Annotated in this window: 402 protein-coding genes, 9 tRNA genes, 24 pseudogenes, 3 riboswitches and 1 other annotated feature (1 of these 439 running past the window's edge); of the genes and pseudogenes, 183 read left to right on the top strand and 252 right to left on the bottom strand. The window is 51.4% G+C overall.

The annotated features are described in order from the left end of the window. Both sdaA and ACLJZ5_RS02825 read left to right on the top strand, forming a co-directional pair. Window positions 1-402 carry the 3' end of an L-serine ammonia-lyase gene (gene sdaA, locus ACLJZ5_RS02820; protein ID WP_000624274.1) on the top strand. Its footprint begins 963 nt before the window's first position, so the window shows 402 of its 1,365 coding nt (coding positions 964-1,365); the start codon falls outside the window, past its left edge; the stop codon is at window positions 400-402. A gap of 137 nt (window positions 403-539) precedes the next feature. Beyond that, window positions 540-2,141: an EAL domain-containing protein gene (locus ACLJZ5_RS02825; protein WP_017441972.1), complete on the top strand. Its 1,602-nt coding sequence runs from the start codon at window positions 540-542 to the stop codon at window positions 2,139-2,141. 21 nt (window positions 2,142-2,162) lie between these two features. Here ACLJZ5_RS02825 and yoaE read toward each other — a convergent pair whose 3' ends face one another. Together yoaE and ACLJZ5_RS02835 are read right to left on the bottom strand one after the other, a co-directional pair. Next, window positions 2,163-3,722, bottom strand: coding sequence for a CNNM family cation transport protein YoaE (gene yoaE, locus ACLJZ5_RS02830; RefSeq protein ID WP_000421815.1), 1,560 nt, complete (start codon window positions 3,720-3,722; stop codon window positions 2,163-2,165). Next, window positions 3,710-4,042 carry a protein YoaL gene (locus tag ACLJZ5_RS02835; RefSeq protein ID WP_011233029.1) on the bottom strand — a complete coding sequence of 111 codons (333 nt, stop codon included), beginning with the start codon at window positions 4,040-4,042 and terminating at the stop codon, window positions 3,710-3,712. The genes yoaE and ACLJZ5_RS02835 overlap by 13 nt, the downstream gene beginning before the upstream one ends. A 152-nt stretch (window positions 4,043-4,194) precedes the next feature. Here ACLJZ5_RS02835 and manX point away from each other — a divergent pair, with 152 nt between their 5' ends. The 5 genes from manX to mntP all read left to right on the top strand — a co-directional run bounded on the left by manX (window position 4,195) and on the right by mntP (window position 8,373). Then, window positions 4,195-5,163, top strand: coding sequence for a PTS mannose transporter subunit IIAB (gene manX, locus ACLJZ5_RS02840; RefSeq protein ID WP_000150523.1), 969 nt, complete (start codon window positions 4,195-4,197; stop codon window positions 5,161-5,163). A gap of 52 nt (window positions 5,164-5,215) precedes the next feature. Then, window positions 5,216-6,016 carry a PTS mannose transporter subunit IIC gene (gene manY / locus ACLJZ5_RS02845; RefSeq protein WP_000406918.1) on the top strand — a complete coding sequence of 267 codons (801 nt, stop codon included), beginning with the start codon at window positions 5,216-5,218 and terminating at the stop codon, window positions 6,014-6,016. A 12-nt stretch (window positions 6,017-6,028) separates the two neighbouring features. Further along, on the top strand, window positions 6,029-6,880 hold the full coding sequence (locus tag ACLJZ5_RS02850; RefSeq protein ID WP_001518647.1) for a PTS mannose transporter subunit IID: 852 nt from the start codon (window positions 6,029-6,031) through the stop codon (window positions 6,878-6,880). A gap of 58 nt (window positions 6,881-6,938) precedes the next feature. Beyond that, window positions 6,939-7,397, top strand: a complete 459-nt coding sequence (locus ACLJZ5_RS02855; RefSeq protein WP_023185511.1) for a DUF986 family protein — start codon at window positions 6,939-6,941, stop codon at window positions 7,395-7,397. A 196-nt stretch (window positions 7,398-7,593) separates the two neighbouring features. Then, a riboswitch (yybP-ykoY riboswitch) is annotated at window positions 7,594-7,695 on the top strand. Between the two features lie 111 nt (window positions 7,696-7,806). Next, a complete protein-coding gene (gene mntP, locus ACLJZ5_RS02860) occupies window positions 7,807-8,373 on the top strand; it encodes a manganese efflux pump MntP (RefSeq protein WP_001518359.1) in 567 nt (188 codons plus the stop codon). Here the strand turns inward: mntP and rlmA are convergent. The 6 genes from rlmA to mgrB all read right to left on the bottom strand — a co-directional run bounded on the left by rlmA (window position 8,370) and on the right by mgrB (window position 12,725). Further along, entirely contained in the window at window positions 8,370-9,179 is an 810-nt protein-coding gene (gene rlmA, locus ACLJZ5_RS02865) for a 23S rRNA (guanine(745)-N(1))-methyltransferase (protein WP_000010925.1), read from the bottom strand. The two genes, mntP and rlmA, sit on opposite strands and share 4 nt — an antisense overlap. 65 nt (window positions 9,180-9,244) lie before the next feature. Then, window positions 9,245-10,990 carry a peptidoglycan glycosyltransferase FtsI gene (gene ftsI, locus ACLJZ5_RS02870; protein WP_000730322.1) on the bottom strand — a complete coding sequence of 582 codons (1,746 nt, stop codon included), beginning with the start codon at window positions 10,988-10,990 and terminating at the stop codon, window positions 9,245-9,247. A gap of 219 nt (window positions 10,991-11,209) precedes the next feature. Then, complete coding sequence (gene cspE, locus ACLJZ5_RS02875) at window positions 11,210-11,419, bottom strand: transcription antiterminator/RNA stability regulator CspE (RefSeq protein ID WP_001062678.1); 210 nt, start codon at window positions 11,417-11,419, stop codon at window positions 11,210-11,212. Window positions 11,420-11,431: 12 nt separating this feature from the next. Further along, the gene (locus tag ACLJZ5_RS02880; RefSeq protein WP_001537930.1) at window positions 11,432-11,575 is read right to left on the bottom strand and encodes a DUF2627 domain-containing protein; all 144 of its coding nucleotides are present in this window, start codon (window positions 11,573-11,575) and stop codon (window positions 11,432-11,434) included. A 648-nt stretch (window positions 11,576-12,223) separates the two neighbouring features. Further along, on the bottom strand, window positions 12,224-12,511 hold the full coding sequence (locus ACLJZ5_RS02885; protein WP_001000660.1) for a YebO family protein: 288 nt from the start codon (window positions 12,509-12,511) through the stop codon (window positions 12,224-12,226). Window positions 12,512-12,581: 70 nt separating this feature from the next. Beyond that, window positions 12,582-12,725 carry a PhoP/PhoQ regulator MgrB gene (gene mgrB, locus ACLJZ5_RS02890; protein WP_000714547.1) on the bottom strand — a complete coding sequence of 48 codons (144 nt, stop codon included), beginning with the start codon at window positions 12,723-12,725 and terminating at the stop codon, window positions 12,582-12,584. 157 nt (window positions 12,726-12,882) lie between these two features. Here mgrB and yobH point away from each other — a divergent pair, with 157 nt between their 5' ends. Then, window positions 12,883-13,122, top strand: coding sequence for an invasion protein YobH (yobH, locus tag ACLJZ5_RS02895; RefSeq protein WP_001236777.1), 240 nt, complete (start codon window positions 12,883-12,885; stop codon window positions 13,120-13,122). 211 nt (window positions 13,123-13,333) lie between these two features. Here yobH and kdgR read toward each other — a convergent pair whose 3' ends face one another. Further along, window positions 13,334-14,125: a DNA-binding transcriptional regulator KdgR gene (gene kdgR, locus ACLJZ5_RS02900; RefSeq protein ID WP_001262195.1), complete on the bottom strand. Its 792-nt coding sequence runs from the start codon at window positions 14,123-14,125 to the stop codon at window positions 13,334-13,336. A 175-nt stretch (window positions 14,126-14,300) separates the two neighbouring features. Here kdgR and ACLJZ5_RS02905 point away from each other — a divergent pair, with 175 nt between their 5' ends. Beyond that, window positions 14,301-15,674, top strand: a complete 1,374-nt coding sequence (locus ACLJZ5_RS02905) for an MFS transporter (protein ID WP_000416142.1) — start codon at window positions 14,301-14,303, stop codon at window positions 15,672-15,674. A gap of 47 nt (window positions 15,675-15,721) precedes the next feature. Here ACLJZ5_RS02905 and htpX read toward each other — a convergent pair whose 3' ends face one another. From htpX to ACLJZ5_RS02925, 4 genes are all read right to left on the bottom strand, one after another. Next, on the bottom strand, window positions 15,722-16,603 hold the full coding sequence (gene htpX, locus ACLJZ5_RS02910) for a protease HtpX (RefSeq protein WP_000984498.1): 882 nt from the start codon (window positions 16,601-16,603) through the stop codon (window positions 15,722-15,724). Window positions 16,604-16,796: 193 nt separating this feature from the next. Further along, window positions 16,797-18,845 (bottom strand): carboxy terminal-processing peptidase, encoded by a 2,049-nt coding sequence (gene prc, locus ACLJZ5_RS02915; RefSeq protein WP_001091237.1) that lies wholly within the window; start codon window positions 18,843-18,845, stop codon window positions 16,797-16,799. Between the two features lie 19 nt (window positions 18,846-18,864). Further along, a complete protein-coding gene (gene proQ / locus ACLJZ5_RS02920) occupies window positions 18,865-19,551 on the bottom strand; it encodes an RNA chaperone ProQ (protein ID WP_000431401.1) in 687 nt (228 codons plus the stop codon). 97 nt (window positions 19,552-19,648) lie between these two features. Next, window positions 19,649-20,146, bottom strand: coding sequence for a GAF domain-containing protein (locus tag ACLJZ5_RS02925; RefSeq protein ID WP_001518229.1), 498 nt, complete (start codon window positions 20,144-20,146; stop codon window positions 19,649-19,651). A 128-nt stretch (window positions 20,147-20,274) separates the two neighbouring features. Here ACLJZ5_RS02925 and yebS point away from each other — a divergent pair, with 128 nt between their 5' ends. The 5 genes from yebS (at window position 20,275) to ACLJZ5_RS02950 (ending at window position 26,333) form a co-directional block, all read left to right on the top strand. Beyond that, window positions 20,275-21,558, top strand: a complete 1,284-nt coding sequence (gene yebS, locus ACLJZ5_RS02930; RefSeq protein ID WP_024798208.1) for a membrane integrity lipid transport subunit YebS — start codon at window positions 20,275-20,277, stop codon at window positions 21,556-21,558. Beyond that, the gene (locus tag ACLJZ5_RS02935) at window positions 21,527-24,160 is read left to right on the top strand and encodes a PqiB family protein (RefSeq protein ID WP_023244121.1); all 2,634 of its coding nucleotides are present in this window, start codon (window positions 21,527-21,529) and stop codon (window positions 24,158-24,160) included. Before yebS ends, ACLJZ5_RS02935 begins: the two co-directional genes overlap by 32 nt. Before the next feature lie 77 nt (window positions 24,161-24,237). After that, window positions 24,238-25,677: a 16S rRNA (cytosine(1407)-C(5))-methyltransferase RsmF gene (rsmF, locus tag ACLJZ5_RS02940; protein ID WP_024798207.1), complete on the top strand. Its 1,440-nt coding sequence runs from the start codon at window positions 24,238-24,240 to the stop codon at window positions 25,675-25,677. A gap of 117 nt (window positions 25,678-25,794) precedes the next feature. Beyond that, on the top strand, window positions 25,795-26,031 hold the full coding sequence (locus tag ACLJZ5_RS02945; RefSeq protein ID WP_024131167.1) for a YebV family protein: 237 nt from the start codon (window positions 25,795-25,797) through the stop codon (window positions 26,029-26,031). Window positions 26,032-26,141: 110 nt separating this feature from the next. Continuing rightward, entirely contained in the window at window positions 26,142-26,333 is a 192-nt protein-coding gene (locus ACLJZ5_RS02950) for a YebW family protein (RefSeq protein WP_000457838.1), read from the top strand. Window positions 26,334-26,351: 18 nt separating this feature from the next. Here the strand turns inward: ACLJZ5_RS02950 and pphA are convergent, their stop codons facing one another. The 4 genes from pphA to sopE2 form a co-directional block, all read right to left on the bottom strand. Next, on the bottom strand, window positions 26,352-27,002 hold the full coding sequence (gene pphA / locus ACLJZ5_RS02955) for a protein-serine/threonine phosphatase (RefSeq protein WP_024798206.1): 651 nt from the start codon (window positions 27,000-27,002) through the stop codon (window positions 26,352-26,354). Window positions 27,003-27,019: 17 nt separating this feature from the next. Next, a complete protein-coding gene (locus ACLJZ5_RS02960) occupies window positions 27,020-27,235 on the bottom strand; it encodes a serine/threonine protein phosphatase (protein WP_313905068.1) in 216 nt (71 codons plus the stop codon). Then, a complete protein-coding gene (locus tag ACLJZ5_RS02965; protein WP_001134853.1) occupies window positions 27,226-27,390 on the bottom strand; it encodes a hypothetical protein in 165 nt (54 codons plus the stop codon). The genes ACLJZ5_RS02960 and ACLJZ5_RS02965 overlap by 10 nt, the downstream gene beginning before the upstream one ends. Window positions 27,391-27,674: 284 nt before the next feature. Further along, entirely contained in the window at window positions 27,675-28,397 is a 723-nt protein-coding gene (gene sopE2 / locus ACLJZ5_RS02970; protein ID WP_024798205.1) for an SPI-1 type III secretion system guanine nucleotide exchange factor SopE2, read from the bottom strand. 683 nt (window positions 28,398-29,080) lie between these two features. On the opposite strand from sopE2, the gene ACLJZ5_RS02975 reads away from it, so the two are divergent. Beyond that, a complete protein-coding gene (locus ACLJZ5_RS02975; RefSeq protein ID WP_000422884.1) occupies window positions 29,081-29,476 on the top strand; it encodes a DUF1398 domain-containing protein in 396 nt (131 codons plus the stop codon). A gap of 328 nt (window positions 29,477-29,804) precedes the next feature. Continuing rightward, window positions 29,805-30,281 carry a hypothetical protein gene (locus ACLJZ5_RS02980; protein ID WP_024798204.1) on the top strand — a complete coding sequence of 159 codons (477 nt, stop codon included), beginning with the start codon at window positions 29,805-29,807 and terminating at the stop codon, window positions 30,279-30,281. Between the two features lie 255 nt (window positions 30,282-30,536). On the opposite strand, the gene ACLJZ5_RS02985 is transcribed toward ACLJZ5_RS02980, so the two are convergent. Continuing rightward, window positions 30,537-30,710 (bottom strand): CZB domain-containing protein, encoded by a 174-nt coding sequence (locus ACLJZ5_RS02985; protein WP_079838199.1) that lies wholly within the window; start codon window positions 30,708-30,710, stop codon window positions 30,537-30,539. 1,617 nt (window positions 30,711-32,327) lie between these two features. On the opposite strand from ACLJZ5_RS02985, the gene ACLJZ5_RS02990 reads away from it, so the two are divergent. The 4 genes and pseudogenes from ACLJZ5_RS02990 to ACLJZ5_RS03005 all read left to right on the top strand — a co-directional run bounded on the left by ACLJZ5_RS02990 (window position 32,328) and on the right by ACLJZ5_RS03005 (window position 37,075). Next, a complete protein-coding gene (locus ACLJZ5_RS02990) occupies window positions 32,328-32,531 on the top strand; it encodes a FimD/PapC N-terminal domain-containing protein (RefSeq protein ID WP_024798203.1) in 204 nt (67 codons plus the stop codon). Between the two features lie 612 nt (window positions 32,532-33,143). Next, window positions 33,144-34,241, top strand: coding sequence for an acyltransferase family protein (locus ACLJZ5_RS02995; protein WP_223230491.1), 1,098 nt, complete (start codon window positions 33,144-33,146; stop codon window positions 34,239-34,241). Between the two features lie 118 nt (window positions 34,242-34,359). Further along, window positions 34,360-35,098: pseudogene (locus ACLJZ5_RS03000) on the top strand (tyrosine-type recombinase/integrase); the annotation flags it as partial. A gap of 829 nt (window positions 35,099-35,927) precedes the next feature. Continuing rightward, a protein-coding gene (locus ACLJZ5_RS03005; protein ID WP_094897190.1) for an IS3 family transposase occupies window positions 35,928-37,075 on the top strand; the annotation gives its coding sequence in 2 pieces (ribosomal slippage) (window positions 35,928-36,165 and window positions 36,165-37,075; 1,149 coding nt in all). Here ACLJZ5_RS03005 and ACLJZ5_RS03010 read toward each other — a convergent pair. Beyond that, window positions 37,072-37,242, bottom strand: a complete 171-nt coding sequence (locus tag ACLJZ5_RS03010; RefSeq protein ID WP_228373345.1) for a hypothetical protein — start codon at window positions 37,240-37,242, stop codon at window positions 37,072-37,074. The genes ACLJZ5_RS03005 and ACLJZ5_RS03010 overlap by 4 nt on opposite strands. A 59-nt stretch (window positions 37,243-37,301) precedes the next feature. On the opposite strand from ACLJZ5_RS03010, the gene ACLJZ5_RS03015 reads away from it, so the two are divergent. Beyond that, on the top strand, window positions 37,302-37,460 hold the full coding sequence (locus ACLJZ5_RS03015; protein ID WP_077914079.1) for a lipopolysaccharide 1,2-N-acetylglucosaminetransferase: 159 nt from the start codon (window positions 37,302-37,304) through the stop codon (window positions 37,458-37,460). A 235-nt stretch (window positions 37,461-37,695) separates the two neighbouring features. Here the strand turns inward: ACLJZ5_RS03015 and ACLJZ5_RS03020 are convergent, their stop codons facing one another. After that, entirely contained in the window at window positions 37,696-38,115 is a 420-nt protein-coding gene (locus ACLJZ5_RS03020; protein ID WP_000354405.1) for a GNAT family N-acetyltransferase, read from the bottom strand. 369 nt (window positions 38,116-38,484) lie between these two features. Here ACLJZ5_RS03020 and ACLJZ5_RS03025 point away from each other — a divergent pair, with 369 nt between their 5' ends. Next, window positions 38,485-38,754 (top strand): hypothetical protein, encoded by a 270-nt coding sequence (locus tag ACLJZ5_RS03025; RefSeq protein ID WP_077914078.1) that lies wholly within the window; start codon window positions 38,485-38,487, stop codon window positions 38,752-38,754. 165 nt (window positions 38,755-38,919) lie between these two features. Beyond that, a complete protein-coding gene (locus tag ACLJZ5_RS03030; protein ID WP_031615664.1) occupies window positions 38,920-39,060 on the top strand; it encodes a hypothetical protein in 141 nt (46 codons plus the stop codon). 142 nt (window positions 39,061-39,202) lie between these two features. Here ACLJZ5_RS03030 and ACLJZ5_RS03035 read toward each other — a convergent pair. Next, a pseudogene (locus ACLJZ5_RS03035) lies at window positions 39,203-40,399 on the bottom strand (IS256 family transposase). Window positions 40,400-40,468: 69 nt separating this feature from the next. Here ACLJZ5_RS03035 and ACLJZ5_RS03040 point away from each other — a divergent pair. From ACLJZ5_RS03040 to ACLJZ5_RS03055, 4 genes and pseudogenes are all read left to right on the top strand, one after another. Then, a pseudogene (locus ACLJZ5_RS03040) lies at window positions 40,469-40,935 on the top strand (tyrosine-type recombinase/integrase); the annotation flags it as partial. A 1,242-nt stretch (window positions 40,936-42,177) separates the two neighbouring features. Then, window positions 42,178-43,092 carry a DMT family transporter gene (locus ACLJZ5_RS03045; RefSeq protein WP_001233453.1) on the top strand — a complete coding sequence of 305 codons (915 nt, stop codon included), beginning with the start codon at window positions 42,178-42,180 and terminating at the stop codon, window positions 43,090-43,092. Between the two features lie 132 nt (window positions 43,093-43,224). Beyond that, window positions 43,225-43,383, top strand: coding sequence for a DUF5993 family protein (locus tag ACLJZ5_RS03050; RefSeq protein WP_000480735.1), 159 nt, complete (start codon window positions 43,225-43,227; stop codon window positions 43,381-43,383). 9 nt (window positions 43,384-43,392) lie between these two features. Continuing rightward, a complete protein-coding gene (locus ACLJZ5_RS03055; protein WP_023218581.1) occupies window positions 43,393-44,007 on the top strand; it encodes a disulfide bond formation protein B in 615 nt (204 codons plus the stop codon). A gap of 408 nt (window positions 44,008-44,415) precedes the next feature. Here ACLJZ5_RS03055 and ACLJZ5_RS03060 read toward each other — a convergent pair whose 3' ends face one another. Next, entirely contained in the window at window positions 44,416-46,395 is a 1,980-nt protein-coding gene (locus ACLJZ5_RS03060) for an alkyl/aryl-sulfatase (RefSeq protein ID WP_024798201.1), read from the bottom strand. 395 nt (window positions 46,396-46,790) lie between these two features. Here ACLJZ5_RS03060 and ACLJZ5_RS03065 point away from each other — a divergent pair, with 395 nt between their 5' ends. After that, window positions 46,791-47,921, top strand: a complete 1,131-nt coding sequence (locus ACLJZ5_RS03065; RefSeq protein ID WP_000529516.1) for a GGDEF domain-containing protein — start codon at window positions 46,791-46,793, stop codon at window positions 47,919-47,921. Between the two features lie 286 nt (window positions 47,922-48,207). Here the strand turns inward: ACLJZ5_RS03065 and ACLJZ5_RS03070 are convergent, their stop codons facing one another. Together ACLJZ5_RS03070 and ACLJZ5_RS03075 are read right to left on the bottom strand one after the other, a co-directional pair. Beyond that, on the bottom strand, window positions 48,208-48,603 hold the full coding sequence (locus ACLJZ5_RS03070; RefSeq protein WP_024798200.1) for a DUF977 family protein: 396 nt from the start codon (window positions 48,601-48,603) through the stop codon (window positions 48,208-48,210). Window positions 48,604-48,617: 14 nt separating this feature from the next. Beyond that, window positions 48,618-48,728: pseudogene (locus ACLJZ5_RS03075) on the bottom strand (replication protein); the annotation flags it as partial. Here ACLJZ5_RS03075 and ACLJZ5_RS03080 point away from each other — a divergent pair. From ACLJZ5_RS03080 to ACLJZ5_RS03090, 3 genes and pseudogenes are all read left to right on the top strand, one after another. Then, window positions 48,677-49,121 (top strand): annotated as a pseudogene (locus tag ACLJZ5_RS03080) (recombinase RecT). The pseudogenes ACLJZ5_RS03075 and ACLJZ5_RS03080 sit on opposite strands and share 52 nt — an antisense overlap. Then, window positions 49,087-49,395, top strand: a pseudogene (locus tag ACLJZ5_RS03085) (tyrosine-type recombinase/integrase); the annotation flags it as partial. The pseudogenes ACLJZ5_RS03080 and ACLJZ5_RS03085, both read left to right, overlap by 35 nt. A 934-nt stretch (window positions 49,396-50,329) precedes the next feature. After that, complete coding sequence (locus ACLJZ5_RS03090) at window positions 50,330-51,130, top strand: hypothetical protein (protein ID WP_410958872.1); 801 nt, start codon at window positions 50,330-50,332, stop codon at window positions 51,128-51,130. A 28-nt stretch (window positions 51,131-51,158) separates the two neighbouring features. On the opposite strand, the pseudogene ACLJZ5_RS03095 reads toward ACLJZ5_RS03090, so the two are convergent. After that, window positions 51,159-51,301: pseudogene (locus ACLJZ5_RS03095) on the bottom strand (helix-turn-helix domain-containing protein); the annotation flags it as partial. A 476-nt stretch (window positions 51,302-51,777) separates the two neighbouring features. Between ACLJZ5_RS03095 and ACLJZ5_RS03100 the strand changes: the two are divergent. The 3 genes and pseudogenes from ACLJZ5_RS03100 (at window position 51,778) to ACLJZ5_RS03110 (ending at window position 53,169) form a co-directional block, all read left to right on the top strand. After that, entirely contained in the window at window positions 51,778-52,548 is a 771-nt protein-coding gene (locus tag ACLJZ5_RS03100) for a transporter substrate-binding domain-containing protein (protein ID WP_024798197.1), read from the top strand. 16 nt (window positions 52,549-52,564) lie between these two features. Continuing rightward, window positions 52,565-52,741 (top strand): annotated as a pseudogene (locus ACLJZ5_RS03105) (phage tail protein); the annotation flags it as partial. 242 nt (window positions 52,742-52,983) lie between these two features. Beyond that, a complete protein-coding gene (locus ACLJZ5_RS03110; RefSeq protein WP_071585801.1) occupies window positions 52,984-53,169 on the top strand; it encodes a PagK family vesicle-borne virulence factor in 186 nt (61 codons plus the stop codon). Between the two features lie 90 nt (window positions 53,170-53,259). Here the strand turns inward: ACLJZ5_RS03110 and ACLJZ5_RS03115 are convergent. From ACLJZ5_RS03115 to ACLJZ5_RS03140, 6 genes and pseudogenes are all read right to left on the bottom strand, one after another. Beyond that, window positions 53,260-53,369, bottom strand: a pseudogene (locus tag ACLJZ5_RS03115) (tail fiber assembly protein); the annotation flags it as partial. Between the two features lie 48 nt (window positions 53,370-53,417). Next, window positions 53,418-53,750 (bottom strand): DUF1353 domain-containing protein, encoded by a 333-nt coding sequence (locus ACLJZ5_RS03120; protein ID WP_031617877.1) that lies wholly within the window; start codon window positions 53,748-53,750, stop codon window positions 53,418-53,420. A 105-nt stretch (window positions 53,751-53,855) separates the two neighbouring features. Further along, a pseudogene (locus ACLJZ5_RS03125) lies at window positions 53,856-53,927 on the bottom strand (hypothetical protein); the annotation flags it as partial. Further along, window positions 53,924-54,145 (bottom strand): DUF4376 domain-containing protein, encoded by a 222-nt coding sequence (locus ACLJZ5_RS03130; protein ID WP_371070370.1) that lies wholly within the window; start codon window positions 54,143-54,145, stop codon window positions 53,924-53,926. The gene ACLJZ5_RS03130 and the pseudogene ACLJZ5_RS03125, both read right to left, overlap by 4 nt. A 44-nt stretch (window positions 54,146-54,189) precedes the next feature. Beyond that, window positions 54,190-54,394 (bottom strand): annotated as a pseudogene (locus ACLJZ5_RS03135) (phage tail protein); the annotation flags it as partial. Continuing rightward, window positions 54,390-54,677 (bottom strand): annotated as a pseudogene (locus ACLJZ5_RS03140) (hypothetical protein); the annotation flags it as partial. The pseudogenes ACLJZ5_RS03135 and ACLJZ5_RS03140, both read right to left, overlap by 5 nt. Here ACLJZ5_RS03140 and ACLJZ5_RS03145 point away from each other — a divergent pair. Then, window positions 54,676-55,308: pseudogene (locus ACLJZ5_RS03145) on the top strand (tyrosine-type recombinase/integrase); the annotation flags it as partial. The pseudogenes ACLJZ5_RS03140 and ACLJZ5_RS03145 overlap by 2 nt on opposite strands. Window positions 55,309-55,690: 382 nt before the next feature. Here ACLJZ5_RS03145 and ACLJZ5_RS03150 read toward each other — a convergent pair. Genes ACLJZ5_RS03150 through yobA form a run of 3 tightly spaced genes read right to left on the bottom strand, consistent with a single transcriptional unit; the run spans window position 55,691 to window position 57,311 of the window. Continuing rightward, window positions 55,691-56,044 (bottom strand): YebY family protein, encoded by a 354-nt coding sequence (locus tag ACLJZ5_RS03150; protein WP_000722368.1) that lies wholly within the window; start codon window positions 56,042-56,044, stop codon window positions 55,691-55,693. Window positions 56,045-56,060: 16 nt separating this feature from the next. Beyond that, entirely contained in the window at window positions 56,061-56,936 is an 876-nt protein-coding gene (copD, locus tag ACLJZ5_RS03155; RefSeq protein WP_000979700.1) for a copper homeostasis membrane protein CopD, read from the bottom strand. Continuing rightward, window positions 56,937-57,311 carry a CopC domain-containing protein YobA gene (gene yobA, locus ACLJZ5_RS03160; protein WP_000168393.1) on the bottom strand — a complete coding sequence of 125 codons (375 nt, stop codon included), beginning with the start codon at window positions 57,309-57,311 and terminating at the stop codon, window positions 56,937-56,939. A 137-nt stretch (window positions 57,312-57,448) separates the two neighbouring features. Here yobA and ACLJZ5_RS03165 point away from each other — a divergent pair, with 137 nt between their 5' ends. The 3 genes and pseudogenes from ACLJZ5_RS03165 to exoX all read left to right on the top strand — a co-directional run bounded on the left by ACLJZ5_RS03165 (window position 57,449) and on the right by exoX (window position 59,164). After that, the gene (locus tag ACLJZ5_RS03165; protein WP_000856224.1) at window positions 57,449-57,679 is read left to right on the top strand and encodes a DNA polymerase III subunit theta; all 231 of its coding nucleotides are present in this window, start codon (window positions 57,449-57,451) and stop codon (window positions 57,677-57,679) included. 107 nt (window positions 57,680-57,786) lie between these two features. After that, a pseudogene (locus ACLJZ5_RS03170) lies at window positions 57,787-58,442 on the top strand (nitrilase-related carbon-nitrogen hydrolase). Between the two features lie 23 nt (window positions 58,443-58,465). Continuing rightward, the gene (gene exoX, locus ACLJZ5_RS03175) at window positions 58,466-59,164 is read left to right on the top strand and encodes an exodeoxyribonuclease X (protein WP_000944282.1); all 699 of its coding nucleotides are present in this window, start codon (window positions 58,466-58,468) and stop codon (window positions 59,162-59,164) included. Window positions 59,165-59,198: 34 nt separating this feature from the next. On the opposite strand, the gene ptrB is transcribed toward exoX, so the two are convergent. From ptrB to yebG, 4 genes are all read right to left on the bottom strand, one after another. Continuing rightward, window positions 59,199-61,250 (bottom strand): oligopeptidase B, encoded by a 2,052-nt coding sequence (ptrB, locus tag ACLJZ5_RS03180; RefSeq protein WP_000936999.1) that lies wholly within the window; start codon window positions 61,248-61,250, stop codon window positions 59,199-59,201. A gap of 212 nt (window positions 61,251-61,462) precedes the next feature. Then, window positions 61,463-62,122 carry a tellurite resistance TerB family protein gene (locus ACLJZ5_RS03185; protein ID WP_000024707.1) on the bottom strand — a complete coding sequence of 220 codons (660 nt, stop codon included), beginning with the start codon at window positions 62,120-62,122 and terminating at the stop codon, window positions 61,463-61,465. A 93-nt stretch (window positions 62,123-62,215) separates the two neighbouring features. Further along, complete coding sequence (gene yebF, locus ACLJZ5_RS03190; protein ID WP_001042123.1) at window positions 62,216-62,569, bottom strand: protein YebF; 354 nt, start codon at window positions 62,567-62,569, stop codon at window positions 62,216-62,218. Window positions 62,570-62,636: 67 nt separating this feature from the next. Beyond that, window positions 62,637-62,927 (bottom strand): DNA damage-inducible protein YebG, encoded by a 291-nt coding sequence (gene yebG, locus ACLJZ5_RS03195; RefSeq protein WP_000257723.1) that lies wholly within the window; start codon window positions 62,925-62,927, stop codon window positions 62,637-62,639. Between the two features lie 130 nt (window positions 62,928-63,057). Here yebG and purT point away from each other — a divergent pair, with 130 nt between their 5' ends. Beyond that, the gene (gene purT, locus ACLJZ5_RS03200; RefSeq protein WP_024798013.1) at window positions 63,058-64,236 is read left to right on the top strand and encodes a formate-dependent phosphoribosylglycinamide formyltransferase; all 1,179 of its coding nucleotides are present in this window, start codon (window positions 63,058-63,060) and stop codon (window positions 64,234-64,236) included. 99 nt (window positions 64,237-64,335) lie between these two features. On the opposite strand, the gene kdgA is transcribed toward purT, so the two are convergent. From kdgA to zwf, 3 genes are all read right to left on the bottom strand, one after another. Next, a complete protein-coding gene (gene kdgA / locus ACLJZ5_RS03205) occupies window positions 64,336-64,977 on the bottom strand; it encodes a bifunctional 4-hydroxy-2-oxoglutarate aldolase/2-dehydro-3-deoxy-phosphogluconate aldolase (RefSeq protein WP_000800494.1) in 642 nt (213 codons plus the stop codon). Between the two features lie 37 nt (window positions 64,978-65,014). Beyond that, window positions 65,015-66,826, bottom strand: coding sequence for a phosphogluconate dehydratase (gene edd / locus ACLJZ5_RS03210; protein WP_001069124.1), 1,812 nt, complete (start codon window positions 66,824-66,826; stop codon window positions 65,015-65,017). Between the two features lie 234 nt (window positions 66,827-67,060). Beyond that, window positions 67,061-68,536 carry a glucose-6-phosphate dehydrogenase gene (gene zwf / locus ACLJZ5_RS03215; RefSeq protein ID WP_000301711.1) on the bottom strand — a complete coding sequence of 492 codons (1,476 nt, stop codon included), beginning with the start codon at window positions 68,534-68,536 and terminating at the stop codon, window positions 67,061-67,063. A 341-nt stretch (window positions 68,537-68,877) separates the two neighbouring features. Here zwf and ACLJZ5_RS03220 point away from each other — a divergent pair, with 341 nt between their 5' ends. Beyond that, window positions 68,878-69,747, top strand: a complete 870-nt coding sequence (locus ACLJZ5_RS03220; RefSeq protein WP_001056719.1) for a MurR/RpiR family transcriptional regulator — start codon at window positions 68,878-68,880, stop codon at window positions 69,745-69,747. Between the two features lie 123 nt (window positions 69,748-69,870). Then, window positions 69,871-71,313 carry a pyruvate kinase gene (pyk, locus tag ACLJZ5_RS03225; protein ID WP_000091156.1) on the top strand — a complete coding sequence of 481 codons (1,443 nt, stop codon included), beginning with the start codon at window positions 69,871-69,873 and terminating at the stop codon, window positions 71,311-71,313. A gap of 72 nt (window positions 71,314-71,385) precedes the next feature. Here pyk and lpxM read toward each other — a convergent pair whose 3' ends face one another. The 3 genes from lpxM to znuA form a co-directional block, all read right to left on the bottom strand. After that, entirely contained in the window at window positions 71,386-72,357 is a 972-nt protein-coding gene (gene lpxM / locus ACLJZ5_RS03230; RefSeq protein ID WP_000448401.1) for a lauroyl-Kdo(2)-lipid IV(A) myristoyltransferase, read from the bottom strand. Window positions 72,358-72,473: 116 nt separating this feature from the next. After that, complete coding sequence (gene mepM, locus ACLJZ5_RS03235) at window positions 72,474-73,793, bottom strand: murein DD-endopeptidase MepM (protein ID WP_001184030.1); 1,320 nt, start codon at window positions 73,791-73,793, stop codon at window positions 72,474-72,476. A gap of 15 nt (window positions 73,794-73,808) precedes the next feature. Next, a complete protein-coding gene (gene znuA, locus ACLJZ5_RS03240) occupies window positions 73,809-74,753 on the bottom strand; it encodes a zinc ABC transporter substrate-binding protein ZnuA (protein WP_000939597.1) in 945 nt (314 codons plus the stop codon). A 78-nt stretch (window positions 74,754-74,831) separates the two neighbouring features. On the opposite strand from znuA, the gene znuC reads away from it, so the two are divergent. Both znuC and znuB read left to right on the top strand, forming a co-directional pair. Further along, a complete protein-coding gene (gene znuC / locus ACLJZ5_RS03245; RefSeq protein WP_000203023.1) occupies window positions 74,832-75,587 on the top strand; it encodes a zinc ABC transporter ATP-binding protein ZnuC in 756 nt (251 codons plus the stop codon). Beyond that, the gene (znuB, locus tag ACLJZ5_RS03250) at window positions 75,584-76,369 is read left to right on the top strand and encodes a zinc ABC transporter permease subunit ZnuB (RefSeq protein ID WP_000571507.1); all 786 of its coding nucleotides are present in this window, start codon (window positions 75,584-75,586) and stop codon (window positions 76,367-76,369) included. The genes znuC and znuB overlap by 4 nt, the downstream gene beginning before the upstream one ends. Window positions 76,370-76,447: 78 nt before the next feature. Here the strand turns inward: znuB and ruvB are convergent, their stop codons facing one another. From ruvB to ACLJZ5_RS03265, 3 genes are all read right to left on the bottom strand, one after another. Then, window positions 76,448-77,458, bottom strand: a complete 1,011-nt coding sequence (gene ruvB / locus ACLJZ5_RS03255; RefSeq protein ID WP_000568502.1) for a Holliday junction branch migration DNA helicase RuvB — start codon at window positions 77,456-77,458, stop codon at window positions 76,448-76,450. An 8-nt stretch (window positions 77,459-77,466) separates the two neighbouring features. Beyond that, complete coding sequence (gene ruvA, locus ACLJZ5_RS03260) at window positions 77,467-78,078, bottom strand: Holliday junction branch migration protein RuvA (protein WP_024798014.1); 612 nt, start codon at window positions 78,076-78,078, stop codon at window positions 77,467-77,469. A gap of 514 nt (window positions 78,079-78,592) precedes the next feature. Continuing rightward, window positions 78,593-79,285, bottom strand: a complete 693-nt coding sequence (locus ACLJZ5_RS03265; protein WP_024797681.1) for a hypothetical protein — start codon at window positions 79,283-79,285, stop codon at window positions 78,593-78,595. A gap of 209 nt (window positions 79,286-79,494) precedes the next feature. On the opposite strand from ACLJZ5_RS03265, the gene ACLJZ5_RS03270 reads away from it, so the two are divergent. Beyond that, a complete protein-coding gene (locus tag ACLJZ5_RS03270; protein ID WP_023262947.1) occupies window positions 79,495-80,094 on the top strand; it encodes a YebB family permuted papain-like enzyme in 600 nt (199 codons plus the stop codon). Between the two features lies 1 nt (window position 80,095). Here the strand turns inward: ACLJZ5_RS03270 and ruvC are convergent, their stop codons facing one another. From ruvC to aspS, 4 genes are all read right to left on the bottom strand, one after another. After that, a complete protein-coding gene (gene ruvC / locus ACLJZ5_RS03275; protein WP_000022509.1) occupies window positions 80,096-80,617 on the bottom strand; it encodes a crossover junction endodeoxyribonuclease RuvC in 522 nt (173 codons plus the stop codon). Between the two features lie 36 nt (window positions 80,618-80,653). Next, complete coding sequence (locus ACLJZ5_RS03280; RefSeq protein ID WP_000907242.1) at window positions 80,654-81,394, bottom strand: YebC/PmpR family DNA-binding transcriptional regulator; 741 nt, start codon at window positions 81,392-81,394, stop codon at window positions 80,654-80,656. A 29-nt stretch (window positions 81,395-81,423) separates the two neighbouring features. After that, window positions 81,424-81,876 carry a dihydroneopterin triphosphate diphosphatase gene (nudB, locus tag ACLJZ5_RS03285; protein WP_000653693.1) on the bottom strand — a complete coding sequence of 151 codons (453 nt, stop codon included), beginning with the start codon at window positions 81,874-81,876 and terminating at the stop codon, window positions 81,424-81,426. Window positions 81,877-81,969: 93 nt separating this feature from the next. Then, window positions 81,970-83,742 (bottom strand): aspartate--tRNA ligase, encoded by a 1,773-nt coding sequence (aspS, locus tag ACLJZ5_RS03290; RefSeq protein ID WP_024797680.1) that lies wholly within the window; start codon window positions 83,740-83,742, stop codon window positions 81,970-81,972. 324 nt (window positions 83,743-84,066) lie between these two features. Between aspS and ACLJZ5_RS03295 the strand changes: the two genes are divergently transcribed. From ACLJZ5_RS03295 to cmoB, 5 genes are read left to right on the top strand one after another with little or no spacing between them, the layout of a single operon-like run. Next, entirely contained in the window at window positions 84,067-84,633 is a 567-nt protein-coding gene (locus ACLJZ5_RS03295) for a hydrolase (RefSeq protein ID WP_024797679.1), read from the top strand. Next, the gene (locus ACLJZ5_RS03300; protein ID WP_024797678.1) at window positions 84,630-85,448 is read left to right on the top strand and encodes a DUF72 domain-containing protein; all 819 of its coding nucleotides are present in this window, start codon (window positions 84,630-84,632) and stop codon (window positions 85,446-85,448) included. Before ACLJZ5_RS03295 ends, ACLJZ5_RS03300 begins: the two co-directional genes overlap by 4 nt. Before the next feature lie 52 nt (window positions 85,449-85,500). Beyond that, window positions 85,501-85,896 (top strand): MAPEG family protein, encoded by a 396-nt coding sequence (locus tag ACLJZ5_RS03305; protein ID WP_000252975.1) that lies wholly within the window; start codon window positions 85,501-85,503, stop codon window positions 85,894-85,896. 40 nt (window positions 85,897-85,936) lie between these two features. Beyond that, window positions 85,937-86,680: a carboxy-S-adenosyl-L-methionine synthase CmoA gene (cmoA, locus tag ACLJZ5_RS03310; RefSeq protein ID WP_000019613.1), complete on the top strand. Its 744-nt coding sequence runs from the start codon at window positions 85,937-85,939 to the stop codon at window positions 86,678-86,680. Beyond that, window positions 86,677-87,648, top strand: coding sequence for a tRNA 5-methoxyuridine(34)/uridine 5-oxyacetic acid(34) synthase CmoB (cmoB, locus tag ACLJZ5_RS03315; protein WP_000569026.1), 972 nt, complete (start codon window positions 86,677-86,679; stop codon window positions 87,646-87,648). The genes cmoA and cmoB overlap by 4 nt, the downstream gene beginning before the upstream one ends. A 235-nt stretch (window positions 87,649-87,883) precedes the next feature. Here the strand turns inward: cmoB and cutC are convergent, their stop codons facing one another. Then, window positions 87,884-88,630, bottom strand: coding sequence for a copper homeostasis protein CutC (cutC, locus tag ACLJZ5_RS03320; RefSeq protein WP_001185781.1), 747 nt, complete (start codon window positions 88,628-88,630; stop codon window positions 87,884-87,886). Between the two features lie 19 nt (window positions 88,631-88,649). After that, the gene (locus ACLJZ5_RS03325) at window positions 88,650-89,219 is read right to left on the bottom strand and encodes a VOC family protein (RefSeq protein ID WP_000024796.1); all 570 of its coding nucleotides are present in this window, start codon (window positions 89,217-89,219) and stop codon (window positions 88,650-88,652) included. Window positions 89,220-89,455: 236 nt separating this feature from the next. Between ACLJZ5_RS03325 and argS the strand changes: the two genes are divergently transcribed. Both argS and mrdA read left to right on the top strand, forming a co-directional pair. After that, window positions 89,456-91,189 (top strand): arginine--tRNA ligase, encoded by a 1,734-nt coding sequence (gene argS / locus ACLJZ5_RS03330; RefSeq protein ID WP_001025363.1) that lies wholly within the window; start codon window positions 89,456-89,458, stop codon window positions 91,187-91,189. A 188-nt stretch (window positions 91,190-91,377) separates the two neighbouring features. Further along, window positions 91,378-93,249 (top strand): penicillin-binding protein 2, encoded by a 1,872-nt coding sequence (gene mrdA, locus ACLJZ5_RS03335; protein WP_024798341.1) that lies wholly within the window; start codon window positions 91,378-91,380, stop codon window positions 93,247-93,249. Window positions 93,250-93,302: 53 nt separating this feature from the next. Here the strand turns inward: mrdA and ACLJZ5_RS03340 are convergent, their stop codons facing one another. From ACLJZ5_RS03340 to flhD, 15 genes are all read right to left on the bottom strand, one after another. Continuing rightward, window positions 93,303-94,442: a glycoside hydrolase family 105 protein gene (locus ACLJZ5_RS03340; protein ID WP_024798340.1), complete on the bottom strand. Its 1,140-nt coding sequence runs from the start codon at window positions 94,440-94,442 to the stop codon at window positions 93,303-93,305. A gap of 236 nt (window positions 94,443-94,678) precedes the next feature. Next, window positions 94,679-95,071: a flagellar protein FlhE gene (gene flhe, locus ACLJZ5_RS03345; protein ID WP_001233619.1), complete on the bottom strand. Its 393-nt coding sequence runs from the start codon at window positions 95,069-95,071 to the stop codon at window positions 94,679-94,681. Then, the gene (flhA, locus tag ACLJZ5_RS03350) at window positions 95,071-97,149 is read right to left on the bottom strand and encodes a flagellar biosynthesis protein FlhA (RefSeq protein WP_000002392.1); all 2,079 of its coding nucleotides are present in this window, start codon (window positions 97,147-97,149) and stop codon (window positions 95,071-95,073) included. Before flhA ends, flhe begins: the two co-directional genes overlap by 1 nt. Beyond that, entirely contained in the window at window positions 97,142-98,293 is a 1,152-nt protein-coding gene (gene flhB, locus ACLJZ5_RS03355) for a flagellar biosynthesis protein FlhB (protein ID WP_000797081.1), read from the bottom strand. The genes flhA and flhB overlap by 8 nt, the downstream gene beginning before the upstream one ends. A 193-nt stretch (window positions 98,294-98,486) precedes the next feature. Further along, on the bottom strand, window positions 98,487-99,131 hold the full coding sequence (gene cheZ, locus ACLJZ5_RS03360) for a protein phosphatase CheZ (protein WP_000983586.1): 645 nt from the start codon (window positions 99,129-99,131) through the stop codon (window positions 98,487-98,489). A 10-nt stretch (window positions 99,132-99,141) separates the two neighbouring features. After that, the gene (gene cheY, locus ACLJZ5_RS03365; protein ID WP_000763861.1) at window positions 99,142-99,531 is read right to left on the bottom strand and encodes a chemotaxis response regulator CheY; all 390 of its coding nucleotides are present in this window, start codon (window positions 99,529-99,531) and stop codon (window positions 99,142-99,144) included. A gap of 16 nt (window positions 99,532-99,547) precedes the next feature. Next, a complete protein-coding gene (gene cheB, locus ACLJZ5_RS03370) occupies window positions 99,548-100,597 on the bottom strand; it encodes a protein-glutamate methylesterase/protein glutamine deamidase (RefSeq protein WP_000036389.1) in 1,050 nt (349 codons plus the stop codon). After that, a complete protein-coding gene (cheR, locus tag ACLJZ5_RS03375; protein WP_000204363.1) occupies window positions 100,594-101,460 on the bottom strand; it encodes a protein-glutamate O-methyltransferase CheR in 867 nt (288 codons plus the stop codon). Before cheR ends, cheB begins: the two co-directional genes overlap by 4 nt. Window positions 101,461-101,620: 160 nt before the next feature. Continuing rightward, window positions 101,621-103,282, bottom strand: coding sequence for a methyl-accepting chemotaxis protein II (gene tar, locus ACLJZ5_RS03380; protein ID WP_000483279.1), 1,662 nt, complete (start codon window positions 103,280-103,282; stop codon window positions 101,621-101,623). Between the two features lie 236 nt (window positions 103,283-103,518). Continuing rightward, window positions 103,519-104,022 (bottom strand): chemotaxis protein CheW, encoded by a 504-nt coding sequence (gene cheW / locus ACLJZ5_RS03385; RefSeq protein ID WP_000147295.1) that lies wholly within the window; start codon window positions 104,020-104,022, stop codon window positions 103,519-103,521. A 20-nt stretch (window positions 104,023-104,042) separates the two neighbouring features. Continuing rightward, window positions 104,043-106,058: a chemotaxis protein CheA gene (cheA, locus tag ACLJZ5_RS03390; RefSeq protein WP_000061302.1), complete on the bottom strand. Its 2,016-nt coding sequence runs from the start codon at window positions 106,056-106,058 to the stop codon at window positions 104,043-104,045. A 4-nt stretch (window positions 106,059-106,062) separates the two neighbouring features. Further along, window positions 106,063-106,992, bottom strand: a complete 930-nt coding sequence (gene motB / locus ACLJZ5_RS03395) for a flagellar motor protein MotB (protein ID WP_000795653.1) — start codon at window positions 106,990-106,992, stop codon at window positions 106,063-106,065. Continuing rightward, window positions 106,989-107,876: a flagellar motor stator protein MotA gene (gene motA / locus ACLJZ5_RS03400; protein ID WP_000906312.1), complete on the bottom strand. Its 888-nt coding sequence runs from the start codon at window positions 107,874-107,876 to the stop codon at window positions 106,989-106,991. The genes motB and motA overlap by 4 nt, the downstream gene beginning before the upstream one ends. Window positions 107,877-108,000: 124 nt before the next feature. Continuing rightward, a complete protein-coding gene (gene flhC, locus ACLJZ5_RS03405; RefSeq protein ID WP_000605987.1) occupies window positions 108,001-108,585 on the bottom strand; it encodes a flagellar transcriptional regulator FlhC in 585 nt (194 codons plus the stop codon). After that, window positions 108,582-108,923 carry a flagellar transcriptional regulator FlhD gene (flhD, locus tag ACLJZ5_RS03410; protein WP_001518146.1) on the bottom strand — a complete coding sequence of 114 codons (342 nt, stop codon included), beginning with the start codon at window positions 108,921-108,923 and terminating at the stop codon, window positions 108,582-108,584. The genes flhC and flhD overlap by 4 nt, the downstream gene beginning before the upstream one ends. A 682-nt stretch (window positions 108,924-109,605) precedes the next feature. On the opposite strand from flhD, the gene ACLJZ5_RS03415 reads away from it, so the two are divergent. Then, window positions 109,606-109,722, top strand: coding sequence for a hypothetical protein (locus tag ACLJZ5_RS03415; protein ID WP_001617301.1), 117 nt, complete (start codon window positions 109,606-109,608; stop codon window positions 109,720-109,722). Further along, complete coding sequence (uspC, locus tag ACLJZ5_RS03420) at window positions 109,719-110,147, top strand: universal stress protein UspC (RefSeq protein WP_000122606.1); 429 nt, start codon at window positions 109,719-109,721, stop codon at window positions 110,145-110,147. Before ACLJZ5_RS03415 ends, uspC begins: the two co-directional genes overlap by 4 nt. A 17-nt stretch (window positions 110,148-110,164) precedes the next feature. Here the strand turns inward: uspC and otsA are convergent, their stop codons facing one another. The 4 genes and pseudogenes from otsA to ACLJZ5_RS03440 form a co-directional block, all read right to left on the bottom strand. Further along, on the bottom strand, window positions 110,165-111,586 hold the full coding sequence (gene otsA / locus ACLJZ5_RS03425) for an alpha,alpha-trehalose-phosphate synthase (RefSeq protein WP_000089042.1): 1,422 nt from the start codon (window positions 111,584-111,586) through the stop codon (window positions 110,165-110,167). Then, window positions 111,561-112,364: a trehalose-phosphatase gene (gene otsB / locus ACLJZ5_RS03430; protein ID WP_000840114.1), complete on the bottom strand. Its 804-nt coding sequence runs from the start codon at window positions 112,362-112,364 to the stop codon at window positions 111,561-111,563. The genes otsA and otsB overlap by 26 nt, the downstream gene beginning before the upstream one ends. A gap of 222 nt (window positions 112,365-112,586) precedes the next feature. Beyond that, window positions 112,587-112,769 (bottom strand): annotated as a pseudogene (gene araH, locus ACLJZ5_RS03435) (L-arabinose ABC transporter permease AraH); the annotation flags it as partial. Between the two features lie 227 nt (window positions 112,770-112,996). After that, window positions 112,997-113,554, bottom strand: a complete 558-nt coding sequence (locus ACLJZ5_RS03440; protein WP_000754800.1) for a DJ-1/PfpI family protein — start codon at window positions 113,552-113,554, stop codon at window positions 112,997-112,999. 550 nt (window positions 113,555-114,104) lie between these two features. Between ACLJZ5_RS03440 and ACLJZ5_RS03445 the strand changes: the two genes are divergently transcribed. Continuing rightward, window positions 114,105-114,608 carry a non-heme ferritin-like protein gene (locus ACLJZ5_RS03445; protein ID WP_000741707.1) on the top strand — a complete coding sequence of 168 codons (504 nt, stop codon included), beginning with the start codon at window positions 114,105-114,107 and terminating at the stop codon, window positions 114,606-114,608. 178 nt (window positions 114,609-114,786) lie between these two features. Here the strand turns inward: ACLJZ5_RS03445 and ACLJZ5_RS03450 are convergent, their stop codons facing one another. Continuing rightward, window positions 114,787-115,425 (bottom strand): RpiB/LacA/LacB family sugar-phosphate isomerase, encoded by a 639-nt coding sequence (locus tag ACLJZ5_RS03450; RefSeq protein WP_000684804.1) that lies wholly within the window; start codon window positions 115,423-115,425, stop codon window positions 114,787-114,789. 255 nt (window positions 115,426-115,680) lie between these two features. On the opposite strand from ACLJZ5_RS03450, the gene ACLJZ5_RS03455 reads away from it, so the two are divergent. After that, window positions 115,681-116,016, top strand: coding sequence for a YecR-like lipofamily protein (locus ACLJZ5_RS03455; protein WP_000803229.1), 336 nt, complete (start codon window positions 115,681-115,683; stop codon window positions 116,014-116,016). 239 nt (window positions 116,017-116,255) lie between these two features. Further along, on the top strand, window positions 116,256-116,753 hold the full coding sequence (gene ftnA / locus ACLJZ5_RS03460; protein ID WP_000920618.1) for a non-heme ferritin: 498 nt from the start codon (window positions 116,256-116,258) through the stop codon (window positions 116,751-116,753). 45 nt (window positions 116,754-116,798) lie between these two features. On the opposite strand, the gene ACLJZ5_RS03465 is transcribed toward ftnA, so the two are convergent. After that, entirely contained in the window at window positions 116,799-117,038 is a 240-nt protein-coding gene (locus ACLJZ5_RS03465; RefSeq protein ID WP_000377238.1) for a YecH family metal-binding protein, read from the bottom strand. Between the two features lie 226 nt (window positions 117,039-117,264). Between ACLJZ5_RS03465 and tyrP the strand changes: the two genes are divergently transcribed. Next, window positions 117,265-118,476 carry a tyrosine transporter TyrP gene (gene tyrP, locus ACLJZ5_RS03470; RefSeq protein ID WP_001562965.1) on the top strand — a complete coding sequence of 404 codons (1,212 nt, stop codon included), beginning with the start codon at window positions 117,265-117,267 and terminating at the stop codon, window positions 118,474-118,476. Window positions 118,477-118,550: 74 nt separating this feature from the next. Here tyrP and ACLJZ5_RS03475 read toward each other — a convergent pair whose 3' ends face one another. From ACLJZ5_RS03475 to uvrY, 10 genes and pseudogenes are all read right to left on the bottom strand, one after another. Further along, window positions 118,551-119,216, bottom strand: coding sequence for a YecA family protein (locus ACLJZ5_RS03475; RefSeq protein WP_000781521.1), 666 nt, complete (start codon window positions 119,214-119,216; stop codon window positions 118,551-118,553). Window positions 119,217-119,454: 238 nt separating this feature from the next. After that, window positions 119,455-119,781 carry a glucose-6-phosphate dehydrogenase gene (locus ACLJZ5_RS03480; protein WP_000240837.1) on the bottom strand — a complete coding sequence of 109 codons (327 nt, stop codon included), beginning with the start codon at window positions 119,779-119,781 and terminating at the stop codon, window positions 119,455-119,457. A 212-nt stretch (window positions 119,782-119,993) separates the two neighbouring features. Further along, window positions 119,994-121,433: an SH3 domain-containing C40 family peptidase gene (locus ACLJZ5_RS03485; RefSeq protein ID WP_077914076.1), complete on the bottom strand. Its 1,440-nt coding sequence runs from the start codon at window positions 121,431-121,433 to the stop codon at window positions 119,994-119,996. Between the two features lie 214 nt (window positions 121,434-121,647). Further along, window positions 121,648-121,979 (bottom strand): annotated as a pseudogene (locus ACLJZ5_RS03490) (hypothetical protein). A 249-nt stretch (window positions 121,980-122,228) separates the two neighbouring features. Further along, window positions 122,229-122,315: transfer RNA gene (locus ACLJZ5_RS03495), tRNA-Leu, on the bottom strand. 11 nt (window positions 122,316-122,326) lie between these two features. Continuing rightward, window positions 122,327-122,400 (bottom strand) — tRNA-Cys (locus ACLJZ5_RS03500). A gap of 52 nt (window positions 122,401-122,452) precedes the next feature. Continuing rightward, a tRNA-Gly gene (locus ACLJZ5_RS03505) sits at window positions 122,453-122,528 on the bottom strand. A 151-nt stretch (window positions 122,529-122,679) separates the two neighbouring features. Beyond that, window positions 122,680-123,228: a CDP-diacylglycerol--glycerol-3-phosphate 3-phosphatidyltransferase gene (gene pgsA / locus ACLJZ5_RS03510; protein WP_001160192.1), complete on the bottom strand. Its 549-nt coding sequence runs from the start codon at window positions 123,226-123,228 to the stop codon at window positions 122,680-122,682. Window positions 123,229-123,284: 56 nt separating this feature from the next. Continuing rightward, window positions 123,285-125,117, bottom strand: a complete 1,833-nt coding sequence (gene uvrC / locus ACLJZ5_RS03515) for an excinuclease ABC subunit UvrC (protein ID WP_001289464.1) — start codon at window positions 125,115-125,117, stop codon at window positions 123,285-123,287. Further along, a complete protein-coding gene (uvrY, locus tag ACLJZ5_RS03520) occupies window positions 125,114-125,770 on the bottom strand; it encodes a UvrY/SirA/GacA family response regulator transcription factor (RefSeq protein ID WP_000611323.1) in 657 nt (218 codons plus the stop codon). Before uvrY ends, uvrC begins: the two co-directional genes overlap by 4 nt. A 311-nt stretch (window positions 125,771-126,081) precedes the next feature. On the opposite strand from uvrY, the gene ACLJZ5_RS03525 reads away from it, so the two are divergent. Together ACLJZ5_RS03525 and ACLJZ5_RS03530 are read left to right on the top strand one after the other, a co-directional pair. After that, on the top strand, window positions 126,082-126,237 hold the full coding sequence (locus ACLJZ5_RS03525; protein WP_000546186.1) for a hypothetical protein: 156 nt from the start codon (window positions 126,082-126,084) through the stop codon (window positions 126,235-126,237). Further along, window positions 126,234-126,458, top strand: a complete 225-nt coding sequence (locus ACLJZ5_RS03530; RefSeq protein WP_000106483.1) for a DUF2594 family protein — start codon at window positions 126,234-126,236, stop codon at window positions 126,456-126,458. Before ACLJZ5_RS03525 ends, ACLJZ5_RS03530 begins: the two co-directional genes overlap by 4 nt. A gap of 66 nt (window positions 126,459-126,524) precedes the next feature. On the opposite strand, the gene sdiA is transcribed toward ACLJZ5_RS03530, so the two are convergent. The 9 genes from sdiA to ACLJZ5_RS03575 all read right to left on the bottom strand — a co-directional run bounded on the left by sdiA (window position 126,525) and on the right by ACLJZ5_RS03575 (window position 135,295). Continuing rightward, complete coding sequence (sdiA, locus tag ACLJZ5_RS03535; RefSeq protein WP_001157167.1) at window positions 126,525-127,247, bottom strand: transcriptional regulator SdiA; 723 nt, start codon at window positions 127,245-127,247, stop codon at window positions 126,525-126,527. A 231-nt stretch (window positions 127,248-127,478) separates the two neighbouring features. Then, complete coding sequence (gene tcyN / locus ACLJZ5_RS03540; protein WP_001273033.1) at window positions 127,479-128,231, bottom strand: L-cystine ABC transporter ATP-binding protein TcyN; 753 nt, start codon at window positions 128,229-128,231, stop codon at window positions 127,479-127,481. Then, a complete protein-coding gene (gene tcyL / locus ACLJZ5_RS03545; RefSeq protein WP_024797588.1) occupies window positions 128,228-128,896 on the bottom strand; it encodes a cystine ABC transporter permease in 669 nt (222 codons plus the stop codon). Before tcyL ends, tcyN begins: the two co-directional genes overlap by 4 nt. Before the next feature lie 20 nt (window positions 128,897-128,916). Further along, window positions 128,917-129,903, bottom strand: a complete 987-nt coding sequence (gene dcyD / locus ACLJZ5_RS03550; protein WP_001128188.1) for a D-cysteine desulfhydrase — start codon at window positions 129,901-129,903, stop codon at window positions 128,917-128,919. Window positions 129,904-130,056: 153 nt separating this feature from the next. Continuing rightward, window positions 130,057-130,857: a cystine ABC transporter substrate-binding protein gene (gene tcyJ / locus ACLJZ5_RS03555; RefSeq protein ID WP_024797589.1), complete on the bottom strand. Its 801-nt coding sequence runs from the start codon at window positions 130,855-130,857 to the stop codon at window positions 130,057-130,059. A 146-nt stretch (window positions 130,858-131,003) separates the two neighbouring features. After that, complete coding sequence (gene fliZ / locus ACLJZ5_RS03560; RefSeq protein WP_000218080.1) at window positions 131,004-131,555, bottom strand: flagella biosynthesis regulatory protein FliZ; 552 nt, start codon at window positions 131,553-131,555, stop codon at window positions 131,004-131,006. Between the two features lie 58 nt (window positions 131,556-131,613). Next, entirely contained in the window at window positions 131,614-132,333 is a 720-nt protein-coding gene (locus ACLJZ5_RS03565; RefSeq protein WP_001087453.1) for an RNA polymerase sigma factor FliA, read from the bottom strand. Window positions 132,334-132,529: 196 nt separating this feature from the next. After that, window positions 132,530-133,735, bottom strand: a complete 1,206-nt coding sequence (fliB, locus tag ACLJZ5_RS03570; protein WP_024797590.1) for a flagellin lysine-N-methylase — start codon at window positions 133,733-133,735, stop codon at window positions 132,530-132,532. 78 nt (window positions 133,736-133,813) lie between these two features. Further along, on the bottom strand, window positions 133,814-135,295 hold the full coding sequence (locus ACLJZ5_RS03575) for a FliC/FljB family flagellin (RefSeq protein WP_000079808.1): 1,482 nt from the start codon (window positions 135,293-135,295) through the stop codon (window positions 133,814-133,816). Window positions 135,296-135,551: 256 nt separating this feature from the next. Here ACLJZ5_RS03575 and fliD point away from each other — a divergent pair, with 256 nt between their 5' ends. The 4 genes from fliD to amyA all read left to right on the top strand — a co-directional run bounded on the left by fliD (window position 135,552) and on the right by amyA (window position 139,301). After that, the gene (fliD, locus tag ACLJZ5_RS03580; RefSeq protein ID WP_000146802.1) at window positions 135,552-136,955 is read left to right on the top strand and encodes a flagellar filament capping protein FliD; all 1,404 of its coding nucleotides are present in this window, start codon (window positions 135,552-135,554) and stop codon (window positions 136,953-136,955) included. A gap of 14 nt (window positions 136,956-136,969) precedes the next feature. After that, window positions 136,970-137,377 carry a flagellar export chaperone FliS gene (gene fliS / locus ACLJZ5_RS03585; protein ID WP_000287764.1) on the top strand — a complete coding sequence of 136 codons (408 nt, stop codon included), beginning with the start codon at window positions 136,970-136,972 and terminating at the stop codon, window positions 137,375-137,377. Continuing rightward, window positions 137,377-137,745 carry a flagella biosynthesis regulatory protein FliT gene (gene fliT / locus ACLJZ5_RS03590; protein ID WP_000204899.1) on the top strand — a complete coding sequence of 123 codons (369 nt, stop codon included), beginning with the start codon at window positions 137,377-137,379 and terminating at the stop codon, window positions 137,743-137,745. The genes fliS and fliT overlap by 1 nt, the downstream gene beginning before the upstream one ends. Window positions 137,746-137,816: 71 nt before the next feature. Then, on the top strand, window positions 137,817-139,301 hold the full coding sequence (gene amyA / locus ACLJZ5_RS03595; RefSeq protein WP_024798553.1) for an alpha-amylase: 1,485 nt from the start codon (window positions 137,817-137,819) through the stop codon (window positions 139,299-139,301). A gap of 39 nt (window positions 139,302-139,340) precedes the next feature. Here amyA and yedD read toward each other — a convergent pair whose 3' ends face one another. Further along, on the bottom strand, window positions 139,341-139,754 hold the full coding sequence (yedD, locus tag ACLJZ5_RS03600) for a lipoprotein YedD (RefSeq protein ID WP_000754694.1): 414 nt from the start codon (window positions 139,752-139,754) through the stop codon (window positions 139,341-139,343). Window positions 139,755-139,939: 185 nt separating this feature from the next. Here yedD and yedE point away from each other — a divergent pair, with 185 nt between their 5' ends. The 3 genes from yedE to ACLJZ5_RS03615 all read left to right on the top strand — a co-directional run bounded on the left by yedE (window position 139,940) and on the right by ACLJZ5_RS03615 (window position 142,027). Beyond that, window positions 139,940-141,145, top strand: a complete 1,206-nt coding sequence (yedE, locus tag ACLJZ5_RS03605) for a selenium metabolism membrane protein YedE/FdhT (protein WP_001531105.1) — start codon at window positions 139,940-139,942, stop codon at window positions 141,143-141,145. Beyond that, entirely contained in the window at window positions 141,142-141,375 is a 234-nt protein-coding gene (gene yedF / locus ACLJZ5_RS03610; RefSeq protein ID WP_000790504.1) for a sulfurtransferase-like selenium metabolism protein YedF, read from the top strand. Before yedE ends, yedF begins: the two co-directional genes overlap by 4 nt. Before the next feature lie 265 nt (window positions 141,376-141,640). After that, window positions 141,641-142,027 carry a hypothetical protein gene (locus ACLJZ5_RS03615; protein ID WP_000639595.1) on the top strand — a complete coding sequence of 129 codons (387 nt, stop codon included), beginning with the start codon at window positions 141,641-141,643 and terminating at the stop codon, window positions 142,025-142,027. Between the two features lie 119 nt (window positions 142,028-142,146). Here ACLJZ5_RS03615 and fliE read toward each other — a convergent pair whose 3' ends face one another. Beyond that, complete coding sequence (gene fliE, locus ACLJZ5_RS03620) at window positions 142,147-142,461, bottom strand: flagellar hook-basal body complex protein FliE (protein WP_000719037.1); 315 nt, start codon at window positions 142,459-142,461, stop codon at window positions 142,147-142,149. Window positions 142,462-142,677: 216 nt separating this feature from the next. Here fliE and fliF point away from each other — a divergent pair, with 216 nt between their 5' ends. The 14 genes from fliF (at window position 142,678) to rcsA (ending at window position 154,195) form a co-directional block, all read left to right on the top strand. Next, window positions 142,678-144,360 carry a flagellar basal-body MS-ring/collar protein FliF gene (fliF, locus tag ACLJZ5_RS03625; RefSeq protein ID WP_001276832.1) on the top strand — a complete coding sequence of 561 codons (1,683 nt, stop codon included), beginning with the start codon at window positions 142,678-142,680 and terminating at the stop codon, window positions 144,358-144,360. Then, complete coding sequence (gene fliG, locus ACLJZ5_RS03630) at window positions 144,353-145,348, top strand: flagellar motor switch protein FliG (protein ID WP_000067735.1); 996 nt, start codon at window positions 144,353-144,355, stop codon at window positions 145,346-145,348. Before fliF ends, fliG begins: the two co-directional genes overlap by 8 nt. Then, the gene (gene fliH, locus ACLJZ5_RS03635) at window positions 145,341-146,048 is read left to right on the top strand and encodes a flagellar assembly protein FliH (protein ID WP_000064158.1); all 708 of its coding nucleotides are present in this window, start codon (window positions 145,341-145,343) and stop codon (window positions 146,046-146,048) included. Before fliG ends, fliH begins: the two co-directional genes overlap by 8 nt. Continuing rightward, on the top strand, window positions 146,048-147,418 hold the full coding sequence (fliI, locus tag ACLJZ5_RS03640) for a flagellar protein export ATPase FliI (protein WP_000213257.1): 1,371 nt from the start codon (window positions 146,048-146,050) through the stop codon (window positions 147,416-147,418). The genes fliH and fliI overlap by 1 nt, the downstream gene beginning before the upstream one ends. A 21-nt stretch (window positions 147,419-147,439) precedes the next feature. After that, window positions 147,440-147,883, top strand: a complete 444-nt coding sequence (gene fliJ / locus ACLJZ5_RS03645; RefSeq protein WP_000046981.1) for a flagellar export protein FliJ — start codon at window positions 147,440-147,442, stop codon at window positions 147,881-147,883. Beyond that, window positions 147,880-149,103 carry a flagellar hook length control protein FliK gene (gene fliK, locus ACLJZ5_RS03650; RefSeq protein WP_024797737.1) on the top strand — a complete coding sequence of 408 codons (1,224 nt, stop codon included), beginning with the start codon at window positions 147,880-147,882 and terminating at the stop codon, window positions 149,101-149,103. The genes fliJ and fliK overlap by 4 nt, the downstream gene beginning before the upstream one ends. Window positions 149,104-149,207: 104 nt before the next feature. Beyond that, a complete protein-coding gene (fliL, locus tag ACLJZ5_RS03655) occupies window positions 149,208-149,675 on the top strand; it encodes a flagellar basal body-associated protein FliL (protein ID WP_000132169.1) in 468 nt (155 codons plus the stop codon). Window positions 149,676-149,679: 4 nt separating this feature from the next. Beyond that, a complete protein-coding gene (gene fliM, locus ACLJZ5_RS03660; protein ID WP_000502811.1) occupies window positions 149,680-150,684 on the top strand; it encodes a flagellar motor switch protein FliM in 1,005 nt (334 codons plus the stop codon). Next, complete coding sequence (fliN, locus tag ACLJZ5_RS03665) at window positions 150,681-151,094, top strand: flagellar motor switch protein FliN (protein WP_001282111.1); 414 nt, start codon at window positions 150,681-150,683, stop codon at window positions 151,092-151,094. The genes fliM and fliN overlap by 4 nt, the downstream gene beginning before the upstream one ends. After that, entirely contained in the window at window positions 151,094-151,471 is a 378-nt protein-coding gene (gene fliO / locus ACLJZ5_RS03670) for a flagellar biosynthetic protein FliO (RefSeq protein WP_001648874.1), read from the top strand. Before fliN ends, fliO begins: the two co-directional genes overlap by 1 nt. Beyond that, a complete protein-coding gene (gene fliP, locus ACLJZ5_RS03675; protein WP_001253411.1) occupies window positions 151,471-152,208 on the top strand; it encodes a flagellar type III secretion system pore protein FliP in 738 nt (245 codons plus the stop codon). The genes fliO and fliP overlap by 1 nt, the downstream gene beginning before the upstream one ends. Window positions 152,209-152,217: 9 nt before the next feature. Then, complete coding sequence (fliQ, locus tag ACLJZ5_RS03680; protein WP_000187355.1) at window positions 152,218-152,487, top strand: flagellar biosynthesis protein FliQ; 270 nt, start codon at window positions 152,218-152,220, stop codon at window positions 152,485-152,487. 8 nt (window positions 152,488-152,495) lie between these two features. After that, complete coding sequence (gene fliR / locus ACLJZ5_RS03685; protein WP_000616953.1) at window positions 152,496-153,290, top strand: flagellar biosynthetic protein FliR; 795 nt, start codon at window positions 152,496-152,498, stop codon at window positions 153,288-153,290. A 281-nt stretch (window positions 153,291-153,571) separates the two neighbouring features. Further along, complete coding sequence (gene rcsA / locus ACLJZ5_RS03690) at window positions 153,572-154,195, top strand: transcriptional regulator RcsA (RefSeq protein ID WP_024797736.1); 624 nt, start codon at window positions 153,572-153,574, stop codon at window positions 154,193-154,195. A gap of 38 nt (window positions 154,196-154,233) precedes the next feature. Here rcsA and dsrB read toward each other — a convergent pair whose 3' ends face one another. Then, complete coding sequence (gene dsrB, locus ACLJZ5_RS03695) at window positions 154,234-154,428, bottom strand: protein DsrB (protein ID WP_000867218.1); 195 nt, start codon at window positions 154,426-154,428, stop codon at window positions 154,234-154,236. 128 nt (window positions 154,429-154,556) lie between these two features. Between dsrB and yodD the strand changes: the two genes are divergently transcribed. Continuing rightward, a complete protein-coding gene (gene yodD, locus ACLJZ5_RS03700; RefSeq protein ID WP_000844798.1) occupies window positions 154,557-154,784 on the top strand; it encodes a YodD family peroxide/acid resistance protein in 228 nt (75 codons plus the stop codon). Window positions 154,785-155,093: 309 nt separating this feature from the next. Then, window positions 155,094-155,909: a mannosyl-3-phosphoglycerate phosphatase-related protein gene (locus ACLJZ5_RS03705; RefSeq protein ID WP_024797735.1), complete on the top strand. Its 816-nt coding sequence runs from the start codon at window positions 155,094-155,096 to the stop codon at window positions 155,907-155,909. Here ACLJZ5_RS03705 and dgcQ read toward each other — a convergent pair. The 3 genes from dgcQ to ACLJZ5_RS03720 all read right to left on the bottom strand — a co-directional run bounded on the left by dgcQ (window position 155,888) and on the right by ACLJZ5_RS03720 (window position 158,944). After that, the gene (gene dgcQ / locus ACLJZ5_RS03710; protein ID WP_001119828.1) at window positions 155,888-157,600 is read right to left on the bottom strand and encodes a cellulose biosynthesis regulator diguanylate cyclase DgcQ; all 1,713 of its coding nucleotides are present in this window, start codon (window positions 157,598-157,600) and stop codon (window positions 155,888-155,890) included. The genes ACLJZ5_RS03705 and dgcQ overlap by 22 nt on opposite strands. A gap of 164 nt (window positions 157,601-157,764) precedes the next feature. Then, a complete protein-coding gene (locus tag ACLJZ5_RS03715) occupies window positions 157,765-157,950 on the bottom strand; it encodes a YodC family protein (protein WP_000232161.1) in 186 nt (61 codons plus the stop codon). A 76-nt stretch (window positions 157,951-158,026) separates the two neighbouring features. Then, the gene (locus ACLJZ5_RS03720; RefSeq protein WP_086013476.1) at window positions 158,027-158,944 is read right to left on the bottom strand and encodes a DUF808 domain-containing protein; all 918 of its coding nucleotides are present in this window, start codon (window positions 158,942-158,944) and stop codon (window positions 158,027-158,029) included. Between the two features lie 169 nt (window positions 158,945-159,113). On the opposite strand from ACLJZ5_RS03720, the gene yedA reads away from it, so the two are divergent. Further along, entirely contained in the window at window positions 159,114-160,034 is a 921-nt protein-coding gene (gene yedA / locus ACLJZ5_RS03725) for a drug/metabolite exporter YedA (protein ID WP_024798554.1), read from the top strand. Here the strand turns inward: yedA and ACLJZ5_RS03730 are convergent. The 4 genes from ACLJZ5_RS03730 to drpB all read right to left on the bottom strand — a co-directional run bounded on the left by ACLJZ5_RS03730 (window position 160,023) and on the right by drpB (window position 163,064). Further along, window positions 160,023-160,493, bottom strand: a complete 471-nt coding sequence (locus ACLJZ5_RS03730) for a very short patch repair endonuclease (RefSeq protein ID WP_000785978.1) — start codon at window positions 160,491-160,493, stop codon at window positions 160,023-160,025. The genes yedA and ACLJZ5_RS03730 overlap by 12 nt on opposite strands. Then, complete coding sequence (locus tag ACLJZ5_RS03735) at window positions 160,474-161,904, bottom strand: DNA cytosine methyltransferase (protein ID WP_410958873.1); 1,431 nt, start codon at window positions 161,902-161,904, stop codon at window positions 160,474-160,476. The genes ACLJZ5_RS03730 and ACLJZ5_RS03735 overlap by 20 nt, the downstream gene beginning before the upstream one ends. Before the next feature lie 73 nt (window positions 161,905-161,977). Further along, a complete protein-coding gene (locus ACLJZ5_RS03740; protein WP_024798292.1) occupies window positions 161,978-162,673 on the bottom strand; it encodes a phosphohydrolase in 696 nt (231 codons plus the stop codon). Between the two features lie 79 nt (window positions 162,674-162,752). Further along, window positions 162,753-163,064 carry a cell division protein DrpB gene (drpB, locus tag ACLJZ5_RS03745; RefSeq protein ID WP_077908708.1) on the bottom strand — a complete coding sequence of 104 codons (312 nt, stop codon included), beginning with the start codon at window positions 163,062-163,064 and terminating at the stop codon, window positions 162,753-162,755. Between the two features lie 649 nt (window positions 163,065-163,713). Here drpB and ompC point away from each other — a divergent pair. Beyond that, window positions 163,714-164,925 (top strand): porin OmpC, encoded by a 1,212-nt coding sequence (gene ompC, locus ACLJZ5_RS03750; protein ID WP_023220283.1) that lies wholly within the window; start codon window positions 163,714-163,716, stop codon window positions 164,923-164,925. 258 nt (window positions 164,926-165,183) lie between these two features. Here ompC and ACLJZ5_RS03755 read toward each other — a convergent pair whose 3' ends face one another. The 5 genes from ACLJZ5_RS03755 to ACLJZ5_RS03775 form a co-directional block, all read right to left on the bottom strand. Continuing rightward, window positions 165,184-165,372: a hypothetical protein gene (locus tag ACLJZ5_RS03755; protein WP_024131109.1), complete on the bottom strand. Its 189-nt coding sequence runs from the start codon at window positions 165,370-165,372 to the stop codon at window positions 165,184-165,186. A gap of 10 nt (window positions 165,373-165,382) precedes the next feature. Next, complete coding sequence (locus ACLJZ5_RS03760) at window positions 165,383-165,595, bottom strand: cold shock domain-containing protein (RefSeq protein WP_000208509.1); 213 nt, start codon at window positions 165,593-165,595, stop codon at window positions 165,383-165,385. A gap of 455 nt (window positions 165,596-166,050) precedes the next feature. After that, window positions 166,051-167,319: a Y-family DNA polymerase gene (locus tag ACLJZ5_RS03765; RefSeq protein ID WP_024798293.1), complete on the bottom strand. Its 1,269-nt coding sequence runs from the start codon at window positions 167,317-167,319 to the stop codon at window positions 166,051-166,053. A 2-nt stretch (window positions 167,320-167,321) separates the two neighbouring features. After that, window positions 167,322-167,741, bottom strand: coding sequence for a translesion error-prone DNA polymerase V autoproteolytic subunit (locus ACLJZ5_RS03770; RefSeq protein ID WP_000394197.1), 420 nt, complete (start codon window positions 167,739-167,741; stop codon window positions 167,322-167,324). A 590-nt stretch (window positions 167,742-168,331) separates the two neighbouring features. Next, window positions 168,332-168,421: transfer RNA gene (locus tag ACLJZ5_RS03775), tRNA-Ser, on the bottom strand. An 88-nt stretch (window positions 168,422-168,509) separates the two neighbouring features. Between ACLJZ5_RS03775 and mtfA the strand changes: the two genes are divergently transcribed. The 5 genes and pseudogenes from mtfA to ACLJZ5_RS03800 all read left to right on the top strand — a co-directional run bounded on the left by mtfA (window position 168,510) and on the right by ACLJZ5_RS03800 (window position 170,607). Further along, on the top strand, window positions 168,510-169,307 hold the full coding sequence (gene mtfA, locus ACLJZ5_RS03780) for a DgsA anti-repressor MtfA (protein WP_023214916.1): 798 nt from the start codon (window positions 168,510-168,512) through the stop codon (window positions 169,305-169,307). A 100-nt stretch (window positions 169,308-169,407) separates the two neighbouring features. Further along, window positions 169,408-169,483 (top strand) — tRNA-Asn (locus tag ACLJZ5_RS03785). A gap of 167 nt (window positions 169,484-169,650) precedes the next feature. Further along, window positions 169,651-169,916: pseudogene (locus ACLJZ5_RS03790) on the top strand (Arm DNA-binding domain-containing protein); the annotation flags it as partial. 168 nt (window positions 169,917-170,084) lie between these two features. Further along, window positions 170,085-170,160 (top strand) — tRNA-Asn (locus ACLJZ5_RS03795). A gap of 165 nt (window positions 170,161-170,325) precedes the next feature. Next, a complete protein-coding gene (locus tag ACLJZ5_RS03800; RefSeq protein WP_024798294.1) occupies window positions 170,326-170,607 on the top strand; it encodes an Arm DNA-binding domain-containing protein in 282 nt (93 codons plus the stop codon). 317 nt (window positions 170,608-170,924) lie between these two features. Here the strand turns inward: ACLJZ5_RS03800 and ACLJZ5_RS03805 are convergent, their stop codons facing one another. After that, window positions 170,925-171,266, bottom strand: a complete 342-nt coding sequence (locus ACLJZ5_RS03805) for a winged helix-turn-helix transcriptional regulator (RefSeq protein ID WP_023137514.1) — start codon at window positions 171,264-171,266, stop codon at window positions 170,925-170,927. Window positions 171,267-171,380: 114 nt separating this feature from the next. On the opposite strand from ACLJZ5_RS03805, the gene ACLJZ5_RS03810 reads away from it, so the two are divergent. Together ACLJZ5_RS03810 and ACLJZ5_RS03815 are read left to right on the top strand one after the other, a co-directional pair. Then, a complete protein-coding gene (locus ACLJZ5_RS03810; RefSeq protein WP_024798295.1) occupies window positions 171,381-171,938 on the top strand; it encodes an NAD(P)H-dependent oxidoreductase in 558 nt (185 codons plus the stop codon). A 577-nt stretch (window positions 171,939-172,515) separates the two neighbouring features. Then, on the top strand, window positions 172,516-172,743 hold the full coding sequence (locus ACLJZ5_RS03815) for an Arm DNA-binding domain-containing protein (RefSeq protein WP_049826052.1): 228 nt from the start codon (window positions 172,516-172,518) through the stop codon (window positions 172,741-172,743). Window positions 172,744-172,856: 113 nt separating this feature from the next. Here the strand turns inward: ACLJZ5_RS03815 and ACLJZ5_RS03820 are convergent, their stop codons facing one another. Next, entirely contained in the window at window positions 172,857-174,311 is a 1,455-nt protein-coding gene (locus ACLJZ5_RS03820; RefSeq protein ID WP_024798296.1) for an AMP nucleosidase, read from the bottom strand. Window positions 174,312-174,356: 45 nt separating this feature from the next. On the opposite strand from ACLJZ5_RS03820, the pseudogene ACLJZ5_RS03825 reads away from it, so the two are divergent. After that, a pseudogene (locus ACLJZ5_RS03825) lies at window positions 174,357-174,517 on the top strand (cytoplasmic protein). Here the strand turns inward: ACLJZ5_RS03825 and ACLJZ5_RS03830 are convergent. From ACLJZ5_RS03830 to ACLJZ5_RS03845, 4 genes are all read right to left on the bottom strand, one after another. Next, window positions 174,506-174,832, bottom strand: coding sequence for a DUF1493 family protein (locus ACLJZ5_RS03830; RefSeq protein ID WP_000228159.1), 327 nt, complete (start codon window positions 174,830-174,832; stop codon window positions 174,506-174,508). The pseudogene ACLJZ5_RS03825 and the gene ACLJZ5_RS03830 sit on opposite strands and share 12 nt — an antisense overlap. Then, complete coding sequence (locus ACLJZ5_RS03835; RefSeq protein ID WP_024798297.1) at window positions 174,826-175,290, bottom strand: STM2901 family protein; 465 nt, start codon at window positions 175,288-175,290, stop codon at window positions 174,826-174,828. The genes ACLJZ5_RS03830 and ACLJZ5_RS03835 overlap by 7 nt, the downstream gene beginning before the upstream one ends. A 420-nt stretch (window positions 175,291-175,710) precedes the next feature. Further along, window positions 175,711-175,786, bottom strand: a tRNA-Asn gene (locus ACLJZ5_RS03840). A 140-nt stretch (window positions 175,787-175,926) separates the two neighbouring features. Continuing rightward, window positions 175,927-177,384, bottom strand: coding sequence for an EmmdR/YeeO family multidrug/toxin efflux MATE transporter (locus tag ACLJZ5_RS03845; RefSeq protein WP_001538409.1), 1,458 nt, complete (start codon window positions 177,382-177,384; stop codon window positions 175,927-175,929). 159 nt (window positions 177,385-177,543) lie between these two features. Here ACLJZ5_RS03845 and ACLJZ5_RS03850 point away from each other — a divergent pair. Continuing rightward, window positions 177,544-177,619, top strand: a tRNA-Asn gene (locus tag ACLJZ5_RS03850). Window positions 177,620-177,846: 227 nt separating this feature from the next. On the opposite strand, the gene ldtA is transcribed toward ACLJZ5_RS03850, so the two are convergent. The 23 genes from ldtA to pduF form a co-directional block, all read right to left on the bottom strand. Then, window positions 177,847-178,776: a L,D-transpeptidase gene (gene ldtA / locus ACLJZ5_RS03855; RefSeq protein WP_001255048.1), complete on the bottom strand. Its 930-nt coding sequence runs from the start codon at window positions 178,774-178,776 to the stop codon at window positions 177,847-177,849. Between the two features lie 77 nt (window positions 178,777-178,853). After that, window positions 178,854-179,924 carry a nicotinate-nucleotide--dimethylbenzimidazole phosphoribosyltransferase gene (gene cobT, locus ACLJZ5_RS03860; protein ID WP_024798298.1) on the bottom strand — a complete coding sequence of 357 codons (1,071 nt, stop codon included), beginning with the start codon at window positions 179,922-179,924 and terminating at the stop codon, window positions 178,854-178,856. Between the two features lie 26 nt (window positions 179,925-179,950). Next, window positions 179,951-180,694, bottom strand: coding sequence for an adenosylcobinamide-GDP ribazoletransferase (gene cobS, locus ACLJZ5_RS03865; protein ID WP_023201846.1), 744 nt, complete (start codon window positions 180,692-180,694; stop codon window positions 179,951-179,953). Continuing rightward, window positions 180,691-181,236, bottom strand: coding sequence for a bifunctional adenosylcobinamide kinase/adenosylcobinamide-phosphate guanylyltransferase (gene cobU, locus ACLJZ5_RS03870; protein WP_024798299.1), 546 nt, complete (start codon window positions 181,234-181,236; stop codon window positions 180,691-180,693). The genes cobS and cobU overlap by 4 nt, the downstream gene beginning before the upstream one ends. Next, window positions 181,233-182,753, bottom strand: coding sequence for a cobyric acid synthase (locus tag ACLJZ5_RS03875; RefSeq protein WP_024798300.1), 1,521 nt, complete (start codon window positions 182,751-182,753; stop codon window positions 181,233-181,235). The genes cobU and ACLJZ5_RS03875 overlap by 4 nt, the downstream gene beginning before the upstream one ends. Further along, window positions 182,750-183,565 (bottom strand): energy-coupling factor ABC transporter ATP-binding protein, encoded by an 816-nt coding sequence (locus tag ACLJZ5_RS03880; protein ID WP_000881544.1) that lies wholly within the window; start codon window positions 183,563-183,565, stop codon window positions 182,750-182,752. Before ACLJZ5_RS03880 ends, ACLJZ5_RS03875 begins: the two co-directional genes overlap by 4 nt. A gap of 8 nt (window positions 183,566-183,573) precedes the next feature. Further along, on the bottom strand, window positions 183,574-184,251 hold the full coding sequence (locus tag ACLJZ5_RS03885) for an energy-coupling factor ABC transporter transmembrane protein (protein WP_000147138.1): 678 nt from the start codon (window positions 184,249-184,251) through the stop codon (window positions 183,574-183,576). Then, a complete protein-coding gene (locus ACLJZ5_RS03890; RefSeq protein WP_024798301.1) occupies window positions 184,238-184,519 on the bottom strand; it encodes an energy-coupling factor ABC transporter substrate-binding protein in 282 nt (93 codons plus the stop codon). Before ACLJZ5_RS03890 ends, ACLJZ5_RS03885 begins: the two co-directional genes overlap by 14 nt. 1 nt (window position 184,520) lies before the next feature. After that, window positions 184,521-185,258 (bottom strand): cobalt ECF transporter S component CbiM, encoded by a 738-nt coding sequence (gene cbiM, locus ACLJZ5_RS03895; RefSeq protein ID WP_000764336.1) that lies wholly within the window; start codon window positions 185,256-185,258, stop codon window positions 184,521-184,523. Then, window positions 185,255-185,968 (bottom strand): cobalt-factor II C(20)-methyltransferase, encoded by a 714-nt coding sequence (locus ACLJZ5_RS03900; protein WP_001013552.1) that lies wholly within the window; start codon window positions 185,966-185,968, stop codon window positions 185,255-185,257. The genes cbiM and ACLJZ5_RS03900 overlap by 4 nt, the downstream gene beginning before the upstream one ends. After that, complete coding sequence (cbiK, locus tag ACLJZ5_RS03905) at window positions 185,965-186,759, bottom strand: sirohydrochlorin cobaltochelatase (protein ID WP_000709784.1); 795 nt, start codon at window positions 186,757-186,759, stop codon at window positions 185,965-185,967. Before cbiK ends, ACLJZ5_RS03900 begins: the two co-directional genes overlap by 4 nt. Window positions 186,760-186,761: 2 nt before the next feature. Beyond that, window positions 186,762-187,553: a cobalt-precorrin-6A reductase gene (locus ACLJZ5_RS03910; protein WP_001001983.1), complete on the bottom strand. Its 792-nt coding sequence runs from the start codon at window positions 187,551-187,553 to the stop codon at window positions 186,762-186,764. Next, entirely contained in the window at window positions 187,550-188,275 is a 726-nt protein-coding gene (locus ACLJZ5_RS03915) for a precorrin-3B C(17)-methyltransferase (protein ID WP_024798302.1), read from the bottom strand. Before ACLJZ5_RS03915 ends, ACLJZ5_RS03910 begins: the two co-directional genes overlap by 4 nt. Then, the gene (gene cbiG, locus ACLJZ5_RS03920; RefSeq protein ID WP_001098923.1) at window positions 188,275-189,330 is read right to left on the bottom strand and encodes a cobalt-precorrin 5A hydrolase; all 1,056 of its coding nucleotides are present in this window, start codon (window positions 189,328-189,330) and stop codon (window positions 188,275-188,277) included. Before cbiG ends, ACLJZ5_RS03915 begins: the two co-directional genes overlap by 1 nt. Beyond that, on the bottom strand, window positions 189,311-190,084 hold the full coding sequence (locus tag ACLJZ5_RS03925) for a cobalt-precorrin-4 methyltransferase (protein ID WP_000004870.1): 774 nt from the start codon (window positions 190,082-190,084) through the stop codon (window positions 189,311-189,313). The genes cbiG and ACLJZ5_RS03925 overlap by 20 nt, the downstream gene beginning before the upstream one ends. Continuing rightward, window positions 190,068-190,646: a decarboxylating cobalt-precorrin-6B (C(15))-methyltransferase gene (locus ACLJZ5_RS03930; RefSeq protein ID WP_000650985.1), complete on the bottom strand. Its 579-nt coding sequence runs from the start codon at window positions 190,644-190,646 to the stop codon at window positions 190,068-190,070. Before ACLJZ5_RS03930 ends, ACLJZ5_RS03925 begins: the two co-directional genes overlap by 17 nt. Beyond that, a complete protein-coding gene (locus ACLJZ5_RS03935; RefSeq protein WP_000958833.1) occupies window positions 190,636-191,241 on the bottom strand; it encodes a cobalt-precorrin-7 (C(5))-methyltransferase in 606 nt (201 codons plus the stop codon). Before ACLJZ5_RS03935 ends, ACLJZ5_RS03930 begins: the two co-directional genes overlap by 11 nt. Beyond that, complete coding sequence (gene cbiD / locus ACLJZ5_RS03940; protein WP_024798303.1) at window positions 191,235-192,374, bottom strand: cobalt-precorrin-5B (C(1))-methyltransferase CbiD; 1,140 nt, start codon at window positions 192,372-192,374, stop codon at window positions 191,235-191,237. The genes ACLJZ5_RS03935 and cbiD overlap by 7 nt, the downstream gene beginning before the upstream one ends. Beyond that, window positions 192,374-193,006 carry a cobalt-precorrin-8 methylmutase gene (locus ACLJZ5_RS03945; RefSeq protein ID WP_000558988.1) on the bottom strand — a complete coding sequence of 211 codons (633 nt, stop codon included), beginning with the start codon at window positions 193,004-193,006 and terminating at the stop codon, window positions 192,374-192,376. The genes cbiD and ACLJZ5_RS03945 overlap by 1 nt, the downstream gene beginning before the upstream one ends. A 10-nt stretch (window positions 193,007-193,016) precedes the next feature. Continuing rightward, on the bottom strand, window positions 193,017-193,976 hold the full coding sequence (cbiB, locus tag ACLJZ5_RS03950; protein WP_000153644.1) for an adenosylcobinamide-phosphate synthase CbiB: 960 nt from the start codon (window positions 193,974-193,976) through the stop codon (window positions 193,017-193,019). Then, window positions 193,973-195,352 (bottom strand): cobyrinate a,c-diamide synthase, encoded by a 1,380-nt coding sequence (locus tag ACLJZ5_RS03955; protein WP_024798497.1) that lies wholly within the window; start codon window positions 195,350-195,352, stop codon window positions 193,973-193,975. The genes cbiB and ACLJZ5_RS03955 overlap by 4 nt, the downstream gene beginning before the upstream one ends. Window positions 195,353-195,448: 96 nt before the next feature. Then, a riboswitch (cobalamin riboswitch) is annotated at window positions 195,449-195,624 on the bottom strand. 325 nt (window positions 195,625-195,949) lie between these two features. Then, on the bottom strand, window positions 195,950-196,861 hold the full coding sequence (gene pocR, locus ACLJZ5_RS03960; protein WP_000622326.1) for a transcriptional regulator PocR: 912 nt from the start codon (window positions 196,859-196,861) through the stop codon (window positions 195,950-195,952). 216 nt (window positions 196,862-197,077) lie between these two features. After that, window positions 197,078-197,872 carry a propanediol diffusion facilitator PduF gene (gene pduF / locus ACLJZ5_RS03965; RefSeq protein WP_001000023.1) on the bottom strand — a complete coding sequence of 265 codons (795 nt, stop codon included), beginning with the start codon at window positions 197,870-197,872 and terminating at the stop codon, window positions 197,078-197,080. Between the two features lie 524 nt (window positions 197,873-198,396). Here pduF and pduA point away from each other — a divergent pair. The 21 genes from pduA to pduX all read left to right on the top strand — a co-directional run bounded on the left by pduA (window position 198,397) and on the right by pduX (window position 215,171). Beyond that, entirely contained in the window at window positions 198,397-198,681 is a 285-nt protein-coding gene (gene pduA / locus ACLJZ5_RS03970) for a propanediol utilization microcompartment protein PduA (RefSeq protein ID WP_001183618.1), read from the top strand. Further along, window positions 198,678-199,490, top strand: a complete 813-nt coding sequence (pduB, locus tag ACLJZ5_RS03975; protein WP_000097492.1) for a propanediol utilization microcompartment protein PduB — start codon at window positions 198,678-198,680, stop codon at window positions 199,488-199,490. The genes pduA and pduB overlap by 4 nt, the downstream gene beginning before the upstream one ends. 18 nt (window positions 199,491-199,508) lie before the next feature. Beyond that, a complete protein-coding gene (gene pduC, locus ACLJZ5_RS03980) occupies window positions 199,509-201,173 on the top strand; it encodes a propanediol dehydratase large subunit PduC (RefSeq protein ID WP_001256896.1) in 1,665 nt (554 codons plus the stop codon). Window positions 201,174-201,183: 10 nt separating this feature from the next. Beyond that, window positions 201,184-201,858, top strand: coding sequence for a propanediol dehydratase medium subunit PduD (gene pduD, locus ACLJZ5_RS03985; RefSeq protein ID WP_000405048.1), 675 nt, complete (start codon window positions 201,184-201,186; stop codon window positions 201,856-201,858). Between the two features lie 14 nt (window positions 201,859-201,872). Further along, on the top strand, window positions 201,873-202,394 hold the full coding sequence (gene pduE, locus ACLJZ5_RS03990) for a propanediol dehydratase small subunit PduE (protein ID WP_001090597.1): 522 nt from the start codon (window positions 201,873-201,875) through the stop codon (window positions 202,392-202,394). A 15-nt stretch (window positions 202,395-202,409) separates the two neighbouring features. Then, the gene (pduG, locus tag ACLJZ5_RS03995; protein WP_024798498.1) at window positions 202,410-204,242 is read left to right on the top strand and encodes a propanediol dehydratase reactivase alpha subunit PduG; all 1,833 of its coding nucleotides are present in this window, start codon (window positions 202,410-202,412) and stop codon (window positions 204,240-204,242) included. Beyond that, on the top strand, window positions 204,232-204,582 hold the full coding sequence (gene pduH, locus ACLJZ5_RS04000) for a propanediol dehydratase reactivase beta subunit PduH (protein WP_000377969.1): 351 nt from the start codon (window positions 204,232-204,234) through the stop codon (window positions 204,580-204,582). Before pduG ends, pduH begins: the two co-directional genes overlap by 11 nt. A gap of 18 nt (window positions 204,583-204,600) precedes the next feature. Then, complete coding sequence (gene pduJ, locus ACLJZ5_RS04005) at window positions 204,601-204,876, top strand: propanediol utilization microcompartment protein PduJ (protein WP_001057755.1); 276 nt, start codon at window positions 204,601-204,603, stop codon at window positions 204,874-204,876. Between the two features lie 3 nt (window positions 204,877-204,879). After that, window positions 204,880-205,362, top strand: coding sequence for a propanediol utilization microcompartment protein PduK (gene pduK, locus ACLJZ5_RS04010; protein ID WP_001284386.1), 483 nt, complete (start codon window positions 204,880-204,882; stop codon window positions 205,360-205,362). Further along, on the top strand, window positions 205,362-205,994 hold the full coding sequence (locus ACLJZ5_RS04015; protein ID WP_000356727.1) for a phosphate propanoyltransferase: 633 nt from the start codon (window positions 205,362-205,364) through the stop codon (window positions 205,992-205,994). The genes pduK and ACLJZ5_RS04015 overlap by 1 nt, the downstream gene beginning before the upstream one ends. Continuing rightward, window positions 205,991-206,482 (top strand): propanediol utilization microcompartment protein PduM, encoded by a 492-nt coding sequence (gene pduM, locus ACLJZ5_RS04020; protein WP_001012960.1) that lies wholly within the window; start codon window positions 205,991-205,993, stop codon window positions 206,480-206,482. Before ACLJZ5_RS04015 ends, pduM begins: the two co-directional genes overlap by 4 nt. Before the next feature lie 3 nt (window positions 206,483-206,485). Continuing rightward, a complete protein-coding gene (pduN, locus tag ACLJZ5_RS04025; protein ID WP_000549824.1) occupies window positions 206,486-206,761 on the top strand; it encodes a propanediol utilization microcompartment protein PduN in 276 nt (91 codons plus the stop codon). Between the two features lie 9 nt (window positions 206,762-206,770). After that, window positions 206,771-207,781 carry a two-domain cob(I)yrinic acid a,c-diamide adenosyltransferase PduO gene (pduO, locus tag ACLJZ5_RS04030; protein ID WP_001029486.1) on the top strand — a complete coding sequence of 337 codons (1,011 nt, stop codon included), beginning with the start codon at window positions 206,771-206,773 and terminating at the stop codon, window positions 207,779-207,781. After that, on the top strand, window positions 207,778-209,172 hold the full coding sequence (gene pduP / locus ACLJZ5_RS04035; protein WP_024797357.1) for a CoA-acylating propionaldehyde dehydrogenase PduP: 1,395 nt from the start codon (window positions 207,778-207,780) through the stop codon (window positions 209,170-209,172). The genes pduO and pduP overlap by 4 nt, the downstream gene beginning before the upstream one ends. Window positions 209,173-209,183: 11 nt before the next feature. Then, complete coding sequence (gene pduQ, locus ACLJZ5_RS04040) at window positions 209,184-210,296, top strand: 1-propanol dehydrogenase PduQ (RefSeq protein ID WP_001091455.1); 1,113 nt, start codon at window positions 209,184-209,186, stop codon at window positions 210,294-210,296. Further along, window positions 210,293-211,648 carry a cobalamin reductase PduS gene (gene pduS, locus ACLJZ5_RS04045; protein ID WP_024797356.1) on the top strand — a complete coding sequence of 452 codons (1,356 nt, stop codon included), beginning with the start codon at window positions 210,293-210,295 and terminating at the stop codon, window positions 211,646-211,648. The genes pduQ and pduS overlap by 4 nt, the downstream gene beginning before the upstream one ends. Window positions 211,649-211,650: 2 nt before the next feature. After that, window positions 211,651-212,205 (top strand): propanediol utilization microcompartment protein PduT, encoded by a 555-nt coding sequence (pduT, locus tag ACLJZ5_RS04050; protein WP_024797355.1) that lies wholly within the window; start codon window positions 211,651-211,653, stop codon window positions 212,203-212,205. Then, window positions 212,205-212,555 carry a propanediol utilization microcompartment protein PduU gene (pduU, locus tag ACLJZ5_RS04055; protein ID WP_000441100.1) on the top strand — a complete coding sequence of 117 codons (351 nt, stop codon included), beginning with the start codon at window positions 212,205-212,207 and terminating at the stop codon, window positions 212,553-212,555. Before pduT ends, pduU begins: the two co-directional genes overlap by 1 nt. 4 nt (window positions 212,556-212,559) lie before the next feature. Next, window positions 212,560-213,012 (top strand): propanediol utilization protein PduV, encoded by a 453-nt coding sequence (pduV, locus tag ACLJZ5_RS04060; protein ID WP_024797354.1) that lies wholly within the window; start codon window positions 212,560-212,562, stop codon window positions 213,010-213,012. Continuing rightward, the gene (gene pduW, locus ACLJZ5_RS04065) at window positions 212,997-214,211 is read left to right on the top strand and encodes a propanediol utilization propionate kinase PduW (RefSeq protein ID WP_000120647.1); all 1,215 of its coding nucleotides are present in this window, start codon (window positions 212,997-212,999) and stop codon (window positions 214,209-214,211) included. The genes pduV and pduW overlap by 16 nt, the downstream gene beginning before the upstream one ends. 93 nt (window positions 214,212-214,304) lie before the next feature. Then, window positions 214,305-215,171: an L-threonine kinase PduX gene (gene pduX / locus ACLJZ5_RS04070; RefSeq protein ID WP_031617815.1), complete on the top strand. Its 867-nt coding sequence runs from the start codon at window positions 214,305-214,307 to the stop codon at window positions 215,169-215,171. A 33-nt stretch (window positions 215,172-215,204) separates the two neighbouring features. On the opposite strand, the gene ACLJZ5_RS04075 is transcribed toward pduX, so the two are convergent. The 8 genes and pseudogenes from ACLJZ5_RS04075 to ACLJZ5_RS04110 form a co-directional block, all read right to left on the bottom strand. Beyond that, entirely contained in the window at window positions 215,205-215,540 is a 336-nt protein-coding gene (locus ACLJZ5_RS04075) for a DUF496 family protein (RefSeq protein WP_000450405.1), read from the bottom strand. A gap of 244 nt (window positions 215,541-215,784) precedes the next feature. After that, complete coding sequence (locus ACLJZ5_RS04080; protein WP_023137033.1) at window positions 215,785-216,843, bottom strand: FUSC family protein; 1,059 nt, start codon at window positions 216,841-216,843, stop codon at window positions 215,785-215,787. Window positions 216,844-216,961: 118 nt separating this feature from the next. Next, entirely contained in the window at window positions 216,962-217,429 is a 468-nt protein-coding gene (gene sbmC, locus ACLJZ5_RS04085; protein WP_000384326.1) for a DNA gyrase inhibitor SbmC, read from the bottom strand. A 150-nt stretch (window positions 217,430-217,579) separates the two neighbouring features. Continuing rightward, complete coding sequence (gene dacD, locus ACLJZ5_RS04090; protein ID WP_000925050.1) at window positions 217,580-218,752, bottom strand: serine-type D-Ala-D-Ala carboxypeptidase DacD; 1,173 nt, start codon at window positions 218,750-218,752, stop codon at window positions 217,580-217,582. Between the two features lie 123 nt (window positions 218,753-218,875). Then, on the bottom strand, window positions 218,876-219,640 hold the full coding sequence (gene phsC, locus ACLJZ5_RS04095) for a thiosulfate reductase cytochrome B subunit (protein ID WP_001092553.1): 765 nt from the start codon (window positions 219,638-219,640) through the stop codon (window positions 218,876-218,878). Beyond that, window positions 219,637-220,215, bottom strand: coding sequence for a thiosulfate reductase electron transport protein PhsB (gene phsB, locus ACLJZ5_RS04100; RefSeq protein WP_024797352.1), 579 nt, complete (start codon window positions 220,213-220,215; stop codon window positions 219,637-219,639). The genes phsC and phsB overlap by 4 nt, the downstream gene beginning before the upstream one ends. 14 nt (window positions 220,216-220,229) lie before the next feature. After that, on the bottom strand, window positions 220,230-222,506 hold the full coding sequence (phsA, locus tag ACLJZ5_RS04105; protein ID WP_024797351.1) for a thiosulfate reductase PhsA: 2,277 nt from the start codon (window positions 222,504-222,506) through the stop codon (window positions 220,230-220,232). Between the two features lie 257 nt (window positions 222,507-222,763). Next, window positions 222,764-222,856 (bottom strand): annotated as a pseudogene (locus ACLJZ5_RS04110) (heavy metal-binding domain-containing protein); the annotation flags it as partial. 266 nt (window positions 222,857-223,122) lie between these two features. Between ACLJZ5_RS04110 and sopA the strand changes: the two are divergent. Beyond that, complete coding sequence (gene sopA / locus ACLJZ5_RS04115; protein ID WP_024798624.1) at window positions 223,123-225,471, top strand: SPI-1 type III secretion system effector HECT-type E3 ubiquitin transferase SopA; 2,349 nt, start codon at window positions 223,123-223,125, stop codon at window positions 225,469-225,471. Window positions 225,472-225,599: 128 nt separating this feature from the next. Here sopA and ACLJZ5_RS04120 read toward each other — a convergent pair. Further along, a pseudogene (locus tag ACLJZ5_RS04120) lies at window positions 225,600-225,677 on the bottom strand (hypothetical protein); the annotation flags it as partial. Between the two features lie 159 nt (window positions 225,678-225,836). On the opposite strand from ACLJZ5_RS04120, the gene sbcB reads away from it, so the two are divergent. Then, window positions 225,837-227,267, top strand: coding sequence for an exodeoxyribonuclease I (sbcB, locus tag ACLJZ5_RS04125; RefSeq protein ID WP_024798499.1), 1,431 nt, complete (start codon window positions 225,837-225,839; stop codon window positions 227,265-227,267). A gap of 135 nt (window positions 227,268-227,402) precedes the next feature. Here the strand turns inward: sbcB and plaP are convergent, their stop codons facing one another. The 4 genes from plaP to ACLJZ5_RS04145 form a co-directional block, all read right to left on the bottom strand. After that, a complete protein-coding gene (gene plaP / locus ACLJZ5_RS04130) occupies window positions 227,403-228,761 on the bottom strand; it encodes a putrescine/proton symporter PlaP (RefSeq protein WP_001519005.1) in 1,359 nt (452 codons plus the stop codon). Beyond that, window positions 228,751-228,813 (bottom strand): membrane protein YoeI, encoded by a 63-nt coding sequence (gene yoeI / locus ACLJZ5_RS04135; RefSeq protein ID WP_096335044.1) that lies wholly within the window; start codon window positions 228,811-228,813, stop codon window positions 228,751-228,753. Before yoeI ends, plaP begins: the two co-directional genes overlap by 11 nt. Before the next feature lie 233 nt (window positions 228,814-229,046). After that, the gene (locus ACLJZ5_RS04140) at window positions 229,047-229,961 is read right to left on the bottom strand and encodes a LysR family transcriptional regulator (RefSeq protein WP_023212535.1); all 915 of its coding nucleotides are present in this window, start codon (window positions 229,959-229,961) and stop codon (window positions 229,047-229,049) included. A 45-nt stretch (window positions 229,962-230,006) separates the two neighbouring features. Beyond that, window positions 230,007-230,831 (bottom strand): SDR family oxidoreductase, encoded by an 825-nt coding sequence (locus ACLJZ5_RS04145; RefSeq protein ID WP_024797761.1) that lies wholly within the window; start codon window positions 230,829-230,831, stop codon window positions 230,007-230,009. A gap of 162 nt (window positions 230,832-230,993) precedes the next feature. On the opposite strand from ACLJZ5_RS04145, the gene hisL reads away from it, so the two are divergent. The 9 genes from hisL to hisIE all read left to right on the top strand — a co-directional run bounded on the left by hisL (window position 230,994) and on the right by hisIE (window position 238,326). Then, the gene (hisL, locus tag ACLJZ5_RS04150; RefSeq protein ID WP_001368802.1) at window positions 230,994-231,044 is read left to right on the top strand and encodes a his operon leader peptide; all 51 of its coding nucleotides are present in this window, start codon (window positions 230,994-230,996) and stop codon (window positions 231,042-231,044) included. Then, window positions 231,020-231,143 (top strand) — a sequence feature (His leader region). It overlaps the preceding gene by 25 nt. Window positions 231,144-231,189: 46 nt before the next feature. Further along, window positions 231,190-232,089, top strand: a complete 900-nt coding sequence (gene hisG, locus ACLJZ5_RS04155) for an ATP phosphoribosyltransferase (RefSeq protein ID WP_000886600.1) — start codon at window positions 231,190-231,192, stop codon at window positions 232,087-232,089. A gap of 102 nt (window positions 232,090-232,191) precedes the next feature. After that, on the top strand, window positions 232,192-233,496 hold the full coding sequence (gene hisD, locus ACLJZ5_RS04160; RefSeq protein WP_023197322.1) for a histidinol dehydrogenase: 1,305 nt from the start codon (window positions 232,192-232,194) through the stop codon (window positions 233,494-233,496). After that, complete coding sequence (gene hisC / locus ACLJZ5_RS04165; protein WP_000102715.1) at window positions 233,493-234,572, top strand: histidinol-phosphate transaminase; 1,080 nt, start codon at window positions 233,493-233,495, stop codon at window positions 234,570-234,572. Before hisD ends, hisC begins: the two co-directional genes overlap by 4 nt. Next, entirely contained in the window at window positions 234,569-235,636 is a 1,068-nt protein-coding gene (gene hisB / locus ACLJZ5_RS04170; RefSeq protein ID WP_020898967.1) for a bifunctional histidinol-phosphatase/imidazoleglycerol-phosphate dehydratase HisB, read from the top strand. The genes hisC and hisB overlap by 4 nt, the downstream gene beginning before the upstream one ends. Further along, window positions 235,636-236,226 carry an imidazole glycerol phosphate synthase subunit HisH gene (hisH, locus tag ACLJZ5_RS04175; RefSeq protein WP_001103591.1) on the top strand — a complete coding sequence of 197 codons (591 nt, stop codon included), beginning with the start codon at window positions 235,636-235,638 and terminating at the stop codon, window positions 236,224-236,226. Before hisB ends, hisH begins: the two co-directional genes overlap by 1 nt. Continuing rightward, the gene (gene hisA / locus ACLJZ5_RS04180) at window positions 236,226-236,963 is read left to right on the top strand and encodes a 1-(5-phosphoribosyl)-5-[(5-phosphoribosylamino)methylideneamino]imidazole-4-carboxamide isomerase (RefSeq protein ID WP_024797760.1); all 738 of its coding nucleotides are present in this window, start codon (window positions 236,226-236,228) and stop codon (window positions 236,961-236,963) included. Before hisH ends, hisA begins: the two co-directional genes overlap by 1 nt. Beyond that, window positions 236,945-237,721: an imidazole glycerol phosphate synthase subunit HisF gene (gene hisF / locus ACLJZ5_RS04185; RefSeq protein ID WP_000880125.1), complete on the top strand. Its 777-nt coding sequence runs from the start codon at window positions 236,945-236,947 to the stop codon at window positions 237,719-237,721. Before hisA ends, hisF begins: the two co-directional genes overlap by 19 nt. Further along, window positions 237,715-238,326 carry a bifunctional phosphoribosyl-AMP cyclohydrolase/phosphoribosyl-ATP diphosphatase HisIE gene (gene hisIE, locus ACLJZ5_RS04190; protein ID WP_000954846.1) on the top strand — a complete coding sequence of 204 codons (612 nt, stop codon included), beginning with the start codon at window positions 237,715-237,717 and terminating at the stop codon, window positions 238,324-238,326. Before hisF ends, hisIE begins: the two co-directional genes overlap by 7 nt. 80 nt (window positions 238,327-238,406) lie before the next feature. Here the strand turns inward: hisIE and wzzB are convergent, their stop codons facing one another. From wzzB to ACLJZ5_RS04405, 43 genes and pseudogenes are all read right to left on the bottom strand, one after another. Then, a complete protein-coding gene (gene wzzB, locus ACLJZ5_RS04195; RefSeq protein ID WP_024797759.1) occupies window positions 238,407-239,390 on the bottom strand; it encodes an LPS O-antigen chain length determinant protein WzzB in 984 nt (327 codons plus the stop codon). 142 nt (window positions 239,391-239,532) lie between these two features. After that, window positions 239,533-240,699 carry a UDP-glucose 6-dehydrogenase gene (ugd, locus tag ACLJZ5_RS04200; RefSeq protein ID WP_000704825.1) on the bottom strand — a complete coding sequence of 389 codons (1,167 nt, stop codon included), beginning with the start codon at window positions 240,697-240,699 and terminating at the stop codon, window positions 239,533-239,535. Window positions 240,700-240,935: 236 nt separating this feature from the next. Continuing rightward, complete coding sequence (gene gndA / locus ACLJZ5_RS04205) at window positions 240,936-242,342, bottom strand: NADP-dependent phosphogluconate dehydrogenase (protein ID WP_000043532.1); 1,407 nt, start codon at window positions 242,340-242,342, stop codon at window positions 240,936-240,938. A gap of 163 nt (window positions 242,343-242,505) precedes the next feature. Next, on the bottom strand, window positions 242,506-243,936 hold the full coding sequence (locus tag ACLJZ5_RS04210) for an undecaprenyl-phosphate galactose phosphotransferase (RefSeq protein ID WP_024797758.1): 1,431 nt from the start codon (window positions 243,934-243,936) through the stop codon (window positions 242,506-242,508). 78 nt (window positions 243,937-244,014) lie between these two features. After that, window positions 244,015-245,451, bottom strand: a complete 1,437-nt coding sequence (locus tag ACLJZ5_RS04215) for a phosphomannomutase (protein WP_024797757.1) — start codon at window positions 245,449-245,451, stop codon at window positions 244,015-244,017. Window positions 245,452-245,458: 7 nt separating this feature from the next. After that, on the bottom strand, window positions 245,459-246,880 hold the full coding sequence (locus tag ACLJZ5_RS04220) for a mannose-1-phosphate guanylyltransferase/mannose-6-phosphate isomerase (protein WP_024798623.1): 1,422 nt from the start codon (window positions 246,878-246,880) through the stop codon (window positions 245,459-245,461). A 14-nt stretch (window positions 246,881-246,894) separates the two neighbouring features. Next, window positions 246,895-248,052: a glycosyltransferase family 4 protein gene (locus ACLJZ5_RS04225; protein ID WP_000405025.1), complete on the bottom strand. Its 1,158-nt coding sequence runs from the start codon at window positions 248,050-248,052 to the stop codon at window positions 246,895-246,897. Continuing rightward, the gene (locus ACLJZ5_RS04230) at window positions 248,039-249,049 is read right to left on the bottom strand and encodes a glycosyltransferase family 4 protein (RefSeq protein WP_001060530.1); all 1,011 of its coding nucleotides are present in this window, start codon (window positions 249,047-249,049) and stop codon (window positions 248,039-248,041) included. Before ACLJZ5_RS04230 ends, ACLJZ5_RS04225 begins: the two co-directional genes overlap by 14 nt. Continuing rightward, complete coding sequence (locus ACLJZ5_RS04235; RefSeq protein ID WP_024797755.1) at window positions 249,049-250,248, bottom strand: O-antigen polymerase; 1,200 nt, start codon at window positions 250,246-250,248, stop codon at window positions 249,049-249,051. The genes ACLJZ5_RS04230 and ACLJZ5_RS04235 overlap by 1 nt, the downstream gene beginning before the upstream one ends. Window positions 250,249-250,341: 93 nt before the next feature. Then, window positions 250,342-251,385, bottom strand: coding sequence for a glycosyltransferase family 2 protein (locus ACLJZ5_RS04240; RefSeq protein WP_024797754.1), 1,044 nt, complete (start codon window positions 251,383-251,385; stop codon window positions 250,342-250,344). 1 nt (window position 251,386) lies between these two features. Continuing rightward, window positions 251,387-252,001 (bottom strand): acyltransferase, encoded by a 615-nt coding sequence (locus ACLJZ5_RS04245; protein ID WP_024797753.1) that lies wholly within the window; start codon window positions 251,999-252,001, stop codon window positions 251,387-251,389. Between the two features lie 46 nt (window positions 252,002-252,047). After that, window positions 252,048-253,010 carry a glycosyltransferase family 2 protein gene (locus ACLJZ5_RS04250; protein WP_000038916.1) on the bottom strand — a complete coding sequence of 321 codons (963 nt, stop codon included), beginning with the start codon at window positions 253,008-253,010 and terminating at the stop codon, window positions 252,048-252,050. Continuing rightward, complete coding sequence (locus ACLJZ5_RS04255; RefSeq protein ID WP_001079813.1) at window positions 253,003-254,343, bottom strand: hypothetical protein; 1,341 nt, start codon at window positions 254,341-254,343, stop codon at window positions 253,003-253,005. Before ACLJZ5_RS04255 ends, ACLJZ5_RS04250 begins: the two co-directional genes overlap by 8 nt. Continuing rightward, the gene (rfbJ, locus tag ACLJZ5_RS04260) at window positions 254,343-255,224 is read right to left on the bottom strand and encodes a CDP-abequose synthase (RefSeq protein WP_000887842.1); all 882 of its coding nucleotides are present in this window, start codon (window positions 255,222-255,224) and stop codon (window positions 254,343-254,345) included. Before rfbJ ends, ACLJZ5_RS04255 begins: the two co-directional genes overlap by 1 nt. 13 nt (window positions 255,225-255,237) lie before the next feature. Next, window positions 255,238-256,551, bottom strand: a complete 1,314-nt coding sequence (rfbH, locus tag ACLJZ5_RS04265; protein ID WP_000126351.1) for a lipopolysaccharide biosynthesis protein RfbH — start codon at window positions 256,549-256,551, stop codon at window positions 255,238-255,240. A gap of 26 nt (window positions 256,552-256,577) precedes the next feature. After that, on the bottom strand, window positions 256,578-257,657 hold the full coding sequence (gene rfbG / locus ACLJZ5_RS04270; RefSeq protein ID WP_024797752.1) for a CDP-glucose 4,6-dehydratase: 1,080 nt from the start codon (window positions 257,655-257,657) through the stop codon (window positions 256,578-256,580). A gap of 4 nt (window positions 257,658-257,661) precedes the next feature. Further along, the gene (gene rfbF, locus ACLJZ5_RS04275; RefSeq protein ID WP_000648783.1) at window positions 257,662-258,435 is read right to left on the bottom strand and encodes a glucose-1-phosphate cytidylyltransferase; all 774 of its coding nucleotides are present in this window, start codon (window positions 258,433-258,435) and stop codon (window positions 257,662-257,664) included. Continuing rightward, a pseudogene (locus tag ACLJZ5_RS04280) lies at window positions 258,432-259,425 on the bottom strand (CDP-6-deoxy-delta-3,4-glucoseen reductase). The gene rfbF and the pseudogene ACLJZ5_RS04280 overlap by 4 nt, the downstream one beginning before the upstream one ends. A 5-nt stretch (window positions 259,426-259,430) precedes the next feature. Further along, window positions 259,431-259,982, bottom strand: coding sequence for a dTDP-4-dehydrorhamnose 3,5-epimerase (gene rfbC / locus ACLJZ5_RS04285; protein ID WP_077914013.1), 552 nt, complete (start codon window positions 259,980-259,982; stop codon window positions 259,431-259,433). Then, window positions 259,983-260,861 (bottom strand): glucose-1-phosphate thymidylyltransferase RfbA, encoded by an 879-nt coding sequence (gene rfbA / locus ACLJZ5_RS04290; RefSeq protein WP_022630115.1) that lies wholly within the window; start codon window positions 260,859-260,861, stop codon window positions 259,983-259,985. 47 nt (window positions 260,862-260,908) lie between these two features. Beyond that, entirely contained in the window at window positions 260,909-261,808 is a 900-nt protein-coding gene (gene rfbD / locus ACLJZ5_RS04295) for a dTDP-4-dehydrorhamnose reductase (protein ID WP_024797749.1), read from the bottom strand. Next, complete coding sequence (gene rfbB, locus ACLJZ5_RS04300; RefSeq protein WP_000697846.1) at window positions 261,808-262,893, bottom strand: dTDP-glucose 4,6-dehydratase; 1,086 nt, start codon at window positions 262,891-262,893, stop codon at window positions 261,808-261,810. Before rfbB ends, rfbD begins: the two co-directional genes overlap by 1 nt. Window positions 262,894-263,269: 376 nt before the next feature. After that, window positions 263,270-264,163, bottom strand: a complete 894-nt coding sequence (gene galF / locus ACLJZ5_RS04305) for a GalU regulator GalF (RefSeq protein WP_000981469.1) — start codon at window positions 264,161-264,163, stop codon at window positions 263,270-263,272. A gap of 177 nt (window positions 264,164-264,340) precedes the next feature. Beyond that, complete coding sequence (wcaM, locus tag ACLJZ5_RS04310) at window positions 264,341-265,744, bottom strand: colanic acid biosynthesis protein WcaM (protein ID WP_024797748.1); 1,404 nt, start codon at window positions 265,742-265,744, stop codon at window positions 264,341-264,343. Between the two features lie 10 nt (window positions 265,745-265,754). Beyond that, on the bottom strand, window positions 265,755-266,975 hold the full coding sequence (wcaL, locus tag ACLJZ5_RS04315; protein ID WP_024797747.1) for a colanic acid biosynthesis glycosyltransferase WcaL: 1,221 nt from the start codon (window positions 266,973-266,975) through the stop codon (window positions 265,755-265,757). Beyond that, window positions 266,972-268,252 (bottom strand): colanic acid biosynthesis pyruvyl transferase WcaK, encoded by a 1,281-nt coding sequence (gene wcaK, locus ACLJZ5_RS04320; protein WP_024797746.1) that lies wholly within the window; start codon window positions 268,250-268,252, stop codon window positions 266,972-266,974. Before wcaK ends, wcaL begins: the two co-directional genes overlap by 4 nt. Window positions 268,253-268,273: 21 nt before the next feature. After that, window positions 268,274-269,752 (bottom strand): colanic acid undecaprenyl disphosphate flippase WzxC, encoded by a 1,479-nt coding sequence (wzxC, locus tag ACLJZ5_RS04325; RefSeq protein WP_000058681.1) that lies wholly within the window; start codon window positions 269,750-269,752, stop codon window positions 268,274-268,276. A 131-nt stretch (window positions 269,753-269,883) separates the two neighbouring features. Next, entirely contained in the window at window positions 269,884-271,278 is a 1,395-nt protein-coding gene (gene wcaJ, locus ACLJZ5_RS04330; RefSeq protein ID WP_000183163.1) for an undecaprenyl-phosphate glucose phosphotransferase, read from the bottom strand. A gap of 53 nt (window positions 271,279-271,331) precedes the next feature. Beyond that, complete coding sequence (gene cpsG, locus ACLJZ5_RS04335) at window positions 271,332-272,702, bottom strand: colanic acid biosynthesis phosphomannomutase CpsG (protein WP_024797745.1); 1,371 nt, start codon at window positions 272,700-272,702, stop codon at window positions 271,332-271,334. A 110-nt stretch (window positions 272,703-272,812) separates the two neighbouring features. Next, the gene (cpsB, locus tag ACLJZ5_RS04340) at window positions 272,813-274,255 is read right to left on the bottom strand and encodes a mannose-1-phosphate guanyltransferase (RefSeq protein ID WP_000605946.1); all 1,443 of its coding nucleotides are present in this window, start codon (window positions 274,253-274,255) and stop codon (window positions 272,813-272,815) included. Further along, a complete protein-coding gene (wcaI, locus tag ACLJZ5_RS04345; RefSeq protein WP_001523542.1) occupies window positions 274,252-275,475 on the bottom strand; it encodes a colanic acid biosynthesis fucosyltransferase WcaI in 1,224 nt (407 codons plus the stop codon). Before wcaI ends, cpsB begins: the two co-directional genes overlap by 4 nt. Next, on the bottom strand, window positions 275,472-275,945 hold the full coding sequence (locus tag ACLJZ5_RS04350; protein ID WP_001748574.1) for a GDP-mannose mannosyl hydrolase: 474 nt from the start codon (window positions 275,943-275,945) through the stop codon (window positions 275,472-275,474). The genes wcaI and ACLJZ5_RS04350 overlap by 4 nt, the downstream gene beginning before the upstream one ends. Before the next feature lie 2 nt (window positions 275,946-275,947). Then, window positions 275,948-276,913: a GDP-L-fucose synthase family protein gene (locus ACLJZ5_RS04355; RefSeq protein ID WP_001041701.1), complete on the bottom strand. Its 966-nt coding sequence runs from the start codon at window positions 276,911-276,913 to the stop codon at window positions 275,948-275,950. A 2-nt stretch (window positions 276,914-276,915) separates the two neighbouring features. Then, a complete protein-coding gene (gene gmd / locus ACLJZ5_RS04360; RefSeq protein ID WP_024797744.1) occupies window positions 276,916-278,037 on the bottom strand; it encodes a GDP-mannose 4,6-dehydratase in 1,122 nt (373 codons plus the stop codon). A 23-nt stretch (window positions 278,038-278,060) separates the two neighbouring features. Further along, a complete protein-coding gene (gene wcaF / locus ACLJZ5_RS04365) occupies window positions 278,061-278,615 on the bottom strand; it encodes a colanic acid biosynthesis acetyltransferase WcaF (RefSeq protein ID WP_001153603.1) in 555 nt (184 codons plus the stop codon). A gap of 15 nt (window positions 278,616-278,630) precedes the next feature. Beyond that, window positions 278,631-279,377, bottom strand: a complete 747-nt coding sequence (gene wcaE / locus ACLJZ5_RS04370) for a colanic acid biosynthesis glycosyltransferase WcaE (RefSeq protein ID WP_024797743.1) — start codon at window positions 279,375-279,377, stop codon at window positions 278,631-278,633. Window positions 279,378-279,389: 12 nt separating this feature from the next. Then, window positions 279,390-280,604: a colanic acid polymerase WcaD gene (gene wcaD / locus ACLJZ5_RS04375; RefSeq protein WP_000091392.1), complete on the bottom strand. Its 1,215-nt coding sequence runs from the start codon at window positions 280,602-280,604 to the stop codon at window positions 279,390-279,392. Continuing rightward, on the bottom strand, window positions 280,579-281,796 hold the full coding sequence (wcaC, locus tag ACLJZ5_RS04380) for a colanic acid biosynthesis glycosyltransferase WcaC (RefSeq protein ID WP_024797742.1): 1,218 nt from the start codon (window positions 281,794-281,796) through the stop codon (window positions 280,579-280,581). Before wcaC ends, wcaD begins: the two co-directional genes overlap by 26 nt. Then, on the bottom strand, window positions 281,793-282,281 hold the full coding sequence (gene wcaB, locus ACLJZ5_RS04385) for a colanic acid biosynthesis acetyltransferase WcaB (RefSeq protein WP_024797741.1): 489 nt from the start codon (window positions 282,279-282,281) through the stop codon (window positions 281,793-281,795). Before wcaB ends, wcaC begins: the two co-directional genes overlap by 4 nt. 2 nt (window positions 282,282-282,283) lie before the next feature. Then, entirely contained in the window at window positions 282,284-283,126 is an 843-nt protein-coding gene (gene wcaA / locus ACLJZ5_RS04390; RefSeq protein WP_000205695.1) for a colanic acid biosynthesis glycosyltransferase WcaA, read from the bottom strand. 86 nt (window positions 283,127-283,212) lie between these two features. After that, a complete protein-coding gene (wzc, locus tag ACLJZ5_RS04395; protein ID WP_000137227.1) occupies window positions 283,213-285,372 on the bottom strand; it encodes a tyrosine-protein kinase Wzc in 2,160 nt (719 codons plus the stop codon). Then, window positions 285,369-285,818, bottom strand: coding sequence for a low molecular weight protein-tyrosine-phosphatase Wzb (wzb, locus tag ACLJZ5_RS04400; RefSeq protein WP_000482224.1), 450 nt, complete (start codon window positions 285,816-285,818; stop codon window positions 285,369-285,371). Before wzb ends, wzc begins: the two co-directional genes overlap by 4 nt. Window positions 285,819-285,823: 5 nt before the next feature. Further along, the gene (locus ACLJZ5_RS04405) at window positions 285,824-286,963 is read right to left on the bottom strand and encodes a polysaccharide export protein (protein WP_000978077.1); all 1,140 of its coding nucleotides are present in this window, start codon (window positions 286,961-286,963) and stop codon (window positions 285,824-285,826) included. Between the two features lie 674 nt (window positions 286,964-287,637). Here ACLJZ5_RS04405 and ACLJZ5_RS04410 point away from each other — a divergent pair. Continuing rightward, complete coding sequence (locus tag ACLJZ5_RS04410; protein WP_024797740.1) at window positions 287,638-289,218, top strand: TerC family protein; 1,581 nt, start codon at window positions 287,638-287,640, stop codon at window positions 289,216-289,218. 85 nt (window positions 289,219-289,303) lie between these two features. Here the strand turns inward: ACLJZ5_RS04410 and asmA are convergent, their stop codons facing one another. The 3 genes from asmA to udk form a co-directional block, all read right to left on the bottom strand. Then, complete coding sequence (gene asmA / locus ACLJZ5_RS04415; protein WP_024798500.1) at window positions 289,304-291,160, bottom strand: outer membrane assembly protein AsmA; 1,857 nt, start codon at window positions 291,158-291,160, stop codon at window positions 289,304-289,306. A 38-nt stretch (window positions 291,161-291,198) separates the two neighbouring features. After that, a complete protein-coding gene (dcd, locus tag ACLJZ5_RS04420) occupies window positions 291,199-291,780 on the bottom strand; it encodes a dCTP deaminase (protein WP_001234783.1) in 582 nt (193 codons plus the stop codon). 90 nt (window positions 291,781-291,870) lie between these two features. Continuing rightward, a complete protein-coding gene (gene udk, locus ACLJZ5_RS04425) occupies window positions 291,871-292,512 on the bottom strand; it encodes a uridine kinase (protein WP_000132082.1) in 642 nt (213 codons plus the stop codon). A 330-nt stretch (window positions 292,513-292,842) separates the two neighbouring features. On the opposite strand from udk, the gene ACLJZ5_RS04430 reads away from it, so the two are divergent. Next, the gene (locus tag ACLJZ5_RS04430; protein ID WP_024797558.1) at window positions 292,843-295,833 is read left to right on the top strand and encodes an MASE1 domain-containing protein; all 2,991 of its coding nucleotides are present in this window, start codon (window positions 292,843-292,845) and stop codon (window positions 295,831-295,833) included. Here ACLJZ5_RS04430 and alkA read toward each other — a convergent pair. Then, window positions 295,801-296,670 carry a DNA-3-methyladenine glycosylase 2 gene (gene alkA, locus ACLJZ5_RS04435; protein ID WP_024797559.1) on the bottom strand — a complete coding sequence of 290 codons (870 nt, stop codon included), beginning with the start codon at window positions 296,668-296,670 and terminating at the stop codon, window positions 295,801-295,803. The two genes, ACLJZ5_RS04430 and alkA, sit on opposite strands and share 33 nt — an antisense overlap. A gap of 133 nt (window positions 296,671-296,803) precedes the next feature. Here alkA and yegD point away from each other — a divergent pair, with 133 nt between their 5' ends. Continuing rightward, the gene (gene yegD, locus ACLJZ5_RS04440) at window positions 296,804-298,156 is read left to right on the top strand and encodes a molecular chaperone (protein WP_024797560.1); all 1,353 of its coding nucleotides are present in this window, start codon (window positions 296,804-296,806) and stop codon (window positions 298,154-298,156) included. Window positions 298,157-298,254: 98 nt separating this feature from the next. Here yegD and ibsA read toward each other — a convergent pair whose 3' ends face one another. After that, window positions 298,255-298,314, bottom strand: a complete 60-nt coding sequence (gene ibsA, locus ACLJZ5_RS04445) for a type I toxin-antitoxin system Ibs family toxin (RefSeq protein WP_001805500.1) — start codon at window positions 298,312-298,314, stop codon at window positions 298,255-298,257. Window positions 298,315-298,596: 282 nt separating this feature from the next. Between ibsA and mdtA the strand changes: the two genes are divergently transcribed. From mdtA to ACLJZ5_RS04500, 11 genes and pseudogenes are all read left to right on the top strand, one after another. Further along, window positions 298,597-299,838 carry a multidrug efflux RND transporter subunit MdtA gene (gene mdtA, locus ACLJZ5_RS04450; RefSeq protein WP_023181959.1) on the top strand — a complete coding sequence of 414 codons (1,242 nt, stop codon included), beginning with the start codon at window positions 298,597-298,599 and terminating at the stop codon, window positions 299,836-299,838. Next, window positions 299,838-302,960 (top strand): multidrug efflux RND transporter permease subunit MdtB, encoded by a 3,123-nt coding sequence (gene mdtB / locus ACLJZ5_RS04455; RefSeq protein ID WP_024798501.1) that lies wholly within the window; start codon window positions 299,838-299,840, stop codon window positions 302,958-302,960. Before mdtA ends, mdtB begins: the two co-directional genes overlap by 1 nt. Next, window positions 302,961-306,041 (top strand): multidrug efflux RND transporter permease subunit MdtC, encoded by a 3,081-nt coding sequence (gene mdtC / locus ACLJZ5_RS04460; RefSeq protein WP_024798502.1) that lies wholly within the window; start codon window positions 302,961-302,963, stop codon window positions 306,039-306,041. Beyond that, on the top strand, window positions 306,038-307,450 hold the full coding sequence (locus ACLJZ5_RS04465) for an MFS transporter (protein ID WP_000137818.1): 1,413 nt from the start codon (window positions 306,038-306,040) through the stop codon (window positions 307,448-307,450). The genes mdtC and ACLJZ5_RS04465 overlap by 4 nt, the downstream gene beginning before the upstream one ends. Beyond that, window positions 307,450-308,853: a two-component system sensor histidine kinase BaeS gene (baeS, locus tag ACLJZ5_RS04470; RefSeq protein WP_024797564.1), complete on the top strand. Its 1,404-nt coding sequence runs from the start codon at window positions 307,450-307,452 to the stop codon at window positions 308,851-308,853. The genes ACLJZ5_RS04465 and baeS overlap by 1 nt, the downstream gene beginning before the upstream one ends. Then, window positions 308,850-309,572: a two-component system response regulator BaeR gene (gene baeR / locus ACLJZ5_RS04475; RefSeq protein ID WP_000137854.1), complete on the top strand. Its 723-nt coding sequence runs from the start codon at window positions 308,850-308,852 to the stop codon at window positions 309,570-309,572. Before baeS ends, baeR begins: the two co-directional genes overlap by 4 nt. Before the next feature lie 268 nt (window positions 309,573-309,840). Beyond that, window positions 309,841-311,043, top strand: a complete 1,203-nt coding sequence (locus ACLJZ5_RS04480; RefSeq protein ID WP_000141060.1) for a hypothetical protein — start codon at window positions 309,841-309,843, stop codon at window positions 311,041-311,043. Then, window positions 311,043-311,759: a DUF1266 domain-containing protein gene (locus ACLJZ5_RS04485; RefSeq protein ID WP_000498594.1), complete on the top strand. Its 717-nt coding sequence runs from the start codon at window positions 311,043-311,045 to the stop codon at window positions 311,757-311,759. Before ACLJZ5_RS04480 ends, ACLJZ5_RS04485 begins: the two co-directional genes overlap by 1 nt. 10 nt (window positions 311,760-311,769) lie before the next feature. Continuing rightward, window positions 311,770-313,881 (top strand): DUF4034 domain-containing protein, encoded by a 2,112-nt coding sequence (locus ACLJZ5_RS04490; RefSeq protein WP_024797563.1) that lies wholly within the window; start codon window positions 311,770-311,772, stop codon window positions 313,879-313,881. A gap of 115 nt (window positions 313,882-313,996) precedes the next feature. Then, entirely contained in the window at window positions 313,997-315,358 is a 1,362-nt protein-coding gene (yegQ, locus tag ACLJZ5_RS04495) for a tRNA 5-hydroxyuridine modification protein YegQ (RefSeq protein ID WP_024797562.1), read from the top strand. A gap of 450 nt (window positions 315,359-315,808) precedes the next feature. Beyond that, window positions 315,809-315,988 (top strand): annotated as a pseudogene (locus tag ACLJZ5_RS04500) (non-LEE encoded effector protein NleB); the annotation flags it as partial. Between the two features lie 9 nt (window positions 315,989-315,997). Here the strand turns inward: ACLJZ5_RS04500 and ACLJZ5_RS04505 are convergent. Continuing rightward, entirely contained in the window at window positions 315,998-316,414 is a 417-nt protein-coding gene (locus tag ACLJZ5_RS04505; RefSeq protein WP_024798435.1) for a CesT family type III secretion system chaperone, read from the bottom strand. A 121-nt stretch (window positions 316,415-316,535) separates the two neighbouring features. Then, a complete protein-coding gene (gene steD, locus ACLJZ5_RS04510; RefSeq protein WP_031617864.1) occupies window positions 316,536-316,871 on the bottom strand; it encodes a type III secretion system effector SteD in 336 nt (111 codons plus the stop codon). Window positions 316,872-317,431: 560 nt separating this feature from the next. Here steD and yegS point away from each other — a divergent pair. Then, window positions 317,432-318,331 carry a lipid kinase YegS gene (gene yegS / locus ACLJZ5_RS04515; RefSeq protein WP_001273393.1) on the top strand — a complete coding sequence of 300 codons (900 nt, stop codon included), beginning with the start codon at window positions 317,432-317,434 and terminating at the stop codon, window positions 318,329-318,331. 52 nt (window positions 318,332-318,383) lie between these two features. On the opposite strand, the gene fbaB is transcribed toward yegS, so the two are convergent. Next, window positions 318,384-319,436 carry a class I fructose-bisphosphate aldolase gene (gene fbaB, locus ACLJZ5_RS04520; protein WP_000129590.1) on the bottom strand — a complete coding sequence of 351 codons (1,053 nt, stop codon included), beginning with the start codon at window positions 319,434-319,436 and terminating at the stop codon, window positions 318,384-318,386. Window positions 319,437-319,689: 253 nt separating this feature from the next. Here fbaB and ACLJZ5_RS04525 point away from each other — a divergent pair, with 253 nt between their 5' ends. The 3 genes from ACLJZ5_RS04525 to ACLJZ5_RS04535 are packed head-to-tail and all read left to right on the top strand — an operon-like array spanning window position 319,690 to window position 322,924. Beyond that, entirely contained in the window at window positions 319,690-320,961 is a 1,272-nt protein-coding gene (locus ACLJZ5_RS04525; RefSeq protein WP_024798391.1) for a nucleoside permease, read from the top strand. Then, window positions 320,958-321,962, top strand: coding sequence for an ADP-ribosylglycohydrolase family protein (locus ACLJZ5_RS04530; protein WP_000642794.1), 1,005 nt, complete (start codon window positions 320,958-320,960; stop codon window positions 321,960-321,962). Before ACLJZ5_RS04525 ends, ACLJZ5_RS04530 begins: the two co-directional genes overlap by 4 nt. Next, window positions 321,959-322,924 carry a PfkB family carbohydrate kinase gene (locus tag ACLJZ5_RS04535; RefSeq protein WP_024798392.1) on the top strand — a complete coding sequence of 322 codons (966 nt, stop codon included), beginning with the start codon at window positions 321,959-321,961 and terminating at the stop codon, window positions 322,922-322,924. Before ACLJZ5_RS04530 ends, ACLJZ5_RS04535 begins: the two co-directional genes overlap by 4 nt. On the opposite strand, the gene ACLJZ5_RS04540 is transcribed toward ACLJZ5_RS04535, so the two are convergent. The 3 genes from ACLJZ5_RS04540 to thiM are packed head-to-tail and all read right to left on the bottom strand — an operon-like array spanning window position 322,898 to window position 325,264. Next, window positions 322,898-323,644, bottom strand: a complete 747-nt coding sequence (locus ACLJZ5_RS04540; protein WP_000434062.1) for a GntR family transcriptional regulator — start codon at window positions 323,642-323,644, stop codon at window positions 322,898-322,900. The genes ACLJZ5_RS04535 and ACLJZ5_RS04540 overlap by 27 nt on opposite strands. 35 nt (window positions 323,645-323,679) lie before the next feature. Next, window positions 323,680-324,480, bottom strand: coding sequence for a bifunctional hydroxymethylpyrimidine kinase/phosphomethylpyrimidine kinase (gene thiD / locus ACLJZ5_RS04545; protein ID WP_024798393.1), 801 nt, complete (start codon window positions 324,478-324,480; stop codon window positions 323,680-323,682). Beyond that, window positions 324,467-325,264, bottom strand: coding sequence for a hydroxyethylthiazole kinase (thiM, locus tag ACLJZ5_RS04550; protein ID WP_001182167.1), 798 nt, complete (start codon window positions 325,262-325,264; stop codon window positions 324,467-324,469). Before thiM ends, thiD begins: the two co-directional genes overlap by 14 nt. Before the next feature lie 31 nt (window positions 325,265-325,295). Then, a riboswitch (TPP riboswitch) is annotated at window positions 325,296-325,392 on the bottom strand. A gap of 281 nt (window positions 325,393-325,673) precedes the next feature. Here thiM and rcnB point away from each other — a divergent pair. Beyond that, window positions 325,674-325,988, top strand: a complete 315-nt coding sequence (rcnB, locus tag ACLJZ5_RS04555) for a Ni(II)/Co(II) efflux transporter accessory subunit RcnB (protein ID WP_000837534.1) — start codon at window positions 325,674-325,676, stop codon at window positions 325,986-325,988. 41 nt (window positions 325,989-326,029) lie between these two features. Here the strand turns inward: rcnB and ACLJZ5_RS04560 are convergent, their stop codons facing one another. From ACLJZ5_RS04560 to apbC, 6 genes are all read right to left on the bottom strand, one after another. After that, on the bottom strand, window positions 326,030-327,037 hold the full coding sequence (locus ACLJZ5_RS04560; protein ID WP_024798394.1) for a fimbrial protein: 1,008 nt from the start codon (window positions 327,035-327,037) through the stop codon (window positions 326,030-326,032). 8 nt (window positions 327,038-327,045) lie between these two features. Continuing rightward, entirely contained in the window at window positions 327,046-329,526 is a 2,481-nt protein-coding gene (locus tag ACLJZ5_RS04565; protein WP_024798395.1) for a fimbrial biogenesis outer membrane usher protein, read from the bottom strand. 12 nt (window positions 329,527-329,538) lie between these two features. Further along, complete coding sequence (locus ACLJZ5_RS04570) at window positions 329,539-330,222, bottom strand: fimbria/pilus periplasmic chaperone (protein WP_024798396.1); 684 nt, start codon at window positions 330,220-330,222, stop codon at window positions 329,539-329,541. 51 nt (window positions 330,223-330,273) lie between these two features. Continuing rightward, a complete protein-coding gene (yehD, locus tag ACLJZ5_RS04575; RefSeq protein WP_000830496.1) occupies window positions 330,274-330,816 on the bottom strand; it encodes a fimbrial protein YehD in 543 nt (180 codons plus the stop codon). Between the two features lie 278 nt (window positions 330,817-331,094). Continuing rightward, on the bottom strand, window positions 331,095-331,376 hold the full coding sequence (locus tag ACLJZ5_RS04580; protein WP_001543027.1) for a DUF2574 family protein: 282 nt from the start codon (window positions 331,374-331,376) through the stop codon (window positions 331,095-331,097). Window positions 331,377-331,642: 266 nt separating this feature from the next. Continuing rightward, entirely contained in the window at window positions 331,643-332,752 is a 1,110-nt protein-coding gene (gene apbC / locus ACLJZ5_RS04585) for an iron-sulfur cluster carrier protein ApbC (RefSeq protein ID WP_001005424.1), read from the bottom strand. Window positions 332,753-332,916: 164 nt separating this feature from the next. Here apbC and metG point away from each other — a divergent pair, with 164 nt between their 5' ends. The 3 genes from metG (at window position 332,917) to ACLJZ5_RS04600 (ending at window position 336,351) form a co-directional block, all read left to right on the top strand. Then, on the top strand, window positions 332,917-334,950 hold the full coding sequence (metG, locus tag ACLJZ5_RS04590; protein WP_024798397.1) for a methionine--tRNA ligase: 2,034 nt from the start codon (window positions 332,917-332,919) through the stop codon (window positions 334,948-334,950). A gap of 240 nt (window positions 334,951-335,190) precedes the next feature. Then, a complete protein-coding gene (locus ACLJZ5_RS04595; RefSeq protein ID WP_000703136.1) occupies window positions 335,191-335,649 on the top strand; it encodes a YehR family lipoprotein in 459 nt (152 codons plus the stop codon). Window positions 335,650-335,820: 171 nt separating this feature from the next. Further along, window positions 335,821-336,351, top strand: coding sequence for a YehR family lipoprotein (locus tag ACLJZ5_RS04600; protein WP_024798398.1), 531 nt, complete (start codon window positions 335,821-335,823; stop codon window positions 336,349-336,351). A 56-nt stretch (window positions 336,352-336,407) separates the two neighbouring features. Here ACLJZ5_RS04600 and ACLJZ5_RS04605 read toward each other — a convergent pair whose 3' ends face one another. From ACLJZ5_RS04605 to ACLJZ5_RS04615, 3 genes are read right to left on the bottom strand one after another with little or no spacing between them, the layout of a single operon-like run. Beyond that, entirely contained in the window at window positions 336,408-336,875 is a 468-nt protein-coding gene (locus ACLJZ5_RS04605; protein WP_000950412.1) for a DUF1456 family protein, read from the bottom strand. 46 nt (window positions 336,876-336,921) lie between these two features. After that, entirely contained in the window at window positions 336,922-337,641 is a 720-nt protein-coding gene (gene btsR / locus ACLJZ5_RS04610; protein ID WP_000598637.1) for a two-component system response regulator BtsR, read from the bottom strand. Further along, on the bottom strand, window positions 337,638-339,323 hold the full coding sequence (locus ACLJZ5_RS04615; RefSeq protein ID WP_000272850.1) for a sensor histidine kinase: 1,686 nt from the start codon (window positions 339,321-339,323) through the stop codon (window positions 337,638-337,640). Before ACLJZ5_RS04615 ends, btsR begins: the two co-directional genes overlap by 4 nt. Before the next feature lie 222 nt (window positions 339,324-339,545). Here ACLJZ5_RS04615 and mlrA point away from each other — a divergent pair, with 222 nt between their 5' ends. Then, complete coding sequence (gene mlrA, locus ACLJZ5_RS04620; protein WP_001240418.1) at window positions 339,546-340,277, top strand: HTH-type transcriptional regulator MlrA; 732 nt, start codon at window positions 339,546-339,548, stop codon at window positions 340,275-340,277. 59 nt (window positions 340,278-340,336) lie between these two features. Further along, a complete protein-coding gene (locus ACLJZ5_RS04625; RefSeq protein WP_001261696.1) occupies window positions 340,337-340,444 on the top strand; it encodes a protein YohO in 108 nt (35 codons plus the stop codon). Here ACLJZ5_RS04625 and ACLJZ5_RS04630 read toward each other — a convergent pair. The 5 genes from ACLJZ5_RS04630 to bglX form a co-directional block, all read right to left on the bottom strand. After that, complete coding sequence (locus tag ACLJZ5_RS04630) at window positions 340,425-341,156, bottom strand: ABC transporter permease (RefSeq protein WP_024798399.1); 732 nt, start codon at window positions 341,154-341,156, stop codon at window positions 340,425-340,427. The genes ACLJZ5_RS04625 and ACLJZ5_RS04630 overlap by 20 nt on opposite strands. Further along, window positions 341,140-342,087: an ABC transporter ATP-binding protein gene (locus tag ACLJZ5_RS04635; RefSeq protein WP_000569166.1), complete on the bottom strand. Its 948-nt coding sequence runs from the start codon at window positions 342,085-342,087 to the stop codon at window positions 341,140-341,142. The genes ACLJZ5_RS04630 and ACLJZ5_RS04635 overlap by 17 nt, the downstream gene beginning before the upstream one ends. After that, window positions 342,080-343,249 carry an ABC transporter permease gene (locus ACLJZ5_RS04640; protein WP_024798400.1) on the bottom strand — a complete coding sequence of 390 codons (1,170 nt, stop codon included), beginning with the start codon at window positions 343,247-343,249 and terminating at the stop codon, window positions 342,080-342,082. The genes ACLJZ5_RS04635 and ACLJZ5_RS04640 overlap by 8 nt, the downstream gene beginning before the upstream one ends. A gap of 3 nt (window positions 343,250-343,252) precedes the next feature. Beyond that, window positions 343,253-344,170, bottom strand: a complete 918-nt coding sequence (locus ACLJZ5_RS04645; RefSeq protein ID WP_000155876.1) for an ABC transporter substrate-binding protein — start codon at window positions 344,168-344,170, stop codon at window positions 343,253-343,255. 180 nt (window positions 344,171-344,350) lie between these two features. Further along, window positions 344,351-346,648, bottom strand: a complete 2,298-nt coding sequence (gene bglX / locus ACLJZ5_RS04650; protein ID WP_000871554.1) for a beta-glucosidase BglX — start codon at window positions 346,646-346,648, stop codon at window positions 344,351-344,353. A gap of 266 nt (window positions 346,649-346,914) precedes the next feature. Here bglX and dld point away from each other — a divergent pair, with 266 nt between their 5' ends. Next, on the top strand, window positions 346,915-348,645 hold the full coding sequence (gene dld / locus ACLJZ5_RS04655; protein ID WP_000095235.1) for a D-lactate dehydrogenase: 1,731 nt from the start codon (window positions 346,915-346,917) through the stop codon (window positions 348,643-348,645). A gap of 58 nt (window positions 348,646-348,703) precedes the next feature. Here dld and pbpG read toward each other — a convergent pair whose 3' ends face one another. Further along, the gene (gene pbpG, locus ACLJZ5_RS04660) at window positions 348,704-349,651 is read right to left on the bottom strand and encodes a D-alanyl-D-alanine endopeptidase (RefSeq protein WP_000911555.1); all 948 of its coding nucleotides are present in this window, start codon (window positions 349,649-349,651) and stop codon (window positions 348,704-348,706) included. 165 nt (window positions 349,652-349,816) lie between these two features. Further along, a complete protein-coding gene (locus tag ACLJZ5_RS04665) occupies window positions 349,817-350,404 on the bottom strand; it encodes a Yip1 family protein (protein ID WP_001017057.1) in 588 nt (195 codons plus the stop codon). A 158-nt stretch (window positions 350,405-350,562) separates the two neighbouring features. Here ACLJZ5_RS04665 and ACLJZ5_RS04670 point away from each other — a divergent pair, with 158 nt between their 5' ends. Continuing rightward, the gene (locus ACLJZ5_RS04670; protein ID WP_001523476.1) at window positions 350,563-351,132 is read left to right on the top strand and encodes a DedA family protein; all 570 of its coding nucleotides are present in this window, start codon (window positions 350,563-350,565) and stop codon (window positions 351,130-351,132) included. 48 nt (window positions 351,133-351,180) lie between these two features. Here the strand turns inward: ACLJZ5_RS04670 and ACLJZ5_RS04675 are convergent, their stop codons facing one another. Next, complete coding sequence (locus ACLJZ5_RS04675) at window positions 351,181-351,942, bottom strand: SDR family oxidoreductase (protein WP_000169608.1); 762 nt, start codon at window positions 351,940-351,942, stop codon at window positions 351,181-351,183. Between the two features lie 65 nt (window positions 351,943-352,007). After that, window positions 352,008-353,444 carry a multidrug resistance outer membrane protein MdtQ gene (gene mdtQ / locus ACLJZ5_RS04680; protein ID WP_001081457.1) on the bottom strand — a complete coding sequence of 479 codons (1,437 nt, stop codon included), beginning with the start codon at window positions 353,442-353,444 and terminating at the stop codon, window positions 352,008-352,010. A gap of 317 nt (window positions 353,445-353,761) precedes the next feature. Between mdtQ and yohP the strand changes: the two genes are divergently transcribed. Then, window positions 353,762-353,845: a small membrane protein YohP gene (gene yohP / locus ACLJZ5_RS04685; RefSeq protein WP_000698460.1), complete on the top strand. Its 84-nt coding sequence runs from the start codon at window positions 353,762-353,764 to the stop codon at window positions 353,843-353,845. Window positions 353,846-353,902: 57 nt separating this feature from the next. Here the strand turns inward: yohP and dusC are convergent, their stop codons facing one another. The 6 genes from dusC to ACLJZ5_RS04715 form a co-directional block, all read right to left on the bottom strand. Further along, window positions 353,903-354,841: a tRNA dihydrouridine(16) synthase DusC gene (dusC, locus tag ACLJZ5_RS04690; protein ID WP_023232026.1), complete on the bottom strand. Its 939-nt coding sequence runs from the start codon at window positions 354,839-354,841 to the stop codon at window positions 353,903-353,905. Between the two features lie 108 nt (window positions 354,842-354,949). After that, entirely contained in the window at window positions 354,950-356,143 is a 1,194-nt protein-coding gene (locus ACLJZ5_RS04695) for a 3-hydroxybenzoate 6-monooxygenase (protein WP_000150103.1), read from the bottom strand. Between the two features lie 14 nt (window positions 356,144-356,157). Next, complete coding sequence (gene maiA, locus ACLJZ5_RS04700; protein ID WP_000781183.1) at window positions 356,158-356,802, bottom strand: maleylacetoacetate isomerase; 645 nt, start codon at window positions 356,800-356,802, stop codon at window positions 356,158-356,160. 8 nt (window positions 356,803-356,810) lie between these two features. Beyond that, the gene (locus ACLJZ5_RS04705; protein WP_000170621.1) at window positions 356,811-357,512 is read right to left on the bottom strand and encodes a fumarylacetoacetate hydrolase family protein; all 702 of its coding nucleotides are present in this window, start codon (window positions 357,510-357,512) and stop codon (window positions 356,811-356,813) included. Window positions 357,513-357,527: 15 nt separating this feature from the next. Further along, window positions 357,528-358,565 (bottom strand): gentisate 1,2-dioxygenase, encoded by a 1,038-nt coding sequence (gene gtdA / locus ACLJZ5_RS04710; RefSeq protein WP_001289857.1) that lies wholly within the window; start codon window positions 358,563-358,565, stop codon window positions 357,528-357,530. A gap of 11 nt (window positions 358,566-358,576) precedes the next feature. Next, the gene (locus tag ACLJZ5_RS04715) at window positions 358,577-359,935 is read right to left on the bottom strand and encodes an MFS transporter (protein WP_000194222.1); all 1,359 of its coding nucleotides are present in this window, start codon (window positions 359,933-359,935) and stop codon (window positions 358,577-358,579) included. 125 nt (window positions 359,936-360,060) lie between these two features. On the opposite strand from ACLJZ5_RS04715, the gene ACLJZ5_RS04720 reads away from it, so the two are divergent. The 8 genes from ACLJZ5_RS04720 (at window position 360,061) to preA (ending at window position 367,042) form a co-directional block, all read left to right on the top strand. Next, window positions 360,061-360,969: a LysR substrate-binding domain-containing protein gene (locus ACLJZ5_RS04720; protein ID WP_000024658.1), complete on the top strand. Its 909-nt coding sequence runs from the start codon at window positions 360,061-360,063 to the stop codon at window positions 360,967-360,969. Between the two features lie 131 nt (window positions 360,970-361,100). Then, the gene (locus ACLJZ5_RS04725; protein ID WP_000045719.1) at window positions 361,101-361,499 is read left to right on the top strand and encodes a CidA/LrgA family protein; all 399 of its coding nucleotides are present in this window, start codon (window positions 361,101-361,103) and stop codon (window positions 361,497-361,499) included. Then, window positions 361,496-362,191, top strand: a complete 696-nt coding sequence (locus ACLJZ5_RS04730; protein WP_000989296.1) for a CidB/LrgB family autolysis modulator — start codon at window positions 361,496-361,498, stop codon at window positions 362,189-362,191. The genes ACLJZ5_RS04725 and ACLJZ5_RS04730 overlap by 4 nt, the downstream gene beginning before the upstream one ends. Before the next feature lie 153 nt (window positions 362,192-362,344). Next, the gene (gene cdd / locus ACLJZ5_RS04735; RefSeq protein WP_000553526.1) at window positions 362,345-363,229 is read left to right on the top strand and encodes a cytidine deaminase; all 885 of its coding nucleotides are present in this window, start codon (window positions 362,345-362,347) and stop codon (window positions 363,227-363,229) included. A gap of 176 nt (window positions 363,230-363,405) precedes the next feature. Beyond that, window positions 363,406-364,125, top strand: a complete 720-nt coding sequence (gene sanA, locus ACLJZ5_RS04740) for an outer membrane permeability protein SanA (RefSeq protein WP_000920081.1) — start codon at window positions 363,406-363,408, stop codon at window positions 364,123-364,125. After that, window positions 364,122-364,367, top strand: coding sequence for a DUF2542 family protein (locus tag ACLJZ5_RS04745; protein WP_000605187.1), 246 nt, complete (start codon window positions 364,122-364,124; stop codon window positions 364,365-364,367). Before sanA ends, ACLJZ5_RS04745 begins: the two co-directional genes overlap by 4 nt. 204 nt (window positions 364,368-364,571) lie before the next feature. Beyond that, window positions 364,572-365,813, top strand: coding sequence for an NAD(P)-dependent oxidoreductase (locus ACLJZ5_RS04750; protein ID WP_001136405.1), 1,242 nt, complete (start codon window positions 364,572-364,574; stop codon window positions 365,811-365,813). Beyond that, the gene (gene preA, locus ACLJZ5_RS04755; protein ID WP_000956095.1) at window positions 365,807-367,042 is read left to right on the top strand and encodes an NAD-dependent dihydropyrimidine dehydrogenase subunit PreA; all 1,236 of its coding nucleotides are present in this window, start codon (window positions 365,807-365,809) and stop codon (window positions 367,040-367,042) included. The genes ACLJZ5_RS04750 and preA overlap by 7 nt, the downstream gene beginning before the upstream one ends. A gap of 74 nt (window positions 367,043-367,116) precedes the next feature. On the opposite strand, the gene mglC is transcribed toward preA, so the two are convergent. The 6 genes from mglC to folE form a co-directional block, all read right to left on the bottom strand. Further along, window positions 367,117-368,127, bottom strand: coding sequence for a galactose/methyl galactoside ABC transporter permease MglC (gene mglC, locus ACLJZ5_RS04760; RefSeq protein WP_001275101.1), 1,011 nt, complete (start codon window positions 368,125-368,127; stop codon window positions 367,117-367,119). A 15-nt stretch (window positions 368,128-368,142) separates the two neighbouring features. Beyond that, complete coding sequence (mglA, locus tag ACLJZ5_RS04765; protein ID WP_024798154.1) at window positions 368,143-369,663, bottom strand: galactose/methyl galactoside ABC transporter ATP-binding protein MglA; 1,521 nt, start codon at window positions 369,661-369,663, stop codon at window positions 368,143-368,145. Window positions 369,664-369,796: 133 nt separating this feature from the next. Beyond that, window positions 369,797-370,795 (bottom strand): galactose/glucose ABC transporter substrate-binding protein MglB, encoded by a 999-nt coding sequence (gene mglB / locus ACLJZ5_RS04770; protein WP_001528421.1) that lies wholly within the window; start codon window positions 370,793-370,795, stop codon window positions 369,797-369,799. A 498-nt stretch (window positions 370,796-371,293) separates the two neighbouring features. Beyond that, complete coding sequence (gene galS / locus ACLJZ5_RS04775; RefSeq protein ID WP_000628634.1) at window positions 371,294-372,316, bottom strand: HTH-type transcriptional regulator GalS; 1,023 nt, start codon at window positions 372,314-372,316, stop codon at window positions 371,294-371,296. A 149-nt stretch (window positions 372,317-372,465) separates the two neighbouring features. Next, window positions 372,466-373,608 (bottom strand): DUF418 domain-containing protein YeiB, encoded by a 1,143-nt coding sequence (yeiB, locus tag ACLJZ5_RS04780; RefSeq protein ID WP_024798155.1) that lies wholly within the window; start codon window positions 373,606-373,608, stop codon window positions 372,466-372,468. Between the two features lie 14 nt (window positions 373,609-373,622). Continuing rightward, window positions 373,623-374,291, bottom strand: a complete 669-nt coding sequence (gene folE, locus ACLJZ5_RS04785) for a GTP cyclohydrolase I FolE (protein WP_001139611.1) — start codon at window positions 374,289-374,291, stop codon at window positions 373,623-373,625. A gap of 329 nt (window positions 374,292-374,620) precedes the next feature. Here folE and fghA point away from each other — a divergent pair, with 329 nt between their 5' ends. After that, a complete protein-coding gene (fghA, locus tag ACLJZ5_RS04790) occupies window positions 374,621-375,478 on the top strand; it encodes an S-formylglutathione hydrolase (protein WP_000425488.1) in 858 nt (285 codons plus the stop codon). Here fghA and ACLJZ5_RS04795 read toward each other — a convergent pair. Further along, window positions 375,467-375,856 carry a helix-turn-helix domain-containing protein gene (locus ACLJZ5_RS04795; protein ID WP_000876817.1) on the bottom strand — a complete coding sequence of 130 codons (390 nt, stop codon included), beginning with the start codon at window positions 375,854-375,856 and terminating at the stop codon, window positions 375,467-375,469. The two genes, fghA and ACLJZ5_RS04795, sit on opposite strands and share 12 nt — an antisense overlap. Before the next feature lie 4 nt (window positions 375,857-375,860). Beyond that, window positions 375,861-377,228, bottom strand: coding sequence for an L-serine ammonia-lyase (locus tag ACLJZ5_RS04800; RefSeq protein ID WP_024798156.1), 1,368 nt, complete (start codon window positions 377,226-377,228; stop codon window positions 375,861-375,863). Between the two features lie 216 nt (window positions 377,229-377,444). On the opposite strand from ACLJZ5_RS04800, the gene serB reads away from it, so the two are divergent. Together serB and ACLJZ5_RS04810 are read left to right on the top strand one after the other, a co-directional pair. Beyond that, window positions 377,445-378,332, top strand: a complete 888-nt coding sequence (gene serB / locus ACLJZ5_RS04805) for a phosphoserine phosphatase SerB (RefSeq protein ID WP_000022914.1) — start codon at window positions 377,445-377,447, stop codon at window positions 378,330-378,332. Between the two features lie 32 nt (window positions 378,333-378,364). Continuing rightward, entirely contained in the window at window positions 378,365-379,687 is a 1,323-nt protein-coding gene (locus ACLJZ5_RS04810; RefSeq protein WP_000023806.1) for an MFS transporter, read from the top strand. A 43-nt stretch (window positions 379,688-379,730) separates the two neighbouring features. Here ACLJZ5_RS04810 and cirA read toward each other — a convergent pair whose 3' ends face one another. The 3 genes from cirA to yieE all read right to left on the bottom strand — a co-directional run bounded on the left by cirA (window position 379,731) and on the right by yieE (window position 384,589). After that, window positions 379,731-381,722, bottom strand: a complete 1,992-nt coding sequence (gene cirA / locus ACLJZ5_RS04815; protein WP_000488249.1) for a catecholate siderophore receptor CirA — start codon at window positions 381,720-381,722, stop codon at window positions 379,731-379,733. A gap of 344 nt (window positions 381,723-382,066) precedes the next feature. Beyond that, the gene (lysP, locus tag ACLJZ5_RS04820; protein ID WP_000534999.1) at window positions 382,067-383,536 is read right to left on the bottom strand and encodes a lysine-specific permease; all 1,470 of its coding nucleotides are present in this window, start codon (window positions 383,534-383,536) and stop codon (window positions 382,067-382,069) included. 189 nt (window positions 383,537-383,725) lie between these two features. Continuing rightward, window positions 383,726-384,589, bottom strand: coding sequence for a DNA-binding transcriptional regulator YeiE (gene yieE / locus ACLJZ5_RS04825; protein WP_000548316.1), 864 nt, complete (start codon window positions 384,587-384,589; stop codon window positions 383,726-383,728). 120 nt (window positions 384,590-384,709) lie between these two features. On the opposite strand from yieE, the gene ACLJZ5_RS04830 reads away from it, so the two are divergent. Next, the gene (locus ACLJZ5_RS04830) at window positions 384,710-385,759 is read left to right on the top strand and encodes a YeiH family protein (RefSeq protein WP_000137966.1); all 1,050 of its coding nucleotides are present in this window, start codon (window positions 384,710-384,712) and stop codon (window positions 385,757-385,759) included. Window positions 385,760-385,837: 78 nt separating this feature from the next. After that, on the top strand, window positions 385,838-386,695 hold the full coding sequence (gene nfo / locus ACLJZ5_RS04835) for a deoxyribonuclease IV (protein ID WP_024798082.1): 858 nt from the start codon (window positions 385,838-385,840) through the stop codon (window positions 386,693-386,695). Window positions 386,696-386,759: 64 nt separating this feature from the next. Here nfo and fruA read toward each other — a convergent pair whose 3' ends face one another. Genes fruA through fruB form a run of 3 tightly spaced genes read right to left on the bottom strand, consistent with a single transcriptional unit; the run spans window position 386,760 to window position 390,527 of the window. Beyond that, window positions 386,760-388,442 carry a PTS fructose transporter subunit IIBC gene (gene fruA / locus ACLJZ5_RS04840; protein ID WP_001749130.1) on the bottom strand — a complete coding sequence of 561 codons (1,683 nt, stop codon included), beginning with the start codon at window positions 388,440-388,442 and terminating at the stop codon, window positions 386,760-386,762. Window positions 388,443-388,458: 16 nt separating this feature from the next. Continuing rightward, the gene (gene fruK / locus ACLJZ5_RS04845; RefSeq protein WP_000091249.1) at window positions 388,459-389,397 is read right to left on the bottom strand and encodes a 1-phosphofructokinase; all 939 of its coding nucleotides are present in this window, start codon (window positions 389,395-389,397) and stop codon (window positions 388,459-388,461) included. After that, on the bottom strand, window positions 389,397-390,527 hold the full coding sequence (gene fruB / locus ACLJZ5_RS04850; protein WP_000487287.1) for a fused PTS fructose transporter subunit IIA/HPr protein: 1,131 nt from the start codon (window positions 390,525-390,527) through the stop codon (window positions 389,397-389,399). The genes fruK and fruB overlap by 1 nt, the downstream gene beginning before the upstream one ends. A 367-nt stretch (window positions 390,528-390,894) precedes the next feature. Between fruB and setB the strand changes: the two genes are divergently transcribed. After that, window positions 390,895-392,076 (top strand): sugar efflux transporter SetB, encoded by a 1,182-nt coding sequence (setB, locus tag ACLJZ5_RS04855; protein ID WP_000551934.1) that lies wholly within the window; start codon window positions 390,895-390,897, stop codon window positions 392,074-392,076. Between the two features lie 64 nt (window positions 392,077-392,140). Here the strand turns inward: setB and ACLJZ5_RS04860 are convergent, their stop codons facing one another. From ACLJZ5_RS04860 to ACLJZ5_RS04870, 3 genes are all read right to left on the bottom strand, one after another. Beyond that, window positions 392,141-392,806 (bottom strand): GNVR domain-containing protein, encoded by a 666-nt coding sequence (locus ACLJZ5_RS04860; protein WP_024798081.1) that lies wholly within the window; start codon window positions 392,804-392,806, stop codon window positions 392,141-392,143. A gap of 1 nt (window position 392,807) precedes the next feature. Further along, window positions 392,808-392,930 (bottom strand): membrane protein, encoded by a 123-nt coding sequence (locus ACLJZ5_RS04865; RefSeq protein WP_024134661.1) that lies wholly within the window; start codon window positions 392,928-392,930, stop codon window positions 392,808-392,810. Window positions 392,931-393,317: 387 nt separating this feature from the next. Further along, window positions 393,318-393,572: a YkgJ family cysteine cluster protein gene (locus ACLJZ5_RS04870; protein WP_001523448.1), complete on the bottom strand. Its 255-nt coding sequence runs from the start codon at window positions 393,570-393,572 to the stop codon at window positions 393,318-393,320. Between the two features lie 323 nt (window positions 393,573-393,895). On the opposite strand from ACLJZ5_RS04870, the gene yeiP reads away from it, so the two are divergent. The 9 genes from yeiP (at window position 393,896) to yejF (ending at window position 404,915) form a co-directional block, all read left to right on the top strand. Further along, the gene (gene yeiP, locus ACLJZ5_RS04875; protein ID WP_001136822.1) at window positions 393,896-394,468 is read left to right on the top strand and encodes an elongation factor P-like protein YeiP; all 573 of its coding nucleotides are present in this window, start codon (window positions 393,896-393,898) and stop codon (window positions 394,466-394,468) included. Between the two features lie 211 nt (window positions 394,469-394,679). Then, window positions 394,680-395,666, top strand: a complete 987-nt coding sequence (locus tag ACLJZ5_RS04880) for a CobW family GTP-binding protein (protein ID WP_000169353.1) — start codon at window positions 394,680-394,682, stop codon at window positions 395,664-395,666. A 29-nt stretch (window positions 395,667-395,695) separates the two neighbouring features. Further along, window positions 395,696-396,415, top strand: a complete 720-nt coding sequence (locus tag ACLJZ5_RS04885; protein ID WP_024146776.1) for a phosphatase PAP2 family protein — start codon at window positions 395,696-395,698, stop codon at window positions 396,413-396,415. 413 nt (window positions 396,416-396,828) lie between these two features. Further along, a complete protein-coding gene (gene mepS / locus ACLJZ5_RS04890; protein ID WP_024798080.1) occupies window positions 396,829-397,401 on the top strand; it encodes a bifunctional murein DD-endopeptidase/murein LD-carboxypeptidase in 573 nt (190 codons plus the stop codon). A 325-nt stretch (window positions 397,402-397,726) separates the two neighbouring features. Then, window positions 397,727-399,283, top strand: coding sequence for a cyclic di-GMP phosphodiesterase (locus tag ACLJZ5_RS04895; RefSeq protein WP_023220024.1), 1,557 nt, complete (start codon window positions 397,727-397,729; stop codon window positions 399,281-399,283). A 106-nt stretch (window positions 399,284-399,389) separates the two neighbouring features. Beyond that, window positions 399,390-401,195 (top strand): extracellular solute-binding protein, encoded by a 1,806-nt coding sequence (locus ACLJZ5_RS04900; RefSeq protein WP_024798079.1) that lies wholly within the window; start codon window positions 399,390-399,392, stop codon window positions 401,193-401,195. 9 nt (window positions 401,196-401,204) lie between these two features. Continuing rightward, the gene (locus ACLJZ5_RS04905) at window positions 401,205-402,299 is read left to right on the top strand and encodes a microcin C ABC transporter permease YejB (RefSeq protein ID WP_000501623.1); all 1,095 of its coding nucleotides are present in this window, start codon (window positions 401,205-401,207) and stop codon (window positions 402,297-402,299) included. Beyond that, window positions 402,299-403,324: an ABC transporter permease gene (locus ACLJZ5_RS04910; RefSeq protein ID WP_001137761.1), complete on the top strand. Its 1,026-nt coding sequence runs from the start codon at window positions 402,299-402,301 to the stop codon at window positions 403,322-403,324. The genes ACLJZ5_RS04905 and ACLJZ5_RS04910 overlap by 1 nt, the downstream gene beginning before the upstream one ends. Window position 403,325: 1 nt before the next feature. Next, window positions 403,326-404,915, top strand: coding sequence for a microcin C ABC transporter ATP-binding protein YejF (yejF, locus tag ACLJZ5_RS04915; RefSeq protein WP_024797686.1), 1,590 nt, complete (start codon window positions 403,326-403,328; stop codon window positions 404,913-404,915). 3 nt (window positions 404,916-404,918) lie between these two features. Here yejF and ACLJZ5_RS04920 read toward each other — a convergent pair whose 3' ends face one another. From ACLJZ5_RS04920 to rsuA, 3 genes are all read right to left on the bottom strand, one after another. Beyond that, on the bottom strand, window positions 404,919-405,263 hold the full coding sequence (locus ACLJZ5_RS04920) for a YejG family protein (protein ID WP_001094639.1): 345 nt from the start codon (window positions 405,261-405,263) through the stop codon (window positions 404,919-404,921). 390 nt (window positions 405,264-405,653) lie between these two features. Next, a complete protein-coding gene (locus ACLJZ5_RS04925) occupies window positions 405,654-406,844 on the bottom strand; it encodes a Bcr/CflA family multidrug efflux MFS transporter (RefSeq protein ID WP_000213349.1) in 1,191 nt (396 codons plus the stop codon). Window positions 406,845-406,871: 27 nt separating this feature from the next. Continuing rightward, on the bottom strand, window positions 406,872-407,567 hold the full coding sequence (gene rsuA / locus ACLJZ5_RS04930; RefSeq protein ID WP_001234836.1) for a 16S rRNA pseudouridine(516) synthase RsuA: 696 nt from the start codon (window positions 407,565-407,567) through the stop codon (window positions 406,872-406,874). Between the two features lie 151 nt (window positions 407,568-407,718). On the opposite strand from rsuA, the gene ACLJZ5_RS04935 reads away from it, so the two are divergent. Both ACLJZ5_RS04935 and rplY read left to right on the top strand, forming a co-directional pair. Next, entirely contained in the window at window positions 407,719-409,479 is a 1,761-nt protein-coding gene (locus tag ACLJZ5_RS04935; RefSeq protein WP_024798512.1) for a DEAD/DEAH box helicase, read from the top strand. Between the two features lie 124 nt (window positions 409,480-409,603). Further along, complete coding sequence (gene rplY, locus ACLJZ5_RS04940; protein WP_000494192.1) at window positions 409,604-409,888, top strand: 50S ribosomal protein L25; 285 nt, start codon at window positions 409,604-409,606, stop codon at window positions 409,886-409,888. Between the two features lie 108 nt (window positions 409,889-409,996). Here the strand turns inward: rplY and ACLJZ5_RS04945 are convergent, their stop codons facing one another. After that, window positions 409,997-410,617 carry a hypothetical protein gene (locus ACLJZ5_RS04945; protein ID WP_024797764.1) on the bottom strand — a complete coding sequence of 207 codons (621 nt, stop codon included), beginning with the start codon at window positions 410,615-410,617 and terminating at the stop codon, window positions 409,997-409,999. Window positions 410,618-410,644: 27 nt separating this feature from the next. After that, window positions 410,645-411,652 carry a nucleoid-associated protein YejK gene (gene yejK, locus ACLJZ5_RS04950; RefSeq protein ID WP_000050804.1) on the bottom strand — a complete coding sequence of 336 codons (1,008 nt, stop codon included), beginning with the start codon at window positions 411,650-411,652 and terminating at the stop codon, window positions 410,645-410,647. Window positions 411,653-411,831: 179 nt separating this feature from the next. Between yejK and ACLJZ5_RS04955 the strand changes: the two genes are divergently transcribed. The 5 genes and pseudogenes from ACLJZ5_RS04955 to ACLJZ5_RS04975 all read left to right on the top strand — a co-directional run bounded on the left by ACLJZ5_RS04955 (window position 411,832) and on the right by ACLJZ5_RS04975 (window position 414,247). Beyond that, window positions 411,832-412,059, top strand: coding sequence for a YejL family protein (locus tag ACLJZ5_RS04955; protein ID WP_001135904.1), 228 nt, complete (start codon window positions 411,832-411,834; stop codon window positions 412,057-412,059). Window positions 412,060-412,091: 32 nt separating this feature from the next. Continuing rightward, complete coding sequence (gene yejM, locus ACLJZ5_RS04960) at window positions 412,092-413,852, top strand: LPS biosynthesis-modulating metalloenzyme YejM (protein WP_000256155.1); 1,761 nt, start codon at window positions 412,092-412,094, stop codon at window positions 413,850-413,852. A 73-nt stretch (window positions 413,853-413,925) separates the two neighbouring features. Continuing rightward, window positions 413,926-414,002 (top strand) — tRNA-Pro (locus tag ACLJZ5_RS04965). Next, window positions 413,958-414,050, top strand: a pseudogene (locus ACLJZ5_RS04970) (hypothetical protein); the annotation flags it as partial. The gene ACLJZ5_RS04965 and the pseudogene ACLJZ5_RS04970, both read left to right, overlap by 45 nt. Continuing rightward, window positions 414,044-414,247 (top strand): annotated as a pseudogene (locus tag ACLJZ5_RS04975) (DinI-like family protein). The pseudogenes ACLJZ5_RS04970 and ACLJZ5_RS04975, both read left to right, overlap by 7 nt. Before the next feature lie 192 nt (window positions 414,248-414,439). Here the strand turns inward: ACLJZ5_RS04975 and pagL are convergent. Beyond that, window positions 414,440-415,003: a lipid A 3-O-deacylase PagL gene (pagL, locus tag ACLJZ5_RS04980; RefSeq protein ID WP_000281867.1), complete on the bottom strand. Its 564-nt coding sequence runs from the start codon at window positions 415,001-415,003 to the stop codon at window positions 414,440-414,442. Between the two features lie 729 nt (window positions 415,004-415,732). Here pagL and narP point away from each other — a divergent pair. Further along, window positions 415,733-416,380 (top strand): nitrate/nitrite response regulator protein NarP, encoded by a 648-nt coding sequence (gene narP, locus ACLJZ5_RS04985; RefSeq protein ID WP_001115500.1) that lies wholly within the window; start codon window positions 415,733-415,735, stop codon window positions 416,378-416,380. A gap of 43 nt (window positions 416,381-416,423) precedes the next feature. Here the strand turns inward: narP and ACLJZ5_RS04990 are convergent. Beyond that, window positions 416,424-416,840 (bottom strand): tetratricopeptide repeat protein (locus tag ACLJZ5_RS04990; protein ID WP_410958878.1); only part of this gene is annotated, 417 nt, incomplete at its 5' end.

Consider the following 416,840-nt stretch of genomic DNA (forward strand, 5'->3'; position numbering starts at 1 on the left):
ATTGGCGCGCTGTATAAGATGAACGCGTCTATTTCCGGCGCGGAAGTCGGCTGTCAGGGTGAAGTCGGGGTCGCCTGTTCGATGGCGGCGGCAGGCCTTGCTGAACTGTTGGGCGCCAGCCCGGAACAGGTTTGCGTTGCCGCTGAAATCGGCATGGAGCATAACCTGGGGCTGACCTGCGACCCGGTTGCCGGTCAGGTGCAGGTGCCGTGTATTGAGCGTAACGCCATTGCTTCGGTTAAAGCGATCAACGCTGCGCGTATGGCCATGCGTCGAACCAGCGCGCCGCGCGTCTCGTTGGATAAAGTCATCGAAACGATGTACGAGACCGGAAAAGACATGAACGCAAAATACCGCGAAACGTCGCGCGGCGGGTTGGCCATTAAAGTCCAGTGTGATTAAACGCCGTTTCCCCTCCCTTCGCCCATCTGCTACGGATGGGCGAAATTTTTATCTCTTCCTCGTCGACTCCACGTTTCCCCACTACACTTGCTGTGTCGCGGTTGGCTTTTGTCGCCAACGCTTATTGGGCGGCCCGCATGCAAACAGCACAACGGATCATCAATCATTATCGCCGTAATCGTTTCATTGTTTGCACGATTTGTGCACTGGTCACGCTCATTCTTACGCTGAGCATCCGATTTATTTCGGAGCGGAACTTAAATCACCATCGCACGGTTGCATTCGCGAATCATGCCGTTGATGCGCTGGATAATGTGCTGCATCCTCTCCTGGTCGGACGAAACATACTGCTACCCTTACTTGAGCTTCCGTGCGCGACCGCGCATTTGCCGTTGCGTAAGCAAGCCGCCCGCCTGCAAACCATTCGTTCTATCGGGCTGGTAAAAGAGGGAATTCTCTACTGCTCAAGCATTTTTGGCGCCCGTAATACTCCCATACGCCAGCTTCAGCCCGATCTTCCCGCAGCTGGCGATCTGCTGCTACTTTCCACGGACCAATCGTTACTCAAGGGAAGCCCGATCCTCATTCAGTGGTATCCCGCCTCTGCCGATGGCCAGGATGGCGTGATGGAAATTGTGAATATTGACTTGCTGGCGACTATGCTACTTGAGCCGCAGCAGCCGCAAATTACCAGCGCCAGCCTGACGGTCGGCAAACGGCACCTGTTATATGGTCGGGGCGTGGTCGATACTCTTCCGGAATTAAAAAAAGATGAAGAGCGTTACCAGCTTTCATCGCGGCATTTCCCTTTTACTATCAGCGTCAGCGGGCCGTCGGCAGGCGTACTGGCGTTCAAACATCTCCCGACACAGTTACCGCTGGCCGTATTGCTTAGCCTGTTGATCGGTTATATCGCCTGGCTGGCAACGGCCAGCAGAATGAGCTTTTCCTGGGAGATTAATCTGGCCCTTGCCGAACGGGAGTTTGAGCTATTTTGTCAGCCGTTGCTTAATGCCCGCACGCAGCAGTGTACCGGCGTTGAGATCCTGTTACGCTGGAATAACCCGCGCCAGGGCTGGATCTCACCGGATGTTTTTATTCCTATCGCCGAGGAGCATAACCTGATAGCGCCGCTGACCCGCTATGTGATTGCGGAAACCATTCGGCAACGGCACTATTTCCCCGTCAACCATCAGTTTCATATCGGCATCAATGTGGCGGCAAGCCATTTCCGACACGGCGTGCTTCTCAAGGATCTTAATCAGTACTGGTTTAGTGCGGAACCTGTTCAGCAACTGGTGCTGGAGCTCACGGAACGCGACGCGTTGCTTGACGTTGATTACCGCCTGATGCGCGAGCTGCATCGTAAAGGCGTCAAGTTAGCCATCGATGATTTTGGCACAGGAAACAGCTCGCTCTCCTGGCTGGAAAAACTGCGGCCGGATATTTTGAAAATCGATAAATCCTTCACCGCGGCCATCGGTACCGATGCGGTCAATTCAACGGTGACCGATATTATTATCGCGCTAGGGCAGAGACTGAATATTGAACTGGTGGCGGAAGGGGTCGAAAACCAGACGCAGGCACAGCATTTGCGCCAGCATGGTGTGCAAATGTTACAGGGCTATCTCTATGCGAAGCCGATGCCCATTAGCGAATTTCCACAGTGGCTGGCGGGCAGCGCGCCGCCGCCCGCCCGGCATAACGGACAGATTATGTCCGCGATGCCGCATCTATAGACTTGATTCCTGCGTGTGACGTTATTCCTCTTCGTCGTGGGCAGGCTGTTCTTTAACAATCCGAACCAGATCGACACGGTAGTCGTTGGCCTCGACAATGGTGATCCGCAGTGGCGGAACATCAATGACATCGCCTACACGAGGAATATGGCCATTAGCGGCGATCACTAACCCCGCGACCGTCGCAATATCGCCCTCTTCGTTCACCAGATGGTCAACTTCCAGCGCCTGCTGTAGCGCATGAAGATCGGTGCCGCCCTTCACTATCCAGCCCTCGGCATCGGCAACGATTTCCGGCGTTTCATCGGCATCCGGGAACTCACCGGCAATCGCTTCCAGCACATCCAGCGGCGTAACCAGCCCCTGCACCACGCCGAACTCGTTAGTGACGATAACGAAACTGCCGCGCGCGCGACGCAAAACGCCTAACAGATTGATAGGATCAAGCGTTTCCGGCACCACTATCGCCGGAGAAGACGCGGCGATAGCCGCAACGTCCGCGCCCTCTTCCAGCGCCACCAGCAACTCTTTCGCCCGAACGATACCGATAATTTCATCCAGCTCGCCCCGACATACCGGGAACAGGCTATGCGGAGAAGAGAGTAACTGCTGACGGATTTCAGCTACGCTGAGATTCGCATCCACCCAACTAATTTCGCCTCGCGGCGTCATAATGCCGCGCAGGGAGCGCGACGCCAGAGTCAGTACGCCGTTAATCATGTAGCGTTCTTCTTCGGCGAAGGCGCCTTCCGACACCGATATCGCGGCCGGGCTATCCGTCTCATGTTGCGTACTTGCCTGACGTTTACCGCCCATCAGACGCAGGATAGCGTCCGCAGTACGCGCGCGCAGCGGCAACGTGGACTGATGACGAATAAAGTTGCGGCGCGCAATCTGGTTAAACACCTCGATAACGATCGAGAAACCAATTGCCGCGTACAGGTAGCCTTTCGGAATATGGAAACCGAACCCTTCCGCCACCAGACTCAAGCCGATCATCAGCAGGAAACTCAGACAGAGCACCACCACCGTCGGATGCTGGTTGACAAAACGGGTCAGCGGTTTTGACGCCAGTAGCATCACCGCCATCGCAATCACCACCGCCGCCATCATAACCGGCAGATGGTTTACCATACCTACCGCCGTAATCACGGCGTCCAGCGAGAAGACCGCATCCAGGATGACAATCTGCGTGACTACCACCCAGAAGCTCGCATAGCCTTTACCGTGTCCGGTGTCATGCTCGCGGTTTTCCAGACGTTCATGCAGCTCGGTGGTCGCTTTAAACAGCAGGAATATACCGCCCAGCAGCATAATTAAATCGCGGCCGGAGAAGGTAAAATCCCAGACGGTAAAGAGCGGCTTTGTTAAGGTCACCAGCCACGAAATAATGGACAGCAGCGCCAGACGCATAATCAGCGCCAGCGAGAGCCCGATAAGACGCGCTTTGTCACGCTGCTTTGGCGGCAATTTATCGGCGAGGATCGCGATAAAGACCAGGTTATCGATACCCAGGACAATTTCCAGGACGACGAGCGTGAGTAAACCCACCCAAATTGAGGGATCCATTAATAATTCCATGACAAGCTCCTGCTTAAGGAATGACTAAACGGCGCCCACAACATCTCAAAGGATGCAGGCGGTAACGCAATAAACAAAGTAAGGCTATGGCAAGATATGCCAGATTGACAGGCGCAAAACGGCCAAAGAGTGAAATGACGTCGGTGACGATCCATACAACGGGCTGCTGCCCTATACCCCATTCTAATTAAACGGAAGCTAAACATAACAGAGACAACTGGTTTTTGGCAAAGATTTACCTTCCTTTGCAAAGAGATGTAACCGGGATATTTTACACTTCGAAATTTCTCATTATCGAAAACAAAATTACGGATCTCCATCACACAAAATATTTTTTTCGATATCTAAAATAATTCACGAAAATCATGCGTTTTTCGTTGTAACCCTCATCTGAATCGATTCGCTTGCGGACGGCGATTCAAAAAATACATCTGTCAAGTTGATGTGTTGACAATAATAAAGGAGGTAGCAAGTGACCATTGCTATTGTTATAGGCACACATGGTTGGGCTGCAGAGCAGTTACTTAAAACAGCCGAAATGCTGTTAGGCGAGCAGGAAAACGTCGGCTGGATCGATTTCGTTCCAGGCGAAAATGCCGAAACGCTGATCGAAAAGTACAACGCTCAGTTGGCTAAACTCGATACCAGTAAAGGCGTGCTATTTCTCGTTGATACATGGGGAGGCAGTCCGTTTAATGCTGCCAGCCGCATTGTCGTCGATAAAGAGCGCTATGAAGTTATTGCCGGCGTCAACATCCCGATGCTGGTCGAAACGTTTATGGCCCGTGACGACGATCCGAGCTTTGACGAGCTGGTCGCACTGGCGGTAGAAACCGGTCGTGAAGGCGTAAAAGCGCTGAAAGCGAAACCGGTAGAAAAAGCCGCGCCAGCGCCAGTCGCCGCCGCGCCAAAAGCGGCCACGCCGGCAAAACCGATGGGCCCGAATGATTATATGGTTATCGGGCTTGCCCGTATTGATGACCGCCTCATTCACGGTCAGGTCGCTACCCGCTGGACCAAAGAGACCAATGTCAGCCGTATTATTGTTGTGAGCGATGAAGTCGCGGCGGATACCGTACGTAAAACGCTGCTGACGCAAGTTGCGCCGCCGGGCGTTACGGCGCATGTGGTTGACGTCGCGAAGATGATTCGCGTCTACAATAACCCGAAATACGCCGGCGAACGCGTGATGCTTCTGTTTACCAATCCTACCGACGTCGAGCGCATCGTTGAGGGCGGCGTGAAAGTCACCTCCGTGAACATTGGCGGTATGGCCTACCGTCAAGGTAAAACGCAGGTGAACAACGCCGTTTCCGTCGATGAAAAGGATATCGAAGCCTTTAAAAAGCTCAACGAGCGCGGCATCGAGCTTGAGGTGCGTAAAGTTTCCACCGATCCGAAACTGAAAATGATGGATTTAATTGCCAAAGTGGCGAAATAACCGCCGGCATTTAATTAGCTTTCACACTTAAGATAGCAATAGGAGAAGTACAATGGAGATTACCACTCTTCAGATTGTGCTGGTGTTCATCGTCGCATGTATCGCAGGTATGGAGTCGGTACTTGATGAATTTCAGTTCCACCGTCCGCTGATCGCCTGTACCTTAATCGGCGCCGTTTTGGGGGACATGAAAACCGGTATTATCATCGGCGGTACTCTGGAAATGATCGCTCTGGGCTGGATGAACATCGGTGCTGCCGTTGCGCCTGATGCCGCACTGGCGTCCATCATCTCTACCGTTCTGGTCATCGCCGGGCATCAAAGCATTGGCGCCGGTATCGCGCTGGCGATTCCGCTGGCGGCAGCAGGCCAGGTACTGACCATTATCGTACGTACCATCACCGTGGCATTCCAGCACGCGGCGGACAAGGCGGCTGAAAACGGCAACCTGACGGCGCTCTCCTGGCTGCACGTTTCTTCTCTGTTCCTGCAGGCAATGCGTATCGCTATCCCGGCGGTTATCGTTGCCATCTCCGTAGGCACCAGCGAAGTACAGGGAATGCTGAATGCGATTCCTGAAGTCGTCACAGGCGGTCTGAACATCGCCGGCGGCATGATCGTCGTGGTTGGTTATGCGATGGTTATCAACATGATGCGCGCAGGCTACCTGATGCCGTTCTTCTACCTCGGTTTCGTCACCGCGGCTTTCACAAACTTCAACCTGGTCGCACTGGGTGTCATCGGCGCAGTGATGGCTATTCTTTACATCCAGCTGAGCCCGAAATACAACCGTGTAGCGGGCGCGCCTGCAGCGGCTGCTGGCAATAACGATCTCGACAACGAACTGGACTAACAGGTGAGCGAAATGGTTGATATGACTAAAACTACCACCGAGAAAAAACTCACTCCGAGCGATATTCGCGGCGTATTTCTTCGTTCTAACCTGTTCCAGGGGTCATGGAACTTCGAACGTATGCAAGCGTTGGGCTTCTGCTTCTCTATGGTGCCGGCTATTCGTCGCCTGTATCCGGAGAATAATGACGCGCGTAAACAGGCGATTAAGCGTCACCTGGAGTTCTTTAACACTCATCCTTACGTTGCGGCGCCGGTACTGGGCGTGACCCTGGCAATGGAAGAAAAGCGTGCGAACGGCGCAGAGATTGACGATGGTGCTATCAACGGTATCAAAGTCGGTCTGATGGGACCGCTGGCAGGCGTCGGCGACCCTATCTTCTGGGGTACCGTCCGTCCGGTATTCGCGGCGCTGGGCGCAGGTATTGCGATGAGCGGCAGTCTGCTTGGTCCGCTGCTGTTTTTCATCCTGTTTAACCTGGTGCGTCTGGCGACCCGCTATTATGGCGTGGCTTATGGCTACCGCAAAGGCGTCGATATCGTTAAAGATATGGGCGGCGGCTTCCTGCAAAAACTGACTGAGGGGGCGTCAATCCTCGGCCTGTTTGTCATGGGGGCATTGGTTAACAAGTGGACGCATGTGAATATCCCGCTGGTGGTCTCCACCATCACCGGTCAGGATGGTCAGACACGCGTTACCACCGTGCAAACCATTCTCGACCAGCTGATGCCGGGTCTGGTTCCGCTACTGTTGACCTTTGCCTGTATGTGGCTGCTGCGTAAGAAAGTTAACCCGCTGTGGATTATCGTGGGCTTCTTCGTCATCGGTATCGCCGGCTACTCCGTAGGGCTGCTGGGCCAGTAAGGCTGTTGTACACTACCGGGGCCAAACGGCCCCGTTTTTTTATTTCTCTGGAGGATAAATGACTATCACGGACCTGGTGCTGATTCTCTTTATTGCCGCATTATTGGCTTACGCTCTCTACGATCAGTTCATCATGCCCCGTCGCAATGGCCCCACTCTGCTTTCTATAGCCCTGCTCCGCCGCGGTCGCGTAGACAGCGTTATCTTCGTTGGGCTGGTCGCCATCCTTATTTATAACAACATAACCAGCCACGGAGCGCAGATGACCACATGGTTATTAAGTGCGCTGGCGTTAATGGGGTTTTATATATTCTGGATCCGCACGCCACGGATCATCTTTAAACAACGTGGCTTTTTCTTCGCCAATGTCTGGATAGAATATAACCGTATTAAAGAGATGAATTTATCGGAAGACGGCGTACTGGTGATGCAATTAGAACAACGACGCTTGCTTATCCGTGTACGCAATATCGACGATCTGGAAAAAATATATAAACTTCTTATTGAAAATCAATAGGCTAAGATATAGCCTCAACTATGTTTTTCGAATTTTATTTCGAATCATAATATAGCTAAGGCTATATTTTCTATTGACCAATTGTTATTTAATTTAACGTTTTATTGATGAATAAATCTAAATGAAAATCGTTTTCAATTAGAAGGCGAATAATATTTTATCGCTGTTGTTTTATATTCTAAAAATATGTTAATGTTGCGCCGTCAATTGGGGAGTAGCCGATTTCCAGACTCCGGAAATGTACGCGTCAACATACTCGTTGCAAAACGTGGCGCGTACGGACCAGCCGCCGCTGGTCAGGCGAGACCATAGGCGCATCAACTGCTGTGTATTTCGTCACAGAATGGCGACATGCATGTTTGCTGGGGGCAGTGATGTGTTTAATGGATACCCCGGTCAGGACGCTGTCATGCACTTTACTGCTACTGTTCTTCTCGCTTTCGGCATGTCGATGGATGCTTTCGCGGCATCAATTGGCAAAGGCGCCACCCTACATAAACCCAAATTTTCAGAAGCGTTGCGTACCGGTCTTATCTTTGGCGCGGTTGAAACGCTGACCCCGTTAATCGGCTGGGGGCTGGGGATATTGGCGAGTAAATTCGTTCTGGAATGGAACCACTGGATAGCCTTTGTTCTGCTGATCTTTCTGGGCGGACGCATGATCATCGAAGGTATCCGCGGCGGTAGTGATGAAGATGAAACACCGTTACGTCGCCACAGCTTTTGGCTATTAGTCACGACGGCTATCGCGACCAGCCTCGATGCGATGGCGGTTGGCGTCGGTCTGGCGTTTTTGCAGGTAAACATCATCGCAACCGCATTGGCTATCGGTTGCGCCACGCTTATCATGTCCACCCTCGGAATGATGATCGGTCGCTTTATCGGCCCAATGCTGGGTAAGCGTGCTGAAATTCTCGGCGGGGTCGTACTGATAGGAATTGGCGTCCAGATCCTCTGGACGCATTTTCACGGTTAACGGTTACGCTGCCAGAGATGAAGGTTGAAATCCGTCTGGCAGCTAAGTCCGGTGCTGGCAGCCAGTTGTTCCCACACTTCTGGCCTGGCGCGCCAGGCAAATGGCGTCATTTGCAACAGTGCTACAGCCGCTTCGGCGGTGAGCTGCATGTGATAAGCAAGGCGGGTACTCTGCTGCAATGTGAATCCGTCGAGCTGCTCGGTATACGGCGCATGTAAACGCACCTCATCATAAATGAGCCCTTTTAGTTCCATCAGATGATGCGGCCCTGGCGTGGCGGTAACGACCCAACCACCAGGTTTCACCACACGCGCCAATTCCTGCGCCTTACACGGGGCGTAGATTCTGATCACCGCATCCATTGACGCATCGGCAAAGGGCAGTCGATGGCTTGACGCCACACAAAACTTCACCTGCGAATAGCGCTTCGCCGCCGCTTTGATCGCCGTTTTAGCAACGTCCAGTCCAAACGTGGTGACTCCCGGCAACGCCTCGGCAAAAGCATGAGTGTAATACCCCTCGCCGCAGCCGATATCCAGAATCGCCGTGGCCGACTGATCCAGCCGCTCGCGCAACAGGTTAATCACCGCATCGCGCAGCGGCTGATAATGGCCCGCATCAAGAAACGCTCTCCTCGCCTGCATCATTTCGGCGCTGTCGCCCGGATCGCGCGAACGTTTATGCTGTACCGGCAGCAGATTGATGTAGCCCTCTTTCGCCACATCAAACTGATGGCGCTGTGGACATATAACGCTGTTATTAATCTGCGTAAGCGGCTGATGGCAAAGCGGACAGGTAAACGACATGACAACTCCGGACTGGGGCGCTAAAGGGCGCAAGTGTAACGCGAATTGCGCCCCGGGAAAATCCTTTACGAGCCCGGAACCGCAACGTGGCTGCCATGCATCACCAGAAGGTGATCTGAATCGGCTGGCATACCGTCTGGCTCAACATTTTCCAGCCGCAGCACATCGCCCATGATCTGGCTGAATACGGGCGCAGATACCGCGCCGCCATAATAAGCCCCGTTTTGCGGATTATTAATCACCACCACCAGCGCAAATCTGGGGTTACTTGCCGGCGCGACGCCTGCGGTATATGCCACATACTTATCGACGTATTTACCATCATCGCCAATTTTTTTCGCCGTCCCGGTTTTGACCGCAATACGGTAGTCTCTTACTGCGGCTTTTGTTCCGCCGCCGCCAGGCAACGCGACGCTCTCCATCATATGTTCCACCTCGTGCACCAGTTCTTCCGGCATTACTCGCGTGCCGATCACGGGCGGATCAACTTTGGTGATCGATAACGGACGGTAGATACCAAAGCTGCCAATCGTGGCATAAACATGCGCCAGTTGCAGCGGCGTCACCATTAATCCATAGCCAAAAGCGAAGGTAGCGCGATCTAAATCACTCCAGTAACGGCGTTTCGGTAATAACCCGCTGCTCTCTCCGGTGAGACCCAGTCCGGTAGGCACGCCGAAACCAAAGCTTTTATAAGTATCCATTAATTTCTGCACCGGCATCGCCAGAGAAAGGTGAGAAACGCCAGTATCGCTGGATTTTTGCAAAATGCCGGTTAATGTCAGTTCCGGATAGTAACCGACGTCGCGGATACGGTGTCCATCGAGAGTAAAAGGATGGGTATCGATAACGCTGTCCGGTTGCACGATACCCTGCTGTAACGCAGTCATAATGACCAACGGCTTCACAGTAGAACCGGGTTCGAAAGTGTCGCTAATCGCGCGGTTACGAAAATCGTCCAACTGCGCGCCTTCACGGTTGTTCGGGTTGAAATCCGGGTAGCTCGCCATCGAGAGAATTTCACCCGTTGGGATGTTAATCAATACGGCAGCGCCGGATTCCGCTTTGTTCCAGATGACGGCGTTATCCAGCGCATCTTCGGTGACCGTTTGCAGACGTTCATCAATGCTAAGCTGAAGTTCATGGGCAGGAACCGGATTCACTTCCGTAATGTTCTCAATAACGTGACCAAATTTATCTTTACGCACCAGTCGGGAGCCCGGTTTTCCCGTCAGTTGCGCGTTAAAGCTCTTTTCAATACCTTCTATTCCCTGCCCGTCGATATTGGTAAAGCCGATCAAATTGGCCGCTACGTGTCCGGCAGGGTAAAAACGGCGCGACTCTTCCCGCAGGTTAATACCCGGTAGATTCAGTTTATCTATCCATTCGGCTTGCTGGGGTGAAACCTGGCGCGCGAGGTAGATAAAACGACCAGCCGGGTTACTGTTTACCCGTTCCGCAAGCGTACTGAGCGACAGATGTAAGGCGCTGGCCAGCGCCTGCCAGCGCTCATTGTAGCCAACGCCGCCTTTGCTTATGATAGTCTTCGGATCGGCCCAGACAGCATTAACCGGAACGCTCACCGCTAAGGGCCGCCCTTCTCTGTCGGTGATCATGCCGCGTGGAGAGGCCGTGGTCACTTCACGAAGCGAGCGCATATCTTCTTGTTTCACCAGTTTCGACGGCGTAACAATTTGCAACCATGCCACCCGCCCTAACAACAATGCCATACTGAGCAGAATGGCAGTGCAAAGTAGTGCAAAACGTATGGGCGTAAAATTACGGGTATCGCCGTCGCTTTTCTTTTTCACCTGATCTCCAGCCGAATCATTTTTCAGGTGATTGATTTAACGGGAAACGGACGGAAAAACCAGAAAAAACAATGCTAATAACCTCGCGCCTTTGCAACAAATCGCTAACGAGAGCGCATCCAGACACATTTTGAAGGATATTGAATTAAAAAGCCCCGCTTTTAGCGAGGCTTTATATCTGAGGCTGACGCGACAAACGCATCAAATCAGTGGTGTCGATCAGATAGCTGTTACGTTAACAGCAGCCGGACCTTTCTGGCCGTCCTGAATTTCGAACTCAACGTTCTGGCCTTCAGCCAGAGTTTTGAAACCATTGCCCTGGATAGCGGAGAAGTGTACGAACACATCTTTGCTGCCGTCAGCCGGAGTAATGAAGCCAAAACCTTTGGATTCGTTGAACCACTTAACTTGACCTTTAATCTTTGCCATTTGCAAAATTCCTTAGAGTGTTTTCTTTGCCCGTAGGCATAACATAGATAAAACTGAGACATTACTGCTTGAGGCACTAATATAAGGTTCGGCAGAGAAGCGGTATTCAACGTCAACGTGTTTACTCAGGACTTCTTTACTGAAAATGCCACACATAAACAGAACTGTACCTCGTTTAACCCAAAGCCTGTTATCACATACAACGTTAATTATGGCAAGCCATTTTTAAACGTGTCTCGATCCGTCGCACAAATTACGAGAACCTTCACAAATTGACAGCACGTTTATGCAACAAAATTGCGAAAGATATATCCTCACGCGCTGACGGACTCCTGACAACGTCACTGCTGAAAAGCCATTTTTCTACCATAGCTCAATAACTTCGCTTCTTCCAGTGCATCAAATCACATTTAAAAGCTGTATTTTTCATATCACTTTTTATGCTGAGTTATGCATAAATTGTCACAATGATAAAAAACACCTTTTAATCAAAATAATAGAAAAGAAAAGCGATTTTCGACACCGCTTTTTGTGATGTTCTGCGTCTTTACAGAATGCCTTAAAATAATGAACAAACAATGACAATCCATAAAGAGAGAGAAACGTTTCGCTTTTAATAGAGAATGAGCAGTATCACAAAAATGCCATATGTCCATTTGTTATACATATAAAACTATGTTGCATATAAAGCCATATATTATGTAAGGTGTTGATGCTGTAGTATCAGTTGCAAACGGCAACGCGGAGAGATCCGACGGGGAAATGGGGCGTATGGCACTGGCGCCATTTGCGCCCCGGTAAGCATTATCGTTCTGCAACCAGACGAATGATGTCCTCATCCTCTTTTGGTTCGCTTGCCGCTGTTGCGGGTTCCGCTTCTTTTTCTGGTTCGTTTGCTTCGCAAAGGCGACGTAACAACGCGTTTTGCCGCTTCTGTTGATCCAACAACGCTTCGAGCAGTTCTATCTGCTCGTTGGCACGGGAACTTGCCCGGTTGACAAAGAACCAGAGCGCCAGCCCCACCACCAGAACCACCATTGATACTATTAAAGATGCAAGAGAAAACGCACCAGAGTTTAAAACGTCGTTCATTTCACCACCTCAATGTAGAGACGTCATTCTACCACTGCTACACGGGAAGGAAATCTCTGGTGTAAAACGTTTACCAGGGAATAAATTTATTGATGGCGCAAATACCGCTGAAAAATTGTACATCCTGATCGCACATGATATTAAACACCTGCGCCCACAGCAACAGGCATACTACCACCACGATGCCGAGAACGACCCATCGAAATTTTTTCACTCCACTCTCCGATCTTACATCTTATGTCGCTAAATTATCATGAGTTACTTAAACCAGGAGTAACTGTAGCGGCATTATATGTTTTTAGGAATGATTCACTTGTTTCAATCAATGTACACGCTACTCTTATTCTAACTAAAAAAGAAAAGAGGTAGTAATGCGTTTGATCATTCGCGCAATTGTATTGTTTGCCCTGGTGTGGATAGGCCTGCTGATGAGCGGCTATGGCATCCTGGTGGGAAGTAAAGTGAACGCTGCGGGGCTGGGTTTACAGTGCCATTACCTGACCGCACGCGGCACCAGCACGGCGCAATATCTCCATACCAACAGCGGCATTATCGGCTTTTCCGACTGTCCCATTTTCAGAAAAATCGCCACCGTGGTGGATAATGGCTAAGCGGCAATAAATAATTTCACAGTGAAACTATCACCAATAATTCCCCTATATTGGCTGTTGTTCATAAGTACTGTTAAATAATATTTTAATAACCGTTAAATAAGCCGACAGATATTATCTACTTTTACGATTTCATCCCACCCGATGTTATAAAAAAAGCAGCTACATTTTTCGTAGCTGCTTTTTTTTAACGTCATGCTAATAACGTTGCTTAGAAGGGATAATCGTTGTAACCCATTTGTTCAGAAATTTTACGCGCGGCGGCGTGTAACATAGCCACATATTCCTGTAGGCGTTCTTCTGAAAAACGCAGCGTCGGGAACGAAATGCTTAACCCTGCGATGACTACGCCAAAACGGTCAAATACCGGTACGCCGATACAACGTAACCCTTCTTCCTGTTCTTCGTTATCTTCACCGTAGCCTTGCGCACGCACTTCATCCAACAGCGGCAGCAACGCTTCAGTGCTGGTAATCGTGCGTCCAGTGCTTTGCTTATACTCTACGCCGTCGAGAATCTGCTTAACCTCATCACGGTCGCGCCAGGCCAGAAGCACTTTACCGATGGCCGTACTGTACAGCGGATTACGACGCCCAATACGTGAGTACATCCGCAGATTGTACATAGAGTCAATTTTATGGATATAGACAATGCTGTCTTCATCCAGCGCGCCAAGATGGATAGTTTCTTTTGTCAGACGAGACAGTTCGCGCATCTGAATGTCCGCACTGCGGATGAGATCAACATTTTGCAAAGCTCGCGCGCCCAGCTCAAACAGCTTTAGCGTCAGAGAGTATTTTTCAGACTCCCCCTCCTGAGCCACGTAGCCCAGCGTTTTCATGGTTTGCAAAAAGCGATAAACAGTGCTTTTCGACATCATGACGCGCTGCGATAGCTCGGTAATCCCTATTTCACGCTCTTCACCCAGCGCCTGCAGAATGCCGAAAACTTTCAGCACAGAAGATACAGAATCAGGCTGCTTATCCAGATCTGCGTTTGCCATTTATCACCTCATTACGAGCGTTTTATAAAATTCAGAACGAGTTTTTATTATAATTTCACGCCAGGTCGCCCGCAATCCATCTTTGCTTACTTCGTTACAAATCTGCGACATAACAACTCAGTATTAATGCTAACATTATTATTCAGCTCATAATTCCCCTTATTACAAAATACTTATGGAAAAAACACGGGCCGATGGCCTGCCCCTCCCGCAGAGATACGGCGCTATCCTGACGATTATTATCGGTATTTCGATGGCGGTTCTGGATGGCGCAATCGCTAATGTCGCGCTGCCAACCATTGCGACTGATTTACATGCCTCCCCTGCCAGCTCTATCTGGATTGTCAATGCATACCAAATCGCCATTGTCGTCTCACTACTTTCCCTGTCTTTTTTAGGCGACATGTTTGGTTATCGCCGGATCTACAAATGTGGTTTAGTGGTATTTCTGCTTTCATCATTGTTTTGCGCGCTTTCAGACTCGCTGCAGATGCTGACGCTGGCGCGTATCGCGCAGGGATTTGGCGGCGCGGCGCTCATGAGCGTAAACACGGCGCTGATTCGTCTTATCTACCCCCAGCGTCATCTGGGACGAGGCATGGGAATTAACTCTTTTATCGTCGCAGTCTCTTCCGCCGCGGGTCCGACGATCGCCGCAGCGATTTTGTCCATCTCATCATGGAAATGGCTGTTTCTGATTAATGTCCCGTTAGGTATCATCGCGTTAATTCTGGCCATACGCTTTTTACCAGCAAACATCGCCCATGACACTAAGCCGCGCTTTGACTTACCGAGCGCGGTAATGAATGCGCTCACATTTGGCCTGCTGATTACCGCATTGAGCGGCTTTGCCCAGGGACAGTCGCTAACGTTGATTGGCGCAGAGCTGCTCGTTCTGGTCGTGGTCGGGTTTTTCTTCGTGCGCCGCCAGCTTTCTTTGCCCGTCCCTTTGTTACCCATCGACTTGTTACGCATTCCGCTTTTTTCACTCTCGATCGGCACGTCAATTTGCTCGTTCTGCGCGCAAATGTTAGCCATGGTCTCGCTACCTTTTTATCTGCAAACCGTGCTGGGCCGTAGCGAAGTAGAAACCGGCCTGTTATTGACGCCCTGGCCGCTGGCAACGATGGTGATGGCGCCGCTGGCGGGATACCTGATAGAACGTCTTCATGCCGGTTTGCTGGGGGCGCTGGGAATGGTGATAATGGCAGCCGGGTTGTTTGCGCTGGTCATGTTGCCAGGCTCCCCCTCCGATCTGAATATTATCTGGCCGATGATCCTTTGCGGCGCAGGGTTTGGCCTGTTCCAGTCGCCGAATAATCACACCATTATCACTTCCGCGCCGCGTGAGCGCAGCGGTGGCGCCAGCGGGATGCTGGGCACGGCGCGACTGTTAGGCCAAAGTACTGGCGCCGCGCTGGTAGCGCTGATGTTGAACCAGTTTGGCGATAGCGGTACGCATCTTTCTCTGCTCGCGGCAGCGATCCTGGCGACTCTCGCGGCGGTGGTGAGCGGTTTACGTATTACGCAACCACGCGTTCAGGCGTAAAAAAAGCGCGTCATTCGACGCGCTTTTCATACTTGCCAGTGGGCTTATTATTTCAGGTACTCGCCGCTACGCAGCGCTTCGATGCGTTTATCCAGCGGTGGGTGCGTCATAAACAGCTCGCTTAACGATTTCGATTTACCGTTAATACAAAACGCCATCATGCTGGTCGCTTCTTGCGGCTCGTAGCTGGTTTTCAGGCGCTGCAACGCGGCAATCATTTTTTCACGGCCTACCAGCTTCGCCGATCCCGCATCGGCATGAAACTCACGGTAACGGGAGAACCACATGGTGATGATGCTCGCCAGAATACCGAAGACCAGTTCCAGCACCGTCGCAACGGCGAAATAAATTAGCGGATTACCGTTACTTCCTTCGCCTTCATCGCGGTTGCCGCCCAGAAAACCAGCAGCAATTTGCGCGATAATGCGCGAAATAAAGATAACGAAGGTGTTAACCACCCCCTGAATCAACGTCATCGTCACCATATCGCCATTGGCAATATGGCTGATTTCATGCGCAATGACGGCTTCCGCTTCGTCAGGGCTCATGTTTTGCAACAAACCGGTGCTCACAGCGACCAATGAGGCGTCACGGCGTGCGCCCGTCGCAAACGCGTTAATGTCCGGCGCATGGTAGATAGCAACCTGCGGCATGGCGATACCGGCCTGGCGCGCTTGCGTTGCTACGGTGTTCATCAACCAGCGTTCTCTTTCATTGCGAGGCTGTTCAATAACTTCCCCTCCTACGGATTTTAACGCCATCCATTTGGACATCAGCAATGAAATAAAAGAACCGCCAAAACCAAACAGCAGCGCCATGATCAGCAAGCCTTGCACGCTGCTCGACTGTATCCCTGTCAGGCTCAGAACCAGCCCGAAAACGACCATCACGGCCAGGTTCGTCAGCAGGAAGAGCGCGATTCGCATCATAATTTTCTTTTAACCTCAATTTAACAAAGCGCACTATGCGATTACCCACATCGTATGGGTCTTATGGCTATTTTCAAGCATCACCAGGCGGTAAGTCACGAGAAAAACACAACTTTACATTTTGTAGCATTATCCTGACGACTTCTGCGCTTGTTAAAAAAAAACAGGCACAATTTTTTGTGCCTGTTTAGCGTTACTTATTGGCTGCCGCCTGCTCCGCTGGTTTTTCTTTTTCAAGATGCGCCAGGTCCAGAGCAATCTTCACCGTTTCATCAAGGTACGGGTCCGGCTCCTGGTAATCCTTTGGCAGATCGTCCAGTTTCTTCAGCAACGGTTTACCCTCACGTTTAAACCGATCGTTAATACGCGCCAGACGCAGAGCGTCTTCTTCATTGTTCTCTTTCTCACGCTGCGCATAATTCAGAGAGACGATGTTGCGCTTATCCTTCATGGCATTGAAACGTGCGATATCCTTCATGATGTACTGGAACTCAGGATCTTTGGCGATACGCGCGTTGTGTTCTTTCAATAATTCCGGGCCAAACGGGGCCAAATCATCCGATTTCACGTATTTCGCCGCATCAATGCTATCCCACGGCAAGGCGTTATCTTCAAATTTTTCTCCGGTTTCCGTCTCTTCATTGCCAGTCGGCATGATGATATCCGGCGTGACCCCTTTACGCTGCGTACTACCGCCGTTGACACGGTAAAACTTCTGAATGGTGTACTGCACCGAACCCAGCGCAGGCCATTCCGGGCGAAGCATCTGATCGTAAATTCGGTTTAGCGAGCGATATTGCTGTACCGTCCCTTTACCGAAGGTCGGCTCACCGACAATCAGCGCGCGACCATAATCCTGCATTGCGGCAGCGAAAATTTCCGATGCCGAGGCACTGAAACGATCGACCAGCACCACCAGCGGGCCTTTATAGTAGACCACGCCGTCGGTGTCGCTATCCTCACGCACTTTGCCGTTATTGTCGCGCACCTGAACTATCGGACCAGAAGGGATAAACAGACCGGAAAGCGAAACGGCTTCCGTCAGCGCCCCGCCGCCGTTTGAACGCAGATCGATAACGATGCTATTAACGTTCTGTTTTTCCAGCTTCTGAAGCTGAACTTTGACATCATCGGTCAAGCCGACATAGAAGCCTGGAATATCCAGTACGCCAACTTTTTCCTTGCCGACGGTTTTCACCGACATTTTAACCGCGCGATCTTCAAGACGAATCCGTTCACGCGTCAGCGTGATAATACGCGTTTTCGTCCCTTTGCCAGCCGGCAGTATTTCCAGTCGAACCTTGCTGCCTTTTGGCCCTTTGATCAGCGCCACCACATCGTCAAGACGCCAGCCAATGACGTCGACCATCGGCTTTCCGGCTTGCCCTACGCCGACGATACGATCGCCGACGCTAATCGACTTGCTCTTCGCTGCCGGGCCGCCGGCAACCAATGAGTTAATGACAGTATAATCGTCATCCATTTGCAGCACCGCGCCGATACCTTCCAGAGACAGACTCATTTCGGTATTAAACTGCTCGGTATTGCGGGGAGAAAGATAATTCGTATGTGGGTCGATTTCACGCGCAAAAGCGGTCATCGCCAGCGAGAACACATCTTCACTGTTGGTCTGCGCCAGGCGACGAATAGCGAATTTGTAGCGACGCGTCAGCGTTTCGCGAATTTCTTTGTCGCTCTTGCCGGTGAGTTTCAGACTGAGCTCATCGAATTTCACTTTACCATCCCACAGCGCATTTAGCTCAGCCTCATCTTTCGGCCAGGGCGCTTTACTGCGGTCCAGGTTAAACGTATCGTTTCCGGTGAAATCCATTGGCCGTTCCAGCACTTTTAGCGCGTACTGGTAACGTTCAAACCGGCGCTTTTGCGCCAGGTTATAAAGATCGTAAAAAACATCCAGCTTACCCGTGCGCAGCTCATCGCCCAACACGGTTTTCTTTTTCGCAAACTGCTCGACATCGCTCGCCAACAAAACGTTGTGGCTATAGTCGAGAAGATTCAGATAGCGATCAAAAATCTTTGCCGAAAATGCCTCATCCAGATCGAACTGGCGATAATGGGAGCGGGTAAAACGCGACGTTACGCGCTCGCTCACCGTCGCATGTTGCGTCTCTTCCTTTAGTACGGGAATTTGATCGGCACGCGTAATATCTTCCACGGCGAAGGACTGGCCTGCTAATGCAAGCAGGCCAGCTAACGCGGTAAGCCTAAAAAAAGTGTTCATGCCAGGCCTGGCCTCCGTTTCAGAACACCAGGTGTTCTGCGCGTACAATCAAAGACATACCCGAATTCAGCTGTACACGGACACCATCTTTGGTGATTTCTAATACGGTGGCATCCATCGCATTATTACCCGCTTTCACCTTGAGGGACTGCCCTACGGTCAATACTGAAATATCAGAAACCGGCGTGTGCTTCTCTTCGCGAGGCGCACGCGGCGCTTTCGTCGTCGGTTTATCAGCGCGAGGTTTACGTTCAGCGCCTTCTTTACGACGCGCTACCGGGCGAGGTTTACGCTCGCGTCGCGGCGCGTCTTCTTTTTCGCCAGCCGCCGCGGCAGCTTCGCGTTTTTTCGCTTGCTGCTCTGCGCGCTGCGCCTGAACACGGGCTTTGGCTTCTTCAAGCTGCTTACGCGCATGTTCGACATGCTGTTCTTCCAGCTCGCCGCACGGATTGCCATCAAGGTCGACGCGCGTTGCGCCCGGCTTAACGCCGTACAGGTAACGCCAGCTTGAAGTATAAAGACGTAAAGCGGAACGAAGTTGCGTTTTGCTGAGGTTCATTTCGCCCCCAACTCGCTCTACCAGATCCTGAAAAATACCAATTTTCAGCGGGCGAGCTTCGCCTTCCGCACTAAAACAGTGAGGAAAACGCTCGGCCAGAAACGCGATAACTTCTTTACTGCTATTCAACTTAGGTTGATTTTCCATGAAATTTCCTGATTACAACGGACGTAGCCAACAAGCAGCAGGCATGAACAGGCGTCATTATAATGACGCCATCAGTAATTGCTACGTTATCCGTTGATTATCCTGCGACGCTCGCAAAGAATTTTTTGTAATCCGTCGTTGCAAGCACGGTTTCAAGCTGTGCGACCAGCGTACGCAGGCCGTGTTCATCTTCTTCGGTAAAACGGCCAAACGCCGTGCTATCTATATCCAGCACGCCGATAATCCGTTCGCCAACCGTGACAGGCAGCACAATTTCGGCGTTGCTGGCGGCATCACAGGCAATATGGCCGTCAAACGCATGAACATCATCAATACGTTGAACCTTATTCTGCGCTACCGCTGCGCCGCACACGCCGCGACCAACCGGAATCCGCACACAGGCGATTCGCCCCTGAAACGGCCCCAACACCAGCGTATCGCCTTCGAGGAGATAAAATCCCGCCCAGTTCACCTCGGTAAGGCGTTCGAACAGTAACGCGCTGGTATTCGCCAGCGTGGCCAGAAAGCTGGTTTCACCTGCCATTAACGACTGAAAATCGCGGTTTAACGCCGCGTATAGTTCTGTTTTGCTCATTATATAATCACTTCGTGGTCTTACTCCTAAACACAGGCTATTAAAATAAGCATTAAATGCGTTCTTGCTCAAGATTATTCCTGTCATGAGTTAAGATTACATTATTCTAACACTTTGATTCACGATACATGGCTCTGAACACCTCACACGTCACGCCAACAAAAAAGCTAACGATCAGGTCAATTAGCGAAGCGCTGCCGCGCAGCCACTACCAGCGCTGCCCTGAATGCGACATGCTGTTCAGCTTGCCGGAGATGAGCGCTCATCAAAGCGCTTATTGTCCTCGTTGCCAGGCCAAAATTCGCGATGGGCGCGACTGGTCGCTAACGCGGCTGACCGCGATAGCGGTAACCATGCTGCTATTGATGCCGTTTGCCTGGAGTGAACCGCTACTCCATATCTACCTGTTGGGCGTACGCATTGATGCCAATGTGATGCACGGCATCTGGCAAATGACGCAACAGGGCGATCCGTTAACCGCCGCAATGGTGCTCTTTTGCGTGGTGGGCGCGCCGCTTATTCTGGTTTTTTCAATTGCTTACCTGTGGTTTGGCAGCCTTCTCGGCATGAATCTGCGTCCAGTCCTGCTGATGCTGGAAAAACTGAAAGAGTGGGTGATGCTGGACATCTATCTGGTCGGTATTGGCGTTGCCTCTATCAAAGTGCAGGACTATGCCTTTCTGCAGCCGGGCATCGGGCTTTTAGCGTTCGTCTCGTTGGTGGTTCTTAGCATTCTGACTATGATTCATCTGAATGTGGAGCAACTATGGGAACGATTTTATCCGCAGCGCCCTGCTCAACGTGCGGACGAAAGATTGCGCGTCTGTCTTGGCTGCCACTTTAGCGGCTATCCGGATGCGAAAGGACGCTGCCCGCGTTGTCATATTCCGCTACGGTTACGCAGAAAACAGAGCATACAGAAGTGTTGGGCGGCCTTGCTGGCGTCTATTGTCTTTTTGCTGCCGGCAAACCTGCTGCCTATTTCGGTAATCTACATTAATGGCGGGCGTCAGGAAGATACGATCCTGTCGGGCATTATGTCGCTTGCCAGCAGCAATATCGCCGTCGCCGCCGTCGTTTTTATCGCCAGTATTTTGGTGCCGTTTACCAAAGTCATCGTGATGTTTACGCTACTGTTGAGTATCCATTTTAAATGCCAACAGGGACTGCGGACGCGAATTCTGTTGCTGCGTCTGGTGACATGGATAGGCCGCTGGTCGATGCTGGATCTTTTCGTTATCTCGTTAACCATGTCTCTGATTAATCGCGATCAGATTCTGGCTTTTACTATGGGACCGGCTGCGTTTTATTTCGGCGCAGCGGTAATTTTGACTATTCTTGCAGTGGAATGGCTGGATAGCCGCTTACTTTGGGATGCACATGAGTCAGGAAACGCCCGCTTCGAAGACTGAAGCGCAAATTAAAACCAAACGCCGTATTTCACCTTTCTGGCTGCTACCGCTTATCGCGCTAATGATCGCAGGGTGGCTAGTATGGGATAGCTACCAGGATCGCGGTAATAGCGTGACTATCGATTTTATGTCGGCGGACGGTATCGTACCAGGCCGGACTCCCGTTCGTTATCAGGGAGTAGAAGTCGGCACCGTGGAAGATGTCAGCCTGAGCAAAGATCTGCGCAAAATTGAAGTTCGCGTCAGTATCAAATCAGATATGGAAGATGCGTTGCGCGAAGAGACGCAGTTCTGGCTGGTGACGCCCAAAGCCTCGCTGGCGGGCGTTTCCGGCCTGGATGCGTTGGTCGGCGGGAATTACATCGGTATGATGCCGGGTAAAGGCAAGCCCAGAGATCATTTCGTCGCCCTGGATACACAGCCCAAATACCGGCTTAGCAACGGCGATCTGATGATTCATCTCAATGCGCCGGATCTCGGTTCGCTTAATAGCGGTTCACTGGTCTATTTCCGTAAAATCCCTGTCGGACGGGTGTATGACTATTCGATTAACCCTAACAAACAGGGCGTTACGATTGACGTTCTGATTGAGCGACGGTTTACCGATCTGGTGAAAAAAGGCAGCCGTTTCTGGAATGTCTCCGGCATTGACGCCGATCTAAGCTTGAGCGGCGCGAAGGTGAAACTGGAGAGCCTCGCGGCCCTGGTCAATGGTGCGATTGCGTTTGATTCGCCGGACAATTCCAAACCCGCCGCCCAGGATGACACGTTCGGCTTATATAAAGATTTAGCCCACAGCCAACGAGGGGTAATCGTTAAACTTGAGCTGCCCAGCGGAGACGGTCTGAAGGCGGAATCTACGCCGCTCATGTACCAAGGACTGGAGGTGGGTGAGCTTTCTAAACTGACGCTCAACCCTGGCGGTAAAGTCACCGGAGAGATGACCGTCGATCCCAGCGTTGTTCCGCTAATGCGGGAAAATACGCGTATTGAGTTACGCAATCCCAAACTGTCGCTGAGCGACGCGAATATCAGTTCGTTGTTAACCGGAAAAACCTTCGAGCTGGTGCCGGGCGACGGCGAACCGCGCAGTGAATTTGTGGTGGTGCCGGGTGAAAAGGCCCTGCTGCATGAGGCGAATGCCTTAACCCTGACGCTGACAGCCCCGGAAAGTTACGGCATCGAACCGGGCCAGCCGTTAATTTTACATGGTGTAAAAATTGGCCAGGTCATTGAGCGCAACTTATCCAGTAAAGGCGTGTCATTCACCGTCGCGATTGAACCGCAGCACCGGGATTTGGTACAGGGCGACAGTAAATTCGTGGTCAACAGCCGGGTGGATGTCAAAGTCGGCCTTGACGGCGTAGAGTTCCTCGGCGCCAGTGCCAGCGAGTGGATTGACGGCGGAATTCGTATTTTACCCGGTACGAGCGGGAAGATGAAATCCACCTACCCGCTCTATGCTAACCTGGAAAAAGCGCTGGAAAATAGCCTCAGTGACTTACCGACTACCACCTTAACGCTGACGGCCGAAACGTTGCCGGATGTCCAGGCAGGTTCCGTCGTGCTGTATCGAAAATTTGAAGTAGGCGAAGTCATCACCGTTCGCCCACACGCCAATACCTTTGACATCGACCTGCATATTAAGCCGGAGTATCGCCACCTGTTAACCAGCAATAGCGTGTTCTGGGCGGAAGGCGGCGCGAAGGTGCAACTTAACGGCAGCGGCCTAACGGTACAGGCCTCGCCACTCTCCCGCGCGCTGAAAGGGGCCATTAGTTTTGATAACCTGAGCGGCGCCAGCGCCAGCCGGCGCAAAGGCGATAAACGCATTCTTTATGCTTCAGAAACCTCCGCCCGCGCGGTAGGCGGACAAATTACGCTGCACGCGTTCGACGCCGGAAAACTGGCGGAAGGGATGCCAATTCGTTACCTCGGTATTGATATCGGCCAGATCCAGACGCTGGAATTGATCACCGCACGTAATGAAGTGCAGGCAAAAGCCGTACTTTATCCGGAGTACGTACAGACATTTGCCCGCGCCGGGACACGTTTTTCCGTTATTACGCCACAAATTTCCGCGGCGGGCGTCGAGCATCTGGATACGATTCTCCAGCCCTATATTAACGTTGAGCCAGGACGCGGCGCGGCGCGGCGCGACTTTGAACTGCAGGAAGCCACGATTACCGACTCACGCTATCTGGATGGGTTAAGCATCGTCGTGGAGGCGCCAGAAGCAGGCTCGCTTAATATTGGCACCCCCGTCCTGTTCCGCGGTATCGAAGTGGGAACCGTCACCGGAATGTCCCTGGGGTCGCTCTCCGATCGCGTGATGATCACCTTGCGTATCAGTAAGCGTTACCAATATCTGGTGCGGAATAACTCCGTATTCTGGCTTGCCTCCGGCTATAGTCTCGACTTTGGTCTGACAGGCGGCGTGGTGAAAACGGGGACATTTAATCAGTTCATCCGTGGCGGTATCGCCTTCGCTACTCCACCAGGTACGCCGCTGGCGCCAAAAGCGCAAGCCGGTAAGCATTTCCTGTTACAAGAGAGCGAACCGAAAGAGTGGCGTGAATGGGGCACCGCTCTGCCACGTTAAACACCCGGCTCCGGCGTACTCGCGCCGGAGCGTTTTATGCTACACTGCGCGCCTGTTTTTTTGCCGGCGATACACCTGTGGCTCAACACGCTGTCTATTTTCCTGACGCTTTTCTGACGCAAATGCGTGAAGCAATGCCTTCCACGCTCTCTTTTGATGAATTTATTTCGGCCTGCCAACGCCCGTTGCGCCGCAGTATACGCATCAATACGCTTAAAATCTCCGTGGCTGATTTCCTTGCCCTAATCGCGCCCTACGGCTGGTCGCTCACGCCAATTCCGTGGTGTCATGAAGGATTCTGGATCGAGCGCGATGATGAAGAGGCATTGCCGCTTGGCAGTACCGCTGAGCATTTAAGCGGCCTGTTTTACATTCAGGAGGCCAGTTCGATGCTGCCGGTCGCGGCCCTGTTCGCCGATGATAATCATCCGCAGCGGGTCATGGATATGGCAGCGGCGCCTGGCTCCAAAACCACGCAGATCGCTGCCCGCATGGGGAACCGCGGCGCCATTCTGGCCAACGAATTTTCGGCCAGCCGCGTCAAAGTTCTGCACGCTAATATCAGCCGATGTGGAATCGCCAATACCGCACTGACGCATTTCGATGGCCGCGTATTTGGCGCTGCGTTACCGGAGATGTTTGACGCTATCCTGCTGGATGCGCCCTGCTCTGGCGAAGGCGTAGTACGTAAAGATCCTGATGCGCTAAAAAACTGGTCGCCAGAAAGCAATCTGGATATCGCGGCGACACAGCGGGAATTGCTCGACAGCGCTTTTCATGCTTTACGACCCGGCGGCACGCTGGTCTACTCCACCTGCACGTTAAATCGCCAGGAAAACGAAGCGGTCTGCCTCTGGCTGAAAGAGACCTACGCCGACGCCGTTGAATTTTTGCCGCTGGGTGATCTGTTTCCTGACGCTGACCGCGCCCTCACCCCGGAAGGCTTCCTGCACGTCTTCCCGCAAATTTACGACTGCGAAGGATTCTTTGTCGCACGTCTGCGTAAAATGTCATCCCTTCCAGCCATGCCCGCGCCGGGGTATAAAGTGGGGGCATTTCCTTTTACCCCCCTCAAAGGCCGCGAAGCATTACACGTTACCCAGGCGGCCAACGCCGTCGGACTGCTATGGGATGAAAATCTCCATCTTTGGCAGCGTGATAAAGAGGTCTGGCTGTTCCCGGCAGAGATTGAATCACTGATCGGAAAAGTCCGTTTTTCCCGGCTCGGCATTAAGCTGGCCGAAAGTCATAATAAAGGCTATCGCTGGCAACATGAGGCGACGATAGCCCTTGCCTGTCCGGCTCATGCTCACGCGTTCGAACTTTCTGCGCAAGAGGCGGAGGAGTGGTATCGCGGTCGGGATATTTATCCGCAAACACCCCCTGCCGCTGATGATGTCCTGGTGACGTTCCAGCATCAGCCGCTTGGTCTGGCAAAACGTATCGGCGCCAGAATAAAGAACAGTTACCCGCGTGAACTGGTACGTGATGGCAAACTCTTTACTGGTAACAGTTAAAAGGCGCACAAAAAAACCGCACTTTTTGACTGGCGCTTTTGCGTACGTTGACTACGCTGAAAAATGGACGGCTAAACTGGTCGTACCACAATTAGCGTATTAACGGAGAGCACGATGATGAAAACCAGTGTGCGCATTGGCGCTTTTGAAATCGACGATGCCGAATTACATGGCGAATCACCGGGGGAGCGAACGTTAACTATCCCCTGTAAATCCGATCCGGATTTATGTATGCAACTGGACGCCTGGGATGCCGAAACCAGCGTTCCCGCCATTCTCAACGGGGAACATTCCGTTTTGTTCCGTAATCATTACGATCCTAAATCTGATGCCTGGGTCATGCGTCTTGCCTGACTCAAAAAGAACCCGTCGCCAGGCGGGTTATTTATTCTTCCTTTTCTCATTTCCCCCCTGCGCTAACCTCTCCTACACTATCGTGTAAAGTAGTTAACATTGAGGATGTAATGTTCGCGCTGGTACTTTTTGTATGTTACCTGGATGGAGGATGCGAGGATATTGTCGTGGACATCTACGATACCGAGCAGCAATGTCTTTATTCGATGGACGATCAACGGATTCGCCATGGCGGCTGTTTTCCGGTAGAGGATTTTATCGACGGCTTCTGGCGACCTGCGCAGCAATATAGCGATTTTTAACCCTGGTCGCTGATACCGCTATTGTATCCGCGCTAACGTCAATTGCCCGCCAAATACCGCGCCTGTATCAATATAGTGTACGTTGGCAAAATCCATGCGCCGGCGCAACGGCGTATGGCCAAACCAAAAATGATCGGCTCCGCTAATCCCGCCACGCTTATTTATGAGCCGTTCGCGGCTCCAGAGAACCTGATGTAAGTCGACCTTTTTTTGCCATTGATAGGTTGACGCTGGATAATCTGCATGAGCGATCACATGCGTGCTATGGCGGCAGCGAACTTCCAGTATCCAGGGCAGCCGCTGACAAAGGATAAAAAGCGCTTCAGCTTGCGCAGCGTGTTCAGCCGTCAGGCGGGTAAACCAGTCGCCACCATTCATCAACCACAGCGTCGACTGCGATGAGGCCCGCGCATCCAGCGCCATTTGTTCATGATTGCCGCGAACCGCCATCATCCAGGACTCACGCAGTAAAGCCAGGCAACCCAGGCTGTCCGGGCCTCTATCAATGAGATCGCCCACAGAAACTAACAAGTCTTGTTGCGGATCAAATCGACACTCACGTAACCTTTTCATTAACATTGAAAAACAGCCGTGAATATCGCCAACCACCCAGACATGCCGCCAATTCTTTGCCTCTATTCGCTGATAAATCTCTTCAGGCCGCATCATGTTTTTCCTGTCGTTCATTACCCAGGACAGATATAAAAAGATAGCGTGTGCAGATTTTTTTGCTTAGTAAGCGTGCGCTGTTGTAAATAGCGAATTTCATCAGTAGCGAGTAAATACTTTGTTATTATCGCAATAAAATATAACTGGCTGCGCCAGGGGAGTGTTATCCCCTGGCGCAGCGAGCTACTCACTATCGCCTGTTCACGTTCAATATTCTCCCTCCTTAAAAGCATGCCAAAAACATAAACCACATATCGACACCACAGGCTTCAGCACACTCTTTAGCTGAGTGAGATGCAAGGCAAACCAGCGCCAATGCAGGTGTCGTTACCGTGGCGACCATCACCCCCACAAACAGGAGCAGCATAATTTTTTTTAAAGGCGGCATAACCTCTCCTGACAGTTAACAGACCATTAATCCTTATCGAGACATCATCCGTGCGCGGGTATCATAGACTTAACAACACGCAGCGTTACAAAAAAAGCTGTCTGGTTATACCGGTATTTAGAGTAATAACAATTATTTTAAGTTTTAAGGATATCCATTTGATTTTTATATTAAAATAAAGATGACGACGTTTTGTTAAAAGCGTCGCCATAAAAATGAATATATAGTTTCAGAAAATCTGCTATTAATTCATATGGTTAATAGCAGTATTGTGTTTGCTATCTTCAGGAGGCATTCTGAAGATACTTATTTGCAATATTTTCTATAGTTAACTGAAATTGTTGTGGCGTCGGCATCGTCCCCTTATTAAACAGCGGCGTAACCTCTTTCATAACGATTTTCTCAGCATACGCTTTAAAAGACACCTGCTGATTATGATTTATAAACATATGCGGATATTTAATACTCGCGGAAGCAATGAGGGGGACGACAAAAGGATTCGCCCCTGCCCCACCTGGAGTAAATACACCATTTTTTATCTCCCCAGGTAGCCCCGCATTCTGCGCAGCCTCTCCTATCTCTTTCAGAAAGGGGGTAATACTGACCCCTTTACTGATGAGTAATTTACAACAGTGATCTTTATTATTACTGTACACGGCTGATAATATGGCTTCGCATGTCTGACGAGCATAGGCCGGATCTTTACTCGCATTACCTTTGATATCCAGACTATTGAGCTTTTGCAGCATAAAATCTTTAACAGTTTTACTGGTTAATACTGCCCTACCCTCAGAGGCGCTCCCACGATGAAAATGGGTAGTCGGTATGTCTGTTTGTTGATGCAGGCTAAAACGATCTGACAGACTCGTCGACAGGCTGATAAAGCTATTTCTAACGGCAGTAATACTTTTTACAAAAATGTCCTTCTCCGTTGTTTTTTCTTTTACTGGTTCAACGTCACTTCTATGGATTCTGTAGTGCTGGGTGGATAGTGTTATGTTAGTCACGGTAGTTCTCCTTTTAGATAACTATGCATAGCTACACTTTATTTATATTTCTTGCTTTCAAAAAATAGCCACCTTCTCCACAACCATTTTTACTCATTGATCTTTATAAATTTTATTTTTCTAATGAATTTTGTTCTTCTGTCACTTAGCCTGTTTTTTTTCGGCGCAAGGTGATCGACTTTTATCGAGGAACATTTTTATCGGGACAATCCTGAACAGGCAAAACATCACTTCAATTCAACTGCTGCGTCACACTAAACATTCATGAATATTATTATTTATGCTGATGTTGTTACGATTTTGCCCCCATTCGCAGGCTGGCCACCAATTATCCTGCCAGCGAGTTAGCCGCTTTTTCAAAACCTATAAAGTCGCCACGCCAAACCTCTCCGCCACTGTAATCCTTATCTAAACATCAATTAATTAACTGATTTTTATATATTATGACTTTTCATGGCGTTCAGAAAAACTACAAATGAAATGGATTGACGCATCTATTAGTGGTCAAAAAAACGCGCTACGAGAAATAATCAGTAACAATTGCAACACTATTCCAATCATAACGTAAACTATATGATACCAGTCGATTATTATTGCTTTTAGGTAACATCTTTGTATAGCCGCTTTTAAGCAACAATACTCTAACACAACATATAACATTATAACTCACAATAGGTTAACAAATGGAATTACAGCTTATGCTTAACCACTTTTTCGAGCGCGTCAGAAAGGATGCAAATTTCAACGCATTTCTAATCGATCTGGAATATAATAATATCGCTTATTACATCTATTTTGTTGCTACCGGTAATGTGAAAATTATCACTCATGCAGGCCACTTCATTTCTATTAAAAGCAATAGAAAGCTGATTAAAGTCAATTCAACACCAAATACGCAATTAATAAAATTGACTTCAGCTAAACACTTTTCGGGCGAGCATTCCTATGAAAAATACTGTACCGATCTGGCAACGGCAGGCGTTTTTAAATGGATTGTGGAATTAAACAAAAAAACTCGACAATACTGGTCGAAAGACAACCAACTATTATATATAGAAAATGTGGTCATGCCGCTTTAACAAACCTGGGTAATAATAGCGTCAGTCGTGACATCCGGCGTGTTGCGACTGCGGGTTATCCATTTAGAGACCATAATGAGAGTCTGACTGCGAGAGTTATCCTGTGCAGTCCGACCGACGCAGCAACGTTTGACGCGATGCTCGACAACAGCATCACCTGGTGCAGGAGAAATGATATTCAAAGCGATATCGACTAAAAGCTCAAAATATTTGCCTACTATTTATATTCTATCTAATTAATACCCTCCAGGAAGTGTGGCATAATTGCAGAATCTGTCAGGATTCCGGGAGCATGCCGGAGCGTAATCGAAAAACCATCTGGAGATGTATGAGCAAGGATGAAATCAGTTATCAAATTCTTTACCGGTACTCTCTGGAAAAACTATACAGTACTCTTACCAGAAGAGTAGATAACGTGCTGTCATTCGCCCTCGTTTTTCTCGGGGTCGGCGTCACCATAAACGTCGGGAGTCCCTTTATTCTGGGGCCAGGCATTGTGGGTATCGCCATACTAAAAAGAGTACTCCGCTTCGGCACGCGCTCAACACAGGCCGACCGGCAGTCCCGCGCCTGGCTGAAACTTTTTAATACTCAGCACCGCTTTCCTTCAGATAAAACACTGTTCCTTGCCTTCACATCGCTTGAGCAAGACACGAGCGAAGTATGGTCCATGCTTATTGGTCCTGCTATCGTCATGACTGAGACCGCCCTCGGAAAAACGCCCATTGAGCCATTGACGGCGGGTGAAAAACTCTGCGCATTTTTGAGCGGCGCGACGAAATCCCAGCCAGCAGCTCGCAATTGACCTGTCTTCTAAACGTCTGTGCCATACCACAGAGATTTAGTACAAAATTAATTAATGGAGCACTAACGCTGTCAGCAGGTTTCTCTGAGTGAAAGATTCGTATTATACGCACAGCCCAGTTTACAGTTTATATAACAGCGCAATATGTTTTTGTATCCGCACCATGCCGCCTACAAGCGGCTGTCTGAGTACCTCTAGCAGTGCCAGGGGCGAAGGGCAATTAGTTAAACGCCATCCCAGCCCTCCCCTTAGCAATTATTTTTTTATCATTTCATGGTAGAGAGAATGTATTTCTCCAAGCGAATGGAATACCGGTAAATGTAAGTACGCTCTTTTACCTTGCCCATGATACCACAGTCCCAGCACACACTTTCCAGCACTCATCAATTTCAGTGACGCGCTATCATCTCCACCAAGAATAATCGCCATAAATACTTGCTCGCGCCATAAAAAATGCTTTATTGTGATAACCTACAAGTCGAGTATTTTAGCAGCATAACGCTGTTTGGCTAAAAAGATATAAATCCTTTCGGCAACTGAAGAGACCGTGATATGAAATTCTCTCAACTGCTGCAATAACAATTTTCGTCTAACCGGAGACAAAGGAATACTTCCAGAGTCGGCATATGTTGTATCTTTAACATTTCAGAGCTCAACACGACTGATAGCCAGACTACTCCAGTAGACAGTGTTAGCTGTAGTAGTTTCATACTATGTTCAGTGCTGCGAAGTACATGGCGACTATCGTAATGACCATCACAATTAAAGAAATATGCCGCTTCACCGATGAATCTTTATTGCATTTGAGCCAGGACAGTTTAAAACATTAGAATTAATAACCTTACATTTGATTTTGTAGCAGTATTTAATCCTGTTTTCGTTTCGGTCTGAACACAGACTTGAAATTATCATTCATGATATTGAGCTCTCCCGAAAAATAAAAGACACATTTCATCAATAATATTTCACAATCATGGTAAACACTTACAAACAAGACATTCGACATGTTAGTTTTTTAAAAGTGCTTCTTTCATGATTACTCTTAAATCACAATCATAAACGTTTATCGTATCGATCTATTTTTTGTTATTTTGATTCAAATTCACTATTATTATCAATGAATTATATTAAATGTCGGCGTCCCGGGAGGGGGCCAGACACTTTGGTGGTGTGGCTTTTATTATTGATACCCGCTTTACATGAACGTCTCTCATTAATATTTTCAGACCTATCTTCAGCCTGTGATCAATAATTCTCATTCGCTCAAATGACATTATCTATGCGTAATAAAATAATGCTTACCCTAGCGACTGTCGGTATGATATATGGCGCGTCGACTTTTACTGCTGGCGCTATTGCCACCACTGACGCTGGCGGGAGGGCGATGACCTTAGTGTCTCAGCCATTGATGCGTCGGGCAGCATTGTGCCGGACAGCGAGAGCATCAAAGTAGACCAGGGTCTCAGCAGCAGGCAAGTCCTCGAGTTCGGTTTCAGTTATTATCAATCTTACCGAGTATTTATTTGAGGGCCTCGGAAGTACTTCGGGCGCGGGTGCCGCCACTATTCAACAGTGGCCATGACATTCCCGAGTGTTCTGCCCCCACTGGACGGTCATTTGGCTAAAGGATAAATAGCAAATACTGCAAGCAATTCTGTTACCAATGTGGCTATTCAGCTTCTGACAGGTGATGGCGTTAATCCTGTGGACCTGAGCAAGGCACCTACAGCAGGTGATATTACGCTGGATACCTATTCGGCGACTAATAAGCTGAATTTCTTTGCACGTATGATAACCGCTGGAGGATCAATCTCCCAAGGCACTGTCGGCACCACAGTCATCTATAATCAGAAACACTTCTGATACGGCCCACAAGCCGATATTTATTTCAGATATTAATAAACAGTTTCGCTGTCCATTTATCTGGTATGTCCGGACGCCAGAATTGTTTATTTCTTCAGTGATGCGCTGTTATTTCACGGAACGGTTTAAATCAGCAGCGGCGGATTTTCATTTATTCAGGCAACACGGATAGCGGCTTATACCATGAAACTGAATCGGCCTACACTGCTAATTACTCTGAATATACTGTTGTTGCCAGTAGAGACGACGGAGTTCAGCGCCGATTCTCTTAAAAACAGTGACCACCTCAGTGTGGATTTATCCGCCTTCAGCCGGGATGGCTATATTGCGCCAGGGAATTACCTGCTTGATATTTACGTGAATGACAGACTCATTCACAATCAATAAAAAGTCAGTGTGGTGGAGATTAGCGACGAGCACTCACGGTTCTGCATCATCTCTGCACTGGCAGACATGCTCGGGTTAAAAGAGGAGAACCGCCGACTACTCGGGCCCGTCCGGCAGTGTCTGAAACTGAACACTACGCATGGTAAAGTAACATACAGCCCGGATAACCAATCTCTGTTAGTCACTCTGCCCCAAGTCTGGATAGAATACCAGAATCTGGCTTGAGTATCCTGGCCCGCTGGAGTGATGGTGTCACAGCCGCCCTGCTGAGCTATAACCTGATGACGAACCTGTGGTCTACATTCCACTGGTATTGGCATCTGAAGCTGCACGCGAAAGATCTGGCTGGAAAATGGCATAGCCATTCATAGTCTCAGCCAAGCATGTACTGCAATTGACCCTGCAGATCTCGTCAATTTTGAATCTCTGGCTGTCGCTTGCATATGCTGGGTTCTCCTTAGCCCCCTCGTTCCTAAGTTTGTAATGCAGAGACGGTTTTTATGTTTGTAAATTTTCTGGCGCGATGGTTTTGCTCACAAGTGGTAAGTTGTTTTTCTTTTCCAGTGTAATATGTTAAATTTCTCGCACTGATTAATTCACTTTTTGTACGACATGCACAATCTAACGCCAGAATTATTGCAAACTCCATCTGTAAGAAGCAACAGAGACAGAAGTCTTGATATAGCCAAGGGAATTATGATGCTGTCTGTTGTTGCTGGACACATTGCAAATTTCCCATTTGGGGAGGTATTCTATTACTATCAAGTTGCCGGATTTTTTCTGCTATCGGGTTATTTCTTTCATTACGACAAGTATGCTGACAGATTTAGTAAATTTTTAAAAAGTAGATCAAAGCTTATTTGTCAGTACCTTATTTATTCTGCGATAATTATATCGGCGCATAATTTACTTACTGAGTTTGGGTTACAACCTACAAATTACATTTATTACTCACCTACTGATTATGTCACAGCATTTATACGGTCTATAACAATACCATCTGAAGCACTGGCAGGTGCAATGTGGTTCATACCAGTATTGATTTTAATGCAGTTTGTTTTTTATTGGCTAAATAGAGTGGTTAAAGAAAATAAACTGCTAATTGGATCTTCAGTTTTAATTTTATTCTTCATTGGTTGGTGGATTGTAAAAAGCAATGCAATTGCTAATAATCCCTACATAAACACTCACATTCCAAACGCACAATACTTCGTCTATTTGCCGTTTTTCTACATAGGCTATGTATTTAAAAAATTTGGATTCAAATCCTTGAGCAGCATAAATGCTATGCTGCCAGCGCTAATCGTCATAGTCCTTAGTTACATTGTAATACGGCCAACTATGTATTTATACGGAAGCATTGATCCGTATTGCTTTATCTTTTTATCGCTTATTAGCATTTCTCTCGTAATTGGTATTTCTTACCACATAAAATCTAACATACTCGTTAGATTTTTCACAACAATAGGCGAGAATACAGTACACATCCTCGCTATGCACTTCTTCTTTTTCAAGATAGCAACTCTTCTATTAACCATTGTAGGGCTCAAGCAAATTGATGATCTTCATCGCATTGACGGCCCATCTAATGGGTCAATCATTGAAACAATAACATATCTTTCATTCGGTATAGTTTTCCCATTAGTTCTTGTATCATTAGTAAGGAAGATAAGAAGTAAGATTTTTGTAAATAAATATTCTCCGGCATAGCCGGAGGTTTTTCAGATGCGTCTGTAAGGCTATCTTACCCGCAGCCCCTAACAGGCGCATACGATCTAACATTTACATTAAGCTTCGTTACTTACGGCCCGTAAACGGACTGCCCGGATTAGGAGAAATGATTCTGGCAGAAGTAAGCACGCGTCATGTTGCAGAATTTCTTGAGCTATGGATCGCGGAAGGTAAAAACACGATGGCGGGGGCGACGAGGTCTGTACTATCTGACATGTTTTGTGAAGCTGTTGTAGAAGGAAGAATAACACTGAATCCGGTTGAAAAAGCCAAGGTACCAAAAATTGAAGTTGCAAGGGAGCGCTTGCGAATAGAGGTTTATAATGCTACACGAGCATATGCCCTCATGGCTCCCTCTCGCGATGGATTTAGCACTCGTTACAGGTCAACGTAGGGAGGATATCGTAAACATGAAATTTAATGATGTTTTTGACAACCGCTTATACGTAACTCAAATTAAAACCGGAATAAAAATAGCTATTCCCCTATCCCTGACCCTTGAGGTGCCAGGGTTACGTCCGGGAACGGTTATCGATCGCTGCCGGCTGGTAAGCAGAACCGATTTCATGATCAGTGCAGGAATCAGGAAAAATAGCCCGACCGGGAATATTCACCCGGATGGGCTCACAAAGAAATTTGTAAAAGCCAGAAAAATTTCAGGTGTTAAATTCAGTGATAACCCACCGACATTTCACGAGATCCGTAGCCTGGCTGGTCGGCTGTACAAAGACGAACGCGGCGAGGAATTCGCTCAAAAACTACTGGGCCACACCTCAGAGAACACCACGAAACCCTATCTCGATGAACGCAATAATAAAGCTTACGTGATGCTCTGATTTTACTGTAAAAGAAATGTTAACCCGGATTTGGATGTGATCTAACCAAAAAGACCGGAATACAGAAATTTGAGGAAATGTCGAGGGGAAACGCATAACCAATTGATTTACAATAGAAATAAAAAGGGACCGAATTCGATTCCTGTTCTCACTAAAAATAAAAATTCACTTTAAATTCATATATTTAAACAAAAAACCACTATTTTATCGTCTGAAATACGTTCCGTTGCGTTCTAATAGATTCAATTAGTTATCACTTTTTCCGTTTTAATTCGGGCAGATTACGGGCAAGTTTTCCTCTTATTATTAGCTCTCCTGACCGCATAAATAATAACGTTTTTTTAACGAATAACGATTTCGTTCTTAACTAGCTATGGAGTTTTATAAGTTCACCAGATGTCACATCCCACACTCGACATCTTTAGCTAGCACGCTAATCTATAATCTGAGAAAATGTTAAACACTTGCCGCTTGTGACAAAAAACAGATTTTAAGCGAAAAAGCGAGGGTCTGCTGTTAAATATACCAATGATTCAGGCAGCTATCATTATACCGGGACACTGCAAGAATCCACTTTATTGCTTGTATTCTATTGAGTTTTCCGCAACTTCTTCGAACTAACCACCGTCATCCTACCGCCAAGTAGTGAGGTACTGCAAACCAGCTAGTTCATTGAGCACATCGCTGCGGCCATCATCAGTGTAAAAGTCGAAAGGTTCGCATACCCCAATAAATACATAGCAAGAATATTAATAGCTAACGAAGTTGAATCGCCACAGGTTTAACAGACACCTCAGAGTCATTTAAGATGACTTAAAGAGAGGTGCCCATGAGCGGTAAGCGTTATCCCGAAGAGTTTAAAATTGAAGCGGTCAAACAGGTTGTTGATCGTGGTTATTCTGTTTCCAGCGTTGCAACACGTCTTGATATCACCCCCCACAGCCTTTACGCCTGGATAAAAAAGTACGGTCCGGATTCTTCCACTAATAAAGAACAGTCAGATGCTCAGGCTGAGATCCTCCGTCTCCAGAAGGAGCTGAAGCGGGTTACCGACGAACGGGACATATTAAAAAAAGCCGCGGCGTACTTCGCAAAGCTGTCCGACTGAGGTACGCCTTTATCCGTGACAACACCCATTGCTGGCCTGTTCGCCTGCTCTGTCGGGTACTGGATGTTCATCCCAGTGGCTTTTACGCCTGGCTTCAGCAGCCGCATTCACAGCGAGAGCAGGCGAACCAGATGCTGACCGGGCAGATCAAACAGTTCTGGCTTGAGTCAGGCTGCGTCTATGGTTATCGCAAGATCCACCTCGATCTGCGTGACACCGGGCAGCAGTGTGGGGTGAACCGTGTCTGGCGGCTGATGAAGCGGGCCGGCATAAAGGCTCAGGTCGGATACCGGAGCCCGCGGGCACGCAAAGGTGAAGACAGTATCGTGGCACCTGACCGACTCCAGCGGCAGTTTAATCCGGATGCTCCCGATGAACGTTGGGTAACGGACATAACCTACATCCGAACCCACGAAGGCTGGCTGTATCTGGCCGTGGTTGTTGATCTGTTCTCCCGGAAAGTTATCGGCTGGTCAATGCAGCCCCGGATGACCAAAGAGATCGTCCTGAATGCGCTTTTGATGGCCTTGTGGCGGCGTAATCCGCAAAAGGCGGTGCTAGTTCACTCTGACCAGGGCAGTCAATATACAAGCTATGAATGGCAGTCGTTTTTGAAATCACACGGCCTGGAAGGCAGTATGAGTCGTCGTGGTAACTGCCACGATAATGCGGTCGCAGAAAGCTTTTTTCAGCTACTAAAACGTGAACGGATAAAGAAAAAGATCTACGGAACGCGGGAAGAAGCCCGCAGCGATATTTTTGATTACATCGAAATGTTTTATAACAGTAAGCGTCGGCATGGTTCGAGCGATAAGATGCCACCGACAGAATATGAAAACCGATATTACCGACGACTCGAAAGTGTCTAGATTATCCGTGGCAACTCAGGAATAACAACCAGATCTGCTAACGAATAGTAGTTGTATATCTCTTCAGGCGTTACACCTCCAACCATATGACAGTGTGGTTTTAGCCGTTCTGCTAATTCCCGCACCTCACGCTGATAGGTTGCTTTTTCACCTTTACTTTTACTCATATAGTTACCAACGACAACTAACTCTATATCGTTGTGTACTGGTCAGTACACGCGGCGGGATGACTGAGTTCGTAAAAGAGGGGGATACCGGCTTCCATTTGCAGGAGCCAATAACCCCGGAGACCATTGCCAGGGACATTAATAAAGCGCTGACATCCCCTGATTTAAACAATATTACCTTACATGGACAACGTTGTGTGGAAGATAAATTCCCGTGAGAAAAAGTAACCCAGCGGTTTGAGGAAGTGGTTAATAACTGGTTTAGATAATTAATGTGTATTAGCTCAAATGTGAGCTGACATATCTATGGCACAGCGCCAAACCTAATCTGACTGTCCGCCCTGTGCCAGAAGCGGACGCTGATCATGGTGTGTACAGGCCACCAGTACGATATATTATAAAGCCACCAGATTGCAGCTTTCATAAAACTATGGGTATTCAAATGCAGCAAAGCTATAAACCAGGCTTAATTAAATAATGCCTTTGCGAACCTACTTTAGGAAAGTCCGGTAGCGACATTTGAAGTATATAACCCTGTTTTTCATAAAAAGGGAGAGCCTGGAAGCTAAAGGTATCTACAAGTCCATGAACACAGCCTTTCCGCAAACCTTCTTTTTCGGCCATCTCCATAAGTTGACTCCCCAGACCGCGGCTCCTTGCAGATTCACTTACCCAAAGATAGTCGATGCAAAGCCACGGACCTTTTCTGTCAGCAATTAATCCGCCTACCATTTCGCCGCTTTCGTTTCTGCAGTAGACCCCAAGCTGCCCATTTTTACTAAAATCGACGAACTGAGCATTGTAGCTTCTTAATCCGGCTAATAGTTCTTCTTTATCAAATTCAGTAACTTGATGTGTAATTTGAATGTCCATACATATCCAATTGAACAAGTTTGCATTTGAAATATAACGTTATAAATAAGTTAATTAAATGTATCAATAGAAAGTTTATTTTTACTCCTGGGGGCAGGCCACGTCCGCTACTCGCTTAAAGCAGACCGTCAGTTGGAGTCTGAGCTGGTACAATTAATGTGCCACTGGTTAGAAATCAGTAATACGATTTTATCAGGCTGATGCTCTGGCCTGTCAGGATTTGAGGTATCCACCCGGTTTACCAGCCCACTGTATTTGGCACCAGTGGAACCCACTTCCCGATCCAGGATATCCAGTATCCACCGCCGAACCTCTTTCCCCAAAAGATATGAGCAACCTCAAGCGCCTTGTCTGAATGATGACCACGGTATGAAGTTTGATAACGCGTGGAATCAGGGTGTTTGGTACGCTCTCCGTTCAGCAACTGGACGCCCTTCTCCCCAGCCTTTCAGCGTTGAAGATTTGCCAGCGCAGGGTGAAAAGTGTAGGCGAATTATGAAAATCACTTCTGCCGTTTATACTTCGAAAAAGACGTTATCAAAAAGGTGGTTCGCAAGCGCGGAGTTATTAAACATTTACTTAACGAAATACGGTTTAAGTTGCTTGAATTGCAGCAGAAAGAAAACGACGGCTTGCTGATGCTGGACAAATTAAGCAAGCATGGCATCAATGGACTGATACGCCGTCAATAAAAGGAAGGGTGCATGGACGATCCCGTCACATCACCAATCACAACGGAAGAGCACAAAACAACATTTCACAGCGTAAAGGATAAAACACGATGCCATTTTCAATCAAACACATATGTTCAGGCCCAAAAGGACACTACCCAGAAATCTCCGGACCTATACAGAACAAGCCAGTACCGAGGAATTGCACACTGACCTCAACAACATGCGATATACAGTGCTATACAGTATTCAGCAGATGGTCCTGCAGTTATGAAATGCGCCCACCCGGTGCAGAAGAAAGAACCCCACGACTAAAACTCTCAGCAACGGAGCTCTTATGGCTATCTAAAACAATAGAAACAGAGATGCGCAACACAAAAGAATGAGCCTATCAGTAATTCTGTGTAACTGCCCAGTTAGTAAAGGTGATCGCTCAGGCGGTCACCGAACTCGATAATAAAACGGCTCATCGCCAGCCACCAGTTCTGGATCGGCATACTCCATTTTTTTGACGCATCCTTGATTGCCAGATAAATAACTTTTCGTACTGAGTCATCCGTTGGGAACACCTTGCGTTTCTTAATCGCGGCACGGATCACGCAGTTCAGGGATTCGATTGCGTTTGTCGTATAGATGGCCTTGCGGATATCCGGCGGATAACTGAAGAGCGTATTGAGGTTTTCCCGGTGCGCACGCCAGCTTTTGCTGATTTGCGGATATTTATCGTCCCGGACTTTCGCGAACGCATCCATCGCCATCAGTGCCGCCTCTTCGGTCGGGCCTGAGGCCGCTGGTGACGGCTTTGTAGCCTTTCCAGGCTACGTATTTCAGGCTGTTACGCACCATATGAATGATGCACAGCTGAATATGGGGCTGCGGGAAGACGCTGTTTATCGCATCCGGGAAGCCCTTCAGACCATCCACACAGGCAATCAGGATGTCCTGAATGCCCCGGGTTTTCAGCTCCGTCAGCACGCTTAGCCAGAACTTTTCGCATTCATTTTCGGCCAGCCACATACCCAGTAACTCTTTCTGGCCTTCGGTGTTGATACCCAGTGCCAGGAAGACGGCTTTGTTGATTACGCTGCCATTCTGACGGACTTTGACGACAACGCAGTCCATATAAACAATGGGGTACAGCGCATCCAGTTGCCGGTTTTGCCTCTCAGTGACCTGTCTTTTACGGCGTCGATGACTTTAGATATCAGCATGGGCGACACATCGGCGTCGTACATCTCTTTGAAGGTGGCAACGATTTCGCGGGTAGTCATGCCTTTGGCGTAGAGGGATAAAATTTGGCTGTCCATCTGCGTAATGCGCGTCTGGTGCTTCTTAAGTAGCTGCGGTTCGAAGGTGTTTTCACGGTCACGCGGCGTGTTCAGTTCGATCTCGCCGTCATCGCATAACACCGTTTTTGACGAGTAGCCATTGCGGGTGTTTGAGCCTGTTTTGGGCGCATTTTTCTCATGCCCGGGGTGGTCAGCCAGCTCCGCATTGAGCGCCGTTTCGACGGTTAATTTCGTCAGCATACGGGAAAACGGATTGAGGTCGGCTTCGGTTTTAAGGCCTTTAGCCAGTTCAGCCGCAAGGAATTTGAGTTTCTTTTCGTCCATAATTGCCTGTCTCCGTTACTGGAGTGAACATATCAAAAACAGGCAATTACACAATTTTAATTACAGTCTCAGTTCAGTCACATTATTGATGAGCGACTGTACGTTAAGCCAATCAAGACCGAGATGAAAATCGCTCTGCCACTTTCGCTCACCCCTCCTTCCATGGGTTTACGCCTCAGTACGGTGATTGATCGTTGCCGCCTGGTAAGCCGTAGCGAATACCTTATCAGCGCTGGCATACGCAAAAACCGCCCGAACGGGAGTATTCATCCTGACAGCCTGACTAAAAAATTTGTTGCGACACGAAAATTTACCGGAATAAATTTAGTGATAACCCACCGACATTTCACGAGATCCGCAGCTTATCCGGACGACTGTATAAAGATGCTTACGGGGAAGGGTTTGCTCAGAAACTCCTGGGACATACTTCCGAGAACACCACGAAACTCTATCTCGATGAACGCGATAATGAAGCTTACGTGATGTTCTTATTTTGCTGTAAAAGAAATGTTAAACTGGATTTGGATCTGATATAACGAAAAAGCCCGGAATACAGAAATTCTGGAAAATTTCGGATTATTAACCATAAGAAACTGATTTATAAGAAAAAAAAGAGACCGAATACGATTCCCGCTTACGGCAACCATTGATCTTTCTCTTTAAATTCATAATGTTACATATTAATTAAGTGATTTTAACGATTAGAACACGTTATTTTTGATTCTAATAGATTCAATTAGTTATCACTTTTTACGTTTTAATTCGGACGTATTTCGGGCCACTTTGCGTATAAATCCCCCGACCAAACAAACTCACTGCCCAATACATCACTCCCCTCTTCCATTGGGGGACTCCCGATGCCAAATACCCATGTAGACGAAGGCTTAATAGTGATGCCAACAAAAGCGATCGCGAAAAGTTGAACAGGTGGCTAGTTTCAGATTAAACACATTGGTTAGTCATCCTGAACAAGTAAAATCCGCCGCAACTGGCAACCATTCAATACTCGCACTATCGAACGATCGCCAGCTTGCCGCAGCCCGTTCTTGCATACGATGTGGCTGCGGTTCCATCACATCAGGAATGTGAAAATCGGGATAAACCTGCCACTTAACCTGAAGCAGGTCTTCATAGCGGGTGGTATACCGAGGCGAAAGCATTTCTCTTAAGGTCGCCATATAAAAACATTCTATTACAACGAGTTATCTCCTCCTGCCTCCGCCCCGGCGCAAAGCTATAGTTTTTTCTATCTCCTTGTGAAACAAACAATTATTCTTGTTATGGCGCTGATTAACAATCGTTCGCGGGCAACGTACATTCAGCGAGTTTCAGAGCTTCCTGACGGAATTCCGCCGGTGCTGTTTCCGGGGCTTCTTACTGGTTGATACAGATCCTGCCTCTTACTTGAGAATTTACTCATTTAGCCGTATGTCCATTATGGGTGGATAAGATCATTTATCATCGTAAGGGTTGAAAGCGATAAGTTAAACTTGTCTTGGCTCAACAAGGGAACCCGACTAATGATGAGCTCTTCATCTTCAAGGCGTTTTATGCCTTCCAGCAAGAATAGATATTAAATCGACAACTGCTGCCAGGTCTTGCAGGCGCAGTGGACAATCGTGTGGTAACAGCCTGAGTCATTTCTTATTTTTCTCATTCAGCATAACTGCGTCTTCTGATAGAGAAATTTTTATCTAAACATATAAAAAACACAGTGAAGAAAACGCTACTTTTTTCTAGCTAAAAAGCTAAATTAATTTTTTTATGGAGAGGATCTTATGCGCAAGGTGTCGATATCTATATTATTCATGCTAGTTTCACTGACCTGGGGGACTACATGGTTGGCTATGCGAATTGCCGTTGAAACTATCCCTCCAGTGTTTGCAACCGGAATGAGGTTTATGTTTGCAGCACCTTTTTTAATCATCATTGCATGGTTAAGAAAAAAAACACTGTTGTTTCCTCCCGGACAACGATTATTCCAGTTTGTGATTTGCATCTTTTATTTTTCTATTCCTTTCTCACTAATGATTTATGGTGAAACCTATGTCAACTCTGGGCTTGCCGCCATTATCTTTGCGAATATGCCTGTGGCCGTTTTGATAGCATCGGTTTTGTTTCTAAATGAAAAAGCGAAACTAATGCAGATCGCGGGCTTAACTATCGCAATCACTGCATTGACGGGGATACTTCTTGAAGAAACGAATACAAGTACAGAGAGTCACTGGCAGGGTATCACTGCGCTTATTTCTGCTGTGTTAATCCATGCCATAATATATACACAATGTAAGAAAAGAAGTTGTACTGTCTCTGTTATCACATTTAATGCGCTCCCGTGCCTTTTAGCTGGGTTGATACTTTCTGCGACAGGATGGTTTTTTGAAAGACCACAAGTATCAACCTTCTCAGTACACTCAATATTAGCTACCCTGTATCTCGGGGCTTTTGCCGGAGTTTTTGGTATCCTGTGCTACTTTGCGCTTCAGCAAAAGGCTAACGCCTTCCAGGCTTCGCTTGTATTTCTTATCTTTCCGCTGATTGCGGTAAGTCTGGAAGACTATATTTATGGATATGCTATTTCAACACACTCAATGCTGCTTATTATACCATTAGCTATCGGGATATTTCTTACTCTTGTCGCCAGAAATATCCCTGTAACCAGCAGATGCCGGGATAATTCATCACAGAAATAATCGATTTATAATAACGCAAATAATTCCTGATGCCTTACTGAGCTCCAGCTAATGCGGGGTGGATAAGCTGGAATACAGACCCGGTAATACACAGCGATTATATTAACAAGCAATGTAATAAAGGAGTTTTTTATGTTCATGTTTCTGCCATTCTTGCTTGCACTGAGCGTGGCAATGGGAGCCATAAACAGAAAGGATAAAGTCAGCTACATTCTATGGGCCGTTTTACTCATCGTCACTATTTTATCATTCATCCATCATATGACCAATTCGCTAACTTTGTCATTTTAAGGAGTGTGTATGAAAACGCATCATCATCCAACAACATTTGTTCATCTGATTAATCAGATGGGACTCCTTGGGATATGCGTTGCTCTGGTTGTAGCCTTTTATTATCAACTCGTTAGGCATGAGCTGCCTTGTCCAATTTGCTTATTACAGCGGGCTGGCCTCATCATCACCGGTTTTGGCTTTTTATTTAACCTCTGCTTTGGTCTACGAGGTATACATTACGGGATGGTAATTATTGGCAGTATCCTGACCGGAGTTATGGCATCCCGGCAAATATGTTTGCATATCATGCCCGGTGACACAGGATATGGTTCTGCATTTTTTGGATTACACTTTTATACCTGGACTCTGATTACGTCAATTCTCATTATTATTGCTGTTGCGGTAGTTCTGGCAATCAGTAGCATGAATGTTGCATTTCGTTCATTGAATATTAATCCGAACCTGTTCAGTATTGTCGGTTGGGTATTTCTATTACTGATTACTGCCAACCTTATTTCAACTGTACTGGAATGTGGCGGAGGGGAATGTGCTGCTAACCCGGTCACATATAAGCTACTGTCGAAACAGGATATTGCCTTTCTGAAAACAGGCCTCCTGACGAGGACAGTTCTCCGGTTATGACGCACTTTTAAAATGACTGATTGGTAAATATATAGCAAGCACCTGTCTTGTAGAAACTGGAATGGTTATGGGCTAACACGGAAGTTTCAGTAACGTTGAAATGGTGCAATAATAGGAATCAAACTTATAACCTTCGCATTACGAATTAGTAGAATCACATTTAACTAACTAAAAGCATGTTGACCAGACTCGCAGACCATTGAATCACGCAACAACCAGTTACTGTCATCTGATGAAAAAGGCTGTGCATAACAGAATCAGGACTGACTGGCATCAGGGTCATGTGCTTCAGCAGCAAATACATAAAATGAAGCAAGATATAAAGAATGAAGGAAAAATCGAGTATGAAAAACGTACAGAATTGTCTGAAGTAACTTCCCTGCAGCATTGACGCCGCAGGGAATCTATTTATGGTGTAACTATATTGAACCAGAACTCAAACTTGTCCATATAGCCCAGCATCTCATCCAGTTTCGCAGCATTACCGGTAACGTTGACTTCTCCTTTATCTTGAGCCTGCTTCAGAGTTTCTTCCTTCAGGATAATTTTATTCAGCGTGTCACGGTTCAGAGTAATCGTGGCATCAGCGTCTTTCGCTTCAGCATTAGCCGTGTGGTTCAGCACGCCATTTTCCAGCTCAAGCTTGTACTTTCCGCCGTCGCTGCCAAGGTCAATATTAAACACCGCCCGGGCATTACCCGCTTTTTCACCGTTGATATGTACAGCCAGGAAATCGAAGAACATTTCAGGGGTCATTGCCCGAACGGTATCCGGACTTGCTGTATTTGGCGTCGGACCTTTAACCACACCGTTACGCAGCTCCTGCGCACCGGTCAGGTAGAAGTTACGCCATGGACCAGATTCAGCCTGATACCCCAATTGTTCCAGCGCATCGGCTTCAAGGTTACGTGCATTCTGGTTATTTGGATCGGCAAACACGACCTTACTCACCACCTGAGCAACCCAACGGTAGTTCCCCTGGTCAAAGTCTGCTTTGGCTTTCTGAAGAATCGCATCGGCACCGCCCATATATTCAACAAATTTCTTAGCCGCTTCTTCGGGTGGCAGCTCATCAAGGGTTGCCGGATTGCCATCGAACCAACCGAGATACAGCACATACGTTGCTTTTACGTCATGGCTGATGGAGCCGTAATAGCCGCGGTTGGCCCAGGTTTTTGCCAGGCTATCCGGTAGTTTGAAGTTGGCCGCTATTTCGTCGCGAGTCAGACCTTCATTGGCCATACGCAGAGTCTGGTCATTGATATAACGATACAGGTCTCGCTGGCTTTTCAGCAGACCAACAACATTCTCGTTACCCCAAGTCGGCCAGTGGTGCTGGGCCATAATAATTTCAGCTTTGTCACCCCAACGCACTATAGCTTCGTTGATATATTTCGACCAGGGCAACGGCTCACGAATTTTTGCGCCGCGTAGCGAGTAAGTGTTATGCAGGGTGTGAGTGACGTCCTCTGCGGCTTCGATGAGTTTCTTCTCTTCGATGAACCACAGCATTTCCGAAGGGGCTTCCGAACCAGGGGCCAGCATAAAGTCGTAAGTCAGGCCATCAATCACTTCTTTCTGGCCGTCTTTATCAATGATATTAGTGGGCGCAATCAGTGTCACCGTCCCCGCAGAGGTGGTCGTCCCCAGTCCGGCGCCAACCTGGCCGGAGGCATCTGGTTTCAGGAGGTTGCCATACATATAGCTGGCACGGCGGCTCATCACGTTGCCGGCCATAATATTCTCGGCTACTGCTGCCTCCATAAAGCCAGCAGGCGCATACACTTTCACCTTGCCGGATTTCACGTCCGCTTCATCGACAACGCCACGCACACCACCATAGTGGTCAACATGGCTATGAGTATAAATGATGGCGACAACAGGCTTATTGCCACGGTTTTTGAAATACAAATCCATACCGGCTTTGGCTGTTTCCGCAGAAACCAGCGGATCGACAACCGTAATCCCCTCTTTACCTTCGATAATCGTCATGTTGGATAAATCAAGGTTACGAATCTGGTAGACGCCGTCTGTTACTTCAAACAAGCCACTGATATTGATTAGTTGGGACTGACGCCACAGACTAGGGTTAACAGTGTCAGGAGATTTTTCCCCTTCTTTTATGAAAGCGTACTGCTGTGGATTCCAGATGACATTCCCTTGCTCTCCCTTAATCACCTCTTCAGGTAAATCAGCAATAAAGCCTTTATGGGCATTCGTGAAATCGGTGTTATCAGAGAAAGGAAGTTGGTTATAAAGCGCATTGTTAGCTTGCCTGGTTGAAGCAGTGGCACCTTTTGGGGCTTCCTGTGCAAATAAAGGTGTCAGAGCAGTGGAAGAGAGTAGCCCCGCCAGCGCAAAACTTTTAACGATCAACTTAAGTCTCATTTGCACCCCTCATGTAAAAATATTCTGTATCACTGAGTCTGGTCGATTAATTATCTTTTAATTCAAACAATTAAAGTTATTGCTGACCATTTTCTCTCTTTTAAATATAACCAAAACGTTACATTTCGCTATTTATGGATACAAATAAATCGTGTTTTACGTCTGCCAGTTACATCCTCTTTTAGTAAGTGGGGTAAGCTCGCTTCCAGTTTCCGGGAGACACTATAATTCTCCCCCCTACTACAGGAATTGTGACTATAAGTTCGTCACTGTGGAGCAAAAATCATCTCATCAGCCAAAAATGCAGCCTGGCCTGATAGCTTTTCCATTTTTCACCGTGAAGTATCTCCGCACTACACTGGATAGTAATTATTCATTATATGAGGCGATTAAGGATGGGGCAGGATTCGGACGACAGGCGCCGTACCTCCAGTGCTGGAAGGGTATGGCAGGATCATAAAGATATGGTCAGGCAAGCGCTACGTGTAAGTATTCCGTGGTTCACATTTGTGAATATCAGCTTTGCGCTTATCATTTTATTTCGCCACATACTCATCAGTGACTTTGACAAGTCGATCAGTGCACAGACTGGAATACTGCCTTTAATAGACGATATTATGGGCAGTATTATTGTTTTTTCGTTCCTGATACTCCTTTTCATTTACCGCCTTCCGACCAGATTTACTCCTCTTTGTCTGGTGATGCTGCTGATTCTCAGTCTGATGTGGAGCTATTGTAGCTACTGTTTTATTGTCTGGTGGCAGCTGCCTTTTGCCTGGCCTCTCAGTGTCATCCTTATGCTTACCGCGCTGGCTGCGCTTTATTATCATCTGCCAGCGTTGCTACTTTTCATCGTCCCGTTATGGCTGACCGCCCTACTGGCCAGTGTGCAGCTTAACCAGTATATGAATATCCGGTTTTTATTAGTCTGGCTTACTCTTACCGCCATACTCATTTATGGTCGCTTTATCCTGCAGCGCTGGTTTGATGAAGCCTGGTTGCGTTACCAGGAAAACCGGATGCTTATTGCGCGTCTCGACGTTATGGCTCACCAGGATGCACTGACCGGGACCGCTAATCGACGTTCAATGGAAAGTTTTCTTGGGGATGCTCTCCGCCAGACGGAGCCGTTTGCACTGATCATGCTCGATGTGGACTATTTCAAAAACTATAACGACCATTATGGTCACCAGGCTGGCGATGCCTGTCTGGCAAAGGTGGCCTGTGTAGTGAAGAGGTCGATTCGTACTCCGGCAGACCTGGTGGCACGTTACGGGGGCGAGGAGTTTGTCGTTGTGCTGCCTTCTTCGTCGCTGAATGAAGCAGCACTGGTTGCTCAACGTATTCAGACAAACCTGCGTGAAACCGCACTGCCGCATGCAGCATCTGCAGTTAGCGAAACGGTCACCGTCAGCATGGGCATCACCCTTTCCACAGCCGGTGACACTGTTACCGGCATTATTGCCAGAGCGGACGAGGCCCTTTATCGGGCTAAACAACAGGGACGTAATCGTTGGGTAAAGTAAAACCAGTTGCCCGGTGTTTGATACAGATGATCACCTTGCCATACTCAGATAATTAAAACTGAATATTTGGAAGCAAAAAAGACAGTCGGACTCACAGAACCTTTGCGCTGGTACAGCCTGAATATCAGATAAAATTATGTCCAGCCGCAGACAACCAGTTGACAGTGGAATATTCCTGGTGTTGTGAACAAGGCGACATTCACAACACGACTGTGCTCACGGAATTCAAATGCCGAACGGGTGATTACGATATTCACTACCTCTGCAAAGTTATATTATTCGATTTTCATGCAGATTTCGCCTCCCGGTAATATCCCGGATAAAATGCCAGTACCCTTTGCATCGTCACGCTGTTCCGGCACTCCGTACAGATAACGTTTCTGGTCCGGTCGTAGGAACTCACGACACCTTCCGGCGTTTTCAGAAAGCGGGTAATCCTGGCATCTTCACGTTTCTGCTTCCAAAGCAGGAAAGCCTGTTCCGAAGGAAAAATACCGCTTCTCCCGGCCTGATACAGATCCCCACAACTTTCCGCCTTTTCCAGGTAGTGGCGGGCTGTAAAAATGGTTAACCCTGTTATCTTCCGCAGCTCTCCAAACGTCATCCGACCGTGTGTTCGTATCAGTTCCGTCAGGCGCTTCTGTATTTCAGCTTTCTGCGCCGGTGTGTAATTTCTGCTCATAAGTCCCCCCCCTGTTAAAGCCTTCCCGCCGCCTTACGCCGTCTGAATTCTTCCATTATCAGTTGTGCCGGAGTTGGCCCTGCCGGATGGCGCGGCGCTGCAAGTTGACGGCGTACCGGCGGTAGCCACAACGGAAATCCGAAAAGTTCCGGCGCTGGGTGACTGTGACACCATGAGTTTTGTCAGCGCCATCGTTCAGTGTTCCCAGCTTGGGCTGGAACCCGGCGGCGCGCTCGGTCATGCCTATCTGCTGCCGTTCGGAAACAAAAACGAAAAGTCAGGCAAAAAACGTTCAGTTAATTATTGGCTACCGGGGAATGATCGACCTTGCCCGCCGTTCCGGACAGATTGCCAGCCTTTCCGCGCGCGTTGTCCGTGAAGGTGACGATTTCAGCTTCGAGTTTGGTCTGGAAGAGAAGCTGGTACACCGTCCGGGTGAGAACGAAGATGCACAGGTTACTCATGTCTATGCCGTTGCCCGCCTTAATCGATCGCTGCCGACTGGTAAGCCGAACTGATTTCATGATCAGTGCAGGAATCAGGAAAAATAGCCCGACCGGGAATATTCATCCAGATGGATTGACAAAGACATTTGTAAAAGCAAGAAAAGCCTCCGGCGTTAACTTCAGCAATAATCCACCGACATTTCACGAGATCCGAAGTCTGGCCGGGCGGTTGTACAAAAACGAGCACGGCGAGGTGTTCGCCCAAAAACTCCTGGGCCACACCTCAGAGAACACCACGAAACTCTATCTCGATGAACGCGATAATAAAGCTTACGTGATGCTCTGATTTTGCTGTAAAAGAAATGTTAAACTGGATTTGGATGTGATATAACCAAAAAGACCGGAATACAGAAATTCGAGGAAATTTCGAGGGGAAACACATAACCCGTTGATTTATAATCGAAATAAAAAGAGACCGAATACGATTTCTGTTTACGGCAACAATTAATCCTTCTCTTTAAATTCATAATGTTACATATTAATTAAGTGATTTTAACGGTTAGAATACGTTATTTTTGATTCTAATAGATTCAATTAGTTATCACTTTTTACGTTTTAATTCGGACATATTTCGAACCATTTTGCGTATAAATCCCCCGACCAATCAAACTCACTGCCCAATATATCACTCGACCTCTTCCACTGGTGGCCTCCCGATGCCAAATGCCCATGTAGACGAAGGCTTAATAGTGATGCCAACAAAAGCGATCACGAAAAGTTGAACAGATGCCTGGTTTCAGATTAAACACATTGATTAGCCATTCTTAACCAGTAGAATCCGCCGCGACTGGCAACCATTCAATATTCGCACTATCGAACGATCGCCAGTTTGCCGCAGTCCGTTCCTGCATACGACGTGGCTGCGGCACCGATCATACCGGGCAGTCGTCAAACCTCCAGGATCGCGCATCGTCAACGATGCAGGTGATCGTGAACAAGATATAGTTTTCCACAGTTCGTACAGGATAGGCCTCCTTATTGCTGCCTTCGCAGTGACAGTAACTGTCCCTGTGTTTTCACATCCTAACCTACCATGTCCCCGATAAGTTAAGTATATGAGCGTAGAGGAGCTTTTCGACCATGGGCACAACCTCTAAATCTGAAGGGAGTTCATCAATAGATACAATAATGAACGTTTCTTTAAAGATCTTTGTAGTCAGTCCCTGTTAGGTTGTCGTGACATAAGAATATCGCTTAATTTTGAATACAGGGAAATGTAATTGATTATAAATGTTGGACATGTAGCTACAGAAAAATTCGACACAACTGGAGTGAGCGCCTGTAACAACCAACAGAGTACTTCAGTTGATTTATCCTCCTGTATTATTAATGCTGCTTCAGAATGTACCGTTTTTGTCAGAACAATAATAAAGAAATCGGACAGTTATGATGCTATGCAAATTGACAGGCTTAAAATTGATACGCAGGAAAAATACGACGCTCTTAATTTACAAAGAGAACATCACAAGAAATTTCTGCAAGCTATAAAAGCAAACTCTTTTGACAGAGCTATGGCTGAAAGACCAGAAAACCCAATATCTCTGAGTCTAATATATTCTTCCATTGATTCAATAAAATATAACACAGGGAACTGTGCTGATATGTCGCTAATTTTAGGTGCGATTATTGCAAAATATATACCACAAAGACTAACCGGAATAGGATTTTCGAAAAATAATGTATTTGATGCCAGAATAAGCACATCACTTATGTATAATAGCGCGTCAGGAGGGAATCATGTGGTCGTTTTTTTGACTTTTACTGATTCAAAAGGAATATCGGAATATATACTTGACCCTTGGCTGGATGCGCGCATTTTCAAAAATGAAGAGTCATATGAAATTTATAAAAACAATAGCAGTAAATATATTAATGAAAATCATTGCTTCGAAGCATACGATAAATACACTGCTATAATGAATAGCGCTGAATATATAGACGCCATAACAAAGACAATAAATATTTTATATAGAGTTAATCTTGATGAAATTCAACTAACCAATCCATTTAAGTTTATATAATTAACTCTTATGGCTGATTAAAGGAGTGTTATTTTCCCATGAATGGCATCAAAGGCATGTTACTCGCCGGAAATTTTCTGTACAACGTCGAAACGCCAACATCATAAATAATCGCTACCTGCTGTCACGGTACTCCGGCCCTAATGAAGCGCCCGGCTGCGCCCATTGTTCCTGTGATTATTATTTAATAACGATTACGAAAACAAAAACTCAACTAACTGAATTAAATAGAATTAAACAAAAGTGACATATAAAAATGTACTTAATTATGTACTTTTGAAATCGTCAGCATACGATCTGCTGATCAACATACGACGTTACATCACAATAGTGAACTGTACGACCTATAAACACGATTACAGTCAGTTCTGACTAAACAGCAGGCAGCCTACCAAGGCACGCTCTTGCAAACAACGTGACTGCGGTAATCCATCACATCAGAAATGTGAAAAATCAGGGTGAAAATTTAATTGAAGCTGTCACTTAACCCGAAGCAGGTATTCATAGCGGATAGTATATCGTGGCGAGAGGATCTCCCGTTTAATATACCACTATTATTGGGTTCCCTGCCCAGTAAAGGTTGCCGGTGCAATGGAGAGAAGACAATCTCATCTGTAGTCTACTGATCAAACATTAGGGTAAGAGTAATGAAAAAAGTATATTTTATGTTTGTTATCTTGTTGTCACTTTCAGGTATTCATTCCGCGATGGCAAAACCCTGGCAGGCGATTAAAGAAAGCAAAGAGTTACGTGTGGGGGTGCCTGGTGACTATGCTCCCCTCGCATTTCACAACAAACAAAATAAATTAATCGGTTTTGATATTGATATGGCATATTCACTGGGCAAAGCTCTGCACCTGAATATCCTGTTTGTACCTAGCAGTTGGCCTACACTGTCAACTGACCTGGCAGCAGACAAATTTGATATTGCAATGGGAGGGATTACAGAAACTCCCGGCAGAAGAAAACAGTTCGCACTTTCTTCTCCGGTACTTAAAAATGGGAAAATAGCGCTGACGCAATGTAACAGGATTAATGACTTCAAATCTCTTGAAGATATTGACCGTAAGGGCGTGCGGATTGTTGTTAATCCAGGTGGTACAAATCTGGACTATGTTGACAAGCATATCAGGTATGCAGATGTTATTCGCGAAAAAGATAATGATGCCACTCTGCAGAGGATTCGTGAACGCAGCGCTGATGTCATGTTTACCGACTTGCTCGAAGGTACTTATTACCAGAACAAAGAGCCAGGCGTCTTCTGCGTATCAACCAGGAGTATCCTCCCCGACACTGCCGGTAATAAAGTCTATATGATGGCGAAGGATAATCAGTATCTTCTTGATGCTGTAAATAGCTGGTTATCTGATGAAAACAGAATCATACTTGCCAGAAAGTGGCAGATAAATCCAGAGTAGCCGCCACAAAATTTTGACAAGCACCATTGCCGACTGACGAACAGAACTGGCGCGGGGTGAAAGATGTGACGACGATAGAGCCAGCCAGGCTAAATGGATGGCTTATATCAGGAAGCTTAAAACGCTGGATTTAACAGGCGTTTCAGATGAGGCCACCTTCACAGTAATCAGATGGTCTGCATTACCACAGTAATACTACTAACTTGCAGTTTTTTAGGCGTTAATTTGGTTCTGGTATCTACACGAGTTCATTCAGATACAAGTAAATTTTCTGTAGAGAATGAAATTACTACACTTATTATTCCATTTCAAAGTAAATACTTGCTTAACAATCAGTAGACAGACAAGAAAAATTTTCGCCTCTGCTTTATCCTGGTAAAGGATTGCGGTAAAAGTTAAGAAGGCAGCATAACTCTCAACTATGTGGATAATATTATGAATAAATTTAACAGTGTATTGTTAGCGCTGGTTTTTGCTATATCAGCCATAACATTTTCTTCATCTGCAATGGCCACTGAAAGCGGTAATAAAGGATTCCCGGGCATTTCCTTTCCGTGGTGTAAAATCTGGCCGGCAGGTATATCAATCCCAGAACTACCAGAGGGTAAAATATGCTGGTAAACGAAACAACCTTTTATTAACCTGGGTGATTAATTAACGTGTAAACAAGTAATTTGTGATACATGGACAATTAAAGTACCACAGTAACGACTACAGACTGGCTGGTTTATCCGGCCAGGAGAGGCAGATGTATCCACCCTGTTTACCATTACGCTGTAGAGTTCCCATGCTTCCAGCCGTTTAATCTCGTCATCTGTGGCAAATCATTCACAGTATTTACGTTCTTTCCCATACATTCCCCTGCCAAATCACCTGACCGCCAGATACATCTCAATCCGTTTCCACTTCGGCGCGCCAGGCACGGTCATTCCGTCCAGGAATATCAAATTGGCTTCTTTTTTCGTGCGCAGCGCATTGTCGTAAAGGTAGTCGTGGATTATTGCCGCTTTAGCGTATTTGCCGTCTGGCGGCATGACTGACCAGAAGATGCATGGCACGGTGGCGAGATCAGTTACAAATCCGGCTGGTACGCTGATTACGTCGCTGTTGTCGTCGCTGAGGTAAAATTCAAAAGATTCATGTACACGCCAAAGGTAGTGGCCAGGCATTTCAAGAATGGCCGGGGTTGTGAAGCAGCTCATAATACATTCCTTAACGATTTTCCGGCCAGCCAACACGTAACCCAGTACAGCCTGTGCGTTGGTGAGACTGTTCACTTCGTCCTTCATCTGCCGCTGGCGTTCGTGGATTTTAAAACCCACCAGTACCATGTTTTGTTGCATAGCGGCTTCGAGTTTAATCAGTTCGTCTGCGCTCATTGGCACATCGATGTTATCTGCATCCGTCCAGAAGAATCCTGGTGGTAGCGTTCCCTGTTTGCCACCGCCGTTACTGGCGACAGTCGGTCCTGCGACGCTTTACCGCAGTCCCAGTGGTGATCATTCAGTGTGAACGGATAGTTACCGTTTTCCTGCGCATTACGCCACGCATTAATCTCAGCGTATTTCTGACCGAGTGCGGTCGCAAGGTCAGCCACCCACTGACCGTTTTCAAATTTATCTATTGGTGATGTGGGGGCCTGTGTGGTGGTGTTCTCCGGTAACGGGCCGGGTTTTGAAATATAAATCGGGTTGCTGGTTTGCGTGTCGTACACTGTTTCGCCGTGATGGTCTTCGTTTAGACCCCACGTTTCGGTTTCAGGGTCAAATACAGCAATATGACTGGCCGGAATATCAGGAGGGGCAATATCGGTACAGTTTGACGGTAATCCGGTATGTGGCGCTACCGTAGGCAATATCCAGTCCGGCAGTGCCTGTCACCATTACTGAAACATTACTGCCTTCACCGGCACTCCAGACCTGCGCGACGATACGGTAATGCTCCTGGATATTTTGTGTCTGCGGTAACAGTGAACAGTCCAGATACAACGAACTCAGTTCCGGATCATCTCCGGTACCGGTGATAATCCCTGTGGTCTGGTCGTTAACACTGGCTGTGATGGCCTTCTCCCTGAAATACCGCTCCACAGCATTTAGCAACTCATCCGGTTTACGGTTACCGATGAATGATTTTCGTGAGGCAATTGTGGAAGGAAGAATAACAACGAATCCGGTTGAGCCAACCCGAGCACCTGAAATTAAGGTTGCCAGGGAACGCCTGCAACTGGAAACATATAACGCCACGAGGACGGCGGCAGAACATCTGCCTGTGTGGTTTCCTCTTGCGATGGATCTCGCGCTGGTTACTGGTCAACGTAGGGAGGATATCGTAAATATGAAATTTAGTGATGTTTTTGACAACCGCTTATACGTAACTCAGATTAAAACCGGAATGAAAATAGCCATTCCCCTCTCCCTGACACTTCAGGCGCCAGGGTTACGTCCGGGAACGGTTATCGATCGCTGCCGGCTGGTAAGCAGAACCGATTTCATGATCAGTGCAGGAATCAGGAAAAATAGCCCGACCGGGAATATTCACCCGGATGGGCTGACAAAGAAATTTGTAAAAGCAAGAAAAGCCTCCGGTGTTAACTTCAGCAATAATCCACCGACATTTCACGAGATCCGAAGTCTGGCCGGGCGGCTGTACAAAAACGAGCACGGCGAGGTGTTCGCCCAAAAACTCCTGGGCCACACATCAGCGAACACCACGAAACTCTATCTCGATGAGCGTGATGATAAAGCTTATATGATGCTCTAATACTCCAATTTTCCTTGTGAAATAAATGTTAAATTTAATTTGATTGTGATATAACCAAAAAGACCGGAATACAGAAATTCGGAAAAATTTCGGAAAATTTCGGATCATTGATCATAACTGACTGTTTTATAATAAAAATAAAAAGAGACCGAATACGATTCCTGTATTCGGTCCAGGGAAATGGCTCTTGGGAGAGAGCCGTGCGCTAAAAGTTGGCATTAATGCAGGCTAAATCGCCTTGCCCTTTAAGAATAGATGACGACGCCAGGTTTTCCAGTTTGCGACGAAGGTGATTGAAAAAACCTGGCGTTTTGTCTGTCATCAGAGATAAAAAAACCGTAAGCCTTTTCGTGAAGGTTTACGGTTTTTTATTAAAAATCAGTCAGCTATTGGATGGATCACAAAGCTTTTGCGCACGTTCGATAAACGGCGCCAGACTCATTTTCTCACCGGGCTTCGCCGGGTTATCGATTTGAATGACGGCAATAGGCTGAGCGCGCGTTTTACCCTCCGCTACTTGCTGTTCGGCAATGGCATTCAAGGGATACTGCACCAGCGTACTGGGGTTGATCACATAGAGCGCCTGGCCAGGCCGACAGGTCAACATGACCTCTTCCCGATTAAACGCCCACTTGTCTTTTCCTACTTCAAAACGACTTACGGTAATCACCTGCGGCGCCGCCAACGCTACGCCCGAAGTGGCCAGCAGAAGCGCCGGAAGGAGTATTTTTTTCATTCGTTATGCCAGTCCATCAAAAAGGTTCGAGGGTTGCAAACAGGCTGACGATCGCCAGAACTATGCCTCCAACTCCCCATTCAATTTGCGTCATCCTGACAAACCATAGGTCAGTCCGGGGATTTTCCTGTCGCATACGTGGTACGAGAACATACCGATTCGTCAGCGCAATTGCTACCATAAGCACCACCAGCGCACATTTTAACAAAAGCAACTGTCCATAGGTGGTCTGCCAGATAGCGGTAAATCCCGTGATAAATAGCGTGTTGCCAATGCCTGTGAGCAATACGCCCGCCACAAAAAAGTGACCATAACGAGAAAAACGCATCATGGCGCTAATGGCATGTTGACGCCAGCGTCCCTGAGCCATGCGCATACAATAAACCACTGGCAACAGCCCGCCAAACCAGGCTGCGGCACAGAGTAAATGCAGAGCATGGTTAATTTGCTGTAATGTTCCCGCTACACCATCGCGCATCGTCGCATGTCCAACGCCTGCCAGCAGGATAAACTGAGCAACGGTTAGAATAAGAAGCCGTCGTTGCATTTTTACCGGCGCAATGACTACCACCACCAGCGTGACCAGCGCGAGGATAATTTGCCATATCCAGACCGCGCCAAAGCGGGTTTGCAGTACCGCGCCCCACACCGAGACGGAAAAAACATCGGGCCAGCCGCCGCCCATCAGTCCGCCCTGAATCGCCAGCATGAAAGCCGCGCTGATAACGCTCCAGGCGGCGGCATGTCGTTGCAGATGTAAAAATCGACGCGTCATTAAACGACGAATTGGTGCGGGTGACAGCCAGGCGCCGTAAAGCGCGCAGCCGTAGACCAGCATCAAACTAGCAAAATGAATAAATCGGAGAGTTATCCAGACGAATGTCAGCATCATTTATTTCACGCTGAAGGTGTATTTCCCTTTTGTTTTATGTCCATCCACCGACACAACGTGCCAGTCTACCGTGTAAGCGCCAGATTTTAACGGCTGCTCAAGCGGGATAATCAACTGCGTTTTATCCTGTTCATTTCGCTTTGCCGGGCGCGTTTTGATGAGCTCTTGCTGAGGGCCAGTAATGGTTGCGCCGCTGAATCCTGGCTCAATCCCTTCAGAAAAGTTCAGGGTCAGCGCCTGTGGCGAGGCCGTAACGGCAGCATTCGCCGCTGGATACTGATGCGTCAGGTGCGCATGTGCCCAGGCCGCTGGCGTCGCAAATGTCGATGCCAGCAGCAGTAAAGCTAAACGTCGCGATGGTGCAGAAGAAGCCATATTCACTATTCCTTTTTGTTATACCTACGTTACAAAGAATAACCTTCAACAATCAATGAGTCGAGGATCATCATTTCCATCTTGCCATTACCGCGGACTCTTAGTACCTTCTGGCGGCAACAAAAAAGGAGACGCGTATGAAAACGAATCTGGCTCAGCTTGAACAAGCGGAAATGGATAAAGTCAATGTGGACCTGGCGGCAGCCGGGGTGGCATTTAAAGAGCGCTACAATATGCCTGTTGTCGCGGAGGCGGTCGAACGTGAGCAGCCAGAGCATCTACGCGCCTGGTTTCGCGAGCGGCTGATTGCCCATCGTCTGGCTTCCGTATCACTATCCCGACTCCCTTACGAACCCAAAGTTAAATAAAAATTATATAACGTTACACTTCCTTACATGCAGACGACTACATTATAAGGCGATTCTTAACCTATGCTTTTTAGAATGGCTGTAGAGACTATGAAAAGGAAGTCATTATGTCCTCCTGGAAAATTGCTGCTGCGCAGTATGCGCCCCTGAACGCCTCGCCGGCGGAGCATGTCGCCCATCATCTGGAATATATTGAGCTTGCGGCTCGTCAACAGTGCGAACTGCTGGTCTTTCCGTCACTGTCGCTATAGGCTGCGACGAAAGGAATAAATCGTTGCCCGCCCCGCCTGACGAGGCGCTTTTACAGCCGCTCACTCATGCGGCCGATACCCACCATATGACTATCATTGTGGGTATGCCTGTTGAGCATAACTGCCGCTTCGTAAAAGGCATCGCTATTTTTGCCCCATGGCTAGCGTCGCCGCTCATGTTTCACAAAAGTCATGGCGCCTGTATTGCCAGGCAGCGAAGCGCTATCAACGTGGTGGATGAGCAGCCAGAAGGTGGTGATATAGATCCCTCATTTACGTTATTCACAACCAGTCAATGTCTTAACGAACCTGAACTACATGCTTCTACCTCACGCTTACAACGTTTTTCGCATAAATATGCGCTGGCCGTACTGATGGCCAATGCCTGTGGCAGTAGCGCGCTGTGGGATGAAAGCGGGCAACTTATTGTTCGTGCCGATTGCGGTTCGCTATTACTGACGGGCCTGCGCACAACGGAGGGTTGGCAAGGCGATATCATTCCATTACGCTAAGGTCTTTCGGTGAGGAATGAATCATGTTGCGGATTATAGACACGGAAACCTGCGGGCTGCAGGGCGGGATCGTAGAGATAGCCTCTGTAGATGTCATTGATGGCAACATTGTCAATCCCATGAGTCACCTGATACGCCCCGATCGCCCTATTACGCCGCAGGCGATGGCGATACACCGTATTACCGAAGCCATGGTCGCCGATAAGCCGTGGATTGAAGATGTCATACCGCTTTATTACGGTAGTGAGTGGTATGTCGCTCACAATGCCAGTTTCGACAGACGCGTATTACCTGAATTGCCGGGTGAGTGGATCTGTACCATGAAGTTGTCGCGACGCCTGTGGCCGGGAATAAAATACAGCAATATGGCGCTCTATAAATCGCGCAAACTAAGCGTACAAACGCCGCCGGGGCTGCATCATCACCGGGCGCTTTATGATTGCTATATCACCGCCGCCTTGCTGATTGATATTATGCGAACCACCGGCTGGACCGCGGAAGAAATGGTCAATATCACGGGCCGTCCGGCGCTGTTAACCACTTTCCCGTTCGGTAAATACCGCGGTAAGGCGGTATCTGAAGTCGCAAAACGCGATCCGGGCTATTTACGCTGGCTTTTTAATAACCTTGATAATATGAGCCCGGAGCTTCGCCTGACGCTTAAACACTACCTGGAAGATGTTCAGGCTGGCGAGCAACGCAGCAATGGAACACCACAATAACCCGCGACGCTCACAAGCCATTGCGGGCGCGCGTCTATGCGCTATGTAAGGTTCCCTGCGCCAGGCCAATTAAAAAGGCGAACTCCAGCGCGACGCCTTCGTAGGATTTAAACCGCCCCGACTTACCACCGTGCCCGGAGTCCATATCCGTACATAACAGCAGCAGACGTTGGTCCGTTTTTAGCTCGCGTAATTTTGCCACCCACTTCGCCGGTTCCCAGTATTGCACCTGGGAATCGTGCAATCCTGTCGTCACCAGCAGGTGCGGATAGTCCTGCGCTTTGACATTGTCATAAGGACTATAGCTTTTCATATAGTCATAATACTCAATATCCTGCGGGTTCCCCCACTCTTCAAACTCTCCTGTCGTTAGTGGGATCGACTCATCCAGCATCGTGGTTAATACATCAACAAAGGGTACCTGGGCAATAACGCCGTGGAAAAGCTCGGGGCGTTCGTTGATAGCGACGCCCATTAGCATTCCGCCCGCGCTCCCGCCCATCCCGTAACACAGCGACGGCGAACCGTAACCCAGTTTTAATAAGGCATCGCAGGCATCAAGATAATCATTAAAAGTATTCCGCTTTTTGAGGAACTTGCCATCTTCATACCACTGCTGCCCCAGCTCACCGCCGCCGCGAACGTGTACGATTGCGTAAACAAAACCACGATCCAGCAAGCTCAGTCGGCTGCTGCTGAAGTCGGCGTCAATACTGGAACCGTAAGATCCGTAGCCGTAAACCAGAAGCGGATTTTGCCCTTTACGAAAATACTTCTGATGATAAACCAGCGATACCGGCACTTCGACGCCGTCGCGTGCGGTGATCCACAGGTGTTCGCTCTGATAACAGCCAGAATCAAACCCAGGCACTTCCGTCTGTTTAAGTACCCGTCGTTCTCCGGTATCCATATCCAGTTCAAACAAGGTATCTGGCGTCGTCATTGAAGAATAGCCGTAACGCAGCCGGGAGGTCTCAGGTTCGGGATTATAGGCAAGCCACGTCACGTAAGCCGGATCGTCAAAGGCAATGCCTATCACCTCACGGGTTTTACGGTTAATTTGCCGCAGGCTGGTTAGCCCCCGTTGACGCTCTTCGACCACTAACCAGTCGGTAAACAGGGTAAACCCTTCCAGCATAATATGCTCGCGCGGAGGGATCAGCTCTTCCCAGGCGTTTTCATTGCGCACGCGGGTACGGTACAACCCAAAGTTTTTACCGTTCCGGTTAGAACGCAGGTAAAACTTATGTTGATAGTGATCGAGACTATATTCATGGTCTTTGCGGCGCGGTAAAAATGAAAACGGCTCGGCATCGGCCAGTTCCGCGTCAAGTAACAGCACTTCGCTAGTGGTGGCGCTGGCAAGATGAATCACCACATAATGCTGCGAAGTGGTTTTATGCAGGCTGACATAAAAGGTATCGTCTTTCTCTTCATATACCAGTTCATCTTGCGATGACGGAGTGCCAATCGTGTGCCGCCAAACCTGATAGGGCAGCAGCGTCTTCTTATGCTTACGCACATAGTAAAGGGTCAAGGAATCATTGGCCCAGACAAATTCAGGCGCAACGTTATCCAGCAGTTCCGGATACCAGTTACCGCTTTCGAGGTTACGAAAACGCAACCCATACTGACGACGGGATAAATAATCTTCTGCCAGCGCCATGATGGTATTATCCGGCGTAATGGCAAGTCCGCCGAGCGTATAAAATTCGCTGTGCGCGGCCCGCTGGTTCGCATCGAGCAAGGTTTCCCACACATCCCACTCTTCGCTTAACGCCGATTGTCGTTGATAGATGGCATATTCGCAGCCGGGTTCATAGATATAACGGTAGCGATAGCCGTTTTTCACATACGGAGCGGAAACTTCTCTGGGCGGGATACGATCGATAATTTCTTTTAGAATGCGGTCCTGTAACGCCTGCTGAGAGGTCATGACCTTCCGGCCATACTCATTTTCCTGATGCAGGTAATCAAGGACTTCCGGCTGCGAGCGAGTGTCATCTCGCAGCCAGTAATAATTATCAATGCGCGTATCGCCATGTACGGTCATGGCATAGGGAATTCGATTGGCTTTTGGCAACATGTCGTTTTTTCTTTTGCGTTAATATTTGTTATATATCACGCGGCAAACACAGCGGCGTAGCATGGTAGTCCCGGTCGCTCACCTCGGTAAGCGCCTGAGATGTCACTGCTTCGCCGCTATCCTGCAACATGAATGACGTAAACTATCCATCCTATAAGGGTGGCAAAAGACACGCATGATGCAAGCGAAACATGTTACTTAATGGCAGGTTATCAGCCTGGTAGCGCCTGTTTTTGCTGCTGCAAGTCCTGCTCGATACCGTCCCGAACCTCCTGAGGAATTTTTAGCGCGTCTCCTAACGCATTCAGATAGCTACGTTCCATAAAGTGGTCAATATCAATGGCGGCGCAGCTCAGGAAGTAGATTTCCAGGGCTTCTTCTTCATTACGAACGCCCTGTGCCAGACGTTGTGGATCAAGCGGTTGCTCAATAGCTTTCTCGATAAACACACGCCCTTGCTCTTCAACACCTGATTCTCGCAGTTGGTGCTCAATCGCCGCGCGTTCTTTGGCATCAATATGCCCATCGCTTTTTGCAGCAAAAACCAGCGCCAGGATCAGTCGCTCAGTGCGAACATCCAGCGGCGTACTTTGGCTGCCGAATTGCGGCTCCCCCTGATGCGCAGCGCGTACTTTATCTTTGTACTTATTCCACAATACGGAACCCGCCACCGCGCCGCCACCCACCAGCAAAGCGCCAGTACCGTATTTGGTTAATAATTTGCGCGAAGACTTATTGGCGACCAACAGTCCAGCCAGACCGCCCAGCGCGCCGGGAACCAGCAGTTTATTTAACCCCTGTTCACCGGAAGGCGATGCGGAAGCGCCTTTTTGCCCAAGAAGTGATTGTAATTGGTTCAACCAGTTAGCCATAGTACCCCTCAAATACAGACCAATAATGGTCAAGCGTACCCGAGGGGATGTCAGGAATTGTCTGTTCCGGCAAAAGAAGCGCAAATTACGCTGCTAGCGGGGCTTATATTCCGCCTTGCCGGCTTTGCAATCAACGATGACCTGATAATGAATGTCGGCACTTTTACCGCGAACAGTTAGCGGAACTGTCCATTTATCATTTTGACCCACAACGTCCTGCACATTAACCCACGCGACCGGGTCAGCCTGCCCGACCTTTTTTTGGTCGTCTGCCCACCGCACGATACGATTTTGCTGGTAGTCGCGCTTCACGCTTGCCGCAATCCCCGCGGCATCCAGCCCTTCGCACTGCGGAAACTTAACCGATTTACTCTCGGTGGATGCCGCAAATGCCGATACGCTGGCGGATAACAACAGCAGGCTCAACAACGCTCCTCTTTTATTCATACTTTTCTCCTTAGCACAATGATTCAGGAAAAGCATGGTACAAAACGCCGGGAGCGCAAGTACGGGTTCAGGCGGCTTGCTTTTTCGTTTTACTCGCGGCGTCCTTTTCAACCGCCTGCGGAGAAGGCAACTTACCGGTTTTGAGGATAGTGCTTAACACCTCTTTATGTTCCGCCAGCCACAGCGACAACGCCTCGCGCTGCCCATCTTCCAGCACGACTGGCGACTGCTCAAGCCAGGTATCAAGAAGATCGGCAGTATCGAGCATTTTGTCCCAGGCGTCGGCTTCCTTTTTACTGGTAAATGACATCTTCTCCTCACCCTCGCGAATGACTACGTATTTAACTTCAACCGCCATTTTGCAGCCCCTTATTTACCTGTGTTTATATACAGTATATTGCAAGGCAGCAAGAAAAGCAATCTATTCGAAAAGACATGCGCAAACGTTTTCGTATATACTGCGCGCAGGTAAATAAGGGGACAGAAATATGACGCTATTAGGCACTGCGCTGCGTCCGGCAGCAACGCGGGTGATGTTATTAGGGGCAGGAGAATTGGGAAAAGAGGTGGCGATTGAATGCCAACGCCTGGGGATCGAGGTTATCGCCGTCGATCGCTATCCTGATGCTCCCGCCATGCATGTGGCTCACCGTTCACACGTCATTAATATGCTGGACGGCGAGGCGCTACGTCATGTGATTACAGTGGAAAAACCGCATTATATCGTGCCGGAAATAGAAGCGATCGCCACCGATACGCTGCGTGAACTGGAGGGCGAAGGACTGAATGTCGTGCCTTGCGCTCGTGCAACGCAGCTCACGATGAACCGCGAAGGGATCCGTCGCCTGGCCGCAGAAGAATTAGGTCTGCCGACATCGACGTATCGCTTTGCCGACAGTGAGGCCAGTTTTCATGATGCGGTAGCCGCAGTGGGTTTTCCTTGCATCGCCAAACCGGTCATGAGCTCTTCCGGCAAAGGCCAGAGCTTTATCCGCTCGGCCGAACAGCTCGCGCAGGCATGGGAGTATGCTCAACAGGGCGGACGCGCTGGCGCGGGTCGCGTGATTGTGGAAGGCGTGGTTAAATTTGATTTTGAAATTACGTTGCTCACCGTTAGCGCCGTCGATGGCGTGCATTTCTGCGCGCCGGTCGGTCATCGTCAGCAAGATGGTGACTATCGCGAATCCTGGCAGCCACAGCAGATGAGCGAACTGGCGCTGAAGCGGGCGCAAGAGATTGCCCGTCATGTGGTACTGGCGTTAGGCGGTCATGGCCTGTTCGGCGTTGAACTCTTCGTCTGTGGCGATGAAGTCATTTTCAGCGAAGTATCCCCTCGCCCGCACGATACCGGAATGGTCACGTTGATTTCTCAGGATCTCTCTGAGTTTGCGCTGCATGTGCGCGCCTTTCTGGGAATGCCCGTAGGCGCTATTCGCCAGTATGGTCCCGCTGCCTCGGCCGTGATTCTGCCGCAGCTTACCAGTCGAAATGTGACGTTTGATAATGTACACGCGGCGGTAGGAGCCGGAGTGCAGGTACGGCTGTTTGGTAAGCCTGAGATCGACGGCAGCCGTCGTCTTGGTGTAACGTTAGCGACAGGTGAAAACGTTGAAGAAGCGGTGATAAGAGCGAAAAAGGCCGCCAGCCGCGTGACGGTAAAAGGCTAATGCGCCATCGCCTGATGGCGACGTTAGCGCATTTTTATCAGACCTGCCTGATCGCCACTCGTAAGCCCGATAAGCAAGCGCCATCGGGCATTTAACGGCTTACTGCTTTGCGCCTTCTACCGCTTCGCGCGCCAGTTTGGTGATGCGATCGTAATCACCCGCTTCCAGCGCGTCGGCCGGCACCAGCCAGGAACCGCCGATGCACAACACGCTTTTCAGCGCCAGATAGTCACGATAGTTTGCCGGAGAGATGCCGCCGGTTGGGCAGAAACGTACCTGAGAGAACGGGCCGGCAATCGCCTGCAACGCTTTAGTGCCGCCATTCGCTTCCGCCGGGAAGAATTTGAACTCTTTCAGACCATAGTCCATGCCCAACATCAGTTCAGAAACGGTGCTAATACCGGGAATCAATGGGATAGTGCCTGCCGTCGCGGCTTTCAGCAGTGGCTCAGTCAGTCCCGGGCTAATCGCAAACTGCGCGCCCGCTTCCGTCACCTCCGCCAACTGCTGCGGATTGAGAACGGTTCCGGCGCCGACAATCGCTTCCGGCACGTCTTTAGCGATAGCGCGAATAGCATCCATCGCGCAGGCCGTACGTAAAGTCACTTCCAGAACGCGAACGCCCCCGGCCACCAGCGCTTTAGCCATCGGCACCGCGTGCTCCAGTTTATTGACTACAATGACCGGGACAACCGGGCCGGTGGTCAGGATTGCTTCTGCACTTGTTTTCCAGTTTTTCATCGGAATTCTTCTCTCGCCTGATTACTAGTGTGTCATCTTAAAAAGTGATACAGGTTGCGCCCTGCTCCGCACCCGACAGCTTTTCGCGCAGCGCGCCAAACAACTCACGCCCCGTTCCGACGCGCGACGCGCTCAGGTCCGGAATATGAGGCTGACGAGCGGCAAGTTCCGCCTCGTCGACCAGCAGAGTTAACTCACCTGTCTGCCCATTCACGCGAATGATGTCGCCATCGCGCACTTTTGCCAGTAAGCCGCCATCGTAGGCTTCCGGCGTTACGTGGATAGCTGAAGGCACTTTACCCGAAGCGCCTGAAAGTCGTCCATCAGTAACTAACGCGATTTTGAAACGGCGGTCCAATAATACACCAAGTGGCGGCATGAGTTTATGTAATTCTGGCATTCCATTCGCTTTTGGTCCCTGATGACGCACGACAACGACACAATCCCGATCAAGCAGACCCGCGTCAAACGCAGGCAGCACATCATGCTGACTTTCAAATACCATGGCAGGCGCTTCAATGATCTGGTTTTCAACCGGTACCGCAGACGTCTTCATTACTGCGCGCCCCAGATTACCGCTTAGCACCTTAGTACCGCCGTGAGGAGAGAACGGCTTATCAAAAGAGGCAATGACATCGTTATCCAGTGACCTTTCCGCGCCTTCACGCCAGTCCAGCTCGCCGTTGTTGAGCCAGGGCTCCAGCGTATAGCGTTTCAGGCCGAAGCCTGCGACAGTATTAACGTCTTCGTGCAGCAATCCGGCATTGAGCAGCTCACGCATCAATACCGGTACGCCGCCCGCCGCCTGGAAGTGGTTAATGTCCGCCGGACCGTTCGGGTACAGACGCGCCATCAACGGAACCACTTCCGACAAATCCGAGAAGTCATCCCAGTTGATCAGAATGCCCGCCGCGCGCGCCATTGCAACCAGATGCATGGTGTGGTTGGTGGAACCGCCGGTAGCCAGCAGCGCGACAATGCCGTTCACCACGACTTTTTCGTCGATCATTTTACCGAGCGGCATCCACGTATTGCCGTTGCCGGTAAGACGTGTTACCTGACGTGCGGCAGCGGCAGTCAATGCCTCGCGCAGCGGCGCATCCGGATGCACAAACGAAGAACCCGGCAACTGCATTCCCATAAACTCCACCACCATCTGGTTGGTGTTGGCGGTGCCGTAAAATGTACAGGTGCCCGGCGCATGGTAAGAGGCGGCTTCCGACTCCAGCAGCGCCATTCTGTCTACTTTTCCTTCCGCATATAACTGACGAATACGGACTTTTTCTTTATTCGGCAGGCCGCTCGCCATCGGGCCTGACGGAACAAAAATCGCGGGTAAATGACCAAAAGAGAGCGCGGCCATCGCCAGCCCCGGAACGATTTTGTCGCATACGCCGAGGAATAACGCGCCGTCAAACATATTGTGAGAGAGGCCTACTGCTGCCGACATCGCTATCACTTCGCGGCTGAGTAATGACAACTCCATGCCATCCTGCCCTTGCGTAACGCCATCGCACATTGCCGGTACGCCGCCTGCGACCTGACCTACCGCATTAACGGAATGCAGGGCCTGACGAATAATCTGCGGATAATGTTCATACGGTTGATGCGCAGAGAGCATGTCATTGTAGGAGGTAATAATGGCGATATTATTGCGCAACATACTTTTCAGCGAGGCTTTGTCCTCTGGCTGACAGGCGGCGAAGCCATGCGCCAGGTTGCCGCAGGCCAGTTGAGATCGGTGGACCGTGGCGGTTTTCGCCTGCTCAATGCGGGCAAGATAGGCTTTTCGGGTCTGCTGCGAGCGTTCGACAATGCGCTGTGTTACGCGTAACAAATTAGGATTCATAGAGGCTCCTGAAATTTATCTGTCCGGCTACCGGGTTTACCATGCGTTTCATCAATGTGGAAAGACAGTGAAATACATGATGTCCGGGGATAATGGGGCAAAATCGTTTCAGGCAGTGTAATAAAAAAAGCCTCGCAGGTGAATCCACACGAGGCTTAAAAGTGCAAAAATGATTCTACAATCTGTGTTAGATCATGTTACCGGTAAAATACCACCTAAGAGTGAGTGGCAAATTTACTCAAACTCATTCCACGAACGACCGTCACGGGTAATCATCGCCACGGACGCTACCGGTCCCCAGGTGCCCGCCTGATACGGCTTCGGCGCGTCGTTGTCCATCGCCCATGCTTCGGTAATGGAGTCCACCCACTTCCAGGCTTCTTCCACTTCGTCACGGCGGACAAACAGCGCCTGAATGCCACGCATCGTTTCCAGCAGCAGGCGCTCATATGCATCCGCCAGGTGCGTCTGATTAAAGGTCTCGGAGTAGCTCAGATCAAGCTTCGTGATCTGCAGATTATGCTTATGATCCAGCCCCGGTACTTTGTTAAGCACCTGAATATCTACGCCTTCATCCGGCTGCAGGCGAATCGTCAATTTGTTCTGCGGCAGGTCTTGCCAGGACTCTTTAAAGAGATTCAGTTCAGGCGTCTTGAAATAAACCACGACTTCAGAGCACTTGGTTGGCAGACGCTTGCCGGTGCGCAGATAGAATGGCACGCCCGCCCAACGCCAGTTATCGATGTCGACGCGGATCGCGACGAAAGTTTCGGTGTTGCTGCTTTTATTCGCGCCCTCTTCTTCCAGATAGCCCGGCACCTTTTGACCCTGCGCAAAGCCCGCGGTGTATTGACCACGAACCGTTTTTTCACGCACGTTGGAGCGATCAATACGGCGCAACGATTTCAACACTTTGACTTTTTCATCGCGAATACTGTCGGCGCTCAGGTCAGACGGCGGTGACATGGCAATCATGCAGAGAATTTGCAGCAAGTGGTTCTGGATCATATCGCGCATCTGACCGGCCTGGTCAAAATATCCCCAGCGCCCTTCAATCCCCACCTCTTCCGCTACGGTAATCTCAACGTGATCGATAGTGCGGTTATCCCAGTTATTAACGAATAACGAGTTGGCAAAACGCAGCGCCAGCAGGTTGAGAACCGTTTCTTTACCCAGATAGTGGTCGATACGATATACCTGGCACTCTTCAAAGTATTCGCCGACCCGATCGTTAATCTCACGCGAGGTCGCCAGCGAAGTACCCAACGGTTTTTCCATCACGACGCGCGCCGGTTTGGCGTTGAGTTTAGCCTCCCCTAACCCTTTGCAAATAGCGCCAAACGTGCTGGGCGGCATCGCAAAATAGTTAATGGTGGTACGGTTTTTTTGATCCAGCATATCGCCCAGGCGACTGAACGCAGGCGTATCGTTAACGTCAAGATTACAAAAATCCAGACGGCCGCTCAGCGTATCCCACAAGCCTTCATCAATTTTTTCCTTCATGAAGGTTTCCAGCGCCTCACGCACGACGTGGGTATAAGCTTCTTTATCCCAGTCCGCGCGCCCCACCCCAATGATCCGGGTATCCGGATGGATCTGGCCGGCTTTCTCAAGCTGATACAGGGAAGGCAGCAGTTTCCGGCGCGCCAGGTCGCCTTTCGCGCCGAAAATGACCAGGTCACATGCCTGGGCTGTTTGCGTTACCGCCATGTCATTCTCCTCAGTTAATCTCCTGGTACTTTAGCCAGGATATCGTTGTAATTTTATTACACAGCACTGTACTGCTTTTACGAGATTACGGAAACCGTAAACGCCTTTTCATAGGTGAACCGGCGTTTGATTGGCAATATAATCGGCAAAACGCCTAATAAAATTGTCGCTTTTCCACACAAGCTGGAACTTAAAATCCGACGTCGGTCATGTAATGAAAAAAAACGACACCTTTTTTAGCCATTTTGCCCCCTTTGACAGCCGCCAGGAGTAATATCTAACAAAACGCGCTCGGTTTCGCGCATCATTGAAATCGCTAATACCCATGAGCCTTGCTAATCATGAATATGCTGGAAAAAGTCCAGTCTCAACTGGAACATTTAAGCAAATCTGAACGAAAAGTCGCCGATGTTATTCTGGCCGCCCCAGGCAGATCGATTCACTTAAGCATTGCCATGCTGGCCCAGGAAGCTAACGTTAGCGAGCCAACGGTGAACCGTTTCTGTCGCAGCATGAATACCCGCGGCTTTCCTGATTTTAAACTGCATCTGGCGCAAAGTCTGGCAAATGGCACCCCCTATGTTAATCGCAATGTGGATGAAGATGACAGCGTTGAGGCCTATACAGGAAAAATCTTCGAGTCCGCCATGGCCAGTCTCGACCATGTTCGTCAGTCGCTGGATAAATCGGCCGTCAACCGCGCCGTCGATTTACTGACCCAGGCAAAAAAAATCGCCTTTTTTGGTCTTGGTTCCTCCGCCGCGGTCGCGCATGACGCCATGAATAAGTTTTTTCGCTTCAATGTGCCGGTGATTTACTCCGACGATATCGTGCTGCAACGGATGAGCTGTATGAATTGTAACGATGATGACGTCGTCGTGCTCATTTCGCATACTGGCAGAACCAAGAGCCTGGTGGAACTGGCGCAGTTGGCGCGGGAAAACGATGCGATGGTGATCGCCCTGACCTCCGCTGGAACGCCGCTGGCGCGCGAAGCCACGCTGGCCATTACCCTCGACGTACCGGAAGATACAGACATTTATATGCCCATGGTCTCTCGACTTGCTCAGCTGACCGTGATAGATGTGCTGGCAACGGGATTTACTTTGCGTCGCGGGGCGAAATTCAGAGATAACTTGAAGCGTGTCAAGGAAGCGCTCAAGGAATCGCGTTTTGATAAAGAATTACTCATCAGGAGTGATGACCGCTAAAAGCAATAACAATGTTCTACCCTTTTCGTCATCCGGGGACGTTCATTTTATACCGTTAAGGTTTCAGAACGACCGGATCAATGTTCACGCAACACCAAGTTGTTTTAGTCAACGGAGTATTACATGTCCAGAAGGCTTCGCAGAACCAAAATCGTTACCACGTTAGGCCCGGCAACTGACCGCGATAACAACCTTGAGAAGGTTATCGCCGCGGGCGCAAACGTAGTACGTATGAACTTCTCTCACGGCTCGCCGGAAGATCATAAAATGCGTGCTGATAAAGTCCGTGAGATTGCCGCCAAATTGGGGCGTCATGTGGCTATTTTAGGCGACCTGCAAGGGCCAAAAATTCGCGTTTCCACTTTTAAAGAAGGCAAAGTGTTCCTCAATATCGGGGACAAATTTCTGTTAGACGCTAACCTGGGTAAAGGCGAAGGCGACAAAGAAAAAGTCGGCATTGATTACAAAGGGTTGCCGGCAGACGTCGTTCCTGGCGATATCCTGCTGCTTGACGATGGTCGAGTGCAGTTGAAAGTGCTTGAAGTCCAGGGCATGAAAGTCTTTACCGAGGTCACCGTCGGCGGCCCGCTGTCTAACAATAAAGGCATTAACAAGCTCGGCGGCGGGCTTTCTGCTGAAGCGCTGACCGAAAAAGACAAAGCCGATATTCAAACTGCTGCGCTGATAGGCGTTGACTATCTGGCTGTCTCCTTCCCGCGCTGCGGCGAAGATCTGAACTATGCACGCCGCCTGGCGCGCGACGCTGGCTGCGACGCGAAAATTGTGGCTAAAGTCGAACGCGCCGAAGCGGTATGCGACCAAAACGCCATGGATGATATCATTCTGGCCTCTGACGTTGTGATGGTCGCACGTGGCGACCTGGGCGTTGAAATCGGCGATCCGGAGCTGGTTGGTATCCAGAAGGCGCTGATTCGCCGTGCGCGTCAGCTAAACCGCGCAGTCATCACCGCAACGCAGATGATGGAGTCGATGATCACCAACCCGATGCCGACCCGTGCGGAAGTGATGGACGTGGCGAACGCCGTCCTGGATGGCACGGATGCAGTTATGCTGTCTGCCGAAACCGCAGCCGGTCAGTATCCTTCTGAAACCGTTGCCGCAATGGCGCGCGTCTGCCTGGGCGCAGAAAAAATCCCCAGCATCAATGTGTCTAAACACCGTCTCGACGTGCAGTTCGACAACGTTGAAGAAGCCATTGCCATGTCTGCGATGTATGCGGCAAACCATCTGAAAGGTGTTACCGCGATCATCACCATGACGGAATCCGGTCGTACCGCGCTAATGACTTCCCGTATCAGCTCCGGCCTGCCGATTTTCGCCATGTCGCGCCATGAACGCACGCTGAACCTGACCGCGCTCTACCGCGGAGTAACGCCGGTGCATTTTGATAGCGCGGCTGATGGCGTTGTCGCGGCGCATGAAGCTGTTAATCTGCTGCGCGATAAAGGGTATCTGGTTTCCGGCGACCTGGTTATCGTGACTCAGGGCGATGTCATGAGCACCGTCGGCTCAACCAATACCACGCGTATTTTGACCGTTGAGTAAAACTCCTCCAGGCCTGTTCATCAGGTAGTACAGGGTTTGTCAGCATAAAGCCTCTCTTACGAGAGGCTTTATTTATTTGATGGGATAAAGATCTTTACGCTTATACGGCTGAATCTCGCCTGGCTTGCGGGTTTTGAGCAGCTTCAGGATCCAGGTGTACTGTTCCGGATGCGGGCCGACAAAAATTTCGACCTCTTCGTTCATCCGTCTGGCGATTGTGTGATCGTCAGCCGTGAGCAGATCGTCCATTGGCGGGCGAATCTGGATAGTCAGGCGATGCGTTTTACCATTATACACCGGGAAAAGCGGTATCACGCGTGCGCGGCACACTTTCATCAGCCGACCAATCGCAGGCAGCGTCGCTTTGTATGTCGCAAAGAAATCAACGAATTCACTATGCTCCGGGCCATGATCCTGGTCCGGCAGGTAGTAACCCCAGTAGCCCTGACGAACAGACTGAATAAAGGGTTTAATCCCGTCATTACGCGCATGCAAACGTCCGCCGAAACGCCGACGCACTGTGTTCCAGATATAGTCAAAAACCGGATTACCCTGATTATGAAACATCGCCGCCATTTTTTGCCCCTGAGAGGCCATCAGCATGGCCGGAATGTCGACGCCCCAGCCATGCGGTACGAGAAAAATGACTTTTTCGTCGTTACGACGCATCTCCTCAATGATTTCCAGACCTTCCCAGTCAACACGCTGTTGGATTTTTTTCGGACCGCGCATCGCCAACTCAGCCATCATCGCCATTGCCTGCGGCGCGGTGGCGAACATCTCATCGACAATCGCTTCGCGCTCAGCTTCGCTACGCTGCGGAAAGCACAACGACAGATTAATTAGCGCCCGGCGACGAGAACTCTTCCCCAGCCGTCCGGCAAAACGCCCCAGCGTCGCCAGCAAAGGGTCGCGGAATGATGCCGGTGTTAATGCGATCCCCGCCATTGCCGCCGCGCCCAACCAGGCGCCCCAATACTGCGGATAGCGAAAGGATTTTTCGAACTCAGGGATATACTCACTATTATTTTTTTTGGTTTCCATGCTTTTCCAGGGTCTGCTGACGCGAAAAGGAATTGTGAATAGTGTAGCGACGTCTGCGTCTCACACAAAACAAAAAAGCCGGCACACATCGCGTACCGGCTCTGTCAGCGCATTTGTTAATCGAAGCGCAGTTGTGGCAGAACCTCTTTCACCTGTGCCAGGTATTCACGACGATCTGACCCCGTCAGACCTTCCGTGCGCGGCAATTTTGCTGTTAGAGGGTTAACGGCTTGCTGGTTGATCCATACCTCATAATGCAGATGCGGCCCTGTGGAGCGCCCGGTGTTACCAGAAAGCGCAATACGATCGCCACGTTTCACTTTTTGCCCCGGTTTCACCAGCAGCTTACGCAAGTGCATATAACGTGTGGTGTAGGTGCGTCCATGACGAATCGCAATGTAGTAACCGGCAGCGCCGCTACGTTTAGCGACCACGACCTCGCCATCCCCCACCGACAGCACCGGCGTACCCTGCGGCATCGCAAAGTCAACGCCACGATGCGGCGCAACGCGTCCGGTAACCGGGTTCAGACGGCGCGGATTGAAGTTGGAGGAGATGCGGAACTGTTTGGCAGTCGGGAAGCGTAAAAAGCCTTTCGCCAGGCCAACCCCGTTACGGTCATAGAATTTACCGTCAGCGGCGCGAATGGCGTAGTAATCTTTACCATCGGAACGCATCCGCACGCCCAACAACTGACTCTGTTCACGCTTGCCATCCAGCATCTCGCGCGACATCAGAACCGAAAATTCATCGCCCTTTTTCAGCTTGCGAAAATCCATCTGCCACTGCATGGCTTTTATCACTGCGCTGATTTCGCTGCTGGTTAAACCGGCCTCTTTCGCGCTGGCGACAAAGCTCCCCCCTACCGTGCCTTTCAGCAGACTGTTGACCCAGTCCCCCTGCTGCATTTCACTGCTCATTTTAAAACCGTTGGCAGTGCGATCGTAGGTACGCGTTTCACGGCGGGAGACTTCCCATGTCAGACGCTGTAAATCGCCATCGGCGGTCAGTGTCCAGGAAAGCTGTTGGCCAATTTTCAGATTGCGCAGCTCCTTATCAGAAGCGGCAAGTCGGCTAATATCGCTCATATCGATGCCGTACTGATTCAGAATGCTGCTTAACGTATCGCCTGTGGAGACGACGTATTCATGGACGCCGACTTCGCCTGCGGTTTTATCGTCCAGCTCATCCTGAGGAATAGCTTCATCTTCCTGCGCGGCCTGATCAATGGGTTCGCTGGCCTCCGGTAAGAGGGAACGAGTCTCGCTTTTCTCCAGTTCAATAGTTTTAACGATTGGCGCGGATTCTGGGTGGTAAACATAGGGCCGCCATACGGCGACGGCCAGTGTCAGAACGGTAAGTGACCCCAGCATAACGCGGTGGGGTCGGGGCAGATTATTAAATGCCAGGGCGACAGAGCGGGCTATCTGTTGCACGTATTCACTTCCTCGTTAATCTCCTTTCAGGCAGCTCGCATACTGGTTGGCTAATTGGCTTAAAAACGCTGAATAGCTTGTTTTACCCAGTTTAATGTTCGTCCCGAGGGGGTCCAGTGTTCCCATTCGAACGGATGTCCCTCTCGCCACGGCTTCCACGACCGCTGGCCTGAATTGTGGCTCAGCAAAAACGCAGGTTGCTTTTTGCTCAACCAACTGTGTTCTTATTTCATGTAAACGCTGCGCGCCAGGTTGTATCTCAGGGTTCACGGTAAAGTGACCGAGTGGGGTGAGTCCGTAGTGTTTTTCGTAGTAACCGTAGGCGTCATGAAAAACGAAATACCCTTTCCCCTTGAGCGGCGCGAGCTCGTTACCGACCTGTTTATCGGTTGCGGCTAATTGTGCCTCAAAATCCTTCAGGTTGGCGTCGAGTTTGGCTCGACTTTGCGGCATAAGTTCCACTAATTTTTCATGGATTGCAACCGCTGTAGCCCGCGCTATCTCTGGGGAGAGCCAAAGATGCATGTTATATTCGCCATGATGGTGATGTACGTCACCTTTTTCCTCATCGGCGCCCGTATGCGCATGTTCATCCTCATCATCATCCGCGCCCTTCATGAGTAACGGTTTTACATCGGCAAGTTGTGCAATGGTAACCTGCTTATTATCAGGAATATTCCTGACCGACTTCTCCATAAAGGCTTCCATTTCCGGGCCAACCCAGACGACTAAGTCCGCGCCCTGTAAGCGTTTTACGTCTGATGGACGCAATGAATAATCATGCTCGGATGCCCCATCCGGAAGTAATACTTGCGTATCCGTAACGCCATCAGCAATGGCGGAAGCGATAAACCCAAGCGGTTTAAGCGAAGCGACAACGGCGGCGTCGGCAGCCTGGGTTGCACTCCCCCAAAGCGCGGCGGATAATGCTGCGAAAAGAAGCGTATTTTTCTGTAACATAATGCGACTAATCATCGTAATGAATGTGTGAAATGTGATATTATAACATTCTATCACTTCTGCAAGCCTAAAATTAACATGACAAGTTTAGTTTCACTGGAAAACGTCTCGGTCTCATTTGGTCAACGCCGCGTCCTCTCTGACGTGTCGCTTGAATTGAGCCCCGGAAAAATTTTAACGCTTCTCGGCCCTAACGGCGCGGGGAAGTCAACGCTTGTACGCGTGGTTTTAGGACTGGTAGCCCCTGATGAAGGGGTGATCAAGCGCAACGGGCAACTCCGTATCGGCTATGTCCCGCAAAAGCTCTATCTCGATACCACGCTTCCGCTGACGGTAAACCGATTTTTACGTTTACGTCCCGGCACGCAAAAAACGGATATTCTCCCGGCGCTTAAACGCGTTCAGGCCGGACATTTGATTGACGCGCCCATGCAAAAACTCTCCGGCGGTGAGACACAGCGCGTACTGCTGGCGCGTGCTCTGCTTAACAGGCCGCAGTTGCTGGTACTTGATGAGCCGACGCAAGGCGTGGATGTCAACGGCCAGGTCGCGTTATACGACCTTATCGATCAGCTGCGCCGTGAACTCGATTGCGCCGTGCTGATGGTGTCGCATGACCTACATCTGGTCATGGCAAAGACGGATGAAGTGTTATGTCTGAACCATCATATTTGCTGTTCCGGCGCGCCGGAAGTGGTGTCTATGCATCCGGAATTTATCTCTATGTTTGGCCCGCGAGGCGCGGAGCAATTAGGGATTTATCGCCATCATCATAATCATCGCCACGATTTACAGGGTCGTATTGTACTGCGCCGGGGAAATGGTCACTCATGATTGAATTATTACTGCCCGGCTGGCTGGCCGGGATGATGCTGGCCTGCGCCGCTGGTCCTTTGGGCTCATTTGTGGTCTGGCGTCGGATGTCCTATTTTGGCGATACGCTGGCTCACGCGTCGCTTCTGGGCGTGGCTTTTGGCCTGTTGCTGGACGTTAATCCCTTTTATGCGGTAATCGCCGTTACGCTGCTGCTGGCCGCCGGTCTGGTATGGCTGGAGAAACGCCCTCACCTCGCGATTGATACCTTACTGGGCATTATGGCGCACAGCGCCTTATCTTTAGGACTGGTCGTGGTCAGCCTGATGTCCAACGTCCGCGTTGATTTAATGGCTTATCTGTTTGGCGATTTGCTGGCCGTCACGCCGGAAGATCTTATCTCGATCGCTATTGGGGTCGTTATTGTGCTGGCCATTCTCTTCTGGCAGTGGCGCAACTTGCTGTCAATGACTATCAGTCCGGATCTTGCCTTTGTCGATGGCGTGAAGTTACAGCGCGTGAAGCTGCTATTGATGCTGGTAACGGCGTTAACTATTGGCGTGGCGATGAAGTTTGTCGGAGCGCTGATCATTACGTCGCTGCTGATTATCCCCGCTGCAACCGCGCGTCGCTTTGCCCGTACGCCGGAGCAGATGGCGGGCGTCGCCGTTGGTGTAGGTATGATAGCGGTTACAGGTGGACTGACCTTCTCAGCCTTTTATGATACCCCGGCAGGGCCATCCGTAGTGCTGTGTGCCGCGCTGCTGTTTATCTTCAGTATGATGAAAAAGCAGGCAAACTAAGCGTGTGTTGCCCGGTGGCGCTGCGCTTACCGGGTCTACAAAATCGCCCAGGTCTGATGAGCGCAGCGACTTCAGGCGCTAAGGCATCTCTGGCGGCGTGATCCCGAAATGGTTCCAGGCGCGCACCGTTGCCATACGCCCACGCGGCGTGCGCTGCAAAAAGCCTTGCTGAATCAGATACGGCTCCAGCACATCCTCAATGGTTTCACGCTCTTCGCCAATCGCCGCCGCCAGGTTATCCAGGCCGACCGGTCCACCGAAGAATTTATCAATAACCGCCAGCAGCAGCTTGCGATCCATATAGTCAAACCCTTCCGCATCGACGTTCAGCATATCCAGCGCCTGCGCGGCAATTTCCGCTGAAATAGCCCCGTCATGCTTCACCTCGGCGAAATCACGCACACGTCTGAGCAGGCGGTTGGCTATACGCGGCGTACCGCGCGCCCGACGCGCCACTTCCAGCGCGCCGTCATCGCTCATCTCAAGCCCCATGTGCCTTGCGCTGCGCCCGACGATGTGCTGCAGATCGGGCACCTGGTAGAACTCCAGGCGCTGCACAATACCAAAACGGTCGCGTAGCGGGGACGTTAACGACCCGGCGCGCGTCGTCGCGCCAATGAGCGTAAACGGCGGCAGATCGATTTTAATTGAACGTGCAGCAGGCCCTTCGCCAATCATAATATCCAACTGGTAATCTTCCATCGCCGGATAGAGTACCTCTTCCACCACCGGTGAAAGCCGGTGAATCTCATCAATAAACAGCACATCATGCGGTTCAAGATTGGTGAGCATAGCCGCCAGATCGCCTGCTTTTTCCAGCACCGGGCCGGACGTGGTTCGGAGATTGACGCCCATTTCATTGGCAACGATATTCGCCAGAGTCGTTTTACCTAACCCTGGCGGGCCGAAAATCAGCAAGTGATCTAGTGCATCGCCACGCAGTTTTGCCGCCTGAATAAAGATCTCCATCTGGGAGCGCACCTGCGGTTGGCCGACATATTCCGCCAAAAACTTCGGGCGAATGGCGCGATCGGCGACGTCTTCTGCGATCGTGGCGCCTGCTGAAATCAGGCGATCTGCTTCTATCATCCTTTACCTCATAACGCGGCGCGTAACGCGTCGCGAATCAGTGTTTCACTGCTTGCATCCGGACGGGCGATCTTGCTTACCATCCGACTGGCTTCTTGCGGTTTATAACCCAGCGCCACCAGCGCAGCAACTGCTTCTTGTTCTGCATCTTCCGAGCCTGGGCTGGTCGGCGATGTCAATACCAGATCGACCGCTGGCGTAAAGAGATCGCCATGTAGCCCTTTAAAGCGGTCTTTCATTTCGACAATCAGCCTTTCGGCGGTTTTCTTGCCGATACCCGGCAGCTTCACCAGTGCGCCAAGCTCTTCGCGCTCAACCGCATTCACAAACTGCTGCGCCGACATGCCGGAGAGAATCGCCAGCGCCAGCTTAGGCCCGACGCCATTCGTTTTAATTAGCTCTTTAAACAGCGTGCGCTCTTGCTTATTGTTGAATCCGTACAACAACTGCGCATCTTCACGCACCACAAAGTGGGTGAAGACGATTGCCTCCTGCCCGGCCTCCGGCAGCTCGTAAAAGCAGGTCATAGGCATATGTACTTCATAGCCTACGCCCCCTGTCTCCAGCAGCACGATCGGGGGTTGTTTTTCGAGAATAATGCCTCTGAGTCTGCCTATCACATGACGCTCCTGCGTAAAGGGCTGAAAAGATAATGCACTATCATAAAAAAAGACTGGATGTTTATCCAGATGAAAAACACGTATCCCGATATTTCTCTACTCCGACAACCCGCGATAGCTAACGACGGGTACGCTCCCCGCTGCGTACAAAATAAGTCGTACACTCATTGACAATTTTTTGCGTCCTACGCGAATAACTTTTTGCCAACATGCCGTGGCACACGTTCGGTAGTCTTCAATAATGAGTATCCTGATAACACTAATACCGGAGCCAGACGCAACCCGATATGGCGAATACAATATCGCAGCCGGGCTTGCAAGCCCCCCGCAATGTAGCGCTTACCGCAACGCCGACTACGATAAAGAGACGATGGACGCCGTGACTATCAATATCAGCCAAACGAAATGTTGCCACTAATAATGTATCCAGTACGAATGCCAACAGCGGAACATCGGGGCCCCAAAAAAACAGACCCGAGCATAGATGTAATAATATTAACTACTAGCGCTGAATTTAATCGCATGTTGTTTTATCTTCGCGCACAACAGATTTTAATTCACCATGACACAATAAATATTGTGCAAACTCATTTTTCATGCCATCGAAATTCACGGCAGGTATCCCTTCTGAATAATTATAATAAATATTCACATACTCTTCGCTACTAAAAAGTGCCTGTCGTTTTGCTGCTAACCCACGGCCTTTTGCTGCAATATACTGGAAGCAGTGGCCGCTGGCGCCACAGCTCCGCCCATCATCAACAATATATATATCGGCAGCGTTAAACAGCTGTTCCAGCCAGCACTGGCGAATCGTTCCGGCCGCACAAACCAAAAATAATGATGCGCTAATCATCCACCCGGATTTTTTTACCGATGTCATAGCCAGGAAAGCCATAAAGCACGCTGCCTGCAGGCACAAAACCAGTTCTTTATTCCCGGCAACCAAATGCCACTGGTTAAATACTAAGGTAATAAAAACTGAACTCAATGTTGCCAACAGTCTGGTCCTGAACCGCCTGACAGGGAGAAGCAAAAATAATAATGAAATCGTCCCTGGCTTTAATAAAAAAACAACAGTATTAGCCTCTGCCATATCAATACTCAAACAATAACAAAAACTAATAAATAGATGAAAGATAATAGCAACAAAAATATAAGAAAAATAAAATACCCAACCTATTCTCATTGGTTTATCATCAACCACGTCATACTCCCTGTCAATATGAGAGATCAGATGATGAGAAATTTACCACCTTAATTCTCCCCCAAATATATTTGCGACATTAATTCCAATAAATGAAATATTCACCATACATATTTCGATGACACTAAGGCTTGTCATTTATCTGGTATAATGCTAACTACCCTATAGAATAAATAAAAGGAATTTATTTCAAATAATGGAATGCAGAGATGAAAAAACATTATTCTGTCCAATATGAAACCGGGGATATCGTCTTTACCTGTATAGGTGCCGCGCTTTTCGGCCAGATATCCACCGCTTCACAGTGCTGGAGCAACCATGTTGGGATTATTATTGGTCATAATGGTGATGACTATCTGGTGGCGGAAAGTCGCGTCCCCCTCTCAACCGTCACCACGCTGTCACTGTTTATACAACGTTCAGCCGGACAACGTTACGCCGTTCGTCGCCTGTGCGGCGGTCTGACGGTCGAACAGAAACTCGCCATCATGGAACAGGTTCCCGCCCGGCTGAATAAGTTTTATCACACGGGGTTTAAATATGAGTCATCGCGCCAGTTCTGCTCGAAATTTGTGTTTGATATCTATAAAGAAGCATTATGTATTCCGGTAGGCGATATTGAGACATTCGAAGAATTACTTCACAGCAATCCTGATGCGAAACTCACCTTCTGGAAGTTCTGGTTTTTAGGTTCAATCCCGTGGGATCGTAAGACGGTGACGCCCGCCAGCCTGTGGCAACATCCCAATTTAGAATTAATTAGCGCCTGTGGAATTGAAACCCCTCAACGCGAGGCTGAGGGAGAATGATTTAGCGCAACCTTCCCCGCGCCAGATTGAGTCGGCTCTCGCTCATTTGCATCGCGTTCTGGCTAACGTGGCAATGCGTAATGGCGATAGCCAGCGCATCCGCGGCATCGGCCTGCGGGTTAGCGGGGAGCTTCAGCAACGTGCGCACCATATGCTGAACCTGGCTTTTCTCCGCGCTACCAATACCGACGACGGTTTGCTTCACCTGACGCGCCGCGTATTCAAACACGGGCAGTTCCTGATTGACCGCGGCGACAATCGCGACGCCGCGCGCCTGTCCCAGCTTGAGGGCTGAATCGGCGTTCTTCGCCATAAACACCTGTTCGATAGCAAAATAGTCCGGCTGGAACTGCGTGATGATTTCCGTCACGCCTGCGTATATGAGCTTCAAACGAGACGGCAAATCATCGACTTTGGTACGAATACATCCGCTGCCCAGATAGGTCAGTTGTCTGCCTACCTGGCGAATAACGCCATAACCGGTAATGCGCGAGCCGGGGTCAATACCGAGAATAATCGACACGCTATACCCCCTGCCCGCCGGCGTTTAACAGCACCATTACAGGGTCGCCGCCACCTCATCAGAGATCTCACCGTTATGGTAGACTTCCTGAACATCGTCACAGTCTTCCAGCATATCGATCAGACGTAGCAGTTTCGGCGCGGTTTCCGCATCCATATCCGCTTTGGTTGACGGGATCATGGACACTTCGGCGCTATCCGCTTTCAGACCCGCCGCTTCCAGCGCGTCACGCACTTTGCCCATCTCTTCCCAGGCAGTGTAAACATCAATCGCGCCATCATCATAGGTCACAACATCTTCCGCACCGGCTTCCAGAGCGGCTTCCATGATGGTGTCTTCATCGCCTTTCTCAAAGGAGATGACCCCTTTCTTACTGAACAGGTACGCCACTGAGCCATCGGTACCCAGATTACCGCCGCACTTGCTAAAAGCATGACGCACTTCCGCTACGGTACGGTTACGGTTGTCACTCAGACACTCAATCATAATGGCCGTGCCGCCAGGACCATAACCTTCATAGATGATGGTTTCCATGTTCGAGTCTTCATCACCACCCACACCGCGAGCGATGGCACGGTTCAGAGTGTCGCGGGTCATGTTGTTGGCCAGCGCTTTATCTACAGCCGCGCGCAGACGCGGGTTGGCATCCGGATCGCCGCCGCCCAATTTAGCTGCCGTTACCAGTTCACGAATAATTTTAGTGAAGATTTTACCGCGCTTGGCATCTTGCGCAGCTTTACGATGTCTGGTGTTGGCCCATTTACTATGACCTGCCATAAATATTTCCTCAAAAAAAGCGCGCCTTTTCAGGCGACGTTAATGACAAACTCTTCAATCGCTTGCCGGTTACTCCAGGACTTGGTAAGCGCCGCCGCGTCAGGCGCATCAAGCCACTGGTACGTCAGATGTTCAGTGAATATCACCTGCCGCTCATGCGGTAACGCAAGGCAGAACCAGAATTCTGTATTGTGCATGACGCCCGGCGCATAGCGATGACGTAAATGTGAAAAAATTTCAAACTCCACCGTACGTTGGCAGTCGATTAAGGTCAGTTGCTCTGCCGCAACATCAATCGTGACCTCCTCTTTGACTTCACGTACGGCGGCCTGCAACGCGGTCTCCCCTTCTTCTATGCTGCCAGTCACTGACTGCCAAAAATCCGGGTCATCGCGTCGCTGCAACATTAGCACCCGTTTCGTATCCTGCGCGAAAATAACCACCAGGACCGAAACGGGGCGCTTGTACACTTTATCCTTCACGCAACCTCGTTGTTGGCTGTTGGGTGACGGATGAGACTCGCCCCTGCGGGCCGCCGCGATATCACGCGAATGATGTCGTGTACATTGTTCATATCAGTTATTCTCGGCTTTCTTTACAACCTGAATCCCCAACTCCGTCAACGCTGCCTGGTTGGCGAAACTCGGCGCTTCGGTCATCAGACACGCGGCGGCGGTCGTTTTCGGGAAGGCGATAACATCACGAATATTATCGGTGCCGGTCAACAGCATGGTCAGACGGTCCAGACCAAACGCCAGGCCCGCATGCGGCGGCGTACCGTATTTCAACGCATCCAACAGGAAGCCGAACTTCTCGCGCTGCTCCTGCTCATTGATACCGAGAATACCAAATACGGTTTGCTGCATTTCACCGTTGTGAATACGCACCGAACCGCCGCCCACTTCATAGCCGTTAATCACCATATCGTAAGCGTTAGCGACGGCTTCTTCCGGCGCAGTTTTCAGTTCAGACGCCGTCATGTCACGCGGGGCGGTGAACGGATGGTGCATCGCGGTCAGATCGCCTTCGCCGTCGTCTTCGAACATCGGGAAGTCAATCACCCACAGCGGCGCCCATTTGTCTTCGTCGGTCAGGCTCAGGTCTTTGCCCAGTTTCAGACGCAGCGCGCCCAGCGCATCGGCAACCACTTTTTTGTTATCTGCACCGAAGAAAATCATATCGCCGTCCTGGGCGCCGGTACGTTCAAGGATAGCCTCGACAATGTCGGCGGTCAGGAACTTGGCCACCGGACTGTTAATCCCGTCCAGACCTTTCGCGCGCTCGTTAACTTTGATATATGCCAGGCCTTTCGCGCCGTAGATCTTAACAAAGTTACCGTAATCGTCGATCTGCTTACGGCTAAGCTGTGCGCCGCCAGGCACACGCAGCGCTGCCACGCGGCCTTTCGGATCGTTAGCCGGGCCCGCGAAGACCGCGAACTCTACCGATTTCAGCAGGTCAGCGACATCTACCAGTTCCATCGGGTTACGCAGGTCTGGCTTGTCGGAACCGTAACGACGTTCCGCTTCGGCAAACGTCATGACCGGGAAATCCCCCAGATCCACGCCTTTCACTTCCAGCCACAAATGGCGCACCAGCGCTTCCATCACTTCGCGCACCTGTGGCGCGGTCATGAAGGAGGTCTCGACGTCGATCTGAGTAAACTCCGGCTGACGGTCAGCACGTAAGTCTTCATCACGGAAGCATTTGACTATCTGATAGTAACGATCGAAACCGGACATCATCAGGAGCTGTTTGAACAGCTGCGGCGACTGCGGCAACGCGTAGAATTTACCTTTGTGCACGCGCGAAGGCACCAGATAGTCGCGCGCGCCTTCCGGCGTGGCTTTGGTCAGCATCGGCGTTTCAATATCAAGGAAACCGTGATCGTCCATAAAACGACGCACCAGGCTGGTAATTTTGGCGCGAGTTTTCAGGCGCTGCGCCATTTCCGGACGACGCAAATCCAGATAGCGGTACTTGAGACGCGCCTCTTCGGTATTAACGTGGTTAGCGTCAAGCGGCAGTGAGTCTGCGCGGTTGATGATAGTGAGAGAGGACGCCAGCACTTCAATTTCGCCGGTCGCCATATCCGCATTGACGTTTTTCGCGTCACGCGCACGCACGGTGCCCGTAACCTGAATGCAGAACTCATTACGCAGTTCAGAGGCCAGCTTTAACGCGTCCGCACGGTCCGGATCGAAGAACACCTGCACAATACCTTCGCGGTCGCGCATATCGATAAAGATCAGGCTGCCAAGATCACGACGACGGTTGACCCAACCACACAGAGTCACCTGCTGCCCCACGTGGGACAGACGTAGCTGTCCGCAATATTCTGTACGCATGAGATATCCCTTAACTTAGCCGCAGGCGGATTGTTGCCTGCCATGCAGGCGACGAAGTCGCAGCTTTAGCTGTATGTCACAACTGGATGAAAAAAGGCGGCTATTATACTGGAAATTCTGCCGCACGATAAGAGTCAATCCAGCATGGGAGCGATAACTTGCCCGTTTCATGCGGGATCGACGCCTGGTTCATACTGACTGTACCCGGCTTTTTCACGCGGGTATTGCGTATGCTCACAAAAATTAACAATATTTGTCGCCGCTTTCCCCTTTAATCGCGCTTAAGGTGTAGTGAAATCCGCTATTTTTAGGAGAGTGATTATCATGCTGAAACTCAACGCGACCACAACCGCCCTGGTGGTTATTGATTTACAGGAAGGAATTCTTCCGTTTGCCGGCGGCCCGTATACGGCAAATGAGGTGGTCGCCCGCGCCGCGCGGCTGGCGGAAAAGTGTCGCGCCAACGGCTCGCCCGTGGTTATGGTACGCGTCGGATGGTCTGATGATTATGCCGAAGCGTTAAAACAGCCGGTGGATGCCGCAACGCCTGCGCACGCGTTGCCGGAAAACTGGTGGACCTGGCCTACGGCATTGGGTAAAAAGGACAGCGATCTGGTAGTGACTAAACGCCAGTGGGGCGCGTTTTACGGCACCGACCTGGAATTACAGCTTCGCCGCCGGAGTATCGACACCATCATATTGTGCGGGATCTCAACCAATATCGGCGTCGAATCCACAGCGCGTAACGCCTGGGAGTTGGGATTTAACCTTATTATTGCCGAAGATGCCTGTAGCGCCGCCAGCAGTGAGCAGCATCAGAGCAGTATGACGCATATTTTCCCGCGCATTGGCCGGGTACGCAGCGTAGAGGATATTTTAAACGCCTTATGATCTACATTGGCCTGCCGCAATGGTCGCACCCGAAATGGGCGCGGCTCGGCATCACCAGTCTGGAAGAGTATGCCCGCCACTTTAACTGCGTGGAGGGCAACACCACGCTTTACGCGCTGCCGAAAGCGGAAATTGTCGATCGTTGGTATGCGCAAACTACGGACGATTTCCGTTTTTGCTTTAAATTTCCCGCCACCATTTCTCACCAGGCCGCGCTGCGTCATTGCGACGATCTGGTACAGGCGTTTTTTACCCGCCTGGCGCCGCTGGAAACGCGTATTGGCCAATACTGGCTGCAGTTGCCCGCCGCCTTTGGACCGCGCGATCTCCCCGCCTTATGGCAGTTTCTTGATGCGCTCCCCGCCACGTTTACCTATGGCGTAGAAGTTCGTCATCCGTGTTTTTTTGACAAAGGTGAGGATGAACAGCGGCTCAATCGCGGGTTACACGCGCGCGGCGTAAACCGCGTGATCCTGGATAGTCGTCCGGTACATGCCGCCCATCCCCACAGCGAGGCCGTCCGCGACGCGCAGCGAAAAAAACCCAAAGTCCCGGTACATGCGGTCGTGACGGCCAGCCATCCGATGGTGCGTTTTATCGGTAGCGATAATATGGTGCAAAACCGTGAGTTTTTCGCCGCCTGGTTGCAGAAACTCCCACAGTGGCGGCAGACCACCACGCCTTTTCTGTTTTTACATACTCCGGATATCGCGCAGGCGCCGGAACTGGTGAATACGCTTTGGCATGATTTGCGTAGCGTCTTACCGGAAATCGGCACTGCTCCGTCCATTCCACAGCAATCTTCTCTTTTCTGAAAATGCCCCCTATCATAGACAGTGCCATCAGCCATTTTAAAAGGGAGTTTGTATGGTAAGCGCGCTGTATGCCGTTTTGGGTGCGTTATTATTAATGAAGTTCTCTTTTAATGTCGTTCGCTTGCGAATGCAGTACCGTGTCGCCTATGGCGACGGCGGTTTTAGCGAATTGCAAAGCGCCATCCGTATTCATGGCAACGCGGTGGAATATATTCCTGTCGCGCTGGTGCTGCTGCTGTTTATGGAAATGAACGGCGCCGAAACGTGGATGGTGCATATCTGCGGCATCATTTTAATCGCCGGTCGGCTGATGCATTATTACGGTTTTCACCACCGCCTGTTCCGCTGGCGGCGGGCGGGGATGAGCGCGACCTGGTGCGCATTGTTGCTGATGGTGCTGGCAAACCTGTGGTATATGCCCTGGGAGTTGGTTTTCTCCCTGTATTAGCGCACAATATGCGCCTTTATTTTTCCCGGATGTATACGTTATGTCTCACCGCGACACGCTTTTTTCTGCGCCTATCGCCCGTCTCGGCGACTGGACTTTTGATGAACGAGTAGCCGAAGTTTTCCCCGACATGATTCAGCGTTCGGTACCAGGCTACTCTAACATCATCTCCATGATCGGCATGTTAGCTGAACGCTTTGTGCAGCCGAACACGCAGGTCTACGATCTGGGCTGCTCGCTGGGCGCCGCGACGCTGTCTGTTCGGCGTAATATCCGCCATGAGCATTGTCGCATTATCGCCGTCGATAACTCCCCGGCCATGATAGAACGCTGCCGCCGCCATATTGATGCATATAAAGCGCCAACGCCGGTTGAAGTTGTTGAAGGCGATATCCGCGATATCACTATTGAAAACGCCTCGATGGTGGTGCTGAATTTTACCCTGCAATTCCTTGAACCTGCCGAACGCCAGGCATTGCTGGATAAGATTTACCAGGGGTTGAATCCCGGCGGCGCGCTGGTACTGTCGGAAAAATTTAGCTTTGAAGACGCGAAAGTGGGCGAGCTGTTATTCAACATGCACCACGATTTTAAACGCGCTAATGGGTACAGCGAACTGGAGATCAGCCAGAAGCGCAGTATGCTGGAAAACGTGATGCTCACCGACTCGGTGGAAACACATAAAGCGCGCCTGCGTCAGGCGGGTTTCGAACACAGTGAACTGTGGTTCCAGTGCTTTAATTTCGGGTCGCTTGTCGCGTTAAAAGCCGGAGTTGCCGCATGATCGAGTTTGGTAACTTTTATCAGCTCATTGCTAAAAATCATCTCTCCCACTGGCTGGAAACATTGCCCGCGCAGATTGCCGCCTGGCAACGCGAGCAGCAGCATGGCTTGTTTAAACAGTGGTCGAACGCGGTAGAATTTTTACCGGAAATTACGCCCTGGCGGCTGGATTTACTGCACAGTGTCACGGCGGAAAGCGAAACGCCGCTCAGCGAAGGTCAGCTAAAGCGTATTGATACATTGCTGCGTAATCTGATGCCGTGGCGTAAAGGCCCGTTCTCGCTTTATGGCGTAGATATTGATACCGAATGGCGCTCCGACTGGAAGTGGGATCGCGTACTGCCGCATCTGTCAGATTTAACCGGCCGGACGATCCTTGATGTCGGCTGCGGCAGCGGCTATCACCTGTGGCGGATGATTGGCGCGGGCGCACATCTGGCGGTCGGCATCGATCCTACGCAGCTTTTCCTCTGCCAGTTTGAGGCGGTGCGTAAACTGTTGGGTAACGATCAGCGCGCGCATCTGCTGCCGTTAGGCATTGAACAACTCCCGGCGCTGAAAGCATTTGATACCGTCTTCTCGATGGGGGTGCTTTATCACCGTCGCTCGCCGCTGGAGCATCTGTGGCAGTTAAAAGATCAGTTGGTCAACGAGGGTGAACTGGTACTGGAAACGCTGGTCGTCGACGGCGACGAAAATACCGTTTTGGTGCCGGGTGACCGCTACGCGCAGATGCGTAACGTCTATTTTATTCCTTCCGCGCCGGCATTAAAAAAATGGCTGGAAAAATGCGGCTTTATTGACGTGCGTATCGCCGATGTCTGCGTCACTACCACCGAAGAGCAACGCCGTACCGAATGGATGGTTACCGAGTCGCTGGCCGATTTCCTTGACCCGAACGATCGCAGCAAGACGGTGGAAGGCTATCCCGCCCCGCAGCGCGCGGTGCTGATTGCGCGTAAACCGTGATGGATTGCCGAATGACCGTTACGTATAGCACCGTTTCTCCAAAATAGTTCAAGTTGCAGCAAGGCGGCAACGCAGCAAATCCCCGGGAACGTAGGTAGCTACGTGACCGGGGTGCGCGAGGCGGCCAACGCTGCTGCGGCTTGAAATATGAAGGAGAAAAAAAGGCCCCTGTTGAATTGGCAGGGGCCTGGTACGAGCAAGCATCATATTGGGCGACATGATGCAACGGTAAAAATCATTTGGCCTGATGGCGAACAATGATTCCTTTCATTTCAGCGACCGCCGCACCCTCTACCCTATAGCGAGAATACTCGTCCGCCTGTATATCGGCAGACATCGATAACCCCTGATTGCGATAGCGCATCGGCGAAGGCAGTAAGACTCCGGCGGAACTGTGTACTTCCCGTACTCCGGCATCGAGGAAATTCTGCAGGTTATTTGCACGAACCCCCGCACCAGCCATAATGATTGGAGCATCCCCCTGGGCAATAAGTTCCATAATTATTGATAAACCTTGCGCCGCATCGGCTTTTTGCCCGGAAGTCAGTACTCTTGATACGCCTGCGTCAGCCAGATTCTTTAGCGCATTGAAGGGATTAGCGCACATATCGAAGGCGCGGTGGAATGTCACTGCCAGCGGTCCGGCCGCCGCCATTATTTTTTCCATTCGCGACATATCGACATCCCCATCAACGGTCAACACGCCAGTAACCAGCCCGGGAAACCCCAACTCTCTGACGAGGCGGATATCTTCCAGCATGGCGGCAAATTCGCCGTCAGTGTAGTAAAAATCCCCGCCACGAGGACGAATAATCGGATGTACGGGAATCGTAATATGCTCGCGCACGCTGCGTAAGACGCCCAGCGAAGGCGTAAGCCCGCCTTCTTTCGGCGCGGCGCACAGTTCGATACGATCCGCGCCGTTTCGCTGCGCGGTGAGCGCGCATTCCATGCTGTAACAACAGATCTCAAGTAACGCCATATTCACTCCGCTCGGCAGGTTAATGGGCCGCCTGTTCGCTGGCGACAATTGCTTCAATCGACCATGGATGAAATTTTACCGTGACGCGGCCATCGGTCACGGCCAGCGTAGGGTTTGGCAAACGTTCATGCTCGCCCTGTGGCGAACTGGTTTTAACCACGATCCCCGGCTGACTAAGCCCCTCATCCGACAACAACGCCAGCGCCCTCGCGTTCAAGGTCTCCGGCTCGCCGGGCAGCACGATTTCAATATGCTCCCACCCTTCGTGTGGATAGCGTTTTTCTCCCGGCCACGGTAATTCAATAACAGAAAACCGCCAGTGTTCCACACATACCGGTTCATGCAGTTTAAACAGACAAATCGGCCTGCCGTTGATGATATTTTCCGATAGTAGCTCGCCGCATTGTTCAAAACCGCGACGCCAACGCTCCGCCGTCGTATTCTGGTGACAGCGCAATGAAATGTGATCGGCCTCAAGGGCGCTAATCTGCAGACCAAGGCGAGTGGAAAGTTCTCTGAACGCCAGAGTGAATCGCGGTAAATCTGCGGAAATATCATGCAGTTCATCAATGTGTTGCCAGTTCGCCATATCAGGACGCTCTTCTTGCTGTGAAAACCGCTAATTTACGCTGTTGCGCCCCGGCAACCAACCTTTGATTTGATTGGGCGTTTATTGAATGCTTATGCAGATTATTGTTGCGTATATTTCAGGCGACGCGCCGCGCGCGCAATGCTGACGCCAACGGGCATTTGCAGTATACTCCCGCCCTAATTCTTAAACTGGCGCGGGCAATACAGTCCGCTTCATAAACGTAAGGTATTCCGGTGAATATTCAGGCTCTTCTCTCAGAAAAAGTTAGTCAGGCCATGATTGCTGCAGGCGCGCCTGCAGATTGCGAGCCCCAGGTTCGTCAGTCAGCCAAAGTTCAGTTCGGCGACTATCAGGCCAACGGCATGATGGCAGTTGCGAAAAAACTGGGTATGGCCCCCCGACAACTTGCAGAGCAGGTGCTGACTCATCTGGATCTCAGCGGCATCGCCAGCAAGGTTGAAATCGCCGGCCCTGGCTTTATCAATATTTTCCTCGAACCGGCTTTTCTCGCTGAACAGGTGCAACAGGCGCTGGCCTCCGAACGTCTGGGCGTTTCTCAGCCGACTCGTCAGACAATTGTCGTCGACTACTCCGCGCCCAACGTCGCGAAAGAGATGCACGTTGGTCATCTACGCTCCACGATTATCGGCGATGCGGCAGTACGCACGCTGGAGTTTCTGGGCCATCATGTTATTCGCGCTAACCACGTCGGCGACTGGGGCACCCAGTTCGGTATGCTTATCGCCTGGCTGGAAAAACAGCAGCAGGAAAACGCGGGCGACATGGCGCTGGCGGATCTCGAAGGATTCTACCGCGATGCGAAAAAGCATTATGACGAAGATGAAGCGTTTGCCGAGCGCGCGCGTAACTACGTCGTCAAATTGCAGAGCGGTGATGCCTATTTCCGTGAGATGTGGCGTAAGCTGGTTGATATCACGATGACGCAAAACCAGATCACCTATGATCGTCTGAACGTCACTCTGACGCGTGACGATGTGATGGGCGAAAGTCTGTATAATCCGATGCTGCCGGGCATCGTCGCCGATCTGAAAGCCAAAGGACTGGCGGTTGAAAGCGAAGGCGCAACGGTGGTTTTCCTTGATGAGTTTAAAAACAAGGAAGGCGACCCGATGGGCGTCATTATTCAGAAGAAAGATGGCGGTTATTTGTATACCACTACCGATATCGCCTGTGCCAAATACCGTTACGAAACGCTGCACGCCGACCGCGTGCTCTACTACATTGACTCCCGTCAGCACCAGCACCTGATGCAGGCCTGGACCATTGTGCGTAAAGCCGGTTATGTGCCGGATTCCGTTCCGCTGGAACATCACATGTTCGGCATGATGTTGGGTAAAGACGGTAAACCGTTTAAAACTCGCGCGGGCGGTACGGTGAAACTGGCGGATCTGTTGGATGAGGCGCTGGAGCGCGCGCGTCGTCTGGTGGCGGAGAAGAACCCGGATATGCCGGCTGACGAGCTGGAAAAACTGGCTAACGCCGTCGGTATTGGCGCGGTGAAATACGCCGATCTGTCAAAAAACCGCACCACTGACTATATCTTCGACTGGGATAATATGTTGGCTTTCGAAGGCAATACCGCTCCTTATATGCAGTATGCCTATACGCGTGTGCTGTCTGTTTTCCGTAAAGCGGACATCGACGAGCAGGCGCTGGCGAGCGCGCCGGTTATCATTAGCGAAGATCGCGAAGCGCAGCTCGCTGCCCGTCTGCTGCAGTTTGAAGAAACCCTGACGGTGGTCGCGCGTGAAGGTACGCCGCACGTCATGTGCGCATATCTGTATGACGTCGCCGGGCTGTTCTCCGGCTTCTACGAGCACTGCCCTATTCTCAGCGCCGAGAATGACGCGGTTCGCAATAGCCGCCTAAAACTGGCGCAACTGACGGCGAAGACGCTGAAACTGGGTCTGGATACGTTGGGTATCGAAACCGTAGAACGCATGTAAACGCGCCGTCGTTAACATCATCAGGCCTGACTCCGGGTAACGGACTCAGGCCTTTTTATTGCCACAGCGGTATATCTGTAACAAATCACAAGGAATGACACATTTCTATAGAGAGATGGAACATCTTTTACCTGTGCTGGCGCTGACCGCCCCGTATCATTAGGCGGCGGATTGTTCAGGTACAGGTAATGACTTTTAAAGACTTTGATGCGGAAGAGAAACTCTTCCTGAGACGTGTGATTGTGGCGTTTGGTGTAGTGGTTGTCTGCTTTGGTATCCTGATCTTCAACCTCTATAACTTGCAAATCCGCCAGCACCACTACTACACCACCCGTTCGAATGAGAACGATATCAAGATGCTACCCGTCGCGCCCACGCGCGGCATCATTTACGATCGCAACGGCATTCCGCTGGTGCGTAACGTAACCTGGTATGATATCGCGGTTACGCCCTATAAAATTGCCGATATGGATGCGCTGCTAAAACAGCTCACCCCTATTGTTGATCTCTCCTCCGACGATATCGCCGACTTTCGCCGCGCGCTAAAATCCAGTAGCCGCTATCGTCCGGTAGTGCTCAAAAACGCGCTAACGGATGTTGAAATCGCACGCTTTGCGGTCAATCAGTTTCATTTCAACGGCGTCACGATCAATAGCTATCAGGATCGGCAGTATCCTTACGGCGCGGAGCTGGCGCATGTTCTCGGTTACGTGTCAAAGATAAACGATAACGACCTTAAAGCGCTGGATAAAAAAGGGCTGGCAGAGAATTACGCGGCGGACCATAACATCGGTAAACAGGGGATTGAGCGTTACTACGAAAACGATCTTCATGGCAAAACCGGTTATCAGGAGGTCGAGGTGGATAATCACGGGCGTATTGTCCGCCTGCTGAAAGACGTTCCTCCCATCGCGGGTAAGAACATTCACCTGACGCTGGATCTCCATTTACAAGAGTACATTGAAAGTTTGCTGGCCGGGCAGCGTGCTGCCGTACTGGTTGAAGATCCGCACGATGGTTCAGTGCTGGCGATGGTATCTATGCCCAGCTACGACCCGAACCCCTTTGTAAAAGGCATTAGCTATCAGGATTACGGCAAACTGCTGCACGATAAAAATCTGCCGCTGATCAACCGCGTGACGCAAGGGCTTTATCCCCCGGCGTCAACGGTTAAACCCTATATGGCGATGTCCGCGCTGTTATGCGGGATTATTACGCCGCAAACCACCTTCTTTGGCGCGCCAACCTGGACGCTTCCCGGCACGCAGCGGCATTACCGGGACTGGAAAAAAACCGGACACGGTATGCTGGATGTCACTAAAGCGATTGAGGAATCTGCGGATACCTTTTTCTATCAGGTCGCTTATATGATGGGTATTGACCGTATCGACACGATGTTGTCTCAGTTCGGCTATGGCAAACCGACGGGTATCGACCTTAATGAAGAGTATGACGGGCTGCTTCCCAGCCGCGCATGGAAACAGCGGGTCCATAAAAAAGCCTGGTATCAGGGCGATACCATTTCTGTCGGCATCGGCCAGGGTTACTGGATTGCCACCCCCATCCAGATGGTTAAAGCGATGGTGGCGCTCATCAACAACGGTAAGGTGATTGCCCCTCACCTGTTACTCAATGAAGAGAGCGGCAAAACGGTGGTTCCGTATCGCCCTTCAGGAACACCGGCACAGATAGCCGATCCGGCGTCGCCATACTGGGGACTGGTGCGTCAGGCGATGTATGGCATGGCGAATGCACCCAACGGAACGGGCTATAAGTTCTTTCACACAGCGCCCTACGGCATTGCGGCCAAAAGCGGCACGTCGCAGGTGTTTAGCCTGAAAGAAAATCAGACCTACAACGCGAAAATGATCCCCATTCGCCTGCGCGATCATGTGTTTTATACCGCTTTTGCACCGTATAAAAACCCTAAGGTCGCTATTGCCTTGATTCTGGAAAACGGCGGAAGCGACGGCGTTACCGCCGCGCCCATCATGCGAAAAATCCTTGACCACCTGTTTGATCCACAGGCTGATACCACACAGTCGGGTCAGGCGCCATAGTCAAATAAGCAAAGCGCCATCAGACAAGGATACGACCGGAATATCCGCATACATCAGAAATAGTTACGCAGATATTCCGTCAAACACAGCATAGCCATCGCCTGCCCGTAAGGCATAGAGGTCAACGGAATATGACGGTAAAAATCGAGATCGTGGCCCATGCCAGTGCCAAATGATGTTTGCAGCAGTTCGCCTTCCGGCGAGATATGTTTCACTATCCCCCGAATAGCTTTTTCCGCCACCTGCGCATAGTGCCGTTCGACATAGCGTTTGCGCACCGCTTTAAGAATACCGTAGGCAAAACCCGCCGTCGCCGACGCCTCAAGATAAGAGTGCGGATCGTCAAGCAGCGTATGCCACAAACCACTTTCATCCTGACATTTCGCCAGCGCGGCGATCTGCGCATTCAGTACCTGGACCAGATAACGGCGCACGGCATTATTTTCCGGCAAGTCCAGCAGTTCAAGAAAATCCGGGATCACAATGGTCAGCCAGCTGTTGCCGCGCGCCCAGCGAGCGTTAGCGAAGTTATGATGACCGTCATAGCTCCAGCCGTGGAACCACAGCCCCGTCTCTTTATCCATCAAATTCTGCACGTGCAGCAGGAACTGATAGGTTGCCTCTTCCACATATTCCGGCCGGTTCAACAGTTTACCGATTTTCGCCAGCGGCAGCACCGTCATCATTAGCGTGTCGTCCCACATCTGCTGATGATTTTCCTCCGCCAGCGTGATGTGCTGCATTCCGCCGTGATCGGTACGGGGCATTTCATTCATCGCCCATTCGGCCCACGTTTCCAGCCACGGTAAATACGCTGGATTACGCGTCTCTTCATAGCGATACGCCAACGTTAAAAACGGCGCCATCGTATTAACGTTTTTCGTCGTCGCGCCTTCCGCAAAGCGATCGGCAAACCAGTCATCAATGATCTTACGCATCGTCTGGTCACCGGTCTGTTGGTAATAGTGATACATTCCGTACAGGCCCACGCCGTGCGTCCACTCCCATCCGGCCCAGCCTTTAGTATCGATCACGCGTCCGTCGTCCAGTCGCAATAAAAATTCGCCTGTCTCATCTTTAATATTGACCAGGTTATGCGTCACCTTTTGCACCAGGGCTTTTAGTTCATCTCTGGTGATAAAATGCTCAGGCTGACGCAATAGCGGACTGTGTTTGACTGGATAAACCATCATTTGCTTAACCTCTGTGTAATGTCGAATTCAGTGCTGCGTGCAGTTTTACCGCCGACGCAGTCGATTCGCTACAGTAAAAGCTAATCTGGGCGGAAACCTTTTTGTTTCTGCCATTGCCAGAGCGTAAATGGCAAAAACGCAAAGAGTCCGGCAACCTATCTCACCATTTTATAAAACGGCGTTTCTATTTATTCAAAAAGAGAGTCAGGTCTGCTACCTGGCAAAGAAAGGGGCGGTTAGCGGTAGTTCACAATCACCTGGTTGCTCCGCACTTTTAACGCCGGGATAAGCCGGCCGCCGCCGGGGACTTCCCAGACAAAGCGGAGCGGCTCGACTGCGGGAACATGGGCAAAACCGTGGGTCGTGCCACTCTGACCATCAAGTTCTACGCAACGGGACTGGGAACATAAACGTACCCGTAAGCCCGCGGGGGTCGGGCCATTCAGTTCATAACGCCAGGCGACCAGCGTCATCACACCGGAAACCGGCTGACGCGCCGACAATGGCGAAGACGATGCGGAAACGCCCCGGTAATTTAAGGTTACGCCCATACCGCTATCCTGCCACGCGCCTTCGCCTGCGGCCTGAACCGTCAGGGGAAAGAGCAACAACGCCAGCCATTTACGCATTATTTTCCTCCAATGGTCGCCGTCATGCGGATATGACGGTTATCGGAAAGCTCAAGGTTCGACAACACCACCAGCTGCGGTAAACTGCGCCGCAAAAAGCGGGACAATAATGGACGTAGCGCATGGTTAACCAGCAATACCGGCGGCGCGCCAAGCATTTCCTGGCGAGAAAGCGCCTCTTGCGTCTGCGCCAGCAGGCGATCCGCCAACCCAGGCTCAAGTCCACCGCCGCCCTGCAATGCCTGAAGCAGCAAACGCTCCAGCGCGGTATCCAGGCCAATCACCTGCACTTCTTCATTACCGGGGAACCACTGTTGCGTAATCGCTCGTCCTAATGCCACGCGTACCACGGCGGTTAATTCATGCGGATCGCTTTGTAACGGCGCATGTTCCGCCAGCGTTTCCAGAATGGTGCGCATATCGCGAATCGGGACTTTTTCCGCCAATAAGTTTTGCAGGACTTTGTGTAAAGTCGTGAGGGTCACGACGCCGGGGACCAGATCCTCCGTGAGTTTAGGCATCTCCTGAGAGACACGATCCAACAGTTGCTGCGCTTCCTGGCGGCCAAACAGTTCGGCGGAGAATTGGCCAATCAAGTGGTTAAGGTGCGTCGCCACAACGGTACTGGCTTCAACAACGGTAAAGCCCTGAATTTGCGCCTGCTCTTTCAGGGCGCTTTCAATCCAGATGGCATCAAGGCCAAAAGCTGGATCGACGGTTTTCTCGCCCGGTAGCGTTCCCGCCGCCGTGCCGGGGTTAATAGCCAGCCAGCGTCCCGGATAGGCGTCCCCGCTGCCGATCTCTACCCCTTTCATCAAAATACGGTAGCGCGCAGGCTGTAAATCCATATTGTCGCGAATATGGACCACCGGCGGCAGGAACCCCATATCCTGCGCGAATTTTTTACGAATGCTGCGAATACGTCCGAGCAATTCACCATCCTGTTGAAAATCCACCATCGGGATCAGGCGGTAGCCCACTTCCATTCCCAGTGAATCCTCAAGCTGTACGTCATTCCAGGTGGCTTCGACCACCGAGTTATTTTCCGGCATTTTTACCGGCTGCGGCTCCTCCGGCGCTTTTTCTTCACGCCCGCGCAGCCACCATGCCAGGCCGAGCAAAGCGGCGGTAAAGAGTAAAAATACCAGGTTAGGCATTCCAGGCACCATGCCAAGCAGCCCCAGCACCGCCGCCGCCAGCAGCATCACCCTTGGATTACTGAACAGTTGGCCAACCATCTGCTCGCCTACATCCTGATCGGTACTGACGCGGGTCACAATGACGCCCGCCGCCGTGGAGATAACCAGCGCCGGGATCTGGGCGACCAGGCCGTCGCCAATGGTCAGCAGGGTGTAGCTTTCCGCCGCACTGCCCATGCTCATTCCGTGCTGCAATACGCCGACCAGCAGCCCGCCGACCACGTTAATGACCATGATGAGAATACCGGCGATGGCGTCGCCGCGCACAAATTTACTTGCCCCGTCCATCGAGCCGTAGAAGTCGGCTTCCTGAGTGACTTCCGAACGCCGTTTTTTGGCCTCGTCTTCACCAATCAGACCGGCATTAAGATCGGCGTCAATCGCCATTTGCTTACCGGGCATACCGTCCAGCACAAAGCGCGCGCCGACTTCGGCAATACGTCCGGCGCCTTTGGTGATGACCATGAAGTTGATAATGACGAGGATGATAAAAACCACAATCCCGATCGCGAAGTTACCGCCGACCAGGAAATGACCGAACGCCTCCACCACCTTTCCCGCCGCCGCCGCGCCGGTATGCCCTTCCATCAAAATAATGCGCGTTGAGGCAACGTTAAGCGCCAGACGCAGTAGCGTGGTAAACAGCAGAATGGTTGGAAACGCGGCAAAATCCAGAGTGCGCTGGGTAAACATCGCCACCAGCAGCACCATGATCGATAGCGCAATATTAAAGGTAAACAATAAGTCGAGGATAAAAGCAGGCAGCGGCAGCACCATCATCGACAAAATCAGCAGAATGAGGATCGGCCCGGCAAGAATTTGCCATTGCGTCGATTTCAGGTTGCTGGGCAGGCGCAGCATCGCGACCAGATTAGCCATCAGTATTCTTCTCGTTCATAAAATCCAGCGCTTCTGGCACCGGAAGGTTCTCAGGTTGTGGAGGACGTTGCCCGCCCGCAAGCCGCCAGCGTTTAAGCTGCCAGACCCAGGCCAACACTTCCGCAACGGCAGCATATAACTGCCCGGGAATTTGCTGACCGATTTCGGCGTGGCGATATAATGCCCGCGCCAGCGGCGGCGCTTCTAAAGTGGGAACCCGATGTTCAGCGCCGATCTCGCGAATGCGCAGCGCTATTAATCCAGCCCCCTTCGCGACCACTTTCGGCGCGCTCATTTTGTTTTCGTCATACTGCAGCGCCACGGAATAGTGCGTCGGGTTAGTGACAATGACGTCCGCTTTCGGCACATCTTCCATCATGCGGCGCTGCGCGGCGGCGCGTTGCATCTGGCGAATTTTGCCCTTAACATGCGGATCGCCTTCGCTCTCTTTAAATTCGTCACGAATGTCCTGCCGCGACATGCGTAATTTTTTCAGGTGGCTAAAGATCTGGAAAAACACGTCAAATCCCACCATTGGAATCACGCCCAGTACCACCAGTAACGCGCAGAGTCCAACCAGATCCAGCGCATTCCCCATTGCGACGATCGGCGACTCCGCCATCAGGCGCATCATTTGTGGCCAGTGATGCCAGAGATAAAAGCCGGTAACGCAGCCGACCAGCGTGGATTTCAACACCGCTTTTAGCAGTTCCGCGCCGGTCTGCGCCGAAAACATGCGCTTAATTCCCGGCAGCGGGTTTAATTTAGAAAATTTTGGCTGTAGCGACTTACCGCTAAAAATCAGGCCGCCAAGCATAACCGGCGAGATAAGCGCCACCAGCACCACGCCCGCGATGAGCGGTAGCAGTGCCATCATCGCCGCTTTAATCAGCAAAATTATCTGCCCCAGGATCAGGTTAGGATCGTTCACCATACGGTGATCAAAGTGCAGGCCTGCTGAGAGCATTCCCGCCAGTTGCCGCGCTAACGACTCGCCGCCGAACCAAATAATACAAACGCCCACCAGCAATATCAGCAGTGAGGTCAGTTCTCTGGAACGGGGGATCTGCCCTTCTTCCCGCGCTTTTTCAAGTCGGTGGGGTGTGGGGGCTTCTGTTTTGTCGTCGTCGCTCTCTTCTGCCACGCAGCAAACCCTGGATAGATTGATAAGCGAGAATGATGCCAGAACCGCTTTACGCCAATGGGCAGAGTAAGCGGTAAAAAAGGCGGGGTTTATGGCGTTAATAGAGATAGCCGGATACGATAAGAAAGTCTCGTATCCGGCCTGGTTGACGGATTCGGACCCGATAAGCGCAGCGCCATCAGGTCAAAAAAGCTTAAAATCCAAGACTGTCCAGCAGGTCGTCCACCTGATCCTGACTGGCGACGACGCCAGCTTTCGAAGTATCCACCTGCGGGCCGTTGAGTAAGCTTTCGTTCTCGCGTTTTGGTCGCGCGCTCTGTTCCGGGATGTTTTCCAGCAGCACCATTAACAACTGGCGTTCAATCTCCTGAATCACGTCCATCATGCGTTTGATCACCTGCCCCGTCAGATCCTGGAAATCCTGCGCCATCATGATGTCCAGCAGTTGCGCGTTAGTAAAGCTGGTATGACCCGGGACATCCCTGAGAAACTGGCGCGTATCCGTCACCAGTTCACGGGCGTCGGAAAGCTCGATCGGATTGTCAAACCACTCGTCCCAACGTTGGGTTAGCGCTTTCGCCTCTTTTTCCATCGCATCCTGATGCGGCTGCGAGGCTTCGACACTGTTTAGCGCGCGCTCCGCCGCCTGCGCCGTCATCTGGACGACGTAATCCAGACGGTCGCGCGCATCAGGGATCGCCTCCGCCGCTTCGGCAATCGCCTGGTCCAGCCCCAGTTCACGCAGGCTGTCGCGCAGCATTCGGGTCAGACTACCGATGCGCGCAATGATGTCTCCTGCTGAGCCTTCATCAGCAGGCTTGATAGATGGTTGCATCATCATCGCATCCTCACATGCCCAGTTTCTCAAAGATTTTGTTGAGCTTCTCTTCCAGAGTCGCTGCGGTGAACGGTTTTACGACATAACCGCTGGCGCCAGCCTGTGCGGCGGCGATAATATTCTCTTTCTTGGCTTCCGCCGTGACCATCAACACGGGTAACGCCGACATGGCGCTATCGGCGCGAATGGTTTTCAGCAGCTCCAGGCCATCCATGTTCGGCATGTTCCAGTCGGAGATAATAAAACCAAAGCCGCCCGCCTGGAGCTTGTTCAGCGCATCGACGCCGTCTTCGGCCTCTTCCACATTGTTAAATCCAAGCTCTTTTAAGAGGTTGCGCACGATACGACGCATGGTCGAAAAGTCATCCACAACCAAAAATTTAAGCTCTTTATCCGCCATAAAAACTACTCCTGGTTCAAATACGTATCGCCTGTCCGGCACTGATTTTCGCCAGCATCTGCTGGCTTACCTGGCTAAGATCGACCACTTCGCTTACGCCACCCATATTGATGGCCTCGCGCGGCATGCCGAACACCACACAACTTGCTTCGTTTTGCGCAATGGTCCAGGCGCCAGCCTGGTACATCGCTAACATTCCAGCGGCGCCATCGTTGCCCATCCCCGTAAGAATGACGCCTACGGCGTTGCGCCCCGCGTGTTTCGCCACCGAATGAAACAGCACATCCACGGAAGGCCGATGCCGGTTTACCGGCGGGCCATCATGAATTTTGATTTGATAATTCGCCCCGCTACGCGCCAGCTCCATATGCTTGTCGCCGGGCGCAATGTAGGCATGACCTGGCAATACGCGTTCGCCGTCCTCGGCCTCCTTCACGCTGATTTGACAGAGTTTATTCAGGCGCTCGGCAAACGAGCGGGTAAAGCCAGGCGGCATATGCTGCGTAATAATCACTGCCGGACTGGAAAGCGGCAGCGGTTGCAGCACATGTCGGATAGCTTCAGTACCGCCCGTTGAAGCGCCGATAGCAATCAGTTTTTCCGAACTGAGCAGCGGACCGGCTTTTAAGGTTGCCGGGGCCGCCATCGGTTTATGTGCGGCGATGCGGGCCCGCGCGGCGGTACGCACTTTTTCGGCGATCATCTCGCTATACGCCAGCATACCTTCACGAATGCCAAGCTGCGGTTTAGTGACAAAATCGATGGCCCCCAACTCCAGCGCCCGTAGCGTCACTTCGGAACCTTTCCCGGTCAGCGAAGAGACCATCACCACCGGCATCGGTCGCAGGCGCATCAGTTTTTCCAGAAAATCGAGGCCGTCCATACGCGGCATCTCAACGTCCAGGGTCAATACGTCCGGATTAAATTTTTTGATGAGATCCCTGGCGACCAACGGGTCCGGCGCAGTCGCCACCATCTCCATATCGCTATGGCTATTAATAATTTCAGTCATGATTTGGCGCATTAGCGCGGAATCATCAACTGACAATACCCTGATTTTACTCATGCTTTATCCTTACTTAGCGCATACACCGTCTGTCCGCGCAGGCTAAACTCGCGCACGAGGTTGCTAAAGTTTTCTGAGTGACCGGCAAACAACAGTCCGTCAGGTTTAAGGAGTGGAACAAAACGGCGCAGAATGTCCTCCTGAGTCGTTTTATCAAAATAGATCATGACGTTACGGCAAAAAATCGCGTCAAAGGGACCGGGTACGTTGTACTGCTTTTCCAACAAATTAACGGAGGAAAATTCAACATAACTGGCCAGTTCCTGACGCACGCGCACCAGTCCTTCATGCGGCCCCGTACCGCGCATGAAGTAACGTTGTAGCTGCTGCGGCGATAACGTTTTCAGTTCGCTGAGGCGATAAATACCGCTTCTCGCTTTTTCCAGCACTTCAGTATCAATATCGCTGGCGAATACTTTCCAGCGACCGGGGGCCATCCCCAACGCATCCGCCAGCGTAATGGCGATACTGTAAGGTTCTTCTCCTGTCGATGCCGCCGCACTCCAGACGCGGTACTCGCCGTGGCGGCGACGCGCATGTTCCGCAAGGATGGGAAAATGGTGCGCCTCGCGAAAAAAAGCGGTCAGGTTGGTAGTCAGAGCGTTGATAAAAGCCTGCCACTCAGCGCTGTTTTGATTAGCCTCCAGCATACTGAGATAACGGCCAAAATCATCCAGTCCCAGGGCACGCAGCCGACGGACCAGGCGGTTATAAACCATATCCCGCTTATGGTCGGCCAGCACGATCCCTGCACGCTGGTAGATTAATTGACATATCCGACGAAAATGCGCGTCGGACAGCGCGAGGCGCTGTGTCATCTGTAACAATACTGACGTTTGCCCGGAGGGCAGAGATGATGTCATAGCGCCTTCTTAATCACATTCAAAGTACAACGGGCGCGCCCTGCGGCAGCGCCATGCTTCCCGTATTACACATTTTTTGCTTTTATCTATGCGAACCAGACGAAAGGGATCGGCGGGTTCGCAAATTAATCGATAACCGACAGCACACAGCGCACATCGATCAGAAGGTTTCCCAGTTCGCATCATCCCCGGCGGCTAAGGGCCGCGGCGTATTGCCGGACTGAGCGTCCACTGATAAACGCATCTCAGGTTTATTTACCGCCAGCGGTCGCGATGCCAGGCGGAAAGCCGATACCGCCTGGGTCAGACGGCTGGCCTGCTCTTCCAGCGCGGCGGCGGCCGCTGCGGATTCCTGAACCAGCGAGGCGTTCTGTTGCGTTACGCGATCCATTTCGGAAACGGCCAAAGCGACCTGATCGATACCCCGGCTTTGTTCATCCGAGGCGGAGGCGATTTCGCCCATGATATCCGTGACGCGCGTAACGGCATTGACGATGTCAGTCATGGTTTCCCCGGCGCTTTCCACCAGCACTGAACCGGTATCGACACGCGAGACGGAATCTTCAATCAACGCTTTTATTTCTTTCGCCGCCTGGGCACTGCGGCTGGCCAGATTACGCACCTCGCCTGCCACGACCGCAAAACCGCGCCCCTGCTCTCCCGCGCGCGCCGCTTCTACCGCCGCGTTCAGCGCCAGAATGTTAGTCTGGAAGGCAATACCGTCGATAACGCTGATAATGTCAGCGATTTTTTTCGAACTGTCGGCAATTTCGTGCATAGTGTTTACTACGCCGTCGACCACTTTGCCGCCATGACGCGCGGTCTCGGAGGCGCTTTGCGCCAGTTGCGAAGCCTGACGGGCGTTATCGGCGTTTTGCTTCACGGTGGCCGTCAGTTGTTCCATGCTGGCCGCCGTCTCTTCCAGAGCGGAGGCTTGTTGTTCGGTACGGGAAGAGAGGTCGGTATTACCGGCGGCAATTTCACTGGTGCCGGAATAAATCGCATCCGAACCTTCACGAACCTGCGTCACGGTGTCAATCAGCGAGCGTTGCATATGTTCAACCGTTCCCGCCAGTTCGCCAATTTCATTACGTCCTGAGACGGTGAGCGTTTTCGTCAGATCGCCGCTGGCAATTTCACGGATATGAGTAATCACTCGCGCTAATGGGTTAAGCAGGGCATGACGAATGCCGAACCAAACCACCATCAAAATCAGCACCAGCACGACCGCAAGAACCCCCAGTTGCCATTGCGCAAAACGGTAGTCATGAGCGCTTTGATCAAATGTCTGGCGGTACAGGTTTTCGCTCACCCGGGCGTAATTGCCCAGCGCCTCGCCCAACGCGTTTTGCATTCCCTGGGTTGGCTGGGCGAAGTAGGCATCCATATTGCCATTGTCCAGAAACTGAATAAGTTCGGTTAATGCGGCCTGATAGCGCTGATATTTTTCATCGACGTTCGCGCTGGCCTCCGCCATCGCTGGCAATGGCGTCATGTTTTTGAAATTGGCGTAGTGCGCCGCCGCCTGTGCGAGGGTCGTTTTTGCATTCTGGAGTAAATCCGTTTTGGCGCTGCTCTGCTGGTTAGAAGCGTCCATCATCATGCGTGCGGCGGAGCGGCTCAGGTTAATGCGCGTTTGCAGCATTAAGTCCCATGTCGACGTGAGTTCGCTTTGTTGCTGGCGTAATTCGTTAGAAATAACAAAACCTTGCTGGTTATGCTGTAATGAAGAAAACAGCAAACCACCGGAAACAAGCTGTAGCAGTGCGAAAACCCCCAGCACCATCATCAGCATTGTGACAACGCGGATACGGTTAAACATAAGGCACCTTCCTGATAACGAGTTATCAACGTTATCGGCACCTGCGGTGATAACTTTACTTTTGCAAAAAGGAAATACGCTGTTCCGGAAGACGATATTGACAATAACAGTGTCGCAGCGGCGATGCCGGCGCAAAATGCAGGGGCTGGGCGCGGGCGATGAAGAGGCACTCTCACCGCTGGTGGAAGCATAACGGTGAATATTGCCGGATGGCGCGACGCCATCCGGCAACGTTATTACGCGACGTGTGATGCTGCGATATCCAGCAGCGCCATCTCTTCGCTGTTAAGCAGTTTTTCGATATTCACCAGAATCAGCATACGCTCGCCGAGCGCGCCCAATCCCGTCAAATATTCTGTTGACAAGGTCACGGCAAATTCTGGCGCCGGACGGATCTGTTCCGCCGTTAACGACAGTACGTCAGACACGCCGTCTACCACTATCCCGACGACGCGTTGCCCCAGATTCAGTACGATCACTACCGTATTGTCATCATACTCAACGTCGCCTTCGCAGAATTTCACGCGCAGATCGACAATGGGTACAATCACGCCGCGCAGGTTAGTCACCCCTTTTATAAAGGCCGGTGTATTGGCGATGCGCGTCACTTGGTCATAGCCACGGATCTCCTGTACTTTCAGGATATCGATGCCGTACTCTTCATTTCCCAGTGTAAACACCAGGAATTCCTGACCTGACGGCTCGCCGGCCAGTTTGCTTACATTACTCATACCGGTCATATTATTCCCTTCTCACTCAATCAGGCGGCTGTGATCGCCATACGTTGTTCGCGGTTTAAACCCTGCAATGCGGAAACATCAACAATCAGCGCGACGCTGCCGTCGCCCAGGATCGTCGCGGCGGAAATCCCCGGTACCTTGCGATAATTGCTTTCCAGATTTTTGACCACCACCTGGTGCTGACCGATGAGCTGATCGACCAGTAGCGCGTAACGGCGTCCCGCGCTTTGCAGGATCACAACAATGCCCTGCGTGGCTTCGGTTTTCGCCCCGTCCACGTCAAACACTTTCCACAATTCGACCAGCGGCAAATACTCGCCGCGAACTTCCAGAACCCGTTCGCCGCCCGCCAGCGGATGAAGATCCTCTTCACGCGGTTGCAGCGACTCCATCACCGCATTTAACGGCAGGATAAAAACTTCCCCCGCCACGCGAACCGACATCCCATCGAGGATGGCCAGCGTCAACGGCAGCAGAATACGAATCGTGGTGCCGGAGCCTTGTTTTGACTGGATCTCAACGTGACCGCCCATCTCCTGAATGTTACGTTTCACCACATCCATGCCAACGCCGCGACCGGAGACATCCGTGACCTGTTCCGCAGTTGAGAATCCCGGCGCGAAGATCAACATGCCTACTTCATCGTCGGTCATGTTTTCATTCACCGCCATCCCCTGCGACATGGCCTTCGCCAGGATACGCTCACGGTTAAGCCCCGCGCCGTCATCGGTCACTTCAATACAAATATTCCCGCCCTGATGTTCTGCGGAAAGGATCAGATTGCCGACAACATTTTTCCCCGCCTCAAGGCGTTTTTCTGGCATTTCAATCCCGTGGTCGAGACTGTTGCGCACCAGGTGCGTTAGCGGGTCGATAATGCGTTCGATCAGGCTTTTATCAAGTTCAGTGGAACTCCCCACCAGCGTCAACTCTACCTGCTTGCCCAGTTTGCCCGCTAAATCGCGTACCAGACGCGGGAAACGGCTGAAGACATACTCCATAGGCATCATGCGAATCGACATCACCGACTCTTGTAAGTCGCGGGCGTTACGTTGTAACTGCCCCATACTGGTAATGAGATCGCCGTGGTTTACCGGGTCCAGCTCGTTAGAACGCTGGGCCAACATTGACTGGGTAATCACTAACTCGCCGACCAGGTTTATGAGCTGATCCACTTTCTCTACCGCCACGCGAATGCTGGTGGACTCGCGTTCACGCGCAGGTTTTTCACGCCCCGCATGATGTTCATGGGCCGCGCTTTTGGCGGCTGGCGCAACGACTGCCGGAGGCGCTACCGGTGCTACCTCGGTTTTCTCTTGCGCTTTTTCCACGGGCGCGGCGACCACTTTTTCAAAAGCGATCTGATCGGCCTCGATGACAAAACAGAGCACCGCGACAATGTCATCTTCCGCGACGCTGCCATCCAGAGTTGCCGACAGTGAATCCGCTCCCTTAACGACATCCGTCAGAGTAGCCAGATTGCCCAACTCTTCTTCAAGCAGATCGACCTCATTGGCTTTCAACCGTGAAAGTACAATGCGCAGTTTACTCTCGTCACGAGGCGATTCGGTTTCGGCTACGCTCTCTTCCTGGATCGCCGCGCTTAGTGCCGCGGTTTCTACGACCGCCGGCGTGGTTTCGCCTTTCGCCTCCAGCGCCAACTGGCGTAGCGCATTGCAGATATATTCGAAGCTTGCGGCATCCGGCTCTTCGGAGTTTTTATAGGCGTCGAGCTGTTCCTGCATAATATCTTTCGTTTCCAAAAACAGGTTGATAATGTCGGTATTGAGCTGCATTTCACCGCGTCGGGCTTCATCCAGCAGGTTTTCCATTAAATGTGTGGTTTCCTGCAGAATAGTGAAGCCGAATGTGCCCGCGCCGCCTTTAATGGAGTGCGCCGCGCGAAAAATGGCGTTCAGTTGTTCAGCGTCCGGGGATTCCGGCACCAAATCCAGCAGATGCTGCTCCATATCAGCCAACAGCTCGTCAGCTTCATCAAAAAATGTCTGATAAAAATCGCTAATATCCATGCTCACGCTATCACCTCGGTTCCGCTTTTGGCGATGTGGGTACGCTTGCCGGCGGGGCTGCCGCAGGCTGTTGTAATACACTTACCGGCTCATTCTGGCTTTCAGCGTTTTCATGCAAAATGGCCTGTTCCGCCTGTTTGTTTAACACCAGCAGGCTTATACGGCGGTTGATGGCGTCATCAGGACCGCGATCGCTCAGCCGCATCGTGGCGGCCATGCCAACCACCCGTAATACTTTTCCGTTATCCAGCCCGCCAGCGACCAGTTCGCGACGCGAGGCATTGGCGCGATCGGCGGATAACTCCCAGTTGCTATAGCCTTTTTCGCCGTTCGCGTAGGGAAAGTCATCGGTATGGCCGGCCAGGCTAATGCGATTAGGTATACCGTTTAACACTGGCGCAATCGCACGCAGGATATCGCGCATATACGGCTCAACTTCGGCGCTGCCGGTTTTAAACATCGGGCGGTTCTGGCTGTCGATAATCTGGATGCGCAACCCCTCCTGAACCAAATCAATTTTCAGATGCGGACGTAACGCGCGCAGTTTGGGATCGGATTCGATCAGCTGATCCAGATCGCCGCGCAGTTTGTTTAAGCGACTCTGCTCCATCCGTTTTTTCAGCTCGTCGATATTCGGCTGCTTTTCCACTTCACCCTGCTGTTGGGTGTAATCATCGCCGCCGCCTGGTATCGGGCTCTCGCTATTGGCAATCCGATTTCCCCCCGTTACCGCGGTGGCCAACGGCGTACGAAAATATTCGGCAATCTGAATTAATTCTTTAGGGCTGGAGATGGAAATCAGCCACATCACCAGAAAAAAAGCCATCATCGCCGTCATAAAATCGGCGTAGGCAATTTTCCAGGAACCGTGCGCCCCGCCGCCGTGCGGTTTGTGCCTGCGGCGTTTTACGACGACAATGGGATGAGCCTGATTTTTCATGCTTCCTCAGTCGTCTGCTGCTGGTTTGGGTTTCTCACTGCGCGAACGTGTTCTTCCAACTCAATAAACGATGGACGCTCACTGGAATAAAGCGTTTTACGACCAAATTCCACGGCAATCGGCGGCGCATAGCCGTTCAGATTAGACAGCAGTGTAATTTTTACGCACTGCATCATTTTGGTGGTTTCGGCGCTCTTCTGGCGCAAAACGGTCGCTAACGGTGAAATGAATCCATAAGCCAGTAAAATACCGAGGAACGTACCTACCATGGCATGGGCAATCAGCGCCCCCAACTCCGCTGCCGGACGATCGGCTGAAGCCAGAGCGTGAACCACCCCCATTACCGCCGCGACGATACCAAAGGCAGGCAGCGAATCCCCCACCATCGCCAGGCTGTTGGCCGGGACTTCCGCCTCGCTTTCATGGGTTTCAATCTCTTCATCCATCAACGCTTCAATTTCGAACGTATTCATGTTGCCGCTGATGATCAGGCGCAGATAATCGACAATAAAATCAAGCATTACCGCATCGGCCAGAATACGCGGATAACTGGCGAAGATTTCACTCTCTTTCGGATTTTCAATATCGCGTTCAAGGGAGAACATCCCCTGCTGGCGTGATTTGGCCATCAGGCGATAGAGCAACGCCAGCAAATCCATGTACATAGATTTCGTGTATTTCGAACGACGAAATAACAACGGGATCGCTTTCATCGTGCCTTTGATGGCCTTCCCGTTGTTGCCGACAATGAACGCCCCTATCCCCGCGCCGCCAATGATGACCAGTTCAGCAGGTTGATAGAGTGCCCCAAGGTGTCCGCCGGTCATGACATAACCGCCGAAAACTGTACCGATAACCACCAGGTAACCTAATAAGATAAGCACGACATCATCCTTCCGCTGTTGACTATGACAGGATGCGCAGTCGGGCGATTAACGCGAAGGCAAGGCAAAAAAAAGCAGCGGTAATGACTTACCGCTGCTGGAGTGTTTGTCCACACCGTTTCGGTTAAACAGCCTGTTCGATCTGTTCATCCAGCAGTTGTGGAATAATATCGGCAGCATCTCGGGAAAGTTTACGTCTTTTTACTGCGCGGGATGGCGGCTGGCATAAACTACACGCAAAGCTGCCCACGGGCTGATGCGCATGGGTAATAAAGTTCCCACCGCAGCAGTTACAGCTCGACAATTCAAGCAACCCACTTTCAACAAAACGCACCAGCGTCCATGCGCGAGTCAGCGCCAACAACGGCCCTTCAGGCGGTTGCGGACACTGCTCAAGATAAAGCCGATAAGCTTTAATCACCGCATCCACACCGCTGCATAAGCCGGTCTTCAGTAAAAATTGCCAGGCGTTGCAGAACATGGAGGCATGAATATTTTGCTCCCAGGTCATAAACCAGTCTGTCGAAAATGGCAGCATCCCTTTAGGCGGCGGGCTACCGCGTAATTCTTTGTACAGCCTGATGAGGCGACCACGGCTGAGCTGTGTTTCGCTTTCCAGCATTTGTAGACGAGCGCCAAGATTAATCAACTCCATCGCCAACTGGATATCGCGAGCTTCCTGAACAATGCTTTTTTCACTCATTATCATGCCCTTTTCTTACGCGCCGTATCGTCCACTTCATTGAGCAGACGCGTTGAAAGCATGATACCTGTGTGAATCTGCTGTAAATCATCGACGCGCGAATCCTGAGTCAAACGGGTGATCGTCTGATGATCGTCAAACCGGAAATGACAAACTAACTGGTTCGTCTCCGCCAGTTTGACCATCTGCGGCAGGGTCAACGCGCCCAGTGTGTTTGCCATCTCTTCGTTGATACCGAGGCGGAACATCGCAGATGCTTTGTCCTGGACGATCAAACGCTGTGCAAGGAGTAAATATGACAAATTGATGTCATAAATGTGTTTTAGCAACTCGGATGTATGCATTGTTCCCATCCAGAATAACCAACTTTATTTTTGTGCGACGTAGCCGCACCCCGTGATGTCGCCGGGAAGGCCCGGTAAAAGAAGCAAAAAGGTCAAATGCATAGCAGCGCTCAGACATTGTGGACATTGTGACGTATAACGCAGCCTCACACTGAGATTCGCCTTACACGTTTACATCAATTCTTACAAATGCCTAAGATTTTTCCTAATTCGACGCAACTCTACTCGTCAGCTTCGTGACATACAACGGAGCGGGACGGCGATTTTAGAAAATATGTGATGTAGATCACATAATTTAACAGAATACTTACTATAAAACCATCAGCATGGCTTTTACTTTGTTTAATTAATAACCTAATGTTCACTTTTTCTATTCCACACTGCTGAATAGGGGTACGTCAACACCAAATTCTTTTTTGTTTCTCTCTGTTAAAATAACGCCAGGATAATAGATAACAGGCTATTATTTCTATTTTAGAAACGATTCTATTTTACCTTTATTAAACAGTGGCTTAAATATTAAACGTTATTAATTAATCTCGTCACAGCATACGCCCTCCTCTGTTAAAAATAAGCTCATTTGATTTAACTTTTAGCTTTCCTTGTTCACCCGTTTAAATAAAGCATCCTGGTGGTGTGTAAAAAGTGTCTTATGCCACGATTCTTTACATAAGAATAATTAATGATTAATTATGATGTCCTTCACATTAATGTGGCATTAGCGCATTGCAGAAATGCGATAAACAGAGTAAAGCTAAAGCACAATCTCATATTCTTGCAATCAAGGAGCGAGTTATGAGCTACACCCATATTCTTGTCGCCGTTGCCGTCACCCCGGAAAGTCACCAGCTACTGGCTAAAGCGGTCTCTATCGCCCGCCCTGTTCAGGCGAAAGTAAGCCTGATTACTCTCGCTTCCGATCCCGAACTGTATAACCAGTTCGCCGCGCCCATGATGGAGGATTTACGCGCGGTTATGCATGAGGAGACCGAGAATTTTCTTAAGATGCTGGGGGAAAAGGCGGATTATCCGATTGAACAAACTTTCATCGCATCAGGTGAGTTAAGCCAGCATATTTTAGCTGTGTGCCGCAAACACCATGTTGATCTGGTCATTTGCGGCAACCATAACCACAGTTTCTTTTCGCGCGCGTCCTGCTCGGCAAAAAGTGTCGTCAGCGCCAGCCAGGTAGATGTGTTGCTGGTGCCGTTAGCGGGCGACTAGTCGCCGCTCGCAATATTTCAGGCCAGCTTAGGGAACGTCGCCACGTTGTTCTGCTGCTGACGCTCAGGGCTACGCGGCGTGACCTCCTTTAGGTCATGAATAAAACGCTCCTGCCAGCGGTTAATGTCATTTTTAACGATCACGTCCAGCATTTCCGCATGGCGCGAAATACGCTCAGCAAGGGGCATCGTTAACGCACGATTGAGCGCCGCCGCCACGTCATCCCGATCGTAAGGATTGACGATTAACGCCGACGTCAGTTCATTCGCCGCGCCGGCAAACTGTGACAGTACCAATACGCCAGGATTAGCGGGGTCCTGCGCGGCGACAAACTCTTTCGCCACCAGGTTCATCCCGTCACGCAACGGGGTGACGAGCCCGACGTCTGAATAACGGAATATCTTCATTAACAGTTTACGGTCAAAATGCTGATTCAGATAATAGAGCGGCGTCCAGCCCAATTGTCCATATTTCCCATTAATCCGGCCTGCTTCCGTCTCAAGCTGGTGGCGAATATCCTGATATGCCTGTACTTCGCCGCGTGACGTAGGCGCAATTTGGGTATAACGAATTTTTCCCCGATGCTGCGGATAGTTTTCCAGTAGCGCTTCATACGCCAGAAAGCGTTCCGGCAGCCCTTTCGAATAATCCAGCCGCTCAACGGAAAAAATATTCTTCACATTTTTCAGTTCCGCCTTGAGCTGCGCCAGTTTTGGCGGCAACGGCCCGGCAGCCTGTAGAGCAATCTCATCGGGCTCAATACCGATAGGATACACTTCTGTCTGGAAGTCTTTACCCCACGCGATATGCTGCTTGCCGCTGCGAGTCGTGACTCGCGTTTGACTCGAAAGGCTATCCAGAAAAGCCAGGCGATCATTTTCCGTCTGGAACCCTAGCAGATCAAAGTCACACAACTGCTCCAGCAGTTCATCATGCGGCGGTAAGGCGTTAAAAATCTCCGGGGTCGGGAATGGAATATGCAGGAAAAAACCAATTCGGTTGTTCACGCCGCGTTTACGCAGCTCGCTGGCGAACGGTAACAGGTGGTAGTCATGCACCCAAATGATGTCGTTCTCTTTAATGAGGGGCAATAACTTATCCGCTAATAACGCATTCACCCGCATATAGCCTTCCCATGCAGGACGCTGAAACTGTACCAGGTCCAGACGATAATGGAACGCAGGCCAGAGAACCGCATTGGAAAATTGACAGTAATAATCTTCGTAATCTTGTTCACTCAGGTTAAACGATGCCCAGGTAATATTACCTTTTGTCACCTTTTTTAATGGCTCATCCTCGTTACCTGTCTCGCCACTCCAGCCGAACCACAACCCGCCAGCCGCTTTTAGCGCGCCAAGCACGCCAACGGCGAGGCCGCCGGCGCCGCCTTTATTATCCGGGGGGGCAATTCGATTAGATACTACGACTAAACGACTCATAGCCATCTCTCCTGTTATTCATTACTTGTTGTTCTTGTTGTGGATAATTGATTTGCTCCAGCCAGCGCCAGACATCGGGTACGCTTTCCAGCCGCCATGCCGCCTGGGTTGCCCCGACGCCCACTTTTACGGAAATTCCGCCAGCGTGATTCACCACGCCAAAGCCAGCCTCATCGGTCAAATCGTCGCCCACAAAAACGGGAATCCGTCCCGCAAAGGGCGCCTCCTGCATAAAGGCGGCAATCGCTTCGCCTTTATTGGTTCCCTTAGGTTTGATTTCCACAACACATTTACCAGGCTGCAACGCCAGTTGCGGCCAGTGCTGCGTAACGTGTTGCGCAAGCGCCAATAGCGCCGCTTCATGTTCCGGAGCCTGACGGTAGTGCAGCGCAAACGCCATCCCCTTCGTCTCCAGCTCCGTTCCGGGCAGCGCTACAAGCGTCGAACGTAATAACGCCTCCACCTCACGGACTACCGCTTCAGGAAGGCGCACGATATGGGTTTTACCATTGATGTCACGACGCTCTGCCCCGTGAACGCCGGCGAGCGGAAAGCGAAAAGGCTTCGCCAAAGCATCCAGCTCAGTCATTGAACGCCCTGAAATCAATGCCAGTGCCCCTGCGTTGTGCGCCGCGAGACGGTCTAACAACTGAAGGATTTTATGCGGTACCACTACCTGATCGGGATGAGGCTTTATCTCTGCCAATGTGCCATCAAGGTCAAAAAAATACGCATAGTTCGCAGTGAGTTCGGGGGATACGGTTAACGGTTCTGCCACCCTGGTCTCCTCCTTATCATCATATTGAGACTCACAAACGGTCTCATTAGTCATGTAAGTATAGACAGTGTGACGCTGCTCGCCATTTAGAAAGACCATCGCCAGACGGGGTAGCGGTTGGCGATGACGTGAAGCTATACTGTTTAGTTGAGTGTTAATTCATCAAATCGTACGCTTCGCTTTTTGCTTATAATGGTCGAAAATAACTGCTGCCAGAAGGATTCAGCCGCGAACCACACACTGTGCAAAAGGTGAAATGTTGTACAGGTTCATCGCGTTCTCCACCGTTCCTGATATCAGTACGCTCGCCACCACATATGAGACTTTTCCGAGGCCGCCTTTCAGGAATACACCCCCTAAGACACACGCAGAAATAACGATTAACTCATAACCCAGGGAAGTCATTGACCAGCTTTAGCGTTTTTTATGTAGGGTAAAATCAAACGATTCTTGTTAGAGAAGGCGTAAAACGGTGCACTGTCTTTCATTCATTAGATAAATGCTGATGGCAGGAATAGTTTTAGCGGAAAATGACATAACCCAGAGCGAATTCATCAGCCAAAAGGCAGGAAAGCCAGCACATTAATCCATACATCAGCCAGCTAATCCTTACGGCCCTGGGTGAATAACGATTACCAGGGATAATAGATATGTTCAGCCTGTTCGCGAACCGGCGCATCGTCTCCCAGCAGTCTGGCGGAAAGGGTTAGCGCGAAATCAAAGACATGACCCAAGCCTTTGCCGCTAATTAAATTACCATCTTCAACAACGGGCGCATCCACATAGACACCTTCCGGAACCGCTTTCCACAGGTCGCCGGAACAGACATAACGACGCCCCTTCAGCAATCCGTGAGCACCCAGCACCCTTGCCGCCGCGGAACAGATAGGACAAATTAATTTGCCTGCCGCATCATGACGCGCAACGAAAGCGATCACGGCCGGATTAGCCGCCAGATTAGCGCTCCCCTGCGGACCGCCCGGCAGCACTACCGCATCGAAAAGAGCCTGCTGGCGTTCACTCAGCGTGCTGTCCGCAACCATAGGAATATCATGGTAACTCACCACCGCCCGTGATTCAGCACACGCCAGCGTTTCGACGTCGATATGCAAACGTCGCAGAATATCAAGAGTAACAATGGCCTCTGCTTCTTCAAATCCTGGTGCCAACAGCACCGCGACCTTTTTCATTGACTGCTCCTTGTTAACGAGTCACCCATCAAAACTGCGCTCAACCGAATAACGTACTCGTATGATTAATGACATTAAAAATGATCTACCGCAAAATCGGCTAGTTTATAAAAACAGGCATATTTGCTCTCAACCGTTTATGCGTGTGATATCCAGACTGACTAATGTTTATTTTATTGAAATTACCATACTTGAAAGTCTCACCTCATGATCTGAAACAATGTTTCATAAATCAGTGAAAAATAGAATACCCTTTATCTTTCAAAGCATTGAAATCATGTCATACCAAAAGCCATTACACCCGAAAAAATCACACCGCTGAAAATGTAAAAAAAGATAAACAATTGCATTTAAGGATTTTCTTATTTTTATTGACGCGCTATTCTCATTACCGATCGATAAACAGGAAATGAGATCGCATAAGGGACTGGCGGAACGGAGTTCTTCTGCTAAGAGTATTTATTGTGCATAGAGGTAAGAATGTGACAACGACCCGTTGCATTCTCGTCTGTCATGCACATCAACACTTTCTGGAAATAAGGATATTGTTATGGCAGCTGTAGGAATGGTTCAAAAGCTCAACACGCCAATGAACCTTGAGTTTTACGCATCAAATCTTTACCTCCATCTAAGCGAATGGTGTTCTGAACACAGTTTAACAGGCACCGCCACCTTTCTTCGTACCCAGGCGCAAGGCAACGTGACGCAGATGATGCGCATGTTTAATTTTATGAAAAACGCCGGCGCCACCCCTATCGTTAAAGCCATTGACGTTCCGGGTGAAGAGCTCTGCTCTCTGGAAGAATTGTTCCAGAAAACCCTGGAGGATTATCAGCAACGCGCCAGCACGCTGTCGCGTCTGGCAGATGAAGCGAAAGCGCTGAATGATGCCTCAACGCTTGATTTTCTCCATACCCTGGAAAAAGAGCAGCAGCAGGATGGCGTACTTTTACAAACTATTCTCGAAGAAGTTCGCAGCGCTAAACGAGCAGGGTTATGCCTGGCGCAAACCGATCAGCATCTCCTTAACGTCGTGACCTATCAGCATCACTGATAGCGGCACCCCGAGCGACAATATTGAGACGTTATTAGCCGGATAGCAACGCGAAGCAGCTTATCCGGCCTACACCGTTTCTGATCTGTTTGCCAGAGGTGGCGCCTGTCGCTACTGGCGTAGTATCGGCACATCATGCCAGCCGACAGGCGCGAAACGTCTCTGGCTTGTCCGGGCATTACCCCAGCATCTCACGTACAAACGCTTCTATTTCTTTATTCTGTCCGTTTTCAAACAAACATTGCTGGAAACGCGGCCCTGAAACCGCCGTTTTAACCAGTTCAGGATCGATAGCCCGCAGTGTATCCAGATAATTCTCTTTGACGACCGCGGCCTTAACCTGGTTCAAAATGCCCGCATTGCGTACCTGCGGCGCTTTGCGCTCAGGCGGATACCCCTCGCCTTTACGCCCGGTAAACGCTTTTTCAAAGATGAAACGCACGTTCAGCTCAGCGCCCCAGCCAAAGCCTTTTGCAAATGGCAGGGACAACGCATTGCCGTTGTTGATCTGCGCAAACAGAAAAGCATCTGCCGGATCGATGCAATAGCCACAAATGACACCTGGATGAATATTTAACGACATCAGCGCGCCCTGCCCGGTGCCACAGCCAGTAACCACAAAATCAACCGCGTTTGCATTAAGCAGAATACTTGCCATGATGCCTAAATGAATGTACGTCAGGTGATGGTCATTTTCGTCGCACATGCCGACGTTAAAAACGGGAAATCCCTTTTCATTGGCGACGGCGCTAAGTTCGTTATAAATGATGGCATTTTTGCTGGCCTGGCTATTTTCCATCATCAGTGCAATTTTCATCGTGTTCCTCCTGAATGCAGACGGTCGCGTCTGCGTAAATCATGACGTTTTGCCCACACTATACACTTAAGAACACGCATTCAAATTTAATGAAACCAAGTTTCATTAAATGAAGAGACGCTCACACATTTTCTGTTCCCGCTGTAAACCTCCTGCCGTTACCTTTAATCAAGGCGAATCCGTAAGTTATTCCAGCCATTGACGGTGCAAGACACGAGGTAGCATGGTCTGATACCGAATTGTCGGAGCGATTTTATGAAGCCTCTTATTTTTACTCTTTCACTGCTAGCCCTGACGGGATGCACCATTACTCGACAAGCGCAGGTCAGCGAAGCCAGCCCAATAAGCGGCATCGTGCGCCTGACGTATAACCAGCCGCTATTTTTTACTTCACGGACAGATGATTATGTATCTCACGGGACCGCAACACGCGAATGCCAGCAGATGGGCTATGCCGATGCCGTTTCGTTTGGTCAGCCGGTAGGAACCTGTAGCATTTATGCGGGCTCGTTGTGTCTGAACACCCGATTTACCCTCTCCTGGCAGTGCCGGGGCGTTGCCGTCCCGCAAATCATGCCGCTTTATTATTAAGGCGGCTGGCTTAACGCCGACACAATGTACAATGAAGGAGAGTGCAGGGTCGCTATTGCCAGCATGAAGGTGCTGGCTTTCCTTTATTTCTATACGCTATACACTGGCGCTAATGCGTTTTATTCCCATTCGTATTTTTAATAATTAAAAATAATATTTTACCTTTTGCAAATAATAAAATAACAAATTATAGTGGCGCCACATTACTGTATATCTTTTGCTATTTGTGGAGCGGAACCATGCTGAAAACAGAAATGATCGACAAGCTGAATGAGCAAATGAATCTGGAGTTGTATTCCTCCCTGCTCTATCAACAAATGAGCGCGTGGTGCAGCTATCACAGCTTTGAAGGCGCGGCCGCATTTCTTCGTCGCCATGCGCAAGAAGAGATGACGCATATGCAGCGCCTGTTTGACTACCTTACCGATACCGGAAGCCTGCCGCGCATTAATACCGTTTCTTCGCCCTTCGCTGAGTACACCTCACTGGATGAGCTGTTCCGCGCGACCTATGAGCATGAGCAGATTATTACGCAAAAAATTAATGAACTGGCTCATGCCGCAATGACCAGCCAGGATTATCCGACATTTAATTTCTTGCAGTGGTATGTGGCCGAGCAGCATGAAGAAGAAAAACTGTTCAAATCTATTATTGATAAATTAACGCTGGCGGGAAAAAGCGGCGAAGGGCTTTATTTCATTGATAAAGAACTCTCCACACTGGATACGCAAAATTAATCCAACACGTCCTTACACGGTGAGACGAGCTCTCACCGTGGCGTATTAGTGGCGGCAGATTTTACTCTCATGCGTTGAAAAACCGTCCTCCACGGCAATAAACTTTCCTTTCGCCGCCAGAAACGCGACCAGTTCCGCCGCCGTCATATCTGACGCTGAACAGGTGTGAAATCGTGCCCGCTCGCCAAAGCGCGCTTTTATTGCCGCCTCCAGCGAGGTATGCGTGTACTGCTCGCCAGACTCAATCATCATATTGAGTACTTCGTGACCGTGAATGGAATCCATAACCCCTCCTGAATAAAACTCGTAGCCTAATGTGTCCGTGTGCGAGCGTCTTTGCGCTAGCGCAGGTTTGCGGCGGTTGTCCGCGTCTCTTCCCATATTCGCTTTTATGCCCGGAACTGTAAATTTTACAGTACACCCATTGTAACGACCATTTGACGAAAATAGCGTAATGCCTTACCCTGCGCCGCGGATATCACCGTTCTTTGTTACCGGGGTAGTAGAAAGCGTGAAAAACAGAACTCTGGGCAGTATTTTTATCGTGGCAGGCACCACTATCGGCGCCGGGATGCTGGCAATGCCGCTGGCAGCGGCTGGCGTTGGTTTCAGCGTCACGCTGGGATTGTTGATTGGCCTGTGGGCGCTGATGTGTTATACCGCGCTACTATTACTGGAGGTATATCAACACGTTCCGGCAGATACCGGGCTGGGCTCGTTGGCAAAACGCTATCTTGGACGTTACGGACAGTGGCTTACGGGATTCAGTATGATGTTCTTAATGTATGCGCTCACCGCCGCCTACATTTCCGGAGCCGGAGAATTACTGGCATCCAGTATTAATAACTGGCTTGGCGCCACGCTCTCGCCCGCTGCCGGAGTACTGCTGTTCACCTTTGTTGCCGGTGGGGTGGTGTGTGTGGGCACCTCGCTGGTCGACCTTTTTAACCGCTTCCTGTTTAGCGCAAAGATCATTTTTCTGGTCATCATGCTTGCGTTGCTCACGCCACATATTCATAAAGTAAATCTTCTTACGCTTCCTTTACAGCAGGGGCTGGCGTTATCCGCCATACCGGTCATTTTCACCTCGTTTGGTTTTCACGGAAGCGTACCGAGTATTGTGAGTTATATGAACGGCAACATTCGCCGGCTGCGTTGGGTCTTTATGACGGGTAGCGCCATTCCGCTAGTGGCCTATATTTTTTGGCAGCTCGCCACGCTGGGAAGTATCGACTCGCCGACATTCAGAGGGCTACTGGCCAGCCATGCCGGGTTAAATGGCCTGCTGCAGGCGCTCAGAGAAGTGGTCGCTTCGCCACATGTCGAACTGGCGGTCCACCTGTTCGCCGATCTGGCGCTGGCGACCTCTTTTCTGGGCGTAGCGCTAGGATTATTTGATTACCTGGCCGATCTATTCCAGCGCCGCAGTACGGTGTCCGGACGCCTGCAAACCGGGCTGATTACCTTTCTGCCGCCGCTGGCGTTTGCGCTTTTCTACCCACGTGGATTTGTGATGGCATTAGGCTATGCCGGCGTAGCGCTGGCAGTACTGGCACTACTCATCCCTGCCATGCTGGTCTGGCAATGCCGTAAACAGAGCCCTCAGGCGGGATATCGTGTGGCAGGCGGCACGCCAGCGCTGGCGCTGGTGTTTATCTGCGGCATTGTCGTGATTGGCGTCCAGTTTTCGATCGCACTGGGGTTCCTGCCCGATCCAGGTTAATGCCAGGCAAAGATTACCGGGCCCGGACGCCGTCCAGGCTCGATAATCATCACGCTATGGCCGTTTACGAGCCATTAATGCAGGCAGCACTGCTTAAATTTTTTGCCACTCCCGCATGGACAAGGATCGTTACGCCCCACTTTCACCTCTGCTTTTATCGGCATCTGTAGCGGCGTCGTGTGCGGATGCGCCATCCACCAGGCATGAAGCTCAAGCGCCGCGATACGGATAGCGTCAACGCTTTTATCGAACGCTTCCGGGCTCATTTTATCCAACAGCGCAAAGTTTTCTTCAGTGCCGTGTAAGGCAATCGCTTCCAGCGCCGGTTTTAGCGTATCCGGCAAGTCAGACCAGTCGGACAGCGACACTCCGCGCATGTAACCAAAGCACCATTCTTCAACAATCGTTAATTCATGGCCATCAACTTCTCGCAGGCCAAACAGCGGCTCGAACTGTTCTGGATAGTCTTCAAGCCGGGCGGCTGTGTCCGCCATGTGCTGGAACACCAGATCCATAAATCGCGTCATTTCTTTTTCAGATGTCCAGCGCGGTACGTACGCGGGTCCCCCCCATATCGCGACCAGCCACTGTTCCGGCTCGATGGGACGCGGAGAACTTAGTACCGCAGTAATCAGACCGTCCAGCTCCGCGACATCCAAAATGGCCTGATCGGTATTGTATTTCGTCAGCACATCATCCAGCCATTCCAGCTCGTTCTCGTTTAATGGTTCCATTTTCATAACGCTTTTCCTCAGTGATGACTTCCGCCTGTAGGCCTCTTACATTGCAGCGGATAAAAATAATTTTTTTGCAGGCAGTTTGGATGGCAACCATCAGGGGCCAGATTAACACGAAATGAGGAGGATTCCGGAAGTTAACGCACAAAAGGAGGATCAGGGCGCAGATTTTCCGCCAGGAAGCGCTCGCCCCACACAAAAGCGAGAGATGGGTTTCTCGCTATATTATACTCATGCTAACTTATACCACCGCCGCGGACAGATAAAACCGCCCTCTCAAATAGAGCTTATTTTCAGTAAAAAAGTGTTTAATGAGTTCGTCTACCGCTTCTCTGTCAGCAGAAAAGGTTATTTCCATAAACAGCGTATCGTACCCTATTTTGATATTTTTTTTCTTACAGTAAACACGGATCTCATCCTGCACACTCAGCAACGGAAGGCTAAATGTGTATAGCGGTTGCGGTTCTTTTTTCGCCGCTTTCTCAAAAACTTTAGTGACCAGATCCCCAAGATCGCGCTCTGACCGGGCACCGTTATTAAAATGCAATAAATTACGTCTTTTTACCACCCAGCCTCCAGCCAGATACCGCCAACAATAACTCTCACTTCAATGTGTGAGACACATAATCACATCCAGAATCAGCTCCAGATAGTATTTCAAATAAACAGCCCGCACTATAGCTCATACTTTTTTCAGACACAGTTTACAGGGATACTCTCTTTATATCCACGCGCACGGTTGCCTTAATCATGTCTTCCGCGATAACACAGTTTGTCAACCTATTCTATATAACCAAGCTTAAACAGAACCTTACCAGCCAGCGATATCAGCTCAGGATTTTCAGGATAAAAACGCAGTAACGGCAAAAATACTGCCTCACCGATAATGCTCCGGCTATTAGCATGGTTTGGGCGCAATCCCCAGATATTCTGATAAGTCATCGGCACGACCTGCCCATTCATGGTTGTGTTACCGATATACAGCATAATATGCCCTGGAATATAGACCAGCGTAGTAAACGGCTTTCCGTATCTGGTGAGATAATCGATCCGCATTTGGGGATTTTTATGACTAAGATCGACCACCCGTCCAGCAGACTCTACCTGCGCGGATGAATGTCTGGGCAGGAATATGCCAAACGGCATTAACAGGCTGCGGACTTCGGCTGAACAATCATTATAAAAGTTAAAATTTCCCCAACCGTAGGGGGCGCCGTGCATTGCTTTCATTAGCACGGCGATATTTTCCGGCGTCATTTTCCACGGCATAGCCGTAAACTCGTTACCGCTTAGCCAGACCCAATGGATAAACGCGCGACCGTTGCTGCCGCGAACTGGCGCCGCAATCAGGAACTGGCCCGCCCGTTGATGTCGGAACGGTAAAATAGTGCCCGGTCGCCCGGTGAAATAATAGACGCCTGCGGCATGGACAGAAACCGGCGCGTTGATAAATGCCCCCAGTTGCTTATGAGCAAGCAAAACCCACTGTGTTATAAATTTCTGATCCGTACTGGCAATATCTTCACTATGAACCCAGCCAGTTACCGCTGGTGAAACGACATATTGCCAGCGTTGGTCTTTGCTCTTCGTCAGCGTATAGACCGGCGTACCGGGACGCAGCGAAGACATTTGTAAATTATCAAACGGGTACCCCTCGCCCGCCTGACGGGGATCGTTAAAGAGCGGGTCGTCCGTTGGCAGCGCTCTGACTAAACTTTCCCTGACCATAATGCCTCGCCGGGAGGCATGATAGATATTGTCAATCTGCGTATCCGTATTCCCTCTAACCTCCTCTTTCCAGCGAGAGGTATAAAGTCTGAAGTTTTCCCCCCAATAAGCACTGCCGTCGCTAAGAAACTGCTTAATACTGGCATCCCGGGCCTGTGCTGCGTTTTTTTTCAGCAATGCGGTAATATAAAAACCATTCCACGGCGAGTGCGCTTCACTGTCCATTCCGAAATAATGAGATTTTAGTGCGCTAAAGTAGCGTTGTTGGGTAGCACTATCAATAACCGGAATAGTGTAATCAGCCGAGTCCGGAGGTATCCATTTATCAACCGACTGTGAATAATCCGCTAACGGAAAGCGTGTTTTTGTCGGGTCAATATAGCTCCCTGTGAGAATTTCATCTTTGGCTGTTGATCGGTTGGTCGTCTGGTGGCAAGCGGTGAGGCACAATGGTATCAATAAAACGGCCCAGGTTTTCTTTTGCATCATCATCTCCGTAAAGCGGGGAAAGCATAATATAGAGACTGACCAAAACCGCCATTCACGAAAACCCGAAATTATCTGTAGTTGACCTGTTATTAAGACAATATTGCAAAACGTGATTAAAGCATGAAGCGGATCACATTACCTTGTGATGAATATTAGTTCGCTATCTACCTTTAATTAAATTGTGCAGAAAACACCCCCTGAACAGTTTTATACTCGTTTAATTTGCATAAATACTCCACTGGCCCGCCCCTGTTTTTTTCAGACAATACATACTGTAGCGCGTCAGTTCTACTTTTTTTATATACTCTGCAAAGTCATTTTCATCGACGTAGCCAATAAAATTACGCGCATCACATGTCGAAGAGGAAAGCTCACCGGGAAGAGAGTAGGTTACGATTGCACTCTCAGGCTCATACAAAATAAAAAAAAGTAGCAAAGCACAACCTACAATCCCAATATTAATGAAGCTAATAAATAATTTTGCATTATCGGTATATTTCACTGGCAGACCTACTCACTTTATAAAGCAGGCATAAAACATATCAGCATTTTTTATAGAGATTAATGGATTTTATCGGCTGATTTACCCGACGTTTAGTATTTACCGGGCATAAGTTCTTGCGGGTCGGTAGCACATAACTGCTGTACTGGCAGAAATGCCGCTACCGATGTTTTTTACTGTGTATCGCGCTTGAGAGTTCACGCTCGCGGTCGGCATACAAACTGAAGGCACAAAAAAACCACCCGTAGGTGGTTTCACGACACTGCTTATTGCTTTGATTATTCTTGTCTTTCCCATGGTACCCGGAGCGGGACTTGAACCCGCACAGCGCGAACGCCGAGGGATTTTAAATCCCTTGTGTCTACCGATTCCACCATCCGGGCTCGGGAAAAATTGGAGGCGCGTTCCGGAGTCGAACCGGACTAGACGGATTTGCAATCCGCTACATAACCGCTTTGTTAACGCGCCAAATTTTTTTGACTTTTCAGCCAGCATTCGCTTTACGCCAATGCTTTTAAACTGGAGCGGGAAACGAGACTCGAACTCGCGACCCCGACCTTGGCAAGGTCGTGCTCTACCAACTGAGCTATTCCCGCAGTATCAAGCAACTTTGTTAATCACTTGATTTTGTTATCGTCTGGCAATCAGTGCTGCCGTTCGATGCGTTGCATTCTACTTACCTGACGCACTGAGTCAACGATATTTTTCGTCACTCACGATCGTTTGCTGAAATTTGCGGCGAAACGATCACTGATCAAGCAAATCTCCGCGTGCAGCGCTCAAATATTGCAACATGGACCACAACGTTAGCACCGCTGCGACAAAGAAAAGCGCGATCCCGGCATACTCTACCCAGATATTCGGACGCCACAAGAGCCACGCCAGCGCCACCATCTGCGCGGTAGTTTTGACTTTACCGATCCAGGAGACCGCTACACTACTGCGTTTGCCCAGCTCCGCCATCCATTCACGCAGAGCAGAGATAATAATTTCGCGGGCGATCATCGTCGCCGCAGGTAACGTCACCCACCAGCTATGATAATGCTCGGTAACCAGCACCATGGCGATCGCCACCAGCACCTTGTCGGCGACGGGGTCGAGGAAAGCGCCGAAACGCGTACTCTGGTTCCAGCGTCGCGCCAGAAAGCCGTCAAACCAGTCGGTAATAGCAGCAATACAGAAAATCAGCGCGCTGACCATCGGCGCCCAGGCGAACGGCAAATAAAACACCACGACAAAGAATGGAATCAGGATGACGCGAAACAGCGTGAGCAACGTAGGGATATTAAATTGCATAGTGACGGGTAACTATCTGTTGTCAGTGAAATTACCCCTATGTTGCTACAGTGGCCTCAATGTTTCAACGACCAGAAGATCTTTTCTGCCAGACCTTGCGAAATACCCGGCACTTTTGCAATTTCTTCTACGCTGGCGTTACGTAGTCCTTGCAAACCGCCCATATATTTCAGCAGCATCTGGCGACGTTTAGGCCCAACGCCTTCAATAGTTTCCAGCGTACTGGTATTTTTAACCTTCGCGCGTTTTTTACGGTGCCCGCCGATCGCGTGATCGTGCGACTCATCGCGAATATGCTGAATAACATGCAGCGCCGGCGAGTCCGGCGGCAGGCTAAACCCCTCGCCTTCCGGTTCAAAAAAGAGTGTTTCCAGACCGGCCTTTCTGTCCGCGCCTTTGGCGACGCCGAGCAGCAAAGGGCGATGCTTATCCCAGGGGACATCCAGCTCAGCGAAAACGGCTTTCGCCTGGGCGAGCTGCCCTTTTCCGCCGTCGATCAGAATAACGTCCGGAATCTTACTTTCTTCTATGGCCTTGCCATAACGCCGACGTAGCACCTGATTCATCGCCGCGTAGTCATCACCCGGCGTGATGCCCGCGATATTATAACGACGATACTCGGCGCGTAACGGCCCGTTAGCGTCAAATACCACACAGGATGCGACCGTTTGCTCCCCCATGGTATGGCTGATGTCAAAACACTCCATCCGCTTGATCGCAGGAAGTTTTAATACCGCCGCCAGCGCAGTCAAACGCTGCGTGATGGTGGACTGCTGCGAGAGTTTAGTGATTAAGGCCGTTGCCGCGTTGGTCCGCGCCAGCTTGAGATAACGGGCGCGATCGCCGCGCGGTTTTGTCTGGACATGAATACGCCGTCCGGCAAGTTCCGACAACGAATCGGCCAGCAGCGTTTTATCACTCAGATTAAAATCGAGCAGTATCTCGCCCGGTAGCGTGCGCATCTGGCTACCCTGCAGGTAAAACTGCCCGACAAAGGTTTCCACCACTTCGCCCAGTTCCGTACCGCCAGGTACTTTTGGAAAATAGCTGCGGCTGCCCAGCACCTTACCCTGGCGAATAAACAGCACATGCACACAGGCCATACCCGCATCAAAAGCCACGCCGATAACGTCGAGATCGTCGCCCGCATTGGAGACAAACTGTTTTTCCGTGACCCGGCGTACCGCCTGGATCTGATCGCGAATACGCGCCGCCTCTTCAAATGCCAGATCCTGGCTGGCCTTTTCCATCCGGGCAATCAGCTGTGTTAAGACCTGGTCGTCCTTACCGGACAAAAACAACCGGACATACTCCACCTGTTGCGCATACTCCTCCTCGCTGACCAGTCCTGCAACGCAGGGGCCTAAACAGCGGCCAATCTGATATTGCAGGCAAGGACGCGAGCGGTTGCGATATACGCTGTTTTCGCACTGGCGGATAGGGAAAATTTTCTGTAACAGCGCCAGCGTTTCCCGCACGGCATAGCCATTAGGAAATGGGCCGAAGTACTCGCCTTTCGCATGTTTGGCGCCACGGTGCATCGCCAGACGCGGATGGGTATCGCCGCTCAGAAAAATAAAAGGATAGGATTTATCATCACGCAACAACACGTTGTAACGCGGTTGATACAACTTGATGTAATTATGCTCAAGCAGCAGCGCTTCCGTTTCGGTATGCGTTACCGTGACATCAATGTGTTGAATTTGCGCAACTAGCGCTTCGGTTTTACGCGAAGCCAGGTTGCTGCGAAAGTAGCTGGAAAGACGCTTTTTCAGGTCTTTTGCTTTACCGACATAAATAACCGTACCGCCGGCGTCATACATACGATAGACACCGGGTTGGCTGGTAACGGTTTTCAAAAACGCCTTTGCGTCAAATATTTCACTCACTGGCTTGTTAACGTCTCCGCATTACACAGGCCATGGCGGATTGCCAGGTGAGTCAGCTCAACATCACCATGAATGTTTAATTTACTGAACATACGATAGCGATAGCTGTTCACCGTTTTAGGACTGAGATTCAGCTGTTCTGAAATCTCATTGACCTTCTGACCCTTGGTGATCATCAGCATAATCTGCAACTCGCGTTCAGACAAACTGGCGAACGGCGTTTCCGTTTTTGCAGGCTCGATCTGACTGAGCGCCATCTGCTGAGCGATATCGGAGGCGATATAACGTTGTCCGGAATACACCGAACGAATAGCGCTCACCACCTCCTGAGGCGCAGCGCCTTTGCTGAGATAGCCAGCTGCGCCAGCCTGCATCACTTTGGCGGGCAACGGGTTCTCCGTATGGACGGTCAGCATGATCACTTTGATATCCGCTGTCGAGCGGGCAATTTTACGCGTCGCCTCAAGGCCGCCAATACCGGGCATGTTCATATCCATCAGCACGACGTCAACGGCGTTAGTACGGCACCATTTTACCGCATCCTCTCCGCAGCACGCTTCACCGACAACTTTAATGCCCTTTATATCTTCAAGAATGCGTCGTATCCCTGCGCGCACCAGTTCGTGGTCATCAACAAGAAGAACGTTGATCAAAGGAATATCTCCAGAATAGGGATAACGCTACTGATAGTTAATCGCCCTTATATTAGCTGGTTTTATCTCAACTTTGAAACGTAAAAAAACACCGGGTATTCGATTTTGCTCTCGTTTTTGGAAATTATGTTGTACGTCGTGTGGCAACTGCCAACGTTGTAGCCCCTTCTGACGGCGCTGTCCCGGGCTGCTATTTCATAATGGTGACAAAAATTTCACGTTCCGCTGTCTAAACACTAATTAGGGAATCAACTTTGTAACAATAATTAACGAGTAAAATACGCGTAATAAACAAAGAATGAAGAAAATATATGCATCACGCGGCAACGTTTATTTTGTGGGTAACCCCTCCGCTTTTTGATCAAAAAACAACCACTGCTATTTTTAGCGTAGCTTATGGTATACTCCGCCGCCTTAACATCTGCTATCGCACATTTTCACTGAAACATAACGAGGAAAATAAATGAGTACGCCTGATTTTTCCACCGCTGAGAATAATCAAGAACTGGCTACTGAAGTCAACTGCCTGAAAGCCATGTTAACGCTGATGCTGCAGGCGATGGGCCAGGCCGATGCAGGGCGCGTGATTCTTAAAATGGAAAAACAGATCGCGCAGATGGATGATGAAGCACAAGCGGCGGTATTTTCCAGTACGGTTAAGCAAATTAAACAGGCTTACCGCCAGTAGTAAAAAACCGGCTGTTAGCATCGCTTTCAGCCGGTTTCGCGTCTGGCGCGAAGCATCCTCAGCACGTCATATCAGACCTGTCGCCGCAGCGTAGCAGGCAATCTGTGTTTTATTTGGCGCATTGAATTTCTTCTGCATGTTTTTCTGATGGAAGTTAACGGTATTTTCAGAAATCGACAGAATAATGGCGATCTCCGATGAGGTCTTCCCTTCCGCCGTCCACTTCAGAATCTCTTTCTCACGTTTACTGAAACGCATCTCAGGCGCCATCACCATGTCGTCTTCAAATCTTGTCAGCGCCGAAAGACTCTCCCGCGCCAGCAGTTGCAACCTCAGCTCCACTTCATCGTAGGTAAACGAGGAGCAGCGTAAACTGCTACGAGAGAAAGATAAAAAGCCCAGCGCCCGGTTCGGCAACATCACACACTGGGTTACGCCTCTGCGTAATCCGAAACGCTGGGCGGCATCCCACATCGCCTGCGCTTCATGAAATAGCACGTCATCCCAATGTAAATGACCCTGTCTGAAATTTTCCGGCTTTAATACCGGATCGATCGCGAAATAGTTTTCGGACTGATAATGCGTTACCCACGCCGGAGGATAAGTGGTACGAAGCGATATTTTAGGCCGGGTAAAGGGAACGGGATGACGAACACACAGGGCATAATAATCAAATTCCAGCCGCTGTGTCTGATATTGCAATTCAGTATAAACATCCTCTGCTGCCGCCATCTCCTGAAAGCGTAACAACATTGCGCGTCGCCAGGTGAAGAAATCATTTTCCTGCATATTTTATGGTCACGCCTTTGATATTGATAATCATTATTATGAATGACTTAAATGAACACATAAATAGTGTTTATATATAAGAAATATCGGACGAAACGTAGAATACTTGAGCGGCATTACACTTTTTGGCTTCCGCCTGAGAGCGAGGTTAATAATCTGGCAGAATGACTTCATAATTATTCATTGCGCTCGCCCAAGGCGCGGCTAATTCGGGCGAGCGTTGAAAAGGCATTATTTCACTAAAAATTTCTCAAGGAACTGGCGGGTACGCGGATGCTGAGGATCGGCGAACAAGGTTTTCGCCGGCCCCTGCTCGACGATTTGCCCCTGATCCATAAATATTGCCCGGTCAGCCACGTCACGCGCAAAGCCCATTTCGTGAGTAACGATCACCATCGTGCGCTTTTCCTGCGCCAGCTGGCGAATCGTATTAAGCACCTCGCCGACTAATTCAGGATCAAGCGCCGACGTGGGCTCATCAAACAGTATCACTTCCGGGCGCATCGCCAGCGCACGCGCAATCGCCACGCGCTGCTGTTGCCCGCCCGACAGGCGGCGCGGATAACGGGTCTCTTTACCGGCCAACCCGACTTTGGCTAACAGTTCCCGCGCCAGCGCCGTCGCCTCGGCTTTCGGCTCTCCCTTTACAATCACCGGACCTTCAATGATATTTTCCAGCACGGTACGATGCGGGAACAGGTTAAAACTCTGAAAGACAAAGCCGACATGCTGACGTAGCTGGCGAATCAACCCTTTTTGCTGGCTGAATGGGCGGGCGGTATCGATGATAATATCGCCCACTTTAATGGTGCCCGCTTCCGGTTGTTCCAGCAGGTTAATGCAGCGTAATAACGTTGTTTTCCCTGAGCCGCTCGGGCCGATAATGGCGACGACTTCTCCGGGCTTCACCTCAAGGTCGATACCGTGCAGCACCGTTTGACCATGAAATTTTTTGACCAGGTTGGTGACTTCGATCGCACTCATTTTGGCTCTCTCTCCTGGCGGTTAAGCTGGTTTTCAAAATAGTTTTGCAGTGCCGATAAGACGGTCGCCATTACCCAGTAGATTAACGACGCGGCCAGATACATGGTAAACACCTCCAGCGTTCGCGAGGTAATTAACTGCGCCTGGCGGAACAACTCCGGCACCTGAATCGTCGCGGCGAGCGACGTATCTTTCACCAGGCTGATAAAGCTGTTGCTCAACGGCGGAAGCGCGACGCGAGCGGCCTGCGGCAAAATAGCGCGACGTAGCGTTTGCCACGGCGTCATGCCAATGCTCGCCGCCGCTTCCCATTGTCCCTTGTCGATAGCCGAGATCGCCGCGCGCAGCGTCTCGGATGTGTAAGCCGCGGTATTGAGCGATAAACCAATCATCGCCGCCGGGATAGGGTCCAGCTCAATACCAAATTGCGGCAGGCCGTAATAGATCATAAATAACTGGGCGATAAGCGGCGTACCGCGAAAAATCGAGATATAAAAGCGCGCCAGCCAGCGAACCGGCCATAGCTGAGACATCCGCATCAGCGCCAGCACAAATCCCAGCAGCAGACCAAAAAACATACCGCCAATACTCAGTTGCAGGGTAAAGACGGCGCCTTTAAGCAAATACGGCAGCGATTCAATAACCAGTTGGATACTTTCTTGCATTCGCGTTGATTACCTGGAGGTTATACATGAGGATGGTAGGCAAACAACGCAGGCGCCCCACCGGTGTGAATAAAGAGAATCGGCCCGTCATCGTTAAAGCGTTTCTGGCTGATGCCGTCTATCAGACCCGCCATCGCTTTACCGGTATATACCGGATCCAGCAGCACCCCCTCCAGGCTCGCCAGCAGTTTCACCGCCTCCATCCCCGCGTCATTTGGCACGCCGTAACCCGGGGCAAAATAGTCATCCCATAAATGGATATCCGCCGTCGCCGTCAGCGCCAGCTGACCGGCAATAGCCTGCTGCAAGGCAATCACTTTGGGTTTCTGCTCGGCGACAGAACGTGAAACGGTCACGCCAATCAGTTCGACATCCGGCATCAGATGTTCCAGCCCGACAGCTAACCCGGCGTGCGTTCCGGCGCTGCCGGAGGCCACCACCACCGAAGAGAGCCCGACGACCTCTTCACACTGCTGGGCGATTTCCAGGGCGCTCTCTACGTATCCCATTGCGCCCAGCGCGCTGGAGCCGCCGACCGGAATCACATAGGGCCTGAACCCTTGCGCTTCAATGCGCGTCGCCAGCGTTTGCAGCTGCGCATCCGGATCGGTTAGCGCATCGCACATCTCAATTTGCGTATTAAATAAATCCAGTAACAGGCGATTACCATTCGTCAGGTAATTTTCCGCGGTGGTACCGATTGGATTTTCCAGCAAGGCGACGCAATGTAGTCCCAATTTGGCCGCGACCGCCGCCGTCTGACGGACATGGTTCGACTGAATCGCCCCTGCGGTTATCAGCGTATCCGCCCCTTCTCGCAGCGCGTCGGCCACCAGAAACTCCAGCTTGCGCAGTTTATTGCCGCCCATTGCAATGGGCGTAACGTCATCGCGCTTAATGTAAATCTCACGGCCAAGATAATCAGACAATCGCGGCAGGTATTCGAGCGGGGTCGGCGCGCCGATAAGCTCCAGGCGAGGGAAGCGCGTTAAGTGATGTAGTGGCATTGAGCCTCCGGTAACGTTGTGGTGTGTTCTTTTTATTATGCACGTTGATCCAACGGAAATAAAAAAGGCGCCGATTCACGCGCCTCCGTTTGCTGACATAGTATGAGGTTGATATTGCCCGGCGGCGCTCTGCCTGCCGGGCAACGTAGAGCATTATTGGGTCACGTCAGCGCCAAACCATTTTTCAGAGAGCGCTTTTAAGGTGCCATCTTTTTGCATTTCCGCAATGGCGTTATCTACCGCCTTCAGCAAGTCTTCGTTGCCTTTACGTAACGCAACGCCGGACTCCTGACGCGAAAACGCATCACCGGTGACAGCCAGCGTACCTTTGGTTTTTTTCACCAGATCCAGCGCCGCCAGACGATCGACTAAAATCGCGTCAATACGGCCTACGCGCAGATCCTGGTATTTTGTAGGATCATCGTCATAGGTACGGATATCCACGCCCTGCACATGTTGACGTAGCCACTCTTCATAGTTAGTCCCCAGCCCAACGCCGACTGTTTTGCCCTGCAGATCGGCCGCCGTTTTGATCGTGCCTTCATTGCCTTTTTTCACCAGCGCCTGAACGCCGGAGACAGTATAAGGCGTAGAGAAATCATATTTTTTCTTGCGGACGTCTGAAATCGTGACCTGGTTTATCACTACATCAATGCGTTTAGCGTCCAGCGACGCCAGTATTCCGTCCCATTTGGTCGGCTTCAACGACGCTTTAACGCCCAGATGTTTTGCCAACGCCTCGGCGAAATCGACTTCAAAACCGGTTAATTTGCCGTCTTCGCCCTGAAAGCTAAACGGCGGATAGGTACCTTCCAGCCCTACCAGCAGCGTGCCGCGTTCTTTAACTTTGTTCAGCAAACCCTCATCGGCAAAGCTCTTCGCGCTCATTCCCGCCACCAGCGCTACAGCCATTACTCCCATCAGTGCCTGACGTCCCAGCAGTGCTAATTTCATAGTAACCCCGAATATTGCCGTTAATGACCATAGACTGTGTCCCGCCATGGCGCATCGTCACGTCTCGCGAACCTTTGGGGGACTCAGCCTAATGTAGAAGGTTTGCCACGTTTCACCAACACGACTCTGCTACATCTTATGCTTTTTTAATATATATCAGAACTGGCGGTAAAGGGGGATTTCTGTCTGGGCGCAATCTGCTGATGCGCTTTATATTGCTGGTATTTACGTAGTGCGATACGGTAATTATTGGTGCTGGTTTCCGGCAACCATGGCGCCAGGCTTTCATCGAGAAAACCGTCCTGCAGCAGATCGTGGGAAATGTTTTGCTCGCTGAGGTAATTGCCAAGACGTCGTAAACGCACGACATATTCCCGCACCGTGCCATGACTCATCTCGGTTTGTTCAAACAAATACTGTTTGAAACCGATAATATCGAAAAAATCACTCTGCTTTTTGCAGTGCAAATCGCCGCAAAAGCGACACAGCGCCACCCACTCCTTCTGCTCCCGCTGCCAGGCAGCGTCGTCAAGTAGCATATCCAGCTGTGAAATAGCGATTTTATTAACGATCTTGCCACGGCGAACCAGCGTAATGCGGTCGAGCAGTTTGTGACAATGCGCGCAATGCGTCTGGCTGTGTTTAAAGTCTTTAAGATAGCGGCTCAAGGGCCGCCTTTTAGGTTGCTGCACCGTCATGAGAACTCCTGGTAGTCTATACGTTGTGCGGCACTTTTCGGGTGCGACCATGCGCGACCTATAACTTACCCAGTTTGGTGCGTAATCGTTTGATGGCCTGACTATGCAACTGGCTGACCCGCGATTCGCCGACTTCCAGTACCGCGCCAATCTCTTTGAGGTTGAGCTCTTCCTGGTAATACAGCGTTAACACCAGTTGCTCGCGTTCCGGCAGCGATTCAATCGCGTCCATTACCCGCTGTCGCAGGTCGCCCTCCAGCAGTTGATGTAACGGGTTTTCCTGTTGATGTTCTTCAGTCACCAGTTCGATGCTATCGCCATGCTCTTCCCGCCACTCATCGTAAGAGAAAAGTTGGCTGTTGTTGGTATCGAGCAACATCTGACGATACTCCGCAACAGGGATGCCAAGACGTTCCGCCACTTCGGTTTCCGTCGCATTACGCCCCAGTTCCTGCTCCAGTTGTCCCATCGCCTGCGCCACTTCGCGGGCATTACGCCGGACGCTACGCGGCACCCAATCGCGGCTGCGTAATTCATCCAGCATCGCCCCACGAATACGCTGCACTGCGTAAGTGGTAAATGCCGTTCCTTGCAAAGCGTCATATCGGTCGACCGCATTTAATAACCCGATGCCGCCCGCTTGTAGCAGATCGTCCAGTTCCACGCTCGCCGGCAATCGCACCTGCAGGCGCAATGCTTCGTGACGCACCAGCGGTACATAACGCTGCCACAGCGAGTGTTTATCCATTACACCTTCAGCGGTATACAGTGAATTCACGATAAACAGCCCTGCGTTAAATGAGTTATCGGCATGATTATCCGTTTCTACAGAGGGTTCTATCGAAGGAATAAGGCTATAAAAGAAGGGTTATTTCACTTATGTAACCTGTAGCGCCTTTTTAGCGGCTCAAAGAGCAGAATAAAATCAGCCAGATAGGATAAACGGGATGCGCAAAAGCCCACCCCGAACAAAACTATGTCAGAAGATGAATCATCGACAGATCGTCGCCAGTACGCACCGTTTCTATATGGCGATGAAAATTCTTCGCCACCTCGCTGTTATGCTGGCTGCGGGAGTGAAAACTATACACAATATTAGTAACGTCATCCCACTCAAGCCGCCCGCGCTCATGCACGCAGGCTGCCGTTAATAGCTTAATAAAGGCATATTCCGCCACGATAATATACAGCGCGCGTAACGGGTCGACATTCGGCTGGTTGGGGAAATTATTTTCCCAAATTTTATAGAGAATTAAATTTCTGAAAGCCCAGTTCTTCTGCTGCTCATCCGCCTGTAGACAGCGCGCTAATGAGGACTCAATATCGCTCACCTTCTGCTCCATTGAAACGCCCTCTTCCGCCGTCAGCACCCGCAGAAGGCACTGGATGTAGTGATCGAGGATAACACTGCCACGACTAAGCGGGAGCGAGCGGAAATAGTCCTGCATCTGCAATACCAGCGAGGTTTTTACCTTGCTGTCCGGCGCGATATTCATCAATTCCTGCGCCAGCACGCCGGTCTGCAACTGCTCAAGTAACGCGGCATACACCTGTTCCAGTTCGCCCAGCGCGGCATCATCTATTTTGGCAAATTTCTGCGTATACATGACAAATTTTATTAACGCATAGAGCGCGGCTTCCGTACTGCTGTTGGCATGGTTGATCAGACTCAGGCAAAACAGATTGAGTAACTTTTGCTGCGCTGGGAATAACGGCGCAGTATTGAATGTCTGCTGAATGATTGTTTTTTCGCCGAGCGCCATCGCGTCAGGATCGTTTAAAATGCGGGACGTCACCTCCGGGCAGGCAAGACTCAGGGAGTTACGTACCTCATTTTTGTAGGTATGATGCGCCCGCGGGAAAGAGGAACAGGTATGACTTAATGCCTTTGCGCCTAACGTTTTTTGTACCCGGCACAGACGGTCCTCATCCAGATAAGGGCAATTCCCCAGCGCCGAAGGCAGCTTAATTTCGCCCCAGTGGCTGTTGTTCTTTTTCAGCAGGATAATATGGTCTTGCGCGATGGTACGAATCGTCGCGTCTTTACTGGCGAGATACTTTTTAACCGTCGTCTTATCCAGCGTGATTTTCCAGCCCTTACAACAGTGGTCGCGACAGGCCGAGCCAGAACAGGAAAAGCGGGTGACAAAGGCAGGTTCAGTGACGGTGATTTCTTTCATTACACAGGCTCCGGAATTAAAAAAGGCAGCTTTCGCTGCCTTGATTGTGTACCACGTGTCGGTGAATCAATCGCCGGATTAACGCAGTAAAGAGAGGACGTTTTGCGGAACCTGGTTAGCCTGCGCCAGAACGGAGGTACCGGCCTGCTGCAGAATCTGCGCGCGAGACATGTTGGAAACCTCGGTCGCGTAGTCGGAATCTTCGATACGGCTACGGGCAGAAGTCAGGTTGTTTACGGTGTTGCCCAGGTTGGTAATAGCGGAGTTGAAACGGTTCTGTACCGCACCCAGGTCAGAACGTAACGTGTCAACCTGTGCCAAAGCAGCATCAATTTTCTGCAGCGGGTTTTCGGTGGTTGTAGCAGCCGCTTCCGCCAGATCAGGCTGTGCTTTAAAGTTGTGACCTTCGGCTTTACTTGCAGCGTAAGTTTTACCACCAATAGAAACAACTTCGGTTTTGCCGTCTGCGCCACCCAGTTTGTTTAGTGCAGTTTTGGATGTACCGTCATCTGCAGTGTATTTCGTAGTATTAATACTTATGGAACCATCTTTATTTTGAGTTGCAGAATAGTAATCATCGCCTACCTTAACTGCTAAACCACCATCAATAGTTTTACCGTTATTATCAGTATAAGACATCTTAACAACAGATGCTGTGCCAGCCGCTGCAACACCCGCTGCTGTCAATGCGGCTTTGGCCTCTGTCAAATCAGCGTTTTCTTGCTGAGTTTGTTTAACATCTTTTGTTGCAGTTGAAGGGAAGCCAGCAGTAATTGGTCCTGTTGGTGTGCCAGTTAAAGTGACTTTTCCATCAGCTGCAACTGTTACTTCATAAACACCATCTTTAGCCGTAGTACCTGAAACATCAGCGTAATATTTTCCAGTAGTATCATCAAACTTCAGATCACCAGTAATAGCAGGAGTACCACCTAAGGTAGTTGCTGATGCAGCAAACGTAGATTTGTCAATAGCAGTAGCAGAATCTGTATAGCCAGTAACAGTTGCAGCCGTATCGCTGACCTTATATTTTTGTTGCACATTCAGCGTATCCAGACCCAGGGTCTGAGAGTTGATCTGCTTCAGATCGATATCGATAGTTTCACCGTCGTTGGCACCAACCTGGATGGTCAGGGTGTTGTCCTGCGCCAGGACTTTCACGCCGTTGAACTGAGTCTGGCCGGATACACGGTCGATTTCGTTCAGACGCTGGGTGATTTCAGCCTGGATGGAGTCGAGGTCAGACTGGGAGTTGGTGCTGTTAGCAGACTGAACCGCCAGTTCACGCACACGCTGCAGGTTGTTGTTGATTTCGTTCAGCGCGCCTTCAGTGGTCTGCGCAATGGAGATACCGTCGTTAGCGTTACGGGAAGCCTGAGTCAGACCTTTGATGTTCGCGGTGAAACGGTTAGCAATCGCCTGACCTGCCGCATCGTCTTTCGCGCTGTTGATACGCAGACCAGAAGACAGACGCTCGATAGCGGTGCCCAGAGCGGACTGGGATTTGTTCAGGTTATTCTGGGTCAACAGCGACAGGCTGTTTGTATTAATGACTTGTGCCATGATCTTTTCCTTATCAATTACAACTTGATGTTATTGGGCTGTTGCCCACGGTTTCTCACCGTAACCCTTGTATCGGCACCTGAATTTCGAACTTTAGAAAATTTTTCACTTCCCCCGATCTTTTTCTTAGGCGGCGAAATAGCCGCTTTATGCATCATTATTCCGCGCATTATTTTTGCAAAATTATCATTAAACTTTGCCTCCAGATTGCCGATAACGCGCTTAACTACTGTTTGCAATCAAAAAGGAAGAAGGCATGGCTTCAATTTCATCATTAGGTGTGGGATCAAACTTACCGTTAGACCAGTTGTTGACAGACCTGACAAAGAACGAAAAAGGACGCTTAACGCCAATTACCAAACAGCAGAGCGCGAATTCGGCAAAGCTAACCGCCTATGGCACATTGAAAAGCGCATTAGAAAAATTCCAGACGGCAAATACCGCGTTAAATAAAGCGGATTTATTTAAGTCTACCGTGGCGTCCAGCACCACTGAAGATCTCAAAGTCAGTACTACCGCTGGCGCTGCCGCAGGGACTTATAAGATTAACGTAACCCAGCTTGCCGCCGCACAGTCGCTGGCGACAAAAACCACCTTCGCGACCACCAAAGAGCAGTTGGGCGATACGTCGGTCACGTCCCGGACAATTAAAATTGAACAGCCGGGACGTAAAGAGCCGCTGGAAATTAAGCTGGATAAAGGCGACACCTCCATGGAGGCGATCCGTGACGCCATCAATGACGCCGACAGCGGTATCGCCGCCAGTATCGTTAAGGTCAAAGAGAACGAATTCCAGTTGGTGCTTACCGCCAATAGCGGTACCGACAATACGATGAAGATCACGGTGGAAGGCGATACAAAACTTAACGATTTACTCGCTTATGACAGCACCACCAATACCGGCAATATGCAAGAGCTGGTGAAAGCAGAAAACGCGAAGCTGAACGTAAACGGCATCGACATTGAGCGTCAGAGCAATACCGTAACCGACGCCCCTCAGGGAATTACGCTCACCCTGACGAAGAAAGTGACCGACGCGACCGTGACGGTAACGAAAGATGATACCAAGGCGAAAGAGGCGATTAAATCCTGGGTGGATGCCTATAACTCGCTGGTGGATACCTTTAGCTCGTTAACCAAATATACCGCCGTTGAGCCGGGCGAAGAAGCCAGCGATAAAAACGGCGCGCTGTTAGGCGATAGTGTGGTTCGTACTATCCAGACCGGGATTCGGGCACAATTTGCCAATAGCGGCAGTAATTCTGCGTTCAAAACAATGGCGGAAATTGGCATCACTCAGGATGGGACTTCCGGCAAACTGAAGATTGATGATGATAAGCTGACCAAAGTACTGAAAGATAACACAGCCGCAGCGCGTGAGCTGCTGGTGGGCGATGGTAAAGAAACGGGGATCACCACCAAAATTGCCACCGAAGTGAAAAGTTATTTGGCGGATGACGGCATTATTGATAATGCGCAGGACAACGTTAACGCCACGCTGAAAAGCCTGACGAAACAGTACCTGTCCGTTAGCAACAGCATCGATGAAACCGTTGCCCGTTACAAGGCCCAGTTTACCCAACTGGATACCATGATGAGTAAGCTGAATAACACCAGTAGTTATTTGACCCAGCAATTTACAGCTATGAACAAGTCCTGATAACAGAGGTCACCATGTACACCGCGAGCGGTATCAAAGCTTATGCGCAAGTCAGCGTGGAAAGCGCCGTGATGAGCGCCAGCCCGCATCAGTTGATTGAAATGTTGTTTGATGGCGCGAATAGCGCTCTGGTGCGCGCTCGCCTGTTTTTAGAACAAGGCGATGTTGTCGCGAAAGGTGAAGCGTTAAGCAAAGCCATTAATATTATCGATAACGGGCTGAAAGCCGGCCTCGATCAGGAAAAAGGCGGTGAGATTGCGACGAATCTTTCCGAGCTATACGACTATATGATTCGCCGTTTACTGCAGGCTAATTTGCGTAACGACGCTCAGGCCATCGAAGAAGTGGAAGGGTTACTCAGCAATATTGCAGAAGCCTGGAAACAGATTTCACCGAAAGCATCTTTCCAGGAGTCTCGTTAATGACCTCAACCGTGGAGTTTATCAACCGTTGGCAGCGTATTGCGCTGCTCAGTCAATCGCTGCTTGAACTTGCGCAGCGAGGTGAATGGGATCTCTTACTGCAACAAGAGGTCTCCTATCTGCAAAGTATTGAAACGGTGATGGAAAAGCAAACTCCACCGGGCATTACGCGAAGTATTCAGGATATGGTCGCCGGATACATCAAACAAACGCTGGATAATGAGCAGCTCCTGAAAGGGCTGCTGCAACAGCGACTGGATGAACTCAGTAGTTTGATCGGACAATCCACCCGCCAAAAATCACTCAACAACGCTTATGGCCGTCTCTCCGGTATGTTACTCGTGCCAGACGCGCCTGGCGCCTCATAATATTTTCCCGTCTCGTATGAAAATTCTTCCATACTCCAGAGGTCGGCTAAACGACTTCTGGAGCACGGAAGATGAAAAACCCCACGTTATTGCAGTACTTCCACTGGTATTATCCCGACGGCGGTAAACTCTGGTCTGAGCTGGCGGAACGTGCTGATGGGCTGAATGATATCGGTATCAATATGGTCTGGCTACCGCCCGCCTGTAAAGGCGCCTCCGGCGGCTTTTCCGTAGGCTATGATACCTACGACCTGTTTGACCTCGGCGAATTTGACCAAAAAGGAACTATCGCGACAAAGTACGGCGATAAACGCCAGTTACTGACGGCGATAGACGCGCTCAAAAAAAATAGTATTGCGGTGCTGCTCGACGTCGTCGTGAACCACAAAATGGGGGCAGACGAAAAAGAACGTATTCGCGTTCAGCGCGTGAATCAGGATGACCGCACGCAAATCGATGACAACATCATTGAATGCGAAGGCTGGACGCGCTACACCTTCCCTGCCCGCGCGGGCCAGTATTCCAACTTTATTTGGGACTATCACTGTTTCAGCGGCATTGATCACATCGAGAATCCCGACGAAGACGGCATTTTTAAGATCGTCAATGACTATACCGGCGATGGCTGGAACGATCAGGTTGATGATGAGATGGGTAATTTTGACTATCTGATGGGGGAAAATATCGATTTTCGCAATCACGCGGTTACGGAAGAGATTAAATATTGGGCTCGTTGGGTCATGGAACAAACCCACTGTGACGGCTTTCGCCTGGACGCGGTAAAACATATACCCGCCTGGTTTTATAAAGAATGGATTGAGCATGTACAGGCGGTTGCACCAAAACCGCTGTTTATTGTCGCAGAATACTGGTCGCATGAAGTGGATAAATTGCAAACGTACATCGATCAGGTCGACGGGAAAACCATGCTGTTCGACGCGCCGTTGCAGATGAAATTTCATGAAGCCTCGCGCCACGGCGCGGAGTATGACATGCGCCACATTTTCACCGGCACGCTGGTAGAAGCCGACCCTTTTCATGCGGTGACGCTGGTCGCTAACCACGATACACAACCGCTACAGGCGCTGGAGGCGCCGGTAGAACCCTGGTTCAAACCATTGGCCTATGCGCTGATCCTGCTGCGTGAAAACGGCGTACCGTCGGTATTCTATCCCGATTTATACGGCGCCAGCTATGAGGATAGCGGCGAAAATGGCGAGACCTGTCGGGTCGACATGCCGGTGATTAACCAACTGGATCGGCTGATCCTTGCTCGTCAGCGTTTTGCGCACGGTATACAAACTCTCTTTTTCGATCATCCTAACTGTATCGCCTTTAGTCGCAGCGGTACTGAAGAGAATCCGGGCTGTGTGGTTGTACTTTCCAATGGCGACGACGGTGAAAAAACCCTCCTGCTCGGCGACAATTACGCTAACAAGACCTGGCGTGATTTTCTGGGAAACCGCAGTGAGCATGTTGTAACTAATGATCAAGGCGAAGCGACGTTCTTCTGCAACGCAGGCAGCGTCAGCGTGTGGGTCATTGAGGACGTGTGATGAGCGTTCCCGGCGGCAGAGCGCTGCCGGGAAGCGAAATTACGGCAGCGGCGTCGGCAGCGGCGTTTTTTCTAACGCGGCGGCGCACTCCGGCGTCGGACGAGCGACCCGTTGCAGCGTCATGCCATCATATTCCAGAGTATTCCCGTCGCGCTCAATTTCATAGAGCTCACGCTTAACCGTAACATTGGTTAAGTCATCGGAGAGCATGGTCAGCTTGCCCGGCAGAGCAATAACGCGCTGCCACTGGCGGCAGTCCAGCGTATCGCCTTCTTTAGTCACTACCAGGCTGGCGATAGCTTCAGGGCTCACCAGCTTACGTTGTGGGCCTTTTGACTGCCAGTACCCTTCCAGACCGGCCGGCGCGGGCGTTTTCACCACATCATTATAGTTTTCCACCTCGGCGCATCCGGCCAGAACCAGCAATGCGCCAACGATCGCTACTTTTTTCATCATTCATCCTGCATCAGAAGAAAGAGGAATTGTGGCATTAAAGCCCTGACGCCGCCAGCCTTTCCAGGCGCTGACCGCAATTTGATCCAGTCGGTATTACCGCTTATTAGGTGTAGGCAAATTCTGTGATCGGTGTAGTATGCGCACTTCTTGTTTCACACCTTCTGAGTTCAGAGGCTAAACACATGTCATGGCAACACTTCAAGCAAACCTGGTTAATTAAATTCTGGGCGCCGGCCCCTGCGGTGATCGCAGCCGGTATTCTCTCTACCTACTATTTTGGCATCACCGGCACGTTCTGGGCCGTGACGGGCGAATTTACCCGCTGGGGCGGGCAAATTTTGCAGCTTTTTGGCGTTCATGCCGAACAGTGGGGCTACTACAAGCTGATTCATCTGGAAGGTACGCCGCTGACGCGTATCGACGGCATGATGATCCTCGGCATGTTCGGCGGCTGTTTCGCCGCGGCGCTGTGGGCCAACAACGTAAAACTGCGTATGCCGCGCAGCCGAATCCGTATCGTACAGGCGGTGGTCGGAGGCATGATCGCTGGCTTCGGCGCGCGTCTGGCGATGGGGTGTAACCTGGCCGCCTTTTTTACCGGGATCCCGCAGTTCTCCCTACACGCGTGGTTCTTTGCGCTGGCGACCGCTATCGGCTCCTGGTTCGGCGCCCGCTTTACGTTGCTGCCGATATTTCGCATACCGGTGAAAATGCAGAAGGTCTCCGCGGCTTCACCACTGACGCAGAAACCGGATCAGGCAAGACGGCGTTTCAGGCTCGGTATGCTGGTCTTTATCGGCATGATTGGCTGGGCGTTATTAACGGCAATGCATCAGCCGAAACTGGGGCTGGCGATGCTGTTCGGCGTCGGGTTTGGGCTACTGATCGAGCGCGCGCAAATCTGCTTTACCTCGGCCTTTCGCGATCTGTGGATCTCCGGACGCGCCCATATGGCGAAAGCGATTATTTTCGGCATGGCGGTCAGCGCCATTGGTATTTTCAGCTACGTGCAGTTGGGCGTTGCACCTAAAATTATGTGGGCTGGCCCGAATGCGGTCATTGGCGGACTGCTGTTCGGTTTTGGCATCGTGCTGGCGGGCGGCTGCGAAACCGGCTGGATGTACCGCGCCGTAGAAGGCCAGGTGCATTACTGGTGGGTGGGCCTCGGCAATGTCATCGGTTCGACCATCCTGGCTTACTACTGGGATGATTTCGCGCCCGCGCTGGCGACCAGTTGGGATAAAGTTAACCTGCTGAATACCTTTGGTCCGCTGGGCGGTCTGCTGGTCACCTACCTGTTATTATTTGCCGCGCTGATGTTAATTATCGGCTGGGAAAAACGTTTTTTCCGCCGTGCGGGGCTGACGCCTGCTAAGGAATCTGTATGAAAAATATCGTCCCTGATTACCGTCTGGATATGGTTGGCGAACCTTGTCCGTACCCGGCGGTCGCCACTCTGGAAGCGATGCCGCAGCTAAAAAAAGGGGAGATCCTGGAGGTGGTGAGCGACTGTCCGCAGTCCATTAATAATATTCCACTGGATGCGCGCAATCACGGCTATACGGTGCTGGATATCCAGCAGGATGGCCCGACAATTCGTTATCTGATTCAAAAATAAACGCATATTCCCGCTGTACGTTACGGCGGGAGACCTTTTTACGGCATAACCGGCAAAAATCTACAACGCATAAAAGAAATCAGACAAGGTCGTCTTGTGCGCCGTGGCATAAATCTATTATATAACGTATACCGTTTTAATTTTGTCTGAGCCGATGAAAAACCCAGGGTTATTTTAAGCAAAACATAAAACAATTATTATTTTCCCTCTACGTCATAAAAGACTATCAGGTATTTATATTTTTACTCACTGACATTATCAGGTGATGATTTATTTATGCACAGCAGAAGCCAAAAAAATGATAAAATTTATTTTCATCTCCATTATTGGAGTCGTCTGTCTTGCCGCTGCCCGTTACTCACCCGTCACAGTGGTCAATGCACATCCGAGCGCCATTGCCCGCTGTCTCGCTGATAATCTGTCCCCGTATGGGTATATACTGGATCTCCATGAAACAGATATTCCAGGCATTAATAAAGAATTTACCGTGTATTATCGCAACGGCGCATATATTGCAGGAACATTCTGGATTGCAAACTCAATGACAATAGCGTCAGAACGAATAGTAGGAATGAATGGCGTCAGTAAACAGGCGTACCCTATTTTTAATAAGTCCCTGCAACAATGTGCAACCCGCTTATCAATAAAATGAGCGCGCCTCGCAAAAACAAGCCCACATAATCACGCACTGGTTGCATGGGCGTCGCGTCCCCCGCCGCTGACGTAGGTAAGCGCCCGGGAGTTCGCTGCGGATGTGTTGTCAGCTCTGGCTTAAACCTGCATGGACATGACTTCCTGATACGCGGCGACCAGCTTGTTGCGCACCTGAATCCCCATTTGCATGGAGACGGACGCTTTTTGCATATCGGCCATTACGTCATTAAGCGCAATGCCCGGCTCACCCAGAGTGAATTTTTCTGCCTGAACGCGCGCCGCCGTTTGTCTGTCGCTAATACGATCCAGCGCAGCATGTAGCTGGCCGGCAAAACTCACCGTCGACTGCGAGTGCGTGTCTTGCCCGCGCGCGGCCATCGCCGTCGCCTGTAACTGGCTAATAACCCCTTCAATCCCCTGTATTGCTGCCATGCTATTCCCCTGGATGATTTTTTACGCAGCAGAGATTACCAGTTTGTCAATAAGATAAAGGCGTTAAATAACGATAAAAAACCTCGGTTTTTAGCGCATAGAAAAATTCGAAACCACAAATAATGAGACCGTCAATTTTTCGAGTTTGCTGACCCGGGAGTGAGTCTTGTTCCACTTTGCAAAAAACGCCGTCCACGATCAGTCACGAGGTGCGAGATGAGTGCGACTGCATCGACTGCAACCCAACCTAAACCTCTCGAGTGGCTTAATCGCCTACGCGCGAATCCCCGAATTCCGTTAATTGTAGCGGGTTCCGCTGCCGTGGCGATCGTCGTTGCGATGGTGCTGTGGGCCAAAACGCCCGATTACCGCACGCTATTTAGCAACCTTTCCGATCAGGACGGCGGCGCGATCGTCGCGCAGTTGACCCAGATGAATATCCCCTATCGCTTTGCCAATGGCAGCGGCGCGATTGAAGTGCCCGCCGACAAAGTGCATGAACTGCGTCTGCGTCTGGCGCAGCAGGGGCTGCCTAAAGGCGGCGCGGTAGGCTTTGAACTGCTTGATCAGGAAAAATTCGGTATCAGTCAGTTCAGCGAGCAGGTGAATTACCAGCGCGCGCTGGAAGGTGAACTGGCCCGGACGATCGAGACGCTGGGTCCGGTAAAAAGCGCCCGTGTTCACCTGGCGATGCCAAAGCCGTCACTATTTGTGCGGGAACAAAAATCCCCTTCCGCCTCCGTCACCGTCACACTGGAACCGGGACGGGCGCTGGATGAAGGACAAATTAGCGCCGTGGTACATCTGGTTTCCAGCGCTGTCGCCGGTTTGCCGCCAGGAAACGTCACTCTGGTCGATCAATCCGGTCATCTGCTCACGCAATCCAATACCAGCGGTCGCGACCTTAATGACGCGCAATTAAAATTTGCTAATGATGTGGAAAGCCGCATCCAACGCCGTATCGAAGCCATTCTGTCGCCTATCGTCGGGAACGGTAATGTTCACGCTCAGGTAACCGCCCAGTTGGATTTTGCCAATAAAGAACAGACGGAAGAGCACTACAGCCCGAACGGCGATGCGTCGAAGGCCACCCTGCGTTCACGTCAGTTGAATATTAGCGAACAGGTAGGCGCGGGCTATCCCGGCGGCGTGCCTGGCGCGCTGTCGAACCAACCAGCGCCGCCTAACGAGGCGCCGATCGCCACGCCGCCGACCAATCAACAAAACGCGCAGAATACGCCACAAACCAGCACCAGTACCAACAGTAACAGTGCTGGCCCGCGCAATACACAGCGTAATGAAACCAGTAACTACGAAGTGGACCGCACCATTCGTCACACCAAAATGAATGTGGGCGATATTGAGCGTCTCTCCGTGGCCGTCGTGGTGAATTACAAAACGCTGGCAGATGGCAAACCGCTGCCATTGACCGCCGATCAGATGAAACAGATCGAGGATTTAACCCGTGAAGCGATGGGTTTTTCTGATAAACGCGGCGATACGCTAAACGTGGTGAATTCACCGTTTAGCGCAGTGGATAACACCGGCGGCGAACTGCCCTTCTGGCAACAGCAGTCCTTTATCGATCAGTTGCTCGCGGCAGGTCGCTGGTTACTGGTGCTGGTGGTGGCCTGGATTCTGTGGCGCAAAGCGGTACGTCCGCAGTTGACGCGCCGTGTTGAAGAAGCGAAAGCGGCGCAGGAACAGGCGCAGGTTCGCCAGGAAACCGAAGAAGCCGTGGAAGTACGCCTTAGCAAAGACGAGCAGCTCCAGCAACGCCGGGCTAACCAGCGTCTGGGCGCTGAGGTGATGAGCCAGCGTATTCGCGAAATGTCAGACAACGATCCGCGCGTGGTGGCGCTGGTCATTCGCCAGTGGATGAGTAACGATCATGAGTAATCTTAGCGGTACCGATAAAAGCGTCATTTTGTTGATGACCATTGGCGAAGACCGGGCGGCAGAGGTGTTTAAGCACCTCTCCACCCGCGAAGTGCAGGCGCTAAGTACAGCGATGGCTAACGTGCGTCAGATCTCCAACAAACAACTGACGGACGTACTATCAGAGTTTGAGCAAGAAGCGGAGCAGTTCGCCGCGCTGAATATTAACGCCAACGAATACCTGCGCTCCGTACTGGTTAAAGCGCTGGGCGAAGAACGCGCCTCCAGCCTGCTGGAAGATATTCTGGAAACGCGCGATACCACCAGCGGTATCGAAACGCTCAACTTTATGGAACCGCAGAGCGCCGCCGACCTGATTCGCGATGAACACCCGCAGATTATCGCCACCATTCTGGTCCACCTCAAACGCAGTCAGGCCGCCGATATTCTGGCGCTGTTTGACGAACGTCTGCGTCATGATGTGATGCTGCGTATCGCGACATTTGGCGGCGTACAGCCGGCGGCGCTGGCGGAGTTGACCGAAGTGCTGAATGGCCTGCTCGACGGTCAGAACCTGAAACGCAGCAAAATGGGCGGCGTAAGAACCGCGGCGGAAATTATCAACCTGATGAAAACGCAGCAGGAAGAAGCGGTTATTACCGCTGTGCGCGAATTCGACGGCGAACTGGCGCAGAAAATCATCGACGAGATGTTCCTGTTCGAAAATCTGGTGGATGTGGACGATCGCAGTATCCAGCGTCTGTTGCAGGAAGTGGATTCCGAATCGCTGCTGATCGCTCTGAAAGGCGCCGAACCGCCATTACGCGAGAAGTTCCTGCGCAATATGTCCCAGCGCGCCGCCGATATCCTGCGCGACGACCTTGCCAACCGTGGCCCGGTTCGTCTGTCTCAGGTGGAAAACGAGCAGAAAGCAATTCTGCTTATTGTGCGTCGTCTGGCGGAAACCGGCGAAATGGTGATTGGCAGCGGCGAGGATACCTATGTCTAATGAATTGCCGTGGCAAGTCTGGACCCCCGACGATCTCGCCCCGCCGCCGGAGACGTTTGTGCCAGTTGAGGCTGATAACGTGACCTTGACAGACGATACGCCGGAGCCCGAACTCACTGCAGAACAGCAGCTGGAGCAGGAGCTGGCGCAGCTAAAAATACAGGCCCATGAACAAGGTTATAACGCCGGGCTGGCGGAGGGACGGCAAAAAGGACACGCGCAGGGATATCAGGAAGGGTTAGCGCAGGGGCTGGAGCAAGGACAAGCCCAGGCGCAGACGCAGCAGGCGCCGATTCATGCCCGTATGCAGCAGTTAGTGAGCGAGTTTCAGAACACGCTTGACGCGCTCGATAGCGTTATCGCCTCACGGCTGATGCAAATGGCCCTGGAGGCCGCACGTCAGGTCATCGGCCAAACGCCGGCGGTGGACAACTCGGCGCTGATTAAACAGATCCAACAACTGTTGCAGCAAGAGCCGCTCTTTAGCGGCAAGCCGCAATTGCGCGTGCATCCGGACGACTTACAGCGGGTGGAAGAGATGCTGGGCGCCACGCTCAGTCTTCACGGATGGCGGTTGCGCGGGGACCCAACGTTGCATCACGGCGGGTGTAAAGTCTCTGCCGATGAGGGCGATCTGGACGCCAGCGTCGCTACTCGCTGGCAAGAGTTGTGTCGCCTGGCGGCGCCGGGAGTGCTCTGATGACCACGCGTCTGACCCGCTGGCTTACCGCGCTCGACAACTTTGAAGCAAAAATGGCGTTATTGCCGGCGGTGCGTCGTTATGGACGTTTAACCCGCGCCACTGGCCTGGTACTGGAGGCCACCGGTCTCCAGCTTCCGCTGGGCGCCACCTGCATTATTGAGCGCCAGGACGGCCCTGAAACCAAAGAGGTGGAATCGGAAGTCGTCGGTTTTAACGGCCAGCGTCTGTTTTTAATGCCGCTGGAAGAGGTCGAAGGCATTCTGCCCGGTGCCCGCGTTTACGCCCGTAACGGGCATGGCGACGGTCTGCAAAGCGGCAAACAGCTACCGCTCGGCCCGGCCTTGCTTGGTCGGGTGCTGGATGGCGGCGGTAAACCGCTCGACGGACTGCCTGCGCCGGATACGCTGGAAACTGGCGCGTTAATCACGCCGCCGTTTAACCCGCTACAGCGAACGCCAATCGAACATGTGTTGGATACCGGCGTACGCGCTATCAACGCGTTGTTAACCGTAGGGCGCGGTCAGCGTATGGGACTCTTTGCTGGTTCCGGCGTCGGTAAGTCGGTTCTGCTTGGCATGATGGCGCGCTACACGCGGGCGGACGTGATTGTCGTGGGACTTATCGGCGAACGTGGCCGCGAAGTTAAAGATTTTATCGAAAATATTCTCGGCCCCGACGGTCGCGCGCGTTCGGTGGTGATTGCCGCCCCGGCGGATGTTTCGCCGCTGCTGCGAATGCAGGGCGCCGCCTATGCCACCCGCATCGCCGAAGACTTTCGCGATCGCGGACAGCATGTGTTGCTGATTATGGATTCGCTGACGCGCTATGCGATGGCACAGCGTGAAATTGCGCTGGCAATCGGCGAACCGCCAGCCACCAAAGGTTATCCGCCCTCGGTGTTCGCAAAGCTGCCGGCGCTGGTCGAACGTGCCGGTAATGGCATCCACGGCGGCGGCTCTATCACCGCGTTTTATACCGTGTTGACCGAGGGGGACGACCAACAAGATCCCATTGCCGACTCGGCACGCGCAATCCTCGACGGGCACATTGTCTTGTCCCGCCGTCTGGCGGAGGCCGGGCACTATCCGGCCATTGATATCGAGGCGTCAATCAGCCGGGCAATGACCGCGCTCATTACCGAGCAGCACTATGCGCGGGTACGGCTATTTAAACAGTTGCTTTCCAGTTTCCAGCGTAACCGCGATCTGGTCAGCGTCGGTGCCTATGCCAAAGGCAGCGATCCGATGCTCGATAAAGCCATTACCTTATGGCCGCAACTGGAAGCGTTTTTACAGCAAGGCATTTTTGAACGGGCCGACTGGGAGGACTCTCTGCAGGCGCTCGATTTAATTTTCCCGACGGTGTGATAAAGCAGGAGGGCGACGATCATGGCACAACATGGCGCTCTGGAAACACTCAAAGATCTGGCCGAAAAAGAGGTAGATGATGCGGCGCGTTTACTGGGCGAAATGCGTCGCGGCTGCCAACAGGCGGAAGAACAGCTCAAAATGCTGATCGATTATCAGAATGAGTATCGCAGTAATTTGAACACCGATATGGGCAACGGCATCGCCAGTAATCGCTGGATCAACTATCAGCAGTTTATTCAGACACTGGAAAAGGCGATAGAGCAGCATCGCCTCCAGCTTACGCAGTGGACGCAAAAAGTCGACCTGGCGCTGAAGAGCTGGCGTGAGAAAAAGCAGCGACTTCAGGCCTGGCAAACCTTACAGGACCGACAAACCGCGGCAGCGCTGTTAGCTGAAAACCGCATGGATCAGAAAAAGATGGATGAATTTGCTCAGCGTGCAGCAATGAGGAAACCCGAATGATCACCCTGCCCCAACTGATCACCACCGATACCGACATGACCGCGGGTCTGACGTCAGGAAAAACCACCGGTTCAGCCGAGGACTTTCTGGCGCTCCTGGCGGGCGCGTTAGGCGCAGACGGCGCACAGGGCAAAGACGCCCGCATCACGCTGGCCGATTTACAGGCGGCAGGCGGCAAATTATCGAAAGAGTTACTGACCCAACATGGCGAGCCGGGCCAGGCGGTGAAGCTTGCCAACCTGCTGGCGCAAAAAGCGAATGCGACGGATGAAACGCTTACCGATCTGACACAAGCGCAGCATCTACTGTCTACGCTAACGCCATCGTTGAAAACCAGCGCTCTGGCCGCACTGAGTAAGACGGCGCAGCATGACGAGAAAACGCCCGCGCTGAGCGATGAGGATCTTGCCAGTCTGAGCGCTTTATTCGCCATGCTGCCCGGACAACCTGTCGCGACGCCTGTCGCCGGAGAGACGCCGGCTGAAAATCACATCGCCTTGCCGTCACTGTTGCGCGGCGACATGCCATCGGCGCCGCAGGAAGAGACACATACGCTCTCTTTTAGCGAGCATGAAAAAGGGAAAACCGAGGCGTCGCTTGCGCGCGCCAGCGACGATCGCGCCACGGGGCCATCACTGACGCCGCTGGTGGTTGCTGCCGCCGCGACCAGCGCGAAAGTGGAGGTGGATAGCCCGCCCGCGCCAGTAACGCATGGCGCGGCAATGCCGACGCTCAGCAGCGCCACGGCGCAACCGCAACCGCTACCTGTCGCCTCAGCCCCGGTACTCAGCGCGCCGTTAGGCAGCCATGAATGGCAGCAAACGTTCAGTCAGCAGGTCATGTTATTTACGCGTCAGGGACAGCAAAGCGCGCAGCTTCGATTGCATCCGGAAGAGTTAGGTCAGGTGCATATTTCGCTCAAGCTGGATGACAATCAGGCGCAGCTCCAGATGGTATCGCCGCACAGCCATGTCCGCGCCGCGCTGGAAGCCGCCCTGCCCATGTTGCGCACTCAGTTGGCGGAAAGCGGCATTCAGTTGGGACAAAGCAGTATCAGTAGCGAAAGCTTTGCCGGACAGCAGCAGTCTTCATCGCAACAACAGTCTGCCCGCGCCCAACACCCGGACGCGTTTGGCGCTGAAGATGACATAGCGTTAGCGGCGCCGGCCTCGCTTCAGGCCGCCGCGCGCGGCAATGGCGCAGTGGATATCTTCGCCTAACGCCAGAGGTAGCATGATTATCCGCGTCTTTTCCACGCTTTGTCGTGGACAGGACACGGGATAATCAGCCAATAAGCAGTACCGAAACAGGAAGCCCGTATCAGATGACTGACTCCGCGATTAACAAAAAGAGCAAACGCTCGATTTGGATACCTTTGCTGGTGTTGATTACCCTCGCCGCCTGCGCGACCGCCGGTTATAGCTACTGGCGTATGCAGCAGCAACCGACCACGAACGCTAAAGCGGAACCGGCTCCGCCGCCCGCGCCGGTATTTTTTGCGCTGGATACGTTTACCGTCAATCTGGGCGATGCGGATCGCGTGTTGTATATCGGCGTGACCCTGCGTCTGAAAGACGAAGCGACGCGCGCGCGATTAAATGAATATCTGCCGGAAGTGCGCAGCCGTCTGCTGTTGTTGTTTTCCCGTCAGAATGCCGCCGAGCTCTCAACAGAAGCTGGCAAACAAAAACTGATTGCCGCCATTAAAGAGACGCTGGCCGCGCCGCTCGTTGCCGGACAACCAAAACAGGTCGTCACTGACGTGCTTTATACAGCTTTTATTCTGCGGTAACGATATGGGCGATAGTATTCTTTCTCAGGCTGAAATCGATGCGCTGTTGAACGGCGACAGCGACACCAAAGACGAACCCACTCCCGGTATCGCAAGCGATAGCGATATTCGCCCTTACGATCCCAATACCCAGCGTCGCGTCGTGCGTGAACGCTTGCAGGCGCTGGAGATTATTAACGAGCGTTTCGCACGCCAGTTCCGGATGGGATTATTTAACCTGCTGCGCCGCAGCCCGGATATTACCGTGGGCGCCATACGTATTCAGCCGTATCACGAATTTGCGCGTAACCTGCCGGTACCGACCAACCTGAACCTGATCCACCTGAAGCCGCTACGCGGCACCGGGCTGGTGGTGTTCTCGCCGAGTCTGGTGTTTATTGCCGTCGATAACCTGTTCGGCGGCGACGGCCGTTTTCCGACCAAAGTCGAGGGCCGCGAGTTTACCCATACGGAACAGCGGGTCATCAACCGTATGTTGAAACTGGCGCTGGAAGGCTATAGCGACGCATGGAAAGCCATTAATCCGCTGGAAGTGGAGTATGTGCGTTCCGAAATGCAGGTGAAATTTACCAATATCACCACCTCGCCGAACGATATCGTCGTCAATACGCCGTTTCATGTGGAGATCGGCAATCTGACCGGTGAATTTAACATCTGTCTGCCATTTAGCATGATCGAGCCGCTGCGTGAGCTGTTGGTGAATCCGCCGCTGGAAAACTCGCGCCATGAAGATCAGAACTGGCGTGATAACCTGGTACGCCAGGTTCAGCACTCTGAACTGGAGCTGGTAGCCAATTTTGCCGATATTCCGTTACGTCTTTCCCAGATTTTGAAGCTGAAACCCGGCGATGTACTGCCGATTGAAAAACCCGACCGCATTATTGCTCATGTGGACGGCGTTCCGGTACTCACCAGCCAATATGGCACCGTAAACGGACAGTATGCGCTACGCGTAGAACATTTGATCAACCCAATTTTGAATTCGCTGAATGAGGAACAGCCCAAATGAGTGACATGAATAATCCGTCCGATGAGAATACTGGCGCATTGGATGATCTGTGGGCTGACGCGTTAAACGAGCAAAAAGCGACCACCAATAAAAGCGCCGCCGACGCGGTTTTCCAACAGCTTGGCGGCGGCGATGTCAGCGGTGCTATGCAGGATATCGATCTGATTATGGATATCCCGGTCAAACTGACCGTAGAGCTGGGCCGCACGCGAATGACCATTAAAGAACTGCTGCGACTGACGCAGGGGTCGGTCGTCGCGCTGGACGGGCTGGCGGGCGAGCCGCTGGATATCCTGATTAATGGCTACCTGATTGCCCAGGGTGAAGTGGTCGTCGTGGCGGATAAATACGGCGTACGTATCACCGATATTATTACGCCATCCGAGCGTATGCGTCGTTTGAGTCGTTAATGATGAAGACAGAAGCCACGGTTTCTCAGCCCACCGCGCCAGCCGGATCGCCGCTCATGCAGGTGAGCGGCGCATTAATTGGCATTATTGCGCTTATTCTGGCGGCGGCCTGGGTGATTAAGCGTATGGGATTCGCGCCCAAAGGAAATAGCGTCCGGGGACTCAAGGTGTCAGCCAGCGCCTCGCTTGGCCCGCGCGAACGCGTGGTGATTGTCGAGGTCGAAAATGCTCGTCTGGTACTGGGCGTGACCGCCTCGCAGATCAACCTGCTGCACACCCTGCCGCCCGCAGAGAATGACACGGAAGCACCCGTTGCCCCACCGGCGGATTTCCAGAACATGATGAAGAACTTACTCAAGCGTTCCGGGAGATCCTGATGCGCCGTTTGTTATTCCTTTCTCTGGCGGGTCTGTGGCTTTTTAGTCCCGCCGCCGCTGCGCAACTGCCGGGGCTTATCAGCCAACCATTAGCGGGCGGAGGCCAAAGCTGGTCATTATCCGTCCAGACGCTGGTTTTCATCACCTCGCTGACGTTTCTGCCAGCGATTTTACTGATGATGACGAGCTTCACGCGTATCATCATTGTTTTTGGCCTGTTGCGTAACGCGCTGGGCACGCCCTCGGCACCGCCAAATCAGGTGTTACTCGGACTGGCGTTGTTTTTGACCTTTTTTATTATGTCGCCCGTCATTGACAAGATTTACGTGGACGCTTACCAGCCGTTTAGCGAGCAGAAAATTTCTATGCAGGAAGCGCTGGACAAAGGCGCGCAACCGTTACGCGCGTTCATGCTGCGCCAAACCCGCGAAGCCGATCTGGCGCTGTTTGCCCGTCTGGCCAATAGCGGTCCGTTACAGGGACCGGAAGCAGTACCGATGCGTATCCTCCTGCCCGCTTATGTCACCAGCGAATTAAAGACGGCGTTTCAGATCGGTTTTACGATTTTTATCCCTTTTTTGATTATCGACCTGGTGATCGCCAGCGTATTGATGGCGTTGGGGATGATGATGGTGCCGCCAGCGACAATCGCCCTACCGTTTAAGCTGATGCTGTTTGTGCTGGTCGATGGTTGGCAATTGCTTGTGGGGTCGCTGGCCCAAAGCTTTTACAGTTAGAGGCGCAAAATGACTCCTGAATCCGTCATGATGATGGGCACCGAGGCGATGAAAGTCGCTCTCGCCCTGGCTGCGCCGCTGTTACTCGTCGCGCTGATTACCGGCCTCATTATCAGCATCTTGCAGGCCGCGACTCAGATTAATGAAATGACGCTGTCGTTTATCCCTAAAATCGTCGCGGTATTCATCGCAATTATCGTTGCCGGCCCGTGGATGCTCAACCTGCTGCTGGATTACGTGCGCACTCTGTTCAGCAATTTACCTTATATCATCGGATAAACAGAACGATGATCCAGGTTACAAGCGAGCAATGGCTATACTGGCTGCATCTCTATTTCTGGCCTTTGCTGCGCGTACTGGCGCTGATTTCAACGGCGCCCATTCTCAGCGAGCGCGCTATTCCCAAGCGGGTAAAACTGGGGTTGGGAATAATGATTACCCTTGTTATCGCGCCGTCGCTACCGGCAAACGATACGCCGCTTTTTTCTATTGCCGCCTTATGGCTGGCGATGCAACAAATTCTGATCGGTATTGCGCTGGGATTTACCATGCAATTCGCCTTTGCGGCGGTGCGTACCGCAGGTGAGTTTATCGGTCTGCAAATGGGGCTTTCCTTTGCCACCTTCGTCGACCCGGGCAGCCACCTGAATATGCCGGTTCTGGCGCGTATTATGGATATGCTCGCCATGCTACTGTTTCTCACCTTTAATGGCCATTTGTGGCTTATTTCGCTGCTGGTCGATACCTTCCACACTCTGCCCATCGGGAGTAACCCGGTGAACAGTAATGCATTTATGGCGCTCGCCAGGGCCGGAGGGCTCATTTTCTTAAACGGACTGATGCTGGCATTGCCGGTCATTACCCTCCTGCTTACGCTCAACCTGGCGCTGGGGCTATTAAACCGCATGGCGCCGCAGCTCTCGATATTTGTTATCGGTTTCCCGCTTACCCTCACCGTCGGCATTATGCTGATGGCCGCGCTAATGCCATTAATTGCGCCGTTTTGCGAACATTTATTCAGCGAAATTTTCAATTTGCTTGCTGATATTGTTAGCGAGATGCCGATAAATAATAACCCATAATTTTTATCCTGTTTTACTAAGGTTTATCCGAAAATAAATTTTAAAAAACATTCACCAGGATATATCCGCTGCCCCTTATTTGTTTTTACTTCACTCACATAACGCAACATTCACTTTACTTTAAGATGATTCCTGGCAAATTATATGTAACTTTACGGGATAGTAAGTTCGCCTGAAAAACCGCGTAAGCGTTGTCTAAGGTGACTATTCGTGTTCCGTCTGATTATGGTGAGTTATTCAGGTAAGGGGAATTATCGTTACGCATTGAGTGAGGGTATGCCATGTCAACGATTATTATGGATTTATGCAGTTACACCCGGCTAGGGTTAAGCGGGTATCTGGTCAGCAGAGGGGTGAAAAAAAGGGAAATCAACGACATCGAAACCGTTGACGAACTCGCTATCGCTTGTGGCGCGCATCAGCCTTCGGTGGTGTTTATTAATGAGGACTGTTTCATTCATACGCCTTCAGACAGTCAACAAATAAAGCAAATCATTAATCAACATCCTGACACTTTATTTATTGTTTTTATGGCAATTGCTAATGTGCATTTTGATGAATATTTATTAGTAAGAAAAAACTTATTGATTAGCTCAAAATCGATTAAACCTGACTCGCTGGATATCATTCTTGGCGATATTCTGAAAAAAGAGTCGGGTATTTCAGGAACCATAAATTTACCAACATTGTCGTTAAGTCGAACTGAATCCAGCATGTTGCGAATGTGGATGGAAGGTCAGGGAACCATTCAGATTTCTGACAGAATGAATATTAAAGCAAAAACAGTATCCTCCCATAAGGGGAATATAAAAAGAAAGATAAAAACGCATAATAAACAAGTGATCTATCACGTAGTACGGCTGACAGATAACGTCACTAACGGCATTTTTGTTAACATGCGCTGAGACATCCGGACTGGCAATGTACCTCCAGTCCGGCTCAATTAGTCCTGCTCCGCCTTCTCGACAAAAATACCATCCTGGTGACCTGACTCATTGAAGAACCAGATGCCGAGCGGGTAATCCTCCAGCGAAACCAGGTACATTGTGCCTTCACTAAATTCTTCCACTGCCAGTACCACGCCCGGTCGGCGGGGACCGCCGTCCGTTTTAACGGTTACCCGATCATTCACCTTCATCATTTTCCTCCTGTCGCTTTGTGCCAGTGTAGAACAATTTTCTGCGTCTGACAGCGCCTTGCCGGCGTGTTTGCTGGTTTTCTCAACGGTCTATACTTAGGCTGTCAGGAACCCGTGAGGTAGTGAAGATGAAAACGGCAAAAGAGTACAGTGATACGGCCAAGCGCGAAGTGAGCGTCGATGTAGATGCGCTACTGGCGGCCATCAATGAAATCAGCGAAAGCGAGGTTCACCGTAGCCAGGAAGATCCTGAGCGGGTGAGCGTAGACGGACGGGAATATCATACATGGCATGAATTAGCTGAAGCATTCGAGCTGGATATTCATGATTTTAGTGTAACAGAAGTAAACCGTTAAAAATGGCCGAAAAAAATCCCGGCCCTACGGGTCGGGATCAAACTTGCTTATGCAAGAAGCACTTGAAAATTCGTTACACCAGGAAATCTGATGTGAGATTTACCTTATCTGCAATTTTTTTGCATGACAAGTAAATATTTTTTACATGAATGATTAAGCGCGCTAATAGTTCGGTAGCAAAAGTGTGACAACGCATGTGCTGCCTGGAAGCGACGGGATCGGTTCCAGTTAGCGTTCGACTTCTTTCGGGTGTGCTTTAGGACTTTTCCTGGAAATAAGCCCGCCGTTGCAACGGAAAATGAGGAAAAAATGCTCTCAATCCATGACCCCTTGCTGATTTTTACCGATCTGGACGGCACATTGCTGAACAGCCACACGTTTGAGTGGCAGCCCGCGGCCCCCTGGCTTACACGCCTGCATGAAAGCGGCGTGCCCGTGATCCTCTGTAGCAGTAAAACCGCGGCTGAAATGCTCCAGCTCCAGACGACGTTAAATCTACAGGGACTGCCGCTGATTGCGGAAAACGGCGCGGTGATCCAACTGGACGTTCATTGGGAAGACCATCCCAACTATCCCCGTCTGATAGCCGGTATTTCTCACAACGAAATCCGCCTCGTCCTGCATAAATTGCGTGAAAAGGAACAGTTTAAGTTCACCACGTTTGATGACGTTGACGATCAGGTGATAAGCGAATGGACGGGCCTAAACCGGGCACAGTCTGCCCTAACCCGTCTGCATGAAGCGTCGGTGTCGCTGATCTGGCGCGATAGCGATGAACGCATGGCGCAGTTTGTCGCCCATTTAAATGACCTGGGACTGCAATTTGTCCATGGCGCCCGTTTCTGGCATGTGCTGGACGCCTCCGCCGGTAAAGATCAGGCTGCTAACTGGCTGATAGAAGCATATCGTCGCCAGTGGCGCGCGCGTCCTCTAACGTTGGGGTTAGGAGACGGCCCCAATGATGCGCCCTTACTGGATATGATGGATTATGCGGTTGTCGTTAAAGGGCTAAACCGGGAGGGCGTACATTTGCGTAACGACGATCCTCAGCGCGTCTACCGTAGCCAGAACGAAGGGCCGGATGGCTGGCGCGAAGGAATGGACTATTTCTTTTCCCGCTCCTGAGTCGCGTCGCTGGCGCAAATACGGTTACGTCCGGACTGTTTGGCGTAATAAAGCCGTTTGTCGGCCAGCGACTGCAACTGCTCAAAATCATAGTCGCCGTATTCCTCCGCGCTACTGATCCCCATTGACGCGCTGATACGAAGCGTCGTGCTTTTCGTCACCAGAATCTCTTTGTCATTAATGCGCTGGCGTATGCGTTCGGCAATCTGCAGCGCCTGCGCTTTCGTCGCGCCGGGCAGCACGATACAAAACTCTTCGCCCCCTACCCGTCCGGCGATGTCGTGCGCTCGAATGGTGCTGCCAATGAGCCCAGCGGCATGGGACAACACGCGATCGCCTGCCTGATGACCAAAGCGATCGTTAACGCTTTTAAAATAATCTAAATCCAGCTGTATCACAGAAAATGGCTGGCGGGCTTCCCGGTAGCGCTTTGCCAGCCTGGACGCTTTTTCAAACAGCGCGCCACGGTTATATAGCCGGGTCAGCGGATCGTGCCATGCCTGCCATTGCAGCGAATTTTGCAGAACAAACATGTTTTTGACCATATGTCGAATAACGCCCCAAGAGATCAACAGCATCGCCGTAAAAAGCACCCATAACAGCGTCAGCGCGATACTAATACTGCCAAAATTCCCTTGGATGCCTTCACGTAGTGTATGCACGCGCAGCAGGACGCCATCAAAATGATCCAGCCGCTCCCAGCTTACATAATGCGTTCCTAAACGCAGCCCGCCCAGGGTATCTTTTTCTATTTCACGCGCCAGTAAGGCGCGCTCACGGTCATTTAACGTATTCGCGGTTTGTTGTTCCGGCGCGGAGTCCGTCAACAAACGGAGATGGTTATCGTATAGCTGATATTCCCCTTCAATATCCTTTTCGGCCGCATCGCGCAGGAACCGCTGTAATGACGCGACGGGAATATCCATTGCCAGTACGCCATACCAGTAATTATCGTGATCCAGCGGTAGACTGGCTGTCACTTTTTTCTGCTCGTCAGCAACATAGGGCTGTGCGGAGGTAAACCACCGCACGCCGCGCTGTGGGTTACGCCGTTGGCTTTGCTCGATAAACCAGGGCTGGGTCACGTACTGATAGTAACGGGAGACAATATCGCTACCGTACGCCGTAGGGAGAGTTGAGAGGTAAAACCCTGAGCGAGAAACATACATCGTCTCCAGCGTCAGCATGGCGGATGAGCGCGCCAGACGCGCCAGATACCCTAACTCCAGCGTGGCGGTCAATTCATTTGCCAGGTCACGACTCTCCCGCGAAAGAAGCGTCGTCCGGGCGACAAATTGATCGGAAACGCCATATAACGGCAATGTCCGCCGCTTATCCAGCTCCAGTTGCCAGAAATGTCTGACGCGTCGTTGCTCAAACTGCGTCACCGCGCTTTGCAATGCGGAAAAAGCCAGCGGCGCCACCAGCGCTTCATGCATACCGTTGCGTAAAAAGATCAACCTGTCCATGTTGAATTGCAGTTGGCGGTCAAGGACATTCGCGACGCTCCCCAGATGATTGCGCTGACTGGCGACATACGCGTCTTTCAGTATCATCACTTCCCGCCAGGTAAGTAGCGTCGAGAACAGCATCACGATCAGAAAACAGGTGTTGACGACATGACCGGGACCAAAACGCCGCGCCAGCTTTTTAAACCAGCCTTGATTATCTAACAGTGTTTCGTGCGGCACCCTGGTAACTCCTGGTTATTGATACAACGCCCCCTGATGGCTTACGGTAGCCAGACCTCATCAAGGGATACCACTCAATCCTGGCATAACCAGGTAGCAGCATGTCGCAGCGCGACGACTCTTTTTCTCCACAGCAAAACGCCCGGCATTAACCGGGCGTTTTGTCATCGGGCTTCGTCCCGCACGCGCCTTTCCTTGCCTGGCACGAGCTCATTCTCATGGAATGCCTCCCGCTTTACGCCAAAACCATCATACCAGCGACACTCTACCATTCCGCTGGAATAACCGGTGACGATCATCCGGGGCCCACCCTCTTTCACGGTAACTTCCTCACTGACAGAAAAGACCATACCTGCCTCCTGTATCAGATGAAACGTTTTCACCTTAGACGAGGATGGGCAATTTTGCATAATTCATTGTAGAAAATCAGTGCGAAACACCGCGAATTTTCGCCACACCTTTCACCAGCGCCACCACAATGGCGCCGATAATAAAGCCGAGCACCAGATTCAGCCCCGCAGGGATCGTATGCGCCATGAAAGCCCCCTGCTGCTGCGCAAAATGTTCAATGGCATGGTGTAGCGGCGCAATACCGTGTACGACAATCCCGCCGCCAACCAGAAACATCGCCAGCGTACCGACAATGGATAATGCTTTCATTAACCAGGGCGCGATAATCAGCAATCCTTTACCGACGCCCTGCGCCAGCACGCTACGCTTTTCCGCCAGCCAGTACCCCATATCATCCAGTTTGACAATAATACCCACCAGGCCATACACGCCAATGGTCACAATCAACGCAATCCCCGCCAGTACCAACACCTGATTAAGCAGCGGCGCCTGCGCGACAATCCCCAGGGTAATGGCCACAATTTCAGCGGAAAGAATGAAATCGGTACGGACCGCCCCTTTTACTTTATCTTTTTCAAAGGCCAAAGGATCTTGCGCAGCCAGCGCCTCAAGACGTTTTTGCCGCTCCGCCGGGTCTTCTTTGTGTTTTCGCGCCTCAAAGGTATGCAGGACTTTTTCTACCCCTTCAAAGCAGAGAAACGCGCCGCCTAACATTAATAAAGGCGTGATGGCCCACGGGATAAATGCGCTTATCAGCAGCGCCAACGGCACCAGAATAACCTTGTTGATTAATGATCCTTTCGCCACGCTCCATACCACTGGCAGCTCGCGATTAGCGCGAACGCCGGTCACCTGCTGCGCATTGAGCGACAGGTCGTCCCCCAGTACGCCCGCGGTTTTTTTCGCGGCCAATTTGCCCATTACCGAAATATCGTCCAGCAGCGTGGCGATATCGTCGAGTAATGTCAGTAAGCTACTTCCTGCCAAAATGATTTCCTCGGTCTTTTCTTCTAAGACGTTAAGTATGTAGCAAAACGCGCAATGCCGAAACCGGCGGCGCGGGTCAACGCCTTTTTATTCCAAAAGGACAATTATAATGCTCGCCAGCATAATAATTTTGACGTTTACTATATCCACCCTTTTTATTTCACCGTGAGTGATTATGCGTTTCCGGCAGTTATTACCTCTTTTTGGCGCGCTTTTTGCCTTGTACATCATTTGGGGGTCTACCTATTTTGTTATCCGCATAGGCGTTGAAAGCTGGCCGCCGCTGATGATGGCAGGCGTACGTTTTCTCTCGGCGGGGATGTTGCTCATGGCGTTTTTGCTGCTGCGCGGCGAAAAACTTCCGCCGCTGCGCCAGACCATCAACGCCGCGCTGATTGGTCTACTGCTGCTGGCGGTGGGTAACGGCCTGGTGACGGTGGCGGAGCATCAAAACGTGCCATCGGGCATTGCTGCCGTCGTGGTCGCCACTGTCCCGCTATTTACGCTGTGCTTTAGCTACTTTTTTGGTATTAAAACGCGCAAATTAGAATGGGTGGGGATTGCCATTGGACTTGCCGGGATTATTCTGCTGAACAGCGGCGGCAACTTAAGCGGCAATCCGTGGGGCGCGATTTTGATCCTGATAGGTTCGATGAGCTGGGCATTTGGTTCCGTTTACGGCTCGCGCATCGCCCTCCCTGTGGGCATGATGGCGGGTGCGATTGAAATGCTGGCGGCGGGCGTGGTATTGCTTTGCGCGGCATTTCTTTCCGGCGAAAAGCTCGCCACGCTGCCTGGCTTATCGGGGTTTATGGCCGTCGGCTACCTGGCGTTGTTCGGTTCTATTATCGCCATTAATGCCTATATGTACCTGATTCGCAACGTCAGTCCGGCGCTGGCGACCAGCTACGCCTATGTGAATCCGGTTGTCGCCGTGTTGCTTGGCACTGGCCTGGGCGGTGAGAGGTTATCGCCCGTTGAATGGGCCGCGCTGGGTGTGATTGTGTTTGCCGTAGTGCTGGTGACTCTGGGTAAGTACCTGTTTCCCGCCAGGGCGGTGGTCACGCCGTGTAAAACGGAAGATTCACGCAAGTAGATGAATCCCCTGGGTGTCGATCTGCGCGCTGGCGCCGCCGCCGCAGATCCACTCTTCCAGGCGCTCCGCCAACGCCGCGTCGCTCAATTTCGCTCGTCCGCGCAAGGCACACTCCCAGACGATCAGTACCCGCCAGCCAAGCGCCTGTAAACGCTGAATATCGCGCTCATCGCGCTCAACGTTCTTACCGATTTTTTCCAGCCAGAAAGCCGTTCGCGTGGCCGGTACTTTGAACAGATAACAGTGGTGATGATGCCAAAAGCAGCCGTGAGTAAAAATCACACAATCATAGTCATTCACCACAAAGTCCGGCTTGCCCGGTAATGTCGCGTCCTGAGTATGAAACGTAATCCCCTGCGCGCTTAACAGGCCAGCAAGACGTTTTTCAATAGCCGTATCGCGGGTCGCTATCGCGCGCATATTTTTACTGCGCGTGGCTTTATCGTGAACGTCCGCCATCTACCGTCTCTCTCTGACGCAGCGTCACCGCCTGGTGAATTTTGGGTTCCAGCAGCTTTGCTACCGCGGCAAATACCGGCACCACCACGGAGTTGCCAAACTGGCGATAGGCCTGCGTATCCGAGACAGGTATCCTGAACTGGTACGTTTGCGGCGCCTCAAATCCCATTAAACGCGCGCACTCTCTCGGCGTGAGTCGGCGGGGACGATGTTGTTGGTTGCCAGCATCGTCGAAATTCACTTCGCCTTTCGCCATATCCCAACCACGATCGATCAGAATTTCGGCGCCATCTTTGTAGTAGCGAGCAGATAACGTGCGCGCCACACTTTCCGGATTGTCAGGGTAAACCATGCCATAGCCAAAACCGTTTCCCCGCGCCTGGTGCTTTTTCGCGTAGCGATATAAATATTTCCACAGCACCGGCGTCAGGATATATTTGGCTTCGACGACGGGCTCCAGCAGTTCTGCCAGCGTCGGACGGCGCGGTGGATAACAGCGGGCGATATTGCGTAACGTAAAATCGGTTTTCAGGTTTAAATCGCGACGGAATCCCACCAACACAATACGTTCCCGATGCTGAGGAAGAAAGTGCTGCCCGTCGATAATTTTCGGATCGTCCGGGCCATTGTCAGCGGCATCCGCCACGTCATATCCCAGTTCATCGAGCGTTTGCATAATAATGCGGAAGGTGTTGCCCTGGTCGTGACTTTTAAGGTTTTTCACGTTTTCCAGCACAAACAGCGCGGGGCGGCGAGCGTCGATAATTCTTACGACATCAAAAAATAACGTCCCCTGAGTCTCGCAGGCAAAGCCGTGGGCGCGGCCCAGCGCATTTTTCTTGGAAACGCCCGCCAGAGAAAATGGCTGACAGGGAAAGCCCGCCAGCAGGACATCATGTTGCGGAATATGCTGGCGAATGTGTTCCGCCACCTCATCATCGCTGACCCCTTCCCGGTGGCTCAATGTGATATCGCGGATATCTTCATTAAAGCGATGTTGCAGCGGATCGCAAAAATAGTTCGCTTTATATGTCCGTACCGCGTGCTTATTCCATTCGCTGGTAAACACGCACTGTCCGCCTATCGCTTCAAATCCGCGGCGAATGCCGCCGATGCCCGCGAAGAGATCGATAAAACGAAAGGCGTAATGCGGATGATGCGCTGGCGGCGTCGGCAACCCTGTTTTAAGACAGGTGAGCTCATTGTCGCTCAAGCGATGCCATGCCGCGTTCATCATTACGCGCTTGAAGATGGCCGGGCTCCAGTGCTGCTCGCCCAGGCCGTTAAGGTGCGCCACCAGCGTTTTAACATCATAGATTTCCAGCAATTGACTCAGCATCGCCTGGATCTCGCTTCCGGCGTCGTCGGCGATGAGGTTCCGGGCGTGCGTTACTGAAATATTTTCCTGCATACATTTAACCGGCCAAAAATAATTGCCGACAGACTAACATAAAATGACGCGGTTTACGTTTCAGCGACAGGGGTTACTGATGCGTAGCAAACATCTGGATGACCGCCTCATCCCGTGTTTCATAGTCGCCTTTCAGCTCAGCGCTCAGTTTCGCCATGTACGACACCAGAAAATCCGCATTACGCTGCGCCAGGTACTTGCCCCGTTCGGTCTGCATCGTCAGCGGCAGTTTCAGCAGCTTGGTTTGAAAATGGTCGAGCGCGAATTGCTTATCGTTAAGAGGCCGTCTGTCGGCAAAGGGATCGTCGGCATCAAACAGCGCGACGCCCAGCGCGCCGGAGACCGCGAAGACCCGCGCCAGACCAATGGCGCCCAACGCCTCCAGCCTGTCTGCATCCTGCACGATTTTTGCCTCTGGCGTGGTAGGCGCAATTTTTGCGCTGAAGCTATGCGCTTCGATAGCATGACAAATGCCCGCCAGTTTTTCTGCCGGAAAGTCAGGAAAATCCCGCAGAAAAATACGTAGGGTTTCTGCCGCCGACAGAATGGAAGAGCGATGCCGCTGCGGATGATTTTTCGCCAGGCTGACAATGTCATGGAAATAACATGCCGATAGCACCACCAGCCAGTCGACAGGACTGTTTTCCCCCAGCGTTTGCGCGGTTGCCCAAACACGACGAAAATGGAAGATGTCATGCGCGGCATCCTGTTCCTGGTGGTGGTGACGTAGCCAGTCTTCAAACTGCAATTGCCAGTATCCTGAGTCCATACGCCCTCTCTTTATAGCAGACCATTTTTATTACATGCCTGAGCACAGGGTTCGCTATCCTGACATATCCGCCACCACTTTACATCCCTGCGTGCTTGCGCGTTTCTGGCTGAGTGTCGGCGGGATAAGCCCTGTTTTTGCGAGGCCGGGTATACCAGGCAATACTCCCCAGAATAAGCCAGACGACGCCCAGCGAAAGCGCGTTAAGCCATTTTTCCGTTGCGCTGCCAGGAGTGCTGATTGGGCCGAGAACCGGCTCGGTTTGTATGGCGGACATCAGCCACACGCAACGCGCCATCGCCCAGATGAAGTAGCCGCAAAAGGTATAAAAAACCCATAACGCTAATTTGCCACCCATGCTACGGGTGGCGTTGTCCTCCCTGGTACTCAAACTTTACTCCGCTTTTGTGATGTAAGTCATATGACATTAATTACATTATAATGTGACATTAGTCACATTTCGACCATAGAATACCTTATCCACCTGTTTTGGTTATTCATTCCACAAATAGTTTATTCTCAGTTAATGTTACGCCTGGCGCTGAACCTGCTGTTAAATAAGGGAATGGTGATTGAATCGCACTCTGATGCAGAATAACCCATAACCAGAACAACTTATTTTTACGCACCGCGATAGCGTTTTATTTTATTAGCATTAAGTGTCAGAATGATTCGGTTATTAGCCTTTTATCATTTATTTTATCATTACCCACATTACCGGCATTTATGCCGGTTTTTTTTATGTTTTTTCATAATCAAAGCATCAAATACATATAAAAAACAAATTATATTCACACCAACAACCATCAAATCAAAACACATAACCCATTGATAAAAAATGATAATTATAGAATATATATTCTTAGTTACTTATATAGTCTGTATTATAAAAAACCAAATAGAAACAAATTGAAATATTTTAAATATCTTTGTTACATGTTATTTTTTAAATTCCATGAACTTCATAGAATAGTATCAATTTGTAGTTTTGTTGAAGTGGCTACATATTCATATAAATTATTATCATAAGGGAATACATAATGAACAGAAAAGTTCTGGCACTGCTTGTCCCGGCGTTATTAGTGGCAGGCGCAGCAAATGCGGCTGAAGTTTATAATAAAAATGGCAACAAACTCGACCTGTACGGCAAAGTTGATGGTCTGCGTTACTTCTCTGACAATGCAGGCGACGACGGCGATAAGTCCTACGCCCGTATTGGCTTTAAGGGTGAGACGCAAATCAACGATATGCTGACCGGCTATGGTCAGTGGGAATACAACATGCAGGCGAGTGGCACTGAAGGTAACAGGGATACGTCCTGGACTCGTCTGGGCTTTGCCGGTCTGAAATTCGGCGAGTACGGCTCTTTCGATTATGGCCGTAACTATGGTGTTATCTACGACGTTGAAGCCTGGACCGATGTGCTGCCGGAATTCGGCGGCGACTCTTACACCCAGACAGATGTATATATGCTTCAGCGTGCTAACGGCCTGGCCACCTATCGTAACACCGACTTCTTCGGCCTGGTGGAAGGCTGGAACTTCGCGCTGCAATACCAGGGTAATAACGAAAGTGGCAATAACGGATTTGGCCAGGAAGGCTCCGGTAATGGAACTAACCGCGGTATAGATAAAGAAAACGGTGACGGTTTCGGCCTCTCTACCTCTTATGACTTTGACTTCGGGTTGAGCCTGGGGGCTGCTTATTCAAGTTCTGACCGTACCGATGCCCAAGTAGGTAATGGATATGGTGATGGTCATCGTTACTATGGCAACAATGATGCCGGCGGTGAAACTGCCGAAGCCTGGACCGTAGGTGTCAAATATGACGCCTATAACGTATACCTGGCGGCGATGTACTCTGAAACCCGCAATATGACCTCTTATGGAGACAGCGACTATCACTCTGCAGACGGTAAGTTGGGTGGCGGCGGTATCGCTAACAAAACCCAGAACTTTGAAGTGGTTGCGCAGTATCAGTTCGATTTCGGTCTGCGTCCGTCCATCGCCTACTTGCAGTCTAAGGGCAAAGATTTAGGCGGCCAGGATATGGATAGCCGTGGTAACTATCGTTACACCGACAAAGATCTGGTTAAATATGTTGACGTTGGTATGACTTACTACTTCAACAAAAATATGTCCACCTACGTTGATTATAAAATCAACCTGCTGGACGAAGATGATGACTTCTACGCAAACAACGGTATTGCAACCGATGATATCGTAGGTGTTGGTCTGGTCTACCAGTTCTAAGACGCTTTATATTATTCAAGCCCGTGCTTAGCGCGGGCTTGTTATTATAGGGCAAGAATTAAATAACGGATAACGGCGCAAAGACAGGTGACCTGGTTTCATCGGATAGATGAAGACAACGTCGCTCTTTTCAGGCGCTGTCTGCAAGAGAAATAACACCTTTGGGGAAAGGAAAATGCCACTATAGATGATGAATGCCAGCGTCTATAGATGATAATCATCGGGCATAAAAAAGCTCCGGTACGGAGCTAATATGAATTATTTTCTAAAATCTGGCGGAACCTGCCCTGAGCGAATGTATAATCCAACATTATCAAAAGTGATCATGGTTGACTTACAAAAAATACATTTCGCGCCAAATGGGTTTTGCTCAGTAACATCGAATGTCGATGTTCTGTATTGTGAACCATGGCAACATGGACACCGGAAGTGAATTTTATTAGTAATATCAGTTGCCTTAAAGCGCCACAACGTTGACCGCTGATGGACCTTTTGGTCCCTGCTCTACTGAAAACTCCACTTCCTGATTTTCATTCAGAGTGCGGAATTCATTACTTTGAATGGCGGAAAAATGCACAAACACATCTTTGCTGCCATCTTTAGGCGTAATGAAACCAAAGCCCTTTTCAGGGTTAAACCATTTTACTAAACCAGTGATTTTCGTCGTCATAATATTGTTACCTTTTGAATGAGCCCTTGGGCAAAATGGCCTGAAGAAAATTATCAGAGAGAAAAAAACCTAAAGGAGATCTCAAGAGGAACAAATGATGAGAAATATTACAATCACTACTTCAGATAAGTTTGTATCAAACCGCACAACCATTAACGCATGGTTAACTGCACATAGCAAGCTTTAGTTTTGTTAAAAAAATATTAATTGTTTTTTAGCATTATCACGCTGATTGCCATACTCTTTTTATCCATGCCCGTCGCTACGGCTGAAACCTGGCGTAAATAAGTGACGTCTCACAACGCCTACCTGGCAATAAACGCGCCACATTTCCTGATGTCGTAAACCAGGATACATGCGCCTCATCGTGAGAGGTTCCTGTGATCTTGTGCGACCAAAACCGGTTAGAGAACGGGGACGAGTTGGGGAACTATCTCAGGCATTGATCGCACAAGTTACTTAACACGCAGTAGATCAGAGTATCTTGTGGTGTACCGAGGCGAAAGCATTTCTCGCTTCATAGCCCACTGTTGCGACATCCCCTGCCCGGCGAAGTACAGCGTCCCCTTCCCGTCTTTTGCGTTAAGATGGTCCAGTACTTCCATCAACTTCGCACTACCGGCGCGCGGCGCATTATCGTCGAAAAGGTTGAGTTGCGCTACGCCCTGACTGAAGAAGTCACCCAGCATCACCCCCGCTTTCTGGTAGCGATGGCCGTCGCGCCAGATTTTATCCAGGCATTTCACAGCCGCATTGATAATGTCGCGTGAATCCTGCGTGGGGGTGAGAAGCGTCACTGCGGCGCTGTTACCGTAGTAGGGCTCGTTCAGGGCAAAGGGGGATGTTTTGACGAATGTTGAGATGAAACGGCAGTACTGGTGCTCGCCGCGGAGTTTTTCTGCCGCGCGCGCAGCGTAGCTGTAAACAGCCTGGCGCATTTCCTCATAGTCTGTGACCCGCTCGCCGAAAGAGCGGCTACAAACGATTTCCTGCTTTGCCGGCGCAAACTCCTCAAGCTCCAGACATGGCTCTCCGCGAAGCTCTCTCACGGTACGCTCCAGCACGACATTGAAGTGTTTCCTGATGATCCAGGTACTTTGTTCAGAGAGATCGAGAGCAGTCTTGATGCCCAGGGCATTGAGCTTCTTACTGATACGCCTGCCGACACCCCAGACATCCTCTACGGGTATCAGGGCTAGCAGCCGACGCTGGCGATCGATGTTCGATAGGTCAACCACCCCGCCGGTCTGGCGCTGCCACTTTTTCGCAGCATGATTAGCCAGCTTGGCAAGGGTTTTCGTCTGGGCAATGCCTACACCGACAGTCAGGTGCGTGCGCTTCAAGACCGTCGCTCTTATCTCGTGCCCGAAATCTGTCAGATCCCGGCAGTTTCGTACCCCCGTCAGATCACAAAAAGCCTCATCAATGCTGTAAATTTCTACCCGCGGCACCATCTCCTCGAGTGTGGTCATTACCCGGTTCGACATATCAGCGTAAAGCTCGTAATTACTGCTGAAGCAAACAACACCGGATCGCCGGAAGCGTTCTTTCTGTTTGAAGTATGGCTCACCTGGTGCGATACCGAGCTGTTTCGCCTCAGCGCTACACGCGATAACGCAGCCATCATTGTTTGATAACACCACCACCGGTCGGCCACATAAATCAGGACGAAAGACCGTTTCGCAGGAGGCGTAAAAGCTATTAACATCGCAGAGCGCGAACATAATCAACTGACCGCTTTAATGATAAAGGTCACCACCCCAAATATGTCGAGCGTGTCTTCACTGCCGACAGGTATAGGTCGATAGGCGCCGTTCATGGGGATTAACTGCACTGTCGGGCGCAACTGCAACCGTTTTACGGTGAACTCTCCTTCAATTGCCGCAATTACAATGTCACCGTGGTCAGCGTTCCGTGAGCTATCCACCACCAGCAGGTCGCCGTCGCTGATGCCTGCTTCAATCATTGAATCACCCGTGGCTTTGACAAAATATGTTGAGCTGGGATGAGAAACGAGCAACTCATTAAGATCGATACGCTGCTCAATGTAGTCCGCTGCGGGGCTGGGGAATCCACACGGCACTAAGTAACTGAAAAATGGGAGAGGAATAATTTCGCGCAACTCTGTAGGTCTGAAAAATTCCATAATCCATACCTCGAATACTGTTTTTATATACAGTAGTATTATTTAAACATGCGCGCAAGATACCGGAGTCGCTACGGCTGTTTAAATCTTCGTCGCTTCGTTTGTAAGTTTCTCTCTCAGTTCAAATTATGGGTTTTGTAAATTTTCCGGTTGTATTGTCATGTGTGCATATTTAAGCCAGTCTGGAGGCCACATTTTCTATACAGCGTCGACAGCCCCGCAGCGTAAGTTATCGCCACGCGCCAGCGCGTTTCCCTGACAGCAATTAATCTTTTGCCTGGCGACCATGTCTACAGGGGAACATTTCGGGCAACAGGCCGGGGGCGATGATTACCGAGGACGACGGCGTTAAGTCGCCGCGAGTGATATCACTGTGAATCCCGATGGGGTACAGCGAAAGACCGGGGCTGAAAACCAGGAGTTGACTTATAATCGAAAAGTAAAAATAACACTATCCTTGGCCCCCTCTTCTGGCAGAAAAAGCATAAGATGGCGATACGTTTTTCACGTAATATTCTAACAGAATATTCTAAGTGTATTCTAAGTGTGAGACTGATCGCTGAAAGAAGATGAGCTAAGTGTTTGAATTGTGGCGGAGAGAGGGGGATTTGAACCCCCGGTAGAGTTGCCCCTACTCCGGTTTTCGAGACCGGTCCGTTCAGCCGCTCCGGCATCTCTCCGTATGTTGCAATGATGCCAGGTAATTTGGCATTTTAACAGACCCTATTCGGGTAATTTTGTTCAAGTGACGAGTTTACGAGCAAAACGATGATTAAGTGGCCCTGGAAAGCACAAGAAATAACCCAGAACGAAGACTGGCCGTGGAATGATGCGCTGGCTATACCTCTTCTGGTAAACCTCACCGCGCAAGAACAGGCTCGGCTTATTGCGCTAGCCGAACGTTTTTTGCAGCAGAAAAGACTGGTAGCGCTACAGGGATTTGAGCTCGACTCGTTAAAAAGTGCACGTATTGCGTTAATTTTTTGCTTACCGATCCTGGAGCTCGGTATTGAGTGGCTTGATGGTTTTCATGAAGTGCTCATTTATCCCGCGCCCTTTGTGGTAGATGATGAATGGGAAGATGACATAGGTCTGGTGCACAGCCAGCGTGTCGTACAGTCGGGACAAAGCTGGCAACAAGGGCCCATCATTCTGAACTGGCTGGATATCCAGGACTCGTTCGATGCTTCGGGTTTCAACCTCATTATCCATGAAGTCGCGCACAAACTGGATATGCGTAATGGCGATCGCGCCAGCGGCATCCCTTTCATCCCGTTGCGCGATGTGGCTGGCTGGGAACACGATCTCCACGCGGCAATGAATAATATTCAGGATGAAATCGATCTTGTTGGCGAAAGCGCTGCCAGTATAGATGCCTATGCCGCCACCGACCCTGCAGAATGTTTTGCCGTGTTGTCAGAGTATTTTTTCAGCGCGCCAGAACTGTTTGCTCCGCGTTTCCCGGCGCTATGGCAGCGTTTTTGCCAGTTCTATCGCCAGGATCCTTCTCAGCGCTTACGGGTAAGCGCTGCCGAAGGCGACTACGGCGAGGAATCCGAACATTAATTCCTCACTTTGTGGGTTAATTAACCAATTGAATTGGCGCGTTAATTTTACTGTTGACACGTTATAGCGGGCCCAGTATTATGCGCCTCGTTGAAACAATTCCTCTGTAGTTCAGTCGGTAGAACGGCGGACTGTTAATCCGTATGTCACTGGTTCGAGTCCAGTCAGAGGAGCCAAATTTAGGGAAGCAGACGTTCACTGACGTCTGCTTTCTGCATTTATATCAACTGGTTATCTCCTTCTTCAGGTTCACCCTCGTTCACTAAAAATCATTCGAAGCTATACCCTTTTGCTGGTAAAGCTGGTTCGATTTGCGTTTTACCGGTACGCCGAGGGAACCGTCATGTCACTGACTGATACCAAAGTAAAAAATGCCAGACCAGCGGAAAAGGCCGTCAAGCTCACTGACGGGTTTGGCCTCTATCGGTTCGAAATACTGGCAGTTGGGCTACCGCTATTATGGCAATCAGGAGGTGTTTTCCATTGGGGTTTACCCTGCTGTATCGCTTGCCGATGCCAGATAATGCCGTGACGAGGCTAAAAGGTAGCTGGCTCAGGGGATTGACCCGAACGCAAAAAAAACAGGCTGATGAAAAAATCCTTCAGGAAAATTTGACTTGTGCAATTACAGACAAAGTTGCGCCATGCCGGGGCAAAGCAGGGATTAGATCAAAACTTCAACGCTTTGTTGTTTTTGTCAGCAAACAAACGCGCAATCTTATTTCCCCCTTTGACAAGCCGATCGCACATCGTTACTATGCGCCCCGTTCACACGATTCCTCTGTAGTTCAGTCGGTAGAACGGCGGACTGTTAATCCGTATGTCACTGGTTCGAGTCCAGTCAGAGGAGCCAAATTTCCGTTTCGGGACATCCTGGTAAGTCCGGAGACGTTTAAAAAACAAGAACTTATCTTTACCCGGTTGGCCTGCGAAGGCCTACCGGGTTTCTTGACATCCATAGTTTTTGGGGACTTAATCGGGGGCCTCACGGTTCGTTGAGAAAATGGAGCCCCCTCCTATGGCATTAACCGATACCGCTATCCGCAAGATCAAACTCACCGAGAAATCCTTCAAGATCACCGACGGTTCAGAACCCAACCTGCTGATCAAACCCAACGGCTCAAAACTCTGGTACATGAAGTACCGCATTGATGGCAAAGAGAAGAAGCTAGAAGCTAGCCTTCGTCACTATCTGGCGAAGGAGTTTAGCAGGAAAGAGGCGCTGGCGATGGTAGCGATGGATTTGGGGCATGGTGACGAGCGTGAGCGGTATGTGGCGCAGGTGTATAGCCAGTTCTGACAGTCGGCTAAGAACGGGATATAGCCATTCGCCCCCTAAGGATTACACTTTGAAGTGATTCAGAAAATATCTGCATTTATCTATCATGATATGCAGGCTATCAGCTAAGCTACGATAACGTGTTCCTAAATAGTGTGGAATAGCAGATCGCTTTGAGGGAACTCAGCCCGGATTGTGCGATCTGATCAATCGCTAAGCATCACCAGTCACCAGCCGGACTGAGCGATGCCAATCATTACACCGATCGCCGAAGTCTGCTATGAACAGTTGAGAATTACTCAGAGTTGTTCATCATCTGTATCCACACCACTAAATTATTAGTTGCGGTTTTTCCCACCCCAATCACACATTAAATCCAGAATTGGCATTAATGATTCCCCTCGTTTTGAAAGACTGTATTCAACTTTGGGCGGTATTTGAGGATACTCCACCCTATTGATTATTCCATCTTGTTCGAGTTCTTTCAGAGTATTACTCAGAGTTTTGAAAGAAATCGTACCGATGCGGCGTTTAAGCTCGTTGTATCGCATGACTGGTTTATTTTCATTTAACCAGTACATAACTATCATTTTATATTTCCCGCTAATTAAGGAAAGAGTATAACCAAAATCGGTTTCCTCCAGGTTGATACCAGTCTGTGAGCATGTCTCAGTCACCATTTACACTCTCCTTTTGGTAAGTATATAACCTAAATTTGCGTACTTCACAAACGACAGGGCCAATCATATACTCCTGAGTAACCCAATCGCAAGTCAGTCCTGAATGAGGAAATGATGAAAAAAACGCTTATAGTTGTCGCTCATCCAAATATTGAAAATTCAGTTGTTAATCAGTGTTGGATAAATGAGTTAAAAAAGTATCCTGATCAGTTTACTGTCCATGAGCTTTATAAAGCATACCCTGACGGCAGGATCAATATCGAAACTGAGCAAAGACTGGTTGAGCAACATGAGTCGCTGGTTTTGCAGTTCCCAGTTTACTGGTTCAACTGCCCTCCCATGTTGAAACAATGGCTGGATGAAGTGTTTCTTTATGGATGGGCATACGGCTCTACAGGCGATAAGCTGAAGAATAAAAAAATAGCTTTGGCTGTAACTGCCGGTATTGAACTTGCAGACTATATGGCGAATGGCCGTTATAAATTTACCATGCAAGAAGTACTTCGCCCATTTGAAATTACGATTAAATATGTTGGTGCTGAATATGTTCCACACTTTGCCTTTTATGGTGCAGAATATAACCCTTCCAAAGAAGTGATTAAAGAAAACGCAGTAGACTATGTTAAGTACTTAACTAAATTAACTTACAGTGAGTTAGTAACAAGTAATTAATGTTAATTTGATAGCCCATTCTCATATATTTTCGCTTATGATGCAGTAAATAATATGGTTCTGCTTGCTGCATCAATTAGTGTCTTGATTGCCTTACTTGTAATTAAGCCAAAAGAACACAGTGAAATTTAACCGAACCATTACAAACCAACTCACAAATTTCGTATTGAGTTGGTTATCGTACTGATATTTTGGCTTTGGCACTCAGGTAATTACATAACCGATGTCCACTTTGACACAAAGCTGTCTGTTATGCCCACTTACGGCCAAAGAGTAATCTAAAACATGACAAATATCACATTTCAGAATAGTTATTGCGTTTGGCGCCTTATTGAGGGCTTCACTCCAATTTTAAAAATAAAATCTTCATAAATTCAATATGATAAATCAATATCAGTATCCAGTCAGAGGAGCCAAATTCCTGTTTTCAGGCTTACTTATAAATTCTTATTACCTTAGATTTCAATAAGTTATCGTGAAAATCTTTCCCGATGTGTGTCTGGTTTTTCCTGCGTATCCGGCGAAATTGGTGGTCTGATTTGGGATCATTTCAGTTCGATAATGGAGTGACCACCATATGTCCCTGTCCGACGCGAAAATCCGCAGTATCAAGCCTTCTGATAACCCCTTTAAACTGACCGATTCTCAGGGTCTGTATCTGCTTGTCAATCCGGGCTTGTGGGTCAGGCGCTCAAGGAGCGTGAAGTGCGACGCAATGTTTTCGCCTTCCGGCGCGTTTCCTGACGTAGAGGCGATTATCGGTGACAGGTCTCCGGCGATGGTGATGAAGCTCGCGGCACAATAAGGCCTTAGCGGGATGCGGAATCGCCTCCCGCTAAGGCTTCATTCAACCAGTTTCCATATCACATAAATACGCCTCTTCCGCTCCTGTCCAACAGCAGGCGACAGCTCATTTCGTTAGCGAAACGGTGGCTCATTAAACGTGCGTAATTTACGTGAGTGCAAACGATCACCTTCTGCGCGTAGCAAATCAATAGCACGAATACCAATTTGCAAATGTTCTGAAATAGCCCCCTCATAAAACCGGTTTGCCTGCCCGGGCAGTTTAATTTCACCGTGTAAAGGTTTGTCAGAAACACAAAGCAACGTGCCGTAAGGCACACGAAAGCGATAGCCCTGGGCTGCAATCGTCGCGCTCTCCATATCAATCGCAACCGCGCGGCTAAGGTTGAATCGCAGCGCCGATGCAGAATAACGAAGCTCCCAGTTACGGTCATCCGTGGTGACGACCGTTCCCGTACGCAGTCGCTGTTTCACCTCTTCGCCGGGCATTCCGCTAACCACTTTGGTAGCGTCGTACAGTGCACGCTGTACTTCCGCAATGCTTGGAATAGGAATATCAGGCGGTAGAACGGCATCCAGCACATGATCATCGCGTAAGTAGGCATGGGCCAGCACATAATCGCCAATCGCCTGACTTTCTCGTAACCCTCCACAGTGCCCAATCATAAGCCAGACGTCAGGCCGCAACACGGCCAAATGGTCGCAAATCGTTTTAGCATTTGAAGGGCCGACACCGATATTTACCAGCGTAATCCCCTGCCCATCTGCCGTTACCAGGTGCCAGGCGGGCATCTGATGCTTCTTCCAGGCCAGATCGGAAATAGCCTCTTCCGGCGCTTCCGTTTCTGCCGTGATCCAAACTCCGCCGGCACAGGAAAGCGCGACATAGGGACTGTCAGGATCAAGAATTTGGCTGCATCCCCAGCGCACAAACTCATCGACATAGCGGGTGTAGTTGGTAAACAAAACGAAGGGCTGAAAATGTTCAACCGGCGTACCGGTATAGTGCCGTAACCGGGCCAACGAGAAGTCAACACGACGCGCGTCGAAGTGCGATAACGGATAGAATTCGCCGGGGTGGAACAGACCGTCTGCCGTCTCATCGCCAATCTGCGCCAGTTCTGTGGTAGGAAAATGGCGCGTTAGCCCGGCGCTCATAGAACGATCCAGCGTCAGAGCTGAGCCGTCGATCACGTAAGGATACGGGATCTCATGGTGCGAGGCCTCTACCGTAATATGCGCGCCATAATCATGGTAAACGAGGTTAAGCTGTTCCAGAAGATAAGCGCGAAATAGCGCAGGCCGCGTAACGGTAGTGGTATAACAGCCGGGATGAGTAAAGCGTCCAAAAGCGCGTGTTTTAGGTGGGTTCGGTGTCGCGCCATCCCAGCTTACAGACAGCGAAGGATAAACAAACAGTCCGTTAAGCCTGGCGTGGGGATCGGGCAGCGTACCGTTATCAACATAGTCAGCGATGGCTTCACGGAGCGCGTTAACCGACTGCTCGTACAGCTCCTCCAGGCGATCCAGCGCCTGCTCGGGCGTCAGGTTTGTGCCTTTATTTTCCATATTATTCTCCTTAGCGTTCACAGGTGAGGCACGTCATTCGATAGTATGACAGCAAAGGAGGAAACTAAAGGGGTTAGCGTAAGGGCGGCGGCAGTAAACATGAACCCTTTAAAAAGAAAAGAGAACTATCTTAGGCCACCATCATCGCTCAAAAAGAAGGGTACTGGTACAGCCATTTGTTAAGTTCATTACAATTAGTCATATAACCATTTCCCGGCTTTTGCTGACTCGATCAGCATGCTGATAGTGAAATCTGGGACGGGTACAGGCTCCGTTTTCTTGAACGGATGCCATGAAAAAGGGTGATTAGGAAAATAGGTTTCTATTCTGAAGTTACCTCGCTCGACATTGAGTTTCTCGAAAAATTTATTCATGAGATCTTCGGCTTCAAGTTCATCAATGCTCAGATCAGTATCAAGGTCAATCTCTGGTGTTAATTCCACTTGCTTAATGTTGAACAGATATGTGCCAGCATAAGGCCGTACAAGCTCGTAAACTTGCTGTTCAATATTGTCTACCATAACTTATCATTGCCCCGAGCAATGGTATTGTAGTCGCGTATAGTGCGATATGTTATTTGTGACACATCTGCGGCAAGGATAATTTCCCCGATCAAAGGAATGGACCGTCCAACAAACGGCGCAATGTTACGAACCATAACACGTCTGGCTGTCCACGGGGTGTAACCGCCTAACCATGTCGGAAGGGATATTCCAAAGGGAAATTTTGACTTTTTAAACACTGTACGTGCAGTCCTGGACGCGTATGATGTGCCTTTAGTCGCTCCAGCGGGTTTCGCCCTTGTCCAGAGATTATTACGACCTGATACCAGAGCAACAACGGCCCCGAAATCTGCAACACCAATCCCAAACTGGCTTGCGGTATTCTCACAAAAAATCATAAACAGAAGTTCGGCAGCAGTCAGATTGGATTTTCCTGCATAGAAGTATGTTCCATTTAGTTCTTCTACTGTATCCATTAGAAACTCTATAGCTGCTATTTTGGTTTACTTATTATACAGCCTTGTTTCGAATGAAAGAAATCAATCTTTTGGGAAAGAACGGATCAAGATCACGGGAAATATCTGAAATCAGATGAAAGAGACAGTCGCGATTCCCACCAGGGGCATCACCTGGCAAGCTTGTGTGATCGCTCCGTTTGAACCGAACACATCTATATGTCAGCATACTGATACGGGTTTGATCTTGCGGATAGCGGTATCGGTTAATGCCATCGGCGGGGGCTCCATTTTTCCAACGAACCGTGAAGCCTCCGATTAAGCCCTCAAGAAACTATGGATATCAAAAACCCGGTAAACCTTATCAGGTCAACCGGGTAAAGATAATTTCTTGTCTTTTAAACGTCTCCGGACTCGCTGGGATGTCCCGAAACTAAAATCTGGCTCCTCTGACTGGACTCGAACCAGTGACATACGGATTAACAGTCCGCCGTTCTACCGACTGAACTACAGAGGAATCGTGTGAACGGGGCGAATATTAACGAGGTGCCCCTGGCTTGTCAAAGCCTGTTTTCACAAAAAAAGTTCGTTTGCTGTTTTATTCCACACTTCGGTTAAAATTCACCGTTTCCTGATGATTTTCACAGCAAAAAGCGCTTACTCCCTCTTTACGCGCGGGTATCTCCACAGCCAGCGCCCGCTTACCAGACGCCAGTAAAACAGTGCGCCGCGCACGGCCCAGTCAAGAAACATCCCCAGCCAAACCCCTACAACCCCCATACCCAGCACAATACCAAGCGTATACCCTGCCACAACGCGACAGCCCCACATCCCCAGCATCGATACCCACATCGCAAATCGCACATCGCGCGCGCCTTTAAAACCCGACGGCAACACCCACGCGGCCGCCCAAATTGGCATAAAGGCAGCATTAAGCCAGAGCAGAACTTTCACTACCTCTTTTACGTCCTGCTCCTGGGTATAAAATGAGGCAAACAGACCCGCGAACGGCGCTGTCCCCCAGGCGATTGCCGTAAGTACGATAGTCGACATCCAGAATACATGGCGCAGTTGACGCTCTGCCTGACCAATTTGTCCGGTACCAAGACGCTTACCGGTGATAATAGTCGACGCCGAACCAAGGGCGTTACCCGGCAGGTTGATAAGCGCCGCCACGGAAAAGGCAATAAAGTTACCCGCAATAACGTTAGTGCCCATTCCGGCGACAAACATTTGTGTCAGTAGCTTGCCACCGTTGAACAGCACTGACTCAATGCTCGCCGGAATACCAATACCCATCACTTCCCAGATAATGCCGAAATTCAGCGGCTTCAGATAGCTTTTCAGCGGAATGCGCAGCGCCGGATTAAAACCAATCATCAGCACCCAAATAATCGCTACCGCGCCGATGTAGCGCGAAATGGTTAACCCCAGCCCCGCGCCGGCAAAACCCAGCCCTTGCCAGGAGAAAGCCCCGTAAATCAGGATGCTGCTGATGATAATATTGAGAATGTTCATCCCGCCGTTAATCATCAACGGGATTTTCGTATTACCAGCCCCACGCAGCGCGCCGCTACCGATTAGCGCAATTGCCGCAGCCGGATAACTCAGCACCGTCAGTTCAAGGTACGTTAACGCCAGCCCCTTTACTTCTGGCGTCGCCTCGCCTGCGACAATATTAATAATTTCACTGCCGAAATAATGAATGACCACTGCCAACACAACGGCAAATAGCGTCATAATCACCAGCGACTGGCGCGCCGCCGCCCTTGCCCGTCGCCTGTCGCGCTTGCCCAGGCTAAAGGCAACCACCACCGTAGTACCAAGATCGATAGCCGCAAAAAAAGCCATAATTACCATATTAAAACTGTCGGCAAGCCCCACGCCCGCCATTGCTTCCTTGCCCAGCCAACTGACGAGAAAAGTACTGAGCACGCCCATTAGCAAAACACAGGTATTTTCCAGAAAAATAGGGATAGCAAGTGGGGTGATTTCACGCCAGAACAACACTTTGTAGCTCTTGCGTTTGGCATACCAGGGCGTACGGACGACAGCCTGGCGTAAGGCAGTGGAGACGTTCAAAATGGACCTTAAAGAAGAGAGTTGAAACCACATTTCAATAATGAGCGAGAAATCGTAAGGCTGCAAAGCTTTTTGCAGAAAAAATGTCTGCAAATGCAACAAAGTGATGAGATAACCCGCAATCGAATCTGTAAGAGGTTAAATGGGGTTTGACAAAAATTTTTCCGCCGCTAATATACGACCCCACACGATTCCTCTGTAGTTCAGTCGGTAGAACGGCGGACTGTTAATCCGTATGTCACTGGTTCGAGTCCAGTCAGAGGAGCCAGATTTTAGTTTCGGGATCTCCCAGCGAGTCCGGAGATGTTTAAAAAAAACAAGAACTTATCTTTACCCGGTTGACCTGATAAGGTTTGCCGGGTTTTTTGACATCCATAGTTTTTGGGGACTTAATCGGGGGCCTCACGGTTCGCTGAGAAAATGAAGCCCCTGCCATGACACTCACTACTAATACAGATGCTCCAGCCCATGAAAACCAGCAATGTAGCAGGATATTTAAAGGCCAGACCTGCCCGCGCTAATGTTGACCGGCATTCCGGAACGGCGCTCCAGCACCTCATTAACCCGCGAAGTATCAACGTCATCCCCTTTGATAAACGTGCGCAGCACTGGCGTAACGGGCAATGGAACTTTTTTGTCTGACTCAAATTCAGCACGGTTACGAGAAAGCGGTTCGTGTACCTCCAGCCAACGACTGCCATCCGGCTCTACCGAAAATTTAACGGGCCTGTCGATAATCTGAACGCGGGTTCCTACAGGAACATGGTCGAATAAATATTTAATATCGTCATTGCGTAAACGGATACAGCCCTGACTGACGCGAAGGCCAATGCCAAAGTTAGCGTTAGTGCCATGGATGGCATATAACCTGCCGATATATATTGCGTATAGCCCCATAGGGTTATCCGGCCCCGCAGGCACCATCGCGGGCAGCGTTTTTCCCTCTTTAGCATATTCCCGACGCGTATTAGCCGTTGGCACCCAAACCGGGCCATCTTGTTTGCGTTCAACCGCAGTTACCCAGTTGCGCGGCGTTTCACGGCCAGCCTGACCAATACCAATGGGTAGCACCTCAACCGTATTCGTGCCTGCGGGATAATAATAAAGGCGCATCTCGGCGACGTTTACCACAATACCTTCACGAACGGTGTCAGGCAGAATCAACTGCTGCGGCACCACCAGTGTGGAACCAGACTGAGGTAAAAACACATCCACGCCGGGATTCGCTTCAAGCATATTACTCAGCCCCTGACCGTAGCGGGCGGCAAATGACTCTAAGGGCTGAGTATTGTTCTGTGGTACGGCGATTGTGACAGGCTGTCCTACCAGACGACTGCCTTCGGGCGGCAACGGATAGCTTATAGCCAGCGAGAAATGGCTTACCAACAAGACGAAAAACGGAAAAAAAGGTGTGGTACGACGCATTATATCCCTTCCTTTGTCGCGGCAGGTGTGCGTTAAGTATAGCTTTTTTCTCACATGGCTGGTGTTGTGCGCCCGGGTTATGTTGCGTTTGCGTTCCCCTCCGGCAGGACAATATTACTGGCCGCTAACTCCCCCATATTGTGGAACATGGCGCACGCGGCTTCCACGATCGGCATCGCCAGCGCCGCGCCGCTTCCTTCACCTAACCGCATCGCCATATGCAAATAGGGCTCCATAGACAAATGCGCGAGCGCGATGCGGGCACCCTTTTCCGCCGAAAAGTGCGACGGGATCAGATAAGGTCTCACCGCAGGCGCAATCTGACAGGCCGCCAGCGCTGCCGAGTAGGAAAGAAAGCCATCCAGCAATACGGGTAAGCCACACCTTGCCGCGCCAAGCATCACGCCGGTCATCCCGACCAGATCGAAACCCCCCACCTTCGACAACACATCAATGCCATCGCGCGGATTGGGCTGATTAATCGCAATCGCCCGCCGCACGACGTCCACTTTATTATCGATGCGGGAAGGCGGAAGATTCGCGCCAATCCCCACCACCTCTTTTGCATCACTTCCTGTAAAAACGCTGACCATCGCGGCGGCTGGCGTAGTGTTCGCCATTCCCAGCTCCCCTACGCCAAATAAGGTCACGCCGCGTTGCGCCAGGTCGCAGGTGTAGCGGGAAACCTCCAGCAAAAGCGCCTCAGCCTGCGAGCGACTCATCGCCGGGCCAACGGCAATATTTCCGCAGCCGCGCGCGACGCGCATATTAACTACGCCAGGAATAGGTTCAGCATCAATACCAACATCAATGACATGCACCTTCGCACCGGCCTGAGCGGCAAGCACGCATACGCCGGTTGTTCCCCGCGTCATATTCGCCGCCTGAATCGCCGTCACGATTTTGGGCGAAACCGCCACGCCTTCATCCCAGACGCCATGGTCGGCGCACATCACCAGCATCGCCTTTTCACCTACCTGCGGCATACCGTTAAGACCCGGCATTCCTGCGAGCTGAACGGCTAAGGCCTCCAGCCTGCCCAGGCTGCCCGGCGGTTTGAGTAGGCCGTCAATATGTTGCTGCGCACGCGCCATCGCCTCGGCGTCCGGCGCAGGAATGTCATGGAGTAAAGCGTGTAGTGTCTGCATAAGATGTCTCGTCCGTAATAATCGGCTCATAACAGAGCCAGCAGAAAGATCAGTTCGCCAAGTTCGATCGCCGCGCCCAGCGTATCGCCGGTTTGACCGCCAAGCGTACGTTTAAGCAACTGGCCAAGGATGAAAATCGCCGCGAGTGTGACCACCATTGCGGCCAGTCCTTGCATACCAGGCAGTAATACCGTGGCGACGATTACCGCCAATCCCAGAGTAATGCAGGTTTGCCGTCCGCTGACTTTACCGATAAATACATTGCCGAGCCCCTCGTCACGGGCGTAGCGATGACGGTACATCAATAAAACGGCGCTGCCACGCCCAGCCGCACAGGCCGCCGCCAGCGCCGCCAACATTGGCGTTCCACGTAACGCCAGTTCACTGACCACCAGAATTTTTGCCAGTAGCACGAAAATAAGCGCCAGCCCGCCATGGGTTCCCAGGCGACTATCACGCATAATCTCCAGCATTCGCTCACGGCGGCGCGCGGAAAAAATGCCATCGCAGGTATCGGCCAGCCCATCCAGGTGAAAACCACCGGTCAGCAGCGCCAGCGCCAGAATACAGAACAACGCCGCTAGCGGAATACCGCACCAGGGTTGCAGGAGGATGAAAATCAGGCCGCTTACGCCCCCCAGAATCAATCCGATAAAGGGAAACATCACGATCCCACGCGAATACTGCTCGAAATCCAGTCCCTGCGACCAGCGTGACGGCACGGGCAAGCGGCTAATAAAAGCGAGCATGGCCCAAAACAGCTTACTCATTTAATTTTGACTCCAATACCTGAGACTACCAGCCAGACCTCATCCGCCGCTGCCGCCAGTCGTTGGTTGACCCGACCGGCAATATCACGAAAATGGCGCGCCAGACGGTTTTCCGGGACGATCCCCATTCCCACCTCATTTGTCACCAGTACCACTTTCGCCGGGCAGCGCTGGCAGGCTGCAATTAAAATCTGAATTTCATCGTCAATGGCGCGCTCCATCGCCGCATAATCCCACTGCTCGGGATCGTTTTCGCCTCCCAGCGCAAACAGCAGATTCGTCACCATGGTGGTAATACATTCCAGCAAAATCGTGTCGTCAGGGGCAAGATCCGCGGTAATCAACGTATCAAGATGCCGCCAGCATTCTGCGGTCCGCCAGTGTGCCGGCCTGCCATCTTTATGATGCTGAATTCTCGCCGCCATCTCGTCATCAAGAATCTGCGAGGTGGCGATATACAGTACCTGCGGCGCATCGCCAATTAAGGCTTCAGCATGACGGCTTTTACCACTACGCGCCCCGCCCGTCACCAGAATCATCATACCGGCTCCTGATGTTGTTGCATGATGGTATAAATTTTATCAATATCAATATGTTGCCGCATCGCTTCCGCCAGCAGATCAAATTGCCGCGCTTTATGCTCCGCATAACAAAAAGTCGTTTCCCACGGCGCAAGTCCTTTTCGCGCCCGTAACCCATTGACCACCGCACGGGTAAACGCATCGCTGTCAAACAGGCCATGAAGGTAAGTGCCAAACGCCAGTCCATCGGCGGTGACCGCGCCATCCGCCACAGAGCATCCATTTTTCTGTAACGTCATGGCCGTACAGCATCCTTCCTGTAGCACCGTTTCCCCCATGTGAATTTCATAACCGCGTACCGGTAGCCCCGCCGCGGCAACCAGCCAGCCGGGCAGCTCGTCTGACATTGTCGCGTTAACCTGCGTCGTGGTTTTATCCTGTGCAAAGCGAGTGATCGTATTAAGCAGCCCCAGGCCCGGCTGCGTACCCAGCCCCGACTCCACCTCATCCACAATGGTGTCGCCCAGCATCTGGTAGCCGCCGCAAATTCCCATCACTGGCACGCCCTGCCGATGTGTCTGCAATACCGCATCCGCCATCCCGCTTTCGCGCAGCCAGGAGAGGTCGCTCAGCGTATTCTTACTGCCCGGCAGGATCACCAGATCAACGTCAGTCAACGCTTCCGGGCGGCGAATATAGCGTATGCGCACATCCGGCTGCGCCGCCAGAGCGTTAAAATCCGTAAAGTTAGAAATATGTGGCAGTTGCACAATGGCAATAGTGATATCACGGGGGGCGTTACCGCGATATTTATCGTTTTGCAGCGCGACGCCATCTTCATCTTCCAGATCCACATCCAGCCACGGCATCACCCCCAGGACCGGGACGCCGGTAAGCGATTCGATTTGTTCGATACCGGAATAGAGTAGCGCCACGTCGCCGCGGAATTTGTTGATAATGACGCCCTTTACTCTGTCACGCTCCTGTTTATGCAGCAGCGCCAGCGTGCCATAAATAGCGGCGAATACGCCGCCCCGGTCGATATCCGCCACCAGAATAACCGGACACTGGGCCATTTCCGCCATTCCCATATTGACGATATCGCGATCGCGCAGATTGATTTCCGCCGGGCTTCCGGCGCCTTCCAGCACAATAACGTCATATTCCTGCGCCAGGCTGTTATAGACCGCAAGAATTTGCTCACGCAAACGCGGTTTATAGTCATGGTAACTAACCGCATCCATATTGGTCGCCACTTTCCCCATCAGCACGACCTGCGCCTGGCGATCGCTGGTCGGTTTGAGCAGCACCGGATTCATACGCACATCTGGCGTGATCCCCGCGGCTTCCGCCTGAAAAATCTGCGCCCGCCCCATCTCTTTGCCATCCGGCGTAATACCAGAATTAAGCGCCATATTTTGCGATTTAAACGGCGCGGTACGCAGACCATCCTGATAAAAAATGCGGCATAAACCCGCCGCCAGCACACTTTTGCCGACGTCGGATGCCGTCCCCTGCAACATAACTGCCTGTGTCATGACGCCTCCCTGAATGCGCACTTTTGCATTCGATGAAAAAACTCCGTTTCTGTTTTACACAGCGGCAGTCCCAGTTGAGTATGAAGTTTGACCAGCCAGGGCTGGGTTAGCCCCGCTTGTTCCATCGCTTCCGTACACGCGAAAACCTCGCCAGGCGCGCCATGCGTCAGGACCTGGCCCTGACGTAACACGTATACGGCATCGCTAATTTCATAAATAAGATCGATATCATGGCTGGAGATAATGACATGATTGCCCTGCGCCACAATCCGCCTGATGATAGCAAGCATCTGAGTGCGCCCTGCGGGATCGAGACCGGCAGTGGGTTCATCCAGCAATAGATAGCGCGCCTGTAGCACCAGCGCTCCGGCGATAGCCACACGTTTTTTTTGCCCATGACTCAAACACTGAATGGGCTGATGGCGAAAATGTTGGGCGTCAACCAGCGTTAGCGCCTCGTCGACGCGGCGCGTGATTTCCGCTTCCGGCACCCCCAAATTACGTAAACTAAACGCAATATCGCTATCGATATCAGTATAAAAAATCTGCTGTTCAGGGTCCTGAAAAACCGTCGCAACTTGCTGGCGCAGCGCCAGTAGTCCGCGCTTGCTGTAATCCAGCGGTTTTCCCTGCCACAACACGGCCCCTTTTTGCGGACGCAACAGGCCGCTCAGGTTCATAAAAAGCGTAGACTTCCCACAGCCGTTCGCACCCACCAAACCGGTAACAGGCGAAAGCGAAAAATCCAGATTTAACCCTTTAAGTACCGGCTCATCCTGATAACGAAACCACAGGTCTGAAGTGGCAAGCATAATAGTCCTTACAGGTGAAAATCACCCTGATACAGTTTGATATCCAGCGTGGTAGTCATTTGCTGATAACGCATTAACACCCGCGTAAACAGGAGTCCAGTCAGCATTGCCAGAGATCGATAGCCGTTCGGCAGGCTGCAATAACCAAAACGCAGCGTTTGCGCGCGACGAATTGCCACCGCCTCATCCAGAAGAATAAAGAGAAAGCGCCACGTTAACAGGATTTGCTCGGTAAGCAGGCGTGGAATATGCGCGCGCTTAAGCAAGCTAATTAACTGCGGAAACGGTAGGTTCATCACCAGCCACAACGTCGCGGACAGCGCCGTCAGGCTACGCCAGAACGTTTCATTCGCCGTAACCACGCCCGCACGGGTAATCCCGATCCAGTACGGCCCGACAGAGATGCCAGCCAGCAGCATTTGCGGCTCGCGGCTGATGCTGAAGATAATCGTTATCACGCCGACCAACAAAAATCCAAAAGGTATCGCCATCCATCGACACCAGCGCCAGAGGGATATGCGCAATAGCCAACAGCTCAATCCGGCAATGATCAGCAGCTCAATGCCCTGCCCTACAGGCGGCAGAACAAACGCCAGTATCATCATCGCCAGCCACAGCAAAAACTTGCGCTGCGGCGCAACGTGTGCCCAGCGGCTTTGATAGCTGAGTCGATCAAGCCCGGTCATCACGGCGTTGTTTACCTTTGCAATACCCCAGGATATAAAAAATCACCGCCGCGCCAAGAGAGCCCTGAAGGGTAAACAGCAGGCTTTCAATTTCACCGCTGGCAGGTTCATATAACGGCTGAAACCAGGGTTTATACTGCGGCGCAATAGCCTGAATCTGGCTTTCCGCTTCGCCGTCTGAACCGCCATATTCACCGCCGTGGTTAATAAAAAACGGCAGAATCACCAGCGCCACCACCATCGCTAACAACATCAACATTTTTTTCATTTTAATGTCCTTGTACGGTAATCACTTGCCGTTTAGTCAACTGGTCATAAATCATGACGGTTAATAAACCTTCGGCAATGGCGACAGGAATCTGTGTGAGGCAGAAAATCCCCATAAACTTCACAACAGACCCTGTCGCTCCGGCATGGGGATCGGGAAACGCAACGCCAAGCTGGACTGAAGTCACAAAATAGGTCGCCAAATCCGCCAGCATCGCGCACAGAAAAACGGCGACATCGCGGCGCAGTCCGGCACGGCAGGCCATTTTCCACACCAGATAACCGACAACCGGGCCAATCACCGCCATCGACATTCCATTTGCGCCAAGCGTCGTCAGGCCGCCGTGCGCCAGCAATAGCGCCTGAAACAACAGCACAACCGCACCGAGAATCGCCACCACCCCGGGCCCGAACAAGATAACCGCCAGACCAACGCCGGTCGGATGTGAACAACTCCCCGTTACCGACGGAATTTTGAGCGCGGACAGGACAAAAATAAACGCGCCGCACAACGCCAGCAGTACCTTCTGATGATTATCCTCCTGCACAATACGCCGTAAGCGCACCAGCCCATACCACAAGCAGGGTAAAAACAGTAACCACCAGGCCAGCGCCCACACTGGCGGTAAAAAGCCCTCCATGATATGCATCGCAAACGCCTGTTGCGGGACAACCATCAGCAATAGCGCTGCAGCCAGTCCACTGAAAGACAACTGTCTAAGCTGCTGTTCAAGTTTCATTCTGCATACTCCCACTGTTTATTGACCAGAATGGTCGAAAAATAGGGCAACGGTCGATCATCGTTGACCTCGTGGAGATGGCGCCAGCACTGCTCGCCGGGCAGTGTGGCCTCGGACATCATTAAGGCGCATTCCAGCAGGCCAGCCTGCGCCAGCAACGCTTTAATACGGGCGAACCGGCCATACACTTTCATCAACACCAGGCTATCATGCTGTTGTAGCGCCTGGGCTATTTCCGCTTCCGGCGCGGTACAAGAAATAACCGCCAGCGATTGCCGTTCTATGGCGAGCGGCATTTTCGCGCGGGCGGCTATCGCGGCGAAGGACGTGACGCCGGGGACAATCTCCAGCCACTCCGGGCAGCCGATTCGCTGGAGTAAAAAAATCCAGGTACTGAATAGCATCGCATCGCCCAGGGTAATAAAACCGACCTGTTTACCCGCTTCCACCTCTGCGGTAAGCGCGGCGGCAACCTCGTTCCAGACCGCTTCTTTCTCGGCACCGTCAGCGCTCATAGGGAAATGGCAACAACGTACTTCCGTCTGCTCGCCGAGATAGTCGCGCACAATCGACAGCGCCAGACTATCGCCCCCCTTACGACCGGCGGGCGCATACAGAATGTCCAGCGAGCCAAGAATCCGCGCTGCGCGGACGGTTATCAGGTCGGGCGCGCCTGGCCCGGTACTTAATGCGTATAATTTACCGTTCATGCCGCCTCCTCTACCGCCATGTTCAGCGCCTGGTGCAAATGCGCGACAAACATCGCCCGGATAGCCGGGTTTTCTCCCAGCCCGCTCAGCCACGGCGTCGCCGGAATACCCGCCGCGTTAAAGCGCATTTTCCATGAGTCGCCGTCGTCTGAAGCCATATCATTAATGGCGTGATCGCCCGCCACCAGCATTAATGGCATCAAATGTACGCCGGTGACGCCTTCGTCACGCAGGCTGTCGATCAGGATGTCGACCTCCGGGTAGCTTTCTACGGCGCCGACGCGCGCCGGAAAGCGCTGCGCGGTCATCATATGATCGAGACAGGCATAAGCAGCGAATGCATGATGGCTGGCGCCGTGGCCCATAAAAACGACTTTCTCCGTTTGTCTGAGCGATGGCATCTGTTGTCGCAACGCCTGCATTAGCTGCACATAATCGTTATGGCTGCTCAGCAGCGGCACGCCCAGCGTCAGGCGAGTGAATAACGGACGCAAGAGTTGTACTTCACGGACAATTTTTTCATATTCGTCGCCGTTAATAATGTGCAACGACTGAATCGCCACGTCCTGATATCCCTGTGCGGCAAGCTTTTGCAAAGCCTGTAATGGCGTATCGATGTCGATACCGTCACGCTGGCGAAGCTTGCGAATGATCATTCCGGAAGTGAAGGCGCGAAACAGGTCGCGATCGGGACAGGACGCCGCCAGATCACGTTCGCACGCCACAATGTTTTTTTCACAGGTGTCGTGATAGCTGGTGCCAAAACTGACCACCAGAAGCGCTTTTTTCATTTTTACTCCTTAGCTGCGGCCAGCCAGCGCGATAAACGCTGCGCAAAGGCGGCCTGGCTTTCCAGTAACTCATCACCCGTCACAAGCGGCGTCGGGCGCGCAATAACGATGCAGGGAATGCCCGCATCCAGACAGGGCTGAACTTTTTCCTGATATCCCCCCTCCGCGCCGGACGCTTTGGTAATGACCACGTCGGCCCGGCACTGGTGGTAAAACGCGGCGTTAAAATCAGCGCTGAACGGCCCACACAGAGCGAAAATTTCTCCAACGCCGAACCCCAGTTCGCTGCAGCGTTGAATCACCTCCGCCACGGGCAGTACACGCGCCAGCAACGTTTTTTCCGCCAGTCCGGCACGCCAGACGGCCAGATCTTTACTGCCGGTCGTCAGTAACACGCGCGGACCAAAACGCCTCGCTATCTCGCAGGCATCGGCAATACTGCGCGCCGTATAGAGAAGCGGATGCGTCAGATTGCTAAGCTGCTCCGGACGCTGATAACGACTTAACAACACGCCTGCCGTTTCACAGGCGCGAAGGAGGTTATGGCTGACCATTTCTGCATAAGGATGCGATGCATCTATTACCCAGCGAGTACGGTTTTCTTTTAGCCAGGCGACCATCTGCCCGTACTCCAGACGACCACAGCGCACCTGTCCTTTAATGTCGCCAGCCAGCGCTTTTCCGGCTGGCGTCGCCACGGATAAGGTGTACGCGACGTTCGCCGCATCCAGTTGTCGGCATAACGCGCGCGCATCGCTGGTGCCGCCCACCACCAGCACTTCCCCCTCATTCACAGCGTGTAACCTCGCGGCGTTATCATCAGCCCATCCTGAACATAGGTCGTCTTATTACCAACGATGACCAGACTGGTCATATCTACCGGTTCAAAATCCATATCGCCGAGCGTAGTCAGCCATTTTTCCTCTTTCTTACGTCCGGCGGATTTCACCACGCCAACCGGCGTCTGCGCGCTTTTACTGGCGGTAAGCAGGTTAAACGCGCGCGCCAGATGCCCTTCGCGCCCGCGGCTGCGCGGGTTGTAAAAACAGATAACAAAGTCTGCCTCTCCGGCGGCAACGATACGCTTTTCAATTACCGGCCACGGGGTCAGCAGGTCGCTGAGGCTGATATGACAGAAGTCGTGCATCAGCGGCGCACCCAGCAGCGAGGCGGCTGCGATACTGGCGGTCATCCCCGGAATAAGGCGAACCTCTACATCCAGCTTCTGCTTGCTCACCAGCTCCAGCACCAGTCCCGCCATGCCGTAAATACCGGCGTCGCCGCTGCTAATCAGCGCCACGTTATGCCCGGCCTGCGCCAGCTCAATCGCCGCCTGGCAGCGTTCAATCTCTTTGCACATCCCGGTTTTGATCACCTGCTTATCGCCGGTAAAGGCTTTCACCAGGTGGGTGTAGGTTTTATAACCGACGACGATTTCCGCCGCCTGTAACGCCTCAATCGCTTCCATGGTCATCATTGACTGTGAGCCAGGGCCAATTCCGATTACGCTTAACATCAGTGTGCAACTCCCAAAGTAATAGTGACGCCCTGTTCTCGCAGGGTCTCGCCTAACAATTGTCCCTGGCTTAATAACCACGCAGCCGGGCCGGATACGCTGCCAACGCCCACCGTTTTTCTGACGAAGCCAGAACCGGGAAAATGGTGTTCGAATTCGCGCAACGCTTCGGCGGTAAAGGTTTTAAAAGGCACGCGGCAGCAGGAGGCGAGCTGAATAAGCCCCGGTTCCCCTTTTTTGAGCGTGACGCTGCCAATTGCTTTTAACGCCAGCGGATCGAGTTTTTGCGCTTCAAGCTGACGCGCCAGTAATGTCGCTAACAGGGGAAATGGCGTATCGCGGCGACAACCAATTCCCGCCACCACACGCTGGGGCACCAGTTTCCAGTGCGGTACGGGAAGCTCAGGGAGGTCATTACGCAAAGAGACGCAGATAAGCGCATCCAGTTCAGGCAGCCGCTGCAAATCATCAACAGGGATAAAACCGCGAATATCACACTGGCCGATCTCTTCCGTTAGTTCGGCATCCCACCATAACCCTACACGTTGATGACTGACCAACATCTGGTTAACGGTTTTTACCGCCGTGCGAAGATCGGTCATGCGGGCGTTAAGCTGGAAAGCTAAAGTGTCCAACGCGGACATCTCATTGACATCCGTTGCCGTGGTAATCACCGGATCGGCGCCTAACATTCCTGCCAGGTAGCGCGTCAAGGCATTGGCCCCGCCCGCATGACCGGAAAGCAGGCTAATGACATGCTGACCACGTTCATCAATGACGACCACCGCCGGATCGCTGAACTTATCGTTCACTAACGGCGCCAGGACACGAACGGCAATGCCGGTCGCGCCGATAAAAATAAGCGCGGTATAAGTGGTAAAAGCCTGCCGGGCGGTATTAGCGAATCCGCCATCGAAGGGAATAAATCCCTCTTCCCGCAGTTTTTCACTGGTAAAGCAGGTTAACGGCAGCATCGCGGCGAGTCTCTTTGCCAGCGCCACGCCGCCGGGCGTCAGGCAAAACAACGCAATGGATTCAGGCTTTACGGTATTCATGGCTAAAGTCCGCTGCATAAAGTCTTGAGTAGTGATACTCCTTACCCAGAAAATTCCCGACCAGGATTAGCGCCGTCTTACGGATGCCAGCATCACGTACTTTGTCGCTAATATCCGCTAATGTGCCGCGAACGGTCTGGCTTTCCGGCCAGGTAGCCTTATAGATGACCGCGACAGGCGTAGTTGCCGGATAACCGCCGGCAATGAGACGTTCCGCCACCCGATGAATACGCTGAACGGAGAGATAAATCGCCATCGACGTCTGGTGACTGGCGAACGCCTCCAGTTGTTCGCGCGCCGGTACTGGCGTACGCCCTTCCAGACGGGTAATAATGAGACTCTGCGATACCTCCGGTACGGTATATTCCACACCCAGCTCCGCCGCAGCGCCGAGAAACGCGCTGACGCCAGGCACTACCTGCCAGTCGATACCACGGCGGGTTAACTCTTCGCCTTGCTCACGCACGGAGCCGTACAGCGAGACATCGCCCGTTTGCAACCGCACCACCGTTTTTCCCGCTTTCACGCCCGCGGCCATCAGCTCGATAATCTGCTCAAGATGCAGTTCGGCGCTGTCGTAGCGTTCTGCCTGCGCGGGGCAGTAATCCAGCAGTTCGGTATTGATCAGCGAACCGGCATAGATAACTACCTGCGCCTGTTGCAGCAGGCGGTAGCCTTTAAGCGTGATCAGCTCGCGATCGCCCGGCCCGGCGCCGACGAACCATACACAGCGTGGATCAAATGTCTCTGACATGGTTTTCTTCCTTCTGACAGGCGATAACAAAAACAGGGTTGTTCGGTTTGAAATAGTGTCCCGCCCCCAGCGGCGTTAACGATGAAAGCTGAAGCTGTACACAGTCCATTCGACATGCGCCGATGTGCGCAAGATGCGCCAGCGCGCTATGGAGGTTTTCCTGCAAGATAAAGGTCATCACCAGACGGCCACCGGGATGCAGATGGCCCATCGCCCAGTCAATCAGCGCCGTCAGATGCCCGCCGCTGCCGCCCATAAACACCGCATCGGCTTTCCCGGTTATGGTCATTGGCGCTTCGCCGGGGAGAATATCGATATTGCCGCAGGCAAAGCGCTGACGATTCTCATCAAGCAGCCGTAGCGCGGCAGGATTACGCTCAATAGCCGTCACCTGCAACGAAGGAAATTGCAGCGCCGCTTCAATTGAGACGCTTCCCGTTCCCGCCCCGACGTCAATCAGGTGACTGGCGCGGTGGAGCTCAAGTTTCGACAGTGCCAGCGCCCGTACCGCCTCTTTGGTCATTGGCACGTTCTCGCCGCGCAGAAAAAGCTCATCTTTCATCCAGGATCACCACTGCATTCATTTCATAGTCGGCGTTGACCGCACTGACGGGTAGCCAGTGGATCCGCTCATTTTCCATCGCCAGATTTTCACCAATCACCATTAAGCGATGCCCTTTACCGCGCGCGACCAGCTCCCGCGCGATTTCCCGCGGCCCGCAGCGGGCATCCGTGACCATCGCCACTTTGCGATGGTTCGCCAGCTGCTCGAAGCTGACGCAACGACCGTGGCTACTGGTCAACCACATGTCATTCATATCAATTCCAGCCTGTGCGCACAGATACTGTACGGCGCTGATGCCAGGGATAATGCGAACCTGTTCGATACCAAAATGCGCCACCAGGCGTGTACCGATGCCATAAAACAGCGGATCGCCGGAGGCCAGCACCACGATCCCTTTATCCCGACGGGCGGCAATCCATGACAACAACGCGCCAATATCCGCGCCCAGCGTAAATCGTTCGCCGCCAAACGCCGGAAACTGCGCCAAATGCCGTTTACCGCCTGCCAGCGCATCGGCGTGGTCTATCGCTTCCAGCGCCGCAGGCGTCATCAAATGCCGTCCAGCGGGCCCCATTCCCACGACCGTTAGCATTGCAGCTCCTTAGCAATCTCGTCGACGGGACGATTACTGCCGAGAATATGGTTATCAAAAGAAAACAGGATGGCGTCGCAGACAGGCGGCGTTTTGGTAAAACGCAGCATCTGCATGACTCGCAAACAAATACGCCTGGCAAGATGGTTATAGATATGCCCGAAGCCATATGCTTCAATGTGCTCCATTGCCGCTTCGGTGGTATCGCAATCGCTGACCAGGGTGAGTAACTCCAGCGGCGCGCCCAGTAAAGCTAAATGCGCGACCAGCGTTTCCATGCGCGCATCGGCAATATGGCTATGGGTATGAAAGATCCCGGCGGCGATTTTGATCAGTTTTCCAGGATGCCCCACCAGCACTATCTGGCAAAATCCCAGCCGTACCGCCTCTTCAATCATGTAGCCGACAAAATTGCTCATGGTGACGACTGCCTGTGTGTCGACGCCCATTTGTTCGCGAACAAACCGTTCGCCGTGGTTGCCCGGCACGAGTATCACCCGCGTTAATCCTGACGCCCGTTTGATCTCCAGTTCCAGCGATAGCGAGCGTTTCCAGCTTTCTTCCGACATCGGCGTCACAATGCCGGTAGTGCCAATAATGGAAATGCCGCCAAGAATGCCAAGCCGCGAGTTATACGTTTTTTGCGCCCGCGCTTCGCCTTCCGGGGCAAAAATCTCCACATCGGCCCCACGCGCCGGGCCTATCGCTTCGCGCACTGCAGACTCAATGGTATGGCGCGGCGTACGATTGATGGCGGCGCTCCCGAGCGGTAGTCCAACCCCTTTACGCGTTACCCTACCAATACCTTCGCCGCCAGTGAGCGTAATCTCACCGCTGTCGTTGAGCGTAACGCGGGCAAAAATCAGCATTCCGTGCGTGGCATCCACATCATCGCCGCCATCTTTACGAATTGCGGCTATCGCCTGCTGGCCTTCAATGTGCGGCGACTCCACGTTCAGGCATAGCGTGACGCCCGACGGCGTGACGATGGAGACCTGATGAATCAGATGTTGACGCAATACCATCAGCGCGGCGACTTTTGCCGCCGCCGTCGCGCAGGAACCGGTGGTATATCCTTTACGTAACGCTTTACCGTGGTGCCAGACCGGCGTGTCAAAAGAAAGCTCGCTCATCAGGCCTCCCGGAGGTGATAGAGCAGCGCATTGACGATAGCGGCAGCCACGTTACTGCCGCCTTTACGCCCTAACGCGGCAACCGCGGGGAAATGGCTATGGGTGAGCGCCTCTTTGGACTCCGCCGCGCCGACAAAGCCTACCGGTACGCCCACCACGCCGCTCACCGTCACGTTATGTTCAAGCAAACGGAACAGGGCCGTCGGCGCATTACCGAAAACAAAGAGCTTGTTTTTCTCCTCCTCGGCGATAGCGATATCGACGGCGGCCATTGAACGGGTAATCCCCTGCGTTTGTGCGGCGCGCACCACGCGCGGATCGCTGATATAACAGCGACACTCGCCGCCAAACGTCGCCAGTAATCTTTTATTAATGCCGGACAGCGCCATCGTGGTATCGGTATAAATAATGCACGGATGGCGTAACGCATCACAAAGCTGCTCCAGCGCATCGGCAGAGAACCACAAAATGTCCAGCCAGTCGAAATCGGCGGTGGTATGAATAACCCGCTTGATAATGGCCTCATGGAGCGGGCTGGCGAAACGGTAATCAGGACGCGTTTCGCGAATAATGTCGCTAATAATGGTGAAACTGTTGGCCTCAATGGTTTGGGGCTGCTGGATATAATGCATACTGTCGTCCTCAGGCCACGCCAGATAACCCGCACCGCGCCGCAATAAACAGCGCCAGCGCCAGGGTTGAAGCGACCCACATCAATCGAATCGTTCGGGAAATATCGTCCACAGAAATATCGCGCTGCGCGTCGCCTATCCAGGGCTTGTCCACACGCTCGCCAAAGTAGTTATTTGGGCCGCCGAGCTGGATTCCTAAGGCGCCGGCCACACACGCTTCCGACCAGGCGCAATTTGGGCTACTGTGGTTATAACGGTCACGCCAGCCAATACGCAGCGCCCGCCAACCACTCAGGCGACACAGTCCTGCCGCAATGCCCAGCAACAGCCAGCTCAGTCGGGCAGGAAGATAGTTCGCTACGTCGTCCATACGGGCGCTGACCATACCAATCGCCCGGTATTTTTCATGTTTGTAGCCCACCATTGAATCCAGGGTATTGACGGCTTTGTAGGCCATCGCCAGCGGCGCGCCGCCGAGAAAGAGGAAAAAGAGCGGCGCGATAATGCCGTCAACGGTGTTTTCTGCAACCGTTTCCACCACGGCGCGATTGATCTGCGCTGGCTGAAGTTGCGACGTATCGCGCCCGACGATCCAGGAGAGTTTTATTCGGCTTTCCGCAAGGTCGTTCTCCCGCAACGGTCGTTCAACCTCCTGCGCGGCGCGGGCCAGAGAGCGTCCGGCCAGCGTGGTAAAGATCATCCAGACTTCAACGATCCAGCCAAACCAGGGGTGAATCCGCTGCGCCAGCGCCAGTACGCCCCATGCCACGCCCCAGGTCGCCCCGACAACCACAACCCACATTACGCCGCCGCCAATCCGCAGCGCTTTATCGCCGGGACAATAGCGACGCACAATACGCTGCACAAACGTGATTAAACGACCTATCCAGCGTACCGGATGGGGCCAGTGTTGAGGGTCGCCGATGATAAAATCCAGCACCCAGGCGATACACCAGGCAAGAATCGTCATAATACGCGCCTCGCCGCCGCCAGCCAGTGCTGCAACATTTCCGGACGCTGGGCGAAATGGACGTGCAGATAGCTGGCAAACGTGTTGCCTGTCTGCCAGCCGCCAGTCCATTCCTGTAACACGCGGCCATCGCGAACCTTACGACAGGCCATAACGGCGGGTGTTTCGGGAATAAAATCTGAGTAGTGAAATTCATGGCCGCGCACTATCTCGCCAAGCACCGCCAATAGCGTTGGCTGCATAGCCTGCGCCTCACAGTAACCAAAGCGGGTAAGTCGCTTACCCATTTTGCTGTGACCGGGGATAATATTCGCCATCTGATGAATTTCCCCGCCGCTATCCTCCAGAGTGCTCCCCAAATACATCAGACCGCCACACTCCGCGTAAATCGCCACGCCGCGCTGATGCGCCGCCCGCAAATGTTTTAACATCGCCGTATTTGCCGCCAGCTCTGCGGCGTATAATTCAGGATATCCACCGCCCAGCCAGATCATCTGGCAATCAGGCAATGCGCTGTCATGCAGTGGGCTAAAACGCACAATGTTAACGCCGGCACGCTCCAGCAAATCGATGTTATCGGGGTAATAAAAGTTAAAGGCCTCATCATCCGCCAGAGCAAGCGTCAGCCCTGCCCCCGCTGTGTTATCGGGGCGCTCAGGCCACATTCCCGCCGGAAGCGCTGATAACACGCTCAGCGAGAGTAGCGCATCCACATCCACTGTTTGTTCCAGCATGGCGGCAAAATCATGCCATGATTGCTGATTGACGAGGGATTCTCTGGCGGTAATCAACCCCAGGTGGCGTTCAGGTAATGCGACGCCGTCGCAAGGAGGGACATACCCCAGTACCGGCAGTGAGCAATAATGTTCAATGGCATTTTTGAGGAGCTGATAGTGGGCGTCGCTAGTGACGCGATTCACAATCACGCCCGCGAGGTTGAGGGTCGGGTCGAAGTGCTGAAATCCCATAACGGTAGCCGCAAGCGACGTTGAAACAGCCTTGCCGTCCACCAGTAGGATGACCGGGCAACCAAGCTGTTTGGCCATCGCGGCTGTGCTGCAGTAATTGGGGTCGACGCCATAGCCGTCATACAGCCCCATGACGCCTTCAATGACAGCGATATCCGCCTGCCGCATTTGTTCGCAAAATAAGGCGTTGAGAACAGGAGGAGGAAGCATGAAACTGTCAAGATTACGGGACGCCACGCCACAGATAGCGGTATGCCAGCCGGTATCAAGGTAATCTGGCCCAACTTTAAACGGCTGTACGCGCAGCGCGCGTTTTTGCAGCAGCCTCAACAAACCAAGCGTCACCGTGGTTTTGCCGCAACCGCTTCCTGTGCCTGCAAGAATAAATGCGTGATGCCTTGCCGCCATTACCCTGATCCTGTTCAGGGTGGTAGGGGTATACAGGTACGCGCATGTTCAGTCTTTCGACTGTACGCGTCTTCGCAACCCACTTCCCACCGAAGTTGTTGGTTATCACCGACAGGCAGGTCTTCTGGCTTAGCGTCCTCCTCGCCCGTCCTTCCCAATCTTGCGATCAGTGGTCTTTACGGGGTCGTCAGCATCACAGCAGCGGGGGCTGCGGGGGATTTTCACCCCCTTCCCTACCACAAATGTGGCAAACCTGTTGGTTTACGTTATGGCTGTACGGCACACCCATAACGGCAATTAATAATGTGCTACGTTTTACATTTCTGTGAGCAATAGCCTGAGCGGTTGCTCATCTGACGTTAATCTACTCATCCTTACCGGTATATTGACGATAAAACGTATCGACAAAGCGTAATAAAACTTATCTTTCCTGACACTGTACTTCATCACAAAAATAAAAACTGGTGCAGTTTATGCCCTAAATTTTATTATTTTGTTGCGCTATGACAATTTATTGTTACACCAGATAAATTTTCTTTCTGAAATGATTAAGATACAAAAGACTATCAAAAATCGGCAATAGCAAAATATTGCTATTCATAACGATGGAGGATGAGAATTCTCATTTATCTGCTGGCGATAAGCCTGCGGCGTAACCTGATAGGTCTGGCGGAAGACTTTGCAAAAATAGCTGGTTTGCGAAAAGCCTAAATTACGCGCAATACTGGCAATACTCCAGTCACTATGGCAAAGCAATTCTCTGGCGCTAACCATTCTCTGGCGGTTTACCCACGCATTAAATCCGATTCCCTGATATTTCTTGAATAGTTTACTGAAGTAATAGGGGCTGAGATAGACATGTGAGGCGACATCCTCAAGACGAAGATCGTCGGACAAATGCGCATCAATATAGCGAAGCGCTTTTTTCATTTTACTGTCATGCGGAGTGGGACCACGAGTGGTTTTATTTGCCTCCGATTGCTGCGGATTGTCTTTGATAACCACGAAATTGAGCTGTTTTTTCAGGCAATTCTCAACAATCAGTTTAAGAAGATCGGCGGAAGCGATAACGCGTGAATAGTCCATCTCTGGCACATTCCGAAATTCATTCAAGAGCTCAGGGTCAGCCTGCCAGCGATCGTCGACATTAAGAATGTTTACCAGCTCCACGTCATTACTTAAACGAACCTGCCCGCATAAAACAAAGCCAACTAAATGCCCTGCGATTACCAGCGGAATAGAAAAATCCGTTAGACCGGCATGACAACGATAAATACAGGGTTGATCGGACTTCGATGCCTCCAGTCCCCCGCAGCGATCGCTCATACGACAACGTGTACTATGCTGGGGATGCTGCCGCATCAACTGACAAAACGGCGTGAAATTGAATAGCTCAGATATTTCATCACCATGAATATTGACAACCACAACCGCCAGACCGGTGGCTTGTGCAAAATCCTGTGCGATTTTATTAATGAGTTCTGAGTTCAGAGCGCTCGCAGAAATCATGATAAAACCCCTCAGTTAATTTATTGTTATAAACAAAACACATTATTTACATTCACTTTTTATTAGCATTATCCTGGCCCTGATAAAAAGTACAATGACAATATCAAAAGTCTCCCATTGCTGGGAGACGTTTTGATCAGTTCGTGAAAGCAGATCACGAAATTATCTCACCTGTTTTTACGATACATCATTGCTGTGAATCTGGTTCGCATTTTCTTACAGTTCACAGCGGTTACAAGGTAAATTCTTACCAATAAAATAGCGATATATGGCTGCTCCGGCACAGGCGCCGATAACAGGCGCGACAATCGGCACGATAAAATAAGGGATCTCTCGCCCACCGCTCATCGCCATGTTCCCCCACCCCGCTAACCATGTGAACAGTTTGGGACCGAAATCACGCGCCGGGTTCATTGCAAAACCGGTAAGGGGTCCAGTAGACGCGCCGATAACGGCAACCAATATCCCAATAAGCAAAGGCGCAAGCGGCCCTTTAGGAATGCCATTGCCATCATCCGTCAATGCCATGATCATGCCCATCAGAATCGACGTAATGACCACTTCCACCAACGCAGCCTGCCATACATTTAGCGCTGCGGCCGGATAGGTACTGAAAATGCTGGCTAATTGCAAACTTTCGACGCTACCGCGCACCATATGATGCGCAGTCTCAAATTCAGTAAAAAGGCTACTATAAAGCACATACGCCAGCAGAGCGCCGCCAAAAGCGCCGGCAAACTGGGCAATAATATAAGGCAATACTTTCTGTTTGGGGAAGCAGGCAAACAGCCACAGCGCAATCGTCACCGCAGGGTTAAGATGTCCGCCGGAGATGCCGGCCGTAAGGTAAACGGCCAGTGAAATCCCAAGCCCCCAAATAATGCAAATCTCCCATAATCCGAGGCTGGCGCCTGCGACTTTGAGCGCGCTCAAACAACCGATACCAAAAAACAAAAAGAGTCCGGTGCCTAAAAATTCCGCACCACATTGCGCCTTTAGAGAATCATTCATGTGACACCTTCTGAGCAAAGTTCGTGTCCTGGCCAGCGCAAGTTTCGGCTGGCGGTAGAGTACAGCTAACCTCACTATAAAAAGTGCCGCCTGTAAATTGTTGGCAACCTGCGGGCCTGCCTTCCGGAAAAATCGTGTTGCGATAGCAAAATTTTGCTTTTCCGATATTTTTATCAGCCCATCACACGGGAAATTTGAGCTATAAAATACGCCTGTTGAAATAATAAAATATTGCACAAGCCAACTTATCAATTTCGAATAAACATCACATTTTGCGTCTTTCGCCATATCAAATAAAAATACTCTCGTCACTAACAAAAATGTAAAAATGAAATAATAAAAACAAAATAATCATATAGACAATAATAAATTAAATATTGATTATCAATGAGTTATAAAAATAAAAGGCAATTTAGTCATATTGCTTTCCCATTATTTTCTGATGCTCAACAGCAAGTCAGCCATTCTTTTTCCTCGCATCTTCTTATAGTCCCAACTATCGGAACACTCCATGCGAGGTCTTTATGCAACAAGAAGCACTAGGAATGGTAGAAACCAAAGGCTTAACCGCAGCCATAGAGGCCGCTGATGCAATGGTTAAGTCAGCCAATGTGATGTTAGTGGGCTATGAAAAGATTGGCTCCGGGCTGGTAACCGTCATCGTGCGCGGCGATGTTGGCGCGGTCAAAGCGGCCACCGATGCAGGTGCCGCAGCCGCACGCAACGTGGGTGAAGTGAAAGCCGTACACGTCATCCCACGCCCTCACACCGATGTAGAAAAAATCTTACCGAAGGGAATTAGCCAATGAGCAGCAATGAGCTGGTGGAACAGATCATGGCGCAGGTGATTGCCCGTGTGGCAACGCCGGAACAACAGGCCATCCCTGGTCAACCCCAACCTATACGAGAGACGGCTATGGCAGAAAAAAGCTGCAGTTTAACGGAATTTGTCGGGACCGCCATTGGCGATACCCTGGGCCTGGTTATCGCCAACGTCGATGCCGCCCTGCTGGACGCGATGAAGCTTGAGAAGCGCTATCGTTCCATCGGTATTCTCGGCGCTCGCACCGGCGCAGGCCCGCACATTATGGCGGCGGACGAAGCGGTGAAAGCCACCAACACCGAAGTGGTCAGCATTGAGCTGCCGCGCGATACCAAAGGCGGCGCGGGCCACGGTTCGCTGATTATTTTAGGCGGTAACGACGTGTCCGACGTCAAGCGCGGTATCGAAGTCGCGCTGAAAGAGCTGGACCGCACCTTCGGCGATGTTTACGGCAACGAAGCCGGGCATATCGAGCTGCAGTACACCGCTCGCGCCAGCTACGCCCTGGAAAAAGCGTTCGGCGCGCCGATTGGCCGTGCCTGCGGCGTCATCGTCGGCGCTCCGGCTTCCGTCGGCGTACTGATGGCCGATACCGCCCTGAAGTCAGCCAACGTTGAAGTCGTGGCGTACAGCTCGCCGGCGCACGGCACCAGCTTTAGTAACGAAGCCATTCTGGTGATTTCCGGCGACTCCGGCGCGGTTCGTCAGGCGGTGACCTCCGCCCGCGAAATTGGCAAAACCGTCCTTGCGACCCTCGGTTCTGAACCGAAAAACGATCGCCCGTCCTACATCTGATACCCACGAGGCTGATTCATGAGATCGAAAAGATTTGAAGCACTGGCGAAACGCCCTGTGAATCAGGACGGCTTTGTTAAGGAGTGGATCGAAGAAGGCTTTATCGCAATGGAAAGCCCGAACGACCCGAAACCGTCGATAAAAATCGTTAACGGCGCGGTAACCGAGCTGGACGGAAAACCGGTTAGCGAATTCGACCTGATCGACCACTTTATCGCCCGCTACGGCATCAACCTGAACCGCGCCGAAGAAGTGATGGCGATGGATTCGGTCAAGCTGGCTAACATGCTCTGCGATCCGAACGTCAAGCGCAGCGAAATCGTCCCGCTAACCACCGCGATGACCCCAGCGAAAATTGTTGAAGTGGTTTCGCATATGAACGTGGTTGAGATGATGATGGCGATGCAGAAAATGCGCGCCCGCCGCACGCCATCTCAGCAGGCGCACGTCACCAACGTTAAAGACAACCCGGTGCAAATCGCCGCCGACGCCGCCGAAGGCGCATGGCGCGGGTTTGACGAACAAGAAACCACGGTTGCGGTAGCACGCTACGCGCCGTTCAACGCCATCGCGCTGTTGGTCGGCTCTCAGGTTGGTCGTCCGGGCGTACTGACGCAGTGCTCACTGGAAGAAGCCACCGAGCTGAAGCTCGGCATGCTGGGCCACACCTGCTACGCCGAAACCATTTCCGTTTACGGCACCGAGCCGGTCTTCACCGACGGTGACGATACGCCATGGTCGAAAGGCTTCTTAGCCTCTTCCTACGCCTCTCGCGGCCTGAAAATGCGCTTCACCTCCGGCTCCGGCTCAGAAGTGCAGATGGGCTACGCCGAAGGCAAATCCATGCTGTATCTGGAAGCGCGCTGCATCTATATCACCAAAGCGGCTGGCGTTCAGGGGCTGCAAAACGGCTCCGTAAGCTGCATCGGCGTACCGTCTGCCGTGCCGTCAGGCATTCGTGCCGTGCTGGCGGAAAACCTGATCTGCTCTTCGCTGGATCTGGAATGCGCCTCCAGTAACGACCAGACCTTCACCCACTCCGATATGCGTCGTACCGCGCGCCTGCTGATGCAGTTCCTGCCGGGTACCGACTTTATCTCCTCTGGTTATTCCGCGGTGCCGAACTACGACAACATGTTCGCCGGTTCCAACGAAGATGCGGAAGACTTTGACGACTACAACGTTATCCAGCGCGACCTGAAAGTGGACGGCGGTCTGCGCCCGGTTCGTGAAGAGGACGTTATCGCCATCCGTAACAAAGCCGCCCGCGCGCTACAGGCCGTGTTTGCCGGAATGGGACTGCCGCCGATTACCGATGAAGAAGTTGAAGCCGCGACCTATGCCCACGGTTCGAAAGATATGCCGGAGCGCAACATCGTCGAAGACATCAAGTTCGCCCAGGAAATCATCAATAAAAACCGCAACGGTCTGGAAGTTGTGAAAGCGCTGGCGCAGGGCGGGTTTACCGACGTGGCCCAGGACATGCTCAACATCCAGAAAGCCAAGCTAACCGGCGACTATTTGCACACCTCCGCCATTATCGTCGGCGACGGACAAGTGCTCTCTGCGGTTAATGACGTCAATGACTATGCCGGTCCGGCAACAGGTTATCGCCTGCAGGGAGAACGCTGGGAAGAGATTAAAAACATCCCTGGCGCTCTTGATCCCAACGAGATTGATTAAGGGGTGAGAAATGGAAATTAATGAAAAATTGCTGCGCCAGATAATTGAAGACGTGCTCCGCGATATGAAGGGCAGCGATAAACCCGTCTCGTTTAATGCGCCTGCGGCATCCACAGCACCACAGACCGCTGCGCCTGCGGGCGACGGCTTTCTGACCGAAGTGGGCGAAGCGCGCCAGGGTACTCAGCAGGACGAAGTCATTATCGCCGTCGGCCCGGCATTTGGCCTGGCGCAAACCGTCAATATCGTGGGCTTACCGCATAAGAGCATTCTGCGCGAAGTCATTGCCGGTATTGAAGAAGAAGGCATCAAGGCGCGCGTGATTCGCTGCTTTAAATCTTCCGACGTGGCGTTCGTCGCCGTTGAAGGTAACCGCCTGAGCGGATCCGGCATCTCCATCGGCATCCAGTCGAAAGGTACTACGGTTATCCACCAGCAGGGGCTACCGCCGCTCTCCAACCTGGAGCTGTTCCCGCAGGCACCGCTGCTGACGCTGGAAACCTACCGTCAGATTGGTAAAAACGCCGCCCGTTATGCGAAACGCGAATCACCGCAGCCGGTCCCTACGCTCAATGACCAGATGGCACGCCCGAAGTACCAGGCAAAGTCGGCCATTTTGCACATTAAAGAGACCAAGTACGTCGTGACGGGCAAAAACCCGCAGGAACTGCGCGTGGCGCTTTGATAAAGGATAACTCCATGAATACCGACGCAATTGAATCGATGGTCCGGGACGTATTGAGCCGCATGAACAGCCTGCAGGGCGATGCGCCAGCAGCGGCTCCTGCGGCAGGCGGCACGTCCCGCAGCGCAAAGGTCAGCGACTACCCGCTGGCGAACAAGCACCCGGAATGGGTGAAAACCGCCACCAATAAAACGCTGGACGACTTTACGCTAGAAAACGTGCTGAGCAATAAAGTCACCGCTCAGGATATGCGTATTACCCCGGAAACCCTGCGCTTACAGGCGTCTATCGCCAAGGACGCGGGCCGCGACCGGCTGGCGATGAACTTCGAACGCGCCGCCGAACTGACCGCGGTACCGGACGATCGCATTCTTGAAATCTACAACGCCCTTCGTCCGTATCGTTCAACGAAAGAAGAGCTGCTCGCTATCGCCGATGATCTCGAAAATCGTTATCAGGCAAAGATTTGCGCAGCTTTCGTTCGTGAAGCGGCAGGGCTGTACGTTGAGCGTAAAAAACTCAAAGGCGACGATTAATTACAGGGGTATGTGATGCGATATATAGCTGGCATTGATATCGGCAACTCATCAACGGAAGTCGCCCTGGCGACTCTGAATGAGGCTGGCGCGCTGACAATCACCCACAGCGCGCTGGCGGAAACCACCGGGATCAAAGGCACGTTGCGTAACGTGTTCGGCATTCAGGAAGCGCTCGCCCTCGTCGCAAAGCGCGCGGGGATCAATGTCAGCGATATTTCGCTCATCCGCATTAACGAAGCCACGCCGGTGATTGGCGATGTGGCGATGGAAACCATTACCGAAACCATCATCACCGAATCGACAATGATTGGCCATAACCCAAAAACGCCGGGCGGAGTAGGCCTTGGTGTGGGTATCACGATTACGCCGGAGGAGCTGTTAACCCGCCCGGCGGACTCGTCCTATATTCTGGTGGTATCGTCAGCCTTTGATTTTGCCGATATCGCCAATGTTATCAACGCCTCAATGCGCGCCGGATACCAGATTACCGGCGTCATTTTGCAGCGCGACGATGGCGTACTGGTCAGCAACCGGCTGGAAAAATCGCTACCGATTGTCGATGAAGTTCTGTACATCGACCGCATTCCGCTGGGGATGCTGGCGGCGATTGAAGTCGCCGTGCCGGGAAAGGTTATCGAAACCCTCTCTAACCCTTACGGCATCGCCACCGTATTTAATCTCAACGCCGATGAGACGAAAAACATCGTCCCGATGGCGCGCGCGCTGATCGGCAACCGTTCCGCCGTGGTGGTTAAAACGCCATCCGGCGACGTCAAAGCGCGCGCAATACCCGCCGGTAACCTGGAACTGCAGGCGCAGGGCCGAACCGTGCGCGTGGATGTCGCCGCCGGTGCCGAAGCCATCATGAAAGCAGTGGACGGCAGCGGTAAGCTCGACAACGTCACCGGCGAGGCCGGGACCAATATCGGCGGCATGCTGGAGCACGTGCGCCAGACCATGGCCGAACTGACCAACAAGCCGAGCAGTGAGATTTTCATTCAGGATCTACTGGCCGTTGACACCTCGGTTCCGGTGAGCGTCACCGGCGGTCTGGCCGGGGAGTTCTCGCTGGAGCAGGCCGTCGGCATCGCCTCGATGGTGAAATCAGACCGCCTGCAGATGGCGATGATTGCCCGTGAAATTGAGCAGAAGCTTAATATCGACGTGCAGATCGGCGGCGCTGAGGCTGAAGCCGCCATTCTCGGCGCGCTGACCACGCCGGGTACCACCCGACCGTTGGCGATCCTTGACCTCGGCGCGGGCTCCACCGATGCCTCCATCATTAACCCTAAAGGCGAAATCATCGCCACCCATCTCGCCGGGGCAGGCGACATGGTGACGATGATCATTGCCCGCGAGCTGGGGCTGGAAGACCGCTATCTGGCGGAAGAGATCAAAAAATACCCGCTGGCTAAGGTCGAAAGCCTGTTCCACTTACGCCACGAGGACGGCAGCGTCCAGTTCTTCCCGACGCCGCTGCCTCCCGCCGTGTTCGCCCGCGTCTGCGTGGTGAAACCGGACGAACTGGTGCCGCTTCCCGGCGACTTAGCGCTGGAAAAAGTGCGTGCTATTCGCCGCAGCGCTAAAGAACGCGTCTTTGTCACCAACGCCCTGCGCGCGCTGCGTCAGGTCAGTCCAACCGGCAACATTCGCGATATTCCGTTCGTGGTGCTGGTCGGCGGCTCGTCGCTGGATTTCGAAGTTCCGCAGCTGGTCACCGATGCGCTGGCGCACTACCGCCTGGTCGCAGGGCGGGGAAATATTCGCGGCAGCGAAGGCCCAAGAAACGCGGTGGCCACCGGCCTGATTCTCTCCTGGCACAAGGAGTTTGCACATGGACAGTAATCACAGCGCCCCGGCTATCGTCATTACCGTTATCAACGACTGCGCCAGCCTCTGGCACGAAGTGCTGCTGGGTATCGAAGAGGAAGGCATCCCTTTCCTGCTTCAGCATCACCCGGCTGGAGATGTCGTTGACAGCGCCTGGCAGGCGGCGCGCAGCTCGCCGCTGCTGGTTGGCATTGCCTGCGATCGACACTCGCTGGTCGTGCATTACAAGAATTTACCCGCATCGGCGCCGCTTTTTACGCTGATGCATCATCAGGACAGTCAGGCCCAACGCAACACCGGTAATAACGCGGCACGGCTGGTCAAAGGGATCCCTTTTCGGGATCTCCATGCTTAATCACAGGAGAACGGCAGTATGAATAACGCACTGGGACTGGTTGAAACAAAAGGGCTGGTCGGCGCCATTGAAGCCGCCGATGCAATGGTTAAATCCGCCAACGTACAGCTGGTGGGCTACGAAAAAATTGGTTCTGGCCTGGTTACCGTCATGGTTCGCGGCGATGTCGGCGCGGTTAAAGCAGCCGTAGATGCAGGCAGCGCGGCGGCAAGCGTCGTGGGTGAAGTGAAATCCTGCCACGTTATCCCGCGTCCGCACAGCGATGTTGAGGCCATTTTACCGAAATCAGCCTAATCGATGGCAAATAAGGAGCACCGCGTGAAGCAATCACTGGGATTACTTGAAGTTTGTGGTCTGGCACTGGCTATCAGCTGCGCCGATATCATGGCGAAATCCGCTTCTATCACGCTGCTCGCCCTCGAAAAGACCAATGGTTCAGGCTGGATGGTGATTAAAATTACCGGTGATGTGGCCTCCGTTCAGGCGGCTATCACCACCGGTGCGCATTTCGCCGAACAGCGGAATGGCCTGGTGGCCCACAAGGTTATCGCCAGGCCCGGAGAAGGGATCCTGCTCGCAGAGACACCCCCACCCTCCGTCATTGAACCTGAGCCTGAAGAGTCAGAGATAGCTGATGTCGTTTCTGGAGCGCCAGCAGAAGAGGCCCCGCAGGAATCAGAACTGGTCAGTTGCAACCTGTGTCTGGATCCAAAATGTCCTCGCCAGAAGGGCGAACCTCGCACGCTTTGCATTCATCCCGGTAAGCGAGGTGAAGCGTAATGGATAAAGAGCTTCTGCAATCAACGGTCAGTAAAGTTCTTGATGAGATGCGCCTGCGGCCTATCCCGCTGGGCGTCTCAAACCGTCATATCCACCTGTCCGCACAGGATTATGAGCGGCTGTTTCCCGGCCATCCCATCAGCGAGAAAAAAGCGCTGCTGCAGCCGGGACAATACGCCGCGGAGCAAACCGTCACCCTGGTGGGACCGAAAGGGCAGCTCAAAAATGTGCGCCTGCTCGGTCCGCTGCGCTCGGTAAGCCAGGTGGAAATTTCGCGTACCGATGCGAGAACGCTGGGGATTGCCGCGCCGCTGAGAATGTCCGGCAACCTGAAGGGGACGCCGGGCATCCGCCTGGTCAGCCCCTTTGCCGAACTGGAGCTACCTTCCGGGGTTATCGTCGCGCAGCGGCATATCCATATGTCGCCGCTTGATGCGCTGATCCTGCGGGTTTCCCACGGCGATAGGGTTTCAGTGGCGATTGAAGGCGACGAGCGCGGGCTGATTTTCAACAACGTGGCGATTCGCGTTTCACCGGACATGCGCCTCGAAATGCACATTGATACCGATGAAGCCAACGCCGCTGGTGCCGATAACCCGCAGGCCTTTGCCCGGCTGGTAGGCCCGCGATGAACGGCGAAACCCTGCAGCGCATTGTCGAGGAGATTGTCTCCCGGCTGCATCGCCGTGCCCAGAGCACGGCGACGCTGAGCGTTACGCAACTTCGCGATGCCGACTGTCCAGCACTGTTCTGTCAGCACGCGTCGCTGCGCATCCTGCTCGTCGACCTGCCGCTGCTGAGTCAGCTTGCGGATGCAGAAACCGACGATGCCGCCGCCCGGAAAATTCACGACGCGCTGGCGTTTGGCATCCGCGTACAGCTCAGCCTGCACAGCCAGCTGCTGCCGGTTATCCCGGTAAAAAAACTGGCTCGTCTGCCGCTGGTATTCACCGACGAGCACGGACTGCCGCTGGTTCTGCATGCGGGTTCGGTGCTGAGCTATCGCGATGTCGCGCTGCTAAGCCGGGGGCGTGTGGTTGTCCACCGCAAATGCATCGTGACCGCCATGGCGCGTGACGCGGCCAATGCGCGGAATATTCAATTAATTAAGCAGGAGTAAATCATGCATCTGGCACGAGTCACGGGCGCGGTTGTCTCCACGCAAAAATCACCTTCTTTGATTGGGAAAAAGCTGCTGCTGGTGCGTCGGGTCAGCGCCGATGGCGAACTCCCCGCCTCGCCTACCTCCGGCGATGAAGTGGCCGTGGACTCCGTCGGCGCGGGCGTCGGCGAACTGGTTTTGCTCAGCGGCGGCTCCAGCGCCAGGCACGTTTTTTCCGGGCCAAATGAGGCCATCGACCTCGCCGTTGTCGGCATTGTAGATACGCTTTCGTGTTAAGGGGCGGTTATGGCGATTTATACCCGAACAGGTGACGCTGGCACCACATCACTGTTTACCGGCCAGCGGGTGAGCAAAACCCACCCGCGGGTTGAAGCCTACGGCACGCTGGATGAGCTGAACGCCGCGCTGAGCCTGTGCGCCTGCGCCGCTGCGGATGAAAATCACCGCACCTTACTTGAGGCCATCCAGCAGCAACTTTTTTGGTTTAGCGCAGAGCTGGCCAGCGACAGCGAGCAGCCGTCGCCCAAACAGCGCTACATCAGCAGCGAAGAGATTTCGGCCCTGGAAGCCGCTATCGATCGGGCGATGGCCCGCGTCGAACCGCTGCACAGCTTTATTTTACCCGGACGCTGCGAAGCCGCGAGCCGATTACATTTTGCCCGCACGCTGGCGCGCCGCGCCGAACGCCGTCTGGTTGAACTGGCAACTGAAGTCAACGTACGCCAGGTGCTGATGCGCTACATCAACCGCTTATCGGACTGCCTGTACGCCCTGGCCCGCGCGGAAGATAGCGATGCGCACCAGGCCAACATCATCCGTGAAGTTAGCAAGCGCTATCTGGCTGCCAGCCAGCCGACCCGCAGCAAGGAGACAACGCCCGTGGCCCTCTCATTCCACGATCTACACCAGCTCACCCGCGCCGCCGTTGAGCGCGCGCAGCAACTGCAGGTTCCGGTAGTCGTCAGCATCGTTGACGCGCACGGCACGGAAACTGTGACCTGGCGGATGCCGGACGCCCTGCTGGTCAGCAGCGAGCTGGCGCCGAAAAAGGCCTGGACCGCAGTGGCGATGAAAACGGCGACCCATGAGCTGAGCGATGTCGTTCAGCCAGGCGCGGCGCTTTATGGCCTGGAAAGTCATTTACAGGGAAAAGTGGTCACCTTTGGCGGCGGTTACGCCCTGTGGCGCGACGGCATATTAATTGGGGGTCTTGGCATCAGCGGCGGCAGCGTTGAGCAGGACATGGATATAGCACAGACCGCCATCGCGGCTATTAACGTGGGAACTCATCAATGAATACTTCTGAACTCGAAACCCTGATTCGCACCATTCTTAGCGAGCAATTAACCACGCCAGCGCAAACACCGGCCCAGCCTCAGGGCAAAGGGATTTTCCAGTCCGTGAGCGAGGCTATCGATGCCGCGCACCAGGCGTTCTTACGTTATCAGCAGTGCCCGCTAAAAACCCGCAGCGCCATTATCAGCGCGATGCGTCAGGAGCTGACGCCGCTGCTGGCGACCCTGGCGGAAGAGAGCGCCAATGAAACGGGGATGGGCAACAAAGAAGATAAATTCCTCAAAAACAAGGCTGCGCTGGACAACACGCCGGGCGTAGAAGACCTCACCACCACCGCGCTGACCGGTGACGGCGGCATGGTACTCTTTGAATACTCGCCGTTTGGCGTCATCGGTTCAGTCGCCCCAAGCACCAACCCGACGGAAACCATCATCAATAACAGCATCAGCATGTTAGCTGCGGGCAACAGCGTCTACTTTAGCCCGCATCCGGGCGCGAAAAAGGTCTCTCTGAAGCTGATTAGCCTGATTGAAGAGATTGCCTTCCGCTGCTGCGGCATCCGCAATCTGGTGGTGACTGTAGCTGAACCCACCTTCGAAGCGACCCAGCAGATGATGGCCCACCCGCGAATCGCAGTACTGGCCATTACCGGCGGCCCGGGCATTGTGGCAATGGGCATGAAGAGCGGTAAGAAGGTGATTGGCGCTGGCGCGGGTAACCCGCCCTGCATCGTCGATGAAACAGCGGACCTGGTGAAAGCGGCAGAAGATATCATCAACGGCGCGTCATTCGATTATAACCTGCCCTGCATTGCCGAGAAGAGCCTGATCGTAGTGGAGAGCGTCGCCGAGCGTCTGGTGCAGCAAATGCAAACCTTCGGCGCGCTGTTGCTAAGCCCTGCCGATACCGACAAACTCCGCGCCGCCTGCCTGCCTGAAGGCCAGGCGAATAAAAAACTGGTCGGCAAGAGCCCATCGGCCATGCTGGAAGCCGCCGGGATCGCTGTCCCTGCAAAAGCGCCGCGTCTGCTGATTGCCGTTGTCAACGCCGACGATACGTGGGTCACCAGTGAACAGTTGATGCCGATGCTGCCGGTGGTAAAAGTCAGCGATTTCGATAGCGCGCTAGCGCTGGCCCTGAAGGTTGAAGAGGGGCTACATCATACCGCCATTATGCACTCGCAGAACGTGTCGCGCCTGAACCTCGCGGCCCGCACGCTGCAAACCTCGATATTCGTCAAAAACGGCCCCTCTTATGCCGGGATCGGCGTCGGCGGCGAAGGCTTTACCACCTTCACTATCGCCACGCCAACCGGTGAAGGGACCACGTCAGCGCGTACTTTTGCCCGCTCCCGGCGCTGCGTACTGACCAACGGCTTTTCTATTCGCTAACCGAGGTCGCGATGAATACCTTCTCACTACAAACGCGGTTGTACAGCGGTCAGGGCAGCCTGGCGGTGCTCAAGCGCTTTACCAATAAGCACATCTGGATAATCTGCGATGGTTTTCTGGCGCGCTCTCCGCTGCTGGATACGCTGCGTAACGCGCTGCCCGCAGATAACCGCATCAGCGTCTTTAGCGAGATAACGCCGGACCCCACCATCCATACCGTGGTGCAGGGCATTGCGCAAATGCAGGCCCTGCAACCGCAGGTGGTGATCGGTTTTGGCGGCGGCTCGGCAATGGACGCGGCAAAAGCGATTGTCTGGTTTAGCCAGCAAAGCGGCATCAATATCGAAACCTGCGTGGCGATCCCGACCACCAGCGGCACCGGCTCGGAAGTGACCAGCGCCTGCGTAATTAGCGACCCGGATAAAGGCATCAAGTACCCGCTGTTCAACAATGCGCTGTATCCGGATATGGCGATCCTTGACCCGGAATTGGTGGTCAGCGTACCGCCGCAGATTACCGCCAACACCGGTATGGACGTGCTGACCCACGCCCTGGAGGCCTGGGTGTCACCGCACGCCAGCGACTTTACCGACGCGCTGGCGGAAAAAGCCGCCAAACTGGTGTTCCAGTATCTGCCCACGGCGGTGGAAAAAGGCGACTGCGTAGCGACGCGCGGGAAAATGCACAATGCTTCAACGCTGGCGGGGATGGCATTCAGCCAGGCGGGACTGGGTCTTAACCACGCGATAGCTCACCAGCTCGGCGGACAGTTCCATCTGCCGCACGGGCTGGCCAATGCGCTGCTGCTCACGACGGTGATCCGCTTTAACGCGGGTGACCCGCGCGCCGCCAAACGCTACGCGCGGATGGCCAAAGCCTGCGGTTTTTGCCCGGCAGAAGCCAATGACGTTGCGGCGATCAATGCGCTGATTCAGCAAATCGAACTGCTTAAGCAACGCTGTGCCCTTCCCTCACTGGCCGTTGCGCTTAAAGAAGGAAGATCCGACTTTTCCGCACGCATTCCGGCGATGGTGCAGGCTGCGCTGGCGGACGTTACGCTGCGCACTAACCCGCGCCCGGCCAATGCCGAAGCCATTCGGGAACTGCTGGAGGAACTGCTATGAGTACCGCCGTCAACGTCGTTGAAATGTCTCATAGCGCTGATGAAATTCGCGAGCGCGTCCGCGCAGCGGGCGTTGTCGGCGCGGGCGGCGCAGGTTTTCCCGCTCACGTCAAACTACAGGCGCAGGTAGAGATTTTTCTGGTGAACGCCGCCGAGTGTGAACCGATGCTCAAAGTTGACCAGCAACTGATGTGGCAGCAAGCTGCGCGCCTTGTGCGCGGCGTACAGTATGCCATGACGGCGACCGGCGCGCGCGAAGGGGTGATTGCCCTGAAAGAAAAATACCGCCGGGCCATCGACGCCCTTACCCCGCTACTGCCCGCCGGTATCCGCCTGCATATTCTGCCGGATGTTTATCCAGCGGGCGATGAGGTGCTGACTATCTGGATGGCAACCGGCCGCCGGGTCGCCCCGGCTGCGCTACCGGCCAGCGTCGGCGTGGTCGTCAATAACGTGCAAACGGTGCTGAATATTGCCCGGGCGGTCGAGCAGCAGTTTCCGGTCACTCGTCGCACGTTGACCGTAAACGGCGCGGTCGCCAGACCGTTGACCGTTACCGTTCCTATCGGCATGTCACTGCATGAAGTGCTGGCGCTGGCGGGCGGCGCAACGGTCGACGACCCTGGTTTTATTAACGGCGGCCCGATGATGGGTGGCCTGATTACCTCTCTTGATAACCCGGTGACGAAAACTACCGGCGGCCTGCTGGTGCTCCCCAAAAGCCATCTGCTTATCCAGCGGAGAATGCAGGACGAGCGCACGGTGCTTTCCGTCGCGCGCACCGTCTGCGAACAGTGCCGACTGTGTACCGATCTCTGTCCGCGACACCTGATCGGCCACGAACTCTCTCCGCACCTGCTGGTGCGGGCGTTGAACTTTCACCAGGCCGCCACGCCGCAGTTGCTGCTGAGCGCCCTTACCTGCTCGGAATGCAACATTTGTGAAAGCGTGGCCTGCCCGGTGGGGATCTCGCCGATGCGCATCAATCGCATGTTAAAACGCGAGCTGCGGGCGCAAAACCAGCGCTACGTAGGGCCGCTGAATCCGACCGACGAAATGGCGAAATATCGCCTGGTGCCGGTGAAGCGGCTGATCGCCAAACTGGGACTAAGCCCCTGGTACCAGGAAGCTCCGCTGGTTGAAGAAGAGCCGTCAGTAGAAAAAGTCACTTTGCAGCTGCGCCAGCATATTGGTGCCAGCGCAGTACCGACTGTTGCCGTCGGCGAGCGCGTGACGCGCGGGCAATGCGTTGCCGATATCCCGCCTGGCGCGCTCGGCGCCCCCGTTCACGCCAGCATCGACGGCGTTGTATCGGCCATCAGCGAACAGGCCATCACGGTTGTAAGAGGTTAACCATGTCTCAGGCTATAGGAATTTTAGAACTCACCAGCATCGCCAAAGGCATGGAGCTTGGTGATGCCATGCTGAAAAGCGCCAACGTCGATCTGCTGGTCAGCAAGACCATCTGTCCGGGGAAGTTTTTACTGATGCTCGGCGGAGATATCGGCGCTGTCCAGCAGGCCATTGAAACCGGTACGTCGCAGGCCGGCGAGATGCTCGTCGACAGCCTGGTGCTGGCAAATATTCATCCCAGCGTACTTCCGGCCATCAGCGGCCTGAATAGCGTCGAGAAACTCCAGGCGGTCGGTATCGTCGAAACCTGGAGCGTGGCGGCCTGCATCAGCGCCGCAGACCGGGCGGTGAAAGGCTCAAACGTCACCCTGGTGCGGGTGCATATGGCCTTCGGCATCGGCGGTAAATGCTACATGGTGGTGGCGGGCGACGTTTCAGACGTCAATAACGCCGTGACGGTTGCCAGCGAAAGCGCGGGCGAGAAAGGGTTGCTGGTTTACCGTTCGGTGATCCCGCGCCCGCATGAAGCCATGTGGCGACAGATGGTGGAGGGATAATGGAAAGACAACCGACAACGGATCGCATGATTCAGGAATACGTGCCGGGGAAACAGGTCACTCTCGCGCACCTGATTGCTAATCCAGGGAAAGATCTCTTTAAGAAACTGGGCCTGCCGGATGCGGTCTCCGCCATTGGCATCCTTACCATCACGCCGAGCGAAGCATCGATTATCGCCTGCGATATCGCCACCAAATCCGGCGCGGTGGAAATTGGTTTTCTCGATCGCTTTACCGGTGCCGTGGTGCTGACCGGCGACGTTTCTGCTGTGGAATATGCCCTCAAGCAGGTGACGCGCACGCTGGGCGAGATGATGCAATTCACCACCTGTTCGATTACCCGGACGTAAGCCAATGAAGCGTTTGATGTTTATCGGCCCCAGCCAGTGCGGGAAAACCTCGCTGACCCAAAGCCTGCGCGGCGAAGCGCTCCATTATAAGAAAACCCAGGCCATTGAATGGTCGCCGATGGCCATCGACACGCCGGGCGAGTACCTGGAGAACCGCTGCCTGTATAGCGCCCTGCTGACCAGCGCCTGCGAGGCCGACGTTATCGCCCTGGTGTTAAATGCCGACGCCCAGTGGTCGCCCTTTTCTCCGGGGCTTACCGCCCCGATGAACCGACCGACGATTGGCCTGGTCACTAAGGCCGATCTGGCCGAGCCGCAGCGTATTTCGCTGGTTGCGGAATGGCTTACGCAGGCTGGCGCACAGCAGATTTTTATTACCAGCGCGCTGAATAACTCGGGTCTCGACGCCGTGCTGGATTTTCTGAATTCGAAGGAACCTTTATGTCTTACAAAATAATGGCCATTAACGCCGGCAGCTCATCGTTAAAATTCCAGCTGCTGGAGATGCCGCAGGGCGACATGCTCTGTCAGGGGCTGATTGAACGTATCGGTATGGCGGATGCGCAGGTGACAATTAAGACGCACAGCCAAAAATGGCAGGAAACCGTCCCCGTTGCCGATCATCGCGATGCGGTAACGCTGCTTCTGGAAAAGCTGCTGGGTTATCAAATCATTAACAGTCTGCGGGACATTGACGGGGTGGGCCATCGTGTGGCGCACGGCGGTGAGTTTTTTAAAGACTCGACGCTGGTCACGGATGAAACGTTAGCGCAAATCGAACGTCTTGCTGAACTGGCCCCGCTTCACAACCCGGTAAACGCGTTGGGTATTCACGTTTTTCGTCAACTGTTGCCTGATGCCCCTTCCGTAGCCGTGTTTGATACGGCATTTCACCAGACGCTGGATGAACCCGCCTATATTTACCCGCTTCCCTGGCATTATTATGCTGAACTGGGGATTCGCCGTTATGGCTTTCATGGCACCAGCCATAAGTATGTCAGCGGCGTTCTGGCGGAAAAGCTGGGCGTACCACTCAGCGCATTACGGGTGATTTGTTGTCATCTTGGAAACGGTAGCAGCATCTGCGCCATCAAGAACGGGCGTTCGGTCAATACGTCGATGGGCTTTACGCCGCAGTCAGGCGTGATGATGGGCACCCGTAGCGGAGATATTGATCCCTCTATTCTGCCGTGGATAGCCCAGCGCGAAAGCAAAACGCCGCAACAGTTGAATCAGTTATTAAATAATGAGTCAGGCTTGCTGGGCGTTTCTGGCGTGTCGTCTGATTACCGCGATGTCGAACAGGCAGCCAATACCGGTAACCGGCAGGCTAAACTCGCTCTCACTCTGTTTGCCGAACGCATTCGCGCCACCATTGGCAGCTATATTATGCAAATGGGAGGACTGGATGCGCTGGTATTCACTGGGGGCATTGGCGAGAACTCAGCGCGCGCCAGATCGGCGGTGTGCCATAATTTGCAATTTTTGGGCTTAGCCGTTGATGAAGAGAAAAATCAACGTAATGCGACATTTATCCAGACGGAGAACGCCCTGGTGAAAGTCGCCGTCATCAACACCAACGAAGAGTTAATGATCGCACAAGACGTTATGCGCATTGCGCTACCTGCCACGGAAGGGCTTTGTGTACCAGCCTGAGAGGGTCATACGACGCATTGCGGCAAGTCATGGTAATAACGCTTTTACCATGACACTATGCGCGCACACTATTCGTACCTGAAAGGTGATAACGTGGCTGTTGCGCAATGCCCCGCCTCATGCGGGGAACTTATCCAGGGATGGATTCTGGGCAGTGAGAAACTGGTCTCCTGCCCCGTTGACTGGTACAGCACCGTAGTAGTCACGGCTGCGCCGCCGCTGGTAAACGAGCGTCCATTGTCGCGGGCGATGGTGGAGCGCGTTCTGGCGCACTGGCAGTATCCTGCGCACTGGAGTAACGAGATTCGCGTCGATGTGCGTTCGTCAATTCCTGTTGCCAAAGGCATGGCCAGCAGCACCGCAGATATCGCCGCTACGGCGGTGGCAACGGCGCATCATCTTGGCCATTCGCTGGATGAAACCACCCTTGCACAGCTTTGCGTCTCAATCGAACCCACTGATAGCACCGTTTTTCATCAGTTAACGCTGTTTGATCATAATAATGCGGCCACGCAAATCGCCTGCGAGCCACCGCCGCCAATCGATTTGCTGGTACTGGAAAGCCCGGTCACACTGCGCACGCAAGATTACCACCGTCTCCCTCGCCAGCAGAAATTAATAGCAAGTTCAGCAACCTTGCAGCAGGCCTGGAATCTGGTGCAGGAAGCCTGTATAACGCAAAATCCGCTCCGACTGGGTGAGGCGGCTACGCTTAGCGCTATCGCCAGCCAGACGCTGTTACCTAAGCCGGGCTTTACCGCCCTGCTGTCGCTGGTCGAAGAGTGTGATTTATACGGATTGAACGTGGCGCATAGCGGTAGCGTGGTGGGTCTGATGCTGGACCGGAAACGTCATGATATTGCGCGCCTGAAAGGTAAGCTGGCAGAGAAAAAACTTACCCGACACTGGCCAAAACAACATTTACTCAAGATGGTCACAGGCGGGGTCAAACTGCAGTGAGAGCCTGATATACGCTCCCACTGCCGTAGCGCATTATTCGGCTTTTACATCGGCGTGTTTCATTTCGCCCATCGCTTTCAGCTTTTTGGAAATGTCGCGACGCTCTTTGGAGATTTCGGCATTTTTAATGATGTAGTCATCAACGCGATCTTCATAGTCGCTTTTCATGCTGGCGATGATACCCTGAATCGCCTCAACGCTCATACCTGGCTTGATGTAGTCGCTCAGGTTGTCCAGCAGCAGCACACGCTTCTGGTTGTCACGGATCTTCTTCTCAATGTCCTGAATTTCACGTTGCAGTTTATTTTTGCGACGGAACAGACGAACAAACTCCAGCACGTCCTGGAAAGAAGGCTTGGTTGTTTCCATTTTTACACCCCTGATAATGTGAGATTCGGATTCGTTAAGCAACTGCTAGTGGATAAACATTACGTTTATCCCCGTCATACTTCAAGCCGCCAGAGGAAACACCGTTACGTCGCCGTCTGGGGAAACCTGAAGGTTCGGAGATAAAATCGTTGCCAGTAGCACTCATTTTATCCTTATATTAGTATCATACTCTTAATCTTTGCTGAATCGAAGCAGCAACAAATTCATTCGCCCCATCTGCTTTTTATTTGCGCAAAGCCCGGCAGATCAAATGCGAAAGCAGTTCCAACTGTCGGGCCGTTTCCATACTTAGCCAAACATAGCCGTGGATGGGGGTTTCAGCCACCGCGTCGCCCTGCTGCTCGTTCATTAGCTGCCGCAACTCGGCAGCAATATCATTCAGTTTACCGGTATTTGCCAGTACCGGCTGCGGGTTGCCTTCATACAACGCGTGGGCGATCGTTAACAAGGTTTGCTGCGTCATCTGCTGGGTTTCACGCAATGTGTGCGCGTTAAGCATCACAAAATGGCTGGCGCGCGTCGCCCAGTGGGCATTGATTTGTAATTCAAGCATACAAACCAGATTGCGGTTGATGGTCTGAATGGCCTCGAAAATAGATTTTTGTATCCGGGTTTCTTTACTGGCGGGCGTTATCAGCCCGCGCATTTTGACGACATCGTTCAGCAATCGTTGCAAATGTTTATCCAACCGGGGGCGCTCCAGCAAATTCGGCGACAGCGCTGCCTGATACACCCGATTATACGCCGTGACGCAATGCGCCAGTTGGATGCGCCAGTGCAAAAAGGCGCGCTGGGGCCAGATGCCGGTAAACAACATTGCCAGTAGCGACCCCAAAATCACATCCCCGCCACGCCATAATGCCGTATTCATATCACCAGCAGGAGCGCCGACAACAACGGCGAGCGTTATGCCTATCAGTAGCGCCTGATACGGTTTTTTCCCTAATGCCAGCCAGCCGCACAAAAACATCGCTATCGCACACCACACCAGCATCAGCGGTAAGGAAAAGAGCTCCAGGCGTAGCGCCACCAGCCCTAACGCCGCGCCCAAAATCGTACCGCCTATGCGCTCAAAAGCACGAGGCACTACATTTCCCCAGAATGAGATGGGCCCCATAATCACCACTAACGTGATTAGCGGCCATGTGCCCTCGGGAATAGAAAACAGACGAACCAGCAGAAAGGTAAGAATGAACGCCAGGGCGATACGTATGCCATGCACGATGCGATAATGACGGTACAACCGTATTTCAAAAGGGCTTAATGACTTATCGGCACGCACGCTTGCGCTCCTTACGGGAATAGCAAAAAATGCATTGTACCTGCTTTATAGCAAAAATAGCGCACTGGCGGACGGAACACATTATCCGTCCGCTCTTTTCAGCCAGGAAACCAGTCGATCACTTCCGCTGTACCGGAATATACATTTCAATATCCCAGTATCCATCTTCCATACCGTTATTCAGATAGGTTTCAAAACAGGGCGCAGAGGCTATCTGATAAGCGCTATCCTGCTCCAGGACGTCAAAAAACCGTTCCCACGGCTTCGCAAAGTCACGGTCTTCCACTCGCGCGACAGCAGTGGCATATTCGCCGCCTTCAATGGCGGTCACGATTACGCCTTCGCTATTGTCCGGCAGGATGAAATTCTCTGCCACGGACACCACGGTATCGCAGCGGAGTTTTTCCGCAGGTACGACATCTGGATTGTCGTAATAGACGGCTATCCATTCAACTGGCACGATCCGCTGTCGATCCACCCATGTCATCAGTTGTTCAAAACCCTGCTTCACGGTGTGTTCCCATGGACCGACCATGTGGAAACCGGCTATCTTGCGTTTTTGTTCCTGCCTGATTTCGTAATCCATGCTGCCTCCGTCACTTTACTATACTGTATGAATGTACAGTATAATTACAGCCTTTTACGGTCACAAGGACTGCGTGATCATTTTGTGAGCAACCTCGCAATCCCGCCCTTTTGACACCTCAGATGGCGGTGAACGATGTGTGACAACGGCTTACGCTTTATGCTGAAAATAGTCGCTCAGACGAGAGAACATACCGCCTTTACCCACCGATTCCAGAGTAACCAGCGGCCACTGAGCGATCAGTTTATCCCGATCGTAGAGCTCTATTTCACCTACCTGTTGATGAGCGGCGATTGGCGCCTCCAGCTCTTTTCTATCCAGCACATATTTTGCTTTGATATGCGGAATTTCCGCTTTAGGCAGCGCCATCCAGAAATCCTGTTCCGTACCCAGCGCAATCTTTTCTTTGTCTCCATACCAGATTCGCTCGCTGCCCACTTTTTTACCGCTGTGCAAAATCTGCACCGTCGCAAAGTTTTGCAGGCCCCACTGCAACAGTTTTCGAGCCTGTTCTTCACGGCCTTTCGAACTTTTCGCTCCCATCACAACAGCGATAAGTCGACGCTGCCCGTCCACCGCCGATGCGATAAGATTATATCCCGCCCCCGATGTGTGTCCGGTTTTAAGCCCATCAATATGCATGGTCTTATCCCACAACAAGCCGTTGCGGTTCTGCTGCGTGATGCCGTTCCAGGTCAGGCTTTTCTCGCTGTACATGTGATAAAATTCAGGTTCGCCGTGAATAATCGCCCGGGAGAGTACGGCCAGATCATACGCGGAGCTATGTTGTCCCGGCGCATCCAGACCGTGGACGGTTTCAAAATGGGTATCCTGCAAATTGAGTTTTTTCACATAGCTGTTCATCATCGCCACAAACTGCGGCTGCCCGCCCGCGATATAATCCGCCAGCGCCACACAGGCATCGTTACCGGAATCCACGATTAAGCCACGGCTTAAATCACGCACCGACACGCGATCCCCTTCTTTTAAAAACATCAACGAGGAGCCGACAAACACCGGATTATCCTTCGCCCAGGCGTCGCGCCCAACGGTGACGATATCGTCAGGGCTGATACGATGACTATCGATGGCGCGATCGACGACGTAGCCCGTCATTAGCTTGGTAAGGCTGGCGGGATTACGTTGCTGGTGTTCATTACCGGCGGTAAGAACCTGTCCCGTAGTGTAATCCATCAACACCCAGGCGCCTGCATCAATGGCTGGCGGTTGGGGAGCAAAACTTACGGCATCGGCCGCAAGCGCAGGAGAAAGGTGCATCGCGAATAAAGAAGCGGCAATAAACAAACGGCGTTTCAACAGCATGTCCTCAGGATGGTCTCTATTTGCCGTTCTTTTTACGGAAGTTCAGTTAAACAAACATGGATAAATTGCAAGAAAATGTGACACAAGGCACATTTTCTTGCTGACTTTATTTTATGGATACGCTCAGACGGCGGACTTATCCCCGCGCGGCGCGGTACGATGACGATGATAGCCGTCAACCATGCTACGGAAAATTTGTCCCGGCGTGTCGCCAAGAGTACACAGATAGAGATGCGCGCAAATAAACAGTAAGCCGATGATAGCAAGCGCCATATGCAGCACCAGCATCACAGGGCCCAGACCCGCAACCTGCGGATAGAGACACAGCAAACCGGTGATGATTAACAGCGGTACCAGCGCGTACATAATCGCCAGATATGCCAGTTGTTGCAGTGGATTGAACTTATTCTGCTCTGTTGCCGCGAACGGATGCGCTTCCCCTTTCATGATGCCAAAAAGGTAAAAACGCGTCTGGCGTATGCAGCGCGTCACCAGTCCGGAAAAATTTACCCGATAGTGACGCCCGTTACCTGTGGTGAGGTTGATCAGCACAAACCCGACCCAGAAAGCCAGTAAGGCAAAACCACACCAGGTATGTACTTGTACCATTAGCGCTACAGGGCCGAGAGAAAAATGACCAAATAAACCGCTTAACAGTAATAAAACAAACAGTAACGCATTTCCCCAATGCCAACGGCGAATCGCCAGCGAGTAGAGATAGTCACGATGCTCTTCGCCGCCCGCCGTTTTTGGCGCCAGCATCCGGCGCAATAACGCATGGATAACCAGCCCAACAAGCATGAGCAGCACCACGACGCCTGCGTAAATTAACCACAGCGGCCAATAATCTGGCGCATAGTGTAGTTCCGCTCCCCAGATAGTATTCATGCTTTACCCTCCTGATGGACTTCTTTACGACGGTACAGACTGACCGCGCCGCTACGCGCTTCCTGCTGGCGATAGACCTCTTTCTGACCGACCCAGCGCTGGATCTCGCTCTCATCCAGTCTGCCGAATTTCAGCGCGTCCGTTGGGCAAACGGATACGCACGCCGGAGACTGGCCAGCCGCCAACCGCGTGTCGGCACAGAAGTTACACTTGTCGGCGACGCCGGTTTGCGGATTCAAATAGCGCACATGGAAAGGACATGCGGCAACACAATAATCGCAGCCAATACAGCGCGATTTATCCACCTGCACGATCCCGTTTTCATCACGATATGACGCTCCGGTAGGACAAACGCTGACACATGGCGCATTTTCACAGTGCTGACAGGAGACGCGGACAAATTGAAAATGGGTTTGTGCGTTGGATGCCTGTTTAGGGGCGCGAATTTGTACCTGTACGCGGCTAAATCCCTCCGGTACGTCATTAAGCACTTTGCAGGCAACGGTACACGCCTGGCAGCCGATACAACGCTTTTCATCATGCAGCATGACGTACTGATTCGTTAAATGATTCATGGTTCCCTCCTCCCTCATGCCCGGCTCAGCGTCACGCCTGCGGTATGCACTACCGTACCGGATACCGGACTCGTCACGTGCGGCAGTAAATTTCCGCAGTGGATACCGTGTGTCGTCGCCGCCGTTTTGGCCCCAGCTTTAGCGCCAAATCCCATATAGACAAAAAGCGTGTCCGGGCGGATTCCGGGCGTCACCAGCGCCTTACCTTTCTCTTTACCCGTAGCATTTTCCAGCCAGATCTCATCGCCGGTCTTAATGCCTTTTTCTTGCGCCGTTTGCGGATGGACCCAGACCGCGTTATCCCACATTAGCTCGCTGAGTAAAGGTACGTACTGCGTCGCGCCATTGGTATGCACGGCCACTTTGCCCTGAATGAAGTAAAGCTCATTCTCTTTTTTAAGCGCAAAGTCACGAACGCGCGGAACGCCGTAGCCTGGGAGCAATTCCTCCAGGGTTGCGGAATAAAGTTCGATTTTGCCGGAGGGCGATTTGAAGCGAAGCTGTTCGCCATAGGTGTTGTCGCTGTCCGTCGCGATAGCGCCGGGGTAACGTGCCGTAAACTGACGAACGGATTCTGGTTCGCGTAATAGCAGCGGAACGCCCCATTCGAGATACCCTTTCTGTCGCAGTTCCTTCGCTAAGGCATGGTCGCCGTTCAACTGATAGAGTTGGCGCGTCTGCATATCCTGCCACGGATAGTACTGCCCTAATCCCAACTGCTCGCCAAGTTCTTTCCAGATTTGCCAACTCGGACGCGCCTCGCCAATCGGCTCTACGACCTGTTGGCGCAGAGCGTAAGCCGGGTGCAGTCCCGACATATCCGATACCTCTTCGTCCCGTTCGAGATAGGTGCATTCCGGCAGCAGATAGTCGGCATACGCCGCGCTCTCGCTCAAATAGACATCGCAGCTAACCACCAGATCCAGTTGCTCAACGGTTTTTACCAGGTCCGAACGACAGGTGACGGTCTGGAAAGGATTATGCCGCGACATAATCCACGCCTTTACCGGGTAAGGCTTCTGAGTTAACGCCGCGTCAATAATGCTTTGCACCACGCCGCCGCCAGCAGCGATATATTTAAACTGCGGTGCGACCAAATCGATTCGTTGCGCCGTCGGTTTCGGCATATTTTTAATGTTGAGTTTCGCCAGCGTTGGCGCGACCTTTTCTCCGGCCAGTTTGTTGTAAACCGACGCGTTTTTTTTCTGATATAGCCCGCCTTCGCGCTCAATATTACCGAGCAGCACATTAAGCGTAAAAATCATACGCCGCATATCGATCTCTTCCTGCGAGAACGTCGCGCGATGACCAGGACTGACAATAGCGTGAGGCGCGCAGGCGGCCAGTTCGCGTGTCACCCGGACAATGACGTCGGCCGGGACATCAGCCTGCGCGGCGGCCCATTCCGGCGTCGTCTCTTTTACCGCCTGTGCTAACTGTTCAAATCCGCTGGTATAACGCTCAACAAAAGACGCATCGTAGAGTTGTTCATCAATCATGACGTGGCACATCGCCAGCAGAACCGCTAAATCTCCCCCGGGACGAATAGCGTGCCACTCATCCGCCTTGCTGGAAAATATCGACAGACGCGGATCGAAGCTCACCATTTTGGCCCCCTTCTCCTGCGCGGTCATTAACTCATGGGTATCGGCAACTTCAATCCCTTCATACAAATTGTGGCCAAACGAAACCAGATAGCGCGTGTTAGCGATATCCATCGCCAGATCGCCGCCCATCATCACTTTTGCCGCAATGGCTTTCCCGGCAGGGCACGTTGAGGCGTGAGTAAAGGTATTAGGCGAACCAAAGGCCGTAGCCAGATGGAAAAGATGGCTGGAGAGCGAGCCCGATTTGGAAGAGAAAGCCACGGTCTCGGGGCCATGCTGCGCTTTGATGGCATTCATTTTCGCCGCGATTTCCTGGTAAGCCTGTTGCCAGCTAATCACCTGCCATTCACCGTCGCCGCGTGGCCCGGTGCGTTTCATAGGTTTTACAATCCGTTGCGGGTCATTGACCAGGCTGACGCCGCTCCCGCCCCTGGCGCATATGCGCGTCCCCTGCTGCGGCGCAGAAGGATTGCCCTGGATAAAAACGGTCTTGTTATTGACTACCTGCGCCTGAATAGGGCAACGAAAGGAACACATTTCGCACAAACTTGGCGTTAGCGTGGTTTTACCGTTAATGCCGGCAATCGGGTTGCGCGCCAGCGCCCCGGGCGGAAAAGCGCCCAGCGCGCAGGCAGAGCAGCCGATGCCTACCCCCTGCAAAAAAGAACGACGACTAATGCTCATATAACCTCCTGTTATTAGATATAGCTGAAGATTATATTTAATTTGTATTATGAAATGTCGGCTTCAATCACAATTTGAAATAGTTGTTAAAATGAACACGCCAACACGATAAAACCTTTTATTTTATAAATATTTTACATTTCCTGAACACGCACATGGCTGTCATTGAATAATCAGCAGAATTACCAAACAACCCGCTGTTAATTATAAAAATGATACAATTCCAATAACACGTAATAATATTTAAAAGAAACGATTATTTCCTGAAAAGCGATTTCACGCGCTTTACGCAGTTCTTTCTCATACGCGCCGGAACGTCCGCCGACGATATCCCGAATGCCGGCGAAAAACGTTGGTTGCGCATCGAAGCGGGTTTACTTTTGCGCGCACACGGGCTCCGTTACCCGACCCGCTCTCTTATGCCTGTATTTTTCCGCAGATACGTCAGCGTCCCACAATACGGTGACATGATGACAGGATGGACACTTTCTGAAAGAAACCTGCCAGATAACATGGTGAATTGTGATCTCCATCGCCATACCGACATATGAAGCTTACTTTTAAGGCGTTAAAAATCCAGACCGTTTTTCCATAATGATGTTGATAAGGAATTCTAATGAAGATATCATCAGGCGCAATTAATTTTTCTACTATTCCTAACCAGGTTAAAAAATTAATTACCTCTATTCGTGAACATACGAAAAACGGGCTCGCCTCAAAAATAACCAGCGTTAAAAACACGCATACATCTTTAAATGAAAAACTTAAAACAGGAAAGAGCTCATCGATTGAGTTCGCGTTACCACAAAAAATAAAAGACTTCTTTCAGCCGAAAGATAAAAACACCTTAAACAAAACATTGATTACTGTTAAAAATATTAAAGATACAAATAATGCAGGTAAGAAAAATATTTCAGCAGAAGATGTCTCAAAAATGAATGCAGCATTCATGCGTAAGCATATTGCAAATCAATCATGTGATTATAATTACCGAGTGACAGGTGCGGCCCCGCTCCCCGGTGGAGTCTCTGTATCAGCCAATAACAGGCCCACGGTTTCTGAAGGTAGAACACCACCAGTATCACCCTCCCTCTCACTTCAGGCTACGTCTTCCCCGTCATCACCTGCCGACTGGGCTAAGAAACTCGCGGATGCAGTTTTACGGCAGAAAGCCGGAGAAACCCTTACGGCCGCAGATCGCGATTTTTCAAACGCAGATTTCCGTAATATTACATTCAGCAAAATATTGCCCACCAGCTTCATGGAGCGAGACGGCGATATTATTAAGGGGTTCAACTTTTCAAATTCAAAATTTACTTATTCTGATATATCTCATTTACATTTTGACGAATGCCGATTCACTTATTCGACACTGAGTGATGTAGTCTGCAGTAATACAAAATTTAGTAATTCAGACATGAATGAACTGACTTTACAGTATTCAATTACTACACGACAACAGCCCTCTTTTATTAATACAACCTTAAAAAATACGTTTATACGTCACAAAGCCAACCTCTCTGGCGTTATTTTAAATGAACCGGATAATTCATCACCTCCGTCAGTGTCAGGGGGCGGAAATTTTATTCGTCTAGGTGATATCTGGCTGCAAATGCCAATCCTTTGGACTGAGAGCGCTGTGGATGGATTTTTAAATCATGAACATAATAATGGTAAAAGTATTCTGATGACCATTGACAGCCTGCCCGATAAATACAGTCAGGAAAAAATCCGGGCAATAGAAGACCTGGTTAAGTCATTGCGGGGTAGCCACTTATCAGAGGCACATATCCGGCCAGTTGAAAGTTCGCTGGTGAGCGTACTGGCCCACCCTCCCTATACGCAAAGTGCACTTATCAGCGAGTGGCTCAGACCTGTTCAGGAACGTTTTTTTACCCACCAGTGCCAGACCTATAATGACGTTCCCCTGCCGGCTCCTGTCACATATTATCAGCAGCGCATACTGCCTGTGTTGCTGGATTCGTTTGACAGGAACAGCGCCGCCATGACCACTCACAGCGGACTCTTTAATCAGGTGATTTTACACTGTATGACAGGCGTGGATTGCACTGATGGCACCCGCCAGAAAGCTGCAGCGCTTTATGAACAGTATCTTGCTCACCCGGCGGTGTCTCCCCACATCCATAACGGGCTCTTTGGTAATTATGACGGCAGCCCGGACTGGACAACCCGCGCTGCAGATAATTTCTTGCTGCTTTCCTCCCAAGATTCAGACACGGCGATGATGCTCTCCACTGACACGCTGTTAACAATGCTAAACCCTACTCCTGACACCACATGGGACAACTTTTACCTGCTGCGAGCCGGAGAGAACGTTTCCACCGCGCAAATCTCTCCGGTAGAGTTATTCCGTCATGACTTTCCGGTGTTTCTCGCCGCATTTAATCAGCAGGCCACGCAGCGACGCTTTGGGGAGCTGATTGATATCATCCTCAGCACTGAAGATAACGGGGAGCTGAACCAGCAGTTTATTGCCGCCACGAACCAGAAACATTCCACCGTGAAGTTGATTGATGATGCCTCAGTGTCGCGTCTGGCCACCATTTTTGACCCCTTGCTTCCTGAAGGCAAACTCAGCCCGGCACACTACCAGCACATCCTCAGTGCTTATCACCTGACGGACGCCACCCCACAGAAGCAGGCGGAAATCCTGTTCTGTCTCAGTACCGCATTCGCACGCTATTCCTCCAGCGCCATTTTCGGCACTGAGCATGACTCTCCGCCGGCCCTGAGAGGCTATGCGGAGGCGCTGATGCAGAAAGCCTGGGAGCTGTCTCCGGCGATATTCCCATCCAGCGAACAGTTTACCGAGTGGTCCGACCGTTTTCACGGCCTCCATGGCGCCTTTACCTGTACCAGCGTTGTGGCGGATAGTATGCAACGTCATGCCAGAAAATATTTCCCGAGTGTTCTGTCATCCATCCTGCCACTGGCCTGGGCGTAGTCCAGCCTCAACCCGCATGGAATTAAGGGACACAGCGTTGTGTCCCTCTGTAAATAGACCCGTTTTAGTCCATGCATTTTTGAGATCCCGGCCAGATTGACCCTGGCCTAAATTCCATACAGTACTAAATCAGAATCAGTAATTTCAGATGGGCCGGAATATGGTTTACCATAGAGGGAGCGTAGCTTAGTGTCGCTGATGGTCATTTTAGTATTTTGTACTCAATGATTTTAATGTTTATGTACTCACCATCGCATGTACGAACATTAGCAACGATATCAATTGGTGTACAAATACAATCAATCAACGACAAAATAAAAGAATAAAATATTTCATATACAGATAACATCAGGCGTGTACATCAAGTGACAGTTAAAAACGACAGCATACAGAGCACATTCCTCTTCCACGATTACGAAACCTTCGGTACGCATCCGGCCCTCGACAGACCTGCGCAATTTGCCGCGCTCCGTACGGATAACGACTTCAACGTTATTGGCGAGCCGGAGGTGTTTTATTGCAAACCCGCCGATGATTATCTACCGCAGCCCGGCGCGGTGCTGATTACCGGCATCACGCCGCAGGAAGCGCGTGAGAAAGGAGAAAACGAAGCCGCTTTCGCCAGACGCATTCATGCGCTGTTTACCGTTCCTAAAACCTGCGTTGTGGGCTACAACAATGTGCGCTTTGATGATGAAGTCACGCGCAATATTTTTTATCGCAACTTTTACGATCCCTATGCCTGGAGCTGGCAGCATGATAATTCACGTTGGGATCTATTGGATGTCATGCGCGCCTGTTATGCGCTGCGCCCGGAGGGAATTAACTGGCCGGAAAACGACGACGGCCTGCCCAGCTTTCGTCTGGAACATTTAACCCAGGCGAACGGGATCGAACACAGCAACGCGCATGATGCGATGGCGGATGTTTACGCCACTATTGCGATGGCGCAACTGGTGAAAACACGCCAGCCGCGGCTGTTTGATTATCTTTATAGCCACCGCAGTAAACATAAACTGGCGGCGCTGATTGACGTTCCGCAAATGAAGCCGCTGGTGCATGTCTCCGGCATGTTTGGCGCGTGGCGCGGTAATACAAGCTGGGTCGCGCCGCTGGCGTGGCATCCTGAAAACCGTAACGCGGTGATCATGGTCGATTTAGCAGGCGATATTTCTCCTCTTCTTGAGCTGGACAACGACACCCTTCGCGAGCGGCTTTATACGGCCAAAGCCGATCTTGGCGATCACGTCGCAGTGCCGGTAAAGCTGGTGCATATCAATAAATGTCCGGTGCTGGCGCAGGCGAATACCTTGCGCCCGGAGGATGCCGACCGGCTGGGAATTAACCGCCAGCACTGCCTGGATAACCTGAAAGTGTTGCGTGAAAACCCGCAGGTCCGCGACAAAGTGGTGGCGATTTTTGCCGAAGCCGAACCTTTTGCCGCCTCGGATAACGTTGATGCCCAGCTCTATGATGGTTTTTTCAGCGATGCCGATCGCGCAGCCATGAAAATCGTACTCGAAACCGAGCCGCGTAACCTGCCCGCGCTGGATATTACCTTTGTCGATAAGCGCATTGAGAAGCTGCTGTTTAATTACCGCGCACGCAATTTTCCCGGTACGCTGGATGACGCAGAGCAGCAGCGCTGGCTGGAGCATCGCCGTCAGGTACTGACGCCAGAGTTTTTACAACAGTATGCCAATGAATTGCAGATGCTTTCTCAGCAGTATGCGGAAGATAAAACGAAGCTGGGGTTGCTGAAATCACTGTGGCAGTACGCAACTGAGATTGTGTAATTGACTAATGCCTGACGGGCAGTGTTAATCCAGAGCGGATAAAGAGTGACGCCGCCATCCGGTAAACATGCTGGATGACAAACAAAAAACCGGAGGCACTGCCTCCGGTTTTACTATTGCCGAGAATACGCGCGATTACGCGACGTCTTCGTACTGTGGAACCGGGTTGCGGAAGCTTTTAGTTACGCACGCCAGATAAATCAGCCCGATACCCGCCCAGATCAGGCCCAGTACCATTGAGCTCTCTTCCAGGTTAACCCACAACGCACCAACCGTGAGCGCGCCGCACATGGGCAGGAACAGATACTGGAAGTGATCTTTCAACGTTTTATTACGCTTCTCACGGATCCAGAACTGCGAAATCACCGACAGGTTAACAAAGGTAAACGCGACCAGCGCACCAAAGTTAATCAGCGCCGTCGCCATCACCAGGTCAAAATTAATCGCCAGCAGCGCGATCGCCCCGACCAGGATGATGTTCATCGCTGGCGTACGCCATTTCGGATGAACGTAACCGAAGAAGCTTTTCGGGAATACGCCGTCGCGCCCCATTACGTACATCAGGCGCGCTACGCCTGCATGCGCAGCCATACCGGAAGCCAGCACGGTGATAGTAGAGAAGATCAGCGCGCCCACCTGGAAGGTTTTACCCGCCACGTACAGCATGATTTCCGGCTGAGACGCATCCGGATCTTTAAAGCGAGAGATATCCGGGAAGTACAATTGCAGGAAATAGGTTGCAAAGATGAAGATCAGGCCGCCAATCAGCGCGGTCAGGAAAATCGCACGCGGGATCACGCGCTCAGCATCTTTGGTCTCTTCCGACAGGTTACTGATGCCGTCAAAGCCGGTAAAGGAGAAGCACAGGATCGTCGCTCCCGTAATCATCGGGATAACGTGCGCATCGCCGGACCAGAACGGACGGGTGCTCGCCAGCGTACCGGCGCCTTCGCCTTCAAATACGCCATAAACCACCATGCCCAGAATGACCGCAATCAGCACCACCTGTAGCACTACAATCACGGTGTTGAAGTTAGCGACCGATTTGAGGCTGCGCAGGTTAAAGGCCGTCATAAAGGCCACCAGCGCCACGACAAACACCCATGACGGAATGGAGGGCACCAGCGCTTCAAAATAAATTTTCGCCAACAGAATGTTGATCATCGGCGCGAACAGATAATCGAGCAGAGAAGACCAACCCACCATAAAGCCAACGGTCGGGCTGATGGATTTCTGGGCATAGGTGTACGCCGAACCCGCGGAAGGATAGCGACGCACCAGTTTCCCGTAGCTCAACGCCGTAAACAGAATCGCGATTAACGCGAATGCATACGCCGTCGGTACGTGACCGTCAGTGAGGCCTGAAACGATACCAAATGTATCGAACAGCGTCATCGGCTGCATATAGGCAAGACCCATCATTACAACCGGAACTAACGTAAGCGTTTTACGTAATTCCACGCGAGAGGTGTTTGGAGTAACGTTATGCGACATGGTCATTCTCCTTTACGGCGAATGCCGTCGCGTAAGCAAAAAATTGCCCCATTTTCTGGATTCCTCAGCGACAACAACTGTCGATTTTTAAGTAAGTATCTATCCGGTACGAAGCCCGGCCTCTTGGTATTGAATGATGTGTTTGAAGCAAAAAAATAACCGACGCGTATTAAAACGTCGGTTAGTGTCATTTTTTGCAAGCGGCGTATTCTGCCCTAAATTGAAGTGAAATGACAAGAGAATGCGAGCGCGTTCAAAAAATTATTTTTCATAAACGATTGATTTTTAAACCGGCGATTTTGCATACACCCCAGCAATAGCATTATTTGCTAAAATTTCATCCCGCCACCAGCCGCTGGCCAGCCCGGCGGTCTGTTCATTCCAGCCAACCCACACCGGTTCATAGACGGTTTGCGCCACCACTTTCTTCTCTATAAGCGCGCCGCTTTCCAAAAATCGCTGCGCCAGATAACGCGGTAAATAGCCGCATCCCAGGCCGCTAATTTGCAGCTCCAGCTTGGTTTTAAAATCAAACACGGTAATCGCTTCCTGAGCGTCGAGCAGTTCAGACCCTATTGATCGCGAGGAATGGACGCTATCGCCAACCACAATCGCGCGAAAACGTTTGATCGTCTGGCGGCTAAGCGGTTCCTCTTCATGAACCAGCGGATGATGCGGAGCGACAGCAAACACCAGTTCAAGATCGCCCAGTCTTGCAAAGCCAAAGCCGGTGTCAGGCGGCGGCGCGCGCATGGCGCCAACGATGATATCCGCCCTTCCCTGCGTCAGCGTCTCCCATGAACCGCCGAGAACGCCATTAACAAATTTAAGGCGCGTCACGCTGTGGCGTTGATAAAAAGCGTCGATAAGCGGGGCCAGAAGAGAAAAGGGAAAGGTATCATCCACACCGATGACCAGTTCGTTCTCCCAGCCTTCATGCAGTTTAATCGCCTGCTTTTCCAGCTCGCGAACGGTGTGCAGCACTTCACGGCCTTTTTCCAGTAGCATCTTACCGGTTCGCGTAAATCGCGCGCGATGCCCGCTACGGTCGAGCAGTTGGATATTAAGATCGTTTTCCAGCTTATGAACGGTATAACTGAGGGCGGACGGCGTTTTAAATAATTTTGCCGACGCCGCCGCGAAGCTGCCTTCTTTTTCTAACGCATCAAGAATAATCAGAACGTCCAGCAGTGGTTTCATACTCGTCCCCTTGCGCTATATGGCGACCACCTGCTGGACAGCGACTCACTCCATCGGCATCACCAGCGGATCGGGATATTGATATTCAAATCCCAGCTCATTACAAATCTGGCTACCGTCGATAATCTTCCCTTTGCCGTTGTCCGGTGCGTCACGAAAATGCGGCGGCGCCATTCCCAGCAAGCGCGTCATTTGCGGATAAAACACGTTGCGGGCTGGATGCGCCGGCGCACATATATTATAGATGTGCCCCCCTTTTGGCGCCTGTAGCAAGAGGGTAATTGCGCCAACCACGTCTTCAAGATGCACCAGATTGACCCCGTGTTGACCATCCGGCGCGGTTTTTCCGGCAAAGAAACGTCCGGGATGGCGCCCAGGCCCGACCAACCCCGCCAGCCGCAGAATATCCACTGACGTGCCCGGCAGATTATGCAGCCAATCTTCCAGTTCCTTCAGGGTACGCCCGCTGGCCGTGACCGGATTACGCGGCGTATTCTCTTTCACCACGCCTTGCGCATCGCCGTAAACAGACGTCGAACTGGTAAAAATAATACGCGGGATACGATAAGCCAGCGCGCTGTCGACCAGCTCCTGCATCGCCTGCAGATAAAAATCCTCTCCCGGACCGCTACGGCGCGCGGGCAGTGTTATCACCAGCGCATCGACATCCAGCAGAGCGTCAAGATCGTCCGCCTCACAGACCAGCTCCGGCTCCAGACGCAGCGGATAGCTTTCAATTCCACTCATACGGGCCGCTTCCACCCCGTCAAGGGTGGTTTTGCTGCCGGTAACCTGCCAGCCTCTCGCTGCCAGCGACATTGCCAGCGGCATGCCTAACCAACCTAAACCGACAATTGCGACCTTTTTCATCCATTTTCTCCTGACTTTAACGCCTTATACATAAGGCTACGCCAGCCCGCCGTGACTGACAATTCATACTATAAATGCGAAATGAAAAAAGCGCTTGCTTTAAGGCGTAAAAGTGGTTTAGGTTAAAAGGTATCAAATGAATAAGCATTCATCGGAATTTTTATGATACGCGTTCAATTTAAACACCACCATCATCACCATCACCCTGACTAGTCTTTCAGGCGATGTGTGCTGGAAGACATTCAGATCTTCCAGTGGTGCATGAACGCATGAGAAAGCCCCCGGAAGATCATCTTCCGGGGGCTTTTTTTTGGCGCGCGATACAGACCGGTTCAGACAGGATAAAGAGGAACGCAGAATGTTAGACAACACCCGCTTACGCATAGCTATTCAGAAATCAGGCCGTTTAAGCGATGATTCACGAGAATTGCTGGCCCGCTGCGGCATAAAAATTAATTTACACACTCAGCGCCTGATTGCGATGGCGGAAAACATGCCGATTGATATCCTGCGCGTGCGTGATGATGACATTCCGGGTCTGGTGATGGATGGCGTGGTCGATCTCGGCATTATCGGCGAGAACGTGCTGGAAGAAGAGCTACTCAATCGCCGCGCGCAGGGCGAAGATCCGCGCTATTTTACCCTGCGCCGTCTTGACTTCGGCGGCTGCCGTTTATCGCTGGCAACGCCGGTTGACGAAGCCTGGGACGGCCCGGCGGCGCTGGACGGTAAACGTATCGCTACCTCTTATCCGCACCTCCTCAAACGCTACCTCGACCAGAAAGGCGTCTCTTTTAAATCGTGTCTGCTAAATGGTTCTGTCGAAGTCGCGCCGCGCGCGGGGCTGGCCGACGCTATCTGCGATTTGGTCTCTACCGGCGCGACGCTTGAAGCTAACGGCCTGCGTGAAGTCGAAGTTATCTACCGCTCTAAAGCCTGTCTGATTCAGCGCGACGGTGAGATGGCACAGAGCAAGCAACAGCTGATCGATAAATTGCTGACCCGTATTCAGGGCGTGATTCAGGCGCGCGAATCGAAATACATCATGATGCACGCGCCAAGCGAACGCCTGGAAGAGGTTATCGCCCTGCTGCCAGGCGCCGAAAGGCCGACAATTCTGCCGCTGGCGGGCGAGCAACAGCGCGTGGCGATGCACATGGTCAGCAGCGAAACGTTGTTCTGGGAAACCATGGAGAAACTGAAAGCGCTTGGCGCCAGCTCGATTCTGGTACTGCCGATCGAGAAGATGATGGAGTGATCTGACGCCTGATAGCGCTGCGCTTATCAGGCCTACGTAATGCGTTGATATTTTGGGTTCTGTAGGCCGGATAAGGCGGAACCCTGTGATGGAGTAAAGACCATGAGCTTCAATACCCTGATTGACTGGAACAGCTGTAGCCCTGAGCAGCAGCGTGCGCTGCTGACGCGTCCGGCGATTTCCGCCTCTGACAGTATTACCCGGACGGTCAGCGATATTCTGGATAATGTAAAAACACGCGGTGACGATGCCCTGCGTGAATACAGCGCTAAATTTGATAAAACAGAAGTGACAGCGCTACGCATTACCCCTGAAGAGATCGCCGCCGCCGGCGCGCGTCTGAGCGACGAACTAAAACAGGCGATGGCCGCGGCCGTCAAAAATATTGAAACGTTCCATTCCGCGCAGACGCTACCGCCAGTAGATATAGAAACCCAGCCAGGCGTGCGTTGCCAGCAGGTTACGCGTCCCGTCGCGTCTGTCGGTCTGTATATTCCCGGCGGCTCGGCTCCGCTCTTCTCAACGGTGCTGATGCTGGCGACGCCGGCGCGCATTGCGGGATGTCAGAACGTGGTTCTGTGCTCGCCGCCGCCCATCGCTGATGAAATCCTCTATGCGGCACAACTGTGTGGCGTGCAGGAAATCTTTAACGTCGGCGGCGCGCAGGCGATTGCCGCTCTGGCCTTCGGCAGCGAGTCCGTACCGAAAGTGGATAAAATTTTTGGCCCCGGCAACGCCTTTGTAACCGAAGCCAAGCGTCAGGTCAGCCAGCGCCTCGACGGCGCGGCTATCGATATGCCTGCCGGGCCGTCTGAAGTGCTGGTGATCGCCGACAGCGGCGCAACACCGGATTTCGTCGCTTCTGACCTGCTCTCCCAGGCTGAGCACGGTCCGGATTCGCAGGTGATTCTGCTGACGCCTGATGCTGACATTGCCCGCAAGGTGGCGGAGGCGGTAGAACGTCAACTGGCGGAACTGCCGCGCGCGGACACCGCCCGGCAGGCCCTGAGCGCCAGTCGTCTGATTGTGACCAAAGATTTAGCGCAGTGCGTCGCCATCTCTAATCAGTATGGGCCGGAACACTTAATCATCCAGACGCGCAATGCGCGCGATTTGGTGGATGCGATTACCAGCGCAGGCTCGGTATTTCTCGGCGACTGGTCGCCGGAATCCGCCGGTGATTACGCTTCCGGAACCAACCATGTCTTACCGACCTATGGCTATACTGCTACCTGTTCCAGCCTTGGGTTAGCGGATTTCCAGAAACGGATGACCGTTCAGGAACTGTCGAAAGCGGGCTTTTCCGCTCTGGCATCAACCATTGAAACATTGGCGGCGGCAGAACGTCTGACCGCCCATAAAAATGCCGTGACCCTGCGCGTAAACGCCCTCAAGGAGCAAGCATGAGCACTGAAAACACTCTCAGCGTCGCTGACTTAGCCCGTGAAAATGTCCGCAACCTGGTACCGTATCAGTCCGCCCGCCGTCTGGGCGGTAACGGCGATGTCTGGCTGAACGCGAATGAATTCCCGACAGCGGTGGAGTTTCAGCTCACCCAACAAACGCTTAACCGCTACCCGGAATGCCAGCCAAAGGCCGTGATTGAAAACTACGCGCAATATGCTGGCGTAAAGCCGGAGCAGGTGCTGGTCAGCCGCGGCGCGGATGAAGGGATCGAACTGGTGATCCGCGCCTTCTGCGAACCGGGGAAAGACGCCATTCTCTACTGTCCGCCCACTTACGGTATGTACAGCGTCAGCGCCGAAACCATTGGCGTAGAGCGCCGGACGGTTCCCGCGCTTGAAAACTGGCAGCTGGATCTACAGGGGATTTCCGACAACCTTGACGGCACAAAAGTGGTATTCGTTTGTAGCCCCAATAACCCCACCGGGCAACTTATCAACCCGCAGGATCTGCGCACGCTGCTGGAGTTGACACGCGGTAAAGCGATAGTCGTCGCCGACGAAGCTTATATTGAGTTTTGCCCACAGGCCACGCTGACAGGCTGGCTGGTTGAATATCCTCATCTGGTTATCCTGCGCACATTGTCGAAAGCTTTTGCGCTGGCGGGTCTGCGCTGCGGCTTTACGCTGGCTAATGAAGAGGTGATCAACCTGCTGTTAAAAGTGATCGCCCCTTATCCGCTTTCTACGCCAGTGGCGGATATCGCCGCCCAGGCGCTGAGTCCGCAGGGAATAAACGCAATGCGCGATCGCGTGGCGCAGACAGTGCAGGAACGTCAGTATCTGGTGAATGCCCTGCAACAGACCGCCTGCGTAGAACACGTCTTTGACTCTGAAACCAACTATATTCTGGCGCGGTTTACCGCCTCCAGCAGCGTGTTTAAATCCTTATGGGATCAGGGCATTATCTTACGCGATCAGAATAAACAACCTTCTTTAAGCGGCTGCCTGCGGATTACGGTCGGCACCCGCCAGGAAAACCAGCGCGTCATTGACGCCTTACGTGCGGAGCCAGTATGAGTCAGAAGTATCTTTTCATCGACCGGGACGGAACCTTGATTTCCGAACCGCCAAGCGATTTTCAGGTAGACCGCTTTGATAAACTGGCCTTTGAGCCAGAAGTGATACCCGTATTGCTGAAGCTGCAAAAAGCCGGTTTTAAGCTGGTGATGATCACTAACCAGGATGGGCTTGGCACGCAAAGCTTCCCGCAGACGGACTTCGACGGACCGCACAACCTGATGATGCAGATTTTCACCTCTCAGGGCGTATGCTTCGATGAGGTGCTGATCTGCCCTCACCTGCCCGCAGACGACTGCGACTGCCGCAAGCCCAAAGTGAAGCTGGTGGAGCGTTATCTTGCGGAACAAGCGATGGATAGCGCCAACAGCTATGTGATTGGCGATCGTGCGACCGATATCCAGCTCGCTGATAACATGGGCATTACTGGTTTACGCTATCACCGTGAAACGCTGAACTGGACGATGATTGGCGAACAGCTAACGAAACGCGATCGCTATGCGCATGTGGTCCGCAACACCAAAGAGACACAGATTGATGTCAGCGTCTGGCTGGATCGCGAAGGCAACAGCAAGATTAATACCGGCGTCGGCTTCTTTGACCATATGCTCGATCAAATCGCCACCCACGGCGGCTTTCGCATGGAGATTACCGTTAAGGGCGATCTCTATATCGACGATCACCACACGGTAGAAGATACCGGACTGGCGCTCGGTGAGGCATTAAAACTGGCACTCGGCGACAAACGCGGTATCTGCCGTTTTGGCTTTGTACTGCCGATGGATGAATGTCTGGCGCGCTGCGCGCTGGATATTTCCGGTCGTCCGCATCTGGAATATAAAGCTGAATTTACCTACCAGCGTGTGGGCGATTTGAGCACAGAGATGATTGAACACTTTTTCCGCTCACTCTCTTACACGATGGGCGTCACTCTGCATCTCAAGACTAAGGGTAAGAACGATCACCACCGTGTCGAAAGTTTGTTTAAAGCCTTTGGTCGGACGCTACGCCAGGCTATTCGCGTGGAGGGCGATACATTACCGTCCTCGAAAGGAGTGCTGTGATGAACGTCGTCATCCTTGACACCGGCTGCGCCAATTTAAGCTCGGTAAAATCCGCCGTGGCGCGCCACGGTTACACCCCAGTGGTCAGCCGCGAAGCGGAAATCGTATTACGCGCTGACAAACTCTTTCTACCCGGCGTCGGCACGGCGCAGGCCGCTATGGATCAACTGCGCGAACGTGAACTGATCGACTTAATTAAAGCGTGTACTCAGCCGGTACTGGGTATCTGCTTAGGGATGCAACTGCTGGGTCGTCGCAGCGAAGAGACGCGCGGCGTGGATCTGCTGAACATTATCGAACAAGACGTGCCGAAAATGACCGACTTTGGTCTGCCGCTGCCGCACATGGGCTGGAATCGCGTGTATCCACAGGCGGGCAACCGGCTGTTTCAGGGCATTGAAGATGGCGCCTATTTTTACTTTGTTCACAGCTACGCGATGCCGGTCAACCCGTGGACTATCGCCCAGTGCAATTACGGCGAGCCGTTTACCGCGGCGGTACAGAAAGATAATTTCTTCGGCGTACAGTTCCACCCGGAACGTTCGGGCGCGGCGGGCGCACAGTTGCTGAAAAACTTCCTGGAGATGTAATGATTATTCCGGCATTAGATTTAATTGACGGCACCGTGGTGCGTCTCCACCAGGGCGACTACGCTCGGCAGCGGGATTACGGTAACGATCCCCTGCCCCGTTTGCAGGATTACGCCGCCCAGGGCGCCGGGGTGCTGCATCTGGTAGATCTGACCGGCGCTAAAGATCCGGCTAAGCGACAGATACCGCTGATTAAAACCCTGGTCGCGGGCGTGAACGTGCCTGTTCAGGTCGGCGGCGGCGTGCGTACCGAAGAAGACGTTGCGGCATTACTGAAAGCTGGCGTTGCCCGTGTGGTCATCGGTTCAACGGCGGTGAAATCCCCTGACGTGGTGAAAGGCTGGTTTGAACGTTTTGGCGCGCAGGCGCTGGTACTGGCGCTGGACGTTCGCATAGACGAACACGGCACCAAGCAGGTGGCGGTTAGCGGCTGGCAGGAAAATTCCGGTGTCTCGCTGGAACAACTGGTGGAGACCTATCTCCCCGTCGGCCTGAAACATGTACTGTGTACCGATATTTCTCGCGACGGCACGCTGGCGGGCTCTAACGTTTCGCTGTACGAAGAGGTATGCACCAGATATCCGCAGATCGCCTTTCAATCCTCCGGCGGTATTGGCGATATCGATGATATTGCCGCCCTGCGCGGCACCGGCGTGCGCGGCGTGATTGTCGGACGCGCTCTGCTGGAAGGGAAATTTACCGTTAAGGAGGCCATCCAATGCTGGCAAAACGTATAATTCCGTGTCTGGATGTTCGTGATGGTCAGGTGGTGAAAGGCGTACAGTTTCGCAACCATGAGATCATCGGCGATATCGTTCCGCTGGCCAAACGCTATGCCGACGAAGGCGCGGACGAACTGGTGTTCTATGACATTACCGCCTCCAGCGATGGTCGCGTAGTCGATAAAAGCTGGGTGGCGCGCGTTGCCGAGGTGATCGACATTCCGTTTTGTGTAGCGGGCGGTATCCGGTCAATTGACGACGCCGCCAAAATTCTTTCTTTCGGGGCGGATAAGATCTCTATCAACTCCCCGGCGCTGGCTGACCCAACGCTGATTACCCGTCTGGCTGACCGTTTTGGCGTACAGTGCATTGTCGTCGGGATTGATACCTGGTTTGACGACGCCACGGGGAAATATCATGTTAACCAGTATACCGGCGATGAAAACCGTACCCGCGTGACGCAGTGGGAGACGCTGGATTGGGTGCAAGAGGTACAACAGCGCGGCGCAGGGGAAATCGTCCTGAATATGATGAACCAGGACGGCGTGCGTAACGGTTACGATCTGACGCAGTTGAAAAAAGTCCGTGACGTTTGCCGCGTGCCGCTGATCGCCTCCGGCGGCGCGGGCACGATGGAACACTTTCTTGAGGCATTCCGTGATGCCGATGTCGACGGCGCGCTTGCCGCCTCCGTTTTTCACAAGCAAATCATCAATATTGGCGAATTAAAAGCGTACCTGGCAGGCCAGGGCGTGGAGATCAGGATATGTTAACAGAGCAACAACGCCGCGAGCTGGACTGGGAAAAAACCGATGGCCTGATGCCAGCCATCGTGCAACATGCGGTATCCGGCGAAGTATTGATGCTGGGCTATATGAACCCACAAGCGCTGGACAAAACCATTGAATCCGGCCATGTCACGTTCTTCTCACGCACGAAACAGCGTTTATGGACCAAAGGCGAAACCTCAGGCCATGTGCTGAATGTCGTCAGCATTGCGCCAGATTGCGACAACGATACACTGCTGGTGCTGGCAAACCCTGTCGGGCCGACCTGCCACAAAGGTACCAGCAGCTGCTTTGGCGACGCCAGCCATCAGTGGTTATTCCTGTATCAACTGGAGCAGCTACTGGCAGAGCGCAAAACCGCCGATCCGGCCAGCTCTTACACGGCGAAACTGTACGCCAGCGGTACTAAACGTATTGCGCAAAAAGTTGGCGAAGAAGGTGTAGAAACCGCGCTGGCGGCCACCGTCAATGATCGTTTTGAATTAACCAATGAAGCGTCTGATTTGATGTACCACCTGCTGGTGCTGTTGCAGGATCAGGATCTCAACCTCACCACCGTGATCGACAATCTTCGTAAGCGTCATCAATAAGCGTAAAAAAACCGGGCAATGCCCGGTTTTTTAATGAGAAATTTTACCTGTCGTAGCCGACCACCATCCGGCAAAGAAGCTTACAAGGCTTTTGGCTTATAGCTACGTAGCGCATTGCGTCCCAGCACAATCCCGGCACCGATCATCCCACCCAGCAATACAGCCAGCACAAGGGTAATGGCTTTTTTCGGGCTATCGCGACGGACCGGCAGCGTCGGCTTCATCACATAACGATAGACGTGCACCGTATCGGCAGTCACTTTCAGATTTTTAATGTCCAGCAGTGTCTGCTTCGTCTGGTAATAGGCCGGAGAAAAGACCAGTGGACGCGTCGCTTCGTTCTGTATCATCGATTTTAGCGCATCGCTCCCCAACAGGAACATCGTGTCCTGGGTAACATCCTGGGTTTGCTGAATCTGCGGCTGCGTGATTTTGGCCTCATCCGCATAGCGCAACGCTTCTTCGATTTGCTTAATACGCAGATCTTTTTGTTCCTGCGCCACAACTTCCTGCGTCTCAAGGGACTCCTGCAACGTTTTGGTTTGCAGCGTGATGTTATCTTTCAGGTCAACTTCCAGTTCCTTAGCGACCTCTTCATCCACCTGTTGGATATATTCCGCCAGCCGACGCTGCGCTCCTTCAGCGGTAGTACTCACATAAGAAACCGAGAGCGGCAGCGGCTGCCCCTTTACCGACTGTTCAATGGTGAGCTTTTCCGGCTCTTTCTGATTATCCAGCGCTTCCGATAATGCAGAAAACGCAGAGCTAAAGCGGCTTATAAAATTCGCCTGCACTTCAGAGATTTTGGGGGCATTCCCGCCATACAAAACGTTGAGCGCGTTGGTATAGGTGGCAACCTGCGCGGCATCAGGTTGGGTAATAATCGCCGTGGATGTCCATTTTTCTTTGGCTATCATCAGGTAGCCTACGGCCAGCAAAATGGCGATAATAACGGCTACAATAATGGTCATCTTCCCACGCCATAGCTGTAGCAATAACTCAATCAAATCAATCTGTTCCGGATCGCTCCCACGCCCGGAAGACATATTACTATCCACTGTCATAGATACCCTAACTAAAAAAAGGATGAAGCTGGAGACAGTGTAGTCATAAAGCAAATATATGCCATAGGATTAATGATAAAAATCAGACATTATTTCCATATGGTCAATAAATCATCGGGACTCATCAGCCCCGATTGCCTTATTAATCACTACCGAAAAGATCGCGGGTATACACTTTTTCAGCGACATCCAAAAGCTCTGCCGCCATCCTGTTGGAAATAATGACATCCGCCTGCTGTTTAAAGCAGTGCAAATCACGTTCAAGACGTGAGTTAAAGAAAGTATCTTCTTCCATTACCGGCTCATAGATGATGACCTCTACGCCTTTCGCTTTAATGCGCTTCATAATCCCCTGAATCGATGAGGCGCGGAAGTTATCGGAGCCACTCTTCATAATCAGGCGATAAATGCCCACCACTTTAGGCTTTCTGGCGAGGATAGCGTCGGCAATAAAATCTTTACGCGTACGGTTTGCTTCAACGATAGCGGAGATAATATTATTAGGCACCGACTGATAATTAGCCAGCAACTGTTTGGTATCTTTTGGCAAACAATATCCGCCATAACCAAAAGAGGGATTATTATAATGATTGCCAATACGCGGGTCGAGGCACACCCCTTCAATAATTTGTCGGGTATTTAATCCTAACGTTTCAGCATAGCTGTCTAATTCATTAAAATAAGCGACTCGCATAGCGAGATAAGTATTGGCGAAAAGTTTAATGGCTTCCGCTTCAGTGGAGTCCGTAAACAGCGTCGGAATCTCCTGTTTAATAGCGCCTTCCTGGAGTAATGCGGCAAATTCTCTGGCGCGCTCAGACTGTTCCCCAATCACGATACGGGAGGGATAAAGGTTATCGTAAAGGGCTTTACCTTCACGTAAAAACTCCGGAGAGAAAATGATATTTTCTGTCGCAAACTTCTGACGCATTGCCGCCGTGAAGCCAACCGGCACCGTAGACTTAATAATCATCACGGCTGCGGGGTTGATGCTGATCACATCCTGAATGACCGATTCCACACTGGACGTATTAAAATAGTTGGTTTTGGGATCGTAATCCGTAGGCGTAGCAATGATGACGTAATCTGCATTCTGGTACGCATCAAACTTATCCAGCGTTGCCCTGAATCTGATGTTATCTTCCTTTAAAAATTGCTGAATTTCTTTATCAACAATCGGAGATATCCGATCATTTAACAGTTCAACACGGGAAGGAACAATGTCTAACGCCACCACATCATGATGTTGTGCAATAAGCAAACCATTAGACAAGCCAACATAACCCGTCCCGGATATCGTGATTTTCATTATTCGCTCTCAGAATTAACTTAATTATGAATCATGATGTATTTCGCATCCTGATAAGATATTAAAGTTTTAACGCCTGAGTATATAAAGTGCAACGCAGACGAAAACAATTCAGATTATCTTCATTACGATAAACACAGATTATTAAGTTAATATTAAGCAAAAGCGATAAATCAATAAGAATAGAGATAAAAAAAAGCCCGGTATTAAACCGGGCTTAAACATTTTTGCAGAAATTATTCCAACCATTCGGTATGGAAAATGCCTTCTTTATCAGTACGTTTATAGGTGTGCGCACCAAAGTAGTCACGCTGCGCCTGAATTAAGTTAGCTGGCAGTACTGCGGCGCGATAGCTGTCATAGTAGGCCACTGCCGCAGAGAATGTCGGCACCGGAATGCCGTTCTGCACCGCGTAAGCCACGACATCACGCAGCGCCTGCTGGTACTCATCAGCAATTTTCTTGAAGTAAGGCGCTAACAGCAAATTGGCAATACCAGCGTTTTCTGCGTAAGCATCGGTGATTTTCTGCAGGAACTGAGCGCGAATGATACAACCCGCACGGAAAATCTTAGCAATCTCGCCGTAGTTGAGATCCCAGTGATATTCATCAGACGCGGCGCGTAGCTGCGAGAAGCCCTGCGCATAGGAGACGATCTTGCCAAGATACAGCGCGCGACGCACTTTCTCGATAAATTCCGCTTTGTCGCCCGCCGGCTGCGCTTTCGGCCCGGAGAGCACTTTAGATGCGGCAACACGTTGCGCTTTCAGCGAAGAGATGTAACGCGCAAAGACGGATTCAGTAATCAGCGACAGCGGTTCGCCCAGATCCAGCGCGCTCTGGCTGGTCCATTTACCGGTCCCTTTGTTGGCGGCTTCATCAAGAATGACATCCACCAGGTAGTTTCCGTCTTCATCTTTTTTAGTGAAGATGTCTTTAGTGATGTCGATCAGATAGCTGCTCAGCTCGCCGTTATTCCACTCAGTAAAAGTGTTCGCCAACTCTTCATTGCTGAGATTCAGGCCGCCTTTCAGCAGGGAGTAAGCTTCAGCGATAAGCTGCATATCGCCATATTCAATACCATTGTGGACCATCTTGACGTAGTGACCAGCACCATCGGCACCGATATAGGTCACGCACGGTTCGCCATCTTCTGCCACAGCAGCAATCTTCGTCAGGATCGGCGCCACCAGTTCATAGGCATCTTTCTGACCGCCAGGCATGATAGATGGCCCTTTCAGCGCGCCCTCTTCACCACCGGAAACACCGGTACCGATAAAGTTAAAACCTTCCGCAGACAGCTCGCGATTGCGACGGATTGTGTCCTGGAAGAAGGTGTTACCGCCATCAATAATGATATCGCCTTTTTCCAGATACGGTTTCAGCGAATCAATAGCTGCATCAGTACCTGCGCCCGCTTTCACCATTAACAGGATACGACGAGGCGTTTCGAGGGATTCAACAAACTCTTTCACCGTGTAATAAGGCACCAGCTTTTTGCCGGGATTCTCGGCAATCACTTCTTCGGTCTTTTCACGGGAGCGGTTGAAAACGGAGACGGTATAACCACGGCTTTCGATGTTGAGCGCGAGGTTGCGCCCCATCACTGCCATACCGACGACGCCGATCTGTTGCTTGGACATTACATACTCCTGTCAGGTGTGGAAACCCTGCCACAAACGGTCATGGCAGGTTAAAGGTGAATAGTATGTTAACTCAAAGGTATGATATTAAGGTAGCGATTGATGCGTTCAGATTTTACGCAGACTATTTTATACAATTATTATTCAGTACTTCTCGGTAAGCTTAATACGCACCATCTCGCCGCAAAACAACTTTCGCTGTTTTAAACAGAATGGCAATATCATTCCAAAGCGTCCAGTTTTTAACATACCAGGAATCAAAATAAACACGAGTGTCATAATCAACATCATTACGCCCACTCACTTGCCATAGACCTGTCATGCCCGGCTTTGCCATCAAATAATAATCAACATCATCACAATAACGCTCCAGTTCATCCGAAACGATAGGTCGTGGTCCAACCAGGCTCATATCACCTTTTAGTACATTAAAAAGTTGTGGCAACTCATCAAGGCTAGTTTTACGTATAAATCGACCTACAGCTGTGATTCGAGGATCATTTTTCAGTTTAAAATCTTTTTCCCATTCAGCCCTGGCAATAGGATCGTTAGCCAAAAGTTCTTTTAGTACCTCTTGAGAATTCATAACCATAGAACGAAATTTATAGCATGGAAAAAGTTTTCCATGCCGACCTACTCGCTGGTGACCATAAATAGCCGGACCACCATCTCGAGTAACTTTATACCACAGATAAATCATAAGTGGTGATGCAATTATAAGAATTATTATTGAACAAACAATATCAAATGTCCGTTTGAGAAAACGGGACGACCTTTTAGCCAAGTTATTTTGTATCCTTAATAACATAACTTCATGGCTAAAGATAAAAGACATATCAGTATTATATAATGGCAATCCTCTAAACGAGGGGACTACAGTAACAGAACGACAATGATGTTTTGAAAGTTCACGTAGCCAAAAATGTGTTTTCTCCAACTCGGTGTATTCATAAGCAAGGATATAATGGACATCACCTGTACGATTTAAATCCCAAATAGTCTCAGTGTCCTTTATCACCGGCAACATATTTATTTCAGCATCTGACGCATCCGTATCAAAAAAAGCGATAACATCAAACCCCATCATCTCCTCACTTTGCAGCGCAGAATATGCACCACGAGCATTCTGTCCGCTCCCCAGGATGATAGTTTTTTTCTTCCAGATACCTAGCTTGTTCAATAAATGCTTTGTAAGTGCGCGAAAAAAAGGCACCAGGATTATGGCAAAAGTCCAACAAAACACCCAGACATAGCGTGAAAACTGCCATTTTGTAAAAGCAATTAAAGCCAAATCAAACACAGCAAAAATAACGATAGTACGAATAACCTCTTTCAACTCATACCAGAATGGCTTTCGATATGTATAGTGACGCAGCCGAACCCAAAACCATCCAACGCATACTATAGATAGAATAAAATGTGATATAAATCGATTATCCAATTGCTCTTGTGGTACAAATCGCTGAACTTCATCAAAGATTAAATATACAACACCTAGCGATGCCCATAAGGCTACATTAAAAAACAATAAATCTGATATAGCCAATAATATTTTGCATAAATTTGGGTTATACTTATTATCAAAACGATCCATTTAATTCTCACCCTCAACCTGGGTACCAGATAACCAGACAAAGTATTACTGGAAAGAAACGCTCTATATCAACAGCCATTAAGCTCTACCCAGTTTGCTTTTGATATTAGAGAGAACAGTTTCAACAATATTACATGCATCCTCTTGCGAGTCAGCCTCCGCATAGCAACGCAACTCAGGGGCATTGCCTGAAGGTCGTAAATGAATAATATTATTGTTATCGATAGTGATTCTAAAGCCATCAGTAACATCAGAATGTAATATATGATGTTTATTAAAACCAATATACTGCAAAAAATCCTCTTGATCTGTCAGACCAAGATTTATTAGAGACATACTTGTTTTAACACTTATATCCTGTAATCTGTTTGAATAGGTATAGCGAGCAGGAAGTTTTTTAACAAGCTCACTAATACTTTTGTCCTTGCTACCAAACAGAAGCATAATGGCAGGTAATAAAGCATCACGTGTTGGTAATGCCTTAAGTAAACGCTGATTAATATAAACATCGCTACCTAGCAGAAAGCCTCCATTCGCTTCAAAACCAGCTATACAATTATAGTTTGCAGATAATTTAGCAAATGCTGCAATCACATAGGGTGAACCAATCTTTGTTCGTTCCACATGTTTAAAAAAGTTACCAGATGAGATTGTACTGTTGCAGCTTACAGGAATAGCGACTGCATCAGCAGCTAATTCGAGAGAGCACAGAAGGCCTAATATATCTCCTCTTAACCAATTTCCATATTCGTCAGCTATCAGAGGGCGATCTCCATCACCATCAGTTGAAAATATAGCATCTAACTGATATTTTTTTGCCCATGTGATTGCTTTATTTCTATCATCTTCACTTACAGCTTCAGTATCAATAGGAACAAATTCGTCGCTCCTTGCTAAACTAACAACTGTAGCACCCAACATTTTGAATAACGTCTTATAGAGATCACGACCCGCACTAGAATGCTCATAAATTCCAATGCGCTTATTTTTTAAGAATGGCATTGGGAATAATGAGGTATATCGTAGAATATAATTGCTAGCAGCGATTGTGGAAATTGTCAATTGTTCAAGCTTAGGCTGCATAAATGAGGCTTCAACATGAATAATAGCATTCTCATCATCTTTAGTAATTTCACCATCTGGCCTATAAAATTTCAGGCCATTACGGTCAAAAGGGATATGACTGCCAGTAACCATGATTGCAGGTACTTTATCGGAAATTGATTGATGAGCTAAAGCAGGTGTTGGAATTACGCCATAGTAAACGGTTTTAATTCCTTTTTCTTGCAAAGCAGCGGCACAAGCTTGAGCCATCGCGTAACTGCTTGGACGATTATCAATTGCGAGCGCAACCGTTGTAAATGAGAATCTTTGCTGCATTACTGTCAAAAAGGAAATGGTAAATGCTGCGCAAACTTCGGGTGTAAAATCGGTAACAAGGCCGCGGGCACCACTGGTTCCAAAATTAATTCCAGATTTGTTGATAACATCGTAAGTATTATATATATTTTTCATCAATTCATTACTCCAGATATCCAGAATGTTTCTCCAGGCGAATAATATCATCCTCCGCAAGATAGGTGCCAGATTGAATTTCTATTAGTTCTAATGGAATAGTCGCGGGGTTTTTTAACGTATGAACTGTATTAGCAGGTATAAATGTTGATTCATTCTCCGAAATTGTAAAAATTTCTTCCCCCTTAGTAATACAAGCAGTACCAGATACCACTATCCAATGCTCAGCACGATGGAGATGCATCTGAGCAGCAAACTTCGCGCCTGGTTTAACAGTTATTCTTTTAACTAAATAATTATCGCCACTATGAATTACGCTAAATTTTCCCCACGGTCGGAAAACCTCTAAATGTTTTTTATGTTCGTTTCTATTATTAGCTTTTAAATAATCAACAACTTTTTTAACATCCTGGACTGAATCTTTATCAGATACTAATAAGGCATCTGCTGTCTGCACGATAACTAAATTACTTACTCCGATTGTACTAATAAACGATTTTTCAGAATAGATATAATTATCTTTACTATTATATGCAAAAATATCGCCATGTAATACATTACGTTGTGGATCTTTCTTAGAAATATCCCACAGTGAAGACCATGACCCCACATCTGACCAGCCGGCATTCATCGGTACGACAACTGCATGCCTAGTATGTTCCATTACCGCATAATCGATAGAATCACTAGGGCACATTGCGAATGCTTCTTTATCAATACGGATAAAATCAAGATCAGGATTAATACTCCCTACCGCATTTTCACATGCTTGGTAAATATCGGGGGACAGATCCTTTAATTCTTGTAAGTAACTACTTGCACGAAATAGGAACATACCGCTGTTCCAATAATATTTCTCTGATTCTACATAATGACGCGCTGTATCGAAATCAGGCTTCTCTACAAATTCGGCTACAGAAAAAGCATCTTCCCCGATTGCTTCACCTCTACAAATATAACCGTAGCCAGTTTCGGCCTGTGTGGGTACAATACCAAACGTTACTAGCTTACCTTGTGTTGCAAAAAATTCAGCGTGATTGATAGCTTTAAGAAACACTTTCTCATCGCGGATGACATGATCCGCAGCAAGGACAAGCAAAAGCGGGTCTTCATCGACGACATTCTGAAGTGAACAAAAAGCGGCCAGCGCTATAGCTGGGGCTGTATTACGCCCCACTGGCTCTAATATGATGTTATTTGCTAGTTTATTTATAGCTCGAAGTTGTTCAGCGACAAGGAAGCGGTGACTATCATTACAAATGACTAAAGGTTCTCCAGCCAAAAGAGGAGTCAATCTTTTAATGGTGTTTTGCAGCATAGATAATTCACCATCTACGCTTAAAAACTGTTTCGGATGCTCTTCACGTGAAAGTGGCCACAAACGGCTACCAATCCCACCGGCCATTATTACTGGTATTAATTTAGACATTCAATAAACCATAATTAACGTTTAATAATCTGTTCTGTTTTGAAAAGATTCCACTTTTCATTAACAAAGTTCTTAAATTCTTGTTCAAATCTTGATCGAGAAAATTTTTCTGCATTTTTTCTACAAGCCTGAGATGTAAAAAATGATGCATTTTTTTCAAATTCACTAACAGCTTCATGCAAAGAAGCAATATTCTGTTCCTTGAAGAAAATGCCAGTCGGTTCCTCTACACCTAGTGGGCGAACGGTTTCTAAGGCCCCACCCTTCCCAAAGGCGATAACAGGGGTACCGCAAGCTTGAGCTTCGACAGGTATTATTCCAAAGTCCTCTTCCGCTGCAAAAACAAACGCCCTGGCGCTCTGCATATACTCTTTTAAAACAGGAAAAGATTGATAACCGAGCAATTTTATATTGTCTGTAGCCTTGCTCTTTATTTTTTTCATCTCCGGTCCATCACCAATAACTACTAATTTCTTTTCCGGCATTTTACTAAAGGCTTCGACAATAAGATCAATACGTTTGTAGGGTACCATACGGGATGCTGTGAAATAATAGTCTTGCTTTTCATTTTTTACTTCAAAATTATCCACATCTACAGGCGGATATATAACTGAAGCCTCACGTCTGTATACTTTTTTAATTCTACGCGCGATATATTGAGAATTAGCTATAAAATGATCAACCCCATTTGCGGTTCGAGAATCCCAAATTCGTATTTTGTGAAGAAGCCATTTTGCTAACCAACCTTTAATTCCTTTATTCAGGTTAGACTCATTAAGGTACTGATGCTGTAAATCCCACGCATATCGAATAGGAGAATGAACATAGCTAATGTGAAGCTGATCTGGTCCGGAAATAACACCTTTTGCAACGGAATGGGCGCTACTAATGATGATATTAGCATCTGATAAATCAAGTTGTTCAATAGCCAGTGGCATTAGTGGTAAATATTTCTGGTAAAATTTTTTAGCTTTAGGTAAATTTTGAATAAATGTGGTAGTCGCATATTTCCCCAGAAAATGTCTTCTTTGTTCATCCGTTAGAAAATCAACCACCGAATATAACTTCGCTTCAGGAAAAACATGCAGGATGGCAGATGATACCTGTTCGGAGCCTGCATAACTTAATAACCACTCATGAACGAGAGATATTTTTATTTCATTTATTTCCATCACATGCCTCTGTCAGTACCATTTCAATCTCACTAACCACGTTTTGCCAATTGAACCTCTTTGCCCGCAAAAGCCCCTTTTGGATTAAATGCTTACGAAGTTCAGAATCATTAATTAACCTCGAAATTCCTTTAGTAATAGCATCTTCCGAAAGAGGGTCGACAAGAATCGCTGCATCTCCAGCCACCTCTGGCAATGATGAAGTTAGAGAAGTTAATACAGGAATACCACAGGCCATGCCCTCCACTACAGGTAATCCAAAACCTTCATATAAAGAAGGGAAAACTAATCCTAACGAGCCCTTATATAACGATGGTAAATCTTTTTCAGACACGAACCCAAAGAACTTTACACGTTCACTTAAACCATGTTGTATTATTAGTTTTTCTAAATCATTACAAGGATTACCAGTAAAAACGAGTTTTATTGATGGATCAATATCTGCTTTGGCAAAGGCAGATATAACACACTTCTCATTCTTATGAGTTTTTCTGTTTCCTACACATAGCAAATATTTATAGCCTAAATTCAATGGTTTTACATCGGCATTAAATAGACTAGATACCCCATTATATACCGTGACTATTTTATTAGGGTTTACACCTGACCATGCTACTATTCTTTCTTTTGAAAAATTCGAAACTGTAAATATTTTATATGCTTTTCTACAACCGCGCTTTATTATAAAATTATAAAATAACCTCTTAAAAAGAGATGAATTATCATTTAAATCCAGATGATTTAGATCATGTATTGTTATTATGAACTTTTTCGAACAAAAAAGTGGTGGAATATAGCCAGGAAGAAAAACCACATCAGTTTTCTTTCGCAGAAAAATATTGACTGCTAAACCTAATGGGGCCAGCGGAGAAGCACATTTTCTATATAGTTCCTCCTTAGATATATCACATAGTAGTTTAGAAATTTCATCAGTAAAACGTCCAATCCCCCCTTTATTAGACCAACTGATATCCATCAAAACCTTTTTATTATTCATTATCGCGTGCACCGTCTATTTGTTAATTTTAAAAATGGAATCAAAGCTAAAACTGTCCAATAATATATAGAAAAAGTTGATGACGAAGGTGCTGAACTTAACGCTGCACTTATAAAATATATACTTCCAAAGAGAAAATATAATCTATAGTGCATATTGCTACAATGACTGCCATATATTCTATTTAGTAAAGTTGAAGAATAAAATTGACTTGCCAGATAAATAATATTTATGATTAAGCCAATAATACCAGTCTCAAGGGCGATCCAGAAAAAATAATTATCCGTATTTAACCTATTATCTTTTACCGAAAGCATGTTTCCTGAACCTTGAGTACCCAGACCTATACCTGATGGATGTTCTGACAGGAAGTTTAATGAATTAATTGCCATATCTATCCGTCCCTGTGTAGATCCACGCGATGCCTGAGACGAATCTGTAAACCTGCCGATCAAAATTTCTGTATAGTTGTCAAAAATATTAGTAGAAATTGCTAAAACGGGTATAATTATTACAAATAAAGTTATTCCACAAAGAAGCATCTTCCGATTTGAAATTATATAAAGTGCGTAAATAAGCACAGCAACAAGTATTGCTCCTCTAGTAAGACTCATGCAGATCGCTATAAATAGCACAAAACTAATAATAAGCATCAATAATCTTTTATATCCTTGGGAAAAACACTCCATACATAACAAAACACCTAATGTGAGCATATATCCAAAATTGAGAGCATCACTAAAACCGCCTGTAGCCCGGACCATCCCATCATAGCTATTAATTAAGTTTAATTGTTCTCCTGCATAATGCTCATCATATCCGAGCAATTTAATGAACTCTCCATTCATTAGTACATCAATAATAGATATTGTCGCAACCATAAACATTAGAAAAATTATGTAGCAAACTATTTTTTCAATATTTAAGGATTGCGGGTATGATACTTTTAAAATCACTAATGCTATGAAAACTGCCGGGAATAAAATATAACTCCGCCCCCCCATAATTGCTTGAATTTTATCCGGTGAGAATATAGTTAACGCTATTACCCATAGTATTACCGCCGACCATGAAAAAATAGTAAAAACCAACGGGAAATAAGTTTTTTTCCTATCAATGACAAATCGAACTAGCACTAACGCCACAAAAAATACATTGAGTACATCCCTTAGGATTGCTCCTGGTGGAAATGGCAGCATACCCACCATCCACGAACTAATATATGGAGAAAATAAGTTAACGCCTAATATCGCAGCAAGAAGTATATTCATAACATTTTTTGAAAGTGGAGGTTAAATACCAAGACGCGGAGTACCGCCTTTTTTGCTACGAATGTATTTAATTAAAGCATCATAGCCCCTCCGTTTTAGTACATACCCTAAAAAGGCATGCACATAGAAAAGCTTTTCATTTGAAAATCCCATTTTCCGAAATTTATTTATCATTTTAATATAAGTATAAAGAGGCAAGTCGAGTTGATCTCGAATATAAGGATAAAAATAGTTCGCTAAGTCTTTTCTAATTCCAGCATAAACACCATCAATTTTTGTTGTATCTTCTATATATTTTGCAATTAGCAACAAGCCTTCAACCATATGTATACGGCCCTCTGGTTTATACCCCCCCGGGGTGAAAACTCCTTTTTCAGTTCCAGCGTTACCAAAGTCAGGAGCCTCTGTATCCCTCGACAATGTCATCACGTCGCTAAAATAGTATCCCTGACCTTCAGCCATTAGCATACCAGCAAGGTACATTTGATAATATAAACGCCCATCAAATAAATCACTCGATAGTTTTTTTGCTTTTTCAGCATTGACAATAAAGCCTGAAATAACTCCAACTCTACGGAAGAAAAATTTAATGGCATCAGCCCCCGGCTGAAATAAAGTATCGTCTGTTAAATGACGAACAGTATCACATAACTCATTCGGATTTTCCTTAAACCAACCATACGCTCGCGTAGCCAATACAATTTCAGGATTAGCCTTCAAAACTTTCACTATTTTTGATAACGCTCCATCTGCTAATAGATCATCGTTGCCCATGATCATGCAATATTTACCTGTCGTCAAACTAATGCATTTTTTTAAATTTTTATCATAGCCTAAATTATCTTCATTGAAATTAACATAAATATTATGTTTATTATTTTTTGCTTTATAGTTTTCGATAATAGAGTTTATCTCATCTCTTTGTGGAGATTTATCTTCACAAACAATGACCTCAAAATCATTATTCTTTAAACAATAATCTTGATTATATATGCTATCCAGTAGTGGCTCTAAAAACTCAGCTCTATTATAAGACGGTATACAAATACTGATAAAAACATTCATTTTAAAATACCTTTATTACTTTAGCAGGAACCCCACCAATTAAACATGGCTTATCGACTTTTAAATCCTTGACGACTGAATTAGCTGCGATTACACAGCCATCACAAATTTCACTACCAGCCAGAATTACTGCATTATCTCCAATCCAGCAGCAATTACCTATTTTAATAGGAGCAATATCACCTAATGGCTTATTTGCTGGCGGTTCTATTTTCGGACTGCATACTTTATAACTGCCATGGCTATGATCGCCTATATAAACTTTGCTACCAATTAATATATCGTTTCCTAAAATTAAACATGATACGCAAGAAATATGAACATTATCACTTAAACATATACGATCACCTATGTACAAATAAGGTTCAAATTTTTCATCACCATAATTATATACAGCTTCAATCCAGCAGTTATCACCAACCCGCATACTACCCCATTTGGAAGAGGTGTTATTTTTTGCAGAGTAAGGTTTGACATTCAATTTAAAATTCTTCCCAACCATTTTAAAATCATATCCGCTAAGCAGAACAAGAAACTTCGCTTTTAATTTCCGCCTAACTTTACTCAATAATGATATGATAAGATTTAGTTTTAATCTTAAAATATAGACAAGCATTAGATAGTCCTATAAGTCGTTTTCAGCAAACCACCTTGAATAATTTTTATTTATGCATTAAAACCGTCTTTATAATATATTTTATTTTTCTAAATAAAGGCACAGTTTTAGGGTATAGATAGAAAAACCTAAGCCCATATTTATATATAATTAAATCTATAAATGCACTATCGCAATCTCTTAAATAATTATTTGTAGCAAAATTTTTGGTTTTATCTTCATCGCCTATGAAGTTAAGTAAGAATAAACATGCTGATGCGCGAACTCTCTTACTTACACGGTGCTCTCTGGGATAAAAAACATCAAAGATTGTCGCAAGATTATTAGAAAAAACCTTATATAAATGATATCCACCTGAATTATCTGGCTCAGCCTCAATTATATTATTATGGATAACTGCGAACTCTCCACCCTGTTTAAGTAATGGCAATTGCCATGTTAAATGCATAAGATATTTTCCAGTAGTTTGCGGACTGAAAATACCAACGGCTTTGACAATTGCATCAGTTTTCTTACATATCATTCCAGAAATAAACGTGAACATAACTTTCACGTCTGAAATAAAATCTACATCATTTGTGTAGAATGACGTCCTAACATCAGCATTATAATTTAACTCAGTCTTTGCTGCTGAGTTTACATACACCATATCTAATGCAGGCCGGGACTTTAATATCGAAAAAACCTTCGAAATACCATTTTTGACTATTAGATCATCATCGCCAATCATCCAAAGATATTTTCCATTTGATAACTCAAAACATTTCTGGAAGTTACCATCCATTCCTAAGTTTTCTTCATTTAGATGATAAGTACTATTTCTTATTTTATCTAAGCCACTCTTGGCTATTCTTGCTGTTTCATCTGTTGAAGCATTATCACAAACAATAACCTCGAGTTCATCATGACAATAGTTCTCCTGTTGAATTATACTATCAAGTAAACGAGCCAAACATGAAGAGCGGTTATATGTCGGAATAGCAATAGTAAGAAGAGGTTTTTTACTCATAAGAACTCTTGAATTTTTTAAAGATTATATAAGTTTGAGGAACAAAATATAACCACGTTAGTGCTGCATACATTAACATGTAGAACCTCGAGTACTCTAAATATGCAACAAACAACATTGTAGTTATAGTCAAGAGAGCCATTATACATGATGCCAATGTCATTTTTTCAGTTTTATGCGCTCTTATATAGGTTGCAAAGCAAGCTACAATGTGATTACCAATAATTGCTAAAGATAAAAAGAAAAAATCCTGCAATCCCAAAAACCGCTCGCCAATGTTTGAACCAGATAATTTCAATAACCATAATGAAATGTATACACCAGTTAACCCTGTCAAGACAAAAAAGGATGATTGCATTACTGCACTTTTGAACGATTTACTCAGTTCCGCAAGTTGTTTGTTGGAAACCATTACTCCCCATTTTGGATATTTAGTGGATATCCAAGCCAGGCCCGTAGCCATTACCATATTGCATAATGTTAAAGACATCCCTAACTGCCCTGCATATATAGCCCCGAAATATTTGAATGCAATGGGGGTCATAACAAAATAAATAAAATACCCTGACATCCAACTTAGAGCAATTCGCCATTGCATAGGAAATATTTCATTAACCCATGAAATACCACCTTCAGTATATTTATTTTTATACCTTAAAGATTGCAGGAAAATTTTTTTAAAATACTTATATGAAAATATGGAGAAGATGATAGTCCCTGAAATAGCTATTGCAGACGTAGCATATAGTCCAAAGCCACTAATAAGTAAGCTTACTGCCAATATACCAGCTAACAGCGACTGATACATTCTCATTTTATTCACATCAGTAATTAACCCACTCCCTTCAGCGACAGAAAGTACAGAAACAAGAAAAATATTAAAAGCTGTAACTATTGTTAATAATAACCATGCCCCTTGCCAAGGTACACCTAAGCCTTCTTTTTGCGTAAAAAAAACATACCCGATGGGACCGACTATTAATATTATTAGCAAAGCTATTACTGCATACCATTTTATTGCCAACCGAAATAACGATAGGTAACGTTGCTTATTTTTACTTTCACCTATAATATCTCGTTCAGAATAATCATATTTTAACGCTGACATTTCGTGGCTAGCGAATTGAATGATTACCGTTGATAGCCCCAATTCAAATATTATCTGTAGTGCCACTACTGAATTAAATGTATAATAATAGCCCTGTGCGTCTTTAGATAAATGGTGTGATATTAACATTATTAACAGCAAACCCGTTAATACAGATATTATCTTACCAAAAATAACATAACGAATTGCTTTATCTACACCTAACATTCTAATAATACGATTCATTAATCTTTCATACTCAACATTTTTTTCACACCCTTCTCAATAGAAAACTCGGCACTCCAACCTAATTGAGTCAAGAAAGAGGTATTTGCATGTGACTCCATAATCTCATCATCACGCATCGCAACTGCACCATAATTTATCTTACTACTACTATGCGTTTCTTTTTTTATTATCTCAAACACTTCTTTTAGTTCTATCGATTTTCCAGTCCCCACCTCGACATCATAGTGTCCAGCGTTAAAACCCTCCTTTAAAATTTTCAAATAGGCCGAAACAACATCGTCTATATAAATAAAATCTCTTTTCTGCCTGGCGATCGTACAATCAATATCTTCATTGTTTTTCATTTTTTTGATAATATACGGGATTATTTTACCTGCTTTATCCCTCTCACCGTAAACATGTTCTAAACGTAAATTTATAAAACAAACGTCTGGATGTTCCTCTACGTATATTTTTGATAGTTCTACAAAATGTCTTTTAGATGCCATGTAAGAACGCATATATCCATAGTGCTTCTCATATTTCCCAAAAAAAGAGTCAGTAGAAATAAAGAATTTAGTTTTAAGCGCTGGCATTAACTCAAGCAGTCTTGTTGGTAATAGGACATTACATTTATATTGTTCAGATATAGGGGTTCTGTTTCGACCATAGTCTGTTGCAATATGGACAATCGCATGAATATTCATAGATGATTGACATATTTTTTCTATATCTTGTATATTCAACCATTCAATCAAGGTATTGATAATCGTTGGCTCGGTTATAGGACGCTTTAATGCAATAATACTATAACCTTCCTTTATGAGACTATGTAGTAGATGGGTACCTACAAAGCTAGTAGCGCCAGTCATTAGGATTTTCTTATTCACATCAAGCATCCTATTCTAAAAATTAGAAATTTAAACCAAAAAATTCTTCAAACTTACTTACGACATAATCTAAATGCTCTGTAGTCAAGCCTGGATAAATACCAATCCAGAACGTTTGATTCATTATACGGTCGGTATTTGTCAACTCACCCACTACACGATATTTCACATTAGCAAAATACGGTTGGCGAATCAGATTTCCAGCAAACAGTAAACGTGTACCGATTTTTGCTTCATCAAGGAATTTCACCAGTTCGACACGGTTAACACCGCTAGTTTCTTTCAGGGTGATAGGGAAGCCAAACCAGGATGGGTCTGATTTCTCTGTTGCTTCTGGTAATTCGAGGAATTCAGTGCAAGATTGCAAACCCTGTTTCAAATAGGAAAAGTTAGCTTTACGCTGCTCTACAAACTCTTCCACGCGTTCTAACTGAGCCAGACCACATGCTGCCTGCATGTCCGTGATTTTGAGATTATATCCGAGGTGGGAATAAGTATATTTGTGATCATAGCCTTGAGGAAGTGACCCCAATTGCTGACCAAAACGTTTACCGCAGGTGTTATCGCATCCTGGCGCACAATAACAATCCCGGCCCCAGTCACGGAACGACTCAATAATTTTCTTCAGTTCACCTGACCTGGTGAATACAGCACCACCTTCACCCATTGTGATATGGTGAGCCGGATAAAAACTAACGGTTCCGATGTCACCAAAGGTACCTACCATCTGGCCTTCATAAGTCGTCCCAAGGGCATCACAGCAGTCTTCAATCAACCATAAGTTATATTTATCGGCAATCCGACGAACTTCACTCAGGTTAAATGCATTACCGAGTGTATGAGCGATCATTATCGCTTTTGATTTCTCAGTAACTGCAGCTTCAATGAGAGAGGCATCGATATTATATGTCGGGATATCAACATCCACGAATACCGGTATTAAACCATTCTGGATCGCCGGGTTTACTGTAGTCGGGAAGCCAGCAGCGACAGTAATAACCTCATCACCAGGTTTGAGAGCACGCTCGCCTAATTTTGGGGAAGTCAGCGCAGTCAGTGCCAGCAAGTTTGCCGAAGAGCCAGATGTAGTCGTTAAAACATGAGGAACCCCAATAAATTCCCCAAGTTTTTTCTCAAAGGCATCATTGAAACGACCAGTAGTTAGCCATCCATCAAGAGACGCCTCAACCATCAATTGTAACTCTTTGGCACCAATAACCTTCCCGGAAGGAGGCACAACGCTTGTACCTGCAACAAAAGGTTTCGGGCTCAATGCCTCATTCGCATACTGAGCGACAAGCTGAGAAATTTGCTCACGCAGGTTATTTGCTGTCATTACTTTGATTCCTTAAACTTATTTTCTTAACGAGTAGTTGCAGACATATAGTCGCTGATTTCACGCTTTGAACAAATCAACATATCTTCGCCGCGAATCCATGCTTTATGCCATTTTACGATGCGACCAAGTGTTTCATTCAATCCCCAACGCGGATGCCATCCTAATTGCATATTTGCTTTAGAGCAATCCAGTTTCAGATAATGTGCCTCATGAGGATGATTCTCACCATCCAGTAACCAGCTTGCATCATCACCCCAAAGCGTGACCATCTTGTCAACAATAAATTCGACCGTCTTCGCATCTTCATCACGCGGGCCGAAATTCCATCCTTCAGAAAACTTAGCACCTTCTGTATATAAGCGTTGCGCCACCACAATGTAACCAGAAAGAGGCTCCAGTACATGCTGCCATGGACGGATAGAATATGGGTTTCGAATAATAACCTGCTGGTTATTTTCAAATGAGCGCAGAATATCGGGAATTAAACGGTCTTTAGCCCAATCGCCTCCGCCTATGACATTACCAGCCCTCACAGACGCCAAACCAACGCCATGTTGCTCATAATTTGCAGGATTGAAGAATGAGTTCCGGAATGCAGACGCGACTAATTCTGCACAACCTTTACTATTAGAGTATGGATCGTACCCTCCCATGGGTTCGTTCTCACGATAGCCCCACACCCACTCACGATTGTCGTAGCACTTATCACTGGTGATATTTACGACTGCCTTTATGTTACCTACTTGCTTAACTGCTTCAAGCAAATGGACAGTACCCATAACATTTGTTGAGTATGTTTCGATTGGCTGTTCATAAGATAGGCGCACTAAAGGCTGGGCTGCCATATGGAAAACAATTTCTGGCTTAAATTCTGCAATAGAATTGCGCAGCTTTTCAAAATCACGAATATCGCCAATATGAGATTCCATAAGATCATTAAGATGCACTATCTCAAATAAACTTGGAACAGTTGGCGCATCAAGTGCATAGCCTTTTACAATTGCACCCATTTCAGTCAGCCATAGCGAAAGCCAGCTTCCTTTAAAGCCAGTATGTCCGGTAACGAATACACGTTTACCTTGCCAAAAATTCTTATCAATCATCTACTTACTCCCAGGTTTTCCACGGAGCTTTACCTTTTTCCCACAGCCCTTCAAGGTAAACTTTATCACGTAGGGTATCCATCGGCTGCCAGAAACCTGGGTGTTCAAAAGCCATTAACTCCCCCTGTTGTGCCAATGTCATTAATGGCTCTTGTTCCCAGGTTGTTGCATCGTTATCAATGAGATCGATAACCGATGGATTCAACACAAAGAAACCACCATTGATCATTGCCCCATCGCCTTTCGGTTTTTCCTGGAATGACCGGACCTGACCAGCTTGGATATCTAATGCGCCAAAGCGTCCAGGTGGAAAAGTAGCTGTTAAAGTCGCTTTCTTACCGTGAGCCTTATGGAAATCGATAGTCGCTTTGATATCAAGGTCGGCAACGCCATCTCCATAAGTAAACAGGAAAGCCTCGTCATCTTTTACGTATTCAGCAACACGTTTCAGACGACCACCAGTCATTGAAGAATCACCCGTATCAACCAATGTGACATTCCATGGTTCAACACGTTTGTGGTGAACTTCCATACGGTTTTCAGCCATATGGAATGTTACATCTGACATGTGAAGGAAGTAGTTCGCAAAATATTCTTTAATCACATATCCTTTATAACCACAGCAGATAATAAAATCCTTGATACCATGCACAGAATACATTTTCATAATGTGCCAAAGAATAGGCTTGCCACCAATTTCTACCATCGGTTTTGGTTTTACAATTGTTTCTTCACTTAGTCTGGTACCAAGTCCACCAGCCAGGATGACCGCTTTCATAAATTACCCTCAATATTATTTAGATGCAGTAAATGCATCAGAATAGAAATGTTCTACAGAGAGATTTTTCATCATAAAGTCCTTTTTACTGGCATCGATCATCACAGGTGAACCACATGCATATATATCGAAGAACTCTAGAGAATCAAAATCATCCATCACGGCATGATGGACAAATCCCTTTCTCCCCCCCCATTCGGCGTCATCACCAGAAACAACAGGGATATAGTGAACGTTGTCGTACTGTTCACTCCACTGTTGCGGTAATGCAGAGTAAAAATCTTTACTATCTTGCATTCCCCAGTAAATGTAGATCTCACGACGACATTTCCCCTGAATGAGATGCTCAACCATTGATTTAACTGGAGCGAATCCAGTACCGCCTGCAAGGAAGATTATAGGTCTGTCACTTTCACGAATAAAAAATGTTCCGCAAGGCCCTTCAATGCGCATAAGAGTATTTTCGTGTAACTCCCCAAAAATGAGCGAGCTCATCTGACCATTGGGAACATTCCTTACATGCAACTCAATACCATTCGACTCATCACTATTAGCGATAGAATAACTGCGAGTTACACCTTTATAATGTAAATTGATATACTGCCCTGGAAGGAAGCCAATTTTTGCTGTTGGTGGTGTGCGTAACTTCAAAGTCATAACATCGCCTGAAACCAGTACAGCACTATTTACCTTGCATGGGACAATTTTTTTTGTCTGTCCAGCTAGTTCAGGAAAAAAATGCGCATTTAGCTCAAGGGCGGTTTTAGGTTTACAGCAGCAGGTTAGTATTTTATCACCCTGTCCAAAAATATTACCTTTGGAGTCAACAACTTCTCCCGCCAACAAATCGGACTCACAGATACCACAATCACCCGCTTTGCAGCTATGTTCAAGATGGATGCCAGCCGATAGCGCAGCATCGAGGATTGATTCATCCTCTCTACCGGAAAATTCAATATTTGATGGAAAAATCTTAATAATATGAGACACGATGCTTACTCTGTTAACAAGGCTTGATGCAGTAAAGGTGCTGCAGCATCTTTTGCTGAAAGCTCAGGCAGCTGAGAAAAAGGCCATTCAATACCTATTGTCTCATCATTCCATAGAATGCTACCTTCCGATGAAGGTGAATAATAATTAGTTGCTTTGTACAAAAACTCTGCATAATCACTGAGAGTAACAAAACCATGAGCAAAACCTTCTGGAATCCAAAGCTGTCGCTTATTCTCAGCAGACAGATTTACGCCAACCCACTGACCAAAAGTAGGCGACTCTTTTCGGATATCGACCGCAACATCAAAAACCTCACCGACAGCACAACGAACTAACTTACCCTGTGCATTTGCTCCTCTCTGAAAATGCAGCCCTCTGAGTACGTTCTTTTTGGATTTTGAATGATTATCTTGAACAAATGTAATTTTACGTCCAATCAACTTTTCAAAGGTCTGCTGGTTATAACTTTCAAAAAAGAATCCCCTCTCATCACCAAAAACTTTAGGCTCTAAGATCAAGACATCTGGTATTGCTGTTTTAATCACAATCATCACTTATAAACCTTTCACCATCGTCAGCAAATATTTGCCATAATCATTTTTTAATAATGGCCCAGCCAGTTCTATAACCTGTTGTGCATTTATAAAATTTTTACGAAATGCGATCTCTTCCGGGCAGGACACTTTTAGCCCCTGGCGTTCTTCGATGGTTGCAATAAAATTACTGGCCTCTATCAAACTCTGATGCGTCCCTGTATCCAGCCAGGCATAACCGCGCCCCATCATGGCGACAGACAATCTTCCCTGATCCATATAGATACGGTTAATATCCGTGATTTCTAACTCACCGCGAGCGGAAGGCTTAAGATTTTTCGCCATCTCCACCACGCTATTATCATAAAAATACAGCCCCGTTACCGCGTAATTACTCTTCGGTTGTAACGGTTTTTCCTCCAGACTAACGGCTGTGCCACTTTGGTCAAACTCAACCACACCGTAGCGCTCCGGATCGTTTACATGATAAGCAAAGACGGTAGCACCACTTTCTTTATTAACGGCAGCTTCCATTAACTTTGGTAAATCATGACCATAGAAGATATTGTCACCCAGCACTAATGCACAATCATCATGACCAATGAACTCTTCACCAATAATAAACGCCTGTGCTAAGCCATCCGGGCTTGGCTGTACTTTATATTGAAGATTCAGCCCCCACTGGCTGCCGTCTCCCAGCAGTTGTTGAAAACGCGGCGTGTCCTGTGGCGTACTGATGATCAGGATATCCCGAATGCCTGCCAGCATAAGCGTGGAAAGGGGATAGTAAATCATCGGTTTATCATAAATTGGTAGCAATTGCTTACTTACCGCCATGGTCACCGGATAAAGACGGGTGCCGGAGCCCCCCGCTAAAATAATGCCCTTACGCGTTTTCATTTCCATTTCTCATTCATAGAAAATGCCCTGATGGGCATTTAAATTTATCAGATGGTTGTCGTCGTAAACATTTCAGTCAGCATGCGCTTAACTCCTAATTCCCATTGCGGCAGAATAAGGCCAAAATTACGCTGAAACTTTTCAGTATTGAGACGCGAATTGCCTGGTCTGCTCGCCGGTGTCGGGTAGGCGCTGGTCGGCACAGCATTAAGCTCAGTCAGCGCAAGCGTTATCCCTGCTTTGCGCGCCTCGTCAAAGACTAAGGCCGCGTAGTCATGCCAGGTTGTGGTTCCCCCGGCAACCAGATGGTAAAGACCTGCGACTTCTGCTTTATTTAACGCCACACGGATCGCATGGGCCGTGCAGTCAGCCAGTAATTCCGCACCGGTTGGCGCACCGTACTGATCGTTAATGACTGAAAGTGTCTGACGCTCTTTCGCCAGACGAAGCATTGTCTTTGCGAAATTATTGCCCTTACCTGCATAAACCCAACTGGTGCGGAAGATAAGATGCTTAGGGCAGTTATCCTGCAGGGCCTTTTCTCCCGCCAGTTTGGTCTTGCCATAGACATTCAGCGGCGACGTAGCGTCCGTTTCCTGCCATGGGATATCGCCGGTACCAGGAAATACATAATCGGTTGAATAATGCACTACCCATGCGCCAGTTTCGTTGGCCGCTTTAGCGATGGCTTCCACACTGGTGGCGTTAAGTAACTGCGCCAGTTCTGGTTCAGACTCTGCTTTATCTACTGCAGTATGTGCGGCTGCGTTAACAATCACATCGGGACGAAGCTTACGAACGGTTTCGGCAACGCCTTTCGGATTACTAAAATCACCGCAAAACTCTTTTGAATGGACATCCAGGGCAATCAGATTCCCTACTGGTGCCAGAGAACGTTGCAACTCCCAGCCTACTTGCCCTGTCTTACCAAAAAGTAAGATATTCATTACTGGCGTCCTTCATAGTTCTGTTCTATCCAACTCTGATACGCCCCACTTTTAACATTGTTTACCCATTGAGTATTTGCAAGGTACCATTCCACTGTTTTACGAATACCGCTTTCAAAGGTCTCCAGCGGTTTCCAGCCTAATTCGCGGCTAATTTTACCTGCATCAATGGCATAACGACGATCATGGCCCGGACGATCGGCGACATAAGTGATTTGTTCACGATAAGAAGTCGCTTTGGGTACAATTTCATCCAGCAGATCACAGATGGTAAATACCACATCGAGATTTTTCTTCTCATTGTGGCCACCAATGTTATAAGTCTCCCCTGCCTTGCCTTCAGTCACTACCATATGAAGCGCGCGAGCATGATCTTCTACATATAGCCAATCGCGAATCTGATCCCCTTTGCCATAAATTGGCAAAGGCTTTCCTTCCAGTGCGTTCAAAATGACCAACGGAATCAGTTTTTCAGGGAAGTGATAAGGACCATAGTTATTAGAACAATTGGTAACGATCGTTGGTAGACCATAGGTGCGCCGCCAGGCACGGACTAAATGATCGCTGGATGCTTTTGACGCAGAATAGGGGCTACTTGGCGCATATGCCGTCGTTTCAGTAAATAACGGCAGCGTAACGCTGTTTTCAACTTCATCAGGATGCGGTAAATCGCCGTAAACTTCATCAGTGGAAATATGATGAAAACGAAAATTATTTTTTTTATCTTCGCCAAGCGCAGACCAGTATTTACGCGCAACTTCAAGAAGTACATAGGTGCCGACGATATTGGTTTCAATAAATGCTGCCGGCCCGGTAATCGAACGGTCCACATGACTTTCCGCAGCCAAATGCATCACCGCGTCCGGCTGGTACTGCTCAAAAATGCGCGTTATTTCAGCGGAATCACAAATATCCGCGTGTTCAAAATTGTAGCGATTACTTTCAGAAATATCAGAAAGGGATTCAAGATTACCGGCGTAGGTTAATTTATCAATATTAACTACAGTGTCCTGTGTATTCTTAATAATATGGCGGACAACAGCTGATCCAATAAAACCTGCCCCACCAGTAATAAGTATCTTCACTTTTCTATTCCATAAGGCGTATTTAATGTGGTATTTAATTTGCCAATAAAAATTAATTGCTCAAGTCGTTACACACGCTACCGCCCCTGGCTCATCAGCTACCAGTGCACTGCGTACATATCGACTTGTTACAAACCTCGCCCAGCAGGGCAAAGCTCACTAAAACTTAAACGCTAATTGTCTTATTAATTGCATCCGGAAACAAGGATTAATCTTATAAAATCAGCATTAAAATGCTCCAGATAACCCCTTGTTACTTAAGCCCTTTATACAAAACTAAAACGGCAGTCAACACTCGTTTCAGCCAACTTGCCGCTTCGAATGTTCACTGCCGTTATTATGTTTATCACCAACCATTTATCACGGTTGTTAATACTTATTCATGCAGAAGCTGCTCTATGCTCTTACGGAACTTCGCTCCTTCTTTCAGGTTGCGCAGCCCGTACTTCACAAATGCCTGCATGTAGCCCATTTTTTTACCGCAGTCATAGCTGTCACCCGTCATTAGCATCGCGTCAACCGACTGTTTTTTCGCCAGCTCAGCAATGGCATCGGTGAGCTGGATGCGGCCCCAGGCGCCCGGTTCGGTTCTTTCCAGTTCCGCCCAGATGTCGGCTGAAAGCACATAACGGCCTACCGCCATCAAATCGGAATCCAGCGTCTGCGGCTGATCCGGTTTTTCGATAAACTCCACAATCCGGCTGACTTTGCCTTCATTATCCAGAGGTTCTTTCGTCTGGATAACGGAATACTCCGATAAATCACCTTTCATGCGCTTCGCCAGCACCTGGCTGCGACCCGTTTCATTGAAACGCGCCACCATCGCCGCAAGGTTATAGCGCAGCGGATCGGCGGTAGCATCATCAATAATAATATCCGGGAGTACCACAATGAAAGGGTTATCGCCCACGACCGGACGCGCGCACAGAATAGAGTGCCCCAGCCCTAACGGCTGTGCCTGGCGAACGTTCATAATCGTCACGCCCGGTGGGCAGATAGATTGCACTTCCGCCAAGAGCTGACGCTTAACGCGCTGTTCAAGAAGTGATTCAAGTTCATAAGAGGTGTCGAAGTGGTTCTCAACGGCGTTTTTGGACGCGTGAGTCACCAGTACGATTTCTTTGATCCCTGCAGCCACAATCTCATCGACAATGTACTGAATCATTGGCTTGTCGACGATCGGTAGCATCTCTTTTGGGATTGCCTTGGTGGCAGGCAACATATGCATACCCAAACCCGCTACCGGTATAACTGCTTTCAAATTCATCATTGTTTCTTCCACCTGTAAAATGGTTGCTGAATTATAGCTCTTTAGCTTGTTTTCGCCAGCATGAATTACTCTGCTGCCAGGGATAATGATGGCACGCTCTACATTACGTCTTAGTCGGCACCATAACATTAAGTATGAACAACTTTTTCCCAGGAATTTTCGTAAAAATAGCGGTACTTACCCTCCCCGCTTCGGCAGCGAAAAATTCACTGCTTCGACATTCACGGTTTGGTGATTAATCCTGTCGATATCCACGGAACTCTGCCCGTTTTCATTGATGGCATGAACATTAGCGAGGGAAAGCAGCGTGTCCTGGCGGGCCATAAATTGACCACGGACATCTTTACGCAAATCGAAATGCATTTTTAACGCTGGGCCAATCGCTGAAGTTTGCATCACGTTGATATTGCGCAGAAAGAGGTGCTGCGGTTGATTATGCAGTTCCAGCGTAGCACGCGTCATCCGTACATTGGTGATGGCGACAAAAGAGGGGGTGTTGCCGGAGGAAATTTGAATGCCGCGTAATTTATAAGCAACCTGGCGATTATCCAACCGAATAGCGTTTAATTTAAAGTTTTGCGGAATTGACAGGTATTTTCCTTTAACGACGCCATAGCCGATGAGCATCCCGGCACTATTCGTCATATCAATATTATCAATGACGAAATTATCACAGCCATAAATGGCGATCGTTGCGTTATCAATACCCGCATTTTTACTGAAATCGGGCGTGATGTTTTTGGCTTTGACATTGCGAATGACGAAATGTTTGCCATTTTCTACGTGTACCAGTTGTCGGCAATCAGATCCGGCAATATTGGCCACCACAAAGTTTTTTACTGCCTGATCTTCAGGATAACTGTTGTCATAGGTGCTACCCGCCAGCCCGATGCCGATCCCCCAGTTGATTTTGCCATTGGTACAATCAATGCGTTCGATGACATGATCGGAAATCAGGATGTCGCGGTCGTGAATCGCGACATTCCACTCAATGGCGTCCCCCTGTAAATCGCTAAAGCGGCTATGCGTAATCCTCGCGCCGTCCATTTGGTTATGAAATCCCTGGCGGAGAATGGCGTAGTTGGCGTGGGTAACGGTGATGTCATCGATAATGAGATTACGCATCACCTGCGGTTCCTTACCACCGATGAAAATTTGCGCGACGGGGCCAAAGCCGCTCATCGCCACGCCTTTAATCACACAGTCCGACCCGCGAACATCCAGCGTCACATTGTGCAGACTGCCGCCCTGCTCCCCCACCACCTGACACCCGTCCTGCAAAATAAACCGTCCCCGGCCATTCCCACGCACCGCGCCCTGTACCCGCAGCGTTTTTCCCGCCGGAATCGTTATCGCCGCATTGATATTTTCACACACCCATCCTGGCGGTACGACCACGGTCTGTCCGTCGGCGAAGGCCTGTTTGAACGAGGCGATACCGTCATCCGCCGGATAATCCTTAATATCGACGGTCTCGCGAGGTTCACGCGCCTGTACCGGCAAGGCGCGCAGAAAAGGAAGAACAGCAAGCGCAGAACCTGCCGTCAGGAGGGTACGTCGGGAGAATTTAGTCGCGGGCATACCACCTCGTTTATATCGTTTGTAGCAGGCTGGCTAACTGGCGATTAATCGCCTGCTGATTAAAATCTTGCGCCACTTTTTCACGGGCGCGCGTGATCACCGACTCCAGCGTGTCGTGGTCAATCCGGCTGAACTCAGCGAGTCGGGCCGCCAGCGCCTGCGCATCGTTTTCCGGCACCAGCCAGCCGGATTTGCCGGCCTCCACCAGTTCCGGAATACCGCTATGCACGGTAGACACCACGGGAATCCCTACCGCCATCGCCTCCATCAGCGCTACCGGAATACCTTCCATATCGCCATCCGTACCGGTAATCGACGGCAGCAAAAAAACATCGGCGTCATCCAGCATCGCCTTCACTTCATGGCTCGGTTTAAACCCCGGCATCTCAATGACATCCTCTAGCTGATACTGCTCGATGAGCGTGCGCAGCCGACGTTCCCACGGGCCAATCCCCAGAATGCGGTAGCGAAACGCCACGCCCTGTGCTTTCAGTTGCCGACAGGCTTCAATCGCCACATGCAGGCCTTTTTTCTCGGTCAGGCGCGCGACGGAAATCATCTCCAGCGGCATCCCTGGCGCTTTCACCGAACGATGGGAAAAACGCGTCATGTCGACGCCCATGCGCGAAACGGCAATCTTTTCCGGCGGACAGCCCATACTTTTCAGGCGACCGGCCCACAGATCGCTGATGGGCAGCATCAGATCGCCACGACGAAACAACTGCTGATACTCCGGCGTGTAATGACTGAGCACTTCGCGGCTGGAGATATCAATCCCGTGGAAAATAGTCGCGATTTTGCCGCGAAGCACGCCCAGTTCGCGTAGTTTGGCCGCCGTCACGCCCGCCGGACCAAAGTGCGCGATGAACACATCCGCCACAAAAGCCTGGCTCACCTGCGCGCAAATCGCGGAAAGGATCAAATTGCGTGATTCATCGCCATAGCGGGTAAAATTGAGCGCTTTCCAGGTCGCCGCCCGATGCAGCCCCGGCAGCGTTTTACATGCCCGGTAGCGCAGTTTCGCCAGCCGTCCCTGGGGCTCATCCTGTAACCAGCGGGTTTTCGCCGCCAGGCCATACTTCTCCCAGGCGGCGTGAGTATGTTGGGTATCGCCTTTTTGTAACGCGACAATCTCCACCTCATGGCCCATATCAATAAACGCAGTAATCTGATTCAGCACAAAGGTTTCCGATGAGAGTGGAAATTTCAACAGAAAAAAGCTGACTTTCATTGCGCCTCCCGAATTCTGTCGAGAACAGATTTGATCATCGTGAACCCTTTCGCCCGCTCCTCGGTGACGGCGTTAGCCACTTTTGCCTTTAGCGCAGGCAATTGATTGAGCGTATCGGCCACCACGCTTTGTAATGAACCGTTCAGCAAGTGACGGATATCGATGGCCAATTCCACCAGGCCTAGCTGCTGCATAATCCCGGCGGATTTATGTTCATAATTAATGGCGATAGCGGGCGTGCCAAAATTCATGGAGATAATGGCGGAATGCAGGCGCGTCCCGATGGTCAGTACGCAGGAGGCGAGGATCTTTCCGATTTCCACGTCATTGAGTTCGTCCATCGCGATATGGAAATGCTCTGAGTCGTTTACATACTTCGCCATCCGTAACGCAACCATCCGGTCATCGCGGTTATAGCGATCGATACTGGTGCAGGTTGACAGCGCCAGTACCTGATAACCGTCCGCAATCAGGCGATTCACGACCTGGGCAAATGCCTGCTCATAGGCCTGCTGAGTGGTGCCCAGGCGTTTATCAAACGGCTCCAGATCGCGCAACGTAATCGCGACGGTTTTGTGGCGCGCGGTGACGTCCAGCCAGTGCTGGACAGCATAACTGGCAACAAACTCGTCGTGACGGCGTTCGACTAACCAGGCGGTATCCACCCCCTGCTCCACTTTCCGGGTATCGATCTGCGCGGCGGTCATCAGATCGCGGCTGACGGTTTCACGCAGGATCAGCGCACTGGTGCGCCCAAAAACATAATTGGCGAGCTGGTTAAAGTCAGGGTTCTGGAAAGGGCCGACGCTATGTCCCACCATATAAATTGGTTTGTTCGCCATAAACGCGCACAGCGGATATTCAAAGTGAGTCAAACCGTATAAGTCGACATAGTTTGAACCGCCCACCTGAATGACGGCGTCATACTGCGCAATAAATTGTGCGAATTCGGCAAATTCCGGCGCGATAGCAAAATTACGCAGCGATCCTTCCTGGGCGACTTTAGACAATAAAATTTTATGCTGAAAACGACGGCGTAATACTTTTTTCACCCGACCGTTAAGCCCTGCCGCCGCCTGCTGTTTCTGGCTTAACTGATACAGCGGGTCGGCAATAATCGGGCGCCCCTGCAACCAGGCGGAACTCACCGGGAAACGGCTCATCACATCCATCTCCGCCTCTGGCGCCTGTTGACGGATGGCATCAAGCAAACCGCGCATAATGGCGCTATCACCACGGTTGCCGCATGTGTGGTTGCCTAAAATTAATAATTTCATAAATAGCCTCTTATATCCCCGTCATCCGACACGTAATAACTTTTTCAGTTTTGCACTGCCAACAAGCTGATTTTTAATTTCCATCACCAGCGCATTGCGTGAAAAAATAATCATTAAAATAAAACTCAAAATACCGACCATAACCTGTAGTGCGAATACCCCCGACAACGGTAAATAACCGTCGACCAGCTTTCCTGCGCCGTAGCTGGTAATAAATGTTGGCAATGAGAGATAAAACGGTAGCCACAGGCTGAGAATATACTGACGATAGCTGGAGCCGAGTACCGGCTTAATCATCACGAAATAGCTCAGAATGGTGTTGATGATTTGCACCACCAGGAACCCCAGCGTCACGCCAATCGCCCCCGCCAGATGGCCGCCAATGAGAATTGCCGGGATAAACAGAAACGTTTTAAAGACGTTGAATTTAAAGCTGATATCCACGCGCGCTTTCGCCATCAGCAGCGAACCAATCGGGTTGCCGACCGAGCGCAACAGCCCCACCACGCACAGCAATTGCAGGATCGGGATAATGCTGTTCCACTTCTCGCCAAACACTAACGGCACAAAATTGTTCGCCACTACCATCAGGCCCAACAGCGCGGGAAAATTGATAATTCCCACCACGGAAAGCAACTTATAGAAGTTGACGCGCAGCTTCTCGGTATCGTCCTGGATTTTGGCGAATGCCGGAAATAGCACGCGAGTAATGATGGGATTAAGCTTCGCCGGCGGCACAACCGCCACGTTGTACGCGAGGTTATATCCCCCGGCGACGCTTGCGCCGAGAATTCTCGCCAGTACCAGCGTCGATAAATTCGTGTTGATGTAATTGACGATACTGTCCGCCGTCAGCCACGCGCCAAAACGCAGGTTCGTGGACACCGATGCCAGCGAAAAATGCAGCCCCGGACGGTAAATCTTGCGGCCAAAGTAACCAAACAGCAGCGTTCGCACCGCGCTGTTCACCAGATAGCCGAGAATCGCGGTTAACGCCAGCGGCCAGTAATGGGCGCTAATCACCGTAAAGGTGAACCCCGCCAGCACGGAGGTCGTTTCGATCATGCCGATCTTATTGAACTCCAACTCTTTTTGCATCAGCGCGCGGAACTGCTGCCCGTGAGGGATCACGATAAACGCCAGCGACAACGTTTTGATTAACGGCGCGAGATCCGGGTTATGCAAAACATGGGCAATCGCATCGCTCAGCCAAAAGACCACCGCAAATACCACAATCCCAAGCCCAACGTTTAGCCAGTAAAGCGTGGTCAGCTCCAGATGCCCAATCGTTTTACGCTGGATAATCGAGTTCGCGATGCCAAAGTCCGAGATCGTGTCGGCCAGCGCGATAATCACCAGCGAGACGGTCAACAGGCCAAACTGGTGGTTGTCGATGATCCGCGCCAGCACCGTCATCTGAATTAACCCCAGACCGATAATCACTATCGTGGCGATAGCCGACCATTTAGCGCCGCTGATCGTTTTTTGTCGTAAACTCATTCTTTTCTCCAGAACCTGTTCACAAGGCGTCATTGGCGCAGCCAGATTGAACACGGACAGCGCGGAAAAACCGGAGCGTACACGCTGCCCTGGTTCGATATGGCAAGTAAATAGCCTTGTGGATCAGGTTCTTAATACGCCGCTTTATTAACAAACCCTTTAAAAATCGTCAGAAAAACGATTTTGATATCGAACCAAATACTCCATTCGCGGATGTATTCCAGGTCGAACTCCACGCGTTTTTCCATTTTCTCCAGCGTATCGGTCTCACCGCGCCAGCCATTAATTTGCGCCCAGCCGGTAATGCCCGGCTTCATCTTGTGGCGTAGCATGTAACCTTCAATCAACTGACGATACTGTTCGTTATGCGCCACCGCGTGAGGGCGAGGACCAACGATGGACATCCCGCCAGTTAATACGTTGATAAACTGCGGCAATTCATCCAGCGAGGTACGACGCAAAAAGTTACCTACCCGGGTGACGCGCGGATCGTTTTGCGTCGCCTGGGTAACGACCTTATCGTTCTCCATCACCTTCATTGAGCGGAACTTCCAGACTTTGATCGGCTTGCCGTCCATCCCGTAGCGCGTCTGACGGAAAATCACCGGCCCGGGCGAGCTCAATTTGACCGCCAGCGCAATGCAGCACAGTACCGGTGAGATGAGCAGCAGAATCAGCGACGCCAGCACGATATCTTCTGCCCGTTTAAGCAGACGGTTAATCCCTGATAGCGGCGTGTCATAAAGCGGAACGACCGGAACGCCGCTCATTTCCTCCACGCGCGAGTGGAGAATATTAAAGGTGAACACATCGGGAATAAGGATCACCGAGCAGGTGGTGTCGGCCAGCTCGCGCACCAGTTTTTTCACCATGGCGCCGTCGCTCATTGACATGGCGATATAAACATTGTGAATTCGCGAGGCTTTCGCATCGTCAATTAACTGCTCAAAGTTCCCGGCCCAGTCAGCAGAGACGCCGCCCGGTTTGGGATCGTGATAGACGCCCACCACCTCAAAACCCAGCCACGGCTCATTACGGAAGCTATCCAGCAACGCCTGGCCCGCAGGCAAATCTCCGGCGACGGCGACCCGGCGAGTGTTATAACCACGATTGCGTAGCCAGCCCGCGCCGAAACGAATAAATGAACGGCATAACACTAAGCCCAGGCTGGACAGCGCATACCAGGCCAGCCAGGTGGCGAGGCGGTTGTCAAAGTCGTCATTAAACGCCACCAGACCGGCGCTGAAGATCAGGCTCAGCGTCCAGTTTTGCAGTAACAGCGTTAACTCTGTCGACATTTTGACGCCGCGCCAGGAGCGATAAAAATCGGTCATCCCGCCCAGCATTTGAAAAACAACCAGCGTAATCAGCGCCACCAACAGGTGCATGTACAGGAATGGCAGTCCACTGACTTCACAGATGAACCACAGCCCGCCAAACATGATGGTGATATCTGAAAAGCGTTGCACCATAGAGATTAACGATGCATTGGTTTTGGCTCGTTCGCGCTTTTTTAGATTTGTCATCGTTGTTCCTGTGATTGGCCCCTTACCCGCAGGCGGTAAGGGGAGATCTGACGTTACTGATTCAGCAGCGCCAGCAGAGTGCGTGTTCGCGCTTCCATCAGCGGAATATCGCCGCGTGATTCCACATTCAGGCGCACCACCGGTTCGGTGTTTGACGAGCGCAGGTTGAAACGCCAGTTGGCGAACGACATGCTGAGACCGTCCGTGCGGTCCACTGCCTGCGCCTCTTCCGCAAAGTGCGCTTCCACCCGCGTAATGGCCGCCGCCGGCTCCGCCAGCCTGCTGTTGATTTCCCCGCTCGCCGGGAACGCCGCCATCCGGTCGCGGACCAGTTCACCCAGCGACTGCCCCTTCAGGCACACCAGCTCCGCCACCAGCAGCCACGGGATCATCCCGCTGTCGCAGTAGGCAAAATCACGAAAATAGTGATGCGCGCTCATTTCCCCGCCATAAATGGCATCCTCCGTACGCATCCGCTCCTTGATAAAGGCGTGCCCGGTTTTTGACATCACCGGCGTCCCGCCCGCCGCCGTCACCACTGCCTCCGTGTTCCAGGTCAGGCGCGGGTCGTGGATAATCTTCGCCCCCGGGTGTTTTTCCAGAAACGCTTCCGCCAGCAGCCCGACGATGTAGTACCCCTCGATAAACTGCCCTTTCTCATCGAACAGGAAGCAGCGGTCGAAGTCGCCGTCAAAGGCGATGCCCATGTCCGCCCCGTGTTCAATAACGGCCTTGCGGGTGTCGTCGCGACACTCCGGCAGCAACGGGTTGGGAATGCCGTTCGGGAAGGTGCCGTCCGGGGTGTTGTGGATTTTGATGAACTCCACCGGCGCGCCCAGCGCCTCCAGACGCGCTTCGATGGCGTCAATGACCGGCCCCGCCGCCCCATTGCCGGAATTCACCACCAGCTTCAGCGGGGTGAGATTGTTAACACTGATATAGCCGAGCAGGTGGTCGATGTAGGCGTCGCGCAGGCTGATTTGTCTGTAGCTGCCGCGCGCGGCCTCGTTCACCGGCGGGAAATCGCCCGCTTCCGCCAGACGCTGAACGTCGCGCAGACCGGTGTCGCCGCTTATCGGGCGGGCGCCCTCGCGTACCAGCTTCATGCCGTTGTAGTCCATCGGGTTATGGCTGGCGGTCACCTCAATACCGCCGTCCACGCCGAGGTGGAAGGTGGCGAAGTAAATCTCTTCGGTGCCGGACATGCCGATATCCAGCACGTCGACGCCCGCGTCCTGTAACCCTTTTGCCAGCGCCAGCTTCAGCGCCTCGCTGGTCAGACGCACGTCGCCGCCCAGCACGATGGTTTTCGGTTTTAAATATTCGCCGTAGGCGCGGCCAATCCGCCACGCGATATCTTCATTGAGCTCTTCGCCCAGCCTGCCGCGAATGTCGTAGGCCTTGAAACAGGTTAATTTTGTCATGTTCTTACCCTTCTTCAGGCAACAGTTAGCCCTGACCGTAAATGGCCAACATCGTTATTGTTATTCATTGCCGGATGGCGCGTTGCGCTTACCGGGCACCGTTGCAGGCGTCAGACCCGCCCGTAACGATCCTCGAACCGCACCACGTCGTCCTCTTCGAGATACGAGCCGGAACGCACTTCAATTAAATCGAGCGGTATTTTTCCCGGATTTTCCAGGCAGTGGGTCGCCCCCAGCGGAATATAGATGGACTCGTTTTCACCGAGCAGCTTAACCTCGCCGTTGATGGTGACTCTGGCGGTCCCCGCCACCACCACCCAGTGCTCGGCGCGGTGATGGTGCATCTGCACCGACAGTCCTTCCCCCGGCTTGACGGTAATGCGCTTCACCTGATAGCGCTCGCCCGCGTCGATGGAGTCGTATTTGCCCCACGGACGGTAAACCTCGCGGTGCATGTGGTGCTCATGGCGTCCGTCGGCCTTGATCTTCTCCACCACCTTTTTCACGTCCTGCACCGCGTGGCGATCGGCAATCAGCACGGCGTCTTTGGTCTGCACCACCACCAGATCCTTCACGCCGACGGTGGTCACTAGGCCGGATTCGGCGTAAACGTAGCTGTTTTCCGTTTTATGGCTGATGACGTCGCCGTGGTGGACGTTTCCCTCCGGGGTGTGGGCGCTGATTTCCCACAGCGAGGACCACGAGCCGACATCGCTCCAGCCCGCGTCCATTGGCATCACCACCGCGTCCGCCGTCCGCTCCATCACCGCGTAGTCAATGGACTCTTCCGGACAGGCGAGGAAGGCCTCTTCATCCACGCGAATGAAGTCAAGATCCGGATCGACGCCGCGCATCGCCTGTTCACAGGCGGCCAGAATATCGGGGCGGAACTTTTTCAGCTCTTCCAGATAGCGTCCGGCGCGGAACAGAAACATGCCGCTGTTCCAGTAGTAATCGCCGCTGGCGACGTAGGCCTGGGCGGTTTCCAGCCCCGGCTTCTCAACGAACTGCGCCACCTCAAAAGCCACCGCATCCGTCGCGCCCGGCACGACATCACCGCGCCGGATATAGCCATAGCCGGTTTCCGGCAGATCCGGCACGATACCGAAGGTCACCAGTTTGCCCGCGTCGGCATAGGGCATAGCGCCGCGCACCGCGTCGCGGAAGGCCTCTTCATTGGCGATCGCATGATCCGCCGCCAGTACCAGCATCAGCGGATCGCAGTCCGTATGCTGGCGCGTCGCCGCCAGCGCCGCCAACGCAATCGCCGGCGCGGTATTGCGCCCGGCGGGCTCAAGAATAATGTTCTCCGTCAGCTTATTGAGCTGGCGGAGCTGTTCGGCAACGATAAAACGGTGCTGTTCGTTGCAGATAACCACCGGGCTTTCGCACTCCACACCGTTCAGACGGCAAATGGTGGTTTGCAGCATGGTGAGATCGCCTTTCAGGCACAGAAACTGTTTTGGATAAAGCACGCGAGAAAGCGGCCACAATCGGCTACCGGAGCCACCGGCCATCACAACCGGGTAAAGTTTTGTCTGACGCATTATCATCCCCGAATATCTGCAATAAATTGGCGTAGCACGTTCTCTTTATTGAGCGTGCGTTCGGCGTATTCACGTGCCGTCGTGTTGTTTTTCGGCATGGCGAGCGCCTGGCTAATCCCGTTGACCAGCGCGTCGGTCGACTCCGGCTCCACGCAAACGGCGATGCCCGGATAGCGCGCGCAAAGTTGTCCTAATTCGGTGTGCGGCTCAGCGGTAATCACCGCATTACCGCCGACCGCCAGAATGTTAGTCAGCTTGGAGGGCAGTACCGCATCCGCTGCGCCGCGCTTTTGCACCACCAGATGGCAGTCGCCCATTTTCAGCAGCGCGGGTAAGGCGTCGTAAGGCTGCAGCGGGAGGAATTTAATATTTGCCAGGCCGCGTTCGCGGGCCATGTTCTCCAGCCGCGCCTTGCCGCCCCCCTGGCCGACAATCGCAAAAATCAACGGTCGATCGCGTAATCGTTCCGCGGCGTCAATTACCTTTTCCAGCCCTTGCTTTTCGCCGATATTGCCGGAATAGAGCACAATTTTTTTGCCCTCTGGCAAGCCAAGCTGCTGACGCAAAGCCGTCACGTCAGCGTCATTAACGTCCTGAAAGCGCGCCACTTCCGACCAGTTCGGAAAAAAGAGGATTTTTTCCGCCGCGACGCCTTTTTCCCGCGCTTTATTCATCATGGAGCGAGAAATGGTCGAAACATTATCAACGTTACGCAGCGCGCTGCGTTCAAAGGCCGTCGCTAACCGCGCTACGCTGCCGCGCTTGCCTTTTCCCGCCATTCCTAAGCCGAGCATGGCGTCCACTTCGTAATCCTGAATATGCAGAACGGTACGTGCGCCGGAGAGTGTCGCCAGCAGGCGCATTCCCGGCGTACAAAAGAGCGTCGGTACAACGCCGATAATCCGATCCGGCTTCCAGCGACGCTGCGCCATCAGTGGGAAAAAACTGCTCAATGCAAAGCTCCCCAGATGAAGCAGTCGTTTTAGGGTGGAGGGCTGTTTCGGCACATACAGCGGGCAGCGCCAGACGGTAGCCTCGCCCTCTTCCCGGCGATAGCGCCAGGCGGAATAGCGCTCACCGACCTTCCACTGCGGGTAGTACGGCGGCGCAGTAATGACCCGCACCTCATGGCCTTCCCGCGCCATCCACGCCACCATTTCGCCGGTATATTTGCCGATACCGGTCAGTTCCGGCGAATAGTTAATGCCATAGACCAGGATCTTCATAGGCCCACCGCCGGCGCGTCAGGAGAGAAGTAGGCCCGACTGTTCTCATGAACATTATCGCTTGCCAGAAGCTGTTCCGGCGTCAGCCAGCGGTAACTGCCATGCTGGGTGTCAGGCAGGCGTAAATCGCTCTCCGCCACGCGCAGACGAAAGCCGAGCACGATGTAGTGAGTTGAAAAATCCTCACCGGAAAAGTTGTCGTCATAGAAGTGCTGCCAGACGCCATAAAACGTCCCTGCCGCCAGCGGCAGACGCACGCCCAGTTCCGCCTGCGTCAGGCGTGCAAAGGCGGCTTCCAGCGTTTCGTCTTTGCACACCCGCCCCCCCGGCACAAACCAGTAGCCCTGCGCCGGACGGTTGAGACGCTGGCCCAGTAAAATTTCCCCCTGGCCGTTTTCCACAATGAAATCGAGGGAGATGAGGGGCGTGGTCCGCACCACGGCGGCGAAATCTTCCTGACGTAAAAACATTGTCACCCCCGGAACCGTTGCTGATTCTCAAGGAACCACTGGTAAGTACCGGCAAGCCCTGCCTCCAGTGAAATTTCGTGATACCAGCCAAGCTGATGCAGGCGCGTGACGTCGAGCAATTTACGCGGCGTGCCGTCCGGCTTCGCGGCGTCGAACACCACCCGGCCCTGGTAACCCACCACCTTTGCGATGGTCTGCGCCAGCTCGCGGATGGTGCAGTCCACGCCAGTGCCGACGTTAATGTGCGACAGCATCGGGGCAGTGTTCTCCTGCCACACTTCGCGCGCCAGCTCCATCACGTGAATACTGGCCGCCGCCATATCGTCAACGTGCAGAAATTCACGCATCGGCGTGCCGCTGCCCCACACCACCACCTCCGGCGCGTGGCTCTGCGCAGCCTCATGAAAGCGACGCAGCAGCGCCGGGATCACATGTGAATTGTCCGGGTGGAAATTATCATGCGGGCCGTACAGGTTGGTCGGCATCACCGAACGGTAGTCGCGACCGTACTGCCGGTTGTAGGACTCGCACAGTTTAATCCCGGCGATCTTGGCGATGGCATACGGCTCGTTGGTCGGCTCCAGCGTCCCCTGCAGCAGCTCGCTTTCCGCCATCGGCTGCCTTGCCAGTTTCGGATAGATACAGGACGAACCGAGAAACAGCAGTTTGTTCACGTTGTGCAGGTGCGCGGCGTGAATAATGTTGCTCTCTATCATCATGTTTTCATAAATAAAATCCGCCGGATACGTGTTGTTGGCAACAATGCCGCCCACTTTCGCCGCCGCCAGATAAACCTGGTCGATACCCGCTCCGGCAAAGAACGCCTGTACCGCGCGCCCGTCGAGCAGATCCAGCTCATCGCGGGTGCGCAGCACCAGTTCCACGTCGCCGCGCTGCGCAAGCTGCCGTACAATGGCGGAGCCCACCATCCCGCGATGGCCCGCCACAAAAATTCGTTGCTTATTCATTCTCAGGACTCCAGCGCGATGGCCACCTCGTAACCGTGAGATTTCAGCAGTGAGTGTTTTTTCGCGGCCTCCAGATCGTTCGCCACCATCTCGGAGACCATCTCCGACAGGGTGATTTCCGGTTTCCAGCCCAGTTTCTCATGCGCTTTGGACGGGTCGCCCAGCAGGGTTTCCACTTCCGCCGGACGGAAATAACGCGGATCAACGGCCACAATCACATCCCCCGGTTTCACACCCGGCGCATCGTGTCCGGTAACGGATACCACGATCCCTTTCTCATTAATGCCTTCGCCTTCAAAGCGCAGTTTTATCCCCAGTTGCGCCGCCGCCAGCTCCACAAACTGGCGCACGGAATACTGCACGCCGGTGGCAATCACGAAATCTTCCGGCTGCTCCTGCTGTAACATCATCCACTGCATCCGCACGTAATCTTTCGCATGACCCCAGTCGCGCAGCGAGTCCATGTTGCCGAGATACAGGCAGGACTCCAGTCCCTGGGCGATATTGGCGATGGCGCGGGTGATCTTACGGGTGACGAAGGTTTCGCCACGACGCGGGGACTCGTGGTTAAACAGAATGCCGTTACAGGCGTAAATACCGTAGGATTCACGGTAGTTGACGGTGATCCAGTAGGCGTACAGTTTCGCCACCGCATAGGGGGAACGCGGGTAGAACGGCGTGGTCTCTTTCTGCGGAATTTCCTGCACCAGCCCGTACAGTTCAGAGGTGGAGGCCTGGTAGAACCGCGTTTTCTTTTCAAGACCGAGGAAGCGGATCGCCTCCAGCAGGCGCAGCGTGCCCATCGCATCCACATCGGCGGTATATTCCGGCGACTCAAACGACACCGCCACATGGCTCATCGCGCCCAGGTTGTAGACCTCATCCGGCTGCACTTCCTGTAAAATGCGGGTCAGGTTGGAGGCGTCGGTCAGGTCGCCATAATGCAGATGAAATTTCGGGTTGCAGCTGTGCGGATCCTGATAAATATGGTCCACGCGCTCGGTATTAAACGATGACGCGCGGCGCTTGATACCATGCACCTCATACCCTTTTTCCAGCAGAAATTCTGCCAGGTAAGACCCATCCTGTCCGGTTACGCCAGTAATGAGAGCGGCTTTTGACATTTTCATTTCCTCAAATAGTCCCGTTAGGGAGTAACTTTCTGAACGCGCTGGCGCGTTACCACTGCGGGATTGCCCCGACAAATCGCATTTGCCGGTAATGATTTAAATACGCTGCTGCGCGCGCCGACGACGGTGCCATGACCTATCGTCACGCCGGGCGCGACAAAAACATCGGTCGCCAGCCAACATTTTTCGCCAATAACAATCGGCGCGGCATTAATATCGAAATGGGCGCTGGTATAATCATGGCTACCGGTACACAAATACCCTTTTTGTGAAATAACCGCATGTGCGCCAATATTAATTTCACCCAACGTATATAACACCGCGTCGTCGCCTACCCATGCATAATCGCCGACGGTTAATTTCCACGGATAGGTAATTTTTACTGACGGTCGAATAACCACATTCTTTCCAATTTTGGCGCCAAACAGACGCAGCAAAAAGGCTCGCCAGCGATACAATATTTGCGGCGATCCGGCGAATAATGTCGCCTGTACCGCCCACCATAATTGTACCTTTAGCGCATTAGCGCCGCGGAACCCTTTCGGCACCGTAAAGCCGCTAAGATCCTGCATAATAACTCCCGGTGATTAGACTTTGTTATACCGCGCTTTTGTTTTACCCGTCGTTTTCAGACGTAATAAATAGGATAATTGCGCCCAAAACCCTGGCACACGTAATATTTTTCGCTGTACGTTTTTTGCATCCTGACATAATTCCAGATTATTCGAGGTTGACACGCCGCCCATCGAAAATTCAGATACCAGTCCGTTAATTCGCCGAAAAGGATAGCCTGCTTTATAAAGACGGGCCGCCAACGCATAATCTGAAGAGACATGATATTGCAGATCATAAGGATACTTTTTTAACGCTGCCGTCGGGAAAAATATCGCCTGATGGCTGGCTGGCAAACTATGGTAGATATAATACCCGGGTTTAGCCTTCCGGCGTATTTTATGCCCGCCGCCGAAATCCAGCAGCGCGTCGCCAATATACATCGCCTCGCCCTTTTGTCGCGCCAGTTGGCGGACAAACAGCGCGGCATCATCATGGAACGCATCACCGGAATTAAGAAACAGGGTATAGCGCCCCTGCGCCAGCGCAATGCCTTTGTTCATGGCATCATAAATACCGCGATCCTTTTCACTGATAAAACGCAGGTTAAACTCACCGTGACGTTTTTGCAGAAATTCGCGCGTGCCGTCCTCCGAAGCGCCATCCACTACGATCCATTCAAATGACAGACCCGGATCGCGCGCCAGATTGCGCAGCGAGCGCCAGGTTTTTACCACCCCTTCGTAATTGCGAAAGGCGACGGTAACGACGCTTAAAAACATGCCACCACCCCGTTATGAAATTTTTAACGCCTTGCGCAAAATGAACGGACAGACGATTAAAAAAGCATATTCCGGGCTAAATATTGAACCGGTAAAAAACAGTGACACCGGCGTAAAAAGATAGAGCTGTACCCGAAAATTGCGATTATCGCCAAACGCATTTAGCGCCATTTTTAAAACTTTCCCCATATACCACAGCGTCATTAGCACTGCGAACCAGGAAAAATAAATAATCAGCAGATACAATCCATTGTCTATGGTTTTCCCGACATCCGCACCGTTAAAGATTCCGAATGATGCGACATATTCATAAAGTGAGCCAAATCTGACTACACCATCAATATGGGTCAAGGAATATCCGACCATGACTAACGGGCCCACAATACGATAATAAGAAGATGAGCCTTCCGTCCCTAAATCGCCAAGTCGTGTCGCGATATAAGGAAATGCAATAATTACCCCAACCAAAAACAGGGTTAATGAGACCAGCGCCAGTGGAAGTTTTTTCTTTATCGCATCCTTATTCAAATATTGGAACGCCCACTCCAGAAGATAAAACAGGATAAAGGTCATTACCCCTGAAAATGATCCTGATAATATTATCCCTGCCAGAATCATAGCATCGCTTTTCGGTGTTTTGATACCAAACTGTTTGATGCTCAGCCAAATTGAGATTAGTGCCAAAGCGAAAAATGCCGGTTCAAAATAAAGCGCAGTGGTACGCTTACCGCCAAATTTTATGAAGTTCAGTACGTAGCTATTACTGTAAATGAGATATTTCGAAATTCCTTCCATAATACTGCTGCCGCCGGTAAGGATAATTTGCGCCATCTCAACCGCGGCGAGCGCGACCACTATACCCACCACCAGATAAAAAAAACGCAAAATCTTTCGGTGGTTATGCGCGGAAATGGTTTTGAATCGGATACTCCAGACCATCCCGATAATGACCACAATATAGACAAACAGCATCGTGGATGTGACATATTTACCGGCATTCAGCGACTGGCCGAACAGGAAGTTAAATGCCGTAAGCCCCGCGCCGATGCCTAAGGCGATCATCAATTTTTTTACGCTAATGCGTTCCACAAATAACAGCAGCAACAGCGGTAAAAAAGTGACGATGGTAATGGGAAAGCTTTCCCCCAGTTGGGCAATCTTGACATTGACCAGTAGGTAGATCAGCGGCAGCAGCAGATAGCTACAGATTCTGATAGAACGAGACATACTCCTCCAGCATCTGTTGACCGCTGTACGCGACGCGGCTACGCATACGAAAGGCGTCCAGCGTTGCGCCAAATACCGCCTGAGCAATCTCTGGCTTACGCCGCTGCGCCAGGCGCAGGACATCTGTAGCGGCAAAGGTCTGGCCGCCGGATTTCGCCAGTACCTCCTGCGCCGCCTCGCTGTGGGTGGCGATTACCGGTACGCCGATCGAGAGCGCTTCACACAAGATCAGCGGATAGTTATCGACCCGCGAGCTAAAGACCAGCGCATCCATCTCATTGAGCGCGCTCATTAATTTGCGCTTATCGGTTTCAAAACCGTGATTAACGACGTTTTGGCCAGTAAAAGGCGAAAATTTACCGAAGGTATGCAGTTCAATTTTTTCGCCCAGCGCCATCATGTCGTGTACCAGACGCTGGTCAGTTTTGCCGTCATAACGCAAGTCATGCGCCACAATGGCGATCCGCGGTTTGCCCGGATTCAGCGGCACAGGTGATAGCTGCGCGAGAATCGCCTCGGTCGCCAGATCGATACCGTTGTTAATAATCTGGCAGCGCCCCGCGCCATAAACGCTGTTAAAGGCCTCGGCCACGTGCTGGCTCGGCGAAATAAACCGGCAGCCAAGCCGCAGCATGTCACGAAAGCGCTGACGTTTGCCGTCAATAAGCTGGTGCGCCCGATCCACTCTAACCGGCGGATAATTGCTTAGGGTCGGGCATTTTTGGCAGCCGTTTTTCCAGCCCTCGCAACCGTCGGTGAAGGCGCAACGCCCGGTGACGCTCCAGTGATCGTGCAGCGTCCAGACCAGAGTGACGTCTGGTTTTTGCGCTTTGACTTTTTCGCAAAACGTCACGATGTCCGCCAGGTTTAGCCAGTAACTGTGGAGAACATGAAAATGCAGCACCAGCGGGCCGGATGTCTGGATAACCGTGCGGTAAAGATTGTCGAGATTGCCAAACAGATCGCGATTCAGGAAACGAAACAGCGCGATATTAGCGATTGCCGTGCCGCGCGGCGTCTGTTTTATCACCTGCGGATAACGGTGGTGGCTGACGCTTTTTTTTCCGCCTTTGCCATAACCATAGACAAAACGTGACGTCAGCCCTTTTTGCAGCGCCCGCAGATGGAGATCCAACGCCACTCCCGCCGCGCCGCCTTCCGCCAGCCGTACATTAAATTGCAGAATATTCATGTGCTGACCTTCACCCGTGCTTTTTCTCCCACCACCAGCGCATGGTCCGGAATACTGTCAAGCACCACGCTACCCGCGCCAATCGTGACGTGATTACCGATAGTAATATCGCCAAGCAGGATGACATTCGCCCCCAGCTCAACGCCGTGACCAATCACCGGACAAGCCAGGCTGTCCGCGCCGCGATTGCCAATGGTGACGCCGTGGCGAATGGTAAAATCGTCGCCGGCGACGACATGTTTGTTGATCACTACCGCGTAACCATGATGGATAGTGAACCGCCGACCAATGGTCGCGGCGGCCTGGATTTCATACCCGAACAGGCATTCCGTGATCACGCGATACAGCACCAGCACCGGCACGGCCCACAGATTATTCAGCACATTCTTTTTGCGCCAGACGGAACAAAAATGAGCGATACGGTAGGCCAGCACCATGCAACAGGGGCGTAAGCTCCAGCTATTCGCGCGTAAGTCTTCCAGCATCGTTATCGCCCCCGCAGCCCGGCCGCCAGGCGTTTGCTGTTACGCACGGAGAGCAACGTCAGCAACGTGCGCCAGGTCATTCGCTTATTGCGAATTTGGTACAGGGTAAAAAGCTGGTATTTTTTACTGGCGCGATCGAATTTATCTTTGTGCTTACGATAAAAATGGAAATAGCCGGAGAACTTTTTCGGCGAAGAGGTAATCTGCATCTCGCCGTGGTTGATATGTAAAATTTGCGTCGCCTCTTCGACTTTCCACGGTTCGCCATACTCCACCACCATGCGCAGAAAAATGTCGTAGTCCTGCGCCGCCTTGAGTTCGGTATCGAACAAACACGCTTTAAAACGCCAGGCCCAGGTAAAAACCTGATTGCCAATAATATTGCGCTTGTAGAATAAGCGGCGCGAATAAGGAGATTTCGGATACAGCGGCAGGCTGGCAGGCTGAGAGTAGACCTCGCCCTCACACACATAGTCGTTGGCATACAAAAAGGCGTGCGTAGTCAACTGGTGTTTATGGGCCAGAAACACGCTCAGACGGTTTGGCGTCCATTCATCGTCATCATCAATACCGGTAATGTAGTGTCCTTGCGCCTGCATAATGGCCTGGTTGCGAACCGCGCAGGCGCCGGTATTCCTGGCGTTATGGGTATAACGGACGCGCGGGTCGTTCAGCTCCTCAACAAATTGTTGTAGCTGCTGATAAGACGAGGAGCAATCATCCACGATGATCATCTCCCAGTGACGGTAGTCCTGACGTAGTACTGATTTAATCGCCCGGATAGCCAACTGCTGCCTGTTCCAGGTTGGCATATAAATTGAGATCAGCGGATTGTCTGTTGTCATGCTTATTCCCCAGATAGTTTTGCCGCATGGCGCTACGCTTGTCCGGCCTACAGTCACAGGCCGCGCCATCCGGCACGCCTTATTTTTTATTTGGAATCTGACTGGTATTCATACTCGTAATAGCCATAATCCTGGTAACCCGTCGCCCGGCGGAAAATGGAGTTGAGAATGACGCCTTTGACCTGAATGCCATTCTGGTCAAAACGGCTCAGACTGGTTTCCACCTCTTTTAAAGTGTTGACGGCATAACGCGCCACCATCAGCGTCGTCCCGACGTGACGACCCACAATCGCGGCGTCCGTCACGGCCAGAATCGGCGGCGTGTCGATTAATACCAGGTCGTAGCGACTGCTTGCCCAGGCGATCAGCTCGCCGAAGCGCTCGCTCATCAGCAATTCCGATGGATTAGGCGGTACCTGACCGCGCGGAATAAGATCAAAATTAGCGATCGCCGTGGGTTTCGCGCAGGAGGCTATCTCGCCTTTGCCCGCCAGAATGTCAGATAAGCCGTCCACGTTATTGGTGCCGAGCAGTTCATGGGTGTAGCCCTTGCGCATATCGCAGTCGATCAGTAATACCCGTTTATGCGTCTGGCTGATGACGGCCGCCAGGTTGGCGCAAACAAAGGTTTTGCCGATAGAGGGGCTGACGCCTGTGAGCATGAGTACATTATTTTGCGCCTGCATCATGGCGAAATGCAGGCTGGTGCGCAGGCTGCGAATCGCCTCAATCGCCAGATCGGTCGGATTGCCCACCGCCAGCAGTTGGCTCTGCTTGTAACGCTTAATTCCTTTAATGGTTTTGACGCTATCGCGCGCTTTTTGCCATTCCGACAGCGGAATACTGGCATAGACGCTGATCCCGTGCTCCTCCAGCGCCTGCGGGCTTTCAATACCGCGATTAAACAGCGAGCGCAGCAGCACGCCGACAATCGATAACATTAATCCCAGAATAATGCTGCCGAGAATAATCAACGCCTTTTTCGGCTTCAGCACGCCCGGCTGGGTAATCGCCGGGTCAACGATGCGCACGTCGCCAACGGTGCTGGCTTCGGTGATTTTCAGCTCCTGCTGTTTATTAAGCAGTTGCATATAAACCTGCTGGCCGGACTCCACATCGCGGGTCAAACGCACAATCTCCTGCTGGGTTTTCGGCATCGCCGTCACCCGCCCGTTCAGTTTGGCTTTTTCATCTTCCAGCGCTTTACGTTTTTCCAGCAGGGTGCGGTAAGCCGGATGCGCTTTGGTAAAGAGCTTGGAAATTTCTGCCTCTTTAAACGTCAACTCATTCAACTGGGCGTCGATATTAACCATCGAATCGAGCACCGCCTTCGCCTCCAGCGGTAAATCCACCGAGTCTTTATCCTGGCGGAAAGCGTTTAGCTTGTTTTCCGCCACATCCAGACGGCTGCGGACTTCCGGCAGTTGTTTTGCCAGAAACGCCAGGCTCTTCCCCGCCTCTTCAGATTTCCGCGCAATATCCTGTTGCAGATAGTTACGGGTAATACTGTTGAGAATTTCGCGGATCTGGTCGCGATCCTCTCCCGTGAACGTCAGGCTCAGAACGCCGGTATCTTTGCCGGTTTCCGTTACGGTGAGGTTATTTTGCAGGTTATTAATCATGCCAAGCGTTGAGAATTTACTCACCGTAAATTCTGTATCAGGACGGGCGTCAATTGCCTCTACCCGCATCGTCACGCCGTCTTTATTGAGTGGCTGGCCCACAACGCCCTGCGCGCTAAATCCGCCGTCGCTGACTAACTGATAACGTTTGTCGCCCAGCACTTTGAGGGTGAAGATCTGTCCGCTCATCGTCTCTGGTCGGGTGAATGTCGTGACTTTCACCATTTCATTGTGACGTCCCATCAGCCGTTCCCACCCGGCGCCAAAGAGCGGAAAGGTGTTTTTGGTGACGGCAATATCCAGATCCAGATCGTCAACGGTCTTCCCCAGCACCAGGCGCGATCGAATGAGCTGAATTTCCGCATCGGAAGCCGGCGGCTTATTCGCTAATGCGCTGTTGATATCCTGTACCAGCGAATTACCGGCGTTTTGTTCAATCTGCACCAACGCATCGGCGCTATAGATGGGCGTGGCGAAGAACGTATAAATTACCGCGCACAGCGCAAATATGGCCGTCGTCCCCAACACCCACCAACGCGCTTCAATCACCGTTCCAACCAGACGCCCGATATCGATTTCATCGCTACCCGTAACCGCCGCAGATTGTTTTACTTTTTCTGTCATGGTTTTCCCTGCTCTGCATTCAGTGCCTGCGCCCACTGGCGGGCAGACCTTTCCAGTAATGTGTACACCGCCTCAAACGCATCGCGGCTTTTGCGATACGGGTCCGGTATTTCACGCTCGCTGTCCCAGTGACCAAACAGCATTACCTTGCCGCGCATTTCCGGCGCAATGTCGCACAGGGCGGCGATGTGACGTTTCTCCATCGTCAGAATCAGGTCATATTCCCGGCACAGACGCGCGGAAATTTGCCTTGCGCAGTGATTTTCCAAAGACAGATCGTGGGCGCTCGCCACGCTCGCCGCCGCAGGATCGGCGCCTTTGCCGACCAGCGCGCCTAACCCGGCGGACGCAACCGTCAGCGAGGGATGAAAGCGCTTTAGCAAACGTTCCGCCGTCGGGGAACGGCAAACATTCCCCACACAGACCACTAAGATTTTGTTAAACATAACGATTACCAGGAATGAATGTCGCTGGCCGTATCCGTCATATAACGGACACCGCTAATGGTCGGCAGCAACTGATTGATCAGACGGTTCCAGCGAGCAACCGGCGCGGTCGTGACGTACACCACATCGTAAGGCTGAAGTCGGAATTCCGTCGCCATCACCAATGACGTGGCGTCAGACATATCAAGCTGGTAGATATTGGCGATCTTGCCGCCGCGTCCCCCCTCGCCTTTCAACGGACGAATCACAAAAATGCCGCTGGCGTTGGAGGTGGTCAGATCGATGCCTTCCGCATTGCCCAATGCTTCGGTGAGCGTCATGCCGCTGAAATCCATTTTGAGGGTGCTCTGTTTTTTCACTTCGCCCATGACAAAGACTTTCAGATCGTCATTGCGCGGCACATACAGAATGTCGCCAGGGTAGAGCAAGCGGTTCTGGCTAAGATCGCCATTTTGCATCAGCGCCTGTAGCGAAATGCGCTGTTCTTTGCCGTTGTGCGTCAACACGACGTTGCGCCAGTCCGCCATATCGGTCAGACCGCCCGCGGCGTTAATCGCATCCAGGACGGTTAGCGGTACGTTAGTAATGGCCTGCTGACCGGATTTATTCACCTGGCCGGAGATATACGCTTTTTGCGAGCGGAAAGCGGCGATATTGACATCCACCTGCGGGTCCGCGATGTACTTCGCTAAACGCCCGGTAATATCGCTGCGAATCTCTGACAAAGTTTTACCGACGACGCTAACCTTGCCAATGTAGGGATAAAACATGGTGCCGTCCGGCTGTACCCAGTTGCCGGTATCGCTTGAGCTACGGTACTGGCCCGCTGGCGTGGTCAATTCCGGGTGATCCCAGACGGTGACATTCAGCACATCGCCAGGCCCGACGCGATACTGATAGCTGGCAATCTCCTGGTCCAGCGACATATTCGGTTGCGCGACATTGGGCCGCGGGCGTAATTGCTCAACCAGCCGTGGCGTCAGCGGATACACATTGACCATCCGGTCGAGATCAAAGTCAGCGTCTTGCTGTTTGATCACATCTTTCCCCATCGTAGACATATTGCTGCCCGGAAGTACTGTGCAACCACTTATCAAGCTGAGCGACGCCAATAATGGCATCAATTTCATTTTGGATTTCATCATTGATTATTTATCACTTTGGCAGAGTCATTATCCTGTGCAATTTAAATAGCGGCTTCGTCCGTGCACATTTACCTTGCAGTTAATGGCAGAGAAAATTAACTGGCATCATTCTGAAAAAAAATCAATTCATCCGCAGGCTATTGACAGAATAATAAAGGCTTATATTCAGGCTTTCAGGCACGCTACCGCCCCTGGCTTTTTAGCTACCAATACACTGATTATTCTAAATTTTCGCATTCCCCTCCGATTTCATCCTCGTTCAGATAAAAATCTTCAGCGAAATAAAGGTTACGTATTAATAGTTTTCTCGATGTCGTGACAGGATATTTAAGAGCGCTATCTTAATCCTGCAAGAATTGTTGCAGCTAACCTAATGACAGGCAAGGTAACAAACCCGCCATTCTATATTTTTAAGATTAATATTAAATGAATTAACAGATGATTTTAGGATTTTATTGATGTTGACAATATTTATTTACCCCACTCCACCTGCGATATTTCCTAAATATATTCTTGACATTATTTAGTTTCCGACAGAAACATTACGGCTATTTTAAAGTTATTTTATAGCCGCGTAACAAAGATAAATTGCTCTGCGGCATTGCATTTTTCCGCCGTATTATCCATGATCGAATTGTGACAATTGTCATATTACAGAAGGTATTGCTCTTACTATGGAATGGATTGCCGATCCGTCAATCTGGGCCGGACTGGTAACGTTAATCGTTATCGAACTTGTTCTCGGCATTGATAACCTGGTCTTTATTGCCATCCTCGCTGAAAAACTACCGCCTGGGCAGCGCGACCGCGCGCGCATTACCGGCCTGATACTGGCGATGATCATGCGCCTGCTGCTGCTGGCGTCAATCTCGTGGCTGGTCACCTTGACTAAGCCGCTCTTTAGCGTACAGGCGTTAAGCTTCAGCGCCCGCGATCTGATTATGCTGTTCGGCGGCTTCTTCCTGCTCTTTAAAGCCACCATGGAGCTCAACGAACGGCTGGAAGGGAAAGATAGCACCAACCCTACCCAGCGTAAGGGGGCGAAATTCTGGGCGGTGGTCGCGCAAATCGTGGTGCTGGACGCTATCTTTTCTCTCGACTCCGTGATTACCGCCGTGGGGATGGTCGATCACCTGGCGGTCATGATGGCGGCAGTGATAATCGCCATTAGCCTGATGCTGCTTGCCAGCAAGTCACTGACCCGATTTGTGAACAACCATCCCACCATTGTCATTTTGTGTCTTAGCTTCCTGCTAATGATCGGCTTTAGCCTGGTGGCGGAAGGGTTTGGTTTCCACATTCCGAAAGGGTATCTGTACGCGGCTATCGGCTTCTCGGTGATGATCGAGGCGCTCAACCAACTGGCTATTTTTAACCGCCGCCGTTTTCTTTCCGCTAACCATACGCTGCGCCAGCGCACAACGGAGGCCGTGATGCGGCTGATTAGCGGTAAAAAAGAGGATGCCGAACTGGATGCGGAAACCGCTGCGATGCTGGCAGACCATGACGACAGCCAGATTTTTAATCCGCAGGAGCGCAGGATGATCGAGCGGGTGCTGAATCTCAACCAGCGCACCGTAAGTAGCATCATGACGTCGCGCCACGATATCGAGCATATCGATCTCAACGCGCCGGAAGCGGAAATCCGCGCTCTGCTGGAAAAGAACCAGCATACGCGTCTGGTCGTGACGGGTGAAAATGAACAGGAAGATTTACTCGGCGTCGTCCACGTCATCGATCTGTTGCAACAATCGCTGCGCGGCGAACCGCTCAACCTGCGGGCGCTGATTCGCCAACCGCTGGTTTTCCCGGAAACATTGCCGCTGCTGCCTGCGCTGGAGCAGTTCCGTAACGCCAGAACCCATTTTGCCTTTGTCGTAGATGAGTTTGGCTCGGTTGAAGGCATTGTGACATTAAGCGATGTCATGGAGACTATCGCCGGTAATCTGCCGAATGAAGTCGAGGAAATTGACGCCCGCCACGATATTCAGAAGAACCCGGACGGTTCCTGGACAGCAAACGGCCATATGCCGCTGGAGGATTTGGTGCAGTACGTGCCGCTACCGCTGGATGAAAAACGGGAATACCATACGATTGCCGGATTATTGATGGAATATTTGCAGCGCATACCGCAAACCGGTGAAGAGGTTCAGGTGGGCGATTATTTGCTGAAAACATTGCAGGTAGAAAGCCATCGAGTGCAGAAAGTGCAGTTAATTCCGCTGCATAACGGCGAGCCAGACCAGGAGATGTAACGTCTGTTCGCCTGCCCCGGCCTGCTTACCAGGCAGGCCGGAGGCGCGTTAACCTCGCCATCCGGCTCTGCCCTTTGGCCAAAAACTACAGCTTATCCAGCAGTTTCTTCACATCTTTACCGTTGCGGGTATCTTTATTGCGATCCGCCCAGTCGTTGAGCCGACGCTTCGCCTCATCCTGTAAATGCTTGCGCAATAACTGATCCACTTGCAGGGTATAGTTCAGCTCCTGCCACTTGCCATAGACGCGCAGCGGCACCGGCGTCTCTTTCAGGAAGGTGATCAGGTTGCTATTGCCGTTCCATCCGCCCAGCACACGCAGATTAAATTGCGTATCACAGCTCTGCTTAACCAGGTCCAGCGTTCCGCTGCCGGTTAACGCCAGCATAGAAGATTGCCCGACCATGTCGTCGAGCGTCAGCGTGCCCTTATTTAGCGTCAGATCGGTCGTGAAGCGATCCAGTCGGGTCGCATTGTCCATATTTTCCTGCGACTGCTGCGCGTCGCCGCCGCTTCGCTCTACGGCCTGCTGCACCAGTTGCTGGAAATTCATTCCTTCAAGGCGCGTATTGCTCATGTCAACATGCGCTTTTCCTTTCCAGCTGTGGCGAAATGCCTCCGCGTCAATATCCGCTCCGGAGAAATCGCCAACCAGCGACATCTTACCGGTCAGGCTAATCGGATAATTAAAGGCTTTCAGGATAGTCCCAATCTCAACATGGTTGAGGCGAGGGTGGAACTCGATGCGCGGACTGGCGGTGCGGGCGTCCAGCGTGCCGGGCAGCGACATCTCTCCGTCGGCCAGTTTCCCCTGCAACTCAGTAATATCCAGCAATCCGGCCTGATTAGACATCTTCGTCGAAACCTGGGTAAAGTCCATTCCCCGCCAGCGAACTGAATCCGCCTGTAAAGTAATCTCCGCCGTAAAGCTTTGCAGCCCCTGATAAGGCGGCGCACCAACACGCGACGCGATAACTGGCCTGGTCAGGGGGAGCGTATTTTGCCCCTGCGACACCGCGCCGCCCGTCTGTGCCACGGTGCTATGATGCGGCAACAGGTTGTCCAGATTAAGATTGCTGGACTGGAGGTCAATTTGCCATTCCGGCTGCTCCGCCAGCGTTACCTGAACATGCCCGGTCAGAGAACTGTCATTCGCCGTTAAATTTAAGTGGTTAAATGAAAGACGTTTTTGCGCTTCCTGCCACTGAGCCTGCAGTTGTCCCTGCCCCTCAATCCCCTGCGCCGGTAAATCCGCGCCCTGCAATTGCCAGCGCAGTTGCTCAATACCCGCGGTTAAATTATGCGGATAATCGGAAGCATCCACCGTTCCGCTAAACGATAAAGCAAGATCCCGCTGATCGCGGTTCACGCGTCCCGAAAAATCAAACGTGCCGCGATGCTCGGCATCTTGTTCCATATTCAGACGAATATCGCGCACCGTGACCTGATCATCATTTTCATGCTGGAAAACCAGCACGCTGTCGGCAACGCGCAGGCTACGAATATCAAACGACCAGCCGCGATCTTCCGCTACGTCCGGCAAGGTATTATCTTTCGGCGCGACCGGCGCATCATCGCTGCGTACCGCTTCCGTTTGCGGCGTCAGTTGAATCACCCCGCCTTTCAGCATCACCTGCTTAACATGAAGCTGATGACTCAATAGCGGCCATAAAGCGACGTCCAGGCGCATATTGTCAGCCCGCACCAGCGGTTCGCTGGCGCCTCGCGCCGTTAGCGTCATTCGCCCGGAAAGGATGCTGAGTTGCGGCCATACGTGCCAGCGCAGCGGCCCGTCCAGTTGCAACTGATATTCACTACGCGCGGCAACCTGCTGCACCATATAGGCGCGGAAATCATTCGGATTGACCAACAATACCAACGCAGAGAATCCGGCCACCAGCACGACCAGGAGAATCATCAGCGTCGTCAGAAATCGTCTCATGCTACCCTCAATGGACCGGCAGTATTGCGCCGAATGGCTCAGTCTTTATCAATCCGGCTGGCAACAGCGCCCTGCTGATCGCGATATTTGGCATCCTGACGGCGGTTATAAGGCCGCGCCGCCGGGCCTGACAGCGGCTCAAAGCTCAGCGCGCCGATGAGCATACCCGGACGCAACGCCAGCGGCAGCTTCCCGGAGTTGTAAAACTCAAGCACAATGCAGCCCGACCAGCCAGGATCGATACGGTGCGCCGTCACATGCACCATCAGCCCCAGACGCGCCAGCGAGGAACGACCATCCAGCCAGCCCACTAAATCCGGCGGCAGGGTAACGGATTCAAAGGTGACGGCCAGCGCCAACTCGCCCGGATGCAGATAAAATGCCTCGCCGTCCGGCAAAACGATTTCATCGCTCATCACGCGATCCAGCGCCGCGCTGACCTCATCTTTCGGCCCGCTCAGATCGATAAACGCCGCCGTATGGCCACGGAAGGTTCGAAATTTATTGCCAAGACGTACATCGACCGTCGCGCCGTTAATGCGCTCTACGGGAGGTCGCGGGGTGATAGACAAACGGCCTTCATCCAGCCAGGCTTCAATATCTCGGTCGCATAAACGCATGGCACTTTCTCCTTTCGCGCATCAAGCCCTTAAATCAAGCACATCAAGGGCTAACCAGGTTATCACTGAACGGTACACAATTCGCCAGATTTATTCAAAGAACTGGCTGATTTTCGCTTTCAGAATATCAATAGCGATGCGGTTTTTACCGCCGCGCGGCACGATAATATCCGCATATTGTTTGGAAGGCTCAATAAATTGCAGGAACATCGGACGCACCGTTTTCTGATATTGCGCCATCACCGAATCCATTGAGCGACCACGCTCGTTCACATCGCGTTTGATACGGCGCATCAAACAGATATCCAGCGGCGTATCGACAAAAATAGAGAAGTTCATCTCTTCACGCAAACGCGCGTCGGTCAGTAACAGAATACCTTCAAGAATAATCACTTTCTTCGGTTCTACGCGAACCGTTTCCTGCATACGGGTATGCTCAACATAACTGTATACCGGTAATTCAATCGCCGAACCGCGCTTGAGCGCCTGAAGATGCTGAAATAGCAGGCTGTGATCCATCGCATTCGGATGGTCATAGTTAGTTTTTACGCGTTCTTCCATCGACAGATGGCTTTGATCTTTGTAATAACTGTCTTCGGGAATAACGCCAATATGTTCGTCACCCACTTGTTCACGCAATTCGCGGTAAAGGGTACTGGCAATAAGACTCTTGCCGGAAGCCGATGCGCCAGCGATACCGATAATGACGCACTGATGAGACTGATCAGTCATAAATTTAGCGACCTGATTAACCTGGATGTAAGGAAGGGGGGCGCCGAAACGCCAAACGCGGCAATTATAGGGATTTCAGCAGCGCGATACCAGTCCGGCGCTATGCCACGGTGAATTTGTTGGCAGCGCATTCGACGTCGCGACGTAAAAGCGTTCAGTTTTAACGCGGACAGCGGATTTATCGACCCGTCTGGAGGAGGAATACGCCGGGAGCCACAATTTATATTCAGCCAGCGTATAAATCATTACGCGTTTATACTAGCATAATCACAGAGTAAACTGACGCGTCCGGTATTCCGCGACGTTACCGGCAATTCGGATAGAGTGGTAATGAGTAAACCATCCCAACATGTTTTCGTTACCGTCCCCCACCCGCTATTGCGTCTGGTCAGTTTAGGCCTGGTCGCGTTTGTCTTTACGCTCTTTTCGCTCGTATTATCGCGTGTCGGCACCCAACTCGCGCCGCTGTGGTTCCCCACCTCCATTATGATGGTCGCGTTTTACCGCCATGCGGGCCGTCTGTGGCCTGGGATCGCGGTCGCCTGCTCGCTCGGCAGCATCGGCGCCTCACTGACTTTATTTCCTGCCGCCTCGCTTAACTTTAGCTGGACGGCAATAAATATTATCGAGGCGGCCACTGGCGCGATACTGCTGCGAAAACTGCTCCCCAGCTACAACCCCTTACAAAATTTGAATGACTGGTTTCGTCTGGCTATCGGCAGCGCCGTGATTCCGCCGCTACTCGGCGGCCTGTTATTTTGGCTGATAGCGCCGGAAGCGGTCGCCTCGAAAGCGTTTCTGATTTGGGTATTATCGGAAGCCATCGGCGCGCTGACGCTGGTACCGTTAGGTTTACTGTTTAAACCACACTATCTGTTGCGTCATCGCGACCCGCATCTGTTGCTGGAAACGCTATTGACGCTGGTCATTACGCTGGCGCTAAGCTGGCTCGCTATGCGCTATATTCCGTGGCCGTTTACGTGCGTTATCGTCCTGTTGATGTGGAGTGCGGTGCGCCTGCCGCGAATGGAGGCGTTTTTAATTTTTTTAGCTACCGTTATCGTGGTCTCGCTCATGCTGGCCAATGACCCCACGCTGCTCGCCACGCCGAAAACCGACGTGATGGTCAATATGCCGTGGCTGCCTTTTTTAATGATCCTGCTGCCTGCCAATATGATGACGATGGTGATGTACGCGTTTCGCACGGAACGCAAACATATCACCGAGAGCGAATCCCGCTTTCGCAACGCGATGGAGTATTCAGCCATTGGTATGGCGCTGGTCGGTACGGAGGGTCAGTGGCTACAGGTCAATAAATCTCTGAGCCATTTTCTTGGCTATAGCCAGGATGAATTACGCACGATGACATTTCAGCAATTGACCTGGCCGGAAGACCTGAATAATGACCTTGAACAGCTAAACATGCTGGTGCGCGGCGACATCAACAGCTATTCCATGGAAAAACGCTACTACACCCGCAACGGCGATGTCGTCTGGGCGCTACTGGCCGTCTCGCTGGTTCGTCATAAAGACAATAAACCTCTCTATTTTATTGCTCAGATTGAAGATATTAACGATCTCAAGCAAAGCGAGCAGGAAAACCAGCGGTTGATGGAGCGTATTACACAGGCGAACGACGCGCTGTTTCAGGAAAAAGAACGGTTGCACATCACGCTTGACTCTATCGGAGAAGCGGTGGTGTGTATTGATGTCGCGATGAATATCACCTTTATGAACCCGATCGCCGAGAAGATGAGCGGCTGGCGGCAAGAGGATGCTTTAGGCGCACCATTATTAACGGTTCTGCGCATTACGTCAGGTAATAAGGGACCGCTGCTGGAAGATATTTATCGCGCCGACAGGTCGCGATCGGACATGGAACAGGAGATAGTGCTCCATTGTCATAACGGCGGCAGCTACGATATTCATTACAGTATCACGCCGCTCAGTACGCTTGACGGCGATAAGATTGGTTCGGTTCTGGTTATCCAGGACGTTACCGAATCACGAAAAATGTTACGCCAGCTCAGCTACAGCGCAACGCATGACGCCCTCACCCATCTTGCCAACCGCGCCAGTTTTGAAAAGCAGCTTCAACAGCGCCTGCAAACAATACAGGAATCGCCTCAACATCATGCGCTGGTGTTTATCGATCTGGACCGTTTTAAAGCGGTTAACGACAGCGCGGGACATGCCGCCGGCGATGCCTTATTGCGCGAGCTCGCGTCACTGATGCTCAGTATGCTTCGCTCCGGCGATCTTCTGGCCCGTCTGGGTGGCGATGAGTTTGGCCTGTTGCTGCCGGATTGTAATAGTGACAGCGCGCGCTTTATCGTGACGCGGCTTATCAACGCCGTTAATGAATATCACTTTATGTGGGAAGGACGCCTGCATCGGATCGGCGCCAGCGCCGGGATCACAATGATAAATAAACATAACTGCCAGCTCACAGAGGTCGTGTCTCAGGCCGATATTGCCTGCTACGCCGCGAAAAATAGCGGTCGAGGCCGTCTGACCGTGTACGAACCGCAGCACGCATTAACCTCCTCAAAGGGAATGATGCCGCTGGAAGAACAGTGGCATATGATTAAAAATAACCACCTGCTAATGCTTGCCAGAAACGTCGCGCCGCCGCGTACGCCGGAGGCCACCAGCTTTTGGCTGGTCTCACTCAGGCTGTGGACCAGCGAAGGGGAAGTGATGGAAGAGCGCGCGTTCCGGGCAGGATTAGCCGACTCCGCGCTGCATCACGCGCTTGACCGACGGGTATTCCATGAGTTTTTCCACCATGCGGCGACCGCCGTCGCCAGCAAGGGATTAAGCGTTGCGCTGCCGCTGTCCGCCGCAGGATTATACAGCGCGACCCTTATTGATGAGCTGCTGGAACAACTGGAGCATAGCCCACTGCCGCCACGGTTATTACATCTGATTATCCCGGCTGACGTTATCGTTAAGCAGGCGCAGACCGCCGCTGCGACTCTGCGAAAACTGCGACAACGCGGCTGCCAGGTGATTCTCAGCCATGTCGGGCGCGATTTACAGCTGTTTAATTTACTGACCCCGCATATCGCTGATTATTTACTGCTGGATAGCGACCTTATCGCCAACGTTCATGAGAGTTTAATGGATGAAATGCTGACCTCGATCATCCAGGGACACGCCCAGCATCTGGACATCAAAACGCTCGCCGGGCCGGTACAAAACCCACAGGTGCTGGATACGCTCTCCCGTATTGGCGTGGATCTAATTTATGGCGACACTATCGCCGAAGCGCAACCGCTGGATTTGTTACTGAATACCAGCTATTTCGCTATCCATTGACGGTTGCCAGCCGTGGGTATACCAGATATGCAGTAGCGCGTAGGAACGCCACGGTTTCCAGCGCTCCGCGTAGCGACGGATCTGCGCGGGCGTCATCCCGGCGAAGCGCTGCTTAATTAAGTAATCATCGGGTAAAAAGATATCTTTTGCCTGCCAACCGCGCAGGGCGAAATAGTTCGCCGTCCAGCGGCCAATTCCCGGAAACGTTTGTAAATTTTTAACGCTCTGCTCAATATCCGGCGGCGCGGCGAGCGCCAGTTTTCCCGCCAGCGTCGCCTGCGCCAGATGAATCAGCGCTTCGGCGCGCCGCAGCGGCATCCCCAGAGCTTTAAGCGCCAGCGGATCGGCCAACGCCAGCGTTTCCGGACCGGGAAAACAGACATAATCGGGCGCATCCGGCAACGCCTCGCCATAGCGGCGCGCCACTTTCGCCGTCAACTTTGCCGCCATCGCGACACTCACCAGTTGCCCCAGTATCGCCCGCACGCCTTGTTCAAACGTATCAACCGATCCCGGTAAACGCAGCCCCGGTCTGTCCTCACCCAGTGGCCCCAGCACGGCGGCAACCTGCGCGGGCTGGCAGTCAAGATCAAACAGACGCGAAACCTTCGCCAGACACGCCGGCGCGACGGGAAGTAATCCGGCGCTTACGCTCACCTGCACAGTGTGGGTGGGCAGATGGGGCCTCACGCTGACCAGTCCGCAATGCTCGCCCACCACCAGGCTGCGCGCATAAAAGCCCTCGCCTACTGTTTCCACGCCGTCCACCGCACGCGCGGCAAGAAAGCCCAACATCCACGACCAGTCGTAAGGCGGCTGCCAGCTCAGGGTAAACATACTTTTCTCCTTTATTTGACCTTTCAGCATAAACGCTAATCGCACGTAACGCCTTGCTTTCATATTCCAGTTGTCGCCGCGACGACATTTCGCTAAAGTCACGCCCCTTCTTCACTGGCATGGGGATTTTAAGGTGTTTATAGGATTTGATTACGGTACGGCAAACTGCTCGGTCGCCATTATGCGCGACGGGCATCCACAGTTGCTGACAATGGAGAATAACAGCGCATTACTGCCGTCTATGCTGTGCGCGCCGACGCGCGAGGCGGTGAGCGAGTGGCTGTATCGCCATCATGATGTGCCGGCAACGGACGAAGAAACCCAGGCGCTGCTGCGCCGCGCGATACGCTACAACCGCGAGGAAGATATTGAGGTTGGCGCGCAAAGCGTACAGTTTGGTCTGGCGTCGCTGGCGCACTATATTGACGATCCCCAGGAGGTCTGGTTTGTCAAATCGCCAAAATCCTTTTTAGGCGCCAGCGGCCTGAAACCGCAGCAGGTCGCGCTGTTTGAAGATTTGGTCTGCGCCATGATGGTACATATTCGTCATACGGCGCACAGCCAATTGCCGGAGGCCATTACCCAGGCGGTGATCGGTCGCCCGATCAACTTTCAGGGACTCGGCGGCGATGACGCGAACCGCCAGGCGCAGGGTATTCTGGAGCGGGCGGCAAAACGCGCCGGTTTTCAGGAGGTGGTATTCCAGTACGAACCGGTTGCGGCGGGCCTGGACTACGAAGCTACGCTGCGGGAAGAGAAGCGTGTGCTGGTCGTGGATATTGGCGGCGGCACCACCGACTGCTCCATGCTGCTGATGGGGCCGCAGTGGCGTCAGCGCGCCGATCGTGAAAACAGCCTGTTGGGGCACAGCGGTTGCCGCGTGGGCGGAAACGATCTGGATATCGCGCTGGCCTTTAAAAATCTGATGCCTTTGCTGGGCATGGGCGGCGAAACCGAAAAAGGCATCGCCCTGCCGGTGCTGCCGTGGTGGAACGCCGTGGCGATTAACGACGTCCCGGCGCAAAGCGATTTTTACAGTAGCGCGAATGGTCGTCTGTTGAACGATTTGGTTCGCAACGCGCGTGAAGCAGACAAGGTCGCGTTGCTGCTCAAGGTCTGGCGCCAGCGGCTTAGTTACCGCCTGGTACGCTGCGCGGAAGAGAGCAAAATCGCCCTTTCCGGCCAGGCGGATATTACGGCGAGGCTGCCATTTATCAGCGACGACCTGGCGGTCGCTATCAACCAGCAAGGACTGGAAGCGGCGCTGGATCAACCGCTGGCGCGTATTCTGGAACAGGTGCAACTGGCGCTGGACAGCGCGCAGGAAAAACCGGATGTCATCTATCTGACCGGCGGCAGCGCCCGTTCGCCATTGATTAAAAAAGCGCTTTCCGAACAGCTACCGGGCATACCCGTCGCTGGCGGCGATGATTTCGGCTCCGTCACCGCAGGACTGGCGCGCTGGGCGGAGGTTGTTTTCCGCTAAGCGCCTCGCAAGCTCAGTGCTGATGGATTGACATTATTCTTGATGTGGCTTAACGTCAGGAGTGAGGGTAAGGGAGGATTCCTCCTCCCCCTGGTGTCTTAGTAAGCCTGGAAGCTAATCACTAAGAGTATCACCAGTATGATGACTACCTTCATCATAACCCTTTCCTTATTTTGGCCCCTTCCTCGGGAGGGGCTTTCCCGTTTCAGCGTCCTGCTGAAATCGGTGGCTTACCTTCATTGCCGTGCCGCCACTTTACCGCACTCCGGCGCGTTAACGATTTTCACCGATGAGAGTTGCGTAGCGCCTCGCAAAGCGGGTCGCCATTCAGAATAATCCCGACCGTGTTCCATAATTCCTCCATTTTTCTCCCTTCCCTGCTGACTACAATAGAGGGAGCAACATTCCGCAAAACGTTTCAGGATGAGAAACTTATACCGATGAAAGGCAGTAATACTTTCCGCTGGGCAATAGCGATTGGGGTTGTAGTGGCCGCCGCCGCATTCTGGTTCTGGCATAGCCGTAGCGAAAGCCCGACCGCCGCGCCGGGCGTCGCCGCGCAAGCGCCGCATACCGCCGCCGCAGGTCGCCGCGGTATGCGCGACGGCCCTCTGGCGCCGGTACAGGCCGCGACCGCGACCACGCAAGCCGTACCGCGCTATCTGAGCGGGCTGGGTACCGTGACCGCAGCGAATACCGTTACGGTACGTAGCCGCGTGGACGGTCAACTCATCGCCCTGCACTTTCAGGAAGGTCAGCAGGTCAACGCAGGCGATCTGCTGGCGCAAATCGATCCCAGCCAGTTTAAGGTCGCCCTGGCGCAGGCTCAGGGACAGTTGGCGAAAGATAACGCTACGCTGGCGAATGCGCGTCGTGATCTGGCGCGCTATCAGCAACTGGCAAAAACCAATCTGGTTTCCCGTCAGGAACTGGATGCGCAACAGGCGCTGGTCAACGAAACCCAGGGAACCATTAAAGCGGATGAAGCCAATGTCGCCAGCGCGCAGTTACAGCTCGACTGGAGTCGTATCACGGCCCCGGTCTCGGGACGCGTGGGTCTGAAACAGGTGGATGTCGGCAACCAGATTTCCAGCAGCGATACCGCAGGTATTGTCGTCATTACGCAAACGCACCCGATTGATCTCATTTTTACTCTGCCGGAAAGCGATATCGCGACCGTGGTTCAGGCGCAGAAAGCGGGGAAAACGCTGGTCGTAGAAGCCTGGGATCGGACTAACTCGCACAAATTGAGCGAAGGTGTGTTGCTCAGTCTGGACAACCAGATTGATCCCACGACGGGAACGATCAAAATTAAAGCGCGCTTTACCAATCAGGACGATACGCTGTTCCCCAATCAATTTGTGAACGCCCGGATGCTGGTCGATACCGAACAAAATGCCGTTGTGGTGCCTGCCGCGGCGGTGCAAATGGGCAATGAGGGCCACTTTGTGTGGGTGCTGAACGACGAAAATAACGTCAGCAAGAAGCGGGTAAAAATCGGTATTCAGAATAACCAAAACGTGGTGATCAGCGCAGGCTTGTCGGCAGGCGATCGCGTCGTTACAGATGGTATTGATCGGCTGACGGAAGGCGCAAAAGTCGAGGTCGTTGAGCCGCAAACCACCGTGGCGGATGAAAAATCCCCTTCCCGCCATGAAGGTCAAAAAGGAGCGCGCGCCTGATGCAGGTATTACCTCCGGGCAGCACAGGCGGCCCCTCGCGTCTGTTTATTCTGCGCCCCGTGGCCACCACTCTGCTGATGGCGGCGATTTTACTCGCCGGGATTATCGGCTATCGCTTCCTGCCCGTCGCCGCTTTGCCGGAGGTCGACTACCCCACTATTCAGGTTGTTACGCTCTACCCTGGCGCCAGCCCGGATGTCATGACCTCCGCCGTCACCGCGCCGCTTGAGCGCCAGTTCGGCCAGATGTCAGGACTGAAGCAGATGTCGTCGCAAAGTTCCGGCGGCGCATCGGTGGTGACGCTACAGTTTCAGTTGACGCTGCCGCTGGACGTTGCCGAGCAGGAAGTACAGGCGGCGATTAACGCAGCCACCAATTTATTGCCTTCCGACCTGCCAAATCCGCCGATTTACAGCAAAGTCAATCCGGCGGACCCGCCGATTATGACGCTTGCCGTCACCTCAAATGCGATGCCGATGACCCAGGTAGAGGACATGGTAGAAACCCGCGTGGCGCAGAAGATCTCGCAGGTCTCCGGCGTCGGGCTGGTGACGCTTGCCGGCGGGCAGCGCCCTGCGGTGCGTGTAAAACTGAATGCTCAGGCTGTCGCCGCGCTCGGTCTGACCAGCGAAACTATCCGTACCGCAATTACCGGCGCCAACGTCAACTCGGCGAAAGGCAGTCTGGATGGCCCCGAACGAGCGGTGACGCTTTCTGCTAACGATCAGATGCAGTCTGCCGACGAATACCGCAAGCTTATCATCGCGTATCAAAACGGCGCGCCGGTACGGCTGGGCGATGTCGCCACCGTCGAACAGGGGGCGGAAAATAGCTGGCTCGGCGCATGGGCGAATCAAGCGCCGGCTATCGTGATGAACGTTCAACGCCAGCCTGGCGCCAATATCATTGCGACAGCGGACAGCATTCGCCAGATGCTGCCCCAGCTTACCGAAAGCCTGCCGAAATCGGTGAAGGTCACGGTCCTGTCCGATCGCACTACCAATATTCGCGCTTCCGTGCGCGATACCCAGTTTGAACTGATGCTGGCGATCGCGCTGGTCGTCATGATTATCTATCTGTTTTTACGTAATATTCCCGCCACAATTATTCCCGGCGTCGCCGTACCGCTGTCGCTTATCGGCACCTTTGCGGTGATGGTATTTTTGGATTTTTCCATTAATAACCTGACGCTGATGGCGCTCACTATCGCCACGGGTTTCGTGGTGGACGATGCGATTGTGGTGATCGAGAACATCTCGCGCTACATCGAAAAAGGAGAAAAACCGCTGGCGGCGGCGCTCAAAGGCGCGGGCGAAATCGGCTTTACCATTATTTCCCTCACCTTTTCACTGATTGCGGTGCTGATCCCGTTGCTCTTTATGGGCGATATTGTTGGTCGACTGTTCCGCGAATTTGCGGTGACGTTAGCGGTAGCGATTTTAATCTCCGCCGTCGTCTCTTTGACGCTCACGCCCATGATGTGCGCGCGTATGCTCAGCCAGCAGTCTCTGCGTAAACAAAACCGCTTTTCCCGCGCCTGCGAGCGGATGTTTGACCGCGTGATCGCCAGCTACGGACGCGGATTAGCGAAAGTGCTCAACCATCCGTGGCTTACATTGAGCGTGGCATTCGCCACGCTCCTGCTCAGCGTTATGCTGTGGATAGTCATCCCGAAAGGGTTCTTTCCGGTACAGGATAACGGCATTATCCAGGGGACGCTGCAGGCGCCGCAATCGTCATCGTATGCCAGTATGGCGCAACGTCAGCGCCAGGTGGCGGAGCGGATATTACAGGACCCGGCGGTGCAAAGCCTGACGACTTTTGTTGGCGTAGACGGCGCTAACCCCACGCTGAATAGCGCGCGCCTGCAAATTAACCTCAAGCCGCTGGATGCGCGTGATGACCGCGTGCAGCAGGTGATCTCCCGGCTGCAAACCGCCGTGGCGACGATTCCCGGCGTGGCGCTGTATCTCCAGCCGACGCAGGATTTAACCATCGACACGCAGGTCAGCCGCACGCAGTATCAGTTTACCCTGCAGGCCACGACGCTCGATGCGCTCAGCCACTGGGTGCCAAAACTGCAGAACGCGCTACAGTCGTTACCACAGCTCTCTGAGGTAAGCAGCGACTGGCAAGATCGAGGATTAGCGGCCTGGGTGAATGTCGACCGCGACAGCGCCAGCCGTCTGGGTATCAGCATGGCGGATGTGGATAACGCGCTCTACAACGCGTTCGGACAACGCCTGATTTCAACGATTTATACCCAGGCGAACCAGTACCGCGTCGTGCTGGAACATAATACCGCCAGCACACCGGGCCTGGCGGCGCTGGAGACGATTCGCCTGACGAGCCGCGACGGCGGCACCGTACCGCTCAGCGCGATTGCCCGCATTGAGCAGCGCTTCGCTCCGCTCTCCATCAATCATTTAGATCAGTTCCCGGTCACGACATTTTCGTTTAACGTGCCGGAGGGCTATTCGCTCGGCGATGCGGTGCAGGCGATTCTCGATACGGAAAAAACGCTCGCCCTGCCAGCGGATATTACAACGCAGTTTCAGGGCAGTACGCTCGCCTTCCAGGCGGCGCTGGGCAGCACCGTCTGGCTTATTGTCGCCGCCGTGGTGGCGATGTATATCGTGCTCGGCGTGCTGTATGAGAGTTTTATCCATCCGATCACGATTCTCTCAACGCTGCCTACGGCGGGCGTCGGTGCGCTGCTGGCGCTGATCATCGCTGGTAGCGAGCTCGATATTATCGCCATTATCGGCATTATTTTGCTGATCGGCATCGTGAAGAAAAACGCCATCATGATGATTGACTTCGCCCTCGCCGCCGAACGCGAACAGGGGATGAGCCCGCGCGACGCTATCTTCCAGGCCTGTCTGCTGCGTTTTCGACCGATTCTGATGACCACGCTGGCGGCGTTGCTCGGGGCATTGCCATTAATGTTGAGTACCGGCGTTGGCGCGGAATTACGTCGCCCGTTGGGGATCGCGATGGTGGGCGGCCTACTGGTCAGCCAGGTATTAACTCTGTTTACCACACCGGTGATTTATCTCCTGTTTGACCGCCTGTCGCTGTACGTGAAAAGTCGCTTTCCGCGCCATAAAGAGGAGGCGTAGATGCGCTTTTTCGCCCTTTTCATCTACCGCCCGGTCGCCACCATTTTGATTGCCGCCGCCATTACGCTGTGCGGCATTCTGGGCTTTCGTCTGCTGCCGGTCGCCCCGCTGCCGCAGGTCGATTTCCCGGTGATTATGGTTAGCGCCTCGCTACCGGGCGCCTCGCCGGAAACCATGGCTTCGTCGGTGGCGACGCCGTTGGAACGTTCTTTGGGACGCATTGCAGGCGTCAATGAAATGACTTCCAGCAGCTCGCTCGGCAGTACGCGCATTATTCTCGAATTTAATTTCGATCGTGATATTAACGGCGCGGCGCGCGACGTGCAGGCCGCCATTAACGCCGCGCAAAGCTTGTTGCCAGGCGGAATGCCCAGCCGCCCGACTTATCGCAAGGCCAACCCGTCCGACGCGCCGATTATGATTTTAACGCTCACCTCGGAGAGCTGGTCACAGGGCAAACTGTATGATTTCGCCTCTACCCAACTGGCGCAAACCATCGCGCAAATTGACGGCGTCGGCGATGTTGACGTCGGCGGCAGCTCCCTGCCCGCAGTACGTGTAGGCTTAAACCCGCAGGCGCTCTTTAACCAGGGCGTCTCGCTGGATGAGGTCCGCGAAGCGATCGACAGCGCCAACGTACGCCGACCGCAAGGCGCAATTGAAGATAGCGTCCACCGCTGGCAAATCCAGACCAACGACGAACTGAAAACCGCCGCCGAATACCAGCCGCTGATTATTCACTATAACAACGGCGCGGCGGTACGCCTGGGCGACGTCGCCAACGTCACCGACTCGGTGCAGGATGTCCGTAACGCCGGGATGACGAACGCTAAACCCGCTATTTTGTTGATGATCCGCAAGCTGCCGGAGGCCAATATTATTCAGACGGTCGACGGCATCCGGGCAAAACTGCCGGAACTGCGGGCAATGATCCCCGCCGCTATCGATTTACAAATCGCCCAGGATCGTTCGCCGACGATTCGCGCGTCGCTGCAAGAGGTAGAAGAGACGCTGGCTATCTCTGTCGCGCTGGTGATCCTGGTGGTGTTTTTATTCCTGCGTTCCGGGCGCGCCACGCTAATCCCCGCCGTCGCCGTTCCCGTTTCGCTCATCGGCACCTTCGCCGCCATGTATCTGTGCGGCTTCAGCCTCAACAATCTGTCGCTGATGGCGCTGACTATCGCGACCGGATTTGTCGTTGATGATGCCATTGTGGTACTGGAAAATATCGCCCGCCATCTGGAGGCGGGAATGAAACCTTTGCAGGCGGCATTACAGGGTACGCGGGAAGTCGGGTTTACGGTCATCTCCATGAGTCTGTCGCTGGTGGCGGTATTTCTGCCGCTGCTGTTAATGGGCGGTCTGCCAGGGCGATTATTACGGGAATTCGCCGTTACCCTCTCGGTGGCGATTGGCATTTCGCTGGTGGTCTCGCTCACGCTGACGCCGATGATGTGCGGCTGGATGCTTAAATCAAGCAAACCGCGCACCCAACCGCGTAAACGGGGCGTTGGCCGTCTGCTGGTAGCTTTGCAACAGGGTTACGGCACGTCGTTAAAATGGGTGCTTAACCATACGCGTCTTGTCGGTGTGGTTTTTCTTGGCACCGTTGCGCTGAACATCTGGCTTTATATCGCCATCCCTAAAACATTCTTTCCGGAGCAGGATACCGGCGTGTTGATGGGCGGTATTCAGGCTGACCAGAGCATCTCTTTCCAGGCCATGCGCGGCAAGCTACAGGATTTTATGAAAATTATTCGCGACGATCCGGCGGTGAATAATGTCACTGGTTTTACCGGCGGCTCGCGGGTGAATAGCGGCATGATGTTTATTACGCTGAAGCCGCGCGGCGAACGCAAAGAGACGGCGCAGCAAATCATTGATCGACTGCGGGTCAAACTGGCAAAAGAACCCGGCGCCAGGCTGTTTCTGATGGCGGTACAGGATATTCGCGTCGGCGGGCGGCAGGCTAACGCCAGTTATCAATACACATTGCTGTCTGACTCTCTGGCGGCGCTGCGCGAATGGGAGCCGAAAATACGCAAAGCGCTCTCGGCCCTGCCGCAACTGGCGGACGTAAACTCCGATCAGCAGGATAACGGCGCGGAGATGAACCTTATCTACGACCGCGACACCATGTCACGGCTGGGTATTGATGTTCAGGCCGCAAACAGTCTGTTAAATAATGCTTTCGGCCAGCGGCAAATTTCCACCATTTATCAGCCGATGAACCAGTATAAAGTGGTGATGGAAGTCGATCCGCGCTATAGCCAGGATATCAGCGCGCTGGAGAAAATGTTTGTTATCAACCGCGACGGAAAAGCGATCCCCCTCTCTTATTTCGCCCAATGGCGGCCCGCCAATGCGCCGCTGTCGGTGAACCATCAGGGACTTTCCGCGGCGTCCACGATTGCCTTTAACCTGCCGACCGGCACATCGTTATCGCAGGCGACGGAGGCCATTAATCGCACCATGACGCAGCTTGGCGTCCCCCCGACGGTACGCGGCAGTTTTTCCGGAACGGCGCAAGTGTTCCAGCAGACCATGAATTCGCAGCTTATTTTGATAGTGGCGGCGATCGCTACCGTCTACATTGTGCTGGGGATACTGTACGAAAGCTACGTCCATCCGCTGACCATTCTCTCTACTCTGCCATCGGCGGGCGTTGGGGCGCTTCTGGCGCTGGAACTCTTCAATGCCCCTTTCAGCCTAATCGCCCTGATAGGGATCATGCTATTAATTGGCATTGTGAAGAAAAACGCCATTATGATGGTCGATTTTGCGCTTGAAGCGCAACGAAGCGGCGGCCTGACGCCGGAACAAGCCATTTTCCAGGCCTGCTTGTTACGCTTCCGTCCAATAATGATGACCACGCTGGCGGCGCTGTTCGGCGCACTGCCATTGGTGTTATCTGGCGGAGACGGTTCGGAATTACGGCAGCCGTTGGGGATAACCATTGTCGGCGGTTTGGTCATGAGCCAGCTCCTGACGCTCTATACCACGCCGGTGGTGTACCTCTTTTTCGATCGTCTGCGGCTGCGTTTTTCGCGTAAAAATAGCAAACCGATAGTAGAGATATGACAGAACTTCCTGACAACACCCGCTGGCAACTCTGGATTGTGGCATTCGGCTTTTTTATGCAGTCGCTGGATACCACCATCGTCAACACTGCGCTGCCCTCCATGGCGAAAAGCCTGGGGGAAAGCCCGCTGCATATGCACATGGTAGTGGTGTCATATGTTCTTACCGTCGCCGTGATGCTCCCCGCCAGCGGCTGGCTGGCAGATAAAATCGGCGTGCGTAATATCTTCTTTGCCGCCATTGTGCTGTTCACGCTGGGTTCGCTGTTTTGCGCCCTTTCCGGCACGCTTAATCAACTGGTATTAGCGCGGGTTTTACAAGGCGTAGGCGGCGCGATGATGGTGCCGGTCGGACGCCTGACGGTCATGAAAATCGTGCCGCGCGCGCAATATATGGCGGCGATGACCTTCGTCACCCTACCGGGACAGATCGGGCCGTTACTCGGCCCCGCGCTGGGCGGGGTGCTGGTGGAATATGCTTCATGGCACTGGATCTTTCTGATCAATATCCCGGTGGGAATTGTCGGCGCTATGGCGACCTTTATGCTGATGCCAAACTACACCATAGAGACCCGGCGCTTTGATCTGCCGGGGTTCCTGCTGTTAGCTATCGGCATGGCGGTACTCACGCTGGCGCTGGACGGTAGTAAAAGCATGGGGATTTCGCCCTGGACATTAGCCGGACTTGCTGCGGGCGGCGCGGCAGCCATTCTGCTCTATCTCTTCCATGCCAAAAAAAACTCAGGCGCGTTATTCAGCCTGCGATTGTTCCGCACGCCCACGTTTTCACTGGGGTTGCTGGGCAGTTTTGCCGGGCGTATCGGCAGCGGTATGCTGCCGTTTATGACGCCGGTCTTTTTGCAAATTGGTCTTGGTTTTTCACCGTTTCATGCCGGTTTGATGATGATTCCCATGGTGCTGGGCAGCATGGGAATGAAGCGGATTGTAGTGCAGATAGTTAACCGTTTTGGCTATCGTCGGGTTCTGGTGGCGACTACGCTCGGACTGGCATTGGTTAGCCTGTTGTTTATGTCGGTCGCGCTGCTCGGCTGGTATTATCTCCTGCCGCTGGTACTGCTTTTGCAGGGAATGGTGAACTCGGCGCGCTTTTCTTCCATGAACACCTTAACGCTAAAAGACCTTCCCGATACGCTGGCCAGCAGCGGCAATAGCTTATTATCGATGATTATGCAGCTCTCGATGAGTATCGGCGTCACTATTGCCGGAATGCTGCTGGGTATGTTTGGCCAACAGCATATCGGGATAGACAGTAGCGCCACACATCACGTCTTTATGTACACCTGGTTATGTATGGCGGTTATTATCGCGCTACCGGCGATAATTTTTGCCCGCGTGCCGAACGATACACAGCAAAACATGGTCATTTCACGGCGTAAAAGGAGCCTGTAATGAAAGTCTGGCGGCCCGGAATCACCGGCAAGCTGTTTCTGGCGATCTTCGCCACCTGCATCGTGCTGCTGATCAGTATGCATTGGGCCGTGCGCGTCAGTTTTGAACGCGGATTTATTGACTATATCAAACACGGCAACGAGCAGCGGCTACAAATGCTGGGCGATGCGCTGGGCGACCAGTACCAGCAACACGGCAACTGGCGTTTTTTACGCAACAACGATCGCTTCGTTTTCCAGATTCTGCGTTCATTTGAGCATGACAACGACCGGGATAAACCCGGCCCCGGTATGCCGCCGCACGGTTGGCGCACCCAGTTCTGGGTCGTCGATCAAAATGGCCGGGTGCTGGTCGGCCCACGCGGTCCGGTGCCGCATGACGGTACTCGCCGCCCCATTCTGGTCAATGGCGTCGAAGTCGGCGCGATTATCGCCTCGCCTGTCGAGCGGCTGACGCGCAATACGGATATTAATTTTGATATGCAGCAGCGGCGCGCCAGTTGGATGATCGTGGCGTTATCAACGTTGCTGGCCGCGCTGGCGACATTTTTGCTGGCGCGTGGCCTGCTCGCCCCGGTCAAACGGTTGGTCGAGGGTACGCACAGGCTGGCGGCGGGGGATTTTACCACGCGCGTGACCCCAACCAGCGCCGATGAGCTGGGAAAACTGGCGCAGGACTTTAACCAGCTTGCCAGCACGCTGGAAAAAAACCAGCAGATGCGCCGCGACTTTATGGCGGATATTTCCCACGAACTGCGCACGCCGCTGGCGGTATTGCGCGGCGAACTGGAAGCCATTCAGGATGGCGTTCGCCAGTTCACGCCAGAATCGGTTACCTCGCTACAGGCGGAAGTCGGTACGCTTACCAAACTGGTTGACGACCTGCATCAGCTGTCGTTGTCTGACGAGGGCGCGCTGGCTTACCAAAAAACGACCGTCGATCTTGTTCCCCTGTTGGAAGTCGCTGGCGGCGCGTTCAGAGAACGCTTTACCAGCCGGGGGCTAACGCTACATTACGCGTTGCCGGATAGCATGACCGTCTTCGGCGACCCGGATCGCCTGATGCAACTGTTTAATAATCTGCTGGAAAACAGTCTGCGCTACACCGACAGCGGCGGCGGCCTGCATATTTCCGCCGAACAACGCGACAAATCATTATTCCTGACCTTTGCCGATTCTGCACCGGGCGTCAGCGATGAACAGTTACAAAAGCTTTTTGACCGTTTTTACCGCACGGAAGTGTCCCGTAACCGCGCCAGCGGCGGTTCTGGACTGGGGCTGGCAATATGCGTCAATATTGTACACGCGCATAACGGTCATCTTCACGCCACTCATTCGCCTTTTGGCGGGGTTAGCATTACAGTAGAGTTACCGCTGGATCGCGATTTACAGAGAGAAGTATGACTGAATTACCCATTGATGAAAACACGCCGCGCATTTTGATTGTTGAAGATGAACCCAAGCTGGGACAGCTGCTTATTGACTACTTACGCGCGGCGAGTTACGCCCCCACGCTCATCAATCATGGCGACAAGGTACTGCCGTATGTGCGTCAAACGCCGCCGGATCTGATCCTGCTGGATCTGATGCTGCCGGGTACCGATGGTCTGACGCTATGCCGGGAGATTCGCCGTTTTTCCGACATCCCCATTGTGATGGTCACGGCCAAAATCGAAGAGATCGACCGGCTGCTTGGGCTGGAAATCGGCGCCGATGATTATATCTGTAAGCCTTACAGCCCGCGCGAAGTCGTGGCCCGCGTGAAAACCATTTTGCGCCGCTGTAAACCGCAGCGCGAACTCCAGCAGCAGGATGCCGAAAGCCCGTTAATGATTGATGAAAGCCGCTTTCAGGCCTCCTGGTGTGGTAAAGCGCTGGATTTAACCCCCGCTGAATTCCGCCTGCTAAAAACCTTATCGCTTGAACCGGGTAAAGTTTTTTCCCGCGAGCAGTTGTTAAACCACCTCTACGACGACTACCGTGTGGTGACCGATCGTACTATCGACAGCCACATTAAAAACCTGCGCCGTAAACTGGAATCGCTGGATGCCGAACAGTCATTTATACGCGCGGTCTACGGGGTGGGATATCGCTGGGAAGCGGATGCGTGTCGCCTGGTATAATGATTATTGGCATAACAATAACAAGGTCGTAAGACGATATTTTCCGCCAACGCTATTCTGGCGGAATTAACACACTGCCCTCTTTCCTTTGGCCGAGCGGTATCCCGAAAACCACGACGAACGCGATCGGGGACAATAAATTATTTGGCCGCTCTTTTTAGTTTACCGATATACTGTGAGTAGTTTTTTAAACTTATTGCGCATTAATTCATTAAGTGAATCTAAAAATACATAAACATAGTACCAGCTTAATTATACATGGATTTTTATGACAGAAACGTCATCTCACCGCTATAAACCACGCAATATAATAAATGCGCCAAATGTAAAATCGTCTATTTTTTCCCGGAGTCAACAACGCGGCGACAGCGAAAATATCCAGCGCTGGTTAAGCAACCATTTTTATCGTTGGATCATCGGTGACTTTCCTCATGTTTATCCTGTGCGCTCCGTCGCCGATTATGCCGTTTATTTTAGCGCTGATGCAGAAATCCCCGCCTGGCTGGCGCCAAAGCTGGGTGGCGATGAGCACTTTTACTACCTTAACGTTCAGCACCCGCAACTCGTGGCAATGGAAAGAGATTTAGTGGAATTTCTTTCGCGGCAGGAAGGAACGCGGCTGGAAACTAAACTACAGCGCATCAACTGCTTTACCGTGCTGGCAATGCGCGAAGCGGAGCATCAAAAAATGCAGCGCCTGCGTGAACAAGGTTGGTATCCCTCCAACAGCGAGGCGCTAAAACCGGTGATGGCGGTGAATAACGGTGTGCTGGTTGAGTTTGATGCAACAAACCCCGGCCTGCGCAGTGAGATGGCGTATGAATCCTGGCATATGCAACACTGCGTCGGAGATTTTGAAAATAAAGGCGCGCTTTCCGGCGGCTACGGTGATTACTACGCCCGACAAATTGAACAACAAAAACTTCGCCTGTTCAGCCTGCGCGACGGCAATAATATTCCCCACGTCACAATAAGCCTGGTGGTTGGTAATAACGGCCTGAGCATTGATCAGATTAAAGGTAAGCAAAATCGCCATCCTATTAAGAAATATGCTAACGATGTTTTATCTCTGTTACGCCATCTGCAACCACTTCCTGAGCGCCACGCCGATTGCGAAGAGATGGGAATAGTTTATGAAGCAACGCCGGAATATTCAGGTTGGAAATTTATTACTCATATTCATGACCTCAATTTTCTGCTCAATGTGCTGCATGACAATTTTCATTTAATGGAGCACTTCCCTACGCCTCCGGTAGCTTTACAGTGGCTGCTGCTACACAGCGCCCCGGAGGCGCTGCGCTACCTTCAGGTTGTTGATCCTAACGTGGCGACGGCTGCGGAAATGCTGTTTCCGCAGCATGAATGGCATCCTACGCTTGCCGGGAAAAACACCAGTAGCGAACCTTTCGAAATTGAAAGCCTGACGCTACAAACCACGCGTTACCTACCTGTCATCAAGGAGGTGCAATAATGTTCTGGATTGTTCTTATTATTGCCGCCCTATTTTTTAGCTGGCGCAACTACAAAAAAAACAAACCGCTGATTGCGTCCCGTATCGCCGAGGAGAAAGAAAAAGATCGCCTGAAGGATCTGCGTCGCGATACCCGGCGGCGTCAATGGGCGCTGGCGCTGGCTGATATCCTTGCCCGGCGCAACGGGCTACCGACCAAAGGCGTTGAGCTGGTCTTCAAACTTGACGATGACAAACGCCGCTATCTGGCGCAGCAGGTAAAAAAAGAGCTGGGCTTGAGCGAAAACCTCGACGGCGCGGCGTTACGCCACAAGGTTGAGGATATCTTACGCCGCTGGCCTGCGGGCATCGGCAGCTCGCCGCGCACGTTTTATCATCATCTGGCGGCCCAGGGCCAGGTCCGCGACGCGCTGGCCTTCGACTGTATGCGCACCGCCTTTCTGACCCGCTGTATCGCCGGGCTCGGCTGGTGCGACGTACATCAGGCCTGGCTGGTGTTATTACTTAACGCCCAGCGCGCTCAGGACTGTTTTGATTCCTGGGAGGATTACGCCACCGCCTACGTTCGCGCCCGCCGGGTATGGCTCACGCTACGTGACACGCCAACAGCGCTTGCCGGACGGGATTTACAGGAAGCCACCCATTATTTGCAAGACCCGGTCAGCCGCTGGCGACAACTGCCGTGGAATGAATTCAAAATTTTCGAGCCGATTTAAAGGACGCTTTATGGAACAGGATGATCGTCTGCTCAACGCTATGTTTGAGATGTGCAACCACAAAAATCCCCTCAATGACGGGCAACGCGAATGGCATATCGCCGATATTCCCGGCCTGCTGCGCGAAGAACGCTATGACGAACTGGACGAACGCTACAACCAGGCGCTGACGGAGAGCTTTACCAGCCGCGAAGCGGAAAAGCGCTATTTCTTCGCCTGGAATCAAATGGACAACCCTTTTTACGATATGGACACGCTGGTTGAGGCTGGGCCGCAAGGATTAGCGCTGATCAAAAACTGGCAGCGCGCTCGTCCCCGCTCCACTCACGCCTGGCTTGCCGAGGCGCAATACTGGAATCACCGTGCGTGGCTTTACCGCAGCTATGGCTGGGCGAGAGAAACCACCCGAGCGATGTGGATCTGCGCCGCCGCCTGCAACGAACGGATGGTCATCGCCGTGCTCAATGCTATCGACTGTGAACCGCGCCAGTGGATGGCGGCGGCCCTGACCAGCACCAACTCCAAAGTCTTCGGCCAGCCCGACTGGCTGGTTGAGTTCCTCGAGGGCGCGGATGTTGCCGGGCAGCCATTAATGGAAGATCTGGCTGAATATCATCGCCATTCACCGCAGGAGGTGGATGCGCTGATGGCCCATTCCGGGCTGTCGTTTACCGACGCGGTTTGCCCAAATTTGCCGCGCCCGTCCGTGCTGCCGGAGTGCAATGACGATGCCGGGCAAAAATACTGGCTCGCCGTCTGCCTGGCTATTTTCCCGACGGCATTTTACGTGCTGGATGAATATATCCCGTTTCGTATGCCACGCTGGAGAGGGTCTCACGAGGAAATCCGCGAATTTCTGGAATCAAGCGTATGCGATCACCTTTCTGCCGCAGAACGTGAACATCTGGAGCTATTAATCTGGTGGGACGATCACCGCGATCTGCGCATTAAAGAGGTTGACTCCCCGGCAGAACAGAAACGCATTATCGCCAAAGCCGAAGAGATTAGCCTGCGAGCGCATATCCAGGAATCTCGCCACAACGCGCTGGAGTGGCTGCGGGTCTGCTATAGCGATCTGGACGATAATGACGCGCTCTGGCGAACCCTTCAGCGTTCGATCGTGGAAAAAGTTAAACTCAACAATTACTTCTCTGATGACACGATAAAGTTCGCCCTGCGCGATTTTCCTGACACCTGGTGGATGTATAATTTTCTCTGTCAGAATGCGCAGCAAACGGAATTCGCAGTGCCGAAAATCCGTCGTGGCTACTTTCAGTACGCCGGGCTATTGGGTTTCGAAAAGGATGAGGCGCAAGGCCTCGCCTGGCTCGATAGCGTCGCCGACATTCAATATAACCATAGCTGGCGGGCGGCGATTAAAAATTTCAACTGGTTCGGGCTCCCGGAACATTTCGTGCCGCTGGCAGAGCTGGGCGCACAAAGAAATATACCCGCCGCGCTAAACCTGCTGGGCCTTGAACACAATAATAAAGAGAACAACGGCCTACTACCTTACGATCCTGCCATCGCGTTAGGGTATTTTCAGCGCGCGGCGGAGATTTTGCACCGGCAGTTAGCGCTGCGCGAGAGCACTCCGTACAAATTAATAGATAACGGAGGCTATACCGACTATGAAAATGACCTGCAAAATATTCATTTCAGCATCGGCGTCTGCAACCAGCGTCTGAGTAAACAAGAACCTGATACCGAAAAACGTTCCGCTTATGAAAAAGAACTACTCGATAATCTCTGGCTGGCGCATCAGTTCGGGCATAAAGAGGCCTGGGGCTTGTTCCTGCTGAATATTTTTGAAGTGAAGGATATTACGCTGGCGCATAAGCATCTGGAACTGGTGCAACAAGAGGCCAACAAAGGCACGCTACATGCTATGGTGACCCTATCGCGTCTGCACGGTAATAAACACGATCGAACGCTGTTTAATATGAAGCTAAGCGCACGCTGGGCGCATTTTGCCTTCACACTTTACCCGGATAATGAAATCGTTATGGACTGCCTGGACCACCTGCATTTCGATTCTTTCTGGAAACGCTTTCGTTTCGCTTGGTATACCGTCCGTATCCCGAATTCAGAGCTGCCGGGACAGGTCAACTCAATGGTGTAAGGTGGTTTACTCCCCTCTCCCACGGCGCTACAATGCCCGCCCTTAAAGTGAGGACTCTCCTCAAGCCGCCTCATCAGGTGAGGCGGATCTGACCTGTCATCAGAACGAGAAAATGATGTTTAAACCAGAACTTCTTTCGCCGGCGGGAACGCTGAAAAATATGCGTTACGCTTTCGCTTACGGTGCCGATGCCGTCTATGCGGGCCAACCACGCTACTCTTTACGCGTGCGTAATAACGAATTCAATCACGAAAATTTGCAGCTTGGCATCAACGAAGCCCACGCGCTCGGAAAAAAATTCTACGTGGTGGTGAACATCGCCCCGCATAACGCCAAGCTCAAAACCTTTATCCGTGACCTGAAACCCGTCGTCGAGATGGGCCCGGATGCGCTGATCATGTCCGATCCAGGGTTGATTATGCTGGTACGCGAGCACTTCCCGGCAATGCCGATTCACCTGTCGGTACAGGCTAATGCCGTAAACTGGGCGACGGTAAAATTCTGGCAGCAGATGGGGCTGACCCGTGTGATTCTCTCCCGCGAGCTGTCGCTGGAAGAGATTGAGGAAATTCGCCAGCAGGTGCCGGATATGGAAATAGAAATTTTCGTCCACGGCGCGCTATGCATGGCCTATTCCGGCCGCTGCCTGCTTTCCGGCTACATCAATAAACGCGATCCGAATCAGGGCACCTGCACCAATGCCTGCCGTTGGGAATATAACGTGCAGGAAGGAAAAGAAGACGTTGTCGGCAACATCGTGCATAAGCACGAACCGATTCCGGTACAGAACGTTGAGCCGACGCTCGGTATCGGCGCGCCGACGGATAAAGTGTTTATGATAGAAGAGGCCCAAAGACCGGGCGAATACATGACCGCGTTCGAAGACGAGCATGGCACCTATATCATGAACTCAAAAGATTTGCGCGCTATCGCCCACGTGGAGCGCCTGACGAAAATGGGCGTCCACTCGCTGAAAATCGAAGGCCGCACCAAATCCTTTTATTACTGCGCCCGTACCGCGCAGGTCTACCGTAAGGCCATCGACGACGCCGCCGCGGGTAAACCCTTCGACCCTACGCTGCTGGAAACGTTGGAAGGTCTGGCTCATCGCGGCTATACCGAAGGTTTCCTGCGTCGCCATACGCACGACGATTACCAGAATTACGAGTACGGGTACTCCGTTTCCGAACGCCAGCAATTTGTCGGCGAGTTCACCGGCGAGCGTAAAGGCCAACTGGCGGCCGTGGCGGTGAAAAATAAATTCTCCGTTGGCGATAGTCTGGAGCTGATGACACCGCAGGGAAATATCAATTTCACCCTGGAACAGATGGAGAACGTCAAAGGCGACGCTATGCCGGTGGCGCCTGGCGATGGCTATACCGTCTGGATGCCCGTCCCGCAGGACGTTACGCTGGATTACGCACTATTGATGCGTAATTTCTCAGGCGAATCAACGCGTAACCCCCATGCTAAGTAGTTAATTGCGGTTATTTTTTCATGGCGGGAAGATTCTTAGAAATTGATCACATACCGCTTCGCTCAATGCGGGTATTATTCAACGCGCTGAAAAACATAACCCATAAATGCTAGCTGTACCAGGAACCACCTCCTTGGCCTGCGTAATCTCCCTTACGCAGGCTTATTTTTTGCGTATAATCCATAAAAAAGTGGTACTTCCCGCCATATCCAAAATTGACCACACTAACCAAAGCGCAAATGGGCGCTTAGGTTTACAGACCTCCCCTATCCATTGCCAGCCAGCAAGTCACAATCCTCCCCGCATCCGGTCAGACTCAGGACTTAGCATTCTGACGTTTACGTTTAACATCAGTGAATTAAATCAATAACTACTTTGTGAGCACTTACACAAAAAGTTTCCAGGTTATTAAATTAAGGTTAAAAACTGATAATTTAAGCGTGTAAAAATATGGCACGTTTTAATGCCGCTTTTACAAGGATTAAAATAATGTTTTCCCGGATTAGAGGTTTGATTTCATGTCAAAGTAATACTCAAACCATCGCACCTACGCTCAGTCCACCTTCATCAGGCCATGTAAGTTTTGCTGGGGTTGATTATCCTCTATTACCACTAGATCACCAAACGCCCTTCCCACCGTCACGTATAATAGGTATCCAGAGTTATTCCTTTATCCTGTAAAATGTGATACAGATTCTCCATTGATCTAATAACTACCTCAATTTCACATTCAAGTTTCTCTACAGAACTTTCATTGAGTGAGAAGTTGAGAGCCAGTAATAATGATTGTGAGTTATTATCATAACACAAATGTGGTCCATTATTCTCTGCAAACCATAAATTAGCATTGAGAAATTCAAAAGCAAGATTATTATTATCCGGAGGTCTTCCGCAAAAACCGTATATCATTATATACTCGCTGTTAGTGCTTGTTAGTAAGATACGGTAACGGTTATCTATAATAAATGAGCATAATCTGTTTTCGTCAAAGACAATTGAATCGACATTTAATTTTAGTGAAAACTGTCTTAATAAGCGATCGGCTTTTGAATACATAACACCCCATACTCTATTTAAAGAGTTTCTATATAAGTCATAAGCCTCTTGTCTTGACGCGCAACACCCCGTGTCATCGTCAGAATTCGTCTTTTCCCTATGACTTGCTGTGTTTGCTCATTTATGGCCAGGCTGGCCGGGTTCTGACACCATTTGCGCTAAGGTATAGTCCGGCGTATATTCCCATCATACCAATCCCCCCCATGCCAAACGATGCGCCTAAAACCGTCAGGGCGGTAGTATATGTAGCACCACTACTGACACTGGCGACAACCCCTGAGCATACCCCACTGAAAACACTTGTAAACAATGCCGAGGTTCCCAGACACATCAAACATCTGGGTTTATTGCCGTAAGCGTTAAACTCAACGATTTCAGCTACTGGTTTTTCGTCATTACCCCGTTCAGAAGGAGGGAGCAATGGCGTTTGCGCATTCACGCCTGAAGTGACATTCATATAAACCTCTTCATGCACATGCCTGTTTATGTTTATGAGAAAAGCGATACCTCAGGCAACGGTACGACTATAGGACACCGCGCTAAGCCATCATCTAAATAGGTTTTATTGATATATAGTAGCGTGCTTCTAATAGTGCGCCGTGTTTCTGCTAAAGAGTCTAAAGAACATTTCGATTTTATGCTATTAAAAAGTATGTTTGGTAATAAATATCAGGTTTTTATCTGATATTATGGTGTTTGAAATTAATACTGATAACTGACGTATGTTCGTCTTGTTAATCCTCCGTTTCGTTATTAAAGGCGCTATATCGGAAAGCGTCTGACTCCCCCTTGTGGTTTCCCTGCACTCTCACAAGCGCTACTCAATGCGCATACCGGCATCTCTCTTGTCGCCATTTGTCTTAAACCATGCTTCGCTTACCGCTGCGTACAGCAGGAAGAAAAACGGTAAAGCAATAAGTGCGCAACATTTCAATTTTCATCCTGTTCTGACCTCGCTTTTTCATTTCTGCTATACACTTTCTGGAGATTGTTGTTCAACTTATTAAGGCATAACGGATGGCTAACTTTCCCGCCAGCTTACTGATCCTCAATGGCAAAAGCGCTGATAACCAGCCGCTACGTGAGGCCATTACTCTACTTCGCGACGAAGGTATACAGATTCACGTTCGGGTAACCTGGGAAAAAGGCGACGCGCAGCGTTACGTTGATGAAGCCCGTAGACTGGGCGTTGAAACGGTGATTGCCGGCGGCGGAGACGGTACCATTAATGAAGTGTCGACCGCGCTCATCCAGATCCGCGACGGCGTAGCCCCTGCACTGGGCCTTTTGCCGCTCGGCACTGCCAACGATTTTGCCACCAGCGCCGGTATTCCTGAAGCGCTGGACAAAGCGCTGAAACTGGCGATTGCCGGAAACGCGATGGAAATTGATATGGCCAGGGTCAATGATAAAACCTGTTTTATCAATATGGCGACGGGCGGTTTTGGCACCCGCATTACCACCGAAACGCCGGAAAAACTTAAAGCCGCGTTGGGCGGCGTCTCCTATCTTATTCACGGTCTGATGAGAATGGATACGCTGACCCCTGACCGCTGCGAAATACGTGGCGAAAACTTTCACTGGCAGGGAGATGCGCTGGTAATCGGCATCGGCAACGGTCGTCAGGCCGGCGGCGGGCAGCAATTATGTCCCACCGCGCTGATTAACGACGGGCTGTTACAGCTACGGATTTTTACCGGCGAAGAACTGCTGCCGGCGCTGTTTTCCACACTCACGCAGTCAGATGACAATCCGAATATTATTGACGGCGCCTCAGCGTGGTTTGATATTCATGCACCGCATGAAATCACGTTCAATCTGGATGGCGAACCACTCAGCGGGCAAGAATTTCATATTGAGGTGCTGCCTGGCGCATTACGCTGTCGGCTGCCGCCAGACTGCCCGTTGCTACGTTAATAACACCAGTCGCTGGCCGGATGCGCTCACATCCGGCTTTTCTTCGTTGAACTCAGGCGATGGTGACTTTGCTATCCAGATAGACATCCTGTACGGCGTTAATCAACTTCACGCCATCAGCCATTGATTTCTTAAAGGCTTTACGTCCCAGAATTAGCCCCATTCCACCGGCTCGTTTGTTGATCACCGCGGTACGAACCGCGTCGCCGAGATCAGTGTCGCCGCCGTCCGCGCCGCCGGAGTTGATAAGCCCGGCGCGTCCCATATAGCAGTTCGCCAACTGGTAACGAACCAAATCAATCGGGTTATCGCTGGTCAGTTTGCTGTACACGCGATCGTCGGTATAGCCGAAGTTGACCGCTTTATAACCGCCATTATTCTCGGCCATTTTCTGTTTCACAATATCCGCACCAATCGTAGCGGCCAGATGGTTGGCTTGCCCCGTCAGGTCAGCGGATACATGGTAATCGACGCCGTCTTTTTTAAAGGAAGAATTACGCAGGTAAGCCCACAATACGGTCACCATACCCAGCTCATGCGCACGCTCAAAAGCGGCGGAGATCTCTTCAATCTGGCGACGGGACTGTTCCGAACCGAAATAGATCGTCGCGCCTACCGCCACGGCGCCCATATTGAACGCCTGCTCAACGCTGGCGTACAGGGTCTGATCGTACTCTGTCGGATAGCTCAATGTTTCGTTGTGATTCAGTTTGACCAAAAACGGAATACGGTGCGCATAGCGCCGTGAAACCGAGGCCAGTACGCCGTAGGTAGAGGCCACGCAGTTACAGCCGGCCTCAATCGCCAATTCAACAATATTTTTTGGGTCAAAGTAGCGCGGGTTGGCCGCAAAAGAAGCGCCGGCGGAGTGCTCCACTCCCTGATCGACGGGCAGTATCGAAAGGTATCCTGTTCCCGCCAGGCGTCCAGTATTATAGAGCGTCTGCATATTACGCAGAACGGCTGGTGGACGATTATTGTCAATCATCACCCGGTCAACGTAATCCTTGCCGGGTAGATAAAGCTGATCGGAAGGAATGGTCATACAACGATGCTGTAAAAGGCTGTCGGCGTCTTTGCCAAGCAACTGCGCAATATCAGTCATAGCTATGCTCCCGTAAGTTCCGATAGGGTATCGGAAGGTGAATAGTCCTGCCCCACAGATTGCGGGTCGCAATAAGCCTGGTACTGACCGACCATTTTTGCCAACTTTAGCGCATTTTTTCGGCGCTATCTGCTGACTCGATTCACGTCCGAAAAAGTGTTAGATCGGTCAAAATTAATGCTCAATGGTATTTAAAAGGTATTATTAAGTGGTATTGTCGTGGCGTACCTTACCTGTCATGAAGGATTCAAAAATGAAAACGACCTTTAAACTGTCGTTCATGATGTTCGTGGAGTGGTTTATCTGGGGCGCCTGGTTCGTCCCCCTGTGGCTATGGCTAAATAAAAGCGGGTTTTCCGCCGGTGAAATAGGCTGGTCTTATGCCTGTACCGCCATTGCGGCGATCCTGTCGCCGATTCTGGTCGGCTCCGTTACCGACCGTTTTTTCTCAGCGCAAAAAGTCCTGGCGGTACTGATGTTTGCAGGCGCCGTGCTGATGTATTTCGCGGCGCAGCAAACCATCTTCGCCGGATTCTTTCCGCTGCTTCTGGCCTATTCATTGACCTATATGCCGACCATCGCGCTGACAAACAGCATTGCCTTCGCTAACGTACCGGACGTTGAACGCGATTTTCCACGCATTCGCGTTATGGGAACCATTGGGTGGATAGCCTCCGGCCTCGCCTGTGGATTCCTGCCGCAAATGTTAGGCTATAACGATATTTCCCCCACCAACATTCCACTGCTCATAACCGCCGCAAGTTCAGCGTTGCTGGGCGTATTTGCGTTCTGTCTGCCAGACACGCCGCCAAAAAGCACCGGCAAGATGGATATTAAAGTGATGCTGGGGCTGGATGCGCTGGTCCTGCTGCGCGATAAAAACTTTCTCGTTTTCTTCTTCTGTTCCTTTCTGTTTGCGATGCCGCTGGCCTTCTACTACATCTTCGCTAACGGCTATCTGACGGAAGTGGGAATGAAAAACGCCACCGGCTGGATGACGCTCGGCCAGTTCTCTGAAATCTTCTTTATGCTGGCTCTGCCCTTTTTCACTAAGCGCTTTGGTATTAAAAAGGTATTATTACTTGGTCTTATTACCGCTGCGATCCGCTACGGCTTTTTTGTCTATGGCGGCGCGGAAACGTACTTCACTTATGCCCTGCTGTTCCTCGGTATTTTGCTGCACGGCGTGAGTTACGATTTCTACTACGTCACCGCCTACATTTATGTCGATAAAAAAGCGCCGGTTCATATGCGTACCGCTGCGCAAGGGCTTATCACCCTCTGCTGTCAGGGATTCGGCAGCCTGCTGGGCTATCGTCTCGGCGGCGTGATGATGGAAAAAATGTTTGCTTATCCGCAACCGGTTAACGGTCTGACATTCAACTGGGCGGGCATGTGGACGTTTGGCGCAGTGATGATTGCCGTCATCGCGCTACTATTTATGATTTTCTTTCGCGAATCGGACAAAGAGATCACTGCTATTGACGATCGCGATATTGCGTTGACACAAGGGGAAGTAAAATGAAAGCAGAACGTATTCTCGGTGCTCTTTACGGGCAAGCGTTAGGGGATGCGATGGGAATGCCCTCTGAGCTGTGGCCGAGAACGCGCGTCAAAGCGCATTTCGGCTGGATTGACCGCTTTCTGCCCGGCCCAAAAGAAAATAATGCCGCCTGCTATTTTAACCGCGCGGAGTTTACGGATGATACCGCAATGGCGCTCTGCCTGGCCGACGCGCTACTCGAATGCGAAGGCAACATTGATCCCGAGATCATTGGACGTAACATCCTCGCCTGGGCAGAACGCTTTGATGCGTTCAATAAAAATGTACTCGGCCCGACGTCAAAAATTGCGCTGAATGCGATTCGCGACGGCAAACCCATCGCGGCGCTGGAAAATAACGGCGTGACTAACGGCGCGGCCATGCGCGTTTCGCCGTTGGGCTGCCTGTTGCCGCCAACTAACCTGACAGCCTTTATAGCAGAAGTGGCGTTAGCCTCCAGCCCGACGCATAAATCCGATCTGGCGGTGGCTGGCGCCGTGGTTGTCGCCTGGGCCGTCTCGCGAGCGGTTAACGGCGACACGTGGCAAAGTATTGCCGACTCGCTCCCCGCCGTCGCCCATCAGGCGCAGACAGCGCGTATTACCACGTTTAGCGCCTCGCTATCGGCACGTCTGGAACTGGCGCTAAACATTGTCCGCCACGCCGACGGCGTCGAATCTGCCAGCGAACAGCTCTATCAGATCATCGGCGCGGGAACCAGCACCATTGAATCGGTTCCCTGCGCTATCGCCATGGTGGAACTGGCGAATACCGATCCTAACCGCTGTGCCGTGCTGTGCGCTAACCTCGGCGGCGATACCGACACTATCGGTGCGATGGCTACCGCCATTTGCGGCGCGTTGCACGGGGTAAGCGCCATTAACCCCCAGTTAAAGCAAACGCTGGACGAGGTTAATCAGCTGAATTTTGCGCGCTATGCCGTTGCGCTGGCGAGTTATCGTCAACGGCGGGAGGCACTATGAACGGCGCACGGTTGCTGACATTATTACCGACCCTGCATACCCGGCGTCCGCTCACCGTTATCGGCGCGGCAGTGATCGATATCATTGCCGACGCCTGGACGTTGCCGCGTCGCGGAGGCGATATTGAACTGCAACAACAGAGCGTCAATGTCGGCGGCTGTGCGCTGAATATTGCCGTGGCATTGAAACGACTGGGGATTGACGCCAGCAATGCGCTGCCGCTGGGCCAGGGCGTGTGGGCGGAGAGGATTCGCCGCCGTCTGGCAAAAGAGGGATTATCCAGCGTGATTGACGCGGTTGAAGGAGATAACGGCTGGTGTCTGGCGTTAGTCGAACCGGATGGCGAACGCACGTTTATGTCTTTTAGCGGCGTGGAAAACCAGTGGAATGCAGACTGGTTGTCGCAGCTCAGGACACCGCGGGGCAGTCTTGTCTACCTGTCCGGCTATCAACTGGCCTCGTCCTGTGGCGAACCAATGATCCAGTGGCTGGAAACCGTCGACGATGTCACGCCTTTTATCGATTTTGGCCCACGAATAGGTGATATTACAGACGATGTAATGGCGCGCATTATGGCCTGCCGACCCATCGTCTCCCTCAATCGCCAGGAAGCCATCATCGCCGCGGAACGCGCCGGACTTGCGACCGATACGCGCACTTTCGGCGAAGCATGGGTAAACCGCTTTTCCGCGCCGCTGGTGGTGCGCCACGATAAAGACGGAGCGTGGTATTTTAGCGCGCAATCTTCCGGCGTTGTGCCAGCGTTTCCGGCAACCGTGGTGGATACCATCGGCGCGGGCGACAGCCATGCTGGCGGCGTGCTGGCAGGACTGGCGTCAGGCTGGTCGCTCGCGGATGCCGTACTGCTGGGAAATGCGGTGGCAAGCTGGGTGGTCGGGCATCGCGGCGGCGACTGCGCGCCCACGCGCGAGGCGCTACTCCTCGCACACAAAAACGTATAGGTCGCTACGACAATAACTGATGCTGTATTCAATAGGCCGCTGCTGCTGATCGAGCGCCACCTGCTTAATCACCAGCACCGGCACTTTACCATCCATTTGAATATGCGACTGAAACTCATCATCCGGCATCCGGGCGCTGACGCGGGATCGGGTACGCTGAGGGTAAATGTGCTGGCGACGAAAATAGTCATACAGCGAAATGCCAATCGCGTCGACATCATGAATCAGATGCGCGGGCACCCAGGACTCTTCAATCGATACCGCGTCCTCATCAACATAACGAATGCGTTTGAGTAAAAAGACGTCGCTGCCTGCGGGGATCGCCAGATGCTGCGCGACCTCATCCGGACAACTTACCACGCGTTTGTTAACCCATAGCGTATCCGGTTTTTTGCCGCGCAAGACAACCTGCTGAGAAAATCCCCGCGCCTCTTTCAGGGAATATTCAAAGATATTATTGATTTGCGTACCGTAGCCGCGGGCGCGCGTGACGACACCCTCTTCTTCCAGCGCCTGCATCGCTTTTCGTACCGTGATGCGCGAGACGCCGGTAAGCTGGCTGAGATCGCGTTCGCCAGGCAAAATATTACCGTGCTCAAGAATACCGCTGCGCACGGCATCCTTTACCGTCTGGGCGAATTTCATGTATAGCGGCGTATTATCCGCCGCTGAAATTCGTTCATTCAGTTGCGCGATGAGCCGGGTATGCGCTTGTTCCATTTATCTTTCCTGACGACGGGTCTGTAGGCAGTATACTACCACCACGCGTGGAAATGATGTACCGGACCAATGCCTTTCCCCACTTCCAGCGTGTCCGCCTGCGCCAGCGCCGCCGAAAGCCATGCCTTCGCCTCGTTTACCGTCTCTCCCCAACAGCGATGCCGGGGCCGTAACGCCGCCAGCGCCGCCGACAGCGTACAGCCCGTCCCATGCGTATTTTTGGTGTTCACACGCGGCGCGCTAAAACGTTGCTCGCCCTCACGGGTAAAGAGCCAGTCCGGGCTTTGCGCATCCTCTAAATGCCCGCCTTTCATCAATACCGCTTCACACCCCATCGCCAGTAACGCCCGCCCCTGCGCCAGCATCTCCTGTTCCGTATGCGCATGGGGCGCATCCAGCAACGCTGCGGCTTCCGGCAAATTAGGCGTAATCAGCGATACCTGCGGCAACAGCCGGACGCGTAATGTTTCTATCGCAGAGGGCGAGAGCAGCGGATCGCCGCTTTTCGCCAGCATCACCGTATCCAGCACCACATTACGTACATGATGGCGCTGTAACCGTTCCGCCACGGCCTCGACAATATCGGTTTCCGCCAGCATCCCGATTTTTGTGGTATCAATGCGCACATCGCTGAACACGGAATCAAGTTGAGCGGCGACAAAGTCCGGCTCTATCCGGTACACCGACTGTACGCCACAGGTATTTTGCGCCACCAGCGCGGTGATGACCGAACAGCCATATGCGCCCAGCGCGGAAAAGGTCTTGAGATCCGCCTGGATACCGGCCCCGCCGCTGGGATCGGTGCCGGCAATCGTCAGCGCGTTAATTCGTTGCATTGGCCGCCTCCACATCCAGATGATAGAGCGCATCAAGAAAAGCCGGGATGAAGCTGCCCGGTCCTTCGCTACGCTCTGCCGCGGCCTGCCCAGCCAGTTTCATCCAGCAGCAGGCCGACGCGACATTGTCCAGCGCGGCGCCCGGTAACGCGCAACTGGCGGCGACGACCGCCGACAACGCGCAGCCGGTGCCTACAATGCGAGTCATTAACGGATCGCCGCCGGGAATGCTCAGCGTGCGCTGACCATTAGTGACGTAATCTACCTCTCCGGTAACCACAACGATGCAGTCTATCTGACGCGCCAGCGCCTGCGCCGCAGGCAGTGCGGCCAACGCCGCCTCGGTGGTATCTACGCCGCGTCCGCCCAGCGCCATGCCGGATAACGCCAGGATTTCCGAGGCGTTGCCGCGTATTGCCGCCGGGCGCAGGGACAAGAGATCCAGGCAAAATCGCCGACGAAATTCCAGCGCGCCCACCGCGACAGGATCAAGAGTCCACGGCGTTTTGGCATCATAAGCGCTTTCTACCGCCCCACGCATCGCGTCAGCGCGTGAGGCGGTTAAGGTTCCGACATTAACCAGCAAGGCGTTGGCGATGGCGGCAAACGGTCTGGCCTCGACAGGATCAATCACCATGGCGGGTGAAGCGCCCAGCGCCAGCAACGTATTGGCGGTAAACGTTTGTACGACGTCATTCGTCATACAGTGCGTAAGCGGGGAGAGCGCGCGAAAGTGTTTTAACGTATGCGCCGCAAGCGTGCGGCAGTGCAGGTCAGGCTGCATGGTTCAGCTCCTGCCCGCGTGAAGAAGGGACACGAGCAGTGTCAGACTTCCCTACGCTGGCATTATCCAGATCAGGTGGTACGGGTATTTCTCAGCCTTCACAAAGAAGGGCACCCCGAGTCGTCAAGCCCCGCCGTGTTAAGCGGGGTTTCGCTATTAAGCATACTGTCTGCGCCAGACAATGTAAATTTACAGCCAGCGGCGGACGATAATTTCAGCGTTATCAGATAGTTCTCAAAACCTATTTGGTTCTGGCAAACTTGCTGGCGGATATGTTGCTGCACGACGCTTTCGTTTACACTTTTTACGAAAAGGGGCGTGAGATAACAAAATAGCGCTTGTCAGATACGCCACCAGCAGAAATGATACACACGATGTTAACTGACCCGCATATGTGGAGGGTAAAAGTATGAAAAGTAAGTTGCTGCCTTGCGCGCTGTTGCTTGCAACCAGTTTTGCATGGGCCGCCCCCGCGACAACGGGCATTGATCAATATGAGTTAAAAAGCTTTATCGCCGACTTCACCCACTTCAAGCCCGGCGATACCGTTCCGCAGATGTACCGCACCGATGAGTACAATATTAAACAGTGGAAATTACGTAATCTGCCCGCGCCAGATGCCGGTACTCACTGGACCTATATGGGCGGCGCGTATGTACTGATTAACGATACCGATGGAAAAATCATCAAAGCCTATGATGGCGAGATTTTTTATCATCGATAAAAAAGCACACTCTCCGTTAAGGAGAGTGTGCTTAGCATTGATTACTGATAACTTGTAATAATATAAACACTACTTTTTACATTGCCCGGTTGGACGTTACCATATTTATAGTATTGTACACCCAGCTTCAGTTCTGAAGCTTCAGTCATTTCTTTATTATACCCTAACAGTTGCCTTTTCTCATCAGAGTTTACATGAATAAGGCTATCATTAAGGAAAATTTTAAACCCAACATTTTTTGCACTATCGGCGCTTGTTAATTCATTTGCCAAATAATCTCCATTGGTTGCTGAAACGGCAGAAAAATGATAATTTACAATACTTGTCGTCATTCCCAGCCCTCCATCACATGTAAATTTCAGTGCATCAGGAAAGTATTCGACCTGAGCATTACCAGCCAACAGATCACTTAATGAAATAGGAGGCAATGTAATCTCATTATTAGACAAAGAACATGTTGTCTTAGTAAAAAATATTTTTATCGGCACTTTAAAACTATATTCATGGTTGGTGTTATCATGAGCACAAATAACTGCACCATGACAATCCAATGGTTTAACTTTGATATAATTTCCTAACAAAAAAACTTCACCTGCAGATTTGGCTTCAATACTATTATCATCTACCTCCACTTTTACCACCTTAGCCAACACCTTGTATTTTAAGTTATTGTTTAGTTTACTGGCTTGAGAAGTCTCATTGGCTTTTTGTTTTCCTGTTTGGCTACCGTCAACAAACAATGTCACATCAACATACAACCTATGTCCGCTACCATCATTTATTTTATATCTTACAGTCTCCCCATTACCACTTGAATACGTTGTCTTAAAGCGGTTTTCTACAGCAGTCCCTCCCATACAATGGAATCCAGAGAAAGAATCTGGAAATACCATTGATACTTCTTTTTCAAAAACATTCCTGCTATCTAATTTAATTTCAATTACATCCTCTATTTTTGTATTACTAGCAGATTCCGGATTTATAATATAACAATACGCTTGCAAATTTGAAGATATAAAAATCATAAACAACATCAATAAATATCTCATGACATTCCTCACCGACAAATATAAACTTTACTTTCATCAATCGTTTTGCCGAAAGTGATTGAGCATGAAAGTCCCTGTTGTTTATCAATCGCCACATTTATTTCCGGCGGTACTTCATTGGTGCGAATAAAGAGCTGGCTTCCCTGGCCTACCACGCCAATATTATGTCCATGAATATCCTCTACTTCGTAACCAAAGGTCAGCGGTGAACCATCGGGACGCTGCGCCCGGATATACCAAGGTTTACGTTGGTCGGTATCAAACGTCGCCAGAACGACTGCCCCCCGATATGGGGCTGTATTACGCCGATTCCCTTGCAGATCGGTTTCACTATTAGTGTTGGAGACATCCAGCATCAAGTGGTTTTCACGATACGGCGTTAAACCATCGTAGACCACCACGCCATTACGGTTGGTGGTGCGGTATTTCTGCCCATTAACATACGCTCCTTCCAGGCCCGGCGCATGCATCACGGCAAACGTTTCCGACAGTCGGTTGGCTAAATTCACGCCCCCAGACCAAGCCACCAGCCCCCCGGAAATACTGCCGCCAGTTTGTGTATATTTAGACGACTGACTATAGCTGCCGTTAAGCGTCGCAACTGGCGCATTCCACGTCAGATTACCGCCAGCCGTTGTCTCGCTGTCCTGCCGTTGATGGCTGAGATTCACCCCATAGTTAAACTGATCGCGACTGCCTGCGGTGCCGGAAAGCCCGGTATTATTTGACGCAAAACCGTCATCATCAAAGGTCGTTGAGTTAGACACATACAAATGCCTGCGCGGAGCGCTAATATCATCTCCCCAATCGAACGGAATAGAGATAAAGACGTTAAAACGCTTATCTTCGTGATGATCTTCATCGTAAGTCTGGCTGGCGGAAAAGGTATAGCTAATCCGTTGCCAGCTATTGGAATAGCTCAGCTGATAATCTTTACTGTTACCGCTACGCCCCCAATAATCACGCCACAGCGTGCTCAAAGATACAGAGCCCCAGCCCTGCGGCAAAGATTGGCTGACGTTCGCCGAAAAACTGTTCTTACGACCAAAATCGTTCTGATAATAATCCGCAATGTCGTACACATCATTTTCATCACGATCATAGCTGTCTTTGTTATTGGCCCAAACGTGATCGTTAAACGTTCGGTAATCTCGTGACGAGTAACGATAGGCAGCAAGCCCAAAACGGGTGGCGGTTTGCGTCAAATACTTGTTATAGGCAATCTGGTAACTTTGCCCGTCAAACACATCACCATTGTCTTGCTTGCTATGCGATTGTGTCATATCGACGGAAATCGCGCCGATACGCGTATTCCAGCCAGTACCCAACGTAAATGCATTGTAGTTATCCGCCAGCATGGTGCCGCCGTACAGCGTTAAGAGATTATTCAGCCCGTATTGGTAGCTCATCTGCGCAAAATCGGTCTGGTTGCTGGCGCCTTCGATATGGCTACGCCCTGCCGCAAAATCATATTTTGAAACACCCGGCTGCAACATATTGGGCACCGCAGCATAGGGCACCAGATAGGTTGTTACCGATCCGTTAGCCTCTTTGATGCTAACATCAAGATCCGCACCGCCGCCTGCCAACTGTAAATCCGCAATAGAGAACGGGCCTGGCGGAACCTCTTTCTGGTAAACCACAAAACCGTTCTGTTCGATGGTGACCAGCGCGTTACTTTGCGCAATCCCCTGCACCAGCGGCGTAAAGTTCTGTTTTGAGTTCGGCAGCATCTGCATATCGCGATACAGCCGTACGCCACGAAAACGCACCGCATCAAAAATATCTGATGAGGTATACATATCCCCGGCACGCAGAGTGCCCAGAATTTGTGGGATGCCACGCTCCAAATACAGGGTGTTGCTTTTCCACTCCCCGCTGCTGTCATCGGTTTTGTTATAGCTGGCATCGGAATGCAGCTGCCAGCCCAGCAGGTTTAACCCGCTGGTGAAACGCGCGTAGGTACTTTTACTATTGCCAGAATCCTTATAGTCGCTGTAATACTGGCTGGCATAGTACGAGGTATAGAAGGCATTAATGCCACGATCCCAGTTTTCCGGAGGAACATACCCTTGCTCAAGTTCATCGACAAACGCCTGCGGAACGCTAAGATCCAGACGAAACGTGCCAATATTCCAGGCATAACTGCCCCCTTGTACCGCCTGCTTCAAGGTTGGGCATTCATTCTGCTTGTCCAACGCTTGTATATTTATCCCCAGACGCGTTAATGCATCGCGGGATAAACAGGTGTCATCCGGATTATCCTTAACAGTAATATCATACTTACCACGCCACTGCTTATTGACGTAGATGTCAATATCATATTGGCCTGGCAGGGGTTGGTTATCATCGAGGCGAAAATCAGAAACCCTCTCACCTTTCATTCCACCCATCATAAAATTTGTATCAAACGTTTCTTCTGCGGCATGGGCATCAATGTCGAGTAGCAACAGTAATACCGCCGAAGCAATCGGAGTCATCCTTAACATAACCAGCTCCTGTTATTTTAAGCTGACGTTATCGCTAATATAATTACCGTGATCGTCAATAATGGTCATTTTATACTTATTGGCATTAGCACTTTTTAATGCCACATCTGCACTGGAGAGCGGTGCAAGCATAATACTTTCGTTATTTATTTTAACATTATTAGCTTTTACTTCCGTCACTGTGATCCAGTTAGCGGCATCATTCTTAATGGAATAAATACTGCCGTTACGTTTCATAGACAGTTTTTGAAACGTATGCATATTAACTGGCGAAATCCCTTTCGGCCGATAAAATAGTTTAATTCGATTCTGCATCGCGAACTTGAGCACATTCTTTCCTACATTATCTGGATTGTTCGGTGGAATATCCAGTACATTGAGGAAAAATAAACTTTCTTTGTTGTTAGGCAGCATATGTGCCATTTTTTTAATTTTCAACTGCTGGCCTGAGTTTCCAGCCACCTTTGCAACCGGAGGTGTAATCATAAATGGCACATGAATTTTTTCCGGCGGTAAAGAACTGTCGCCGTCATCAATCCATGACTGAACCAGTGAAGATCGGTTCCCTTGGTTCATCAACTGGACTAATACTTCCTTTTTATCTGCTGGGTAGATAACGCGAGTACCGTAGATCACAATTCCCGCATGGGCGGGCATAATGATTGATGATATAATTAATGCGTAAAATCCTTTCATTCATTATCCCTTCAGATTAACTACCGGCAGTACAATACTGCCGGTTATAATTTATTCCTGAACAACTTTCAGAGTCACAGTGGCATTTACATCACCAGGGGTTACAGCCATTGTCCTTTTAGCGTAACGAGCTGCAAGATCGAGTTTATATACACCATCGTCTGCTGCTGGAAAGTCACTTAAAGGAATACCTTCGCTTCCAGATTTAGCAATCGATTTATTGTTATGGAACAGTTTAAAACCTACTCCAGTATCCAAGCCAATAGTAGGTATAATAATATCGTTATTGTCAACGTCATTAGCAGAAATGAAAACCTTAACATTTGAAGCGTTTGCACATTTAATTTGCAATGGTGAACTGGCACGCCCCTCTCCATACGTAACATCATTCCCGACATCAACCTCATTGAATAAAGAATCCGGAATGCTAGACAATGTAATTGTAGCCTCTGTCGCGCCATCAACAAACTGACATGAAGTTCCGGTTACCTTACCATTAATATTCAATATGCCAGAATCCGTATCAACAGCAAACGCCCCAGCACTCATAAATACAGCAGACAGTACAGCAGCAGAAATAATTGAACGTTTCATAGTATCTTCCTTAATAAAATAATTTCTATTTGTTAAGAGGGTTAACTCTTGGATTTAAATTCGCACACCAAAAACGTTACTGCAATGTAAACGTGTTGTTTTATTGATTTAAAACAAGTTACAAATATCAATATAGTTGTAGCAAATAAGTGAAGGTGAGTACTATTTTAAAATTTAATAAATTAGCGTAATTAATTGACAATAATTATTTGTACCGCAAATAAAAAAGCCTCTATCATTCATTGAAATGATAGAGGCTTAATAAACAATATATTTTCTTAGTCGTAGCGATTTAACACTATCTGTCGTGTGGAATCCCCAGGAACAGCGACAATTTCAGTAACAATGCCTTGTGCAGGAGTGGGGGTAACATTGTTAATATCTGTATGATGAAGAGTCTGACCACATCGCTGCTGCACCGTATTATTCACAACATCAGTACTGCATGTTGGTTCAACAACCCTCCCGGTAATGGTTAAGGTTGCCGTATCAGAAGCCAAAGCCTGTAAACTCATTCCATAAGCCAGAGTTATAAATCCCAAGAATAAACTTTTCTTCATTGCGCTCATTATTCCTGTTTTAAGTGGAAAACAGCGTACAAGCCATTTTTCCGTTGAATTATGTATTAACGTCCCTGCTAAAACCAATTGGAATGGTAGATTAATGAGATAGGTTTGATCAATTCAAATGATGCATTGAGGCAAATTATTCAGAAAAAGACATGGATTATACAGGCAGGATAAACAATATTACGCAGCTTTTCCATTCCATATATTCACCGCATCAATATATCATTGATGCGATGAATAAGATTTAACGCCAGAAATTACACCGCGCGGAAGGCGATTTCACCCGGAATCACTTCACCCTGCCAGTAAAGCTGTGCCGCAACGCGATCGGCCAGTTCGCGATAGATCGCGGTAAATTCGCTCTCCGGACGGCTAACCACCGTCGGCGTACCGCGATCAAGATCTTCGCGCAGACTAATATGCAGCGGCATCTGACCCAGAAGCTGAGTATGGTATTTTTCCGCCAGCTTCTGCGCGCCGCCCGTGCCGAAGATCGGTTCGTGATGGCCGCAGTTGCTACAAATATGCATACTCATATTTTCCACAATGCCGAGCACCGGCACTTCCACCTTCTCGAACATCACGATACCTTTTTTGGCGTCGATTAACGCGATATCTTGCGGCGTAGTTACCACCACCGCGCCGGTAACAGGAATGTTCTGCGCCAGCGTTAGCTGAATATCCCCGGTTCCCGGCGGCATATCCAGTACCAGATAATCCAGATCCGGCCACAGAGTCTCCTGTAACATCTGCATCAGCGCCTTACTGGCCATTGGGCCGCGCCATACCATCGCGTTATCGTCAGTCACCAGATAGCCGATCGAGTTGGTCGCCAGGCCGTGAGACATAATCGGCGCCATATGCGTACCGTCTGGCGATGTCGGGCGCTGATCTTCTGCGCCAAGCATGGTTGGGATCGACGGACCGTAAATATCGGCATCGAGAACCCCGACCTTTGCGCCTTCAGCCGCTAACGCCAGCGCCAGGTTTACCGCCGTGGACGATTTACCCACCCCGCCTTTACCGGAGCTCACGGCAATGATGTTTTTCACGCCATTAATGCCAGGCTGATTTTTGACGCGTTTCAGCGTCGCAATGTTGTACGACAGTTTCCAGTCGATCGCTTTTGCGCCTGTAATACGTAACAGATCGGCGCTGCATTGCTCTTTTAATACCTCAAACGCGCTGTTCCAGACGAACGGCATGACCAGCTCAACGTGCAGCGTATCATCCATCCAGGCGACGTGGTGCAACGCCTTAAGCGTGGTGAGGTTATGCTTCAGGGTTGGGTGCTGAAAATTCGCCAGCGTCCCGGCGACCATCGCTCGCAGGGTATCTGGTGATTTGGCCTGGGATTGTTCGTTCATCCCGACTCCTTTTGTAGTTCTGAAAAGTACGATTGTAACTTTGTAGTTTACTCCAGCGGTAACAATTATTCATTTACGGATAAATGCCCTTATCGATTGGCGCAGTAATTACCATTTTGGTACTATCAAAGCCCTTTTTTACAACAGAAGAAGTAATACCCACTATGACTCAAGTCGCGAAGAAAATTCTGGTAACGTGCGCGCTGCCGTACGCCAACGGCTCTATCCACCTCGGCCATATGCTGGAGCACATCCAGGCTGATGTCTGGGTCCGTTACCAGCGAATGCGCGGCCATGAGGTTAACTTCATCTGTGCCGATGACGCTCATGGCACGCCGATCATGCTGAAAGCGCAGCAGCTTGGTATTACGCCGGAGCAAATGATCGGTGAAATGAGCCAGGAGCACCAGACCGATTTCGCCGGTTTTAATATTAGCTACGACAACTACCACTCAACGCACAGCGACGAGAATCGCGAGCTGTCCGAGCTGATTTATACGCGCCTGAAAGAGAACGGTTTTATTAAGAACCGCACCATCTCTCAACTCTACGATCCGGAAAAAGGCATGTTCCTGCCGGACCGATTTGTGAAAGGCACCTGCCCGAAATGTAAATCCGCGGACCAGTACGGCGATAACTGTGAAGTCTGCGGCGCAACTTACAGCCCGACCGAACTTATCGAGCCGAAATCCGTGGTGTCCGGCGCGACGCCGGTAATGCGTGACTCCGAGCACTTTTTCTTTGATCTGCCGTCATTCAGCGAAATGCTGCAGGCGTGGACCCGCAGCGGCGCGCTGCAGGAGCAGGTGGCGAATAAAATGCAGGAGTGGTTTGAATCCGGCCTGCAGCAGTGGGACATTTCCCGCGACGCGCCGTATTTTGGTTTCGAAATCCCGAACGCGCCGGGCAAATATTTCTACGTCTGGCTGGACGCGCCGATTGGCTATATGGGCTCCTTCAAAAATCTGTGCGATAAGCGCGGTGACACGACCAGTTTTGATGAGTACTGGAAAAAAGACTCCGACGCCGAGCTGTACCACTTCATCGGCAAAGACATCGTCTATTTCCACAGTCTGTTCTGGCCGGCCATGCTGGAAGGCAGCCACTTCCGTAAGCCGACCAACCTGTTCGTTCACGGTTACGTGACGGTGAACGGCGCGAAGATGTCTAAGTCTCGCGGCACCTTTATTAAGGCCAGCACCTGGCTGAAACACTTTGACGCCGACAGCCTGCGCTACTACTACACCGCGAAGCTTTCTTCACGCATTGATGACATCGACCTGAACCTGGAAGACTTTGTCCAGCGCGTCAATGCCGATATCGTCAATAAAGTAGTCAACCTGGCCTCGCGTAACGCCGGTTTTATCAATAAGCGTTTCGACGGCGTGCTGGCGGCTGAACTGGCCGATCCGCAATTGTATAAAACCTTTACTGACGCTGCTGTGGTGATTGGCGAAGCATGGGAAAGCCGTGAATTCGGCAAAGCTATCCGTGAGATTATGGCGCTGGCCGACGTCGCTAACCGTTATGTTGACGAGCAAGCGCCGTGGGTGGTGGCTAAACAGGAAGGCCGCGACGCGGACCTGCAGGCCATTTGCTCGATGGGCATCAACCTGTTCCGCGTGCTGATGACGTATCTGAAACCGGTACTGCCGACGCTTTCTGAACGCGTTGAAGCCTTCCTGAACAGCGAACTGAACTGGGATGCTATTGAACAGCCGCTGCTCGGTCACAAGGTCAACACCTTTAAGGCGCTCTACAATCGCATCGACATGAAGCAAGTTGAAGCGCTGGTTGAAGCGTCTAAAGAAGAGGTGAAAGCCGCAACCGCGCCGGTTACCGGCCCGTTAGCCGACTTCCCGATTCAGGAAACCATCACCTTTGACGATTTTGCGAAAGTCGATCTGCGCGTGGCGCTGATTGAAAACGCCGAGTTTGTGGAAGGATCTGACAAATTGCTGCGTCTGACGCTGGATCTGGGCGGCGAGAAGCGTAACGTCTTCTCCGGCATTCGTTCCGCCTACCCGGACCCGCAGGCGCTGATTGGCCGCCAGACGGTAATGGTCGCCAACCTCGCGCCGCGCAAAATGCGCTTTGGCGTCTCCGAGGGAATGGTGATGGCCGCCGGCCCTGGCGGGAAAGATATCTTCCTGTTAAGCCCTGATGACGGCGCGAAGCCTGGCCAGCAGGTGAAATAAGCAACAAGCCGGAGCATGCTCCGGCTTTTTTAACCGCTTAATCCTGAGTGGCATATCGCCCCATCCGCGCGTTTTAACTTTTTCCTTAATAAGCAATAGCGCCAAGACTCCATATCCGGACTGCTAAATAACGGCTAAAAGTCATATTCTATCTCTCCCTGATACATTGCTATTACTGGGTTAAATTAATTCATTGAAATTATTTTAAAAACCTAATCATTATATAAAATGGAGTTTTAGATGAAAATTTCTGGCAAGTTATTGTCCGCGGCTTTGGCTTCCGTACTGGTGTTCTCTCTTGCTGGCTGTGGCGATAAAGAAGAATCAAAGACCTTTAACGCAAACCTGGCGGGGACAGAAATTTCAATTACTTACACCTATAAAGGTGACAAAATCATTAAGCAGACGTCTGAAAGTAAAATCAGCTATGCCACTGTAGGCGCTAAAACGAAAGAAGATGCCGCCAAAATTCTCGATCCGCTGAGCGCGAAATATAAAAATATCGCCGGAGTAGAAGAAAAATTAACCTATGAAGATACCTATGCCCAGGAAAACGTCTCTGTGGATATGGAAAAAGTGGACTTTAAAGCGTTACAGGGAATCTCTGGGACAATGGTGTCCGGCGATACCAGCAAAGGTATCAGCATGAAACAAACCCAGACGCTGCTGGAAGCCGCTGGTTTTAAAGAAGCGAAATAACTGGCAGGCATAATGTATTGCATCGACTGGTAAAGTCGCTCAGGGCGCTGCTTCGGCAGCGTCTTTTCTTTATGAATTCCGAAAAAAGACAGCCTCGCTGTAAGTCCCCTCGCCAAAGCCTATAATCCCTGAATTCCTGGCTACACCAATACTTAACGACAAGGAATTGTTATGCGGATTCTACGCCTTATGGCGCTGCCACTATTCGCGCTCTCTCTATCGGTTAGCATAACTGGCTGCGATCAGAAAAACGATACTCTCCAGGGAAAGCAAAATAACATGACAGCGTTTATCAAAAAGATAGCCGCTAACAAAGAGTCAGAGGAAACACAACGCTATGTAGGTAATCTCAACGGTATTGAAATCAAGTTAACCTATTACTACAAAGGTGATATCGTTTTACGTCAAACATCTGAAAATAAAATACTTTATAAAACCCTGAAAGCCAATAATAAAGAAGAAGCACAAAAAGTGCTAAGTCAAGTCAGCGAAGCTTATCAGGGTATATCGGGTTTGACTGAGCGAATCGACTATTATGATAGCTATGCTACGGAATATGTGAATATTGACTTTACCCAGGCAAAAATGAGCGACCTCTGTAAATTGCCAGGATCATCAATTGACAACTGTTCCGCGCACTATCTGTCAATGATTCGCTCGCAGAAACTGTTGGAAGAGAGCGGGTATCATAGAATCAATTAGTATAATAATGCGTTTTCCCGGTCAGACAGGACGCTGCCGGGAACAATACCGCAGAATTACTTCGCCGCGTGTTCACGGGCCGCCAGACCGCGCAGAAAATAACGCATAAACTGATCGCCGCATTCGCGGAAGTTCTTATGATCCGGCGCGCGCATCATCGCGGTGATCTCTGGCATCGAGACACGAAACAACTGATCGGTAAGTATCGCCAGGATATCATCTGTTTTTAGCGAAAAGGCGATACGCAGCTTTTTCAGCACAATATTGTTGTTGATACGACGTTCCGCCGTCAATGCAGGCGCCGCCTCATCTTTGCCGCGTTTTTCATAAATGAGGCCATTGAGAAATGAGGACAACACGATATCCGGGCAACGCTGAAACCCCTCCTCCTCTTCTTTGCGCAACCAGATTGCAATCTGCTCCGGCGTAGCATCAACGTTACCCAGCGCCAGGATACGCGCCAGATCGGTATTATTAGCTTTTAAAATGTAGCGCACGCTACGCAGAATATCGTTACTCAGCATGAGGCCTTCGGTCGTTTCTATGGCAAAACGATATTCTAACAGTCTTTTACAGGCCAATCGCCTCTTTTAAACTTTTCAGATAGCGACGGCTTACCGGCACCGTCAGGCCGTTGCGTAAAATCAGCTCTGCCTGCCCATTATCCTCCAGCCGAATTTCCTGCAAATGGGCCATATTCACCAGAAACTGACGATGACAACGCAGTAGCGGCGTCCGGCTTTCCAGCGTGCGCAGCGTCAGCTCGGTAAACCCCTCTTTACCTTCACTGCTGGTCACATAAACGCCGCTCATACGGCTACTGACAAAGGCGACATCATCCATTTGCAACAAATAGATCCGGCTGTGTCCGGTACAGGGAATGAATTTAAGCGCCTGCTGGTTTTCCGGCAGCAACGAAACATCCTGTTTACTGCGCTCCTGACGCAGACGATGTAACGTTTTTTCCAGCCGTTTCTCCTCTATCGGCTTGAGCAGATAATCAAAAGCGTGTTCTTCAAAGGCTTTGATGGCGTATTCGTCAAACGCGGTTAAAAAAACGATATACGGGCGGTGTTCCGGGTCAAGCATTCCTACCATCTCCAGTCCACTGATACGCGGCATCTGAATATCCAGAAACAGCACATCAGGTCGCAGCTTATGTACCGCGCCAATCGCTTCTACCGCGTTCGCGCACTCTCCCACAATCTCAATGTCATCCTGCCCCTGGAGCAAAATCCGCAGATTTTCCCGCGCTAACGGCTCATCATCCACAATCAGCACTTTAATCATGCGTCCTCCTCCAGTGGAAGTCGTAATGTAATTCGGGTAAAACAGTCCGGCTCGCAGGCCACGCTAATACCATAATCATCGCCAAAGTGTTCGCGCAGACGTTTATCCACCAGACTCATCCCCAGCCCGCTACTGCCGGCGGAAGGCTGATACAGTCCCGCATTATCTTCAATATCTAACATCAAATGCTGCCCTTCGCGCCGGGCGCGAATAGCGACGTTGCCGGTATCAAGCAGTTGCGACGTGCCATGTTTAATGGCGTTCTCAACAATCGGCTGTAACGTAAACGCAGGCAATTTCTGACGTGAAAGCGTCGATGGAACATCAAGCTGTACCTGCAGACGCGACTGAAAACGCGCTTTTTCAATTTGCAGATAAGCGTTTACGTGTTCAATTTCATCCGCCAGCGTGACGATTTCCGACGGGCGTTTTAAATTTTTGCGAAAAAAGGTCGACAAGTACTGCACCAGTTGGCTGGCCTGTTCGCTGTCGCGGCGAATCACCGCTTTAATGGTATTGAGCGCGTTAAACAGAAAATGCGGATTCACCTGCGCGTGCAACAGCTTGATCTCTGACTGTGTCAGCAACGCCTTCTGCCGTTCATACTGACCGGCCAGGATTTGCGCGGATAAAAGCTGCGCAATCCCCTCTCCCAGGGTGCGGTTAATTGAGCTGAACAGCCGGTTTTTCGCTTCGTACAATTTAATGGTGCCCATGACTCGCTGATTTTCGCCACGCAGCGGGATCACCAGCGTCGAGCCGAGTTTACACTGCGGGTGTAGCGAACAACGATACGGCACTTCGTTGCCATCGGCATAAACCACCTCTCCGGTTTCAATTGCTTTCAGCGTATAACCTGATGAAATGGGTTTGCCCGGTAGATGGTGATCGTCGCCAATACCAGTAAAAGCCAGCAGTTTTTCGCGATCGGTGATGGCGACGGCGCCAATATCCAGCTCCTGATATAACACCTGCGCCACCTTCATACTGTTCACTTCGTTAAATCCCTGACGCAGAATCCCCTCCGTTGACGCGGCGACCTTCAGCGCGGTAGCAGAAAATGCCGAAGTATATTTTTCGAACATGGCGCGCTTATCGAGCAAAATACGCATGAACAGCGCGGCGCCAACGGTATTCGTCACCATCATCGGCGCGGCAATATTACTGACCAGATGCAGAGCATCGTCAAACGGCCTGGCTATCAATAAAATAATCAGCATCTGCACCAGTTCGGCAACACACGTAATTGCTCCCGCCGTCAGCGGGCTAAACACTTTGTCCGGGCGTCCGCGACGTATGAGAACGCTGTGTACCAACCCGCCCAGCAGCCCTTCGACGATGGTGGAAATCATACAGCTCAGCGCCGTCATGCCGCCCATAGAATACCGATGTAACCCACCGGTCAGACCGACCAGCCCGCCGACGACCGGCCCGCCGAGTAGGCCGCCCATCACCGCGCCAATCGCGCGGGTATTGGCAATTGAATCTTCGATATGCAGCCCAAAATAAGTGCCCATAATGCAGAAGATAGAAAACGTGACGTAACACAGAAGCTTGTGCGGCAGACGAACCGTGACCTGCATAAGCGGGATGAACAGGCGCGTTTTACTCATTAGCCACGCAATGACCAGAAACACGCACATCTGCTGAAGCAGCAGCAACACCAGATTAAACTCGTACATACCCGCAAACCACACTTCAATTAAAAGCGCGTAACATACATTGAGTACGATTAACTTTCTTTGAACTGTTGCATAAAAATATGAATTCGTGAATACGATCACTTAAACGCCGCGCCGCAACCCGCTACTTCGCGTTTTAATGCATAAAAAACAGGCAAAACTTCCTGGTTCCTAAAAGAGCGTCTAAAGTTAAACCGGGACCTCGCGAGCAAGGGTGAAACGATGGCGCTTTACACAATTGGTGAAGTGGCTTTGCTTTGTGATATCAATCCTGTCACGTTGCGCGCGTGGCAGAGACGTTATGGACTTTTAAAACCACAGCGAACGGATGGCGGTCATCGTCTGTTTAACGATGCCGATATCGACAGAATCCGCGAAATCAAGCGCTGGATAGATAACGGCGTCCAGGTCAGCAAAGTCAAAGTGCTGCTCAGTAGCGACAGTAGCGAACAACCTAACGGCTGGCGCGAACAGCAGGAGATCCTGCTGCACTACCTGCAAAGCAGTAATCTGCACAGTTTACGGTTATGGGTCAAAGAACGCGGTCAGGATTATCCAGCCCAGACATTGACCACTAACCTGTTCGTCCCCCTGCGGCGGCGATTACAGTGCCAACAACCCGCCCTTCAGGCGCTGCTCGGCATTCTTGACGGTATCCTGATCAACTATATTGCGCTCTGCCTGGCGTCTGCGCGTAAGAAACAGGGAAAAGATGCGTTGGTGATCGGCTGGAATATCCATGATACCACCCGCCTGTGGCTGGAAGGTTGGGTCGCCAGCCAACAGGGATGGCGAATCGACGTGCTGGCGCACTCGCTTAGCCAGTTCCGCCCGGAACTGTTTGACGGCAAGACGTTACTGGTATGGTGCGGAGAAAACCAGACGCTGGCGCAGCAGCAGCAACTCCTGGCATGGCGCGCCCAGGGACGCGACATTCATCCCCTTGGCGTTTAAACAGCAGCTAACAAATTCGCTTTAATGTATACTCCTTTTATTAACATAAGGAGTACATAATGCGCGTAGCGAAAATCGGGGTGATCGCCCTTTTCCTGCTGATGGCTATTGGCGGTATCGGCGGCGTGATGCTGGCAGGTTACAGTTTTATTTTGCGTGCCGGGTAAGCGCGCGCGTCAGCCTTTCAAACAGGCGATCGATAATGATCGCCGCCAGCGCCACCAGCAGCGCCCCCTGGATAACATAGGCCGTATTAAAGCCGCTAAGCCCGATAATGATCGGCGTGCCTAACGTACTGGCCCCCACCGTTGAAGCGATGGTCGCCGTACCAATATTGATAATCACCGAGGTTCGGATGCCCGCCAGAATCACCGGCGCGGCCAGCGGCAGCTCAACCTGATACAACTGTTGGCGACGGCTCATTCCCATACCGCTGGCAACGCTCATCACGCTGGCAGGCACCGCGCCCAGCCCGGCCAGGGTCGCCTGCAGGATGGGCAACACCCCATACAGGATCAAGGCGATAATGGCCGGTTGCTGACCAAAACCCATGACGGGTACCGCGATCGCCAGTACCGCCACCGGCGGAAAGGTCTGCCCGACGGCGGCGATAGTCTCCACCAGGGGACGAAACTCCTTCCCACTTTCTCGCGTGACCGAAATCCCTGCGCCGACGCCCACCACGACGGCAAACAAACTTGAGATGCCCACCAACCAGAAATGGGCGAGCGCGAGGGCGGCAAAACTCTCCTGTTGGTAGACCGGGCGCGGTAAATCGGGAAACAGCGCGGCGAAGAACGGCTGGCTATAAGGCAATCCAAACAGCAGAAGCAAGAACAGAACAATAAGCCAGAGAAGCGGATCACACAGTCGTTTCACGGGGAGACGTCTCCGAAAGCAGATCGCGGAAATGGAGCGTACCGCAGGGCTCGCCCTGCTGATTCGCCACCGGCAGGACGTCGCACCGGCGGGCGACAAACATCGATAGCGCATCGCGTAGCGTCATCTCTTCCACCAGCGCATCGCCGCTGAGCTGTTCATGCCGACGTACATAATCGCCTACGCTACGTAACGAAAGCAGCCTTACGCCCAGCTCGCTGCGGCCAAAAAACGCCTGCACGAAATCATTTTCCGGCGAGGTCAGCATAGAAAGCGGCGATCCCTGTTGGATAACGTGGCCCCCGTCCATCAGCACCAGATGGTCGGCGAGGCGTAGCGCCTCGTCGATGTCGTGCGTCACCAGTACGATGGTGCGCCCCAGTAGCTGATGAATGCGGGTCATCTCCTGCTGCAATGCGCCGCGCGTTACCGGATCAAGCGCGCCGAAAGGCTCGTCCATCAGCAATACCTGCGGATCGGCAGCCAGCGCCCGCGCAACGCCGACCCGCTGCTGTTGCCCGCCGGAAAGCTGATGCGGATAACGATCGCGCAGCGCGCTTTCCAGACCCAATAATGCCATCAGTTCATCAATACGATCGTTAATCCGCGCACGCGACCACTTTTGTAGTTGCGGTACGGTGGCGATATTTTGCGCCACCGTCCAGTGGGGAAAAAGACCGATAGACTGAATGGCATAGCCCATGCGACGGCGCAGTTCAAGCACCGGCAGGCTGCGGATCTCTTCCCCGGCAAAACGGATCGTTCCGCTATCATGCTCTACCAGCCGGTTAATCATCTTCAGAGTGGTCGATTTTCCCGAACCGGAGGTGCCAATTAACACCGAAAAGCTGCCTTCGCTAAAGTGCAAATTGAGGTCGCTAACAGCCTGTTGATCGCCGAAGGTTTTACTGACATGGTTAAATTCAATCATCGGTTGCTCCCTTCAAAAACGCGATCCATAAATCAAACAGCGCGTCGATCACTACCGCCAGCGCAATCACCGGAATGACGCCCAACAGGACTAAATCAATGGCGCTGCTCAATAGCCCCTGAAACACCAGCGCGCCGAAACCTCCCGCGCCAATCAGCGCGGCGACGACGGCCATTCCCACTGTCTGAACCATTACTACCCGCAGGCTACGTAAAAAAACTGGCAGCGCCAGCGGCAGTTGCACATGCCTGAAGCGCTGGCCGCTACTCATTCCCATTGCTCTTGCGCTCTCCAGCACATCGCGCGGCACCTGATTGAGCCCGGCGACCACACCGCGCACCAGCGGCAATAACGCATAGAGCACCAGCGCTATCAACGCAGGCGTCATGCCGGTTCCCGCGACGCCGAATTCGGCAAGCCACGGAAACTGTTTCACCAGTCCGGCCAACGGCGCAATCAGCAGGCCAAACAGCGCGACGGAAGGGATAGTCTGGATCACATTCAGCACGGTAAACACCGGCCCCTGGCGTGAGGCGGAAAAATAACACCAGACGCCCAATGGTAGTCCGATCGCCAGCGCCGGCAGCACCGTGCCCGCCAGTAACATCAAATGTTGCACCAGCGCGGCATCGAAAACATCCTGGCGATTGGTATACTCTTTCAGAAGCGAGAGGTTGTCGAACGTGCCTGAAAACAGCAGCACCAGCGGGACAATGACAATTTGCGCGTGCAGCAACCAGCGCCACAGCGGCCCAACGGTAATACGGCGGATCGCATCGCTACAGGCCAGCAGCATCAGACCGAGGCCCAGCCACAATCCACTTCCCAGACTGGTACGCGCCAGCGGGCTGCCCTCCTGCGCCAACTGGGTCGCCGCCCTGCCGACTCCCCACAGCATGACAATAAAAAGCGTCTGCGCCATCATCAGCGTCAGTACGCTACCGCGTTTACCGGGTACAAAGCACAACGTAAACAGCGCGCATCCCGCGCCAGTCAGCATCCAGATGGTCGCCGGCCAGATCTCCCATAACTGGTGCCCCTCGCCGCTCACCAGACGATTCGGGGCGTAATTAATGAAAGGCAGCGCGACAGCAAGCAGGGTCAGAACAACCAACAGCAACAGCACACGATTAACCGTGATTTTTTTGGCAGCATCACTCACAGATTACTTCACCCACCCTTTTTGTCGGAGGTAATCTGCGGCGACTTTTTTCGCATCCAGCCCTTCTACGGCGATTCTGGCGTTCAACTGTTGCAGCGTTTTCTCATCAAGGCTGGCGAAAACGGGCTGCAGCCAGTCGGCTATCTGAGGATAGGCCTGTAACACCGATTCACGTACTACCGGCGCTGGGGCATAGATAGGCTGGACGCCTTTCGGATCGCTCAGGGTTTGCAGACCCAGCGCGGCGACCGGGCCGTCGGTACCATACGCCATCGCGGCGTTAACGCCGGATGTTTGTTGCGCGGCGGCTTTGATCGTGACCGCCGTATCGCCGCCCGCCAGCGACAAGAGCTGGTTCTGATTCAAGGTAAAATCATAGGCTTTTTCAAATGCCGGCAGCGCATCCGCCCGTTCGATAAATTCCGCAGACGCCGCCAGTTTAAAAGTGCCGCCCTCTTTCAGATAACGGCTGAGATCGGCAAGCGAGGAGAGTTTATTTTTTTCCGCGATGTCCTGACGTACCGCGATGGTCCAGGTGTTATTTGCTGGCGCAGGCGTCAACCAGACCAGCTTATTCTGCTCCGCATCCAGTTTTTTGACTTTCTCAAAGCCTTGCTTTGCATTTTTCCATGCCGGATCGTTTTCATCTTTAAAAAAGAACGCCCCGTTACCGGTGTATTCCGGATAGATATCCAGCTCTCCGGCGGTAATCGCGCCACGAACGACTGGCGTGGTCCCGAGCTGAATTTTATTGACCGTTTTAACGCCGTGGCTTTCCAGTACCTGCAAAATCATGTTGCCGAGCAGCGCGCCTTCGGTATCAATCTTTGACCCGACCGTCACGGGCGATGCCGCCTGTAGAGGTAAACTCACCGTCGCCAGCAACGCCAGCGAACTTACCCATAGCTTTGAGATCGTCATGATGCTTTCCTCATCCTTTTACGGCCTTTTTCAGAGACTTGAGAAAAAAGCATAGTTGAAAAGTCTGCGTTTAACCTGGGATTTTCCGCCAGTGTAAGTGACGTGGCAGGCAATAAAAGGGGGGACAGGAAAAGCCATTGCCAGACAGGGCGCAGCTATCGCGCCCTGTTGACGGCAGGCTTACAGTAGCTCGAACGATCCTTGTTTAACGCGAGCGGAATCCACGCCGATAAAGACGTTGAACTTGCCGGGTTCCGCGTCATATTTCATCTGCTGATTCCAGAACTTCAACGCCTCGATATCAATCGGGAAACTCACGGTTTTACGTTCGCCAGGCTTGAGGGTGATTTTTTCAAAGCCTTTTAATTGCTTCACCGGGCGGCTCATTGATGCCGTGACATCCTGTAAGTACATCTGGATGACCGTTGCCCCTTCGCGTTTACCGGTGTTCGTGACCTCTACGCTGGCCGTGACTTTGCCGTCGCGTTGCATTGTCGGTGAGGAGAGCGTGACGTCAGACACCGTAAATGTGGTGTAGCTCAGACCGTAACCAAACGGATAGAGCGGGCCATTCGCTTCGTCAAAATAACGTGAGGTGTATTTGTTTGGCTTTTCAGGATTATACGGGCGTCCCGTATTGAGATGGCTGTAATAGACCGGAATTTGTCCCACCGAACGCGGGAAGGATATCGGCAGTTTGCCTGACGGGTTGTAATCGCCAAACAGCACATCGGCAATGGCGTTGCCGCCTTCCGTCCCGGCAAACCAGGTCTCCAGAATCGCATCGGCCTGTTGATCTTCTTTTACCAGCGCCAGCGGTCTGCCGTTCATTAATACCAGTACGAGCGGCTTACCGGTGGCTTTCAGAGCGGTGATTAAGTCGCGCTGACTCTGCGGAATGGTGATATTGGTACGGCTGGAGGCTTCATGCGCCATCCCCTGCGACTCGCCTACCACTGCGACCACCACATCGGCCTGTTTCGCCGCCTGCACCGCCTCATCAATCATCGCCTGCGGTGAGCGCGGATCGATTTTCACCGCCTCTTCATACAGGTTTAAGAAATCGACGATATCTTTATCGTTAGTGATATTCGCCCCTTTGGCATAGAGGATCTTCGCCCCGTCGCCGACGGCATTTTGAATACCCGCCAGCACCGTCACCGACTGATTCGCGACCCCAGCAGCAGACCAGCTTCCCATTACATCACGTTGACTGTCGGCCAGTGGCCCAACAACGGCAATGGTGCCCGATTTTTTCAACGGCAGCGTTTCCAGCCGGTTTTTCAGCAGTACCACACTTTCCCGCGCCACTTCCCGCGCCTCTTTACGATGCAGGCGGCTTTCGGCATTGGTGTCCACCGGGTCGCTCTCTTTCGGCCCCAGATGGCTATAGGGGTCGTTAAACAATCCCATGTCATATTTTACGTTGAGCACATGGCGCGTCGCGTCGTCCAGTTCCGCCATCGTCACTTTGCCCGACTTAATCAGACCCGGCAGATATTTGCTGTAATACTCATCCGCCATGCTCATATCCACCCCTGCCTTTAGCGCCACGCGCACCGCATCTTCCGGGTCGGCCGCGGTGCCGTGTTTAATCAGTTCTTTAATAGCGCCGTGGTCGGAAACGGTAATTCCCTTAAAGCCCCACTCATCGCGCAGGACATCTTTCAATAGCCAGGAATCTGACGTCGCAGGCGTGCCGTTCAGCGAGTTCAGCGCCACCATCACCGCGCCGCTCCCCGCATCCAGCCCCGCTTTGTAAGGCGGCATATAGTCATTAAACAGACGCTGGGAACTCATATCCACGGTGTTGTATTCTTTACCGCCTTCAACGGCGCCATAGGCGGCAAAATGTTTCACGCTGGTCATCACCGAGTAGCGATCCGCCGGACTTTTGCCCTGCATCGCTTTCACCATGGTTTCGCCCATGATGGAGGTTAAATATGTATCTTCGCCAAAGCCTTCGGAGGCGCGTCCCCAACGCGGATCCCGGGAGACATCCACCATCGGCGCCCAGGTCATATTCAGACCGTCGTCCGCCGCTTCATACGCCGATACGCGTCCTACGGTTCTTACCGCATCCAGATTAAAAGAAGAAGCCAGACCGAGGCTTATCGGGAAGACGGTTCGCTGGCCGTGTACCACGTCATAGGCAAAAAAGAGAGGAATTTTCAGGCGGCTCAATGCCATCACCTGATCCTGCATTTGACGGATATCCTGGCGGGTGACGGTATTGAAAATCGCCCCTACCTGCCCGTCTTTGATCATCTCGCGAATCGCTTCTTTCGGGTTATCAGGGCCGACGCTGATCAGACGTAACTGACCAATTTTTTCATCGACAGTCATTTTCTTGAGTAAATCGGTGACGAACGCGTCGCGCGCTTCAGGCGTCAGCGGGTGATTGCCAAACAGGTTTTCCGCCAATGCTGGCTGCATCGCCAGACTCACAGCAACACCTACTGAACATAACCATTTCATGTTGAGTCTCTCTTTATCTTTATCCCGACGAGGCGGTAAAAACAGAATAAAAACCGCAGTTTGCCATAAGCCTAAACGCGAGAGGAGAAGAAAGCGAAGGTTATTCTCCTAATTTTCCGCACAGTCGAATACGCAACCGCCAGCAAATGGTATCAAGGCGGCAAATGAATACCACCAACACAGAGACAATTTGAATGAGAAAGCGTATTGTCATACCAAGCGCTATGCTTAACGCTGATATTTTGTCCCACCACAAGGAGTGGAGAATGTCTTCCATAACAATGACTGATAATAAAACGTTCCTGAATGAGCTGGCCCGCCTGGTAGGCCATTCTCACCTGCTGACAGACCCCGCCAAAACCGCCCGCTATCGCAAGGGTTTCCGTTCCGGTCAGGGCGACGCGCTGGCCGTTGTTTTCCCGGGTTCATTACTGGAACTGTGGCGTGTGCTCAACGCCTGCGTTAACGCTGACAAAATTATTCTGATGCAGGCCGCCAACACCGGTCTGACGGAAGGCTCCACGCCGAACGGCAACGACTACGATCGCGATATTGTGATTATCAGCACCCAGCGGCTGGATAAGCTGCACTTACTGGATAACGGCCAACAGGTTCTGGCCTGGCCCGGTACGACGCTCTATGCGCTGGAAAAAGCGCTTAAACCGCTGGGCCGTGAACCGCACTCGGTGATTGGTTCGTCGTGTATCGGCGCGTCGGTCATCGGCGGCATCTGTAATAACTCCGGCGGCTCGCTGGTGCAGCGCGGCCCGGCCTATACCGAGATGTCGCTCTTTGCCCGTATTGACGAGCAAGGCAAACTGCAACTGGTCAATCATCTGGGTATCGATCTTGGGCATACGCCGGAGCAGATCCTGAGCAAGCTGGATGATGAACGGATTAAAGATGAGGATGTGCGTCACGATGGTCGTCATGCGCACGATCACGACTACGTGACGCGGGTACGAGATATCAACGCCGATACGCCCGCCCGCTATAACGCCGACCCGGACCGTTTGTTTGAATCTTCCGGCTGCGCCGGAAAACTGGCGGTTTTTGCCGTTCGCCTTGATACCTTTGCAGCGGAAAAAAATCAGCAGGTTTTTTATATCGGCACCAATCAGCCCGCGGTACTGACTGAAATCCGTCGGCATATTCTGGCGAACTTCGACAATCTGCCAGTGGCGGGAGAATATATGCATCGCGATATCTACGATATTGCGGAGCAGTACGGTAAAGATACCTTTCTGATGATCGATAAACTCGGCACCGACAAGATGCCATTCTTTTTCACGCTAAAAGGCCGAACCGATGCGATGCTGGAAAAAGTAAAATTTTTCCGTCCGCATTTCACCGACCGCGCGATGCAGAAATTCGGCCATCTGTTTCCCAGCCATCTGCCGCCGCGAATGAAAAACTGGCGCGATAAATATGAGCATCATCTGCTGTTAAAAATGGCGGGAGACGGCGTCGCAGAAGCGCAACGCTGGCTGAATGAATTTTTTAAATCCGCTGAGGGCGGTTTCTTCACCTGTACGCCGGAAGAAGGCAGCAAAGCCTTCCTGCACCGCTTCGCCGCTGCTGGCGCGGCGATTCGTTATCAGGCCGTACACTCTGATGAAGTGGAAGATATCCTGGCGCTGGATATCGCTCTGCGCCGCAACGATACCGACTGGTTCGAGCATCTGCCGCCGGAAATCGACAGCCAACTGGTACATAAACTCTATTACGGTCACTTTATGTGCCACGTTTTTCATCAGGACTATATCGTGAAGAAAGGCGTCGACGTCCATGCGCTGAAAGCGCAAATGCTGGAGCTATTGCAGGCGCGCGGGGCGCAGTACCCGGCGGAGCACAACGTGGGACATCTGTATAAAGCGCCGGAAACGCTGACGCGTTTTTATCGGCAAAATGACCCGACCAACAGTATGAACCCCGGTATCGGCAAAACGAGTAAGCGGAAATTCTGGCAGGAAAATACGCCCGACGAAACGCATTAACACCGTGCGGTTTACCGTGAATGCCCGGCGGCGCGATGCCTGCCGGGCCTGCGGCGACTTAATCGTTCTGTGCGGTTTGCGCTCCGGCGCTGGCGCTGGCTGCCGCCATTTGCGCGGCTTTTTGCTTTTTATAGCTCAGCGCGGCAGCCGGAACGGGCATGACTTTACCGGTTTCAATCCATGTACGCAGGCGACTGGCGTCCGCAAAGTGAGTATATTTGCCGAACGCGTCCATGACCACCAGCGCGACCGGTTTGTTATTGATCACGGTACGCATCACCAGGCAATGCCCCGCCGCATTGGTAAAGCCGGTTTTCGTTAACTGGATATTCCAGTTATCACGGTAGACCAAATGGTTGGTATTGCGAAACGGCAGCGTATACGCCGGATGCGAGAATGTCGCCATGTCTTCGCGCGTGGTGCTTAGCTGGCCAATCAGCGGGTATTGCTTCGTGGCAATCAGCAGTTTTGTTAAATCCCGCGCGGTCGAGACGTTATGAATCGACAGCCCCGTCGGCTCAACGAAGCGGGTATGCGTCATGCCCAGCGCTTTCGCCTTCGCATTCATCGCTTTAATAAACGCGTTATAACCGCCGGGATAATAGTGCGCCAGGCTTGCCGCCGCACGGTTTTCGGATGACATCAACGCCAGCAGCAACATATTTTTGCGGCTAATTTCGCTGTTCAGGCGCACGCGGGAGTAAACCCCTTTCATTTCCGGCGTCTGGCTGATATCGACCTTCAGTATTTCATCCAGCGGCAATCGCGCGTCGAGCACGACCATCGCCGTCATTAATTTGGTTATCGAGGCAATCGGACGCACCAGATCCGGGTGGTTCGAATAGATCACTTTATTGGTGTTGAGATCAACAATCATTGCGCTACCGGAGGCAATCTCAGGTTGAGACGCCGCGGTTGTCGCTGCCGTTTTCGCCACAGCCTGCGGGGCAAAAGGTACGGCCAACATCAGAGCAAGGCTCAGGAATGAAGCTCGGAATTTCAGCATGATGAGATTTCTGATAATGATTCACGCGCGCCGTAACGCACACCGCCTGAGCTAAGATTATACTCAAGCTAGCAGTGGCATCATAGCGGCACGCCAGCGTTGCCGCTACAGAAGAATCGTCAGCAAATGCTGCATTGCTGGCTTTTGCGCCAGCCCTTTTTCGCATCAGAACAGGCGGTAGCCGTATCCCCACAGGATCACGGTGATCGCCAGTAGCACCTCCAGGACCAGCACGCCGATAGCGAGCGTCGAACTGGAGAAGCTTAATCCTTCCTCTCTATTAATGTTAAGGAAAGTCGGAATACCCAAATACAGCAAATAGCCGGTGTAAAAGAGCGCGACAGCGCCGACCAGTGCGCATAGCCATACCAGGGGATAGAGCGCCACCAGACCACTTAAAAACAGCGGCGTCGCGACATAGCCGGCAAAAACCATACAGCGCGCAAGCGATGGCCGTTGCGGATAGTTTCGCGCCATCCACCAGATGACGCGTCCCATCACTGCGACACCCGCCAGCATCACGCCGTAGAACAAGACCGCCAGCGCAAAAGCGGTAAACAGCGAGAGTTGTAACACGTTGCCGTCGCCAAAATTCCAGCCGATTTGCGTCGTGCCGATAAAGGCGCAGACGACAGGAATCGCCGCCATCAGCAAAACATGGTGCGTATAGTGATGCGAAACGGTTTCGTTTTCGCTTTTGATCACCTGCATTTCCCGATCGGGATGGGAAAAAAGCCCCCATACATGGTTCATACTGCCCCCTTCTGCTGCCTCAGATGCCAGTATGTTCAAGTATAATTCAGTTTCTGGTTATTTTATGAGCAATAGCAAAATAGTCTCCGGCAAAACGTCGGCTTTGCCGCGCACGCCTCTTGCCAGGGTGTATGCTTAATGCCGGAGGTGGTTTACGCATGGATATCAACACGCTTATTACGCATTATGGCTATGCGGCGCTGGTTATCGGCAGTATGGCCGAAGGTGAAACCGTTACCCTGTTGGGGGGCGTCGCGGCGCATCAGGGATTACTCAAGTTTCCGCTGGTGGCGGCGGCCGTCGCGCTGGGAGGGATGATGGGCGATCAGCTACTTTACCTGTTAGGACGATGCTATGGCGGGAAGATCCTGCGTCGTTTCCCGCGTTATCATACGAAGATTCGTCGCGCGCAGAAAATGATCCAACGCCATCCGTATCTGTTTGTGATCGGCACGCGTTTTATGTATGGCTTCCGGGTGGTTGGCCCGCTGCTGATTGGCGCCAGCCGCCTGCCGCCTAAAATTTTTCTGCCGCTGAATATTGTAGGCGCGCTGATCTGGGCGCTGCTATTTACCACGCTGGGATATCTTGGCGGCGAGGTGATCGCGCCATGGCTGCACGACCTCGATCAGCATCTCAGGCACGGGGTCTGGCTGATTCTGGCCATCGTCCTGGTGGTGGGCGTGCGCTGGTGGCTGAAAAGACGCGGCAAAGCGGAGGCCCGTTAAACCCGATGGTATCCGGATGGCATAACGCCGCCATCCGGCACCCGGCGTTTATTTTGCGTTGAATTGCGGATTCGCCAGCATAAATCCGCCGTCGACAATCAGCGACTGACCGGTGGTATAGCTTGCTCCTTCCGAACACAGCCAGGCGACGAGGCTGGCTATTTCATGCGTAGAACCCGGTCGGGCAATAGGGATCGAGGGTTCCGATCCCGGCTCAATGTCGCTGTCATCCATATCATTCATCGGCGTGGCGATAGCGCCTGGCGCGACGGCGTTGACCAAAATATGATGTTCAATCAGTTCCAGCGCCATGGATTTAGTCAATCCGCCCAGCGCATGTTTCGCCGCGGTATAGGCGCTGGCTTGCGGAAGCGGCGTATGCTCATGGACGGAGGTGATGTTGATAATGCGCCCTCCCTCTCCTTGTTTAATCATATGCCGGGCGGCGATCTGCGCGCAGAGAAACGCGCCATCGACGTCCACGGTAAAAATTTGCCGCCACTGCGTAAACGGCATATCAATAAACGCGGATTTGGTCATCGCCCCGGCATTATTGACCAGCACGTCAACGCGCCCCAGGCGCTGAATAAGATGTTCAATGGCCTGTGCGCCCTCGGGCAACTGGCTCAGGTCAAGATGAATGGTCTCAGCCCGCACACCAAATTGCGCCGCTTTTTTCGCCGTTTCCTGCGCGCCGCGTTCATCGGAATGCCAGGTGATACCAATATCAAAACCGTTTTGTGCTAATAACAACGCACACGCTTTGCCAATTCCCGAATCTGATGCCGTTACAATTGCGACTTTGGTCATATTCCTCTCCGGATGATTCATACACAGCCTAAGTATAGGAACCCTGTCTGAATCATCCGGAAAAATCAGGAATGATAACCGCCGCCCAGCGCGCTGGTAAGCTGAATAGAGGCATCCAGCCACTGGCCCTGCAACAGCAAGCCGTTACACTGCTCGCGCAGTGCCGGGATTTTGGCCTCGCTCACGCGGGAACCCGCAATAATGCCGGCATTAAAGCGCGCTTGCGCCAGACCGACCACACGCTGCGCGTCATGCTCAATCTGCTGCTGATGCTGATTTTTCTGCGCCAGCGTCTCTACCTGACTGGCGGCGCGCGCCACATCATTAACCGCATCTACCACCGCTTTGTTGTAGTTGGCGATAGAAAGGTTGCTTTGCGCTTTGGCGATATCGAGGTTGGCATTCAGCCTGCCGCTGTCGAAAATCGGCAGCGTCAGCCCGCCGGTAATGCCATATTGCTGTGCGGAATGGCGGAACAGATCGCTCAGATGTAACGCATCCTGTTGTAAAAAAGCCATCAGATTGATATCGGGATAAAACGCGGCCTTCGCGGCGTCAATGCTGCTCAACGAGGATTCAATGTACCAGTGCGCGGCCTGTAGATCCGCCCGGCGCGCCAGCAACGAATACCCCAGTTGCGACGGTAACTGGCTTTCAACGGCGGGGAGACTTACCTGACGCAGCTTGAGCGCCGCCGATTGCGTATTGGTTAACGCGCTGAGCCGCGCTTCAATAACCTTCATTTTACCGTTAACGTCATTCAACTGCTGCTGGGTTTTGCTGGCGTCGATATCGGTCTCGACCCCTTCAACAGAAGAAGTAATGCCGTGTTGATACAGCTCCCGGTTTACCGTCACCACGTTTTGCTGCTCATGCTCGATTTGCATCAGCACATTTTTCAGCGCCGCCTGCGTCTGCCACTCCCAGTAGAGTCGCGCCACGCCGCTTGCCAGCAGTTGTCGGGTCTGCTCCTGCTCCGCTTCGCGCGCTTTGACCGCCCCGATCCGCGCGGTAACTTCAGCGCGGTTTTTCCCCCATAAATCCAGATCCCAGCCCGCCGTCAGGCCGAATGTACCATTGGTATACCACGGCCCGGTCGTTCCCGCCGCGGGGTCGGTAATCGCGAATGGCCCCATCAGCCCTTCCGCGGACATTCGCTGGCGCTCAATGTCGGCAGAAAAGTCGAGCTGCGGGCCGTCCTGCGCCTCAACCGCTTTCGCCTGCGCTTCCGCCAGTTGAATACGCTGTTCAGCCACCTGCATATCCGGCGAATGCTGTATGGCATTATCAATCAGCGCGTCAAGCTGCGCATCGTGATACGCCTTCCACCACTGGCTATCCGGCCAACCGTTTTTCAATGCCGCCGGCAGGCTGGAATCAACATGAGAAGAGGGCGTCTGCTGGGTCAGCGACTGGCGGGTATCGTGCATGGGGGCGCAACCCGCCAGCAAAATAAAAAGCGGTAAGCTCGCTGTCGCGGCAAGGAAAGAATTACGATTCATGGAGGTGTTCTGATAAAAAAAGGTGCGCAGAGAGTACGTCTTACGGCGATCTATTTTTTAGTTACGCGTGGCAATACATCATCAGACAACAAAAGACATATTTTGAAATTTATATGATTAGCAAATAATTTCATCTGATACATTTTTTGATGTAATACTTCAATGAAAAGTCCCACTAACCCGTTCATAAATGAACGATTTTGCTGCAATACGCGCCAGCAGCCTTCATGAGTTAAACGTCGCCGCGCCCAACAAAGCAGCAGATGGCTTAATACTTTCCTATACTTTGTTTGTATTTACCAATAAAGGGACAAACAATGAAAATTCTTCTATGGGCAATCTTAATTATTTTTCTGATTGGGCTGTTGGTGGTAACGGGCGTGTTTAAGATGATTTTCTGATTCCTGCGCCGGGCAGCGATAGTATCTGCCCGGCACACGTTCTGGACGCTGTAGAGATTAGATTTTAATAGCCTGAATCGCCCGCGCAATCTCGGACGAACGGTTTAACGCCCGAATCGACTGAAAGAGTTCCGTCGCCTCAATATATTCCTTACGTAAATATCCCAACCACTGTTTAATACGCGCGACATGATATAAACCGGTATCGCCCTGCTTTTCCAGTCGGGTATATTTTTGTAATAACATCACCACCTCCGGCCACGGCATACGCGGCTCGTTATACTTCACCACCCGGCTCAGGTTAGGAATATTTAACGCCCCACGGCCAATCATCACCGCATCGCAGCCGCTGGTCGCCATACATGCCTGCGCGCTCTGCCAGTCCCAGATTTCGCCATTAGCGATAACCGGAATAGTCAGACGCTGGCGTATTTCGCCGATCGCCTGCCAGTCGATATGCTCGGCGCGGTAGCCCTGCGCTTTGGTACGGCCATGCACCACCAGTTCACTGGCGCCGGCCTGCTGCACCGCATCGGCGATTTCAAATTTTCTATCGCCGCTATCCCAGCCGAGACGCACTTTTACCGTCACCGGCAGATGCGACGGTACCGCGGCCCGCATCGCTTTCGCGCCCTGATAGATGAGTTCGGGATCTTTGAGCAATGTCGCGCCGCCGCCGCTGCCGTTCACCACTTTTGACGGACAGCCGCAGTTCAGGTCCACGCCATATGATCCCAACGCCGTCGCCCGCGCGGCGTTTTCCGCCAGCCACTGCGGATGCTGGCCCAGAAGCTGAATACGCACCGGCGTGCCGGACGGCGTGCGGCTGGCGTGATGCAACTCCGGGCAGATGCGATGAAACACTTTTACCGGCAGCAGCTGATCCACCACGCGCACAAATTCGGTGATGCAGAGATCGTAATCATTCACTTCGGTCAGCAGCTCGCGCACTAACGCGTCGAGCACGCCTTCCATCGGCGCCAGTAAAACACGCATATCGGTATCCACAGCAAAAAAAGAGGCGCTATCATAACGCCTCTCTGCGATGAGCAAAACTTTTTGCCGGGTGGCGGCGCAAACGCCACGCTACGTCACGTAAGGCGCTCAACGCGGCTCAAGACAGTTATCTTCTTTCCAGCCGTACAGCCATTCGATACCGCGATAAAACGCCTCCTGCGATTTCCCTTTCCACAACAGATTACGCACCTGACGCTCCACCCCGGCGGCGTGATAGAGACGCCCCATCTCGCGGGTAGACCAGACGATACGCGCCGTGCGGGGAATACGCACCGACTCATACAGCGCAAATGCCTGCTGCGCGTCGCCGTCGCAGCGTTCCAGCGCTTTGCCTAGCGTGACGGCGTCTTCCAGCGCCATACAGGCGCCCTGGGCCATATATTGCGCCACCGGATGCGCGGCGTCGCCCACCAGAGTGATACGCTCGGTTCCCCATTTTGCGACCGGCTCGCGATCGGCGGTCGACCAGCGGCGCCAGGAGGTCGGCTTATCCAGCATCTGGCGCGGGCGGGGATGAATGCCGGCAAAATAAGAGAGCACCTCTTCTTTACTGCCGTCTTTCACGCCCCACTCTTCTTGCTGGCGGCTGTGGAATGTCACCACCAGATTGTACTGTTGACCTCCACGGAGCGGATAATGGACCAGGTGACAATGCGGGCCTGCCCACAGCACCGGTGCGTTAATACGTAAATCGTCCGGCATATCGTCGCAATCAATCACCGCCCGATAAACTACATGCCCCGTTACGCGCGGCGCATCGCCGAGTAAACTTTGCCGCACGACCGATTTAACGCCGTCGCAGCCCACGAGAATATCCGCCGTCCAGCTATTTCCCTGCTCATCAAACACCGTAACGTCATCCGGTGTCTGGCGGATATCGACAATATGGGTCGAGGTACGATACTCCACGCCAGGGTGCGTCAGCACCGCTTCCCATACCGTTGCATGAATATCTACCCGGTGAATTACCGCATACGGCCCGCCAAAATGGTCGCGGAACGCCTGCCCGGTTTCAATGCATACCACTTCTTCGGCATTCACGGCATCCATCATGGTAATGTGATCGGTAAACACCGCACGCTGGCGGGCAACATCGCCCACACCGAGACTATCCAGCGCCGAAAAAGCGTTCGGCCCAAGCTGAATACCCGCGCCAATCTCGCCAATTTCGTGCGCTTTTTCCAACAGCATGACTTTTATTCCCTGGCGCGCCAGCGACAGCGCGGTCGCCGCGCCGCCGATTCCGCCACCTACAATAATTGCGCTTGTCACGTGAGTCATGGTCATTCTCCTTTTCAGGCCGGGATTTTATCTTGTTGATTTTCCGGCGCGGCGGCAATAAACGCCGGTAGCTGTACGCAGGCGTCATAAACGGCTTTACAGCGCGGATAGCCTGATAAATCGCAGCCCATCCTGAGCGCATTCGCCCACTGAGGAATCAGGCAGCAGTCCGCAAGTCCTGGCGCGTCGCCCACGCAGAATCGTCCGGACTGACTTTTACGCAATAGCTGCTCTACCGCGCTTAACCCTTGCTGTATCCAGTGGGCGTACCAGCGTTTTTTATCCTCTTCGCTAACCTTCAGCTCATCGGTCAGGTAGCGCAACACGCGCATGTTATTGATTGGGTGTATATCGCAGGCGATAGCGTAGACAATTTCCAGCGCCTGGCTGCGCGCCGGGTCGCTCGTCGGCAGCAGCGGCGTTTGCGGAAAATGTCGGTCCAGCCAGTCGACGATGGCCAGCGATTGCCCCAACGATTCGCCGTCATCAGTGACCAGCGTCGGCACCAGGCCTACCGGATTCATCCGTCGGTAGGCCAGCGCATTCTGCTGGCCGATACGAATATTGACGCCCACCGTCTGGTAATCAATCCCCTTTAACGCCAGCGCAATACGTACACGATAAGACGCCGAACTATTAAAGAAACTGTACAGCTTCATCGTTCACCTCAGACAATTTTCACAGCAATCGGCGTCAGACCTTCTACGTTCCCGGTGATGACATCCCCTTTCACCACGGCGCCCACCCCCTCTGGCGTACCGGTGAAAATCAAATCGCCTGGCTGCAATTCAAAGAAGCCGGACAAATAGCTGATGGTTTCATTCACCGACCAAATCAGATGACGAATATCGCTGCGCTGATGGTCTTCGCCGTTAACCTGTAGCCAAATAGGGGCGTTATCCACATTATGCGTTTCAGCGGCTTTGTGTAATGGCGCAATGGGCGCGGAGAGATCGAACGCTTTGCCAATTTCCCACGGGCGTCCCATCTGACGCATTTCCATCTGACGATCGCGACGCGTCATGTCCAGACCGGTGGCGTATCCCCAGACATATTCATGGGCTTTTTCCAGCGGAATATCGCTCCCCTTTTTACCAATCGCCACCACCAGCTCAATTTCATAATGGTAGTTATCGGTCTGCGCCGGATACGGCAGTTCCAGGGTATCCCCCGCCGCTACCGGGACGACAGCGTCCGCTGGTTTACAAAAGAAGAACGGCGGTTCGCGATCGGGATCAAAGCCCATTTCACGGGCATGGGCGGCATAGTTGCGACCCACGCAGTAAACGCGACGTACCGGAAACTGCTCATCACTGCCCGCCACGGGTACTGTCACCGGGGCCTGCGGCTGGAATACATATTTGGTCATGTTCTCTCTCCCTAATTAATAACGTGCTTCGCGGAACAGCCCCAGGGCTTCCTGAACCGGCTTGTCCGAAAAGCTGAATAACACCGTGTCTTCGCTGCTGCGAAACGACACCTCATGCCAGGTCGGCGCCACAAAAATGTCTTTTGCGGAAAAATGAAAAGTTTCGTTGCCGATAGTGACCTGCCCAGCCCCTTCAACGACGTGGTAGATAGTGCTGTCGGTGCTCCGCGCCACACGCGAGGCAAAGCCTTTTGGCAGCAATTGCAGGAACGCGCCCATTGACGGCATCGGATAACCGCCGGTGACGGGATTAACGTAACGCAGCTTGTAACCTTCCCACTCATCCGGATCGCCCATACGGGTCAGATCGTGCAGCGCCTCGCGGCTGCGGTCGTAACGGTAGTTGAAAATCGGCGACGAGTTCCCGCGCTGGTGGCGCAGCGGCAGCATATTCGCTGCATAGCGCGGCAGATAATCGCCCTCTTTTCGCGTCACCGGCTGCTGATCTTCGGGATAGTCTTCCGCAAAACCACAGCCCAGGAGATTGACTAACGGCAGATCCAGACCATCCAGCCATACCACCGGCTCTGATCCCGGATTACCATGATCGTGCCAGCGCCACTGCGGCGTCAGGATAAAATCGCCGGTATGCATTGGCGTGCGCTCGCCGTCCACCGCGGTAAATGCGCCTTTACCTTCGACGATAAAACGCAGCGCCGACTGGTTATGGCGATGACTCGGCGCGACTTCGCCGGGCAGGATCAGCTGTAAACCAGCATATAAGGTCGCCGTGATCGACGACTGACCGCGCAATGCCGGATTTTCCAGCACCAGCACCCGGCGGATCGCCTCTTTCGCGCCAATGACATTGCCGCTTTCCATCAGTAGCGGACGAATTTCCTGATAATTCCAGTAGGCCGGCGCGCAGTTGGCGTTTGGCGTCTGCGGTACCAGGTGATGTAACGATTCCCACAGCGGCGTCAGATTCTGCCCGGAAATATGCTGGTAATACTGCTGACGGCTATCTTTTACGTTCTGATTTATTTCAGACATGGAGATTCTCCTTATTCGTTTACGACGCTGGCACGCGGCAGGTCGTCAGGTACAGAAATCGAAAGGCGGACAACCACCGTCAGCAGGGTAAGCATTACCGCGCTGATAGCCGCCGGAATAGCAATGACAAAAAACAACGTATCGAAAGAGAAATTGAGGGCCATCATCATGCCGCCGGAGAGCGAACCGACAATCGCCCCGCAGCGTCCAATGGCGTTCGACCAGCTCACGCCCGTCGCCCGGCTTTGGGTGGGGTACAGCGTCGCCGTCAGAGCATTAAGCCCTACCTGGGAACCGCTAATACCGATGCCAGTACCAAAAATCGCCAGCGCCATCAGCCAAAGGCCGTTTTCGCTCAGGCCTATCATGACAATGCAAACCGCGCCCAGCGCATAGCTCACCGCCAGTACCCGGAACGGGTTAAGCCGATCCATCAACACGCCGAGTAACAGCGCGCCAAGCGTGCCGCCAACCTGGAATGCGGCAGTCACCCACGACGCCTGTTGCAGATCAATACCGCGATGGTTAAGTAACGTCGGCATCCAGCTGGAAAGCAGATAGATAATGAGCAGGCTCATAAAGAACACCACCCATAACATCAGGGTAATGACAAGCTGTCGCCCGGCAAAAAGCTGGCGAATACTGCCTTTGGCGACGGCTGCCGTCTCATGCAGAAAGAATTGCGTATCGTGATAGCGCTCGCCGGTAATGGCGCTGACCGTCCGGGCGACAACGGCTTGCGGTAGTTGGCGACGTACCTGCCAGCGGGGAGATTCCGGCAGCGCGAACAGCAGGCCGAAAAACAGCATCAAAGGCAAGATGCCGCCTAGCGCCAGAATTCCGTGCCAGCCAATCAGCGGCACCAGTTGCGCGCTCACAATCCCACCCATCGCCGACCCCAGGGTAAAACCGCAGAACATCAGCGTGACCAGCGCTCCGCGTCGACGAGCGGGAAGGTATTCCGACGTCATGGTGATGGTATTCGGCATCGCTCCACCCAGTCCCAGACCGGTTAAGAAGCGCAGCAACACCAGGGTTTCTATATCCGGCGAGAAAGCGGAAAGCAGGCTCAATGCGCCGAATAGCGCCACGCAAAGCTCAATGACCCGCTTGCGGCCAAAGCGATCCGCCAGCGGCCCGCATAGCAGCGCGCCGGCCGTAAGCCCCAGCAGCCCTGCGCCAAACAGCGGCGCAAGTTCGCTGGCGCTTAGCTGCCAGTGGGTACGAATATCCGGGGCGATGAAGCCAATCGCGGCGGTGTCGAAACCATCGAGCATAACCACCAGAAAACAGCAGATGATAACGCGCCACTGCATTTTGCCGACGGGCGCGGCATCAATAAGGGCTTGTAGATCACGTCGTTGAGTCATAGCTAATGCCTCAGTGCAGGGAGATAGATGTTGTTTTTATGTTTGCTATGTTACGAGTTTGTAGAGTGAGCGATAAAATGTACAATGGCTTTTCAGGCAGAGACATAACCTGGAGGTTATAGCGAATGGCGAACTGGGCGCAGAAATTGAAATTACATCACCTGCAAACGCTGGTTGCGCTGGGCGAACAGGGCAACCTGACGCACGTCGCCCGGATGATGAATATCTCCCAGCCGGCGCTATCGAAGTGGTTATCTCAACTCGAAGATGAGATAGGCATCACGCTTTTTGAGCGCCACAGTAAAGGGCTACGGCCCTCGGAAGGCGGTAAATTACTGCTCCAGCACGCCCAGCGCCTAATTAACGATCTGGAGCGTTCACAGTATGAAATCGCCCGTTTCAAGCAGGGCGGCCTGGTTGGCAGCCTGAAGATCGGCTGTTCGCCCGTGGCGACTGACTGCGTATCACAGGCGATTCTGAGCCTGCTTAACGAAATGCCGACGCTGCATCTGAATATTGAAGAGAAGGTAATGACGCCGCTGCTGCACGATTTGCTTGCCGGTCAGGTGGATGTGGTGGTAGGGCGTGTCGGCGGCCGCGCCCTGCAACTGCCGCTTAATTATCAGGTACTTTATACCGAGCCGGTCTGCTTTGTGGCGCGTCCGCACCATCCGCTGGCCGCGCGAGCGCAGATTGCCTGGAGCGATCTGGCGCACTGGCGGTGGATAGTCTGGCCAACCGGCACCCCTATTCGCATCAGTATTGATAACGCCCTCGTCGATAATGGCGTCATGCTCCCGGAAAACACCATTGAATCGGCGTCAATGAACGTCAGCACCAATTTGCTGCAAAGCAGCGATATGATCTCTATTCTTTCTTTACGGCTGGCGCAACGCTATGCCAGCCAGGGGCAACTGGCGATTTTAAACTTGCCAAAAATTGAGCAAAAAGGCAGCGTAGGGATGTTCTGGCGTAAGAATGAGACGCCGTCTTTGGCCCTGAGTCGCTTTTTGTATTTTTTAGCCCAGGTTTAACGCCGCCGACCAGGGGCATTGCCCGATGTTCCTGCTGTCTATACCCACTATGCTAAGAATTCATGATGTGATCGGTAGCACGTTTTAACGTTTAATTGTATGATGAATCCATCTCATCAAGGGCTTTAAACATGAGTAAGTCACTGAATATTATCTGGCAATATATACGCGCTTTTGTATTGATTTATGCCTGTTTGTACGCAGGCATTTTTCTTGCATCACTGCTTCCTATCACTATTCCCGGCAGCATTATCGGGATGTTAATTCTGTTTGTGTTGCTGGCGCTGCAAATTCTGCCGGCAAAGTGGGTTAACCCCGGCTGTTATGTGCTGATTCGTTATATGGCGTTGCTGTTTGTGCCGATTGGCGTTGGGGTCATGCAATATTTTGATTTACTGCGCGCGCAATTCGGCCCGGTGGTGGTCTCTTGCGCTATCAGTACGCTGGTCGTTTTTGTGGTCGTAAGCTGGAGTTCACATCTGATACACGGTGAACGTAAAGTGGTTGGGCAGAAGGGAACGAAAAAATGATGACATATATCTGGTGGTCGTTACCGCTGACGCTGGCGGTATTTTTCGCCGCCCGCAGACTGGCGGCGCATTTTAAAATGCCGTTGCTGAATCCGCTGCTGGTGGCAATGGTAGTCATTATTCCTTTTCTGTTGCTGACCGGTATTCCCTACGAGCACTACTTCAAAGGCAGCGAAGTACTTAACGATCTGCTGCAACCGGCGGTGGTGGCGCTGGCCTATCCCCTTTATGAACAGTTGCACCAGATTCGCGCGCGTTGGAAATCCATTATTAGCATCTGTTTTGTCGGCAGTCTGGTAGCGATGATTACCGGGACATCCGTTGCCTTGCTGATGGGCGCAACGCCTGAAATCGCGGCATCGGTACTGCCTAAATCCGTGACTACGCCTATCGCGATGGCGGTGGGCGGCAGCATCGGCGGCATCCCTGCGATCAGCGCGGTATGCGTAATTTTTGTCGGTATTCTGGGCGCGGTGTTTGGCCACACGCTGTTAAACGCGATGCACATCCGTACTAAAGCCGCACGCGGGCTGGCAATGGGGACCGCCTCACATGCGCTCGGTACTGCGCGCTGCGCCGAGCTGGATTACCAGGAAGGCGCGTTTAGCTCCCTGGCGCTGGTGATCTGCGGCATTATTACCTCGCTGGTAGCGCCCTTTTTGTTTCCGCTCATTCTGGCGGTAATGCGCTAACGACGGGACAAAAGACCGGGTTAAAATTTGCGATACGTCGCGCATTTTTCATTTAAGTTTCACAAGTTGCATAAGCAATGAGATTTAGATCACATATTAAGACATAGCAGGCCCGTAAACTACGGTTCCATTACATTGTTATGAGGCAACGCCATGCATCCACGTTTTCAAACTGCTTTTGCCCAGCTTGCGGATAATTTGCAATCAGCGCTGGCCCCTATCCTGGCGGACCACCATTTTCCCGCCATGCTGACCGCAGAGCAGGTCTCGACGCTTAAAAATACGGCGGGACTGGACGAAGACGCGCTGGCTTTCGCACTGTTACCTCTGGCGGCGGCCTGCGCCCGTACCGATTTGTCCCATTTTAACGTCGGCGCGATTGCGCGCGGCGTTAGCGGCAACTGGTATTTCGGCGCGAATATGGAGTTCCTGGGCGCCACCATGCAACAAACTGTGCATGCTGAACAAAGCGCGATTAGCCACGCCTGGCTACGCGGCGAAAAAGGGCTCGCCGCCGTCACCGTTAACTACACGCCTTGCGGCCACTGTCGCCAGTTTATGAACGAGCTGAACAGCGGTCTGGATCTGCGCATTCATCTGCCGGGCCGCGCGCCGCATACGTTACGCGATTATCTGCCTGACGCTTTCGGGCCAAAAGATCTGGAGATCAAAACGCTGCTGATGGACGAGCAGGATCATGGCTTTACGTTAACGGGCGATACGCTAACGCAAGCGGCGATTACGGCAGCCAATAAGAGCCATATGCCTTATAGCCACTCACCGAGCGGCGTGGCGCTGGAATGTAAAGATGGCCGTATTTTCACCGGCAGCTATGCGGAAAACGCCGCCTTTAACCCTACGCTTCCCCCGCTGCAAGGCGCGCTAAACCTGCTGAGTCTCAATGGCTATGACTATGCGGATATTCAGCGTGCGATTCTGGCGGAAAAAGGCGATGCGGCATTAATTCAATGGGATGCCACCGCCGCAACGCTGAAAGCGTTAGGTTGCCATAATATTGACCGCGTGCTTCTCGGCTAAGCAAATGTGCCGGATAGCGACGCACTGGCGTCTTATCCGGCCTGACTCTCCTCTCCCGCGACCCGATACAAGGGAAATCATGCTGAAAATCTCCGCAATCAGACGGCGGTTTCTTGCGCTACGTCTTCGGGTACAGTAGCCTGATCGTACTTTCATCCTGGTATCGAGTTTCCTGCATGTTAAAGCGCGTGTTTTACAGCCTGTTGGTCCTGGTAGGCTTGCTGCTGTTGACGGTGCTTGGCCTCGATCGGTGGATGAGCTGGAAAACAGCGCCCTATATCTATGACGAGCTACAGGATCTCCCCTACCGCCAGGTTGGCGTCGTGTTAGGGACAGCCAAATACTATCGCAAGGGTGTCATTAATCAGTACTATCGTTACCGTATCCAGGGCGCGTTAAACGCTTACAATAGCGGTAAAGTCAATTACCTGCTGCTCAGCGGCGACAATGCCCTGCAAAGCTATAACGAACCGATGACCATGCGCAAAGACCTTATCGCGGCGGGCGTCGATCCTGCGGACATTGTGCTTGATTACGCTGGCTTCCGTACGCTTGACTCCATTGTGCGTACCCGCAAAGTGTTTGATACCAACGACTTTATTATCATCACTCAGCGCTTCCACTGCGAACGCGCCTTGTTTATTGCGTTGCATATGGGCATTCAGGCGCAGTGTTACGCGGTACCTTCGCCCAAAAATATGCTGACAGTGCGCCTGCGCGAATTTGGCGCCCGCTTTAGCGCGCTGGCGGATCTCTATATTTTTAAACGCGAACCGCGTTTTTTAGGCCCGCTGGTACCTATTCCCACGCAGCATCAGGTGCCGAATGACGCCCAGGGATATCCGGCCGTTACGCCGGAACAATTGCTTGAACTGGAAAAGAAAAAAGGGAAATGATCATGGATGTACAGACGATATTTGTCATATTAGCCTTTCTGCTACTCCCGCTTTTTTGCTTCCGTGAGGCCTGGAAAGGCTGGCGAACCGGCGCGGTAGATAAAGTTGTCAAAAATGCGCGAAAACCGGTTTATGTCTATCGCCATGCCGATCCCGTACAATATTGGTCTTATCTTTTTCTTTATACCGGTTGCGGTTTTTTATTTACGGGAATGATTATTTATCTTCTTTTTTATCGTTAATCTATTTATTATCCCTTTAAAATTGAGAATAGTTATTATTATGATATAAGGAACAAATGCTGTTTTGCATTCTGGTTTCATTTTTTTGTGAATTCTTTCACAGAATACCCTTCTTTCAATGCTTAGGCTGGCGGTAGATTTTGGATTATTAAAACGCGTTATTTGCGTTTCGCCTTAATTTATTCAAGCATTAAGGAAGATTATATGCCGCAACAAAATTATCTGGATGAACTCACGCCTGGTTTTACGCCATTACTGGCAATAAAAGAGGCTTCCCGTTGTTTATTATGTCACGATGCGCCCTGTAGTCAGGCTTGCCCGGCGCAAACCGATCCGGGGAAATTTATTCGTTCTATTTACTTTCGCAATTTTAAAGGCGCAGCGGAAACTATCCGGGAAAATAACGCGCTTGGCGCCGTCTGCGCCAGAGTCTGTCCGACGGAAAAATTATGCCAGCGCGGATGTACACGTTCCGGAATAGATAAACCTATTGATATTGCACGCCTGCAACGTTTTATTACCGATTTTGAACAGCAGACTGCCATGCAGATTTATCAGCCCGGGAGTAAAACACGCGGGAAAGTCGCGATTATTGGCGCGGGTCCGGCAGGTTTGCAGGCAAGCGTGACGCTCACGCATTTAGGCTATGACGTCACCATTTACGAAAAACAGCCGCAGCCCGGCGGATGGCTGCGTCACGGCATCCCGGCATTTCGTCTGCCGCAAAGCGTACTCGATCAGGAAATTGCCCGCATTGTAGAAATGGGCGTCAATATTAAATGTAATTGTGAGGTGGGCGGGTCGCTATCGCTTGCGCAACTCAAAGCCGAATATCGCGCCGTGCTGATGACCGTCGGGATGTCCTGTGGATCTGATTTACCGTTATTTGAGCAAGCCAGTCACGTAGAGATTGCCGTTGATTTTTTACAGCGCGCCCGTCAGGCCGACGGCGATATTAGCGTTCCGCGTAGCGCATTAATTATTGGCGGCGGCGACGTAGCGATGGATGTCGCCAGTACGTTAAAAATTCTCGGCTGCCCTTCCGTCACCTGCGTGGCGCGGGAAGAATTAGCCGAATTCCCCGCCAGCGAAAAAGAATTTACCAGCACGCAGGCATTAGGCGTATCGATTATTGATGGTTTTACGCCTGTCGCCGTCAGCGGAAATAAAGTGACCTTCCACCATGTACGCCACTCAGGAGAACTGACGCTGGAAGCGGAAAATATTATTTTGGCCGTGGGGCAGCACGCGCGACTGGATACCTTTGCGGAGATAAAAGCGCAGCATAATATTATCGACACGCATAATTATCAAACCGACGACCCGGCGATCTTTGCCGCTGGCGATATTGTTAAAGGCGATAAGACCGTCGTTTATGCGGTAAAAACCGGAAAAGAAGCCGCTCAGGCTATTCATCATTATTTAGAGGAGGCCTGCTCATGTTAACAAAAGATTTGTCTGTTACCTTTTGCGGCGTTAAGTTTCCCAATCCGTTTTGTCTTTCTTCTTCTCCGGTAGGCAATTGTTATGAGATGTGCGCCAAAGCCTATGATACCGGCTGGGGCGGGATCGTTTTTAAAACCATTGGTTTTTTTATTGCCAACGAAGTCTCTCCACGTTTTGATCACCTGACGAAAGAAGATACCGGTTTTATTGGTTTCAAAAACATGGAGCAAATTGCTGAACATCCGCTGGAAGAGAATCTGGCCGCCATTCGACGGCTAAAACAGGATTATCCGGATAAGGTGCTGATTGCTTCCATCATGGGGGAAAATGAGCAGCAGTGGCAGGAACTGGCGCGTCTGGTTGAAGAAGCCGGCGCGGATATGATTGAGTGTAACTTCTCTTGCCCGCAGATGACCTCGCACGCCATGGGAAGCGATGTAGGGCAAAGCCCGGAGCTGGTTGAAAAATACTGCCGCGCCGTAAAACGCGGTTCATCTTTGCCAATGCTGGCGAAAATGACGCCGAATATTGGCGATATGTGCGAAGTCGCGCTGGCCGCCAAACGCGGCGGAGCCGACGGTATCGCCACCATCAACACCGTGAAATCCATTACTAACATCGACCTGAACCGCAAAATCGGGATGCCGGTGGTTAACGGTAAATCCAGTATCTCCGGTTATTCAGGAAAAGCGGTGAAACCCATTGCGCTGCGTTTTATCCAGCAGTTGCGAATGCACCCTGAACTGCGCGATTTCCCGATTAGCGGTATCGGCGGCATTGAAACCTGGGAAGACGCTGCCGAATTTCTGCTGCTGGGCGCGGCGACCCTACAGGTGACGACAGGCATTATGCAATACGGTTATCGCATTGTAGAAGATATGGCGAGCGGCCTCAGCCACTATCTGGCCGATCAGGGATTTGCCTCATTACAGGAGATGATCGGGCTGGCGAATGGCAATATTATTCCGGCGGAAGACCTGGATCGCAGCTATATCGTCTATCCGCGGATTAATCAGGAGAAATGCGTCGGCTGCGGACGTTGCTATATCTCCTGCTATGACGGCGGCCATCAGGCGATGGAGTGGGATGAACACAGCCGCACGCCGCATTGCAATACGGAAAAATGCGTCGGTTGTCTGCTGTGCGGTCATGTCTGCCCGGTCGCCTGTATTGATTTAGGCGAGGTCAAATTTAAAAAAGGCGAAAAAGAGCACGCGTTAACGCTGTAGCTCGCGGTATGAAGCCCGGCGCGCAGTTTCGCTGCGCCGGGTTATCTGATAAGCAAAGTAATAGGTCTGGATAACTACTTCTTACGCGCGTATTTCAGCGAGTCCAGCGCCACGGCGAAAATGATAATGCCGCCTTTGATAATGTACTGCCAGTACGGGTTTACCCCGATATAGGTCAGGCCATAGTTGATGACGGTAAAGATAATGACGCCGGTCACCACGCCGAAGACCGTCCCCACTCCGCCGCTAAACGATACGCCCCCGACAACGCACGCGGCAATCGCATCCAGTTCATACATAAAGCCGAGGTTGTTGGTGGCAGAACCAATACGCCCTGCTTCCAGTAAGCCGCCGAAGGCATAAAACACGCCGGAGAGCGCATAAATCATCAGCAGGTTCAGCGCCACGTTTACGCCAGAAACTTTTGCCGCTTCCGGGTTGCCGCCAATAGCAAAAATGTTTTTACCAAAGCGGGTTTTATTCCACAGCACCCAGACAAACGCTACCGCAATCAGGGCGTAAAAGGTGATGTATGAGAGCCGGAAACTGCCCATCGCCACAAAGCCCTGTGCAAAGGTGGAAAAGCCGCTGTCAAAGCCGGAAATGGGCGAAGCGCCGACAAAGTCATAGTAAAGGGAGTTGATTCCATAAACGATAATCATCGTGCCAAGCGTGGTAATAAACGGCGTCACATTCAGGTAAGCAATGATGATGCCGTTCACCAGGCCAATCACCGCGCCAATCGCGCAGACAATCAGGATGACCAGCGCAATCGGCATGGTCGCCATTTCCGGAAACACTTTATTGGCGTTTTCCATTGATTGCAGTAATGTTGCCGCCACGACCGCCGCCAGCCCTACCTGACGCCCCGCCGACAGGTCTGTCCCCTGGGTGACGATGAGTCCCGCCACGCCCAGCGCGATAATAATACGTACCGAAGATTGCGTCAGAATATTACTTAAATTCAGCAAACTTAAAAAAGTCGGGTCCTGGAAAATAATAATCGCCAGCAGCACTAAAAGAACGACGTAAATTCCGCCCTCTTTCAGCCAGGTCAAAAAGCTTTTCTTGTTTAACGCACTCATAAGGAGCCCCTGATCTTAAAGGTGCAAAGAAGCAAGACGCAAAATTTCGTTTTGCGTTGTTGTTTTAGTATCGACAATGCCGGAAACGAGACCGTTACTCATCACCAGGATACGATCGGTAATCCCTAACAGCTCCGGCATTTCAGAAGAGATAATGATGATCCCCTTGCCTTTTTTCGCCAGTTCCGCAATAAGCTGATAAATTTCAAACTTTGCGCCGACATCAATGCCGCGGGTCGGTTCGTCCAGCATTAATATTTCCGGCTGCGTTAATAGCCAGCGACCAATGATCACCTTTTGCTGATTGCCGCCGGAAAGCGAACCAATTTGCGTGCGATGCCCCGGCGTTTTTACCCGCATGGAATCAATGACCCATTGGGTGTCGCTTTTCATCCGGGAATTATCCAGTAACCCCACTTTATTTTTATAATTACGGATATTCGAAATTAATGAGTTAAATCCGATATCCAGATAGGCGTAAATTCCGGTGGAACGACGCTCTTCCGTCACCAGCGCAAAACCGTGGTTAATCGCTTCGTTCGCAGTGTGATTATTAATTTTCTTGCCATGTAAAGTGATTGTCCCGGACGACTTCTCACGAATGCCAAACAGCGTTTCGACGATATCGGTACGCTTTGCCCCAACCAGACCGGCAATGCCCAGAATTTCGCCCTTGTGCAAATCAAAGGAGACATCGCGAATAGAAGGCTGGCGCAGCGAGGTCAGGTGACGGACCTCCAGAATCACATCGCCCGGCTTATTTTCTTTATCCGGGAAGCGCTGGTTCAGGGAACGCCCGACCATCATCGCAATGATCTTATCCATATCCAGCCCTTCCAGCGACTGGGTGGCAATCCACTGACCGTCGCGCAAGATAGTAATTTCATCGCACAATTGAAAAATTTCTTCCATTTTATGCGAGATATAAACAATTCCGCAGCCACGTTCTTTCAGCTTGCGAATAATGGTGAACAGATGATTAACCTCTTTCTCAGTTAACGATGAGGTCGGTTCATCCATAATAACGATCTTAGCATTATAGGAAAACGCCTTCGCAATTTCGATCATCTGCATTTGCGAAACGGATAACGTTCCTACGCGCGCGCGCGGGTCAATATCGATATCCAGCTCATCAAATATCGCTTTGGTATCCTGGTACATTTTATCCTGGTCGACAAACATACCTTTGGTGGGATAACGCCCCAGCCACATGTTATCCATGACCGAACGTTGTAATACCAGGTTTAACTCCTGGTGTACCATCGAAATCCCATTCTCCAGCGCTTCTTTCGCCGAATGGAAGTCCACTTCTTTTCCCTGAAATACAATGCTGCCGGAGTCTTTCTGATAAATACCGAAAAGACATTTTAATAATGTTGATTTGCCTGCGCCGTTTTCGCCCATTAATGCATGAATAGAGTGCGGACGAACGTTTAAGTTGACATTATCAAGCGCTTTCACGCCGGGAAATGATTTGTTAATGCCACGCATTTCCAACAAATATTCACCCGACGACGGAGAAATCGTGCTGCCCATAATGATACCCTGTCGGCCTTTTTAATTATGACTATCCGCGCCGGATGGCAAAAGAAATACGTTATCCGGTCTGCGACGCGTCACCCTTCCACGGTTTCAGGGCGCAACAAAATTGCGCCCACAGACGGAAAAGTTATTTTTGGGTAAATTCGCTCAGATTGTCTTTGTCCACGCCGACATAAGGCACGCGCACGATTTTATTCTCAATCTTCCAGCTGGTGCCGTCAGCCGCGCCCTTGCCTTCGGCGAGGTTTTTCGCCAGATCGAATGTCGCTTTCGCCTGATTGCTGGCGTCATTCAGTACCGTACCGGCCATCGCGCCCGATTTCACCAGCGCCAAAGCTTCCGGTAACGCATCGACGCCAAAGACCGGAATCGACGATTTATTATGCGCTTTCAGCGCCTCTACCGCGCCCATCGCCATCGCATCGTTATTCGCGATAACCACTTCAATCTTGTTAGCGTTCGGGCCAGACAGCCAGGCATCCATCTTATCTTTTGCCTGCGCGGTATCCCACATGGCGGTGTCTAACGCCAGTTGCTCGGTCTGAATACCTTTAGCATTTAACTCTTTCACCACATACGTCGTACGGGCTTCCGCATCCGGGTGCCCCGGCTCGCCTTTCAGCAGAACATACTGAATTTTACCGTCTTTATTCAGATCCCAACCCTGATTCGCCTGCCAGTGTTTGGCAATCAAGTCGCCCTGAATCACACCGGATTCTTTAGAGTCAGTCCCGACATAATACGCCTTGTCATAGCTGTCCAGCGCTTTGCGGGAAGGCTCTTTGTTAAAGAACACCACCGGCACATTTTGCCCGCGCGCTTTCTCAATCACCGTACCGGCGGCTGCCGGGTCGACCAGGTTAATCGCCAGAGCTTTAACCCCTTTCGCCAATAAAACGTCAATTTGATCATTCTGTTTGGACTGATCGTTTTGCGAGTCATTCATCAGTAGCTGAACATCCGGCGCGGATTTGCCATCTTTTTCAATAGCCTTACGCACCACGGACATAAAGTTATCGTCATATTTATAAATCGTCACGCCAATACGAGTATCAGCCGCGTGCGCGTGCGCGCCGAATAACAGACTTGCCATCACGGCAGAAAGGGTCAGTACCTTCTTATTCATGGTAGCTCCGGTTTTATTATGTAGGGTATAGCGTAAAAAAATGCCCGGCTGTTCAGCACGTTAACGCGTGTTACTGAACGCCGAAGCGTATTTAGAGCCTATCCCACCAGGCGTTATTGGCGCAGCCAGTTTGGACACGGACAGCGCGCAAAAACCGGAGCGTACACGTAGTACGTGAGGTTTGACTCGCTACGCTCGCCCTTCGGGCCGCCGCTAGCGGCGTTCAAAACGCTAACGCGTTTTGGCGAGCACTGCCCAGGTCCAAAATGGCAAGTAAAATAGCCCTAATGGGATAGGCTCTTATTCAACTCTTTATTTTTGTCCGGTAGTCGCGGGATATTGTGATAACGGTTTTTATAAGCGAAATACCCCAGCAAAACTGACAACTAACTGTTACACATTAGTTACAGTGCGACAAACGTTGTCATCATAGCTATCACAATGTTAATAAACTGTGAATTTACTCACAGATTGAAAACGGTTACATGCGGTGCGTAATCAGTTAGTGATCAGTACCGCATTCTGTCGCCACGCCACCGAATGGCGCCGTACCAACGTCGGCATGAAGCAGTGCGTCGCCGTGATATCCAGGGTGCCTGCGGCCCCCTGTAACGCCAGCTCGGTCGCGATTTTCGCCATAGAAGCAATAGGATAGCGCACGGTAGTCAACTGAGGATCGGTATAACGAGCAATAGGGATATCATCGAAACCGATGACAGACAGATGCAAGGGAATGGCGATGCCGTTATCTTTTAACGCCGTCAGCGCGCCCGCCGCCATGTTATCGTTATAGGCAAATACCGCCGTCAGTTGCAGATTGCGTCCCAGCAACTCAACCATTGCCGACTCGCCGCCCTGCATATCCGGCGTGCCGGTGCCAATCCAGCTCTCCGACGCAGCAACCCCCTGCTCTTGCAGCGCGTGTAGCCACCCTTCTCTGCGCATCGCATCATCTTCAATACGGTGGCTGGAGGCCAGGTAGCCGATGCGTTGATGTCCATTATTCAGCAACATTCGGGTCGCCATTCTGGCGCCGCTCACATTGTCGAGACAGACACAACGATGCGCATAACCCGGCACGATACGGTTAATCAGCACCATACCAGGGATCTGATCCATAAAGTCGCTCAGCTCGCGATCGGTTAAGGCTTTTGAGTGAACAATCAATGCGTTACAACGCTGGCGGATCAAGACTTCAATCGCATGACGCTCTTTTTCCGCCTCATGATAACTGTTGCCAATGAGAACATATTTCTGGTGCTGCTGCGCGACCAGATCTACGGCTTTCACCAGAGCGCCGAAAAAGGCATCGGAAACATCCATGACCACGACGCCGATGGTGTCGCTCACCTGGGTGGCCAGCGCTTGCGCATTCGCATTTGGCCGATATCCTAGCAGGGTGACGGCCTGCATAACGGCGTCACGGGTGTCGGGACTGACCAACGCGCTGTTATTCAGTACGCGGGAAACGGTCGCTACAGACACGCCAGCCTGGCGCGCTACATCACGAATGGTGATCATATTCACTGCCCTGTTTGAGTTCAAAAATGCTCGCAAATGCCCCGTTAGCAGGCGGCTATTTTGTCAGCACCCTGCCCAGGGCTGCGTGAGAAACATCACAGGGATGGAAACGATTACAGCCATTTTGTTAATGAATGTGATCCAGATCGTTATCTGAGCGATCCTGACGCGCGCAACGTGAGTTGACGCCATAACCACTCGACCGGTCCCTGTCGCCAGAAACGTAGCCAGATGACGGAAAAGAGAAGGTTTATTGCCCATACCGGAACGACAAAGAACAAGAGTTCCAGTCGATTGAATTTCATAAATAAGCCAAACGGATAAAACAGTGTGGTACAGATGATCGTCTGCAGCAGATAATTGGTCAGCGCCATTCGCCCTACGCAGGCAATGGCAAGCGTCAGTCTGCATCGGCTAAGCTGCGGCCAGAAGCCAAACATCAGCGCGGCATAGCCCAGCGTTTGCAACGGCGCGCTCAGTTCGCGCGGCGCCTGCAATAAGAAGGCGCACCAGCGGTACGCCCAGTCCAGCCGCCATTGTAAAATGACCGCAGGCAGGTTGATCATTAGCCCTAACGCCACCAGCAGAACCCCGGTACGGCGATAGTGCCGCAGACTGTACTGACCTTTCAGCCAGCCGCTACGCATTAGCGCGGCGCCCAGCAGCATCATACCTGCCAGTTGCCAGCCATACTGCGCGCCGAGCGCCAGTAAACTATTTGACAGCATCTCTGCCCGGTTGCTGATAGCCTCCATGCCGCCGTTCAGCTTCCAGTATTTTTCATACAATATTGCCGACGCATCCGGCGTCCAGGCGCGGCTGGTTTCGCTACTCGATACCACGCCCAGCAGCAGTAGCACGCCAATCCCGACCAGATAAAGGAGTATGCCGGTATTGAACAGGCTTTTTACCGAAGGCGCGTCGCGTACCAGTCGCCAGCAAATTAATCCGACCAGACCGTAGGCCAGCAGAATGTCGCCGTCCCAAAAGAATAACGCATGGATAAAACCTAACAGTACCAATAGCGTTAAACGCGACTGAATCCACTGTTTACCACGCGGAAGCAGCATTTGTAGCCCCGCGCCAAACAACAACGCGAACAGCGTAAGAAATTTAGCCTGCGCCACAATATCGAGAATCGCCCAGGACCAGGCATCTTCGGGAACGATCGCGCCGTACCAGGCGGGATTGAGATAAGCCGCCTTCGGCAATCCAAAGGCGCTAATGTTAAGAAGCAGGATACCGAGGATAGCGACGCCACGTACAAAATCCAGCGTGACATTACGCTCCATCGTCTCCGCCTTAATCATGGATGATGGCGAACGGCACGCAGAAACTCCTGGCGCGTATTCTGGCTGGACTTAAACAATCCGCCCAGCGACGTCGTCGTCGTGGCGCTGGTTGCGTCACGAATACCGCGCGCTTTCACGCAGTAATGCACCGCATCAATCGATACCGCTACATTATTGGTGCCGAGCAAGGTTTGCAGCGCCGTCAGAATTTGTTGGGTCAAACGTTCCTGAACCTGCGGACGCTGGGCGAAGAATTGCACGATGCGGTTAATTTTCGACAGGCCGATCACGGAATCTTTGGGGATATACGCGACGGTCGCTTTGCCATCAATGGTCACGAAGTGATGTTCACAGGTGCTGGTCAGCGTGATATCGCGGACGGTGACCATTTCATCCACCTTCATTTTATTTTCAATGAGGGTAATTTTCGGGAAATTGGCATAGTCGAGGCCGGCGAAAATCTCGTCAACGTACATCTTAGCGATACGATGCGGCGTTTCCATCAGACTGTCATCGCTCAAATCGAGATTCAGCAACTGCATAATCTCAGTCATATGCCCTGCGATAAGGCTTTTTCGCGTTTCATTATCCAGTTCATCCATAGGCGGGCGCAGCGGCGTTTCCAGCCCCCGGGCAACCAGCGCATCATGAACCAGGGCCGCTTCTTTACTGAGTGATGGCATTAATCGTGTTCTCCTGCAGGTGTGGCGCCTCTGCCCTGCATGGGGCAAAGTTTGTCAATATTGTGACAGTGTGATTATTGTGCGTGAGGTAGCGCACATAATCCAGTATTCACGCCCATAATTGTTGAAATTGTCGCTGCCTTTCATGACATCTTTTCCGGTGCGAGAATGATGGCAGGACAAAGGGTATAGTTGTTAACTAAATGTTATTTAAATGATGAAGCATGTTTATGTATTACGGAAGTGAAAGTTACTCACAACGCGGTGAATAATCTGTATTATGAAGAATCTGCATACCTTATCAGGTTCACCATAAAAGGAGCCCCCGCATGGAAATGCTCGAAGAGCACCGATGTTTTGGCGGCTGGCAGCAGCGCTGGCGTCATCATGCCGCCACGCTAAACTGCGCCATGACATTCAGCATTTTTCTTCCGCCGACTCAGGATAATGAACCGCCTCCGGTACTGTACTGGTTGTCCGGGTTGACCTGCAATGATGAGAATTTTACCACCAAAGCAGGCGCGCAGCGTATCGCAGCAGAACTGGGCATTGTATTGGTGATGCCGGATACCAGTCCACGCGGTGAACAGGTCGCCGACGATAGCGGATACGATTTAGGCCACGGCGCCGGGTTTTATCTCAATGCCACACAGCCGCCCTGGGCCAGCCATTATCGCATGTACGATTACCTGCGCGATGAGCTTCCGGCGCTTATCCAGACACAGTTTAACGTCAGCGACCGTTGCGCCATCAGCGGGCACTCGATGGGCGGCCACGGCGCATTAATCATGGCGCTGAAAAATCCGGGCAAATACACCAGCGTCTCTGCTTTTGCGCCTATCGTCAACCCCAGCCGCGTGCCGTGGGGAATCAAAGCGCTTACCGCTTATCTCGGCGAAGATGAATCAGCCTGGACTGAGTGGGATAGCTGCGAATTAATGCTGGCCAGCCAGCCGCAGGACGCCATTCCTGTGCTCATCGATCAGGGCGACAGCGATCAATTCCTCGCCGATCAGCTTCAGCCCGCCGTACTGGCGGAAGCCGCGCGGCAAACCGCCTGGCCGATGACGCTACGAATCCAGCCTGGCTACGATCATAGCTATTATTTTATTGCGTCCTTCATCGAGGACCATCTGCGCTTTCATGCCCGGTATTTACGGGACGAGCGTGAGACGTCACCAACATAATGAATTTTCCAGCGCCGCGCTGTAATTCACCTCCTCCGACTGCGGCGCGGAAGATTTATTATTTAAATCCGCGGCCTGCTGGCGTACCTGAAGGCGGCCGCTGCCCTCTCCGCCTTCATAACTTTCGTGAAAATTACGCAGCTCGGATTCAAACAGCACCGCATCGAGATTATGCAACTTATCCAGCGCCCGCAGGAGAGAAATTAACGTATCAAGATTGAGCCCTCCCCCCTTCTCGATACGCTTGATGGTGGCGATGCCAACGTGCGCGCGATCGGCAAGCTGCTGCTGGGTCATCGAAAGAGACAGGCGCGTCTCCTTTAAGCGGGCGCACAACGACAGGATAATCTCGTCGTTATTCATCGTATTGTATTTCACGCTGTTACCCTCTCTTGCGCGGCTGAATTTTCCCCAGCGAACCATGATACGTTTCACGGTATTTAGCGCTCATGTCTTTACCGGTCTCGTACATCGCAGCAATGATCTCATCGAGCGAGATACAGGGTTCGCTTACGCGACTCATCGCCATCGTCGCCGCGTTTATCGCTTTCACGGCAGAGATGGCGTTTCTCTCTATGCAGGGAATTTGTACCTGCCCGCCCAGCGGATCGCAGGTCAATCCCAGATGATGTTCCATGGCAATTTCAGCGGCGCTCAGCGTTTGCTCCACGGATGCGCCCATCAGTTCAGCCAGGCCCGCCGCCGCCATTGAGCACGCCACGCCGACTTCCCCCTGACAGCCAACTTCAGATCCCAGAATAGAGGCGTTTTGTTTAAACAATATCGCGATAGCGGCGGCGGTCAGGAAGAAACGGGTCAGAGCACCGGATTCCAGCGGCGTGACAAATTTATCATACCAGCAGAGCGCTGCCGGAATAATGCCGCACGCGCCATTGGTTGGCGCGGTAACAATCTGTCCGCCGCTGGCATTTTCTTCGCTTACCGCAATCGCGAAGGCATTGACCCAGTTCAGCGCGGTTAAAAAATCGCTGGCGGAGCGGTTAGCCTGTAACGTCTTATGTAACGCACAGGCGCGCCGCGGTACCTGATAGGGGCCGGGTAATACCCCCTCAGTATGCAGGCCGCGATAAACCGCCTGCTGCATCACGTCCCATATTTGCGCCAGATAATTCTGCAACGTCTGTGGCGAGTGGCGGCACAGCTCATTTTTCATCATCAGCGCCGCCACGGACAGGCCATTACGTCGGCACAGCGCCAGCAACTGCGCGGCATGACTAAATTCAAAGGGCGACACTGTACGCAAAGGAAGCGATGGCGTCAGCGGCTCGCCATGTTTGCGAACCTGTCCGGCGCCGGTCGAAAACCAGGTCTCTTCATACACCGTGAAATAATCATCTCTGGCGCGAAACGTCATGGCATAAGGATGGCCAGGATGCGCCTGGTGATTGGCGATAATCTTGACTTTTATCGTGATTCCGCCCGCGTCGGAGAGCGGGAGTTCGATTTTGTTTTCATTTTCCGCACGCTTAATCACCGCCATATGCGAACGGAGATCGACATTCTCCGGCTGGCAACCCAGCAGCCCAAGATACAGGGCGGTATCCACATTGTGGCACTTGCGGCTTAACGATAACGCGCCATACAGCTCGATTTCAATTTCCCGAATTAGCGGCAACGTCTCTTGTTCTCTGAGCAATGAAATAAAGTGACAGGCGGCGCGCATCGGCCCTACGGTACGTGAGCTGGATGGACCTATTACTATTTTGAATATATCAAGGCAACTCTCCATCGTTATATCAATCCTTTCAGTGTCATTCGCGTTTAGTAATAAATAACATCCTCGCACAGTTGGCATATCAAAAGTGATACCTTTTGTGTCTGAACTTTACCTGGTATCAAAAACAACGCTTTTTTAGCCCTTTTCTGGCTGTGATATCTGTGATAGCACGAGATTCCACGCCGCAAAAGAGCCATTATAATACCCGTAAATTAAGGGAGTTATCATATGAGCATTATTTATTTTATTACTACACAGGATATCGATACGTTTCAGAAAAAATTACAGGAAACGTTATTTAATGCCGTCACCATGCCGTTTCCGCTATTATTTGATAAACGTTATGCCGCGCTTATCAATACCGCTTATTTAAAGCTTACGCTGCCAGCGGAATGTCTGACGCCTGAATTTTATCGCTATTTACGCGAACTCTCATTGCAATGGCAGTTTGATTTTTTTATTAAGCCGCAGCCACTGCCTGCTAACGGTATTATCGCGTTTGATATGGACTCGACATTTATTGCGGAAGAAGGCGTGGATGAAATTGCCCGCGAGCTTGGCATGTCGACGCAAATCACCGCCATTACCCAACAGGCGATGGAGGGCAAGCTTGATTTTAACGCCAGTTTTACCCGACGTATCGGAATGTTGAAAGGCACACCGAAAGCAGTGCTGAACGCCGTATGCGATCGCATGACCCTTTCGCCAGGCCTGTTAACTATTCTGCCAGTCATCAAGGCCAAAGGATTTAAAACCGCGATTATCTCCGGGGGATTGGATATATTCACCCAGCGTCTAAAAGAACGGTATCAACTGGATTATGCCTTTTCGAATACGGTTGAAATACGCGATAACGTTCTGACGGATAACATTACCTTGCCGATTATGAATGCCGCAAACAAAAAACAGACGCTGGTTGACCTGGCTGCCCGGTTAAATATTGCCACGGAGAATATTATTGCCTGCGGTGATGGCGCCAACGATCTGCCGATGTTAGAACATGCTGGCACCGGTATTGCCTGGAAAGCGAAGCCGGTTGTACGGGAAAAAATCCACCATCAGATTAATTATCACGGTTTCGAATTGCTTCTTTTTCTTATTGAAGATGAATTATAACGCGACTCACCTCGCCGGAAGGGAATTTTAAAATGAGTATAAAAACATTTATTTTCAGCCAGCCCGATAAGCCGATTGTAAAAGAGAAAAAAGAGATAGACCAGACCTATAAAAAATTTCGTTTTGAGATTATCGCCTCGGTCTTTATCTCTTATGCCGTCTTTTATCTTACCCGTAAAAACTTCTCCGCCGCGATGCCGGCCATGCTGACGGAAACGTCGCTGACCGCAGAAGACTTCGCCATTATGTCTTCCATTTTTTACATTCTTTATGGCGCAATGAAGTTTGTCGGCGGGATGCTGGTCGATAAAATTAACCCGAAAGCCATGACCGGCCCGGTGCTGATTGGCGTGGGGATTGTAAATATTCTGTTCGGCTTTTCCGACAGCGTGGCGGCATTCTACGTGCTGTACAGTCTCAACGCGATCTTACAGGGCACCAGCTTTCCGCCGATGGCGAAAATTATGGCCTCGTGGTTTTCGAAAAACGAACGGGGACGCTGGTGGGCTATCGTTGAAGCGGCGCACAATATCGGCGGCAGCCTCGCGCCGCTGCTGACCAGTTTTGCTATCGCCTTTAGCGGTAGCTGGAAAATGGGATTTTATGTTCCCGGCGCCATTTCGCTGCTGATGGGGATAGTGGCGCTATTTACCATTAAAGATCGTCCCGGTACGTTAGGTTTGCCCAACGTGGGGCAGTGGCGTAACGACCCGACGGAACTGGCCCAGGTCAAGGCCAGCCCGGTCAACCTGAGCTTCTGGCAGATTTTTGTGAAATATATCCTGACCAATCCACTGGTATGGATCATTATTATCGGTGATATGTCGGTTTATATTGCGCGCACCATCCTTAACGACTGGCCGCAGATTTACTATTCGCAGGTTCACGGCTGGAGCCTGATAAAAGCGAACTCGATTATTTCCTGGTTTGAGGCGGGCGGACTGGCGGGTGGGTTGCTGGCAGGCTACTTGTCTGACTTTATGTTCAAAAGTAACCGCTGGATGACCGGATTAATCTTCGCGTTAGCGCTGTGCATATGCATCGTGCTGGTGCCGCTGGTTCAGGATACCTCTTACACCCTCACCGCGATTCTGTTCACCATCATGGGCTTCGCCTTATACGGACCGCATATGCTTTTTGCCGTCGGCTGTCTGGATGTGACCCATAAGGATGCGGCGGGATCGATTACCGGCTTTCGGGGATTGTTCAGCTATGTCGGCGCGGCAATGGCCGGTGTGCCGGTAATTATGGTGAAAAATAGCTGGGCGTGGTCGGGCGTTTATATCTATGCGTTGATCGCCATTCTGCTAACGACTCTGTCGCTGGCGCTGCTCTCCAGGCTGCATCGGTTATAACATTCTGGCGACAGCGGCAAAACGCGGCTGTCGCCAGTCTCTGTCAGAAACGGTAATCCACCGCCATAAAGTAACGACGTCCGTCTTCGGTATAACCGTAGTCGTCGCGTTTGAGATCTTTATCGCCCACGTTCAGAACGCCCGCACGCAGTTTAACGTTTTTCGTCGCCTGCCATGCCGCGCCGGTATCCCAGACCACGTACCCGCCCGGCGTTTTCGCCGTTGCGCTGTCGGCCCGCTTACGCCCGGTATAATTCCCTGATACGTAGAATGACCAGTCTTCGAGCTGCACCGGTTTCCAGTCCAGCGTACCGTTCGCGGTGTGGAACGGCAGATCGGAAAGCGGCTTGTTCCCGCCATTACTGACGTCGCGTCCGTCGTTATAGGTGTAATTCAACGACAGTTTCCACGCCTCGTTAAACGGAACTTTCAACTCGGTTTCCACGCCCTGAATACGCGCTTTATTCACGTTGTAATAACGGAAGACCGGAACGCGCTGTCCCCGACTGTTGGTTTCGAAACCGACAAAGTTGGAATAGCCGGGCGCGGCGTTAACGTCAGCGGTACGGCTAATGCTGATGCGATTGTCCACATCGTTACGGAACGTGGTAACGCTCGCTTCCACGCCCTCCAGTATGCCTTCTTCGCCACGGTAATAAAGGCCGAGCTCCCAGCTTTCACTGGTTTCAGGTTTCAGATCCGGGCTACCGATAATGCGGCATCCTCCACGGCAGGAGTTGGTCGCCCAGTCCGGACTTAATTGCAATAGCGACGGCGCTTTAAAGGCCGTGGCCCACCCACCTTTCACCGTCAGGGTATCCGTTGCGTTATAAACCAGATAAGCACGCGGGCTCCAGTGATCGCCATAGGTTTCATGGTCATCCATACGAATACCGGTGGTCAGCGCCAGCGGTTCGAAGATGCGCCACTCATCTTCAAGGAACAGAGCATACTGGCTGGCGGAGGTTTTAGTACTGGAACCGCCGGTCAGGTTGACCGCATCGCTCAGTTTATCGTGACGCCATTCGCCGCCGAAGGTGAGGAACTGGTTGACAGACGCTAACGGCAGAACGTATTTCCCGTCAATCGAATTGCTTTCTGACGTGATAGGGCTACTGTTGCCGGGGTTTTTGTTTTCCACCTTTTCGCCGTAGAACTTGAGCTCGCTATTGCCGAGATCCCAACGTCCGTTATGGCTCAACGCGTAGTTTTGCCGTTCCAGACGGTTTTTATCCAGCGAGTCGGAGTCCCGGTCCTGGCGATCAAAACCATAGCCTGCGGTAACGTCATGATTTTCGTTTGGTGTCCAGGCAAACTCGACGTTTCCATCCCGGCTGGTAAATCCTTCAATGCGCGGCGTTTCACCCGTAGCGGTGGTGGCGGAACTCTGCTGCTCGTCTTTTTCGCGTTTCGCCAGGCTACCGTAGGCTTTCATTCCCAGCACGCCGTCGATCAGCGGACCGCTGGTAAAGAACTGACCGTTATAGGTATCGCCACGGTCGCGATGTTCCTGAATAGTGGAGTCAACCGTGACGCTACCGTGCCATTTCTGACCAATTTTTTTGGTAATAATGTTGACCACGCCGCCCAGCGCATCGGAGCCATACAGCGAGGACATGGGGCCACGCACCACTTCAATGCGTTCGATAGCGTCAACCGGTATCCAGTTCAGATCAAAATCATTATGGCGGAAGACCGCGTTACGGGAGTTAACGCGCTTACCGTCGATCAAGATCAGTGTATAACTGCTGTCCAGACCACGAATACTCACGCCTTTACGGTTATCCCCTTCGTTAGTGAGCTGTACGCCCGGCACCTCTTTCAGGACATCTTTCAGGTTTTGCACGGGCCTGCGCTGTAAATCTTGCTGGGTAATGACGCTGATACTTGCTGGCGCATCTTTCAGATTTTGTTCGATGGCGGACGCGGTAACGACCATGGTTTCACCATCATCCGTTGCCGCGGCAACCGGCCAGGCCAACGTAACTGCGGACATACAAAGCCCTACCCGAACGAAAGGGTTAAACCTAAACATTCCATTTCTCCATGAGGTAAATACGACAAAAAAATCGGTTATCGCTCACAACGCATTACGTTTCGCCTGCGATAACGGTTATCACGGCGAACTCTTTTTATGCAGGCGAGTCGGGCTCATGAGTGACGGTCGCGCCCGAATCTTCATCCTTTCTGATTTCGAGCGTAACGATAAAGCAAACGATAATAATTATCAATTTAATTGTTAATAATTATGTCATTTGAACCAATCATAAAGAAAAAACAAAAAACCCTCTCGAATGAGAGGGTTAGAAGGGTCAGGTTCAGGCAGTCCGTGCCGGATAGCGGCATAAAGCCTATCCGGCCTATGACGAGAATACCGCGTTACTTTTTAACGCGTTCCGGGAAGTGCATTTCACTATAGCGCACGAAATGCGTGCCTTTTATCAGCTTGTAGCCGAACCAGATAAGCAGGAACAGCGGAATACCGATATAGGTCGCCGCGACGCCGCCCCAGTCGATGGTATCTTTCAGGAACGCTTCGTAGTTCTGCCCCAACGTAATAATCAGGCACAGTACAAAGGCGAAAATCGGCCCCAGCGGGAAGAACCCGGAACGGTACGGCAAATCATTCACATCATACCCTTGTATCACGTAACCGCGACGGAAGCGATAATGGCTAATGGCAATCCCCAGCCAGGCGATGAAGCCCGTCATACCGGAGGTGTTCAACAGCCACAGATAGACCGTCTGGTTGCCGAACATTGAGGTCAAAAAGCAAAGACCGGCAATCACGGTGGTGGCATAAAGCGCATTGCGCGGTACGCCGCCGCGGGACAATTTCGCAAAAATACGCGGGGCCTTACCGTCACAGGCCAGGGTGTAGAGCATACGGGTCGAGGCATACATCCCGGAGTTACCCGCAGACAGTACCGCCGTCAGGATAACCGCATTCATTATCGCCGCCGCAGACAACAAGCCCGCATGCTGGAACACTAAGGTAAACGGACTGACGCTAATGTCTTTGACGTCGTTACGCAGCAGGTTTGGATCGGTATAAGGAATGATCAGGCTGATAATCAAAATCGCGAAAACATAAAACAGCAGAATACGCCAGAACACCTGACGCACCGCGCGCGGAATATTCTTCTCCGGGTTTTCAGATTCCCCGGCGGCAATACCAATCAGCTCAGTTCCCTGGAAAGAGAAGCCCACGATCATCGCGACGCCAATCATTGCCGCAAAACCGCCAGCAAAAGGCGCATCGCCCGTCGTCCAGTTGCTCCAGCCGACCGGCTCAACACCTTTAAAGATACCGATAATCATCGCTACGCCAACGATGATGAAGATAATAACGGTCGCGACTTTAATTAACGAGAACCAGTACTCCGCCTCGCCAAAACCGCGCACGGAAATGTAGTTCAGCAAGAAAATGACGCAGAGGAATAGCGCGCTCCAGATCCAGCCCGGCGTGTCCGGGAACCACCAGCCCATCACCAATTGTGCGGCAACCAGGTCAACAGCGATAGTCACCGCCCAGTTGTACCAGTAGTTCCAGCCCAGCGCGAAACCAAAGCCTTCTTCCACATAGTTCTGACCATATGTCGCAAACGAGCCAGATACCGGCATATAGGCCGCCAGCTCGCCAAGACTGGTCATCAGGAAGTAGACCATCAAACCAATCAGAATATAAGAAAACAGCGCGCCGCCTGGCCCCGCCTGAGAAATTGTCGCACCAGATGCAACGAAAAGACCTGTCCCGATGGAGCCGCCAATGGCAATCATCGTCAGGTGACGCGCCTTTAATTCGCGACGTAGCGCGGGCGCTTCTGTGGTTTTAGTTTTGGAACCCATGTGAAAATGCTATCCATCCAAAAAATGAGGCGCGATTGTAACAGACGAAATACTATCCTTCCGACACAAATGCGCGGTTATAAGAGACCTTCATGACCGGCCACGGATTATAAGTAAAGCAGAGAATAACGTATACGTAAGCGGATACTAAAAATGGCGATGCCGCCCGGGCAGCCCTCCTCTTCACCTTTATTCACAGTAACTCAAAAAACGCTGCAACGCGTTAGAAAGATGTTTCTGCCGATGATGAACACGCCACAACGTACGCACCAGGCGCGGTAACGGCACCGCGACTTCGCCCAGGGTTCCCGCCTGGAGTTGTTCAGCAATCACCCGGCGCGATAAACAGCTTATCCCCAGTCCATGACGCACCGCATGTTTGATCGCTTCTGAATTCCCCAACTCCATCGCCATATGAAAGCGCGGCAAATGCGACAACAGCAAATAATCGACAATTTCCCGCGTACCGGAGCCGCGCTCGCGTAAAATCCATGGGGATGCCGCAAGCTGTTCCAGCGTCACCGGCCCCTGCGTCAGCGGCGAGGACGGCGCGGCAAAGACCACCAGCTCATCTTCCAGCCACGGCTCAGAGATAATCTCTGTACTGTGACATGGTCCTTCAATCAGGCCGATATCAACCCGAAAATCCAGCACCGCGTTAATCACGTCCTGGCTGTTTCCCACGCTGAGTTCCAGCGGCAAGGCCGGATAATGCTGGCGATAGCGGGCAATCATGGCGGGTAAAATGTAATTGCCGATGGTGCTACTGGCATAAACCCGTATCGCGCCGTTATCTTCACGAAATAGCTGCTCAATTTCTACCGCTTGCTCCAGCAATGCCAGCGCGCGCGGATATAATAAGCGCCCATGTTCGTTGACCACCAGCCGTTTCCCCACCCGATCAAACAACTGTACGCCGAGCTGACCTTCCAGATCGGTGAGCGCGGCGCTAACGGCGGACTGCGATAATGACAGCATGACCGACGCCTGGGTTGTTGAACCGCTTTTCAGTACTTCAGCAAACACTTCAAGTTGTCGTAGCGTAATATGCATAGTCGTATCCCACCGATAGCGTTTCACTTACCACTTATAAAGATTAATTATAAATATATAATCAATTTTATTTTTAAACCAGATCACCGTAACCTTATTGTCCATATACAGGAGAAGGTTATGACAGAACTCACCTTGCAGAATCATCGTCGTACAATGTGGCATTTTATACCGGGGCTCGCTCTGAGCGCCGTCATTACAGGAGTCGCCCTGTGGGGCGGCGCTATCCCTGCCGTTGCAGGCGCGGGGTTCAGCGCCCTGACCCTGGCTATCCTGCTGGGTATGGTTATCGGGAATACCGTCTATCCACAAATATGGAAACAATGCGACGGCGGCGTGCTGTTTGCAAAACAACATCTGCTGCGTTTAGGGATTATCCTTTACGGCTTCCGCCTTACCTTTTCACAAATCGCCGATGTGGGCATTAGCGGTATTGTGATTGACGTATTAACGCTTTCCAGCACGTTCATGCTGGCCTGCTTCTTAGGCCAAAAAGTCTTTGGTCTGGACAGGCATACCAGCTGGCTGATTGGCGCCGGTAGCAGTATCTGCGGCGCGGCGGCGGTACTGGCGACAGAACCGGTGGTAAAAGCGGAAGCCAGTAAGGTTACTGTAGCCGTCGCGACTGTCGTTATTTTCGGCACCATCGCTATTTTCCTTTACCCGGCAATGTATCCGCTGCTGGCGCACTGGTTCAGCCCGGAAACTTACGGCATCTATATCGGCTCAACCATGCATGAAGTCGCGCAAGTGGTCGCCGCGGGTCATGCCGTTAGCCCGGATGCGGAAAATGCGGCGGTTATCGCTAAGATGCTGCGTGTCATGATGCTGGCGCCGTTCCTGATCATTCTGGCGGCACGCGTTAAACAGCTTTCACCGGCGACCGGCGCGGAAAAAAGCAAAATTACCATTCCGTGGTTTGCTATTTTCTTCATCGTAGTGGCGATCTTCAACTCTTTCCACCTGCTGCCGAAAGCCGTGGTGGATATGCTGGTGACGCTGGACACAGTGCTGCTGGCGATGGCAATGGCGGCGTTGGGTCTGACCACTCACGTTAGCGCATTGAAAAAAGCGGGGGCGAAACCGCTGCTGATGGCGCTGGCATTATTCGCCTGGCTGATTATTGGCGGTGGCGCCATTAACGTCCTAATCCATAGCCTTATCGCATAAATTATTACGTTTCACGCCTGTTAACCCGTTATCATAGCGTTCGTAATGAACCGTTAGCGGGTTTAACAGGAGTCTTTTATGAAATACATCGGAGCGCACGTCAGCGCTGCTGGCGGTCTGGCTAACGCCCCTGCCCGCGCGGCTGAAATTGGCGCAACGGCCTTTGCGCTTTTCACAAAAAACCAGCGTCAGTGGCGTGCCGCCCCCCTAACTCCCCAGGTCATTGATGACTTTAAAATCGCCTGTGAAAAGTATCATTTCTCGGCGGCGCAAATCCTTCCCCACGATAGTTACCTGATTAATCTGGGCCATCCGGTCAGTGAAGCACTGGAAAAATCACGCGATGCCTTTCTCGATGAAATGCAACGCTGTGAACAACTCGACTTAACCTTGCTTAATTTTCATCCCGGGAGCCATCTGATGCAGATTGCACAGGAGGATTGCCTGGCGCGGATCGCGGAATCCATCAATATTGCCCTCGCGCAGACCGAGGGCGTTACGGCGGTTATCGAAAATACAGCCGGTCAGGGCAGTAATCTGGGATTTGAGTTTGAACAGTTAGCCGCCATCATCGACGGCGTGGAAGATAAGTCGCGCGTTGGCGTCTGTATCGATACCTGCCATGCCTTTGCCGCCGGATACGATCTGCGTACGCCAGAGGCGTGCGAAAAAACGTTCGCCGAATTCGGGAAAATTGTCGGATTTCAGTATTTGCGCGGAATGCACCTTAACGACGCCAAAAGCGCCTTCGGTAGCCGCGTTGACCGCCATCACAGCCTGGGTGAAGGCAATATCGGCCACGATGCGTTTCGTTGGATTATGCAGGATGGGCGTTTTGACGGTATTCCGCTGATACTGGAGACCATCAATCCTGATATCTGGGCGGAAGAGATTGCGTGGTTAAAAGCCCAGCAAATTGCCGAAGCGGTGGCCTGACGCGCAATGTTCTTCAGGCAATAAAAAAGGCAGAGCGCGCTCTGCCTTTTTTAGCGTGTTTCTCTTACGCCGCTTTTGCCGCGACTTCCGTCTCCGGACGTTTCAGGACGGCATAAGCCAGCCCTGCCACCAGCGTACCGGCCACAATTGCCAGCAGGTATCCCAATACCGGCGTAATTGCGCCTGGGATAAGCAGAACAAACAGACCGCCATGCGGCGCCATCAATTTTGCGCCTACCGCCATAGAAATAGCCCCGGTCAACGCGCCGCCAACGATACAGCACGGCAGTACACGCATCGGGTCGCGTGCCGCAAACGGAATAGCGCCTTCAGTGATAAAGCACAGCCCCAGCACCAACGCCGCTTTACCGCCTTCCTGCTGCGCTTTGTCGAACTTACGACGCGCCACCATCGTTGCCAGACCCAGCGCTAACGGCGGTACCATACCTGCGGCCATGATCGCCGCCATCGGCGCGTAAGTTTGCGTACTCAGCAGACCAACGCCAAACGCATACGCCGCTTTGTTCACCGGGCCGCCCATATCGGTACACATCATCCCGCCGAGAATCGCGCCCAGCAGCACCGCGTTTGCCGTCCCCATGGTTTGCAACCAGTGGGTGAGCCCTTCCAGAATCCCGGCAACCGGTTTACCGATCAGGTAAATCATCGCCAGCCCCACCACCAGACTGGAAATTAACGGGATGATCAGGATTGGCTTCAGCGCTTCCATACTTTGCGGAAGTTTCAGTTTGGTACTGATAAGCTTCGCCATATACCCGGCAAGGAAGCCGGCAATGATCCCGCCGATAAAACCGGAACCGGTGCTAACCGCCAGCATACCGCCAATCAGACCTGGCGTAAGGCCAGGGCGATCCGCGATGGAGAAAGCGATATAACCCGCCAGTACCGGCACCATCAGCGCAAACGCCGAACCGCCGCCAATCTGCATCAGCGCCGCCGCCAGCGTGTCCGGCACCTTAAAGGCTTCAATACCAAAGGCGAAGGAAAGCGCAATACACAGTCCCCCGGCAACCACCATAGGCAGCATGTAAGAAACGCCCGTCAACAGATGCCGGTATGCGCCAGCGCTCTCTTTCTTCCCTTCGGTCGCCGCTTGCGATGCCTTACCCGCCGGTTGATACGGCGTTGCTTCCGCTACGGCTTTATCCAGCTCCTGCGCCGTCTTTTTCAGCGCCAGGCCGGTCGACGTGCGGTACATCGGGAGACCGGCAAACTTCGCCAGATCCACTTCGATATCCGCCGCCACAATCACTAAATCCGCTTCCGCCACCTCTTCCGGGGTGATGGCATTGCCGGCCCCCACGGAGCCGCGCGTTTCGACTTTTACCCACCAGCCGCGTTTTTTCGCTTCCGTTTCAATGGCTTCAGCCGCCATAAAAGTATGGGCGACGCCGGTCGGGCAGGCCGTTACCGCGACCACGCGTTTCGGACCGCCGCTCGCCGCAGGAGCAGCAGGGGCGCTGTAAGGGGTCGCATGGCTTTTGGCTTCACTCAGAAACAGTTCCGGATGCGCAACGGCGCGACCAATATCCCCCAGCCAAACCTTTTTGCCGTTCAGAGCATTGTCGTTCGGCAGAGATTCGCCCAACACGATCGCCAGCTCAGCATCATTCGGATTATCGATAATTTCCAGATTTGCTTTATGCGCCGCCGCTCCAAGCAGGGTTTTCGCCATGTAAGCGCGAGCCTGGCCGAGATTAGCGTCAATTATCAGCAGCGTTTTCATTATGCCTCTCCTGCTGTCAGTTAAACGGTTGTAAGTCGACACGCGCCATCATTGCGGCCAACTGAGGACGATCGGTAATACCCACATTGCTCTGGCTGACCGCCAGCGCGGCAACCGCCGTCGCCAGACGCAGCGTATGTTCGCTGGACTCGCGCATCAGCAGGCCGTAAATCAATCCGCCAACCATGGAATCGCCTGCGCCGACGGTACTTACCACGTCAACTGCCGGTGGTTTAGCGATCCATTCTCCTGAGGCGTTAACCCACAGCGCGCCTTCCGCCCCCAGCGAAATCACCACATGGGCGATCCCCTGTTCGCGTAACGCGTGCGCCGCATCAATCACATCTTTCATTTCCGGGAGCTTACGACCCGCCCAAATTTCCAGTTCGCGGCGATTCGGTTTCACCAGCCACGGCGCAGCTTTAAGACCGGCGACTAACGCTTCACGGCTACTATCAAAGATAATGCATGGACACTGGCTGCGCAGACGCGTCATCCAGTCGGTGAACGCTTCCGGACTCACGCCAGCCGGTAAGCTACCGCTGACGCAGACCATATCGAACTGGCCCAGCCAGCTCAGGGAGTCGTTAACAAAGCGTTCCCAGTCTGCGGGGGTCACGTCAAAGCCGGAAAAGTTGAAGTCGGTCACTTCGCCATCTTTTTCCGTCAGCTTCACGTTGATGCGGGTCCGGCCCTGAACCACCTGAAAGCGGTTAGCGATACCCAGTTCGCTGAACAATTGCTGAAAACCGTCCTGGTTATCTTTACCGAGAAAACCGCCGACGGTGACGTCGATGCCTAAGTCTTTCAGCACCTTGGCAACGTTAATGCCTTTGCCCGCCGCGTGCAGACCCGTGGTTTTCACCAGGTTCACTTCGCCGCGTTCGATTTCAGGGCAAAACCCAACCAGATCGTAAGCCGGATTAAGGGTAATGGTGGCGACACGCCTGCTCATTATGCGCCCTCCCCGAGACCGGCGGCGATCGCATCGCCAATCGCTTTCAGCGCCTGTTCAGCATCTTCACCCTGCGCGGTAAAGCGCAGACGATGGCCTTTCTTCACGCCTAATGCCACCACTTTCATCAGACTACGTCCGTTTGCCGGCTTGCCGGTTCCATCAAGGTTTGTCACGGTAATTTCACTGTTAAATTGTTTAATCGTATTCACCAGCATGGTGCCCGGGCGGGCATGGAGACCATGCTCATTACGCACTACAAATTCCGCGCTCAGTACGTCATCCGTCAGCGCATCATCACTGGTCAGCAACGCCAGCAGCGTCGCGGCGTCGGCGCTCAGCAGACGATCGGCTTTATTGTTCAGCAACAGGTCGCCGAGGCGTTTTAGCACGGCAATCGGCTGCTCGTCGTTCATCGCGACAGTGACTAATAAGGCTGCTTTTTCACCCTCTACGTCAAACGCCTGGGTCGCACGGCTTACCGCAACAGCGCTGCGCAAATTGCCTTCCGCGCTGTCGTTCAGCCAGATGCCTTGCCCCAGATTCATCGGACTGTCGTTAATCGTTTTTGCGACGAACGCCGCATCAACCGCTCCCGCCTCTTTCAGACGCGCCGCATTTAGCGCCTGCAATGTGACCAGCGAGCTGGCGATGACATCCAGCGTCATCGTCTCGTTATCAAGTTTTAATTGTTCACTTTGCTTCTCGCCCATCAGCAATGCGCGCAGCTCTTCCGCCGTTGTCGCGGATTTCAGCTGTTCAGCCACGGAGTCATCGCTCAGCACATGCGTCAACTGACGCAGCAGGCCGAGGTGTTCATCCGAACTGGCGGCAATACCAATCGCCACGTAGGCGACCTGGCCTTCTCCCCAAGTAACGCCCTGCGGAAATTGAAAAACCTGGACGCCGGTTTTCAGCACCTGATCGCGCGTGTCTGTTGTGCCATGGGGAATCGCAATACCATTGCCAAGAAAGGTCGAGGTTTGCTGTTCGCGCGCCAGCATACCGTCAACATAGCCGCCCGCCACATTCCCCGCCTGCGCTAACGCGGCGGCGATTTGCCGAATGGCCTCTTCTTTATTTCCGGCCTGCTCACCCGGATGAATGTCCTGAACCGATAACTGGAACATGTGTCTCCTCTCCTGCTGAATTGAAACGATTCAGCCACTATGAGAAAAAAAGCGCCAATCTGAGTTATCAAAAAAACCAGATCGCGCTGAAACGTTTCAAGAAGTCTGGATCTTTCTGCTTCAGCACGCAAGAAAAGTTACCGGTTTTGTAGCAATTTTTTGAGGTAAAGCACATTTTTTCTCCAACAGACCATTAATAGCTGACGCATAAAAGACTTCAGCTTTTTTCTTTCAGCTTCCGTCAGCACCCCTGATAACAAATTGGAATGCTATTTTGATTTTTCGTGTCGATTTTGATTCAGACGCCTGTTTATTTTCTGACGGGCAGCGTAAACTCCGCCTCTCTTCACACCACTGATATAGAAACATGCACAACAGTCCCGCCGCCGCTGCGCCCAAATCGTTTGACCTGACGTCTACCGCCTTTTTGATCGTCGCTTTTCTCACCGGTATTGCCGGTGCGTTACAGACGCCGACGCTCAGTATTTTTCTGACGGATGAGGTTCACGCCCGTCCCGGCATGGTGGGATTCTTTTTTACCGGCAGCGCGGTTATCGGCATTATCGTGAGCCAGTTTCTGGCGGGTCGCTCAGATAAAAAAGGCGATCGCAAAAAACTGATCGTTTTCTGTTGTGTGCTGGGCATGTTGGCCTGCGTGTTGTTTGCCTGGAACCGCAACTACTTTATTTTGCTGTTCATCGGCGTCTTTCTCAGTAGCTTCGGCTCTACCGCCAACCCGCAGATGTTTGCGCTGGCCCGAGAACATGCCGATCGTACAGGTCGTGAAGCGGTGATGTTCAGCTCAATCCTCCGCGCCCAGGTATCGCTGGCCTGGGTCATTGGGCCGCCGCTGGCCTATGCGCTGGCGATGGGTTTTAGCTTTACGGTGATGTATTTGAGCGCGGCGGTAGCTTTTATCGTCTGCGGCGTCATGGTGTGGTTCTTTTTACCGTCAATGCGCAAAGATGCGCCGCTGGCAACCGGCACGCTGGAAGCACCGCGTCGTAATCGCCGCGATACGCTGTTGTTGTTTGTCATCTGTACGTTAATGTGGGGAACTAACAGCCTGTATATCATTAATATGCCGCTGTTTATCATCAATGAGCTGCATCTTCCGGAAAAACTTGCAGGCGTGATGATGGGCACCGCCGCCGGGCTGGAGATTCCCACAATGCTGATTGCAGGTTACTTCGCCAAACGGTTGGGAAAACGCCTGTTAATGTGCATCGCCGTTGTCGCCGGACTGTGCTTTTATGCGGGTATGTTGCTGGCGCACGCACCGGCGACGTTGCTCGGCTTGCAGTTGCTGAACGCGATTTACATCGGCATTCTTGGCGGGATTGGCATGCTCTATTTTCAGGATCTCATGCCAGGCCAGGCGGGTTCAGCCACCACGCTGTATACCAATACCATTCGCGTCGGCTGGATCATTGCCGGTTCGCTGGCGGGAATCGCTGCAGAAATCTGGAATTATCATGCGGTCTTCTGGTTTGCGTTAGTTATGATTGTCGCCACCATGTTCTGCCTGGCGCGTATTAAAGATGTTTAACTTGCAAGCCTGATACTTTTACTCTTCGACACATTTCAGCGCAGAGTTTATCTCTGCGCAATGTTCATGCGCGGTCATTCATTGTCTTTTTCTCAATACGATATTCTGTAAGCGCCCTCTTACATAAAAGACCGGTTATTGAGAAAATTACGCCCATCAGCCCGCAAAGGACCAACACCAGCCGCATCTTATATTTTGGTGTTACAGCAACATCTATCACTTCAATGTTAGCATTATTTTTAACCGCCTCCGACAACAATGATAGCTTTGCATATGTTTCCGTTTGTAACATATTTTTATGCACGCTATAACGTTTAATGTCACCGTCATCGATATACCATGCTGCCATTTTATCGACACTATTTTTCAGGGTGGAAATAATATTATTGACACTTTCTTCCCTCCCCTGCGCCTTAAAAATGACAAGCTGTTTTTTCGCGTCAAAACTTATTTTATTTTTATATTCCGTAGGCAAGAAACGGCTAAACTGGTTAAGGATAACCGTTGTTTTACATTGAATATCATTAGTATAGCCACATAACGCATAGGTAGCAGGCGTATCCAGATTAGGTTTGATTGTCATACTCACAACCTTTGTATCATGCTGCACGCTCACAAAAACATAGCCAATGGCAACAAAAATAAAGGTAGCGATCATGATACTTAGCCATTTTCTTATAAGGAATAAGGAAACGTCGACTAAATCAATTTCACTGTTTTCTCCCCGCATTTCACATCCCTTTTAAAACGCTAATAGTCAACCCGAATATTGAAATAACAAAAAGCAACACCAGCGTAAAAATAAACGCCCTGGCTGCGAACGTATATTTCTTCATAAGATAAAACCCACACATAAGAATTCGAGTATTTTAAAGGAAAATAACAACACATTCACACTGGTTATATCGATCGGTAAATACATCAATGATAGATATAAACTATCAAATTCATGATATCGATCGTTATAAATAATTAAAATCGATCAAAATTCCTCTTTTTAATAGATAAAAACTATCATATAAATAAAATTGATCGTTTTTGTTTTATGTGACGGTTTATTCGGTACACGTTCAGGCACCAACGGGGTTGAGCGGCGACATCTACCGCTTCAGAAGCCACGAAATAAGGGAAGCATGTATTACGCTATTTAATGGTAAAAGGAGGTAATTTGAGGCGCAGCTTTTGCAGACTATTTCGGGATATAACGTAAGCCCCTGCACGTTTATCAAAAACGGCTTAGCTCATGGTAAGGTTTTCTGTTCGAGTTCCAGCAAATAAATAATGGCCTCTTCCCGGGTCGTTAAACACATGTCCCCTGTCGGTTGCAAACCAGAGCACACTTTTGGGCGTAAAGGCGAGCCAAAGATAAGGCACAAGTTATCTTCCGAAAGCTGCACGCATCTGGTATTCATCGGCTTGCCATTCGGCATTCCGGGTATCGGCGACGAAATTGAAGGCGCAATACAGCAAGCGCCACAACCGCTACGACAGTCCATGCTCAGCCCTCTATTTATAACCAAATGAAAGATAACAGAATTTGTCCAAAGAAAAATCCAGATTTAAAATGTGGACGTCATCATGATCAGACCTGCCCTCAGACATTCCGAAGACAAGGCTGGAAACAGAAGGGACAACACAGCACACTTCCCCCCTCCGGGCGACATGCCATCGCGTATTCTCGTTGAACGCGGAGCGGAAAGCGGGCGAACAGTATCACCTTTTTTGCACCAGCAAAAGTGACAATTCCACTTGCCTGGACGGCCCGGCGCGAGTAGTTTTACGCGATATTTTAGATAATCTCTACAACAGGATCTCCTCGATGCCAAGAGCGAACGAAATCAAAAAAGGTATGGTACTGAACTACAACGGCAAATTGCTGATTGTGAAAGATATCGACATTCAGTCGCCTACCGCCCGTGGCGCCGCCACACTGTATAAAATGCGTTTTTCCGATGTCCGCACCGGTCTGAAAGTGGAAGAACGTTTCAAAGGCGACGATATCGTTGATACCGTCACCCTGAGCCGTCGCGGCGTTGACTTTTCTTATGTCGATGGCAACGAATATGTGTTCATGGATAAAGAAGACTATACGCCGTATACCTTCACCAAAGATCAGATTGAAGAAGAGTTGCTGTTTATGCCTGAAGGCGGAATGCCGGATATGCAGGTTCTGACCTGGGACGGCCAACTGCTGGCGCTAGAGCTTCCGCAGACCGTGGATCTGGAAATCGTCGAAACCGCGCCGGGTATTAAAGGAGCGTCCGCCAGCGCACGTAACAAACCCGCGACATTAAGCACCGGTCTGGTGATTCAGGTTCCCGAATACCTGAGCGCAGGTGAGAAAATCCGCATTCATATCGAAGAGCGCCGTTATATGGGGCGCGCGGATTAAGTTTCGCATTTTTCGGCTGCGCCCCAGGGCGCAGTCTGACCCTTTTCTTTATTGACTGTTCTGCGCCCGGAAAGAGAAACGTTAAAAATTTAACATTTTCTGCTCTTAAGATGGCAGAAGCACGACTTCGTCAACTCAGCCCTTCTCTTTTTCACGTTTATTCGCCAGGATTATTAAAGTTGTTATGTTGTATCAATATTCTGGAGCTGACGTGACCAAAACCAATCTTATTACTGGATTTCTCGGTAGCGGAAAAACCACCTCTATCCTTCATTTATTAGCTCATAAAGATCCGGCTGAAAAATGGGCCGTCCTGGTCAATGAATTTGGCGAAGTGGGTATTGACGGCGCACTGCTTGCCGACAGCGGCGCACTGCTAAAAGAGATCCCCGGCGGCTGCATGTGCTGCGTCAATGGATTGCCTATGCAGGTGGGGCTCAACACGCTGCTACGCCAGGGCAAACCTGACCGGTTGCTGATTGAACCAACCGGACTGGGACACCCAAAACAGATTCTGGATTTATTAACTGCGCCAGTTTATGAGCCGTGGATTGATTTACGCGCCACGCTCTGCATCCTTGACCCTCGCCTGCTACTGGACCAACAGAGCGTCGCCAATGAAAATTTCCGCGATCAGCTCGCCTCAGCCGATATTATCATCGCCAATAAGACCGATCGCGCCACGGCACAGAGCGATGCCGCCCTGCAACAGTGGTGGCGACAGTACGGCGGCGATCGTCAACTGATTCATGCCGAACATGGACAGATAGACGGTAAGCTTCTGGATTTACCGCGACAAAATCTGGCAGAACTGCCGGCCAGCGCCGCGCATTCTCACACTCATACCAGTAAAAAAGGACTCGCCGCGCTAAATCTGCCCGCCCAGCAGCGCTGGCGACGCAGCCTCAATAGCGGACAGGGTCATCAGGCCTGCGGCTGGATTTTCGATGCCGATACCGTGTTTGACACCATTGGCCTACTCGAATGGGCTCGTCTGGCGCCGGTGGGCCGGGTGAAAGGCGTTATGCGCATACAAGAGGGGCTGGTACGCATCAATCGCCAGGGCGATGACCTGCACATCGAAACACAGAGTGTCGCGCCGCCGGACAGCCGGGTTGAACTTATCTCAAACACAGAAACCGACTGGAATACGTTACAGACGGCCTTGTTGAAGCTTCGTTTAGCGACGCACGCGTAAGGTTGCCACCGTTTAAAAACTATGGCGAAATGACGATGAAAACCCGCTATTCCTTGATAATTCTGCTTAATGCCGCCGGTCTGGCGCTGTTTTTGTCATGGTATCTTCCCGTCAATCACGGTTTCTGGTTCACCATTGATTCCGGCATATTCCACTTCTTTAACCAGAAACTGGTGGAAAGCCACGCGTTCCTCTGGTGGGTCGCTATTACCAATAATCGGGCGTTTGACGGCTGTTCGCTGCTGGCGATGGGCGGACTGATGCTCAGTTTCTGGCTAAAAGAAGACGCATCGGGCCGGCGGCGCATTGTGATAATCGGATTGGTCATGCTGCTAACAGCGGTGGTGCTTAACCAACTCGGTCAGGCGCTGATCCCCGTCAAGCGCGCCAGCCCAACGCTCTCTTTTGAGCATATTTATCGCGTCAGCGAGTTGCTGCACATCCCGACAAAAGACGCGTCAAAAGACAGTTTCCCAGGCGATCACGGTATGATGCTGCTGATATTTTCCGCCTTTATGCTGCGTTATTTCGGCAAAACGGCGGGGATTATCGCCCTTATTATATTTGTGGTTTTCGCGTTTCCGCGCGTTATGATTGGCGCTCACTGGTTCACCGATATTGTGGTCGGTTCGCTCACGGTTATTTTGATTGGCCTCCCCTGGTGGCTGATGACCCCGCTCAGCGACCGGGCGATAGCGCTTTTTGAGAATTATCTCCCGGGCGGAAATAAACAAATTTCAAACAAATAACCCATACAATTAACATTACCTTCAGCGATAGTTTTACATCGTTGAAGGTAATTTATGATGATATTCCCCCAGCCCATCATTTTTCGGTCATATTATTCCTCTGCAAAATGAACAGGTTGCATGATTTTTAAACGATTTGCGCTTAATTTGACCCGTGCTGATAGTTCACTTTTCGTATCATAAATTCTTATAAAAAATCACGCGAAATCGCTCGCAATGACAGCAACAATCGGGTAATCTCAAACTCGTTTTGCCTCGCCAGATAATTATTCTCATTGCGAATAAATTTGTGCGTTCCGCCACAGATTTGTGCACAAAGAATTGTCTCAAGCTGTGCAGGTAATTAGTCTCATCACGTTTGGCATTTTTATAACGATATTTATCGTTAAGGACTTCAAGGGAAAACAAACAACATGGTCAAATCTCAACCGATTTTGAGATATATTTTGCGCGGGATTCCTGCGATTGCAGTTGCGGTTCTGCTTTCTGCTTGTAGCACAACCACCAATACCGCAAAGAATATGCATTCTGAGACGCATGCTGTGGGCAATAGCGATAACTCTTCACTGCAAGCCTCTCAGGATGAATTTGAAAATATGGTGCGTAACCTCGACGTTAAGTCGCGGATTATGGATCAGTATGCTGACTGGAAAGGCGTGCGTTACCGCCTGGGCGGCAGCACTAAGAAAGGCGTCGACTGTTCCAGCTTTGTACAGCGCACCTTCCGTGAACAGTTTGGTTTAGAGCTTCCGCGTTCAACCTATGAACAGCAGGAAATGGGCAAAGCGGTTTCACGCAACAACCTGCGTACGGGCGATCTGGTTCTGTTCCGCGCCGGTTCCACTGGTCGTCATGTCGGTATTTATATCGGCAATAACCAGTTTGTCCATGCGTCTACCAGTAGCGGCGTCATTATCTCCAGTATGAACGAACCGTACTGGAAAAAACGCTACAATGAAGCGCGTCGAGTTCTGAGTCGCAGTTAATCTTCATCAGGCAGCACCTCCCTTGGCTTACCTGATGAGACGACATAAAAAGCACTGCTTCAGCAGTGCTTTTGCTTATTATCCCTTCTGAACCCGTTTTACCGAATAGCGACGTGTCGCCTCTTATCCAGCCTACAACACACGAACATAGGCCTGATAAACATAGCGCCATCAGACATTCAGGTCGTTTCCCCCAACGACTACTGCGACAATACGCTTTCCTGCGCATCACAGAAAAGCATGACTATCCGGGGTAATCCAGGCTATAGTCTTATAAATCAACCAGTTTAACCGGCATCCGCCTTTTCAGGTCACATCAGGAATTATGCTTACACGCGACTCCTCTTCCGGTCGGAAAATCCTGCTTACCTGTATCATTACGGGGATGGCAGCAGCATTACTTATTGGTAGCCTGCAATTTTTCCTGTCGTGGCATAAACGGGATGTTAAATACAATACGCTCCTTTCTGATGTACAACATTACCTGGCCAGCTATTTCGCCGACCTGAAAGCCACCACCGATATTCTTCAGCCGTTGACGATCAACACCTGTCAGCAGGTTGGCGCAGAACTCACCTCAAGAGCCGCTTTTAGCCTTAATGTCCGCGCCTTCTTATTGATTAAAGATAAAAAAGTGTTCTGCTCTTCCGCCACTGGCGCCATGAATATGCCGCTTCAGCAACTGGTGCCGGATATAGATATCCGCAAAGACGTTGCTATGGCGATTCTGCCCGGCACGCCAATGATGCCCAACAAACCGACAATGGTGATTTGGTATCGGAACCCATTATTAAATGACAGCGGCGTATTCACATCGCTGAATATTAACCTGACGCCCTACTTACTCTATACCACGCGCCAGGACGATTTTAACGGCATCGCGCTGATTGTCGGCAATACCGCGCTGTCGACTTTTTCTTCGCGTCTGCTGACCGTCGCGGAGCTGCCGGGCGCGCCATCACGACAGGCAACTATCAACGGCCTGCCGCTTAAAATACAGCTTTATGCCGATAGCTGGACCTACAATGACTTGTGGTATGCGTTGATGCTGGGCTGCATTAGCGGCATCGTAGCGGGGTTTATCTGTTACTTTATCTATGCCCTCCGGACGCGACCGGGCAAAGAGATTTTAACGGCGATCAAACACGAGCAGTTTTATGTGGTTTATCAGCCCGTCGTCGATACTCGTACGCTAAGCGTCACCGGGCTTGAAGTCTTACTGCGCTGGCGTCACCCTACGGCAGGCGAGATTCCGCCGGATGCCTTTATCCACTATGCCGAAGCGCAACAACTTATCGTACCGTTAACGCAGCATCTGTTCGAGCTGATCGCCCGCGACGCTCCCACGCTACAGAAGGTGATGCCCGTCGGTGCCAAATTTGGCATTAACATCGCGCCGGAACATCTGCACAGCGACAGTTTTAAAGAGGATATGCACCGGCTCAGGGACGCCCTGCCCGCGCACCATTTTCATATCGTGCTGGAAATCACTGAACGCGATATGCTTCAGCAGTACGAAGCGGCCAAACTGTTCGAATGGCTGCATTCCGCCGGGTTTGAAATCGCTATAGATGATTTCGGTACAGGCCATAGCGCCCTGATTTATCTGGAGCGATTTACTTTAGATTATCTGAAAATCGATCGCGGCTTTATCCAGGCGATCGGTACGGAAACCGTCACGTCTCCGGTTCTGGATACCGTGCTGACGCTCTCCAGACGCCTGAATATGCTGACGGTGGCCGAGGGCGTTGAAACGCCGGAGCAGGCCCGTTGGCTACGCGATCACGGTGTTAATTACTTGCAGGGGTACTGGATTAGCCGTCCTTTACCCCTAAAAGATTTCGTGCTGTGGATGTCGGCGCCTTCCGTGCCTGAATGGTAGTCCCCTTACGGTTTTAACGGATTCACATCAGACGCAACGTCACTTATTATTCAGCGAAACGCCTGCCGGTTTGCAGCGGGCAATACGATAAGGAAACCGCCTTCAGATGATTGCGCGCGTAATGCTTCTGCTTGTCGCACTGGTTAGCGCTGGCGCCCAGGCCCAGGAAATCAAAGAAAGCTACGCTTTCGCCGTACTCGGCGAACCTAAGTATGCTTTTAACTTTGATCACTTTGATTATGTGAATCCTGCTGCGCCGAAAGGCGGTCAGATGACGCTTTCCGCCATTGGTACGTTCGATAATTTCAATCGCTATTCGCTGCGCGGCAATCCCGGCGTACGTACCGAAGCCCTTTACGATACGCTTTTTACCACCTCGGATGATGAGCCCGGAAGCTATTATCCGCTGATTGCCGACCATGCCCGCTATGCCGCCGACTATTCCTGGGTGGAAATCTCGATTAATCCCCGCGCTCGTTTTCACGATGGCACGCCCATTACCGCCCGCGATGTGGCCTTTACCTTTCATAAGTTTATGACCGAAGGCGTACCGCAGTTCCGTTTGGTCTATAAAGGTACTACCGTGAAGGCGATTGCGCCTTTAACCGTGCGAATTGAGCTGGCGAAGCCTGGTAAAGAAGACATGCTTAGTCTGTTTTCACTACCGATCATGCCCGAAAAATTCTGGAAAAATCACAAACTCAGCGATCCGCTTTCAACGCCGCCCTTAGCCAGCGGGCCATACCGGATTACTCAGTGGAAAATGGGCCAGTACATTGTCTATTCACGCGTCAAAAACTACTGGGCGGCTAATCTGCCGGTCAATCGTGGACGTTTTAACCTCGACACTATCCGCTACGATTACTACCTTGATGACAATGTCGCTTTCGAGGCGTTTAAAGCGGGCGCATTTGATCTACGGCTGGAAAACGACGCTAAAAACTGGGCAACGCGCTACATCGGTAAAAATTTCGATAATCATTACATCATTAAAGAAGAGCAGAAAAACGAGTCGGCGCAGGACACACGCTGGCTGGCCTTTAATATTCAGCGCCCGGTATTTAAAGACCGACGGGTACGTGAAGCCGTCACCCTGGCCTTCGATTTTGAGTGGATGAATAAAGCGTTGTTCTATAATGCCTGGAGCCGAACCAACAGTTACTTCCAGAATACCGAGTACGCCGCCAGAAATTATCCTGACGCCGATGAGCTGGTATTACTCGCGCCGATGAAAAAAGATCTTCCTCCTGAAGTCTTCACTCAGATCTATCAGCCGCCGGTCTCTAACGGCGACGGCTACGATCGCGAAAATCTTCTTAAAGCTGACGCCTTGTTGACGCAGGCCGGATGGGTGCTCAACGGACAGCAACGGGTCAATAGCGTCACCGGTAAGCCTCTGACGTTTGAACTTCTCCTTCCTGCCAGCAGTAATAGCCAGTGGGTTCTACCCTTCCAGCATAATCTTCAGCGTCTGGGCATTACGATGACTATCCGTCAGGTTGATAATTCTCAGCTCACCAACCGGATGCGCAGCCGCGACTATGACATGATGCCGAGGCTATGGCGGGCGATGCCCTGGCCCAGCTCCGATCTACAAATCTCATGGGCGTCGGAATACATTAACTCCAGTTATAACGCTCCCGGCGTACAAAGCCCGGTGGTGGATAAACTGATCGCGCAAATTATCGCAGCGCAGGGTGATAAAGCGAAACTGGTGCCGCTGGGACGGGCGCTGGATCGCGTGCTGACCTGGAACTATTACATGCTGCCGATGTGGTATATGGCGCAAGACAGGCTCGCCTGGTGGGATAAATTCTCCCATCCGGCGATTCGCCCGGTATATACCATCGGGTTAGATACCTGGTGGTATGATGTCAACAAAGCCGCCAAACTACCGGCAGCCAGGAGGTAGTAAGAATCAATGGGCGCCTATCTTATCCGCCGTCTGTTACTGGTGATCCCCACGCTATGGGCCATTATTACCATTAACTTTTTTATCGTGCAGATCGCTCCCGGCGGCCCTGTCGATCAGGCTATTGCCGCGATTGAATTTGGCCAGGGCGGCGCGTTGCCCGGCGCCAGCGGCGAAGGCGTTCGCGCCAGTCATGCGCAAACCGGCGTCGGCAATATCAGCGACAGCCATTATCGCGGCGGCCGGGGACTCGATCCGGAGGTGATCGCGGAGATCACCCATCGCTACGGCTTCGACAAACCGCTGCATGAGCGTTATTTCAAGATGCTACGGGACTATCTCTCTTTTGACTTCGGCGACAGTCTGTTTCGCAGCGCATCCGTACTAACGCTGATCAAAGATAGCCTTCCCGTCTCCATTACCCTGGGATTATGGAGCACGCTGATTATTTATCTGGTGTCTATCCCGCTGGGGATCCGCAAAGCCGTCCATAACGGCAGTCGCTTTGATGTGTGGAGCAGCGCGTTTATCATTATCGGTTATGCGATCCCCGCCTTTCTGTTCGCTATTTTATTAATCGTCTTTTTTGCCGGCGGCAGCTACTACGATATCTTTCCGCTACGTGGCCTGGTCTCCGCCAACTTTGACACATTACCGTGGTACCAAAAAATCACCGATTATTTGTGGCATATTACGCTACCGGTGTTGGCGACCGTCATCGGCGGTTTTGCTGCCCTGACGATGCTGACGAAAAATTCGTTTCTCGACGAGGTGCGTAAACAGTATGTCGTTACCGCTCGCGCTAAAGGCGTGAGTGAAAAAAACATTCTCTGGAAACATGTTTTTCGTAACGCCATGCTGCTGGTGATCGCCGGGTTTCCCGCCACTTTTATCAGTATGTTTTTCACCGGCTCGTTGCTAATTGAAGTCATGTTCTCGCTCAACGGCCTGGGGCTGCTGGGTTATGAAGCAACCGTTTCGCGCGACTATCCGGTGATGTTCGGTACGCTTTATATCTTTACCCTGATTGGCTTATTACTGAATATCCTGAGCGATATCAGCTATACGCTGGTCGATCCACGCATTGATTTTGAGGGACGATAATGCCGCGATTAAGCCCGGTCAATCAGGCCCGCTGGGCGCGTTTCCGCCATAATCGCCGGGGCTACTGGTCACTATGGATTTTCCTGGTAGTGTTCAGCCTGAGCTTATGCGCGGAACTGATTGCTAACGATAAGCCATTGCTGGTGCGCTATGAAGGCCAGTGGTATTTTCCGCTGGTAAAAAATTACAGCGAGCGCGATTTCGGCGGCCCGCTGGCGACAACGGCAGATTATCAGGACCCCTGGCTACAACGGCAGCTTGAGAATCGGGGCTGGGTGTTGTGGGCTCCCGTACGCTTTGGCGCCAATACCATTAATTTTGCCACCACGCAGCCTTTCCCCTCCCCGCCTTCGGCGAAAAACTGGCTGGGCACCGATGCGAATGGCGGCGACGTTTTCGCCCGCATCCTGTACGGCACCCGCATTTCTATTTTATTCGGCCTGATGTTAACGATTTGCTCCAGCGTCATGGGCGTACTGGCGGGCGCGCTACAGGGCTATTATGGCGGCAAAGTCGATTTATGGGGACAACGTCTCATCGAAGTCTGGTCGGGGATGCCGACCCTGTTTCTGATTATTTTACTTTCCAGCGTAGTGCAGCCTAACTTCTGGTGGCTGCTGGCCATAACCGTACTGTTTGGCTGGATGAGTCTGGTGGGCGTGGTGCGCGCCGAATTTTTACGGACCCGCAATTTTGACTATATCCGCGCCGCGCAGGCGCTTGGCGTCAGCGATCGTGACATTATCCTGCGCCATATGTTGCCTAATGCGATGGTCGCTACCCTGACATTTTTACCGTTCATTTTATGTAGCTCCATCACCACCCTGACGTCGCTGGATTTTCTGGGATTTGGTCTGCCGCTTGGCTCCCCTTCTCTCGGCGAACTTCTTTTACAGGGGAAAAACAACTTACAGGCTCCCTGGCTGGGGATCGCCGCCTTTCTGTCTGTCGCCATTCTGCTATCGCTGCTGATTTTTATCGGCGAAGCGGTACGCGACGCCTTTGATCCTGCTAAGGCGGTATAAGATGACATCTCCATTGCTTGCGATTGAAAATTTATCGGTAGGTTTCCGTCAGCAACAGCACGTGCGCCCTGTCGTTAACGCCATTTCGTTACAGGTGAACGCCGGGGAAACGCTGGCGCTGGTCGGCGAGTCCGGGTCAGGAAAAAGCGTGACGGCGCTTTCCATTCTGCGTCTTTTGCCTACCCCTCCCGCCGTCTACCTCTCCGGCGATATTCGCTTTCACGGCGAATCATTGCTTCATGCCAGCGAGCAGACGCTACGCGGCGTGCGCGGCAATAAAATCGCCATGATTTTTCAGGAACCGATGGTTTCACTTAACCCACTGCATACGCTGGAAAAACAGCTCTATGAAGTGCTGTCGCTCCATCGGGGAATGCGTCGGGAGGCGGCAAGGGCGGAGATGATCGGTTGTCTGGATCGGGTCGGTATCCGCCAGGCGAGCCAGCGTCTACGCGATTATCCGCATCAGCTTTCCGGCGGCGAACGCCAGCGCGTCATGATAGCCATGGCGCTGTTAACACGGCCGGAATTACTGATCGCCGATGAGCCGACCACCGCCCTCGACGTCTCCGTACAGGCGCAGATTTTATCTCTACTGCGGGAACTCCAGCGCGAGCTCAATATGGGATTGCTGTTTATCACCCATAACCTCAGCATTGTAAAAAAACTGGCGGATTCAGTGGCGGTAATGCAACACGGCAAGTGCGTAGAGAACCAACACGCCGACACGCTGCTCTCCGCGCCGACCCATCCGTACACGCAAAAACTACTCAACAGCGAACCCACAGGCGATCCGGTTCCGCTCCCCACCGGGCAGACGCCGTTGCTGGAAGTGGACAGGCTGCGCGTCGCCTTCCCGATCCGCACAGGCATTCTGAAGCGCGTCGTGGATCATAATGTGGTGGTTAACAATATCAGTTTCACCCTGCATCCAGGCGAAACGCTGGGTCTGGTCGGCGAGTCAGGATCGGGAAAAAGCACCACCGGTCTGGCGCTGTTACGGCTTATCCGCTCCGAAGGCCGCATCGTGTTTGACGGTCAATCGCTGGATACGTTAAACCGCCGCCAGCTTTTACCTGTTCGCCACCGTATCCAGGTCGTATTCCAGGACCCGAACTCATCGCTAAACCCGCGTTTAAACGTGTTGCAAATTATCGAAGAAGGCCTGCGCGTCCACCAGCCTACGCTTTCAGGCGCGCAGCGCGAACAGCAGGTGAAAGCGGTCATGATGGAAGTCGGCCTGGACCCGGAAACACGGCATCGTTACCCCGCTGAGTTTTCCGGCGGCCAGCGTCAACGTATCGCCGTCGCCAGGGCGCTGATTTTAAAACCGTCGCTTATTATTCTGGATGAACCGACCTCATCGCTGGATAAAACCGTTCAGGCGCAGATTCTTGCCCTCCTGAAATCGCTCCAGCAAAAGCACCGTCTGGCCTATATCTTCATTAGCCACGATCTGCATGTAGTACGCGCGCTGTGCCATCAGGTTATCGTGCTGCGGCAGGGGGAGGTGGTTGAACAGGGGCAATGCGAGCGCGTGTTTACCGCACCGCAACAGGCCTATACGCGTCAGCTACTCGCGTTAAGCTGACGCCTAAAAAGGATTATTGTTAGAAAAAGGTTCCGCTATCGCCACGCCGAAATTTTTCAGCCGACAGGTGGCGGCAAACTCATCCTGACGATTAACGAACAGGCACGGTTCCCCTTCGCATTCCAGCACGGAGCAAGGAACTTCAATATCGCTTAGCGCCTGGCTGAGCTTATGCATCACTGACCACGCGCTATCGCCTGCCGGACTCAACAGTTTAAGCGCCACCAGACTATTCTCGGTGCTCTGCCCGTTTTGCGGAATCGGTTCAACCTTTGACCCCGCAAAACCCGCCGACCAGCGATAGTTTTGCGGCAGGCGGTGAACAATTGAGAGCTGTAATGTATTCACTTTCTTTCCCCGGAAGCACAATTACTTCACAATTTACTTACATTTATATTAACACATCATTGACAACCCGTCCTTAAACAGATTGCTAACGCCCTTCTCTCCGTCAGTGGCTCTACAGCAAGCGGGAGTTAAAATAGTTTTACCGACGCGGAGATAGCGGCGGGCTATATGTACCCGTTTCTGCGATCTAACTCAACCTTTTTAACTACAATGATGTGACTTTTTACATAAATGGATTTTACATAAAATAAACATAAAGGAGGAAAATGATGAATTGGTAATTGATATACATCAACTATGAAAGCCGTTTGGCTTTGCCATCGTGTAGCGGATAGCGTCCCCCAACGCCGCCTGCGCATTCTTCGGCGCCATTGAGGGACACCGCGCCCGTCACCGTTTTTTGGGACGGCTGGCGTAGAGATAAAACAGAATGGAACAGGCGGCGCAAAGCGCAATCGACCAAATCATCGGCCACGCACTGGTAAAGGTAGCCAGCGACAGCAACGCGCCGACGATAGCGCCAATACCAAAGCGGAAAGTGCCCGCCAACGAAGACGCCGTTCCGGCCATATGCGGAAACTCATCCAAAATGACCGCCATCGCATTGGACGAAACCATCGACACACAGCCGACAAACGCCGCAACGCCGACCACCAGCGCCCAGAATCCAATGCCCATCAGCGCGCTGAAAACCATCCACACCGCCATCGCAAACTGAATCCATAGCCCGGCCCGAAACATGTTTAGCGCCCCTACCCGTCTGACAAAACGGCTGTTGATAATCGTCATCACAAACAGAAATACGATGTTCAACGCGAAGTAGTAGCCGAAATCCTGCGGCGGAACATGATTAATTTCGATATAGACAAACGGCCCCGCGCTCAAAAAAGAGAACATACCGGCAAAACTAAACCCGCTCGCCAGCATATAGCTCAGTACGCGTTTGTGGCGAAACAACGCCGCAAAGTTACCTATTGTGGTACGAATATGGAAAGGCTGACGCCGCTCAACGGGCAGCGTCTCTTTAATCAGAGCAAAGATCATGACTGACGCCAGAATCGCCGCAATGGCCAGTATCCAGAAGATATAGTGCCAGCTTAACCATACCAACACCCAGCCGCCGACAATGGGCGCCATTAACGGCGCTATCGTAGTGACCAGCATGACAAATGACATCATGCGCGAAAACTCTTCCTTTGGATAAATATCCCGCATCAGCGCATTGATGACGACGCTTGCCGCCGCGGCCGCCAAACCGTGAAAGAAACGCATCACGATCAGTTGATCGATAGTCTGCGCCAACGCACAGGCGACCGCCGCAGCAGCAAATACCAGCGTCCCGCCCAGGATGACCGGCTTACGCCCGAGGCTATCCGCCATCGGTCCATAGATAAGCTGACCCAGCGCAAACCCCAGAATATAGGTGCTGAGCGTCATCTGCGCGCTACCGGCAGGCACGCCGAATTGCGCAGAAATCACCGGCAGCGCTGGAAGATACATATCAATCGACAGCGGCATTAACATGGCCAACAGGCCAAGGATAAAGACAATGGCAAAGGAAGAGTGCTGCCGGGTGGTCACATCGAACTCCTGAATTTAACGAGATAGTTAGCCGACGCTGGCGATTTCTTCTTCAGTCAACGGGCGATACTCGCCGGGAGCCAGATTCTCATCCAGCGTAATGGCGCCAATCCGTTCGCGGTGCAGTTCCACAACGCGATTGCCTACTGCGGCAAACATCCGCTTCACCTGATGATAACGGCCTTCGCTGATGGTCAGACGGACCTGCACAGGCGTTATCACCTCCAGCGTAGCGGGTTTAGTGAGATCTTTTTCATTATGCAACTGCACGCCTTTCGCAAATTGCGCTGCCGTATCGTCGGCCACCGGCGACTCCAGGGTCACCAGATAGGTTTTTTCACAGTGATGGCGCGGCGACGTAATGCGGTGCGACCACTGACCGTCATCTGTCATTAACACCAGACCGGTAGTATCGATATCCAGACGTCCTGCGGCATGCAGCTTATACGCCACCGGCTCATCCAGGAAATACAGTACCGTTGGATGATCGGGATCATCGGTTGAACAAACGTATCCCTGCGGCTTGTTAAGCATAAAATAGCGTGGCCCGTGTTGCTGCGCTAAGGGATTGCCGTCATACGCAACCGCATGTTCCGGGAGCAGTTTGAAGGCCGCATTTTTAATGATGTCGCCATCGACGGTAACGCGGTTACCACGAATTTCACGCCCGGCAATAGCGCGGCTGACGCCAAGCTGCTGAGCGATAAATTTATCAAGTCGCATGTGTGTGATTTAGCCTGTAATAATACGGAAATCGGGCATTCTACCCGAAAAAAGGGAATTGCTATCCGCTCAGTATAGCGGGCTAACTATATCCCTCAAGGGAAATGATTCATGGCATACTATTCCCGGAACCGTTTAACGTAGTGAGACCATGATTTTTACACTCCGCCCCTACCAGCAAGAAGCCGTAGACGCCACGCTCAGCCACTTTCGCCGCCACCGTACGCCCGCCGTGATTGTTCTGCCGACCGGCGCAGGTAAAAGCCTGGTGATCGCCGAACTGGCGCGCGTCGCCCGCGGACGGGTACTGGTGCTGGCGCATGTGAAAGAGCTGGTCGCGCAGAACCACGCCAAATATTGCGCGCTGGGGCTGGAAGCGGATATTTTCGCCGCCGGACTCAAACGTAAAGAGAGTCAGGGCAAAGTCGTGTTCGGCAGCGTACAGTCGGTGGCGCGTAATCTTGACGCCTTCCAGGAGGAGTTTTCGCTGTTGATTGTCGATGAATGCCACCGCATCGGTGACGATGAAGATAGTCAGTATCAGCAAATCCTCACTCACCTGAGTAAAGTTAATCCTCACTTACGTCTGCTTGGGCTCACCGCCACGCCCTTCCGCCTCGGAAAAGGCTGGATTTATCAATTTCATTATCACGGTATGGTGCGCGGCAACGACAACGCTCTGTTTCGCGACTGTATTTATGAACTGCCGCTGCGCTATATGATTAAACACGGCTATCTGACGCCGCCTGAGCGGCTTGATATGCCAGTGGTCCAATACGATTTCAGCCGCCTGCAGGCCCAAAGCAATGGGCTGTTCAGCGAAGCCGACCTGAACCGCGAGCTGAAAAAGCAGCAGCGGATTACGCCGCACATCATCAGCCAGATTATGGAATTTGCGCAAACGCGCAAAGGCGTGATGATTTTCGCCGCCACGGTCGAACATGCGAAAGAGATTGTCGGTCTTCTTCCGGCGGACGACGCGGCGCTGATTACCGGCGATACGCCAGGGCCCGAGCGCGACGCGCTGATTGATAATTTCAAGGCGCAGCGTTTTCGCTATCTGGTTAACGTCTCGGTGCTGACCACCGGCTTTGACGCCCCACTCGTTGATCTCATCGCGATTCTACGTCCCACCGAGTCAGTTAGTCTTTACCAACAAATTGTCGGGCGTGGTCTGCGCCTTGCGCCGGGAAAGACCGATTGCCTGATTCTTGATTACGCTGGCAACCCGCACGACCTGTATGCCCCGGAGGTCGGTAGCCCGAAGGGAAAAAGCGATAACGTCCCTGTCCAGGTATTTTGCCCGGCCTGCGGCTTTGCCAACACCTTCTGGGGGAAAACCACTGCCGACGGCACGCTGATTGAACACTTTGGCCGTCGCTGCCAGGGCTGGTTTGAGGATGACGACGGCCATCGCGAGCAGTGCGATTTTCGCTTTCGCTTCAAAAACTGCCCGCAGTGTAATGCCGAAAACGATATTGCCGCCCGACGCTGCCGGGAATGTGACGCTATTCTGGTCGACCCGGACGATATGTTAAAAGCGGCGCTCAGGCTCAAGGATGCGTTAGTCCTGCGCTGTAGCGGAATGACGATGCAGCATGGGCAGGATGAGAAAGGCGAATGGCTGAAAACCACTTACTATGACGAGGACGGCGCGGATGTCAGTGAGCGCTTCCGCTTGCACACGCCCGCCCAGCGTACCGCTTTCGAACAGCTATTTATTCGCCCGCATACGCGCACGCCTGGCGTTCCTTTACGCTGGATCACGGCGGCGGATATTGTCGCGCAGCAGGCGCTGTTGCGGCATCCCGATTTTGTGGTCGCGCGGATGAAAGGCCAGTACTGGCAGGTGCGTGAAAAAGTGTTCGACTATGAAGGCCGCTTCCGCCGGGCGCACGAATTACGTGGTTAATTGTACTTTTCATTGATGTAACGGCGATTTGAGTATAGAATCCCGCCCGCCTTTGCATACGCAAAGCAGATCACTTACCTGTTGCTGGGTCGCCTGTAGCAGGAATTATTAAAGAGAGATTTAAATGTTTACTATCAACGCAGAAGTACGTAAAGAGCAGGGTAAGGGTGCGAGCCGCCGCCTGCGCGCCGCTAACAAGTTCCCGGCAATCATCTACGGCGGTTCTGAAGCCCCGATTGCTATCGAACTGGACCACGACCAGGTGATGAACATGCAAGCTAAAGCTGAATTCTACAGCGAAGTTCTGACCCTCGTTGTTGACGGTAAAGAAGTAAAAGTTAAAGCTCAGGCTGTACAGCGTCACGCTTACAAACCGAAGCTGACTCACATCGACTTCGTTCGCGCGTAATCGCCTGGAAGTTGAAGAAAAACCCCGCCCCGGCGGGGTTTTTTTATGCGTTTAATTGAATTTGACGACATGCAGAGCAACGAGAACCCACTTTGCTTTTCTGCTTTCTTACACCTCGCCATATTCAATTAGCGCCTCCCCTAATCGAGGATCTGTAGTTTCCGCCGCGGTATTCATACCTTTAAGCCGATTGAATAATGCCCGTTGACGAACGCTGGCACTTTCTGGTTTCCATGGCAAAATTCGTATTGGTATCGTTTGCCCGTCATTCAACGCATCAAATACCTTTTCATTGGTCAGTAAGTCGCCGCAGCTCCATGTCTTGCTATCAAACTGAAAATCAAATAAGACATGGAGCTCCAGTTCATCTACACGCACTTGACGCTTTGCATTATCGATGCATATTTCCACCTTCTCTTTATGCGTCAAAGTTGCATCAAGATTGAGTCCATACCGTTTCAACTGCCCCTTGTCGTAATAGTAACGTATGCTGGACCAGGTTGATTTAAAAGCAAATCCAGTAATGAATAAACCACTTAACAAGAACAGCGGGCATATGAACAAGCTCAGTAACCAGTTGGCGCCATAAGTATAAAACAGTACCAACGAGAGAACGGTGAACACCATGCCGAGCACCAACATCATCAAAAATGCGACAATGTGCGCATACAAAACCTGCCGAAATAAACTGAAATTAACAGGCGGCTTCTGACGTATTCCTTTACTCACTACGGCGTCCTTTTATGTCGTATGCCTTTATTTCCCGCCCGACGAGCGTCGCTGCAACTGGTCGCGCAGATTCGGCGGCGTCCCTTTGATAGTCAGGGTATCGGTCGCCGGGTCCCAGAAAATCCGCTCGCCCAGCAGCATCGCATCAAAGTTAATCGTTAACCCGCCGCCGCTGCCGGCATATTTGGTTAGCTGGCGCAGCGTACTGCGATCCGCCGGAAAGCTCTCTTCCAGCTCATAGCCTTTTTCGGCGGTAAATTCGCTGAAGCTGACTTCACTGACGCCGGAAAGCTCTTTAGACAGCGATTCCAGCTCAATCTCTTCCCCGGCTTGTAACTGCTCGTTGCAGTAGCTGTACACCTGCTGACGCACGTTCTGACGTTCCGCTTTATCCAACTGCGCTTCTGCGGTGAAATCATCCACTGCCTGCAACAGGCCGCGATTCTGCGCTTTGGCGTTCAACCCTTCGCTGGCACCGAGGAAATCCATAAAGAAGTCAGCGACCTTGCGCCCTACCCGACCTTTGAGAAACGTCAGATAGCGGGTCGATTGCGGATTAGTTTCCCACTCGGTAAGATCGATACGCGCCACGATATCCGCATGGTTGATATCAAGATAATGCGTCGGGTTAATGTCCAGATTTTCATTGACCCGCATACTGCTCAGGTTGTTCAGTACCGTAACCAGCAGATACTCCACCGCCAGGTAGCGATAATGGCAGAACAATACAATGCCGCCGTCCGCAAAGGGATATTTCGCCAGTTCGTCACGCAGGCGTCCGGTCGCCGCCCGGCTAAAGGCAAGAAAATCTTCTTCCCCCTGACGTTGCAACCGCAGCGCTTGCGCCAGTTCACTCTCTTCATTAAACAGGCCATACGCCTTATTCTTGGCGCTATAGACCCGATGCAGTTCAGCCACCATCTCGACAACGGTGGTTGTCGGCTCCAGCAATGAATCGCGCAAGACCAGCTCAAGATTTTGCTCATCGCGCTTGATAAGCTGGTGCAGGGCAATCTGGTTGATATCCAGACTCATGATAAACTCTCCTTTAAGACCGGGCGGTATTCAACCACCGCCTGCCGGAAGACGCAAGCAATCGCCCTGTCATTTCAGGCGTTATCCGTAACGCGAATGATTTAGGGGATAAAAATGCAGAAAAAAAACTGTTGCTACGGTAATATGTTGCCCTTTCATGAACAAACAGATTTTGATTTATGCCACAACTCTCCCGCTATAGTGATGAACATGTTGAACAACTGCTGAGCGAACTGCTCAGTGTACTGGAAAAACATAAGGCGCCGACCGATCTTTCCCTGATGGTGCTGGGAAATATGGTCACCAACCTTATCAACACCAGCGTTGCGCCGGCTCAACGCCAGGCGATTGCGAACTCTTTTGCCCGCGCCTTGCAGTCTTCGATTAGCGAAGACAACGCGCACTAAAAAGCCCGACTCCGGAGAAACAAGCGACAGGTATGGTAACTCATCGTCAGCGCTACCGTGAAAAAGTCTCCCAGATGGTTAGCTGGGGGCACTGGTTCGCTCTGTTCAATATACTGTTGGCTACGTTGCTCGGCAGCCGTTACCTGTTTGTCGCCGACTGGCCGACAACGCTTGCGGGTCGCATATACTCCTACCTGAGCATTGTCGGGCACTTTAGCTTTCTGGTGTTCGCCACCTATTTGCTTATTCTTTTTCCGCTCACGTTTATCGTGATGTCCCAGCGGCTGATGCGGTTTTTATCAGCCATTCTGGCGACCGCAGGTATGACGTTGTTGCTTATCGACAGCGAAGTCTTTACCCGTTTTCACCTGCATCTTAACCCCATTGTCTGGGAGCTGGTCATCAACCCTGACCAGAACGAAATGGCGCGCGACTGGCAGCTTATGTTTATTAGCGTGCCGGTTATCTTATTGATTGAGATGCTATTTGCGACATGGAGTTGGCAAAAGCTGCGCAGTCTCACGCGCCGCCGCCATTTCGCAAGGCCGCTTGCGGCATTCTTTTTCGTCTCCTTTATCGCATCGCATCTTATCTACATCTGGGCAGACGCTAATTTTTACCGGCCGATTACCATGCAGCGGGCAAACCTGCCGCTCTCTTATCCGATGACGGCGCGACGTTTTCTTGAAAAACACGGTCTGTTGGATGCGCAGGAATATCAGCGCCGTCTGGTAGAGCAAGGCAATCCGGAAGCGGTCTCCGTACAGTACCCGCTCAGCAATTTGCACTATCGCGATATGGGCACCGGTCAGAATGTGCTGCTCATTACCGTAGACGGCCTGAACTATTCCCGCTTTGAGAAGCAGATGCCGGAGCTGGCTACATTTGCCGAGCAAAACATCGACTTCACCCGTCATATGAGTTCAGGGAATACCACTGATAACGGTATTTTCGGCCTGTTCTATGGCATATCGCCAGGCTATATGGATGGCGTGTTATCCACCAGAACGCCTGCGGCGCTCATTACCGCGTTGAATCAGCAAGGCTACCAACTGGGACTGTTTTCTTCGGATGGCTTCGCCAGCCCGCTTTACCGTCAGGCATTACTGTCCGATTTCTCGATGCCGACAGCGCAGACGCAGTCTGATGCGCAAACGGCCAGCCAGTGGATAGACTGGCTTGGGCGCTACGCACAGGAAGATAACCGCTGGTTCTCATGGGTATCGTTTAACGGTACTAACATTGATGACAGTAATCAGAAGAATTTTGTTAAGCGTTACGCCAGCGCCGCCAGCGACGTGGATGCGCAAATCAATCGGGTTCTGAACGCGCTGCGAGAGGCCGGTAAATTCGACAATACCGTCGTGATCATTACCGCAGGACGCGGCATACCGTTGACGCCGGAAGAAAATCGCTTCGACTGGTCGCAAGGTCATCTGCAAGTACCGCTGGTGATCCACTGGCCGGGGACGCCTGCGCAGCGTATTAATGTGCTTACCGATCATACCGATGTGATGACCACGTTGATGCAACGCCTGTTACATGTCAGCACGCCAGCGAACGAATATTCACAGGGCCAGGACATCTTTACCGTTCCACGTCGTCATAACTGGGTAACGGCGGCAGACGGCAGTACGCTGGCAATCACGACGCCGCAAATGACTCTGGTGCTCAATAATAACGGTCATTATCAGACCTATGACTTACACGGCGAGAAGATCAAAGATCAGAAGCCGCAGCTCAGTCTGCTGCTGCAAGTGCTAACAGAAGAGAAACGTTTTATCGCTAACTGATTAATTATAAATCAGTTAGCACCGTTTCCCCTTGCATTCGCGTTGGAAAGAGGTAGTATTAGCACCCACAAGTCGGCACGTAGCGCAGCCTGGTAGCGCACCGTCATGGGGTGTCGGGGGTCGGAGGTTCAAATCCTCTCGTGCCGACCAAAATTCCCCTTAAAAACCAGCCTCTCAGGGCTGGTTTTTTTATGCCTACAATTAAAAAGTTAGCTGATGCCAGAGACGTTATTTTGCATGAACTGATTTAGCATGAACTGATCGGACACCTTTCCCGTGCAGTGGTCAACGTAAAGTCAATGCAGGCAAATAACGTAAACCATTTTTGTACTAAAACAGAAAAAGCGCATCTATACCCTATGCTGGAAGAAATGTTTGCAGTGGCAGGTAAATGAGTAAGCAATCTGTCGCAGCAATAATAAAACGTTCTGGTAAGGTAAACGGCCTACCACTTCTTTGTCACTAACAATTAGCCTCCCTGTCGCCATAGGGCCGATAATGATCGGCTAGTCACAACACGTTTTTGTAGACAACGTACGGTGATTAATTACTCCTTCAGCCAGCAACTCGCTAATTGTTATTCAACTTCAGAAATTATAACTAATTGAAGCACCTACAAAATTATGCCCTGAATTTTTATCCGTGAGTGATCCATTCGAGAAATGCCGGATATAAGCTTCTGTAGAAAAAGCCCCAAAGTTCCAGCCAAGAAACGCTTTTTCTCCAAAGGTAAATGCAGAATTGACACGCATATCATCTCGCGACTTAGATTTTATATAAGCCCCCAGACCAATACCGGTATAGATACCAGCGAAATGAACCAGCGCCACATCCTTCGAGATACCCAATACGCCCTGGTTATATTTATTGCAGGGAACGCTGCCAGAATGTTTACTGCAATCATCGATACCCTTAGCCTTAAATCCTCCTAACTCCAGATTATTTCTTGCCTGTAAAAAGAAAAAATCGCTGGGTTCACTGTATGTCAGAAATGCCGTATATAAGTGCTCAACCCCTCCTCTTCTTATACTTTCTCCCGCAGCAAAAGAGATCTGATGCTTGTTGCCCTTGCCAAAAAAAACATTATCATTAGCAGAACATGCGAATGCACAAAGTAATAATATATATATAAATATTCTCTTCATATACACTCCACCACCATTTCAATGTCAATAGTTATTTTTAACCGGCTAACATATTTAAAATTTTCTACGCCACGCTTACGCTCACAGAAACGGCTGATATAGCATCCACACTACGCTTTCCCCTTGAGTCGCCCCAACGGGTGCTCAAAACGCCGCGAGTGTTGTTCAGGCACATCCAGGATAAGTTATAAGTGAATGACTCTCATTCCTGACCACATTTTCATTTATGATAAGAATATCGTCAGAATCTCTTTATCGCATAAAAATACCTCTGCTATTGACTTAATATTTAATTTAACAGATGTCGCGGTTTATTCGTTCTGCTCAGATGTATTTCATTGGCATTAATAAAACCATAAATAAATTCAATTAAAATAATTTGTTAATAATGAAAAGCTTTAGACGCTATGACTTTTAATAAGGAATTTCCTGCCAGGAAAGATAGTCTGGACTTACGGGGGCAAGGGCGCAGCTACATATGCCACACTTCTGTTATGTCACATTGTCCGAAAAAAGCGTCCAGACCAGTATTCAACTTCAGGGAGTATTCTGTTTTCTCTCACAACGGGTTGTTTTATCCTTTCTATCGTTCAGCTAATTACTCGCCTGTCACAGGTTTTACTACTTACCCATGCACTAATTAGGGTAAAATTTACGCGCTTGACAATGTGGCAAATCTGGACGATTTCCGCGCTGAAAACAATAATCATTCTAATAAAACTCAGGAGATATAGCATGCCTGAAGTAACACCTTTTCAGGTGCTTATTGTGGACGACCATCCACTTATGCGGCGAGGTATTCGTCAATTACTGGAACTGGACCCGGCTTTTTATGTCGTTGCCGAAGCGGGTGACGGGGCGAGTGCGATCGATCTGGCGAATCGCATTGAGCCCGATCTGATCCTGCTGGATCTGAATATGAAAGGTCTGAGCGGGTTAGATACCCTGAACGCGCTACGCCGGGATGGTGTGACGGCGCAAATTATTATTCTTACCGTCTCGGATTCCGCCAGCGACATCTACGCGCTGATCGACGCCGGCGCCGACGGTTATCTGCTCAAAGATAGCGATCCGGAAGTGCTGCTGGAGGCCATTCGCAAAGGCGCTAACGGCGGTAAAGTCTTTAGCGATCGGGTCAATGAATATCTGCGTGAGCGCGAACGGTTTGGCGCGCAGGAAGATCCCTTTAGTATCCTGACCGAACGAGAGTTAGATGTCTTGCATGAGCTGGCGCAGGGGCTTTCTAACAAACAGATTGCGTCAGTACTGAATATTTCTGAGCAGACGGTTAAGGTGCACATTCGTAATCTACTTCGCAAGCTAAACGTGCGCTCGCGCGTCGCGGCGACCATTCTATTTTTACAAACACGCGGAATGCAGTAACAAGCCAGGCCCGATGGCGCCACGCCACCGGGCCGTCAGGGAATTATTTCTCCTGCGCCAGCCGGATACTGCGCTCTATCACCGCCCGCCGGGCGTCACCCGCCGGCAGTAACTTCAGCATCATCTCCCAGGCCGCCACCGCCTCGCCAAAGCGCTGCTGCTCAAAGGCGCTGAACGCATACAGGCTTAACACCCGGATATCCGTGTGGTCGCGGCTCACCAGCCGGCGCAGCAGCTCCCCGCCGCGGCGGTTATCCTCCGGGTCGGACGAGCGCGTCAGCGCCTCCGCGTAGCCCAGCGCCGCATCGCTGTTTTTCGGGTCCAGACGGTAAGCGTTCGCATACGCCCCGGTGGCGGTACCGGCATTACCCAGTACCATACCGATGCGCCCCAGCATGAGCCAGCCCTCAACATTGCCGGCATCATTCTGCAGGCGGGTACGCAGCCCCAGCGCCAGCCG

The sequence above is a fragment of the Salmonella sp. 5800 genome, assembly GCF_046558195.1.
Classification (GTDB): Bacteria; Pseudomonadota; Gammaproteobacteria; order Enterobacterales; family Enterobacteriaceae; genus Salmonella; species Salmonella enterica.

Bases quoted from the DNA above. Each gene is read 5' to 3' on its own strand.
- ACLJZ5_RS03930 (WP_000650985.1), bottom strand. From the start codon at position 190,646: ATGAAAGATGAGCTTTTTCTGCGCGGCGAGAACGTGCCAATGACCAAA.
- tar (WP_000483279.1), bottom strand. From the start codon at position 103,282: ATGTTTAACCGTATCCGCGTTGTCACAATGCTGATGATGGTGCTGGGG.
- cobS (WP_023201846.1), bottom strand. From the start codon at position 180,694: ATGAGTAAGCTGTTTTGGGCCATGCTCGCTTTTATTAGCCGCTTGCCC.
- pduP (WP_024797357.1), top strand. From the start codon at position 207,778: ATGAATACTTCTGAACTCGAAACCCTGATTCGCACCATTCTTAGCGAG.
- ACLJZ5_RS02925 (WP_001518229.1), bottom strand. From the start codon at position 20,146: ATGAGCAAAACAGAACTATACGCGGCGTTAAACCGCGATTTTCAGTCG.
- yoaE (WP_000421815.1), bottom strand. From the start codon at position 3,722: ATGGAATTATTAATGGATCCCTCAATTTGGGTGGGTTTACTCACGCTC.
- pduE (WP_001090597.1), top strand. From the start codon at position 201,873: ATGAATACCGACGCAATTGAATCGATGGTCCGGGACGTATTGAGCCGC.
- ACLJZ5_RS02960 (WP_313905068.1), bottom strand. From the start codon at position 27,235: ATGCTTTTAAGGAGGGAGAATATTGAACGTGAACAGGCGATAGTGAGT.
- apbC (WP_001005424.1), bottom strand. From the start codon at position 332,752: ATGAACGAACAATCCCAGGCCAAATCACCAGATACCCTGCGAGCGATG.
- ACLJZ5_RS03415 (WP_001617301.1), top strand. From the start codon at position 109,606: ATGATTAATTATGATGTCCTTCACATTAATGTGGCATTAGCGCATTGC.
- dacD (WP_000925050.1), bottom strand. From the start codon at position 218,752: ATGCTGTTGAAACGCCGTTTGTTTATTGCCGCTTCTTTATTCGCGATG.
- aspS (WP_024797680.1), bottom strand. From the start codon at position 83,742: ATGCGTACAGAATATTGCGGACAGCTACGTCTGTCCCACGTGGGGCAG.
- fliB (WP_024797590.1), bottom strand. From the start codon at position 133,735: ATGAAAGAAATCACCGTCACTGAACCTGCCTTTGTCACCCGCTTTTCC.
- sopA (WP_024798624.1), top strand. From the start codon at position 223,123: ATGAAGATATCATCAGGCGCAATTAATTTTTCTACTATTCCTAACCAG.
- ACLJZ5_RS04490 (WP_024797563.1), top strand. From the start codon at position 311,770: ATGGAACAGGATGATCGTCTGCTCAACGCTATGTTTGAGATGTGCAAC.
- ACLJZ5_RS03440 (WP_000754800.1), bottom strand. From the start codon at position 113,554: ATGAAAAAGGTCGCGGTGCTGTTGGCACCAGGATTTGAAGAAGCAGAG.
- cbiB (WP_000153644.1), bottom strand. From the start codon at position 193,976: ATGACGATTCTTGCCTGGTGTATCGCCTGGGTGCTGGATTTTATCATC.
- wcaE (WP_024797743.1), bottom strand. From the start codon at position 279,377: ATGTTTTTAAGCGTCGTTACCGTCGCCTTTCGCAATTACGAAGGGGTG.
- nfo (WP_024798082.1), top strand. From the start codon at position 385,838: ATGAAATACATCGGAGCGCACGTCAGCGCTGCTGGCGGTCTGGCTAAC.
- ACLJZ5_RS03455 (WP_000803229.1), top strand. From the start codon at position 115,681: ATGAAGCCTCTTATTTTTACTCTTTCACTGCTAGCCCTGACGGGATGC.
- ACLJZ5_RS04695 (WP_000150103.1), bottom strand. From the start codon at position 356,143: ATGACTCACGTGACAAGCGCAATTATTGTAGGTGGCGGAATCGGCGGC.
- plaP (WP_001519005.1), bottom strand. From the start codon at position 228,761: ATGTCGCATAACGTTACTCCAAACACCTCTCGCGTGGAATTACGTAAA.
- fliD (WP_000146802.1), top strand. From the start codon at position 135,552: ATGGCTTCAATTTCATCATTAGGTGTGGGATCAAACTTACCGTTAGAC.
- ftnA (WP_000920618.1), top strand. From the start codon at position 116,256: ATGCTGAAAACAGAAATGATCGACAAGCTGAATGAGCAAATGAATCTG.
- cheY (WP_000763861.1), bottom strand. From the start codon at position 99,531: ATGGCGGATAAAGAGCTTAAATTTTTGGTTGTGGATGACTTTTCGACC.
- ACLJZ5_RS03715 (WP_000232161.1), bottom strand. From the start codon at position 157,950: ATGGTCTTTTCTGTCAGTGAGGAAGTTACCGTGAAAGAGGGTGGGCCC.
- exoX (WP_000944282.1), top strand. From the start codon at position 58,466: ATGTTGCGGATTATAGACACGGAAACCTGCGGGCTGCAGGGCGGGATC.
- ACLJZ5_RS03065 (WP_000529516.1), top strand. From the start codon at position 46,791: ATGGGGCAGGATTCGGACGACAGGCGCCGTACCTCCAGTGCTGGAAGG.
- rsuA (WP_001234836.1), bottom strand. From the start codon at position 407,567: ATGCGACTTGATAAATTTATCGCTCAGCAGCTTGGCGTCAGCCGCGCT.
- rfbH (WP_000126351.1), bottom strand. From the start codon at position 256,551: ATGACAGCAAATAACCTGCGTGAGCAAATTTCTCAGCTTGTCGCTCAG.
- ACLJZ5_RS03340 (WP_024798340.1), bottom strand. From the start codon at position 94,442: ATGATGGTTTATCCAGTCAAACACAGTCCGCTATTGCGTCAGCCTGAG.
- ACLJZ5_RS04220 (WP_024798623.1), bottom strand. From the start codon at position 246,880: ATGTCTAAATTAATACCAGTAATAATGGCCGGTGGGATTGGTAGCCGT.
- ACLJZ5_RS03100 (WP_024798197.1), top strand. From the start codon at position 51,778: ATGAAAAAAGTATATTTTATGTTTGTTATCTTGTTGTCACTTTCAGGT.
- ACLJZ5_RS02945 (WP_024131167.1), top strand. From the start codon at position 25,795: ATGAAAACCAGTGTGCGCATTGGCGCTTTTGAAATCGACGATGCCGAA.
- amyA (WP_024798553.1), top strand. From the start codon at position 137,817: ATGAAAAACCCCACGTTATTGCAGTACTTCCACTGGTATTATCCCGAC.
- ACLJZ5_RS04465 (WP_000137818.1), top strand. From the start codon at position 306,038: ATGACAGAACTTCCTGACAACACCCGCTGGCAACTCTGGATTGTGGCA.
- ACLJZ5_RS02855 (WP_023185511.1), top strand. From the start codon at position 6,939: ATGACTATCACGGACCTGGTGCTGATTCTCTTTATTGCCGCATTATTG.
- hisF (WP_000880125.1), top strand. From the start codon at position 236,945: ATGCTGGCAAAACGTATAATTCCGTGTCTGGATGTTCGTGATGGTCAG.
- ACLJZ5_RS04410 (WP_024797740.1), top strand. From the start codon at position 287,638: ATGGAATGGATTGCCGATCCGTCAATCTGGGCCGGACTGGTAACGTTA.
- ACLJZ5_RS02975 (WP_000422884.1), top strand. From the start codon at position 29,081: ATGGAATTACAGCTTATGCTTAACCACTTTTTCGAGCGCGTCAGAAAG.
- ACLJZ5_RS04245 (WP_024797753.1), bottom strand. From the start codon at position 252,001: ATGCTTGTCTATATTTTAAGATTAAAACTAAATCTTATCATATCATTA.
- fliJ (WP_000046981.1), top strand. From the start codon at position 147,440: ATGGCACAACATGGCGCTCTGGAAACACTCAAAGATCTGGCCGAAAAA.
- ACLJZ5_RS04905 (WP_000501623.1), top strand. From the start codon at position 401,205: ATGGGCGCCTATCTTATCCGCCGTCTGTTACTGGTGATCCCCACGCTA.
- mdtQ (WP_001081457.1), bottom strand. From the start codon at position 353,444: ATGAATCGTAATTCTTTCCTTGCCGCGACAGCGAGCTTACCGCTTTTT.
- pduU (WP_000441100.1), top strand. From the start codon at position 212,205: ATGGAAAGACAACCGACAACGGATCGCATGATTCAGGAATACGTGCCG.
- tcyL (WP_024797588.1), bottom strand. From the start codon at position 128,896: ATGCAAGAAAGTATCCAACTGGTTATTGAATCGCTGCCGTATTTGCTT.
- folE (WP_001139611.1), bottom strand. From the start codon at position 374,291: ATGCCATCACTCAGTAAAGAAGCGGCCCTGGTTCATGATGCGCTGGTT.
- yedA (WP_024798554.1), top strand. From the start codon at position 159,114: ATGCGTTTCCGGCAGTTATTACCTCTTTTTGGCGCGCTTTTTGCCTTG.
- ACLJZ5_RS04605 (WP_000950412.1), bottom strand. From the start codon at position 336,875: ATGCTGAGTAACGATATTCTGCGTAGCGTGCGCTACATTTTAAAAGCT.
- mlrA (WP_001240418.1), top strand. From the start codon at position 339,546: ATGGCGCTTTACACAATTGGTGAAGTGGCTTTGCTTTGTGATATCAAT.
- pduG (WP_024798498.1), top strand. From the start codon at position 202,410: ATGCGATATATAGCTGGCATTGATATCGGCAACTCATCAACGGAAGTC.
- ACLJZ5_RS03485 (WP_077914076.1), bottom strand. From the start codon at position 121,433: ATGATGATGCAAAAGAAAACCTGGGCCGTTTTATTGATACCATTGTGC.
- phsC (WP_001092553.1), bottom strand. From the start codon at position 219,640: ATGAATACTATCTGGGGAGCGGAACTACACTATGCGCCAGATTATTGG.
- ACLJZ5_RS02885 (WP_001000660.1), bottom strand. From the start codon at position 12,511: ATGAACGACGTTTTAAACTCTGGTGCGTTTTCTCTTGCATCTTTAATA.
- mdtA (WP_023181959.1), top strand. From the start codon at position 298,597: ATGAAAGGCAGTAATACTTTCCGCTGGGCAATAGCGATTGGGGTTGTA.
- gndA (WP_000043532.1), bottom strand. From the start codon at position 242,342: ATGTCCAAGCAACAGATCGGCGTCGTCGGTATGGCAGTGATGGGGCGC.
- wcaK (WP_024797746.1), bottom strand. From the start codon at position 268,252: ATGAAATTATTAATTTTAGGCAACCACACATGCGGCAACCGTGGTGAT.
- ACLJZ5_RS03110 (WP_071585801.1), top strand. From the start codon at position 52,984: ATGAATAAATTTAACAGTGTATTGTTAGCGCTGGTTTTTGCTATATCA.
- ACLJZ5_RS04530 (WP_000642794.1), top strand. From the start codon at position 320,958: ATGAAAGCAGAACGTATTCTCGGTGCTCTTTACGGGCAAGCGTTAGGG.
- fliT (WP_000204899.1), top strand. From the start codon at position 137,377: ATGACCTCAACCGTGGAGTTTATCAACCGTTGGCAGCGTATTGCGCTG.
- wcaC (WP_024797742.1), bottom strand. From the start codon at position 281,796: ATGAATATTCTGCAATTTAATGTACGGCTGGCGGAAGGCGGCGCGGCG.
- ACLJZ5_RS04230 (WP_001060530.1), bottom strand. From the start codon at position 249,049: ATGAATAATAAAAAGGTTTTGATGGATATCAGTTGGTCTAATAAAGGG.
- cpsG (WP_024797745.1), bottom strand. From the start codon at position 272,702: ATGACAAAATTAACCTGTTTCAAGGCCTACGACATTCGCGGCAGGCTG.
- ACLJZ5_RS04235 (WP_024797755.1), bottom strand. From the start codon at position 250,248: ATGCTGCCATTTCCACCAGGAGCAATCCTAAGGGATGTACTCAATGTA.
- cdd (WP_000553526.1), top strand. From the start codon at position 362,345: ATGCATCCACGTTTTCAAACTGCTTTTGCCCAGCTTGCGGATAATTTG.
- fliL (WP_000132169.1), top strand. From the start codon at position 149,208: ATGACTGACTCCGCGATTAACAAAAAGAGCAAACGCTCGATTTGGATA.
- dusC (WP_023232026.1), bottom strand. From the start codon at position 354,841: ATGCGTGTTTTACTGGCGCCGATGGAAGGCGTGCTCGACGCGTTAGTG.
- wzxC (WP_000058681.1), bottom strand. From the start codon at position 269,752: ATGAGTTTACGACAAAAAACGATCAGCGGCGCTAAATGGTCGGCTATC.
- ACLJZ5_RS03805 (WP_023137514.1), bottom strand. From the start codon at position 171,266: ATGGTGACTGAGACATGCTCACAGACTGGTATCAACCTGGAGGAAACC.
- ACLJZ5_RS03890 (WP_024798301.1), bottom strand. From the start codon at position 184,519: ATGAAAAAAATGTTGATGTTGTTAGCGATGGTGGTGGCGCTGGTGATT.
- ACLJZ5_RS04615 (WP_000272850.1), bottom strand. From the start codon at position 339,323: ATGTACGAGTTTAATCTGGTGTTGCTGCTGCTTCAGCAGATGTGCGTG.
- ACLJZ5_RS04580 (WP_001543027.1), bottom strand. From the start codon at position 331,376: ATGAAGAAAAGTTTATTCTTGGGATTTATAACTCTGGCTTATGGAATG.
- yegQ (WP_024797562.1), top strand. From the start codon at position 313,997: ATGTTTAAACCAGAACTTCTTTCGCCGGCGGGAACGCTGAAAAATATG.
- ACLJZ5_RS04800 (WP_024798156.1), bottom strand. From the start codon at position 377,228: ATGGAGAGTTGCCTTGATATATTCAAAATAGTAATAGGTCCATCCAGC.
- dcyD (WP_001128188.1), bottom strand. From the start codon at position 129,903: ATGCCACTACATCACTTAACGCGCTTCCCTCGCCTGGAGCTTATCGGC.
- wzzB (WP_024797759.1), bottom strand. From the start codon at position 239,390: ATGACAGTGGATAGTAATATGTCTTCCGGGCGTGGGAGCGATCCGGAA.
- yobH (WP_001236777.1), top strand. From the start codon at position 12,883: ATGCGTTTGATCATTCGCGCAATTGTATTGTTTGCCCTGGTGTGGATA.
- ACLJZ5_RS04745 (WP_000605187.1), top strand. From the start codon at position 364,122: ATGATCATGGATGTACAGACGATATTTGTCATATTAGCCTTTCTGCTA.
- bglX (WP_000871554.1), bottom strand. From the start codon at position 346,648: ATGAAATGGTTATGTTCAGTAGGTGTTGCTGTGAGTCTGGCGATGCAG.
- pduW (WP_000120647.1), top strand. From the start codon at position 212,997: ATGTCTTACAAAATAATGGCCATTAACGCCGGCAGCTCATCGTTAAAA.
- cbiK (WP_000709784.1), bottom strand. From the start codon at position 186,759: ATGAAAAAAGCGCTTCTGGTGGTCAGTTTTGGCACCAGCTATCACGAC.
- rcnB (WP_000837534.1), top strand. From the start codon at position 325,674: ATGAAAAGTAAGTTGCTGCCTTGCGCGCTGTTGCTTGCAACCAGTTTT.
- ACLJZ5_RS03465 (WP_000377238.1), bottom strand. From the start codon at position 117,038: ATGGATTCCATTCACGGTCACGAAGTACTCAATATGATGATTGAGTCT.
- fruK (WP_000091249.1), bottom strand. From the start codon at position 389,397: ATGAGCAGGCGTGTCGCCACCATTACCCTTAATCCGGCTTACGATCTG.
- ACLJZ5_RS03305 (WP_000252975.1), top strand. From the start codon at position 85,501: ATGGTAAGCGCGCTGTATGCCGTTTTGGGTGCGTTATTATTAATGAAG.
- ACLJZ5_RS03475 (WP_000781521.1), bottom strand. From the start codon at position 119,216: ATGAAAATGGAACCATTAAACGAGAACGAGCTGGAATGGCTGGATGAT.
- ACLJZ5_RS02905 (WP_000416142.1), top strand. From the start codon at position 14,301: ATGGAAAAAACACGGGCCGATGGCCTGCCCCTCCCGCAGAGATACGGC.
- copD (WP_000979700.1), bottom strand. From the start codon at position 56,936: ATGATGCTGACATTCGTCTGGATAACTCTCCGATTTATTCATTTTGCT.
- ACLJZ5_RS03185 (WP_000024707.1), bottom strand. From the start codon at position 62,122: ATGGCTAACTGGTTGAACCAATTACAATCACTTCTTGGGCAAAAAGGC.
- ACLJZ5_RS03735 (WP_410958873.1), bottom strand. From the start codon at position 161,904: ATGCAGGAAAATATTTCAGTAACGCACGCCCGGAACCTCATCGCCGAC.
- yohP (WP_000698460.1), top strand. From the start codon at position 353,762: ATGAAAATTCTTCTATGGGCAATCTTAATTATTTTTCTGATTGGGCTG.
- ACLJZ5_RS02965 (WP_001134853.1), bottom strand. From the start codon at position 27,390: ATGCCGCCTTTAAAAAAAATTATGCTGCTCCTGTTTGTGGGGGTGATG.
- hisD (WP_023197322.1), top strand. From the start codon at position 232,192: ATGAGCTTCAATACCCTGATTGACTGGAACAGCTGTAGCCCTGAGCAG.
- ACLJZ5_RS04900 (WP_024798079.1), top strand. From the start codon at position 399,390: ATGATTGCGCGCGTAATGCTTCTGCTTGTCGCACTGGTTAGCGCTGGC.
- udk (WP_000132082.1), bottom strand. From the start codon at position 292,512: ATGACTGATCAGTCTCATCAGTGCGTCATTATCGGTATCGCTGGCGCA.
- ACLJZ5_RS04255 (WP_001079813.1), bottom strand. From the start codon at position 254,343: ATGAATCGTATTATTAGAATGTTAGGTGTAGATAAAGCAATTCGTTAT.
- phsA (WP_024797351.1), bottom strand. From the start codon at position 222,506: ATGAGCATTAGTCGTCGTTCTTTTTTGCAGGGGGTAGGCATCGGCTGC.
- gmd (WP_024797744.1), bottom strand. From the start codon at position 278,037: ATGTCAAAAGCCGCTCTCATTACTGGCGTAACCGGACAGGATGGGTCT.
- tcyN (WP_001273033.1), bottom strand. From the start codon at position 128,231: ATGAGTGCGATCGAAGTCACCAACCTGGTCAAAAAATTTCATGGTCAA.
- ACLJZ5_RS04830 (WP_000137966.1), top strand. From the start codon at position 384,710: ATGACAGAACTCACCTTGCAGAATCATCGTCGTACAATGTGGCATTTT.
- znuB (WP_000571507.1), top strand. From the start codon at position 75,584: ATGATTGAATTATTACTGCCCGGCTGGCTGGCCGGGATGATGCTGGCC.
- ACLJZ5_RS04145 (WP_024797761.1), bottom strand. From the start codon at position 230,831: ATGAAAAAGGTCGCAATTGTCGGTTTAGGTTGGTTAGGCATGCCGCTG.
- lysP (WP_000534999.1), bottom strand. From the start codon at position 383,536: ATGGGTTCCAAAACTAAAACCACAGAAGCGCCCGCGCTACGTCGCGAA.
- ACLJZ5_RS03220 (WP_001056719.1), top strand. From the start codon at position 68,878: ATGAATATGCTGGAAAAAGTCCAGTCTCAACTGGAACATTTAAGCAAA.
- setB (WP_000551934.1), top strand. From the start codon at position 390,895: ATGCACAACAGTCCCGCCGCCGCTGCGCCCAAATCGTTTGACCTGACG.
- ACLJZ5_RS04560 (WP_024798394.1), bottom strand. From the start codon at position 327,037: ATGAGATATTTATTGATGTTGTTTATGATTTTTATATCTTCAAATTTG.
- proQ (WP_000431401.1), bottom strand. From the start codon at position 19,551: ATGGAAAATCAACCTAAGTTGAATAGCAGTAAAGAAGTTATCGCGTTT.
- cbiM (WP_000764336.1), bottom strand. From the start codon at position 185,258: ATGAAACTTGAACAGCAGCTTAGACAGTTGTCTTTCAGTGGACTGGCT.
- ACLJZ5_RS04705 (WP_000170621.1), bottom strand. From the start codon at position 357,512: ATGACCAAATATGTATTCCAGCCGCAGGCCCCGGTGACAGTACCCGTG.
- ACLJZ5_RS04860 (WP_024798081.1), bottom strand. From the start codon at position 392,806: ATGCGGGGAGAAAACAGTGAAATTGATTTAGTCGACGTTTCCTTATTC.
- kdgA (WP_000800494.1), bottom strand. From the start codon at position 64,977: ATGAAAAACTGGAAAACAAGTGCAGAAGCAATCCTGACCACCGGCCCG.
- hisG (WP_000886600.1), top strand. From the start codon at position 231,190: ATGTTAGACAACACCCGCTTACGCATAGCTATTCAGAAATCAGGCCGT.
- pduD (WP_000405048.1), top strand. From the start codon at position 201,184: ATGGAAATTAATGAAAAATTGCTGCGCCAGATAATTGAAGACGTGCTC.
- flhe (WP_001233619.1), bottom strand. From the start codon at position 95,071: ATGCGTAAATGGCTGGCGTTGTTGCTCTTTCCCCTGACGGTTCAGGCC.
- ACLJZ5_RS04810 (WP_000023806.1), top strand. From the start codon at position 378,365: ATGAGTATAAAAACATTTATTTTCAGCCAGCCCGATAAGCCGATTGTA.
- ACLJZ5_RS04350 (WP_001748574.1), bottom strand. From the start codon at position 275,945: ATGTTTTTACGTCAGGAAGATTTCGCCGCCGTGGTGCGGACCACGCCC.
- ACLJZ5_RS03150 (WP_000722368.1), bottom strand. From the start codon at position 56,044: ATGAAAAAAATACTCCTTCCGGCGCTTCTGCTGGCCACTTCGGGCGTA.
- maiA (WP_000781183.1), bottom strand. From the start codon at position 356,802: ATGAAGCTGTACAGTTTCTTTAATAGTTCGGCGTCTTATCGTGTACGT.
- fliF (WP_001276832.1), top strand. From the start codon at position 142,678: ATGAGTGCGACTGCATCGACTGCAACCCAACCTAAACCTCTCGAGTGG.
- pduF (WP_001000023.1), bottom strand. From the start codon at position 197,872: ATGAATGATTCTCTAAAGGCGCAATGTGGTGCGGAATTTTTAGGCACC.
- pduK (WP_001284386.1), top strand. From the start codon at position 204,880: ATGGCAAATAAGGAGCACCGCGTGAAGCAATCACTGGGATTACTTGAA.
- wcaD (WP_000091392.1), bottom strand. From the start codon at position 280,604: ATGTCTCGTTCTATCAGAATCTGTAGCTATCTGCTGCTGCCGCTGATC.
- rfbG (WP_024797752.1), bottom strand. From the start codon at position 257,657: ATGATTGATAAGAATTTTTGGCAAGGTAAACGTGTATTCGTTACCGGA.
- yebS (WP_024798208.1), top strand. From the start codon at position 20,275: ATGGCTCTGAACACCTCACACGTCACGCCAACAAAAAAGCTAACGATC.
- ACLJZ5_RS03525 (WP_000546186.1), top strand. From the start codon at position 126,082: ATGCATCACGCGGCAACGTTTATTTTGTGGGTAACCCCTCCGCTTTTT.
- pgsA (WP_001160192.1), bottom strand. From the start codon at position 123,228: ATGCAATTTAATATCCCTACGTTGCTCACGCTGTTTCGCGTCATCCTG.
- ACLJZ5_RS02835 (WP_011233029.1), bottom strand. From the start codon at position 4,042: ATGGAGATCCGTAATTTTGTTTTCGATAATGAGAAATTTCGAAGTGTA.
- ACLJZ5_RS03765 (WP_024798293.1), bottom strand. From the start codon at position 167,319: ATGTTCGCGCTCTGCGATGTTAATAGCTTTTACGCCTCCTGCGAAACG.
- ACLJZ5_RS03530 (WP_000106483.1), top strand. From the start codon at position 126,234: ATGAGTACGCCTGATTTTTCCACCGCTGAGAATAATCAAGAACTGGCT.
- ACLJZ5_RS03045 (WP_001233453.1), top strand. From the start codon at position 42,178: ATGCGCAAGGTGTCGATATCTATATTATTCATGCTAGTTTCACTGACC.
- wcaI (WP_001523542.1), bottom strand. From the start codon at position 275,475: ATGAAGATCCTGGTCTATGGCATTAACTATTCGCCGGAACTGACCGGT.
- ACLJZ5_RS03770 (WP_000394197.1), bottom strand. From the start codon at position 167,741: ATGGAATTTTTCAGACCTACAGAGTTGCGCGAAATTATTCCTCTCCCA.
- galF (WP_000981469.1), bottom strand. From the start codon at position 264,163: ATGATGAATTTGAAAGCAGTTATACCGGTAGCGGGTTTGGGTATGCAT.
- mglA (WP_024798154.1), bottom strand. From the start codon at position 369,663: ATGGGCAGCACGATTTCTCCGTCGTCGGGTGAATATTTGTTGGAAATG.
- ACLJZ5_RS04935 (WP_024798512.1), top strand. From the start codon at position 407,719: ATGATTTTTACACTCCGCCCCTACCAGCAAGAAGCCGTAGACGCCACG.
- yodD (WP_000844798.1), top strand. From the start codon at position 154,557: ATGAAAACGGCAAAAGAGTACAGTGATACGGCCAAGCGCGAAGTGAGC.
- yeiP (WP_001136822.1), top strand. From the start codon at position 393,896: ATGCCAAGAGCGAACGAAATCAAAAAAGGTATGGTACTGAACTACAAC.
- ACLJZ5_RS03830 (WP_000228159.1), bottom strand. From the start codon at position 174,832: ATGGTAGACAATATTGAACAGCAAGTTTACGAGCTTGTACGGCCTTAT.
- sbmC (WP_000384326.1), bottom strand. From the start codon at position 217,429: ATGGATTACGAAATCAGGCAGGAACAAAAACGCAAGATAGCCGGTTTC.
- sanA (WP_000920081.1), top strand. From the start codon at position 363,406: ATGTTAAAGCGCGTGTTTTACAGCCTGTTGGTCCTGGTAGGCTTGCTG.
- tcyJ (WP_024797589.1), bottom strand. From the start codon at position 130,857: ATGAAATTAGCACTGCTGGGACGTCAGGCACTGATGGGAGTAATGGCT.
- pduM (WP_001012960.1), top strand. From the start codon at position 205,991: ATGAACGGCGAAACCCTGCAGCGCATTGTCGAGGAGATTGTCTCCCGG.
- fliQ (WP_000187355.1), top strand. From the start codon at position 152,218: ATGACTCCTGAATCCGTCATGATGATGGGCACCGAGGCGATGAAAGTC.
- htpX (WP_000984498.1), bottom strand. From the start codon at position 16,603: ATGATGCGAATCGCGCTCTTCCTGCTGACGAACCTGGCCGTGATGGTC.
- pduN (WP_000549824.1), top strand. From the start codon at position 206,486: ATGCATCTGGCACGAGTCACGGGCGCGGTTGTCTCCACGCAAAAATCA.
- ACLJZ5_RS03575 (WP_000079808.1), bottom strand. From the start codon at position 135,295: ATGGCACAAGTCATTAATACAAACAGCCTGTCGCTGTTGACCCAGAAT.
- ACLJZ5_RS04725 (WP_000045719.1), top strand. From the start codon at position 361,101: ATGAGTAAGTCACTGAATATTATCTGGCAATATATACGCGCTTTTGTA.
- pduB (WP_000097492.1), top strand. From the start codon at position 198,678: ATGAGCAGCAATGAGCTGGTGGAACAGATCATGGCGCAGGTGATTGCC.
- rfbD (WP_024797749.1), bottom strand. From the start codon at position 261,808: ATGAATATCTTACTTTTTGGTAAGACAGGGCAAGTAGGCTGGGAGTTG.
- fliH (WP_000064158.1), top strand. From the start codon at position 145,341: ATGTCTAATGAATTGCCGTGGCAAGTCTGGACCCCCGACGATCTCGCC.
- cbiD (WP_024798303.1), bottom strand. From the start codon at position 192,374: ATGAGCGAGCTTTCTTTTGACACGCCGGTCTGGCACCACGGTAAAGCG.
- manY (WP_000406918.1), top strand. From the start codon at position 5,216: ATGGAGATTACCACTCTTCAGATTGTGCTGGTGTTCATCGTCGCATGT.
- hisC (WP_000102715.1), top strand. From the start codon at position 233,493: ATGAGCACTGAAAACACTCTCAGCGTCGCTGACTTAGCCCGTGAAAAT.
- ACLJZ5_RS04895 (WP_023220024.1), top strand. From the start codon at position 397,727: ATGCTTACACGCGACTCCTCTTCCGGTCGGAAAATCCTGCTTACCTGT.
- mdtC (WP_024798502.1), top strand. From the start codon at position 302,961: ATGCGCTTTTTCGCCCTTTTCATCTACCGCCCGGTCGCCACCATTTTG.
- ACLJZ5_RS03935 (WP_000958833.1), bottom strand. From the start codon at position 191,241: ATGCTAACGGTCGTGGGAATGGGGCCCGCTGGACGGCATTTGATGACG.
- ACLJZ5_RS04910 (WP_001137761.1), top strand. From the start codon at position 402,299: ATGCCGCGATTAAGCCCGGTCAATCAGGCCCGCTGGGCGCGTTTCCGC.
- rcsA (WP_024797736.1), top strand. From the start codon at position 153,572: ATGTCAACGATTATTATGGATTTATGCAGTTACACCCGGCTAGGGTTA.
- ACLJZ5_RS02825 (WP_017441972.1), top strand. From the start codon at position 540: ATGCAAACAGCACAACGGATCATCAATCATTATCGCCGTAATCGTTTC.
- cheB (WP_000036389.1), bottom strand. From the start codon at position 100,597: ATGAGTAAAATCAGGGTATTGTCAGTTGATGATTCCGCGCTAATGCGC.
- pduA (WP_001183618.1), top strand. From the start codon at position 198,397: ATGCAACAAGAAGCACTAGGAATGGTAGAAACCAAAGGCTTAACCGCA.
- pbpG (WP_000911555.1), bottom strand. From the start codon at position 349,651: ATGCTGAAATTCCGAGCTTCATTCCTGAGCCTTGCTCTGATGTTGGCC.
- ompC (WP_023220283.1), top strand. From the start codon at position 163,714: ATGAACAGAAAAGTTCTGGCACTGCTTGTCCCGGCGTTATTAGTGGCA.
- ACLJZ5_RS02990 (WP_024798203.1), top strand. From the start codon at position 32,328: ATGAAACTGAATCGGCCTACACTGCTAATTACTCTGAATATACTGTTG.
- znuA (WP_000939597.1), bottom strand. From the start codon at position 74,753: ATGTTACAGAAAAATACGCTTCTTTTCGCAGCATTATCCGCCGCGCTT.
- ACLJZ5_RS03270 (WP_023262947.1), top strand. From the start codon at position 79,495: ATGAAAAAACATTATTCTGTCCAATATGAAACCGGGGATATCGTCTTT.
- ACLJZ5_RS03445 (WP_000741707.1), top strand. From the start codon at position 114,105: ATGGCAGCTGTAGGAATGGTTCAAAAGCTCAACACGCCAATGAACCTT.
- ACLJZ5_RS04870 (WP_001523448.1), bottom strand. From the start codon at position 393,572: ATGGACTGTCGTAGCGGTTGTGGCGCTTGCTGTATTGCGCCTTCAATT.
- yebG (WP_000257723.1), bottom strand. From the start codon at position 62,927: ATGGCGGTTGAAGTTAAATACGTAGTCATTCGCGAGGGTGAGGAGAAG.
- ugd (WP_000704825.1), bottom strand. From the start codon at position 240,699: ATGAAAATCACGATATCCGGGACGGGTTATGTTGGCTTGTCTAATGGT.
- ACLJZ5_RS04565 (WP_024798395.1), bottom strand. From the start codon at position 329,526: ATGTTAAGGATGACTCCGATTGCTTCGGCGGTATTACTGTTGCTACTC.
- ACLJZ5_RS03925 (WP_000004870.1), bottom strand. From the start codon at position 190,084: ATGTCAGAGACATTTGATCCACGCTGTGTATGGTTCGTCGGCGCCGGG.
- ACLJZ5_RS03760 (WP_000208509.1), bottom strand. From the start codon at position 165,595: ATGACGACGAAAATCACTGGTTTAGTAAAATGGTTTAACCCTGAAAAG.
- ACLJZ5_RS04595 (WP_000703136.1), top strand. From the start codon at position 335,191: ATGAAAATTTCTGGCAAGTTATTGTCCGCGGCTTTGGCTTCCGTACTG.
- fruA (WP_001749130.1), bottom strand. From the start codon at position 388,442: ATGAAAACGCTGCTGATAATTGACGCTAATCTCGGCCAGGCTCGCGCT.
- otsA (WP_000089042.1), bottom strand. From the start codon at position 111,586: ATGAGTCGTTTAGTCGTAGTATCTAATCGAATTGCCCCCCCGGATAAT.
- cutC (WP_001185781.1), bottom strand. From the start codon at position 88,630: ATGGCGTTACTTGAGATCTGTTGTTACAGCATGGAATGCGCGCTCACC.
- mntP (WP_001518359.1), top strand. From the start codon at position 7,807: ATGCACTTTACTGCTACTGTTCTTCTCGCTTTCGGCATGTCGATGGAT.
- rfbJ (WP_000887842.1), bottom strand. From the start codon at position 255,224: ATGCTTGATGTGAATAAGAAAATCCTAATGACTGGCGCTACTAGCTTT.
- cbiG (WP_001098923.1), bottom strand. From the start codon at position 189,330: ATGAATACCGTAAAGCCTGAATCCATTGCGTTGTTTTGCCTGACGCCC.
- ACLJZ5_RS03820 (WP_024798296.1), bottom strand. From the start codon at position 174,311: ATGGAAAATAAAGGCACAAACCTGACGCCCGAGCAGGCGCTGGATCGC.
- ACLJZ5_RS03845 (WP_001538409.1), bottom strand. From the start codon at position 177,384: ATGTGGTTTCAACTCTCTTCTTTAAGGTCCATTTTGAACGTCTCCACT.
- fliK (WP_024797737.1), top strand. From the start codon at position 147,880: ATGATCACCCTGCCCCAACTGATCACCACCGATACCGACATGACCGCG.
- wcaB (WP_024797741.1), bottom strand. From the start codon at position 282,281: ATGCTGGAAGACTTACGCGCGAATAGCTGGAGCTTACGCCCCTGTTGC.
- motB (WP_000795653.1), bottom strand. From the start codon at position 106,992: ATGAAAAATCAGGCTCATCCCATTGTCGTCGTAAAACGCCGCAGGCAC.
- flhC (WP_000605987.1), bottom strand. From the start codon at position 108,585: ATGATAATGAGTGAAAAAAGCATTGTTCAGGAAGCTCGCGATATCCAG.
- prc (WP_001091237.1), bottom strand. From the start codon at position 18,845: ATGAACACTTTTTTTAGGCTTACCGCGTTAGCTGGCCTGCTTGCATTA.
- baeS (WP_024797564.1), top strand. From the start codon at position 307,450: ATGAAAGTCTGGCGGCCCGGAATCACCGGCAAGCTGTTTCTGGCGATC.
- cmoB (WP_000569026.1), top strand. From the start codon at position 86,677: ATGATCGAGTTTGGTAACTTTTATCAGCTCATTGCTAAAAATCATCTC.
- yedD (WP_000754694.1), bottom strand. From the start codon at position 139,754: ATGAAAAAAGTAGCGATCGTTGGCGCATTGCTGGTTCTGGCCGGATGC.
- ACLJZ5_RS03705 (WP_024797735.1), top strand. From the start codon at position 155,094: ATGCTCTCAATCCATGACCCCTTGCTGATTTTTACCGATCTGGACGGC.
- cobT (WP_024798298.1), bottom strand. From the start codon at position 179,924: ATGCAGACACTACACGCTTTACTCCATGACATTCCTGCGCCGGACGCC.
- fliS (WP_000287764.1), top strand. From the start codon at position 136,970: ATGTACACCGCGAGCGGTATCAAAGCTTATGCGCAAGTCAGCGTGGAA.
- ACLJZ5_RS03120 (WP_031617877.1), bottom strand. From the start codon at position 53,750: ATGAGCTGCTTCACAACCCCGGCCATTCTTGAAATGCCTGGCCACTAC.
- ACLJZ5_RS04955 (WP_001135904.1), top strand. From the start codon at position 411,832: ATGCCACAACTCTCCCGCTATAGTGATGAACATGTTGAACAACTGCTG.
- purT (WP_024798013.1), top strand. From the start codon at position 63,058: ATGACGCTATTAGGCACTGCGCTGCGTCCGGCAGCAACGCGGGTGATG.
- fghA (WP_000425488.1), top strand. From the start codon at position 374,621: ATGGAAATGCTCGAAGAGCACCGATGTTTTGGCGGCTGGCAGCAGCGC.
- serB (WP_000022914.1), top strand. From the start codon at position 377,445: ATGAGCATTATTTATTTTATTACTACACAGGATATCGATACGTTTCAG.
- pphA (WP_024798206.1), bottom strand. From the start codon at position 27,002: ATGATGCGGCCTGAAGAGATTTATCAGCGAATAGAGGCAAAGAATTGG.
- ACLJZ5_RS04720 (WP_000024658.1), top strand. From the start codon at position 360,061: ATGGCGAACTGGGCGCAGAAATTGAAATTACATCACCTGCAAACGCTG.
- ACLJZ5_RS03915 (WP_024798302.1), bottom strand. From the start codon at position 188,275: ATGTTAAGCGTAATCGGAATTGGCCCTGGCTCACAGTCAATGATGACC.
- dcd (WP_001234783.1), bottom strand. From the start codon at position 291,780: ATGCGTTTATGCGACCGAGATATTGAAGCCTGGCTGGATGAAGGCCGT.
- ACLJZ5_RS03835 (WP_024798297.1), bottom strand. From the start codon at position 175,290: ATGGATACAGTAGAAGAACTAAATGGAACATACTTCTATGCAGGAAAA.
- dld (WP_000095235.1), top strand. From the start codon at position 346,915: ATGTCTTCCATAACAATGACTGATAATAAAACGTTCCTGAATGAGCTG.
- hisH (WP_001103591.1), top strand. From the start codon at position 235,636: ATGAACGTCGTCATCCTTGACACCGGCTGCGCCAATTTAAGCTCGGTA.
- phsB (WP_024797352.1), bottom strand. From the start codon at position 220,215: ATGAATCATTTAACGAATCAGTACGTCATGCTGCATGATGAAAAGCGT.
- yieE (WP_000548316.1), bottom strand. From the start codon at position 384,589: ATGCATATTACGCTACGACAACTTGAAGTGTTTGCTGAAGTACTGAAA.
- ACLJZ5_RS02980 (WP_024798204.1), top strand. From the start codon at position 29,805: ATGAGCAAGGATGAAATCAGTTATCAAATTCTTTACCGGTACTCTCTG.
- ACLJZ5_RS03295 (WP_024797679.1), top strand. From the start codon at position 84,067: ATGCTGAAACTCAACGCGACCACAACCGCCCTGGTGGTTATTGATTTA.
- znuC (WP_000203023.1), top strand. From the start codon at position 74,832: ATGACAAGTTTAGTTTCACTGGAAAACGTCTCGGTCTCATTTGGTCAA.
- cirA (WP_000488249.1), bottom strand. From the start codon at position 381,722: ATGTTTAGGTTTAACCCTTTCGTTCGGGTAGGGCTTTGTATGTCCGCA.
- ACLJZ5_RS04405 (WP_000978077.1), bottom strand. From the start codon at position 286,963: ATGATGAAATCCAAAATGAAATTGATGCCATTATTGGCGTCGCTCAGC.
- ACLJZ5_RS04075 (WP_000450405.1), bottom strand. From the start codon at position 215,540: ATGGAAACAACCAAGCCTTCTTTCCAGGACGTGCTGGAGTTTGTTCGT.
- ACLJZ5_RS04750 (WP_001136405.1), top strand. From the start codon at position 364,572: ATGCCGCAACAAAATTATCTGGATGAACTCACGCCTGGTTTTACGCCA.
- ACLJZ5_RS03615 (WP_000639595.1), top strand. From the start codon at position 141,641: ATGATTTATTTATGCACAGCAGAAGCCAAAAAAATGATAAAATTTATT.
- ACLJZ5_RS04625 (WP_001261696.1), top strand. From the start codon at position 340,337: ATGCGCGTAGCGAAAATCGGGGTGATCGCCCTTTTCCTGCTGATGGCT.
- mtfA (WP_023214916.1), top strand. From the start codon at position 168,510: ATGATTAAGTGGCCCTGGAAAGCACAAGAAATAACCCAGAACGAAGAC.
- ACLJZ5_RS03325 (WP_000024796.1), bottom strand. From the start codon at position 89,219: ATGGCGAACTGGCAACACATTGATGAACTGCATGATATTTCCGCAGAT.
- rfbF (WP_000648783.1), bottom strand. From the start codon at position 258,435: ATGAAAGCGGTCATCCTGGCTGGTGGACTTGGTACCAGACTAAGTGAA.
- pduV (WP_024797354.1), top strand. From the start codon at position 212,560: ATGAAGCGTTTGATGTTTATCGGCCCCAGCCAGTGCGGGAAAACCTCG.
- narP (WP_001115500.1), top strand. From the start codon at position 415,733: ATGCCTGAAGTAACACCTTTTCAGGTGCTTATTGTGGACGACCATCCA.
- ACLJZ5_RS04715 (WP_000194222.1), bottom strand. From the start codon at position 359,935: ATGACTCAACGACGTGATCTACAAGCCCTTATTGATGCCGCGCCCGTC.
- ACLJZ5_RS02985 (WP_079838199.1), bottom strand. From the start codon at position 30,710: ATGGCGATTATTCTTGGTGGAGATGATAGCGCGTCACTGAAATTGATG.
- cheW (WP_000147295.1), bottom strand. From the start codon at position 104,022: ATGACCGGTATGAGTAATGTAAGCAAACTGGCCGGCGAGCCGTCAGGT.
- wcaF (WP_001153603.1), bottom strand. From the start codon at position 278,615: ATGCAGGATCTTAGCGGCTTTACGGTGCCGAAAGGGTTCCGCGGCGCT.
- hisA (WP_024797760.1), top strand. From the start codon at position 236,226: ATGATTATTCCGGCATTAGATTTAATTGACGGCACCGTGGTGCGTCTC.
- ACLJZ5_RS03450 (WP_000684804.1), bottom strand. From the start codon at position 115,425: ATGAAAATTGCACTGATGATGGAAAATAGCCAGGCCAGCAAAAATGCC.
- ACLJZ5_RS04430 (WP_024797558.1), top strand. From the start codon at position 292,843: ATGAGTAAACCATCCCAACATGTTTTCGTTACCGTCCCCCACCCGCTA.
- wcaL (WP_024797747.1), bottom strand. From the start codon at position 266,975: ATGAAAGTCAGCTTTTTTCTGTTGAAATTTCCACTCTCATCGGAAACC.
- wzc (WP_000137227.1), bottom strand. From the start codon at position 285,372: ATGACAGAAAAAGTAAAACAATCTGCGGCGGTTACGGGTAGCGATGAA.
- thiM (WP_001182167.1), bottom strand. From the start codon at position 325,264: ATGCAGCCTGACCTGCACTGCCGCACGCTTGCGGCGCATACGTTAAAA.
- ACLJZ5_RS03165 (WP_000856224.1), top strand. From the start codon at position 57,449: ATGAAAACGAATCTGGCTCAGCTTGAACAAGCGGAAATGGATAAAGTC.
- ldtA (WP_001255048.1), bottom strand. From the start codon at position 178,776: ATGCGTCGTACCACACCTTTTTTTCCGTTTTTCGTCTTGTTGGTAAGC.
- ACLJZ5_RS03050 (WP_000480735.1), top strand. From the start codon at position 43,225: ATGTTCATGTTTCTGCCATTCTTGCTTGCACTGAGCGTGGCAATGGGA.
- ACLJZ5_RS04600 (WP_024798398.1), top strand. From the start codon at position 335,821: ATGCGGATTCTACGCCTTATGGCGCTGCCACTATTCGCGCTCTCTCTA.
- pduT (WP_024797355.1), top strand. From the start codon at position 211,651: ATGTCTCAGGCTATAGGAATTTTAGAACTCACCAGCATCGCCAAAGGC.
- flhA (WP_000002392.1), bottom strand. From the start codon at position 97,149: ATGGCTAATCTGGTCGCGATGCTGCGCCTGCCCAGCAACCTGAAATCG.
- ACLJZ5_RS03815 (WP_049826052.1), top strand. From the start codon at position 172,516: ATGTCCCTGTCCGACGCGAAAATCCGCAGTATCAAGCCTTCTGATAAC.
- ACLJZ5_RS04885 (WP_024146776.1), top strand. From the start codon at position 395,696: ATGACGATGAAAACCCGCTATTCCTTGATAATTCTGCTTAATGCCGCC.
- wcaJ (WP_000183163.1), bottom strand. From the start codon at position 271,278: ATGACAAATCTAAAAAAGCGCGAACGAGCCAAAACCAATGCATCGTTA.
- yedF (WP_000790504.1), top strand. From the start codon at position 141,142: ATGAAAAATATCGTCCCTGATTACCGTCTGGATATGGTTGGCGAACCT.
- ACLJZ5_RS04215 (WP_024797757.1), bottom strand. From the start codon at position 245,451: ATGAAAAATATATATAATACTTACGATGTTATCAACAAATCTGGAATT.
- flhD (WP_001518146.1), bottom strand. From the start codon at position 108,923: ATGCATACATCCGAGTTGCTAAAACACATTTATGACATCAATTTGTCA.
- yejK (WP_000050804.1), bottom strand. From the start codon at position 411,652: ATGAGTCTGGATATCAACCAGATTGCCCTGCACCAGCTTATCAAGCGC.
- ACLJZ5_RS04355 (WP_001041701.1), bottom strand. From the start codon at position 276,913: ATGAATAAGCAACGAATTTTTGTGGCGGGCCATCGCGGGATGGTGGGC.
- ACLJZ5_RS02880 (WP_001537930.1), bottom strand. From the start codon at position 11,575: ATGTGTGGCATTTTCAGTAAAGAAGTCCTGAGTAAACACGTTGACGTT.
- fliI (WP_000213257.1), top strand. From the start codon at position 146,048: ATGACCACGCGTCTGACCCGCTGGCTTACCGCGCTCGACAACTTTGAA.
- pduH (WP_000377969.1), top strand. From the start codon at position 204,232: ATGGACAGTAATCACAGCGCCCCGGCTATCGTCATTACCGTTATCAAC.
- ACLJZ5_RS02935 (WP_023244121.1), top strand. From the start codon at position 21,527: ATGAGTCAGGAAACGCCCGCTTCGAAGACTGAAGCGCAAATTAAAACC.
- cmoA (WP_000019613.1), top strand. From the start codon at position 85,937: ATGTCTCACCGCGACACGCTTTTTTCTGCGCCTATCGCCCGTCTCGGC.
- ACLJZ5_RS03880 (WP_000881544.1), bottom strand. From the start codon at position 183,565: ATGCTTGCCACTTCAGACCTGTGGTTTCGTTATCAGGATGAGCCGGTA.
- ACLJZ5_RS04635 (WP_000569166.1), bottom strand. From the start codon at position 342,087: ATGATTGAATTTAACCATGTCAGTAAAACCTTCGGCGATCAACAGGCT.
- ACLJZ5_RS03730 (WP_000785978.1), bottom strand. From the start codon at position 160,493: ATGGCGGACGTTCACGATAAAGCCACGCGCAGTAAAAATATGCGCGCG.
- cheR (WP_000204363.1), bottom strand. From the start codon at position 101,460: ATGACATCATCTCTGCCCTCCGGGCAAACGTCAGTATTGTTACAGATG.
- baeR (WP_000137854.1), top strand. From the start codon at position 308,850: ATGACTGAATTACCCATTGATGAAAACACGCCGCGCATTTTGATTGTT.
- ACLJZ5_RS03055 (WP_023218581.1), top strand. From the start codon at position 43,393: ATGAAAACGCATCATCATCCAACAACATTTGTTCATCTGATTAATCAG.
- ACLJZ5_RS04535 (WP_024798392.1), top strand. From the start codon at position 321,959: ATGAACGGCGCACGGTTGCTGACATTATTACCGACCCTGCATACCCGG.
- ACLJZ5_RS03300 (WP_024797678.1), top strand. From the start codon at position 84,630: ATGATCTACATTGGCCTGCCGCAATGGTCGCACCCGAAATGGGCGCGG.
- ACLJZ5_RS02950 (WP_000457838.1), top strand. From the start codon at position 26,142: ATGTTCGCGCTGGTACTTTTTGTATGTTACCTGGATGGAGGATGCGAG.
- wcaM (WP_024797748.1), bottom strand. From the start codon at position 265,744: ATGCCCGCGACTAAATTCTCCCGACGTACCCTCCTGACGGCAGGTTCT.
- yeiB (WP_024798155.1), bottom strand. From the start codon at position 373,608: ATGGAGCGTAATGTCACGCTGGATTTTGTACGTGGCGTCGCTATCCTC.
- ACLJZ5_RS04570 (WP_024798396.1), bottom strand. From the start codon at position 330,222: ATGAAAGGATTTTACGCATTAATTATATCATCAATCATTATGCCCGCC.
- cpsB (WP_000605946.1), bottom strand. From the start codon at position 274,255: ATGATAATGCGTCAGACAAAACTTTACCCGGTTGTGATGGCCGGTGGC.
- yegS (WP_001273393.1), top strand. From the start codon at position 317,432: ATGGCTAACTTTCCCGCCAGCTTACTGATCCTCAATGGCAAAAGCGCT.
- ACLJZ5_RS03740 (WP_024798292.1), bottom strand. From the start codon at position 162,673: ATGGACTCAGGATACTGGCAATTGCAGTTTGAAGACTGGCTACGTCAC.
- metG (WP_024798397.1), top strand. From the start codon at position 332,917: ATGACTCAAGTCGCGAAGAAAATTCTGGTAACGTGCGCGCTGCCGTAC.
- pduO (WP_001029486.1), top strand. From the start codon at position 206,771: ATGGCGATTTATACCCGAACAGGTGACGCTGGCACCACATCACTGTTT.
- rlmA (WP_000010925.1), bottom strand. From the start codon at position 9,179: ATGTCGTTTACCTGTCCGCTTTGCCATCAGCCGCTTACGCAGATTAAT.
- ACLJZ5_RS03900 (WP_001013552.1), bottom strand. From the start codon at position 185,968: ATGAACGGTAAATTATACGCATTAAGTACCGGGCCAGGCGCGCCCGAC.
- ptrB (WP_000936999.1), bottom strand. From the start codon at position 61,250: ATGTTGCCAAAAGCCAATCGAATTCCCTATGCCATGACCGTACATGGC.
- thiD (WP_024798393.1), bottom strand. From the start codon at position 324,480: ATGCAACGAATTAACGCGCTGACGATTGCCGGCACCGATCCCAGCGGC.
- ACLJZ5_RS03015 (WP_077914079.1), top strand. From the start codon at position 37,302: ATGACTGAGTTCGTAAAAGAGGGGGATACCGGCTTCCATTTGCAGGAG.
- ACLJZ5_RS04240 (WP_024797754.1), bottom strand. From the start codon at position 251,385: ATGAATGTTTTTATCAGTATTTGTATACCGTCTTATAATAGAGCTGAG.
- cheZ (WP_000983586.1), bottom strand. From the start codon at position 99,131: ATGATGCAACCATCTATCAAGCCTGCTGATGAAGGCTCAGCAGGAGAC.
- sdiA (WP_001157167.1), bottom strand. From the start codon at position 127,247: ATGCAGGAAAATGATTTCTTCACCTGGCGACGCGCAATGTTGTTACGC.
- fliP (WP_001253411.1), top strand. From the start codon at position 151,471: ATGCGCCGTTTGTTATTCCTTTCTCTGGCGGGTCTGTGGCTTTTTAGT.
- ACLJZ5_RS04645 (WP_000155876.1), bottom strand. From the start codon at position 344,170: ATGACGATCTCAAAGCTATGGGTAAGTTCGCTGGCGTTGCTGGCGACG.
- ACLJZ5_RS03800 (WP_024798294.1), top strand. From the start codon at position 170,326: ATGGCATTAACCGATACCGCTATCCGCAAGATCAAACTCACCGAGAAA.
- fruB (WP_000487287.1), bottom strand. From the start codon at position 390,527: ATGTTCCAGTTATCGGTTCAGGACATTCATCCGGGTGAGCAGGCCGGA.
- pduC (WP_001256896.1), top strand. From the start codon at position 199,509: ATGAGATCGAAAAGATTTGAAGCACTGGCGAAACGCCCTGTGAATCAG.
- mdtB (WP_024798501.1), top strand. From the start codon at position 299,838: ATGCAGGTATTACCTCCGGGCAGCACAGGCGGCCCCTCGCGTCTGTTT.
- lpxM (WP_000448401.1), bottom strand. From the start codon at position 72,357: ATGGAAACCAAAAAAAATAATAGTGAGTATATCCCTGAGTTCGAAAAA.
- ACLJZ5_RS04730 (WP_000989296.1), top strand. From the start codon at position 361,496: ATGATGACATATATCTGGTGGTCGTTACCGCTGACGCTGGCGGTATTT.
- fliM (WP_000502811.1), top strand. From the start codon at position 149,680: ATGGGCGATAGTATTCTTTCTCAGGCTGAAATCGATGCGCTGTTGAAC.
- rplY (WP_000494192.1), top strand. From the start codon at position 409,604: ATGTTTACTATCAACGCAGAAGTACGTAAAGAGCAGGGTAAGGGTGCG.
- cobU (WP_024798299.1), bottom strand. From the start codon at position 181,236: ATGATGATTCTGGTGACGGGCGGGGCGCGTAGTGGTAAAAGCCGTCAT.
- mglC (WP_001275101.1), bottom strand. From the start codon at position 368,127: ATGAGTGCGTTAAACAAGAAAAGCTTTTTGACCTGGCTGAAAGAGGGC.
- dsrB (WP_000867218.1), bottom strand. From the start codon at position 154,428: ATGAAGGTGAATGATCGGGTAACCGTTAAAACGGACGGCGGTCCCCGC.
- pduJ (WP_001057755.1), top strand. From the start codon at position 204,601: ATGAATAACGCACTGGGACTGGTTGAAACAAAAGGGCTGGTCGGCGCC.
- ACLJZ5_RS04540 (WP_000434062.1), bottom strand. From the start codon at position 323,644: ATGGAACAAGCGCATACCCGGCTCATCGCGCAACTGAATGAACGAATT.
- ACLJZ5_RS04485 (WP_000498594.1), top strand. From the start codon at position 311,043: ATGTTCTGGATTGTTCTTATTATTGCCGCCCTATTTTTTAGCTGGCGC.
- yejM (WP_000256155.1), top strand. From the start codon at position 412,092: ATGGTAACTCATCGTCAGCGCTACCGTGAAAAAGTCTCCCAGATGGTT.
- pyk (WP_000091156.1), top strand. From the start codon at position 69,871: ATGTCCAGAAGGCTTCGCAGAACCAAAATCGTTACCACGTTAGGCCCG.
- ACLJZ5_RS03945 (WP_000558988.1), bottom strand. From the start codon at position 193,006: ATGCATTATATCCAGCAGCCCCAAACCATTGAGGCCAACAGTTTCACC.
- zwf (WP_000301711.1), bottom strand. From the start codon at position 68,536: ATGGCGGTAACGCAAACAGCCCAGGCATGTGACCTGGTCATTTTCGGC.
- yedE (WP_001531105.1), top strand. From the start codon at position 139,940: ATGTCATGGCAACACTTCAAGCAAACCTGGTTAATTAAATTCTGGGCG.
- mrdA (WP_024798341.1), top strand. From the start codon at position 91,378: ATGACTTTTAAAGACTTTGATGCGGAAGAGAAACTCTTCCTGAGACGT.
- steD (WP_031617864.1), bottom strand. From the start codon at position 316,871: ATGAATGTCACTTCAGGCGTGAATGCGCAAACGCCATTGCTCCCTCCT.
- yobA (WP_000168393.1), bottom strand. From the start codon at position 57,311: ATGGCTTCTTCTGCACCATCGCGACGTTTAGCTTTACTGCTGCTGGCA.
- yehD (WP_000830496.1), bottom strand. From the start codon at position 330,816: ATGAAACGTTCAATTATTTCTGCTGCTGTACTGTCTGCTGTATTTATG.
- fliR (WP_000616953.1), top strand. From the start codon at position 152,496: ATGATCCAGGTTACAAGCGAGCAATGGCTATACTGGCTGCATCTCTAT.
- ACLJZ5_RS03025 (WP_077914078.1), top strand. From the start codon at position 38,485: ATGAAGTTTGATAACGCGTGGAATCAGGGTGTTTGGTACGCTCTCCGT.
- kdgR (WP_001262195.1), bottom strand. From the start codon at position 14,125: ATGGCAAACGCAGATCTGGATAAGCAGCCTGATTCTGTATCTTCTGTG.
- pduS (WP_024797356.1), top strand. From the start codon at position 210,293: ATGAGTACCGCCGTCAACGTCGTTGAAATGTCTCATAGCGCTGATGAA.
- ACLJZ5_RS04210 (WP_024797758.1), bottom strand. From the start codon at position 243,936: ATGGATCGTTTTGATAATAAGTATAACCCAAATTTATGCAAAATATTA.
- hisIE (WP_000954846.1), top strand. From the start codon at position 237,715: ATGTTAACAGAGCAACAACGCCGCGAGCTGGACTGGGAAAAAACCGAT.
- wcaA (WP_000205695.1), bottom strand. From the start codon at position 283,126: ATGACAACAGACAATCCGCTGATCTCAATTTATATGCCAACCTGGAAC.
- ACLJZ5_RS03020 (WP_000354405.1), bottom strand. From the start codon at position 38,115: ATGGACATTCAAATTACACATCAAGTTACTGAATTTGATAAAGAAGAA.
- galS (WP_000628634.1), bottom strand. From the start codon at position 372,316: ATGATCACCATTCGTGATGTAGCGCGCCAGGCTGGCGTGTCTGTAGCG.
- fliG (WP_000067735.1), top strand. From the start codon at position 144,353: ATGAGTAATCTTAGCGGTACCGATAAAAGCGTCATTTTGTTGATGACC.
- rfbA (WP_022630115.1), bottom strand. From the start codon at position 260,861: ATGAAAACGCGTAAGGGCATTATTTTAGCGGGGGGCTCCGGCACCCGT.
- ACLJZ5_RS04525 (WP_024798391.1), top strand. From the start codon at position 319,690: ATGAAAACGACCTTTAAACTGTCGTTCATGATGTTCGTGGAGTGGTTT.
- uspC (WP_000122606.1), top strand. From the start codon at position 109,719: ATGAGCTACACCCATATTCTTGTCGCCGTTGCCGTCACCCCGGAAAGT.
- fliO (WP_001648874.1), top strand. From the start codon at position 151,094: ATGATGAAGACAGAAGCCACGGTTTCTCAGCCCACCGCGCCAGCCGGA.
- ACLJZ5_RS04250 (WP_000038916.1), bottom strand. From the start codon at position 253,010: ATGAGTAAAAAACCTCTTCTTACTATTGCTATTCCGACATATAACCGC.
- ACLJZ5_RS03010 (WP_228373345.1), bottom strand. From the start codon at position 37,242: ATGAGTAAAAGTAAAGGTGAAAAAGCAACCTATCAGCGTGAGGTGCGG.
- ACLJZ5_RS03955 (WP_024798497.1), bottom strand. From the start codon at position 195,352: ATGGCGGCAAGGCATCACGCATTTATTCTTGCAGGCACAGGAAGCGGT.
- ACLJZ5_RS03030 (WP_031615664.1), top strand. From the start codon at position 38,920: ATGTTCAGGCCCAAAAGGACACTACCCAGAAATCTCCGGACCTATACA.
- fliN (WP_001282111.1), top strand. From the start codon at position 150,681: ATGAGTGACATGAATAATCCGTCCGATGAGAATACTGGCGCATTGGAT.
- pduQ (WP_001091455.1), top strand. From the start codon at position 209,184: ATGAATACCTTCTCACTACAAACGCGGTTGTACAGCGGTCAGGGCAGC.
- ACLJZ5_RS04225 (WP_000405025.1), bottom strand. From the start codon at position 248,052: ATGGAAATAAATGAAATAAAAATATCTCTCGTTCATGAGTGGTTATTA.
- ACLJZ5_RS04480 (WP_000141060.1), top strand. From the start codon at position 309,841: ATGACAGAAACGTCATCTCACCGCTATAAACCACGCAATATAATAAAT.
- ACLJZ5_RS04505 (WP_024798435.1), bottom strand. From the start codon at position 316,414: ATGTATTCAAAAGCCGATCGCTTATTAAGACAGTTTTCACTAAAATTA.
- ruvB (WP_000568502.1), bottom strand. From the start codon at position 77,458: ATGATAGAAGCAGATCGCCTGATTTCAGCAGGCGCCACGATCGCAGAA.
- ACLJZ5_RS04140 (WP_023212535.1), bottom strand. From the start codon at position 229,961: ATGAAACCACTGCTGGACGTTCTGATTATTCTTGATGCGTTAGAAAAA.
- ACLJZ5_RS03875 (WP_024798300.1), bottom strand. From the start codon at position 182,753: ATGACACAGGCAGTTATGTTGCAGGGGACGGCATCCGACGTCGGCAAA.
- fliZ (WP_000218080.1), bottom strand. From the start codon at position 131,555: ATGACGGTGCAGCAACCTAAAAGGCGGCCCTTGAGCCGCTATCTTAAA.
- preA (WP_000956095.1), top strand. From the start codon at position 365,807: ATGTTAACAAAAGATTTGTCTGTTACCTTTTGCGGCGTTAAGTTTCCC.
- asmA (WP_024798500.1), bottom strand. From the start codon at position 291,160: ATGAGACGATTTCTGACGACGCTGATGATTCTCCTGGTCGTGCTGGTG.
- yebF (WP_001042123.1), bottom strand. From the start codon at position 62,569: ATGAATAAAAGAGGAGCGTTGTTGAGCCTGCTGTTGTTATCCGCCAGC.
- btsR (WP_000598637.1), bottom strand. From the start codon at position 337,641: ATGATTAAAGTGCTGATTGTGGATGATGAGCCGTTAGCGCGGGAAAAT.
- ACLJZ5_RS03810 (WP_024798295.1), top strand. From the start codon at position 171,381: ATGAAAAAAACGCTTATAGTTGTCGCTCATCCAAATATTGAAAATTCA.
- wzb (WP_000482224.1), bottom strand. From the start codon at position 285,818: ATGTTTAACAAAATCTTAGTGGTCTGTGTGGGGAATGTTTGCCGTTCC.
- ACLJZ5_RS03060 (WP_024798201.1), bottom strand. From the start codon at position 46,395: ATGAGACTTAAGTTGATCGTTAAAAGTTTTGCGCTGGCGGGGCTACTC.
- gtdA (WP_001289857.1), bottom strand. From the start codon at position 358,565: ATGTCTGAAATAAATCAGAACGTAAAAGATAGCCGTCAGCAGTATTAC.
- ACLJZ5_RS02850 (WP_001518647.1), top strand. From the start codon at position 6,029: ATGGTTGATATGACTAAAACTACCACCGAGAAAAAACTCACTCCGAGC.
- fliE (WP_000719037.1), bottom strand. From the start codon at position 142,461: ATGGCAGCAATACAGGGGATTGAAGGGGTTATTAGCCAGTTACAGGCG.
- ACLJZ5_RS04865 (WP_024134661.1), bottom strand. From the start codon at position 392,930: ATGTGTGGGTTTTATCTTATGAAGAAATATACGTTCGCAGCCAGGGCG.
- pocR (WP_000622326.1), bottom strand. From the start codon at position 196,861: ATGATTTCTGCGAGCGCTCTGAACTCAGAACTCATTAATAAAATCGCA.
- ACLJZ5_RS04665 (WP_001017057.1), bottom strand. From the start codon at position 350,404: ATGAACCATGTATGGGGGCTTTTTTCCCATCCCGATCGGGAAATGCAG.
- ACLJZ5_RS03070 (WP_024798200.1), bottom strand. From the start codon at position 48,603: ATGAGCAGAAATTACACACCGGCGCAGAAAGCTGAAATACAGAAGCGC.
- ACLJZ5_RS02995 (WP_223230491.1), top strand. From the start codon at position 33,144: ATGCACAATCTAACGCCAGAATTATTGCAAACTCCATCTGTAAGAAGC.
- ACLJZ5_RS04670 (WP_001523476.1), top strand. From the start codon at position 350,563: ATGGATATCAACACGCTTATTACGCATTATGGCTATGCGGCGCTGGTT.
- ACLJZ5_RS04675 (WP_000169608.1), bottom strand. From the start codon at position 351,942: ATGACCAAAGTCGCAATTGTAACGGCATCAGATTCGGGAATTGGCAAA.
- fbaB (WP_000129590.1), bottom strand. From the start codon at position 319,436: ATGACTGATATTGCGCAGTTGCTTGGCAAAGACGCCGACAGCCTTTTA.
- yejF (WP_024797686.1), top strand. From the start codon at position 403,326: ATGACATCTCCATTGCTTGCGATTGAAAATTTATCGGTAGGTTTCCGT.
- mepS (WP_024798080.1), top strand. From the start codon at position 396,829: ATGGTCAAATCTCAACCGATTTTGAGATATATTTTGCGCGGGATTCCT.
- mglB (WP_001528421.1), bottom strand. From the start codon at position 370,795: ATGAATAAGAAGGTACTGACCCTTTCTGCCGTGATGGCAAGTCTGTTA.
- hisB (WP_020898967.1), top strand. From the start codon at position 234,569: ATGAGTCAGAAGTATCTTTTCATCGACCGGGACGGAACCTTGATTTCC.
- cspE (WP_001062678.1), bottom strand. From the start codon at position 11,419: ATGGCAAAGATTAAAGGTCAAGTTAAGTGGTTCAACGAATCCAAAGGT.
- ACLJZ5_RS03280 (WP_000907242.1), bottom strand. From the start codon at position 81,394: ATGGCAGGTCATAGTAAATGGGCCAACACCAGACATCGTAAAGCTGCG.
- alkA (WP_024797559.1), bottom strand. From the start codon at position 296,670: ATGTTTACCCTGAGCTGGCAGCCGCCTTACGACTGGTCGTGGATGTTG.
- ACLJZ5_RS03885 (WP_000147138.1), bottom strand. From the start codon at position 184,251: ATGACCGGGCTTGATCGACTCAGCTATCAAAGCCGCTGGGCACACGTT.
- ACLJZ5_RS04015 (WP_000356727.1), top strand. From the start codon at position 205,362: ATGGATAAAGAGCTTCTGCAATCAACGGTCAGTAAAGTTCTTGATGAG.
- edd (WP_001069124.1), bottom strand. From the start codon at position 66,826: ATGAATCCTAATTTGTTACGCGTAACACAGCGCATTGTCGAACGCTCG.